423 protein-coding genes, 8 tRNA genes, 3 rRNA genes, 1 other RNA gene, 3 pseudogenes and 2 riboswitches (2 of these 440 running past the window's edge) are annotated in these 461,373 nt (G+C 72.8%); of the genes and pseudogenes, 216 read left to right on the top strand and 222 right to left on the bottom strand.

The features are described 5' to 3' along the window. On the top strand, positions 1–836 hold the 3' portion of the coding sequence (locus OG218_RS21990; protein ID WP_328295351.1) for an MFS transporter. 463 nt of this gene lie to the left of the window's left edge; the window shows 836 of its 1,299 coding nt (coding positions 464–1,299); the start codon falls outside the window, past its left edge; its stop codon occupies positions 834–836. A 17-nt stretch (positions 837–853) separates the two neighbouring features. On the opposite strand, the gene OG218_RS21985 is transcribed toward OG218_RS21990, so the two are convergent. Genes OG218_RS21985 through OG218_RS21975 form a run of 3 tightly spaced genes read right to left on the bottom strand, consistent with a single transcriptional unit; the run spans position 854 to position 5,068 of the window. Further along, positions 854–2,023 (bottom strand): acyl-CoA dehydrogenase family protein, encoded by a 1,170-nt coding sequence (locus OG218_RS21985; RefSeq protein ID WP_328295350.1) that lies wholly within the window; start codon positions 2,021–2,023, stop codon positions 854–856. Then, the gene (locus OG218_RS21980; RefSeq protein WP_328295349.1) at positions 2,020–3,540 is read right to left on the bottom strand and encodes a long-chain-fatty-acid--CoA ligase; all 1,521 of its coding nucleotides are present in this window, start codon (positions 3,538–3,540) and stop codon (positions 2,020–2,022) included. The genes OG218_RS21985 and OG218_RS21980 overlap by 4 nt, the downstream gene beginning before the upstream one ends. 52 nt (positions 3,541–3,592) lie before the next feature. Beyond that, complete coding sequence (locus tag OG218_RS21975) at positions 3,593–5,068, bottom strand: GGDEF domain-containing protein (protein WP_328295348.1); 1,476 nt, start codon at positions 5,066–5,068, stop codon at positions 3,593–3,595. Between the two features lie 95 nt (positions 5,069–5,163). Between OG218_RS21975 and valS the strand changes: the two genes are divergently transcribed. Beyond that, positions 5,164–7,785 (top strand): valine--tRNA ligase, encoded by a 2,622-nt coding sequence (valS, locus tag OG218_RS21970; RefSeq protein ID WP_328295347.1) that lies wholly within the window; start codon positions 5,164–5,166, stop codon positions 7,783–7,785. Positions 7,786–7,837: 52 nt separating this feature from the next. Here the strand turns inward: valS and OG218_RS21965 are convergent, their stop codons facing one another. Continuing rightward, positions 7,838–8,923, bottom strand: a complete 1,086-nt coding sequence (locus tag OG218_RS21965) for an inositol-3-phosphate synthase (RefSeq protein ID WP_380162176.1) — start codon at positions 8,921–8,923, stop codon at positions 7,838–7,840. Continuing rightward, complete coding sequence (locus OG218_RS21960) at positions 8,920–9,492, bottom strand: PadR family transcriptional regulator (RefSeq protein ID WP_328295345.1); 573 nt, start codon at positions 9,490–9,492, stop codon at positions 8,920–8,922. Before OG218_RS21960 ends, OG218_RS21965 begins: the two co-directional genes overlap by 4 nt. A gap of 137 nt (positions 9,493–9,629) precedes the next feature. Here OG218_RS21960 and OG218_RS21955 point away from each other — a divergent pair, with 137 nt between their 5' ends. The 4 genes from OG218_RS21955 to OG218_RS21940 all read left to right on the top strand — a co-directional run bounded on the left by OG218_RS21955 (position 9,630) and on the right by OG218_RS21940 (position 14,161). Next, a complete protein-coding gene (locus OG218_RS21955; protein ID WP_328295344.1) occupies positions 9,630–10,058 on the top strand; it encodes a MarR family winged helix-turn-helix transcriptional regulator in 429 nt (142 codons plus the stop codon). 106 nt (positions 10,059–10,164) lie between these two features. Next, on the top strand, positions 10,165–10,665 hold the full coding sequence (locus tag OG218_RS21950; protein ID WP_328295343.1) for a MarR family winged helix-turn-helix transcriptional regulator: 501 nt from the start codon (positions 10,165–10,167) through the stop codon (positions 10,663–10,665). Beyond that, a complete protein-coding gene (locus OG218_RS21945) occupies positions 10,662–13,301 on the top strand; it encodes an MFS transporter (RefSeq protein WP_328295342.1) in 2,640 nt (879 codons plus the stop codon). The genes OG218_RS21950 and OG218_RS21945 overlap by 4 nt, the downstream gene beginning before the upstream one ends. Further along, entirely contained in the window at positions 13,298–14,161 is an 864-nt protein-coding gene (locus tag OG218_RS21940; RefSeq protein ID WP_328295341.1) for a YceI family protein, read from the top strand. Before OG218_RS21945 ends, OG218_RS21940 begins: the two co-directional genes overlap by 4 nt. A gap of 105 nt (positions 14,162–14,266) precedes the next feature. Here OG218_RS21940 and clpX read toward each other — a convergent pair whose 3' ends face one another. The 5 genes from clpX to OG218_RS21915 form a co-directional block, all read right to left on the bottom strand. Further along, on the bottom strand, positions 14,267–15,559 hold the full coding sequence (gene clpX, locus OG218_RS21935) for an ATP-dependent Clp protease ATP-binding subunit ClpX (protein WP_328295340.1): 1,293 nt from the start codon (positions 15,557–15,559) through the stop codon (positions 14,267–14,269). Between the two features lie 202 nt (positions 15,560–15,761). Further along, positions 15,762–16,439, bottom strand: a complete 678-nt coding sequence (locus OG218_RS21930; RefSeq protein ID WP_380157423.1) for an ATP-dependent Clp protease proteolytic subunit — start codon at positions 16,437–16,439, stop codon at positions 15,762–15,764. Beyond that, the gene (locus tag OG218_RS21925; protein ID WP_380157425.1) at positions 16,432–17,073 is read right to left on the bottom strand and encodes an ATP-dependent Clp protease proteolytic subunit; all 642 of its coding nucleotides are present in this window, start codon (positions 17,071–17,073) and stop codon (positions 16,432–16,434) included. Before OG218_RS21925 ends, OG218_RS21930 begins: the two co-directional genes overlap by 8 nt. 189 nt (positions 17,074–17,262) lie before the next feature. Beyond that, positions 17,263–18,669, bottom strand: coding sequence for a trigger factor (gene tig, locus OG218_RS21920; protein ID WP_328295339.1), 1,407 nt, complete (start codon positions 18,667–18,669; stop codon positions 17,263–17,265). A gap of 155 nt (positions 18,670–18,824) precedes the next feature. After that, positions 18,825–18,898: transfer RNA gene (locus OG218_RS21915), tRNA-Pro, on the bottom strand. Positions 18,899–19,009: 111 nt separating this feature from the next. Between OG218_RS21915 and OG218_RS21910 the strand changes: the two genes are divergently transcribed. Both OG218_RS21910 and OG218_RS21905 read left to right on the top strand, forming a co-directional pair. After that, positions 19,010–19,083 (top strand) — tRNA-Gly (locus OG218_RS21910). 75 nt (positions 19,084–19,158) lie between these two features. Next, positions 19,159–20,379, top strand: coding sequence for a glycerate kinase (locus OG218_RS21905; RefSeq protein WP_328295338.1), 1,221 nt, complete (start codon positions 19,159–19,161; stop codon positions 20,377–20,379). Here the strand turns inward: OG218_RS21905 and OG218_RS21900 are convergent. From OG218_RS21900 to OG218_RS21890, 3 genes are read right to left on the bottom strand one after another with little or no spacing between them, the layout of a single operon-like run. Then, positions 20,376–21,500: a PP2C family protein-serine/threonine phosphatase gene (locus OG218_RS21900; RefSeq protein WP_328295337.1), complete on the bottom strand. Its 1,125-nt coding sequence runs from the start codon at positions 21,498–21,500 to the stop codon at positions 20,376–20,378. The genes OG218_RS21905 and OG218_RS21900 overlap by 4 nt on opposite strands. 27 nt (positions 21,501–21,527) lie before the next feature. Continuing rightward, positions 21,528–22,352, bottom strand: coding sequence for an Fpg/Nei family DNA glycosylase (locus OG218_RS21895; protein WP_328295336.1), 825 nt, complete (start codon positions 22,350–22,352; stop codon positions 21,528–21,530). Then, complete coding sequence (locus OG218_RS21890; RefSeq protein ID WP_328295335.1) at positions 22,352–22,840, bottom strand: ribose-5-phosphate isomerase; 489 nt, start codon at positions 22,838–22,840, stop codon at positions 22,352–22,354. The genes OG218_RS21895 and OG218_RS21890 overlap by 1 nt, the downstream gene beginning before the upstream one ends. 36 nt (positions 22,841–22,876) lie before the next feature. On the opposite strand from OG218_RS21890, the gene OG218_RS21885 reads away from it, so the two are divergent. Next, on the top strand, positions 22,877–23,554 hold the full coding sequence (locus OG218_RS21885) for a DUF429 domain-containing protein (protein ID WP_328295334.1): 678 nt from the start codon (positions 22,877–22,879) through the stop codon (positions 23,552–23,554). A gap of 3 nt (positions 23,555–23,557) precedes the next feature. Here the strand turns inward: OG218_RS21885 and OG218_RS21880 are convergent, their stop codons facing one another. Further along, positions 23,558–24,196: a mycothiol-dependent nitroreductase Rv2466c family protein gene (locus OG218_RS21880; protein WP_328295333.1), complete on the bottom strand. Its 639-nt coding sequence runs from the start codon at positions 24,194–24,196 to the stop codon at positions 23,558–23,560. 137 nt (positions 24,197–24,333) lie between these two features. Between OG218_RS21880 and pepN the strand changes: the two genes are divergently transcribed. After that, a complete protein-coding gene (gene pepN / locus OG218_RS21875) occupies positions 24,334–26,889 on the top strand; it encodes an aminopeptidase N (RefSeq protein WP_328295332.1) in 2,556 nt (851 codons plus the stop codon). Between the two features lie 98 nt (positions 26,890–26,987). On the opposite strand, the gene malQ is transcribed toward pepN, so the two are convergent. Beyond that, positions 26,988–29,141: a 4-alpha-glucanotransferase gene (malQ, locus tag OG218_RS21870; RefSeq protein WP_328295331.1), complete on the bottom strand. Its 2,154-nt coding sequence runs from the start codon at positions 29,139–29,141 to the stop codon at positions 26,988–26,990. A 131-nt stretch (positions 29,142–29,272) separates the two neighbouring features. Between malQ and OG218_RS21865 the strand changes: the two genes are divergently transcribed. From OG218_RS21865 to OG218_RS21850, 4 genes are all read left to right on the top strand, one after another. After that, entirely contained in the window at positions 29,273–31,414 is a 2,142-nt protein-coding gene (locus OG218_RS21865; RefSeq protein ID WP_328295330.1) for a prolyl oligopeptidase family serine peptidase, read from the top strand. A gap of 62 nt (positions 31,415–31,476) precedes the next feature. Continuing rightward, the gene (locus tag OG218_RS21860; RefSeq protein ID WP_328295329.1) at positions 31,477–32,550 is read left to right on the top strand and encodes a mechanosensitive ion channel family protein; all 1,074 of its coding nucleotides are present in this window, start codon (positions 31,477–31,479) and stop codon (positions 32,548–32,550) included. A 53-nt stretch (positions 32,551–32,603) separates the two neighbouring features. Continuing rightward, positions 32,604–34,169, top strand: coding sequence for an SDR family oxidoreductase (locus OG218_RS21855; protein ID WP_328295328.1), 1,566 nt, complete (start codon positions 32,604–32,606; stop codon positions 34,167–34,169). 35 nt (positions 34,170–34,204) lie between these two features. Continuing rightward, positions 34,205–34,615 carry a globin gene (locus OG218_RS21850; RefSeq protein WP_442906538.1) on the top strand — a complete coding sequence of 137 codons (411 nt, stop codon included), beginning with the start codon at positions 34,205–34,207 and terminating at the stop codon, positions 34,613–34,615. A 7-nt stretch (positions 34,616–34,622) separates the two neighbouring features. Here OG218_RS21850 and OG218_RS21845 read toward each other — a convergent pair whose 3' ends face one another. Next, positions 34,623–34,991 (bottom strand): winged helix-turn-helix transcriptional regulator, encoded by a 369-nt coding sequence (locus OG218_RS21845; protein WP_328295326.1) that lies wholly within the window; start codon positions 34,989–34,991, stop codon positions 34,623–34,625. 93 nt (positions 34,992–35,084) lie between these two features. Here OG218_RS21845 and OG218_RS21840 point away from each other — a divergent pair, with 93 nt between their 5' ends. Further along, positions 35,085–35,696: a malonic semialdehyde reductase gene (locus tag OG218_RS21840; protein WP_328295325.1), complete on the top strand. Its 612-nt coding sequence runs from the start codon at positions 35,085–35,087 to the stop codon at positions 35,694–35,696. Between the two features lie 2 nt (positions 35,697–35,698). Here the strand turns inward: OG218_RS21840 and egtD are convergent, their stop codons facing one another. The 5 genes from egtD to OG218_RS21815 all read right to left on the bottom strand — a co-directional run bounded on the left by egtD (position 35,699) and on the right by OG218_RS21815 (position 41,862). Further along, positions 35,699–36,685, bottom strand: coding sequence for an L-histidine N(alpha)-methyltransferase (egtD, locus tag OG218_RS21835; RefSeq protein WP_328295324.1), 987 nt, complete (start codon positions 36,683–36,685; stop codon positions 35,699–35,701). Beyond that, complete coding sequence (gene egtC / locus OG218_RS21830) at positions 36,682–37,404, bottom strand: ergothioneine biosynthesis protein EgtC (protein ID WP_328295323.1); 723 nt, start codon at positions 37,402–37,404, stop codon at positions 36,682–36,684. The genes egtD and egtC overlap by 4 nt, the downstream gene beginning before the upstream one ends. Continuing rightward, entirely contained in the window at positions 37,405–38,727 is a 1,323-nt protein-coding gene (egtB, locus tag OG218_RS21825; RefSeq protein WP_328295322.1) for an ergothioneine biosynthesis protein EgtB, read from the bottom strand. After that, entirely contained in the window at positions 38,724–39,977 is a 1,254-nt protein-coding gene (locus OG218_RS21820) for a glutamate-cysteine ligase family protein (RefSeq protein WP_328295321.1), read from the bottom strand. The genes egtB and OG218_RS21820 overlap by 4 nt, the downstream gene beginning before the upstream one ends. Positions 39,978–40,347: 370 nt before the next feature. Beyond that, positions 40,348–41,862, bottom strand: coding sequence for a helix-turn-helix domain-containing protein (locus OG218_RS21815; protein ID WP_328295320.1), 1,515 nt, complete (start codon positions 41,860–41,862; stop codon positions 40,348–40,350). Between the two features lie 169 nt (positions 41,863–42,031). Here OG218_RS21815 and OG218_RS21810 point away from each other — a divergent pair, with 169 nt between their 5' ends. Beyond that, positions 42,032–43,864, top strand: coding sequence for a phosphoenolpyruvate carboxykinase (GTP) (locus OG218_RS21810; RefSeq protein WP_442906537.1), 1,833 nt, complete (start codon positions 42,032–42,034; stop codon positions 43,862–43,864). A gap of 24 nt (positions 43,865–43,888) precedes the next feature. Continuing rightward, the gene (locus OG218_RS21805) at positions 43,889–45,523 is read left to right on the top strand and encodes a glycoside hydrolase family 13 protein (RefSeq protein ID WP_442906418.1); all 1,635 of its coding nucleotides are present in this window, start codon (positions 43,889–43,891) and stop codon (positions 45,521–45,523) included. Positions 45,524–45,539: 16 nt separating this feature from the next. Here OG218_RS21805 and OG218_RS21800 read toward each other — a convergent pair whose 3' ends face one another. After that, positions 45,540–46,523, bottom strand: a complete 984-nt coding sequence (locus tag OG218_RS21800) for a zinc-binding dehydrogenase (protein WP_328295317.1) — start codon at positions 46,521–46,523, stop codon at positions 45,540–45,542. Positions 46,524–46,560: 37 nt separating this feature from the next. Here OG218_RS21800 and OG218_RS21795 point away from each other — a divergent pair, with 37 nt between their 5' ends. Together OG218_RS21795 and OG218_RS21790 are read left to right on the top strand one after the other, a co-directional pair. After that, positions 46,561–47,418 carry an acyl-CoA thioesterase gene (locus OG218_RS21795; RefSeq protein WP_328295316.1) on the top strand — a complete coding sequence of 286 codons (858 nt, stop codon included), beginning with the start codon at positions 46,561–46,563 and terminating at the stop codon, positions 47,416–47,418. A gap of 48 nt (positions 47,419–47,466) precedes the next feature. Then, complete coding sequence (locus tag OG218_RS21790) at positions 47,467–48,627, top strand: acyl-CoA dehydrogenase family protein (RefSeq protein WP_328295315.1); 1,161 nt, start codon at positions 47,467–47,469, stop codon at positions 48,625–48,627. A gap of 66 nt (positions 48,628–48,693) precedes the next feature. Here OG218_RS21790 and ettA read toward each other — a convergent pair whose 3' ends face one another. Genes ettA through OG218_RS21775 form a run of 3 tightly spaced genes read right to left on the bottom strand, consistent with a single transcriptional unit; the run spans position 48,694 to position 54,255 of the window. Next, a complete protein-coding gene (ettA, locus tag OG218_RS21785; RefSeq protein ID WP_328295314.1) occupies positions 48,694–50,376 on the bottom strand; it encodes an energy-dependent translational throttle protein EttA in 1,683 nt (560 codons plus the stop codon). Positions 50,377–50,386: 10 nt separating this feature from the next. Further along, positions 50,387–51,325 (bottom strand): aldose 1-epimerase family protein, encoded by a 939-nt coding sequence (locus OG218_RS21780; RefSeq protein WP_328295313.1) that lies wholly within the window; start codon positions 51,323–51,325, stop codon positions 50,387–50,389. Continuing rightward, the gene (locus OG218_RS21775; protein ID WP_328295312.1) at positions 51,322–54,255 is read right to left on the bottom strand and encodes a DUF5107 domain-containing protein; all 2,934 of its coding nucleotides are present in this window, start codon (positions 54,253–54,255) and stop codon (positions 51,322–51,324) included. Before OG218_RS21775 ends, OG218_RS21780 begins: the two co-directional genes overlap by 4 nt. 120 nt (positions 54,256–54,375) lie before the next feature. Here OG218_RS21775 and OG218_RS21770 point away from each other — a divergent pair, with 120 nt between their 5' ends. From OG218_RS21770 to OG218_RS21715, 12 genes are all read left to right on the top strand, one after another. Then, entirely contained in the window at positions 54,376–55,251 is an 876-nt protein-coding gene (locus OG218_RS21770) for an AraC family transcriptional regulator (protein WP_328295311.1), read from the top strand. Positions 55,252–55,322: 71 nt separating this feature from the next. Continuing rightward, on the top strand, positions 55,323–57,662 hold the full coding sequence (locus OG218_RS21765; protein WP_328295310.1) for a beta-galactosidase: 2,340 nt from the start codon (positions 55,323–55,325) through the stop codon (positions 57,660–57,662). 121 nt (positions 57,663–57,783) lie between these two features. Further along, positions 57,784–59,112, top strand: a complete 1,329-nt coding sequence (locus OG218_RS21760) for an ABC transporter substrate-binding protein (RefSeq protein WP_328295309.1) — start codon at positions 57,784–57,786, stop codon at positions 59,110–59,112. Then, a complete protein-coding gene (locus OG218_RS21755; RefSeq protein WP_328295308.1) occupies positions 59,109–60,029 on the top strand; it encodes a carbohydrate ABC transporter permease in 921 nt (306 codons plus the stop codon). Before OG218_RS21760 ends, OG218_RS21755 begins: the two co-directional genes overlap by 4 nt. Continuing rightward, positions 60,026–60,916: a carbohydrate ABC transporter permease gene (locus OG218_RS21750; RefSeq protein WP_328295307.1), complete on the top strand. Its 891-nt coding sequence runs from the start codon at positions 60,026–60,028 to the stop codon at positions 60,914–60,916. Before OG218_RS21755 ends, OG218_RS21750 begins: the two co-directional genes overlap by 4 nt. A 28-nt stretch (positions 60,917–60,944) precedes the next feature. Further along, a complete protein-coding gene (locus OG218_RS21745) occupies positions 60,945–63,797 on the top strand; it encodes a sugar-binding domain-containing protein (RefSeq protein WP_328295306.1) in 2,853 nt (950 codons plus the stop codon). Positions 63,798–63,876: 79 nt separating this feature from the next. Continuing rightward, a tRNA-Arg gene (locus tag OG218_RS21740) sits at positions 63,877–63,949 on the top strand. A gap of 67 nt (positions 63,950–64,016) precedes the next feature. Continuing rightward, positions 64,017–67,208: a sugar ABC transporter substrate-binding protein gene (locus tag OG218_RS21735; RefSeq protein WP_328295305.1), complete on the top strand. Its 3,192-nt coding sequence runs from the start codon at positions 64,017–64,019 to the stop codon at positions 67,206–67,208. A gap of 28 nt (positions 67,209–67,236) precedes the next feature. Continuing rightward, entirely contained in the window at positions 67,237–68,196 is a 960-nt protein-coding gene (locus tag OG218_RS21730) for a carbohydrate ABC transporter permease (protein ID WP_328295304.1), read from the top strand. A gap of 1 nt (position 68,197) precedes the next feature. Continuing rightward, positions 68,198–69,085 carry a carbohydrate ABC transporter permease gene (locus tag OG218_RS21725; protein ID WP_328295303.1) on the top strand — a complete coding sequence of 296 codons (888 nt, stop codon included), beginning with the start codon at positions 68,198–68,200 and terminating at the stop codon, positions 69,083–69,085. A gap of 40 nt (positions 69,086–69,125) precedes the next feature. Next, on the top strand, positions 69,126–69,908 hold the full coding sequence (locus tag OG218_RS21720) for an aldo/keto reductase (RefSeq protein WP_328295302.1): 783 nt from the start codon (positions 69,126–69,128) through the stop codon (positions 69,906–69,908). Next, positions 69,905–70,861 carry a D-2-hydroxyacid dehydrogenase family protein gene (locus OG218_RS21715; RefSeq protein WP_328295301.1) on the top strand — a complete coding sequence of 319 codons (957 nt, stop codon included), beginning with the start codon at positions 69,905–69,907 and terminating at the stop codon, positions 70,859–70,861. Before OG218_RS21720 ends, OG218_RS21715 begins: the two co-directional genes overlap by 4 nt. A 3-nt stretch (positions 70,862–70,864) precedes the next feature. On the opposite strand, the gene OG218_RS21710 is transcribed toward OG218_RS21715, so the two are convergent. The 5 genes from OG218_RS21710 to OG218_RS21690 all read right to left on the bottom strand — a co-directional run bounded on the left by OG218_RS21710 (position 70,865) and on the right by OG218_RS21690 (position 74,450). After that, positions 70,865–71,080 carry an RNA-binding S4 domain-containing protein gene (locus OG218_RS21710; protein WP_328295300.1) on the bottom strand — a complete coding sequence of 72 codons (216 nt, stop codon included), beginning with the start codon at positions 71,078–71,080 and terminating at the stop codon, positions 70,865–70,867. A 7-nt stretch (positions 71,081–71,087) separates the two neighbouring features. Then, a complete protein-coding gene (locus OG218_RS21705) occupies positions 71,088–71,423 on the bottom strand; it encodes a hypothetical protein (protein WP_328295299.1) in 336 nt (111 codons plus the stop codon). Between the two features lie 90 nt (positions 71,424–71,513). Then, a complete protein-coding gene (locus OG218_RS21700) occupies positions 71,514–72,008 on the bottom strand; it encodes an HNH endonuclease (protein WP_328295298.1) in 495 nt (164 codons plus the stop codon). Positions 72,009–72,420: 412 nt separating this feature from the next. After that, complete coding sequence (locus OG218_RS21695; protein WP_328295297.1) at positions 72,421–73,278, bottom strand: C40 family peptidase; 858 nt, start codon at positions 73,276–73,278, stop codon at positions 72,421–72,423. A 2-nt stretch (positions 73,279–73,280) separates the two neighbouring features. Further along, a riboswitch (cyclic di-AMP (ydaO/yuaA leader) is annotated at positions 73,281–73,462 on the bottom strand. 304 nt (positions 73,463–73,766) lie between these two features. Then, positions 73,767–74,450: a metal-dependent transcriptional regulator gene (locus tag OG218_RS21690; protein WP_328295296.1), complete on the bottom strand. Its 684-nt coding sequence runs from the start codon at positions 74,448–74,450 to the stop codon at positions 73,767–73,769. A 151-nt stretch (positions 74,451–74,601) separates the two neighbouring features. Between OG218_RS21690 and OG218_RS21685 the strand changes: the two genes are divergently transcribed. After that, the gene (locus OG218_RS21685) at positions 74,602–75,984 is read left to right on the top strand and encodes a cryptochrome/photolyase family protein (RefSeq protein ID WP_328295295.1); all 1,383 of its coding nucleotides are present in this window, start codon (positions 74,602–74,604) and stop codon (positions 75,982–75,984) included. Here OG218_RS21685 and OG218_RS21680 read toward each other — a convergent pair. Continuing rightward, positions 75,963–77,510 (bottom strand): DHA2 family efflux MFS transporter permease subunit, encoded by a 1,548-nt coding sequence (locus tag OG218_RS21680; RefSeq protein WP_328295294.1) that lies wholly within the window; start codon positions 77,508–77,510, stop codon positions 75,963–75,965. The two genes, OG218_RS21685 and OG218_RS21680, sit on opposite strands and share 22 nt — an antisense overlap. Before the next feature lie 82 nt (positions 77,511–77,592). Between OG218_RS21680 and OG218_RS21675 the strand changes: the two genes are divergently transcribed. Beyond that, the gene (locus OG218_RS21675; RefSeq protein WP_328295293.1) at positions 77,593–78,576 is read left to right on the top strand and encodes an Lrp/AsnC family transcriptional regulator; all 984 of its coding nucleotides are present in this window, start codon (positions 77,593–77,595) and stop codon (positions 78,574–78,576) included. 56 nt (positions 78,577–78,632) lie between these two features. Here OG218_RS21675 and OG218_RS21670 read toward each other — a convergent pair whose 3' ends face one another. After that, positions 78,633–79,952: an MFS transporter gene (locus tag OG218_RS21670; protein ID WP_328295292.1), complete on the bottom strand. Its 1,320-nt coding sequence runs from the start codon at positions 79,950–79,952 to the stop codon at positions 78,633–78,635. 448 nt (positions 79,953–80,400) lie between these two features. Here OG218_RS21670 and OG218_RS21665 point away from each other — a divergent pair, with 448 nt between their 5' ends. The 6 genes from OG218_RS21665 to OG218_RS21640 are packed head-to-tail and all read left to right on the top strand — an operon-like array spanning position 80,401 to position 86,432. Further along, a complete protein-coding gene (locus tag OG218_RS21665; protein WP_328295291.1) occupies positions 80,401–81,096 on the top strand; it encodes an NUDIX hydrolase in 696 nt (231 codons plus the stop codon). A gap of 48 nt (positions 81,097–81,144) precedes the next feature. Then, the gene (nadA, locus tag OG218_RS21660) at positions 81,145–82,437 is read left to right on the top strand and encodes a quinolinate synthase NadA (protein ID WP_328295290.1); all 1,293 of its coding nucleotides are present in this window, start codon (positions 81,145–81,147) and stop codon (positions 82,435–82,437) included. Then, entirely contained in the window at positions 82,434–84,023 is a 1,590-nt protein-coding gene (gene nadB, locus OG218_RS21655; RefSeq protein WP_328295289.1) for an L-aspartate oxidase, read from the top strand. Before nadA ends, nadB begins: the two co-directional genes overlap by 4 nt. Beyond that, complete coding sequence (gene nadC / locus OG218_RS21650) at positions 84,020–84,883, top strand: carboxylating nicotinate-nucleotide diphosphorylase (protein WP_328295288.1); 864 nt, start codon at positions 84,020–84,022, stop codon at positions 84,881–84,883. The genes nadB and nadC overlap by 4 nt, the downstream gene beginning before the upstream one ends. Beyond that, a complete protein-coding gene (locus tag OG218_RS21645; protein ID WP_328295287.1) occupies positions 84,880–86,022 on the top strand; it encodes a cysteine desulfurase family protein in 1,143 nt (380 codons plus the stop codon). The genes nadC and OG218_RS21645 overlap by 4 nt, the downstream gene beginning before the upstream one ends. Beyond that, on the top strand, positions 86,019–86,432 hold the full coding sequence (locus OG218_RS21640; RefSeq protein ID WP_328295286.1) for a GNAT family N-acetyltransferase: 414 nt from the start codon (positions 86,019–86,021) through the stop codon (positions 86,430–86,432). The genes OG218_RS21645 and OG218_RS21640 overlap by 4 nt, the downstream gene beginning before the upstream one ends. Here OG218_RS21640 and OG218_RS21635 read toward each other — a convergent pair whose 3' ends face one another. The 3 genes from OG218_RS21635 to OG218_RS21625 all read right to left on the bottom strand — a co-directional run bounded on the left by OG218_RS21635 (position 86,433) and on the right by OG218_RS21625 (position 90,413). Next, positions 86,433–86,936 carry a 2'-5' RNA ligase family protein gene (locus OG218_RS21635; RefSeq protein WP_328295285.1) on the bottom strand — a complete coding sequence of 168 codons (504 nt, stop codon included), beginning with the start codon at positions 86,934–86,936 and terminating at the stop codon, positions 86,433–86,435. Beyond that, positions 86,933–87,193 carry a hypothetical protein gene (locus OG218_RS21630; protein WP_328295284.1) on the bottom strand — a complete coding sequence of 87 codons (261 nt, stop codon included), beginning with the start codon at positions 87,191–87,193 and terminating at the stop codon, positions 86,933–86,935. Before OG218_RS21630 ends, OG218_RS21635 begins: the two co-directional genes overlap by 4 nt. 145 nt (positions 87,194–87,338) lie before the next feature. Continuing rightward, entirely contained in the window at positions 87,339–90,413 is a 3,075-nt protein-coding gene (locus OG218_RS21625) for a S8 family serine peptidase (protein ID WP_328295283.1), read from the bottom strand. 185 nt (positions 90,414–90,598) lie between these two features. On the opposite strand from OG218_RS21625, the gene OG218_RS21620 reads away from it, so the two are divergent. Continuing rightward, positions 90,599–91,255, top strand: coding sequence for a copper resistance CopC family protein (locus OG218_RS21620; RefSeq protein WP_328295282.1), 657 nt, complete (start codon positions 90,599–90,601; stop codon positions 91,253–91,255). Here the strand turns inward: OG218_RS21620 and OG218_RS21615 are convergent. Beyond that, a complete protein-coding gene (locus OG218_RS21615) occupies positions 91,227–92,441 on the bottom strand; it encodes an MFS transporter (RefSeq protein WP_328295281.1) in 1,215 nt (404 codons plus the stop codon). The genes OG218_RS21620 and OG218_RS21615 overlap by 29 nt on opposite strands. A gap of 104 nt (positions 92,442–92,545) precedes the next feature. On the opposite strand from OG218_RS21615, the gene OG218_RS21610 reads away from it, so the two are divergent. The 3 genes from OG218_RS21610 to OG218_RS21600 are packed head-to-tail and all read left to right on the top strand — an operon-like array spanning position 92,546 to position 94,569. Then, positions 92,546–93,433, top strand: a complete 888-nt coding sequence (locus tag OG218_RS21610; protein WP_328295280.1) for a LysR family transcriptional regulator — start codon at positions 92,546–92,548, stop codon at positions 93,431–93,433. A gap of 60 nt (positions 93,434–93,493) precedes the next feature. Next, complete coding sequence (locus OG218_RS21605) at positions 93,494–93,649, top strand: hypothetical protein (protein ID WP_328295279.1); 156 nt, start codon at positions 93,494–93,496, stop codon at positions 93,647–93,649. Continuing rightward, positions 93,607–94,569, top strand: a complete 963-nt coding sequence (locus OG218_RS21600) for a glycoside hydrolase family 76 protein (protein ID WP_328296276.1) — start codon at positions 93,607–93,609, stop codon at positions 94,567–94,569. The genes OG218_RS21605 and OG218_RS21600 overlap by 43 nt, the downstream gene beginning before the upstream one ends. Positions 94,570–94,651: 82 nt before the next feature. On the opposite strand, the gene OG218_RS21595 is transcribed toward OG218_RS21600, so the two are convergent. Next, on the bottom strand, positions 94,652–95,275 hold the full coding sequence (locus OG218_RS21595) for a superoxide dismutase (RefSeq protein WP_328295278.1): 624 nt from the start codon (positions 95,273–95,275) through the stop codon (positions 94,652–94,654). A gap of 186 nt (positions 95,276–95,461) precedes the next feature. Here OG218_RS21595 and OG218_RS21590 point away from each other — a divergent pair, with 186 nt between their 5' ends. The 4 genes from OG218_RS21590 to OG218_RS26710 all read left to right on the top strand — a co-directional run bounded on the left by OG218_RS21590 (position 95,462) and on the right by OG218_RS26710 (position 100,624). Continuing rightward, positions 95,462–96,181, top strand: a complete 720-nt coding sequence (locus OG218_RS21590; protein ID WP_328295277.1) for an HAD family hydrolase — start codon at positions 95,462–95,464, stop codon at positions 96,179–96,181. A gap of 143 nt (positions 96,182–96,324) precedes the next feature. Further along, positions 96,325–96,714 carry a cold-shock protein gene (locus OG218_RS26715; protein ID WP_380157520.1) on the top strand — a complete coding sequence of 130 codons (390 nt, stop codon included), beginning with the start codon at positions 96,325–96,327 and terminating at the stop codon, positions 96,712–96,714. Beyond that, positions 96,711–97,574, top strand: coding sequence for a DUF3027 domain-containing protein (locus OG218_RS21580; protein WP_328295276.1), 864 nt, complete (start codon positions 96,711–96,713; stop codon positions 97,572–97,574). The genes OG218_RS26715 and OG218_RS21580 overlap by 4 nt, the downstream gene beginning before the upstream one ends. Beyond that, the gene (locus OG218_RS26710) at positions 97,571–100,624 is read left to right on the top strand and encodes a sacsin N-terminal ATP-binding-like domain-containing protein (RefSeq protein ID WP_442906536.1); all 3,054 of its coding nucleotides are present in this window, start codon (positions 97,571–97,573) and stop codon (positions 100,622–100,624) included. The genes OG218_RS21580 and OG218_RS26710 overlap by 4 nt, the downstream gene beginning before the upstream one ends. Positions 100,625–100,630: 6 nt before the next feature. Here OG218_RS26710 and OG218_RS21575 read toward each other — a convergent pair whose 3' ends face one another. Next, on the bottom strand, positions 100,631–100,882 hold the full coding sequence (locus OG218_RS21575; protein ID WP_328295275.1) for a DUF2530 domain-containing protein: 252 nt from the start codon (positions 100,880–100,882) through the stop codon (positions 100,631–100,633). A 46-nt stretch (positions 100,883–100,928) separates the two neighbouring features. On the opposite strand from OG218_RS21575, the gene OG218_RS21570 reads away from it, so the two are divergent. Then, on the top strand, positions 100,929–101,687 hold the full coding sequence (locus OG218_RS21570) for an SDR family NAD(P)-dependent oxidoreductase (RefSeq protein WP_328295274.1): 759 nt from the start codon (positions 100,929–100,931) through the stop codon (positions 101,685–101,687). 113 nt (positions 101,688–101,800) lie between these two features. After that, positions 101,801–103,021, top strand: a complete 1,221-nt coding sequence (locus OG218_RS21565) for an aminotransferase-like domain-containing protein (RefSeq protein ID WP_328295273.1) — start codon at positions 101,801–101,803, stop codon at positions 103,019–103,021. On the opposite strand, the gene OG218_RS21560 is transcribed toward OG218_RS21565, so the two are convergent. Further along, complete coding sequence (locus tag OG218_RS21560; RefSeq protein ID WP_328295272.1) at positions 102,995–105,229, bottom strand: putative bifunctional diguanylate cyclase/phosphodiesterase; 2,235 nt, start codon at positions 105,227–105,229, stop codon at positions 102,995–102,997. The genes OG218_RS21565 and OG218_RS21560 overlap by 27 nt on opposite strands. 174 nt (positions 105,230–105,403) lie before the next feature. Between OG218_RS21560 and OG218_RS21555 the strand changes: the two genes are divergently transcribed. The 3 genes from OG218_RS21555 to OG218_RS21545 all read left to right on the top strand — a co-directional run bounded on the left by OG218_RS21555 (position 105,404) and on the right by OG218_RS21545 (position 108,407). Continuing rightward, positions 105,404–105,853: a MarR family winged helix-turn-helix transcriptional regulator gene (locus tag OG218_RS21555; RefSeq protein ID WP_328295271.1), complete on the top strand. Its 450-nt coding sequence runs from the start codon at positions 105,404–105,406 to the stop codon at positions 105,851–105,853. Further along, complete coding sequence (locus tag OG218_RS21550; RefSeq protein ID WP_328295270.1) at positions 105,850–107,136, top strand: MFS transporter; 1,287 nt, start codon at positions 105,850–105,852, stop codon at positions 107,134–107,136. Before OG218_RS21555 ends, OG218_RS21550 begins: the two co-directional genes overlap by 4 nt. 80 nt (positions 107,137–107,216) lie before the next feature. Next, positions 107,217–108,407: a class I SAM-dependent methyltransferase gene (locus OG218_RS21545; RefSeq protein WP_328295269.1), complete on the top strand. Its 1,191-nt coding sequence runs from the start codon at positions 107,217–107,219 to the stop codon at positions 108,405–108,407. Here the strand turns inward: OG218_RS21545 and OG218_RS21540 are convergent. Next, the gene (locus OG218_RS21540) at positions 108,392–108,691 is read right to left on the bottom strand and encodes a DUF1540 domain-containing protein (protein ID WP_328295268.1); all 300 of its coding nucleotides are present in this window, start codon (positions 108,689–108,691) and stop codon (positions 108,392–108,394) included. The two genes, OG218_RS21545 and OG218_RS21540, sit on opposite strands and share 16 nt — an antisense overlap. A gap of 32 nt (positions 108,692–108,723) precedes the next feature. Continuing rightward, a complete protein-coding gene (gene serC / locus OG218_RS21535; protein ID WP_328295267.1) occupies positions 108,724–109,884 on the bottom strand; it encodes a phosphoserine transaminase in 1,161 nt (386 codons plus the stop codon). A gap of 53 nt (positions 109,885–109,937) precedes the next feature. Here serC and OG218_RS21530 point away from each other — a divergent pair, with 53 nt between their 5' ends. Then, entirely contained in the window at positions 109,938–110,351 is a 414-nt protein-coding gene (locus OG218_RS21530) for a DUF1810 domain-containing protein (RefSeq protein ID WP_328295266.1), read from the top strand. Between the two features lie 10 nt (positions 110,352–110,361). Here OG218_RS21530 and OG218_RS21525 read toward each other — a convergent pair whose 3' ends face one another. After that, positions 110,362–111,159, bottom strand: a complete 798-nt coding sequence (locus OG218_RS21525; RefSeq protein WP_328296275.1) for a sugar phosphate isomerase/epimerase family protein — start codon at positions 111,157–111,159, stop codon at positions 110,362–110,364. Positions 111,160–111,302: 143 nt separating this feature from the next. On the opposite strand from OG218_RS21525, the gene OG218_RS21520 reads away from it, so the two are divergent. Continuing rightward, positions 111,303–112,307 (top strand): YeiH family protein, encoded by a 1,005-nt coding sequence (locus OG218_RS21520; RefSeq protein WP_328295265.1) that lies wholly within the window; start codon positions 111,303–111,305, stop codon positions 112,305–112,307. Between the two features lie 6 nt (positions 112,308–112,313). Here the strand turns inward: OG218_RS21520 and OG218_RS21515 are convergent, their stop codons facing one another. From OG218_RS21515 to OG218_RS21505, 3 genes are read right to left on the bottom strand one after another with little or no spacing between them, the layout of a single operon-like run. Beyond that, entirely contained in the window at positions 112,314–113,174 is an 861-nt protein-coding gene (locus tag OG218_RS21515; RefSeq protein ID WP_328295264.1) for a sugar phosphate isomerase/epimerase family protein, read from the bottom strand. Positions 113,175–113,231: 57 nt separating this feature from the next. Continuing rightward, a complete protein-coding gene (locus OG218_RS21510; protein WP_328295263.1) occupies positions 113,232–114,407 on the bottom strand; it encodes a Gfo/Idh/MocA family protein in 1,176 nt (391 codons plus the stop codon). Positions 114,408–114,450: 43 nt separating this feature from the next. Beyond that, positions 114,451–115,791, bottom strand: a complete 1,341-nt coding sequence (locus tag OG218_RS21505; protein WP_328295262.1) for a lactate racemase domain-containing protein — start codon at positions 115,789–115,791, stop codon at positions 114,451–114,453. 109 nt (positions 115,792–115,900) lie between these two features. Between OG218_RS21505 and uxaC the strand changes: the two genes are divergently transcribed. Together uxaC and OG218_RS21495 are read left to right on the top strand one after the other, a co-directional pair. After that, the gene (gene uxaC, locus OG218_RS21500; protein WP_328295261.1) at positions 115,901–117,325 is read left to right on the top strand and encodes a glucuronate isomerase; all 1,425 of its coding nucleotides are present in this window, start codon (positions 115,901–115,903) and stop codon (positions 117,323–117,325) included. Next, complete coding sequence (locus OG218_RS21495) at positions 117,322–118,713, top strand: mannitol dehydrogenase family protein (protein ID WP_328295260.1); 1,392 nt, start codon at positions 117,322–117,324, stop codon at positions 118,711–118,713. The genes uxaC and OG218_RS21495 overlap by 4 nt, the downstream gene beginning before the upstream one ends. Here OG218_RS21495 and OG218_RS21490 read toward each other — a convergent pair. Beyond that, the gene (locus tag OG218_RS21490; protein ID WP_328295259.1) at positions 118,681–119,796 is read right to left on the bottom strand and encodes a LacI family DNA-binding transcriptional regulator; all 1,116 of its coding nucleotides are present in this window, start codon (positions 119,794–119,796) and stop codon (positions 118,681–118,683) included. The genes OG218_RS21495 and OG218_RS21490 overlap by 33 nt on opposite strands. A 156-nt stretch (positions 119,797–119,952) precedes the next feature. Here OG218_RS21490 and OG218_RS21485 point away from each other — a divergent pair, with 156 nt between their 5' ends. The 3 genes from OG218_RS21485 to larC are packed head-to-tail and all read left to right on the top strand — an operon-like array spanning position 119,953 to position 122,697. Further along, on the top strand, positions 119,953–120,798 hold the full coding sequence (locus OG218_RS21485; protein ID WP_328295258.1) for an ATP-dependent sacrificial sulfur transferase LarE: 846 nt from the start codon (positions 119,953–119,955) through the stop codon (positions 120,796–120,798). Beyond that, a complete protein-coding gene (larB, locus tag OG218_RS21480; protein WP_328295257.1) occupies positions 120,791–121,480 on the top strand; it encodes a nickel pincer cofactor biosynthesis protein LarB in 690 nt (229 codons plus the stop codon). The genes OG218_RS21485 and larB overlap by 8 nt, the downstream gene beginning before the upstream one ends. Next, positions 121,477–122,697: a nickel pincer cofactor biosynthesis protein LarC gene (gene larC, locus OG218_RS21475; protein WP_328295256.1), complete on the top strand. Its 1,221-nt coding sequence runs from the start codon at positions 121,477–121,479 to the stop codon at positions 122,695–122,697. The genes larB and larC overlap by 4 nt, the downstream gene beginning before the upstream one ends. Here larC and OG218_RS21470 read toward each other — a convergent pair whose 3' ends face one another. Together OG218_RS21470 and OG218_RS21465 are read right to left on the bottom strand one after the other, a co-directional pair. After that, complete coding sequence (locus tag OG218_RS21470) at positions 122,698–125,715, bottom strand: alpha-mannosidase (RefSeq protein ID WP_328295255.1); 3,018 nt, start codon at positions 125,713–125,715, stop codon at positions 122,698–122,700. A 24-nt stretch (positions 125,716–125,739) separates the two neighbouring features. Further along, entirely contained in the window at positions 125,740–126,726 is a 987-nt protein-coding gene (locus OG218_RS21465) for a LacI family DNA-binding transcriptional regulator (protein WP_328295254.1), read from the bottom strand. A gap of 292 nt (positions 126,727–127,018) precedes the next feature. Here OG218_RS21465 and OG218_RS21460 point away from each other — a divergent pair, with 292 nt between their 5' ends. From OG218_RS21460 to OG218_RS21445, 4 genes are read left to right on the top strand one after another with little or no spacing between them, the layout of a single operon-like run. Beyond that, positions 127,019–127,702 carry a Type 1 glutamine amidotransferase-like domain-containing protein gene (locus OG218_RS21460; RefSeq protein ID WP_328295253.1) on the top strand — a complete coding sequence of 228 codons (684 nt, stop codon included), beginning with the start codon at positions 127,019–127,021 and terminating at the stop codon, positions 127,700–127,702. A gap of 22 nt (positions 127,703–127,724) precedes the next feature. After that, positions 127,725–128,396 carry a pyridoxamine 5'-phosphate oxidase gene (gene pdxH, locus OG218_RS21455; RefSeq protein ID WP_328295252.1) on the top strand — a complete coding sequence of 224 codons (672 nt, stop codon included), beginning with the start codon at positions 127,725–127,727 and terminating at the stop codon, positions 128,394–128,396. 32 nt (positions 128,397–128,428) lie between these two features. After that, the gene (locus OG218_RS21450; RefSeq protein WP_328295251.1) at positions 128,429–128,758 is read left to right on the top strand and encodes an L-rhamnose mutarotase; all 330 of its coding nucleotides are present in this window, start codon (positions 128,429–128,431) and stop codon (positions 128,756–128,758) included. A gap of 1 nt (position 128,759) precedes the next feature. Continuing rightward, on the top strand, positions 128,760–129,467 hold the full coding sequence (locus tag OG218_RS21445) for a FadR/GntR family transcriptional regulator (RefSeq protein WP_328295250.1): 708 nt from the start codon (positions 128,760–128,762) through the stop codon (positions 129,465–129,467). A gap of 3 nt (positions 129,468–129,470) precedes the next feature. Here the strand turns inward: OG218_RS21445 and OG218_RS21440 are convergent, their stop codons facing one another. The 9 genes from OG218_RS21440 to OG218_RS21400 form a co-directional block, all read right to left on the bottom strand. Then, the gene (locus tag OG218_RS21440; protein WP_380157563.1) at positions 129,471–130,811 is read right to left on the bottom strand and encodes an alpha-L-fucosidase; all 1,341 of its coding nucleotides are present in this window, start codon (positions 130,809–130,811) and stop codon (positions 129,471–129,473) included. 13 nt (positions 130,812–130,824) lie between these two features. Continuing rightward, on the bottom strand, positions 130,825–131,652 hold the full coding sequence (locus OG218_RS21435; RefSeq protein WP_328295249.1) for an amidohydrolase family protein: 828 nt from the start codon (positions 131,650–131,652) through the stop codon (positions 130,825–130,827). Then, positions 131,649–132,620 carry an aldo/keto reductase gene (locus tag OG218_RS21430; protein WP_328295248.1) on the bottom strand — a complete coding sequence of 324 codons (972 nt, stop codon included), beginning with the start codon at positions 132,618–132,620 and terminating at the stop codon, positions 131,649–131,651. The genes OG218_RS21435 and OG218_RS21430 overlap by 4 nt, the downstream gene beginning before the upstream one ends. A 1-nt stretch (position 132,621) precedes the next feature. Further along, positions 132,622–133,368: an SDR family NAD(P)-dependent oxidoreductase gene (locus OG218_RS21425; protein WP_442906414.1), complete on the bottom strand. Its 747-nt coding sequence runs from the start codon at positions 133,366–133,368 to the stop codon at positions 132,622–132,624. After that, the gene (locus OG218_RS21420) at positions 133,365–134,684 is read right to left on the bottom strand and encodes an L-fuconate dehydratase (protein ID WP_328295247.1); all 1,320 of its coding nucleotides are present in this window, start codon (positions 134,682–134,684) and stop codon (positions 133,365–133,367) included. The genes OG218_RS21425 and OG218_RS21420 overlap by 4 nt, the downstream gene beginning before the upstream one ends. Then, positions 134,684–135,526: a fumarylacetoacetate hydrolase family protein gene (locus tag OG218_RS21415; protein WP_328295246.1), complete on the bottom strand. Its 843-nt coding sequence runs from the start codon at positions 135,524–135,526 to the stop codon at positions 134,684–134,686. The genes OG218_RS21420 and OG218_RS21415 overlap by 1 nt, the downstream gene beginning before the upstream one ends. Positions 135,527–135,708: 182 nt before the next feature. Continuing rightward, positions 135,709–136,281 (bottom strand): YdcF family protein, encoded by a 573-nt coding sequence (locus OG218_RS21410; RefSeq protein WP_328295245.1) that lies wholly within the window; start codon positions 136,279–136,281, stop codon positions 135,709–135,711. Between the two features lie 23 nt (positions 136,282–136,304). Further along, positions 136,305–136,874 (bottom strand): dihydrofolate reductase family protein, encoded by a 570-nt coding sequence (locus OG218_RS21405; RefSeq protein ID WP_328295244.1) that lies wholly within the window; start codon positions 136,872–136,874, stop codon positions 136,305–136,307. 44 nt (positions 136,875–136,918) lie between these two features. Next, the gene (locus OG218_RS21400) at positions 136,919–138,331 is read right to left on the bottom strand and encodes an aminotransferase-like domain-containing protein (RefSeq protein ID WP_328295243.1); all 1,413 of its coding nucleotides are present in this window, start codon (positions 138,329–138,331) and stop codon (positions 136,919–136,921) included. Here OG218_RS21400 and OG218_RS21395 point away from each other — a divergent pair. Further along, positions 138,330–139,256 carry a DMT family transporter gene (locus tag OG218_RS21395; RefSeq protein WP_442906413.1) on the top strand — a complete coding sequence of 309 codons (927 nt, stop codon included), beginning with the start codon at positions 138,330–138,332 and terminating at the stop codon, positions 139,254–139,256. The two genes, OG218_RS21400 and OG218_RS21395, sit on opposite strands and share 2 nt — an antisense overlap. Before the next feature lie 56 nt (positions 139,257–139,312). Continuing rightward, positions 139,313–140,533, top strand: a complete 1,221-nt coding sequence (locus OG218_RS21390) for a pyridoxal phosphate-dependent aminotransferase (protein WP_328295241.1) — start codon at positions 139,313–139,315, stop codon at positions 140,531–140,533. A gap of 36 nt (positions 140,534–140,569) precedes the next feature. Here OG218_RS21390 and OG218_RS21385 read toward each other — a convergent pair whose 3' ends face one another. After that, positions 140,570–141,751: a PucR family transcriptional regulator gene (locus OG218_RS21385; protein ID WP_328295240.1), complete on the bottom strand. Its 1,182-nt coding sequence runs from the start codon at positions 141,749–141,751 to the stop codon at positions 140,570–140,572. A 109-nt stretch (positions 141,752–141,860) separates the two neighbouring features. Between OG218_RS21385 and OG218_RS21380 the strand changes: the two genes are divergently transcribed. The 3 genes from OG218_RS21380 to OG218_RS21370 are packed head-to-tail and all read left to right on the top strand — an operon-like array spanning position 141,861 to position 145,183. Beyond that, the gene (locus OG218_RS21380; RefSeq protein ID WP_328295239.1) at positions 141,861–142,709 is read left to right on the top strand and encodes a nitrilase-related carbon-nitrogen hydrolase; all 849 of its coding nucleotides are present in this window, start codon (positions 141,861–141,863) and stop codon (positions 142,707–142,709) included. Beyond that, complete coding sequence (gene hydA, locus OG218_RS21375) at positions 142,706–144,130, top strand: dihydropyrimidinase (RefSeq protein ID WP_328295238.1); 1,425 nt, start codon at positions 142,706–142,708, stop codon at positions 144,128–144,130. Before OG218_RS21380 ends, hydA begins: the two co-directional genes overlap by 4 nt. Positions 144,131–144,142: 12 nt before the next feature. Continuing rightward, positions 144,143–145,183, top strand: coding sequence for a TIGR03842 family LLM class F420-dependent oxidoreductase (locus OG218_RS21370; RefSeq protein WP_328295237.1), 1,041 nt, complete (start codon positions 144,143–144,145; stop codon positions 145,181–145,183). Here OG218_RS21370 and OG218_RS21365 read toward each other — a convergent pair. Next, entirely contained in the window at positions 145,178–145,927 is a 750-nt protein-coding gene (locus OG218_RS21365) for a class I SAM-dependent DNA methyltransferase (protein WP_328295236.1), read from the bottom strand. The two genes, OG218_RS21370 and OG218_RS21365, sit on opposite strands and share 6 nt — an antisense overlap. A gap of 103 nt (positions 145,928–146,030) precedes the next feature. Here OG218_RS21365 and OG218_RS21360 point away from each other — a divergent pair, with 103 nt between their 5' ends. Both OG218_RS21360 and OG218_RS21355 read left to right on the top strand, forming a co-directional pair. Beyond that, positions 146,031–146,387 carry a VOC family protein gene (locus tag OG218_RS21360; RefSeq protein WP_328295235.1) on the top strand — a complete coding sequence of 119 codons (357 nt, stop codon included), beginning with the start codon at positions 146,031–146,033 and terminating at the stop codon, positions 146,385–146,387. Positions 146,388–146,434: 47 nt separating this feature from the next. Then, the gene (locus tag OG218_RS21355) at positions 146,435–146,941 is read left to right on the top strand and encodes a mycothiol transferase (RefSeq protein ID WP_328295234.1); all 507 of its coding nucleotides are present in this window, start codon (positions 146,435–146,437) and stop codon (positions 146,939–146,941) included. Between the two features lie 81 nt (positions 146,942–147,022). Here OG218_RS21355 and OG218_RS21350 read toward each other — a convergent pair whose 3' ends face one another. Beyond that, on the bottom strand, positions 147,023–147,226 hold the full coding sequence (locus OG218_RS21350; protein ID WP_012086670.1) for a cold-shock protein: 204 nt from the start codon (positions 147,224–147,226) through the stop codon (positions 147,023–147,025). A gap of 182 nt (positions 147,227–147,408) precedes the next feature. Then, positions 147,409–148,497, bottom strand: a complete 1,089-nt coding sequence (locus tag OG218_RS21345) for a fatty acid desaturase family protein (protein WP_328295233.1) — start codon at positions 148,495–148,497, stop codon at positions 147,409–147,411. A 266-nt stretch (positions 148,498–148,763) separates the two neighbouring features. Between OG218_RS21345 and OG218_RS21340 the strand changes: the two genes are divergently transcribed. From OG218_RS21340 to OG218_RS21330, 3 genes are read left to right on the top strand one after another with little or no spacing between them, the layout of a single operon-like run. Then, the gene (locus OG218_RS21340; protein ID WP_328295232.1) at positions 148,764–151,034 is read left to right on the top strand and encodes a HelD family protein; all 2,271 of its coding nucleotides are present in this window, start codon (positions 148,764–148,766) and stop codon (positions 151,032–151,034) included. A gap of 26 nt (positions 151,035–151,060) precedes the next feature. After that, positions 151,061–152,062 (top strand): asparaginase, encoded by a 1,002-nt coding sequence (locus OG218_RS21335; protein ID WP_328295231.1) that lies wholly within the window; start codon positions 151,061–151,063, stop codon positions 152,060–152,062. Positions 152,063–152,091: 29 nt separating this feature from the next. Beyond that, entirely contained in the window at positions 152,092–153,513 is a 1,422-nt protein-coding gene (locus tag OG218_RS21330) for an MFS transporter (protein WP_328295230.1), read from the top strand. Here the strand turns inward: OG218_RS21330 and OG218_RS21325 are convergent, their stop codons facing one another. Continuing rightward, the gene (locus tag OG218_RS21325; RefSeq protein WP_328295229.1) at positions 153,514–153,924 is read right to left on the bottom strand and encodes an NUDIX domain-containing protein; all 411 of its coding nucleotides are present in this window, start codon (positions 153,922–153,924) and stop codon (positions 153,514–153,516) included. It lies immediately after the preceding gene. Between the two features lie 25 nt (positions 153,925–153,949). Further along, the gene (locus OG218_RS21320; RefSeq protein ID WP_328295228.1) at positions 153,950–154,696 is read right to left on the bottom strand and encodes a sulfite exporter TauE/SafE family protein; all 747 of its coding nucleotides are present in this window, start codon (positions 154,694–154,696) and stop codon (positions 153,950–153,952) included. A 92-nt stretch (positions 154,697–154,788) separates the two neighbouring features. On the opposite strand from OG218_RS21320, the gene OG218_RS21315 reads away from it, so the two are divergent. Continuing rightward, on the top strand, positions 154,789–155,802 hold the full coding sequence (locus OG218_RS21315) for a sigma-70 family RNA polymerase sigma factor (RefSeq protein WP_328295227.1): 1,014 nt from the start codon (positions 154,789–154,791) through the stop codon (positions 155,800–155,802). Here OG218_RS21315 and OG218_RS21310 read toward each other — a convergent pair whose 3' ends face one another. Then, positions 155,803–156,327, bottom strand: a complete 525-nt coding sequence (locus OG218_RS21310; RefSeq protein WP_328295226.1) for a DinB family protein — start codon at positions 156,325–156,327, stop codon at positions 155,803–155,805. Positions 156,328–156,375: 48 nt separating this feature from the next. On the opposite strand from OG218_RS21310, the gene OG218_RS21305 reads away from it, so the two are divergent. From OG218_RS21305 to OG218_RS21295, 3 genes are all read left to right on the top strand, one after another. Beyond that, a complete protein-coding gene (locus OG218_RS21305; protein ID WP_328295225.1) occupies positions 156,376–158,745 on the top strand; it encodes a helicase-associated domain-containing protein in 2,370 nt (789 codons plus the stop codon). Positions 158,746–158,829: 84 nt separating this feature from the next. Continuing rightward, positions 158,830–159,588 carry a DUF4190 domain-containing protein gene (locus OG218_RS21300; RefSeq protein ID WP_328295224.1) on the top strand — a complete coding sequence of 253 codons (759 nt, stop codon included), beginning with the start codon at positions 158,830–158,832 and terminating at the stop codon, positions 159,586–159,588. A gap of 37 nt (positions 159,589–159,625) precedes the next feature. Then, a complete protein-coding gene (locus OG218_RS21295; protein WP_328295223.1) occupies positions 159,626–161,302 on the top strand; it encodes a DNA repair helicase XPB in 1,677 nt (558 codons plus the stop codon). A gap of 10 nt (positions 161,303–161,312) precedes the next feature. Here the strand turns inward: OG218_RS21295 and OG218_RS21290 are convergent, their stop codons facing one another. From OG218_RS21290 to OG218_RS21270, 5 genes are all read right to left on the bottom strand, one after another. After that, positions 161,313–162,236, bottom strand: coding sequence for a glycerophosphodiester phosphodiesterase (locus OG218_RS21290; RefSeq protein WP_328295222.1), 924 nt, complete (start codon positions 162,234–162,236; stop codon positions 161,313–161,315). Between the two features lie 154 nt (positions 162,237–162,390). Then, complete coding sequence (locus tag OG218_RS21285) at positions 162,391–163,431, bottom strand: NADPH:quinone reductase (RefSeq protein WP_328295221.1); 1,041 nt, start codon at positions 163,429–163,431, stop codon at positions 162,391–162,393. Positions 163,432–163,480: 49 nt separating this feature from the next. After that, a complete protein-coding gene (locus OG218_RS21280; protein ID WP_328295220.1) occupies positions 163,481–165,526 on the bottom strand; it encodes a M3 family metallopeptidase in 2,046 nt (681 codons plus the stop codon). 17 nt (positions 165,527–165,543) lie between these two features. Further along, positions 165,544–165,951: a DUF3037 domain-containing protein gene (locus OG218_RS21275; RefSeq protein WP_328295219.1), complete on the bottom strand. Its 408-nt coding sequence runs from the start codon at positions 165,949–165,951 to the stop codon at positions 165,544–165,546. Next, a complete protein-coding gene (locus OG218_RS21270; protein WP_328295218.1) occupies positions 165,944–166,726 on the bottom strand; it encodes a HipA family kinase in 783 nt (260 codons plus the stop codon). Before OG218_RS21270 ends, OG218_RS21275 begins: the two co-directional genes overlap by 8 nt. 84 nt (positions 166,727–166,810) lie before the next feature. Here OG218_RS21270 and OG218_RS21265 point away from each other — a divergent pair, with 84 nt between their 5' ends. The 3 genes from OG218_RS21265 to OG218_RS21255 all read left to right on the top strand — a co-directional run bounded on the left by OG218_RS21265 (position 166,811) and on the right by OG218_RS21255 (position 170,699). Further along, on the top strand, positions 166,811–167,530 hold the full coding sequence (locus tag OG218_RS21265; protein ID WP_328295217.1) for a response regulator transcription factor: 720 nt from the start codon (positions 166,811–166,813) through the stop codon (positions 167,528–167,530). Then, the gene (locus OG218_RS21260; RefSeq protein WP_328295216.1) at positions 167,527–169,089 is read left to right on the top strand and encodes a sensor histidine kinase; all 1,563 of its coding nucleotides are present in this window, start codon (positions 167,527–167,529) and stop codon (positions 169,087–169,089) included. The genes OG218_RS21265 and OG218_RS21260 overlap by 4 nt, the downstream gene beginning before the upstream one ends. A 113-nt stretch (positions 169,090–169,202) precedes the next feature. Next, entirely contained in the window at positions 169,203–170,699 is a 1,497-nt protein-coding gene (locus OG218_RS21255) for a S1C family serine protease (protein ID WP_328295215.1), read from the top strand. A 55-nt stretch (positions 170,700–170,754) separates the two neighbouring features. Here the strand turns inward: OG218_RS21255 and OG218_RS21250 are convergent, their stop codons facing one another. Continuing rightward, a complete protein-coding gene (locus OG218_RS21250) occupies positions 170,755–171,291 on the bottom strand; it encodes a DUF4031 domain-containing protein (RefSeq protein WP_328295214.1) in 537 nt (178 codons plus the stop codon). Positions 171,292–171,455: 164 nt separating this feature from the next. Between OG218_RS21250 and OG218_RS21245 the strand changes: the two genes are divergently transcribed. After that, positions 171,456–171,746: a WXG100 family type VII secretion target gene (locus tag OG218_RS21245; RefSeq protein WP_328295213.1), complete on the top strand. Its 291-nt coding sequence runs from the start codon at positions 171,456–171,458 to the stop codon at positions 171,744–171,746. A gap of 53 nt (positions 171,747–171,799) precedes the next feature. On the opposite strand, the gene OG218_RS21240 is transcribed toward OG218_RS21245, so the two are convergent. Next, entirely contained in the window at positions 171,800–171,952 is a 153-nt protein-coding gene (locus tag OG218_RS21240; protein ID WP_328295212.1) for a hypothetical protein, read from the bottom strand. A gap of 153 nt (positions 171,953–172,105) precedes the next feature. On the opposite strand from OG218_RS21240, the gene moaA reads away from it, so the two are divergent. Together moaA and OG218_RS21230 are read left to right on the top strand one after the other, a co-directional pair. Next, on the top strand, positions 172,106–173,197 hold the full coding sequence (gene moaA / locus OG218_RS21235) for a GTP 3',8-cyclase MoaA (protein ID WP_328295211.1): 1,092 nt from the start codon (positions 172,106–172,108) through the stop codon (positions 173,195–173,197). Between the two features lie 4 nt (positions 173,198–173,201). Then, positions 173,202–173,468 carry a MoaD/ThiS family protein gene (locus tag OG218_RS21230; RefSeq protein ID WP_328295210.1) on the top strand — a complete coding sequence of 89 codons (267 nt, stop codon included), beginning with the start codon at positions 173,202–173,204 and terminating at the stop codon, positions 173,466–173,468. Between the two features lie 2 nt (positions 173,469–173,470). Here the strand turns inward: OG218_RS21230 and OG218_RS21225 are convergent, their stop codons facing one another. The 5 genes from OG218_RS21225 to OG218_RS21205 are packed head-to-tail and all read right to left on the bottom strand — an operon-like array spanning position 173,471 to position 178,286. Beyond that, positions 173,471–174,142, bottom strand: coding sequence for a FadR/GntR family transcriptional regulator (locus OG218_RS21225; RefSeq protein ID WP_328295209.1), 672 nt, complete (start codon positions 174,140–174,142; stop codon positions 173,471–173,473). After that, positions 174,139–175,341: an L-talarate/galactarate dehydratase gene (locus OG218_RS21220; RefSeq protein WP_328295208.1), complete on the bottom strand. Its 1,203-nt coding sequence runs from the start codon at positions 175,339–175,341 to the stop codon at positions 174,139–174,141. Before OG218_RS21220 ends, OG218_RS21225 begins: the two co-directional genes overlap by 4 nt. A 32-nt stretch (positions 175,342–175,373) precedes the next feature. Next, on the bottom strand, positions 175,374–176,807 hold the full coding sequence (locus tag OG218_RS21215; protein WP_328295207.1) for a flavin-containing monooxygenase: 1,434 nt from the start codon (positions 176,805–176,807) through the stop codon (positions 175,374–175,376). Then, positions 176,804–177,823: an FO synthase gene (locus tag OG218_RS21210; RefSeq protein WP_328295206.1), complete on the bottom strand. Its 1,020-nt coding sequence runs from the start codon at positions 177,821–177,823 to the stop codon at positions 176,804–176,806. The genes OG218_RS21215 and OG218_RS21210 overlap by 4 nt, the downstream gene beginning before the upstream one ends. A gap of 28 nt (positions 177,824–177,851) precedes the next feature. Next, entirely contained in the window at positions 177,852–178,286 is a 435-nt protein-coding gene (locus OG218_RS21205) for a molybdenum cofactor biosynthesis protein MoaE (protein WP_380162186.1), read from the bottom strand. A 97-nt stretch (positions 178,287–178,383) separates the two neighbouring features. Here OG218_RS21205 and cofC point away from each other — a divergent pair, with 97 nt between their 5' ends. From cofC to OG218_RS21190, 3 genes and pseudogenes are all read left to right on the top strand, one after another. Next, a complete protein-coding gene (gene cofC, locus OG218_RS21200) occupies positions 178,384–179,010 on the top strand; it encodes a 2-phospho-L-lactate guanylyltransferase (protein ID WP_328295204.1) in 627 nt (208 codons plus the stop codon). A gap of 49 nt (positions 179,011–179,059) precedes the next feature. After that, positions 179,060–180,340, top strand: a pseudogene (gene cofG / locus OG218_RS21195) (7,8-didemethyl-8-hydroxy-5-deazariboflavin synthase CofG); the annotation flags it as partial. Positions 180,341–180,348: 8 nt separating this feature from the next. Then, complete coding sequence (locus OG218_RS21190; protein WP_328295202.1) at positions 180,349–180,960, top strand: suppressor of fused domain protein; 612 nt, start codon at positions 180,349–180,351, stop codon at positions 180,958–180,960. A 23-nt stretch (positions 180,961–180,983) separates the two neighbouring features. On the opposite strand, the gene OG218_RS21185 is transcribed toward OG218_RS21190, so the two are convergent. Genes OG218_RS21185 through OG218_RS21175 form a run of 3 tightly spaced genes read right to left on the bottom strand, consistent with a single transcriptional unit; the run spans position 180,984 to position 183,289 of the window. After that, positions 180,984–181,367 (bottom strand): MmcQ/YjbR family DNA-binding protein, encoded by a 384-nt coding sequence (locus OG218_RS21185; RefSeq protein ID WP_328295201.1) that lies wholly within the window; start codon positions 181,365–181,367, stop codon positions 180,984–180,986. A 24-nt stretch (positions 181,368–181,391) separates the two neighbouring features. After that, positions 181,392–182,678: a D-arabinono-1,4-lactone oxidase gene (locus OG218_RS21180; RefSeq protein WP_328295200.1), complete on the bottom strand. Its 1,287-nt coding sequence runs from the start codon at positions 182,676–182,678 to the stop codon at positions 181,392–181,394. A gap of 47 nt (positions 182,679–182,725) precedes the next feature. Beyond that, positions 182,726–183,289: a dihydrofolate reductase family protein gene (locus OG218_RS21175; protein ID WP_328295199.1), complete on the bottom strand. Its 564-nt coding sequence runs from the start codon at positions 183,287–183,289 to the stop codon at positions 182,726–182,728. A gap of 168 nt (positions 183,290–183,457) precedes the next feature. On the opposite strand from OG218_RS21175, the gene OG218_RS21170 reads away from it, so the two are divergent. Further along, a complete protein-coding gene (locus OG218_RS21170; RefSeq protein ID WP_328295198.1) occupies positions 183,458–185,050 on the top strand; it encodes a methyl-accepting chemotaxis protein in 1,593 nt (530 codons plus the stop codon). A 107-nt stretch (positions 185,051–185,157) separates the two neighbouring features. Here OG218_RS21170 and groL read toward each other — a convergent pair whose 3' ends face one another. The 3 genes from groL to OG218_RS21155 form a co-directional block, all read right to left on the bottom strand. Then, on the bottom strand, positions 185,158–186,786 hold the full coding sequence (gene groL / locus OG218_RS21165) for a chaperonin GroEL (RefSeq protein WP_328295197.1): 1,629 nt from the start codon (positions 186,784–186,786) through the stop codon (positions 185,158–185,160). A gap of 310 nt (positions 186,787–187,096) precedes the next feature. Continuing rightward, positions 187,097–187,300 carry a cold-shock protein gene (locus OG218_RS21160; RefSeq protein WP_328295196.1) on the bottom strand — a complete coding sequence of 68 codons (204 nt, stop codon included), beginning with the start codon at positions 187,298–187,300 and terminating at the stop codon, positions 187,097–187,099. Between the two features lie 444 nt (positions 187,301–187,744). Then, positions 187,745–188,044: a DUF3263 domain-containing protein gene (locus OG218_RS21155; RefSeq protein ID WP_380261551.1), complete on the bottom strand. Its 300-nt coding sequence runs from the start codon at positions 188,042–188,044 to the stop codon at positions 187,745–187,747. Positions 188,045–188,188: 144 nt separating this feature from the next. Here OG218_RS21155 and OG218_RS21150 point away from each other — a divergent pair, with 144 nt between their 5' ends. Both OG218_RS21150 and OG218_RS21145 read left to right on the top strand, forming a co-directional pair. Next, complete coding sequence (locus OG218_RS21150) at positions 188,189–188,911, top strand: uracil-DNA glycosylase (protein WP_328295194.1); 723 nt, start codon at positions 188,189–188,191, stop codon at positions 188,909–188,911. A gap of 28 nt (positions 188,912–188,939) precedes the next feature. Next, positions 188,940–190,001, top strand: coding sequence for an aldose epimerase family protein (locus tag OG218_RS21145; RefSeq protein ID WP_328295193.1), 1,062 nt, complete (start codon positions 188,940–188,942; stop codon positions 189,999–190,001). 27 nt (positions 190,002–190,028) lie between these two features. Here the strand turns inward: OG218_RS21145 and OG218_RS21140 are convergent, their stop codons facing one another. Further along, positions 190,029–190,943, bottom strand: a complete 915-nt coding sequence (locus tag OG218_RS21140) for a LysR family transcriptional regulator (RefSeq protein ID WP_328295192.1) — start codon at positions 190,941–190,943, stop codon at positions 190,029–190,031. A gap of 66 nt (positions 190,944–191,009) precedes the next feature. On the opposite strand from OG218_RS21140, the gene add reads away from it, so the two are divergent. The 3 genes from add to OG218_RS21125 are packed head-to-tail and all read left to right on the top strand — an operon-like array spanning position 191,010 to position 194,871. Next, positions 191,010–192,035 (top strand): adenosine deaminase, encoded by a 1,026-nt coding sequence (gene add, locus OG218_RS21135; protein WP_328295191.1) that lies wholly within the window; start codon positions 191,010–191,012, stop codon positions 192,033–192,035. After that, entirely contained in the window at positions 192,032–193,417 is a 1,386-nt protein-coding gene (locus OG218_RS21130) for an NtaA/DmoA family FMN-dependent monooxygenase (RefSeq protein ID WP_328295190.1), read from the top strand. The genes add and OG218_RS21130 overlap by 4 nt, the downstream gene beginning before the upstream one ends. Then, positions 193,414–194,871 (top strand): purine-cytosine permease family protein, encoded by a 1,458-nt coding sequence (locus OG218_RS21125; RefSeq protein ID WP_328295189.1) that lies wholly within the window; start codon positions 193,414–193,416, stop codon positions 194,869–194,871. Before OG218_RS21130 ends, OG218_RS21125 begins: the two co-directional genes overlap by 4 nt. Positions 194,872–194,949: 78 nt before the next feature. Here the strand turns inward: OG218_RS21125 and OG218_RS21120 are convergent, their stop codons facing one another. Next, positions 194,950–195,453: an OsmC family protein gene (locus tag OG218_RS21120; protein WP_328295188.1), complete on the bottom strand. Its 504-nt coding sequence runs from the start codon at positions 195,451–195,453 to the stop codon at positions 194,950–194,952. A gap of 56 nt (positions 195,454–195,509) precedes the next feature. Here OG218_RS21120 and OG218_RS21115 point away from each other — a divergent pair, with 56 nt between their 5' ends. From OG218_RS21115 to OG218_RS21095, 5 genes are all read left to right on the top strand, one after another. After that, the gene (locus tag OG218_RS21115) at positions 195,510–196,136 is read left to right on the top strand and encodes a DUF7711 family protein (protein ID WP_328295187.1); all 627 of its coding nucleotides are present in this window, start codon (positions 195,510–195,512) and stop codon (positions 196,134–196,136) included. After that, positions 196,133–196,336, top strand: coding sequence for a DUF1737 domain-containing protein (locus tag OG218_RS21110; RefSeq protein WP_328295186.1), 204 nt, complete (start codon positions 196,133–196,135; stop codon positions 196,334–196,336). The genes OG218_RS21115 and OG218_RS21110 overlap by 4 nt, the downstream gene beginning before the upstream one ends. Positions 196,337–196,437: 101 nt before the next feature. Then, a riboswitch (SAM riboswitch) is annotated at positions 196,438–196,548 on the top strand. Positions 196,549–196,615: 67 nt separating this feature from the next. Continuing rightward, positions 196,616–197,572 carry a MetQ/NlpA family ABC transporter substrate-binding protein gene (locus OG218_RS21105; protein WP_328295185.1) on the top strand — a complete coding sequence of 319 codons (957 nt, stop codon included), beginning with the start codon at positions 196,616–196,618 and terminating at the stop codon, positions 197,570–197,572. Further along, a complete protein-coding gene (locus OG218_RS21100) occupies positions 197,569–198,591 on the top strand; it encodes a methionine ABC transporter ATP-binding protein (protein ID WP_328295184.1) in 1,023 nt (340 codons plus the stop codon). Before OG218_RS21105 ends, OG218_RS21100 begins: the two co-directional genes overlap by 4 nt. Further along, the gene (locus OG218_RS21095; protein WP_328295183.1) at positions 198,591–199,268 is read left to right on the top strand and encodes a methionine ABC transporter permease; all 678 of its coding nucleotides are present in this window, start codon (positions 198,591–198,593) and stop codon (positions 199,266–199,268) included. The genes OG218_RS21100 and OG218_RS21095 overlap by 1 nt, the downstream gene beginning before the upstream one ends. 51 nt (positions 199,269–199,319) lie before the next feature. Here OG218_RS21095 and OG218_RS21090 read toward each other — a convergent pair whose 3' ends face one another. The 7 genes from OG218_RS21090 to rsmI form a co-directional block, all read right to left on the bottom strand. Then, positions 199,320–200,219 carry a diacylglycerol/lipid kinase family protein gene (locus OG218_RS21090; protein WP_328295182.1) on the bottom strand — a complete coding sequence of 300 codons (900 nt, stop codon included), beginning with the start codon at positions 200,217–200,219 and terminating at the stop codon, positions 199,320–199,322. 48 nt (positions 200,220–200,267) lie between these two features. After that, positions 200,268–201,512 (bottom strand): amidohydrolase, encoded by a 1,245-nt coding sequence (locus OG218_RS21085; protein WP_328295181.1) that lies wholly within the window; start codon positions 201,510–201,512, stop codon positions 200,268–200,270. 19 nt (positions 201,513–201,531) lie between these two features. After that, the gene (locus tag OG218_RS21080) at positions 201,532–202,710 is read right to left on the bottom strand and encodes an acyltransferase family protein (RefSeq protein WP_328295180.1); all 1,179 of its coding nucleotides are present in this window, start codon (positions 202,708–202,710) and stop codon (positions 201,532–201,534) included. A 43-nt stretch (positions 202,711–202,753) separates the two neighbouring features. Beyond that, complete coding sequence (locus tag OG218_RS21075; RefSeq protein WP_328295179.1) at positions 202,754–203,890, bottom strand: acyltransferase family protein; 1,137 nt, start codon at positions 203,888–203,890, stop codon at positions 202,754–202,756. Between the two features lie 381 nt (positions 203,891–204,271). After that, on the bottom strand, positions 204,272–205,459 hold the full coding sequence (locus OG218_RS21070; protein WP_328295178.1) for a glycosyltransferase family 61 protein: 1,188 nt from the start codon (positions 205,457–205,459) through the stop codon (positions 204,272–204,274). Positions 205,460–205,517: 58 nt separating this feature from the next. Next, on the bottom strand, positions 205,518–206,729 hold the full coding sequence (locus OG218_RS21065; protein ID WP_328295177.1) for a hypothetical protein: 1,212 nt from the start codon (positions 206,727–206,729) through the stop codon (positions 205,518–205,520). A 120-nt stretch (positions 206,730–206,849) separates the two neighbouring features. Then, positions 206,850–207,725: a 16S rRNA (cytidine(1402)-2'-O)-methyltransferase gene (gene rsmI, locus OG218_RS21060; RefSeq protein WP_328295176.1), complete on the bottom strand. Its 876-nt coding sequence runs from the start codon at positions 207,723–207,725 to the stop codon at positions 206,850–206,852. Positions 207,726–207,855: 130 nt separating this feature from the next. On the opposite strand from rsmI, the gene OG218_RS21055 reads away from it, so the two are divergent. Continuing rightward, on the top strand, positions 207,856–209,484 hold the full coding sequence (locus OG218_RS21055; RefSeq protein WP_328295175.1) for a dolichyl-phosphate-mannose--protein mannosyltransferase: 1,629 nt from the start codon (positions 207,856–207,858) through the stop codon (positions 209,482–209,484). 210 nt (positions 209,485–209,694) lie between these two features. Continuing rightward, positions 209,695–210,636 carry a glycosyltransferase gene (locus OG218_RS21050; RefSeq protein WP_328295174.1) on the top strand — a complete coding sequence of 314 codons (942 nt, stop codon included), beginning with the start codon at positions 209,695–209,697 and terminating at the stop codon, positions 210,634–210,636. A gap of 82 nt (positions 210,637–210,718) precedes the next feature. Here the strand turns inward: OG218_RS21050 and rfbB are convergent, their stop codons facing one another. Then, positions 210,719–211,708, bottom strand: a complete 990-nt coding sequence (gene rfbB, locus OG218_RS21045; RefSeq protein ID WP_328295173.1) for a dTDP-glucose 4,6-dehydratase — start codon at positions 211,706–211,708, stop codon at positions 210,719–210,721. A gap of 21 nt (positions 211,709–211,729) precedes the next feature. On the opposite strand from rfbB, the gene rfbA reads away from it, so the two are divergent. Beyond that, positions 211,730–212,605 (top strand): glucose-1-phosphate thymidylyltransferase RfbA, encoded by an 876-nt coding sequence (rfbA, locus tag OG218_RS21040; protein ID WP_328295172.1) that lies wholly within the window; start codon positions 211,730–211,732, stop codon positions 212,603–212,605. Between the two features lies 1 nt (position 212,606). Here the strand turns inward: rfbA and OG218_RS21035 are convergent, their stop codons facing one another. The 4 genes from OG218_RS21035 to rfbD are packed head-to-tail and all read right to left on the bottom strand — an operon-like array spanning position 212,607 to position 216,594. After that, entirely contained in the window at positions 212,607–214,058 is a 1,452-nt protein-coding gene (locus OG218_RS21035) for a phytoene desaturase family protein (protein ID WP_328295171.1), read from the bottom strand. Next, positions 214,055–215,188, bottom strand: coding sequence for an HTTM domain-containing protein (locus OG218_RS21030; protein WP_328295170.1), 1,134 nt, complete (start codon positions 215,186–215,188; stop codon positions 214,055–214,057). The genes OG218_RS21035 and OG218_RS21030 overlap by 4 nt, the downstream gene beginning before the upstream one ends. Beyond that, positions 215,185–215,670 carry a hypothetical protein gene (locus OG218_RS21025; protein WP_328295169.1) on the bottom strand — a complete coding sequence of 162 codons (486 nt, stop codon included), beginning with the start codon at positions 215,668–215,670 and terminating at the stop codon, positions 215,185–215,187. Before OG218_RS21025 ends, OG218_RS21030 begins: the two co-directional genes overlap by 4 nt. 54 nt (positions 215,671–215,724) lie before the next feature. Beyond that, positions 215,725–216,594 (bottom strand): dTDP-4-dehydrorhamnose reductase, encoded by an 870-nt coding sequence (rfbD, locus tag OG218_RS21020; RefSeq protein WP_328295168.1) that lies wholly within the window; start codon positions 216,592–216,594, stop codon positions 215,725–215,727. Between the two features lie 123 nt (positions 216,595–216,717). Here rfbD and OG218_RS21015 point away from each other — a divergent pair, with 123 nt between their 5' ends. Further along, a complete protein-coding gene (locus OG218_RS21015) occupies positions 216,718–217,350 on the top strand; it encodes a dTDP-4-dehydrorhamnose 3,5-epimerase family protein (RefSeq protein WP_328295167.1) in 633 nt (210 codons plus the stop codon). After that, a complete protein-coding gene (locus OG218_RS21010; RefSeq protein ID WP_328295166.1) occupies positions 217,347–218,582 on the top strand; it encodes a glycosyltransferase family 4 protein in 1,236 nt (411 codons plus the stop codon). The genes OG218_RS21015 and OG218_RS21010 overlap by 4 nt, the downstream gene beginning before the upstream one ends. Before the next feature lie 21 nt (positions 218,583–218,603). Here OG218_RS21010 and OG218_RS21005 read toward each other — a convergent pair whose 3' ends face one another. Both OG218_RS21005 and OG218_RS21000 read right to left on the bottom strand, forming a co-directional pair. Next, positions 218,604–219,767, bottom strand: coding sequence for a hypothetical protein (locus tag OG218_RS21005; RefSeq protein ID WP_328295165.1), 1,164 nt, complete (start codon positions 219,765–219,767; stop codon positions 218,604–218,606). After that, on the bottom strand, positions 219,764–220,765 hold the full coding sequence (locus tag OG218_RS21000; protein WP_328295164.1) for a glycosyltransferase: 1,002 nt from the start codon (positions 220,763–220,765) through the stop codon (positions 219,764–219,766). Before OG218_RS21000 ends, OG218_RS21005 begins: the two co-directional genes overlap by 4 nt. Positions 220,766–220,898: 133 nt before the next feature. On the opposite strand from OG218_RS21000, the gene OG218_RS20995 reads away from it, so the two are divergent. From OG218_RS20995 to OG218_RS20975, 5 genes are read left to right on the top strand one after another with little or no spacing between them, the layout of a single operon-like run. Next, complete coding sequence (locus OG218_RS20995) at positions 220,899–221,735, top strand: glycosyltransferase (protein ID WP_328295163.1); 837 nt, start codon at positions 220,899–220,901, stop codon at positions 221,733–221,735. Positions 221,736–221,758: 23 nt separating this feature from the next. Then, the gene (locus OG218_RS20990; RefSeq protein ID WP_328295162.1) at positions 221,759–223,645 is read left to right on the top strand and encodes an ABC transporter ATP-binding protein; all 1,887 of its coding nucleotides are present in this window, start codon (positions 221,759–221,761) and stop codon (positions 223,643–223,645) included. A 43-nt stretch (positions 223,646–223,688) separates the two neighbouring features. Continuing rightward, complete coding sequence (locus OG218_RS20985; RefSeq protein WP_328295161.1) at positions 223,689–223,964, top strand: PqqD family protein; 276 nt, start codon at positions 223,689–223,691, stop codon at positions 223,962–223,964. A 1-nt stretch (position 223,965) separates the two neighbouring features. Further along, a complete protein-coding gene (locus OG218_RS20980; protein WP_328295160.1) occupies positions 223,966–224,373 on the top strand; it encodes a hypothetical protein in 408 nt (135 codons plus the stop codon). After that, a complete protein-coding gene (locus tag OG218_RS20975) occupies positions 224,370–225,560 on the top strand; it encodes an asparagine synthase-related protein (protein WP_328295159.1) in 1,191 nt (396 codons plus the stop codon). The genes OG218_RS20980 and OG218_RS20975 overlap by 4 nt, the downstream gene beginning before the upstream one ends. Here OG218_RS20975 and OG218_RS20970 read toward each other — a convergent pair. Further along, on the bottom strand, positions 225,514–226,404 hold the full coding sequence (locus OG218_RS20970) for a hypothetical protein (RefSeq protein ID WP_328295158.1): 891 nt from the start codon (positions 226,402–226,404) through the stop codon (positions 225,514–225,516). The genes OG218_RS20975 and OG218_RS20970 overlap by 47 nt on opposite strands. A gap of 190 nt (positions 226,405–226,594) precedes the next feature. Here OG218_RS20970 and OG218_RS20965 point away from each other — a divergent pair, with 190 nt between their 5' ends. The 5 genes from OG218_RS20965 (at position 226,595) to OG218_RS20945 (ending at position 230,707) form a co-directional block, all read left to right on the top strand. Continuing rightward, entirely contained in the window at positions 226,595–226,744 is a 150-nt protein-coding gene (locus tag OG218_RS20965) for a hypothetical protein (RefSeq protein ID WP_328295157.1), read from the top strand. A gap of 24 nt (positions 226,745–226,768) precedes the next feature. Further along, positions 226,769–226,927 (top strand): lasso RiPP family leader peptide-containing protein, encoded by a 159-nt coding sequence (locus tag OG218_RS20960; protein WP_328295156.1) that lies wholly within the window; start codon positions 226,769–226,771, stop codon positions 226,925–226,927. 59 nt (positions 226,928–226,986) lie between these two features. Then, on the top strand, positions 226,987–228,078 hold the full coding sequence (locus OG218_RS20955; protein WP_328295155.1) for a nucleotidyltransferase family protein: 1,092 nt from the start codon (positions 226,987–226,989) through the stop codon (positions 228,076–228,078). A 144-nt stretch (positions 228,079–228,222) separates the two neighbouring features. After that, a complete protein-coding gene (locus OG218_RS20950) occupies positions 228,223–229,827 on the top strand; it encodes a lipopolysaccharide biosynthesis protein (RefSeq protein WP_328295154.1) in 1,605 nt (534 codons plus the stop codon). Beyond that, complete coding sequence (locus OG218_RS20945) at positions 229,820–230,707, top strand: glycosyltransferase family 2 protein (protein ID WP_328295153.1); 888 nt, start codon at positions 229,820–229,822, stop codon at positions 230,705–230,707. Before OG218_RS20950 ends, OG218_RS20945 begins: the two co-directional genes overlap by 8 nt. Here OG218_RS20945 and OG218_RS20940 read toward each other — a convergent pair. The 4 genes from OG218_RS20940 to OG218_RS20925 are packed head-to-tail and all read right to left on the bottom strand — an operon-like array spanning position 230,686 to position 234,947. Next, positions 230,686–231,684 (bottom strand): polysaccharide pyruvyl transferase family protein, encoded by a 999-nt coding sequence (locus OG218_RS20940; RefSeq protein WP_328295152.1) that lies wholly within the window; start codon positions 231,682–231,684, stop codon positions 230,686–230,688. The genes OG218_RS20945 and OG218_RS20940 overlap by 22 nt on opposite strands. After that, positions 231,681–232,754 (bottom strand): glycosyltransferase family 4 protein, encoded by a 1,074-nt coding sequence (locus OG218_RS20935; protein ID WP_328295151.1) that lies wholly within the window; start codon positions 232,752–232,754, stop codon positions 231,681–231,683. The genes OG218_RS20940 and OG218_RS20935 overlap by 4 nt, the downstream gene beginning before the upstream one ends. Next, positions 232,751–234,100, bottom strand: a complete 1,350-nt coding sequence (locus OG218_RS20930) for an O-antigen ligase family protein (protein ID WP_328295150.1) — start codon at positions 234,098–234,100, stop codon at positions 232,751–232,753. The genes OG218_RS20935 and OG218_RS20930 overlap by 4 nt, the downstream gene beginning before the upstream one ends. 7 nt (positions 234,101–234,107) lie before the next feature. Further along, positions 234,108–234,947 carry a hypothetical protein gene (locus OG218_RS20925; protein ID WP_328295149.1) on the bottom strand — a complete coding sequence of 280 codons (840 nt, stop codon included), beginning with the start codon at positions 234,945–234,947 and terminating at the stop codon, positions 234,108–234,110. 210 nt (positions 234,948–235,157) lie between these two features. On the opposite strand from OG218_RS20925, the gene OG218_RS20920 reads away from it, so the two are divergent. The 4 genes from OG218_RS20920 to OG218_RS20905 all read left to right on the top strand — a co-directional run bounded on the left by OG218_RS20920 (position 235,158) and on the right by OG218_RS20905 (position 238,851). Next, the gene (locus OG218_RS20920; protein WP_328295148.1) at positions 235,158–236,084 is read left to right on the top strand and encodes a hypothetical protein; all 927 of its coding nucleotides are present in this window, start codon (positions 235,158–235,160) and stop codon (positions 236,082–236,084) included. 58 nt (positions 236,085–236,142) lie between these two features. Then, the gene (locus tag OG218_RS20915; RefSeq protein ID WP_328295147.1) at positions 236,143–236,994 is read left to right on the top strand and encodes a glycosyltransferase; all 852 of its coding nucleotides are present in this window, start codon (positions 236,143–236,145) and stop codon (positions 236,992–236,994) included. A gap of 14 nt (positions 236,995–237,008) precedes the next feature. Beyond that, the gene (locus tag OG218_RS20910) at positions 237,009–237,470 is read left to right on the top strand and encodes an acyltransferase (RefSeq protein ID WP_328295146.1); all 462 of its coding nucleotides are present in this window, start codon (positions 237,009–237,011) and stop codon (positions 237,468–237,470) included. 175 nt (positions 237,471–237,645) lie between these two features. Beyond that, positions 237,646–238,851, top strand: coding sequence for a right-handed parallel beta-helix repeat-containing protein (locus OG218_RS20905; RefSeq protein ID WP_328295145.1), 1,206 nt, complete (start codon positions 237,646–237,648; stop codon positions 238,849–238,851). Between the two features lie 15 nt (positions 238,852–238,866). Here the strand turns inward: OG218_RS20905 and OG218_RS20900 are convergent, their stop codons facing one another. The 8 genes from OG218_RS20900 to galU all read right to left on the bottom strand — a co-directional run bounded on the left by OG218_RS20900 (position 238,867) and on the right by galU (position 245,539). Next, entirely contained in the window at positions 238,867–240,429 is a 1,563-nt protein-coding gene (locus OG218_RS20900; protein WP_328295144.1) for a sugar transferase, read from the bottom strand. Positions 240,430–240,677: 248 nt separating this feature from the next. Next, positions 240,678–240,750 (bottom strand) — tRNA-Ala (locus tag OG218_RS20895). A gap of 91 nt (positions 240,751–240,841) precedes the next feature. Further along, on the bottom strand, positions 240,842–241,636 hold the full coding sequence (locus OG218_RS20890; protein WP_328295143.1) for a hypothetical protein: 795 nt from the start codon (positions 241,634–241,636) through the stop codon (positions 240,842–240,844). Positions 241,637–241,747: 111 nt separating this feature from the next. Beyond that, entirely contained in the window at positions 241,748–242,350 is a 603-nt protein-coding gene (locus OG218_RS20885; protein WP_328295142.1) for a GNAT family N-acetyltransferase, read from the bottom strand. Next, positions 242,347–242,847 (bottom strand): MogA/MoaB family molybdenum cofactor biosynthesis protein, encoded by a 501-nt coding sequence (locus OG218_RS20880; protein ID WP_328295141.1) that lies wholly within the window; start codon positions 242,845–242,847, stop codon positions 242,347–242,349. The genes OG218_RS20885 and OG218_RS20880 overlap by 4 nt, the downstream gene beginning before the upstream one ends. Then, the gene (gene moaC, locus OG218_RS20875; RefSeq protein ID WP_328295140.1) at positions 242,840–243,313 is read right to left on the bottom strand and encodes a cyclic pyranopterin monophosphate synthase MoaC; all 474 of its coding nucleotides are present in this window, start codon (positions 243,311–243,313) and stop codon (positions 242,840–242,842) included. The genes OG218_RS20880 and moaC overlap by 8 nt, the downstream gene beginning before the upstream one ends. After that, positions 243,313–244,593: a molybdotransferase-like divisome protein Glp gene (gene glp / locus OG218_RS20870; protein ID WP_328295139.1), complete on the bottom strand. Its 1,281-nt coding sequence runs from the start codon at positions 244,591–244,593 to the stop codon at positions 243,313–243,315. The genes moaC and glp overlap by 1 nt, the downstream gene beginning before the upstream one ends. Positions 244,594–244,606: 13 nt before the next feature. Next, complete coding sequence (gene galU / locus OG218_RS20865) at positions 244,607–245,539, bottom strand: UTP--glucose-1-phosphate uridylyltransferase GalU (RefSeq protein WP_328295138.1); 933 nt, start codon at positions 245,537–245,539, stop codon at positions 244,607–244,609. 168 nt (positions 245,540–245,707) lie between these two features. Here galU and OG218_RS20860 point away from each other — a divergent pair, with 168 nt between their 5' ends. The 6 genes from OG218_RS20860 to OG218_RS20830 all read left to right on the top strand — a co-directional run bounded on the left by OG218_RS20860 (position 245,708) and on the right by OG218_RS20830 (position 253,185). Next, positions 245,708–246,343: a 5-formyltetrahydrofolate cyclo-ligase gene (locus tag OG218_RS20860; RefSeq protein WP_328295137.1), complete on the top strand. Its 636-nt coding sequence runs from the start codon at positions 245,708–245,710 to the stop codon at positions 246,341–246,343. Between the two features lie 89 nt (positions 246,344–246,432). Beyond that, a complete protein-coding gene (locus OG218_RS20855) occupies positions 246,433–247,401 on the top strand; it encodes a glycosyltransferase family 2 protein (RefSeq protein ID WP_328295136.1) in 969 nt (322 codons plus the stop codon). Between the two features lie 52 nt (positions 247,402–247,453). Further along, positions 247,454–248,947: a potassium/proton antiporter gene (locus OG218_RS20850; RefSeq protein WP_328295135.1), complete on the top strand. Its 1,494-nt coding sequence runs from the start codon at positions 247,454–247,456 to the stop codon at positions 248,945–248,947. Between the two features lie 21 nt (positions 248,948–248,968). Further along, entirely contained in the window at positions 248,969–251,929 is a 2,961-nt protein-coding gene (locus OG218_RS20845) for a phosphodiester glycosidase family protein (RefSeq protein ID WP_328295134.1), read from the top strand. 85 nt (positions 251,930–252,014) lie between these two features. Then, on the top strand, positions 252,015–252,383 hold the full coding sequence (locus tag OG218_RS26705; protein ID WP_442906411.1) for an FmdB family zinc ribbon protein: 369 nt from the start codon (positions 252,015–252,017) through the stop codon (positions 252,381–252,383). Positions 252,384–252,480: 97 nt separating this feature from the next. Beyond that, positions 252,481–253,185, top strand: coding sequence for an SAF domain-containing protein (locus tag OG218_RS20830; protein WP_328295133.1), 705 nt, complete (start codon positions 252,481–252,483; stop codon positions 253,183–253,185). Positions 253,186–253,193: 8 nt separating this feature from the next. On the opposite strand, the gene OG218_RS20825 is transcribed toward OG218_RS20830, so the two are convergent. From OG218_RS20825 to OG218_RS20810, 4 genes are all read right to left on the bottom strand, one after another. Then, the gene (locus OG218_RS20825; RefSeq protein ID WP_328295132.1) at positions 253,194–255,281 is read right to left on the bottom strand and encodes a putative bifunctional diguanylate cyclase/phosphodiesterase; all 2,088 of its coding nucleotides are present in this window, start codon (positions 255,279–255,281) and stop codon (positions 253,194–253,196) included. Positions 255,282–255,524: 243 nt separating this feature from the next. After that, positions 255,525–255,725 carry a hypothetical protein gene (locus tag OG218_RS20820; RefSeq protein WP_328295131.1) on the bottom strand — a complete coding sequence of 67 codons (201 nt, stop codon included), beginning with the start codon at positions 255,723–255,725 and terminating at the stop codon, positions 255,525–255,527. Continuing rightward, a complete protein-coding gene (locus tag OG218_RS20815; protein ID WP_328295130.1) occupies positions 255,722–259,402 on the bottom strand; it encodes a hypothetical protein in 3,681 nt (1,226 codons plus the stop codon). Before OG218_RS20815 ends, OG218_RS20820 begins: the two co-directional genes overlap by 4 nt. 35 nt (positions 259,403–259,437) lie before the next feature. Continuing rightward, complete coding sequence (locus OG218_RS20810) at positions 259,438–261,126, bottom strand: PP2C family protein-serine/threonine phosphatase (RefSeq protein WP_328295129.1); 1,689 nt, start codon at positions 261,124–261,126, stop codon at positions 259,438–259,440. A gap of 156 nt (positions 261,127–261,282) precedes the next feature. On the opposite strand from OG218_RS20810, the gene OG218_RS20805 reads away from it, so the two are divergent. Further along, positions 261,283–262,041, top strand: coding sequence for a histidine phosphatase family protein (locus OG218_RS20805; protein ID WP_328295128.1), 759 nt, complete (start codon positions 261,283–261,285; stop codon positions 262,039–262,041). Continuing rightward, positions 262,041–262,940, top strand: coding sequence for an NAD(P)H-hydrate dehydratase (locus OG218_RS20800; protein WP_328295127.1), 900 nt, complete (start codon positions 262,041–262,043; stop codon positions 262,938–262,940). The genes OG218_RS20805 and OG218_RS20800 overlap by 1 nt, the downstream gene beginning before the upstream one ends. On the opposite strand, the gene OG218_RS20795 is transcribed toward OG218_RS20800, so the two are convergent. After that, complete coding sequence (locus tag OG218_RS20795) at positions 262,937–263,362, bottom strand: hypothetical protein (RefSeq protein WP_328295126.1); 426 nt, start codon at positions 263,360–263,362, stop codon at positions 262,937–262,939. The genes OG218_RS20800 and OG218_RS20795 overlap by 4 nt on opposite strands. Before the next feature lie 285 nt (positions 263,363–263,647). On the opposite strand from OG218_RS20795, the gene OG218_RS20790 reads away from it, so the two are divergent. Beyond that, positions 263,648–263,723: transfer RNA gene (locus tag OG218_RS20790), tRNA-Arg, on the top strand. Positions 263,724–263,772: 49 nt separating this feature from the next. Here OG218_RS20790 and OG218_RS20785 read toward each other — a convergent pair. Further along, positions 263,773–264,330: a hypothetical protein gene (locus OG218_RS20785; protein ID WP_328295125.1), complete on the bottom strand. Its 558-nt coding sequence runs from the start codon at positions 264,328–264,330 to the stop codon at positions 263,773–263,775. 59 nt (positions 264,331–264,389) lie between these two features. On the opposite strand from OG218_RS20785, the gene OG218_RS20780 reads away from it, so the two are divergent. From OG218_RS20780 to OG218_RS20760, 5 genes are all read left to right on the top strand, one after another. Then, entirely contained in the window at positions 264,390–265,193 is an 804-nt protein-coding gene (locus OG218_RS20780; RefSeq protein ID WP_328295124.1) for an alpha/beta fold hydrolase, read from the top strand. After that, the gene (locus OG218_RS20775) at positions 265,190–265,882 is read left to right on the top strand and encodes an esterase/lipase family protein (RefSeq protein WP_328295123.1); all 693 of its coding nucleotides are present in this window, start codon (positions 265,190–265,192) and stop codon (positions 265,880–265,882) included. Before OG218_RS20780 ends, OG218_RS20775 begins: the two co-directional genes overlap by 4 nt. Positions 265,883–265,909: 27 nt before the next feature. Continuing rightward, positions 265,910–268,432, top strand: coding sequence for a hypothetical protein (locus OG218_RS20770; protein ID WP_328295122.1), 2,523 nt, complete (start codon positions 265,910–265,912; stop codon positions 268,430–268,432). A 258-nt stretch (positions 268,433–268,690) separates the two neighbouring features. Next, positions 268,691–268,813, top strand: coding sequence for a hypothetical protein (locus OG218_RS20765; RefSeq protein WP_328295121.1), 123 nt, complete (start codon positions 268,691–268,693; stop codon positions 268,811–268,813). A gap of 59 nt (positions 268,814–268,872) precedes the next feature. Continuing rightward, a complete protein-coding gene (locus OG218_RS20760; RefSeq protein ID WP_328295120.1) occupies positions 268,873–269,679 on the top strand; it encodes a methyl-accepting chemotaxis protein in 807 nt (268 codons plus the stop codon). Positions 269,680–269,688: 9 nt separating this feature from the next. Here the strand turns inward: OG218_RS20760 and OG218_RS20755 are convergent, their stop codons facing one another. After that, positions 269,689–269,913, bottom strand: a complete 225-nt coding sequence (locus OG218_RS20755; protein WP_328295119.1) for a hypothetical protein — start codon at positions 269,911–269,913, stop codon at positions 269,689–269,691. Between the two features lie 206 nt (positions 269,914–270,119). Here OG218_RS20755 and OG218_RS20750 point away from each other — a divergent pair, with 206 nt between their 5' ends. Together OG218_RS20750 and OG218_RS20745 are read left to right on the top strand one after the other, a co-directional pair. Further along, positions 270,120–270,413, top strand: coding sequence for a hypothetical protein (locus OG218_RS20750; protein WP_328295118.1), 294 nt, complete (start codon positions 270,120–270,122; stop codon positions 270,411–270,413). Next, the gene (locus tag OG218_RS20745; protein ID WP_328295117.1) at positions 270,410–272,104 is read left to right on the top strand and encodes a sodium:solute symporter family protein; all 1,695 of its coding nucleotides are present in this window, start codon (positions 270,410–270,412) and stop codon (positions 272,102–272,104) included. Before OG218_RS20750 ends, OG218_RS20745 begins: the two co-directional genes overlap by 4 nt. A gap of 59 nt (positions 272,105–272,163) precedes the next feature. Here OG218_RS20745 and OG218_RS20740 read toward each other — a convergent pair whose 3' ends face one another. Further along, positions 272,164–274,395 (bottom strand): hypothetical protein, encoded by a 2,232-nt coding sequence (locus tag OG218_RS20740; RefSeq protein WP_328295116.1) that lies wholly within the window; start codon positions 274,393–274,395, stop codon positions 272,164–272,166. A gap of 156 nt (positions 274,396–274,551) precedes the next feature. On the opposite strand from OG218_RS20740, the gene OG218_RS20735 reads away from it, so the two are divergent. After that, the gene (locus OG218_RS20735; RefSeq protein ID WP_380162190.1) at positions 274,552–275,007 is read left to right on the top strand and encodes a low molecular weight protein-tyrosine-phosphatase; all 456 of its coding nucleotides are present in this window, start codon (positions 274,552–274,554) and stop codon (positions 275,005–275,007) included. A gap of 6 nt (positions 275,008–275,013) precedes the next feature. On the opposite strand, the gene OG218_RS20730 is transcribed toward OG218_RS20735, so the two are convergent. Further along, the gene (locus OG218_RS20730) at positions 275,014–276,378 is read right to left on the bottom strand and encodes a sensor histidine kinase (RefSeq protein WP_328295114.1); all 1,365 of its coding nucleotides are present in this window, start codon (positions 276,376–276,378) and stop codon (positions 275,014–275,016) included. A 3-nt stretch (positions 276,379–276,381) separates the two neighbouring features. Continuing rightward, complete coding sequence (locus OG218_RS20725) at positions 276,382–277,077, bottom strand: response regulator transcription factor (protein ID WP_328295113.1); 696 nt, start codon at positions 277,075–277,077, stop codon at positions 276,382–276,384. A 156-nt stretch (positions 277,078–277,233) separates the two neighbouring features. Between OG218_RS20725 and OG218_RS20720 the strand changes: the two genes are divergently transcribed. Continuing rightward, positions 277,234–278,097 (top strand): hypothetical protein, encoded by an 864-nt coding sequence (locus OG218_RS20720; protein ID WP_328295112.1) that lies wholly within the window; start codon positions 277,234–277,236, stop codon positions 278,095–278,097. Positions 278,098–278,104: 7 nt separating this feature from the next. Here the strand turns inward: OG218_RS20720 and OG218_RS20715 are convergent, their stop codons facing one another. Both OG218_RS20715 and OG218_RS20710 read right to left on the bottom strand, forming a co-directional pair. Beyond that, a complete protein-coding gene (locus tag OG218_RS20715; RefSeq protein WP_328295111.1) occupies positions 278,105–279,085 on the bottom strand; it encodes a GNAT family N-acetyltransferase in 981 nt (326 codons plus the stop codon). Beyond that, positions 279,055–279,351 (bottom strand): annotated as a pseudogene (locus OG218_RS20710) (methylated-DNA--[protein]-cysteine S-methyltransferase); the annotation flags it as partial. The gene OG218_RS20715 and the pseudogene OG218_RS20710, both read right to left, overlap by 31 nt. Positions 279,352–279,527: 176 nt before the next feature. On the opposite strand from OG218_RS20710, the gene OG218_RS20705 reads away from it, so the two are divergent. Then, the gene (locus tag OG218_RS20705) at positions 279,528–279,935 is read left to right on the top strand and encodes a TIGR03618 family F420-dependent PPOX class oxidoreductase (RefSeq protein ID WP_328295109.1); all 408 of its coding nucleotides are present in this window, start codon (positions 279,528–279,530) and stop codon (positions 279,933–279,935) included. Here the strand turns inward: OG218_RS20705 and OG218_RS20700 are convergent. The 4 genes from OG218_RS20700 to OG218_RS20685 all read right to left on the bottom strand — a co-directional run bounded on the left by OG218_RS20700 (position 279,932) and on the right by OG218_RS20685 (position 285,063). After that, entirely contained in the window at positions 279,932–280,372 is a 441-nt protein-coding gene (locus OG218_RS20700; RefSeq protein WP_328295108.1) for a YdeI/OmpD-associated family protein, read from the bottom strand. The two genes, OG218_RS20705 and OG218_RS20700, sit on opposite strands and share 4 nt — an antisense overlap. Positions 280,373–280,375: 3 nt before the next feature. After that, positions 280,376–281,848, bottom strand: a complete 1,473-nt coding sequence (locus OG218_RS20695) for a malate:quinone oxidoreductase (RefSeq protein ID WP_442906410.1) — start codon at positions 281,846–281,848, stop codon at positions 280,376–280,378. Positions 281,849–281,951: 103 nt separating this feature from the next. Further along, entirely contained in the window at positions 281,952–283,898 is a 1,947-nt protein-coding gene (locus OG218_RS20690) for an ArnT family glycosyltransferase (RefSeq protein ID WP_328295106.1), read from the bottom strand. 70 nt (positions 283,899–283,968) lie between these two features. Then, complete coding sequence (locus tag OG218_RS20685; RefSeq protein WP_328295105.1) at positions 283,969–285,063, bottom strand: PrsW family intramembrane metalloprotease; 1,095 nt, start codon at positions 285,061–285,063, stop codon at positions 283,969–283,971. A 66-nt stretch (positions 285,064–285,129) separates the two neighbouring features. On the opposite strand from OG218_RS20685, the gene orn reads away from it, so the two are divergent. Both orn and OG218_RS20675 read left to right on the top strand, forming a co-directional pair. Next, a complete protein-coding gene (gene orn, locus OG218_RS20680; RefSeq protein WP_328295104.1) occupies positions 285,130–285,750 on the top strand; it encodes an oligoribonuclease in 621 nt (206 codons plus the stop codon). A 101-nt stretch (positions 285,751–285,851) separates the two neighbouring features. After that, a tRNA-His gene (locus OG218_RS20675) sits at positions 285,852–285,927 on the top strand. 61 nt (positions 285,928–285,988) lie between these two features. Here OG218_RS20675 and OG218_RS20670 read toward each other — a convergent pair. Continuing rightward, positions 285,989–286,624, bottom strand: coding sequence for a hypothetical protein (locus tag OG218_RS20670; protein ID WP_328295103.1), 636 nt, complete (start codon positions 286,622–286,624; stop codon positions 285,989–285,991). 138 nt (positions 286,625–286,762) lie between these two features. Here OG218_RS20670 and OG218_RS20665 point away from each other — a divergent pair, with 138 nt between their 5' ends. The 4 genes and pseudogenes from OG218_RS20665 to OG218_RS20650 form a co-directional block, all read left to right on the top strand. After that, on the top strand, positions 286,763–286,930 hold the full coding sequence (locus tag OG218_RS20665) for a hypothetical protein (protein WP_328295102.1): 168 nt from the start codon (positions 286,763–286,765) through the stop codon (positions 286,928–286,930). Positions 286,931–287,054: 124 nt separating this feature from the next. Next, the gene (locus OG218_RS20660; protein ID WP_328295101.1) at positions 287,055–287,228 is read left to right on the top strand and encodes a hypothetical protein; all 174 of its coding nucleotides are present in this window, start codon (positions 287,055–287,057) and stop codon (positions 287,226–287,228) included. Positions 287,229–287,335: 107 nt separating this feature from the next. Beyond that, positions 287,336–287,408: transfer RNA gene (locus OG218_RS20655), tRNA-Lys, on the top strand. A 430-nt stretch (positions 287,409–287,838) separates the two neighbouring features. Continuing rightward, positions 287,839–288,615: pseudogene (locus OG218_RS20650) on the top strand (MFS transporter); the annotation flags it as partial. Positions 288,616–288,952: 337 nt separating this feature from the next. On the opposite strand, the gene OG218_RS20645 reads toward OG218_RS20650, so the two are convergent. Next, the gene (locus OG218_RS20645) at positions 288,953–290,398 is read right to left on the bottom strand and encodes a hypothetical protein (protein ID WP_328295100.1); all 1,446 of its coding nucleotides are present in this window, start codon (positions 290,396–290,398) and stop codon (positions 288,953–288,955) included. Positions 290,399–290,553: 155 nt separating this feature from the next. Continuing rightward, positions 290,554–291,573 (bottom strand): hypothetical protein, encoded by a 1,020-nt coding sequence (locus OG218_RS20640; protein WP_328295099.1) that lies wholly within the window; start codon positions 291,571–291,573, stop codon positions 290,554–290,556. A 262-nt stretch (positions 291,574–291,835) separates the two neighbouring features. On the opposite strand from OG218_RS20640, the gene OG218_RS20635 reads away from it, so the two are divergent. Together OG218_RS20635 and OG218_RS20630 are read left to right on the top strand one after the other, a co-directional pair. Further along, positions 291,836–294,166 carry a TerD family protein gene (locus OG218_RS20635; protein WP_328295098.1) on the top strand — a complete coding sequence of 777 codons (2,331 nt, stop codon included), beginning with the start codon at positions 291,836–291,838 and terminating at the stop codon, positions 294,164–294,166. 558 nt (positions 294,167–294,724) lie between these two features. Beyond that, positions 294,725–294,901 (top strand): hypothetical protein, encoded by a 177-nt coding sequence (locus tag OG218_RS20630; protein WP_328295097.1) that lies wholly within the window; start codon positions 294,725–294,727, stop codon positions 294,899–294,901. A gap of 9 nt (positions 294,902–294,910) precedes the next feature. On the opposite strand, the gene OG218_RS20625 is transcribed toward OG218_RS20630, so the two are convergent. After that, positions 294,911–295,990, bottom strand: a complete 1,080-nt coding sequence (locus OG218_RS20625; protein ID WP_328295096.1) for a LacI family DNA-binding transcriptional regulator — start codon at positions 295,988–295,990, stop codon at positions 294,911–294,913. 167 nt (positions 295,991–296,157) lie between these two features. On the opposite strand from OG218_RS20625, the gene OG218_RS20620 reads away from it, so the two are divergent. Continuing rightward, entirely contained in the window at positions 296,158–296,556 is a 399-nt protein-coding gene (locus OG218_RS20620) for a hypothetical protein (RefSeq protein ID WP_328295095.1), read from the top strand. A 49-nt stretch (positions 296,557–296,605) separates the two neighbouring features. Beyond that, a complete protein-coding gene (locus OG218_RS20615; protein ID WP_328295094.1) occupies positions 296,606–297,187 on the top strand; it encodes a phosphatase PAP2 family protein in 582 nt (193 codons plus the stop codon). 28 nt (positions 297,188–297,215) lie between these two features. On the opposite strand, the gene OG218_RS20610 is transcribed toward OG218_RS20615, so the two are convergent. After that, the gene (locus tag OG218_RS20610) at positions 297,216–298,814 is read right to left on the bottom strand and encodes a GAF domain-containing protein (RefSeq protein WP_328295093.1); all 1,599 of its coding nucleotides are present in this window, start codon (positions 298,812–298,814) and stop codon (positions 297,216–297,218) included. A gap of 153 nt (positions 298,815–298,967) precedes the next feature. Between OG218_RS20610 and OG218_RS20605 the strand changes: the two genes are divergently transcribed. Beyond that, a complete protein-coding gene (locus OG218_RS20605) occupies positions 298,968–301,289 on the top strand; it encodes a putative bifunctional diguanylate cyclase/phosphodiesterase (RefSeq protein ID WP_328295092.1) in 2,322 nt (773 codons plus the stop codon). A 60-nt stretch (positions 301,290–301,349) separates the two neighbouring features. Here the strand turns inward: OG218_RS20605 and OG218_RS20600 are convergent, their stop codons facing one another. The 5 genes from OG218_RS20600 to OG218_RS20580 all read right to left on the bottom strand — a co-directional run bounded on the left by OG218_RS20600 (position 301,350) and on the right by OG218_RS20580 (position 305,011). Next, positions 301,350–301,628: a hypothetical protein gene (locus OG218_RS20600; RefSeq protein ID WP_328295091.1), complete on the bottom strand. Its 279-nt coding sequence runs from the start codon at positions 301,626–301,628 to the stop codon at positions 301,350–301,352. Between the two features lie 11 nt (positions 301,629–301,639). Then, positions 301,640–302,059, bottom strand: a complete 420-nt coding sequence (locus OG218_RS20595) for an Hsp20/alpha crystallin family protein (protein WP_328295090.1) — start codon at positions 302,057–302,059, stop codon at positions 301,640–301,642. 156 nt (positions 302,060–302,215) lie between these two features. Continuing rightward, complete coding sequence (locus OG218_RS20590) at positions 302,216–304,441, bottom strand: diguanylate cyclase domain-containing protein (protein ID WP_328295089.1); 2,226 nt, start codon at positions 304,439–304,441, stop codon at positions 302,216–302,218. A 100-nt stretch (positions 304,442–304,541) separates the two neighbouring features. Continuing rightward, entirely contained in the window at positions 304,542–304,799 is a 258-nt protein-coding gene (locus OG218_RS20585; protein WP_328295088.1) for a hypothetical protein, read from the bottom strand. Between the two features lie 41 nt (positions 304,800–304,840). Beyond that, entirely contained in the window at positions 304,841–305,011 is a 171-nt protein-coding gene (locus tag OG218_RS20580) for a hypothetical protein (RefSeq protein ID WP_328295087.1), read from the bottom strand. 558 nt (positions 305,012–305,569) lie between these two features. Here OG218_RS20580 and OG218_RS20575 point away from each other — a divergent pair. From OG218_RS20575 to OG218_RS20565, 3 genes are all read left to right on the top strand, one after another. After that, positions 305,570–305,758: an ATP-grasp fold amidoligase family protein gene (locus OG218_RS20575; protein ID WP_328295086.1), complete on the top strand. Its 189-nt coding sequence runs from the start codon at positions 305,570–305,572 to the stop codon at positions 305,756–305,758. A gap of 107 nt (positions 305,759–305,865) precedes the next feature. After that, complete coding sequence (locus OG218_RS20570) at positions 305,866–306,378, top strand: hypothetical protein (protein ID WP_328295085.1); 513 nt, start codon at positions 305,866–305,868, stop codon at positions 306,376–306,378. Further along, entirely contained in the window at positions 306,378–307,571 is a 1,194-nt protein-coding gene (locus OG218_RS20565) for a zinc-dependent alcohol dehydrogenase (RefSeq protein ID WP_328295084.1), read from the top strand. Before OG218_RS20570 ends, OG218_RS20565 begins: the two co-directional genes overlap by 1 nt. Before the next feature lie 65 nt (positions 307,572–307,636). Here OG218_RS20565 and OG218_RS20560 read toward each other — a convergent pair whose 3' ends face one another. Further along, positions 307,637–308,551, bottom strand: a complete 915-nt coding sequence (locus OG218_RS20560) for a manganese catalase family protein (RefSeq protein WP_328296272.1) — start codon at positions 308,549–308,551, stop codon at positions 307,637–307,639. Positions 308,552–308,597: 46 nt separating this feature from the next. After that, positions 308,598–309,149, bottom strand: a complete 552-nt coding sequence (locus OG218_RS20555) for a hypothetical protein (protein WP_328295083.1) — start codon at positions 309,147–309,149, stop codon at positions 308,598–308,600. A gap of 772 nt (positions 309,150–309,921) precedes the next feature. On the opposite strand from OG218_RS20555, the gene OG218_RS20550 reads away from it, so the two are divergent. Then, positions 309,922–312,123, top strand: coding sequence for a SpoIIE family protein phosphatase (locus OG218_RS20550; RefSeq protein WP_328295082.1), 2,202 nt, complete (start codon positions 309,922–309,924; stop codon positions 312,121–312,123). Between the two features lie 9 nt (positions 312,124–312,132). Here the strand turns inward: OG218_RS20550 and OG218_RS20545 are convergent, their stop codons facing one another. Both OG218_RS20545 and OG218_RS20540 read right to left on the bottom strand, forming a co-directional pair. Further along, complete coding sequence (locus OG218_RS20545) at positions 312,133–312,981, bottom strand: DUF4097 family beta strand repeat-containing protein (protein WP_328295081.1); 849 nt, start codon at positions 312,979–312,981, stop codon at positions 312,133–312,135. A 31-nt stretch (positions 312,982–313,012) separates the two neighbouring features. After that, a complete protein-coding gene (locus OG218_RS20540) occupies positions 313,013–313,483 on the bottom strand; it encodes a hypothetical protein (protein WP_328295080.1) in 471 nt (156 codons plus the stop codon). Between the two features lie 67 nt (positions 313,484–313,550). Here OG218_RS20540 and OG218_RS20535 point away from each other — a divergent pair, with 67 nt between their 5' ends. Further along, complete coding sequence (locus OG218_RS20535; RefSeq protein ID WP_328295079.1) at positions 313,551–314,165, top strand: TetR/AcrR family transcriptional regulator; 615 nt, start codon at positions 313,551–313,553, stop codon at positions 314,163–314,165. Between the two features lie 21 nt (positions 314,166–314,186). Here OG218_RS20535 and OG218_RS20530 read toward each other — a convergent pair whose 3' ends face one another. Then, the gene (locus OG218_RS20530; RefSeq protein WP_328295078.1) at positions 314,187–315,284 is read right to left on the bottom strand and encodes a Gfo/Idh/MocA family protein; all 1,098 of its coding nucleotides are present in this window, start codon (positions 315,282–315,284) and stop codon (positions 314,187–314,189) included. Next, positions 315,281–316,021: a sugar phosphate isomerase/epimerase family protein gene (locus tag OG218_RS20525; RefSeq protein WP_328295077.1), complete on the bottom strand. Its 741-nt coding sequence runs from the start codon at positions 316,019–316,021 to the stop codon at positions 315,281–315,283. The genes OG218_RS20530 and OG218_RS20525 overlap by 4 nt, the downstream gene beginning before the upstream one ends. Positions 316,022–316,129: 108 nt before the next feature. Between OG218_RS20525 and trmB the strand changes: the two genes are divergently transcribed. Continuing rightward, positions 316,130–316,840, top strand: coding sequence for a tRNA (guanosine(46)-N7)-methyltransferase TrmB (gene trmB / locus OG218_RS20520; protein WP_328295076.1), 711 nt, complete (start codon positions 316,130–316,132; stop codon positions 316,838–316,840). Between the two features lie 6 nt (positions 316,841–316,846). Here the strand turns inward: trmB and OG218_RS20515 are convergent, their stop codons facing one another. Then, positions 316,847–317,989 (bottom strand): glutathione-independent formaldehyde dehydrogenase, encoded by a 1,143-nt coding sequence (locus OG218_RS20515; RefSeq protein ID WP_328295075.1) that lies wholly within the window; start codon positions 317,987–317,989, stop codon positions 316,847–316,849. Positions 317,990–318,134: 145 nt separating this feature from the next. After that, the gene (locus OG218_RS20510) at positions 318,135–318,701 is read right to left on the bottom strand and encodes a manganese efflux pump MntP (RefSeq protein ID WP_328295074.1); all 567 of its coding nucleotides are present in this window, start codon (positions 318,699–318,701) and stop codon (positions 318,135–318,137) included. Between the two features lie 199 nt (positions 318,702–318,900). Here OG218_RS20510 and OG218_RS20505 point away from each other — a divergent pair, with 199 nt between their 5' ends. The 4 genes from OG218_RS20505 (at position 318,901) to OG218_RS20490 (ending at position 322,714) form a co-directional block, all read left to right on the top strand. Then, positions 318,901–319,527, top strand: coding sequence for a LysE family translocator (locus OG218_RS20505; RefSeq protein ID WP_328295073.1), 627 nt, complete (start codon positions 318,901–318,903; stop codon positions 319,525–319,527). Then, complete coding sequence (locus OG218_RS20500; protein ID WP_328295072.1) at positions 319,517–320,725, top strand: MFS transporter; 1,209 nt, start codon at positions 319,517–319,519, stop codon at positions 320,723–320,725. Before OG218_RS20505 ends, OG218_RS20500 begins: the two co-directional genes overlap by 11 nt. A gap of 9 nt (positions 320,726–320,734) precedes the next feature. Beyond that, positions 320,735–321,688 (top strand): LLM class flavin-dependent oxidoreductase, encoded by a 954-nt coding sequence (locus OG218_RS20495; protein WP_328295071.1) that lies wholly within the window; start codon positions 320,735–320,737, stop codon positions 321,686–321,688. 150 nt (positions 321,689–321,838) lie between these two features. Then, positions 321,839–322,714: an IS5 family transposase gene (locus tag OG218_RS20490; protein WP_442906409.1), complete on the top strand. Its 876-nt coding sequence runs from the start codon at positions 321,839–321,841 to the stop codon at positions 322,712–322,714. Positions 322,715–322,763: 49 nt separating this feature from the next. Here OG218_RS20490 and OG218_RS20485 read toward each other — a convergent pair whose 3' ends face one another. Next, positions 322,764–323,237, bottom strand: a complete 474-nt coding sequence (locus OG218_RS20485) for a hypothetical protein (protein ID WP_328295070.1) — start codon at positions 323,235–323,237, stop codon at positions 322,764–322,766. Between the two features lie 299 nt (positions 323,238–323,536). On the opposite strand from OG218_RS20485, the gene OG218_RS20480 reads away from it, so the two are divergent. Further along, positions 323,537–324,970 carry an HNH endonuclease signature motif containing protein gene (locus tag OG218_RS20480; protein WP_328295069.1) on the top strand — a complete coding sequence of 478 codons (1,434 nt, stop codon included), beginning with the start codon at positions 323,537–323,539 and terminating at the stop codon, positions 324,968–324,970. Positions 324,971–324,991: 21 nt separating this feature from the next. Here OG218_RS20480 and OG218_RS20475 read toward each other — a convergent pair whose 3' ends face one another. Together OG218_RS20475 and OG218_RS20470 are read right to left on the bottom strand one after the other, a co-directional pair. Beyond that, positions 324,992–325,396 (bottom strand): GNAT family N-acetyltransferase, encoded by a 405-nt coding sequence (locus OG218_RS20475; protein ID WP_328296271.1) that lies wholly within the window; start codon positions 325,394–325,396, stop codon positions 324,992–324,994. An 82-nt stretch (positions 325,397–325,478) separates the two neighbouring features. Further along, on the bottom strand, positions 325,479–326,651 hold the full coding sequence (locus OG218_RS20470) for an ROK family transcriptional regulator (RefSeq protein ID WP_328295068.1): 1,173 nt from the start codon (positions 326,649–326,651) through the stop codon (positions 325,479–325,481). Positions 326,652–326,866: 215 nt separating this feature from the next. Between OG218_RS20470 and OG218_RS20465 the strand changes: the two genes are divergently transcribed. The 16 genes from OG218_RS20465 to OG218_RS20390 are packed head-to-tail and all read left to right on the top strand — an operon-like array spanning position 326,867 to position 342,873. Further along, a complete protein-coding gene (locus OG218_RS20465) occupies positions 326,867–328,156 on the top strand; it encodes an extracellular solute-binding protein (protein WP_328295067.1) in 1,290 nt (429 codons plus the stop codon). Between the two features lie 39 nt (positions 328,157–328,195). Next, on the top strand, positions 328,196–329,182 hold the full coding sequence (locus OG218_RS20460; RefSeq protein WP_328295066.1) for a carbohydrate ABC transporter permease: 987 nt from the start codon (positions 328,196–328,198) through the stop codon (positions 329,180–329,182). Then, a complete protein-coding gene (locus tag OG218_RS20455) occupies positions 329,182–330,057 on the top strand; it encodes a carbohydrate ABC transporter permease (RefSeq protein WP_328295065.1) in 876 nt (291 codons plus the stop codon). The genes OG218_RS20460 and OG218_RS20455 overlap by 1 nt, the downstream gene beginning before the upstream one ends. Before the next feature lie 42 nt (positions 330,058–330,099). After that, positions 330,100–331,893 (top strand): family 20 glycosylhydrolase, encoded by a 1,794-nt coding sequence (locus tag OG218_RS20450; protein WP_328295064.1) that lies wholly within the window; start codon positions 330,100–330,102, stop codon positions 331,891–331,893. Between the two features lie 3 nt (positions 331,894–331,896). Then, positions 331,897–332,853, top strand: a complete 957-nt coding sequence (locus OG218_RS20445) for an ROK family protein (protein WP_328295063.1) — start codon at positions 331,897–331,899, stop codon at positions 332,851–332,853. A gap of 9 nt (positions 332,854–332,862) precedes the next feature. Continuing rightward, positions 332,863–334,152 carry a glycoside hydrolase family 125 protein gene (locus OG218_RS20440; protein ID WP_328295062.1) on the top strand — a complete coding sequence of 430 codons (1,290 nt, stop codon included), beginning with the start codon at positions 332,863–332,865 and terminating at the stop codon, positions 334,150–334,152. Between the two features lie 15 nt (positions 334,153–334,167). Then, positions 334,168–335,010 carry a carbon-nitrogen hydrolase family protein gene (locus OG218_RS20435; RefSeq protein WP_328295061.1) on the top strand — a complete coding sequence of 281 codons (843 nt, stop codon included), beginning with the start codon at positions 334,168–334,170 and terminating at the stop codon, positions 335,008–335,010. Positions 335,011–335,062: 52 nt separating this feature from the next. Next, positions 335,063–335,899, top strand: a complete 837-nt coding sequence (locus OG218_RS20430; protein ID WP_328295060.1) for an amidohydrolase family protein — start codon at positions 335,063–335,065, stop codon at positions 335,897–335,899. 10 nt (positions 335,900–335,909) lie between these two features. Next, positions 335,910–336,464, top strand: a complete 555-nt coding sequence (locus OG218_RS20425) for an MSMEG_0572/Sll0783 family nitrogen starvation response protein (RefSeq protein WP_328295059.1) — start codon at positions 335,910–335,912, stop codon at positions 336,462–336,464. After that, positions 336,464–337,543 carry an MSMEG_0568 family radical SAM protein gene (locus OG218_RS20420; RefSeq protein ID WP_328295058.1) on the top strand — a complete coding sequence of 360 codons (1,080 nt, stop codon included), beginning with the start codon at positions 336,464–336,466 and terminating at the stop codon, positions 337,541–337,543. The genes OG218_RS20425 and OG218_RS20420 overlap by 1 nt, the downstream gene beginning before the upstream one ends. Positions 337,544–337,551: 8 nt before the next feature. Then, positions 337,552–338,970 carry an MSMEG_0567/sll0787 family protein gene (locus OG218_RS20415; RefSeq protein WP_328295057.1) on the top strand — a complete coding sequence of 473 codons (1,419 nt, stop codon included), beginning with the start codon at positions 337,552–337,554 and terminating at the stop codon, positions 338,968–338,970. Then, positions 338,967–339,842 carry a carbon-nitrogen hydrolase family protein gene (locus OG218_RS20410; protein WP_328295056.1) on the top strand — a complete coding sequence of 292 codons (876 nt, stop codon included), beginning with the start codon at positions 338,967–338,969 and terminating at the stop codon, positions 339,840–339,842. The genes OG218_RS20415 and OG218_RS20410 overlap by 4 nt, the downstream gene beginning before the upstream one ends. After that, on the top strand, positions 339,835–340,131 hold the full coding sequence (locus OG218_RS20405) for an MSMEG_0570 family nitrogen starvation response protein (RefSeq protein WP_328295055.1): 297 nt from the start codon (positions 339,835–339,837) through the stop codon (positions 340,129–340,131). Before OG218_RS20410 ends, OG218_RS20405 begins: the two co-directional genes overlap by 8 nt. Next, positions 340,128–341,393 carry an MSMEG_0569 family flavin-dependent oxidoreductase gene (locus OG218_RS20400; protein WP_328295054.1) on the top strand — a complete coding sequence of 422 codons (1,266 nt, stop codon included), beginning with the start codon at positions 340,128–340,130 and terminating at the stop codon, positions 341,391–341,393. Before OG218_RS20405 ends, OG218_RS20400 begins: the two co-directional genes overlap by 4 nt. Beyond that, positions 341,393–342,481, top strand: coding sequence for an MSMEG_0565 family glycosyltransferase (locus OG218_RS20395; RefSeq protein ID WP_328295053.1), 1,089 nt, complete (start codon positions 341,393–341,395; stop codon positions 342,479–342,481). Before OG218_RS20400 ends, OG218_RS20395 begins: the two co-directional genes overlap by 1 nt. Then, the gene (locus OG218_RS20390; protein ID WP_328295052.1) at positions 342,478–342,873 is read left to right on the top strand and encodes a cupin domain-containing protein; all 396 of its coding nucleotides are present in this window, start codon (positions 342,478–342,480) and stop codon (positions 342,871–342,873) included. Before OG218_RS20395 ends, OG218_RS20390 begins: the two co-directional genes overlap by 4 nt. Before the next feature lie 25 nt (positions 342,874–342,898). Here the strand turns inward: OG218_RS20390 and OG218_RS20385 are convergent, their stop codons facing one another. From OG218_RS20385 to OG218_RS20375, 3 genes are all read right to left on the bottom strand, one after another. After that, entirely contained in the window at positions 342,899–343,357 is a 459-nt protein-coding gene (locus OG218_RS20385; RefSeq protein ID WP_328295051.1) for a MarR family winged helix-turn-helix transcriptional regulator, read from the bottom strand. 46 nt (positions 343,358–343,403) lie between these two features. Further along, positions 343,404–343,799, bottom strand: coding sequence for an ATP-binding protein (locus OG218_RS20380; RefSeq protein WP_328295050.1), 396 nt, complete (start codon positions 343,797–343,799; stop codon positions 343,404–343,406). Positions 343,800–343,865: 66 nt separating this feature from the next. Beyond that, positions 343,866–344,891: an ornithine cyclodeaminase gene (locus tag OG218_RS20375; RefSeq protein WP_328295049.1), complete on the bottom strand. Its 1,026-nt coding sequence runs from the start codon at positions 344,889–344,891 to the stop codon at positions 343,866–343,868. Between the two features lie 115 nt (positions 344,892–345,006). Between OG218_RS20375 and OG218_RS20370 the strand changes: the two genes are divergently transcribed. After that, complete coding sequence (locus tag OG218_RS20370) at positions 345,007–345,435, top strand: Lrp/AsnC family transcriptional regulator (protein ID WP_328295048.1); 429 nt, start codon at positions 345,007–345,009, stop codon at positions 345,433–345,435. Positions 345,436–345,438: 3 nt separating this feature from the next. Here the strand turns inward: OG218_RS20370 and OG218_RS20365 are convergent, their stop codons facing one another. Next, on the bottom strand, positions 345,439–345,918 hold the full coding sequence (locus tag OG218_RS20365) for an Lrp/AsnC family transcriptional regulator (protein WP_328295047.1): 480 nt from the start codon (positions 345,916–345,918) through the stop codon (positions 345,439–345,441). Positions 345,919–346,029: 111 nt separating this feature from the next. Here OG218_RS20365 and OG218_RS20360 point away from each other — a divergent pair, with 111 nt between their 5' ends. The 3 genes from OG218_RS20360 to OG218_RS20350 are packed head-to-tail and all read left to right on the top strand — an operon-like array spanning position 346,030 to position 348,751. Next, entirely contained in the window at positions 346,030–347,070 is a 1,041-nt protein-coding gene (locus tag OG218_RS20360; protein WP_442906535.1) for a histidinol-phosphate transaminase, read from the top strand. Then, the gene (locus OG218_RS20355) at positions 347,067–347,681 is read left to right on the top strand and encodes a YitT family protein (RefSeq protein ID WP_328295045.1); all 615 of its coding nucleotides are present in this window, start codon (positions 347,067–347,069) and stop codon (positions 347,679–347,681) included. Before OG218_RS20360 ends, OG218_RS20355 begins: the two co-directional genes overlap by 4 nt. A gap of 32 nt (positions 347,682–347,713) precedes the next feature. Next, the gene (locus OG218_RS20350) at positions 347,714–348,751 is read left to right on the top strand and encodes a LacI family DNA-binding transcriptional regulator (protein WP_328295044.1); all 1,038 of its coding nucleotides are present in this window, start codon (positions 347,714–347,716) and stop codon (positions 348,749–348,751) included. A gap of 3 nt (positions 348,752–348,754) precedes the next feature. Here OG218_RS20350 and treS read toward each other — a convergent pair whose 3' ends face one another. Beyond that, positions 348,755–351,061 carry a maltose alpha-D-glucosyltransferase gene (gene treS / locus OG218_RS20345; RefSeq protein WP_328295043.1) on the bottom strand — a complete coding sequence of 769 codons (2,307 nt, stop codon included), beginning with the start codon at positions 351,059–351,061 and terminating at the stop codon, positions 348,755–348,757. A gap of 162 nt (positions 351,062–351,223) precedes the next feature. Between treS and aztD the strand changes: the two genes are divergently transcribed. Together aztD and OG218_RS20335 are read left to right on the top strand one after the other, a co-directional pair. After that, the gene (aztD, locus tag OG218_RS20340; protein ID WP_328295042.1) at positions 351,224–352,462 is read left to right on the top strand and encodes a zinc metallochaperone AztD; all 1,239 of its coding nucleotides are present in this window, start codon (positions 351,224–351,226) and stop codon (positions 352,460–352,462) included. After that, the gene (locus OG218_RS20335; protein ID WP_328295041.1) at positions 352,459–353,292 is read left to right on the top strand and encodes a metal ABC transporter substrate-binding protein; all 834 of its coding nucleotides are present in this window, start codon (positions 352,459–352,461) and stop codon (positions 353,290–353,292) included. Before aztD ends, OG218_RS20335 begins: the two co-directional genes overlap by 4 nt. Positions 353,293–353,296: 4 nt before the next feature. On the opposite strand, the gene OG218_RS20330 is transcribed toward OG218_RS20335, so the two are convergent. The 3 genes from OG218_RS20330 to OG218_RS20320 form a co-directional block, all read right to left on the bottom strand. Continuing rightward, positions 353,297–354,205 carry a hypothetical protein gene (locus OG218_RS20330; protein ID WP_328295040.1) on the bottom strand — a complete coding sequence of 303 codons (909 nt, stop codon included), beginning with the start codon at positions 354,203–354,205 and terminating at the stop codon, positions 353,297–353,299. Beyond that, positions 354,133–355,428: an RNase A-like domain-containing protein gene (locus OG218_RS20325; protein ID WP_328295039.1), complete on the bottom strand. Its 1,296-nt coding sequence runs from the start codon at positions 355,426–355,428 to the stop codon at positions 354,133–354,135. Before OG218_RS20325 ends, OG218_RS20330 begins: the two co-directional genes overlap by 73 nt. Positions 355,429–355,522: 94 nt before the next feature. Further along, on the bottom strand, positions 355,523–356,446 hold the full coding sequence (locus OG218_RS20320) for a LysR family transcriptional regulator (protein ID WP_328295038.1): 924 nt from the start codon (positions 356,444–356,446) through the stop codon (positions 355,523–355,525). 39 nt (positions 356,447–356,485) lie between these two features. Here OG218_RS20320 and OG218_RS20315 point away from each other — a divergent pair, with 39 nt between their 5' ends. After that, positions 356,486–356,956: a hypothetical protein gene (locus OG218_RS20315; protein ID WP_328295037.1), complete on the top strand. Its 471-nt coding sequence runs from the start codon at positions 356,486–356,488 to the stop codon at positions 356,954–356,956. A 3-nt stretch (positions 356,957–356,959) separates the two neighbouring features. Here the strand turns inward: OG218_RS20315 and OG218_RS20310 are convergent, their stop codons facing one another. The 5 genes from OG218_RS20310 to OG218_RS20290 all read right to left on the bottom strand — a co-directional run bounded on the left by OG218_RS20310 (position 356,960) and on the right by OG218_RS20290 (position 359,860). Next, positions 356,960–357,313 (bottom strand): hypothetical protein, encoded by a 354-nt coding sequence (locus tag OG218_RS20310; RefSeq protein WP_328295036.1) that lies wholly within the window; start codon positions 357,311–357,313, stop codon positions 356,960–356,962. Between the two features lie 116 nt (positions 357,314–357,429). Further along, entirely contained in the window at positions 357,430–357,843 is a 414-nt protein-coding gene (locus tag OG218_RS20305) for a RidA family protein (RefSeq protein ID WP_328295035.1), read from the bottom strand. Then, positions 357,840–359,141 (bottom strand): cytochrome P450, encoded by a 1,302-nt coding sequence (locus tag OG218_RS20300; RefSeq protein ID WP_328296270.1) that lies wholly within the window; start codon positions 359,139–359,141, stop codon positions 357,840–357,842. Before OG218_RS20300 ends, OG218_RS20305 begins: the two co-directional genes overlap by 4 nt. A gap of 32 nt (positions 359,142–359,173) precedes the next feature. Continuing rightward, positions 359,174–359,467 (bottom strand): GroES family chaperonin, encoded by a 294-nt coding sequence (locus OG218_RS20295; RefSeq protein ID WP_380162198.1) that lies wholly within the window; start codon positions 359,465–359,467, stop codon positions 359,174–359,176. Between the two features lie 102 nt (positions 359,468–359,569). Then, on the bottom strand, positions 359,570–359,860 hold the full coding sequence (locus OG218_RS20290) for a DUF3618 domain-containing protein (RefSeq protein WP_328295033.1): 291 nt from the start codon (positions 359,858–359,860) through the stop codon (positions 359,570–359,572). 154 nt (positions 359,861–360,014) lie between these two features. Here OG218_RS20290 and bcp point away from each other — a divergent pair, with 154 nt between their 5' ends. Both bcp and OG218_RS20280 read left to right on the top strand, forming a co-directional pair. Further along, positions 360,015–360,497 carry a thioredoxin-dependent thiol peroxidase gene (gene bcp / locus OG218_RS20285; RefSeq protein ID WP_328295032.1) on the top strand — a complete coding sequence of 161 codons (483 nt, stop codon included), beginning with the start codon at positions 360,015–360,017 and terminating at the stop codon, positions 360,495–360,497. 12 nt (positions 360,498–360,509) lie between these two features. After that, a tRNA-Leu gene (locus OG218_RS20280) sits at positions 360,510–360,591 on the top strand. A 30-nt stretch (positions 360,592–360,621) separates the two neighbouring features. Here the strand turns inward: OG218_RS20280 and OG218_RS20275 are convergent. The 8 genes from OG218_RS20275 to clpS form a co-directional block, all read right to left on the bottom strand. Further along, positions 360,622–361,425 carry an anti-sigma factor gene (locus OG218_RS20275; RefSeq protein ID WP_328295031.1) on the bottom strand — a complete coding sequence of 268 codons (804 nt, stop codon included), beginning with the start codon at positions 361,423–361,425 and terminating at the stop codon, positions 360,622–360,624. Further along, positions 361,422–361,994 carry an ECF RNA polymerase sigma factor SigK gene (gene sigK, locus OG218_RS20270; protein ID WP_328295030.1) on the bottom strand — a complete coding sequence of 191 codons (573 nt, stop codon included), beginning with the start codon at positions 361,992–361,994 and terminating at the stop codon, positions 361,422–361,424. The genes OG218_RS20275 and sigK overlap by 4 nt, the downstream gene beginning before the upstream one ends. A gap of 236 nt (positions 361,995–362,230) precedes the next feature. Beyond that, on the bottom strand, positions 362,231–363,805 hold the full coding sequence (locus OG218_RS20265) for a molybdopterin-dependent oxidoreductase (protein ID WP_328295029.1): 1,575 nt from the start codon (positions 363,803–363,805) through the stop codon (positions 362,231–362,233). A 1-nt stretch (position 363,806) separates the two neighbouring features. Continuing rightward, the gene (rdgB, locus tag OG218_RS20260; protein ID WP_328295028.1) at positions 363,807–364,448 is read right to left on the bottom strand and encodes an RdgB/HAM1 family non-canonical purine NTP pyrophosphatase; all 642 of its coding nucleotides are present in this window, start codon (positions 364,446–364,448) and stop codon (positions 363,807–363,809) included. Beyond that, entirely contained in the window at positions 364,445–365,191 is a 747-nt protein-coding gene (rph, locus tag OG218_RS20255; protein WP_328295027.1) for a ribonuclease PH, read from the bottom strand. The genes rdgB and rph overlap by 4 nt, the downstream gene beginning before the upstream one ends. Before the next feature lie 60 nt (positions 365,192–365,251). Further along, positions 365,252–366,091 (bottom strand): glutamate racemase, encoded by an 840-nt coding sequence (murI, locus tag OG218_RS20250; RefSeq protein ID WP_328295026.1) that lies wholly within the window; start codon positions 366,089–366,091, stop codon positions 365,252–365,254. Then, complete coding sequence (locus OG218_RS20245) at positions 366,088–366,687, bottom strand: DUF2017 domain-containing protein (RefSeq protein ID WP_328295025.1); 600 nt, start codon at positions 366,685–366,687, stop codon at positions 366,088–366,090. The genes murI and OG218_RS20245 overlap by 4 nt, the downstream gene beginning before the upstream one ends. Positions 366,688–366,689: 2 nt before the next feature. Then, positions 366,690–367,001 (bottom strand): ATP-dependent Clp protease adapter ClpS, encoded by a 312-nt coding sequence (gene clpS, locus OG218_RS20240; RefSeq protein WP_328295024.1) that lies wholly within the window; start codon positions 366,999–367,001, stop codon positions 366,690–366,692. A 41-nt stretch (positions 367,002–367,042) separates the two neighbouring features. Between clpS and OG218_RS20235 the strand changes: the two genes are divergently transcribed. Together OG218_RS20235 and OG218_RS20230 are read left to right on the top strand one after the other, a co-directional pair. After that, the gene (locus OG218_RS20235) at positions 367,043–368,359 is read left to right on the top strand and encodes a nicotinate phosphoribosyltransferase (protein WP_328295023.1); all 1,317 of its coding nucleotides are present in this window, start codon (positions 367,043–367,045) and stop codon (positions 368,357–368,359) included. After that, a complete protein-coding gene (locus OG218_RS20230; RefSeq protein ID WP_328295022.1) occupies positions 368,356–368,970 on the top strand; it encodes an isochorismatase family protein in 615 nt (204 codons plus the stop codon). The genes OG218_RS20235 and OG218_RS20230 overlap by 4 nt, the downstream gene beginning before the upstream one ends. Before the next feature lie 18 nt (positions 368,971–368,988). Here the strand turns inward: OG218_RS20230 and OG218_RS20225 are convergent, their stop codons facing one another. From OG218_RS20225 to OG218_RS20210, 4 genes are read right to left on the bottom strand one after another with little or no spacing between them, the layout of a single operon-like run. Then, complete coding sequence (locus OG218_RS20225) at positions 368,989–369,723, bottom strand: RDD family protein (protein ID WP_328295021.1); 735 nt, start codon at positions 369,721–369,723, stop codon at positions 368,989–368,991. Between the two features lie 19 nt (positions 369,724–369,742). After that, a complete protein-coding gene (locus tag OG218_RS20220) occupies positions 369,743–370,201 on the bottom strand; it encodes a tellurite resistance TerB family protein (protein ID WP_328295020.1) in 459 nt (152 codons plus the stop codon). 35 nt (positions 370,202–370,236) lie between these two features. Beyond that, positions 370,237–370,692 carry an SRPBCC family protein gene (locus OG218_RS20215; RefSeq protein WP_328295019.1) on the bottom strand — a complete coding sequence of 152 codons (456 nt, stop codon included), beginning with the start codon at positions 370,690–370,692 and terminating at the stop codon, positions 370,237–370,239. 9 nt (positions 370,693–370,701) lie between these two features. Further along, a complete protein-coding gene (locus tag OG218_RS20210) occupies positions 370,702–372,525 on the bottom strand; it encodes a DEAD/DEAH box helicase (protein ID WP_328295018.1) in 1,824 nt (607 codons plus the stop codon). Positions 372,526–372,590: 65 nt separating this feature from the next. Here OG218_RS20210 and OG218_RS20205 point away from each other — a divergent pair, with 65 nt between their 5' ends. Together OG218_RS20205 and OG218_RS20200 are read left to right on the top strand one after the other, a co-directional pair. Further along, positions 372,591–373,064, top strand: a complete 474-nt coding sequence (locus OG218_RS20205) for a class I SAM-dependent methyltransferase (protein ID WP_328295017.1) — start codon at positions 372,591–372,593, stop codon at positions 373,062–373,064. Then, a complete protein-coding gene (locus tag OG218_RS20200) occupies positions 373,037–373,390 on the top strand; it encodes a hypothetical protein (protein ID WP_328295016.1) in 354 nt (117 codons plus the stop codon). Before OG218_RS20205 ends, OG218_RS20200 begins: the two co-directional genes overlap by 28 nt. 9 nt (positions 373,391–373,399) lie before the next feature. Here the strand turns inward: OG218_RS20200 and OG218_RS20195 are convergent, their stop codons facing one another. The 20 genes from OG218_RS20195 to OG218_RS20100 all read right to left on the bottom strand — a co-directional run bounded on the left by OG218_RS20195 (position 373,400) and on the right by OG218_RS20100 (position 389,523). Beyond that, positions 373,400–373,747, bottom strand: coding sequence for a DUF3039 domain-containing protein (locus tag OG218_RS20195; RefSeq protein ID WP_328295015.1), 348 nt, complete (start codon positions 373,745–373,747; stop codon positions 373,400–373,402). 33 nt (positions 373,748–373,780) lie between these two features. Further along, a complete protein-coding gene (locus tag OG218_RS20190) occupies positions 373,781–374,368 on the bottom strand; it encodes a YqgE/AlgH family protein (RefSeq protein WP_328295014.1) in 588 nt (195 codons plus the stop codon). A gap of 15 nt (positions 374,369–374,383) precedes the next feature. Continuing rightward, positions 374,384–375,496 (bottom strand): NADH:flavin oxidoreductase/NADH oxidase, encoded by a 1,113-nt coding sequence (locus OG218_RS20185; RefSeq protein WP_328295013.1) that lies wholly within the window; start codon positions 375,494–375,496, stop codon positions 374,384–374,386. A gap of 16 nt (positions 375,497–375,512) precedes the next feature. Then, positions 375,513–376,364: a GGDEF domain-containing protein gene (locus tag OG218_RS20180; protein WP_328295012.1), complete on the bottom strand. Its 852-nt coding sequence runs from the start codon at positions 376,362–376,364 to the stop codon at positions 375,513–375,515. A gap of 138 nt (positions 376,365–376,502) precedes the next feature. Then, the gene (locus OG218_RS20175; RefSeq protein WP_328295011.1) at positions 376,503–377,867 is read right to left on the bottom strand and encodes an FtsX-like permease family protein; all 1,365 of its coding nucleotides are present in this window, start codon (positions 377,865–377,867) and stop codon (positions 376,503–376,505) included. Next, complete coding sequence (locus OG218_RS20170) at positions 377,864–378,553, bottom strand: ABC transporter ATP-binding protein (RefSeq protein ID WP_328295010.1); 690 nt, start codon at positions 378,551–378,553, stop codon at positions 377,864–377,866. The genes OG218_RS20175 and OG218_RS20170 overlap by 4 nt, the downstream gene beginning before the upstream one ends. Positions 378,554–378,698: 145 nt before the next feature. Next, positions 378,699–379,064, bottom strand: a transfer-messenger RNA (tmRNA) gene (ssrA, locus tag OG218_RS20165). A gap of 63 nt (positions 379,065–379,127) precedes the next feature. Beyond that, positions 379,128–380,903: a DUF2207 domain-containing protein gene (locus OG218_RS20160; RefSeq protein ID WP_328295009.1), complete on the bottom strand. Its 1,776-nt coding sequence runs from the start codon at positions 380,901–380,903 to the stop codon at positions 379,128–379,130. 52 nt (positions 380,904–380,955) lie between these two features. Further along, positions 380,956–381,426 (bottom strand): SsrA-binding protein SmpB, encoded by a 471-nt coding sequence (gene smpB / locus OG218_RS20155; RefSeq protein WP_328295008.1) that lies wholly within the window; start codon positions 381,424–381,426, stop codon positions 380,956–380,958. An 85-nt stretch (positions 381,427–381,511) separates the two neighbouring features. Continuing rightward, positions 381,512–382,417: a permease-like cell division protein FtsX gene (gene ftsX / locus OG218_RS20150; RefSeq protein WP_328295007.1), complete on the bottom strand. Its 906-nt coding sequence runs from the start codon at positions 382,415–382,417 to the stop codon at positions 381,512–381,514. Next, positions 382,417–383,106 (bottom strand): cell division ATP-binding protein FtsE, encoded by a 690-nt coding sequence (gene ftsE / locus OG218_RS20145; protein ID WP_328295006.1) that lies wholly within the window; start codon positions 383,104–383,106, stop codon positions 382,417–382,419. Before ftsE ends, ftsX begins: the two co-directional genes overlap by 1 nt. Positions 383,107–383,219: 113 nt before the next feature. After that, positions 383,220–384,326, bottom strand: coding sequence for a peptide chain release factor 2 (prfB, locus tag OG218_RS20140; protein WP_328295005.1), 1,107 nt, complete (start codon positions 384,324–384,326; stop codon positions 383,220–383,222). 37 nt (positions 384,327–384,363) lie between these two features. Then, on the bottom strand, positions 384,364–385,026 hold the full coding sequence (locus OG218_RS20135; RefSeq protein WP_328295004.1) for an SDR family NAD(P)-dependent oxidoreductase: 663 nt from the start codon (positions 385,024–385,026) through the stop codon (positions 384,364–384,366). Between the two features lie 18 nt (positions 385,027–385,044). Beyond that, positions 385,045–385,488, bottom strand: coding sequence for a hypothetical protein (locus tag OG218_RS20130; protein WP_328295003.1), 444 nt, complete (start codon positions 385,486–385,488; stop codon positions 385,045–385,047). After that, entirely contained in the window at positions 385,485–385,898 is a 414-nt protein-coding gene (locus tag OG218_RS20125) for a pilus assembly protein (protein WP_328295002.1), read from the bottom strand. Before OG218_RS20125 ends, OG218_RS20130 begins: the two co-directional genes overlap by 4 nt. Further along, positions 385,895–386,248 (bottom strand): hypothetical protein, encoded by a 354-nt coding sequence (locus OG218_RS20120; protein WP_328295001.1) that lies wholly within the window; start codon positions 386,246–386,248, stop codon positions 385,895–385,897. The genes OG218_RS20125 and OG218_RS20120 overlap by 4 nt, the downstream gene beginning before the upstream one ends. A gap of 20 nt (positions 386,249–386,268) precedes the next feature. Continuing rightward, positions 386,269–386,457 (bottom strand): hypothetical protein, encoded by a 189-nt coding sequence (locus OG218_RS20115; protein ID WP_380162200.1) that lies wholly within the window; start codon positions 386,455–386,457, stop codon positions 386,269–386,271. A gap of 95 nt (positions 386,458–386,552) precedes the next feature. Further along, positions 386,553–387,455, bottom strand: coding sequence for a type II secretion system F family protein (locus OG218_RS20110; RefSeq protein ID WP_328294999.1), 903 nt, complete (start codon positions 387,453–387,455; stop codon positions 386,553–386,555). After that, positions 387,452–388,306, bottom strand: coding sequence for a type II secretion system F family protein (locus tag OG218_RS20105; RefSeq protein ID WP_328294998.1), 855 nt, complete (start codon positions 388,304–388,306; stop codon positions 387,452–387,454). Before OG218_RS20105 ends, OG218_RS20110 begins: the two co-directional genes overlap by 4 nt. Then, positions 388,306–389,523 (bottom strand): CpaF family protein, encoded by a 1,218-nt coding sequence (locus OG218_RS20100; protein ID WP_442906534.1) that lies wholly within the window; start codon positions 389,521–389,523, stop codon positions 388,306–388,308. The genes OG218_RS20105 and OG218_RS20100 overlap by 1 nt, the downstream gene beginning before the upstream one ends. Positions 389,524–389,691: 168 nt before the next feature. Here OG218_RS20100 and OG218_RS20095 point away from each other — a divergent pair, with 168 nt between their 5' ends. The 4 genes from OG218_RS20095 to OG218_RS20080 all read left to right on the top strand — a co-directional run bounded on the left by OG218_RS20095 (position 389,692) and on the right by OG218_RS20080 (position 395,690). Continuing rightward, positions 389,692–393,732 (top strand): FtsK/SpoIIIE domain-containing protein, encoded by a 4,041-nt coding sequence (locus OG218_RS20095; protein WP_328294996.1) that lies wholly within the window; start codon positions 389,692–389,694, stop codon positions 393,730–393,732. Then, positions 393,729–394,247 carry a GNAT family N-acetyltransferase gene (locus OG218_RS20090; RefSeq protein WP_328294995.1) on the top strand — a complete coding sequence of 173 codons (519 nt, stop codon included), beginning with the start codon at positions 393,729–393,731 and terminating at the stop codon, positions 394,245–394,247. Before OG218_RS20095 ends, OG218_RS20090 begins: the two co-directional genes overlap by 4 nt. 112 nt (positions 394,248–394,359) lie before the next feature. Next, complete coding sequence (locus OG218_RS20085) at positions 394,360–394,779, top strand: ATP-binding protein (RefSeq protein WP_328296269.1); 420 nt, start codon at positions 394,360–394,362, stop codon at positions 394,777–394,779. A gap of 38 nt (positions 394,780–394,817) precedes the next feature. Then, on the top strand, positions 394,818–395,690 hold the full coding sequence (locus tag OG218_RS20080; protein WP_328294994.1) for a SigB/SigF/SigG family RNA polymerase sigma factor: 873 nt from the start codon (positions 394,818–394,820) through the stop codon (positions 395,688–395,690). Positions 395,691–395,706: 16 nt separating this feature from the next. On the opposite strand, the gene OG218_RS20075 is transcribed toward OG218_RS20080, so the two are convergent. Further along, a complete protein-coding gene (locus tag OG218_RS20075) occupies positions 395,707–396,114 on the bottom strand; it encodes a hypothetical protein (RefSeq protein WP_328294993.1) in 408 nt (135 codons plus the stop codon). Positions 396,115–396,488: 374 nt separating this feature from the next. On the opposite strand from OG218_RS20075, the gene OG218_RS20070 reads away from it, so the two are divergent. After that, entirely contained in the window at positions 396,489–396,737 is a 249-nt protein-coding gene (locus OG218_RS20070; protein ID WP_012086460.1) for a WhiB family transcriptional regulator, read from the top strand. Positions 396,738–396,833: 96 nt separating this feature from the next. Here OG218_RS20070 and OG218_RS20065 read toward each other — a convergent pair whose 3' ends face one another. Both OG218_RS20065 and OG218_RS20060 read right to left on the bottom strand, forming a co-directional pair. Then, positions 396,834–398,336, bottom strand: a complete 1,503-nt coding sequence (locus OG218_RS20065) for a sensor histidine kinase (RefSeq protein ID WP_328296268.1) — start codon at positions 398,334–398,336, stop codon at positions 396,834–396,836. A gap of 46 nt (positions 398,337–398,382) precedes the next feature. Further along, on the bottom strand, positions 398,383–403,305 hold the full coding sequence (locus OG218_RS20060) for an NAD-glutamate dehydrogenase (protein WP_328294992.1): 4,923 nt from the start codon (positions 403,303–403,305) through the stop codon (positions 398,383–398,385). A gap of 112 nt (positions 403,306–403,417) precedes the next feature. Here OG218_RS20060 and OG218_RS20055 point away from each other — a divergent pair, with 112 nt between their 5' ends. Genes OG218_RS20055 through OG218_RS20045 form a run of 3 tightly spaced genes read left to right on the top strand, consistent with a single transcriptional unit; the run spans position 403,418 to position 404,354 of the window. Then, entirely contained in the window at positions 403,418–403,585 is a 168-nt protein-coding gene (locus OG218_RS20055) for a hypothetical protein (RefSeq protein WP_328294991.1), read from the top strand. Then, entirely contained in the window at positions 403,582–403,854 is a 273-nt protein-coding gene (locus OG218_RS20050) for a hypothetical protein (protein ID WP_328294990.1), read from the top strand. The genes OG218_RS20055 and OG218_RS20050 overlap by 4 nt, the downstream gene beginning before the upstream one ends. 2 nt (positions 403,855–403,856) lie before the next feature. Continuing rightward, a complete protein-coding gene (locus tag OG218_RS20045; protein WP_328294989.1) occupies positions 403,857–404,354 on the top strand; it encodes a DUF2505 domain-containing protein in 498 nt (165 codons plus the stop codon). Positions 404,355–404,367: 13 nt separating this feature from the next. Here OG218_RS20045 and OG218_RS20040 read toward each other — a convergent pair whose 3' ends face one another. Continuing rightward, positions 404,368–404,892 carry a DUF6912 family protein gene (locus OG218_RS20040; RefSeq protein ID WP_442906408.1) on the bottom strand — a complete coding sequence of 175 codons (525 nt, stop codon included), beginning with the start codon at positions 404,890–404,892 and terminating at the stop codon, positions 404,368–404,370. Between the two features lie 5 nt (positions 404,893–404,897). Continuing rightward, a complete protein-coding gene (locus tag OG218_RS20035; RefSeq protein WP_328294987.1) occupies positions 404,898–405,791 on the bottom strand; it encodes a hypothetical protein in 894 nt (297 codons plus the stop codon). 243 nt (positions 405,792–406,034) lie between these two features. Here OG218_RS20035 and OG218_RS20030 point away from each other — a divergent pair, with 243 nt between their 5' ends. Next, the gene (locus OG218_RS20030; RefSeq protein ID WP_328294986.1) at positions 406,035–407,105 is read left to right on the top strand and encodes a hypothetical protein; all 1,071 of its coding nucleotides are present in this window, start codon (positions 406,035–406,037) and stop codon (positions 407,103–407,105) included. A gap of 74 nt (positions 407,106–407,179) precedes the next feature. Here OG218_RS20030 and rrf read toward each other — a convergent pair. The 5 genes from rrf to OG218_RS20005 form a co-directional block, all read right to left on the bottom strand. Beyond that, a 5S ribosomal RNA gene (rrf, locus tag OG218_RS20025) occupies positions 407,180–407,296 on the bottom strand. A gap of 191 nt (positions 407,297–407,487) precedes the next feature. Further along, positions 407,488–410,671, bottom strand: a 23S ribosomal RNA gene (locus OG218_RS20020). 651 nt (positions 410,672–411,322) lie between these two features. Then, positions 411,323–412,840 (bottom strand): 16S ribosomal RNA (locus tag OG218_RS20015). Together the 16S, 23S and 5S rRNA genes form the textbook arrangement of a ribosomal RNA operon. A 467-nt stretch (positions 412,841–413,307) precedes the next feature. Continuing rightward, complete coding sequence (locus OG218_RS20010) at positions 413,308–414,585, bottom strand: AAA family ATPase (protein WP_328294985.1); 1,278 nt, start codon at positions 414,583–414,585, stop codon at positions 413,308–413,310. Then, complete coding sequence (locus tag OG218_RS20005) at positions 414,582–415,241, bottom strand: hypothetical protein (RefSeq protein WP_328294984.1); 660 nt, start codon at positions 415,239–415,241, stop codon at positions 414,582–414,584. Before OG218_RS20005 ends, OG218_RS20010 begins: the two co-directional genes overlap by 4 nt. Positions 415,242–415,484: 243 nt before the next feature. On the opposite strand from OG218_RS20005, the gene OG218_RS20000 reads away from it, so the two are divergent. Continuing rightward, positions 415,485–415,703, top strand: a complete 219-nt coding sequence (locus OG218_RS20000) for a helix-turn-helix domain-containing protein (protein ID WP_328294983.1) — start codon at positions 415,485–415,487, stop codon at positions 415,701–415,703. 33 nt (positions 415,704–415,736) lie between these two features. Here OG218_RS20000 and OG218_RS19995 read toward each other — a convergent pair whose 3' ends face one another. After that, entirely contained in the window at positions 415,737–416,297 is a 561-nt protein-coding gene (locus tag OG218_RS19995) for a hypothetical protein (RefSeq protein WP_328294982.1), read from the bottom strand. A gap of 215 nt (positions 416,298–416,512) precedes the next feature. Here OG218_RS19995 and OG218_RS19990 point away from each other — a divergent pair, with 215 nt between their 5' ends. Both OG218_RS19990 and OG218_RS19985 read left to right on the top strand, forming a co-directional pair. Beyond that, positions 416,513–417,208, top strand: coding sequence for a LysM peptidoglycan-binding domain-containing protein (locus OG218_RS19990; protein ID WP_328294981.1), 696 nt, complete (start codon positions 416,513–416,515; stop codon positions 417,206–417,208). A gap of 57 nt (positions 417,209–417,265) precedes the next feature. Next, positions 417,266–417,808, top strand: a complete 543-nt coding sequence (locus tag OG218_RS19985; RefSeq protein ID WP_328294980.1) for an Rv3235 family protein — start codon at positions 417,266–417,268, stop codon at positions 417,806–417,808. Positions 417,809–417,829: 21 nt separating this feature from the next. On the opposite strand, the gene secA is transcribed toward OG218_RS19985, so the two are convergent. The 10 genes from secA to mtrA all read right to left on the bottom strand — a co-directional run bounded on the left by secA (position 417,830) and on the right by mtrA (position 431,178). Further along, entirely contained in the window at positions 417,830–420,514 is a 2,685-nt protein-coding gene (gene secA / locus OG218_RS19980; protein WP_328294979.1) for a preprotein translocase subunit SecA, read from the bottom strand. 70 nt (positions 420,515–420,584) lie between these two features. After that, positions 420,585–423,203, bottom strand: a complete 2,619-nt coding sequence (locus OG218_RS19975) for a putative bifunctional diguanylate cyclase/phosphodiesterase (RefSeq protein WP_328294978.1) — start codon at positions 423,201–423,203, stop codon at positions 420,585–420,587. A 48-nt stretch (positions 423,204–423,251) separates the two neighbouring features. Continuing rightward, positions 423,252–424,502 carry a winged helix-turn-helix domain-containing protein gene (locus OG218_RS19970; RefSeq protein ID WP_328294977.1) on the bottom strand — a complete coding sequence of 417 codons (1,251 nt, stop codon included), beginning with the start codon at positions 424,500–424,502 and terminating at the stop codon, positions 423,252–423,254. Beyond that, positions 424,499–425,197, bottom strand: a complete 699-nt coding sequence (locus tag OG218_RS19965) for a response regulator transcription factor (RefSeq protein WP_328294976.1) — start codon at positions 425,195–425,197, stop codon at positions 424,499–424,501. Before OG218_RS19965 ends, OG218_RS19970 begins: the two co-directional genes overlap by 4 nt. A 112-nt stretch (positions 425,198–425,309) precedes the next feature. Further along, positions 425,310–426,107 carry a ribosome hibernation-promoting factor, HPF/YfiA family gene (gene hpf, locus OG218_RS19960; RefSeq protein WP_328294975.1) on the bottom strand — a complete coding sequence of 266 codons (798 nt, stop codon included), beginning with the start codon at positions 426,105–426,107 and terminating at the stop codon, positions 425,310–425,312. 61 nt (positions 426,108–426,168) lie between these two features. Then, complete coding sequence (locus OG218_RS19955) at positions 426,169–426,321, bottom strand: hypothetical protein (protein ID WP_328294974.1); 153 nt, start codon at positions 426,319–426,321, stop codon at positions 426,169–426,171. An 86-nt stretch (positions 426,322–426,407) separates the two neighbouring features. After that, entirely contained in the window at positions 426,408–427,052 is a 645-nt protein-coding gene (locus tag OG218_RS19950) for a ComF family protein (protein WP_328294973.1), read from the bottom strand. Between the two features lie 101 nt (positions 427,053–427,153). Continuing rightward, positions 427,154–428,866, bottom strand: a complete 1,713-nt coding sequence (locus OG218_RS19945; RefSeq protein ID WP_328294972.1) for an LpqB family beta-propeller domain-containing protein — start codon at positions 428,864–428,866, stop codon at positions 427,154–427,156. Then, a complete protein-coding gene (gene mtrB, locus OG218_RS19940; protein WP_328294971.1) occupies positions 428,863–430,473 on the bottom strand; it encodes an MtrAB system histidine kinase MtrB in 1,611 nt (536 codons plus the stop codon). The genes OG218_RS19945 and mtrB overlap by 4 nt, the downstream gene beginning before the upstream one ends. A 27-nt stretch (positions 430,474–430,500) precedes the next feature. After that, positions 430,501–431,178, bottom strand: coding sequence for an MtrAB system response regulator MtrA (gene mtrA, locus OG218_RS19935; protein WP_328294970.1), 678 nt, complete (start codon positions 431,176–431,178; stop codon positions 430,501–430,503). Positions 431,179–431,308: 130 nt separating this feature from the next. Between mtrA and OG218_RS19930 the strand changes: the two genes are divergently transcribed. The 11 genes from OG218_RS19930 (at position 431,309) to OG218_RS19880 (ending at position 445,846) form a co-directional block, all read left to right on the top strand. Then, positions 431,309–432,382 carry a glycerophosphoryl diester phosphodiesterase membrane domain-containing protein gene (locus OG218_RS19930; protein ID WP_328294969.1) on the top strand — a complete coding sequence of 358 codons (1,074 nt, stop codon included), beginning with the start codon at positions 431,309–431,311 and terminating at the stop codon, positions 432,380–432,382. Then, a complete protein-coding gene (locus OG218_RS19925; RefSeq protein ID WP_328294968.1) occupies positions 432,379–433,005 on the top strand; it encodes a DUF4129 domain-containing protein in 627 nt (208 codons plus the stop codon). Before OG218_RS19930 ends, OG218_RS19925 begins: the two co-directional genes overlap by 4 nt. Continuing rightward, positions 433,002–434,186 (top strand): DUF4350 domain-containing protein, encoded by a 1,185-nt coding sequence (locus OG218_RS19920; RefSeq protein ID WP_328294967.1) that lies wholly within the window; start codon positions 433,002–433,004, stop codon positions 434,184–434,186. Before OG218_RS19925 ends, OG218_RS19920 begins: the two co-directional genes overlap by 4 nt. 32 nt (positions 434,187–434,218) lie before the next feature. Next, positions 434,219–435,196 carry an AAA family ATPase gene (locus OG218_RS19915; protein WP_380162204.1) on the top strand — a complete coding sequence of 326 codons (978 nt, stop codon included), beginning with the start codon at positions 434,219–434,221 and terminating at the stop codon, positions 435,194–435,196. Between the two features lie 23 nt (positions 435,197–435,219). Further along, on the top strand, positions 435,220–436,536 hold the full coding sequence (locus tag OG218_RS19910; protein WP_328294965.1) for a DUF58 domain-containing protein: 1,317 nt from the start codon (positions 435,220–435,222) through the stop codon (positions 436,534–436,536). A gap of 67 nt (positions 436,537–436,603) precedes the next feature. Further along, positions 436,604–438,328, top strand: a complete 1,725-nt coding sequence (locus OG218_RS19905) for an ABC transporter ATP-binding protein (protein WP_328294964.1) — start codon at positions 436,604–436,606, stop codon at positions 438,326–438,328. Further along, a complete protein-coding gene (locus OG218_RS19900; protein WP_328294963.1) occupies positions 438,325–440,139 on the top strand; it encodes an ABC transporter ATP-binding protein in 1,815 nt (604 codons plus the stop codon). The genes OG218_RS19905 and OG218_RS19900 overlap by 4 nt, the downstream gene beginning before the upstream one ends. 32 nt (positions 440,140–440,171) lie before the next feature. Then, a complete protein-coding gene (locus OG218_RS19895) occupies positions 440,172–441,722 on the top strand; it encodes an ABC transporter ATP-binding protein (protein WP_328294962.1) in 1,551 nt (516 codons plus the stop codon). Then, positions 441,719–443,506, top strand: a complete 1,788-nt coding sequence (locus OG218_RS19890) for an ABC transporter ATP-binding protein (RefSeq protein ID WP_328294961.1) — start codon at positions 441,719–441,721, stop codon at positions 443,504–443,506. The genes OG218_RS19895 and OG218_RS19890 overlap by 4 nt, the downstream gene beginning before the upstream one ends. 38 nt (positions 443,507–443,544) lie before the next feature. Continuing rightward, positions 443,545–444,495, top strand: a complete 951-nt coding sequence (locus OG218_RS19885; RefSeq protein ID WP_328294960.1) for a serine hydrolase domain-containing protein — start codon at positions 443,545–443,547, stop codon at positions 444,493–444,495. Beyond that, a complete protein-coding gene (locus OG218_RS19880; RefSeq protein ID WP_328294959.1) occupies positions 444,476–445,846 on the top strand; it encodes an ATP-binding protein in 1,371 nt (456 codons plus the stop codon). The genes OG218_RS19885 and OG218_RS19880 overlap by 20 nt, the downstream gene beginning before the upstream one ends. 1 nt (position 445,847) lies before the next feature. On the opposite strand, the gene OG218_RS19875 is transcribed toward OG218_RS19880, so the two are convergent. Further along, entirely contained in the window at positions 445,848–446,846 is a 999-nt protein-coding gene (locus OG218_RS19875) for a stage II sporulation protein M (RefSeq protein WP_328294958.1), read from the bottom strand. Positions 446,847–446,869: 23 nt separating this feature from the next. Here OG218_RS19875 and OG218_RS19870 point away from each other — a divergent pair, with 23 nt between their 5' ends. Both OG218_RS19870 and gap read left to right on the top strand, forming a co-directional pair. Continuing rightward, complete coding sequence (locus tag OG218_RS19870) at positions 446,870–447,823, top strand: GlxA family transcriptional regulator (RefSeq protein WP_328294957.1); 954 nt, start codon at positions 446,870–446,872, stop codon at positions 447,821–447,823. A 74-nt stretch (positions 447,824–447,897) separates the two neighbouring features. Continuing rightward, on the top strand, positions 447,898–448,893 hold the full coding sequence (gap, locus tag OG218_RS19865) for a type I glyceraldehyde-3-phosphate dehydrogenase (protein WP_328294956.1): 996 nt from the start codon (positions 447,898–447,900) through the stop codon (positions 448,891–448,893). Here gap and OG218_RS19860 read toward each other — a convergent pair whose 3' ends face one another. Continuing rightward, positions 448,894–450,795, bottom strand: a complete 1,902-nt coding sequence (locus tag OG218_RS19860; protein WP_328294955.1) for a S9 family peptidase — start codon at positions 450,793–450,795, stop codon at positions 448,894–448,896. It lies immediately after the preceding gene. A 46-nt stretch (positions 450,796–450,841) separates the two neighbouring features. On the opposite strand from OG218_RS19860, the gene OG218_RS19855 reads away from it, so the two are divergent. Then, complete coding sequence (locus OG218_RS19855) at positions 450,842–451,660, top strand: RDD family protein (RefSeq protein ID WP_328294954.1); 819 nt, start codon at positions 450,842–450,844, stop codon at positions 451,658–451,660. Here the strand turns inward: OG218_RS19855 and OG218_RS19850 are convergent. Genes OG218_RS19850 through OG218_RS19835 form a run of 4 tightly spaced genes read right to left on the bottom strand, consistent with a single transcriptional unit; the run spans position 451,657 to position 454,777 of the window. Continuing rightward, complete coding sequence (locus OG218_RS19850; protein ID WP_328294953.1) at positions 451,657–452,136, bottom strand: hypothetical protein; 480 nt, start codon at positions 452,134–452,136, stop codon at positions 451,657–451,659. The genes OG218_RS19855 and OG218_RS19850 overlap by 4 nt on opposite strands. Before the next feature lie 41 nt (positions 452,137–452,177). Then, entirely contained in the window at positions 452,178–454,199 is a 2,022-nt protein-coding gene (gene glgX / locus OG218_RS19845) for a glycogen debranching protein GlgX (protein ID WP_328294952.1), read from the bottom strand. Between the two features lie 41 nt (positions 454,200–454,240). After that, complete coding sequence (locus tag OG218_RS19840) at positions 454,241–454,483, bottom strand: hypothetical protein (RefSeq protein WP_328294951.1); 243 nt, start codon at positions 454,481–454,483, stop codon at positions 454,241–454,243. Between the two features lie 12 nt (positions 454,484–454,495). Then, positions 454,496–454,777 (bottom strand): hypothetical protein, encoded by a 282-nt coding sequence (locus OG218_RS19835; RefSeq protein ID WP_328294950.1) that lies wholly within the window; start codon positions 454,775–454,777, stop codon positions 454,496–454,498. Positions 454,778–454,818: 41 nt separating this feature from the next. Between OG218_RS19835 and ppk2 the strand changes: the two genes are divergently transcribed. Further along, on the top strand, positions 454,819–455,709 hold the full coding sequence (gene ppk2 / locus OG218_RS19830; RefSeq protein WP_442906407.1) for a polyphosphate kinase 2: 891 nt from the start codon (positions 454,819–454,821) through the stop codon (positions 455,707–455,709). Positions 455,710–455,761: 52 nt separating this feature from the next. Here ppk2 and ahcY read toward each other — a convergent pair whose 3' ends face one another. Further along, complete coding sequence (gene ahcY, locus OG218_RS19825) at positions 455,762–457,225, bottom strand: adenosylhomocysteinase (protein WP_328294948.1); 1,464 nt, start codon at positions 457,223–457,225, stop codon at positions 455,762–455,764. 111 nt (positions 457,226–457,336) lie between these two features. Then, positions 457,337–459,232, bottom strand: a complete 1,896-nt coding sequence (locus OG218_RS19820; RefSeq protein ID WP_328294947.1) for an ATP-binding protein — start codon at positions 459,230–459,232, stop codon at positions 457,337–457,339. Positions 459,233–459,351: 119 nt separating this feature from the next. On the opposite strand from OG218_RS19820, the gene OG218_RS19815 reads away from it, so the two are divergent. The 3 genes in view from OG218_RS19815 to OG218_RS19805 are tightly spaced (each overlapping or abutting the next) and all read left to right on the top strand, a layout consistent with a single transcriptional unit that may run on beyond the window. Continuing rightward, the gene (locus tag OG218_RS19815; protein WP_328294946.1) at positions 459,352–460,344 is read left to right on the top strand and encodes a hypothetical protein; all 993 of its coding nucleotides are present in this window, start codon (positions 459,352–459,354) and stop codon (positions 460,342–460,344) included. Further along, complete coding sequence (locus tag OG218_RS19810) at positions 460,341–460,907, top strand: hypothetical protein (protein ID WP_328294945.1); 567 nt, start codon at positions 460,341–460,343, stop codon at positions 460,905–460,907. The genes OG218_RS19815 and OG218_RS19810 overlap by 4 nt, the downstream gene beginning before the upstream one ends. Beyond that, positions 460,900–461,373 carry the 5' end (the start) of a glycosyltransferase family 2 protein gene (locus tag OG218_RS19805; RefSeq protein WP_328294944.1) on the top strand. The gene runs 927 nt beyond the window's last position, so only the first 474 of its 1,401 coding nucleotides appear in the window; the start codon lies at positions 460,900–460,902; its stop codon lies beyond the right edge, outside the window. The genes OG218_RS19810 and OG218_RS19805 overlap by 8 nt, the downstream gene beginning before the upstream one ends.

The raw sequence follows: 461,373 nt of genomic DNA, 5'->3' as shown, positions 1-461,373 counted from the left end.
CCAAGTGGGGTCCGGCGATCGCGCCGCCCGTCCTCACCGCGATCATGCTCGCCTTCGGCTGGCGCACCGTCTTCGGGTTCCTCGGCGTGCTGGGCCTCGTCCTGGCGGTCGCGTTCTACGTCTGGTACCGCTCCCCCGAAGACCACCGCCGCCTCGGCGAGGACGAGATGCGCCACATCACCGAGGGTCGGGGAACCGGCTCCGACGCCGTCGCCGAACCCGTCTCGTGGCTGGGCCTGTTCAGGCACCGCCAGGTGTGGGGCATGATGGCGGGCTTCTTCTGCATCATCTGGATCTGGAACATCTTCATCACGTTCCTCCCCCTGTACCTGCAGGACGCCCGCGGCATCAGCATCACGCAGTCCGGCTGGATCTCGGCGCTGCCCTACCTCGGTGGCGCGATCCTCGGCATCACCGGGGGCCGGATCATGAACACCCTCGCGAACCGCCCCGGGGTCGACCCGCTGGCCGCCAAGCGGAAGGTCATGATGGTCGCCGCGGTCTCCGCCGGTGTCCTGGTGTGCCTGAGCGCGTTCGTCACGAACCTCGTCCTGGCCGTCGCCGTCCTCGTCCTCGCCGTCGGCTTCATCGCCACCACCCAGGCCGCGGCCTGGGCCATGCCGGGCGACATCGCCAACAACGCCCAGGTCGCGACCGTCGGCTCGATCCAGAACTTCGGAGGCTACTTCGGCGGCGCGTTCGCGCCGCTGCTCACCGGGTGGATCTACGACACCTACGGCAGCTACACGCCGTCCCTCGTCATCGGCGGGATCATCGCCGCCCTCGCGGCCGTGGTGTACGGCATCTTCGTCCGGACCCCCTTCCGGACCGCCTGACGACCAGGAGCCGGCGATCAGGTGAAGGAGGAGATGCCCGTGAGGTGGCGGCCGACGATGAGGGTCTGGATCGACTCCGTCCCCTCGTAGGTGTGCAGCGCCTCGACGTCGGCCATGTGCCGGGCGACGCGGTGCTCCAGCAGGATCCCGTTGCCGCCCAGCAGGTCACGGGCCATCGCCGTGACGAAGCGGGCCTTGCGGGTGGCGTTGACCTTGGCCAGCGAGGCCTGGGTGTCGGTGAGGCGGCCGGAGTCGGCGAGCTTGCCGACGCGCAGGCAGAACAGCTGCATCGCGGTGACCTCGGCGAGCATCTGCACCAGCTTGTCCTGGACGAGCTGGAAGCTCGCCAGCGGCTGGCCGAACTGCTTGCGCTCCAGGGAGTAGGCCAGCGCCGTCTCGTAGGCGGCCGTCGCGTGGCCCAGCGCCCCCCAGGCGATCCCGGCCCGGGTGGCGGACAGGACGCGGCCGGTGTCGCGGAAGGAGTTCCCGCCGGGCAGTCGGTTCGCGGCCGGCACCCGCACGCCGGTCAGCGTGATGTCGGCGTTGTGGATGGCGCGCAACGACGCCTTGCCCTGGATGGCGGTGGCGCTGAACCCCGGCGTCCCGCGTTCGACGAGGAAACCCTGGACGGCGCCGTCCTCACCGCGGGCCCACACGACGCAGACGTCGCAGATCGTGCCGAACCCGATCCAGCGCTTGGCGCCGTCCAGGACGTACTCGTCACCCTCGCGCCGGGCGGTCGTGGCCAGCGCCACGGCGTCGGACCCGTGGTCGGGTTCGGTGAGCCCGAACGCCCCGAGGACCTCCAGGCGCGCCATCGGCGGCAGCCAGCGCTCCTTCTGCTCCTCCGAGCCCAGGAAGGCGATGGAACGCATCGCGAGACCGGCCTGGACGCCGAGCATCGTCGCGAAGCTCCCGTCGCCCCGGGACAGTTCCATCGTGATCAGACCGGCGGCGGTGTGGCTCAGCGCCGGGATCCCCGGTCCCTGCAGACCGTCGCCCACGAGGTTCAGCTGGGCGTACTCCTTGAGGAGGTCCAGCGGCATCTCGGCGCGTTCCCAGTACCCGCCCGCGACCGGGATCACCTTCTCGTCGACGAACGCGCGGACGTTCGCCCAGACCTCGCGCTCGGCGTCGGTGAGGTCGCCGGCGATCTCGTAGTAGTCCACTCCGGTCGGGCTGGTCATGCGGGGCGCTCCTCGTGCTCGGTGCTGCGGACGGGCGGGTGGATCTCGCGTTTGAGGATCTTGCCGGTGGGGCCCTTCGGCAGCTCCTCCACGATCCAGACCCGGCGCGGGTACTTGTACGCCGCGAGCGCGTCCTTCACGTGCTGCTGCAACTCCTCGGGCGTCGCGTGCGCCCCCTCCTTGAGGACGACGGCCGCGCCGATCTCCTCCCCCACCAACGGGTCCGGGAAACCGACGACGGCGACCTGCTCGACCGCGGGGTGCTCGTAGAGGACCTCCTCGACCTCGCGCGGGTACACGTTGTAGCCACCTCGGTCGATCATGTCCTTGGCCCGGTCGACGATCGTGTAGTACCCGTCCTCGTCGCGGGTCGCGAGGTCCCCGGTGCGGAACCAGCCGTCGACGAACGTCTGCGCCGTCGCGGTCTCGTTGCGCCAGTAGCCCTTCATGACGTTCTCCCCGCGGACGACGATCTCCCCGACCCCCTCGGTGACGACGGAGCCGTCGGCGCCGCGCAGGTCCATCTCGCAGCCGCGCACCGGGACCCCGATCGTGCCGGGTTTGCGGACGGCGCCGGGGTGGTTGAAGGAGGCGACCGGGGAGGTCTCGCTCAGCCCGTAGCCCTCCAGGATCTCCACGCCGAAGCGCGCCTCGAAACCGCGCAGGACCTCCACCGGCAACGACGCGCCACCGGAGACGCAGGAACGCCAGGAGGACAGGTCGTAGGACTCGGCGTCGGGTTCGTTGAGCATCGCGACGTACATCGTCGGCACCCCGGCGAAGTGGGTCACCCGGTCGCGCTGCACGACGGCGAGCGCCGCGGCGGCGCTGAAGCGCGGCAGCAGCGTCATGGTGCGCCCGGCGATGAGGGCGGTGTTCATGGCGCAGGTCTGGCCGAAGGCGTGGAACAGCGGCAGCGCACCGAGGATGACGTCGTCCCCGCCGAGGCGGATGAGGCTCTCCTGGGAGGTGACGGCGTTGCTGAAGAGGTTGCGGTGGCTCAGCTCCGCACCCTTGGGCGAGCCGGTGGTGCCGGAGGTGTAGAGGATCACGGCGGTGTCGTCGGGGTCCGGTGCGTGCGCCGCGGGGTCGGGGTCGACGCCGGCGAGCAGGGCGGCGGTGGCCTCCGGTTCGACGACGACCACCCGGGTCGGGGTGCCGACGGCGCCGGCGTGGGAGGCGTCCGCGACGGCGTGCCAGACGAAGGCGAGGACGGCACCGGAGTCGGCGAAGTGGTGGTTGACCTCGCGGCCGCGCAGCAGCGGGTTCATCGGGACGACGACCGCGCCGGCGCGGAGGATGCCATGGTAGAGCACGGGGAACTGGGGCACGTTGGGCAGGATCAGGGCGACGCGGTCGCCGGGCCGGACGCCCTCGGTGCGCAGCAGGGTCGCGACCCGGGCGGTGGCGTCGTCGAACCCGCGCCACGTGAGGGTGTGCTCGTCGAGCCGGACGGCGACGCCGTCGGGCCGGTTGCGGGCGTGCTCGGCCAGGGTGGTGCTGAACGTGGTGCTCATCGGAACTCCTGCAGACGTCGTCGGCCGCGTGTTCCTGCGAGTTTCACACACCTCAGGCGCTGGGGCGCGAGTACTCCCCCGGTTGCGGCTCGGGGCGGTGTGCGACGGCGGTGCGGCTGCAGGCGCGCCCGGCGTGCTTGGCAGCGTAGAGGGCCTCGTCAGCCCGGCCGACGAGGACGCCGGTCTCCTCGCGCCCGTCCCAGCCGGCCAGGCCCGCCGAGAACGCCTGCCCCGCGGGCACCACCGCGCGCAGCTCGTCCAGCAGCAGCTCGACGCGCGCGGGCTCCCACCCGGTGATGACGAGGAGGAACTCCTCCCCGCCCCACCGCGCGAGCTGCGCCCCCGTCCCGGCCAGCGCGGTGGTCCAGGCGGTCGCCGCCCCCACGAGGAGGGCGTCACCGGCGGGGTGGCCGTAGGTGTCGTTGAAGGCCTTGAAGTGGTCGAGGTCGAGCAGGGCGACGACGAGGGGGACCCCCTCGCCCCGGGCCCGCTCCTGCGCCCGCTGCAGCTCGGCGTCGGCGCTGCGACGGTTGAGCAGGCCGGTGAGGGGGTCGGTGCGCGCGAGGTCGCCCAGCAGGTCGGTCTGCTCGCGCAGCCGGCGCAGCAGGGTCGACATCCGGGCCACCACGAGCAGGAACAGGGTGGTGGCGCCGACGACGACCGCCCAGCCCTCGGTCGGCAGGCCGAGGACCAGCTGCAGGGCCAGGGTGCCGGGGGCGAGGAGGCTGGCGCCGGTGAGGACGGCCAGGCGCAGCGGGCTGAACTCGTGCCGGCTGCTGGGTGAGGGGTCGGAGAGGCGACGCATGGAGGGGTGCAGGGCGGCCGCCCCCCACAGCACGTAGGAGCTGGTGAAGGCCAGGTCGACCCAGGTGTCGTTCAGGGTGGCGTAGGCGTCGGAGTACTGCCAGAGCGTGTCGGCCGTCAGCATGAGGGTCGCGGCCCCGCACAGCAGGCCGGCCGCGGCCGAGCGGGGCCCGGCCGCGCTCAGGACGCGCACCAGCATCGCCAGCAGGAGGACGTCGCCCACGGGGTAGGCCAGCGAGACGAGTCCGGCGGGCAGGTCCTGCGGCAGGGCGGCCAGGGCGGGGCGCACGAGGAAGGTCCAGGACAGCAGCCCGAAGCCGACGGCGAGGATCGCGGCGTCGATGACGCCCTCGCGGTCCGCCCCGGGCCGGGCCTGGCGCGCCATCCGCAGCATCGCGACGGCGATCAGGGGGTAGGCCAGCAGGTAGAAGGCGTCGGGCACGCTGGGGAAGGCGTCCCAGCCCAGCCAGGTGTAGCAGACGGCGTAGGAGGTGTCACCCAGCGCCCAGGCCAGCAGACCGCCGGCCAGGAGCCACCAGGCCGAGGCCCGCTGCGGTCGGTGCAGGCGCGTCCCGAGCGCCGTCGCCACGGCGGCGGAGATGCTGACCACCGAGAACAGGACGTCGTTCGGCAGTCCCGCCGGCAGCGCGACACCCACGCCGGCGGCGAGCGCACCACCGGCGGCGTAGGCCTGCCACGGCAGCAGGCGGCGGGCGGGAGACATACCGCAGCATCGGCGCGTCCCGGGCGCAGCTTCAGTCCCCGTCACCGGATCGGGTGCCGGAGCGGGGGGCCGGTCGCGGCTGGAATGATGGGGTCATGTCCGACGCCACGCCCGCAGCGCCCGCACCCCAGTTCCAGACGAACGTCGCGCCCGGTGTCGAGGTACCCGACCGTCCCACGGTGGACGGGCTGGAGGAGCGCTGGGCCCCGACGTGGCAGGAGGAGGGCACCTACGCCTTCGACCGCACCTCCCAGCGCGCCGACGTCTACTCCATCGACACCCCGCCGCCGACGGTGTCCGGTTCGCTGCACGTCGGGCACGTCTTCAGCTACACCCACACCGACGTCGTCGCGCGCTTCCAGCGCATGCGCGGCAAGTCCGTCTTTTACCCGATGGGCTGGGACGACAACGGCCTGCCGACCGAACGCCGGGTGCAGAACTACTACGGCGTGCGCTGCGACCCGACGCTGCCCTACGACGCCTCGTTCGTGCCGCCGGAGAAGGCCCCGAAGAACGACCGCGACTTCGTCCAGATCTCGCGGCGCAACTTCGTCGAGCTCTGCGACCGGCTGACGGCCGAGGACGAGCAGGTCTTCGAGTCGCTCTGGCGCCGTCTGGGCCTCTCGGTGGACTGGTCGCACACCTACTCCACGATCTCGGCGACCTCGCGGGCCACGGCCCAGCGCGCCTTCCTGCGCAACCTCGCGCGCGGCGAGGCCTACTCCCAGCAGGCACCGACGCTGTGGGACACGACGTTCCGCACGGCCGTCGCGCAGGCCGAGCTGGAGGACAAGGACACCGAGGGCGCCTACCACCGGATCGGGTTCACCCCCACCGACGGCGGCGAGACGGTCTACATCGAGACGACCCGCCCGGTGCTGCTGCCGGCCTGCGTGGCCCTCGTCGCCCACCCCGACGACGAGCGCTACCAGCCGCTGTTCGGGAAGACGGTGACGACGCCGCTGTTCGGCGTGGAGGTCCCCGTCGTGGCGCACCGGCTGGCCGACCCCGAGAAGGGGTCCGGGATCGCGATGATCTGCACCTTCGGCGACACGACCGACATCACCTGGTGGCGCGAGCTGCAGCTGCCCAACCGCGCCGTGATCGGGCGCGACGGGCGCCTGCTGCGCGAGACCCCCGCGTGGTTGTCGGAGGGCGGGTTCTACGAGAGCATCGCCGGCGCGACGGTGTTCAGCGCGCAGAAGGCCGTCGTCGAGGCCCTGCAGGCCTCCGGCGACATGGTCGGGGAGCCGAAGAAGATCACGCACCCGGTGAAGTACTACGAGAAGGGCGACCGCCCGCTCGAGATCGTCTCGACCCGTCAGTGGTACCTGCGCAACGGGGGCCGCGACACCGACCTGCGCTCGGCGCTGCTCGCCCGCGGTGGGGAGCTGGCCTGGCACCCCGAGCACATGAAGCACCGCTACGACCACTGGGTCACGGGGCTCAACGGGGACTGGCTGATCTCGCGTCAGCGCTTCTTCGGGGTGCCGTTCCCGGTCTGGTACCGCCTCGACGCCGACGGTGAACCCGTCTACGACTCCCCGATCGTCCCCGAGGAGTCAGCGCTGCCGGTGGACCCGGCGGCGGAGGCCGCTCCCGGTTTCACCGAGGACCAGCGCGGGGTGCCGGGTGGTTTCGCCGCCGACCCCGACGTGATGGACACCTGGGCGACGTCGTCGCTGACCCCGCTGCTGGCCGGCGGCTGGGAACGGGACGAGGACCTCTTCTCCCGGGTCTACCCGATGGACCTGCGCCCGCAGGGCCAGGACATCATCCGCACCTGGCTGTTCTCCACCGTGGTGCGTTCGCACCTGGAGTTCGGCGGTCTGCCCTGGGCGCGGACGGCGCTCTCGGGCTGGATCCTCGACCCCGACCGCAAGAAGATGTCGAAGTCCAAGGGCAACGTCGTCACCCCGTTGGCGCTGCTGGAGGAGTTCGGCTCCGACGCCGTGCGCTACTGGGCCGCGTCCTCCCGGCTGGGCACCGACGCGACGTTCGACACCGGCCAGATGAAGATCGGGCGCCGGTTGGCGATGAAGCTGCTGAACGCCTCGAAGTTCGTCCTCGGGCTCGGGGTCGAGCGCGGCACGGCGGCGGAGCCCGCCGCGGTGAGCGAACCGATCGACGCGAGCGTGCTCGCGGGGTTGTCCGTCGTGGTGCGCCAGGCCACCGAGGCGTTCGAGCGCTACGACCACGCGAGTGCGCTGGACGTGACCGAGAAGTTCTTCTGGAACTTCTGCGACGACTGGGTGGAGCTGGTCAAGGACCGCGCCTACGGTTCCCGCGGTCCGGTGGCCGCGGCCAGCGCCCGGGCGACGGCGGCGATCGCGTTGCGGACGCTGCTGCGCCTGTTCGCGCCGTTCCTGCCCTACGCGGCCGAGGAGGTCTGGTCGTGGTGGCAGGACGGCTCGGTGCACACCAGCGCCTGGCCCGTCCTGGACGACCTGGGGGCGACCGACGACGGTGCGCTCGGCGTGCTCTCCGCTGCGGGGCAGGCGCTCTCGGCGCTGCGCAAGGTGAAGAGCGAGGCCAAGGTCTCGCAGAAGACCCCGCTCACCGCGGCCACCCTGTCCGGTCCGGCCGCGCTCGTGGAGGCCGCTCGTCGCGCCGAGGGTGACCTGCTGGCCGCCTCGCGCGCGGCCTCGATCAGCTGGGAGGTCGTCGAGGGTGCGGAGACCCTGACGGCGAAGGCGGAGATCGCCCCCACCGTCTGACCCGATCCGTGATCTTGCTGGGAACCCCGGCAAGATCACGGATCGGTGGGGGTCAGCGGTCGACGGTGCCCGCGATGAACGCCTCGACGCCGTGGCGGCCGGCCTCGTCGTCGCGCTGCTGCGGCGGGGACTTCATGAAGTACGCCGACGGGGACAGCAGCGGACCGCCGATCCCCCGGTCCAGACCGATCTTCGCGGCCCGGACGGCGTCGATGATGACGCCGGCGGAGTTCGGGGAGTCCCAGACCTCGAGCTTGTACTCCAGGTTCAGCGGGACGTCGCCGAAGGCCTTGCCCTCGAGGCGGACGTAGGCCCACTTGCGGTCGTCGAGCCACTGGACGTAGTCGCTGGGACCGATGTGGACGTTGCGGGTGCCGAAGTCGGCGTGCACGTTCGACGTGACGGCCTGGGTCTTGGAGATCTTCTTCGACTCCAGCCGGTCGCGTTCCAGCATGTTCTTGAAGTCCATGTTGCCGCCGACGTTCAGCTGGTAGGTGCGTTCCAGCTTGATGCCGCGGTCCTCGAGCAGCTTCGCGAGGACCCGGTGGGTGATGGTCGCACCGACCTGGGACTTGATGTCGTCGCCGACGATCGGGACACCGGCGTCGGTGAACTTCTGCGCCCACTCCGGGGTGCCGGCGATGAAGACGGGCAGCGCGTTGACGAAGGCGACGTGCGCGTCGATCGCGGCCTGGGCGTAGAACATCGCCGCGTCCTCGGAACCGACGGGCAGGTAGCAGACGAGGACGTCGGCCTTCGCCTCGCGCAGCGCGGCGACGACGTCGACGGGTTCGGCGTCGGACTCGGTGATGGTCTCGCGGTAGTACTTCCCGAGGCCGTCGAGGGTGGGGCCGCGCTGGACGGTCACCCCGGTGGTCGGGACGTCGCAGATCTTGATGGTGTTGTTCTCGCTGGCGCCGATGGCGTCGGCGAGGTCGGTGCCGACCTTCTTGTCGTCGACGTCGAACGCGGCGACGAACTCGATGTCGCGCACGTGGTAGTCGCCGAACTGGACGTGCATGAGACCGGGGACGCTCTGCGTCGGGTCGGCGTCGCGGTAGTAGTGCACGCCCTGGACGAGCGAGGCGGCGCAGTTGCCGACGCCGACGATCGCGACGCGGATGGGTCCTGCCATCAGGGGTTCTCCTCTGGTTTCTCGGGGTGGTGCTCTGCGGAGATGAGGCGTTCGAGCCAGTCGACCTCGCTGCGGACGGTCTCCAGGCCGTGCCGCTGCGCCTCGAGGGCGTAGGAGTCGAGCTGGGCCTGGGTGCGGTCGATGGAGCGGTTCATCTGCTCGAGGCGTTCCAGCAGACGGGCCCGGCGGCCTTCGAGGATGCGCAACCGCGTGCGCGGGGCGACCCGGGTGAAGAGGGCGAAGTGGACGCCGAACGCGTCGTCCTCCCACGCGTCGGGACCGGACTCCTCGAGCATCTGCCCGAGCCGGTCCTTGCCGTGGCGGGTGATCTCGTAGACGACGCGCGCCCGCTTCGGGCTGACGGTGCCCGGGATGCGTTCCTCGGTCGTCTCGGTGATGCAGCCACCGGCCTGCAGGGCGCGCAACGCGGGGTAGAGCGTTCCGTAGGACAGCGCCCGGAACACACCGAGGCGCAGGTCGAGACGTTTGCGGACCTCGTAGCCGTGTAGCGGGCCGTCGGCCAACAGCGCCAGGACCGCGAGGAGCAGGACGTCGCCGCGTTTGCGGACCACAGGTTCTCCGTTCCGATGCATCGGTTCGATGCATCGGTGGGGACAGTACGGGGACCGAGAGCCCTGGACAAGCCACCCGGCCCGGCGCGTCGGGTGCGTGGCACGTGCCGCCCCGCGCGGACCGGTAGGTTCCTCGGATGGTCACGGGCCCTGCCGAAGCACTGGAACGCGAACTCGCCGTGCTGTTGCGCCGTTCACGCGCGATCAACCGGGAGACCGCGCGCAGCGTGCACCCCGACCTCGAACCCGAGGCGTACAGCCTGCTCGTCCGCCTCGACGACGTCGGCGAGACCCGCCCCTCCGACCTCGCGACCTTCTTCGGGATCGGCAAGCCCACCCTGTCGCGCCAGGTCCAGCTCCTCGAACGCCTCGGGCTGGTGACCCGCGAAGCCGACCCCACGGACGGGCGCGCCGTGCGGCTGACCCTCTCCCCCGAGGGCCTGGAGAAGGTGCACGCGGCGCGCTCGGCCCGCCGGCAGCGCCTGCACTCCCGCCTCGAGGGCTGGCCCGAGGACGACATGGCCGAGCTCGCCACCCTCCTCGGCCGCCTCAACGCCCTGATCTGACCTTCCCTCCCCCTCGACGACGACTCCTGGGGGACCTCGGGGTTGCATGCTGCAACCATCCGGGCATATCGTTGCTTGCACACACCAACCGAGCTTGAAGGTCGACATGGCCACACCTCACGCGTGTGCCGCGCTCGTCGACGTGTTCCCGGACCTGCTCCGCGCACGCCGCACGCTCGTCGGCACGCTGAACACCCCCGCGATCGCGACGCTGGCCGTCGTGCACCAGCGGGGTTCCCTGCGCATCAGCGAGGTCGCCGAGCACCTCTCGCTCGACCTCTCCACCGTCAGCCGACAGGTGACCCACCTGCGGCAGAAAGGGTTCCTCGACTCCGCCCCCGACCCCGACGACGGCCGCTCGCAGCGGCTGACCGTCAGCGCCGAGGGTGTCGAGGAACTCCGCCACCACCGCCGGGCCATCGTCGGCAAGCTCGTCGAGCGCCTCGACGACTGGCCCGACCACGAGGTCGGCGACCTCACCCGGCTCCTCGGGAAACTCGCCACGACCGCCACCGCAGGTTGCGCGGTCACCACGTCAGCGGCAGCGTCGCCGGAGAACACCGAGCTCCTTCCAGAGCGGGAGAAAGAGTTGCAGGCGAACGCATGAGCACCACGACACCCACCCACCTGACGCACTCCGACAGTGACGCGCCGAAGATGTCCCACAAGGAGGTCCTCGAGGCGCTGTCCGGCCTGCTCCTCGGGATGTTCGTGGCGATCCTGTCCTCGACGGTCGTCTCGAACGCCCTCCCGACCATCGTCAACGACCTCCACGGCACGGAGTCCGGCTACACCTGGGTCGTCACCGCCGCGCTGCTCGCGACGACGATCTCCACCCCCATCTGGGGCAAGCTCTCGGACCTGTTCTCCAAGAAGCTGCTCGTGCAGACGGCGCTGATCATCTACGTGATCGCCTCGGTCGTCGCGGGTCTGTCCACCAACATGGGCATGCTCATCACGCTGCGCGTCTTCCAGGGCATCGGCGGTGGCGGTCTGCTCGCCCTCACCCAGGTCGTGCTGGCGTCGATGGTCAGCCCCCGGGAACGCGGTCGGTACTCCGGCTACCTCGGCGCGACCTTCGCCCTCGCCACCGTCGGGGGCCCGCTGATCGGCGGGGTCCTCACCCAGCACCTGACCTGGCACTGGTGCTTCTACGTCGGTGTCCCCTTCGCCGTCATCGCCTTCTTCGTGCTCCAGTTCAAGCTGAAGCTGCCCCCGCAGGCCAAGCGCGCCGTCTCCATCGACTACCTCGGCGCCTTCCTCCTCGCCGCCGGCATCTCCGCGCTGCTCGTCTGGGTCTCCCTCGCCGGCACCGAGTTCGCCTGGGGCTCCTGGTGGACCGTCGCCCTGGTCGCCGGGGGTGTCGTCTTCCTGGGCCTCGCCGTCCTGGCGGAGCACCGCGCCAAGGAACCGATCGTCCCGTTGAAGTTCTTCCGCAACCCGACGATCGCCCTCTCCGCCGCCGCGAGCCTCTTCGTCGGTGTCGCCCTGTTCGCCGCCACGATCTTCCTCGGCCAGTACTTCCAGCTCGCCCGGGGCGACAGCCCGACCAAGGCCGGGATCATGACCATCCCGATGATCATCGGGCTCTTCCTGTCCTCGACCATCGCCGGCCGGTTCATCACCAAGACCGGACGCTGGAAGAGCTGGCTCGTCGTGGGCGGCCTGCTCCTCACCGTCGGTCTCGGCCTCATGGGCACCATCGAGTACGACACCAACTACTGGGTCGTCGCGCCGTACATGGCCCTCGTCGGCCTCGGCGTCGGCATGATGATGCAGAACCTCGTGCTGGCGGTCCAGAACGTCGTCGAACCCCGTGACCTCGGCTCCGCGTCGTCCTTCGTGGCCTTCGCCCGCAGCCTCGGCGGCGCCATCGGCGTCTCGGCCCTCGGTGCCGTCCTCGGCCACCGCGTGACCAGCCACCTGACCTCGGGCCTGCGCTCCGCCGGCATCGACCCCGCCGCAGCGGCTCGCTCGCTCGGTTCCAGCACCGGGGTGCCGGACCTGGCCACGATCCCCGAGCCCGTCCGCGGCATCGTCCAGGCCGCCTACGGCTCCTCGATCGCCGAGGTCTTCCTCATCGCGGCCCCGTTCGCCCTCTTCGCCTTCGTCATCACGTTCTTCTTCAAGGAGCGGGCGTTGCGCGGCGGCGAGGAGACCGGACAGGATGCCCAGGTGGCGACCACCGCTCCCGCGGCGGTCCAGGACTCCCCGGCCGGGCACGCTGCGGTCGAGGGTTCGCACGACAGCTCGGTGAACGGTGCCGCGCACGGCGCTCCGTTGAACGGCTCGGTGAACGGGTCCGTGAACGGTGCCGCCGCAACGCTCAACGGTGTCGCGCACCACGACCGGGAGGAGACGACGGGCGTGTCCGCTCAGTCCACCCGCACCGACACCGGACTCTCGCTGTCCGGTTCCGTCCGCCACCACGACCGGCGTCCGCTGCCGGGTGCCGTCGTGACCCTCGCCGACCAGTCCGGCCAGCAGGTCGCCCGCACCTCGACCCGCGAGGACGGCACCTACCGCCTCGCGCTGCCGACCGGCGGGACCTACCTGCTGATCGTCGCGGCGGCCCACGTGGCCCCCTCGGCGACCCTCGTCGGGATCGGTGACACCTCCGTCACCCGCGACGTGGTGCTCTCCGGTCGCTCGGCCATCACCGGCCGGGTCCTGGCTCACGAGATCCACGACGGCGTCGACTCCGGCAACCACCACGGGGTCCAGGGCGCGCTCGTCACCCTGACCGACGTGACCGGCGAGGTCGTCGGCTCCACCCGCACCGACGGTGGCGGCGGCTACGCCTTCGACCAGCTCATGGGCGGCAGTTACGTGCTGACTGCGCAGAACGAGTCGCACCGTCCGCTGGCCCGCAGCGTCGAGGTCCCCGACTCCGGCGCCCTGGCCTGCGACCTCGTCCTCACCGGCGGCGGCCGCCTCACCGGCACCGTCGTCGCCGCGAGCGACGGCCGTGTCGTCCGCGAGGCGTCCGTGACCCTCGTCGACTCCTCCGGTGAGGTCGTCGGCTCCGTCGTCACCGGCACCGACGGCAGCTACTCCTTCGAGGACCTGGCGGGCGGGCACTACACGCTCACCGCCGCCGGGTTCGCTCCGGTGGCCACGGCCGTCGACATCGAGGAGGACACCGTCTCCGCCGCCCAGCTGACCCTGGGCTCCGGCCAGGCCGGCACCACGCTGGACCTGACCCGCTTCGAGACGAACTCCCAGATCGGCGACCAGCGGTGAGTCCCGACCGCGAGACCGACCTGCGCGCCGACCGGAACGTCGGCGCGCAGGCCGGCGCGGGCGTCACCGGCGAGGGGAAGGTGCTGACCCGTGAGGGGTGGCCCGTCACCGGCGCCTCGGTCACGCTGCTCGGCGCCGACGGGGCCCAGGTGGCCCGGGCCGTGACCGCCGGCGACGGGGTCTTCTCCCTCGACGGCGTCCCGGCGGGGGCCGCGACGATGCTCGTCGCGGCCCCGGCCCACGAGCCGCGGGCCACGACCGTCGTCGTCCCGGCCGACGGGGCCTGGCACGTCGGGGAGGTTCGTCTGCGCCGTCAGGGCGGCAGCGACGTCCCCCCGCCCGGGATCTGGGCGATCGACGTCACGCACTCGACGATCTCCGCGCGCGCCCACCACCTGGGACTCTCGGCGGTCACGGGACGCTTCACCAGCTTCTCCGGGGTGATCACCGTCCCCGAGGACGTCACCCGTTCCCGCGTCGAGGTCGAGATCGACGCGACCTCGATCGACACCGGCAACACCCAGCGCGACGAGCACCTGCGCTCGGCGGACTTCCTCAACACCACGGAGTTCCCGACGTTGTCGTTCCGGGCGACGGGTCTGCAGCGCGGAGCCGACGGGTGGGTCCTCGCCGGGGACCTGACCCTGCTGGCCACCACCCGGCCCGTGCAGCTGCAGCTGTCCTACTCCGGCAGCGGTCCCGACCCGTGGGGTGGCACCCGGGCTGCGTTCTCGGCCACGGCCGAGCTGCACCGCGACGACTTCAAGATGAACTGGAACCAGGCCGTCGGCATCGGTGTCGCCGTCTTCGGGACCACGCTCAAGGTCGCGATCGACGTCGAGGCCGTCCTCCAGCAGTGACCCTCACCCACCCGTGATCCCGCTGGGACTCCAGGCGAGATCACGGGTGGGAACGAGAACGGCCCCGCACCTCGAAGGAGGTGCGGGGCCTTAGTCGTCCTGGGGTCAGGCGGACTTCTCGCGACGCTCCCGGGTGGGTTTGCGGGCCGGGGCCTCACGGGGCACGAGCGTCGGGTTCACGTTCTTCAGCACGACCTCACGGGTCACGACGACCCGGGCGATGTCGTCGCGACTGGGAACGTCGAACATCACCGGGAGGAGGACCTCTTCGATGATCGCGCGCAGCCCGCGCGCACCGGTCCCGCGGAGGATCGCCTGGTCGGCGACGGCCTCCAGGGCGTCGTCGGTGAACTCCAGCTCCACCCCGTCCAGCTCGAACATCCGCTGGTACTGCTTGGCGAGGGCGTTGCGCGGTTTGGTGAGGATCTGCACCAGGGCTTCCTGGTCCAGGTTCTCCACCGAGGTGATGACGGGCAGACGACCGATGAACTCGGGGATCAGCCCGAACTTCATGAGGTCCTCGGGCATGACCTCGGCGAAGGACGGCTCGGCCGCCTTCTTCTCCGTCGAGCGCAGCTGCGCGCCGAAGCCGAGCCCCTGCTTGCCGGAACGCGCCTCGATGATCCGGTCGAGGCCGGCGAAGGCCCCACCCACGATGAACAGCACGTTCGTCGTGTCGATCTGGATGAACTCCTGGTGGGGGTGCTTGCGTCCACCCTGGGGCGGGACGCTGGCCGTGGTCCCCTCGAGGATCTTCAGCAGCGCCTGCTGGACCCCCTCCCCCGACACGTCACGCGTGATCGAGGGGTTCTCGGACTTGCGGGCGATCTTGTCGACCTCGTCGATGTAGATGATGCCCGTCTCGGCCTTCTTGACGTCGTAGTCAGCGGCCTGGATGAGCTTCAGCAGGATGTTCTCGACGTCCTCGCCGACGTAGCCGGCCTCGGTCAGCGCCGTGGCGTCGGCGATCGCGAAGGGGACGTTGAGCATCTTGGCGAGCGTCTGCGCGAGGTACGTCTTGCCGCAGCCCGTGGGGCCGATCAGCAGGATGTTCGACTTGGAGATCTCGACGGCGTCGTCGCGGTTCTTCGCCGAGGGCTCACCGATCTGGATGCGCTTGTAGTGGTTGTAGACGGCCACGGCGAGGGACTTCTTCGCCGAGCTCTGGCCGATGACGTACTGGTCGAGGAAGTCGAAGATCTCCTTCGGCTTGGGCAGCTCCACCAGGCCCAGGTCGTTGGCCTCGGCGAGCTCCTCCTCGATGATCTCGTTGCAGAGGTCGATGCACTCGTCGCAGATGTAGACGCCAGGGCCTGCGATCAGCTTCTTGACCTGCTTCTGGCTCTTGCCGCAGAACGAGCACTTCAGCAGATCGCCCCCGTCACCGATGCGTGCCACCGACGGCTTCCTCTCCTCGTGCTGCTGGACCCACGACCCGGAGGCCGCCGAGCGGACCGGACGCGTCGCGTGCTGACCACGCTACCTGCCGGGTACCCCTCGCCCGACTCATTAGACGCCTCCGGGGGACACGGTGCCAGACCGGCCCCCCGGGTGCGCGCCTACGACTCGCGCATTGCTGCGCGCGAGTGACGTTCCGTGCTCAGAGCGAGGGGGCCGACGCCTTGCGGCTCTGGAGCACCTCGTCGATGAGGCCGTACTCGACGGCCTCCTTGGCGGTGAGGAACTTGTCGCGCTCGATGTCCTCGCGCACCTGGTCGGCGGTGCGGTTGGAGTGGAAGGCGAGCGTGCTCTCCAGCCAGGACCGCATGCGCAGGATCTCGTTGGCCTGGATCTCCAGGTCGGAGGCCTGGCCGTAGTCGCCACCGGCCATCGCCGGCTGGTGGATGAGGATGCGCGAGTTCGGCAGCGCGAACCGCTTCCCCGGCGCACCGGCGCCGAGCAGGACGGCCGCGGCCGAGGCGGCCTGACCCATGCAGTACGTCTGGATGTCCGGACGGATGTACTGCATGGTGTCGTAGATCGCCGTGAGGGCCGTGAAGGACCCACCCGGGGAGTTGATGTACATGATGATGTCGCGCTCGGTGTCCTGGGACTCCAGGACGATGAGCTGGGCGATGATGTCGTCCGCCGAGGCGTCGTCCACCTGCACGCCGAGGAAGATGATGCGGTCCTCGAAGAGCTTGGTGTACGGGTCCGAGCGCTTCATCCCGTAGGACGTGCGCTCCTCGAACTGCGGCAGCACGTAGCGCGCTTGGGGGTTCATCATCGGGCGGTCTCCCATCTGGGCGTCGAACGGAGGACGAAGAGGCTCACGCATCGGTGCCGCCACCGCCCGTGACCTCGCTCGTGTGACCGACGACGTGGTCGATGAGCCCGTAGTCCTTGGCCTCCTGCGCGGAGAACCAGCGGTCCCGGTCGGAGTCGCGGGTGATCGTCTCGAAGGTCTGGCCCGAGTGGTGCGCGATGAGCTCGGCCATCTGCTTCTTCGTGGCGATGATCTGCTCGGCCAGGATCTTGATGTCGCTGGCGGAACCACCGAGGCCACCCAGCGGCTGGTGCATCATGATCTTCGCGTGCGGCAGGGCGGAACGCTTGCCGGCCGCACCCGCGGCGAGCAGGAACTGCCCCATCGAGGCCGCCATGCCGGTCGCGATCGTCGCCACGTCCGGCTTGATGTACTGCATGGTGTCGTAGATCGACATGCCCGCGGAGACCGATCCGCCGGGCGAGTTGATGTACATGAAGATGTCCGCGTCGGGGTCCTCGGCGGCCAGCAGCAGCAGCTGCGCGCAGATGGCGTTGGCCATGTCGTCCCGGACCTCGGTCCCGAGCCAGATGATCCGCTGCTGCAGGAGTCGCTGGTAGACGTTGTCGTCCAGGCCCGCTCCCGGCGTACCCGTTCGAGCCTGCTGCGGCGTCACCAGTCCCGGTGCGCTCAAGATCTCGCTCACGCTGTTCCCTGGCCCTCTCCTGGCATCGACCACCCACCCCGGACCTGGTCCGGGAGGGTTCGGCGGATGCTCCGCCGATCTCGATCGACCCTAACGCGCAGCCCCCGACGACCATGTCGGGGCGGGGCCCTTTTCGCTGTCGGCGCACTGATCCCGGGTCCGGGAACAGCGCGCCGACAGCGGCGGGGATCAGCTCTTCGAGGGCTCTTCCGCGGTCTCCCCGGCGGCGGCCTGCTCGTCCTCACCGGTCGGGTCGACGGTCTGGCCGGCCTCGTCGGTGGACTCGCTGCCGGACTCGAGGGCTTCCGCACCGTCCTCGTCGTCGTCGCCGCCCACGAGCTCCTCGAGGTCCACGGCGTTGCCGGAGGCGTCGGTCACGGTGGCCTTCTCCATGGCGACGGCCAGCGCCTTGCGGCGACGGACCTCGGAAACCATGGCGGGCACCTGGCCGGCACCGTCGACCATCTGGACGAACTGCTGGGGCTCCATGCCGTACTGCTGCGCCTGGCCGACGAGGTACTCGATCAGCTCGCCCTGGTCGACACCGATCTCCTCGGCGTCGGCGAGGGCGTCCAGCAGCAGCTGGCTGCGGATCGCCTGACGGGTGGAGTCCTCGATCTCGGCGCGGTGCTCGGCGTCCTCGAGACGGCTCTCGCGTTCGAGGTGGGCGTGGATCTCGGCCTCGACGAGGGACTCGGGGACCGGGACCTCGACGGTCTCGAGGAGCTTCTCGAGGACCTTGTCGCGGGCCTGGAGACCCTGCTCGAACTTCTTGGCCTGCTCGACCTGGTTGAGCAGGTCGGCGTTGAGCTCCTCGAGCGTGTCGAACTCGCTCGCCAGCTGGGCGAAGTCGTCGTCCGCCTCGGGCAGCACGCGCTCCTTGACCGACTGCACGGTCACGGTGATGGAGGCGTCCTCGCCCTTGCGCTCGCCTCCGGCGAGGGGGGCGGAGAAGGTCACGGTGCCCTCGGCCGCGACGCCGGTCAGCGCCTCGTCCAGGCCCTCGATCATGTTGCCCTGACCGATGCGGTAGCTGATGCCCTTGGCGGTCTCGATCTCCTCGCCGTCGATCTCGGCGTGCAGGTCGATGGAGACGAAGTCGCCGTCGGCGGCCGCGCGGTCGACGCCGGTGAGGGTGCCGAAGCGCTCGCGCAGCGAGGTGAGACGGGTCTCGACCTCCTCGGCCGGGACCTCGAGGTCGTCGACCGTGACGGTGATCGTGGAGAGGTCGGGCAGCTCGATCGTCGGGCGCACGTCGACCTCGACGGAGAACTTGAGGTCACCGCCGTCCTTGACGTCGGGGGCCTGGGTGACGTCCACGGTGGGCTGGCCCAGCGGCAGGAAGTCCGAGGCCTCGACGGCCTGCTGGTAGAACTTCGGCAGGGCGTCGTTGACGGCTTCCTCGAGCACGACACCGCGGCCGACGCGCTGGTCGATGACGCGCGCGGGGACCTTGCCCTTGCGGAAGCCCGGCACCTGGACCTGACCGCCGATGGTCTTGTAGGCCTTGTCGAGACTGGGCTTCAGCTCGTCGTAGCCGACCTCGACGGTGAACTTCACCCGGGTCGCGTTGAGGGTCTCGACGTCGCTCTTCACAGCGGGGTTCTCCTGGGATCTCTCCGCGTCCTGCGGAGGTCGTGGTCAGGCGTGCGGCACGCCGGGCAGCCCCGGCGCACCGCGGAATGCTAGCTGCCGCGTCGGGGCTCTTTCGTGCGCGAGCGCCGCCACGTACGGCGACACCCGCGTGTCCGTCGGGGTACCCGGATTCGAACCGGGGGCCTTCCGCTCCCAAAGCGGACGCGCTACCAAGCTGCGCCACACCCCGCGACCACCACGCAGGCGGTACTGGAGCAGGCTACCGCTCCGGACCCGTTACGCTGTCCCCGCACGGTGCGCTGCTCCTGCCCGCAGGGTTGTGGCAGGCTTGTCCGTGCACGCGGGTGTAGCTCAATGGTAGAGCCCTAGTCTTCCAAACTAGCTACGCGAGTTCGATTCTCGTCACCCGCTCCACAGCGGCCGGTCCCCTCGGGGCCGGCCGCTCCGTCGTTCCCCGGGATCACCCGCGGTGATCTGTAGGGTCCCGACATGTCGTCTGCCTTCCACGTCGTCGTGGCCCCGGACAAGTTCAAGGGTTCGCTGACCGCGGCCGAGGTCGCCCGCACGATCGCGGACGGCTTCCGCGAGGGCTTCGAGGGCGCCTTCGGGGAGCTCACCCGCGACGTCGCCACCGTGGGTCGCACGTTCGCCTGGACCGAGATCCCCGTCGCCGACGGGGGCGAGGGGACGGTGGAGGCGGCGCTGCGCTCGGCGGGCTTCCGGGCCGTGGCGACCCGCGTCGCCGGCCCGACCGGGGAGACCCTGGAGGCGACCTTCGCCCGCGACGGCGACACCGCGGTCGTGGAGATGGCGCAGGCCTCCGGGCTGGACCGGTTGCAGGGCGGGGTCCCCGCCCCGCTGACCGCCACGACCCGCGGCACCGGGCAGTTGATCCGCTCCGCCCTCGACTTCGCCGCCGAGCACGTCGTCCTGGCCGTCGGTGGCAGTGCGAGCACCGACGGCGGCGCCGGGATCCTCGTCGGCCTGGGCGCCCGGCTCCTCGACGCGGACGGCCACGACCTGCCCGACGGCGGAGCGGCCCTGCTCGACCTCGACCGCATCGACCTCACCGGGCTCGATCCGAGGGCACGCGCCGCGCGCTGGACGCTGGCCGCCGACGTCGACCACCCGCTGCTGGGGCCGCGGGGGGCGGCCGCCGTGTTCGGACCGCAGAAGGGTGCCTCCCCCGCCGACGTCGACCTGCTCGAGCGTGCGCTGACCCGCTTCGCCGACGTCCTGGCGGCCACGACCGGCGTGGACGCGCGCGACACCCCGGGCGCGGGGGCCGCGGGCGGGACGGGTCTGGTGGCCCTCGGCCTGTTCGGGGCGGTCCGCCGCCCGGGCATCGACGTCGTGCTGGAGTTCGCGAACTGGGACCACCGCACCGCGGGCGCCGACCTCGTCATCACCGGCGAGGGCAGCTTCGACGAGCAGTCCCTGGGCGGGAAGACCCCGGTGGGGATCGCGACGGCGGCCGCGAGGACGGGGGTCCCGGTGGTCGTGCTCAGCGGCCGGCGCGACCTCCCCGAGCAGCGGTGGCGGGCCGCGGGCTTCGCGGACGCACGGGCGTTGACGGACCTCGAACCCGACCCGCGGGTCTGCGTGCGCGACGCGGCCCCGTTGCTGCGACGACTGGCCGCCGACCTCGGCGCCGAGCACGGCGAACGTGCCGCGGCCGGGATCCGGGGAGAGCTCCCGGCGCGGGGTTAGTCGCGCCAGAGCAGCAGCGCGGTGCGGTCGTCGGAGTCGCCGTCGGCCCCGTCCGCGACGAGCCGGGGCAGCGACCCGGAGCGCTGGTCGGGGGTGAGGGCCAGCAGCCTGCGGACCAGGGAACCGATGCCCTCGCCGAGGTCGACGTCGCGCTGCTCGACGACCCCGTCGGAGTAGACGAGCAGGGCGTCCCCGGGTTCGAGGGTCGCCGTGACGGGCGGGAAGTCCGCGTCGGGGACGACACCGAGCAGGGGCCCGTGCGCCGCGTCCAGCAGCTCCGCGCTCTCGACGGAGTGCGCGTGCACGACCGGTGGGTGTCCGGCCGAGGAGACGCTCACCTTCCCCGAGGTGAGGTCGACCGCCAGGTGCACGGCCGTCGCGAAGCCCTCGAACCAGTCCTGCCGCAGCACGTAGCGGTTGGCGGCGGGGAGGAACTCGTGCGGCGACACCGATCCGAGCAGCCCACCGAAGGCCCCCGAGAGCAGCAGTCCGCGACTGCCCGCGTCCTGCCCCTTCCCGGAGACGTCGACCAGGACCACCTCGAACCGGGTGCCATCGGGCGAGACGGAGGAGAGCAGGACGTCACCCGAGAACGCGTCCCCGTGCGCGGGCTGCAGCAGACCCTCGACGTGCCACCCCGGGGGCAGCTCCGGCAGGTCCCCCTGGGACATCAGCCGGTCGCGCAGGTCGACGAGCATGGCCTCGCCGAGGTACCCGGTCAGTCCGAGCTGGTCGCGCCCCCGGGCGAAGACGATCGCCATCCCGGCCGTGATCGCGATGACGACGAGAACGCTCGGTGACACGGGCCGGGGGTCGTCGGCGCGGACGACGATCGCGATGAACATCGCCGGGACCGCCACGAGGCAGAGCGCCAGCATCCGCGACATCCGCAGCACGAAGGCACCGACCAGGATCGCGGGCACGAACGCCGTCAACGGCACCCAGCGGGTGAAGGCCGAGCCCAGACCCACGCCGAGCACGACCGCGGAGAGGACGAGGAGCGCCGGCGTCTGGGGTGGGCGGGCGAGCAACCGGCGCCAGGACGCACGCTGAGCGGCACTGAGCAGCCCTGACCGTCGCGACGCCACGCTGCGTGGTGGCCGCGGGGTTGACCGCTGCATGGGAGCACTCTAGTCGTCACTCTCCGTCTACGGAATGCGACTGGCGGTATTCAACTCACGAGGCTGGCAGGTCGGACACCACGTCAGGTGCCGGTTGACCATCTGCGCGTACTCGACCGGCGTGGAGCACAACCGGCACGGCTCTCCCGCCCGGCGGTAGACGTAGAACGCATCGCCCCGGGTCGGCGTCCCCTTCCGCTTCGCGCGGTGCTCGGGGCGGGTCGTCACGATCCGGCCGGCCTTCAGACCGGCCCGCATGAGCAGCACCAGGTCGCCCCAGACGGACTCCCACTCCTCCCGGGTCACCTCACGGCCCGGGCGGTAGGGGTTGACGCCCGCGCGGAAGAGCACCTCCGCCCGGTAGACCGCTCCCACCCCGGCGACGACCTCCTGCTGCATGAGCAGCGCCCCGAGGGTCGTCCGGCTGCGGCTGATCCGCTCGAAGGCGACGGCCTGGTCGGCGTCGGAGCGCAGCGGGTCCTGCCCCAGCCGGGCGTGCAGCGCCTCGACGCCCCCGGGGTCCAGGACCTCGCAGGCGGTCGGGCCGCGCAGGTCCGCCCAGCCGCCCTCCGCCTCCAGACGCACCCGGACCTGGCCACGCGGCGGCTCCGGTTGCCCGTCGCCGGCCGTCCACTTGCCGTACAGACCGAGGTGGACGTGCAGGACGCGCCCGTTGTCGAAGCGCGCGAGCAGGTGCTTGCCGTGCGCCTCGACGGCGACCAGCGTCGCGTCGTGCAGCAACGCGGCCCCCTCGGTGAAGCGCCCCTGCGGGCTGCTCACCCAGACCGGCGACCGGCCGAAGCGCGCGAAGAGGTCACGGGCGTTGCCGTGGACGGTGTGGCCCTCCGGCATCAGGACCCGTCGGTGGCGCTCGCCGGCAGGGTCGGCAGCTCCCCCGTGCGGGCGAAGTCGTCGAGCATCTCGATGCGCCGGACGTGGCGCGGGTCGTTCGAGAACGGCGTCGCGAGGAAGGTGTCGGCCAGCAGCGTGGCCTCCTCGAGGCTGTGCATGCGGGCGCCGATGCCGACGCACTGGGCGTCGTTGTGCTCGCGGGCCAGCCGGGCGGTGTCGACGGACCACGCCAGCGCGCACCGGATGCCGGGGACGACGTTCGCGGCGATCTGCTCCCCGTTGCCGGAGCCGCCGATGACGATGCCGAGGCTGCCCGGCTCCTGCGACACGGCGAGCGCGGCGCGCAGGATGAAGGGCGGGTAGTCGTCGACGGAGTCGTAGACCGGCGCCCCGTGGTCGACGACGTCGTGCCCCTGCTCGCGCAGGTGGGCGACGAGGTACTCCTTGAGCTCGAACCCGGCGTGGTCGGTACCGACGTGGACGCGCATGGAGCCAGCTTGGCAGTCCCCTGCCAGGATCGCGTCATGGGGTCGGTGGTGCTCGGGGTGGACGGCGCTCGCGGGGGCTGGGCCGTGGCCGTCGTCGAGGGCACGTCTCACTCCGCGCGGCTGCTGGCGTGGCGGTCGGCGCCCGGACCCGGGGTCGAAGCGGTCCTCGCGACGGCGCCCGGTGCCCTCGCCGTCGGGTTCGACGTCCCGATCGGTCTGCCCCGCGACGACTGGCGCCCCGCCGACCGGCTCGCGAAGCGGGCCCTCGGTCGCGCCCACGCCCGGGTCTTCCTCGTCCCGCCGCGCGCGGTGCTGCGGGCACCCGACTACACCGCGGCGCGGCAGGTGTCCCGGGAGCTCCTGCGGGGGAAGGGTCTCTCGGCCCAGACGTGGGGGTTGCGCGGGCCCGTCCTCGCCCTCGACGAGGCCCTGACGCAGGACCGGGTGCGGCGGCTCGCGGTGGAGACCCACCCCGAGCTCTCGTTCGCCGCGATGACCGGGGCGGTCCTGCCGCCGAAGAAGACCCCCGCCGGGCGCGAGGCGCGCGTCGCGGCCCTCGCCGGCTGGCTGGACGGGCCGCCCGCGCCCGCGGGCGACGACCACCTCGACGCGGCCGCGTGCGCGTGGTCGGCGTTGCGGTTCGTCGAGGGTGTCGCCGCCGTCCTCGGCGGGGAGCCGGACGAGCGCGGACTCCCCCAGCGGATCGTGACCTGACGATCAGTCGAAGACGGGACCCTGGGTGCGGGTGCGCTTGAGCTCGAAGAACCCCGGGGTCCCGGCGACGAGGACGCAGCCGTCCCACAGCCGACCCGCGTCCTCGCCCCTGGGGGTGGGGGTCACGACGGGTCCGAAGAAGGCGACGTCGCCGAAGGCCACGACGGGCGTCCCGACGTCCTCGCCGACCCGGGTGATCCCCTCCTGGTGGGAGGCGCGCAGCTCGGCGTCGTAGGTGTCGGTGTGCGCGGCGGCCGCGAGGTCGGCGGGCAGCCCCACCTCGGCCAGCGCCTCGCGGATCACGACGTCGAAGTCCTTGTTGCCACCGGGGTGGATCCGGGTGCCCATGGCCGTGTACAGCGGCAGGACCACCTCGTCGCCGTGCAGGCTGCGCGCGGCGGTGACGACCCGGACCGGGCCCCAGCCCTTCGCCATCAGCTCCTGGTACTCCTGCGGGAGGTCCCGGCCCTCGTTGAGGACGGAGAGGCTCATGACGTGCCAGCGGACGGTGATGTCGCGCACCTGCTCGACCTCGAGGATCCAGCGGGAGGTCATCCAGGCCCAGGGGCACAGCGGGTCGAACCAGAAGTCGGCGGTCGCGGTCGTGGTGTCGGTGGTGTTCTCGAGCGTCGTGGCGGTCATGACGGTCATCCTGCTCCCGACCTGCGACACGGAACAGCCGGGTGCGACAGGCCACGGGTCGGGGGCTCGTGGCAGAGTGCTTCGCGTCGTCCAGGGGGACATCCCGTGGTGACGCTCCAACGACGAGAGGACGTGCGGTGCCCGGCGAGAACCTGACGCGCGAGGAGGCGCGGACCCGTGCGGGGCTCGTGCAGGTCGAGCACTACGACGTCGACCTGGACCTGACGACCGGCCCCAGCACGTTCCGCTCCACGACGACGGTGCGCTTCACCGCGACCGCCGGCGCCTCCACCTTCATCGACCTCATCAGCGCCGGCGTGCACGAGGTGGTCCTCAACGGGACCTCCCTCGACCCCGCCGTCGTGGCCGACGAGGCCCGCATCGCCCTCGACGGTCTCGCCGCCGAGAACGAGCTGCGCGTGGTCGCGGACTGCCGCTACATGAACACCGGTGAGGGGCTGCACCGCTTCGTCGACCCCGTCGACGACGAGGTGTACCTCTACTCCCAGTTCGAGGTCGCCGACTCGCGACGCGTCTACGCGGTGTTCGAGCAGCCCGACCTCAAGGCCGGGTTCACCTTCGTGGTGACGGCGCCGGCGCACTGGCGCGTCGTCTCCAACTCCCCCGTCGCCTCCACCGAGGACGTCGCCGCGGGCCGGCGGACGACCTTCGCACCGACCCCGCGGCTCTCGTCCTACGTGACGGCGATCATCGCCGGGCCCTACGAGGGTTCCGAGGACTCCCTGGTCTCCTCCGACGGCCGGACGATCCCGTTGGGCGTCTACTGCCGCAAGTCGCTGGCCCAGCACCTCGACGCGCACAACGTCGTCGCCGCGACGAAGGCGGGGTTCGAGTTCTTCGAGCGCGAGTTCGACCGCGCCTACCCCTTCGCGAAGTACGACCAGGTGTTCGTCCCGGAGTTCAACGCCGGGGCGATGGAGAACGCCGGGGCGGTGACCTTCGTGGAGAGCTACGTCTTCCGCTCGAAGGTCCCCCAGGCCACCGTCGAACGCCGCGTCGTCACGATCCTGCACGAGCTGGCGCACATGTGGTTCGGCGACCTGGTGACGATGCGCTGGTGGAACGACCTGTGGCTCAACGAGTCCTTCGCGGAGTTCGCGTCGACGCTCTGCGCGGCCGAGGCGACGGAGTGGCGGGGTTCCTGGACGACGTTCAACTCCCTGGAGAAGTCCTGGGCCTACCGCCAGGACCAGCTCCCCACGACGCACCCGATCGTCGCCGAGATCAACGACCTCGAGGACGTCGAGGTGAACTTCGACGGCATCACCTACGCCAAGGGCGCCAGCGTCCTCAAGCAGCTCGTGGCCTACGTCGGCCGTGAGGAATTTCTGGCCGGGGTCCGGGCCTACTTCGCCCGCCACGCCTTCGGCAACACCGAGCTCGTGGACCTGCTGCGGGAGCTGGAGAAGACCTCCGGCCGTGACCTCGGCGCCTGGTCGCGGGAGTGGCTGGAGACCGCGGGCGTCGCGACGCTGCGCCCGGTGCTGAGCACCGACGCGGACGGCACCGTCACGGCGGCCGCCCTGGTCCAGGAGGCCCCGTCCGCGCACCCGCACCTGCGGGCGCACCGGATCGCCCTCGGGTGCTACGACCTCGTCGACGGCACCTTCGAACGCACCGACCGCATCGAGCTGGACGCGGCGGGGGCGAGCACCGACCTGCCGCAGCTGGTGGGCCGCAAGCGTCCCGACCTGCTGCTGGTCAACGACGACGACCTCGCCTACGCCAAGATCCGCCTCGACGAGGCCTCGCTCACCACGGCGCTGCAGCACCTCGACGCCTTCCGCGACTCGCTGCCGCGTTCGCTGGTGTCGGCGGCGCTGTGGGACATGACGCGCGACGGGGAGTCCCCCGCCCGCGACTACGTCGACCTGCTGCTCACGACGCTGCTGCCCGGGGACGCGGCCCGGGCCGACTCCACGGTCGCGCTGGTGCTGCTGCGCCAGCTGAGCACGACGGTGGAGCTGTACACCGCCCCCGCCCACCGCGACGAGGTCCGCTCCCGCACCGCGGACACGCTGCTGGAACTGCTCCGGGCCGCACCGGCCGGCAGTGACACCCAGCTGCAGTTCGTGCGGTCGTTCGCCTCCTTCGCCCGCAGCGAGGCCCACCTCGCGATCGTCGCCGGTCTCTACGACGGGTCGCAGGTCATCGAGGGTCTCGAGGTCGACGCCGACATGCGCTGGGTCCTGCTGACAGCGCTCGTCGCCGGCGGCACCCTCGGCGCCGACGCGATCGACGCCGAACTGGCGCGCGACGCGACGGCCACGGGGCAGCGCTCCGCCGCCGCCGCCCGCGCGGCCCTGCCGACGCCGGCGGCCAAGCAGCGGGCCTGGGACGACGTCGTGACGAAGGGGGACCTGCCGAACGCCGTGCAGGCCTCGGTGATCGGCGGCTTCGGGCGGGCTCACGACGAGGCGCTGCTGCGTCCGTTCGTGGAGCCGTACTTCGCCGCTCTGCGCGGGGTGTGGGCGGAGCGCACCAACGAGATGGCCCAGCAGATCGTGACGGGCCTCTACCCGCTCGAGCTGGCGGACAGCGCCCTCGTGGAACGCACCGACCGGTGGCTCGAGGACGAACCCGACGCACCGCCGGCCCTGCGCCGTCTGGTCCTGGAGAACCGCGACGGCGTCGCCCGCGCGCTGCGGGCCCAGGAGCGCGACACGCACTGACGTGAGAACGGGACCGGGTGCCTCGCGGCACCCGGTCCCGTCGCGTTGAGCGCCGAGCTCCACCCCCGGGGAGGAGCGGGTCGGGCCTCAGGTCAGGTTCACCGCTGCGCGGGGTCGCCCGGTTCCGCGAGCGCCTGCTCGACGGCCCGGGCCAGCGACTGCACCCGGGGGTCGGTGGCCAGGTCCTCGAGCAGGACGACCTCGCCGTCGGGCCCGGTCAGGGGCATCCGCCAGTTCGGGTACTCCAACGAGGTCCCCGGCTGGTTCTGGGTCCGGCGGTCCCCCACGGCGTCGACCAGCGAGACCCCGACCATCAGCGAGGGCGACAGCGCGAGGTAGCGGTGCAACGCCTCGACGGTCGCCTGCTCGTCGGCGCCCGCGGCGAGCAGCCCGCGGTCGCGGACCAGACCGAGGATGCGTTCCTGCTCGGCGGCGTCGCGGGCGCGTTCCTCGGCGACCGGCCGGGTCAGCAGCCCGAGCCGGTCGCGCAGGGCGACGTGCTCCTGGGCGAGGTATCCGGCGGTCGGCGGGAGGTCGTGCACGGTGACGCTGGCCAGCGCGAGTTCGCGGAAGTCCTCGGGCGCCTTCGGCTCGGCCTCGTCGTACTCGAACCAGAGGACGGCGCTGCCGAGGATCCCGCGGTCGGCGAGGTAGTCGCGCACCCACGGCTCGACGGTCCCGAGGTCCTCGCCGACGAGGACGGCACCGGCGCGCTGGGCCTCCAGCGCGAGGATGCCGATGAGGGCCTCGTGGTCGAAGCGGACGTAGGTCCCCTCCGCGGGCGGGGCGTCCTGCGGGATCCACCACAGCCGGAACAGCCCCAGCACGTGGTCGACCCGCAGGCCACCGGCATGCCGCAGGATCGTGCGGACCATGTCGCGGAAGGGGCGGTAGGCCAGGTCGGCGAGGCGGTCGGGCCGCCACGGCGGCTGGCTCCAGTCCTGGCCCTGCTGGTTGAACGCGTCCGGCGGGGCGCCGACGGTGACCCCGTGCGCGAGGGCGTCGCCCAGTGACCAGACGTCGGCCCCGTCGGGGTGCACGCCGACGGCGAGGTCGTGGACGATCCCCGGGCCGGTGCCCGGCGCGGTGGCGGCGTCCTGGGCGGTGCGCAGCTGCTCGTCGCACTGCCACTGCAGCCAGCGGTGGAACTCGATGCGGTCGGCGAGCTCGTCGACCAGCCCGGACGCCTGCGCCGCCGCGGGGTCGGCCGCCTCGGCCGGCCACTCCGAGGCGGGCAGCCCGAAGTGCTCGGCCAGCGCGCACCACGTGGCGAAACCGGAGAGCCCCGGCTCCTCGGTGGCGACGTAGCGGCGGAAGGCGGCCTCCCGCGCGGTGGTCCGGCCGTGCGCGTAGACGACGTCCAGCGCCTGCCGCTTCGCGGCCCAGGAGGCGTCGCGGTCGATCTCCCCCGCGTCGTGGTCGGCGGGCCGGACGCGTTCGGCGAGGCGTTCGACCAGCGCCCGGTCGCCGGGCGAGAGGTAGGCGACCTCGTGGACGTCCTCGACGCGCAGGTAGACGGGGTTCACGAAGCGCCGGGTGGTCGGCAGGTACGGCGAGGCCTCCATCGGCGGGACGGGCGAGGCCGCGGCGAGGGGGTTCACCAGGATCCAGCCCGCCCCCTGGGAGGCCCCCACGGCCGAGAGGTCGGCGAGGTCGGCGAGGTCGCCGATGCCCCAGGAGCGCGAGGAGCGCACCGAGTACAGCTGGGTCTGGTACCCCCAGCTGCGGCCGCTGCGCAGCGTCGGCGGCAGTTCGAGCACGTCCGGGGTGACCACGACGGGGCACTCGGTCTCACCCGCCGGGGTGCGCGCGCGCAGGACGTGCCAGCCCAGCGGCAGGTCGTCGGGGAGTTCGAAGGTGGCGCGGCCGGTGAGGTGGCCGTCGACGTCCACGGGGTCGATCCAGCGGTCGACCTGGCGCAGCGGGGCCCAGCCGCCGTCGTCCTCGAGGTCCACGACGACGTCGACGGGGTCGCCGTGGGCGACGTGGACGGGGACGTGGTGGAGCCGTCCCTCGCGGGCGACCACGACCGGTGGCAGCACCCGGCGCCACGGGGCGAGCTTGACGTCGTGCAGGGCGCGACGAGCCGCGGCGGTGGTGCTCACGTCGAACCCCATGGCGGTGAGCACGGCGGTGACGGTGCTGGCGGGGACGGTGGTCGACTTCCCCTGCCAGTCGGTGAAGGTCGTGGCGACCCCGCAGGCGGTGGCGAGGTCGGCGAGGACGGCCGGGTCGGCGACGTCAGAAGACACCCCGCGACTCTGCCAGAGGACACCGGCGGAGGCTCGTCCGCGGGGTGCGCGTCGCCGGGTGACCGCGTTCGAATCCGGGACCCGTGCCCGTCGGGGCGCCACGTCGGGCCCCGCGCCTAGGGTGGACGCCCATGAGCACCCCGACCTCCGCCGGCGAGGCTCCCGCCCCGCGCCTCGACCTCGTCGACGAGCTGCACGGGGTCGCGGTCCCCGACCCCTACCGCTGGCTCGAGGACGTCGAGGACGAGCGGACGCTCGCCTGGTCGCGGTGGCAGGACGAGGCGTGGGCGGCCCACGCCGCGACGCTGCCGGGCCGTGACCGCGTGGAACGACGGGTGCGGGAGCTGATGGCCACGGGTTCCGTCGGCAGCCCGGTCCACCGCGGGGAACGGGTGTTCCGGACCCGTCGCGAGCCGACCGCGGAGCACGGGGTCCTGCAGGTGGAGGACCCCGGTGCGGCGCCCCGGACCCTGATCGACCCGATCGCGCTGGACCCGTCGGGGACGACGACCCTGGACGGGTGGCGACCCAGCGTCGAGGGGGACCTGCTGGCCTACCAGCTCTCCGAGGGCGGCAGCGAGGAGAGCGTCCTGCGGGTGCTCGACGTCGCGACGGGGGAGGTCGTGGACGGTCCGGTCGACCGGGCCCGCTACTCCCCCATCGCCTGGTTGCCCGCCGGTGCGGACGGCGAGCGCTCGTTCTACTACGTCCGCCGGTTGCCGGCCGAGGCCGTGCCCGCCGAGGAGCGCCAGTACCACCGCCGGGTCTACCTGCACGTCGTGGGGACCGATCCCGCCCGCGACGTCGAGGTGTTCGGCGACGGGCTGTCGATGACGAACTACTACGGCGTCTGGACCTCGCGCGACGGCCGCTGGCTGGTCGTGAGCGCCTCGGACGGGACGGCGCCGCGCAACGACGTCTGGCTGGCCGACCTCTCCGCCTCCGCTCCGGGCTCGCCGCAGCTGCGGACCGTGGTGGCGGGTCGCGACGCGCAGACCAGCGCCTGGGTCGGCCGTGACGGCCGGCTGTACGTGTTCACCGACCTCGACGCCCCCCGCGGCCGCCTCGCCGTCACCGACCCGGCCACCCCGGAGGTGGAGCACTGGCGCGACCTGGTCCCCCAGGGCCGGGCCCTGCTCGACGACGTCGCGGTCCTCGACGGACCCGAACTCGCCCGTCCCCTGCTGGTCGTGGGCTGGACCGAGCACGCCGTGAGCTCGGTGACCGTGCACGACCTCGAGACCGGTGACCGGTTGCCGGGTGACCTGGGCCGCGTCGACCTGCCCGGGACGGGCTCCATCGGCGGTCTCGTGGCGCGGCCGGAACCGGGTCACGACCTGTGGTTCGGCTACAGCGACGCGACGACCCCGACGCACGTCTGGCACTTCGACGCCCGGACCCGGGAACTCTCCGTGGAGTCCGCGCCCCCCGGTGCGGTCGAGGTCCCCGCGGTGGTCAGCACGCTGCTGGAGTACCCGAGCCTCGACGGCACGATCGTCCGGTTGCAGGTCACGGTCCGCGCCGACCTGCTCGACGCCGACGGCGTCCCCACCGCCCCGGTGCCCGCGATCCTCTACGGCTACGGGGGGTTCGGCATCAGCCTGTCCCCCCACTACGCACCCGACGCGCTGGCCTGGGTGGAGGCGGGCGGCGTGTACGCGGTGGCGAACCTGCGCGGCGGCGGCGAGGAGGGCGAGGACTGGCACCGCGCGGGGATGCGCGAGCACAAGCAGAACGTGTTCGACGACTTCCACGCGGCGGCCCGCTTCCTCGTCGCGCGGGGGTTCACGACCCACGAGCAGTTGTGCGTGCACGGCGGGTCCAACGGTGGGCTGCTGGTCGGAGCGGCCGCCACCCAGGAACCGTCGCTGTTCGCGGGCGTCGTCTGCAGCGCCCCCCTGCTGGACATGGTCCGCTACGAACTGCACGGTCTGGGCGCCACCTGGAGCGACGAGTACGGGAGCGCCGCCGACGCGACGGAGTTCGGGTGGTTGCACGCGTACTCGCCGTACCACCGCGTGGCGGCGGGGACCGCCTACCCGGCCGTGCTGTTCACCGTGTTCGACGGGGACTCCCGGGTGGACCCGTTGCACGCCCGGAAGCTGTGCGCCGCGCTGCAGCACGCTTCCGCGAGCGACCCGGGCAGCCGCCCGGTGCTGTTGCGCCGGGAGAAGGACGTGGGGCACGGTGCCCGTTCGCTCTCGCGCAGCGCCGGTCTCGTGCGCGACACCCTCGCGTTCGCGGCGCGGGCCACCGGCCTCGACCTCGGCTGACCCCCGGAACACCACGCAGGAACACCCGCAGGAACACCACGCAGAAGGAGTCGTCCCACCCCGTGCTGGACTCGATCACCCACGCCTTCACCGGCGTCACCTCGGAGGACGCCGCCGACGGCGCCCAGAGCGTCGTCACGTTCCTGCTCGACAAGCCCCTGAAGATCGTCATCGTCCTGCTGATCTGCTGGGTCGCGCGGTTCCTGCTGATGCGGGTCATCGGCCGGGTCGCGACGGGGATCGCGACGGGGGCCGGGAAGCTCGGCGGCGGCGGCCGCCGGAACGGGCTGCTCGAGTCCTCGCCGTTGCTCAACGAACGTCGTCAGCAACGGGCCGAGACCCTCGCCTCGGTGCTCAAGTCGACCGTCACCTTCGTGCTGGGGATCCTGGCGGTCCTCGTGGTGCTCGACACCATCGGCATCGCCATCGCACCGTTCCTGGCCTCGGCCGGGATCGCGGGGGTCGCGCTCGGCTTCGGGGCGCAGGCGCTGGTGAAGGACTTCCTGTCGGGGGTGTTCATGCTCGCCGAGGACCAGTACGGCGTGGGTGACTCCGTCGACCTCGGGGACGCCTCGGGCACCGTGGAGGCCGTCGGCCTGCGGGTGACGCGGTTGCGCGACGTCAAGGGCACCGTCTGGTACGTCCGCAACGGCGAGATCGTGCGGGTCGGGAACCAGAGCCAGGGCTGGGCCCGGGCCGTCCTCGACGTCTCCGTCGCCTACGGGGAGAACCTCGCCCGCGTGCAGGAGGTCCTGCAGCGCATCGCGGACGACCTGGTCGCCGAGGACGACTGGCGGCCCCTGGTCATGGACGCCCCCGAGGTGTGGGGGGTCGAGAAGATGACGACCGACGGGATCGTCCTGCGCCTCGTCGTGAAGACCCGTCCGATGCAGCAGTGGGCCGTCCAGCGCGAGCTGCTGCGCCGCATCAAGGCCGTCTTCGACGCCGAGGGGATCGAGTTCCCCCTGGCCCAGCGCACGGTGTTCCTGCGCCACGACGACCACGCTCCGCAGGCCCGTCGCCTGAACGACCCCGCTGCGGCCGTCACCCCGCAGCCGCCCGCCCCGAGCGAGGCGGACGTCGCGGCCCAGGACGCCGCGGCCGCGGACCCGGGGTCGACCAACCGCGGTCTCTGAGGTCGCGGACCCGCCGAGTCGCGGGGGCGGTGTTCCGCTCGGACACTGGGGCCATGAGCGACATCGCAGCAGGTGAGGGCCGGCTCGCGCTGGTGACCGGGGTGACCGGGTACATCGGTGGTCGGCTGGTCCCCGAGCTGCTCGAAGCCGGTTTCCGGGTGCGGGCGATGGCGCGCCGCCCCGAGGCGTTGCGGGACCGGCCCTGGATCGAGGACGTCGAGGTCGTGCAGGCCGACGCCTCCGACACCGAGCAGGTCACCGCCGCGCTGGAGGGCGTCGACGTCGCCTACTACCTCATCCACGCGATGAGCGGCGGCGGGCACTTCTCCTCCAAGGACCGCCGCACCGCCCGGACCTTCGCGCGGGCGGCGGCGGAGCAGGGGGTCTCCCGGGTCGTCTACCTCGGCGGCATGCACCCCGAGGGCGAGGAGCTCTCCACCCACCTCGAGTCGCGCCGGGAGGTGGGCGAGATCCTGCTCGACTCCCCCGTCCCGACGACGGTGCTGCAGGCGGCGGTGATCCTCGGCTCCGGCTCGGCGAGCTTCGAGATGATGCGCTACCTCACTGAGCGGCTGCCCGTCATGGTGTGCCCGCGCTGGGTGCACAACCGGATCCAGCCGATCGCGGTGCGCGACGTGCTGCGCTACCTCGTCGCCTCGGCCTCGATGCCCGCGGACGTCAACCGCACCTTCGACATCGGTGGCCCCGACGTCATGACCTACCTCGACATGATGCGCGGGTACGCGGAGGTGGCCGGCCTCCCCAAGCGCTACGTCCTCCCCGTGAAGGTGATGTCCCCCAAGCTGTCCAGCCACTGGGTCGGGACGGTGACCCCCGTCCCCAAGTCCATCGCCCGTCCGCTGGTGGAGAGCCTGGTGCACGAGGTGTTCTGCCAGGAGCACGACATCGCCGGGTACGTCCCGGACCCGGCGGAGGGCCTCATCCCCTTCAAGCGCGCGGTGGAGCTGGCCCTGCAGCGCATCCAGGACGCCAACGTCGAGACGCGGTGGAGTTCGGCGTCCGTGCCGGGCGCCCCCAGCGACCCGCTGCCCTCCGACCCGGACTGGGCCGGTGGCAGCCTCTACGTCGACGAGCGCACGACCGTCGTCGACGCCCCGCCGCACGTGCTGTGGGAGGTGCTGGAGGGGATCGGCGGTGAGCAGGGTTGGTACTCGTGGCCGATGGCGTGGGCGGTCCGCGGCGTGATGGACCGCTTCTCCGGGGGTCCGGGGCTGCGCCGAGGTCGGCGTGATCCCAAGCACCTGATGATCGGCGACGCCGTGGACTGGTGGCGCGTGGAGGACCGTCAGGCCGACCGGCTGCTGCGGCTGCGCGCCGAGATGAAGCTGCCGGGGCTGGCCTGGCTGGACCTGCGGGTCGAGACGGACGCCGTGGGGCGCACGCTCTTCCACCAGCGGGCCCTCTTCCACCCCCGCGGTCTGGCGGGCCAGGCCTACTGGGCGGCGATCAGCCCGTTCCACGGGGTCGTGTTCGGTGGCATGCAGAAGAACGTGAAGGACGCGGCCGAGGCCGCGGCCCGTCACGAGGGTCCGACGAGCCTGGCGTCCACGGGTCCCGGTGCGGTCGAGGTCCGCGAGGGCGCGACACTGGTGGGGTGAGCCCCGACCTGCCGTTCGTCCGTCCGCAGAACCTCATCGGCCGCACGCCGGCGGGGCCGGACGGTGGGACCCGCAGCTTCTACGACGAGGTCGGCGGGCACGCGACGTTCGTGACGCTCGTCGACGCCTTCTACGCGGGCGTCGCCGAGGACGAGGTGCTCCGCCCGATGTACCCGGAGGCCGACCTCGGTCCGGCCAAGGAGCGTCTGCGGATGTTCCTGGAGCAGTACTGGGGTGGCCCGGGGACGTACTCCGAGCTGCGTGGCCACCCGCGGCTGCGGATGCGGCACGCGCCGTTCAGGGTCAACCCGGACGCCCGGGACCGCTGGCTGCTGCACATGCGTGCGGCCGTCGAGTCCTTGCACCTGGTGCCCGCGCAGGAGGGCGTCCTGTGGGACTACCTGGAGCGCGCCGCGCACAGCATGCTGAACACCTTCGAGGACTAGCCGGGCGCTAGTCCCGGCCCCGGCAGCGGTCCTCGGTGAGGTTCTCGCGGGCCCACGTCGTGAGCTCCTGCAGGGCCGGGGTCAGCGCGCGCCCGGAGGCGGTCAGCTCGTAGACGACCGCGACGGGCGGCCCCTCGTGGACCGTGCGGGTGACGAGCCCGGCCTTGGCGAGCTCGCTGAGGCGGTCCGCGAGCACCGAGTCGCTGATGCCGCCCACGTTGCGGCGCAGCTCGGAGAACCCGGTGGGACCATAGCTGAGGGTCGCGAGCAGGATCCCGTTCCAGCGCTTGCCGAGGAACCCGAACGCGCGTGCCAGGGCGCCGTCGCACGACCGCGCCGTGTGCTCGGTCTGCACGTCCTCCACCTGCTCGCTCACCCCCCGACTGTACCCGTTGACACTCCTCTCGCCAGTGCTACTCTTTTTTTCGAAGTAGCAACTGCATACCAAGCGACTCTGAGGAGAACAGCTGTGACCACGTTGGACGAACGTCCGCTCGGGCTCCACGACTCCGCGCGCGCCGCCCTCTTCGGCGACGCCCACACCGCGAACACCTTCGCCGACACCCCCGTCACCGACGAGCAGCTGGCCCAGGTCTGGGAACTGGCCCGCTGGGCCCCCACCGGCGCGAACCTGCAGCCGATGCGCGTCCTCTTCGTCCGGACCCCGGAGGCGAAGGCCCGCCTGGTGCCACTGCTCAACGACACCAACCGCGACCGCGCCGCGAGCGCCCCCGTGACCGCCGTCCTGGCCGTCGACGACCGCTTCCACGACGCCATCCCGACCGTCGCCCCGTTCATGGCGGGCATGCAGCCGGTGCTGGAGGAGAACGCCGCGATGCGCGAGAGCATGGGCTCCTACAGCGCGGCGATGCAGGCCGGCTACTTCATCCTCGCCGTGCGCGCGCTCGGCCTGGCCGCCGGCCCGATGGGTGGGTTCGACAAGGCCGCCGTCGACGCGGAGTTCTTCGCCGGCACCGACTGGCGCTCGCACCTCGTCGTGAACATCGGCTACCCGGGCCCGGACGCGTTCCGCCCCCGGCTGCCGCGCCTCGACGTCGAGGACGTCGTCCGCTTCGTCTGACCTCAGCCGACGACCCGCGGGGCGGCGAGGCTGAGGGCCACGTCCCCCGCGGGATCGGTCCACCAGCGGACGAGGTCGAGACCGGCGGCGGCGAGTTCGCTCACCACCGATTCCCGGCGGAACTTCGAGGACACCTCGGTCCGCACCTCCTCCCCCGCGTCGAAGCGCACCGCGAGGTCGAGGCCGGGCAGCCGCACCTCGTGGGCGTGGCGGGCCCGCAGCCGCATCTCGACGCGTTCGAGCCCGGCGTCCCAGACGGCGACGTGGTCGAAGGCGTCGAGGTCGAAGTCGGCACCGAGTTCCCGGTTGAGCACCGAGAGGACGTTCTTGTCGAAGGCCGCCGTCACCCCCGCGCTGTCGTCGTAGGCGGCAAGGAGCCGCCCGGTGTCCTTCACCAGGTCCGTCCCGAGCAGCAGGTGGTCCCCGGGTCCCATCCCGGAGGCCAGCTCGCGCAGGAACCGCGACCGCGGGGCGGGTTCCAGGTTCCCGATGGTCGAGCCCAGGAACGCCACCAGGCGTCGGCCCTCCCGCGGGAGTTCCCCGAGGTGGCGTTCAAAGTCCCCGACGACGGCCTGCACGTCGAGCCCGGGGAACTCCGCCAGGATCTCCGTCCCGGCCTGTGCGAGGACGGTCTCGTCGACGTCGAAGGGTACGAAGCGCCGCAGTGTCCCCGCGTCGCGCAGGGCGTGCAGCAGCACCCGCGTCTTCTCGCTCGTGCCGCTGCCGAGTTCGACGAGGACGTCGGCCGCCGTGATCTGCGCGACCTCACCGGCCACCAGCTCCAGCAGCGAACGTTCCGCCCGGGTCGGGTAGTACTCGGGCAACCGGGTGATCTCGTCGAACAACCGACTGCCGTGCTCGTCGTAGAAGTACTTGGGCGGCAACGTCTTCGCGTCCGCCGTCAGGCCCGCCCGGACGTCGGCGCGCAGCGTCAGGGACAGGTCGTCGGGGGTGAGGTGGCGTTCCAGGGACAGCCGGGGCGGGGTCACACGGTCTCCAGAGGGGTTTCGGTGACGACGACGCGTCCGCCGTGCAGGCGCGCCTCGACGAGGGTGCGGTCGGGGACGTCGCGCCAGCGGGGGTCGTCGTCGTGCGGTTCGCTGGCCAGGACGACCCCGTCGGGGGTCTCCAGGACGCTGAGGGTGTCGCCCCAGGCGGTGGCGAGCAGCCGCTCCCCGTCGCCGAGCAGGACGTTGAGCCGGGCGGCGGGGTCGTCGGCACCGACGACGGCGATCCGCTTGCCGAGTTCCTCGGGTGCGGCGAGCAGGTACGACGCGAGGACCGCGGAGTCGCACACCGACTCCGCCCGCGGCCAGGCGTCCGCGGGCAGCACCGACCGATCGACGACGCCGTTGTGCGACAACGACCACCCGTGGCGGACGAAGGGGGCGCAGGCGCTCTCGTCGGTGGGCATCCCGACCGTCGCGTCCCGCACCGCCGCCACCACGCACCCGGCCGCGACGTGGGCGGCGACGGAGGCCAGCGACGCGTCGGACCACATCGGCCCGGAACTGCGCCAGCGCGCCGGCCCCGGGGCGGAGGAGGCCTCGGGCGGGCTCCACCAGCTGACGCCCCACCCGTCGGCGTTGACCGTGCCGTGCCGTTGCCGGCGCGGCGCCCAGCTCTGCTGCAGCAACCCGTGCGGTCGTTCCAGCAGGAACTCCGACAGGTTCCGGGGCCGGCCCAGCCAGGCCGTGTGGCGGCACACTCAGGCGCTCCAGGCGAGTCGGAGACCGGTGAAGATCTGCCGCCGGACGGGGAAGTCCCAGTTCCGGAAGGAGGGGCGCACCGACACCGGGTCGCTGGCCCAGGAGCCGCCGCGCAGCACGCGGTAGGTGCCGTCGAAGTACGGCGCGGAGTAGGTGTCGTAGAGCATCGGCGAGAACCCCGGCCACGGCGCGAACGCCGAGGACGTCCACTCCCACACGTCACCCATCGTCTGCTCGACGCCGTAGGCGCTGGCCCCGTCCGGGTAGGCGCCGACCTGCGCGGGTCCCAGGGCACCGCCGCCGAGGTTGGCCCGCTCCGGCGTCGCCGGACCGTCACCCCACGGCCAGCGCCGCCGGCGCCCGAGGGCGGGGTCCCAGGCGCAGGCCTTCTCCCACTCGACCTCGGTGGGCAGCCGCGCCCCCGCCCAACGGGCGTAGGCGGAGGCCTCGTGGAAGTCGACGTGCTGCACCGGTCGGGCGGGGTCGAGCGCCTGCTCGGTCGCGAACCGGCGCTGGGTCCAGCCGCCGGCGCCGTCGGCGGCCCAGCCCATCGGGGCCGAGACGTCGTCGGCCTGCCGGTGGGCCCAGCCCGCCGACGTCCACAGCCGGGGGTCGTCGTAGCCGCCGGCCTCGACGAACTGCGCCCACTCGCCGTTGGTCACGGGCACCCGCCCGATGCGGAAGGCGGGCACGTGCACGCGGTGCTGCGGGGACTCGTTGTCCAGGGCCCAGGGTTCCTCCGCCGGGTCCACGCCGAGCAGGAACTCCCCCGCCGGCACGAGCACGGCGTCGGCGGGGACGAGACGCCCCGGCGGGGTGGGGGCGGCGGCGAGGAGGGGGTCGCCGGAGCGCAGGTTGTGCGTGGCGAACATCGTCTCGTCGTGCTGGTGCTCGTGCTGGGCGACCATCCCGGCCGCGAACGCGGACTCCTCCGGTCCCAGCCGGGCGAGGGAGTCGAGGACCCGGTGGCGGACGTCGGCGATGGCCCGCCGGGACTGCGCCGGATCGAGCAGCGGGAGCCGGGTCCGGGTGGCCCGCGGGTGCTCGGCGGCGTCGTAGAGACAGGCGATCGTGGCGTGGAACACCGGGGTGCGGTCAGGGCTGTCGTGCTGGAGCAGCCAGAGCTCCTCCTGCTGGCCGATGTGGGCGAGGTCCCAGACCAGGGGGCTCATGAGGGTCGAGTGCTGGACGGTGAGTTCAGCGTCGGCGGCGTCGGTGAGCTTCGTCGTGGTGGCGCGGGCGCGGTCGAGGGCCTCGACGGCGAGGTCGGCGGTCAGGGTCGTGCCGGTCCGGGTCGCGCCGGTCCGGGTCGGGTGGGTCATCGCAGTTCCTCCGCGGTCAGGCAGGCGGTCGGTCCGGAGCGTTCGAAGCGGTCGAGGACGAGGTCGGCCGGGCCGCGACCGCGGTCGAGGGCCTCCAGCCAACGCTCGACGTCGGCGGCGAGTCCGTCCGGGACACGGGCGGCGGCGGCCTCGAGCACCCCGAGCGCGGCGGTCCGGATCCGCGGGTCGGTGAGTCCGTCGCGGGCGGCTTCGAGGTGGGCGTGCGCGACGGGGTGCGCGGCCTCGGCGGCGCGGTCGGCCGCGGTCGGGTCGTCCACGACGGTCGCGACGACGGCGGCCAGCCCCGGCCACCACGCGCGGGGGACGGCGTCGAGCACGCGCAGTTCGAGGAACCCGCGCAGCCGCACCGGGGGCCAGAGCGTCGTGAGGTGCGCGTCGACGTCGGCGGCCGTGGGTGACCGGTCGCCGAGCCGCACCGAGCCGTCGGCCCAGGCCGCGAACGACACGGTCCCCTCGACGGCGGTGAACTGCCCGTCCCCGCCGCGGAGGAACATCACCGGCGCGGCGAGGGCGAACTCCGTCCAGGCTGCGACCGGGTCCGAGGTGGCGGTCCCGGCGCGGCTCCGGCCGGGTTCCAGGTCCTGCCAGATCCGTTGCCGCGCACAGGCCCACCCGGTCCGGGTGCCGCCCTGGACGGGCGAGCTCGCGGCGAGCGCGACGAACACCGGCAGCAGCCGGTGGACGTGCGCGAGGCGGTCGGCCCAGCCGTGCGCCGGGCCCGCGTCGAGGTTCACCTGCAGCGACGCCGTCGAACTCATCATGGCCGGACCGGCGGTGTCCCCGATGGAGGCGAAGTGCCGTTCCATCGAGACGTAGCGCGACGCCGGGTTCACCCGCTGCGGTGCGCGCAGCGGGTCCGTCCCCGTCGACTGCAGGACCAGCCGCTCCCCCGCCAGCCGCGCGTCGAGGGCGTTCGCGTCCACGCGCAGCGCCTCGACCGCCGCCACCACCCCGTCACCGGGCAGCGTCGAGAGTTCGACCTGCCCGCCCGGCTCGAGCGTGACCTTCGACCCCCGCGGCGTCGCGAACCCCTCCAGCAGCGCGGTCAGCCGGTCCCAGCCGACCCGGCTCCCCGGATCCCGCAGGTCCACGACGTGCCGTTCCAGTTCGAGCCCCACCGACCCGACCTCGGAGGGCCGCAGCGCCGCGGCCGCCACCCGCTCCCGCACCGCCTCGACGTCCAACGGTGAGGAGTCCACCTCGGGTGCTGCGCCAGTCAGTGTCGTCATGTCGTACAGGCCCCTTCCAGGTCCGGACCGGCTCGATGGACCTGAGCCGCGGGTCGGCGTGGGGCCACTCCCGTGGCCTCACCGACACCCTGACACGCCCCTCCGACACCAGCCCCCCGAGCCCCCCCGGACCTCCCAACCCTCCGCGGTCAGGTGCCCGGGGCCCCGGCCCCCAAGACCCCCACCGGCCACGTCCCACCCGGCACGGTGAGGCCGCCACGGGAAACGCCGAAGGGCGGTGCGGTGGTGGGGCCGGCGGATGTCCGGAGTGAGCGCCGGTGAACGAACCTGACGTCACCCGCGGACCAGCGCGAACGGAGTATCCGCCGGCGCCACCGCCGCACCGCCCGGAACGAGACCCGACAAGACCTCACCCCGCCGCAGGGGGCGCGTGCGAGGCGAGGAACGAATACACCTCGCGGTCGTCCACTCCGGGGAAACGTCCCGACGGCAGCGGGGCCAGGGTCTGGGCGTGCAGGCGCGCCGAGGGCCACGCCGCGTCGGCCCAGCGTTCGACGAGGTCGGTCGGTGGGCGGCGGCAGCAGTCCCCGTCGGGGCAGGTGCTGCGGGTCCGCACGCGGGTGTCGCGCCCGCGGAACCACTTGGCGTGGGCGTAGGGCACGCCGACGGTGATCGAGAACCCTCCGTCCCCGCTGCTCCCGGTCTGGCTGGAGCACCAGAACGTCCCGGCGGGGGTGTCGGTGTACTGGTAGTTCTCGGTGGTGCGGTTGCGGACGTCGAACACCGTCCGTGCGGTCCAGCGGCGGCAGACCGGTTGTCCTTCGATGCTGCCGGAGGCGTCCTGGGGGAAGGGCACGCCGTCGTTCTCGTACCCCCGGTACAGGGCCCCGTCCTCGCCGACGCGCAGGAAGTGCAGGGGGATCCCGAGGTGGGAGGTCAGCAGGTTCGTGAGCCGGTGCGCGGCGGCCTCGTGGGTCACGCCGAAGGCGTCGCGGAAGTCCTCGACGGCGAGGTCCTTGTCGGCTTTGGCGGCCGACAGGAACTGCACGGCGGCGGCGCGCGGGAGGAGGCAGGACGCCGCGAAGTAGTTGATCTCGAGCCGTTGCCGCAGGAACTGGGTGTAGCTGGCGGGGCGTTCGTGCCCGAGCACGCGGTGTCCGATGGCCTGCAGCGCGAGGGATCGCAGCCCGTGGCCGCCGGGGATGGAGGCCGGGGGGAGGTAGATCCGGCCGTGGGCGAGGTCGGTGACGGTGCGGGTGGAGTGGGGCAGGTCCTCGACGTGGATGATGCTGAACCCGAGGTCGGAGGCCATCCGCGCGACCTGGCGGTGGGTGAGCGCGCCGACGGTGTACCCGGCGCTGCGGACGAGGTCCTCGGCGAGCTCCTCGATCTCGGGGAGGTGGTTGTCGCTGCGGCGCATGAGCAGTCGGATCTCGGTGTTGGCGCGTCGGGCCTCCTCCGGGGTCGCGTGGGACGCGTCGTGGCGCCGGGCCAGTTCGCGGTGGAGCCGGACGAGGGACTCCAGGGCGTCGGTGGGGAGCTTCCGGCCGGCGCTGACCTCGGGGAGGCCGAGCGTGCGGGCCAGCGGTGAGCGTTGCGCGTGGTCGAGCTCGATCTCCAGCGCGGCGCGTCGCGTCGGCGGGGGCGAGGGGTCGAGCAGTTCGGCGGGGGTGACCTCGAGGGCGCGGGCGAGCGCCGTGATGAGCGAGAGCCGGGGTTCGCGCTTGCCGTTCTCCACCTGCGAGAGCTGGCTCTGCGCGGTGCCGACGGCTTCGCCGAGCTGGGCGAGCGTCCAGCCCTTGACCCCGCGGTGGTGCCGGATCCGGCGGCCCACGGTGAGGGCGTCGAGCCCGGTCCCGGGTTCCGTCGGGGCGAGCGCCGGGTCGGTCAGCGGTTCGAGGGCGGCGACGCGCAATCGAGGCATGCGTTTCACTGTACGTGAAGAATCGGCGTTCTTCACGGGCCCGGACCGTTGTTCGACCGTGCGGTTGCCGCCAGAGTCGAAACACGGACCAGCACCCATCTCGAGGAGGCACGCCGACGTGACGACCGAAGTGACGCGTGAGAACAGCAGCGGGACGACCCCGGGGAGCGTGGGTCTCTCGGGGACCCCCACCACGAACGAGGCCGTGCTCGGCTGGGTGCGGGCCACCGCCCGGCTCACCCAGCCCGACGAGGTCGTCTGGTGCGACGGGTCGCAGGCCGAGTTCGACCGCCTCACCGCGCAGATGGTCACCGCCGGCACCCTGGTCCCGCTGAACCCGGACCTGCGTCCGGGCAGCTTCCTGGCCCGCTCCGCCCCCTCGGACGTCGCCCGGGTCGAGAGCCGCACGTTCATCGCCTCGCACCGTCGCGAGGACGCGGGGCCGACGAACAACTGGCGCGAACCGGAGGCGCTGCGCGAGGAACTCGCCGGGGTGTTCAGCGGGTCGATGCGCGGCCGCACGATGTACGTCGTCCCGTTCTCGATGGGCCCCGTCGGCGGCCCGATCTCGCAGCTCGGGATCCAGGTGACGGACTCCCCCTACGTCGTCGTCAGCATGCGCACCATGACGCGGATGGGGTCGCCCGCCCTGGCCGCCATCACCCCGGGAACCCCGTTCGTCCCCGCGGTCCACAGCGTCGGGATGCCGTTGGTCGACGCCGCCGGCCGGCACCGCGACGACGTCGCCTGGCCGTGCAACGACCTCAAGTACGTCGCGCACTTCCCCGAGACCCGGGAGATCTTCTCCTTCGGTTCCGGCTACGGCGGCAACGCCCTGCTGGGGAAGAAGTGCTTCGCGTTGCGGATCGCCTCGGTGATGGCCCGCGACGAGGGCTGGCTCGCCGAGCACATGCTCGTCCTCAAGGTGACCTCGCCGCAGCAGCGGGTGTTCCACCTCGCGGCGGCGTTCCCCTCGGCCTGCGGCAAGACGAACCTCGCGATGCTGCGCCCGACGATCCCCGGGTGGCGGGTCGAGACCATCGGCGACGACATCGCCTGGATGCGTCCCGGTCCGGACGGTGAACTGCGCGCGATCAACCCCGAGGCGGGGTTCTTCGGGGTCGCGCCGGGCACGGGCTGGTCGAGCAACCCGACGGCGATGGAGATGCTGCGCGAGAACGTCATCTTCACCAACGTCGCCCTCACCGACGACGGCGACGTCTGGTGGGAGGGGATGACGGAGGAGGCCCCGGACCACCTGACCGACTGGCGGGGCCGGTCCTGGACCCCGGGGTCGGGGACCCCCGCGGCGCACCCGAACGCGCGGTTCACGGTGTCCGCGGCGCAGTGCCCCTCGATCGCCGAGGAGTTCGACGCGCCCGAGGGCGTCGCGATCGACGCGATCCTCTTCGGTGGCCGCCGCCGCTCGAACGTCCCGCTGGTCGCCCAGGCCGGCGACTGGAGCCAGGGCGTGTTCATGGGGGCCACGATCTCGAGCGAGCGGACCGCGGCCGCGGAGGGAACCGTGGGTGAGCTGCGGCACGACCCGTTCGCGATGCTGCCCTTCGCGGGCTACAACATGGCCGACTACTTCGCGCACTGGCTCTCGATGCGGGACCGGCTCACGCGGTTGCCCGAGGTGTTCTCCGTCAACTGGTTCCGCCGCGGTGACGACGGCCGGTTCCTCTGGCCCGGGTTCGGCGAGAACTCCCGCGTGGTGGAGTGGATCTGCCGACGGCTGGAGGGCAGCGCGGACGCCCGGCACACCCCTGTGGGCCTGGTACCGACCCCGTCGGGTGTGAACGTGGCCGGACTCGACGTCCCGGCGGCCGACCTCGCGGAACTCCTCACCGTCGACCCGACCGCGTGGCTGGACGAGGTCGAGCAGCTCGAGCGCTGGTTCGCGCAGTTCGGCCACCGGTTCCCCGCCGAGCTGCGGGGCCACCTGGACCTGCTGCGCTACCGCCTGGACCCGCCGACGGGCGGCGACCTGGCGGCCTGACGCCGAGCCGCGCCGTCCGGCAGGATGGGACGGGTGAGCGAACCGAGCAGCACCCCGTGGTGGCGTGACGCCGTCATCTACCAGGTCTACCCGCGCAGCTTCGCCGACGGCGACGGTGACGGCATGGGCGACCTGCCCGGCATCACCGCGCGCCTGCCGCACCTGGCCGACCTCGGCGTCGACGCCGTCTGGCTCTCCCCCGTCTACCCCTCCCCGCAGAAGGACGCGGGGTACGACGTCGCCGACTACCGCGGCATCGAGGCGATGTTCGGGACCCTCGACGACTTCGGGCGGCTGTCGGAGCGCGCCCACGAACTCGGCCTGCGCGTGGTGATGGACCTCGTCCCGAACCACACCTCCGCCGACCACGTCTGGTTCCGGGCCGCCCTGGCCGCCGGCCCGGGTTCGCCCGAGCGGGCCCGCTACCTGTTCCGCGAGGGGGACGGTGACGCCCCGCCGAACTCGTGGCGTTCGGTGTTCGGGGGTCCGGCCTGGACGCGCGTCGAGGACGGTTCCTGGTACCTGCACCTCTTCGACTCCAGCCAGCCCGACCTGGACTGGACCAACCCCGAGGTCGTCGCCGAGTTCGAGGACGTCCTGCGGTTCTGGCTGGACCGCGGGGTCGACGGGTTCCGCATCGACGTCGCCCACGGGCTGGTCAAGGCCGACGGCCTGCCCGAGTGGGACCACGACCAGGCCCTGCTGGACGGCTCCGCCGCCACCGGCGAGCGTCCCCCGATGTGGGACCAGGAGGGCGTGCACGAGATCTACCGCGGCTGGCGTCGTGTCCTGGACGCCTACCCGGGTGACCGGATGCTCGTCGCGGAGGCGTGGGTCACCCCGCCGGAGCGTCTCGCCCGCTACCTGCGCGGCGACGAGATGCACCAGGCCTTCAACTTCGACTACCTGCGGGCCCCGTGGCGCGCGGCGGAACTCCGTGCCGTCATCACCTCGACGCTGGTCGCCCACGAGACCGTCGGCGCCCCGGCGACCTGGGTCCTCTCCAACCACGACGTCGTCCGGCACGCCAGCCGCCTCGGCTACCCCGCCGGGCAGGAACCCACCAGCGGTGTCGGTCCCGACGACCCGCAACCGGACGCCGAGCTCGGTCTGCGCCGGGCCCGCGCGGCGACGACGTTCATGCTCGCCCTGCCGGGCGGCGCCTACGTCTACCAGGGTGAGGAACTCGGTCTGCCGGAGGTGACGACGTTGCCGGCGGGGGTCCGTCAGGACCCCTCGTTCGCCCGGACGAACGGCGAGGACACCGGCCGCGACGGGTGCCGGGTCCCGATCCCCTGGGAGGGCGGGGAACCGTCCTACGGTTTCGGCCCCGGCCCGGCCGGCTGGCTGCCGCAGCCGGAGCTCTGGGGCCGGTTGTCCGTCGCGGCCCAGACGGGTGTCGCCGGGTCGACGCTGGAGCTCTACCGCACGCTGATCGCCCGGCGCCGGGAACTCCACCTCGGACGCGGCACCCTGCGGTGGCACGAGATCGACGGCGGCGACGTGCTCGCCTTCACCAGCGCCGACGTCCTCGTCGTCGCGAACCTCGGCCCGGACCCCGTCGCCGTGCCCGCCGGGGCCACCCTGCTGGTGGCCAGCGGCGACCTCGACGCCGGCCGCGTCCCCACCGACACCGCCGCCTGGTTCCGTCTCCCCTGACGCCCCCCGGCGCTGGTCAGGGGCGGATCAGGACCTTCCCCACGGCCTCGCCGGAGTCCAGGCGCGCGAACGCGTCCCGGGCGTCGGCGAGGGCGTGGACGGAGTCGATCTCGGGTTCCAGACCGGCGCTGTCGCAGAACTGCAGCAGGCGTTCGAACTCGTCGCGGGTCCCCATCGTGGACCCCAGGACCCGCAGCTGCTTGAAGAACACGTTCTCCAGCATGGCCGGGGCGTCGCCGCCGGTGGTGGCGCCGGACACGACGATGCAGCCGCCGGGCTTCAGCGCCTGGACGGAGTGCTTCCAGGTCGCCCTGCCGACCGTCTCGAACACCGCGTCGACCCGGCCGGGCAACCGCTCCCCGCTCGCGAACGTCGCCGCGGCCCCCCAGGAACGGGCCTTCTCGAGCCGTTCCGGGGTGCGCCCGGTCACCCAGACCCGCAGCCCCGCAGCGGATCCCAGGGTGATGAGCGCGTTGGAGACCCCGCCGGCGGCCCCCTGGACCAGCACCGTCTGGCCGGGGACGGCCCGCGCCTGGGTGAACAGCATCCGGTAGGCGGTGAGCCACGCCACCCCCAGCGACGCGGCCCGTTCGACGCTCCACCCGGCGGGTTGCGGCAGCACGTTGCGGCGCGGGACCCAGACGTGCTCGGCGAGGGTACCGGGGTGGAGTTCGGAGAGCAGCGTCCGCCGCGGGTCGAGGGTCTCGTCACCCCTGTACGTCGTGTGGTCCTCGTCGGAGACGACCGCGTGCACGATGACCTCGGAACCGTCGTCGAGCGTCCCTGCGGCGTCGCAGCCCAGGACCATCGGCAGCCGCTCGGGCGGCAACCCGACCCCGCGCAGGCTCCACAGGTCGTGCCGGTTCAGGGCGGCCGCCGCCACGGTGACGCGGACCCAACCCGGTGGGGCCTCGGCGGCGGGGGCGTCGGCCACCTCCAGCGCGGACAACGGGTCGTCTGACCCCGGTTCGAGGGCGCGGACGGCGCGGGCGGCGAGCACGCGCCGACGCTACCCCCGCTCCCGGTAGCGTGCGCGGGTGACCACCAGTCCCCTGCTGCCCGTGCTCGACGTCCAGCCGGCCGACGACGCACTGGACGTGTTCACCGGCCCGAACCTCCCGCACTGGCGCGCCCGGTTGTTCGGCGGGCAGGTGCTGGGGCAGGTGGCCGTCGCGGCCGGCCGTACCGTCGGCGCGGATCGGCGGCTGCACTCGCTGCACGCCTACTTCCTGCGTCCCGGCGACCCGGACGTCGCGGTCGCGTTCGCGGTGGAGCGCCTGCGCGACGGGCGGTCCTTCTCCGCCCGCCGGGTCCAGGCCACCCAGAACGGGGTGCCGATCCTCTCCGGGATCACCTCCTTCCAGACCGCCTCGGAGGGGCTGGAGCACTTCGAACCCGCGCCCGACGTCCCCGAACCCGAGGACCTGCGCAGCGACTACGAGATCCTGGACGCGGTCGACGACCCGCGCGCCCGCCAGATCGGCCGCGGCCGCCACGTCGAGATCCGGCACGTCGAACCGGCGCTGTACGGGAGCGCCGACCCACAGCGCCGGGCGCACCAGTCGGTGTGGTTCCGCCTCGATGCGCCCCTGCCGGGCGACGACCTGCTGCACCGGGGCGCGCTGGCCTACGCCAGCGACCTCAGCGTGCTGGAACCGGTGCTGCGCCGCCACGGGCTGGCCTGGTCGAGCCCGGGGACGAGCGTGGCGAGCCTCGACCACGCCATGTGGTGGCACCGCCCCGCCCGCGCCGACGAGTGGCTGCTGTACGTGGTCGAGAGCCCGAACGCCTCCGGCGCGCGGGGTCTCTCGACGGGTCGGATGTACGACCGCGAGCGCCGGCTGGTCGCGACGGTCGCCCAGGAGGGCATGGTGCGGGTCCCGTCCGCGGGCTGACGTCGGGCGCTCGGACCGGGGCCGGTGACGGTGTGGCACCGTGGCGCCGTGCTGAGCGAGGAGACCTTCGAGGACCTGCTGACCCGCGTCCGCACCGGGGCGGCCCAGCGCGAACGTGACCGCGAGCTGCCCCGCGAACTCGTCCGCGAGCTCGCGGCGGCGGGGTTCCCGAACGCGCACGTCCCCGCGTCGGTCGGCGGCGAGGGGGCCTCGCTGGAGGTCCTCTTCGACCGGTTGATCCGGTTGGCCCGGGCCGACTGCAACGTCGCCCACGTCTTCCGCGGCCACCTCGCGTTCGTCGAGAAGCAGTACTTCGAGGCCGATCCGGGGGCGCGCGAGGGCTGGTGGAAGCGGGTGCTGGACGGTGACCTCGTCGGCAACGCCGTCTCGGAGGCCTCGACGACCTCGGACCTGTCCACCGTCCTGGAACGCACCCCGGAGGGTCTGCGGCTGCGGGGCCGGAAGTTCTACACGACGGGGTCGATCTACGCGGACTGGATCGACACCTCCGCCGCCTTCGAGGGCGACAGCGTCCAGGTCTTCGTCCCGACCGGTGCGAGCGGCGTCGAGGTCGTCGACGACTGGAAGGGTTTCGGGCAGCGCCTCACCGGCAGCGGCACGACGACGTTCACCGACGTCGCGATCGACCCCGGGCACGTGCGGCGGATCGACCCCGACGACGACGCGCAGACGTACGTGCTCGGGTTCTTCCAGCTGGTGCTGCTGGCGGTCGTCGCGGGGATCGGCTTCGCCGCCCTGGACGACACCGTCGACTACGTCCGGGGCCGTCGGCGGATCTTCGGCTACGCCGGGGAAGCCCTGCCCCGTGAGCACCACCTGGTGCAGGCCGAGGTCGGCGGGCTCTCCAGCGCGGCGTCGGCGGCCCGGGCGATCGTCCTCGGCGCGGCCCGCACCCTGGACACCGCGTTGAGCAGGCACCTCGCCGACGGGGACCACGACGTCCTGCTGCAGGCCCAGCTGGAGGTCTACCGCGCCCAGCAGGTCGTCCTGCCGCTGGTCGTCGACGCGACGGCGAACCTGTTCGAGGTGGGTGGGGCCTCCGCCGTCGACGTGGACCTCGGGCTGGACCGGCACTGGCGCAACGCCCGTACGATCGCGACCCACAACCCCGCGATCCACCGCCGCCGCGCCATCGGCGACCACGACCTCAACGGGACGGCGACGCGGCGGTACCTGCCGGCGGGCTGACGCGGCGAGGGGGGTGCGGCGACCGCGTCACGGTCGCCGCACCCCCCTCACCGGTGGAGGTCCCCGTCAGTCGCGGGTGAGCTTGCGGTACGTCACGCGGTGCGGGCGCGCGGCGTCCGGCCCGAGGCGGGAGACCTTGTTCTCCTCGTAGCCGGCGAAGTTCCCCTCGAACCAGTACCAGTTCCCCGGGTTCTCCTCCGTGCCCTCGTAGGCCAGGATGTGCGTCGTCACCCGGTCGAGGAACCAGCGGTCGTGGCTCACGACGACGGCGCACCCGGGGAACTCCAGCAGGGCGTTCTCGAGCGACCCCAGGGTCTCGACGTCGAGGTCGTTGGTGGGTTCGTCGAGGAGCAGGACGTTGCCGCCCTCCTTGAGCGTCAGCGCCAGGTTGAGGCGGTTGCGCTCCCCGCCGGAGAGGACGCCGGCCGGCTTCTGCTGGTCCGGGCCCTTGAAGCCGAACGCCGAGACGTAGGCCCGCGAGGGCATCTCCTGGTTGCCGACCTGGATGTAGTCCAGGCCGTCGGAGACCGTCTCCCACAGCGACTTCGACGCGTCCAGGCCACCGCGGGACTGGTCGACGTAGGACAGCTTGACCGTCTCGCCGATCTTGAGGTCGCCGGAGTCGAGGTCCTCGAGGCCGACGATGGTCTTGAACAGCGTCGTCTTCCCGACGCCGTTGGGCCCGATGACGCCGACGATGCCGTTGCGCGGCAAGGAGAAGGACAGACCCTCGATGAGGGTGCGGTCACCGAAGGACTTCTTGAGGTCCTTCGCCTCGATGACGACCTGACCCAGCCGGGGACCGGCCGGGATCTGGATCTCCTCGAAGTCGAGCTTGCGCGTGCGCTCGGCCTCGGCGGCCATCTCCTCGTAGCGGTTCAGGCGCGCCTTGGACTTGGTCTGGCGGCCCTTGGCGTTGGAGCGGACCCACTCGAGCTCGTCCTTGAGGCGCTTGGCCAGCTTGAGGTCCTTCTTGCCCTGGACCTCCATGCGGGACTGCTTCTTCTCCAGGTAGGTGGAGTAGTTGCCCTCGTAGGGGTAGGCGCGACCGCGGTCGAGCTCGAGGATCCACTGCGCGACGTTGTCGAGGAAGTAGCGGTCGTGGGTCACGGCCAGCACGGCACCGGGGTACTTCGCGAGGTGCTGCTCCAGCCACGTCACCGACTCGGCGTCGAGGTGGTTGGTGGGTTCGTCGAGCAGCAGCAGGTCGGGCTGCTCGAGCAGCAGCTTGCACAGGGCGACGCGACGCTTCTCCCCCCCGGAGAGGACCGAGACGTCGGAGTCGCCGGGCGGGCAGCGCAGCGCGTCCATGGCCTGCTCGAGCTGGGAGTCCATGTCCCACGCGTTGGCGTGGTCGAGCTCCTCCTGCAGCTGGCCCATCTCCGACATGAGGGCGTCGAAGTCGGCGTCGGGGTCCTCGAAGAGACCGGTGATCTCGTTGTAGCGGTCCATCTTGACCTTGAGCTCGCCGAGACCGTCCTGGACGTTCTGCAGCACCGTCTTGGTCTCGTCGAGGGCCGGCTCCTGCATGAGGATGCCGACGCTGTAGCCCGGCGAGAGGCGGGCCTCGCCGTTGGAGGGCTGGTCGAGCCCCGCCATGATCTTCAGCACGCTCGACTTGCCCGCACCGTTGGGGCCGACGACCCCGATCTTCGCGCCGGGGAAGAACGACATCGAGACGTCGTCGAGGATGACCTTGTCCCCGTGCGCCTTGCGAGCCTTGGACATCACGTAGATGAATTCCGCCACGGGCCCCAGGCTAGTCGCTCGCCGCGTCCCCGCCGCCACCCACGGCCCGGATCGTCCAGCCCGCCGTGGTCGAGGCCCCCGGGGCCAGGCCGATGAGGTCACGACCGGAACGGAACGCGTCCGGCGGGCAGGTCAGGGGTTCGACGGCGAGCGCGGCGCGGTGGGCTGCTCCCGTGGAGAGGTCGGCGGAGTAGACGTGGACCCACGGGCAGCGGTGATCGAGGACGAGCTCGGCTCCCCGGCCCCCGGCGTCGGTGACCCGGACCCGCACGAAGCCGTCGGGCCCCGCCCGCAGCCCCGTGAAGGACCGGTCCAGGACGACGTCACCCACGGGCCGCCGCGCCCGGAAGTCGAGCGCACCGGCGACGGCGACCTCCCCCACCGGCAGCCGGCGCTCGTCGGTCGTGAGCACGCGCTCGGCGGGGACCTCGAGGAACCAGGCGTCCACTGCCCGCTCCTCCGGCAGCCCCGCCAGCAGGTACGGGTGTCCGCCCACCCCGAAGGGCGCGGGAGAGCCGCTGCGGTTGACGGCCGTGACCTCCTGGCGCAGCCCGGACTCCCCGAGGGTGAGGTCGACCGACAGGTCGACGCACCAGGGGTAGCCCGGCCGGGGCTCGATCGTCGTGGTGAGCCGAACGTGGTCCGGTCCGTCCTGGTGGCCGTCGAAGTCCGACCACGCGACGAGGCCGTGCGTGGCGTTGCCCAGGTCGACCTCGTTCACGTCGAGCTGGTGCGTCGCACCCCCGAAGACGTAGCGACCGTCGCCGACCCGGTTGGGCCAGGGCGCCAGCAGCGTGCCCGACATCGCCGGCCGCACCTGGGCCGCCTCGAAGGGCAGGACGAGGTCGCGACCCCGGGACGTCAGCCGGCGCAGCGTCGCCCCGACGCTCATCACGTGGGCCTCGTACCCGGCGTCCACCAGGTGGAACGCCCGTCCCGGGACGCTCACCACCCGTCCCCGTCCTCCCGCGCGAAGAGCAGGAGGTCCGGGAGGCTGGTGGCGAAGTAGTCGGTGGCGCCGTCGGCGCCCACGGCCGCCGGGGCCGGGTGGAGGGGGCGGGCCTCGCCGAGCGAGGTCGGGGGGTCCCCGGGGTCCACGCCGAGTGCGGCGGCGGTCGCGTCCCAGGCGGCGACGACCCGGCCCTCGCCGCCCTCCCAGGGGTGGAACGGCCGGGTCGAGAGGATCTCGCGGGCCCGCGCCGCGAACCCCTGGTCGAGCAGCAGCGCGACGTAGTCCACCGTCAGGTCGTCGCGGGTCAGGACGAGGTCCTCGACCGGTCGCAGGCGCGCGAAGCGCTGCGCGGGGTCGTGGCCGAGCCGGACGGCCAGCTGGTCCTGCTCGTAGCGCAGCCGCGCGTCCGCACCGGAGACCTCGACCGCCGCTGCGTAGCGCGCCCAGGCGCGTTCGTCGTCGTGGGAGACGTTGTGGGCGGCGAGGCCCGCGTTGCGCAGCAGGACGGGGTGGCGCATCCCCCGGGCGACGCACGCCTCCCAGAGTTCGCTCGCCTCGACCCGACGGCCGTGGGCGTAGAGCAGGTTGCCCAGCAGGAACCCCGCGGTGGTGTCCGCGGGATCGGCGTCGAGGGCGGCGAGCAGGACGTCGTGCGCGTCGAGGCCGGACGGGAAGGCCCGGGTCGGGTCGCTGCGACGGGCCCGGTCGCGGGCCGCCGCCGCCTCCGCCGGGGAGCCGAGTTCCTCGTGCACGACCGCGGCCGCGTACTCCGCGACGGGCCGGAAGTTCCCGGCGGCACCGACGGGGACCGCGGCGACGCGCTCGAGCAACCGCAGGGCCTGCCCGTGCTCCCCGGCCGCGCGCAGGTCGAGCGCGACGTCCAGCAGCAGACCCGCGTCGTCGGCGAGCTCGCGCTGGTCCAGGAAGCGCAGCGTCGCGTCCAGCGGGTCCACCGCGAGCGCGGCCCGCAGCACCTCGCCCGCACCTCGGTGGTTCCCGCTCCGACGCCAGAGCAGCACCCGCACCGCGATCCGCCGGGTGTCGTGGGCGACCACCCCGTCCAGGGTGTCGAGGACGCGCAGGGCGGCGCGGTTGCGACCGCGGCGCGCCAGCGAACGGGCGAGTTCCAGACCGGCGGCGGCGGCCCAGGTGCCGTCCCAGCCGGCCTTCCCGAACGCCCGTTCGGCGTCCTCGACCCGGCCGAGCCGGGCCAGCACCAGACCGTGCAGGTAGTACGCCTCGGCGTCGAGGGGGTTCGCGTTGCGCCGGGTGAGGCGGCGCAACGCCGTCTCGACCCCCCGCCGCGCCGTCTCGTAGGACCCGGCGCGGTAGGCGCGGTCGGCCAGGGCGAGGTTCGTCCGGACGTCGCCGGGGTCGCGGCGCAACGCCTCGCGCCAGTAAGGCACCGGGGACCTCGTGGGGTGGCGGTACTGACTGAGGTGCAGGCCGGTGAGGAACAACTCCTCCACCGAACCCGTCGCCTCGGGCGTGGGAGGTTCCGTCGCCACCTCGGGCTCTCCGGCGTTCTCGTCGACCTCGACCGGTGCCCACCGCACGAGGACCCGTCCGGCCGCGTCGAGGAGTTCCACCCGCAGTGCTCCGGTGGAACCCTCCCAGGTCACCTCCGCGGGAACCCCCGGGGTCAGGTCCGCGGTCCGGGAGGCGACGAGTTCCCCGTCCCGGAGGATGCGCAGCTGCGCGCGGCGCCGGGTCGCGGTGACGGCGAAACGGGCGACGACGGTGGAACCCCGTTCCACGTGCACCGCGGCGTCCGGGGTCGCCTGGTGCACGACGCCGATCGCCGGCACCGGGTACCAGTGCTGCACGAACGTCTTCGTCTCCCCCGGCAGCAACCAGCTGAAGTCGGGTTGGTTGTCGGTGTAGACGCCGGCCATGAGTTCCACGTAGGGGCCGTCGTCGTCGCTCAGCTGGGCATCCCAGGCGTGGCCGAAGGGGGCGTTCCCCCACGTCCACTGCTTCTTGCCGGGGGAGATCCGTCGTTCGGCCCAGTGCACGAACCCCGCTCCCGCGGCGTGGTCGTAACCGCCGAAGAAGTCCCCCTGGGAGTCGACCACCATGTACGAGGTGGGCACCGGGATGTTGCGGTAGAAGTCGATGCGGTCCGCACCGGGGTTCTCGCGGGCCCGCTGCGGGTAGTCCACGCCGTAGTAGTCGCGATCGGACCGGGGGAACCCGGTGATCGCCCGCCGGGCGTGGTCGGCGACGTGGCGGACGTCCTCGGGGAAGAACGACTGGAACTCCTCGTGGACGCGGGCCGCGACGTTGGCCCACCACAGGAACGACTGCCGGTCGCTGGTCCGGTTGTGCAACCGGACCACGAGTTCGACGACGGAGCTGTCGCGACGCAACCGCACCCCGTGCTGGGCGGCCATGCGCTGGAACGGGTCGTGGTCCCCGCACCAGACGGTGACGGTCCCGTCCTCGTCGTGCTGGATCGTGGTCTCGACGGGGAGGTAGGTCCCGGGACGGTGGTGCTGCGGCCAGTTGAACTCGACGCCACCGCTGATCCAGGGGCCCCCGAGACCGACGAGCGCGGGTTTGACCACGTCGTTGCGGTAGAAGAAGTCGTACCCGGTGATCTTGTCGTAGCCGACGTGGATCCGGCCACCGAGTTCGGGCAGCACCACCAGCCGCACGTAGCGGTTCTCCAGGTGGACCGCCTGCCACTCCCGGTCGATCCCGTGGTCGGCGACGTGCTCGACGAACGGCAGCGGGTACACCGTGCCGCTGGAGCCCTGGTAGACGCGGCGGTCGAGGTACATCGGGAACGGGCTGGGTTCACCCGCCTCGTAGGTCCGGATGGTCAGGGGCGCGTTCCACGCCACCGCGGCGCCCGCCGCCAGGTCCGGCCGCAGCCGCTCGGGGGCGTCGGGGAGGGTGATGCCGGGGACTGTCGTCTGCTCCACGATCGAGACGCTAGGCGCGGCCCGGCCGCCGCCGCCATGGCTCGAACGACGGCGGACATGGACGAACCACCGGGCGGCGAGCCGCTTGACCCCGCCCCGGTCGGCGCGTTCCATGGCCGGATGGACGAAGCGGCCACGGTGCGGGACGGTTTCGCCGGGCAGCGGATGTTCGTCCTCCCCCGGCCCGTGGTGCGCGAGGCGAGGACCCGCCCCGTGACGGACCGGCTGCTGGTCACCGACGCCGGGTTCTTCCCCCGGGCTGCCGATCACGGCCGGGGTCGGCCCGAGGGTGCCCGCCAGCACGTGGTGCTCTTCTGCACGGACGGTTCGGGCTGGTGCCGGACCCCGCAGGGTTCCCACCCCGTGCACCGCGGCGACGCCGTCCTGCTGCGCGCCGGGGTCGCCCACGAGTACGGGGCCGACCGCGAGGACCCGTGGACGTTGTGGTGGATGCACGTCACGGGCCCCGACGCCGACGACCTGCTGACCGCGGCGGCCACCGCCGCGGGCGGTCCGGTCTCGCACCTGCGCGACCCCGGTGCGCTGACGAGCCTGGTGTCGGGGGTGCTGGACGCCCTCGACACCGGGACGGCCGGGGGGCTCGTCCAGGCCTCGGGGGCCGCGTTCCACGCGCTCACGCAGGTGATCGCCACCGGGCGCCGGCCCCGCGGCCCCGCGTTGAGCCCGGTGGAACGGGCCGTCGAGCACCTGCGGGCGACCACGCCGCGACGGACCCCCGTCGACGCCCTCGCGGCGATGGTCGGACTCAGCCCCTCGCAGCTGGGGACCCTGTTCCGCCAGCACGTCGGGACCTCCCCGCTGCGCTACCAGAGCGACCTGCGGATGGCCCGCGCCCGGGAACTGCTCGACGGCACGTCGCTGAGCGTGGCGGAGGTCGCGACCGCCTGCGGCTACGACGACGGGTTGTACTTCTCCCGCCAGTTCAGCCGGACCCACGGCCAGTCGCCGACGGCGTTCCGCGCCCGGACCGCGTGAGCGTTTCGTCCATCCCCGGCGCGGGATCACCCATGGTTCCCCACCGGGGCGCGCACCTAGCCTGAGCCGTCATGGACGCCGACGTCGCGCACCCCACCCGCACCCTGCGCGCCGGGAGGCCCGCGGACGTCCGCCGGGGGCACCTCCCGCTGGGGGAACCCGCCGGCACCCCGGACCGCATCGAGGTCACCAGCGGCCGGCTCGAACGGGGCGGCAGGCCGTGGTTCCCCGTGACGGGCGAGGTCCACTTCTCCCGCGTCCCGCGGGAACGCTGGTCCGAGGTCCTGGGCCACGCCCGGGTCGGCGGGCTGACCTCGGTGGCCACCTACGTGTTCTGGAACGCCCACGAACCCGCCCCCGGGGACTTCCGCTGGGACGGCGACCTCGACCTGCGCGCCTTCGTGGTGACCGCGGCCGGGAACGGCCTGGACGTCGTGCTCCGGCTGGGGCCGTGGGCCCACGGCGAGTCCCGCCACGGGGGTTTCCCGGACTGGCTGGTGTCCCGTGACCTCGCGACCCGGACGAACGACCCGGCCTACCTCGACCTCGTGCGCCGCTTCTACGCCGAGACCATCGCGCAGGTGGCCGACCTGACCCACGCGTCCGGCGGCCCGGTCGTGGCCGCCCAGATCGACAACGAGCTCTACGACCAGCCGGAGCACCTGGCCCGGTTGCGCGAGACCGCCGAGGAGCTCGGGCTCCGGGTGCCGGTCTGGACCGCGACCGGCTGGGGCGGGGCGCAGGTCCCGGACACGCTGCTCCCGGTCTACGGCGCGTACTCCGACGGGTTCTGGGACGAGGCCGGCACCGACTGGCCGGCTTACGGCCGTCTGCACTTCCGCTACACCCGGGAGCGCGACGACCTCAGCGTCGGGGCCGACGTGCGGGCCGCCCTGGACGGGGTCACGTCCGCGGCGGTGGCGCGCACGGACGACACCGCGTCCCCCTTCGCCACCTGCGAACTCGGCGGCGGCATGCACGTCGCGTACCACCGGCGACCGCTCGTCACCCCCGAGGACGTCGCCGCGCTGGCCCTGGCGAAGATCGGCAGCGGCTCGGTCTGGCAGGGGTACTACGTCTACGCCGGGGGCACCCAGCGGACCGGGGCGGAGGGGACCCAGCAGGAGTCCCACGCCACCGGGTACCCCAACGACGTCCCCACCCGCAGCTACGACTTCGCCGCCCCGATCGGCGAGCACGGGCAGGTCCGCCGGCACCACCACCTGCTGCGCCGCCAGCACCTCTGGCTGGCCGAGGACGGTTCCGCGCTCGCCGCGATGCCCAGCGTCGTCGGCGGGGGCGGCGAGGATCCGGGCGAACTGCGCTGGGCCGTGCGTTCCGACGGCTTGCGGGGGTACGTGTTCGTCACCACCTACCAACCGGCGCGCCACCCCCTCGCGGCGCAACCGGGCGTCCGGTTCACCGTGGAGTTCGACGACGGCGCGGTGACCCTGCCCAGCCGTCCGCTCGACCTGCCCCCCGGGGTGTCGGTGGCGTGGCCGGTCCGCTACCCCCTCGCCGACGGTCTCGTCCTGCGCAGCGCCACCGCGCAGGTCCTCACCCGGACCACCGTGGCCGGGCACGGGTTCGTGGTCCTCGTCGCCACCGACGGGGTTCCCGTCGAACTCGTCCTCGAGGGGCGGACGGCGGTGTCCGGGACCGCCCGTGGGGAGTTCCGGGACGGCGCCACCGTCGTCGAGCTCACCCGGGAGCCCGGCCCCGCGAGCGTCGTCGAACTCCCCGGGGTGCGCCTGCTGGTGCTCGACGAGGCCACCGCGAACCGCCTCTACGCCCTCGACGTGGACGGCGCACGACGCCTCGTCCTCAGCGACGCCCCGCTCTACGCGGGCGAGGGTGGGCTCGTCCTGCACACCGACCGGGACGCGGTCACGCTCTCGGTCCTGACGGGCCGGGCGGAGGACCCGTGGTCCACGCAGACGGTGGCGGTGGCCGGCAGCGGCACGGTGACCCTGCTGCGCGACCTGCACCCGATCGCCCCCGCCCCGCCCGCGCCCCGCCGCGGTGGACCGGCGGACCGGCTCAGCGCCCCCACCGACTTCTCCGGCGCGGCCCGGGTCCACGTGGACGTCCCGCCGGAACTCCTCACCGGGACCGACCGGGTGCTGCTGCGGATCGACTGGACCGGTGACGTCGGCCGGGCCGTGGTCGACGGGGTCGTGGTCAGCGACCACTTCTGGCACGGCCGCGTCTGGGAACTCGACCTGACCCCGTGGCGGGACCCGGTGAGCCGCGACGGCCTCGACCTGGAACTCCTCCCGTGGCACAGGGCGACGGGGGTGTTCGTGGACCCGTCCGTGCGCGACGTGCCGGACGGTGTCCACGTCCGTTCCGTCGAGGTCGTGCGGATCGCGCGGGTGGTCGTGGCCACCGGGGTTTCGTCCATGGGCTGAGTCGGATCACCCATGGTTGCGGGAACTCCGCGCGACGTAGCGTCACGGCGTGGGCGGACGACGACGTCGGACCCGCGGCGTGGTCCCCCGTGACACCCACCCCCGAGTCGACGAGGACGCGATGCAGACCCGATGGCCCCAGCCCACCCCCTCCCGCCGGACCTTCCTGGCCGGTGCCGGACTTGCCGCGGCGGGTTCCCTCACCGGCTGCGCGGACGCGGCCTACGGCCCCGCGGCGTCGTCCGGCGCCGTGGACCTGCAGATGTGGACCCACGACCCCGGCTACGTGAAGACGTTCACCGAGTCCGCCGCGGAACTCTCGACGACGTCGCCGTTCCGCTACGACGTCCAGGTCACCCAGAGCGCCGCCGGGGACGTCATGACCCGGTTCATCAACCAGGCGATCGTCGGCAAGGGCACCCCGGACCTCACCGGCATCGAGGTCGGGCAGTTCAACCGCGTCATGCGCAGCGGCGTCGCGGGCGACATCCTCGTGGACTGGACCGACGACCTCGCGCAGTACGGCGACGACCTGCTGCGCCGACAGCCCTACTCCGTCGACGGTGGCGTCTACGCCATCGAGTCCGACACCTGCCTGAGCATCTACTGGTACCGCGAGGACGAGTTCGCGAAGAACGGACTCCCGACCGACGTCGACACCTGGGAGGACCTCCTCGAGGTCGGCGCGGCGCTCCACCGCAGGACCGGGCAGTCGCTGGCCATGGTCGGGACCGGGACCCCGGGCGACACCGCGAACTCCCTGCTGCAGTGGTTGTTGCAGCGTGGTGGCGGGTTCTTCGACGAGGACGGGGGTCTGATCCTGGATTCCCCCGAGGCCGTCGAGACGGTCGACTGGATGGCCCGCGGCGTCGCCAACGGGACGTTGATCAACCTCCCCGACGCGTACGGCGCCCCGCTGGCGGCGGCGTTGAAGCAGGGCCAGTTGATCGGGACGTTCATGCCGAACTGGTACAACGCCTACGGTCTGCAGGCCAACGTGCCGGACCAGAAGGGGTTGTGGCGCATGCGTGTCGCCCCCCGCTTCGCCGGCGGCGGGCACATCGCCTCCAGTTCCGGTGGCACCGGGTTCGCCGTCACCAAGGACAAGGTCAACACCGAGGCCGCGAAGGAACTGCTCACCGCGACCTACCTCACCCGCGAGGGACAACTGCTGCGCTACAAGGCGGCCGGCTACCTCCCGACGTTCCGCTCGCTCTACACCGACCCCGAACTGCTCGCCATCGAGGACGACTACCTCGGGGGTCAGCGCGTCTTCGAGGTCCTCGGCGAGGCCGCCACCGACCTCCCCGCGTTCTACCAGAGCCCGAACTTCGCGATCCTCCAGTCGGCGCTCGCCGGGCCCGTCCAGGCCGCGATCCGTGGACGTTCCACCGCCGCGCAGGCCATCGCGGACTCCGTCGAGAGCTACCGGAAGCAGGCCCGGGAATGACCACCACGACCGCCCCGCGCACCACGCCCGTCACCCCCACCACCACGGGCGTGACCCCCAGCCGGGCCCCCTACGTCTTCATCTCCCCGTTCTTCGTCCTCTACGGCCTCTTCATGATCGTCCCGATCGGGGTCGGGGCCTACCTCAGCCTCACCGACTGGGCCGGCATCGGCAGCCCGACCTTCGTCGGTCTGCAGAACTACCGCTGGCTGTTCACCGACACCAGCTTCTGGACCGCCGTCGGCAACACCGCGATCTACGTCGCCGTCAGCATGCTCGTCGTCCTCCCGCTGGCCCTGCTCATCGCCCAGGCGCTCAACGCCCGCGGGCTGCGCGGACGGGACCTGTTCCGGCTGTCCTACTTCACCCCGGTCGTGCTCTCACCCATCGTCATCGCCCTGGTCTTCACCCTGTTCTACGACCGGGAGTTCGGGCTGTTCAACGCCTTCTTCCGCGGCGTCTTCGGGTGGGGTGGCATCGACTGGCTCGGCGACCCGTCGTGGGCGAAGCTCAGCGTCGTCCTCCTCGTCGTCTGGAAGTGGACGGGCTACATGACCATCTTCTTCCTCGCCGGTCTGCAGAACGTCCCCCGGGAACTCTACGAAGCGGCCGCCCTCGACGGTTCCGGACCGGTCCGGACGTTCTTCGCCGTCACCCTGCCGGTGCTGCGACCGGTCACCGCGTTCGTCGCGGTCACGACCCTGGTGAGCAGTGCCCAGATCTTCGAGGAACCGTACCTGCTGACCCAGGGCGGTCCGGGCGAGTCGACGCTGTCCGTCGCCCAGTTCATCTTCCGCGCCGCCTTCGAACGCCAGCAGATGGGCTACGCCGCCGCCGCGGGTGTCGTCATGTTCGTCCTGGTGTTCGCGCTGGGCCGCACGGCCAACCGAGTCTTCGGAGTGGGAGGTACCCGGTGAGCACCACCGTCCAGCAGGACCCGTCGGTCCGCGCGCAGGCGCCCCGCCCGCAGCGGACCCGCCGACCGCTCACCCCCGGCCGGGCCGCGCTCTACGTCGTCCTCGTCGTCCTCGTGGCCGTCTTCGTGTTCCCGCTGCTGTGGGCGCTGTCGGCCTCGTTCAAGGCCCGGGGTGACATCTTCAGCTACCCGCCGTCGTTGCTGCCCTCCCCCGCCACCCTGGAGAACTACCGCAACCTGCTCTCGACCCAGCCGTTCTGGTCCTGGTTCGCGACCTCGACGCTGGTCGCGGTGCTGTCCACGGTCGTGGCCGTCTTCGTCTGCGCCCTGGCCGGGTTCGGCTTCGCCAAGTACGAGTTCCGCGGCAAGCGGATCCTCTTCGACGTCATGTTCAGCTCGCTGGCGGTGCCGTTCGCGGTGATCGTCGTCCCGCTGTTCATCGTGCTGGTCAAGAGCGGTGTCACCGAACCCCTCGTCACCCTGATCGTCCCGTGGGTCGCCCCGGCCTTCGGCATCTTCATGATGCGCCAGTTCATCGAGCAGAGCGTCCCGGACGAGATCCTCGAGTCCGCGCGCCTCGACGGCTGCTCGGAGTTCCGCACCTTCCTGCAGATGGTCCTGCCCCTGATGCGCCCGGCGCTGGGTGCGCTGGCGGTCTGGAACTTCCTGAACAGCTACAACAGCTTCATCTGGCCCCTGGTCATCGTCTCCGACCCCGACCGGTTCACCCTCCCGCTGGGCATCCAGGCCCTCTACGGCGCGCAGAGCCGGCAGATCGACATGGTCATCGCGGCCTCGGTGCTGGCCGCGATCCCCAGCCTCGTCGTGTTCGTGCTGCTGCGCAGGCAACTGCTCGAAGGGCTGACCGCGGGTGCGGTCAAGAGCTGACGACCCACCACCGATAGGAGGACCCGCGATGCCCGACGACCTACCCGATCACCACGTCCTCGACCTGAGCGGCCCCTGGCGCACGGCCCTCGACCCCGACGGGGTCGGTGAGCACGAACGCTGGTACCGCCCCTCGGTGCTGGACGCCGTCGCGACGCGGGAACTCACGTTGCCGGGGTCCGTCCAGGAGCAGGGGTTCGGCGATCCCGTCACCCTCGAGACCCCCTGGACGGGTCTCGTCGTCGACCGGTCCTTCTACGAGGACGAGAGGTACGCGCCCTACCGCGAGGACGGGAACGTCTCGGTCCCCTTCTGGTTGCAACCGCACACGTACTACCGCGGGGCGGTGTGGTTCCAGCGCACCGTCGACGTCCCCCCGGACTGGGCCGGGCGGCGGGTCGTCCTGCACCTGGAGCGGGTGCACTGGGAGTCCGTCGTCTGGCTCGACGACCGCCGGACGGGTCCGCAGCGCAGCCTCTCGACCCCGCACCGCCACGACCTCGGCGAGTTGGAACCCGGTCGGCACGTGCTGACCCTGCGGATCGACAACCGCACCGTCGTCGACGTCGGCCCGAACGCCCACAGCGTCAGCGACCACACCCAGGGGAACTGGAACGGGGTCGTCGGAGAACTCCGCCTCGAGGCGGTCCCACCGGTGACGATCCGGCGCGTCACCGTCGTCCCCGACGTCGCGCGCCGCAGCGCCCGCGTCCGGGTCGACCTCGCCGGCGGACCGCTCGGCATCGGCCACGGGAGCGTGACCGTCTCCGCACGGCGGTTCAACGTCCCCGGGGAGCACGTCCCGCCGCCCGTGACCGCGAGCTACGACTCCGACGGGGCCCAGGAACTCACCGACCACCCCCGCGACCTCGGCGAACGCGGGATGACCGGCAGCGGTGGCCACCTCGACGTCGACCTGCCCCTCGGCGCGGACGCGCAGACCTGGGACGAGTTCCACCCGGCCCTCTACGAGGTGACCGTGGAACTCCTCGCGACGGTGCGCGACCGCCGGGACCACGACACGCGGCGCACCACCTTCGGCCTGCGCGAGGTGGGGGTGCGGGGGACGCAGGTCACCGTCAACGACCGGCCGACGTTCCTGCGCGGCACCCTGGAGTCCGCGGTGTGGCCGCTGACGGGGTACCCGCCCACCGAGGTGGAACCCTGGCGCCGGGTCCTGCGCACCGTCCGCGCGCACGGCCTGAACCTGGTCCGCTTCCACTCCTGGTGCCCACCGGAGGCGGCCTTCACCGCCGCCGACCTCGAGGGCGTCCTCCTGCAGGTCGAGGGCCCGGTCTGGGCGAACCAGGGCGCCGCGCTCGGCGAGGGACGCCCCGTCGACCGCTTCCTCCACGAGGAGACCGAACGCATCCTCGAGGCCTACGGGAACCACCCCTCGTTCGTGGCCATGGCGCACGGCAACGAACCCGCCGGCCGCGACGTGGAGTTCCTCGGCGCCTGGGTCGCGCACTTCCGGCGTCTCGATCCCCGCCGGCTCTGGACGAGTGCCGCCGGGTGGCCGGCGATCCCGGAGAACGACTTCGACAACGTGCCCGACCCCCGTCTGCACCGGTGGGAGGAGGGACTCGCTTCCCGGCTCAACGCCACCCCGCCGCAGACGGAGTCGGACCACTCCGCCTTCGTGACCGCGGGAGCGCGACCGGTCGTCAGCCACGAGGTCGGGCAGTGGTGCGCGTACCCGGACTTCCAGGAGGCCTCGAAGTACACCGGGCTGATGCAGCCGAGGAACTCCGGGATCTTCGCCGACTTCCTGCGCCGCAGCGGGATGGCCGACCAGGCCGAGGAGTTCCTGCACGCGTCGGGTCGCCTGCAGCTGCTCTGCTACAAGGAGGAGGTCGAGACCGCGCTGCGGACCCCGGGGTTCGCAGGTTTCCACCTGCTGGGGCTCAACGACTTCCCGGGTCAGGGCACGGCCCTGGTCGGGGTCCTGGACGCGTTCTGGGACGAGAAGCCCTACGCCACCGCCACGGAGTTCGCCCGGTTCTGCGGCCCCGTCGTGCCGCTGGCCCGCCTGCCCCGGCGGACCCTGCGCACCGACGAGGCGTTCTCCTTCGACGTCCAGGTGGCCCACTTCGGGCCGGGCGTCCTGGACGCGGAGGTCTCCTGGCGGGTGGAGGACACCGCGGGGTCGCAGCTGGCCGGTGGGGTGCTGAGCCGGGGCGAGGTCCCCGACGGCAACGACGCACGACTGGGCACGGTGACGCTCGAACCGGGGTGGAGCGAACGCACCCGCCAGGTGCGGCTGGTGGTCCGCGTCCGGACGAGCGGTGGGACCGTCCACGAGAACGACTGGTCGCTGTGGGTCTACGCCCCCGTGCCCGACCCGGAGCCGGAGGTGACCCGGACCGCCGACGTCGAGGAGGCGCTGCGCCTCACCGCCGCGGGCGCGACGGTGCTGCTGACCCCGGACCCGGCCCGGGTCCGCACGGAGGTCGAACTGGGTTTCACCCCCGTGTTCTGGAACACCGCGTGGACGCGGAACCAGGCTCCGCACACGCTGGGGATCACCCACGACCCGGGGCACCCGCTCTTCGCGGGCTTCCCCTCGCAGGGACACACCGACTGGCAGTGGTGGGACCTGCTGCACGGCGCGAAGGCCCTCGTGCTGGACGGGCTGCCCACGGGTCTGCGCCCGCTGGTGCAGCCCATCGACACCTGGTTCTCCGCCCGGCGCCTCGGGGTCCTGCTGGAGGCCCGGGTGGGGGCGGGCCGGCTCGTCGTCTGCACGCTGACCCTCGACGACTCCCCCGCGGCCACGGCCTTCCGGCGTTCGCTGCTGGCCTACGTCGCCGGGGACGCCTTCGCCCCGGCGACGGAGCTCACCCCCGACGAGGTCCGCGCCGTGCTGGCACCCGTCTGACGGACGGGTGCCGCCGGACGTACCCTGTGGCCCGCGCCCACTCGCTAGGGTGGGCGCGCCGGCCACGACGGCGGCACCAGCGCTCGTAGCTCAATGGATAGAGCGACCGGTTTCTACCCGGTTGGTTGGGGGTTCGAGTCCCTCCGAGCGCACCCGCAGCGAGAGCCGCACCGTCCCCGGGGTCCGGCCGGTGACGTAGAGGCGCACCCCCTCCGCGTCGTGACCGCCCCGCAGGTACTCGTACTGCTCTCCGCCGGAGTAGTGGGCCGGCTGGGCGGGACCGTCCCCGCCGCCCGGGCCGATCTCCAGGACGTCGCTCCCCACGGTCCAGCGGCAGCGCTCACCGGTGAGCCGGTAGGTGTCCGCGGACAGCTGCTCGGCGCCTTCCAGGGTGCCATCCGGGCGCAGGGACAGTTCCAGGGCGAAGGACGTCGCGGCCCCGGCGGTACGCACGACCACCTCGACCCCGTCCGGGCCGGGCAGGACCTCGACCTCGGTGTCCAGCTCGACGGCGTCGACGGCACGCCGCTCGAAGGCCATCGCGGCGTGGAAGCGGCCCTCGTCCCCCAGGGGGTAGGCGCCCAGGGGATCGCGGTCGGCCGCCGCCAGCGGCTGGTAGTAGCCGGCCCGCAACCGCTGGCGCAGCACGTACCCGCCGCCGTCGCGGGGTTCCAGCGTCTCGCTGCGGAACGGCCCGAGCCCGAAGAAGTCGCTGGAGAGGCGCAGCGACTGCACGACGGCCGACCCGTGCCGGAAGCGCAGGAAGGTGGCGGTGTTGGCCGTTCCCGACCGGACGGCCTGCACCGCGGGCTGGTCGCTGCCGCCGAAGACGACGGTGCGGGTGCGGCCGCTCGCCTCGACCGCCAGGCCGGAGTCCGCCAACTGCGCAGCACCGCTCCAGCGCCACTCCTCGGGTCCCGCGGGCAGCGCGAGCCCCAGCCGCGGGTGGGCCATCACCTCGGGCAGGCCGTGGCGGCCGTCCAGGCCGTGGCGTTGCAGCGAGCGGGCCGCGGCGGCGAAGTCGGGGCGGTCCTCCTCGAGGGCGAAGCGCCGGTAGGGCAGCACGAACGCGGTACCGGGGTGGCCGACCTCGTGCTGGTCCTGACGCCGGGAGTGGACGCTCTCCAGCAGGCCGTCCTCGTCGAGCAGGGGCAGGAACGCCTCGAGGTTGCGCCGCACCGGGTCGAGCAGGTCGGGGCGGTCCAGCAGGTCGGCGAGGACCAGGAGCGAGGGGTTGGTGACGGCACCGGCGTAGAGCGGGCTCCGTTCGGAGTACATCCCGTCGGACTGCTGGTCCACGCCCTCGGCCAGCCACTCCTCCACCCGTGCGCGGACGGCGGGCTCGTGCCCGAGCAGCGCGTCGAGGCGGGCCAGGGCGCTCGTGAGCTCCCACCGGTGGTTGGGGGTGTGGACGCCGCCTGTGAGCAGGGGCGGCAGCGTGCGGCGCCCGATCTCGCGCAGCCCGTCCGCGATCCCGGTGAGCGCCTCCTCCCGGCCGGCGAGCTCGGCGGTGAGGCAGAGGTCGTTGACCGTGAACGCGGTGTCCGGCGGGGAGGCGAGGTTGGAGCTGTCGAAGAGGCCGCTGGGGGTCTGCGCCGCGGCCAGCTGCCGCAGCAGCCCGTCGGCCGGCGGGAGCAGCCGGTCGTCGTGGTGGTGCGCGGAACCCGGGTGGGACCAGGCCGCCACGAGGGACTTCAGCCGGGCGGTCGTCTCGCGGTGGGCCAGCGGGCTGAGCGTTCCCGCCCGACCGGCGAGCAGTTGTGCGACCCTGCGGTCGAGGTCGGCGACCAGCAGGTCGGTGAACCCGCGGTCGAGGAGTTCGGGAGCGGGGTCGGGGTGCACGCGATCAGTCCTCCGGGCGCTGGGGTGGGGGTCGTCCCGACGCACGCGGGGGCAGCGGTCCGACGGACGTCAGTGTGCACATGTTCTGACGTGAAGTCATCCCGACTCCACCGGGTGTCGGCACTTGACGAGGTAAGGGCTTTCCGCCTAACTTGCCGGAACTGCCGCTGCTGCTCAGGGCAGTGCCGTCCACCTCCCCCGGTCAGCCCTGACCGGCCTCCACCGCCGGCGGAGGAGACGGTTCGTGACCGGAGACGAGGACGTCCAACCATGCGCGAGTTCACCACCAGTCGTCGATCCATCCTCCTCGGCTCCCTGGCCGCGGCGGCCACGGGAACCGCCCTGACCGCCTGCGGTTCGGACGATTCCGGTACCGGTGGCGGTGACGCCAAGAAGATCACCTTCTGGCTCTCGGCCAGCGAGGCCCAGGCCAAGGGGTACTACGACCTGGCCGACGCCTTCAAGGCGGCCAAGGGCATCACGGTCGAGATCGTCAACGTCCCCTACGACGGGTACCAGACGAAGCTGCGCCAGGCCGCGCAGGCGAACTCCCTGCCCGACGTCGCGAGCGCACCGTCCCTGGACCCGATCTGGACGAACAAGCTGCAGGACCTCACCGCCGTCGCGACGAGCGCCACGAACAAGATCGACGAGAAGCTCTACCAGAAGACCAGCGACGGCAAGATCGTCACGATCCCCTCCGACATCACCGCGGCCGGGCTCTTCATCAACACCACGCTCTTCCAGAAGGCCGGGGTGGCCTACCCGACCGACCCCGCGAGCACCTGGACCTGGGACGAGTTCCTCGCCGCCGCGACGCAGGTCCGCACCGCGGCCGGCGCCCAGTACGACCTCGTCTACGACGCCTCGCCCGCGCGCATCAAAGCGTTCTTCTACGAGCACGGGGCCAAGGGCTTCCAGCTCAACGAGAAGGGCACCGAGTACAGCGTCGACGACGACACCACCGCGGCGCTGCAGAAGTTCGTCGACCTCAACGACGACGTCGTCATGCCGAAGTCCGTGTGGACCTCCGGGGGCGACCCGAACGCCCTGTTCAAGAGCGGCCAGGTCGTCGCCTACTTCTCCGGCGTCTGGCAGATCGCCGACTTCGCCGAGAGCATCACCCAGTTCGAGTGGGCGGCCGTCCCCACCCCGGCGCAGCCGACGCAGGCCACCGACATCAACACCGGCGGCAAGGTCGTGGCCTTCGACAACGGCGACACCAAGGCCGCCGCGATGCAGTTCGTCGAGTTCCTCTACGACCCGGCCAACTACACCAAGGTCGCCGCGACCAACGGGTGGCTGCCGGTGGAGAACGACCTCGAGGTGGCCTACCCGGGGACGAACCAGGCCGCCCTCGACGGCTACGCGCTCTACCAGAAGGAGATCGAGCTCGCCGACCCGATCTCCACGTCCGGCAGCGACTCGGGTGAGAAGCTGACCCTCGCGGGCAAGGCCATCACGACCGACCCCACCAAGGACGAGGTGGGCAAAGCCATCAACGGTCAGCAGACCGTGGCGGAGACCGTGGCCAACATCGTGAAGCTGCTGAACGAGCAGATCGCCTGACGTCCGCTCGCGCTCCCCAGGAGGTTCGATGACCCCCACCTCACCGGGCCCGGTCCCCGCCGCCGTCGGGACCGACCCCGCTGCCCTCGTGCAGGCTCCGCGAGCCTCCGCCAACCGCCGACGGGCGGCGCGCTACCGCGTGGCGCCCCTGCTGTTCGTCGGCGTCAACGTGGTCCTGTTCTTCCTGTTCTTCGTCTGGCCGGCGCTGACGGGGCTGTACTACTCGTTCACCAGCTACACCGGGGTCGGCTCGGCCCCGTGGGTGGGCCTGGCCAACTACCAGAAGCTGCTCGGCGACGCCGGGTTCTACTCGGCGTTCGGCCGGACGGTCCTGTTCGCCGTCATGTCGGTGCCGCTGAACTACGTGCTGTCGCTGACCATGGCGACGCTGCTGACCAGCCCGCACGCCAAGGGCAAGACCGTCGCGCGCGTCCTGTTCTTCATCCCGTGGCTCATCTCCCCCATCGTCGCCGGCGTCATCTGGCGGTGGATCTTCGGGGAGAACTTCGGGCTGGTGAACTTCCTCATCACGTCCTTCGGCGGCTCCGCCGTCCCGTGGCAGTCCAACGCGAACCTGTCGCTGGTCATCGTCGCCATCGCCGGCGCCTGGGGCGGGACGGCCTTCAACATGCTGCTGTTCGTCGCCGCGCTGCGCAACGTCCCGACCTCCTACTACGAGGCCGCCTCCATCGACGGGGCCACGTCCTGGCAGCGGTTCCGCTACATCACGCTGCCCAGCATCGCCCCGACGTCGTTCATCGTCATCCTGCTCGGCAGCCTCGGGGCCATGAAGGAGTACGCGCTGCTGCAGTCCCTGAACGGCGGTGGGCCGGGCACGGAGAACAACCTGGTCGTCCAGTACATCTTCCGGACGGGCTTCCAGCAGGGCCAGATCGGCTACGCCAGCGCCGCCTCGTTCGTCCTCATGGCCGTCCTCATGGGCATCGCCCTGCTCCAGGTCCTCGTCAACCGACGCCGGGAGGCGTGAGATGGCTCTCTCCTCGCTGCCCCGCCCCAAGGCACCGGCTCTGCGCCGCAGCACCCGCGTGCGCGAGGGCGGCTCGCCCGCCCGCACCGTCGGGGCCACCGTCCTGCTGTGGCTGCTCGCCGTGCTCTACGGCTTCCCGGTGCTGTGGTTCGTCCTGTCCTCGTTCAAACCGGCGGGGAACCTCTTCTCCTACCCGCTGACGCTGCTGCCGAAGAACCCCACGTTCGCCGGCTACGAGCAGGCCTGGACGAGCTTCAACTTCGCCGGCTACTTCACCAACACCCTCATCGTGGCGGTCAGCACCACCGTCCTCACGGTGCTGGCGAGCGCCATGACGGGCTACGCCCTGGCCAAGTACCAGAACTGGTGGCTCAAGGCGTTCTTCATGTGCATCCTCGCCACGACGATGCTGCCGACCGAGGTCATCCTGTCGCCCTCGTTCCTCGTGATCCGCGACCTGGGGCTCTACAACCACCTGGCCGGGATCGTCGTCCCCTCGATCATCACCGCCACCGGCTGCTTCATGTTCCGGCAGTTCTTCTCCACGGTGCCGAACGAGCTGCTCGAAGCGGCCCGCATCGACGGCTCGAACGAGCTGACGACCTTCGTCCGCGTCATGCTGCCGATCGCCCGTCCGATCATGATCACCCTGGCGATCTTCTCCTTCCAGTGGCGGTGGAACGACTACATCTGGCCGCTCATCGTCCTCAACGACCCGAGCAAGTTCACGCTCCAGATCGGCATCCAGAGCATCGTCGGGGCGCAGAACGTCAACTGGTCGGTCCTGCTCGGCGCCTCGGTCATCTCGATCGTGCCGCTCGTCGTCATCTACCTGGTGTTCCAGCGCTACGTCATGAACGCCGACATGAACGCGGGCCTGAAGGACTGAGCGGGGTGCGGGAGGCTCCCGGGGGTCGTAGCGTCCCCGCGTGAGCACTCCCCGCACTCCCGTCCGGACCCTCGACGGCACGCTCGACCTGCCCCTCGTGGGGCTCGGCACCTACGGCCTGCGCGGTGCCGCGGGTGAGCGGTCGCTGCGCAGCGCCCTCGACCTCGGGTACCGCCTGCTGGACACCGCGACGATGTACGAGAACGAGGCCGAGGTCGGCCGGGCGATCGCGGGCCACGACGACGGTGACGACGTGGTCGTCACCACCAAGCTGCGCCAGGACCACGCCGGCCGGGAGGACGAGTTCCTCGCCCGCAGCCTCGAACTGCTGGGCCGCGACGTCCTGGACCTGTGGCTCATCCACTGGCCGCCGGAGGGCCGGGCCCGTCCTGACGTCTGGGAACGGTTCGTCGCGGCGCAGCAGCGCGGGCAGGTCCGCGCCATCGGCGTCAGCAACCACTCCCTCGCCCAGATCGACGAGCTCACGGCGGCCACCGGGGTGACCCCCGCCGTGAACCAGGTGAAGTGGGGTCCGCGGCTCTTCGACGCGGACCTGCTGCAGGGTCACCGCGACCGCGGGATCGTCCTGGAGGGGTACTCCCCGTTCAAGGCGACGAGCCTGCAGGACCCGGTCCTCGCCGGCGTCGCGCAGGCGCACGGCGTGAGCGCCGAGCAGGTCGTCGTGCGCTGGCACGTGCAGCACGGGGTGGTCGTGATCCCCAAGTCGGGTGATCCCGGCCGGCAGGCCACCAACCTCGACGTCGACGGCTTCGTCCTCACCGACGACGAGGTCACCGCGATCGACGGGCTGGGGCGCGGGTGAGCCGGCGCGTGGTGGTCCTCGACGACTACCAGCGGGTGGCCGCGGGGTTCGCCGACTTCTCGGGTCTGGGCGAGGTGGACTTCGTCCACGAGCACCTCGCCGGAGACGCCCTGCGCGCACGCCTGGCCGGCGCGGAGGTCGTCGTCGCCATGCGCGAGCGGACACCGTTCGGGGCGGGCGAGTTCGCCGGTCTGCCCGACCTCCGCCTGCTGGTGACGACGGGCATGGTCAACGCCGCGATCGACCTGCCCGCCGCCGCGGGCCACGGGGTCCTGGTCTGCGGGACGGGGATGGCCGGCACACCGACGACCGCGACGCCGACGGCCGAACTCACGTGGGCCCTCGTGCTGGCCCTGGCCCGGCGGGTCCCGGCCGAGGACGCGGGCCTCCGGGCGGGGCACTGGCAGCTGGGTGTGGGGCTGGACCTGGCCGGGCTGACCTTCGGCACGATCGGGCTGGGCAAACTCGGCCGCCGGGTCGCGCGGATCGCGCAGGCCTTCGACATGGAGGTCCTCGCGTGGTCGGAGAACCTCGACCCGTCGCAGGCCCGGGAGCTCGGCGTGGAACCCGTCTCGAAGGCGGACCTGCTGCGCCGCAGCGACGTCGTCTCGGTCCACACCCGGCTCTCCGAGCGCACCCGCGGTCTGCTGGGTGCGGCGGAACTGTCCACGATGAAGCCCACGGCGTTCCTGGTGAACACCTCGCGAGGCCCGGTCGTGGACACCGACGCGCTCGTGGCGGCCCTGCACGCGGGGACGATCGCCGGGGCGGGGCTCGACGTGTACGACGTCGAACCCCTGCCCCTCGGCCACCCGCTGCGTGAGGCCCCGAACACCGTCCTGACCCCGCACACGGGGTACGTGACGCAGGACTCCTACCGCCGGATGTACCTCGACGCCGTCGAGGACGTCACGGCCTGGCGGGCAGGCCGCCCGGTGCGGGTGCTCGGCTGACCCTCAGTTGACGAGGACGCGCCAGGACCCGTCGCCGAGGGCGACGACGTCACCGTCGGAGAGCTGACGACCCCGGCGGTCCTCGGGCTCCTCGTTCACCGTCACCTCCCCGGCCTGGAGGACCTCACGGGCCTCCCCACCGGAGTCGACGGCGCCGGCGAGCTTGAGGAACTGCCCGAGGCGCACGATCCCCGTCACCTCCACGTCGATCGTCTCCACCGCCACCTCACTCATCGACGGCCAGCGCGGTGAGGACACCGGCGACCCGGTCGGCCTCGGCACGGGTGAGGCGCTCCGGCACCAGGACCTCGACCCGGGTGCCGTCGGGCAGCGGGATCGTGTGCATGAGCATCTCCCGCCCGCCGGGGACGACCACCTCGGCGTCCTCGGGGACCTCGGTCCCGGTCGTGGTCCGCGCCCCCGGGGTCGAGCCGAGGAACGCCTTCAGCCGGTCGATGCCCTGTTCTGCGAGGCGTTCGGCTCCCGGGTCCAGCCGGCCCTGCTTCAGCAGACCCCGCAGCACCGCGTCGATCGACTCGCCCTGCCTCTTGTTCTCGTCCATGCCCCCAGCGTCGCACCCACCCGCGCCGTCCTCGTCATCCGCACGGCGGAACCCCGGACGCCGTCCGTCGTCCCGCCGGCGGGACCGGGGTCAGGCGGCGGTGGCGAGGAACTCGTCCCAGCGGGGGTCGGGGGTCTCGGCCCCCCGCACGGCCCAGGACGCGCCCCGGGGGGCGGCGGGTCGGAACGGCATGCTCCAGCCCATCTCCTCGGGGGTGCGGTCGCCCTTGGCGTTGTTGCAGCGCACGCAGCAGGCGACGAGGTTCTCCCAGGTGTCCGGGCCGCGGCGGCTGCGCGGCAGGACGTGGTCGACGGTGCTCGCGTGGCCGCGGCAGTAGGCGCAGCGCTGGTGGTCGCGGCGCAGGACGCCACGCCGGCTGACCGGGACGACCTGGCCGCGCGGGACGCGGACGTAGCGCGTGAGCAGGATGACGGAGGGCCGTTCGAGGCTCATCGTCGCGCCGACGACGGGGTCGGCGTCGGCGAGGACCACCGACGCCTTCCCGGCGAGCACGAGGACGAGTGCCCTGCGGAAGGACACCACCGCGAGCGGTTCGAAGCCGGCGTTCAGCACGAGCGTGCGCACATCCACCTCCTGAGACGACGAGAGGCGCCGTCCCCGGTGGGGAGGGCGCCTCTGAGAGCGACGACGTGCACATGGTGGTGGTGCACGTGGTGGTGGTGCTCCGCGTGCTGCTGGAGGGCGTGGGGCACCACGGTGGCTGTGCCGCCGTGACGCCTGGTCATCGGACCTCCGTGGGTGCCGTCGTCGTTGACGGCACCCTACGTCGCGAGGGGTGGTGGAGTCAGCAACTTTCCCGTGAATCCCACTGGGCGCGCCGGAACCGGGGAGGTGACCCGGATCGGCCGGGTCGCGAACGCGAGAACGGCGCCCGCCGCACCACCGTCGGAGGCGGGAGCCTCCTCCGGTGGGCGCGACGAGCGCCGTTCTTGCGGACCCGAGCGACGATCACTCGCCGATCGGTGACGTGCCTCGATCAGACGGTGGCGGCGAGGCGACCGAAGGTGACGGCGTCGCTCCAGATCGCGCGGAGCTGGACGGGCTTGCCGGTCCGCGGCGCGTCCCACATCATCCCGCCGCCCGCGTAGATGCCCACGTGGAAGGCACGGCCGGAGCCGTTGCTGAAGAAGACGAGGTCGCCGGGGACGGCGTCGCCGCGGGAGATCGTGGCCGCGGCCGACTTCTGGGCGGCGGCGGTCCGGGGGATCTCGACGCCGACCTGGCGGTAGACGTAGCTGGTGTAGCCCGAGCAGTCGAAGCCGGCGGGGGTGGTGCCGCCGTAGACGTAGGGGACACCGGCGTAGTCGTCGGCCACGTCGAGGATGCGCGCACCCATCGAGGCCTGGACCGGGGCGGGCGCGGGAGCCGGTGCGGCCACCGGAGCCGCCACGACCGGCGCGGGCTCGGCGACGATCGCGTTCTCCGCGACGCTGGAGGCCACGACCGGGACGGCGTCCGCGGTACGGGTGGCCCGGGTGAGGACCGGGGCGGCGACGACGACGGGCGCAGCGGCCGGGGCAGCGGAGAACGTCGCGGTGCTCGACAGGGTGCTCACCGTGGCGGGTGCCGACACGACGCCGGCGGCAGTGGTGCCGAAGGCGGCGGGAACGGCGGTCGCCACCGAGGCGACGCTCGAGCCGACGGCGGCCGGGGCTGCACTGGTCACGGCGCTCGCGGGGAGAGCGACGGAGACGAGCAGACCACCGGCGGCGGCGGCGACCGCACCGGTGCGGACGGCGCCGCCGGCGGTGCGGGCGACGCTGTCGGACAGGTCGGTCAGGGGGGTACGGGCACGAACGGCGGCGCGATGGCGCGCCTGGACGCGAGTCGTCAAGGTGGTGGCCTCTCCGACGCCTGCGAGGTGAGCTGTCGGGTTCGGGAGGGAGTATCCCCCGGCCGGTTCGCACCGGCTTCACCCCAAGGACTCGGCGCGACCAGGTGGTCGTGCTCCGCCCGGGAAACGTGGTTCCCCCACCCCTGCCATGAAATGTCTCGGGGGACCTCGGCGTGGTGGCAGGGCTCGGCGTCCACGTGAGGGCATCCGCGTGCGCTGTCGAGGATGCGGGTGGACCATAACCCGATCCTGGGTCGAATGTCACGACCCGGTGACGAACTGGTGCCGGGGACGTGACGACGAGTCGGGCTTGATGTACAGAGAGTGACGACTGAGAACGGGAAGCGGACGACGCCGAGGGCCGAACGGGTGACCTCGGCCTTCACCCTCCGTCGCAGATCACCCGTGGGAGGGCCGGCAGGCGGCTGTCCGGGCTGTTCCCGGGCCCGGAACCCCGCGTCGTCGAGGGGTTCCCGGGTCGGGCGGGGTCAGCTGAGTGCGACGAAGATGTGCGACGCCTCGGCCGACGTGAGGTCCACCACACCCTCGCCCACCGCGACCTCCACGCCGGAGGCCGACGACTTCGCGACGACCTCGACCCCGGGGACCAGGCCGGCGGCGTGGAAGCGGGCCAGCAGCGGGACGTCGGTCTGCAGCGGTTCGCCGAGGCGCCGCACGACGACGGAGCGCCCTTCGAGCTCGGGGCTGCTCAGCGACTGCACACCGGAGCGGAAGTCCTCGGTCGAGCACTCCTCCCCCAGCTCGTCCAGACCGGGGATCGGGTTGCCGTAGGGCGAGGAGTGCGGGTGGTCCAGGATCGCCACGAGGCGCTTCTCGACCTCCTCGGAGACGACGTGCTCCCAGCGGCAGGCCTCCTCGTGGACGAGGCTCCACTCCAGTCCGATGACGTCGGTCAGCAGGCGCTCGGTGAGGCGGTGCTTGCGCATGACCCGCATCGCCTTCTGCTTGCCGGCGTCGGTCAGCTCCAGCCGCCGGTCGGTGCCCACGTGCAGCAACCCGTCGCGCTCCATCCGCGCCACGGTCTGGGAGACCGTCGGGCCGGAGTGGTGCAACCGCTCGGCGATGCGAGCGCGCATCGGCACGATGCCTTCCTCTTCCAGTTCGAAGACCGTCTTGAGGTACATCTCGGTGGTGTCGATGAGATCGCTCACGGTGCCCATCATCGTTCATCGCGACCGGTGGTCGCACCCTTGACCCCGGGGCGTTCGGGGCGTGTCCGCGCAGAGCGTCCGACGGGTCGGAGCCCCACCTCCGCCGGGCCTCCACCGGGCGGGGCGGCGGACGCGCGGATAGCGTCCCGGCGTGGCCGCCCGCGAACAGGACCGTGACCCGAGGACCAGCGTGCTCTGGTTCCGTCGGGACCTCCGACTCAGCGACCACCCGGCGTTGCTCGCCGCGGCGGCGGAAGGGTCGGTGCTCCCGCTCTTCGTCATCGACCCCACGCTCTGGAAGCCCTCCGGGGACGTCCGTCGCGCCTACCTGCTCCGCTCGCTGCGGGCGCTCGACGCGTCCCTGGACGGCAACCTCGTGGTCGAAGCGGGCGACCCGGCGCAGGTCGTGGACGACGTCGCCGCGCGGGTCGGGGCCCGCCGGGTGCACGTCAGCGCCGACGCCGGCCCCTACGGCCGTCGGCGCGACGACGCGGTCGCGACGGCGCTGGCGGGTCACGACCGTGAACTGGTCCGCACCGGGACGCCCTACGCCATCGGGCCCGGGACCATCCTCAACGGCTCCGGCAAGCCGTTCCAGGTCTTCACCCCGTTCTCACGCGCCTGGAACGAGCACGGCTGGCCCGCGCCCGCCGCCGATCCCGGTGACGTCGACTGGGTGCACGACGGTGCGGGGGTCGACGGCTCGCACTGGCCGGGCGAACCGGACCTGGGCGACCTCGAACTCCCCGAGGCCGGCGAGGACGCCGCCTTCGCGCGCTGGCACGACTTCCTCGACGGCGCCCTGGCCGACTACGACGGCGAGCGGAACCGCCCCGACCACGACGGCACCTCCCAGCTCTCGCACGCCCTGAAGTGGGGCGAGCTGCATCCCCGGACCCTGCTGGCCGCGTTGCGTGCGAAGCGGTCGGTGGGGGCGGAGACCTACCGGACCGAACTGTGCTGGCGGGAGTTCTACGCCGACGTGCTCTGGAACCGCCCGGAGTCCGCCCGGGAGTACTACCGCCCACAACTGGCGGCCATGAACTACGAACCCGTGGGCGAGTCGTTCACGGCCTGGGCCGAGGGGCGCACGGGGTTCCCCATCGTCGACGCCGGGATGCGCCAGCTGCGCTCCGTCGGGTGGGTCCACAACCGGGTCCGGATGATCGTCGCGAGCTTCCTCGTCAAGGACCTGCACGTCGACTGGCGCTCCGGGGCACGGGAGTTCATGCACTGGTTGCGCGACGGGGACCTCGCCAGCAACAACCACGGCTGGCAGTGGGTGGCGGGGTCGGGGACCGACGCCTCGCCGTTCTTCCGGATCTTCAACCCGATCACCCAGGGCCAGAAGTTCGACCCCGACGGCAGCTACGTCCGCCGCTGGGTCCCGGAGCTGGGCCACCTCGCGGGGAAGTCCGCGCACACCCCCTGGGACGCGGCCGACGGGTACGAGCAGGGCTACCCCGAACGCATCGTCGACCACGCCCACGAACGCCAGGTGGCGTTGGAGGACTACGCCCGCGTCAAGGGCTGACGGGTGACTTCCTGCTGCGCAGGGTGAGCAGGCCGCAGGACCACGAGGACGAGAACTCCGACGACCAGTGCGGCGATCCCGCCGACGAGGGAGATCCGGTCCAGCCCTTCGGCAAACGCGCTGTGCGCCAGCGATTCCACCGCACCGCGGGCCTGGTCGGGAACCGCGGCGAAGATCGCCTGCGCTCCGCCGCTGGCCAGCCCGTCCGCCAGCGTGGCGGGGTCGGTGACCGCGGAGTCCGCGCTGACCACGTCGGCGATGCGGTGCGTGAACAGGGTTCCGAGCGCGGCGATCCCCAGGGCCATCCCCAACTGACGGAACGTGTTCACGGCACCGCCGGCCATTCCGGCCCGCGGACCGGGGACGTGGGCGAGAGCAGCCGACACCAGCACGGGGGTCCCGGCACCGACCCCGAGCCCCAGCACCGTCAACCCGGGAAGCAGTGCGGCCCAGCCGGAGTCGGGGCCCACGTTCAGGACGAGCAGGTCCCCGAGACCGATCAGCAGCATGCCGATCCCGACGGGCAGCCGGGGCGAGCGCGCGTGCAGCACCCGACCGAGGACGGCGGAGACGACGAACGCGGCGATGCTCAGCGGTAGCACCACGAGACCGGCACGGACCGGCCCGAGACCCAGCAGGGACTGCAGCCAGATGGACACGTAGGCCAGCGACCCGAACGCCGACGCCTGCATGACGACGGCGGTCAGCATGAGGACGGCGAAGGCGGGTTTCCGGAAGAGCCCCAGGTCCAGCAGGGGGTGCGCACGGCGCACCTCGACCGCGAGGAACACCGCGAGGGCGACCAGCGCCACGCCGGAACCGGCCAGCGTCTGACCCGCGGTCCAGCCGTCCTCCCCACCGGCGATCAGCGCGTACACCGCGCCGGCCGCGAACGCGGTGAAACTGACGGCCCCGGGGACGTCGACACGAGCCGCCGGGTTCTTCGACTCCGGCACGACCCGCAACGTGAGGGCGACGGCGACCACCGCGATCGGCAGGTTCACCAGGAAGATCCAGCGCCAGGAGAGCCCCTGGGTGAGCAGTCCACCGAGGATCGGGCCGCACGCGGCAGCCGCCCCGTTGACGGCCCCCCAGATCCCGAAGGCGGTCCCCCGGTCCCGTCCGGAGTAGGACCCCGCGAGCAGGGCCGTCGTGGCGGCGAACATCGCCGCGGCGCCGACGCCCTGCACCAGTCTCGCCACGACGAGGAGTTCGGGGTTCGGCGCGAGGCCGCACGCCAGCGAGGCGAGGGCGAAGAGCACGAGACCGACGACGTAGGCGCCCCGACGCCCGTACCGGTCCGCGCAGGCCCCTGCCACGAGCAGCAGCGCCGCGAGCGAGAGCGCGTACCCGTCGATGACCCACTGCAGGGAGGTGAACGAAGCGTCGAGGGCGATCGTCATCGCCGGCAGGGCGACGTTCACGATCGTCACGTCGACGAGGAGCATGAACGTTCCGAGGCACACCGCGACCAGCGGCAACCACTTGCGCATCGAGAGTTCCTTGAGTTCGGAGGGGAGAGACACCCCGACGATCGACCCCAGCCGCCCGCGGACCCAGCCACGCACGTTGAAGCGGCGGGATCCGACACGTAGTAGCTTTGACGCGGTGATCCTCGACAGGTTTGAACCCCTCGACCAGCAGCTGCTGCAGGCGCTGCAGTTGGACGGCCGCGCCTCGTTCCGGCTGCTCGGCCAGGTGCTCGGCGTCTCGGACCAGACCGTGGCGCGACGCTACGCGAAGCTCCGGTCGGCCGGTCGCGCACGGGTTCTGGGGCTCACCGACCCGTTGCGCCTGGGTGAGGTCTCCTGGGTGCTGCGCATCCGCACGACTCCGGACGCGGCCCTGCCGGTGGCGCAGGCGCTGGCCCGCCGCGAGGACACCTCGTGGATCCACCTCACCTCCGGCGGAACGGAGATCGTCTGCTCCGCCCGTTCCCCGCTGGTCCAGGACGACGACTCGCTGCTGCTCGCGAAGCTTCCGCGGACCCAGCGCATCGTCGACCTCAGCGCCCAGCAGGTCCTGCACGTCTTCCACGGCCTGGCCGAGTCACCGCTGCTCAAGAGCGGGATCCTCGGCCCCGACCAGGTCGCCGCCCTCACCGCCGGTGTCCCCCTGGTCGAACCCCGCGAGAGCCCGGTCGTGACCGACGAGGTGGACGCGGCGGTTCTCGACGTGCTCGCGATCGACGGGCGGGTCCCGGTCGAGGAGCTCGGCGCCCGCACGGGGGTTCCGACGTCGACGGTGCGCCGTCGGATGGACGCCCTGCACCGCGCCGGCGTCCTGTACTACGACGTCGACTTCGACCCCCGTCGGCGTGACACCGGCTACCCCACGATGGTGTGGCTCTCCATCGCGCCCGCCGACCTCCCGGCGGCCGGGGAACAGCTCGCCGCGCTGCCGGAGAGCGCCTTCGTCGCCGCCACCACCGGCCGCACGAACCTCTACGCGTCCCTACTGAGTTCCGGCAGCACCGAGGTGTACCAGCTGATCAGCGGCCCGCTCGCGGCCCTGCCCGGGGTCCGCGACATCGAGTCCGCCCCCGTCCTGCGCGCGGTCAAGGCCGCCGGCTCCCTCACCGGCCGCCCCTGACCCACCCGCCTCCTCGACGATCGAGGACACCGCGAACGGCGCTCGAACGGCGATCCCTAGGGTTGCGGGTCGCGGGCGTCGTAGTGCACGAAACGCCGCTGCCACCGGGCCAGCGAGAGCACGGCGACGACGCAGGCCGTCCCACCCGCGAGGGCAGCGAACCCCTCGCCGATCCCGGACGCGGTGGAACCGAGGACGAGGTCCCCCAGGCGCGGACCGCCCGCGACGACGACGATGAACACCCCCTGCAACCGGCCGCGCAGCGCGTCCGGGGTGGCGACCTGCAGGATCGTGCCGCGGAAGATCGAGCTGACGGCGTCAGCGGCGCCGGAGACGGCGAGCAGCAGGACGCAGAGGACGAGTTTCGCGGAGACCCCCTGCGGGACCAGGACGAGCACCGCCCCGAACGCGGCGACCGAGACGCCGTAGACGGCGACGCAGCCGATGACGACCGCACCCTGGCGACGCACCGACCCCAACGGCCCGGAGAACAACCCGGCCAGCACCGAACCCAGCGCGAACCCCGCACCGAGGATCCCGACCGTCCGCGCACCGCCGCCGAGCTCCGCCGCCCCCAGCGCGGGGTAGAGGACCCGGGGCATGGCGAAGACCATGGCGCAGAGGTCGGCGAGGAAGGTCATCCGGATGTTCGGACGGGTCCCCAGGAACCGGATCCCCTCCAGCACCGATCGCAGTCCCGGCCGTTGCGACCCCCCGAGGACCTCGGGAGGCATGGCGGGCAACCCGTACACCCCGGCCAGCGCGGCGACGAACGTGACCGCGTCCACGGTGTAGGCGGCCTGGAAACCCCACGCCCCCACGAGGAGTCCCGCCAGCAGCGGCCCGATCGTCAGGGCGATGGCGTTCGTCATCCCGGACAGCGCGTTGGCCGCGGGCAGCACCGCCCGCGGGACGATGCCGGGGACGATCGCCGACCGGGCCGGGTTGTTGATCGCGAACGCCGCGCTCTGCAGCGCCACGAGGCCGTAGAGCAGACCGACGGAGTCCAGGTGCGCCCAGGCCTGGGCCGCGATGGCGATGGAGAGGACCCAGAGCCCGACGGAGGCGAACAGCGCCACCCGCCGGCGGTCGTGGGCGTCGACGAGGGAACCGCCATAGAGCCCCAGCCCGACGAGGGGGACGAGGGCGAAGATCCCGACGAGTCCCACGGCGAAGGTCGAGGAGGTCAGGGAGTAGACCTGCAACCCGACGGTCACGACGGTGAGCTGGGTGCCGATGGCGGCGAGCGACTGGCCGACCCACAGCCGACGGAACGCGGGGACCTCGCGCAGCGGCGTCGTGTCGACGAGGAACCGGCGGCGGGTCGGTGCGGGACCGGGACTCGGGGGGCCGGATCGCGCCGGCGGTGGACTCACCTGGTCAGGATAGGTCGTGTCCCGGGGCTACTTCAGCGCGGAGGACGGGGCGTGGGAAGTCCCCGGGCGCTTCCGCCCCCACGACGGCGCTCGCCGTCACGGTGCGGGCCGGTTGGACAGACCGGCGCCCGGGGACCCGGTGACTGCCGTGATCTCGCCGCGCTGCGCGGGGCGACCAGAGCGGTCCGCGTCCGTTCACGCAGCTGCTAGCGGGCAGCCACCTCACGCGTCCCAAGAGAAACCATTCTTCGGACCACCTCCTCTCCCGTGTAGGTCAACGGTAAGACCGCTCCCGCGCCGTTGTCACGCCGAATTCCGAAGAAGTTCCCCGACCGCCGGAGCGGACCCGGCGACGGGGCGGCTTGTGGCGTGCCGCACCCGTGTCCTACAGTTCGACCCGGCACAGTTACTGTCAGAACCACCCTTACTGAGACCGGGGCCGCGTTCCATGAGCACCACCGAGCAGCAGGCGATCCTCGTCGCGGTATCGACGGTGATCTTCGCGTTGCTGCCCGACCGGGAGGGGAACGTCCGGGTGCACCTGCCGCTGGTGCGCCGCACCCGCGCCCCCTTCGCCGACCGGTGGGCGCTGCCGGGCGGCTGGGTGCGCACGACGGAGAGCCTCAGCGACGCCGGACGGCGCACCCTGGCCGAGACGACGGGGCTGCGCCCGAGCTACCTGGAGCAGCTCTACACGTTCGGGCAGCCGGACCGCTCCCCCGGTCAGCGCGTCGTCTCCGTCGTCTACTCCGCCCTGGTCAGGAACCACGAGGCCGCGGCCGCGGTCGAGGGCGAGAACGTCCGCTGGACCTCCGCCGACGACTGCACGGGCCTCGCCTTCGACCACGACGAGGTCGTGCAGTACGCGCTGTGGCGGTTGCGCACCAAGGTCCAGCACGCGCACGTCGCCCTGCACTTCCTGGGCGAGCAGTTCTCCCTGGCGCAGTTGCGCGAGGTCCACGAGGCGATCCTGCAGCGCCCCCTCGACCCGGCGAACTTCCGTCGCCAGGTCGAGAGCTCGGGAACCGTCGTGTCCACCGGGGAACGCCAGACGGGCGGCCGGCACCGGCCGCCGACGTTGTACCGGGCGGTGGTCCCGGACGGGGTCGCCGGCCCGCTGATGACCGCCGGTCCGCTCGCGTAGCGCCCCGGCAACGTTCACAGGAACTCCTCGAGAAACAGGCCCGTCACGATGGCGTCCGTCCCCACGCAGATCGCCCTGCTCACCCGCGCCCCCGATGGCGCGGACAGCACCTGCGACCCCGACCTGCCCACCGCCCCGTGGCAGTTCGACGCGGTCCCCGGCCGGCCCCTGCCGTTGCCGACCTACGGCGCGGGAGCCTCCCGCCAGGACCCGGCCCCGGCCGACTCCCCGGTGCAGCAGCAGATCCCGGCCGAGTACCGGCTGCTGCCCGCCGAGGAGCTGGACCGCCGGATCCTGGCGGCGAAGGCGACCCTGGGACCGCGCGTGTCGATCCTCGGCCACGCCTACCAGCGCGACGAGATCGTCCGCTACGCCGACTTCGTCGGGGACTCCTTCCAGCTCGCGCAGCAGTCGCAGCAGCACCCGGAGGCGGAGTTCGTCGTCTTCTGCGGGGTGCACTTCATGGCCGAGACGGCCGACCTGCTGACCACCCCGGACCAGCCGGTCATCCTGCCGAACCTCGCCGCGGGGTGCTCGATGGCCGACATGGCCGACATCGACTCCGTGCAGGCCTGCTGGGAGCAGCTCGAGGCGCTCTACGGCACCGAGGCCGACGCCGACGGCCGGGTGCCGGTCATCCCCGTGACCTACATGAACTCCGCGGCCGCGCTCAAGGGTTTCTGCGGCGCCCACGGCGGGATCGTCTGCACCAGTTCCAACGCCCGCGAGGTCCTGGAGTGGGCCTTCGAGCGGGGACAGCGCGTGCTGTTCTTCCCCGACCAGCACCTGGGCCGCAACACCGCCAAGGCCATGGGCGTCGACGTCGCGCGGATGCCGGTGTGGGACCCGCGCAAACCGCACGGCGGGAACTCCGCGGAAACCCTTCAGGGCGCCCGGGTCGTGCTGTGGCGCGGGTGGTGCTCGGTGCACCAGCGGTTCACCGTCGACCAGATCGCGCAGGCCCGGGCGAGGAACCCCGACGTCCGTATCGTCGTCCACCCCGAGTGCCCGATGGAGGTCGTCGACGCCGCCGACGAGGCGGGTTCCACGCAGTACATCCAGAAGGCGGTCGACGCCGCCCCGGCCGGGACGGCGTTCGCGATCGGGACCGAGGTCAACATGGTCCGTCGCCTCGCCGACACCCGGCCCGACCTGACGATCGAGTGCCTCGACCCGGTCGTCTGCCCCTGCTCGACGATGTACCGCATCCACCCGGCCTACCTCGCCTGGGTGCTCGAGTCCCTCGTCGAGGGCCGGGTCGTCAACCAGGTCAGCGTCGCCGCCGACGTCGCGGGCCACGCGCGCACGGCGGTGGAACGCATGCTGGCCGTCCACCCGTGAACCGCCGCCGCGAACTCGTGGAGGAGCTCCACGTCGACGTCCTGGTCGTCGGCGCCGGGATCGCCGGGCTCACCGCCGCCCTCGAGGCCGCCCACCACGGCAGCGTCGTGCTGGCCACGAAGACGGAGCTCGGCGACGGCAGCACGCACTACGCCCAGGGCGGGATCGCCTCGGCCGTCGGGCCGCAGGACGTTCCCGCGCACGTCGCCGACACCCTGGCCGCCGGCGCCGGGTTGTCGTCCCCCGCTGCGGTGCAGGCGTTGTGCGAGGCCGGTCCGACCGCCGTGCGGGTCCTCGCCGAGCGCGGGGTGGAGTTCGACCGCGGCGCCTCCGGGGGCTGGGCGCTCGGTCTGGAGGCCGCGCACTCGACCTCGCGCATCCTGCACGCGGGCGGTGACCGGACCGGTGCGGCGATCTCCGCCGCGCTCGCCGCGGCCGTGCGGCGCAGCGACGTGACGATCCGCGAGCAGACCTTCCTCGCCGGGCTGCGGACCGACGGCGGTCGCGTCGTGGGTGCCGACCTCGTCTCCGGTGCGGAGGAGGACGGGGCCACCCACGTCCTGCGCGTCCACGCCGGTGCCGTCGTGCTGGCCACCGGCGGGGCGGGACAGTTGTTCAGCCACACCACGAACCCGCCGGTCGCGACGGCCGACGGCCTGGCCGCCGCGTTCCGTGCCGGTGCGGCGGTCGCGGACCTGGAGTTCTTCCAGTTCCACCCCACGGTCGCCGCCGTCGCGCACCCGTTCCTGGTGTCGGAGGCCGTGCGCGGTGAGGGCGCCGTGCTGCTCGACGCCGCCGGTGAACGGTTCACCCTCCGGGTGGACCCGCGGGCCGAACTCGCCCCGCGCGACGTCGTCGCCCGGGCCATCGCCGCCGCGATGGCCGAGCACGGTGGGAAACCCGTCGTCCTCGACGCCACCGGTGTCGCCGCGACCCTGGGGAAGCCCTTCGCGCAGCGGTTCCCCGGGATCGCGCAGTTGTGCCGGGAGTCCGGCATCGACCCCGAGACGACACCGATCCCCGTCACCCCCGCCGCGCACTACTGGATGGGCGGGATCCGCACCGACGCCGTCGGGCGCACCACGCTGCCCGGGTTGTGGGCCGCGGGCGAGGTCGCCTGTTCCGGGGTCCACGGCGCGAACCGGCTCGCGTCGAACTCCCTGCTCGAGGCGCTCGTCACCGGTGGTCAGGTCGTGCGCGACATCCGCGAGAACGGCGTCGCCGCGGCGGAGTTCCCCGAGGACGAGGTCGTCGAGGTGCCCGGGGCCGCGCTGCCCGTCGCGTCCCACGTCGGCCGCCGTGACCTGCAGTCGGCCATGTGGGAGCACGCGGGTGTCGTGCGCGACGCCGCCGGGCTCGCTGTGGCGATGAAACTGCTCACCCCGCAGGAGGACCCCGTCGAGATCCTGTCCGAGGACCTCGACGTGCCCCGCCACACCCGCGAGGACGCCAACCTCGTGCTCGCCGCCCACCTGCTGGTCGCCGCGGCGACCGCGCGGGAGGAGAGCCTCGGCGCGCACTTCCGCAGCGACCACCCCACCGCACCGGGGCACGCCCGCCGCCGGTCCTTCCGGAGGATCCCGTGAACACCCCTGACTCCGTCGTCGCCCTCGCGCTGGCCGAGGACGCCCCCTGGGGCGACGTCACCAGCGAGTCCCTGCTGCCGCCCGACGCGCTCGCCGACGCGCAGCTGGTGGCCCGCGAACCCGGCGTCCTGGCCGGTGCGGCCTGCGCCCGCGCGGCCTTCACCCGGACCGCGGACCTCACCGGCGGTTCGCTGGAACTCCTGGAACTCGCTGAGGACGGCACCCGGTTCGGGGCCGGGGACGCGCTGGGCCGGGTCCGGGGAACCGCCCGGGGCGTCCTGCGCGCCGAACGCGTCGCCCTGAACCTGCTGCAGCACCTGTCCGGGATCGCGACCCACACCGCGACGTTCGTCGACCTCGTCGCCGGGACGAACGCCCGCGTCGTCGACACCCGCAAGACGACCCCGGGGATGCGCGCGCTCGAACGTGCGGCCGTGCGGGCCGGGGGCGGGCACAACCACCGCTGGTCGCTCTCCGACGCCGTGCTGGTCAAGGACAACCACCTCGCGGTGCTGCTCGCGCAGGGCATCGACGTCACCACGGCGCTCGAGGGCGTCCGGGCGCAGGTCCCGCACACGACGACCATCGAGGTGGAGGTCGACCGCCTCGACCAGCTCGAGGCGGTCCTCGCCGCCGACGTCGACGTCGTCCTGCTGGACAACTTCTCCCTGGCCGACCTGGCCGAGGGGGTCCGCCTGGTCCGGCAGCGCTCGCGGGCCCTCGTGGAGGCCAGCGGCGGCGTGCGGGTCGACACCGTCCGCGCCATCGCCGAGACGGGGGTCGACCTGATCTCCGTGGGCGCGCTCACCCAGAACTCCCGCACCCTGGACCTGGGGCTCGACACCACGGTCAGCGCGTGATCTACCTCGACCACGCCGCGACCTCACCGCCGCGCCGGGAGGTGCTCGAGGCCGTCTGGCCGTACCTGACCCAGGTCACCGGGAACCCCTCCAGCAGCCACGAGGTGGGCCGGGCCGCGAAGGCGGGGCTGGACGCGGCGCGCCACGCCGTCGCCGAGGTCCTCGGGGCCCGTCCGGGGGAGGTCGTGTTCACCTCCGGCGGCACCGAGGCCGACAACCTGGCCATCACGGGGATCGCCACGGCGAACCCCCGTGGCCGCCACGTCGTGGTCTCCGCGATCGAGCACCCCGCCGTCCTGGAGACCGCGTCCGCCCTGCGGGAGAGCGGGTTCGAGGTCGACGTGGTCGGGGTCGACGGGGACGGCCTGCTCGACCTGGCCGCGCTCGACGCGGTGCTGCGCCCGGACACGACGCTCGTGTCGGTGATGTACGCCAACAACGAGATCGGGACCGTGCAGCCGCTGGCCGAGATCGCGGCCCGCTGCCGCGCGTTCGGGATCCCGTTCCACACCGACGCGGTGCAGGCCGCCGGGCACCTGCCCCTGGACGTCGCGGAACTCGGCGTCGACGCGTTGTCCGCGTCGGCGCACAAGTTCGGCGGGTTGCGCGGTGCGGGGTTCCTCTGGGTCCGCGGCGTCGTCCCGCTGGCGCCCGTCCTGCACGGGGGCGGGCAGGAACGCGGGCGACGCTCGGGGACCTCCGACGTCGCCTCCGCGGTGGGGACCGCCGTCGCCCTGCACGCCGCCGCGACCACCCGGGAGGCCGAGGTCGCCCGGCTGACGGCGTTGCGGGACAGACTGATCGACGGGGTCCTCGCCACGGTCCCGGGGTCCCGCCTCACCGGCCACCGCACCCGACGCCTGCCCGGCCACGCCTCCTTCTGCTTCGCGGGCGTCGGCGGCGAGACCGTCCTCGCGGAGCTCGAGCAGGTCGGGATCGTCTGCTCCAGCGGGTCGGCCTGCGCCGCCGACTCCGACGACGCCTCGCACGTGCTGCTGGCCACCGGGATCGACGCCGACCTGGCCCGCACCGCCGTGCGCTTCACCCTGGGCCCGACGAGCACCGCCGACGAGATCGACGCGGTGCTGGCCGCCCTGCCCTCCGCCGTCCAGCTCGCCGGCCAGCTCGCCGTCCGGTGATCCGCACCTTCGCGCCCGCGGACCTGCCCGCGGTCCAGGCGGTCTGGGCCGCCTGCGGTCGGGAGCCCCTCCCCGCCGACGAACTCGCGGCGATCCGTGGGCACGCGCCGGAACTGCTGCTCGTCGCCGAGGTGGCGGACGGGATCGCCGGAGTCGTGGTGGGCACCACGGACGCCCGCCGCGGCTGGATCCACCGTCTCGCCGTGCTCCCCGCCCACCGCCGGCGGGGACTCGCCGCCGCCCTGGTCGCGGAGCTCGAGGGACGTTTCGCCGGGCGCGGCCTGCCCCGGGTGAACCTGCTGGTGATGCCCGAGAACGAGGCGGGACGGCGGTTCTGGGCCCGGCTCGGCTACCTCAGCTGCCCCGACGTCCTGTGCACGAAACCCCTGCCGTCCTCGCGGGAGGTCTGATCACACCGCGGTGAAGCGGGACTCCCGGAGGAGTTCCCACGGGCCGCCGAGGTAGCGGTGCACCGCGAGGCCGCTCACCTGCACCGTCCAGGGCACGAGGTCCCGGCCGAGCTCCTCGACCGTCGAACGGGCCACCTCGGGGGTCACGAAGTTCTGCACCGTGACGTGCGGGCGGAACCCCTGGCCGTCCTGCCGGGTCAGCCGGCTCGCGAACTCCGCGGCCAGCCCGGCCCGGACCCGGACCAGCCCGGGTGAGTCCAGGACGAGGGCCGCGCCGCGCCCCAGCGACCGCACCCCGCTCACCTCGGCCCGGGGCGCCGCACCCGCGCACGCGCGGTCCAGGGCGGCGCACACGTCGTCGAGAGCCTCCCCCGGCAGGGCGTGGAAGAGGGTCAGGTGGGCCGCGAGCTGGTTGCGCTCCGGCGGGAACCACCGCTCACGCAGCCGGTCGAGGCCCGCCTGGGTCGCGACGTCGAACGTCGCCGTGACGACGAGCGGCCTCATCCGCGGACGTGGGCCAGCCCGACGACCGTCCCGAAGACGCCCGACGCCGTGCAGAGGACGGCGAGCGCCAGCGCGAGGGTCCACCAGCCGCGGTCCGGGTGTCCGGAACGCAGCGCGCGCACCCCCAGCACCACCACCACGACCCCCATGACCAGTCCCAGCGGGGCGAACGCGAGCGAGACGACGAGCCCCGCGACGGAGGCGACGACGCCGGCGATCGCCCCGGTGTTGGTCGGCTGGGTCTTCTGCTGCTGCACGGTCCCACTCTGCCACCCGCGCCCGACCCGACGGCAGCGGTCCTGCTCCACCACGGCGGCGGCACGCGCGGGCGGACACCCTCGGGGTGAACGCACGAGACCGCCGCCCCCGGGTGGGGACGGCGGTCTCGTCACCGCGGGAGGGTCAGCCGACGGTCAGGACCGTCGAGCGCGTGGTGTCGCCGTAGCCCACGGTGCCCAGGTAGGGCGTCGAGGGGTCCAGCCCCGACCAGGCCAGCGTGTACGTGACCTGGCGACCGGTGGTCACCGGCAACGGGTCCGGCGTGGCGGCCAGGGTCCCTGCCTTCGCGTCCGGCCCGAGGACGAAGGAGGTGAACGTGAACCCGATCGACGACGTCCCCGGAGCCGGGGCGTAGCCGTCGACGACGAGGACGTAGTTCCCCGGGTCGACGAAGTCGTCGATCCGTTCGTCGGTGGACGCGGAGGCCGACAGGTCGAGCAGTTCCCCGGCGGCGGAGTAGAGGTAGAGGTCGACGTCGGACCCGGCCTCCCCGCGCAGGTCGAAGCGGCTGAACGTGGTGCCCTTCGGGATCGTCACGGGGAACTCGACGCTGTCCCCGACGGCGACGGAGCCCGCGCTCCGCTTCCCGGCCACGAGGCCGGTCGTGGTCAGGTCGAGGTCACCCGTGAAACCGGGGGTGACACCGACCTGGACGGAACCCTTCGCACCGGTCCCCGCGACCTCGGCCGGAGCCGCCAGCGGGATCGGTCGCACCGCGATCGGCGAGCGGACGGTGAGGCCGTCGCCGCCCTTCCACGTCAGCGAACCCGAGGCCCAGGTGTTCAGCGCCGCGGTCGTGCGGGTCAGGGTCACCCGGAACTGCGCGCTCTGCCCGGCGTCCAGCTTCAGGACGCTGGGCTGGACCTGGACGTCGAACCCGGCGAGTTGGGCCGTGGCGTAGTAGTACCCGCCCGTGGTGGCCGTCACCGTGCGCGTCACGGTGCGGGCACCCGCGAGGTCGCCGTCCGCGATCGAGGCCTGGTTCAGCTCGCTCGGGTCGATCGCGCCCACGCCGGTCCCGGTCGCCACGCCGGAACCCTCGAGGTAGCGCAACCAGTCGACCGGGGTCGAGTCGTAGACCAGACCCGGGGTCAGCATCTTCGTCGGGTCGACGAAACCCGCTCCCCCGGCGAACGGGTCGAGGGCCGGGGTGCCGTCGGGACCGAGCAGGTTCCGCGCGGTCGTCATGAGGGCCGACTTCACCGTCATGGGCGTGAACTCCGGGTGCGCGGCGTAGTACAGCGCCGCCAGGCCCGTGACGTGCGGGGCCGACATCGAGGTCCCCGACTCGGGGGCGAACAGGTTGCCGCGCGCGCCGTCCGCGACGGGCGAGTAGCCCGCCACCACGCCGGAACCCGGGGCGGTGAGGTCGGGCTTGAGGAGGTCGCCGCCGTCGACCAGCGCGGGCCCGCGCGAGGAGAACGCGGAGATCTGCGGAGCCGGCGTCGGGGTGCGGGTGGTGTTCCCGGGCTGGAAGGACACCGTCGCGTTGGTGCGGTGCGTCCGCAGGTACCCGAGGAGGGTCTTGCCGGCCCCGGCGTCCAGGTGGACCGTCGGCACCGCGTGCGCGTCGGGTTCCAGCGAGTTCGGCGTCGGGTTGTAGAGGACCATCCCCACCCCACCGGCGCGGGCGACCTCGGCGGACTTGTCGACGCGGGCCGTCACCGCCCGCTGGCAGAAGACGACCTTGCCCTTCGTCTTCACCGGGTCCAGCGACCCGGCGAGGCAGATCGCGGCGTCGTTGGCGGTCTTCCCCGCGGCGGCCACGTCGGAACCCAGCACGAGGCGGGTCGTGGGCAGCGGTTCCTGGGTCAACCGGGCCCCGACGAACTTCCGGCCGTCGCCGAGCACGACGGTGCCCTCGCGCAGCACCGAGGTGGCGGCCGCGACGGTCGTCACCCACGGGCTGGCGTGCTCGGTGGTGGAGACGGCCGGGCCGGAGTTCCCGGCCGAGGCGGAGACGAAGATCCCGGCGGAGGCGGCGACCATGAACGCGATCTCGACGGGGTCGGCCGCCGTGCTCGACGCGCCGGAACCGATCGAGTAGTTGATGACGTCGACGTTGTCGGCGACGGCCTGGTCGATCGCGGCGATCAGGTCGGAGGTCTGGCAGCCGTTCGTCCCGTCGTCGCCGGTCCAGCAGACCTTGTAGACGGCCAACGCGGCGGCGGGGGCGATCCCGGTGACGTCGCCGTAGGAGTCGCCGTCGATGGTGGCGGGGACGCCGTTGCGGCCCACGGCCGTCGTGGCCGTGTGGGTGCCGTGGCCGTCGCTGTCGCGGGCGGAGGTGAACTCGCCCTCACCGAGGGTGTGCACCGCGGTGTACCCGTCGGAGAACGCCCGGGCGCCCACGACCTTCGTCGTGCAGGAGGCGGCGGTCCACCGCTGGCCGGTCTCGCAGGTCCCGGTGTAGGTGCCGCCGTCGGCCTTCGCCATCCGGATCGTGCTGCCGCTGCGGTAGGCGCCGTAGGGTTCGCCCGCGGGAGCCTCCGTGGGCAGGGCCGCGCCGGCGACGGAGGGGTGCTCGGGCCAGAGCCCGGTGTCCAGGTCGGCGACGACGACACCCCGGCCCGCCTGCTGCACACCGCCGAGGCGGCTCCAGACCCCGTCGGCCCCGGTGAGTCCGAGGTAGTCCGCGGTCGTGCGGGCGGGGGCGGTGGCCGTGCTCGCAGCACTGGTCGTGCTGGTCGCGCTGGTCGCCGCGGCCGAGGCCTCGGCGCTGCTCGTGACCAGGTGCCGCTCGACGTCGGGCGCGACCGAGACGACCCCCGCGGTGGTCGCGAGCTTGGTCGCCTGCGCGCCGGTGAGCTTGGCGGAGAACCCGTTGAGGGCGACCGTGTAGCGCTGCAGCGGGGCGACCCCGACGCTGTCGGCGACCTTGGTCTGGGCGGACAGCAGCAGGTCGCGGTAGCGCTGGGTCGTCGACCGGGTCATGTCCAGGTCGCCACCAGCCGACTTCAGCTGCGGCAGACCGGGGAGGGAACCGTCGTACGTCGCGATGGGGTCCCGGGCGAGGGTGACGACGTAGTCGCCGTCCCGGAAGGCCGAGGCGGCCGGGGTGGGCGTGGGGGCGGCGTTCGCGGTCAGCGTCGGGACGAGGGCCAGGACGAGGCCGGCGCCCAGGGCGAGGGTGAGCCGGACGGGGCCGCGCCGGCCGCCCTCCGGTCCTGCGGGTGGGTGCGGACGGGGGACGACCATGACGGCCTCCAGGGTGGAACAGGAGCGACGGTTGACGTGTCGTGTGCACTAAGTGACGTTCGGTAATTCAGTGACGACGGAGTGCAGCCAACCGGTTACAGCGCGTGGCGTCAAGGTGACCCGGGGCACTCGTTCGCTCCACCGGACCGTCCGAGCTCTCCAACGACGCTCCGTAGTCTGTCCCCGTGCAGACGTTCAGCGACCGACGGACCACCCGCACCACGACGGGCCACGCCACCCAGCGCCCGGGACGGCGCCGCGCCGGGGTGCTGCTCCTCGCCGGGCTGCTGACCCCCGTCCTGCCCGTGCTGACCGCCGGTCCCGCCGCCGCCCACGACCGCCTCGAGTCGACCGACCCCGCCGACGGCTCGACGCTCGACGTGGCACCGGACGCGGTCGTGCTGACGATGTCGTCGGCGCCGCTGGCCCTCGGGACCCAGGTCCAGGTCACCGGCCCGGCCGGCGTGGTCTCCTCCGGCGAACCCCGGATCGTGGACGAGACGATCACCGAGCCCCTGACCGGCGACCTCCCCGCGGGTAGCTACGAGGTGCAGTGGCGGGTCACGTCCTCGGACGGGCACCCGATCTCGGGCAGCTTCACCTTCACCGCGACGGGGGCGGCGACCCCGACGGGCACCACGACCCTGGACCCCGTGCCCACGGCCGCCCCGAGCTCGAGCAGCCCGGGAACCTCGACGGCCGGGACCGTCGACCCCTCCAGGCCCGACTCCGGCAGTGGCGACGGCGCGGGCAACGGCGCCCTCATCGCCATCGCGGCGGCGATCGTCGTCGTGGGGGCCGGCACGGGCGGGATCATCGGCTACCGGCGCCGGCAGCGCTGACCGCAACCCGCCGTCCGGCCCGCTCGAGGCGCAGGTCGACCAGCCAGACGAGGATCGTCAGGACACCGAACCCCGCCCCCACGGCCGAGACGAGGGCCCAGCCGCCCGCCCCCCAGGCCGCCGAGCCCACCGCGGACCCGAGCGCGCCGCCGACGAAGTACGTCGTCATGTAGACGGAGTTCAGCCGGGAACGGGCCGCCGGGCGCAGGGGGTAGACGACGTTCTGGTTCGAGACGTGGACGGCCTGCAGGAACATGTCGGCCAGCCCGAACCCCAGGACGAAGAGCAGCAGCGACGTCAGCCACGTCGAGGCGGAGAGCCCCAGCAGCCCCCAGGTGAGCACGAGCCCGACGGCCCCGACCCCCGTGGTGAGCTGGCCGCGGCCCGCGTCGGCCATCCGTCCGGCGACCGAGGCCATCGACGCCCCCGCCACCCCGGCGAGGCCGACGAGGCCGATCTCGAGCTCCGACATCCCGAACCGCGGACCGGCCAGCAGGAACGTCGTCGTCGCGAACAGCACCGAGATCCCGGCGAAGCCCAGTCCGCCGAGCAGGGCGCGGGTCCGCAACCGCGGCAGTTCTGCGACGAGACGGGCCCCGGACCGCAGCGTGGCGAGGTAGCCGCCCGTGGCCTGCGGGACGCTGCTGGGCAGCTTGCGCCGCAGGACCACCGCGATGACCACCAACCCGACCGCGACCACGGCGTAGGGCGCGTGCCAGCCCGCGACCTGCGCCAGCGCACCCGAGACGCTGCGCGCCAGCAGGGCCCCGATGAGCAGCCCGCTCATGACCGTCCCGACGGCGCGACCCTCCCGGCCGGGTTCGGCCAGTTCCGCCGCGAAGGGGACGAGGACCTGCGCCGCGACGGAGAACACCCCCGCGATCGCGGTCCCGAGCACGAGCACGGCGTAGTTCGGGGCGAGCGCGCAGACGGCGTGCCCGGCCGCCGCGAGCAGGGCCAGGACGGTGAGCAGCCGGCGACGCTCCAGCAGGTCCCCCAGCGGGACGACGAGCAGCAGCCCGAGGCCGTAGGAGACCTGGGCCACGGTCACCAGAGCAGCCGCCCGGCCGTCGCTGACGGCGAGGTCGCCCGCGATGGTGTCCAGCAGCGGCTGGTTGACGTAGTTCCCCCCGACGGTGAGTCCGGTGGCGACGGCCATGACGAGCAGGAGCGGTCGGGTCAGCACGCCACCATCGTCGTCTGCCCCGGGTCCGACTGTCCAAGCGGTCGAACCGGCTCGATCGATCGCTGATCGCGATCGACGAGTGCCGCCGGGGATATCGTCGGCCGGTGACCCCCCTGCAGCTGCGCTGCGTCCTCGCCGTCGCCGACGGCCTGCACTTCACCCGGGCCGCCACCGACCTCGGCATCGCGCAGTCCGCCGTGAGCCACCAGGTCGCGACCCTCGAGGAGGAGCTCGGGACCCCGCTCTTCGAGCGCACCAGCCGACGGGTCCGGCTCACCGCGGCCGGTGAGGCGGTGCTCCCCCGCGCCCGCGCGGTGCTCGCGGAACTCGACCGGTTGCGCACCGACGTGGTCGCGGCCTCCGGCGCGATCGAGGGCCGGCTGCGGATCGGCACGATCCCCACGCTGCCCGACCTGCGGATCCACGAGGTGCTCGCCGCGCTGCACCGCAGTCACCCCGGGATCCGCGCCACCGTCACCGTGCACAGCAGCGAGGTGTCCCTGGCCCAGGTGGCCGCGGGGACCCTGGACGTCGGCGTCGCCGGGTTCCCGCTGGACTCCCCACCCACGGGCGTGGAGGTCGAGGTGCTCGCCACCGAACGGCACGTCGCCGTCGTCGCCGCCGGGCACCCGCTGCGGACGCGCCGCCGGGTCCGGCTGCGCGACCTCGCCGGCCTGCCCTTCGTCGACTTCCCGGCGGGTACGGGGGGACGGCGCCAGAGCGACGAGGCCTTCACCGCGGCCCGCCTCGCCCGGGACGTCGTGGTGGAGACCGACGACCTCCCGCTGCTGCTGGACCTCGTCCGCTCCGGCCTCGGGGTGGCCCTGCTCCCGGCCTCCGCGGTGGGCCCGGCCCAGGGGGTGCACACCCTGACCGTCACGGACGGGCCCGCCCGGCGCAGTTGCGTCCTGCACGCGGGACCGGGGTCGTCGGCCGCGACCCGGGCGTTCCTCGCCGAACTCCGCGGGCACCTGAACCGCGAGGGTGGTTGACCACTCGTAACTCACGGTGAGAACGTTCTCAGTCCTCGACACCGACGTCTGGAGCGCTCCGTGCAGAACCCCACCCGGAAGAACCTCACCCGACGCACGATCCTCGCCGGCATCGCCACCACCACCGCCGGGCTCGCGGCCCCGGCGGCGCAGGCGGCCGACCGGGGTTTCCCCTGGGCCGACCGGGCCGGGAGCGCCTGGCGGGCCTCGACCTGACGGGGATCCCCGTCGGCGCGGGCCGTCCCTACCGCCACGGGCTGCGCGATCTGACTGCGGCGCAGCAGCTCTACCGGACGAGCGCCGGAACGACCGGTCTCCCCGGGTTCGCCTCCGCCCCGCTCCCCCCGTACGCCGGCGGCGGCGACCTGTTCCACGACGACAACGAGTGGGTGGGACTGCTCGACGTCCGGGCCCACGGGATGGCGCCGAACCCCACCGCCCTGCGCGAGGCGCGCAGGATCTCCGACCTCGTCGAGTCCGGCTGGGACGTCGACCCCACGCACGCCGATCCCGGCGGGGTGTTCTGGACGCAGGCGCCGTGGAGCACCGACCGCAACACCGTGTCGAACATGCCCGGGGCGGAACTCGCGCTGCGGTTGTTCCAGCTCACCGGCGAACGCCGCTACCTGGACCGCGCGCAGAAGTACCACACCTGGACCAACCGGTACCTGCAACGTCCCGACGGCCTGTACTCCGACCACCTCGGCCTCGACGGGACGATCGAACCGACGGTCTGGTCCTACGACCAGGGGGTTCCCGTCGGGGTGAACACCCTGCTCCACCGGGCGACCGGTGAGCGCAGGTACCTGCGCGAGGCGCGCCGCGTCGCCGACGCCTCGATCGCCTACTTCGTCGACGGCGGTCGCGTCGACGACCACCCGCCGTTCTCCAACTCGGTCTGGTTCAAGAACCTGCTGCTGCTCGAGTCCGTCGTCGGCGGCTGCACCTACCGGAACGCGATGACGGCCTACGCGGAGCGGGTCTGGCGCCACCGCCGCGACCCCGCCACCGGGTTGTTCCACTTCCCGCACGACGGCGTGCTGGACGGTTCCACCCAGCTGCTCGAGCAGGCGGCGGTGGTGCAGGTGTTCGCGGTGCTGGCCTGGGACCCCGCCGACCACGCGACGCTGTCCTGAGGCGAGCACCTCGGGGCGATCGGCCCGGGAACGAGAAGACCCCCCACCGCACGGTGGGGGGTCACTCGGCGCTGCGGGGTCCTCAGGGGACGATGAGCCCCACGGTCTGGGTGCGCGCACGCTCGAAGCGCGAGGCGGCGTCCGCCCAGTTCGCGACGTTCCACCAGGCCTTGACGTAGTCCGGCTTCACGTTCTTGTAGTCCAGGTAGAAGGCGTGCTCCCACATGTCCAGCACCAGCACCGGCACCAGACCCAGGGCGATGTTGGACTGCTGGTCGTAGAGCTGGACGTTGACGAGCTTCTGCCCGATGGAGTCCCAGGCCAGGATCGACCAGCCGGAGCCCTGGATGCCCAGCGCGGTGGCGGTGAAGTGCTTCTGGAAGCCCTCGAAGGAGCCGAAGCTGTCGTCGATGGCCGCGGCGAGCTCACCGACCGGCTTGTCGCCGCCGTCGGGGCTGAGGTTGGGCCAGAAGACGGAGTGGTTGACGTGTCCGCCGAGGTTGAACGCGAGGTTCTTCTCGTGCAGGTTCACGGTGGCGAAGTCGTCGCTGGAGCGGGCTTCGGCCAGCTTCTGCAGGGCGGTGTTCGCGCCGGCCACGTAGGTGGCGTGGTGCTTGTCGTGGTGCAGCTCCATGATCGCCCCGGAGATGTGGGGTTCGAGCGCGGAGTAGTCGTAGGGAAGGTCCGGAAGCGTGTAGTCAGCCATGCGTTTCCTCTTCACTCCTCGTCAACGTGACGTGCGTGGGGCGAGAGCCGGCGGCACCGACCCCGCCTCGCACCGTGACCATCGCGCAGCCACGAGGGGTGCGCAACCGGCGGTGGAAAGCGTCTCACCGCGTGATCACCCCCGGCGCGCCGGGGTCGGCCCGGGACGAGCACCTACGCTGGGGCCATGAGCACCGTGCCCGAGGCCGTCGGGGACCCGAGCCGGAACGCCCCCGCGGCCGGCGTCCCGGTCGTCGGCTTCGACCTGGACATGACGCTGGTCGACTCCAGCGACGGGATCGCCGCGACCCTGCGGGCCGTGCTCGCCGAGGTCGGCATCACCGTCACCGCCGCGGACACCTGGCCCTACGCCGGGATGCCGCTCGAGCTCATCCTCGCGGGCCTCGCCCCGGGGACGCCCGCGGCGACGATCGAGACCCTCACCGCGCGCTACCGCCAGCTCTACCCCTCCCTGGGGATCGTCTCGGTGCGCGCCTACCCCGCCGCCGCCGCGGCCCTCGCCGCACCGGCCGCGCACGGTGGGCGCAGCGTCGTCGTCAGCGCCAAGCACACCCCGAACGTGCACCGCGTCCTCTCGGTCACCGGCCTCGCCGGGGCGGTGCAGGACACCGACGTGACCGGCGACCTCTTCGCCGAGGCCAAGGGGCAGCGGCTCGCCGAGCTCGGAGCGACGGCCTACGTGGGCGACCACCCGGGTGACGTCCGGGCCGCGCAGGTGGCCGGAGCCGTCTCCGTGGCGGTCACCACCGGCTCCCACGACGTGGCCGCGCTGCTCGACGCGGGAGCCGACGTGGTGCTCGCCGGCCTGGAGGACTTCCCCGACTGGCTCGCCACCCACGCCGCCGACCTGCAGAACGGGAAGCGCGCGGTCCCTCTCCCCCGTTAACCTGGGGGAGACCGCCGGTACGGCGCGTCCCGGGCTCCTCGCCCGCGGGTGCACCGCAGCCGGCTCTCACGACACCGAACGCACACCCGCCGGAGCGCGCGGAGACCCCGCAGCGCCCGCACCGCAAACTGGAGAAGGTTCCTGTGCCGACTGGCAAGGTCAAGTGGTTCGACGCCGACAAGGGATTCGGCTTCCTCGCCGCCGAGGACGGCGCCGAGGTCTTCGTGCACGCCTCCGCGCTGCCCACGGGCACGGCGACCCTGTCCAAGGGCAGCCGCGTCGAGTTCGGCGTCGTGCAGGGCAAGAACGGGACGCAGGCGCTCTCGGTGCGCCTGCTCGACCCGGTGCACTCGGTCGCCCGCGCCACGCGGAAGAAGCCCGAGGACATGGTCCCGATCGTGGAGGACCTCATCAAGCTGCTCGACGGCGTCTCCGGCACGCTGCGCCGGGGTCGCTACCCCGACAAGAACGCCGCCGGGAAGTTCGCGACCGTCCTGCGCGCCGTCGCCGACGACCTCGAGGCCGGCGCGTGAGCGAGGACACCGCGGACACCGCGGACACCGCTCCCGGCGCGAAGAGGGCGAAGCGCGCCCGCAAGCCCTCCCTCGACGCCGCCGCGGGCGGTGCCGTCGAACTCGCTCGCGCCGCGGCCGAGGACGTCGCCGAGGCGGGCAGCGTGGGTGAGCACCTCGACGCCTCCGCCGAGGGCGACCGGATCGTCAGCCACGCCTTCGCGTGCCTGCTGCCGGGCTACCGCGGCTGGCGCTGGACGGTCACCGTGACCCGCGCCTCCCGCGCGAAGAACGTGACGGTCAACGAGGTCTGCCTGCTGCCCGGCGAGGACGCCCTGCAGGCGCCGACGTGGCTGCCCTGGGACCAGCGCATCGCCCCCGGCGACGTCGGCCCGCAGGACACGCTGCCGCGCCGGGAGGACGACCCCCTCCTCGACCCGGGCTACGAGTGGACCAGCAACGCCGACGCCGACGAGCTCGCCCTCTGGGAACTCGGTCTGGGTCGCGAGCGCGTCCTGAACCTGGCGGGCCGCGACGAGGCCGCGACCCGCTGGTACGAGGGTGACCGCGGCCCGAAGAACGAGATCACCGAGCACGCCAAGGCGCCCTGCTCGACCTGCGGGTACTTCCTCCCGCTCGCCGGCTCGCTGCGTCAGGTCTTCGGCGTCTGCGCGAACGAGTGGTCCCCCGAGGACGCACGGGTCGTGAGCCTGGACCACGGCTGCGGCGCGCACAGCGAGACCGACGTCGAGGTGACCGCGGACGCCCCCGCCGTCCCGCTGATCGACGACCTCGACCCGGAGGGGTTGGAGCTGGTCCCCTCGGGGACGGGCGCCGACGAGCCGCTCGAGGACGAGCTCACCGCCGGAGCCGGCAGCTGACCGACGCCCACGGGGTCGATCCGTTCGGCACCGCCGCCCTGCGTGCCCGCGTCCTGGCCGCCTGGAACGACTCGCCCGCGCGGCTGCGCGAGGACGCCAACGCCGAGGAGGACGCCTCCCTCGGCGCCTACCGCGACCGGCTCGTCGTCGAGCTCGCCCAGAACGCGGCGGACGCCGCGTCGGCCGCGGGCGTCGAGGGCCGGCTGCTGCTGCGCCTGCTCGACGACCCGGCCGGGGGTCCGGGCCGGTTGCTGGCCGCGAACACCGGCACCCCGCTGGACGCCGCCGGCGTGCAGGGTCTCGCGACGCTGCGGGCGAGCGCCAAGCGGGACCCCGCCAGGGCGGTCGTCGGCCGGTTCGGCGTGGGTTTCGCCGCCGTGCTCGCGGTCTGCGACGATCCCGCGGTCCGGTCGGTCCCGGGTGCCGTGCGCTTCTCCCGCAGCGCGTCCGCCGACCTGCTGAGGTCACGGGGCTCCGCTGCGCTGGTCGCCGAGGTGGACGGTCGGGACGGTCACGTCCCGGCCCTGCGGCTACCGTTCCCGGCTCCCGACGCAGCGGCCGTCCCCGCGGGCTACGACACCGTGGTGGAGCTGCCGTTGCGCGACGCCGACGCGCGGGACGCGGTCGAGGCGCTGCTCACGGGGTCCCTCGGGGGTGTCGACGACGTGCTGCTGCTGGCCCTGCCGACGCTGGCCGAGATCGTCGTGGAGGTCCCGGGTTCGCCCCCTCGTCGCCTCGCCGACGTCCACGAGCGGTGGCGGGTCCTGCGCCGCAGCGGTCGCCACGACCCCGCCGACCTCGCCGACCGCGGGGTCGAGGACCGGCGGCGCCTCGGCTGGCAGCTGACCTGGGCGCTGCCCACCGTGGCGGAGGCCCGGACGCCCGGGGTGGTGTGCGCCCCGACCCCGACCGACGAGGACCTCCCGTGGCCCGCGGTGCTGGTGGCGACGTTCCCGCTGGGTCCCGACCGGCGCCGGATCGCGCCGGGACGGGCCGCGGACGTCCTCCTCGACGCCGCCGCCGACGCGTTCTGCGCGCTGCTCAGCGAACTCGCCGGCGACGGCGGGGACGCCCTCGCCCTGCTGCCCTACGGCGCCGCGGCGGGTCGCGTCGACGCCGAGCTGCGGCTGCGCGTCCTCGACCGCGCCCGGGACGCCCCCGTGCTGAGTGCGGTGGAACGCGTCGACGGCGCACCGATGCTGCTGCGGCCGAGTTCCGCGGTGGCGCTCACCGGTGCGGGGGCGGACGACCCCGCCCTGCTCGGGGCCCTCGCCCCGGCGTTGGCCGGTCTCGTGGCGGCACCGCGCGCGGTGGACCGCCTGCTCACCGAGCTCGGGGTGACGCGCCTCGGTCTGGCCGACGTGCTGGACCTGCTGCCCGGTCTGGACGCCGAGGGCAGCCGCGAGCTGTTCGCCGCGCTGGCCCCGCTCGCCGCGGACCCCTCCGCGCGGGAGGCGATGTCCGGGCTGCCCGTCCCGCTGCTCGACGGGCGACGCGTCCACGGGGCCCGCGGGACGGTCCTGCTCGACGACCCCGACCTCCTCGGGACGCAGGCCGCGCAGGTCTTCGCCGCGCACGGTCTGCGGGTCGTGGACCCGGCCGCCTCGCAGGGGCCGGCGCGGGACCTGCTGGTGCGGCTCGGGGCCCGTGAGGGCGGGGCGTGGGCCGTGCTCACCGACCCGGCGGTCCGCGCCGCGGTGGCGGCCTCCCCCGACGCCGAGGATCCCGACGAGGTCGCCGCGGCGGTCCTCGACCTCGTCGCCGCCGTCATCGGCTCGCAGCCGGGCTCCGCGGCCGAGGAGGAGACGGTCCTGCGGACGGCGCGGGAACTGCCCTGGCTGGCCGACCTGGCCCTGCCCGACGTCGAGGACGACCTCGCGCCGGCCGGCGCGCTGCTGCTGCCCGGGACGCTGGCGCAGCGGGCCTTCGACCCCGACGACGTCACCCCGGTGTCTCCGGAGACGCTGCAGGAGTGGGGGTCCGACGTCCTGCGGGCCGTCGGGGTGCTGTCCGGTCCGGCCCTCACCCACGTCGCCGAACTCGACCTGAACGACCTCGAGGGCGCCGACGACGCGGGGCTGGCGGGTTTCGCCGACTACGTCGAGGACGTCTGGGCGGACCTGGTGGAGGAGGGCGAGGCCCTCGTGGCCGACGTCGTCGTCGTCCGCGACCTGGACCTGGTCCTGGACGCCTGGCCCGAGGTGCTGGCCGACCTCGCGGGGTCACCGACGGGGCTGCAGGCTCTGACCGGTCCGTGGACGCTCGGCGCGCACCGGCGTCAGGGTCTGGTGGCGTGGTGGCTGCGCCGTCACGGCCCGCTGCCCGACGTGTCCCGCGCCCCCGACGGCACCGCCCCGTCGTGGCTGCCGCTCGCCCCGGAGTGGGTCGCGCCGCTGCCCCCGCTCGCCCGGCGTGCCCTCGGCGTGCTCCCCGACCTGGCGAGCGCGAGCGCCGAGGACCTCCCCGGGCTGCTGCGGGCCAGCGCCGGCTCCCCCCCGGCCGCCGTCGACCTGATGCTGCTGTGGGCCCTGCTGGGTCGCTCCGCGCAGGCGGCGGTCTTCGCTGCGCCGCAGCGGTTCGCCGCCCTCGACGCGGCCGGTGCGGTGGTCGTGGCCGAGGCGGACGACGTCGTCGTGGTCGACTCCCCCGCGTGGGCCCAGCGCACCGACCTGGGGCCCCGGCTGCTGGTCCCCGCCGCCGTGGCGACCGCGGTCGCGGACCTGCTGGAGCTCGACCTGAGCTCCGAGCGCGGCGCGGGTCGGCTGGAGCACCCCGTCGGGGAGTCGCGCCCGGTTCCCGCGACGGTCGGCGTCCTCGCCGCGGGCGTCCCGGCGACCTGGTCGCGGGTCGCCTCGTTGCGGTGCGACGGGCAGCCGGTGCGCTTCTGGGTGACCGCGGAGGACGAGGTGATCGCGGTCGACCCGGCCGCCGCGGCCTGCGGGCTGGCGCAGGTCGCGGGTGCGTGGCCGTTGCGCGGGGCGCTCACCGAACTCCTGACCACCGACTCACCGGCCGCCGTGCTGGGCGCGGAGCTCCCCGGCCTCCCCTGAGCGACGTCAGGCCGACGGGGGCGGGGTCCGCTTGTCGCGGCGGTGCAGGAAGGCCAGGCCGACGACGCCGAGCAGCAGACCCGCCACGCACGAGCCGAGCCAGCGTCCCTCGCCCGTGCCGCGGACCTCGGGGACCGCGAGGGCGACGACGAGCAGGACCGCCCACACCCCGAGTCCGACGAGCACGGCCCGACGGTCGTCGGTGCGCAGCGGCGGGGGCGGCGGTTTCGCCTTGGACGGCGGGAGGAACAAGGGCACGGGGCCAGTGTCCTCCCCCCGCGCGCGATCTGCTGGGATGACCCGCATGGCGCTTGCACCGCAGACCTCGGGACCCACCACCCAGCGAACCGCCCTCGTGACGGGAGCCAGCAGCGGCATCGGCGCCGCCACCGTGCGCGCGCTGGCGGCCGCCGGGTTCTCGACCATCGCCGCCGCCCGTCGCGTGGACCGCCTCGAGGAACTGGCCGCCGAGGTCGGCGGCCGCGCCGTCGCCCTCGACGTGACCGACGCGGCGTCGGTGGCCGCGATGGCCGCGCAGGTCGGCGACGTGGACGTCGTCGTGCACTCCGCCGGGGGCGCCTTCGGTTCCGACACGGTCGAGAACGGTGACCCCGAGGGCTGGAAGGCCATGTACGACATCAACGTCGTCGGGGTCCTGCGCGTCCACCAGGCCCTGCTGGACGGGATGCGCCGCGGCGGCAACGGCCACGTCGTCGTCCTGGGTTCCATCGCCGGGTTCGAGGTCTACCCCGGCGGCGGCGGCTACACGGCGGTGAAGCACGGGGTGAACGCCTTGTGCCGCACCATGCGCCAGGAACTGCTGGGCGACCCCGTCCGCGTCACCGAGATCGCCCCGGGCATGGTCGAGACGGAGTTCTCGCTGGTCCGCCTCGGCAGCCAGGAGGCGGCCGACAAGGTCTACGACGGGCTCACCCCGCTGAGCGCGGACGACGTCGCCGACGTCATCGCCTTCGCCGTCACCCGCCCGCCGCACGTCGACCTGGACAAGATCGTCATGCGCCCGGTCCAGCAGGCCGACGCCGCCCACGTGCTCCGCCGGTAGGCTCGGTCGCGAACGCTCCTCACCCCGGCCGCGTCACCGTGCGCGCCGCGCCGCGACGCCACCACCCGTCGCGCCACGGCACGAGTCCCGTCACCCGCGCCGAGGAGCCCCCCGTGACCACACGCTCGATCCCGCCCGTCCCGGTCAGTTCCCGACTGGCCGGGGTGCGTTCCTCCCCCGTCCGCGACCTGCTGGCCCTGGTCGGCGACGAGGACGTCATCTCCTTCGCCGGCGGTCTGCCCGCGGCGGAACTCTTCGACGTCGACGGCCTGCGGGAGTCCTTCGTCCGTGCGCTGTCCGGTCCGGCGGCACGGCGGAACCTGCAGTACGCGGCCACCGAGGGTGACCCGGAGCTGCGGGACCTCGTCGCCGCCCGGCTGACCCGCCGGGGGGTGCCCACCGGTCCCGACGACCTGCTGGTCACGACGGGTTCGCAGCAGGCCCTCACGTTGCTCACGACCGCCCTGCTGGAACCCGGTAGCGTCGTCGCCGTCGAGGAACCGAGCTACCTCGCTGCGCTGCAGACGTTCTCGCTGGGCGGAGCCCGCGTCGTGGGCGTCGCCTCCGACGAGGACGGTGCGATCCCGGAGTCGGTGGAGGAGGTCTTCCGGGAGCACCGCCCGAGCGTCCTGTACCTCGTCCCCAACTTCGCGAACCCGACCGGCCGGACCCTGTCGGGGCCGCGCCGGGCCCGGATCGCGGAACTGGCCGCGGAGCACGGGACGTGGGTCGTCGAGGACGACCCCTACGGCGAACTCCGCTACTCCGGTGAGCACGTGGCCGCGTTGGCCGCCGACCCCCTGCTGGCGGACCGGTGCGTGCACCTGGGCAGCTTCTCCAAGATCGGGGCGCCGGGGTTGCGCCTGGGCTGGGCCCGGATCCCCCGGGCGTTGCGCCCGGCGGTCGTCGTCGCGAAGCAGGCGGCCGACCTGCAGACCTCCACCATCGACCAGGCCGCCGCCGCGGACTACCTGGCCCGCACCGACCTCGACGCCCACGTCGCCCGGGTCGTCACCGCCTACCGCGAGCGCCGCGACGCCCTGCTGGCCGTGCTCACGACGGAACTCCCGGCCGGGAGTTCCTGGTCGCGCCCGGACGGCGGGATGTTCACCTGGGTCCGCCTCCCGGACCCCGACGGGAGCCTGGACACGGCGGCGCTGCTGCCCGCGGCGCTGGCGGCAGGGGTGGCGTTCGTGCCGGGGGCCTCGTTCTTCGCGGGGGCGCCCGACCGGGCGACGCTGCGGATGTCGTTCACGACCCACGCGCCGGACCGGATCGCCGCGGGGGTCGCCCGGCTGGGGGCGGTGCTACGCGCCGAGGATCCCCACCGGTAGCAGCGAGGCGTCCACGGGCCGCCCGAAGAGGTAGCCCTGACCTCGATCGCACCCCATCTCCTGCAGCATGGTCGCCTGGAGCTCGGTCTCCACGCCTTCGGCCGTGACGACCATGCCGTGGGCGTGGGCGAGGCTGATGAGCGCCCGGACGACGGCCTCGGCGCGGTCGGAGGTCCCCAGCGGTCGGACGAAGCTCATGTCGATCTTGAGGAAGCTGAGCGGGAACCGGTCCAGGTAGGACAGCGAGGAGTACCCCGTGCCGAAGTCGTCGAGGCCGACGCGCGCGCCCATGCTGCGCAGTTCCCCGAGGCTGGCCCGGGTCGTGCTGGAGAGGTCGATGAGGGTCCGCTCGGTGACCTCGCAGAGCAGGGACGTACCGGCGGCACCGGTGGACTCGACGCTGTGGGCGAGGCGGTGCGCGAACGCGGGGTGCTCGAGGGTCTTGCCGGAGACGTTGAAGGAGACCTGGAGGTCGACGTCGGCGCGACGCCACTCCCGCAGCTGCCGCAGCGCCTCGCCGAGGACCCAGGTGTCGACGTCGACGATGAGGCCGGTGTCCTCGGCGGTGTCGACGAAGTGCTTGGGTTCCAGCAGTCCCTCGACCGGGTCCTCGAGGCGGACGAGGGCCTCGGCGGCGACGAGCTTGCGGTTGTCGCGCAGGTCGACGATGGGTTGCCAGACGACCCGCAGCCCGTCGGTGCGCAGGGCCCGGCGGACGCGGTGCTCGGCGTCGCGGCGGGCCTGCGCCTGCTCCCGCATGGCGGAGTCGTAGACGGCGACGCGGTCCCGGCCGCCGTCCTTGGCGCGGTAGAGCGCCATGTCCGCGCTGCGGAACAGGTCGTCGGCGGTGCCCTGGTGCCCGACGGCGATCCCGGCGCTGGAGGTGCACACGAAGGGTTCCGGCAACCCGGGCAGCAGCATGGGCGAGCGGAGTCGGCGGAGCAGGTCGCGGGCCATGATCGAGGCGGCCTCGGGACGGGTGATCCCCGGGACCATCACGACGAACTCGTCACCCCCGAGGCGGGCCAGGGTCGCCCCGGGCGGGGCGGCGTCCTCGAGGCGCACGGCGACCTGGCGCAGCAGGGCGTCGCCGATCTGGTGGCCGAGGGTGTCGTTGACGAGCTTGAAGCGGTCGAGGTCGAGCAGGACGAGGGCGACGGCGTCGACGGCGGTCGCCTTCTCGAGGGCCTCGGCGAGGCGGATGTCCATGACGGAGCGGTTCGCCAGGCCCGTGAGGGAGTCGCACTGGGCGAGCCGGACGAGTTCCCCGGTCGACTTCTCCCCGGCCGAGACGTCCAGGACGAGACCCTGCACGACGCTGGAACTCGTCGTGGCCAGGGGGACGCTCATCCCGAGGAACGTGCGTTCGGTGCCGTCGGTGGAGCGGACGCGGAAGGGATAGGGCGCGGAGGTCCCGGCGTGGGCGGCGGGGTCCTCGACCCCGGTGAAGGGGCCGCGGTCGTCGGGGTGGACGCCGGCCCGCCAGGTCTCGAGGTCGGGGTCCGGGTCGGAGGCGCTGCGTCCCAGCATCTCCCGCAACCGGTCGTCGAGGCGGAGGACACCCGTCACGGGGTCCCACGACCAGGAGCCGAGCCCGGCGAGGCGCAGCGCTCCGGACAGCAGCAACTGCGCGCTGGTGGACTCGCGGTCGGCGCGCTGGGCGTCGGCGGTGGCGACGAGGGCCCGCCAAGAGGCCCCGCCGGCGGCGGCGAGCACCTCGAGCGTGGGCGTGGTGGTGTCGGCGACCCCCCAGACCGCGAGGCGCGGGGCCAGCGGGTGACCGGGGACGAGTTCGACGACCGCGGACGGTGACATCCGGGTGAGGTCACTGCCGGTGATCCGGCGGCCCTGGACGAGCAGGATGTCCCCCCGCGCGGCCAGCACCTCGAGTTCGCGGTGGCGGGAGCGGGCGACGGTCTCCAGCAGCAGGACGCGCTGGTGGCCGCAGCGGTGGACCTCGGAGACGAGCTCCTCGGCCAGGGAGGCAAGGTCGCGCGACTCCGCGAAGCGGCGCTGGGCGCGCAGCAGGGCGGCACCGGCGCTGAGGTGGGTCGTGACCGTCGTCCGCACGACCAGGTCGGACTCCTCGTCGAGGTCGACGTGGACGGAGCCGTCGTCGTGCGCCTGCTGCTCGGCGACGGCTGCTGCGGCACGTTCCAGGGCCCGTCGTGCTCTGCGGGTGGCCGAGGCCGCCGGGGATCCACTCACTCGTCCGCTCCACCCTCCGCGCCACGGGACAGGAACGCCCGCCGAACCACTACGCAACGTCACCGACTCTAACGCGCCGTAGGCCCCCGTGGAAGCTCGGTGCGATTCTCACAGGTCCGTCACCCAACTGGTTGCCGTTGGTAATTAGCCGCCCTAACGACTAAGCTCGACGACGTGCCTGCCGCCCGTACCGATCCGAATCCCACCGCCCTCGACCAGCTCGCCGTGGACCTCCGCGTCTCGCTGCTGCGGACGGCCCGGCGGTTGCGGGCGCAGAAGAGCGTCGACGAACTCTCCGACGCGCAGTTCTCGGTGCTGGCGCACCTGTTCACCCAGGGACCGCGCACGCCCGGGGAACTCGCCGAGGCCGAGCACGTGCGGCCCCCGTCGATGACCCGCACGATCGCCGGTCTCGTCGAGCAGGGTCTGGTCACCCGCACCGACCACCCCGACGACGGTCGCCAGGTCCTGATCTCGGTCACGGACCGCGGCCGCGAGGTGGTCGAGGAGACGCGGGCCCGGCGCGCGGCCTGGCTGAGCCGGCGGCTCGAGAGCCTGACCGAGGCGGAACGCGCCACCCTCGCCGAGGCCGCCCGCATCCTGCGCACGGTGATCAGCGAGTGAACCAGACCTTCCGCTCCCTGCGGCACCGCGACTACCGGCTGTGGGCCGGTGGCGCCGTCATCTCCAACACCGGCACCTGGATGCAGCGCGTCGCCCAGGACTGGCTCGTCATCCAGGTCCTCACCCATGGGTCGGGCACCGCGGGCGGGATCACCACGGGCCTGCAGTTCGGTCCGATCCTGGTGCTCGCGCCCATCGCGGGGACCATCGCCGACCGCTTCCCGCAGCGCCGCACGCTGATGCTGACGCAGGCCGCGATGGGCTTCCTCGGACTCGTCATGGCCGCCCTCGTGCTGTCCGGACGGGCCGAGCTCTGGCACGTCTACGTCCTGGCCGTGCTCCTCGGCTGCGTCTCCGCGATCGACGGGCCGGTGCGCCAGACCTTCGTCAGCCAGCTCGTCCCGCGCGAGGACCTGCCGAACGCGATCGGCCTGAACTCCGCCTCGTTCAACTCCGCCCGGCTGATCGGCCCCGCCCTCGCGGGCGTCCTGATCGCCTGGATCGGGACGGGTCCGGTGTTCCTCCTCAACGCGCTGTCCTTCATCGCCCCGATGTTCATGCTGCACCTGATGCGCCCCGCCCACCCCGTCCCGCGGGAGCGGCCCGCCAAGGGGACGGGAGGCATGAAGGAGGGGCTGGCCTACGTCCGCGCCCGTCCCGACCTGCTGGCGATCTTCGCCCTCGTCGGGGTCATCGGGACGTTCGGGCTGAACTTCCAGCTGACCAGCGCGCTGATGACGAGCGTGAAGTTCCACACCGACTCCGCCGGGTTCGGCCTCGCGGGGACGGTGCTGGCGGTCGGCTCGCTGGCCGGCGCCCTCGTCGCCGCACGCCGAGAACGTCCCCGCTACCGGCTGGTGATCGGGGCCGCGTTCCTGTTCGGGGTGCTCGCCTCGGTGGCCGCCCTGATGCCGACCTACGCGCTCTACCTGCTCGTGCTGCCGTTCATGGGCCTGGCCTCGCTCACCCTCATGACCTCCGCCAACGCGACCGTGCAGATGAGCACCGAACCCCGCATGCGGGGTCGCGTGATGGCGATGTACATGTCGCTCATGCAGGGCGGCACCGTGATCGGCGGCCCCGTCGTCGGCTGGATGGGCACGCGCTACGGACCGTCGTGGTCGATCCTCGTCGGCTCGATCCCCTCGATGCTCATCGCGATCGCCGTCGGGATCTACCTGCTGCGCCGTGCCAGGGTCCGGGTCAGCTACTCCCTGAAGAACACCCCGCACCTGCGGGTCGTCCCGATCGACGCCGGCACCCGCGACGCCGCCGCGGCCTGACCGCTCGCCCGGACCGCACCCGACCTCACATCCCCGCTCACGGTGACGGGACCAGACCGCGGCGGGGCGAGAATGGGGCCGTGCCCACCGAGCTCACCTCCGCCCTCGCCGACGTCCGCGCTCTGCTGCTCGACACCGAGCAGCTCGCCCGGGCCGTCGCGGCAGGGCGTCGCAAGGGGCTGGAACCACCGGCGGCGGAGCGGGTCGAGGTCCGGCCGGTGCAGCTGAAGAACGGGCCGCACCTGCAGTTCACGGCCCGCACCGGTCCCGTGGTGAGCACCCGCAACGTCGCGGTGGCCGACGCGGGGGCGGCCGTCGACGAACTCCTCTCCCAGCCCTACGGCAACCTGCACGTGGAGACGGCGGACGAGGTCGTCCAGGTCCGGGTCACCAAGAAGGGCGACGCCCAGGTGCACCGCGCCCCGGCCCGGCAGGCCGCGGGACCGCAGCAGCACGACCGGAGCAAGCAGCGCCTCGTCGACCCCGACGACCCGCTGTTCCGCGTCCTCGGCGCCGGCGGCGACAAGCGCCGGCAGGTGGAGGCCTTCGTCCGCCAGCTCGCGCCGCTCACCCCCGCGGTGGTCGAGCGGTCCGGCCCGGTGCTGCGCGCGGTGGACCTCGGCTGCGGCAACGCCTACCTGACCTTCGCCGCGCACCGCTGGCTCAGCGGACAGGCGCAGGCGGGCGGGCGGGCGCTCGTCACGGTCGGGGTCGACGTCCGCGAGGACGTCGTGGCGACGGGCCGCAAGGCGGCCGCCGACGCGGGGCTGCCGGGACTGGAGTTCGCGATCGGGTCGATCGAGGGCGCCACCCCGTTCGACGACGCGACCCCCGACGTCGTGATGGCCCTGCACGCCTGCGACACCGCGACCGACGAGGCCCTGGCCCGCGCCGTGCGCTGGGAGGCTCCCCTGGTGCTGGCCGCGCCGTGCTGCCACCGCGACGTGCAGCGTCAGATCGCCGGCCACGCGTCACCGCTGGTGCGGCACGCGATCCTGCGCGAACGCTTCGCCGACGTGCTCACCGACACCCTGCGCAGCATCGTGCTGCAGCTGCTCGGCTACCGCGTCGAGGTCGTCGAGTTCATCGACTCCGCGCACACCCCGCGCAACGCGATGATCCGCGCGGTGCGCGCCGGCCGTCCGCAGGGTTCACGACTGGCCGAGCTGCTGGACGAGTTCGACGCGCTGACCGGCGCCTGGGGCGTGGAACCCGCCCTGGCCCGGATGCTGGCCCCGGAACTCGCGGGAGTCCGTCAGACGCTCGCGTAGGTGAGGCACTTCGTCGCGCCGGAGGCCTCGGTACCCACCTCGATGGTCGCGGCGGTGCAGCTGAGGTCGGAGTTGTGCGAGCAGTCGCTCAGCTGGCACGCCCCGACGTGGCCCTCGGCCGTCGAACCGTGCTTGGCCGGGATGCCGAGGAAGGTCCCGCAGTGGTTCGCGCCGTGGTCGCCCACGGTGATCGTCGGGGCGTGGCAGGAGACGTCAGCGTTGAACGTGCAGCCGCTGGCGGAGCACTGGTGGATCGGGGTCAGGTCCAGGTTCACGGTCGCCATGCGTCGAACGTAGCCACGCACCCGGCGTCTGACTAGGCAGGACTGCCTGTCCTCAGCACCGGCACGACGTGGTCCACGCACCGCGTCAGGGCGCGCACGTCCTCGGGGTCGACCGCCGGGAACATCCCGATCCGCAGCTGGTTGCGCCCCAGGCTCCGGTAGGGGAAGACGTCGACGATCCCGTTGCTGCGCAGCACTTCCTGCACGGCGTTCGCGTCGATCGAGGCGTCCAGGTCGATCGTCGCGACGACGTTGCTGCGCGCCGCCGGCTCGGTCACGAAGGGCTGCGCCCACTCCCGGGAACCCGCCCAGTCGTAGACGATCCCCGCCGATTCCGCGGACCGTCCCGCTGCCCACGCCAGTCCGCCCTGCGCGAGCATCCACTCGACCTGGTCGGCGAGCATCACCAGCGTCGCGACCGCGGGGGTGTTGTAGGTCTGGTCCTTGCGCGAGTTCTCGACCGCGATCTGCAGGTCCAGCGACGCGGGGGTCCAGCGCCCCGACGCACCGGTCTCGTGGACGCGGTCCAGCGCGGCGGGCGAGAGCAGCGCGATCCAGAGCCCACCGTCGGAGGCGAAGGACTTCTGCGGCGCGAAGTAGTACGCGTCGGTCTGCGAGACGTCGACGGCGAGGCCACCGGCCCCGGAGGTCGCGTCGACGACGACGAGCGGACCACCCTGCGCGGGGGTCGGGCCCTCGGGGCGCAGCACGGGGGCCATCACCCCGGTGGAGGTCTCGTTGTGCGGCCAGGCGAGCACGTCGACGCCGTCGGCGACCTCCCCCAGCCGGGGCAGGGTCCCCGGTTCACCGCGCACGACGACGGGCTCGGCGAGGAAGGGCGCGGCCGCGACCGCCGCGGCGAACTTCGAGGAGAACTCCCCCAGCACCAGGTGCTGGGAACGCTCCCGGACCAGGCACAGGGCCGCGACGTCCCAGAACGCGGTGCTGCCGCCGTTGCCGAGGACGACCTCGTAGCCGTCGGGCAGCGCGAACAGCTCCGCCAGACCGCTGCGCACCCGGCGCACCAGCGACTTCACCGGCTCCTGGCGGTGGGAGGTCCCGAGGACCCCCGGGCCGGCGGCGACGAGGGCGGCCACCTGCCCGGCCCGCACCTTGGAGGGCCCGGAGCCGAAGCGGCCGTCGCCGGGGAGCAGCTCGGAGGGGATGCGCAGCGCGGGGTCGTCCAGGTTCACGACGCGATCCTCCCGCACGCGCGCGCCCGGTCGCGCAGGGACACCATGGCGGAGTGGACCTCGAACGCTTCGTCGCCGCCTCCGACACCACCCACGACCGGGCCCTCGCGGAACTGCGGGCCGGGCGCAAGACCTCGCACTGGATGTGGTGGGAGTTCCCGCAGCTGCGGCTGGGGAGTTCCCCGACCTCGGTGGAGTTCGCGCTCTCGGGCCGGGAGGAGGCCCGCGCCTACCTCACCCACCCGGTGCTCGGGGCGAGGCTGCGGGAGAACTGCCAGGCCCTGCTCGACGGTGCGGCCGACGACGCCCGCGCGGTCTTCGGGCCGGTCGACGAGGTGAAGCTGCGCAGTTCCCTGACCCTCTTCGCCGCCTGCTCCGACGAGGACCTGTTCGGCCGGGTCCTGACGAAGTTCTACGGGGGCGAGACCGACCCCGCGACCGAGCGGTTGCTGGGCTCCGCCGGCTGAGCGCCGCCGCTCAGACGAACTCCTCGAACCGCTTGCGGGCCGTGCGGACGACGTCGTCGGGGTCCTCGGCCCACCAGCGGGAGGAGAGGATCTCCACCTCCACGGGTCCGTCGTAGCCGGCCGCGGCGACCAGTCCCGACAGCCGCGGCAGGTCGATCACACCGTCCCCCATCATCCCGCGGTCCAGCAGCAGGTCGGTGGTCCGCGGCAGCCAGTCCGAGACGTGGTAGCCCCGGACGCGACCGTGGGCCCGCGCGAGCTGCGCGTCGAGGTCCGGGTCCCACCAGACGTGGTACGCGTCGACCACGACCCCCACCCCGTCACCGAGGTCGTCGCAGAGGTCGAGGGCCTGGCGCAGCGTCACGACGACCGAGCGTTCGGCGATCATCATGGGGTGCAACGGTTCGATGGCCAGGGGGACGCCCCGGTCGCGGGCGTACGGCAGCAGGTCGGCGATGCCGTCGCGCACCCGGCCCCGCGCGGCGGCGAGGTCGCGGTCGGTCAGCGGACCGCAGACCAGGACGAGGGCGTCCGCGCCCAGCGCCGCCGCCTCGTCCACGGCGGCGCGGTTGTCGGCCCGGACGTCGGCGGGGTCACCGGTGGTGAACATCCCCCCGCGGCAGACGGAACTGACGTGGACCCCGGAGTCGGCGACGAGTCCCACGGCCCGGTCGAGGCCGACGGCGGCGATCTTGTCGCGCCAGAGCGCCACGGCGCCGACGTCGTGGTGGACGCAGGCGTCGAGGGTCTCGGGCAGGCCGAGGGAGTTCACGGTGATCTGGTTCAGGCTGAGCCGCGCGGGGTCCATCGTCACTCCGTCGTCGTTGCTGGAATGCGCTTTCCCGATCAGCCTGGCACAGGGTCTCGCGCAGGGTCAACGTCACAGCCCTCCCCTGTGACGACACGCGACCCGGGGCCTTCCGGCCGCCCCCCACCGGGGAGGAGGCTGAGGTGGTGCTCCGTGTCCCGTCCCGTTCCGTCGTGCGCCCCCTGGTGCCCGGCCTGCTCGTCATCGCCGCCGCCACCGCGATCGCCTTCGGGGTCGAGGGGGTCCTGCACGCGCTGACGGCCTCGACGGTGGCCGTGGCGCTGGGGGCCCTGTTGCGCAGCACGGGGACGTTCCGCCCGCAGTGGCGGCCCGCGACGGGGTTCGCCTCCCGGCGCCTGCTGCGCATCGCGGTGGTGCTGCTGGGCCTGCAACTGCCGCTGGCGGGGATCGCGGCGCTGGGCTTCGGCGGGGTCGCCCTCATCCTCGGCGTCGTCGTCGTGACCTTCTTCGGGACCCAGCTCATCGGCCGCGCCCTGGGGCTCCCGCCGGCCCGGTCCCTGCTGGTGGCGACGGGGTTCTCCATCTGCGGCGCGTCCGCCATCGCCGCCGTCCGCCCCGCGACCGATGCCGACGACGAGGACACCAGCACCGCGATCGCCCTGGTGACCCTCTGCGGGACGCTCGCGATCGTCTTCCTGCCGTTGCTGCGGGGCCCGTTCGGCCTCGACGTCCAGGAGTTCGGGGCCTGGGCGGGCGCCAGCGTCCACGACGTCGGCCAGGCCGTCGCGACCGGCGACCGCGTCCCCGGTGCCCTCGCCACGGTCGTCGTCGTGAAGCTCTCCCGCGTGCTGCTGCTGGCCCCGCTCGTCGCCCTCGTCGCCCTGCGGCGTCGGCGGACCGTCGGGGCCGACACCGCGCAGCGCCCGCCCGTGCTGCCGTTCTTCGTCGCCGCCTTCGTGGTGGCCGTCGCCGTGCGCGCGACCGGCGTCGTCCCCGACGCCGTGCTGGGCGACGCCCAGCGGATCCAGTCGATCCTGCTGGTCGCCGCCCTCTTCGCCCTCGGCACCGGCATCGACGTCCCGCACCTGGTGCGCACCGGTGGGCGGTCCCTCGTCCTCGGGCTCAGCTCCTGGGTGCTGGTCGCCGGGATCGCGCTGGCCGGCGTGAAGCTCCTGCACGTCGGCTGAGCACGCTCAGAACAGGTCGGCGAAACCCATCGCGACGAGGTTGTCGTGGGAGGTCTGCAGCGCCTCCCAGACCGTGCGGCCGTAGAGCAGGTCCTGCTCGACGAGCAGGAACTCCGCGCCGCTGGCGACGGCGACCGGGACGATCGAGGGGAAGTCGAGGTTCCCCTCCCCCACCTCCGCGAACTGCACGACCTCGCTGAACTCGCGCATGAAGGCCGCACGGTCGCCCGCGGCGAGGGCCTCGAAGGCCGCGGGCCGGATCTCGCCGATCCGGTAGTCCTTGAGGTGCACCATCCGGACCCGGCCGGCGTACTGCTGGATGACCGCGACCGGGTTCATCCCGCCCCGCTGCAGCCAGTGCACGTCGAGTTCGAGCCCCACGTTCGGCGCCCGGTCGGCGATGACGTCGAGCATGTAGCGGCCGTCGAACTTCAGGAACTCGATGTGGTGGTTGTGGTAGTAGAGCCGGATGCCGTTCTCCTGCAGGAGTCCCGCGGCGGCCTCGGCGCGGTCGCAGAAGTCCAGGACCTTGTCCAGCTCCGTCATGCAGTCGAAGGGCAGCATCCCGATCCGGACCATGTCGCTGCCCAGCCGGCGGCAGTCGGCGACGATCTTCTCGAGGTCGCCCTCGAGCGCGTCGTTGGCCCCACCCGGTTGCGAGGTCAACCCGGCCGACAGGGCCGCGATCTCGATCCCCAGTTCGTCCCGGGCCTTCTCGAGCTGGGCCACGTTGTCCTCGGTCATCGGGATCTGCGAGACCTCGATCGCCCCGTACCCGATCTCACGGACCCGGCGCAGCGTCTCGAACGCACCGATCTCGGCCACGCTCTCGCGCAGCATCATCGCCTGCACACCGATCCTCGCCATGTCGTGCTCCCTCTCAGCCGTTCTCGTCGGTCGACTGCGTTAAGTCGTCGGCCCGGGTCACCGGCCGGTGTCCCGGGCCGGGAAGAGGCCCTCCTCGGTGATGCGCTCGTTGAGCAGCTTCAGGAACAGGTCGTCGTCGAAGTCGAGGCCGACCTCCTGCCCGGTCCAGCTCGAGAGGTGCACGGCGTTGGCCAGTCGCACCCCGAGCAGTCCGTCCGCACCGGGCGCGAGCAGCGGTTCGCCGTGCAGGACGGCCGCCGCGAAGTTCGCGAGGACGCCGACGTGCTGCTCGCCCCACTGCGAGGCGAACTCGATGGTCTCCTGGGTGTGGAACTGCGTGGAGTCCAGCTGCCCCCGGAACAGCTGCCGGACCTGGTCCATCCCCAGGCCGGCGGACAGGTCGCGTTCGGGTTCGCGCAGCCGGGTGACGGTGGCGACCTTGCTGCCCTCGACGACGATCTTCCCGGCGTCGCCCTGGATCTCCAGCCGGTCGGTGCCCACGAGGTCGTGCGTCGCGGTGACGAACACCCCGGTGGAACCACCGCCGAAGTCGGCGAGCACGGTCACCTCGTCCTCGACGGCGATGTCGCGCTGCAGTCCGTAGGACACCTTCGCGAAGACCGACTGCGGCACCCCGCAGATCCACTGCCACAGGTCGAGCTGGTGCGGTGCCTGGTTCACCAGGACACCGCCGCCCTCCCCGCCCCAGGTGGCGCGCCAGGCGCTCTGGTCGTAGTAGCCCTGGGGCCGCCACCAGGTGGTGATGATCCAGTTCGAGCGGATGATGCGGCCGATCTCGCCGGCCTCGACGATCTCCTTCAGCCGACGGTAGAGCGGGTTGTTGCGCTGGTTGAACATCACGCCGAAACGCAGTTCCGGGTGGGCCGCGGCGACGGCGTTCATCTGCTCGACCTGACGGCCGTAGACGCCGGCGGGCTTCTCGACGAGCACGTGGACGCCGCGCTCCATCGCCGCGATCGCGAGCTCCGGGTGCAGGTAGTGCGGCACCGTCGTCACGATCGCGTCGACGTCACCGCTGTCGAGCATGTCGATCACGTCCTCGTGCAACGGCACGTCCGAGAAGTCGGTGCCGGCGACGGCGCGCCTGGCCGGGTCGACGTCGGCGATCGCGCCCAGGGTCATCCCCTCGACGCGGCCCTCGGCCACGAACTTCGCGTACATCGACCCCTGGGTGCCGAACCCGGCGATCCCGATCCTGACGGTGCTGCTCATGCGAACGTCCTCCTGTGCTGGCTGGTCGTGGGTGTCGGGAGTCTCACGCCGTCGGCGGGAGGGGAGCGTCGCGCAGGCGGTACAGGACCTCGCCGGCGTGCGGTTCCACGAACGTGTCCGGATCGGCGAGGAACTCCGCGACGTCCACGCCCGCCGGGTCGAGGTAGCCGAGGTTCACCGCCCGGGCCACCTCCTCGGGGATGCCCGTCGCCAGCGTCACGGTGACGCGGTTGCGTTCGCCGTGCTCGGCGTCCCAGGTCCCCTGCCCGCGCAGGTGGGTGGAGTGCGCGAGGTCACCCCACGGCTGGTCGGAGAACCTCTCCCACTGCCCGGTGAAGTAGTCGCGGTTGTGGTAGCCGATCTCGGTGATGTGCGGGTGCATGACCGACACCTGCGTGATGTGCGGTGCGTAGAGGATGAGTTCGCCCCCGTCGGCCACGACGGGTTCGAGCTTGTAGAAACCCTTCGCGGCGGTCCAGAGGTCCTCGTACTTCTCGGGGACGATGGAGAGGACGCGCCGGAACGGCCGGTCCAGGTAGGTCACGTGGGTCTGCGTGGAGACCTCGGCGCAGGCGGCCCAGGCGTCCTCGGGCGTGCCGAAGGCCGCGGCGTGCAGCACGTCGGTGCCGGACGCGACGACGAGGCACAGGGCCAGGCGCTGGGCGGGGACCATCGCCGCGGCCTCGTTGATCAGGGCGCGCACGGGGGTGACCCCGCGGCTGCCGATCATCGCGGCGCTGGTGATGAGCGCCCCCACCCAGTGCGAGACGTCGATGACCTGCTGCCCCGACACCCCGGGGAAGAAGTACTTGTTGCCGCCGGAGAACCCCACGACCTCGTGCGGGAACACCGGCCCCACGACGAGCGCGACGTCGGCCTCGGCGACGAGGCGGTTGATCGCCACCTCGACGTCCGGGCCCGTCAGCAACCCCCCGGTGAGTTCGGCCAGCCGCTCCGCCGGGATCGTGCCGAGGGTGGTGAACGTCGCCGGGTCCCACGAGGCGTGGTTGACGACGTTCCACCCCGGGTAGACCGCCCCCGGGTCACCGACCGGGTGGCCGAGGTGGCGGGCGAGCTGCTCCTCGCTCATGCCCTGGTGGGTGCCGAGGGCGATCACGACGTCGACACTGCTCGCCCGACCGGCCAGGCCCGCGTGCACGGCCCGCAGCAGCTGCGGCAGCGGACAGCTCCGGGTGGCGTCGGGGACGACGAGGCAGACCCGCTTCCCGTCCACGGCGGTGCGGGTGACGACGTCGCGGACGAAGGCGTCGACGGCGGCGGGGTCGAGGCGTTCGCCCGGGCCGCCGACGACGTCGGCGCGGGTGGGATCACCCGGATCGGTGCCGTAGCTGTCCGCCCACTCTGGTCTCGCGGTGACGTTCACCCGCCGAGCCTGGATCTCGGCACCCGGGGCTGTCGAGGGGGGACCCCCTGCGGTGGCAACTCCCGGCAACTAGTGGCCCGCGGCGCGGCGACCGGGCTCAGGTTGACCCATGTCGTCGCCCACGCCCGCTGCGCCGCTGCAGCTCGACCCCGACCGCCTGCTGCCCGCGGACCCCGTCCGCCGGGAGATCGCGCGGCGGCTGCACGCCCAGGTCTCGGGGTTGCCGATCCTCTCCCCCCACGGCCACGTGCCGGCGGCGTGGCTCGCCCACGACACCCCCTTCGGGGACCCGACGTCGCTGCTCATCACCCCCGACCACTACGTGACGCGGATGCTGCACGCCCAGGGCGTCCACCTCGGCGACCTGGGGGTGGGCACCACCCTGGACGCCGACGGGTCCCGCCGGGCGTTCCGGTCGCTCTGCGAGAACTGGTCCGCCTACCGCGGGACCCCGGTGCGCTACTGGATGCAGGTCCAGCTGGTGGAACTCTTCGGCGTCGACGTCCGCCCCTCGGCCGACACCGCCGACGAGATCCACGACCGCATCGCCGCGACGCTGGCGACCCCGCAGTTCCGGCCCCGGGCCCTGTTCGAGCGGTTCGGCGTCGAGGTCCTGGCCACGACGGACGACCCGTGCGACGACCTCGCCGACCACCGGCTGCTGGCGCAGGACCCGACGTTCACCGGCCGGGTGCTCCCGACGTTCCGGCCCGACCGCTACCTCGAGGTCGGTGCGCCCGACTGGAACGACCACGCCGACCGCCTGCACGAGGTGTCCGGGATCGACACCGGGGACTTCCGGGGGTTCCTCGCGGCGCTGCAGGACCGGCGCGACCACTTCCGCGCCCACGGTGCCGTGTCGGCCGACCACAGCCACGTCGACGTCCGCACCGACAAGCTCGACGCGGGCACGGCCGCCGACCTCTACGCGCTGGCGCGCAAGGGCGAACTGGCCGAGGCCGAGGCCACGACGCTGCGCCGGCACCTGCTCTGGGAGATGGCCCGGATGTCGTCGGAGGACGGCCTCGTCATGACCCTGCACCCCGGGGTCTGCCGCGACCACCACGGCCCGACCGCGCGGGAGTTCGGCAAGGACGTCGGCGCCGACATCCCCGTCCAGGTCGAGTTCACCCGCGCGCTGCGGCCGGTGCTGGAGGACTTCGGGACGAACCCCGGGTTCCAGCTGGTCCTGTTCACCCTGGACGAGACGACGTTCTCCCGCGAGATCGCCCCGCTGGCCGGTTTCTACCCCGCGGTGCACGTCGGGGCGCCGTGGTGGTTCCTCGACGCCCCCGACGCGATCGGCCGGGCCCGTGCCGCGGTGACCGAGACGGCGGGGTTCTCCAAGTCGTCGGGGTTCATCGACGACACCCGCGCGTTCTGCTCGATCCCCGCCCGCCACGACATGGCGCGCCGTCTCGACGCCGTCCACCTCTCCACCCTCGTCGCCGACGGCCGGCTCGAGGAGGACGAGGCGGCCGAGACGATCGTCGACCTCGTGACCCGCAACCCCCGGAAGGCGTTCCGACTGTGACCCGCACCCAGACCGGCCCTCAGACCGTGCGCCTGTCCCGCGACCTGCCCGGAACCCCGCCCGCGCCGCCGGTGCGCATCGTGCACCTGGGGCTGGGGAACTTCCACCGCGCCCACCAGGCCTGGTACACCGCGCACGCCAGCGACGCCGCGGACTGGGGCATCGCCGCGTTCACCGGCCGTCGTCCCGACGCCGCCGTCCGCCTCGCCCGCCAGGACGGGCTCTACACGCTGCTCGTGCGCGGGGCCGACGGCGACCACGCCGAGGTGATCGGGTCGCTCGCGCAGGTGCACCCCAGCACCGACCACGACACCTACCTGGACCTGCTGCGCCGCCGCGAGACGGCGATCGTCACGATCACGGCGACCGAGGCCGCCTACCTGCGCACGGGCGACGGGCACCTCGACGTCGACCGCTCCGACGTCGTCGCCGACCTGCAGGCCCTGCGCACCGACGTCACCGCCCCGGTGACCACCCTGCCGGGGCGCCTCGTCGCGGGTCTCGCCGCCCGCCGGGCGGCCGGAGCAGGCCCGGTCACGGTGCTCTCCTGCGACAACCTCGCGCACAACGGGGCGGTGACCGCGACGGTCGTGCTGGAACTGGCGGAACTCCTCGACAGCGCGCTGCACGCGTGGATCGGGGCGGAGGTCGACTTCGCCGACTCCATGGTCGACCGGATCACACCCGCGACGACCGAGGAGGTGCTCGCCACGGTGACCGCGCTGACCGGGACCACCGACGAGGCACCCGTCCCGACGGAGCCGTTCTCGGAGTGGGTCGTCAGCGGACGCTTCCCCGCCGGCCGACCGGCCTGGGAGAGCGCCGGGGTGACCTTCGTCGACGACGTGACCCCCTACGAACGGCGCAAGCTCTGGCTGCTCAACGGGTCGCACTCGCTGCTGGCCTACGCCGCGAGCGTGCGGGGTCACCGCACCATCGCCGACGCCGTCGCCGACCCGGAGTGCCGGGGCTGGGTCGAGGAGTTCTGGGACGAGGCCTGCCGCCACCTCGACCTCCCGGCCGAGGAGCTCACCGCGTACCGGGCGGCGTTGCTGGAGCGCTACGCGAACCCCGGGGTGCGGCACCTGCTCGCGCAGATCGCCGCCGGCGGTTCGCTCAAGCTGCCGTTGCGGATCGTCCCCGCCCTGCTGGCCGAACGCGCTGCCGGCCGGTCACCGGTGGGCTGCGCGACGGCGATCGCGGCGTGGGTCCTGCACCTGCGGGGCGTCGGGGCCCCCGTCGACGACCCGGCGGCGGACCGGGCGGAGCACGCTGCGGCGCAGGGGGTCCCGGACGTCCTGGACCTGCTGCACCCCGGGCTCGGGGAGGACCGCGAGCTCGTGGAGCTCGTCGCGTCACGCCTCGCGGCGCTGACCCCGACGGACTGAGGTCGCCGGGCGCCGGGCGGGGCGTGAGCCGGCGTGGGGGCCGGTGGACCCGCGCACGACGAGCCAGGCCGGCAGCAGGACGGGTTCGCCGGTGAGGCCGTCGCGGACCCCACCGGTGTGGCGGACGGTGCCGGAGGCCACGTGCGCGACCCCGGTGGACCCGATGTCCACCAGCGGCGCCGCGATCGACGTCAGCCCGACGAGTTCCGCGTCGACGATGTTGTCGAACCCGATGACGCTGACGTCCTGCGGGACACGGCGCCCGCCCGCGGTCACCGCCTTGAGGAACCCGATGGCCATGAGGTCGTTGTAGGCGATGACCGCGGTGGTCGGGCGCCTCCCCCAGACCTGCGCGGCCTCGGCCCCCCCGCGCAGGGTGGGCAGGTTCGCGCCGATGCGGACGACCCGCAGGTCCAGCTCCAGACCCGCCTCCTGCAGACCGCGCCAGCGGGTCCCGTCCGCGTAGGAGTTCTCGGGCCCGGCGAGGTAGGCGATGGAGGAGTGTCCCCGCTCCACGAGGTGCTCGGCGGCCTTCTTGACGGCCCGGACGTTGTCGCTGAGCACCGAGGTGACCGACCCGACGGAACGGTTCAGCACGACGACCGGCCGGCGCTTCGCCACCGCCCGGATCGCCTGGTCGCTCAGCCGGGAGGAGGCCAGGACGAAACCGTCCACCGTCGCCTCCAGACGGGCCAGGGCCTGCGCCTCGGCGTGCTCGGACTCCTGCGTCTCGACGATCGCCAAGGTGAGGTCGTACCGGGCCGCGGCCCGCTCGGCCCCGCGGATCATCCCGACGAACACCGGGTTGGCGATGTCGGCGACCACGAAGGCGAGCACGCCCGTCCCGCGGGCGGACATCGGCAGCAGCGTCCGCGAGGACCGGTACCCCAGCTCGGTGGCCACCCGGCGGACGTGTTCGGCGGTGCGGAAGCTCACCCGCCCGGGTTTCGACAAGGCCCGCGAGACGGTCGAGGCGGACACCCCGGCGGCCGCCGCGACGTCGTAGATGGTGACGGTGGCGTCGCGGGCCGGCCCGGGAGGTTCGGGGGACGCCCCGGGTGGGAGCTCGCCCACCTCGTCCACGTCCCACCTCCGGTCCCCCGTCGCCCCGTCGCCCCGCGGTTGCGGGCGACCGTAGCAACTCCTGGCAACCGTGGTGGTCCCCGCTGTCCCGGGTGGCTTGAATGGGGTGCAGGACCGTCCGCGTGCGGTCGCCCGAGCGAACCGGAAGGAACCGCGATGCCCAGCTCGTCACCCGTCCCCCCCGACCGGGACGGGGTGCCCGGCCCGCTGGCGCGCTGCTTCGAGGGCATCGAGCGGCTCGGCGTCGCGTTCTCCGGCGGGGTGGACTCCTCCGTCGTGCTGGCGGCCGCGGCGCGCACGCTGGGGGCGTCCCGGGTGACCGCCGTCCTCGGGGTGTCCCCGAGCCTGCCCGCGAGCGAACGGGTCGCGGCCCACGACGTCGCCGCCCACGTCGGGGTCCGGGTACTGGAGGTCGCGACCCGCGAGGGCGACAACCCCGCCTACCGCGCCAACGGGCCGGACCGCTGCTTCCACTGCAAGGACGAGCTGTTCCAGCGGATCGACGACGACGTCGTGCAGGCCCACGGCCTGGACGCCGTCGCCTACGGCGAGAACGCCGACGACGCCCGGCGTCCCGACCGTCCGGGGTCGAGAGCCGCTGCGGCGCACCGAGTCCTGCGTCCACTGGCCGACGCCGGCATGGACAAGGCGCAGGTCCGCGCGCTCGCCCGGGCCTGGGCCCTGCCCTGCGCCGACAAACCCGCCGCGCCGTGCCTCGCGTCCCGCATCCCGCACCACCAGGAGGTCACCCCGGCGAAGCTCGCCCAGGTGGAGGCCGCCGAGGCGGCGCTGCACGCGCTGGGGTTGGCGGACGTCCGGGTCCGCCACCACGGCGAGATCGCCCGGCTCGAACTGCACCCCGAGGACCTGCTGCGCGCGGCCGGCGAGCTGCGCCCGGGCGTGCTGAGCGCCGTGCGCGGCGCGGGGTTCCGCTGGGCGACCCTCGACCTCGCCGGGATGCAGTCCGGGGCGTTCACCCTGGAGGTGCTGCAACGTGGCTGAACCGCTCCCCGACCCGCTGGCCGGGATCGCCGAGCTCGACCTGGACCGGGGGGCGCGGCGCGGCTACCCCGAGGCGGTCTACTGCGCCGGCAAGACCCCCGAGCAGGTGCGGCGCATCGCGACCGCCCTCGCCGGGCGTCCCGACGTCACGACGTTGTTCACCCGGGCCGGCGCCGAGCACGCCGCCGCCGTCCTGGACGTCCTGCCCGACGCGTTCCACGACGAGAGCGCCGGGTTGCTGGCCTGGCCGCCGACGCGGCCGGAACCGCGGGGCGGCCTCGTCGTCGTGCTCGCCGCGGGGACCTCCGACCTGCCCGCCGCACGGGAGGCGCACCTCACCGCGGGCTACCTGGGCCGGCGCAGCGAACTCGTCGTCGACGTCGGCGTCGCCGGGCTGCACCGCGTGCTCGCGCGCCTCGACCTGCTCCGCCGGGCCCGGGTGATCGTCGTGGCCGCCGGGATGGACGGCGCGCTGCCCAGCGTCGTCGCCGGGCTGGTGAGCGCCCCGGTCGTCGGGTTGCCGACCTCCGTCGGCTACGGCGCGGCGTTCGGCGGGCTCGCCCCGCTGCTGACCATGCTGAACTCCTGCGCGCCGGGCGTGAGCGTCGTGAACATCGACAACGGGTACGGCGCAGGTCACCTGGCCGCGCAGATCGCCGCACCGCAGGAGGACGGGGCATGACGCACGCGTGGATCGACGCCTCCGCCGGCATCGCCGGGGACATGCTGCTCGGCGCCCTGCTGGACGCGGGCGCGTCCCTGGACGCCGTCCGGGGCGCCGTGGCCGCGGTCGTGGGGGACGCCGTGGCGATCTCGACGGCGACCGTCACCCGGGCCGGGCTGCGGGCCACGAAGGCCGAGGTGGACCTGCGCGACGAGGACCCGCCGCACCGCAGCTGGTCGAGCATCGAGGCGATGCTGGCCGGCGCGGGCCTCGCGGCGCGGGTGCGCGACGACGCCACCGCGGTGTTCGCGCTGCTGGCCCGGGCCGAGGGCCACGTCCACGGGGTGCCCGCGGCCGACGTGCACTTCCACGAGGTCGGCGCGCTCGACTCGATCGCCGACGTCGTCGGGGTCTGCGCCGCGCTGCACGACCTCGGGATCACCACCGTGAGCTCGGGAGCCGTCGCGCTCGGCTCGGGACGGGTCCGGGCCGCGCACGGCTCGATCCCCGTCCCCGTCCCGGCCGTCGTGGAACTCTCCCGGGGCCGGCGGGTGCTGGCCGGCGGCGAGGGCGAACTCACCACCCCCACCGGCATGGCCCTCCTCGCGGCGCTCGGCGAGGACGAGGACCTGCCCGGGCTGCGGGTCACGGGGTCGGGCACCGGGGCGGGGACGCGCGACGTCGCCGGGCGTCCGAACGTGACCCGGGTGGTCGTCGGAACGCGCACGGCCGCAGCGGTTCCGCGTCGCCGCGGGGTCCAGCTCGAGGCGAACGTCGACGACCTCGACCCCCGGTTGTGGCCGGGGGTCCTCGCAGGGTTGCTCGCCACCGGCGCCGACGACGCGTGGCTCGTCCCCGTCCTCATGAAGAAGGGCCGCCCGGCGCACGTCCTCACCGTGCTCGCCGCGCCCGAACGCGCCGACGCGCTCGAGGCGGAGGTGGTCGCGAGCACGTCGACGCTGGGCGTGCGCCGCAGCGACTGCACCCGGTTCGCGCTGCCGCGGGGCTGGGTCGACGTGGCGGTCGAGGGCGGGAGCGTCGCGGTGAAGGTCGGCCACGCCGGCGGGATCGTCCGGCAGGTGATGCCGGAGTTCGACACCGTCGCCGCGCTGGCCCGGGCGAGCGGCCGGCCGGAACGCACCGCCCTGACCGCCGCGCTCGCCGCCGCGGCCGACGCCGGGTGGGTGGTCGGCGCTCCCCCACCCCCCGGCGCCGTCCTGCGCGACGCGCCCTGATCAGGCCCGGGCGAGGCGGAGGGTGAGGATCTGGAAGGGCCGCAGCGAGACGCTCGCCCCGCCGTCCTGCACGCTCGTCACGCCTTCCTCCCGCGGGCGTTCGAGCAGGTCGACCTCGGACACCGACGCGACCGGGAAACCCCAGGTGAGCCGAGCCCGCTCGCGGGCCCCCAGGGACTCGTAGAGCCGGACGACGACGTCGCCCGACCCGTCCTCGGCGAGCTTCACGGCCTCCACCACCACGCCCGGGACGTCGACGGCGACGAGCGGCGCGACCGGACCGGCGCCGGTGACGACCCGTTCCGGCAGGTTCTGCCGGTACCCCTCGCGCACGGCGTCGGCGATGTCCGCCCCCACCACGAGGGAGTACTCCAGGACGTGACGACCCTGGTCTGTCTCCGGGTCCGGCGAGAGCGGCGCCCGCAACAGCGACAACCGCACCGTGGTGCCGGGGCGGCCGTCCGCCACGACCGAGCGGGTCACGTCGTGACCGTAGGTGGCGGAGTTCGTCACCGCGACGCCGTACCCGGCCTCCGCGACGTGCAGCCAGCGGTGCGCGCAGATCTCGAACCGGGCGGCGTCCCAGCTGGTGTTCTCGTGGGTCGCCCGGAACACGTGGCCGAACTGGATCTCGGAGGCCGAGCGGTCGGCGTGGACGTCGAGGCCGAAGGCCGCCTTGAGCATCGCCTCGCGCTCGTGCCAGTCGACGTCGAGGGTGTAGGCGATGCGGGACTCCCCGCGCGGCAACCGGACCGTCTGGACGAGCGTGCTCGCACCGGTGGACCGGGTGACGACGACGCTCGCCCCTTCCCCCTCGTCGGCGTGCAGCTCGACGGAGTCGGCCTCGACGAGGTCGCGCACGACGTGGCGGTAGTGCGCGTCGACGTCCCAGGCGTCCCACTTGTTGGGGGTGTCGCGGTGCAGCTGCAGCAGACCGGCGTGCGTCCCCGGCAGCAGCACCTCCCGGTCGGCGGCGAGGTCGAGGACGGAGGTGACGTTGCCGGCCGCGTCGACGCGCACCCGCAGCACCCCGTTGTCCAGGACGGTGTCCGGACCGTCGGAGGTGAAGTTCACGACGGCGGCGGAGGGTTCCGCGACGCCGAGACCGAGCGCGGGCACCCCGGTGCGCGGGTGCGGGGTGGGGTTGGCGACGAGCGCGGTCGTGCCCTCCCCCGCCACCGTCGCCAACGAGGTCGCGACGATCCCTTCGAGTTCCGCGCTGACCCGGGCGTGGGTGGCCGCGGCCTCGCGGTGCACCCACGCGATCGAGGAACCGGGCAGGATGTCGTGGAACTGGTGCAGCAGCACCGTCCGCCACAGCTCCTGCAACCTCGCCGCGGGGTACTCCGCTCCATGCCGGACGCTCGCCGTGGTGGCCCAGAGCTCGGCCTCGCGCAGCAGGTGCTCGTTGCGCCGGTTGCCCTGCTTGGTCTTCGCCTGCGAGGTGTAGGTGCCGCGGTGCAGTTCCAGGTACAGCTCACCCGACCACACCGGCCGGTCGGGGTAGTCCTGCTCCGCGGTGGTGAAGAACTCGCGGGGTGAGTGCAGCGAGACCCTCGTCGAGCCCTCCAGGTCCCCGAGGCGGTCCGCGCGGGAGAGCATCTCGCGGGTGGGGCCACCGCCGCCGTCACCCCAGCCGAACGGGACGAGGGACCACTCGGCGCGGCCCTTCTCCTGGTAGTTCCGGGCGGCGTGCGCGAGTTCCTTCGCCGAGAGCTCGGAGTTGTAGGTGTCGACGGGCGGGAAGTGGGTGAAGATCCGGGTGCCGTCGATGCCCTCCCAGTCGAAGGTGTGGTGCGGGAACTTGTTGTCGGTGTTCCAGGAGATCTTCTGGGTGAGGAACCAGCGGACCCCGGCGAGCTTCATGATCTGCGGCAGCGCGGCCGAGTACCCGAAGGAGTCGGGGAGCCACGCCTCCTCGGTGTCGATCCCGTACTCGCGGGCGAAGTACCCCTTGCCCTCGAGGAACTGACGGACCATGGCCTCGGACCCGACCATGTTGGTGTCGGACTCGACCCACATGCTGCCGACGGGGACGAAACGTCCCTCGGCGATGCGCCGCTTCACCTTCTCGTGCACCTCGGGGCGGTGCTCGGCGATCCAGGCGAACTGCTGGGCGGAACTCATGGCGTAGACGAAGGAGGGGTGCACGTCCATCAACTGGGTGACGTTCGCCGCCGTCCGCGCGACCTTGCGGACCGTCTCGCGCAGGGGCCAGAGCCAGGCGGAGTCGATGTGCGCGTGGCCGACGGCGCTGACGCGGTGCGCCGAGGCGCGGGCCTTCGCGGCGAACAGCGGAGCGAGCACCGCCCGCGTCCGGGCGGCGGAGCCCGCCACGTCGTGCGGGTCGAGGGCGTCGAGCGCCAGGTCGATGCCCCGCAGGAGTTCGTAGCGCCGGGCGTCCTCGAGCGGGAGTTCCAGCATCAGCCCACCGAGGACCTCCAGGTCGCTCAGCAGCTCGGCGACCTCGACGTCGCGCACGCAGAGGTCGGCGCGGGCCAGGACGTAGAGCGGGTCCCTCGGGGCGGTCAGCACGTCACCCATCGGGGAGGGGTCGAACGCCCGCCCGCCGCCACCGAGCACGTCGGGGTTGGCCGCGGCCTCGACGAAGAACTCGAACGTCGTCGTCCCGGCCGGCACCGGGATCCAGGTCGAGAGCGGGTTGATGGACTTCACCGGTTCGCCCGCCGGCGTGTAGACGAGCCCTTCCGCCTGGAACCCCACGTTGCGGGCGTCGGTGCCCAGGTCGAACACGACCTCGACCTCACGTCCGGCCCAGTCCGCCGGGACCTCCCCGCGCAACCGGAACCAGGTGGTGCTCCAGGGCGGTCCCCAGGCCTGCCCCACGGCGAACTCACCGTACGTCGCGCCGAGGCCCTCCTCGATCGGGACGGGTTCACCCGGTGCGGGCCAGGCGGCCACCTCCACGGGCAGGGACCGGGTGTGCACGGCGGGCGCGATGCGCTGCACGACCGCTCGTTCCAGACGGGCTTCGGTGACCTGACGCTGGTCGTGCACGACGTCCTCCTCGACGGTCCTTCTTCAGCTGCCGAACTCCGCGAGTTCGACCGGAACGGTGATGCGGCGTGGGGCGGACGTCTCGCCGGACAGCCGCTCGGTGAGCAGCCTCGCCGCCCGGCGACCGACGTCGACGGGATCGTAGGTCACGAGGGCGACCCGGTCCACGAGGACCTCGGCGAGTTCCACGGTGTCGAAACCCGCGAGGACGACGTCGGCCCGCGCCCGGTGGACGGCGAGCAGTGCCCCGACCGTCATCCGGTTGTTGTCGCAGAACAGCGCGGTGGGCGGTCGCGACAGCGCGAGGAGCCCGTTCGTCGCGGTCCTGGCCTCGTCGCTGCTGTGGTGACCGAACCGGAGCAGTTCGGGCTCCTCACCGATCCCCGCCGCCTTGAGCGCCGCACGGAACCCCGCGTACCGGCGGGATCCCGGACCGGAGCGCTGGTCGCCGCCGACGTAGCCGATCCGGCGGTGCCCCCGGTCCAGCAACCACGTCGTGAGACGCCGGCTGCCGCCGGAGTTGTCCAGCAGGACGACGTCACCCCGGACCCCGCGCGGGAGGCGGTCGACGAAGACGACGGGGGCGCGCTCGGCGAGCGCGGCGTAGTGGCCGTCCGCGTCGTCGGCCCCCGGGACGATCAGGACGCCGTCCACCCGGCGGCTCAGCAGTTCGGCGACGATCTCGCGTTCCCGGGCCCGGTCCCGGTCGCCGTTCGCGTCGCGACCGGTCGAGAGCAGCAGCATCACGTACCCCGCGCCGGCCGCGACGAGTTCGACCCCGTGGGCCAGGTCGGCGGAGAAGGGGTTCGTGAGGTCCTCGACGACGAGGGCGATCGTCGCGGTGCGCTGCCCTGGCCGGAGCGTGCGGGCGCTCTCGTTGCGCAGGAACCCCAGGCTCGCGACGGACGCCTCGACCTTCTCGCGCGTGCCCGGGTCGACGTACCTCTCGGCGTTGACGACCCGCGAGACGGTGCTGATGCTGACCCCGGCGTGCGCTGCGACGTCACGCATCGTGGGCGGACGACCTGGACCCACCACGACCCCCCCTGCTGCCCTGCGAACGTTTCCAGAGCCTTCGGCGACAAGGTAGCCGATGGTCGTCCGCGCGTCAGCGGGCTCGCGGTGCCCCACCCCCCGTCCGCACCCGGGGCCCGACCTCGCGCGAGTCGTCCGTGCTGCATCCTGGACGGGTGGAGGTCGACGACGCACCCCTGCCCGCCGAACGGGCGTCCCGTCCCGGTCCGGTGACCGACGCCGAGGACGAGCGACCGAGCGCTGCCACGACGCACGGCGGGGTGACGGGGTGACGGTCCACCTCGGCGGCGGCGGGGACGAGCACGACGAGGCGCTGCTGTGGGACGAGGTGTTCCTGCCGGGTCGCCGCGTCGCCCTCTGGCCGTTCGCGATGGCTCCTGGGGCGCAGCGCGACGGCAGCGTCCGCTGGTTCCGCGCCGCGCTGGCCGCCCGGGGCGAGTTCACGGTGCAGGCCTGGGGCGTGGGCCAAGACGGTGAGGACGGCGGGGACGGCGACCTGACCGGGGTGGACGTGGTGGCCCTCCCGGGCGGCAACACCTTCGACCTGGTTCAGGAGATCCGCCAGCGCGGCCTCTGGCAACCGTTGCGGACGTTCCTCGACGGCGGCGGGCTGGTCTACGGCGGGAGCGCGGGAGCCGTCCTGCTCGGCGCGGACATCGCGATCGCGGAGGGACTGGACCCGAACCACGCCGGCGTCACCGACACCCACGGGTTCGACCGCGTCGCCGGGGCCGTCCTGCGGCCGCACCACGAACCCTCGCTCACGGCGGAACTCCGGCACTGGTCCCGCCGCCACGGTCGCGTCGTGATCGGTCTCCCCGAACGCAGCGGTCTGGTCAGCGACGGGACGCGGGCCCGCGCGGTCGGTCCGGAGCCGCTGCACCTCGTCACGCCCGACGGCGCGGAGCGTGAGCTCCCCGCGGGAACCACCTGGCGGCTGACGGGCGGCTGAGCCACGGGGATAGCGTGGTCCCGTGGAAGACCCCGCTGCCCGTCGTGTCGACTACGGCACCACGCCCTTCGACGAGTCGACCCTCGCCGCGACACCGCTCGCGCAGTTCCAGGACTGGTACTCCGCCGCCGTGGCCGCCGACGTGGTCGAACCCAACGCGATGACCGTCGCGACGGTGGACACCGACGGTGTCTCGGCCCGCACCGTGCTGCTCAAGGCCGTCGACGGCCGGGGGTTCGTGTTCTTCACCAACCAGCGTTCCCGCAAGGCCCACGGGATCGCCCACGACCCGCGGGTCGCGCTGCTCTTCGGCTGGCACGGCCTGCACCGTCAGGTCTCCGTCCGGGGTGTGGCCGAGGAGGTCCCCCGGGCCGAGACCGGGGCCTACTTCGTCAGCCGTCCCCACGGTTCCCGCATCGGGGCCTGGACGAGCGAGCAGTCGCAGACCGTCCCCTCCGCCGCGGCGCTGCACGCGCGCGAGGCGGAACTGCGGGAACGCTGGCCGGACACCGGTTCCGCGGACGACGTGCCGGTGCCCCCGCACTGGGGTGGGTACCTCGTGCGGGCCCGGGAGGTGGAGTTCTGGCAGGGCCGGACCTCCCGGTTGCACGACCGGTTGGTCTTCGTGGCCGACGCCGGTCCGGCCGCCCTCGACGACGCCGGGCCCTGGCGGGTCGAACGTCGCCAACCCTGAGCTCCCGGGGGGACTGCGGGTAGCGTTGCGGCATGGAGAGGACGTTGCACACCCGCCTGCACGAGGACGCGGTCGAGGACTACGACCGGTTGCACGCCAGGGTTCCCGACGACCTCCTGCAGGCCCTGGCCGAGGCCGGGGTGCGTGACTGGCGGATCTGGCGCGACGGCTGCGACGTCTTCCACTGGCTCGACGTCGAGGACTACCAGGTGATGCGCGAACACCTCCGGGACCACCCCGCGAACCTGGCCTGGCAGGCGCGGGTGACCCCCCTGCAGTCGGCGGCCGACGACTACTCCGGCGGGGACGACGGCCTGCCGTTCGTGTGGAGCTTCCGGGACCAGCAGGGCGGGAACGGCTGACGTGGCGCTCACCGACGAGGCCATCGAGCAGATCAAGCAGATGATCCTCGGCGGGGAACTCCGGCCGGGTGACCGGCTGCCCCGCGAGGCGGAACTCAGCGCCGCCCTCGGGCTGTCCCGCAACTCGCTGCGCGAAGCCGTCCGGGCGCTGGCCCTCATCAACGTCCTCGACGTCCGGCAGGGGGACGGCACCTACGTCTCCAGCCTCGAACCCGGGGTGATGCTGGACGCCGTGACGTTCGTCGTGGACGTCCAGCGCGACGACTCGCTGCTGGAGTTCCTCGAGGTCCGCCGACTGCTCGAACCCGCCGCGACGTCGATGGCGACGACCCGCATGGACGACGCCGAGATCACCGCACTCGCCGACCTGCTCGACGAACTGGGTCCCGACCCCACCGTGGAGGACCTGGTCGCCAACGACCAGGAGTTCCACCGGCGGATCGCCCTGGGGTCCGGGAACTCCGTCCTCGCCTCTCTCATCGAGAGCTTCTCCGGCCCGCTGCACCGGGCCCGCGTGTGGCGCGGGCTGACCCAGGAGTCCGCGACGACCCGGACCCTCGACGAGCACCGCGCCATCCAGCAGGCGATGGCCACGCGCCGGCACGACGTGGCCCGGGCCTGGGCCGAGGTCCACGTCGCGGGCGTCGAGCAGTGGTTGCGGTCGGTCAGTGCCGACCACGGTGGCGAGGGACCTCTCCCGCCCGACTGACCGTCACGCCAGGTCGAGGTCCACCACGACCGGACCGGGCACCGTCGCGGCGGGGACCTCGAGCACGACCCGGCCGTCCTCCTCCCGCGCCGGCACCGGAGTGCCGTCGGGCAGCCGGGCCGAAGCGGGCGAGAGCGACCCGGCGGGGACGTCGAGGGTCACCGGGCCGGTCGCGTCGACGACGGCGTGCACGACGTCACCGCTGCGGGTGAAGCGGACCCACGGCTCCTCCGAGGCGGAACCCTCCACCCACGTCGTCGTCCCGTGCACCGCGGTGGAGTTCAGCTCCATCCAGTCCCCGACCTGTTCGAGGCAGCGCCGCTGCAGTTCCGGGATGCGACCGGCCTCGTCCGGACCGACGTTGAGCAGGAAGTTCCCGCCGCGGGAGACGACGTCCAGCAGGTGGCGCACCGCGCCCGGCCCGTCCAGGTAGTGCGAGGCGTCCTCGACCTGGTTGTAGCCGAACGAGTACCCGATCCCGCGGCAGTTCTCCCACACGCCCTGCGACTCGGCGTCGCGACCGGCCTGGTACTCACTCGTCCGGAAGTCCCAGTGCGTCAGTCCCCAGCGGTCGTTGACCACACCCTCGGGCACGGCGGCGTAGTACCGCTCGAGGATGCGGGCGAAGCTCTCCGGGCCGTCGGGCTTGCCTGCGTCGGGCCACTCGATGTCACCCCAGAGGACGTCCGGGGCGTACTTCGCGATGAGGTCGGCGACGTGGGCGAAGGCGTAGGAGTTGTACGCCGCGTCCACGGGGCGGTTCTCCAGCAGCGGGTCGCCGTCGTGCGGGGCCAGGTCGGTGAAGTGCCAGTCGAGGCCGCCGGAGTAGTAGGTGCCGAACTTCATCCCGGCGGCGCGGGCGGCCGCCGCGAACTCGGCGACGATGTCCCGCCGCGGGCCGCGGGCCACGGTGTTGCGGGTTCCCGTGCCCGGGGCGTCCCACAACGTGATGCCGTCGTGGTGCTTGGTGGTCGGGACGAGGTACCCCGCACCCGCGCGCCGGAAGAGCGCCACCAGGTCGACCGGGTCGAACTCCGACGCGGACCACTCGTCGAGGAACTCGTCGTAGGGCTTCCCGCCGTGCACCTCCGCGTGGTGCTGCTGGGCGGGAGAGCCGTCGAGGCGGATGGTGTTCGCGTACCACTCGGCGTAGGGGTTGTGCTTCATCCACTCGTGGGGGTCGATCGTGCCGAGCTCGCCGATGGGTTCGGCCCAGGCCGGCACCGAGTAGGCACCCCAGTGGACGAAGATCCCGAACTTGACGTCCCGGTACCACTGCGGGACCTCGCGTTCGAACTTCCGGTACAGCTCGGGACGCTGCGGGGCGTCGGTGAACATGGCCACGGTGCGGTTCCTCTCAGAGGGGTTGCAGCTGGTAGGTGGAGACGGCGTTCCCGGCCAGGACGGCGTCGCGTTCGGAGGTCGAGAACCCGCTCAGGAGTTCCCGGGTGCGGGCCACGACGTCGGCGTACTCCTGGGCGAGGGTGCTGACCGGCCAGTCGGTCCCGAAGACCAGCCGGTCCGGACCGAAGACGTCGATCAGGTGGGCGACGGCGACGGGGAGGAGTTCCTGGTGGTCCAGGGTGAAGAGCCCGGAGAGCTTGCCGACGACCTGCGGGCGGCGGGCGACCTCCCGGACCCCGGTCTCCCACACGCCGTAGTCCTCGGTACCCATCGGGGGTTTGGCCCCGTGGTCGAGGACGAAACGACCGTCGGGCACCGCGTCCACGAGCCTCGTCGCCGACGGGAGCTGGTCGAAGCGCACGAGCAGGTCGGTCACCAACCCCGCGCCGGCGGCCGACCGCGCACCGTCCACCACCCCGGGACGGGCGAACCAGTCCGGGTCGGCCTCGTCCTCGACCTGGTGGCGGACCCCGACGAGGAGGTCGCCCCCCGGCCCGTCCCGGAGTTCCGCGATCTGCCCCGCGACGTCGCCGGTGGGTTCCACCCAGCCGACGACGCCGGCGATGAGCCCCTGCGACGCAGCCGCGGTCGCGAGGAACTCCCGCGTCTCGGCGAGGTCGGAGACGGTCTGGACGAGCAGGGTGCGGTCCACCCCGGCCGACGCCGTCACCTGCCGCAGGTCCTCGAGGGTGAAGGGTTTCGCCAGTTCGTCCACCATCCACGGGTACGCGCGGACCGCGGGGTTCCAGAGGTGGTGGTGGGCGTCGATCACCGAGGTCATGCGCCGGCCTCCGTCGGCACCGGCATCCCCGCGGGCAGCAGGTGTTCGCGCTGCAACGCCTCCCAGGCCTCCGGGGGCACCGGGGTGTCGAAGAGCGCCGCGTTGCGGGCGACCTCCGCCGGGGAACGCATCCCCAGCACGAGCGAGGCGACGCCCGGGTGCGCGGAAGCGGCCTGCACCGCCACCGCCGGCAACGTCGTCCCGTGCTCGCGGGCGACCACCGCGATCCGCCGCGCCCGCTCCAGCAGTTCCGCCGGCGCCGGTGCGTAGGCGTAGGTGGCCTCGGCCGGCGGATCGTCGTGGGCCAGGATCCCGGAGGCGAACACCCCGCCGAGGACGACGGCCGTCCCCCGGCGCACCGCGGTCGGCAACAGCTCCGTCAGCGCGCTCGCGTCGAGCAGGTGGTAGCGCCCGGCGACGAGGACGACGTCGAGGTCGAACTCCTCGACGAAGCGGGTCGGGAGTTCCGTCTGGTTCATCCCGACGCCGACGGCGGCGATCAGTCCCTCCTCGCGCATCCGCAGGAGTTCCGGGAACGCCCCGGCCCGGGCCTCCTCGACGTGATCGTCGGGGTCGTGCACGAGGGCGACGTCGATGCGGTCCAGCCCGAGACGTGCCAGGCTCTCCTCCACCGACCTCCGCACCCCCGCCGCGGAGAAGTCCCAGACCCGCTCGAAGGCCGCGGGGACGTCGAACCCGCCCTCGTTGTCGCGTCCCTGGGCGGGCACCGGTCTCAGCAGCCGGCCCACCTTGGTCTCCAGCACGAACTCACCGCGGGGCCGCTCGCGCAACGCGGCACCCACCCGCTGCTCCGACAGCCCGAGCCCGTAGTGCGGTGCGGTGTCGACGTAGCGGATCCCGGCGTCCCAGCAGGCGTCGACGGTCGCGCGGGCGGTGGCGTCGTCCACGGCCGTGTAGAGGTTCCCGAGGGCGGCCGCGCCCAATCCCCAGCGCCCGAGGTCCAGCACGTCACACGCTCCGGGCGGGGAGACGGAGCGTGTGCAGGCCACCGTCCACCGCCAGCGCGACGCCGGTGGTGGCCGAGGACCGCGGGTCGGCGAGGTGGACGATCGCGTGCGCGACCTCCTCCGCGCTCACCAGGCGTCCGGTGGGCTGCCGGGCCTGCAGCGCAGCCCGTTCGGCGGCCGGGTCGGCGCTGGCGTCGAGCAGGCGCTGCACCCATGGCGTGTCCGCCGTCCCCGGGTTCACGCAGTTGACCCGGATCCCGTCGGCCAGGTGGTCGGCGGCCATCGCGAGGGTGAGCGCCTGCACGGCGCCCTTGGTGGCAGAGTAGACGGCGCGCTGCGGCAGTCCCGTCCACGCCGCGATGGAGCACGTGTTCACCACGGCCGCGTGCTCGGAGGCGCGCAGGGCCGGCAGCGCGGCCCGGGTGGTGCGCACGATGCCCAGCACGTTGACGTCGAACACGCGGTGCCACTCCTCGTCGTCGTTGTCGGCGACGCTCCCGGTCGCTCCGATCCCCGCGTTGTTGACCAGGACGTCGAGCCCGCCGAGGGTCTCGACGGCCTCCGCGACCGCCGCTCGGACGGAGGCGTCGTCGGAGAGGTCGGCCACCACCGAGGTGAACCCCTCCGCGCGTTCCCGGTCGAGCACGACGACCCGCGCCCCCTCCTCCTCGAAGCGTGCCGCCGTGGCCGCGCCGATCCCCGAGGCGCCCCCGGTCACCAGCACCCGCAGCCCGTCCATCCCGCTCACGCCGGCACCTCCGTCGCGACGGGGCGCCACTCGGCGCCGTCCGGGAAGGCGAAGTGCTGCAGGGTCCCCGGGTGGATCTCTGCGCTGAAACCCGGGTTCCGCGGCGCGTGGTAGCACCCGCCGGAGACGTCGACGGGGTCGACGAAGTGCTCGTGCAGGTGGTCGACGTACTCGATCACCCGGTCCTGCGTGGTGCCCGCGACGGCGACGAAGTCGAACATCGACAGGTGCTGCACGAGTTCGCACAACCCCACGCCGCCCGCGTGCGGGCAGACCGGGACGCCGAACTTCGCGGCGAGCAGCAGGATCGCCACGTTCTCGTTGACCCCCGCGACCCGGGCCGCGTCGATCTGCAGCACGTCGAGGGAACCGGCCTGGAGGAGCTGCTTGAACACGATCCGGTTCTGCACGTGCTCACCCGTGGCGATCTTCACGGGGCTCACGGCCCGGCGGATCGCGGCGTGGCCGAGGACGTCGTCGGGGCTCGTCGGTTCCTCCACCCACCACGGGTCGAACGGCGCGAGCGCTCCGATCCACTCGATCGCGGGGCCGACGTCCCAGCGCTGGTTGGCGTCGACGGCGATCCGCACGTCCGGTCCGACGGCCTCCCGCGCGATGCGCATCCTCCGCACGTCGTCCTCGACGTTCGCGCCGACCTTCAGCTTGATCTGGGTGAAACCCTCCGCGACGGCCTCGTGGGCGAGCCGCACGAGCTTCTCGTCGGAGTAGCCGAGCCAGCCGGGCGTCGTCGTGTAGGCGGGGAAACCACGGCTCAGCAGCTCCTCCCGGCGGGCGGCCCGCCCCGGTTCCGCGGCGCGCAGGATCTGCAGCGCGTCGTCGCGGGTCAGCGCGTCGGTCAGGTAGCGGAAGTCGACGAGCGCGACGAGCTCCTCCGGGGACATGCGCCCCAGCAGGTCCCACAACGGCAGACCGGCCCGTTTGGCCCGCAGGTCCCAGAGCGCGTTGACGACCGCCGAGATCGCCATGTGCATGACGCCCTTCTCGGGTCCCAGCCAGCGCAGCTGCGAGTCGTCGACGAAGGACTTCCAGGTGGCGCCCATGTCGTCGAGCACCGCGTCGACGTCACGGCCGAGGAGGTGGCCGGCGAGGGCGTCGATGGCCGCGACCTGCACGTCGTTGCCGCGGCCGATGGTGAACGCGAAACCGTGCCCCTGCAGCCCGTCGGCATCGTCGGTGCCGATGACGAGGTAGGCGGCGGAGTAGTCCGGGTCGGGGTTCATCGCGTCGGAGCCGTCGAGGTCGCGCGAGGTCGGGAACCGCACGTCGTGGGTCGTGAACGTCGTGAACCGGGCCATCAGGCCGCCCCCACCGTCTGCCGCATGCGGCCGAGGCCGTCGATCTCGCACTCCACGACCTGCCCGGCCCGCAGGTACGGCTTGGGGTCGGGCCGGCCCAGGGCCACCCCCGCCGGGGTCCCGGTGTTGATGACGTCCCCCGCCTCGAGCACCATGAACCGGCTGAGGTAGCGGACGAGCTCACCGATCCCGAACACCAGGTCCTTCGTCGTGCCGTCCTGGCGGAGTTCACCGTCGACCCAGCACCGCAGGCCCAGCGACGTCGGGTCGGGCACCTCGTCGGCCGTGACGAACCACGGACCGAGCGGGTTGAACGTCTCGCAGTTCTTCCCCTTGTCCCAGGTACCGCCCCGTTCGAGCTGGAACTCCCGTTCCGAGACGTCGTGCGACACGACGTAGCCCGCGACGGCGGCCAGCCCCTCCTCGGCGGAGTCCAGGTAGCGGACCCGGCGGCCGAGGACGACCCCGAGTTCCACCTCGTAGTCGGTCTTCACGCTGCCCCGCGGGACGAGGACCTCGTCGAAGGGGCCGATCACGGTCGAGGGGACCTTGAGGAAGACGACGGGTTCTCCGGGCACCTGCGCACCGGTCTCGGCCGCGTGGTCGCGGTAGTTCAGCCCGATGCAGACGACGGCGCCCGGTCGGGGGATCGGGCTGCCCACCCGCTCCCCCGCGACGTCGGTCGGGGCGGCGTCCGCGAGGGCCGCGCGGGCCCGGTCGAGGTCCTGCTCGGTCCACGCCGTGCGCGGGTCGAGCACCTCGGAGAGGTCCACGTGGCGGCCGTCCCCGAGCAGGGCCACGGGCCGTTCCGAACCCGGTGCTCCGATGCGCATGATCTTCATGGTTCTCCTAGTGCGTTGGTGGTTCAGCGGCCGCCGGGGCCGGACAACGCGGTACCGCGCAGGGTGGGTGACGTCGGTGTCACCGCGGCGTGGACCGCACCGAGTCGCGCGGCAGACCTCGGATGTCTGAAGCCTCCCCTCGGCGTCTTGCCGTGTCAAGGCACTCTTCTTCCCGGCATTTGTCAGTGGACATCGGATGTCTCACCCGCTCGGTCGACGCGCAACCGGAACGACACCGAGCGCAGAACGTCGTAGAGGAGGGTCAGCGCCTTCCATCGCCACCGTTCACCGAAGCGGTAGTCCGCCGCGGGCACCAGCCGCAGCGCCAGGTCCGGCCGCTGCTGCAGGAGGTAGCGGCGGGCCCGCAACGCGTGCAGCGGGGAGGAGGCGATGGCCACCCGTCCACCCCGCTGCAGCTCCCCCAGGGTGAGCTCGACGTTCTCCCAGGTGGTGCGGGCGGCGGTCTCGAGCACGATCCGGTCGGGCGGGACGGCGAGGTCGTCCCGGGCGTGCTCGGCCATCACCGCGGCCTCGCTGCGACCGTGGTCCCCCGCGAAACCGGAGAACACCAGACGCGCAGCGGGTGCGGTCCGGACGGCGATCTCGGTGCGCCAGCGCTGCAGGGGGTGCAGCGAGCCGTCACGACGGGACGGGCAGCCGAGGACGAGGACGACGTCGGGCGCGCCTCCTCCCCCGCCCGCCGGGAACCCCCGCCGCGAGGCGATCCGGTGGGCGGCCTCGACGACGAGGAACACCCCGGCACCGAGGCCGGCCGCGGTCAGCGCTGCCTGGCGTAGGACAGGACCACCGCCCCGCTGTCGAACGTGCGCGAGCCGGTCGCGTCGAAGGCCCGGACGGAGAACCCGCCGGAGAAGACCCGGATCCCGTCACCGGCGACCACGGGGTACACCTTGAGCACCAGGTCGTCGACCTCCTCGGCCAGGGCACCGGCGAGTCGTCCACCACCGGCCAGCCAGATCCCGAGACCGTCCTCGGCCTTCAGGCTCCGGACGGTCGCGAGCGCGTCCGCGGTGCCCTCCACCGCCGGGTCCTGCGGGCTGCGCGTCCTGGACGCGACGACCTGGCGCAGGTGGGCGTAGGGACTGCCGATGCCCGCCTCCAGTGCGGGACGGTAGGTGTCCCAGCCCATCACGACGGTGTCGAAGCGGAGGTTGGGCAGCTCGTCGACCCCCATCGCCCGCCGCGCCGCGCTCGGCAGGACCTCGGGGTGCTCGGCGACCATCTGCGCGAGGTGGTCCGCGCTGACGGGGAAGAAGTCGAACTCACCCGCGGGCCCGGCGATGAACCCGTCGAGGGTCGTCCCGACGTGGTAGGTGAGGCGTCGCACCCGGCCACCCTCTCCTGATCACGCGGGGAGGGCAAGGACGATCCTCACCCCTCCTGCCGGGCCAGCACCCGCCCGAGGATCGCGAGACCCTCGCCGAACCGCTCCGGTTCCGGTCCGGAGTAGTTCACCCGCACGAACGGGCCCGACGGTTCGGCGGGGAACCACTCGTCGCCCGCCGCGACCACCACGCCCTCCGCTTCGCACTCGCGCACCAGGCGCTGGACGTCGGTGCCCTCGGGCAGGCGGGCCCACAGGTTGAGGCCACCGGCGGGGACCAGCGCCAGGTGCGCCGAGGGGACCCGGCGCTGCAGTTCCTCGACCATCAGGTCCCGACGAGCCCGCAGGTTCCCCCGCATCGTCCGCAGGTGGGTGCGCCAGCCGGGAGCCGTCACGACCTCCAGGGCCACGGCCTGCAGGACGGCGCTGACGTAGACCGACTCGGCGAGGCGGTCGGTGAGGATGCGTTCGCGGGCCGGTCCGCGGGCCACCAGCGCTCCCACCCGCACGGCCGGCGACACGCTCTTGGTCAGCGACCGCAGGTAGACGACGTGACCCGCGTCGTCCCGGGCGGCGACCGGCGACACCTCACCCTCGACGGCGAAGTCGTGCGCCCAGTCGTCCTCGACGAGGAAGGCGTCGTGGGCGCGCACCACGTCGAGGACCTGGTCGGCCCGTTCCGCGCTCCACCGCGCTCCGGTGGGGTTCGCGAACGTGGGCTGGGCGTAGAACGCGCGGGCACCGGTCTCGGTGAAGGCGCGGGCCAGGTCGGCCGGGTCCGGCCCGTCGGGGCCACCCCGGACCGGGACGACGTCCACCCCCGCCTGGGCCGCGGCCAGCAGGGCACCCCAGTAGGTCGGGGACTCCACCAGCACCGGGTGCCCGGAACCCACGAGCGCCCGGAACACCGAGCTGAGCCCGCTCTGGGTTCCCGGCAGGACGACGACGTCGCGCGCCGCGGGCGGGGTGGTCCCGGCCGGGGTGACCGCCGCGAGCTCACCGGCGAACCAGGACCGCAGGTCGGGGTCACCCGCCACCGACGACCGCGTCCACCCCGACTCGCTCCGGCCCACCCGGGCGAAGGCGTTGCGCAACAGCCGTTCCGGCAGCAGGTCGCGGGCCGGGTACCCGGAGTGCAGGGCGATGGCGTCCGGGTCGGCCGAGCGCATCGGCGCCGACACGGCCGGCGGTCGGGTGTGCGGAGCCCGCAGGGCCGCCGTCTGCCAGCCGTAGTCCGCCGGCCGCACGGCGGGTCGGGCCCGGACGAAGGTGCCGACCCCCGGCCGGGTCTCGATGAGGCCGGCGGTGGTCAACCGCCGGAACGCCTTCTGGACGGTCACGGGGCTCACCCCGAACCGTGCGACGAGCTCACGGTTCGACGGCAGCCGCGATCCGGGTGAGGCCGTCACCACCCACGCGCGCAGGCTGTCGGCCACCGTGACGGTGCTATCGTCGACCATGAGCAGGCAGAGTAACGCTATCGAGGTTTCGCGCCAGGTGTTACCGCCTGCGCCGGCCGCCGGTGGACTGCTCTGGGGCAGCCTCGGCGTGCTCGCCTTCTCCTTCACCGTCCCCCTCACCCGCATCGCGGTGGGCGGGCTGGCCCCGTTGTTCATCGGTTCCGGGCGCGCCGTCGTGGCGGCGGTGCTCGCCGCCCTGGCCCTGCGGGTGACCCGGGCCGCGCGCCCGACCTCCCGGCAGTGGCTGCGCCTCGCGGTCGTCGCGGGCGGGGTGGTGGCCGGGTTCCCGTTGCTCACCTCCTTCGCCCTGACGAGCACCCCCGCCGTCCACGGTGCCGTGGTCATCGCCGTGCTGCCGGCCGCGACCGCGGTGACGGCCGTCCTGCGCACCGGCGAGCGACCGCCGACGACCTTCTGGGTCACCGCGGCGATCGGAGCGGGCGCCGCCGTCGCCTTCGCGGCCGTGCAGGGGGGTGGGGCAGGCGGGTTGCACCACGCCGCCGACCTGCTCCTCCTGGGGGCCGTCGCGGCCGCGGCGATCGGCTACGCCGAGGGCGGGCTGCTGGCGCGGGAACTCGGGTCGTGGCAGACGATCTCCTGGGCCCTCGTGCTGGCCTCACCGGCGATGCTCGCGCTGACCCTCGTCTCCGCGGTGAGCACTCCCCCGGCCGCCACGGCCGGGCAGTGGGCCGCCTTCGGCTACCTCGCCGTGGTGAGCACGTTCCTCGGGTTCTTCGCCTGGTACCGCGGTCTGGGCATCGGCCCGATGACCCGGGTCAGCCAGGTGCAACTGGTGCAACCCGTCCTGACCATCACCTGGGCGGCTCTGCTGCTCGGGGAACCCCTGACCGCGACGACGGCCGTGGGCGGACTCCTCGTCATCGGGTCCGCCGCCCTCGCCGTCCGCTCGCGGACCCGATCGTGACAAGCTGTCACGAGCCGATGACCGACCCGTCCACGGAACCCAGAACAGGCGCGACGATGAACTTCGAGCAGTCCGACAAACTCGCGAACGTCCTCTACGACGTGCGCGGGCCGGCCCTCAGCCGCGCGCAGCAGCTCGAGGACGCCGGACACCGGATCCTCAAGCTGAACATCGGCAACCCGGCCCCGTTCGGGTTCGAGGCTCCCGACGAACTGCTCCAGGACATGATCGCCAACCTGCCCGTCGCGCAGGGCTACAGCGACAGCAAGGGCATCCCCTCGGCCCGCCGCGCGGTCGTCCAGTCCAGCCAGCTCAAGGGCGTCCCGAACGTCGGCGTCGGTGACGTCTACATGGGCAACGGGGTCAGCGAACTCATCGTCATGGTGATGCAGGCGCTGCTCAACGACGGCGACGAGGTCCTCGTCCCCGCCCCCGACTACCCGCTGTGGACGGCGGCGGTCAGCCTCGCCGGCGGTCGCGCCGTGCACTACCTCTGCGACGAGTCGGCCGGCTGGGAACCCGACCTCGACCACCTGCGCGCGCAGGTCACCCCCCACACCAAGGCCCTCGTCGTCATCAACCCGAACAACCCCACCGGCGCGGTGTACGGGCGACCCGTCCTCGAGGGGATGCTGCAGGTGGCCCGCGAGTTCGGCCTGCTCGTCCTCTCCGACGAGATCTACGACAAGATCCTCTACGACGACGCCGTGCACGTCTCGACGGCCTCGCTCGCCCCCGACCTGCTGTGCATCACGTTCAACGGGTTGTCCAAGGCGTACCGGGTCGCGGGTTTCCGGTCCGGCTGGATGTACCTGTCGGGACCCAAGCGGCACGCACGGGGTTTCATCGAGGGACTCGACCTGCTGGCCAACATGCGCCTGTGCGCCAACGTCCCCGCGCAGTACGTCGTGCAGGCCGCGCTGTCCGGGCACCAGTCGATCAACGACCTCGTCCTGCCCGGTGGTCGCCTCGCCGAGCAGGCGCACCGCACGTGGGAACTCCTCAACGAGATCCCCGGGGTGAGCTGCGTGAAACCCCGCGGCGCGCTCTACTGCTTCCCCCGCCTCGACCCGGAGGTCCACGAGGTGAAGGACGACTACCAGCTCATCGTGGACCTGCTGGAGTCCCAGCACGTCCTCGTCGTGCAGGGTACCGGGTTCAACTGGCCGAAACCCGACCACTTCCGGATCGTCACCCTCCCCCGGGTCGAGGACCTGGAGAGCGCCATCGGGCGGATCGGTACGTTCCTCACCGACCGGTTGTTCTCGATGGCGTGACCCTCCCCCGACGAACCGCCCGGCCCGGCGCGCGGGTCAGCCACCCGTGCGCTGCCGCCAGGCGGTGAGGGCGAGCAGCAGGACGACCGCCTGGTCGGGCACGGTCACGTCGAGTCCCGTGCACTCGGTGATGCGCCGGAGCCGGTTCAGCACGGTGTTGCGGTGGCAGAACGTCCGCTCCGCCGTCACCGCGACGGAACCCGTCGCGGTGAAGGTGTCGAGGGTCTCCAGCAGCCGGTCGCGCTCGGGTGGGGTGAGGGCGAGCAGGTCGTGCAGCACGTCGTCGGCCAGGTCGTCGCGGATCGCCCCCAGCGCGCGGGCCGCGACGGCCAGCGCGTTGTCCGCAGGGCGCACCGGTCCGGTCGCCCCCGCCGGCAGCGCCCCCGCGACCTGCTGGGCCACCCGGACCGCCCGCGGCAGGCGAGCCAGTCCACGCGCCAGCGGACCGACCCCGCAGGGCACCGAACGCAGCACCGCGGGGACGGCGGCCCGTCCCGCCGCGACCTCGTCGGCGGGCCAGGTCCCCCGGGGCCGCGTCGCCAGGACGACGGTCCCGCCGCGCCACTCGTGCAGTCGCACACCGGCGGAGTTCCCGACGAGCCCGGCCACGGCCGTGCGGGAGGGCACGAACGCGCAGAAGACGTCGTCACCGACCCCGGCGCCCAGCACCGCGGCTGCCCGGGCCAGCAGGTCCCCGTCCTCACCGTCGGAGTCCAGGAAGGCCTCGACGATGCGTCGGCGGTCCCGGTCGCGTTCGTAGGCCAGGGCGGTCGCCGCCTCGTGGTAGCCGATCTGGACGTCGTTGGAGTGCTCCTCGACGGCCTGCCACAACTGCACCGGCAACGTGACCGCGGCGACCAGCGCCTCGGACGTCAACCGGTCGGCGAGTTCCTCCCACACGACCCGGAAGTGCAACCGCGTCCCGGTGGTGACGGCCGAGAGCGGGACGTCGATCTGCGCCCGGTGCCGGCCCACCGCGCGGGAGAGCTCCACCAGGCGGTCCGGGACGGGCAGGTCCACGAGCCGGCGCAGCACCCGTTCGTAGGTGTTGACCCCGTCGTCGAGGAGCCGGGCACGCTCGACGGCGCCGTCGGCGTAGGGCACGACCTCCATCAGCTGGGTGACGAAGCGTTCGGCCAGCGCGTCGACGTCGCCGAGCAGTTCCAGCAGGACCGAGCGCACGGCCGCCGTTTCGGCCGCGTTTCCGGTGCTGTGCATGTGCACACCCTAGCGAGGTGAACCCGTGTCCCGGCGTTCTTGTGCACGTCGGCCCGGAGGGGAATCCTCAGAACCCGGACGTTCCCCCTCGAGCAGAAGGAGCGGTGCCATGACGACGCTGCGCGTCGCACTGGTCCAGGCCGCCTGGACCGGCGACAAGGAGAGCATGATCGAGGCGCACGAGGAGTACGCGCGCCAGGCCGCCGACGCCGGTGCGCAGATCGTGTGCTTCCAGGAACTCTTCTACGGTCCGTACTTCGGGATCACCCAGGACAGCAAGTACTACGCCTACGCCGAGTCCGTCCCGGGCCCCACGGTCAAGCGGTTCCAGGCGCTGGCCGCGGAACTCGGCCTCGTGATGGTCCTGCCCGTCTACGAGGAGGAACAACCCGGCGTCCTCTACAACACCGCGGCAGTCGTCGACTCCGACGGAAAGTACCTCGGCAAGTACCGCAAGCACCACATCCCGCACCTGGACCGGTTCTGGGAGAAGTTCTACTTCCGCCCCGGCAACCTGGGCTACCCCGTCTTCGAGACCTCCGTCGGCAAGGTCGGGGTCTACATCTGCTACGACCGGCACTTCCCCGAGGGCTGGCGAGCCCTGGGTCTGGCCGGCGCCGAGATCGTCTTCAACCCCAACGCCTCCAAACCCTCGCTGTCCAACCGGCTCTGGGAACTCGAGCAGCCCACCGCGGCCGCCGCCAACGGGTACTTCGTCGCCGTCCCGAACCGGGTCGGGACCGAGACCGGCGAGTTCGGGGACGACGCGGTGCCGTTCTACGGGACCAGCTACATCGCCGACCCGATGGGGAACTTCGTGGGCGAGAAGGCCGGCAGCGAGAACCCGGAACTGCTGATCCGCGACCTCGACATGGACCTCATCCGCACGGCCCGCACCGACTGGCAGTTCTACCGCGACCGTCGCCCCGACTCCTACGGCGACCTGGTCCGGCCGTGACCACGGGACGGAGGACTCTCGTCGAGAACGGAACCCTGGTCTCCTCGACGGGCGCCGTCCGCACCGACGTGCTGATCGAGGGCGAGACCGTCGTGGCCCTGCTGGCCCCCGGGTCCTTCGCGTTCGAAGTGGACACCCGGATCGACGCGACCGGCTGCTACGTCCTGCCCGGCGGGGTCGACGTGCACACCCACATGGAGATGCCCTTCGGCGGGACCGAGGCGAGCGACACGTTCGCGACGGGAACCCGCGCCGCGGCCTGGGGCGGCACCACGACGATCGTCGACTTCGTCGTCCAGCGCACCGGCGAGGTCGTCGAGCGGGCGCTGGAGACCTGGCACGCCAAGGCCGCCGGGAACTCCGCGATCGACTACGGGTTCCACATGATCCTCGGTGGCGTGGACGAGGACTCGCTCACGGCAATGGACTCCCTCGTCGCCCACGAGGGCATCACCAGCTTCAAGCTCTTCATGGCCTACCCGGGGGTGTTCTACTCCGACGACGGCCAGATCCTGCGGGCCATGCAGCGCGCCACCGACAACGGCGCCACGATCATGATGCACGCCGAGAACGGCACCGCCATCGACGTCCTCGTCCAGCAGGCCCTGGCCCGCGGCGACACCGACCCCGTGTTCCACGGCACCACCCGCCCCGCCGCGCTCGAGGCGGAGGCCGTCAACCGGGCCATCGCCCTCGCCGACGTCGCCGGCGGGACCCCCCTCTACGTCGTGCACGTCTCGGCCTCCCAGGCGCTGGAACGCATCGCGACCGAACGCGCGAAGGGTGCGAACGTCTTCGCCGAGACGTGCCCGCAGTACCTCTACCTGACGCTCGAGGACCACCTGGGAGCCGGTGGACCGGGGAGTTTCGAGGGCGCCAAGTACGCCTGCTCCACTCCCCTGCGCTCCAGGCACGAGCCGCACGCCGCGGACCTGTGGAGGGGTCTGCGCACCGACGATCTCGCGGTGGTCTCCACCGACCACTGCCCGTTCTGCTTCAAGGACCAGAAGCAACTGGGCCGGGGGGACTTCTCGAAGATCCCCAACGGCATGGGCGGGGTGGAGCACCGGATGGACCTCGTCCACCAGGGGGTCGTCGACGGGCACCTGTCGTTGCAGCGCTGGGTCGAGACCTGTTCCACCACGCCGGCCCGGATGTTCGGGATGTACCCGCGCAAGGGCAGCGTGTCCCCCGGTTCGGACGCCGACGTCGTGATCTACGACCCGGCCGCGACCACCCGGATCTCGGCCGAGACCCACCACATGAACATCGACTACTCGGCCTTCGAGGGTTTCGAGCTGACCGGGTCCGTCCGCACCGTCCTGTCCCGCGGTGCGGTGATCGTCGACCGCGGGACGTACTCGGGCAGCCCGGGCCACGGGAGGTTCGTCCCCCGCGGCCTGTCCCAGTACCTGCGCTGAAAGGAGAACGCGATGGACTTCGGCGTCGTGCTGCAGACCACCCCACCCGCCTCCCGGGTGGTCGACCTGTCCCGGATCGCGGAGACCTACGGGTTCTCCCACGTCTGGACGTTCGACTCCCACGTCCTGTGGGAGGAGCCCTACGTCATCCACTCCGCGATCCTGCAGGCCACCCGCAAGGTGGTCGTGGGACCGATGGTCACCAACCCGGCCACCCGCGAGTGGTCGGTGACGGCCTCGACCTACGCGACGTTGAACGAGATGTACGGGCCGCGGACGATCTGCGGCATCGGCCGGGGAGACTCCGCCGTGCGGACGTTGTCGGGGAAACCCACGACGCTGGCGACACTGCGCGAGTCGGTCCACGTGATCCGGGAACTGGCCAACGGCCGGCCCGTCGAGCACCGCGGCCAGACCGTGCGGTTCCCGTGGGCGACCGACCACGGAGCCGGCCGGCAGACCGAGGTGTGGGTGGCCGCCTACGGCCCCAAGGCGTTGCAGCTCACCGGGGAGGTCGCCGACGGGTTCATCCTGCAGCTCGCCGACCCCGACATCACCGCCTGGACCATCAGGACGGTGAAGGACGCGGCGGCGGCCGCGGGCCGTGACCCCGAGACCGTGAAGATCTGCGTCGCCGCCCCCGCCTACGTCACCGACGGCAGCCGGGCCGGCCTGTACCACGCCCGGGAGCAGTGCCGGTGGTTCGGCGGGATGGTCGGCAACCACGTCGCCGACATCGTCGAACGCTACGGCAGCGACAGCAACGTGCCCGCGGCGTTGACGGACTACATCGAGGGCCGCGAGGGCTACGACTACAACCAGCACGGCCAGGTCGGCAACACCCACGCCGACTTCGTGCCCGACGAGATCGTCGACCGGTTCTGCCTGCTCGGCTCCCCCGCCGAGCAGATCGCCCGGCTGCGGGACCTGGAGGACCTGGGGGTGGACCAGTTCGCCCTGTACCTGCAGCACGACGCCAAGGAACAGACGCTGCGCGCCTACGGCGACCTCGTCCTGCCGGCCCTGGCCGAGACCGTGACGGCCCTCTCATGACGTGACCGCCCGCACCCTCCCGATCGACGCGGACCGGGAGGCGATGACCACGTGTTCCAGGCCCGGCCGGTCCGGCGCCTCCCGCACCTCCACCACGGTGAACCCGTGGTGGAGGAGGGAGGAACTCAGCTCGGCCGGGCCGCGGAAGCGCAGCGTCGACCCGGAGGTCAACCGCTCGCCGTCCGCGAAGGTGAACACGGTGCGGAAGGTCACCAGCGGCGGCGAGACCGCCAGCAGCTCGAACTCCGCGCGGACGGTCCCCTCCCCGGGGACCGTTCGCACCTGCGGCGGTCCCGACCAGGTCCGCCAGTCCTCGGCCTCCGGGCGCCTGGTCTCGAAGAGCAGGTGGCCGCCGGGCCGCACCGCCCGGGCGAGGCCCCGCAGCGCCGCGTCCCAGTCCCCGTCGGTGACGAACACCTGGGCCACGTTGCCGGTCATCACGGCCAGGTCGCACCCGAGCGCGGGAAGCTGCGCCGCCTCCACGGGCAGCCACGTCACGGCCGAGGTCCCCGGTCGGGCCCGGGCGACGTCCAGGCTCGCGAGCGCCGGGTCGGCGCCCGTCACCTCGTACCCCTCAGCGACCAGGAGCGCGGCCAGGACACCCGTCCCGCACCCCACGTCCAGGACGTGGTGCGCGCCGAGCTCGCCCGCGAGGGCGACGTAGGGCACCAGGTCGGGGCGGGGGTGGTCGAAGACGTCGTACAGGGCGGCCAGGCGGGGGTGGGCGAAGATCGGGTCCGGCACGCTCCGAGCCTGGCGCGGGCCACTCGGCGCCCGCACCGGGTTTTCGGTGGAAGCCAGGCCCGCCCCGTGGCAGGGTCCGGGTACCGATCGGGAGGAGCCGGCCGTGGCCGTCGCGCGTTTCAAGGACCTCTGCCTCGACACCCGGGACCACCAGGCGCAGGCCGACTGGTGGTGCGCCGTCCTGGGCTACGTCCGGCACGAGCCCGGTGACGGCCCGCGGGATCCGACGTGGCCGGTCCCGTTGCGCGACCCCTCCGGTGCGGGCCCGTTCCTCTGGGTGAACCCCGTCGCGGAGCCCAAGACGGTGAAGAACCGGATGCACCTCGACGTCGTCGGGGACCTCGCCGACCTCCTCGCGGCCGGGGCCACGATGGTGCGGCCTCGCGCCGAGGACCGCCCGTGGGACGTGCTGGCCGACCCCGAGGGCAACGAGTTCTGCGCCTTCCGCCCGGAGGCGTAGTCGCGTCCGGACGTGCGGTGGTGGCGGGGCGGGGATAGGCAGGGGGCATGGACGCCAAGGACATCCTGCTGGACGGCTACGGCCGCATCTCCCCGCTCGTGCACGCAGCGGTCGACGGCCTGGACGAGGACGCGCTGAGCGCCCGCCTCGATCCGGGGGCGAACTCGATCGCGTGGCTGGTGTGGCACCTCGCTCGGGTGCAGGACGACCACGTCAGTGACGTCGCCGGGCACGAGCAGACCTGGACGGCGGACGGCTGGGCGGAGCGCTTCGCCCTGCCGTTCGGACCGGGTGAGACGGGGTACGGCTTCGACGCGGACCAGGTGGGTCGGGTGCGGGTGGGCGCCGAACTGCTCACGGGGTACCTCGATGCGGTGCAGGTACGGACGGTCGACTTCCTGGACGGACTCTCCGGCGCTGACCTGGACCGGGTCGTCGACGACGCGTGGGACCCGCCGGTGACGTTGGGGGTCCGCCTGGTCAGCGTGCTGGACGACGACCTCGAGCACGCGGCGCAGGCGGCCTTCGTGCGGGGGGCGCTGGAGCGGCGCTGAAGCTCCCGGAACGCAACGATCCCCGCCCCAGCCGAAGCTGGGACGGGGATCGTGGACGGTCAGACCGTCAGCGTCTGAAGATCAGAGACGCGTGACGTTCGAGGCCTGGGGGCCCTTGGCGCCCTGGGTCACCTCGTACTCGACCTGGTCGTTCTCTTCCAGGTTGCGGAAGCCGTTACCGGCGATCGCGGAGTAGTGGACGAAGACGTCCGGGCCACCGTCGGTCGGGGCGATGAAGCCAAAGCCCTTTTCGCCGTTGAACCACTTGACAGTTCCCTGAGCCATGATGGCCTCCTCAAGGTGTACGCCCCACCGTAGTGGAGCTCGTCGCCGAGGGGCTGACCTGGTCTGGAAAGCGTGCTGGACCCTCGAGTGAATCCCGGGGCGCAAAAGCACGTCGAGAAACTGCGACTAGGAAGAACTTAGCACGATCGGGCCTGATGTCCAGTCCCCGTGCTGTGCTCTCCTCAGCCGGCGCGCAGCTGCGACACGAGCGGGCACCGGAACGGGTCGCGAGCGGCCAGGCCCACGTCGTTGAGGTACGCGACGATGTCCTTGAGGGCCTGCGGCAACGAGGTCTCGGTGTAGTCGATGCCGTGCTCGGCGCAGAAGCGGCGCACGAACGGCTGGACGGCGCGCAGGTTGGGCCGGGGCATCGAGGGGAACAGGTGGTGCTCCACCTGGAAGTTGAGGCCGCCCATGAAGAGGTCGACGAACCAGCCGCCGGAGATGTTGCGGGACATCAGCACCTGGCGACGGATGAAGTCGACCTTGGTCTCGCGGGCCACGATCGGCATGCCGACGTGGTTGGGCGCGAAGGCGCCGCCCATCGAGACGCCGAAGGCGGCCATGTGGACACCGAAGAACGCGGCGCCGCGAGCCGGCCCGAGCAGCAGCACGAGCGCGGCCAGGTAGACCCCCCAGTGGACGACGATGAGGGAGGCGTCGATCCAGCGCTTCTTGGCCCGGCGGCCGCTGATCAGCGACTTCGTGGAGTCGACGTGCAGGTTGAGCCCGGCCAGCAGCAGCAGCGGGTAGAACCAGTAGCCCTGCTTGGCCGTGGCCCAGCGCAGGACGCCCCGACGACCGGCGGCGGCCTCCTCGTGGAAGGAGACGACCTCGGACTCGATGTCGGTGTCGATCCCCCGGGCGTTGGGGGCCTGGTGGTGCTTGGTGTGCTTGCCCATCCACCAGCCGTAGCTGAGACCCGTCAGCAGCGCGGCGAAGATCCGGGCCGCCCACTCGTTGCCACGGTGCGAGGCGAAGATCTGCTTGTGCGCCCCGTCGTGGCCGAGGAAGGCGAACTGGGTGAGGACCAGCGCGAGCGGTGCCGCGACCAGCAGCACCAGCCAGGAGTCCCGGAGCAGGAACGCCCCCGCGACCACGGCGAGGAAGGCGACCGTGGTGAACGCGATGCGCCACCAGTAGTGCCCCGTCCGCCGGCGCATGAGGCCTGCGTCCTGCACGGCCGCGGTGAGCGTCGCGTACGGGGTGCTGCGGCGCGCCCGTGCGGGCGGCGGCTGCACCGGGTCGGACACGGACTCGGTCGTGGGCATGGTCGTCACTGGTCTCCTCGCGGGCGTTCAGAGGAGCACCGGGCGGTGCGTCCTCGCGTCGTGCCCGGGCGGGGGACCCCTGGACGGACACGACGGTGTGGCTCGTTCTCCGCTGCAGCCTCCCGCAGCGAGCCCCACGGTAGGCCAACGAGTGGAACCCCCCATCGGTGCCCACGCCGACGCCTTTAGGCTTCTGCGGTGCCGTTTGCGAGCCCTCGCGACTGTGACGGCACGCAGGGCACCGCGCACAGGAGAGAGCCGCACCAGTGAGCCAGTCCACCGAGCCCGACGCGTCGACCCCGGCCGAGGAGGCGACGAGGGAACAGGTCGCCCTCGAGGACGCTCACGTCGGGACGCTCTACGACCGGCTCGACGTCCTGCGCGCCCAGACCGCCGAGCAGCTCGCCGACGTCCGGCGCACCCTCGCGACCGGCACCCACCAGAGCCGCTTCGAGCGCGACGCCTTCGCGACCCTCTACGAGGACCGCCTCTCCCAGCTCTGGTCGGTGGAGAACCGGCTCTGCTTCGGGCGCCTGGACCTGCAGCCCGGCACCGAGGACCCGCGCCGCTACGTCGGCCGGCTCGGCCTGGCCGACGACCGGGGCAACCAGGTGCTCGTCGACTGGCGGGCGCCCGCGGCGCAGGACTTCTACCAGGCCACCGCGGCCGCTCCCCGTGACGTCGTCCGGCGCCGGCACCTGCTCACGGCGGGCCGCCACGTCACGGGCGTCGACGACGAGGTGCTCATCGCGGCCGAGGGTGAGCGCACCACGGGTGACGCGGCCCTGCTGGCCGCCGTCACCGCCCCCCGCACCGGCCGCATGGGCGACATCGTCGCCACCATCCAGGCCGAGCAGGACCGGGTCATCCGCGCCTCCGAGCGCGGGGTCCTCGTCGTCCAGGGCGGTCCGGGGACCGGCAAGACCGCCGTGGCCCTGCACCGGACGGCCTTCCTGCTCTACACCCACCGCGACCGCCTCGCCCGCAGCGGCGTCCTGCTGCTCGGCCCCAGCCCGGTGTTCCTGCGCTACGTGGAGCAGGTCCTGCCCGCGCTGGGCGAGACGGGCGTGGTGACCGCGACGCTGGCCGAGCTGTTCCCCGGGGTGCTCGCCCGGGGCGGGGACTCCGCCGCCGCGGCCTGGGTCAAGGGCTCGCTGCGGATGGCCGAGGTCCTCGACGCGGCCGTCGCCGACCGGCAGCGGATCCCCGCCCGACCGCTGCGCTTCGACCTCGACGGCACCCGGATCATGCTGCGTCCCGACGCGATCGCCTCGGCCCGCGCCCGTGCCCGGCGCGGTCGCAAACCGCACAACCTGGCCCGGGTGACCTTCGTCCGCGAGGTCCTGAACACGCTGGTCAACTCCCTCGCCCGCGCCCGCGGCGCCGACCTGGGCGAGGAGCGCGACGACCTCGTCACCGAACTGCGCGAGCACGTCGACGTCCGGCGCGAGGTCAACCTCTGCTGGATGCCGCTGACCCCGCAGAAGGTGCTCGCCGGTCTCTACCGCAACCCGGACCTGCTGGAACGCATCGCACCGCAGTTGTCGGCCACCGACCGCGCGGCCCTGCACCGCGAGGACGCGAGCGCCTGGAGCGAGGCCGACGTGCCCCTGCTCGACGAGCTCGCCGAACTCCTCGGCCCGCTGGAGGAGTCCGCGAACCAGGCCCGCCGCGACGCCGACCGCGAGGAGCAGGTCGCCTACGCGCGCAAGGTGCTCGAGGACTTCGAGGCCTCCGGGGTCGGCAACCCCCTGGTCAGCCCGGAACTGCTCGCCGACCGCTTCTCCACCGACGGACCGGTGGGCACGGTGGCCGAACGGGCCGCGCTGGACCGGACCTGGGCCTACGGCCACGTCGTGGTCGACGAGGCGCAGGAACTCTCCCCGATGGCCTGGCGCCTCGTCGAGCGCCGCTGCCCGTCGCGCTCGATGACCCTGGTCGGCGACGTCGCCCAGACGTCGAACCCCGCCGGCGCGCGCAGCTGGGCGCAGGCCCTGAAACCCGTCGTCGACGACCGCTGGCGGCTGGAGGAGCTCACCGTCAACTACCGCACGCCCGCGAAGATCTCCCGGGTCGCCGCCGACGTGCTGCGCTCCGCGGGCATCTCGGCGAACCCGCCGACCCCCGTCCGCGAGGGCGACCACGACCCCGTCGCGATCCCGCTGACCTCCGGGGCGGACGTCGTCGAGGTCGTGCGGGCCCGTTTCGCCGACCTGGACGAGGGGCGGGTCGCCGTCATCACCGCCGAGGTCGACGGAGCTCTGGGCTCGGACGCGCTGCGCGCCGCGATCTCCGCCGTGCTGCCCCGGGGGGCGGTCGCCGCCTCCCCCGACGACCTCGACGCCGCGGTGTCGGTGCTCGACGTGCACCGGGCCAAGGGCCTGGAGTTCGACGTCGTCGTGCTCGTCGAACCCGCGGCCGTCCTGCGCCGTCCCCGCGGCGCCAACGACCTCTACGTCGCCCTGACCCGCGCGACCCAGGAACTCCACGTCCTGCACGCCGAACCCCTCCCCGCCGGCATGGAGTCCCTCGCCTGACCGGCGGGGTGGGCCATGATCGCGGCATGAGCGACAAGCCCAGGGTGGCCGTCCTGCTGACCGGTGGAACCATCGGCAGCGGTGGTCACGACGACCTCGACCGCCTCGACTACGTCGACCTCGGGCACGTCCTCACCGACGAGGAGGCCCTGCCGCTCTACCGGTTCCCCGACGACGTGGACGTCTCCCCGCGCCGGGTCCGGCGGATCCCCAGCACGGCCGCCGACGAGGGGTTCTGGGCGGAGCTGCGCACCGCGGTGCTGACCATCGCGCGGGAGGAACCCGACGTCGCCGGGGTCGTCATCACCCACGGCACCGCGACCCTGGAGGAGACGGCCTACGTCCTGCAGCTCACGCTGGCGAGCGAGCTCCCCGTGGTGCTCGTCGGGGCGCAGCGCCCACCGACGGCGGTGGGTTCCGACGCGCAGGTGGGGCTCGCGAACGCGATCCGCGTCGCGGCCTCGCCGTCCTCGCGCGGGCACGGGGTGCTGGTCGTCATGGACGACCGGATCCTGTCGGCGCGCGACGTCCTCAAGACGTCGAACTCGGGTCTGGACACCTTCCGCGCCCGCGACCACGGCGCTCTCGGCGACGTCGACCCCTACGGCGGGGTCTGGTTCTACCGCAAGCTGCTGCGCCGTCACACCACGTCGTCGCGCTTCGCCGCGCAGGCCCACCCCGTGTGGCCGCGGGTGGAGATCGTGCCCGTCTGGGCCGGCGCCGACGCCCGGGTGGTGGAGCGTCCCGTCGCCGACGGCGCTCGCGGGCTGGTCGTCGCGTCGCTGCCGCCGAGCATGAACCCACCCGCCGTCGAGGTCGCGATCCAGCAGGCCGTCACCGCCGGGGTCGTCGTGGTCGCGAGCAGCCGCGCGATCACCGGCCGCGTCACGCAGCGGCACGCCTTCGACGAGCGCGGACTCGTCGGCAGCGACACGCTCTCCCCCCAGCAGGCCCGCATCCTGCTCTCGCTGTGCCTGGCGGCGGGTCTGGGACACGAGGAGATCGTCGAGGCGTTCGCCACGCACTGAACCCACCCCGAGGGTCGTAACCTCTCCGAGTGCCGAAAACCCCTGCCCCGGCGACGGCCTCCGCGGACGGGTCGGTCGGCTGGTCCCGTCCCCTCGCGCTCGTCGTGGCCCTGGCGTTCTTCATGGAGAACCTCGACGCGACGATCCTCACCACGGCGACGCCCTCGATCGCGACGGCTTTCGACGTCGTCCCGGCCGACCTCGGGCTCGCGGTCACGGCGTACCTGGTCGCGGTGGCGGCGTTCATCCCGCTCGGCTCGTGGGCCGCGGACCGGCTCGGGGCACGGCCCGTGTTCCTGGTCTCGATCGTGGTGTTCACCCTGGCGTCGGTGCTGTGCGCGGCCTCCGACTCCGTCGCGACCCTCACCACCGCCAGGGTCCTGCAGGGCATCGCCGGCAGCATGCTCGTCCCGATCGGACGGCTGGTGGTCCTCAGCGGAACGGCCAAGTCGGACCTCGTGCGCGCGATCGCGTACCTCACGTGGCCCGCTCTCGTCGCCCCGGTCATCGCCCCGCTGCTCGGCGGGATCCTCACCGAGTACGCGGGCTGGCCGTGGATCTTCTGGGTGAACGTCCCCGTCGGGATCGTGCTGGTCCTGGCCGCGTGGCGGATCGTGCCGCAGGTCCCCCGCCGCCGGCGCCCGCTGGACGGTGTCGGGCTCGTGCTGCTGGTGGTGGCCGTGAGCGCGCTGGTCCTCGGGATGGAGTTCGTGGCCGACGCGTCGACGACGGTCGCGGGGGCCGGTCTGCTCGTCGGGTCGGTGCTCGTGGGAACCCTCGCGGTGTTCTGGTTCCGGCGCGCCGCGCACCCGGTGCTCGACCTGCGCCCCCTGCGCATCGCGACGTTCCGCGCCTCGAACTCGGCCGGTTCGGTCTACCGCGGGGTCGTCAGCGCGGCCCCGTTCCTGCTGCCCCTGCTGCTGCAGGAGGGGTTCGGGTGGAGTCCCGTGCGCGCCGGGGCGATGGTGATGGCGGTGTTCGCGGGGAACCTCGGGATCAAACCCGCGACGACCCCGTTGATGCACCGGTTCCGCCTGGTGCCCCTCATCGTGGTCGCGACCTCCGTGCTGGCCGCGTCGTTCGTCGCGGCGGCGCTGCTGCGCCCGGACACCCCGGAGATCGTCGTGGCGCTGGTGTTCCTCGTGTCGGGCGCGGCCCGATCGGTGGGTTTCACCGCCTACAACACCCTGCAGTTCGCCGACGTCCCCGGTGCCCAGATGAACCCTGCCAACACCGTGGCCTCGATCAGCATGCAGCTCGCGACGGGGGTCGGGATCGCCGTGGCGGCCCTGCTCGTCCGGGCGGCGGCCGGCCTGGCCCCCGCCGGGGACGCCGCCTTCGCCTACCGCGCCGCGCTGGTCGGGATGGCCGTCCTGGGCCTGCTCAGCATCGTCGAGTCGGCGTCGCTGCCCCGCGGTGCGGGTGACGCCGTCCGCGCGGGACGGCGCTGATCAGCGGCCCGGCGGCAGCGGGCCGCGGAGGACGTCGTCGAGGAGACCGGGGAGACCGGCGGGGACGAGCGTCTCGGAGGTGTAGCGCAGGTCCGCGACGCTCCACCAGCGGTGCCCGCGGTGGTGCTCGACCTCCCAGTCGGTGAGTCCCGCCTCGATCGCACCGCGTGGGCTCCGGCCGGCGAAGACCTGCTCGTGCGCATCGCCGGAGAGCGGGACGAGTTCGACGTCCACGACGGCGACCTGTTCGCGCAGCTGCCGGACGGCCGCCGCCGCGGGGCCCTCGTCGGCGCCGACGTCGCCGCCGGGCGTCGTCCAGGCGTGACCTCCCTCGGGCAGCACCGTCCGCAGCAGGAGGACCCGCCCATCGTCGTCGACGAGCAGCACCCGGGTGGTTCGTGCGTGGTCCACCCGGGCAGCCTACGAACCCGGACCGTCAGCGCGTGAGGAACAACCGCACGGCCAACGCCAGCCCGGCCACGGCGATGACGGTCCGCAGCACCCGAGGGTCGAGGCGGCGCACGATGACCGGCCCGACCCGGCCCCCCACGACGCACCCGACACCGAGGAGCAGCGCCGCCCACCAGTCCACCGGCCCGAACACCGCGAAACCGACGGCGGCGACGGTGTTCGCGGCCCCGGTCAGCATGTTCTTCAGCGCGTTGTTGCGGGCGAGGGACTGGGCGTGCAGCACCTCGGAGAGCGCGAGCATCAGCACCCCGGCGGCGGCGCCGAAGTAGCCGCCGTAGATCCCGACGAGGAAGATCGCGACGAGGGCGGCGGGGTTGTTCGGGGAGAGCCGACCGGGCTGCAACTGCTTGATCCGCGGTTGCAGCAGGATCGTCACCGAGGCTCCGCCCACGAGGAACGGGACGACCACCTCGAACGCGTCCGGCGGGAGGGCGAGCAGCAGCACGCAGCCCACGGCGCCGCCCGCCGCGGCGATCGGCAGCAGCCGCTTCAGCCGGGCGCCCTGACCGGAGAGCTCGGGTCGGGAACCGGCTGCAGTGCCGGCCGTGACCCCGAGTAGGGCCATCGAGTTGGTGACGTTGGCGGCCAGCGGGGGCACCCCGGTCAGCAGCAGCGCCGGGTAGGAGACCAGCGAGGCGAGTCCCGCCGTGCTGCCGACGAGCCCCGCCAGCACCCCGGCCAGCAGGAGCAGCGGGATCTCGACGGGCGACACGTTGCCCGATCCAACCAGGGCGTCCGGGTTCCCCGGACCTCGGTGCCTGCGGGGCCTCCCCCGGTGTCGGTGGTCTGTGCTGTGCTGAGCGCGTGACGACCTCCGACAGCGCCGTTGACGTCTCCGCCACCCATCCGACGCTCACCGCCGGGGAACTCGAACCCCGCCTCGCCGCGCACCGCTCCGAGCTCAGGGGCTACTGCTACCGGATGCTCGGTTCCGCCTTCGACGCCGAGGACGCCGTCCAGGACACGATGGTCCGGGCGTGGAAGAGCATCGACGGCTACGCGGGCCGGTCGGGCCTGCGGTCCTGGCTGTACCGGATCGCCACGAACGTCTGCCTCACGATGCTCGAGAACCGGAAGCGGCGCGCCCGGCCGATGGACCTCTCGGCGTCCGCGTGGGAGCCGGTCGAGGCGTCGCTGCAGCGCAGTCAGCCGGAGGACACCTGGCTGGAGCCGATGGTCGACGACCGGGTGCTGCCGGAAACCGGCGACCCGGCCGACATCGCCGTGGCCCGGGAGTCGATCCGCCTCGCCTTCGTCGCCGCGCTGCAGCACCTGCCCCCGCGTCAGCGTTCGGTCCTCATCCTGCGCGACGTCCTGCGCTGGAAGGCGGAGGAGGTCGCGCACCTGCTCGACACGACGACGGCGTCGGTGAACAGCGCGTTGCAGCGGGCCCGGGCGACGCTGGCCGAACGCCCCGACGTGGAACGCACCGAACCCCTCGACGACACTCACCGCACGTTGCTGGAGGACTACGTCCGGGCCTTCGAGGCCTACGACATGGACGCCTTCGTGAAGCTCCTCGCGGCCGACGTCACGCAGAACATGCCGCCGTTCGACCTGTGGCTGGAGGGCGCGCAGGACATCACCGCCTGGATGCTCGGACCCGGCCACCAGTGCCGCGGGTCGAAGCTGGTCCCGGTGACGATGAACGGGTCCCCCGCCTACGTCCACTACAAGCCGATCGGGGCGAACGGCGAGCTCGTGCCGTTCGCCGTGCAGGCCCTGGAGCTGGCCGAGGGGAAGATCGTCCGGATCACGTCGTTCCTGGACACCCGGCTCTTCGACCTCTTCGGCTTCCCGCAGGAGCCCCCGGCCTGATCAGCCCATCGACTTCCGGCCGTCGACGGCCTCGCGCAGGAGGTCCGCGTGGCCGGCGTGCTGGGCGACCTCGGCGAGCACGTGGACGAACACGCGTCGGGCGCTCCACCGCCCCGGCTCGAACCAGGGTGCCTCCGGCAGGTCGTGCGCGAGGTCGAGGTCGAGGGTCCGCACGAGCTCGTCGGTGCGGGCGGCGACGGCCGCGTAGTCGGCCAGCACGCCGGCGACGGTCTCCCCGGGGAGCATCCGGAAGGAGTCGGCCCGCGCCTGGAAGTCGGTGTCCGCGAAGGACGGCAGCCCACCGGCCCCGTGCACGGCGAAGTCCGCCCACTGGGCCTCGGTCTGCGCGACGTGCTTGACCAGGCCCCCGAGGCACAACTCGCTCACGGTGGTCCGGGCCGCCGCCTGCTCCTCGGTCAGGTCGGTGAGGGTCTGGGTGAAGAGCCACCGGTGCTTGGTCAGGGCGGACAGGAGGTCGCCCCGTTCGCCACCGGGAGCCGGGGTCCGTGCGGAGTCGCTGGTCATGGCGGCACGGTAGGGCCGGGGTCCGACACCACGCCTAGACTTCGCCCGATGCCTACGGCCCCTGCTCCGCGCACCCTCGCCGAGGACCTGCGCTCGCGCGCGGACGAGGACCTGGTGGTCCTGTTCACGCAGCGACCCGACCTCGCCGCGCCCCTGCCCACGTCCTCGACGGCCCTGGCGACGCGGGCGACGACGCGGGCGAGCACCCAGCGTGCGCTGGAACGCCTGGACACCCCGGCCCTGCAGGTCGCCGAGGTGCTCGCGGTGCTGCCGGACCCGACGAGCGTCACCGCGGTCTCGAAGGCGTGGGGGGCGCGCGCCAACGACGTCGTCGCGCACCTGCGCCGCAGCGCGCTGCTCTGGGGACCCGACCGCCGCCTGCACCTCGTCTCGGCCGTGCGCGAACTCCTCGGCCCGCACCCGGCGGAGCTCGGCCCGACGCTGGCCGACGCCCTGGGCCGTCGCTCCCCGCAGCGGCTGGCGGAACTGCTCGAGGACCTCGGTCTCGAGGTCAGCCACGACCCCGAGGTCGCCCTCACCCGCCTCGGGGAGCACCTCGGCGCCCCCGGCACGGTCGAGCAGTTGCTCACCGACGCTCCCGAGGGGGTCAGGACGGTCCTGGACAAGCTGACCTGGGGACCGCCGACGGGCGCCGTCGAACGCGCCGACCGCCAGGTCCGGACGGCGACGTCGACGGGGCCGGTGGACTGGTTGCTCTCGCGCGGGCTGCTGGCCGTGTCCGGCCCGGGAACCGTCGTGCTCCCCCGCGAGGTCGGCCTCGCGCTGCGCGGAGGTCGCGTGCACCGCACCCCCGACCGACGCCCGCCCGAGCTGAGCACGACGACGCGACGCCACGAGGTCGTGCTCGCCGGTGGGGCCGAGGCCGCCGCGGAGGCGTGCCGCCTCGTCGACGAACTGGGCCGGTTGTGGGGTGCCGCGGGTCCGTCGGTGCTGCGCGCCGGTGGTCTCGGCGTGCGCGAGCTGCGACGGACGGCGAGCGCCCTCGAGGTCGACGAGTCCACGGCCGCGCTGGTCGTCGAGACGGCCTGGGTCGCCGGGCTCGTCGCCGACGACGGCGAGGTCGAGCCGCGGTGGCTGCCGACGCCGGCCTACGACACCTGGGTCGAGGAGGACCTGCCCTACCGCTGGGTGCACCTGGCCAGCTGCTGGCTGGCGAGCACCCGGGTGCCCGCGATGGTCGGCAGCCGCGACGCCAAGGACGCCGCCCGCAACGCGCTGGGCCCGGACCTCGACCGCGCCTCCGCCCTCCTGGTGCGGCGCGCGGTGCTGAGCGAGCTCGCCGCGCTGGCGCAGGACGAGGTGGCGGCGCCGGAGACGTTGGCGGCGCGGTTGCGCTGGCAGTCCCCGCGGCGGGCGACGAAGCTGCGCGACGACCTCGTGGGCTGGACCGCCCGGGACGCGTCCTGGCTGGGGGTCCTGGGGGCCGGTGCTCTCTCCCCCGCGGGCCGGGCCCTCCTGGTGGACGACGAGGAAGGGGCCGCCACGGCGCTGGCGGCGGCCCTGCCGACGCCGGTGCGCGAGGTGCTGCTGCAGGCGGACCTGACCGCGGTGGCCCCCGGGCCCCTGGAGACCCACCTGTCCCGGCGGCTGGAGTCGCTGGCCCGGGTGGAGAGCCGGGGCGGCGCGACGGTCTACCGCTTCGACCCGACGTCGGTGCGCCACGGCCTCGACGACGGTCAGACGGCCGACGAGGCCCTGGCCTTCCTCGCCGCGTTGTCCTCCACGGGTGTCCCGCAGCCGCTGGAGTACCTGGTCCGCGACGTCGCCCGCCGCCACGGCCGGGTCCGGGTCGGGCGTGCGGGGTCCTACGTGCGCGCCGAGGACCCGGCCCTGCTCGCGGAGCTCGTCGCCGACAAGCGCTGCGCGGCGATCGGGTTGCGGATGCTGGCCCCGACCGTCCTGGCCAGCCCGGCCGACCCGGACGAGGTCCTGTCCGTGCTGCGTCAGGTCGGGGTGGCCCCGGCGGCCGAGGGCCCCGACGGCGAACTCCTGGTGCGGCGGGTGACGGCGATGCGCTCGGGCCCGCGCCCCTCGCCCCGCCCCGTGACGGGTGAACCGCCCGCCCCGGGCGCCGCGCTGCTCGCCGCGGCCGTCCAGACCGTCCGCGCCGGCGACGAGGACGTGGCGGAGCTGGAGCGTCGCCGCGAGCGCACCCGGGACGCCCCGCCGCTGCCGCCGATGGACCCGACGACGTCGCTGGCCGTGCTGCGCGACGCGGTCGGACGGCGACGGCCGGTGTGGATCGGCTACGTCGACGCGTCCGGCTCCACGAGCCGGCACCTCGTCGAGCCCCTGGGGGTGGAGGGCGGCCGGATCACCGCGTTCGACCACGAGCAGCGCTCGGTCCGCTCCTACTCGGTGCACCGGGTCACCGGTGTGGCCGAGGCGCAGGCCTGAGCGGAGGCTCGTGTCGGAGAGGTGAGCTAGCGTCGTAGCGCACGACGACCAGATCGAGGACACCTCACGGGAGCGCGAACCAGCATGAGCGACAGCGGTCAGGGCGACGGACAGCGTTCCTGGTGGGAGAAGCCCGACCAGGAGCCCCCGGCGCAGGACCCCTACCGGGCGGGCGCCGCCCCGTCCTCCGCCGAGGACGCGCACGATCCGTACCGGTCGACGCCGCCGGCCCCGGACGCCCCGACGCAGGCCCACCCCACCGCGCCGCCGACGGAGAGCCTCCCGCGCTACGGGCAGCCGAGCAGCCCCTACGGGGAGTCGGGTCAGTCGGGTCAGCAGTCCTCACCCTGGTCCCAGCAGTCCTCCTCCTACGGGCAGCAGAACGACCAGCCCACGGGCTACGGGCAGAACCAGCCGTACCCCTCGAGCTACCCGGGCCAGCAGCAGCACCCGAACCAGCCCTACCCGAACCAGCAGTACCCGAACCAGTACGGCAGCTACGGCACCCCGCAGCAGGTGCCCGTCGCGGGCATGGCGCACGCCGTCCTGTGGACGTCGGTCGGCGGGCTCGTGCTGATGTTCACCGGCCTCGGCTGGATCGCGGCCATCGTGGCGCTGGCCCTCACCCCCGGCGCACGCCGCGAGATCATGGAGGCCAACGGCGCCAAGCGCGGCCTGGGCTTCCTCTTCGCGGGCAAGATCTGCGCCTGGGTCAACATCGGTCTGACGGTCCTGCTGATCATCGGTCTCATCGTGCTGTTCGGGATCATCGGTGCGAACGGCGGCTTCGACGACAGTTCCACGTTCGACCCGAACTCCGTGAGCGTCCTGTCCACCCACTGACCGGAAGTTCCCGACCGATTGCGGAGTTGAGCACCAGGTGACCGACGGACCCCTCATCGTCCAGAGCGACAAGACCCTGCTGCTCGAGGTCGACCACCCGCGCGCGAGTGCGTGCCGGGCGGCGATCGCCCCCTTCGCCGAGCTTGAACGTGCCCCCGAGCACGTCCACACCTACCGGTTGACGCCGTTGGGGCTGTGGAACGCCCGCGCCGCGGGCCACGACGCCGAACAGGTCGTCGACACCCTGCTGGAGTTCTCCCGCTACTCCGTCCCGCACGCGTTGCTGGTCGACGTGGCCGAGACGATGGCCCGCTACGGCCGGCTGCAGCTGGTGAAGGACGAGGAGCACGGCCTCGTCCTGCGCTCCCTCGACGCCCCGGTGCTCGAGGAGATCCTGCGCAGCAAGAAGGCCTCGCCGCTGCTGGGGACCCGCATCGCCCCGGACACCGTCCTGGTGCACCCGAGCGAACGCGGGAACCTCAAGCAGGTGCTGCTGAAGCTGGGCTGGCCGGCCGAGGACCTCGCCGGCTACGTCGACGGTGAGGCGCACGCGATCGACCTGGCCGAGGACGGCTGGACCCTGCGGCCCTACCAGGCCGACGCGGTGGACAACTTCTGGCACGGCGGGTCCGGGGTGGTCGTGCTGCCCTGCGGCGCCGGCAAGACCCTCGTGGGCGCGGCGGCGATGGCCAAGGCCCGCGCGACGACGCTGATCCTCGTGACCAACACCGTCTCGGCCCGGCAGTGGCGCGACGAGCTGCTCAAGCGCACCTCGCTGACCGAGGACGAGATCGGCGAGTACTCCGGGGCCCGCAAGGAGATCCGTCCGGTGACGATCGCGACGTACCAGGTCGTCACGACGAAGCGGAAGGGTGTCTACCCGCACCTGGAGCTCTTCGACGCCCGCGACTGGGGACTCATCCTCTACGACGAGGTCCACCTGCTGCCGGCGCCGATCTTCCGGATGACCGCCGACCTGCAGGCCCGTCGCCGCCTCGGGCTGACGGCGACGCTGGTGCGCGAGGACGGCCGCGAGGGCGACGTGTTCTCCCTCATCGGTCCCAAGCGCTACGACGCCCCGTGGAAGGACATCGAGGCGCAGGGCTACATCGCGCCCGCCGACTGCGTCGAGGTGCGCGTCACCCTCCCCGACTCCGAACGCCTGGCCTACGCCACCGCCGAGGACGACGAGAAGTACCGGTTGTGCTCGACCTCCGCGTCGAAGTCCCGGGTGGTGGAGAAGCTCGTCGCGCAGCACAAGGGCGAGCCGACGCTGGTCATCGGTCAGTACATCGACCAGCTCGACGACCTCGGGATGCGCCTCGACGCACCGGTGATCAAGGGCGAGACGACGGTCAAGGAACGTCAGCGCCTCTTCGAGGCGTTCCGCCACGGCGAGATCACGACGCTCGTCGTCAGCAAGGTCGCGAACTTCTCGATCGACCTGCCGGAGGCCAAGGTCGCGATCCAGGTGTCGGGCTCGTTCGGGTCGCGCCAGGAGGAGGCCCAGCGCCTCGGCCGGGTGCTGCGGCCCAAGGGTGACCACGGCTCGGCGCGGTTCTACACCGTCGTCTCTCGCGACACCAAGGACCAGGACTACGCCGCCCACCGGCAGCGCTTCCTGGCCGAGCAGGGGTACGCGTACCGGATCGTGGACGCCGACGACATCGACGGTGGCGTCCCCGACGCCGACGGGGTCCTGCCCGGGAACTGAGGCGGCGCGGCTAGAGCGGAGCCAGGCGCGGGGCGGGTGCGACCGGGGCCACCGGGTCCGCCGCCGGGCGCGGGACGAGGGCCGGGACCGCTCGCCCGCGCTGGGCCAGAGCGGCGAGCAGCAGGTCCGCGGGCTCGGGGCGGGCGTCCTGCCGCGCCTCGAGCCAGCCCAGGAGCCCGTCCGGGCGGTTGGTGATGACGCCGTCGACCCCGGCCTCGACCAGCACCCGCCAGAGCGCCGCCTCGTTCACGGTCCACGGCCACACCGCGAGGCCGGCGGCGTGCAGTTCGGCTACCGCGGCGGGCCGGGCGGCCAGGCAGGTCACGGACGGGTTGCAGGCGATCACACCGAGGTCGCGGCGCAGGGCGCGCCCCTGGGCGAGGGCGTCGGCGTCGAGGTCGTCGAGCAGGATCGCCCGGCGCACCTGCGGCGCCACCTGCTGCACGGTCGTCAGCGTGCCCACCTCGAAGCTCTGCAGCACGACCTGCTCGAGGGCGCCGCTGCGGCGCACGTCCCGCAGCACTCCCTCGACCTCCGCACGGCCCCAGACGCCCTTCAGCTCCAGCAGCAGCTGGGCGCCGGGGTGCTCGGCGAGCAGGTTCAGCAGGTCCGCCAGCAGGGGGACGCGCTGGCCGCGGTAGGCGGTGGAGAACCAGGAACCGGCGTCGAGTCGGGCCAGCTCGGCGGGGCCGAGGTCGGACACCCGGCCGCTGCCCCCGGTGGTGGCGTCGACGTCGTCGTCGTGGATGAGGACGGCCGTGCCGTCGGCCGCGGGGTGCAGGTCGGTCTCGACCATGTGGGCACCGCACCGCAGAGCGGCCTCGAACGCGGCGAGGGTGTTCTCCGGCGCCACGGCGGAGTACCCGCGGTGGGCGATCACGAGGGGCAGGGCCGGCGAGGGGGCGTCGACCGGGAAGCGGCTGTCGAGGGTCACCAGGGGTCTCCGCCCTGCTGGGAGCGAGCACCGAGGGGTTGCCCGGCGCGTGTTCGAGGAGCCTTCGGCACGCCCGTGGGGGACCTGAAGCCGCGCTGGGGCCACCTCACCCGTCCGCAGGAACGGGTGAGGCACCTCCCTCGGGACCTCAGTCTCAGACGTCGGAACTCTGGCTGGCGACGTCGATGAGGACCTTCCCGACGGCGTCGCCCTCGACCGCCTCGTGGGCGGCGGCCGTCTGCGCCAGCGGGAAGCGCAGCAGGGGCAGACCGTGCTCCTCCCCCACCGGCAGCGCGCCGTCGCGCAGGGCGGCGGTGACGTCCTCCGCCGCGGCGGCCAGCGCCTGCGCGCCCATCGTGTACATGAGGATGAACTGCAGCCGGGTGTTGAGGACCATGTTCGCGCGGATGTCGACACGGACGTCGTCGCCGCCGTTGTTCGCGTAGCCGGCGATCGAGGCTCGCGGACGGACGACGGCCTGGTCCAGCTCGAGGTTCGGCGCGAGGGCGACCTCGACGACGAGGTCGACCCCGTCGGGGGCGATCGCCCGGATCTCCACGGCGGGATCCCCCTCGCGGTAGTTGACGACGTGGTGGGCGCCGGCGGCGGTGGCCAGTCGCGCCTTCTCGGGTCCGCTGACGGTGGTGATCACCGTGGCCCCGGCCCAGCGGGCGAGCTGGATCGCCGCGTGCCCGACGGCCCCGGCGCCGCCGGAGACGAGCACGACCCGCCCGTCGAGCGCTCCGGGAGCCAGCCGTCGTGGGCCGTCCTCGGCCACGGTCAGGGCCCGGTGCGCGGTGACGGCCGGCACCCCCAGCGACGCGCCCACGTCGAAGGAGACCCCCTCGGGCAGCGGGGCCACCCGCTCGGCGGGCAGCACTGTGAACTCCTGCGCGGTGCCCGTGGGGCGGCCGTGCGCGGCCATGCACGTCCACACCCGGTCGCCCACGGCGAAGCCGGTCACGCCCGGGCCGACGGCGTCGACGACCCCGGCACCGTCCTGGTTCGGGGTGGTCTCGGCGAAGGCGAGGGGCTGGCCGTCGCCGCCGCCGCGCCGGGACTTCCAGTCGGTGGGGTTGACCCCGGACACCACGACACGCACCCGGACCTCGCCGGCGCCGGGCTCGGGGACGGGGCGCTCCTCCAGGCGCAGGACGGAGGCGGGACCGGTCTCGGAGTACACGATGGACTTCACCTCGAGGCGAACCCCGCCCGGCCGCTCACTGTTCCGCTCAGGGTTCCGCTCAGGCCTGTTCCAGGCCCCGCCGTCGCAGCAGCGGGGCGAGGTCGGCGTCGCGGCCGCGGAACTCCCGGTAGGCCTGCAGCGGGTCGACGCTGCCGCCGCGGGACAGGACGGTCGCCCGGAAGTGCTCGCCGTTCTCCCGGCGCAGCCCGCCGTTCTCCGCGAACCACTCCACCGTGTCTGCGTCGAGGACCTCGCTCCACACGTAGGAGTAGTAGGCCGCGGCGTACCCGCCGCCGAAGACGTGGTGGAAGTAGGTGCTGCGGTAGCGCGGCGGGACGGTGTCGAGGGCGACGCCGGCGTCCTGCAGCGCTCGGGCCTCGAACGCGCCGACGTCGTCGGGGGTCGCGTCGTCCAGGGTGCCGGGGGCGACGCGGTGCCAGGCCTGGTCCAGCAACGAGGCGGCGAGGTACTCGGTGGTCCCGAACCCCTGGCCGTAGCCGCGAGCGGCCCGCAGACCGTCCACCGCTCCCTCCGGGAGGGGTTCGCCGGTCTCGACGTGGCGGGCGTAGCGGGCGATGACGTCGGGTTCGAAACCCCAGAACTCGTTGACCTGGGACGGGAACTCCACGAAGTCGCGGGGGACGCTGGTCCCGGAGAACCGCGGGAAGTGCACGTCGGAGAGCAACCCGTGCAGGGTGTGCCCGAACTCGTGGAAGAGGGTCTCGACCTCGTCGACGCTCAGCAGCGCCGGGTCGCCCGGGGCGGGTTTCGCCACGTTGAGGCAGTTCACGACGACGGGGCGCTGCCCCAGCAACCGGGACTGCTCGACGAAGGAACTCATCCACGCCCCACCGCGCTTCGACGGCCGCGCGTAGGGGTCGAACAGGTACAGGCCCAGCGGGCCGGTCTCGTCGGAGACCTCGAAGGCCCGCACGTCGGGGGAGAACACCGGGACGTCGGCGCGTTCGGTGAAGGTCAGCCCGTAGAGCGCCGTGGCCGTGGCGAACACCCCGTCGACGAGGACCCGTTCGAGGTCGAACCACGGCCGCAACGCCTCGGCGTCGACGGCGAAGCGCTCGCGCCGCAACCGTTCCGCGTAGTAGGCCCAGTCCCAGGGCTGCAACGGCCCCGCCTCGCCGTCGGCGAGCAGCAGGTCGGTGAGTTCCGCCTCCTCCCGGCGGGCGTTCACGACGGCGGCGGGGGCGAGGCGGCGCAGCATCCCGACGGCGGCCTCGACATCGCCCGCGGTCTCGTCCGCGACGACCCAGGAGGCGTGGTCGGGGTAGCCGAGCAGGGCGGCCCGTTCGGCGCGCACCGCCGCGATGCGCAGCAGGACCGCCCGGGTGTCGTGCGCACCGCCGCGGCCACCGCGCTGCACCGAGGCCTCGTGGACGAGTCGGCGGGTCTCCCTGCGGCGCAGGGACTCCAGCACGGGCTGACCGGTCGGGAGGACGAGCGGCACGAGGTAACCGCCCCGCTCCCCCGCCGCGCTCGCGGCGCGGGCCAGTTCGCTCGGGGCCAGCCCGTCGAGCGCGTCGGCGTCGGTGAGGTGGACGGCGAGGGCGTTGGTGTCGGCGAGCAGTTCGACGTCGAACCGCGTGGTGAGCCGGGACAGTTCCTCGTTGAGCTCCCGCAACCGGGCGGCGTCGGCCTCCTCGAGCAGCGCCCCGGAGCGGGCGGCGTCGCGGTGCAGCTTCTCCAGCAACCGGCGCGGCTCCCCGTCGAGGTCGAGGGAGGTGTCCTCGTGCATCGCACGCACGCGGGCGACGAGACGCGGGTCGAGGCGGACGGCGTCGTGGTGGGCGGAGAGCCGCGGCGAGAACTCCTCCTGCACCGCCCGCAGCGCGTCGTCGGCGTCGGTCCCGACGAGGTTGAAGAACACCGCCTCGACGCGGCCCAGCAACTGCCCGGCCGACTCCAGCGCGTCGAGGAACTGCGTCGGGCCCAGGTCGGCGGCGAGCAGCGCGTCGACCTCGCCGAGGTGCTCGGCCATCCCGGCCTCGAAGGCCGGGGCGTAGTGCTCGACGCGGATCCGGTCGAAGGGTGGCACCGCGAACGGCAGGTCGCTGGGGGCGGCGAACGGGTTCTGCGGATCGAGGGCCATGCCCCGATCCTCCCCGATCACCCCCGCGGCGCCACCAGGGACGTCACGAGGCGGTCGAGCTCGGCGGCGGGGTCGCGGGTCAGGCCGCAGTGCACGGGCGAGGTCTGCAGCACGGTCGAGCGGGGCGCGACGAGCCAGCGGAACCGGGCGCCCTTCGCCTCGGTCGTGGGGGCCCCGCCGCGGGGGTCCCCGGCGCAGACGGCCTCGAGCGCACCGAGGTGGCGGGTGACGGCCTCGACGTCGAGGTCCGGGGCCAGCGCCCGGGCCCGGTCCACGTCGAAGGCGGTGCGGGCCTGCAGGTGTTCCAGGGCGCGGCACCACAGCACGACGCCGGCGTTGACGAACTCGGCCCGCTCGACGCGGGGCACGACGCGGACGACGGCGTACTCGTAGACCTCCAGTGCGGGGACCTCCAGCTCAGCCACGGGGCACCTCCGCCTGGACCCGGGCCAGTTCCGAGACCCAGGTGGGGCCGGCGAGGCGGGCGGTGAACCAGTCGAGGTAGGCGCCGCGCAGGTCCTCGACGGAGTCGAAACCGGGTTCGTCCTCGAGCCAGCCGTCGGGGACCTCGTCGACGGCGGCGCGCAGGACGTCCGGGGACAACGCGGCGGCGCAGCGCCCGGCGACGTCGGTCACCGCCGCCGCGGCGCGCAGCAGCAGGTGGTCCTCGGCGTGGCGCAGCGGCCGGTCGGTGCTCGCGGCGGCGCGCGGCCAGTCGTGGTGGAAGTAGAGGGACGCACCGTGGTCGATGAGCCAGGGCCTGGCCCCCCACCACAACGAGTTCGGGTTGCGCCAGGAACGGTCCACGTTGAGGACGAAGGCGTCGAACCACAGGACGCGCGCGGCCCAGCCGGGGTCGACGGGGTCCACCGCGGGGTCGAAGGAGAGCGCACCGGGCAGGAAGTCCATCCCCAGGTTCTCGCCCGGGGAACGCAGCAGCAGGTCCTGGACCTCCTCGTCGGGCTCACCCCGCCCGATGACCGGGTCGACGGCGGCGACGACGAGTTCGGGGACGGCCAGGCCGAGCGCACCGGCGAGGTGCGCGGCGAGGACCTCCGCCACCAGCACCCGCCGGCCCTGCCCCGCGCCGTGGAACTTCACGACGTAGGTCCCCAGGTCGTCGGCCTCGCAGAGCCCGGGGAGGCTCCCGCCCTCCCGCAACGGCGCGACGTAGCGCGTCGCGGTCACCTTCCTCAGCACCCACAGATCTTCGCACCCCGACGCGCACGAGGCTCCGGGCGAGTCCCCAGGTCCCTCCCAGGGTTCGGGCGCAGAATCGTGACCGTGAGATCTACGAGTTCCGCCCCGGAGGCCCGCCTGCTGGTGGTCGACGACGAGCCGAGCATCCGCGAGCTGCTGGCCACCAGCCTCCGCTTCGCCGGCTTCGAGGTCGCCTCGGCAGGTGACGGTGCCGAGGCGCTGAAGCTGGCCGAGGACTTCCGCCCGGACCTCGTCGTGCTCGACGTCATGCTGCCCGACGTCGACGGCTTCACCGTGACGCGCAAGCTGCGCGAACGGGGACGCCTCGTCCCGGTGCTGTTCCTCACCGCCCGGGACGACACCGCCGACAAGGTGGCGGGGCTCACCGTCGGCGGCGACGACTACGTGACGAAGCCCTTCAGCCTGGAGGAGGTCGTGGCCCGGATCCGGGCCGTGCTGCGCCGCACCGGCGGGGTCGAGGGCGCCGACACGGGGCGCCTGGTCTTCCACGACCTGGAACTCGAGGAGGACTCCCACGAGGTCCGTCGCGGCGGACGCGAGGTGGAGCTCTCCCCCACCGAGTTCAAGCTGCTGCGCTACCTCATGCTCAACCCGAACCGGGTGCTCTCCAAGGCGCAGATCCTCGACCACGTGTGGGACTACGACTTCAACGGCGAGGCGGGGATCGTGGAGAGCTACATCTCCTACCTGCGCCGCAAGCTGGACACCGAGGGTCTGGAACCGCTGATCCACACCAAGCGGGGCGTCGGGTACGTCCTGCGCGTCGCGCAGACGGTGGGATGAGGTCGCCCGCGGACCGGGTGCGGTCCGCGAGGGGCAGGGTCCTGGCGGCCGAGGCGCACCTGCCGTTGCGGGTGCGCCTGCTCGTCATCGTGGTGCTGCTGTTGTTGATGGCGATGACCGTGACGAGCCTGGTGTCCTTGCAGCTCCTGCAGAACAACCTGCGCAACCAGGTGGACGAGCAACTCCGCGTCAAGGGTGTGGCGGCCATCAGGAGCGCGTTCCCGGTGTTCAACCAGTCCGCCGCGCAGCAGTTGCTGCTCTCCGACTACTACGTTCAGGTGGCGGAGGCGGACGGCTCCCACCCGGTCGAGACCTGTCCCCCGAACCAGGACTGCCCTCGACCGGACCTACCGGTCCTGACCACGGCCTACCTGGGATCGATGGACGGCAAAGCGTTCACCATCGCCGACGACGGTGACGGTGACCCGTGGCGGGTGCTGCTCTTCCCGGGGACCTCGGCTTCGGGGGACCGGGTGAACATCGCCGTCGCGCTGCCGTTGTCCGGGGCCAACCGCACCCTGGCCGACTTCCGCGTCGCCGCCCTCGCCGTTGGCGTCGCAGTCCTGGTGCTCGGGGGTTTCGCAGCCGCCCTGGCGATCCGGCGCAGTTTCCGCCCCCTCGACGACATCGAGCGCACGGCGTCCGCCATCGCCGGCGGCGATCTGTCGCAGCGTGTCCCGGAAGCTCCACCCGGCACCGAGATCGGCCGGTTGTCGACGGCCTTGAACACCATGCTGACCCAGATCGAGGCGCTCTTCCGCTCCCAGCAACGCTCCGAGGACCAGATGCGGCGCTTCGTCGCCGACGCCAGCCACGAACTCCGCACGCCCCTGGCCGCCATCCGTGGTTTCGCCGAGCTGTACCGGCAGGGCGCGGTGCGCGAACCCGACGACGTCGCCCACGTGATGGAACGCATCGAGGGCGAGTCGACGCGACTCGGTCACCTCGTGGAGGACCTGCTGCGCCTGGCCCGGCTCGACGAGGCGCAGCGGCGCCGGAGCGCGACCCGGGAACCCGTCGACCTCGCAGTGGTCGCCTCCGACGCCGTGCACGACGCCCGGGGGCTGACGTCGGACCGTTCGGTGCGTCTGGTGGGGCTCGAGGACGGCGTGGGCCCGAACTCTGCGATCGTGCTGGCCGACGAGTCCGGGATGCGCCAGGTCCTGACGAACCTGCTGGGTAACGCCCTGCACCACACCCCCGCCGGGACGCCGGTCGAGGTCGCCGTGGGCCGGCTGATGGGCCCGTCGGGTCCGGAGTCGGTGGTGGAGGTGCGCGACCACGGGCAGGGGCTGACCCCGGAGCAGGCGGACCGGGTCTTCGAGCGCTTCTACCGGGTCGACTCCTCGCGGCGTCGCGGGACGGGTGGCGGGTCCGGGTTGGGCCTGGCGATCGTCTCGACGATCGTGGAGGTCCACGGCGGGACGGTGGCCGTCGCGCCCACGGAGGGTGGTGGAGCGACTTTCCGGGTACGGTTCCGCGCCGACCGCCCCACCAGCACCGTCCCGTCCGAGGAACCGGTCGAGGACGACCCTCCGTCCCCGATCATTCACAGCTAGGTTCCAGCTGACTCCGGGTTCACCTGCAGCCCGGTGTCCGTTACTAGAGGTGCGAGCGCGGACCCCGCGCCCGGAACGACCAGCAGACGCCCGACTCGCAGAGGTGAATCAGGATGAACGGCTCCGACGAACGCCAGACCCCCGACGGCAACGGTCACGCCCCGTCCGGCGTGGCGACCGGCGGAGCCTTCCCCGGCACTGTCGTCACCACCCAGGCCCGCGGCAGCGACGAGAACCGCGGCTGGGGGGAGAACTCCCCCACCCAGCCCCAGCAGTGGGACTGGAACCAGGCCGGCTACGGCCAGCCCTCCCAGGGTGAGCAGTCCGGCCACCAGTACGGGCAGCGCGACCCGTGGACGACCCCCGGCGGCCCGACCCCGCCCAACGGCAACGGCGGTGACGACCACGGCCGGGGCGGGGGCGGTGGCGGGCGCGGCCCGCGTCGTTCCCCGGGCTGGTTCGGGGTGGCCGGGGCCGCGCTGGCCGGTGCCGTCGCCGCGAGCCTGCTGACCGCGGCCGCGGTCGGCGCCTTCGGCCAGGACACCTCCGCCTCCGGGTCGGGCGCGTCCAGCTCCTCGTCCAGCTCCGCCCAGATCCAGGGCGTCAGCGAGACGACCGTGAACTGGCAGGCCGTCGTGAGCGCGGTCGCGCCGAGCGTCGTGGCCGTCACCGTCGAGGGTTCGGCGGGCACGGCCGAGGGGTCCGGCATCGTCTACGACGCCTCCGGCTACATCGTCACCAACAACCACGTCGTGTCGGGTCTGGGCACGGGGGCGACGATCACCGTCACCCTCTCCGACGGCCGCGAGTACAAGGCGACCATCAAGGGCACCGACACGGCGACCGACCTCGCCGTCATCCAGCTGAGCGACCCGCCGAGCGACCTCAAGGCCGCGACGTTCGCCGACTCCGACGACGTCGTCGCCGGCCAGGCCGTGATGGCGCTGGGCAACCCGCTGGGCCTGTCGGGCAGCGCGACGACGGGCATCGTCTCGGCCCTGGACCGCCCGGTGCTCACCCAGGCCGAGGACGAGAGCCAGTCGCAGAACCCCTTCGGTCAGCAGCAGCAGCAGCAGACGACCGGTGAGACCGCGGCCACCAACGCCATCCAGACCGACGCCGCGATCAACCCGGGCAACTCCGGCGGGGCGCTGCTGGACTCCTCCGGCAAGGTCATCGGGATCAACTCCTCGATCGCCTCGTTGAGCTCGAGCTCGAGCGCGACGCAGTCCGGCAGCATCGGCCTGGGCTTCGCCATCCCCTCCAACGAGGTCAAGATGATCGCCGACCAGCTCGTGAAGTCCGGGACGGCGCAGCACGCCTGGCTGGGGGTCAGCCTCTCCGAGAACCCCGCCACGGTCACCGTCGGCGACGTGACCCGCGAGGGTGCGGAGGTGGCCGACGTGACCAGCGGCGCCCCCGCCGCATCCGCGGGCGTGCAGAAGGGTGACGTCATCACCGCGGTCGACGGACAGACGGTCGACGGCTTCGAGTCCCTCACCGCGACGATCCGCGGCAAGGCCGTGGGCAGCTCCGTCGAGCTGACCGTGGTGCGCAACGGCGCCGAGCAGAAGCTCACCGCGACGCTGACGGCGCGCGCCGAGAACTGATCCCGAACGCCTGACGGCCCCGCTCCCGGACACCCGGGGGCGGGGCCTGCTCGCGTCAGGCGTCGGGTGCGACCAACGGCGACCACCAGCGCTCCGCCGGGACGGCGAGGACGCCCTCCCCGACGCAGACCCCGTCGTGGACGACGACGGTTCCGGCCTGCGTCCGGCTCCAGCGGCGGCGGAAGCCCCGCACGCGGCCGGTGAGCTGCGCGACCTCCACCAGGTCCGGGCCCGTGACGAGGTAGTGGGTGCCGTGCGGGAGCGGGACGACGTCGGCGCGGACGACGTCCACGCGCACCCCGTCCTCCACCCCGCTGGCGAGGACCTTCTCGCCCCGCCGCTTCGGGGTGCGCAGGCCGGCGGACTGCAGGCGGCGCAGCAGCTCCCGGGTGCTGACCCGGGTGGCGCCGGCGGCGACGGCCTCCTCGACGCGCTCCTCGGGGACGTCGTAGTGGTCGCCCTCGAAGGCTCGGCGGGGGATCCCGAGGCGGGCGGCGAACGCGTGCAGCTCCTCGGTGGAGGTGTCGCTGGCGAGGTGGGCCCACCACCGGCCGTGGCCGGGGAAGCGCGCGGTGTCGACGAGGACGGTCACGCGCGGGCCGTCCGTGCGTGCACAGGGTGCGACCACTGCTGGACCAGGCGCGGATCTGTGGACAACGCGGCGGTGCTCCCCCGGTGGCGACCTACGTTCCTCGTGCGCCGGGTCGTCCGGTCGTTCACGAGTCCGCGGGCGTGTCCCGCGGGGAGGAGGATCCCATGAGCCGGTTCGAGGTCGACAGTGCACGCGTCCAGCAGGCGAGCGCCGCCGTCGCCGTCTCCTCGGGCAACGTCGCCACCGAGGTCGAGGGCATGATGCGGCACCTGCTGGATCTGGAGTCGTGCTGGAAGGGCAGTGCGGCGTCGAGCTTCCAGGCCCTGACGCAGCGGTGGCGTCTCACCCAGGACCAGGTGCGGACCACGCTGGAGGAGATCCAGCAGGCGCTGGCGCGGGCCGCGCAGCAGTACGCCGACGTGGAGTCGGCCAACGCCCGGATGTTCACGGCCTGACGCAGCGGAGGCCCCGCGCTCGGTGCGCGGGGCCTACCGGTGGTGCGCCTCGATCAGGCGGCGTGCGAGAGCGGCGTCATCTGCGCTCCGGGGACGCTCCAGCGCATCTCCAGGTGCCGACGGCCCGACGCGTCGCGGACCTCGATCCAGTGCGCGGTGGGCGTAGCACCCGTGGTCAACGTGGCCTTGGTCTGAGTGTTGTTCATGTGCCACCTCCTGTTCATCTTCCGTTCACTTTACCGGTCAGTAGAGGATCGGCAAGCCACACCGGAACTTCACACGTAGTGACCTGTCCCACACGATCGATCACCTCCCCCCGGGAACGGGTCCGCCCGCGCGCCCCGCCTTACCCTTGGTGGGTGACCCCTGTCGATCTCGGTGTGCCCCGTCTGCGGCGCAGCCCGAGCACGGACGCCGACGCCCCGCGCTTCGCGACGGGGGCCCTGGTCGACCAGCACGGCCGGACGGCGCGCGACCTCCGGGTCTCCCTCACCGACCGCTGCAACCTGCGCTGCCACTACTGCATGCCTCCCGAGGGCCTGCCGTGGCTCGAACGCAGCCGGGTACTGGACGACGAGGAGACCATCCGGTTGATCCAGGTCGCGGTGCGCGACCTGGGCGTCCACGAGGTGCGCTTCACCGGCGGGGAACCGTTGCTGCGCAAGGGTCTGGAGCGGATCGTGGCCGCGACCACCGCGCTGCGCACCGACACCGGGGAGCCCGTCCGCACGTCGCTGACCACCAACGGCATCGGTCTGCACCGGCGGGCCACGGCCCTGGCCGAGGCGGGACTGACCCGGGTGAACGTCTCCCTGGACACCCTGCGTCCCGACCGCTTCGCCGAGATCACCCGGCGCGACCGCCTCGCCGACGTCCTGGCCGGCATCAGCGCGGCCGCCGCCGCCGGCCTGGCCCCCGTCAAGGTGAACGCCGTGCTGCTGCGCGGGACCAACGACGACGAGGCCGCCGACCTGCTCCGCTGGGCCCTGGAGGGCGGCTACCGACTGCGGTTCATCGAGCAGATGCCGCTCGACCCGCACGGCACCTGGCGCCGCGAGGACATGATCACAGCTGAGGAGATCCTGGCCGCCCTGCAGGCGGAGTTCACCCTGCTGCCCCGTCCGGACAGCGCGCGGGGTGCGGCACCGGCCGAGACCTGGGACGTCGTCGGGGCCGACGGCCTGCTGGGCGACGTCGGGATCATCGCCTCGGTCACCCGGCCGTTCTGCGGGGACTGCGACCGGACACGGCTGACCGCCGACGGCCAGGTGCGGACCTGCCTGTTCTCCAGCACGGAGACGGACCTGCGCGACGCGATGCGCTCCGGTGCGGACGACGCGAGCCTGGCCGCGACGTGGCGGGCGGCGATGTGGGGCAAGCTCCCCGGCCACGACATCGACGACCCGGCCTTCCTGCACCCCACCCGGCCGATGAGTGCGATCGGTGGCTGAGTCGGTGGCTGAGGAGGTGGACGAGGTCTCGGTGCTGGTGCGCTTCTTCGCCGGTGCGGCCGCGGCCGCGGGGGTGGAGGAGGAGAAGGTGCTCGTCCCGGTCGGGGCCACGGTCGGCTCCCTCGTCGAGACCCTCGCGCTCCGCGGCCCCGAACTGGCCCGGGTGCTGGCCGCCTCCAGCTTCCTGGTCGAGGCCGTCTCGGCCCGCCCGGAGGACGCCCTCGCCGACGACGTCACCCTCGACGTCCTGCCCCCCTTCGCCGGGGGCTGAGCTCAGCGGCCGAGCCGGGCGATCGAGCCGGCCAGGTGCACCCGCATCGCCGCCCGAGCGGTCTCGGCGTCGCCGCGTTCAAGCCCGCTCAGCACCGCCTCGTGCTCGGACACCACCTGCTCCAGCGATCCCGGTTCACCGGCCAGGCGGGCGCTGGGCATCGCGATCATCGGCTCGCCCAACGTGCCCACCAGGTCGGCCAGGTACCGGTTCCCGGACGCGACGGCGATCGCGCTGTGGAAGTGGAAGTCCGCGCCGACGGCGTCCGCCGCCCGGTCCTGGGCGGCGGCGAACGACCTCGCCGCGCGGCGCACGACGGCGAGCTGCTCCTCGCTGCGCCGGGTGGCAGCCAGGGCGGCCGCCTCGGTCTCCACCCCGAGGCGGAACTCCAGCAGCTGGACGCGGTCGGCCCGGGAGCCACCGATCTCGGGCGCGAACGTCCGCCCGCTCGGCCGGGCCAGCACGAACGACCCGCGTCCCTGCTGGGTCTCGACCAGGCCGGCGGCCTGCAACCGCGACATCGCCTCGCGCACCACCGTGCGCGACACCGAGAACTCCCCGACGAGCTCGCTCTCGGAGGGGACGGGCCGTCCCGGGGCGAGGTCGCCGTCGATGATCCGGGCGCGCAGGACGTCGACGAGGGCCTGGGTGCGGGTGGTGGTGCGGGTGGTCACGAGACGCCGAACTCCACGGAGTCGGTCGTCCACGCCCGGGCCTGGTCGGTGAGGGTGAATCCCAGCCCCGGACGGTCCGGGACGATCATGCGCCCGTCGACGGTCTCGAGCCGTTCCTCGAAGAGCGGGTTCAGCCACTCGAAGTGCTCCACCCACGGCTCCCGCGGGTAGGTCGCCGCGAGGTGCAGGTGGATCTCCATCGCGAAGTGCGGCGCGAGCTGCAGCCCCGCCTGGTCGGCGAGCGCGGCGAGGCGCAGGAACGGGGTGATGCCGCCGATGCGGGGGGCGTCGGGCTGGATGACGTCGGCGGCGCCGTGCTCGATGAGGGCGATGTGCTCACCCACGCTGGAGAGCATCTCCCCCGTCGCGATCGGGGTGTCCAGCGCGCGGGCGAGGTCGGCGTGACCGACGGCGTCGTAGGCGTCGAGGGGTTCCTCGATCCAGACCAGGTCGAACTCCTCCAGCGCGCGCCCCATCCGCAGCGCGGCGGGCCGGTCCCACTGCTGGTTGGCGTCGACCATGAGCGGGACGTCGGCCCCGAGGTGCTCGCGCACGGCGGCGACCCGGCGCAGGTCCTCGCGCTGGTCGGGCTGGCCGACCTTGATCTTGATGCCGCCGATCCCGGCCGCGAGCGACTCGTCGGCGCGGGCCTGCACCTGCGCCAGCGGGGCGTGCAGGAACCCACCGGAGGTGTTGTAGGCGCGGACGGAGTCGCGGTGGGCGCCGAGCAGCTTCGCCAGCGGCAGTCCGGCGCGTTTCGCCTTGAGGTCGTAGAGGGCGATGTCCAGCGCCGCGATGGCCTGCGTCGCGACGCCGCTGCGCCCGACGGAGGCTCCGGACCAGAGGAGCTTCGTGTAGACCCTGGCGATGTCGTTGGGGTCCTCGCCGAGCAGGTCGGCGGCGACCTCGCGAGCGTGGGCGTACTGCGCCGGCCCGCCGGCGCGCTTGGAGTAGCTGAACCCCGTCCCCGAGAAGCCCTGGTCGGTGCTGATCTCGGCGAAGAGGAACACGATCTCGGTCATCGGCTTCTGCCGGCCGGTGAGGACCTTGGCGTCGCTGATGGGCGTCGGGAGCGGCAGGGTCGCCGTCGAGAGCTTCACGTGGCGGACGCGGTCGGGGACGTAGTGCGCCTGGACCCGGGGTGCGGGTTCGTCGACGAGGGTCACGGAACTCAGCTCCTTCGCTGTCGGTCCACTCATCCTACGAGTCGATCAACTCGTCCGACAAGTGCTCAGCCCAGGAAGGGTTCGGGGTCGAAGGTGCCGTTGCGGCGCCGGAACTCCCCCGCCGTGTCCGGCCACAGCAGCGTCAGCCGGCCGCTGCGCTGATCGACGTACCAGCTCGAACACCCGCCCTGCAGCCACACCGAACGCGCCGCCATCGCGTCGACGTCGGCGGTGTAGGCCTGCTGCGCGGCCCGGGAGACCTCCAGCGAGCGGTCGTGGGTCCCGAGGTGGTCGAGGGCACCCAGCAGGTAGCCGAGCTGGCTCTCGATGACGTGCAGGGCCGAGTTGTGCCCCAGGCTCGCGTTCGGGCCGTCGAGGACGAACAGGTTCGGGAACCCGTGCACGACGGTCGAGGCGTGCGACACCATCCCCTCCGCCCACGCCTCGTCCAGCGTCAGCCCGTCCCGCCCGACCACGCGGCGCGCGTAGGGCTGACGGGTCGCGTGGAACCCCGTCGCCAGCACGACGACGTCGAGGTCGTGGCGGGACCCGTCCTCGGCGAGCGCGCTGCGCCCCTCGTAGCCGACCAGGGCGGGCGCCAGGGTCACGTCGTCACGACCCAGCGCGGGGTAGAAGTCGTCGGAGAGCAGGACGCGCTTGCAGCCCACCTCGTAGTCGGGGGTCAGCGCCGCGCGCAACGCCGCGTCCGGCACCTGCGCCGCGAGGTGGTCGAGCGCCCTGCGCCGCAACGGCTCCAGCGCGGACGGGACCAGCCGTCGGGCGGCCAGACCACGCTCCATGTCGGTGAACGTCTCCTCCCGGACCGCCGCCGGGACCCGCGGGTCGGCCGTGAACTCCGCGAGTTCCGCGGCGCTGTAGGCCCGGTCCCCGCGCGGCACGACGTAGGGGGCGCTGCGCTGGAACACCGTCAGGTGCGCCGCGGCGGCGGCGAGCCGCGGCACCACCTGCACCGCCGAGGCTCCCGTCCCGACGACCCCTACCCGGGCGCCCGCGAGGTCGAGGGAGTGGTCCCAGCGCGCGGTGTGGAAGACCGGCCCGTCGAAGGCGTCGAGGCCGGCGGGCACCCGGGGTTCGGTGAGCCGGCCCGCCGCCAGCACGAGGACCCGGGCGCGCACGGTCCCGGTGCTCGTCGCGAGCACCCAGTGGTCCTCCTCCCACCGGGCCCGGAGGACCTCGGTCCGCAGCCGGACGTGGTCGGCAACCTCCCGGGCGCAGGCCCGCAGGTACTCCTGGATCTCGGCGCCGGGGGCGAACACGCGCGACCAGTCGGGTTTCGGGGCGAAGGAGTAGGAGTACAGGTGCGACGGGACGTCGCAGGCGACCCCCGGGTAGGTGTTGTCGCGCCAGGTCCCGCCGACCTCCTCGCCCCGTTCCAGGACGACGAAGCTCTCCCGGCCGCGGCGGGACAGCTGCAGGGCGGCACCGAGACCGGCGAACCCCGCCCCGACGATCGCCACGTCGATCCGGACGTCGGTCATCGACGGACGGGATCCCCGTAGCGCGTGGTCCGTTGCCGCAGCGGACGTCCCAGCCGCTCCGCGAGCGCCGCGGCGTCCGCCCGGGTGAGCGTCGTGCCCTGCTCCTGCCCGGCCGAGGGGTCCAGCGAACCGTCCAGCAGCAACCCGCCGAGGTCGTCGGCACCGCCCCGCAGCAACTGCTCGGTGAGGTCCAGGCCGTGCTTGGGCCACGCGGCCTGGACGTGGTCGATGCGGCCGTCGAGCAGCAACCGCGCGACCGCGTGCAACGCCCGGACCGCCCGCGGTGAGGGGCCGGCCGGCGAGGGCATGGCGATGAACTCGGTGAACCCCTGGGTGCGCGCGGCGGTGTCGGCCAGCAGCCGGAGGTGGGCGACCTGCTGGGCCGGGGTCTCCGGGCCGCCGTGGACCAGCGTGCTCGTCGAGGTCAGTCCGACCTCGTGCGCGGTGGTGACGACCTCCAGCCAGCGGGCGACCGGCAGGTCCGCGACCCCGTCGTTCAGCACGGTCCGCACGTCGTCGTCGAGGACCTTCGCGGCCGTCCCGGGCACCGAGCCGAGCCCGGCGTCGCGGGCGGCGAGTAGGAACTCGCGGACGCTGGAACCCCGGCGCCCCGCGGCGTCGAGGACCTCCGGGACCCGGAAGGCGTGCAGGTGGATCCCGGGCGCAGTGGACGCGACCACCTCGACGAGGCGCAGGTAGCCCTCGGCCCCGGCGGCGGCGGGCACCGCGCCCTGGACGCAGACCTCGGTCGCCCCCAGCGCGGCGGCCTCCCGCACCAGGTCGCGCACGTGGCCGGGGTCCGCGCCGACGAGGGTGCCGTCGAGGTTGCGGTTCACCACGAACGTCAGCGCGTCACCCAGCCGATCGCGCCGGACCGCGTCGGCGAGCGCGGCGAGTTCCTCGAGGTCCTCGCCGTCGGCGGCCAGCAGGACCACGGCCTCGGTGTCGGTCAGCGCGTGGTGGTCGCGCGCGGCTCCCGTGAGCGCCGCACGGACCGAGACATCGGGAACGGGCACCGCAGGAGGCTAACCGCCGCCGGTGGCCTCAGGGACAGGCGACCCACTCGGAGGTCCCGTCGGTGAAGTGCTGGTGCTTCCAGACCGGCAACCGGTCCTTGACCTCGTCGACGAGACGCGCGCACACCGCGAACGCCTCCCCGCGGTGCGCGGCGGAGACCGCGACGGCGAGGGCGACGTCACCGATGGCGAGGTGACCGAGGCGGTGGCTCACGGCGACGGCGTCGACGGGACTGTCGGCGACGACCTCGGCGACCACCGCGGCGAGCACGTCGGCGGCGCCGGGGTGCCCGACGTACTCGAGCTCGCGCACCGGGGCACCGTGGTCGTGGTCGCGGACCACGCCGGCGAAGGTGACGACCGCCCCGGCGGCGCGGTCCCCCACGAGGCGGGCGTGCTCGTCGACGTCGAGGGGCTCGGTGCTGACGGCGGTCCGCACGACCCGACGGGCCGGGACGGACAGCCGCGACGCGTCGGGCCGCGCGCCAGGAGTCGATGCGGTGCTCACGAGAACGAGGGTAGGTGTTTCGCGACCCGGCACCGTGGGAGAGACTCCCTCGGTGACGCACGTGAGCGGTTGGCGGGTCGTCGTCCCCGTCAAGGGCGGAGGTGAGGCGAAGTCCCGCCTCGCCCTGCCCGGTCCCGCACGCCGGTCCCTGGCGCTGGCGATGGCGCTGGACTGCCTCGCCGCCTGCCTCGGGACACCCGGGGTCGGCCTGGTCGTCTGCGTCAGCGACGACCCCGACGTCACCGCCGCCGCCCGCGCGACGGGGGCGGTCACCGTCTCCGCGGGTCGTCCCGGGTTGGGGGCCGCGATCGAGGCCGGTGTCGCCTGCCTGGACCGCGGCCCCACCGCCGTCCTGCTCGGCGACCTGCCCGCCCTGCGACCGGAGGACCTCGCCGCCGCCCTGGCGGAGGCGCTCGCCCTCCCCGGCCCGGCCCTGGTCACCGACGCCGACGGGCGGGGCAGCGTCCTGCTGGCCGACCGGGACGGCGCGCCCCCGCACCGCTTCGGCCCGGACTCGGCCCGGGCCCACCGGGCGGCCGGAGCCCGCGCGCTGACCGCGCCCTACCCGTCGCTGCGGCGCGACGTCGACACCGTCGACGACCTGGCCGAGGCCCTCGCCCTGGGGGTCGGCCCCCGCACCGCCGCCGTCCTCGCCTCCGCAGCGATCCCCCTGCCCTGAACCCACTTCCCTGAACCACCGCCCTGAACCGCAGCACCGGAAAGGCACCATGAGCAACCCCCTGCCGTCCCCGCGACGCCGCCACGCGGCGCCGGTCAGCGCCGCCCCCACGGCCGCCGAGATCACGGACGCCCTCGAGCTCGCCGCCCGCGGCGAACTCGACGCCAGACACGCCGAGGTCCTGCTGCACGCCCGCGGTGACGACCTGCAGGCGCTGTGCGCCCTCGCCGGGCCCGTCCGCGACGCGGCCATGGCCCGGGCCGGACGCCCCGGGGTGGTCACCTACTCCCGCAAGGTGTTCGTCCCCATCACCCGGTTGTGCCGGGACCGCTGCCACTACTGCACCTTCGCCACCGTCCCCGGTCGGCTGCCCGTGCTGTTCCTCTCCGAGGACGACGTGCTGGAGATCGCCCGCGACGGTGCGGCGATGGGCTGCAAGGAGGCGCTGTTCACCCTCGGGGACGCCCCCGAGGACCGCTGGCCCGCGGCCCGCGCGTGGCTGACCCAGCGGGGTTTCTCCTCCACGCTCGACTACGTCCAGCACCTGGCCCGTCGCGTCCTCGACGAGACGGGGCTGCTTCCGCACCTCAACCCCGGCGTCATGTCCTACGAGACCCTGCTCGCCGCCAAGCCGCTCGCCCCCTCGATGGGGATGATGCTCGAGACGACGTCGAGCCGGTTGTGGACCGAACCGGGGCAGGTGCACTACGGCTCCCCCGACAAGGACCCGGCCCTGCGGATGCGGGTCCTGCGCGACGCCGGCCGGGCCGGGGTGCCGTTCACGACGGGGATCCTCGTCGGCATCGGCGAGACCCTCGCGGAACGCGTCGACTCGATCCTGGCGATCAGGGACGTCATCGCGGAGTTCGACGGGATCCAGGAGGTCATCGTCCAGAACTTCCGCGCCAAGGACGACACCGCCATGCGCGGGGAGGAGGACCTCGGCCACAGCGAGTACCTCGCCACCATCGCCGTCTCCCGGTTGCTGCTCGGGCCGGGCGTCTCGCTGCAGTCCCCGCCGAACCTGTCGGACCCGGGCCAGCGCGAACGACTCCTCGCCGCCGGCGTCGACGACTGGGGCGGGGTGTCCCCGCTGACCCCCGACCACGTGAACCCCGAACGCCCCTGGCCGCAGCTCGACGACCTCGCCGAGACCACCCGGGCTGCGGGTTTCCGCCTCGCCGAGCGGCTCACCGCCCACCCGCGGTTCGTCCTCGACGCCCTCGCCGGCGGGACGCGCTGGATCTCCCCGGAACTCCTGCCGAGCCTCGCGGCGCTCGCGGACCCGGAGACCGGACTCGCCGTGGAGTCGGCGAGACCCGTGGGAAGGTTGGCCGCGTGACGTTGGAGATCCCGCCCCCCACCGACGCCGAGGTCGCGATGGCCCGGTTCGTCGGGGCCCAGCTCGTCCCCGACGGCCGACCCCAGGTCGAGGAGTTCCTGAACCGCGAGGAGACGCAGTCCCTCGACGTGCTGACCGCGCACGACTGCCCGTCGCCGGGGTTCACCTCGGTGTCGACGATCTCGCTGCACCGTTCACCGAACCTGGTGAACGGCAACGACATCCGGGTCGAGCTCGTGACCGTCCTCGAAGGTGTGGAGCCGCGCCTGGCGACGGGGCTGCTCGTCGCGTCGTCGTTCACGGCGATGGGCGAACCCTGGCCGCTCTCGCCCGGGGTCGTGTTCCCCGGCATCGTCGCCGACCTCCTCGGCGGCCGGACCGAGCACCTGGTGTTCACCGCCCCGGGGAACTTCCCCCGGTTGCAGCGCTGGACGCTGGAGGCCGACGAGCTCCAGCCGGGGACCGACGTCTACTGGTTGCAGGCCGTCCCGATCCACGAGGTGGAGCGGAAGTACCTGCTGGCCCACGGCCTGGACGCGCTGGAGAACCGGTTCGCCGACGCGGAGATCGCGTTCTACGACGTCGGACGCGACCCCGTCGCGCTCTGAGGCCCGCGGTCACCCCGGCGACGCTACCGATCCGCCTCCGGCAGCAACCGCGACGGTGCCTTCGCGGCCCAGGCGTCCTGCAGGGCTTCCTCCAGGTCCGCGTCGTCCACCGCGTCGAGGGCGACGAGGTAGGCGGCGTACCCGGCGAAGTGGGGGATGTCGAAGAACCCCACCCGCCCCTGCGCCAGTACGGACTCCTTCTCCCCCAGGTCCTCGCAGGCGATCGCCAGGATCGGGCCGGTGGGGACGGGATCCGCGCGGAACCGCTTGACGTCGGCCTTGGTGAACGGCCGCTCCCAGGTGAAGCCCTGCCCGGCCACCGACCAGGCCCGGTGCCGGAAGCGCTGCCCCACCTCCACCTCGGGCAGGGCGGAGGCCAGGCGGTGCACGTCGTCGTAGGTCGCCACCGGTACCTCCGGGTCAGGGATGCGTCAGGGGTGGGTCAGGCCGATGCGGTCGGTGTAGGCGTTGGCGAACTTCCGGCCGGGGTCGTGGCTCGCGACGAGGGCCCGCATGTCGTCGAAGCGCGGGTAGAGGCTCGCGAGGCGGTCTGCGGAGGCCGCGAACAGCTTGCCCCAGTGCGGGCGCACGTCGAACGGCGCCAGGGCCGCCTCGACCTCGGCGACGGCCGCGATGACCTCGGCCTGGCGCTGCTTGTAGGTGAAGTGGAACGCGACGGTGTCGCGCTGGTAGGCGCTGGAGAGCCACAGGTCGTCGGCGGCGACGGTGCGGATCTCGCACATGTGCAGCAGGGGGGCGATCGAGGGGCCGAGGTCGCGCAGGGCCGCGATCACCCCTAGCGCGTTCTCCCGGGCCACGAGGTACTCGACCTGCAGTTCCTCCCCGTTGCTCGGGGCGAAGCTGAACCGGAAGTGCGGCAGCCGTTCGTGCCACGGGCCGGGGATCCCGAGCTGCTCGGTGGCGTTGCGGATGTCGACCTCGGGCAGCGGGTGCAGGGGTTCGCTCGCCCGGCGGGCGCCGAAGAGTTCGGTCGGGGCGTCGGCGCTGTCGCTGACGCGGGTCTTGAGCCACACCTGGGTGGTGTCGCTGCCGATCCAGTTCGTGTAGACGCTGACGCTGTAGGCGGCGGAGGTGACCGCGTCGAAGTTCGCGGTGAACGCCTCGAAGGACAGTCCCGAGTAGACGTCCTGGCGGACCGCGTAGGTCGGGAGCACGTCGAGCTCGAGGTGGGTCACGATCCCCAGCGAGCCGAGCGCCACGACGCTGCCGGGGAACTCCGCGTCGCCGCGTTCGACCCGTCGCACGTCGCCGTCCGCGGTCACCAGCTCCACGGCGCGGACCGCGCCGGCGAGGTTCTGCGTGCCGTCACCCGAGCCGTGAGTCGCCGTGGAGACACCCCCGGCGACGCTGATGTGCGGCAACGAGGCCATCGTCGCCAGCGCGACCCCGGAGTCCTGCAACCGTTGGGCGAGCACGCCGTAGCTGGTGGCGGCGCTGACCCGGGCGCTGCCCGCGGCGGAGTCGACCTCGACCTCGGTCGGGAGGTCCTCCAGGGTGACCATGTCGCCCGGGGAGTCCGCGATGTCGTTGAAGCAGTGCCGCGTCCCCACGGCCCGCACGCGCCCGGTCGACGCGACCACGGCGCGCAGCTCGTCGAGGGAGGTCGGGCGGTGCAGGGTGCCCGCGCTGTAGGCGTAGTTGCGGGCCCAGTTGACCCCGGGGGCGGTGGTGGACGACGTCGTCGTCGAGGTGCTCACGGGAAGACGGTAATCGATGGAACCCCGGCTGCTCACGTCACCGGGCGTCACCGGACGACGTCGTAGACCAGCTTCGTGATGCCGTTGGGGTAGGTCTGCGACTCGCGGACGGTGAGCAGCTGCCTGTCCTTGTCGGTGGTGCTGAACAACCGCTTCCCGGCGCCGAGCAGGACGGGGAAGACGAGCAGGTGGTAGCGGTCGACGAGGCCCGCGTCGGCCAGGGAGGCCCCCAGGGTGGCGCTGCCGTGCACGGCGATCGGCCCGCCCTCGGTCTCCTTCAGCGCCGCGACGTCGTCGACCGAGCGCAGGATCGTGGCGGGCCACCGCGCGTCGTCGTGCTCCAGCGTCGTGGAGACGACGTAGCGCGGCATGGCGTTGTAGGCGGCGAAGTCGTCCATCGTCGGCCAGACCGGGGCGAAGGCCTCGTAGCTGGTGCGGCCCAGCAGCAGCGCGGTGGTCTCCCCCGTCTCGCGACCCTTGATCTCGTAGGCCGCCGGGTCGAAGGCGATGTCCTGGAACGTCCAGCCGGCGTTGCGGTAGCCGGGCTCGCCGCCCGGGGCCTCCACGACGCTGTCGAGGGAGGTGAAGGCGGTGATGATGAGGGTGCGCATGGTTCTCCTGGGTCGCGTCCTGCGGTTCTGCCCATCTGACCGCACGCCGCTCCGGAAGTCATCGACCCCCACGGCTCCTCTGCTCCCCTACAGCGGCGACCGCCGACGACCGATGTTCACCCGGTCGGCTCTTCCTGGCGTCGGCTCCGACGGGAACGAGGACCACTCATGGGAAAGCTGCGCGATCTGAACATCGCGTCGAAGCTGTTCGTCGGCTTCGGCATCGTCTGCCTGCTGCTGGCCGCCGTGGCGGCCCTGGGCATCTCCCGCCTGCACTCCTCGCAGGACACGGTGACGGCGATGTCCGACGTGGTCGTCCCCGGAGTCCAGAACATCGGGACGGTCAAGTACGCCTTCGCCCAGTCCCGCGCCGACCTGGCCTCCTCCGCCCTGGCCAGCGACGCGTCGGCGACCTCCGCCGCGCTGCAGGCGGTCAGCGCCGACGACGCCCAGCTCGACGCGGCGTGGAAGGTCTACCTGGCCACCGACCCGGTCTCGACCGTCGCCGACCGGGAGTCCTTCGCCGCCGACCTCGCCACCTACCGCACCGGACGGGAGAAGCTCATCGCTCTGGCGAAGGCGAACGACCAGGCGGGCTTCATCGCCGAACGTGACGCGGCGAGCGTCCCCCTCGCGCGGGGGATCTACACCATCCTGGACCGCATCCAGAAGGCGGAGACGGACAACGCCACGGCCACCGCGCAGCGCGGAGCCCAGAGCTACCGCACCGCCGTGGTCCTCCTCGTGGCCGTGGGCGTCCTCGCCCTCGTCCTCGCCGCGGTCGTCGCCGTCGTCGTGGCCCGCTCCATCGCCGGCCCCCTGGGCCGCGCCCTCACCGTCGTGCGGGGCCTGGCGCAGGGCCGCCTGGACCAGCGGGTGGGCTACAGCGCCAAGGACGAGGTCGGCCAACTGTCCGGGGCCCTCGACGTGACCATGGACCGGCTCACCGAGACGATGCGCCGCATCGCCGGCAACGCCGCGACCCTCGCCGCCTCCAGCGAGGAACTCACCACCGTCGCCACCCAGCTCTCCTCCGGCGCCGAGGAATCCGCCACCCAGACCCAGGTCGTCTCCGCCGCCACCGAAGAGATCTCCGCCAACATCGGCACCGTCGCCGCCGCCGGGGAGGAGATGACCGCCGCGATCCGCGAGATCGCCACCTCCACCGCCGAGGCCTCCTCGGTCTCCGCCGACGCCGTGTCCAGCGCGTCGCAGGCCTCGGAGATCCTGGACCGCCTCTCCGCCTCCTCCCGCGAGATCGGCGACGTCGTCAAGCTCATCACCTCCATCGCCGAGCAGACGAACCTCCTGGCGCTGAACGCCACCATCGAAGCCGCCCGCGCGGGGGAGATGGGCAAGGGCTTCGCCGTCGTCGCCGGGGAGGTGAAGGAACTGGCCCAGCAGACCGCTCGGGCCACCGAGTCCATCACCACCCGGGTGGCGGCCACCCAGGCTGACGCGACCGAGGCCGCGTTCGCCATCGGCGGCATCAGTGAGGTCATCGCCCGCATCGACGGGTTGCAGGCCACCATCGCCGCGGCGGTGGAGGAGCAGTCGGCGACGACGTCGGAGATGGTGCGCAACGTCACCGAGGTCTCCTCGGGGAGTCAGGAGATCGCGTTGAACATCTCCGGCATCGCCGCTGCGGCGGATCAGACCACGGCGGGGGCGACCCACACGGCCACCACCGCGGGGGAGGTCTCGCGCGCCGCCGTCGAGCTCAACGAGCTCGTCGGCTCCTTCACCCTTCCCCGCGTCTGATCCCGCCCGACCCGGGTGACGGACGGGTCCGACAACGCCACGAGGGCGGCCTCCCTGATCGGGAGACCGCCCTCGCGGGTGGTGCAGGTGCTACGGAGTGGCTGGACTCAGAAGTCCATGCCGCCCATGCCGCCGTCGCCACCGGCCGGGGCCGCAGAGGCCTTCTCCGGCTTGTCGGCGATGACGGCTTCGGTGGTGAGGAAGAGCGCCGCGATGGAGGCGGCGTTCTGCAGCGCGGAGCGCGTGACCTTCACCGGGTCGTTGATGCCCGCGTCGAGCAGGTCCACGTACTCGCCGGTCGCGGCGTTGAGGCCGTGTCCGGTGGGCAGGTTGCGGACCTTCTCCGCCACGACGCCGCCCTCGAGGCCGGCGTTGATGGCGATCTGCTTCAGCGGAGCCTCGATCGCGACCTTGACGATGTTCGCCCCGGTCGCCTCGTCGCCGACGAGCTCGAGCTTCTCGAAGGCCAGCACACCGGCCTGGATGAGGGCGACGCCACCACCGGCGACGATGCCCTCTTCGACGGCAGCCTTCGCGTTGCGGACGGCGTCCTCGATGCGGTGCTTGCGTTCCTTGAGCTCGACCTCGGTCGCCGCGCCGGCCTTGATGACGGCCACGCCGCCGGCCAGCTTGGCGAGACGCTCCTGGAGCTTCTCGCGGTCGTAGTCGGAGTCGCTGCGGTCGATCTCGGCGCGGATCTGGCCCACGCGACCGGCGATGGCGTCGGCGTCGCCGGCACCTTCGACGATGGTGGTCTCGTCCTTGGTGACGACGACCTTGCGGGCGCGGCCCAGCAGGTCGAGGTCAGCGGTGTCGAGCTTGAGGCCGACCTCCTCGGAGATGACCTGGCCACCGGTGAGGATGGCGATGTCGCCGAGCATGGCCTTGCGGCGGTCGCCGAAGCCCGGGGCCTTGACGGCGACGGACTTGAAGGTGCCGCGGATCTTGTTCACGACCAGGGTCGCGAGGGCTTCGCCCTCGACGTCCTCGGCCACGATCACGAGCGGCTTGCCCGACTGCATGACCTTCTCCAGCAGCGGGAGCAGGTCCTTCACGGTGGAGATCTTGGAGTTGAGGATGAGGATGTAGGGGTCCTCGAGCTCGGTCTCCTGACGCTCCGCGTCGGTGACGAAGTAGGGCGAGATGTAGCCCTTGTCGAAGCGCATGCCCTCGGTGAGCTCGAGCTCGAGCCCGAAGGTGTTGCTCTCCTCGACGGTGATGACGCCTTCCTTGCCGACCTTGTCGAGCGCCTCGGCGATGAGCTCGCCGATCGAGGCGTCACCGGCGGAGATCCCGGCCGTGGCCGCGATCTGCTCCTTGGTGGTGACTTCCTTGGCGGCGGCGACGAGCTGCTCGGTGACAGCCTCGACAGCCTTCTCGATGCCGCGCTTGAGGCCCATCGGGTTCGCACCCGCAGCCACGTTGCGCAGACCCTCGCGGACGAGCGCCTGGGCGAGGACGGTCGCCGTCGTGGTGCCGTCGCCGGCCACGTCGTCCGTCTTCTTGGCGACTTCCTTGACGAGCTCGGCGCCGATCTTCTCGTACGGGTCCTCGAGCTCGATCTCCTTGGCGATGCTGACACCGTCGTTGGTGATCGTGGGGGCGCCCCACTTCTTCTCAAGGACGACGTTGCGGCCCTTGGGGCCGAGCGTCACCTTGACCGCGTCGGCGAGCTGGTTCATCCCGCGCTCGAGACCACGACGGGCCTCTTCGTCGAAGGCGATGATCTTGCTCATGCCTGGTGTTCCTCCCAGAAGACGGGCGGTGGGCGGTCGGTCGGGTGCCCGCGACGGACGGCCGACCTGAACCGGGGTCACGTCCCCCAGCGCCTGTCGACCTCACCGGACCGGCCAGGGAGCTTCGCTCCCGGGTCGAGTGCAGTTGTCACTCTCGACTCGAGAGTGCCAACGCCAATGTTGGCACTCTCACCCCCCGAGTGCAAACCCCCGGAGGCCTCGGACGGTGCGCGAGTGCGGGCGGGCTGGTGCCCGGCCTCCGGGAGGACCGGGGGCCGGGCACGGTCACGCCGGGGGGCGCCGCGCCGGGTCAGACGGCGCGGACGCTCTCGGCCTGGGGGCCCTTCTGGCCCTGCCCGACCTCGAACTCGACGCGCTGACCCTCCTCGAGGGAGCGGTAGCCGTCGGCCACGATCGCGGAGTAGTGGACGAACACGTCCGCCCCACCGTCGTCGACGGTGATGAAGCCGAAGCCCTTCTCGGAGTTGAACCACTTCACGGTGCCCTGAGCCATTGCCTTCTCCTGGTGGTGCAGCGAGCGGAAGAACGGCGCCGGCGGGCACCGGAGCCGGGTCTCACGCTGCCCGCGGCGACGAGAGCCGAGGGCGACGCCCGACGTGCGCCCCCCGAGAGGACGTGTCCGTCGAACTGATCGACCGGGGCTCAGATTAGTGCGGGGAGGGGCTGGTGGGACAGGGTTCGAGGAACCTCGTCTTCACGAAACGGTCACGTCGTCCTCACCGCGGCAGACACCCGAGAGGCGTCGCTCAGAGCACCCGGCCGGCGACGTCCAGCAGCGGACCGGCCACGGACCGGACCGCGACCGCGAGACCGCCGACGACGAGGGCCGCGACCAGCAACCAGACCAGGACGAGCACGGCGACACCGACCGGTCCCCGACGGGTCCGGTGGGCCCCGCGTCGGGCGAGCAGGTGGGGCGAGCGCCCGCGACGAGCGCTCAGGGCTGCACGCCGAGACGGCGGGCCGAACGGGCGCGCTGACGGCTGGTGCGCATCCGGCGCAGCCGCTTGACCAGCATCGGGTCGTGGGCGAGGGCGGCCGGGGAGTCGATGAGGGCGTTGAGCAGCTGGTAGTAGCGCGTGGGCGAGAGGTCGAAGAGCTCGCGGACGGCCTGTTCCTTGGCGCCGGCGTACTTCCACCACTGCCGCTCGAAGGCCAGGATCTCGGCGTCGCGGCGACTCAGCCCGTCGGGCAGCCCCCCGGGCTGCTCCTCGAGGGACGGGACGTCTCGCTCGATGCGCGCCGATGCGTCGTTCCGCTCCACGTCATGACCCCTCTCACCGCGGCCTCCGGAACCGGGGGCCGGGCAGGAGTCTAAGAGGGCATCACACCCGTGTCGTTCACCTCGGCGGGCGCGTCCGGGCTCGGTACCGTCCCGTGCGTGACTCCCGCCGCAGCGCCCCCACCCGCCCCTTGCTTCCCGCGCACGGACGACGATCCGGCCGGACTCGGCCTCGACGACCTCGACCCGGGCTGGGCCCGCGCCCTGGCGGGGGTGCGCGACGACCTGGTGCGGCTCTCCACCGCGCTGGCCGCCGAACCCGCGCCGTGGCTGCCCGCCCCCGAGAACGTGCTGCGGGCGTTCCGGCAGCCCTTCGACGGCGTCCGGGTGCTCCTGGTCGGGCAGGACCCCTACCCCACCCCCGGACACCCGATCGGGCTGAGCTTCGCCGTCGAGCCGGACGTCCGGCCCCTGCCGCGCAGCCTGGTCAACATCCACAAGGAACTCCTCACCGACACCGGCGTGCAGGCGCCCGGGCACGGCGACCTCTCCTCCTGGTCGCGGGCCGGGGTCCTGTTGCTGAACCGGGTGCTGACGGTGCGCGCGGGCGAGTCCGGGTCGCACCGCAAGCTCGGCTGGCAGGCCGTCACCGACGCGGCCGTCCGGGCCCTGGCCGCGCGGGGCGGACCGCTCGTGGCCCTGCTCTGGGGTCGCGACGCGCAGACGGTCGCTCCCCTGCTGGGCGGGGTGCCGGTCGTCACCGGGGTGCACCCCAGCCCGTTGTCGGCCTCGCGGGGGTTCTTCGGTTCCGCTCCGTTCAGCCGCGTCGACGAACTCCTGCGGGCCGAGGGGGGCGACGGGATCGACTGGCGGCTGACCTGAACCCCGGGGCGTGCGGCAGGATCGCGGCATGACCGCGACGTTGCACAGCACCCCCTTCGGCCGGACGCGACGCGGGGAACCCGTCGAGCGGTGGGAACTGCGCCTGCCCTCCGGGGCGAGCGCCGCCGTCCTGACCCGCGGCGCGACCCTGCAGCAGGTCCGCGTCCCCGACGCCTCCGGCCGGATCGGCGACGTCGTCGTCGCCCTGCCCGACGTCGCGGCCTACGAGGCCGCCGACGGCTACCCCGGTGCCGTCGTCGGACGCGTCGCGAACCGCATCGCCGGCGGACGCTTCCGGGTGGACGGGGTGTCCTTCGCGGTCCCCGTCAACGACGGCACGAACGCTCTGCACGGGGGTTCCGAGGGTTTCGACCAGCGCGTCTGGACCGCCACCGAGGTCTCCGTGGACGGGGTTCCCGGGGTGCGGATGTCGTTGCGCAGCAACGACGGCGACATGGGTTTCCCGGGGGCGCTGGACGCCTGCGTCACCTACTCCCTGCGGGAGGAGGGCGGTTCGGTGTCGTTGCGCCTGGACTACGTCGCGACCGCGGACGCCGCCACCCCGGTGAACCTCACGAACCACGCCTACTTCGCCCTCGACGGCGCGGGCCCGGTCGAGGACCACGTCGTGCGGCTGTCCGCGTCGCGCTACCTGCCGATCGACGCGAACCTCGTCCCGACCGGTGAACTCGCCCCCGTCGAGGGCACCCCGTTCGACTTCTCCACCCCGACCCGCATCGGCGAGCACCTCCGCGATGCGGACGAGCAGCTCCTCACCGCCGGCGGCTACGACCACTGCATGGTGCTGGACGGCCCCGGTTCCCTGCGGCCGGTGGCCACCGTCTCCGGCCCGCGCAGCGGACGTTCGCTCGAGGTCCGCACCGACCTGCCGGGCCTGCAGTTCTACACGGGGAACTTCCTGACCGGCGCGTGGCGGACGATCGAGGGCCGGCCCGTGCGGCAGGGCGACGCCCTCTGCCTGGAGACGCAGTTGCTGCCCGACGCGGTGAACCAGCCGCTGCTCGGGGATTCCGTGCTGCGCCCGGGTGCGGAGTTCACGACGACCACGGAGTACTCCTTCTCCGTGTGAGCACCGCCGTCGCGGACCGGTGGCCCCCTAGAACGAGGCCAGCAGGTCCGCCACCGCCGGTCGTTCGTCGTCGACGAGCGCCAGCAGCACGAGGCGCAGCGGGTCCAGCCCCCGCAACGGCACGAAGGCGATGTCGTCGGAGCGGTGGCCGGCGGCGACGACCTCCGCGGTGATGGCCATCGCCCGTCCGGAGGCGACGAGGGCGAGCATCTCCTCGACGTTCTGGGCGGGCGGACCCACGACCCGGGGGACCGCGCCGGAGGGGCGGGGCTCGACGAGCCACACCTCCCGGTCGTAGCCCGCGTCGACGATGGGCTCGTCGTCGAGGTCGGCGATGTCGATCGAGGTCTCGCCGGCCAGCCGGTGCCCGGCCGCGAACACCGCCACCCGCTGGGTGTCGGCGACGTGCACCGCGCGCACCCGCGCGTCCAGCACCTCGTCCGGGCCGGCGTTGAGGAAGACCACGTCGACCCGGCCGTCGGCGAGGCTCGCGACCTCCTGCCCCCAGGGGACGTGGCGCAGCACGACGTCGAGGTCCGGGCTCTCCTGGGAGGCCTGCACCAGCCGGGTCGAGACCCAGCGCGGGGTCGAGGTGCCGATGCCGACGGCCAGCCGTTCGCGTTCGCCCTCCTCCGCGATGCGCCGCGCGCGCACCAGCGCCCGGTCCAGGAGTTCGGTGATCCGCGTCGCGTCGGCGACCAGCGCCTGCCCGGCGGGAGTCAGCGCGGACCCCTCGCGGGCCACGCCCCGCGCGTCGCGGAGCACCAGCCGGCCCCCGACGAGCTGCTCCGTGCGCGCGATCGCCTGACTCAGCGCGGGCTGGGAGACCTGCAGCGAGACAGCCGCTTCGGTGAAGCTGCGCTCCCGGGACACGGCGAGCAGGTAGCGCAACGAGCGCACGTCGAGCTCGCCGCCGCTGCGTCCTGCACCACGCTGATCCACGGGATGGATGCTCTCAGAAGGAACGCTTGTGCGACACGTGGCACGTTCGCGCCTACGTTGAGCAGGGTGCGTTCCCTGACCGCCCTGCCCAAGGTGCACGTGCACGCCCACCTCGACGGGTCCTACCCGCGCGAGGCCGTGCTGGCCCTCGCCCGCCGCCGTGGCGTCCCGCTCGAGCTGCCCGTGCGGGGCGGTCCCGCCGCCACCGGGGAGGGCTGGTCCGACGTCTGGGCGTTCTTCGAGGCCTACGGCCGGGTGCCCGCCCTGGTGGCGGACCTCGACGACCTGGCCGGCCTGTGCCGCGCGCTCGTCGCCCAGGAGGCGGCCGAGGGCGTGGTCTACCTCGAACCCGCGATCGAACCCCAGCTCTACGCCCCCCGGCTCGGGAGCCTGCGCGAGGTGACCCGGGTCGTCGTCGACGCCCTCGGCGAGGCCGGACGGGAGCACAGCGTCGAGGTCGGCTCGATCCTGACGCTGAACACCGACCAGGACGAGCCGATCGCCGCCGAGCTCGCCGCGGTCGCCGCCGAGTTCGCCGGCCGCGGGGTGACCGCGTTCGGGACGGCCGGGTTCGAGGAACCCTCGGGCCTGCAGCGCTTCACCGGGGCGGCCGCGACGGCCCGGGCAGCGGGCCTGCCGGTCGTCGCGCACGCCGGGCAGACGGGCGGCTGGGAGTGCGTCGCGGAGGCGATCGACGTCCTGGGCGCCACCCGCATCTCCCACGGCGTCCGCTCGGTCGAGAACCCGGCCTTCGTGCGCCGCCTCGCCGACGAGGGCATCGTGCTCGACGTCGCCCCCGTCTCCAACGTGGCGCTCGGCATCGTCCCCACGCTCGCCGCGCACCCCGCCCCGCTCCTGCACGCCGCGGGCGTGGGGATCACCCTCAACGCCGACGACCAGCTCTGGTTCGGTCGTGGCGTCAGCCACCAGTACGCCGTGGCGCGCGAGGTGTGGAAGCTGAGCGACACCGACCTCGCGGCCCTGGCCGGGCACGGTCTGCGGATCGAGGGCATGAGCCCGGCGACCCGGCACCGCCTCGGCGCGGGTCTCCTCGACTGGCTGGAGCGCAGCCCGGCGGGCGTCCCCGCGTGAGGGAACCGCACCACCTGTTGCTGAGCGCCTTCGAGATCAACGGCCCCAACCTCACCAGCCAGGGGTTGTGGGCCCACCCCGAGCAGCACACCGACCGCTACCTCGACCTCGCGCACTGGACGTCGCTGGCCCGGCTCCTCGAGGACGGGGGTTTCGACCTGCTGTTCCTGGCCGACTCCCCCGGCTACCCCGTGCTCGAGGGCCGCACCCCGGCCGTGACCTTCGAGCAGGGGGTCGAGATGCCGACCAACGACCCCCTGCTGCTGGTCCCGGCGATGGCCGCGGTGACGAGCCGGCTCGGGTTCGCGGTGACGTCCTCGACGAGTCTGGAGGGCCCCTACCCGAACGCCCGGCGGTTCGCGACGCTGGACCACCTCACCCGCGGGCGCATCGGCTGGAACGTCGTGACGACGTCGGCGGGGGTGGTCAGCGCGCTGCACGGACGCGAACCGCTGCCCCGCCACGACGAGCGCTACGACATCGCCGACGAGCACCTCGACCTCAGCTACCGGTTGTTCGAGGGCAGCTGGGAGGACGCCGCCGTCCTGCACGACAAGGCGACGCGGCGCTACGCCGACGCGCGTCGCGTCCACGAGGTCCACCACCACGGCCGCTACTTCCACTGCGACGGCTACTTCAAGGTCGAGCCCTCCCCGCAGCGCACCCCCGTCCTCTTCCAGGCCGGCGCCAGCGAACGCGGTCGGGAGTTCGCGGCCACCCACGCCGAGGTGGTGTTCCTGCAGGGCCGCGACGCCGGGACGCTGCGCCGCCAGGTCCTCGACCTGCACGCCCGGGCCGCCCGGCACGGACGCGGCCCGGGGTCGCTGCGCACCCTCGTCGGACTCACGGTCGTGCTGGGGCGCGACCGGGACCACGCCCGCTCCCGCCTCGAGGAGTACCTGTCCTGGGTCGACCCGGAGGCCGCCCGCGCCTACTACGCCTCGATGACCGGCGTCGACCTCGCTGCCCTGGACCCCCGCGGGAACTTCTCCGACGTCCGCACCGAGGGCGGGCGGACCCAGGTGGAGCGCTACCGGGACGAGACGGTGGCCCACGCGCGCGCCGACTTCCTGCGTTTCGGGATGCGGGAGTTCGTGTTCACTGGCACGGCGGGCGACGTGGCCGACGCCATGGAGGCGCTGGTGCGGGAGACGGGGATCGACGGGTTCAACCTCACCCCGTTCGTCGTACCGGGCTCCTACGCGGAGTTCTGCGAGCAGGTCGTCCCCGAACTGCGCCGGCGGGGCACGCTGGCGCCACCACCCGGTCGCGACGCCCCAGGCCGTACGCTGCGGGAGGTGGTCTTCGGTCCGGGCCGCACGAGGCTGCCCGCCGACCACCCCGCGGCCCGGTACCGCCATCCTCCCGAGGAGTCGACGTGAGCGAGATCCCCGCCACCCCCGAGACGAGGGTGGGCGGTGTCGACGTCGAACTGAACGGCATCAACACCGTCGCCGAGTCCGAACGCCACGGCAGGCCACGCGACCTGTTCTGGCCGTGGTTCGCCGCCAACGTGTCCGTCCTGGGAGTCAGCTACGGCTCGTTCGTCCTGGGTTTCGGGATCTCGTTCTGGCAGGCCACGGCCGTCTCGATCGCCGGGGTGTTCCTGTCCTACGTGATCGTCGGCCTCGTCGCGATCGCCGGGAAGCGCGGTTCGGCGCCCACGATGACGTTGTCCCGCGCGGCCTTCGGGGTCGACGGGAACCGCCTGCCCTCGTTGGTGTCCTGGTTGCTGACGCTGGGCTGGGAGACGTCGCTGGCGGCCGTCGCCGTGCTCGCGACGGCGACCGTGCTGGACCGTCTCGGAGCCGGTGGGGGCACGGGCACGAAACTCGTCGCCCTCGTGATCGTCGTCGGGCTGATCGTGCTCGGCGGAACCCTCGGGTTCAGGGTCATCATGCGGATGCAGCGCTGGATCACGGTCGTCACCGCGGTGCTGACGGTCCTCTACATCGTCTTCGCGGCCGACTCCATCGACCTGGACGCGGTGAACGCCCTCCCGGCCGGGAACGCCGCGGCGGTCGTCGGGGCGTTCATCCTCGTGATGACGGGTTTCGGTCTCGGGTGGGCCAACGCGGCGGCGGACTACTCCCGCTACCTCCCGCGCGAGGCCTCCAGCGGCGGGGTCGTGTTCTGGACGACGCTGGGTTCCTCGCTCGGCCCGGGCGTGCTCCTCGTCTTCGGCGCGCTCGTCGCCGGGTCGTCGAAGGACCTCAGCGGCCGGATCGCGGCGGACCCCGTGGGGGCGCTCACGGACATCCTGCCGACGTGGTTCCTCGTCCCGTTCGTCGTCGTCGCCGTGCTGGGCCTCATCGGGGGTGCGGTGATGGACATCTACTCCTCGGGGCTGGCCCTGCTGAACGTCGGCCTGCGGGTTCCGCGCCCGGTGGCGGTGCTGATCGACGGCTGCCTGATGCTCGCCGGATCGATCTACATCGCGTTCTTCTCCAAGGACTTCCTCACCCCGTTCCAGGGGTTCCTCATCACCCTGGGTGTCCCGATCGCGGCGTGGGCGGGGATCTTCCTGGCCGACCTTTCGCTGCGCAAGGGCGACTACGCGGAAGCAGAACTCCTCGACTCGCGCGGACGCTACGGCTCGGTGCGCCCGCTCGCGGTGGTCACCATGGTGGTCGCCACCGTCCTCGGCTGGGGACTCGTCACCAACACCGGGGCCAGCTGGCTGACCTGGCAGGGCTACCTGCTCGGGCCGATCGGCGGCAAGGAGGGGGGCTGGGCCTACGCGAACCTGGGCGTCCTGTTCGCCTTCGTGCTCGGCTTCGTCGCCGTCTTCGTCGGCGGGCGCCGGGCCGTCGCCCTCCAGGAGGAACGTGCCTGACCCTCGCCGGGAGGATCGTTGACTCCACGGTCCCGCGGAGTGGGACCGTGGAGGCAACGATCCCCCTCCCGGCGGGGCTCAGCCGCGCTGGACGGAGACCTTGGGCGGGGTCTGCAGGGTCTGGGCGATGACGCAGTAGCGCTCGGCCAGCGAGATCATCTTGGCCTCGGTCGCCTCGTCGGCGTCGGAGGTGAACGTGAAGGTCAGGGTGACGTCGGTGATGCCGACGGGCACCTCGCGCGAGACGCCGAGCGTGCCGCGGGCGTCCCAGTGCGCCTCGGCGGTCACCGACGCGTTGCGCAGCTCCACGCCCATGGCGGTGGCCACGCTGCGCAGGGTCACGCCGGCGCAGGCCGCGACGGCCTCGCAGAGCATGTCGGCGGAGCACGCCTCGGTCCCGTCGCCCCCGGCGGCGGGGTGCAGCCCGGCGCGGGTGGTGCCCGCGAACCCGTCGACCGACACGCCGATGGACTGCCCGTCCAGCACCGCCACGGCCTTCGCGGGGACCAGCGCCTGGGCCGGGTCCTCGCGGTAGGCGTCCTTCAACGGCTTCTGCAGGGCCCTCAGTTCGGTCGAATCCACCGGGCGAGCTTAGGCCCCCGTGGGGCCGGCCCCGCAACACCCGCGAAGATGCTGCCGTGAAGTGGACCACTGCCGTCAGCAAGCTCGCCGACGTCGCCCAGGGGTGCGAGCACGCGAACTCGTTGCCCACCGAGCTGAACCTCTTCCGCGCCGAGGAGGCGTGGGTCTTCGGCGCCCTGCTCGGCCCGCAGCAGGACAGCGAGGACCCGACGTTCGTCCGGGTCGCCGTCGTCGTCGACCTCCCCGAGGACGAGTGCGCGCTCTTCAGCCGACCGCAGGCCGGTGAGTTCTGGCTCAACGCGTCCGGACTGGGGAAGAGCCCCGTCCAGGTCCTCTTCCGGTCCGCGCAGGCCCCGGTGTGGAACCACCTGGTCGAACGGCCGGTGCGGTTCTGGGCCCGGGAGGAGGGCCTGGACCACGAGGCGCTCCTGCAGCTGCGCAACGGCGACGGCGAGGCGCTGCGCCCCGAGGCGCCCACGGACGGGGAACTGCGCGAACGCCTCGACCGCGACCTGCGCGCGAGCCTCGAGGCACTGCGCCGCACGGCCACCGACTACGACGGGAAGCGTTGGGCCCGGGCCAACCACAAGAAGCTCGGCGACGCGCTGGCGGACGCCGCCCTGGGCCTGCTGAGCCTGCAGGACGCCCGCGACGCTCTGGGCGCGAACGGTCTGGACGCGTGAGCGACGAGAAGCTGACGTACCGGCTGCTGACCGGCCCCGACGACCGTTCCTTCTGCGAGAAGGTCACGGCGGCCCTGGCCGAGGGCTACGTCCTGTACGGCAGCCCGTCGGTGACGACGACGGACGGGCGCACCGTCGCCGCGCAGGCCGTCGTCCTCCCCCACGTCCTGACCCGACCCGGTGACGGCGGGGCGGCGTGACCGAACGCCTGCGCTGAGACGCGGGCAGTCCTACGGTCGGCTGAACACCGGCGCGGGGGCGATTTGACGGGTTCGACGACGGGAACCTACGGTTCCCCCACGGTCATGAGTGACAGCGACAAGCCCTGGCTCGCTGTCCGGCAACCCTCCCCCGCGGCGGGGTGCCCCAGGTGAAGACCAGGCCGGACGACCCCGTCCGGCAAGCGCGGAACAACGGACGCCGTCGATCACGGCGTGCTGCGAGCCGCGCGCCCGCCGTTCGACCACCGGAGTGCCACCGTGTCCAGCCCCGCCCCCGCCCTGCCCGACAAGCCGAAGCGCCGCGGCCTCCTCATCGGGATCGTCGCGGCCGTCGTCGTCGTGGTCGTGGTGATCGTCGCCGTCGTCCTCGGGACCCGCAAGGACGACACCGCGACGACCACCGCCGCCGGTTCCGCCCCGGCCCAGACCGTGAAGATCGGCGTGGCCGACAAGTCGCTGGACTACTGGACGACGTACGTGGACCTGGCGAAGTCGAAGCTGAACGTGACCGTCGACCTGGTCAACTTCTCCGACTACAGCCTGCCGAACCCGGCGCTGTCGCAGGGCGAGATCGACCTGAACCAGTTCCAGCACATCCAGTACCTGGCGAACTACGACGTCACCGCCGACGACGACATCCAGCCCATCGGTGGCACCGCCATCTACCCGCTGCCGCTGTACTCGACCACGGCGAAGAGCCCGTCCGAGCTCCCCGAGGGCGCGAAGGTCGCCATCCCGAACGACGACATCAACCAGGCACGCGGCCTGCTGGTGCTGCAATCGGCGGGTCTGCTGACCCTCAAGGACGGGGGCAACGCCTTCTCCTCGATCGAGGACATCGAGACCAAGAAGGTCGACGTGACCGCCATCGACGCCTCGCAGACCGCGAACGCGCTGCAGAGCGGTTCCGTCGCCGCCGCGATCGTCAACGTGAACTACGCGACCAGCGCCAAGCTGCCGGAGACCGACGTCATCGCCAAGGACGACCCGTCCGACCCCTCGGCCGCGCCCTACGTCAACATCTTCGCCGCGCGGGCCAAGGACAAGGACAACGAGACCTACCTGAAGCTGGCGGCCCTCTTCCAGGACCCGGCCGTGCAGACGGTGTTCTCCAAGGACTACCCGAACGCGGTCGTCTCCGACCGCAGCGCCGCGGACCTGCAGGCCGACCTCGCCACCGTCGAGGCCGACGCGAAGGCCGCGAAGGGCAAGTGAGCGCCCTCGTCACGCTGGAGAACGTCTCCAAGCGCTTCGACCGCCGCGACGGCCAGTCCGTCGCGGCGGTCGACGACGTCTCCCTCGACGTCGAGGAGGGAGAGGTCCTCGCCGTCATCGGCTACTCCGGCGCCGGCAAGTCCACGCTCGTCCGCCTCGTCAACGCCCTCGAGCTGCCGACCTCCGGCAGCGTCAGGGTCGGGGGGCAGGACCTGACGAAGCTGTCGGAGGGCGAGCTGCGCACGGCCCGGTCGAAGATCGGGATGATCTTCCAGCAGTTCAACCTGTTCCGCTCGCGGACGGTCGCCGGGAACGTCGCCTACCCGCTGCGGGTCGCGAAGGTCCCCGCGAAGCAGCGCGACGCCCGCACCGCGGAACTCCTGGACTTCGTCGGTCTCCTCGACCGGGCGCACGCCTACCCTGAACAACTCTCGGGTGGGCAGAAGCAACGCGTCGGCATCGCCCGCGCGCTGGCCACGAACCCCCCGCTGCTGCTGGCCGACGAGGCCACCAGCGCGCTGGATCCCGAGACCACGACCGAGGTCCTGTCGCTGCTGCGGCGGGTGAACACCGAACTCGGGGTGACGATCATCGTCATCACCCACGAGATGGACGCCGTGCGCCAGATCGCCGACCGCGTCGCGGTCATGGAAGAGGGGCGGATCGTCGAGGTCGGCGAGGTCTACGACGTGTTCTCGAACCCGCAGACCGCCGCGGCCCAGCGCTTCGTGCGCAGCGCCACCCACGACCGGCCCCCGGCCGAGACCCTGGCCCGGCTGCGCACCCACCACCCCGGCCGGCTCGTGAGCGTCCGCATCACCGACGAACCCGGTCTGCAGCAGCGCATCGACTCGGTGTTCCGGAGCACCGGCGCGACCGCGGAACTGGTCTTCGGCGGTGTCTCGGAGATCCGCGAACGCCGGACCGGCTCACTGACCTACGAACTCAGCGGCCCCGACGTGGACGGCACGCTCCGTGCGCTCGCCGCCGACGGCGTGCACGCCGAAGAGGAGGTCTGATGGCCGGGAAGGGCTTCTTCGACGGTTTCCTCGACAGCGTCGACGTCTTCCGCGAGTCGATCTGGCAGACGTTGTTCATGACCGGCATCTCGCTGGTCGTCGCCGGCGTCCTCGGGCTCGCGTTGGGCATCGCTCTCTACGCGACCAGGCCGGGCAACCTGTTCGGCAGCCGGTGGGTGTTCGGGATCATCGGGTTCGTCGTGAACCTGGTGCGCCCGATCCCGTTCGTCATCTTCCTGGCCGCCATCAGTCCGCTGCAGCGGGTCGTGGTCGGGACGACGATCGGGACCACGGCGGTCACGTTCGCGATCTCCCTCGCGGCCGCCTTCGCCGTGGCACGCATCGTGGAGCAGAGCCTCGTCAACGTCGACCCGGGGGTCGTCGAGGCGGCACGCGCCGTCGGGGCGGGACGGGTCTCGATCCTGCTGAAGGTCGTCGTCCCGGAGGGCCTCGGGCCGTTGGTGCTCGGGTACACGTTCATCTTCATCGGCATCGTCGACATGTCAGCACAGGCCAGCCTCGTCGGCGGCGGCGGTCTCGGCGAGTACGCCATCACCTACGGCTCGCAGCGCTACGACAACGGCATCATCGTGGTCAGCGTCGTCGCCATCGTGGTCATCGTCCAGGTGGGTCAGCTCGTCGGGAACCGGATCGCCCGCGGCGTCATGCGCCGCTAGTCCCCGGTTCCCCCGGACCCCCCGTCGTGATCGCGACGGGGGTTCCGCCGTTCAGGGGCAGATGACGTCGTAGACGTCGGTGTGCATCTTGAACCGTTCGTAGCTCTGGTGGTCGGTGACCTCGCCGTCGGAGTTCAACCGGAACGTCCCGGACCCGGCGTCGATCTCGACGACCTTCCCGGTCGCGGTGACGACGTCCTGCCGCTCGACGTGGACCCCGCTGCGCAGCCCGGCAGCGAAGCCCAGGCGGGCGAGGGGGCCGGTGGACTCGGAGACGACGACGTCGGCCAGCCCGTCGTGCGGGTCGGCGCCGGGAACCAGGGGGGCGCCGCCGCCGATGGTGCCGCCGATGCCGATGCCGACCATCAGGACGGGACGCTCCCCCGGCGACACGGTGGTGCCGTCGACGTCGACGCGCAGCCGGAACCCCTTGCCCGCGCTGACCCCCGCCCAGGCCGCACCGACCGGGTAGGCGCCGGCCCGGAGGAAGCGCTTGAGCCGCTGCGCCTTGGCCGTCGCCGACGCCCCGATGCCCGCGTGGACGGTGTTGACGGTGATCCGGTCGTGGGAGTCGACGAGGAGCTCCAGCCCCTTCGGGCTCCCCTGGGCGACGACGCGGGCCGCGGCGACCGGGTCCAGCGGCAACCGCAGCGAGCGGGCCAGGTCGTTGCCGGTGCCGAGCGGGACGATGCCCAGCGGCCCCACCGAGCGGGTCGCTCCCGCGTTCCAGAGCAGTTGCAGCGCAGCGTGCAGGGAGCCGTCCCCGCCCAGCAGCACGACCCGGCGGCCGCCCGCCCCGAGCAGGGCGGCGCGCAGGTCGTCCAGGGAGCTCGTGCGGCGCAGCTCCACGTCACCGTGGCGGCGCAGCTCCTGCACGGCGGCGTCGACCGCGCCGGTCCGCGCCGATCCCGCCCCCGCGTTGACGACGGCCAGGTACTGGTTCCCACTCACGCCTGCCCAACGCACCAGGACGCCGACTCGTGCCGGACGCCCCGGACCTCACAGCGGACGCCAGGTCCCGTCCGCCTCGAGCACCTCGCCGACCCCGTCCCACCGGTAGACGGGGCGACCGCCGCTGACCACGTGCACGGCGCGCGACATCACATCGAGCGGGTCCCCGGACCAGACGGCGACGTCGCCGTCGAGACCGGGGGCCAGCGACCCGACGCGGTCGTCGATCCCCAGGATCACGGCCGGGTTGAGGGTCAGGGCTCGCAGCGCCTCGTCGGGGTCGAGGCCCTCCTTGACGGCCAGGGTCGCGGAGAGGGCGAGGAACTGGATGGGGACGACGGGGTGGTCGGTGGTCAGCGCGATCCGCAGCCCCGCGCCGGCGAGGATCCCCGGCACGCTCAGCGAGCGGTGGCGCAGTTCGGGCTTCGAGCGCGAGGTGAGCAGCGGACCGACGACGGCCGGCAGCCCCTTCTCGACGAGCAGGTCGAGGACGCGGTGGCCTTCGGTGACGTGGTTCAGGACGAGCCGGTAGCCGAACTCCTCGGCGAGGCGGACCGCGGTCGCGATGTCGTCGGCGCGGTGGGCGTGCTGCTGCCAGACGAGTTCGCCGGCGAGGACCCGGGCGAGGACCTCGGCGTCGCGGTCCCGGTCGGTGGGCGGGTCGAGGGGTTCACCCTTCTCGGCAGCGCGCGTCCGCTGGGCGCTGAACCGTTGCGCCGCCGCGAAGGCGTCGCGCAGGGCGGCCGCGATCCCCATGCGGGTCGAGGGGCCTCCGGAGTTCTTCCGGGGGTTCTCGCCGAGCGCGCTCTTCACCCCGATCGGCGCGCGCAGCAGCATCTGCTCGACCGTGGCCCCCCAGGTCTTCAGGGCTCCGGTCTGTCCCCCGACCACGTTGGCGGAACCCGGCAGGACGGCCACGGTGGTGACCCCTGCGCTCAGGGCGTCGGCGAAACCCTGGTCACGGGGGTCGACCCCGTCCCAGGACCGCAGCCGGGCGCCGCGGGGTTCACCCTTCTCGTTGACGTCGGCCCCGTGCCAGCCCTCCCCCTCGGCGTGGACGCCGAGGTGGGTGTGCGGGTCGACGAAGCCGGGCAGGACGAACCGGCCGGTCGCGTCGAGCACGGGGACGTCCGCGGGGACGGGCACGTGGGCGCCGACGGCGACGATCCGGCCGTCGCGGACGAGCACCGTGCCGGGTTCGCGCTCGCCGTGCCAGTCCGGGGTCAGCCGCAGCAGCGTCCCTCCCACGACGGCGACGTCTCGGGAGACCTGTTCACGGTGCGGTGCGGGCATCCGGCCACTCTCGCAGCCGTCAGGACGGGAGGGAACTCCTGGTCTCCGGGACGTCCACCGCGGCCGCCGGGGCGCCCTGACGGAGGCGGGCCTGGTGAGCGGTCGTGAAGCGACGTTCCACGAGGCGGTGGAACCCGTAGCTGACGGCCAGGGCGAGCGGCAGGACGACCAGCAGCATCACGGCGAACCGGGCGCCCACCCCCCAGGGGCGGTCGAGGGTCAGCAGGTTCCCGAGGCCGAGCAGCGGACTGTGCAGGAGGTAGAGGCTGTAGGACCAGAAGCCGATCCAGACCAGCGGGCGCCACTGCAGGACGGCGTGCACGGGGGTCCGGGTCCCGGCCACGGACTGCTGCGCCAGGGCCAGCAGGACCAGGGCCACCGCCGCACCGACGACGACCTCGGTGAACCACAGGTCGCGCAGACCGTGCCCGGGGACGAGCAGGAAGAGGACCGCGACCACGACGACCGCCACCACCGCGAGCAGCCCTGCGCGGGGAAGCGCACGGGCCCGGGCGACGTAGCGGGCGGCGACGAGGCCGAAGGCGAAGTCCGCGACGAACCAGAAGTGCGCGCCGTCGAAGCGCGGGAACAGGACGTGGATCCCCCAGCCCGCCGCGACCGCCAGCAGGACCATCGCGACCGCCCCGAACCTGCGCCACACGGGCAAGAGCACGAGGGGCATCACCAGGTACAGCTGCCACTCGGTCGCGACCGACCACATCGGGCCGTCGATCTGCCACTTCCAGTCGCCGCCGAGGTTGTGCAGCATGAGCAGGTGCGAGACGACACCCGTCGCGGTCACGGGAACCTTGCTGTCCCAGGCGGTTCCGGAGACCTGGCGCAGTGGCGGGACGAGGGCGATCAGCAGCAGGAAGAACGCGAGGGCCGCGTAGTAGGGCGGCAGGATCCGCCGCGCGCGGCGCTTCAGGAACGTCGCCCACCCCCGGGTCAACGCGGGGCGGTCCGGGGCGAGCGGGAGTCCGAGGACGAAACCCGACAGGACGATGAACACGGTCACGGCGTACTGGCCGTAGCGCAGGGGCTCGAAGACCGCGGGCAACGCCTCGTGGTCCTGCGACGTCCCGGTGAAGAGGTAGGTGTGGTGGACGGCGACGAACAACGCCGCGAGGCCGCGCAACCCGTCGAGGAAGGCGAACTCCAGCCGGGGACGTCGGGACGGGACGTGCGTTCCGGTCATGACGACCTTCCCTGGTCGGGGTGTGGAGCGGGGCCGGGAGGCGTCAGGGTCGTGGTGCCGCGCTGGGAACTCCGGAGGCGGAGCGGGACAGGTCGAGGGCGCGGGCGCTCGAGCGGGCGTGGTGACGTCGGCGCGCCCGGACGACGGGCCGCTCGAGCAGGAACCAGCTGGCGGTCGCGACGCCGAGGCTCACCGCGGTGGCGCCTACCGTCACGAGGAGCGTGGGGCGGTCCGCGAACACCGCCTCGGCCCAGACGACGATCGCGTAGTTCCAGAGGTAGACCGCGTAGGAGATCGTACCGAGGCCGAGGAGCAGTCGTCCGGGGACGCCGCGGACGGTGTCGACGCGGACGGTGTCGACGCGGAGTGCCGCGAGGACGAGGACGACGGCGGCCACGGCGATGACCGGGCCACCGAGGAGGTAGGTCAGGGGGTTCCCCTTGAGTTCGGGCCCGACGCAGAGCAGGGCGAGCACGACGACGGCGCCCGCGAGCGCGGGGCGGCCTCCGAGCAGTGCGGTCAGCCGGTCCCGGCCGAGCGCGCGGGCGAACCCGCCGATCGCGAGCGCGACGAACCAGGAGGTGGGCAGCGAGTAGGCGGCGACGGTGTCGTGACCGACGACGACGACGGTGAGCACCGCGGCGAGCCAGCACAGGAGGACCGCGATCCCCAGGGTGCGGCGGAGGTGACGACCCCGGAGGGCCAGCACGATCAGGAGGGGCCAGACCAGGTAGAACTGCTCCTCCACCGAGAGCGTCCAGAGGTGGGTGGAGGCACTGCCCACCCACACCCCCAGGGGGAGGTCCGCGACGTAGGTCAGGGCCACCGGGACCGCGTAGCGCCAGGTCGGCCCCTGCTCGAGCGGGTCCGCGAGGACGCCGACCAGCGCGAGCACCACCACGAAGGCGATGAGGGCGGGGTAGAGGCGGAACACGCGGTTGAGGTAGAAGCGGCGGAAGTCGACGCGCCCGGTGCGTTCCACCTCACCCAGCAGGATCCCGGAGATCAGCCAGCCGGAGAGGGCGAAGAAGATCGTCACGCCGACGATGCCGGCGCCGCCGAAGACGTCCGGGGCGGCGTGGCGGAGGACGACGAGGCCGATGGCCACACCTCGCAGCACCGTCAGCCCGTCGATGCGGGCCGGGTGGGCGGTCGGGGAAGGCGGTCGGGCATCGCTCAAGGGTCGACCTCCGGCGGTGGTGGCCACGAACCGGCGCACGACGGGGTTCCCGCGGCGCGTCCGGACGGGTCGTGGCGGAGAAGGGCGTGGGCGTCCGCGTCCACCTCGGGGACGCGCACGGGCATCCTTCTAGGATTCACTCTGCGCAGTCAAGGGTTACCCCACGTCGTCATCAGGGGAGGACTGCGGGCGGCGGGGAGGAGACAGTGACGCGGAGTGAACGAGGGCCGGCAGCACGGCTGCACCCCGCAGCAGGTCCGTCCAGGCCGGCCGCGACGGGCCCGGGGCGGGCACCACCACAGGCGGAGGCCGCTCGTCACCGGCAGACCGGGTACAGGCGCTCCTGCGTCGGAGGGGGACCGCCGAACGCCGCCCCGCGGGTCAGGGGCTGGAGATCCCGTGCGTGGACCCGCGCAGGACGCGGTCGACCACCGCTGACAGTTCGGGAACGTCCACGACGAGGTCGGCATCGACGTCCGGGAAGCGCAACGGCCACGGCAGGCGAGGTTCGGTGCCGACCACCATGTGGTGGCCCACCTCCGCTGCCGCCGCGAGTTTGACGAACGTCGGGTAGAGAAGACCGCGCGGGGTCAACTCCACGACCGTCGCCCCGGGACGGCAGAACACCAGGTTCGTCAGCCCGGCGCCGTGAACGCCGACCACGAGGTCCGCCCCCGAGAACAGCGAAGCCTCCTCGGCCACGGTCATCCCCCCGGGGTCGACGACCTCGAAGCCCCGCCGGGTGAGCGCGTCCACGACCTCGGGTGCGTTGAGCAGGACCCGGCGGCGTTCTCCCTCCCGTTGGAGCAGCAGCCGCCGACCGCCGGCGCCGGGGGGGACGTGGGCGACGGCGGCACGGACCTGCTCGACCGTCGAGGGCGGGACCCACCGGTTGCGTCCGGGCACGCTCGCCACGAGGAGACGCTCGACGTCGAAGACCTGCCCGCGGGTCTCGACGCCCATCCGGCGTTCCTCCGGGATGCCGAGGAGGTCGAGCCACTGCCTGATGTACCCCGGAGCGCCACTGGGGATCAGCCACCGGTCGGCCTCCTCCCCCCGCTCGGCGAGGAGGTCGAGGATGCGCACGATCCGGGGGACGACCTGCACCGTCCAGTGGTAGTAGTTCGGCAACCACGGCTGCAGGAGGGAGACAGTGGTTCCCGGCAGCCGAACGGTGGACTCCTGGCGCCACAGCGGTCTCAGGGAACGGGCGGAGAAACCCTCTTCCTGCCAGATGTCCTCGACCAGGTGCCCACGGTGGAAGACCCAACCCTCACGTCCCTGGAGAGTTGCCTGGGGCAATTCCAGCGTGAACTGTTCGGGAACGGAGGAGACGTCGCGCTGGCGGAGGGCCGACCGGTCCTGGGGGTCCAGGTGGCCCGGCACCGACAACCTCACGTGACGGGAGGTTTCCGTGACGCGGTAGCGGGCTCCGAACGTCGTCAGGGCGGAGGCCGGGACGGTCCGGGCGGTCATCCCGCGGACCTCCCGCGCGAACTGCTCCACGGTCCAGAGGCGGTACCGCGCAGCGCTCGCCGCGAGGTACCGCCGGCCGATGTGTCCACCCACCGAGGAAGGTTGACACCTCAACCGCCGTTTGACCAGCGGATCGGGAAAAGGCCCCGGATCAGCAGGCGGGGGCGACCTTGATCAGGTTGCCGGTGTCGACCCACCGGTCCTGCGTGAACGTCACACCCGGGACCGCGATGGCCGCGCCGTAGCGGTTGCCGTGCCCGTAGGCGTTGCCCTGGAACACCACGTTCCGGACGTTGGCCGAGCAGGACACGTTGACCGAGTAGGAGCCGCCGTTGAAGAAGTTGCCCTCGAAGAGGGCGTTCTCCAAGCGCTGGAGACCGGTCTCGGTGCCGAGCTGGACCGCGGAGTTCAGGAAGTCGTCCGACCCGGCCTGGCGCGGGTCGAGCGTGTTGTGCCTGACCACGATGCCGGAACCCGAGGTCGACTGCACGGCGTCGGTGTGGACGCCGTCGTGACGCACGAGGCCGTGGACGTAGCTGTCGCTGATCGAGACGTTGTCCCCGAGCCGCGGACCGTCCTGGGTGCCGCGGATCTCGACCCGGCGCAGGGTGTACCCGCCCCAGCCGATCGCGACCTGCGCGCTGCCGTCGGAGACGATCTCGGAGTCCTCCATGACGAACCCGGGGGCGTCGGTGAGGCTGACGGCGCGCAGCGTCTCGTCGGTGCAGGTGATGCGGGAGTTCCGGACGGTGACGTCGGGGACGTGGACGGAGAGGCATCCCTGGACGTCGAGACCGTCGAGCACCGCGCCCGGGGTCCACACGTCGAGTGCGGTCGAGGGGGTCAGCGTGACGCCGTCCGGCACCCCGGTGGTGGCCGCCGTCGGGAAACCCGCGGGGATGGTGTTCGTGACGATGGGGACGGCGCGCAGGTACTTGGTGACCGACTGCACCATGTACTTGCCGCTGTACAACTTCGCGACGACCTTGACCGAACCGTAGAGACCCGTGAGGTCGACCTCGCCGTCACCGGTGTAGTAGTTCCCGGCGAGCCCGACGCCGCCGATCGAACCGTCCTGGACGACGTCGTTGACGTAGTAGGTCCCGCGGTCGAACTTCACGCCGGTCAGCGTCGAGATGTCGACGGTGGTGGCGGGGACGTTCGCGCTGTTGACCGAGGTTCCCTCGTAGGTCATGTAGGGGTTCACGACGGCCTGCGCGGGGACGGCGGCGGAAACCCCGCCGACCACGAGGGCGGCCGCCGCGGCGACCCCGGAGAGCACACGGGCGACACGGGCGACACGGGAGTGGTTGCGGACGGAGTCGTGGGGCTGGGGAGTTGCGAGGGCGCGTGGGGGGGTCACGGGAGCCTCCAGGTATCGAGAACGGGTGTGTCCTCAATGCTTCGGTCGGCCCCGGTGTCAACTAAGTCGTCCACTCCGGTGCGGCGATCGGGTGAACGGCGGTGACACTACTCTCCGTGGTCAGTTCGGGGTCGTCGGAGTCCCTGCCCGGCGCTGCAGGGTGACCGCGTCGTACAACTCACGCCCGGAAACTCCGTGGCGACCGGCGGTGACCTTCACGGCGTCCTTCATCCGGTACCCGGACCGCACGAGTTCCGACACCTCCTCCACCAGTTCGCCCACCTCGGGAACCCGTTGCGGGCCGGTGGAACCCGCGACCACCAGGCACACCTCACCGCGGACCTCGCCCTGGGCCCAGACCGCGAGTTCGGCCAGCGTCCCGCGCACGACCTCCTCGTAGGTCTTGGTCAGTTCCCGGCACACCGCGGCCGGACGGTCCGCCCCGAACGCCTCGGCCATCGCGGCGAGCGTGGCCCCGGTGCGGTGCGGGGACTCGAAGAAGAGCAGGGTCCGCGGGTCCTGGGCGAGCTCGGCGAAGACCCGCGCCCGCTCCCCCGGCTTGCGCGGGGCGAAGCCCTCGAAGGCGAACCGGTCGCTGGGCAGACCCGACACCGCGAGGGCCGTCAGCACGGCCGACGGTCCCGGGACGACCGTCACCGGGAGTCCCGCGTCCACGCACCCGCGCACCAGCCGGTAGCCCGGGTCGGACACCGAGGGCATGCCGGCGTCGGTCACCAGCGCGACGACCGAGCCCTGGCGCACGGCGTCGACGAGCTCCGGGGTCCGCTCGGTCTCGTTGTGCTCGTGGTAGCTCAGGATGCGACCGCGCGGGGTGATCTCCAGCGCCCCGGCCAGGCGGTGCAGCCGGCGGGTGTCCTCCGCGGCGATCACGTCGGCGGTCTCCAGCAGGTCGACCAGCCGCCGGGTCGCGTCCCCGGCGTTGCCGATCGGGGTCCCCGCGAGCACCAGTCGTCCCGTACCGCTGTCCCCGCTCACGGCACCATCGTGCCGCACTGTCGGCCTGCCATCGTGCCGCACGGTCGGGCCGCCATCGTGCCGTCCCCGCAGGCGCTGACCTGCGTGCCTACGATGGATCGGTGATCGCGAAGCAGCAGGCAGGTCCCGCGTGAGCGCGGTGGACACCGTCGCCACGCCCCGCACACCGGGTCCGGGTGATGCCCGCGAACGGCTGCTGGGAACCTCCTCGGAGATCACCGGGGAGTCCTGGCGTCGGGCCTGGCTGCCGCTGCTGCTGGTCACCGCGATCGGCGGCTTCCTCCGCTTCTTCCAGCTCGGCCGCCCCCACCAGCTCGTCTTCGACGAGACGTACTACGTGAAGCAGGCGTACTCGCTGCTGCTGCACGGGGTGGAGCTGCGCAACGACTCGAGCATCGCGAAGCCGGACGAGCTCTTCACCCACGGCGCCCCGAACGTCTTCGGCACCGAGGGCGACTTCGTCGTCCACCCGCCGGTCGGGAAGTGGATGATCGCGTTCGGGGAGTGGCTGTTCGGCATCGACTCCTCCTTCGGCTGGCGCTTCTCCGCGGCGCTCATCGGGACGCTGTCGATCCTGCTGATCGGCCGGATCGCACGGCGCATGTTCCGCTCCACGCTGCTCGGGGTCACGGCCTCCGTCCTGCTGGCCGTGGACGGTGAGCACTTCGTCGAGAGCCGCACCAGCCTCCTCGACGTCTTCCTCATGTGGTGGGTGCTCGTCGCCTTCGCCCTGCTGCTGATCGACCGGGACCACGCGCGCGAGCGCCTCGCCCGGGCCGTCGCCGTGCACGGGGTGGACGGGCTCGGCCCGCGGATCGGCTTCCGCGGCTGGCGGCTGGCCGCCGGGATGAGCCTGGGGCTCTCCTGCGGGGTGAAGTGGTCGGGCGTCTACGTGCTCGCGGTCTTCGGGGTCATGACCGTCTTCTGGGACGCCGGCGCCCGGCGGGCCGTGGGGGTGCGGCCCTGGTTGCCCGCCGCGCTCTGGCGGGACGGGATCGGCGCGTTCGTCCTGATGGTCCCGATCGCGGTCGCCACCTACCTGGCCTCGTGGGTGGGCTGGTTCCGCAGCGACGCCGGCTGGGACCGGCAGTGGGGCGAGGTGCACCCCTCCCGGGGGGCCGGCGGGATCGTCCCGGACGCCCTGCGGAGCCTGTGGCACTACCACCAGCAGGCCTACGCCTTCCACGTCGGCCTCGACTCCCCCCACCCCTACTCCGCCAACCCGTGGTCGTGGCTCGTGCAGGGACGCCCGACGTCCTTCTTCTACGAGGCCAAGACGTCGGGCGTGGAGGGCTGCTCGGTCGACAACTGCTCGAAGGCCATCACCTCGCTGGGCAACCCCGTGATCTGGTGGGCGGGGCTCCTCGCACTGCTCGTCCTCCTCTTCTGCTGGTTCTTCCGCCGCGACTGGCGGGCGGGGGCGATCCTCGCGGGGTACGCCGGCGCCTACCTGCCGTGGTTCCAGTACCAGCACCGGACGATCTTCACGTTCTACGCCGTCGTCTTCGTCCCGTTCGTGGTGCTGGCGGTGGTCCACGTGCTGGGCCTGGTCCTCGGCCCCGACCCCAGCACCGCCGTGCTGCGCCGCGGCGTCGCCATCGAGGCGGCGTTGTGGCGGCGGCGCGGGGGCGCCGCGGTGGCGGGTGCGGTCGTGGTGCTCGCCGTCGCCTGCTTCGCCTTCTTCTGGCCGGTCTACACGGCGCAGGTCATCCCCTACGAGTCCTGGAGCCGGCGGATGTGGCTGCCGAGCTGGATCTGACCGGCCGCTTCGCCGAACGGTTGCGGCAGGGCACCTGACCTGCGCTTCTCGAGGATCCGATCACGATCAGGCAACGACGATCGGCTCTTCGAGTGCGCGTGGTACGGCGGAAGTGTGACGATCGCCTCCTAGCGGTCACGCTCAGCACTCGCTAGGGTGCGGTTCGTCACAGGTTCGCCCGTCCGGGCGACCGCGATCCCGAGGACGCCCATGACTGCACTTCTCGTAGCCAATGACGGCGGACACCTGGCTCAGCTCAAGTCGCTCGCCAAGCGGCTGCCCATCGCTGACGCCTTCCGCTGGGTCACGGTCCCCACCCCGCAGTCCCTGTCCCTCCTGGAGGGCGAGGACGTGCTGTGGGTGAAACCCGGGCCGACCCGCGACCTGCGGGCCGCGCTGCACAACGCGGTCCTCGCCTCGTCGCTGTTCCGCCGCGGACGCATCTCCGCCGTCGTCAGCACCGGCTCCAGCCTCGCCGTCTCCGTCCTGCCGCAGGCCCGCCTGCACGGGACGAAGACCTACTACATCGAGAGCGCGACCCGCACCCACGGACCGAGCCTCAGCGGCCGGCTCCTGGCCAGGATCCCGGGCGTCGAGCTCTACACCCAGAACGCCTCCTGGGCCTCCAAGAAGTGGAAGTACGCCGGCTCGGTCTTCGACGGCTGGGAGCCGGAGCAGCTGCCGGAACGCCGCAAGGTGTCCAAGGTCGTGGTCTCCCTCGGGACCTCCCGGACCTACGGCTTCCGCCGTCTCGTCGAGAGCATCGCCCCGCTCCTGCAGGACCTGGGAGCCGAGGTCCTCTGGCAGACCGGGACCACCGACACCACCGGCCTGCCGGTGCTCGACCCCCGTCCCGCGGTTCCCGCCCAGGAACTGTCGGCGGCGATGCGCGAGGCCGACCTGGTCATCGCCCACGCCGGTACGGGTGTCGCCCTGGAGGCCCTCGGGGCCGGGAAGCTGCCGGTCCTCATCCCGCGGCGGGCCGAGTTCTCCGAGCACATCGACGACCACCAGGAACAGATCGCCGACATGCTCAAGCACCGCGGCCTCGCCGTCGTGCGCGAGGCCGACGCGGTCACCCCGGAAGACCTGGTGCTGGCCGCCAGCAGTGTCGTGAACCTCCGCGAGGACGCCCGGCCGCTGGCTCTCTGAGTTCCACGCGTGACGTCCGCGTCACCCGGAACCGACCCGGAGGTCGATGACCCGCGGGGGGAATCGACCTCCGGGTCTCCCCTCACTTCGCGGTGGAGACCTTCTCGAGCAGCGGGGCCCACCAGGCCTCGTGGTCGCGGTACCACTGGACCGTCTCGGCCAGACCCTCGTCGAAGGAGTGCTGAGGGGTGTAGCCGAGTTCGGCCGAGATCTTCGAGATGTCGACCGAGTAGCGGCGGTCGTGCCCCTTGCGGTCCTCGACCTCACGGACGCGTTCCCAGCCGGCCCCGAACGCCTCGAGGATCCGTTCGGTGAGTTCACGGTTGGTGAGTTCCGTCCCCCCGCCGATGTTGTAGACCTCTCCGGGACGACCTCCGTCGACGACGAGCTGGATCCCGCGGCAGTGGTCGTCGACGTGCAACCAGTCGCGGACGTTGAGGCCGTCGCCGTAGAGCGGAACCGTCCCGCCGCGCATCAGGTTCGTGATGAACAACGGCATGACCTTCTCGGGGAACTGGTACGGGCCGTAGTTGTTCGAGCAACGGGTGATGCAGGCCGGCAACCCGTGCGTGCGGTGGAACGACCGCACCAGCAGGTCGCTGGAGGCCTTCGAGGCCGAGTAGGGGCTGTTCGGTTCCAGCGGGTGGTCCTCGGGCCAGGAACCCTCGGGGATCGTGCCGTAGACCTCGTCGGTGGAGACGTGCACGAACTTGTCGACGTCGTGACGCACCGCGGCGTCCAGCAGGACCTGGGTCCCCACGACGTTCGTGTGGACGAAACCCGCTGCGCCGTCGATGGATCGGTCCACGTGGCTCTCGGCGGCGAAGTGCACGACGACGTCCGCGCGGGCCATCAGCGCGTCGACCGCGGCCGCGTCGGTGATGTCGGCCTCGACCAGTTCCAACCGGGGGTCACCGGCCACCGGGTCCAGGTTGCGCGGGTTGCCGGCGTAGGTCAGTTTGTCCAGGACGACGAGCGAGTCGATCCCCGTGGCCCCGTGCACCCCCGTCAGGGCGGACCGCACGTAGTGGCTGCCGATGAAACCTGCACCGCCGGTGACCAGAAGTCTCATGGACCGACATACTACGGTGTCATGCGCGGAATAATCCTCGCCGGTGGATCCGGCACGCGACTGCACCCCATCACCCGGGGGGTCAGCAAGCAGCTCGTCCCGGTCTACGACAAACCGATGATCTACTACCCGCTCTCGACGTTGATGCTGGCCGGGGTGCGGGACGTCCTGGTCATCACCACCCCGCACGACGCCGACGGGTTCCGGCGGTTGCTGGGCGACGGTTCGCAGTTCGGCGTGAACCTCCAGTACGCCGTCCAGCCCTCTCCCGACGGTCTCGCCCAGGCGTTCGTCATCGGGGACCAGTTCGTGGGTTCCGACACCGTCGGCCTGGTCCTGGGGGACAACATCTTCTACGGCCCCGGACTGGGCAACCAGCTCCGCCGCTTCGACGGCCTCACGGGCGGCGCGATCTTCGCGTACTGGGTGGGCGACCCCACCGCCTACGGCGTCGTGGAGTTCGACGACGCCGGGCAGGCGCTGTCGCTGGAGGAGAAGCCCACCGCCCCCAGGAGCAACTTCGCCGTCCCCGGGCTCTACTTCTACGACTCCGACGTCGTCGAGATCGCCAAGGCCCTGCGACCGTCCCCGCGCGGGGAACTCGAGATCACCGACGTGAACCGGACCTACCTCGAACGCGGTCAGCTCCAGGTCGAGGTGCTGCCACGCGGGACGGCCTGGCTGGACACCGGGACGTTCGACCAGATGCTGGCCGCCGGGAACTACGTCAGCACGCTGGAGGCCCGTCAGGGGCTCAAGATCGGCTGTCCCGAGGAGGTCGCCTGGCGCCACGGCTGGCTGGACGACGCCGAGCTCGAGGAACGCGCCCGCCCCATGGTCAAGAGCGGGTACGGCAGCTACCTGCTGGAACTGCTGGCCCGCGGCCGGCACGCCTGAGTCAGCGGCCGGTGCGGCGCCGCCGGGCGAGGTCGGTGAGCGCCCGGGTGGCGGCGTGGAAACCGCACATGCCGTGGACCCCGCCGCCGGGCGGGGTCGCGGAGGAGCACAGGTAGACCCCCTCCAGCGGGGTCGAGTACGGGTCCAGACCGAGGACGGGCCGGAAGACCTGCTGACGCAGGGTCAGCGCACCGCCCCCGACGTCGCCCCCGACCAGGTTGGCGTTCTGCTCCTCCAACGCCGCCGGCGTCGTCTCGACCCGGGCGAGGACCCGGTCACGGAACCCCGGCGCGAACCGCTCGAACTGGCGGTCGATCCGCTCCCCCGTGCCGCGGTCGGTCGACCCCTGCGGCGTGTGCCCGTAGGCCCACACCACGTGCTGCCCAGCCGGTGCCCGACCGGGATCGGCGACGTCCTGCTGGGCGACGAGCACGAAGGGCCGGTCCGGGTGGCGGCCGCGGGCGACGTCGTCCTCGGCCGCCGCGACCTGCGCCGCGCTCCCGCCGAGGTGCACCGTGACGGCCCCGGCGAGCCGGGGATCGCGCCACGGGACGGGCCCGTCGAGCAGGTAGTCGACCTTGTGCGCGCCCGCGCCGTAGGTCCAGCGCCGCATCTGCGCCGCGTAGCGGGGCGGCAGCGCGGTGCCGGCGATGCGCAACAGCTGGCGCGGGGTCAGGTCGAGCAGCGTCACGTCCGCGGTCCCGGCGACCTCCAGGTCCCCCAGGGTCCGCACGGGGTGGTTCAGCAGGACGGTGCCCCCGTGCTCGGCGAGCTCGGCCGCGAGCGCGGTCGCGATGGCCTGGGCGCCCCCCTGGGGCACCGGCCACCCGGTGGCGTGGGCCGCGGCCCCGAAGAGCATCCCGAACGCCGCCGTGAGCGGACGACTCTGCGGCTGCAGGGCGTGCGCGGCCATCCCGGCGAACAGGGCCCGGGCCCGGTCCTCGCGGAAGAGCGTGCGGTTCACGAGGTTCGCCGGCCAGACGGACTTCACCCCGAACCCGCCGAGCACGAACGGGTCGGCCGGCACCCGCAGCAGCGGACCCATGACCTGGGGGACGAGGGACTCCCAGTGCTTCACGGGCCCGGCGAAGAGCGCCTTCCAGGCGGCGCCGTCCCGGCCGAGTTCCCGCGCCGTCGCGTCGAGGTCGCCCTCGAGCAGCCCGGCGGGGCCGTCGTCGAGGGGGTGGCCGAGTGGGTAGCGGCCGTGCAGCCACCGCAGACCGTGCCGCTCCAGCGGCAGGCTCTGGAAGAACGGGCTCGCCACGCCGAAGGGGTGCACGGCGGACCCGAGGTCGCTGACGACCCCCGGGCCGAGGAGTTCCGCGCTGCGGACCCCACCGCCGATGCTGTCGGCGGCCTCGAGGACGGTGACCTCCAACCCGGCGCGGGCCAGCAGCACGGCCGCGGACAACCCGTTGGGTCCCGCCCCGACGACGGTCGCGCGTCCGATCACGGTCTGACTCCGGCGGATTCGTCCACGACGCTCACCGTACGGCCACCGCCGAGGCGACCGAGCAGGTCCCTGGCCACGTGCACCAGGTACCAGAGCGCGAGCGCCGCGCCCACCACGACGACGACCTGGTTGAGCCGCGGGACCGCCCACGCCTCCGGGCGCAGCACCGCGCCGACCCCCAGCGCCAGGGCGAGCACCCCCGCCGCGACGGGGGTGATCCGGGCGGATCCGGGGCGGGCCGCCAGGCGCTGCGCCGCAGTGGCCCGGGGGACTTCCCGCCGCAGCAGCGGCGACCGGGCCCAGAGCACGAACGCGGCGTAGGTCACGACGTTGCCGGAGAACCCGATGTTCATCATCAGCAGCACGCCGAGGTGGAAGAGCGAGGCGATCGCGATCCCGACCCGCCAGCAGCGCCAGTTCAGGACGGTGAGCACGAGCAGGCCCTCGAGCAGCACGGTGGCGACGTCGACGGATTCCCAGAAGACCCCGTCGTGCAGACCGATGAAGTGTCCGGCGAGCAGGTCCGTCCGGTCGTTGACGTAGTACTGGGTGAACATGACTCCCTGCACCGCATGGGTTCGCGGGTCCAGCCAGCCGCTGAGCACCTTCGGGACGGCGGCCGTCAGGAACCCCAGGCCGACGAGCAGGGCGAGCAGGCGCAGCGGCCACTGCGGGGTCTCGGCGACCGGAGCGCCCGCCCCCCGTCGCAGGGCGTCGACCGACAGCGCGTCGCCCCAGCGCGCGAACGCGAGCAGCACCGGGACGATGACGAGGAAGATGGTGTGGTCGATCTTGCCCAGGCTGTAGACGGTCCCGTACCCGCCCACCAGGGCGAGGGCCAGCACGATCGAGGCGGTGCGGGTGAACAACCCCACCAGCAGGAACCCCGCGCAGGTCCCGACCAGGAGTTCCAGGCCCAGCAGCACACCGTCCGGGGGGACGCTGTGCAGCAACGCGAACGGTCCGGCCGGGCCGTTCACGAAGGAGTCCGGGAACTGGGAGACCCAGCGGAAGCTCGGGGGGGACAGCAGGATCAGCAGCGCGAAGACGATGCGGTAGATCCCCAGGTCGCGCGGGGTGGCGTCGCCGCGGGAGACCCACCGGTCGAAGACCGCTCCGAGCTGGTTCACCGCGCTCCCCCGAGGTCGACGTGGACGTGCCGGCCCTCGGAGAGGACGCGGCGGGAGCCGTCGGTGACGGAGTAGCCGACCTGCTGCCACTGGACGTCGAAACCCGTGACGGGACCGCCGGGGTCGTCGGCGAAGCGTTCCCGCAACCACGCGACCGTCCGCGGGTCGTCGGCGGTGGCCTGGTCGCGGAAACCCCGGCTGAAGACGTACCGCGGCAGGATCCCGGTGGGCGGCAACGCATCCGCCATGGACATCGCCCGGGTGCGTCCGTCGGCGTAGTCGAGCGTGACCACCGCGTCGGTGGTCGTCGCCTCGCCCCCCGTCAGGGGTACACCCCCGAACGAGGGCTGGTAGAGACCGGGGTAGGGCTCCCCCACGACCTCCCGGACCACCACCTGGACCGGGAGCGCGCACAGGGCGAGCACGAAGACGGTACGGACCGCGCGACGCCGGGTGGGCGACGCGGAGGGCGAGTTCGTCACGCGCCGACCATAGGACGCGACTGTGCGTCACACCCCGCTTTTCGGGAAGAAGTTCTAGAGAACTTCCCCGTCGGCCAGGACGGTCGCTGCGGCGACGTCCCACCGCTCGCGCCAGTCCCCGATCGGCTCGACCCCCACCCCGGACAGGTTCGCGGTGGACAGGACCGAGAACGCCGGACGAGGGGCCGGACGCACGAACTCCGCGCTCGTGGTGGGTTTCAGCTCCACGGCGTCGAGGCCGGCGGAGGCCAGCACCGCACCGGCGAAGTCGAACCACGAGCACCGACCCGCGGCCACCGCGTGGTACGTCCCCGCCGGGGCCTGCGCCGCCACGAGCCGCAGCAGCAGCTGCGCCACGTCCCGGGTCCAGGTCGGCTGCCCGACCTGGTCGTCGACCACCGACAGCGCCCCGCGGGCCCGCCCGACGGTGACCATGGTCTTGGGGAAGCACCCTCCGTGCTCGCCGTAGAGCCAGGCCGTCCGCACGACCAGGGCGTCGGCCCCGCTGGCCCGCACCGCCCACTCCCCCGCGGCCTTGGTGCGTCCGTAGGCTCCGCGCGGGGTCGGCAGCGCGTCGGGGGCGTAGGGCTCGTCGGCCTCGCCGTCGAAGACGTAGTCGGTGGAGACGTGCAGGAACCGGGCACCGGCGTCCCGTGCGGCCAGGGCCAGGTTCCGGGCTCCGACGGCGTTCACCGCGAACGCGGCACCCTCCTCGGACTCGGCCGCGTCGACGGCCGTGTGCGCGGTGCAGTTCACCAGGACGTCGGCAGCCCCCACGGCCCCGACGGCCCGACGGCAGGCCTCGACGTCGGTCACGTCGACCTCGGCCCGGGTGAGCCCGACGACCTCGTGCCCCGCCGCGCGCAGCACCTCCACGACGTCGGTGCCGAGCATCCCGCCCGCTCCCGCCACGATCCAGCGCACGCGGTCCCCCGTTCCTGAGTTCGGAACTCCCGGCCCCGGGCGTTCTCGGGCGACACCCTACGGTGACCGTGATGTCACGCACAGCCCTCCGTCTGCTCCGGACGAGCAGATAGGGTCCGCCACGTGCAGACACGCGAACTGAGCATCCCCGGCGCCTGGGAGATCACCCCCCGCCAGTTCGGCGACGACCGGGGAACGTTCATGGAGTGGTTCAAGGAACCCGCCTTCACCGCCGCGCTCGGCCACGGCCTGCACCTCGCCCAGGCGAACTGCTCCGTCTCGGCGGCCGGGGTCCTGCGCGGTGTGCACTACGCCGATGTCCCTCCGGGACAGGCGAAGTACGTGTTCTGCGCGGCCGGCGCGGTCCTCGACGTGATCGTCGACCTGCGGGTCGGCTCGCCGACGTTCGGGCGGTGGGACTCCGTCCTGCTCGACGACGTGGACCGCCGCGCGGTCTACCTCTCCGAGGGGCTCGGGCACGCGTTCCTCTCCCTCGCGGACGGCTCGACGGTCGTCTACCTGTGCTCGGAGGGCTACGCCCCCGACCGCGAGCACGGCATCCACCCGCTGGACCCGGACCTCGCCATCGCGTGGCCGACGCAGGGGCGCGACGGCCGCCCGCTGGAGCTGACGCTGTCCGGCAAGGACGAGCAGGCCCCCTCGCTCGCGGAAGCACTGGCCGCGGGCGCCCTGCCCCAGGCCGACGTCGTCGCCGCCCACGTCGCCGGACTGCGCGGCGAGGCGGTGAACCGGTGACCGCCGAGCACCCCGAACACCAGCCGCTGCGGGGGCTGCGGCTGGCCGTCCTCTTCCCCGGCGACGCCACCGACCCGACCGTGCGCTCGGGCACGCCCTACGGCGTGCTGCAGGGCCTGCGTGGCTGGGGGGTCGACGTCGTGCCGCTCGACGTCCGGCCCGGGGCGAGGGTCGAACGCTACGCGGCGGCCGCGCTGGCCCCGCTGCACCGCGGTGGCGGCGCCGGACGCCCTGCGCGCGAGCGGTTCCAGCGCGGCTACAGCGCCGCCCTCGTCGGGGCGCACCTGGCCGCCGGGCGCACGGTCACCGGTCAGCGACGCCTCGACCGGCTCGAGGGCCTGCACGGCGTCGTCCAGCTCGGTGGCGGCTACGAGGTCCGGACGGCGCTGCCCCGGGTCGTCTACGACGACATGACCGTCGCGCAGGCGCTGCGCTACCCCTACGTGAACTGGGAGACGATGCGCCGCCGCGACGTCGACTCCCGCCTCACGCTGCAGACCCGCGTCTACCGCTCCGCGACGACGTGCTGCATGACCAGCAGCTGGGCGGCGGACTCCGCCGAGCAGGACTACGGCGTCCCCGCCGAGCACGTCCGTGTCGTCGGGGCGGGGACCCACGAACGACCCCGGACGCCGGCGCGCGAGCAGACGCCCCCGCGCTACCTCTTCGTCGGGCTGGACTTCACCCGCAAGAACGGACCGCGCGTGCTCGAGGCGTTCGCGCGGGTCCGGGCGGTGCACCCCGACGCGACCCTCGACGTCGTCGGCGGGCACCCGCCGATCTCGGCCCCCGGGGTGCGCACGCACGGGAGGATCCCGCGCCGGGAACCCGCCGGGCGGGCCCGCCTGCAGCAGTTGTTCGACGACGCCACCTGCTTCGTGATGCCGTCGCTGTACGAACCCGCCGGAGTCGTGTTCACCGAGGCCGCCGCCGCCGGGCTGCCCAGCATCGGCGGTTCCAACGGGGGGTCCGCGGACTTCATCGGCGACGGTGGGGTCGTCGTGGAACCCACCGACACCGACGCCGTCCACGCGGCCATGCTGCGCTTCGCCGACCCCGTGGTGGCGGCCGGGACGGGCGCCCGGGCCGCGGCCCGTTCGCCCCTGTTCACCTGGTCGGCGCTGGCCGCCCGGTTGGTGCGCGGTCTGGAACTCGGCGGCCCGTTCGCGGCCGACGTGACCGACCTGCCGGACTTCCTGCCCCGTCACCCGCGGGCCGGCCACCCGGCCTGACCCGCGGGTCACGACGACGGGTCAGCGGACGGTTTCCGCCACGATCTCGCGCAACTGCGCCGCCCGGTCGTCCCAGGTGTTCGCCGCGGCGTAGGTCCGGCGTTCCGCGCGGGTCCGGGCGGGTTCCGCGAGCGCGGCCTCGACGAGCTTCGGCAGGTCGCGCGAGGGCAGCGAGAAGTGCACCAGTCCCTCCGGGAACTCCCCCAGCGCCGGGCAGCCCGTCGCCGCGATGGGGGTCCCCGCGCGCAGGTAGTCCCAGATCTTCAGCGGCGACGCGTACTGCTGCCACGGGTCGTCGACGTAGGGGACGGTGCTGCAGTCCAGCGCCTCGACCCAGGCGGGAACCTCGGTGTTCGGCACCGGCGGGAGCAGGTGCACGTTCGGGCGCCGCAGCAGGGCGTCGAGCTCCGCGCGGTCGATCCGCTGGCTGACCGGGCCGATGAGCAGGACGGAACCCCCGGGGTTCCGGTCGGCGACCTCGCCCAGCGCGGCGTGGTCCCAGCGCGAGTCGACCCGGCCGACGGCCCCGATCAGCGGCCGCGGGAAACGTTCCAGGGGTTCGGGAACCGCCTGCACCGCAGTCGATCCGAAACGTCCCGCGAGGGACCCGTGGCGCAGCAGGCGGGCTGTGACCCCCTCCTCGGCCAGTCGGGCGACCAGGCGCGTCGAGATCGCGCAGACCACGTCGGCGATCTCCCAGGTGCGTCGCTGGCGTTCGCGGATCACCTGCGCCGACAACCCCGTGAGGTGCGCACCGGCCTCCAGCCAGTCCTTGACGATGGCGACCTTCACCGCGCCGCGCGGGATCCAGGTGCTGTCGTCGAAGGCCGCCGCGGTCACCACGACGCCGACGTCGAGCCCGGCCGCCTTCACCGCACGCGCCACCTGCGCGCGTCGCCACGGCGCCGAGGCGCGGCGGACCAGGGCGTTCTCCTTCTTCGGCAGCGACGAGGTGCGCACGACCGTGACCTCACCCTCGGTCCGCGTCGGAGCGGCCAGGAGTTCCACGACGCCGCGCACGGCCCGCACCCCGCGCCGGCGCTTCAGCACCGTCAGGACGCTGAACGCCGGGTCGACGAAGAGGACGCGGCCGTCGCGGCTCAACGCCTCGGCGAGGTAGTGCTCGGTGAGCCACGTCTCGTCCCAGGGACTGCTGCCGTAGAACACCACGTCCTGGCCGCTCACCGGCCCACCTCCTGGGAGTTCACGACGGGTTCGGGGAGCTCGACGCTGCGCGGTCCCGACCGGGGGCGCAGACCGGTCGCGAGGTTCACCCCGACGAACAGGACACGCGCGGTGGAGTACGCCGCGACGTAGCGGAGCGTCGCGGCAGGGGTCGGGCGGAACTCCTTCGCCGCGGCCGGCCGGGCCAGGCCCACCACCCCGAGCCGGACGTGGGCCGCGGCGACACCGAGGAAGTGGCGACGGCCGCGGGAACGGGAGACGTCGACGTCGCGACGGCCCCGGGCCACCCGCAACGTCTTGCCGCACATCTCCTTCCACGTCGCGCGGGCCGGGTGGTCGACGACCGCGTCCTCGGCGTAGACCTGCTTGCCTCCGCTGCGCGCGACCCGCTGGCCCCACTCCGCGTCACCGCGGGAGGCGAGGCGGGCGTCGAAACCCCCGACGTCGTCGAGGGTCGTGCGCCAGGTGAGGACGTTGGCGGTGACGGCGAAGTGCTGCTTGGCCAGGTAGTCGCGCTGCGGGAACGCGTGCGCCGCCTCGTAGACCTCCCAGGCCGTCACCGGGTGCCCCTCCCGGAACACCAGGTCGACGCGGCCGCCGACCATCGCGACGTCGGGCTGCGAACGCAGCGCGGCCACCCCCCGGGTGATCCAGTCCGGGTGCGGCCGGCAGTCGGCGTCGGTGAAGGCCACGACCTCCCCGCGGACGTGGGGCAGGGCGGCGTTGCGGGCGCGGTAGGAACCCGGGACCGGTTCGTGCAGCAGCCGGACCCGGGGGTCGGGCGGCAACACGGCGGCGACGTCCTCGGTGGAGGCGTTGTCGACGACGAGGACCTCGATCAGGTCGCCCGGGTAGTCCTGCGCGAGGAGGGCCTGCACGCAGGTGCGCAGGAGGGCGGTGCCGTCGTGCACGGGGACGACGACGGAGACCCTCGGGAGGCCCCCGGGGAGACGGCCGGGTTCGGAGGGGTCACGGGTCGTCTGATCGGGCGGGGTCACGGCGCGAGGATGCTACGCCAGGTCATCTGAGCGCAACGAAGCGTGTGCAACCATGCGGCGACGAGCGAGAGGAGCGACGACCCCCGTGAACAGCTCGAACCCCAGGTCCACGAACATCCCGAGCCTCCGGTCCGTGGACGTCATCGTCCCCACCAAGGACGATCCCCGGTTGATCGACTGCGTCCGCGCCGTCCTCGCCCAGGACCACCCGGCCGATGCCCTGCGCGTCATCGTCGTCGACAACGGTTCCGCCCGCCCGCAGCGCCAGGTCGCCGACCTCGACCCCCGGGTGGAGTTCCTCGTCGAGACCCGCCCCGGCTCCTACGCCGCCCGCAACGCGGCACTCGCGGTGGCGAAGGGCGACGTCCTCGCCTTCACCGACTCCGACACCCTGCCCGACCCCGGGTGGGTCTCGGGTGCGCTGCGGGCGATCGAGGCCGGCGCGAAGGTCGTCGCCGGGCGTGTCCGCGTCTACGCCCGCGACGACACCCGCCCGCACCCCGTCGAGGCCTTCGAGGTCGTCAACGCCTTCCGCCAGGACCGCACCGTCCCGCGGGGTTTCGCGGTGACCGCGAACATCGTCGTCCCGCGCGAGGTCCTCGACGTCGTCGGCCCGTTCAACGCCGACCTCCCCTCCGGCGGGGACGCCGAGTGGTGCGGCCGGGCCGTGGCCGCGGGTTTCCCCCTCACCTACGTCGACGACGCCGTCGTCGCCCACCCCGCGCGGGAGTCCTACGCGCAGGCGTGGAAGAAGCTGTGCCGGGTCCAGCACGGCCGGCAGTTGCGCGTCCGCGCGGGCGAGAACCCGCCGGGTGAGTTGTCGCTCAAGGCCTTCGCCCCCCCGGTGGGCTCCGTCCTGCGGGCGCTCCGGGCCCGGGAACTCTCGGGGCCCCGCAGTCGCGCGGCCTACGTCGTCGGGGCGTTCTACATGCGCTACGGACGGGCTGCGGCGGCGGTGAAGTACCGCTGAGCACCGCCGGCCGCGTGGACGCGGTGAGCATCGCCCGCGAGCGCCGTTCCCGTCGGCGCCGGCTCGGGTCGTTGCCGACGCTGGTGGTCGAGGCGCTGCGGTTGTGCTGGAGCGCCCGTCGCCGCGACCTGGTCCTGATCTTCGGCGTGCAGCTGCTGGGGTCGGCCCTGGTCGCGGTGCAGGTGCTGGTGGGGCGCGAGGCCCTGACCCGCGTCCTGGGCGGTGGGGGCGGCGCGACGAGCGGCGCGACGAGCGGCGCTGAAGGCGATCTGCTGCGGGCCGCCGCGGGCCCGCTGGTGACGCTGGCCGGGGTGAGCCTGCTCGCCGGGCTGGCGGGGGCGGTGCGCGGGCAGCGGATGCGGCTGCTCTCGGAGGCCGTGCAGCGCGCGGTCTGGGACCGGGTGCTGAACACGACGACCCGGGTGGGCCTCGACCGCTTCGACGACCCCGCGTTCTACGACCGGCTGCAACGGGTGACGACGAACGCCGTGTCGCGCCCGGTCGGTGTCGCCCAGGGCCTCGTGGGGATCCTCGGTGGTCTCGTGGGGTCGGTCGGGCTGGTGATCGCCCTCTGGACGATCCAGCCCGTGCTGCTGCCGGTCCTGGTCCTCGCGGGGGTCCCGCTGCTCCTGCTCACCCGTCGCGGGGGACGCCTCGAGTTCGACTTCGCCGTCGGGCAGGCGACGGCCTACCGGGTCCGGACCTACGTGCGCTCCGCGCTGACGGGTCGCCGCGAGGCCAAGGAGGTCCGGGCCTACGACCTGGCCGGTGACCTCCGGGAGCGCTACGACGACCTGCTCGACCGCTACCAGCAGGACCTCACGGCGCACGTCGGTCGGCGGATGCGGTTGACGCTGCTCGCCCAGGTGCTCACCGCGGCGAGCGTCGTCGCGACGGTGGCGATCCTGTTGTGGCTGGTGGACTCGGGCCGGATGACGCTGGCCGACGCGGGGGCGGCCGGTGCGGCGGCCCCGTTGCTGGCGTCGCGGTTGCAGACGCTGGCGAGCGGCGTGGGGAACGTGCTGGAGTCGGGGTTGTTCCTGGACGACCTGCACGGGTTCCTGGAGCTGGGCGCCGAGGCCGCGCGCCCACCGGGACCGGCGGCCGGTGCCTTCGAGGAACTGCGCGTCGACGACGTCGTGTTCGGCTACCCGCAGGGTGGCGGGCCGGCGCTGCAGGGGGTCTCGCTGTCGGTCCGGCGCGGTGAGGTCGTCGCCCTGGTGGGGGAGAACGGGTCGGGGAAGACGACGCTGTCGAAGCTGATCGCCGGGTTGCTGCGACCGGACTCCGGTGCGGTGCGCTGGAACGGGGAGGACGTCGCGGGTCTGGACGAGACCTCGGTGCGCGACCAGATCGCGGTGGTGTTCCAGGACTTCGTGCAGTGGCAGTTCAGCGGGCAGGAGAACATCGCCGTGGGCCGGACCGGGCGCGGCGACGAGGCCTCCGCGGTGCCGGCGGCCGCCCGCCAGGCCGGTGCCGACGACCTGCTGCGGCGGCTGCCGGCGGGCTACGCGACACCGCTGAGCGCGGAACTGCCCGGCGGGGTCGACCTCTCGCTCGGGCAGTGGCAGCGGGTGGCGCTGGCCCGGGCGTTCTACCGCGGGGCGGACCTGGTGATCCTCGACGAACCCACCGCCGCCCTCGACGCCCGCGCCGAGGCGGAACTCTTCGCCGGGATCCGCGAGCTGATGGCGGGGCGGACGGTCGTGCTCGTCTCGCACCGGTTCTCCAGCGTGCGCGAGGCCGACCGGATCGTGGTGCTGCGCGAGGGACGGGTCGACGACACCGGGACCCACGACGAGCTGCTGGCCCGGGGCGGGCTGTACGCGGAGCTCTACACGTTGCAGGCGCAGGCGTACCAGACGGAGGTCCTGCCCCCGGGGAGCGCGGGGCGTCACGCAGCGCAGTGAGGATCGCGCTGCCACAGAGTCGTCCTGCACTTACTCTGTGCTCGTGAATGAACGGGGTCAGTCGCTGGTCGCGGTCCGGGCGGACGAGCTGGCGTGGAACGAGGTCGACGACCAGATCGTCGTCCTCGACACCGCCACCTCCACCTACCACGCGGTGTCCGGAGCCGGGGTCACGCTGTGGCCGCTCCTGGTCGAGGGCACCACGCGGGCGGACCTGCTGGTCCGGCTGACCGACACCTTCGACGTCCCCGCCGAGCGCGCAGAGGCCGACCTCGAGGCCTTCCTGGACTCCTGCGCCCCGCTGCTGCGGACGACCTGACGTGCACCCCACCCGTCGGGCGCTGCGTCGCACCGGGCGCCGGGTCGGCCGGCGGCTGCGCCTGGCCCGCGGCGGGGGGCTGAGCGCGGCGTGGTGGGCCGACCGCTCGCTGCGCACGGTGCGCAGGGTGCTGCCCGAGGACGGGTTGCGGACCCGGGTCGTCCCCCCGAGGGATCTGCCTCCCCAGGCCCTGGCCGCCGTCGAGGCCGTGCTGAGCCGGCGCGGGGCGACCTGCCTGCAGCGCTGCCTCGTCGTGCAGGCCTGGTTGACGGCCCACGGTGAGCACCACGAGATCGTCGTCGCCGCCTCGGTGGCGGACGGCTTCGCGGCGCACGCCTGGCTGGACGGGCACGACGAGGACGAGAGCGCGACCTACCGCGAGCTGACGAGGGTCCCGGCCCTGCGGTGACCTCGGCCCTCCCGCACGACCCGCTGCTGCGGCTGACCCCGCTGGAGAGCACCTGGGGCATGCCCCTCGGGCCGCAGCCCGGGGTCGAGCCCCTGACCCTGCTCCCCCGGACGCCGTCGCGGGGTCCGTCACCGCTGCGCACCGCGGTGGAGACCGTCGTGCTGCCCGCGCTGCAGCGCGCTCCGTGCGTCGTGAGCTTCTCCGGCGGCCGCGACTCCTCCACCGTGCTCGCGGTGGCGACCTCGGTCGCCCGGCGGGAGGGGCTGGCCGACCCGGTCCCCTACTCCCACCGCTTCCCGGCCGTCGCGGACTCCCACGAGGACGACTGGCAGGAACTCGTCGTGCGCCACCTCGGCCTGGAGGAGTGGCAGCGCCCGACGTGGACCGACGAGCTCGACGTCCTGGGCCCGCACGCGCGCACCGTCCTGCGGCGCGACGGGGTGCTGTCCCCGTTCAACGGTCACCTGCACGAACCGGTCTTCGCTGCGGCCCGCGGGGGGTCGGTGCTCACCGGGATCGGCGGCGACGAGCTCTTCTCGCAGGTCTCGCGCTACCCCGTCGTGCGGGTCGCGGCCCGTCGTGCGCCGATGCGGTGGCGTTCGCTGCCGAACCTCGGGTTCTCGGCCGCGGCGCCGAGGTCGTGGCGGGCCCGGCGCGGTGGCCGCCACCTCGACCTCGACTACGACTGGCTGCGCCCGGGCACCGCGCGGGAACTGCGGCGGGCCAACGCCCTCGACGCCGCGGCGCAGCCGCTGCGCTGGGACGTCGCCGCCGCGACGTGGACGTGGCCCGGGCGGGTCCTGCAACTCCCCCGCCGGGCCAAGCAGCGGATGGCGCAGGCCCACGACGTCGTCGTCGAGCACCCCTTCGCGGCGGCTCCGGTGCTGGTCGCGGCCGCGGCGACCTGGGGCTGGTCCGGCCCCCGCGGTCGCAGCGGGGAACTGCTCGAGCACTTCGGCGACCTGCTGCCGCGGGAACTCCTCACCCGTGAGACGAAGGCCGGGTTCAACGGGGCGTTCTGGGCCGGACCGGCGGCGGAGTTCGCCCGCGGCTGGACCGGGAGCGGGGTCGACACCGACCTCGTCGACCCGCAGGCGCTGCACGCGCAGTGGAGCTCACCGGCCCCGGACCTGCACACCCTCACCCTGCTGCAGCAGGCGTGGCTCGCCGTGCACCCCACCGGCTGAGCTCGCGCCCGAGGGTGTGCGCCGCCCGGTCGACCTCGGCGAAGCGCTGCGGACGCTGGAACCGCACCGTCGGCAGGGCCAGCAGCCGCAGCATCCCGCGCTGGTCGGCGGGCGGGAGCTTCAGCGCCAGACCTTCCAGCAGGGCCGGCCACCGCTGGTCGAGGGGGACCTCGGTGACGGCGAGGTGGTCGCCCCAGGCCAGGTGGACGAGGCCCGCCAGCTCCAGGTCGTGGTCGAGGCGGTCGTCCCGGCCGCTGCCGGGCAGTTCCACCCGCCAGCGCCGGCGACGGCCCACGACGCCGATGTCCTCGCCGACCCCGTAGTGCTCGGCGGTGGGACGGCGCAGGTCGATGCAGCGCGGCCCGGGCAGCACCCGGGCGCCGTCGAGGACCAGGACGTCGTCGGTCACCAGCGGGTAGCCCGCACCCACCAGGGAGTACATCGCGGTGCTCTTGCCGGCCCCGCGCTCCCCCAGCACCGCCCAGACCCGTCCGTCGACGACGACCGCACCGGCGTGCAGGGCGATCCGGCCCGTCCAGTGGGCGACGGTGACGGCCGTGGAGGCCAGGTGGGGGTGCACGACCTCGAGGTCGGTGGGCAGGGTGCTCGCCCGGAACGTCGTCGTCGCGGACGCGCGGTCGATCTCGACGTCACCGCCGTCCATCGCCAGCACGGCCCGCCGGGAGTCCACCGCGGTCTCCACGGGGGTCCGCCCCTCGACCCGGGTGCGCTCGATGCGCCAGAGGGTCTCGTCGCCACGGGCGGGGTGCAGCAGGTGCGTGGCCCCGCGCAGGTCGGGCAGGGCGAGTCCGTAGGCGACGGGTGCCCCGGAGGTGGTGGTCATGGGAGAAGACAAGCAGCCCGTTCCCCCACGTGCCGCACCACCCGGGAAGATCCCTACTCTCCGTTGAGATGATCTTGACGAAGAGTGCCCAAGGATGCCCCAGGTGCAGTAACGTCCGATGGACCGAGTGTCACGTTTCGGACGCACCGCCACCACGTACCGCTGGACCGCGATGCCTCAGGAGGCAACCATGGCCGAGCACTACACCGCTCCGCGCCTCACGACGCTGGGATCGCTCGCCGAGCTGACCCTGCGGAACAAGAAGTTCGGCACGCGCAGCGACGGCGACTTCCTCTGCGAGGACGACGGCAGCACCGCCACGCTGTACACCGTTTCCTGACGCCCCGCTCCTGAGGAGGACCCCGTGACCCAGCCCTACCAGGCCCCCACCCTGACCACCCTCGGCTCGCTCGCCGACCTGACGCTCTCGGGCAAGCAGTTCGGGCAGAAGAGCGACGGCGACTTCCTGGCCGGGAAGCCCCTCTACTCCGTCTCCTCCTGCGACTGCTCGATCCCGAGCTGAGCACCGACGCTCCGCGCAGCACCAGGGGTCCCCACCGCGTCCGCGCGGCGGGGACCTTCGTGCGTGACCGCCTGCGCGCCATCGCCGCCAACCCGACCGGGGTCGAGACCGAGGTGCTCGCCGAGGTGGTGCACCACCACCGGATCGGGCCCTCCCTCGACCACCTGCTCAAGCACGCCGACGACGCCGCCGCCGTCGCGCACCTGCGCGCCGCGACCCGGCCGAGCGTGTTCGCCCAGGCCGGACGCCAGCTCCCGGTCCAGCTCGACCTGAAGCTCGTCGCCGAGGCCCTCGCCGGCTTCCCCTGGGCCGTGCTGAAGGGCCCCGCGGTCGCGGCGACCGTCCACGGTGGCGCACCGCGGGAGTTCCACGACCTCGACGTCCTCGTCTCCCCCGCCGCCTTCGGCGACGCCCTGCGCGCGCTGGAGTCGATCGGCGCCCGCGCGATGGACCCCGACTGGGCCGGCATCCGCGCCGCCCGGGCCGGGGAGATCGCCGTCGCCCTGCCGCACGGCACCTTCCTCGACCTGCACTGGCACCTGGTGAACCGCCCCTCCCGTCGCCGGCGCTTCGCCGTCGACGTCGACGCGATGCTCGAGCGCACCCGCGACATCACCCTGCTCGGCACCCGGGCCCGCGTGCTCGACGCGACGGACCAGCTGCACCACCTCGCGCTGCACGCCTGCCTGTCCGGGGCGTGGCGGCTGCTGTGGTCCTACGACCTGCGCCTGGCGAGCTCCGGGGCCGACTGGGAGCGACTCCGCGAGACCGCCGGAGCGGCAGGTACCGGGCTCGCGGTCGCCCTCGCGCTGGACAGAGCGCGGCAGGTGCTGGACGCGCCCGTCCCCCGACGGACGTTGCGCGCCCTCTCGGGGTCCTCGCCGTGGCTCGCGCTCGGCGCGGCGGTGACGACGGTGCGCCCCCCGCACGTGGTCGGCGACGCGGCGCGCAACGGGGCGGTCCTCTACCAGAGCACGGCGGGGACGGGCCGGGCCAGCGCGACCGTCCTGGTCTCGGAGGCTCGGCGCCGCCTCGCCCGATCGTCCGCTCCCCGGCCCGCCGTTCCGGCGGGACCAGCAGCGCTGAGCGACGTGGTCGTCGCGGAACGCGAGGGCTACCTCCTCGATGTGGTGAACGACACCACTCGTTGAGGTCTTGCAGCAACGCACGGTAAGTTCCGTCGCGCCACACGCTGATGTCTGGTGGTCCGGCAACCGCAGGACCGAACCCGACTCGGCAGGAGGAGACCACGACGTGAGGAAGACGCGTCCGCACACGTTCCGGAGGCTCACCCGGTGAGCGCCACCCCGTCGCTGCGCACCAAGGCCGCCCACGGCGTTCTCTGGTCGGCGATCCAGATCTGGACGGTACGGGCCACCACGGCCGGGGCCTTCATCGTCATCGGACGACAGCTGCAGCCGGCGGAGTTCGGTCTCGTGGCGCTGGCGATGTCCGTGATCGGCGTCCTGACCCTGCTCAGCGACTCCGGCCTCGCCACGTTCATCGTCCGGCAGAAGGACCTGGACGAACGCACGCGGAGCACCGCCTTCTGGACGAGCATGGGCATCGCCGTCGTGCTCGCCGCCCTCCTGGCCCTGCTGGCGACCCCCGTGTCGGCGCTCTTCGGCACACCCGCCCTCGCGCCCGTGCTCAGGGTCCTGTCCCTGGGCGTCGTGCTGACCGGGTTGAACAGCGTCCCCACCGCGTTGCTGCGCCGGGAGATGCGGTTCAAGTCCCTCGCCGTGCGCGGAACGATCGCCACCGTGAGCGGCTCCGTCGTCGCGATCGTCCTCGCGCTGATGGGCGCGGGCGTCTGGGCCCTCGTCGCGCAGTCCCTGCTGCGCGGTCTCATCAGCGTCGTCATCATCTGGACCTCGGCCCACTGGTTCCCGAAGCAGCTGCCCCACCCCGCGACGTCGCGCGCGATGCTCTCGTTCGGGACGAAGCTGCTGAGCATCGACCTGCTGATCCAGGCCCGCGACCGGGGTGAGGAGTTCGTCCTCGCGGGCATCTCCGGCGCCACGACGCTGGGCTACTGGTCGGTGGCGACGCGCCTGATGCGCATCATCCAGGAGACCGGTTCCTCGGTGATCAGCTCGGTCACGACGCCGACCTTCGCGAAGCTGCAGGACGACCGCCCGCGGCTCTACCGCGCCTACGAGACGAGCATGACGGCGGCGGGGATGGTCATGTTCCCCGCGATGCTGTTCCTGACCGTCACCAGCACCGAGCTCATCCCCTTCCTCCTCGGGAAGCAGTGGGCCACGACGGCGACGGTCGCGCAGATCACGACGCTGACCGCCGTCCTCGGGGTGTTCAGCTACTTCGACCGTCAGGTCGTCGTGGCGATCAACCGGCTCCGTCCCGAGATCGTCCTGGTCGCCGTCATCGTCGCGACCCACCTCGGACTCACCGCCCTGACCGCCTCGCACGGCCTCGTCGCGGTCGCGCTGGCCCTCTTCGCCCGGACCGCCGTGTTCCTGCCGATCCGTCAGATCGTGCTGCACCGCGTCGCCGGGGTCCCCTACCGCTGCCTGGTCCAGCCGATGCGTGTCCTGCTCGCCGCCCTGATCATGGCCGGGGTCGTGGTGCTGGAGCTGCAGTTCACCGGCGGGCTGCCGACGTGGGCCAGCCTGCTCGTCGCGGCGGTGACGGCCGGCGTCGTCTACCTGGCGGCGCTGCTGCTGGTCGCCCGCCCGGTCGTCCGCGAGTTCGGCGGCGACCTGCGCCGCCTCCGTGGCGGCGGTCGCAAGAACGCCGCGTCCCCGCCCGAACCCGGCGCCGTCGCCAACCCCGCGGGCGACGCCCCGGACGGCGAGACGCTGGAGACCAGCCTCGAGGAGAACTCCCCCGCCGGGGTCGCGGACGTTCGTGACGGGAAGCAGGTGTCGCGTGGCTGATCCCGTGGTGAGCCCGGTGGTGAGCGTGGTCGTGCCCTGCCTGAACGTCGTCGACGTCGTCGACGCGCAGTTGAAGGCGCTGGCCCAGCAGGACCTCGGGGCGCCCTTCGAGGTCCTCCTCGCCGACAACGGCAGCAGCGACGGTCTGCGGGAGCGCGTCCCGGACTGGGCCCGGACCTTCGGGCTGGACCTGCACTGGGTGGACGCCTCCGCCGTCCGCGGGGTGTCCGCGGCCCGCAACGCCGGCCTGCGGGCCGCCCGCGCCGACCTCGTCGCCGTGTGCGACGCCGACGACGAGGTGGTCCCCGGGTGGTTGCGGGCCCTGGTCGCGGCCGCCGTCGACGCGACGGTGGTGGGCGGGGTGAACGAGACCACGCAGGTCAACGACGCGATCCGCACGACCTGGCGACCCGGTCCACCCGCGGGACGGCTCCCGACGAAGCTGGACTTCCTGCCCTACGCCGTCGGCTGCAACCTCGCGGTCCACCGCGACGCGGCCCTCGCCGTCGGCGGCTGGGACGAGACGTACGTGGCCGGCGGCGACGACGTCGACTTCAGCTGGCGGTTGCAGCTCGCGGGGCACGAGCTCGCGCTCGCCCCCGGGGCAGTCGTGCACTACCGCTACCGCACCGACCTGCGGGGCACCGCGCGTCAGTTCCGGCACTACGCCCGCAGCGAAGCCCGGCTGCTGCGCGACTTCCGCGAGCAGGGAGCCCGGCCCAGCCGCCCCTCCCGCTCGGCGCGCGAGGCGAAGTGGCTGGTGCGCCACGCCCACCACCTCGCCCGCGACGAGGCTCAGCGCGGCCGGTGGATCTGCCGCGCCGCGACGCTGCTGGGGCGTCTCGAAGGGGCCCGGACCTACCGCTGCTGGGTCGGCTGAGGCGTTGCGAGCGAGGCCAGGGCGCCCTCGACCCCGTCCCAGTCGGCGGCGAAGGCGCTGGTGGGGTCCTGAGCGGTCCAGGTGTCGTAGAGGGCCCGGATCTTCCCGAACTTGTCGTTGACGACGACGTGCGGGATCTGCAGGAGGGTGCAGAGCACGTGACCGTGCAGCCGGTCGGTGACGACCTGCTCCCCGCGCGAGAGCAGCGCGACCGCCCGGTCGAGGTTGGCCTGCGCGAGGCCGTGCAGCACGCGGCGGTTGACGGTGGCGAGCGCACCCGAGGCGGTGCGCCGCTGCTGGGCGTTGACCCGCTTGCCGAGACGGAGCATCAGGGCCGACCGACTGGTGGCGGGGGCCTGCAACCAGTCGAAGGTCTCGCCCGCCACCGTGTCGAGAGAGGCTTCCTTGTCGGTGCGCGCCTGCACGACCCGCGGCACCACGGCCGCGCGCCGCGGCAACGGCCCCAGCGCGAAGGCGAGGTCGGGCACGAGGTGCACGGGGCAGTCGAAGTCGCGCACGGCGATCTCGTGGCTGCGCCGGTCGCGGACCAGCAGGGTGAAGGCACCGTGCTCGCCGACGGCGCGGCGCAGTTCCTCGCGGTGGGCCTCGTCCACGTACTCGATCGACTGCGGCAGCTGGACGAGGTCGCGGCCCTTGGTCTGCTCCAGGACGCGGATCCGGAGCTTGTGGTGGGTCGGGTAGAGCCCGCCGAAGTTGCCCCCCGCCTGGATCACCATGAGGGAACCGGGGTCCACCAGGTGCGGCCGGAACGAGACCCGGTCCAGGACGCGCACGACCGGCCGCTGCAGGTGCGCCGCGGCGGCCTCGAGACCGAGGTGCAACGCGGCGTCCCCGCAGTTGAAGTGCATGGGGTAGTCCAACGCCGTCCAGCGCGGCGCGTCGGGCAGCACCTCGCGCAGGGTGGAGAGCAACTGCTCCCGCAGGCCGTTGACGTGGGTGGCCGCGTCGGCGGTCATCGCGTTCCTCCGGAGAACTGGTCGGTGGTCTGCTCGGCCCGGTGGCGCAGCCGTTCGTAGAACTCCACGTGCGCCGCCGCGACGGCCGGCCACTCGTGGGCGGAGAGGTCCGGCGCCCCCGCACGGGACAGCCGCCGCAGGGCGTCCTCGAGCACGGCCGTGGTCAGCTCGCCGTCGAACGTCGTCAGCCATCCCGGTCCCACCTGCTCGGCGAGCTCGGTGAAGACGGGCGTGCGGGGGGCGAGGACGGGACGACCGGCGCTGAGGCAGAGCAGCACGGACCCGGAGTTGAACACGGCCCGGAAGGGCAGCACGGCGAGGTCGCAGGCGGCGAGGACGGCGTCGACCCGCTCCTGCGGCAACCGCTCGAGCAGCAACGTGATCCGCGGGTCGAGCGCGGCGACCGCCTCCAGCCGCGACCGCAGCGCCGCGTTGTCGCACCCCCCGCCGACGACGAGGCGCAGGTCCTCGTCCGTGCTCGCGGTGACGGCGTCGACGAGGTCCTCGACCCCCTTGTACGGCTTGATGCGGCCGACCAGTCCCAGGATCCTGGCTTCCTGCGGCAGCCCCAGCCCGGAGCGGGACGCCGAGCGGTCCGGGTGTCCGATGACGCCGGCGTAGGTGCCGTGCGCCACGACGGCCCGGGGTTTGCCGCGCAGCGCCGGGAACGCGACCTCGGTGGGCTCGATCCCGCTGCGCGACAGCGAGATCCACCCGTCGACGAGTCGGGGGAAGACCTGCCACAGGAGTCGCTGCAGAGCCGGCCGCCGACCGTCGTGGGCCCGCAGGTTGTGGACCGTCCAGACGACCGGGACACCGTGGCGACGGGCGCTCACCAGGGCCGCGAAGAGGTTCTTGAGCCGCCGCAGCGTCCACTGCAGCTTCGCCGCGTTCAGGGGCATCTCGGGCCAGTGCACGTGCACGACGGAGGTGTCGTCGAACTCCCGGGTGCCCAGTTCCACCACCTCGACACCCTCGGAGCGCAAGCCCGCGACGAGCATCGACAGGTAGGGGTTCACCATGTCGCGGTCGGGGGCGGGGTGGAGGTGGACCAGCAGCCGCGGGGTCACGGAGTTCCCTTCCCGGCCCGGGACGCGAGCACCCCGAGGACGACCATGAACACCAGCGTGGGCTGCTGGAACGAGGTGAGGTCGCTGGTCAGCGAGCCCATGAGCACCACCGCGAGGACGGCGAGCAGCGCACGGTTCAGGCTGCGGTGCGCGGGGTCGGAGCCGATGAGGCTGCGGTCCCAGGCGACGCCCGCAGCCAGCAGGAACAGCGCGGCGAACACCAGGGTCCCGACCGCACCCCCACCGATGATCGTGTTCAGCCAGGTGTTGTCGAGGTAGTTCCCGCCGGTGTCCGGGCGGTAGACGCCCATGCCCAGACCGAGCGCCGGGTTCGCCCGGAACAGCTGCTCGACGACGACGTAGTCGTCGAGGCGGCCCGTGACGGAGTTGTCCTCCTGGGCGGTCGTGAAGATCTCCACCAGCGACTGCACGAGGGCCGGCGCGAGCACGAAGAAACCGACCACGGCGGCGGCCCCGACCAGCGCGGCGACGAACTTCTGGACCGCGGGCCAGATCGAGACCGCCACGACGAGGGCGATGACGACCCCGAGGACGGCGGTGCGCGAGACGGCCAGCGGCACCCCGACGACGAGCAGGACCGAGGCCACCGCGGACCAGCCGCGGGCGGTGCGGGTCAGCGCGTAGCGGGCGTAGTGCAGGGCCAGCGGCAGGGCCGCGGTGGTGGCCAGCGAGAACTCGATGGGATGCTCGCTGGTCCCCCGGGCCCGGGTGAAGTCCAGTCGGCTCAGCTCCCGCAGGGTCGCGGTGTTCTCGACGAGTCCGCTCATCCGCGCGATCGAGGCCCAGCTGGGGATCAGCCCGGCCATCCCGGCGAGCGCGACGAGGACGGAGAACGTGGCCCCGACGACGATCCAGCCGAGGATGCGGTCCATGTCGGCGCGGTCGCGCACGAGCATCCAGACGTAGAGCGCGACCCCGGCGGCCCCGAGCACCGCGATGAGCGAGCGCAGCGCACCGGCGGACTGCCCCGCGTCCAGCGGGTGCATCACGGCGACGCCGTAGCTCCACGTCGCCGCGCCGAGGTAGAGCGCGATCGCGCCCCCGACCACGGACCAGCGCGGGGCGTCGTCGTCGCTGCGCCGACGCGAGGCGGCCACGAAGGTCAGCACCGCCAGCGCCAGGCAGACCAGCGAGAAGATGCGTGCGGGGCTGCCGTTGGAGCGCAGCGGCCCGGGGACGACGAAGTTGCCCGGGACGAGGAACGCGAAGGCGATGACGGCGACCGGCAGCCACGACACCCGCACCGGCCGGGGCCGGTGGGGGACGTGCCGCGTGGGGTCTGCGACGGTGCGGGCGACCGAGCGCCCGATCGTGGCCAGGCTCACGCGGGGATCAGGGACGGGGGCCGGCGGAGCTCGCGCGTTCGCGCGACTCACGGCTGGACCCGTTCGACTCACGCACGTCGATGCGAGGTTCCTCGCCCGTGCTCCCGACCGCCGCGGGGTCCTCCGTGCTCAGCGGCGCGCCGTCGACGACCGCGGTCCCGGGGGTGGAACTGCGCCCCGCCGCCCGGTCACGGCGGCGACGGATCGCCCCGACGATCCCGGAGAGGATCAGGTCGACCAGCACGATGGCGACGATCCCGGCGACGAGACCGCCCAGGCCGACGGCGCCGACGGCGCGGGCCCGGTCGGGGTAGCTCTCGACCGGCCCGTTGACCGGGGTCGACTGGATGACGATGAAGAGCGCGTTGTCCGGCGCCTGGACGGCGTGCTGGACGTCGAGCAGGTTCTGCGCCGCGGCGCCGAGGGCCGCCTGCAGGACCGCTCCGCCCTGGTCGGGGGTCGCGGTGACCGCGGTGACGGTGAAGAAGGTCTTGCTGCCCGAGGTGCTCGAGGCCTCCGCCGCGCTGAACTGCGCGTCGGGGAAGGGGGCCATGAACCCGGCCTGCAGGCTGTCGGTGTTCAGCGACGTCGAGATGGTCTGGGCCAGCGTGGTGGCGCCACCGGAGAGCGAGAACGGGTTGCTGGGGCCGGGCTGCGTCCCCTGCGGGAGCTCGGGCTTCGGCGTGGAGAGCGCGACGCTCGGCGTCACCAAGAACGTCGTGGACGTCTGGTACTCCGGCTCGGCCTGGTTCCAGGCGCCACGGGCGAAGTACACGACGACCGCGAGCACCACGATGGTCAGGTACCAGCGGTGCAGCAGCACCCTGGACAACGATCCGATGGTCACAGGCGGTCTCCTCGGCCTCTCGAGCACACAGGTCCGGTCGGAGGATCGTTCGGCCGGGAAGAGAGCGTCGTTCCGCCGAACGGCTCCTCTGCTGGACGACGCAGAGCATTGCACAATCACCTGTCCGTAGCGAACATCCCCAGTGACTGGGCCGATCGGGCGGCCTCGGCGCCGTGGTTTGATGACGAGGTCCGCGCTCGAGAGGTGACCGTGTTCCCGCTCCCCCCGTCCCGTCCCCTGCGACTCCTCGGACCGGTGCTGGCCACGCTGGCCCTGGCCCTGACCGCCTGCTCCGGCGGCGCCTCCACGGACCGGTCGTCGACCTCGGAGGACCGCAACGCTGCCCAGCGCGAGCGCCTCACCCAGCAGGCCCGTGGGCTCGGCATCCCCGACGGCTACCCCGGGCCGCAGAACACCGGTGTCCCGCTGGGCACGGCGCTCACGGACTCGGGACCGGTCACGGCGGACCGGGACGGGCAGGTCGTGGAGAACCTGAACATCACCGGCTGCCTCTCCATCAAGGCCAGCAACGTGGTGGTGCGCAACGTGAAGCTGACCTGCGGGGGCAAGCAGCGCGCGATCGTCATCGAGGGGTCGCGCAAGGGGATCGTGATCGAGGACTCCGAGATCGACGGGGCCGGCACGACGGAGGTCGCGATCGGCTGGGGCGGGTACACGCTGCGCCGGGTGAACGTCCACGACGTCCAGGACGGCCCACGGCTCGGTGGCGGCGTCACGATCGAGGACAGCTGGATCCACGACATGGTCCGCAAGGACGACTTCCACAGCGACGCCCTGCAGGCCAACGGCGGCACCGGGATCGTCGTCCGGCACAACACGTTGATGCCGACCGAGACCTCGACCGGCGACGTGCTGAACTCGGCGATCCAGCTGGGGGCGGAGGCGGACAGCGGCACGCTCTCCGACATCACGATCGAGGACAACTACCTCGACGGCGGCAACTACACGATCAACGTCCGCAGCGACGCCGGGATCTCGGGGATCGTGCTGCGCGACAACGTCTTCGGCACGTCGGCGCGCTACGGACCGCTCATCGCCCCCGAGGAGAAGGTGGACGTCGACGACTCCAACAACCTCCGCGGGACGACGACGAAGATCAAGGAAGTCCAGCCCTGATTTCACCCGTTCGTCGTAGCCAGGCGACCCTGAGTGGCCTGACTGCTACGGTGCGCGCGTGAGCGATCGGGTGGGTTCCGCCGGCAGCGTCGTCATCCCGGCGCACGACGAGTCCGCGGTCATCGACCGCTGCCTGCAGCGCCTCGACCTCGCCCGCGGCGACCTCGAGGTGGTCGTCGTCGCCAACGCCTGCACGGACGACACCGCCGAACGGGCCCGCGCCCACGGGGTGACCGTCGTCGAGACCGACGTGGCCGGCAAGGCCAACGCCCTCGACCTCGGGGACGCGGCGGCCACGACGTTCCCCCGCGCCTACCTCGACGCCGACATCACCCTCGACGCAGACGACCTGCGCCGCGTGCTCGACGTGGTCCGCGACGGTCCGGCCCTGGCGGCCGCCCCGCGCCTGCACGTCGACGTCACCCACTCCTCCCCGGTGGTGCGCGCGTACTACAAGGTGTGGACCGCGCTCCCCTACGTCACCGACGACCTCATCGGCTCCGGGGTCTACGTGCTGTCCGCGGCGGGACGCGCGCGCTTCGGCCGCTTCCCGGCCGCGACGGGCGACGACACCTTCGTCCGGTCCCTCTTCACCCCCGGCGAGCGGGTCGGGGTCGCGGGGACGCGGTTCACCGTCCACCCGCCGCGCACGCTCGAGGCCCTGCTGGCGATCAAGACCCGGGCCCGCTTCAGCGTCGCCGAGCACGCCCAGACCTCCTCGACGGGATCGCAGGCCGCCCCGGCCTCGGCCGGTCGGCGCCTGCTCACCTCCCCCGCGGTGTGGCCGGCGGTCCCGGTCTACGCGGCGGTGGGGCTGCTGACCCGGCTCCGCGCCCGCCGACGGCTCACCGCCGGCACGGACGTCGCCTGGGACCGCGACACGACCTCCCGCCCCACGCCCACCGCCTGACCTGGAGGCCCCTCGTGCCCACCCCACCCGGACGCTCCCTCAACAAGCTGCGCTGGCTGCGCCAAGGCCTCGTGGGGACGAAGCGCTTCGTCTTCACCCGCGTGTGGGGCATGGACATCCACCCCACCGCGACGTTCAGCCTCTCGGCGAAGTTCGACAAGACCTTCCCCCGGGGCATCCACGTCGGGGAACGCAGCTACGTGGCCCTCGAGGCCATCGTCCTGGCCCACGACATGACGCGGGCGAAGAAGACGCACACCCGGATCGGGCGGAACTGCTTCGTCGGGGCCGGCGCGATCGTGCTGCCGGGGGTCACGATCGGCGACGGGTCGATCGTCGCGGCCGGTGCCGTGGTGACCAAGGACGTCCCGCCTCGCTCGATCGTGGCGGGGTCCCCGGCGAAGGTGATCCGCAGCGACATCACCGTCGGTCCGTACGGACGGCTCCAGAAGGAGCAACCCGCACCGGCTTCGTGAGCGGTGGGTGACGCCTGCGCCCGGCTGGACGCAACGGCTCACGGAGGGTGACGCGAACCGGCCTTCGGCGACCCGTTCGCGTCACCCGCTGAGGGGATGGCGGTGAGGTGCCCCGCGACCCGATGCCTTGGAGGACGACAACGTTCTCGAGACATCACCCCAGCGGAGGCACCCCGTGTTCACCACCCGACGTACCTGGCGCTGCGCCCTGGCCGTGCTCGGCACCGCCGCGGTCATCGCCTCGACCCCGGCGCCGGCCCTGGCCGCGAGCTCCTCGCCGTGGATCGCCTACAACGGCACCTCCGTGAACAACGCCCGCGTCCCCGCGAGCACGATCGACATGACCACCCGCTCCCCCAAGGCCTTCGACACCGTGACCTACGTGGTCTCCGGCAAGGTCGTCAGCGCCACCGCGAAGGCCGCGCAGCTGGCCGACGGCGACTGGGCCGCCACCACCTCCGTCGACCTGTCCGGTTTCGCCGGCCGGATCAGCCTCACCGCGAAGATGGTGAGCGGGAAGAGCAGCAGCAGCGTCGCGAAGTCGCTCCGCGTGGTCGACCCCTCCACCAACCTCGGTTCCGGCAACGGCGCCACCGTCGACCGCCCGACCCGCACCGCCCGCGCCCAGTACAGCGACGGCCGTCCCAACGCCTTCACCACCGGCCTGCGCGGCGGCGCTCCCGCCCGCAGCCAGACCGGCGACCTGACCATCACGGCCGACGGCACCGTGATCGACGGCGTCCTGATCAACGGCTGCCTCGTCGTGAAGGCCAGCAACGTCACCATCCGCAACAGCAAGGTCGTCTGCAACCGCAAGGGCCGCCAGCTGGCGATCAACGTCGCCGACGGCGCGAAGAACCTCGTCATCGAGGACTCCGAGATCGACGCGACCGGCACCGACGTCGGCATCGGCTGGGGCAACTACACCCTGCGCCGGGTGAACCTCCACGGCTCGGCCGACGGCGCCCGCTGGGGCACCAACGTCACCATCGAGGACTCCTGGATCCACGACATGTCCCGCGAGGACAGCCTGCACTCCGACGCGATGCAGACCACCTCCGGCGCCAACGTCGTCATCCGGCACAACACCCTCGACCCGTCCAACAACGGTGACCCGCTGAACTCCGCCATCATGATCGGCACCGAGACGGGCCAGCAGTCGCTGAAGAACGTCCTCATCGAGAAGAACTTCCTCGGCGGCGGCTCCTACACCGTCAACATCCGCAGCGACGCGAACATCTCCGGCCTCGTCGTCAAGGGCAACACCTTCGACGACAACAGCCGCTACGGGGCGATCGTCGCGCCCACGGGCAAGGACATCGTCTTCACGGGCAACGTCCTGGGCTGGACCGGCGCGGCGGTCACGATCGACCCGCGCTGACCCTGCCCGGCGGGGTCAGTACGCCCCGCGCCCGCCGAACACGGCCTTCGCCGTCTTGGCGAGGATCATCAGGTCGAAGGCCGGCGACCAGTTCTCGACGTACTGCAGGTCGAGGCGGGTCGATTCGTCGAGGTCGAGGTCGGAACGCCCCGAGACCTGCCACAAGCCGGTCAGTCCGGGTTTCACCAGCAGCCGACGCCGCAGGTCGTGGCCGTACTCGGCGACCTCGGCGGGCAGGGGCGGCCGCGGCCCGACCAACGACATGCTCCCGCCGAGGACGTTGAACAGCTGGGGCAGCTCGTCGACGGAGTACCGCCGCAGGAACGCCCCGACGCGGGTGACGCGCGGGTCGCGGCGCATCTTGAAGAGCAGCCCGTTGCCCTCGGACTCGGTGCGCAGGTCGATGAGGAGCTTCTCCGCGTCGGTGACCATCGAGCGGAACTTGACCATGGAGAACTCGCGGCCGTCGCGGCCGACGCGGGTCTGGCGGAAGAACACCGGTCCGGGCGAGTCGAGCTTGATCAGCGCAGCCAGCACGAGGAACAGCGGCGTCAGGACGAACAGCCCGGCCGCGGCGCTGCCGCGGTCCAGGACGGTCTTGCCGAGGTGACGGATCCCCCGCAGCTCCGGGCGGTCGACGTGCAGCAGCGGGAGCCCGGAGACGGGGCGGATGACGACCCGGGGCCCCACGACGTCGGTCAGCGCCGGCGCGACGACGAGGTCGGCCCGGGTGTCCTCGAGCTCCCACCCGAGGCGGCGCAACACCGGGCCGTCGAGCTCGGGACAGGTGAGGGTGGCGACGACGTCGGCGTCCATGGCCCGGGTCACAGGGGCGATGTCGTCGAGCGAGCCGAGAACGGGGACGCCGAGGTCCTGCAGCTCCGGTGACGTCACCCCGCCCGGGGTGCACGCGGCGTCGACGCGCAGGCCGTGGTCGGTCTGGCGACGGACCTGGCGGACGAGGGCGGCGACGGCGGCCGGGTGGCCGGCGACGAGCGTCGACTGCATGCACTCCCCCGCCGCGCGCCGCACGTGCAGGAAGTGGCGGACGCCGAGGCGGGCGAGGACGGTGAGGAGGCCGGCGCTGGGCAGGGCCACGACGACGAACCCGCGGGCGACATCGAGGTCGAAGGCCCAGGACGCCGTCCCGACGAGGGCGACGACGGTCGTCCCCGCCAGCAGGACCCGCTGGAACTCCTCCGACCCGACCGCGAGGAAGCGCGGCTCGTAGGCGCGGAAGAAGAGCATGGCCAGCACCCAGACGGGCGGGAGCAGCGCCATGGTCCAGGCGACGGACATCCCGCTGGCGGTCCCGACGTGCAGGTCGACGTCACCGAAGCGGACGGCCCAGCCGAGCAGGGCACCGAGGGCGGCCGCGAGGAGGTCGGCGACGACGATCGTGCGGACGTACTCGCGCTGCCAGACGGGACGACGTCCGTCCCGGGGGCGTGAGGGAACCGGTCGACGCCGGGAGCGCGGCAGGAACGGTTGGCTGACGTCGCCGGACCTGCTCTTCGCGTCAGCTTCGATGAGCCGACGCTGTTGCGTCGGCAGGAGCCGCACTTCCTCAGTCGCCATGACCTCCCCCGTCGTGAGTCCTCTCAGGAACCCCACGACGGTGTGGGACGCCAGTCACCCGAACGGACGCTCCGAACGGCGGAACACCACTACGGACGGATGAGCTGACACCACCCATGGTAGCCGGGGGTCACCCGTTCGCCGCAAGCCCCTCACAGCGGGTGCACGTCTGGGCCGCACGCGCCGCGACCACCCTGGAACGACGAAGGCCCCCACCGGAACCCGGTGGGGGCCTTCGTGGCGAAGGGTGGAGCTGAGGGGATTCGAACCCCTGACCCCCTCGTTGCGAACGAGGTGCGCTACCAGCTGCGCCACAGCCCCTTGTCGTTCCCTCGTCGCACCCGGAGTTGCGGGCGACGCGGCAACGGAGAAGAGGTTACCAGTCCCGCACCCCGCCTCGGACCACGGGGAGCTACTGGTTGACGACCCTCGCGTGGTCGCGGAGGTCGATGACGCGGGTGGCCAGCTCGTCCTCCCACTCCTCCGTCGCGACGGCGACCGCGGGCAGCGGCGGTGCGACGAAGGGGGCCTTGTCCTTGAGCAGGTACGTCGGCAGCGGCACGGGCACGGGCTGCCAGCTGCGGTCGCCGGCGAGGGGAGACGGCTTCTGCTCCCGCTGCACGGGGACGGTCGGTGCGCTCGGACGCAGGACGGGCAGCACCTGCGTGACCTCGCTGACGCGCGAGGGCGCGACCACGGGGCGGGCCGACCTCGCCGCACCGTGGCGGGACAACGCAGCGACGACCAGCAGCAGCCCGAGCGTCGGGAGGGCACCGGAGTACCAGGGCGCCAGGCCGACGAGCACGGTCAGCCAGCCGAGGACGGTGAGACCGACGACGGTGCCGAGCAGCCGACGACGCCGGGTGACCACGGCGGAGACCGTGCGCGACGACGGGGCCGACGGAGCCGCACGGACGAGCGAGGGAGCGGGGCTCGACACCGACGGCGCCGCGGGGAGGGCCGGGCTCCCGGCCCCCCCGAGGACGGGGCGGCTGGAGGCGCCGAGGACGGCGGCGTTCACCGCGGCGGCCGCGAGGGCCTGGCCCACCGGGGCGGAGTTCCTGCGCACGACGACCCGCATCGCCTGCGAGTCGCGGTCGGCCTGTCTCGCCGACGCGACCCGTCGGTGCTTCCTGATCGCACCGGGGACGAGGTAGGCAGCCCACAGGACGATGATGACGAGGAAGATGAGACTGCTGGCGGGCACGAAACGCAACGCTAGGGCTCACGACCGGGAAGATCGTGCACGTCCGGGCGTGTCGCGCGGTGGAGTTGCGGCGGGCCGTCGCACAGCCCCACGCACGGCCCTGCGCACGGCTCAGTGGCGGGCCCCGCGCGAGGACCGGTAGCGGTTCAGCAGACCCTCCGGCACCTCCTCCGCGGTCATCGCGAACGTCCGGTGGTCGCGCCAGGAACCGTCGATGTGCAGGAACGCCTTGCGTAGTCCCTCGTCGCGCATCCCGAGCTTCTCCGCTACCCGCAGCGACGCCGCGTTCTCGGGCCGGATGTTCACCTCGATCCGGTGCAGCCGAAGGGCTCTGAAGCAGTGGTCCCCGACCAGGGCGAGGGCGATCGGGATGGTTCCGCGCCCCGCGACGCGCTGGTCGATCCAGTACCCGACGTGGGCGGAACGCAGCGACCCCCAGGTGATCCCGGAGACGGTGATCTGACCGACGAGGTTCCCGTCGAGTTCCACGACGAAGGGCAGCATCCGTCCGGCGCGGGCCTCGCGGGAGAAACCCCGGACCATCTGCGGGAACGTCGGCGCCGGTCCGCTGCCCTCAGGGCTCGTGGCCTCCCAGGGCCGCAACCAGGAGGCGTTCGCGGCGCGGACCCGGCGCCACGTCGAGGCGTCACCGCGGCGCAGCGGCCGCAGGCGGACGGACCCCTCGCGCAGTTCGACGGGCCAGGTCGGGGTCACCGGGTCCCGCCGGGAGGGGTGTGGTCCCCACCGTGCAACTGGTCGACGGCGTGGACGAGGAAACCCTGCAGCACCGCGACACCGTCCTTGCAGCCGCCGGGCGAACCGGGCAGGTTCACCACGAACGTCCGGCCGGCGACGCCCGCGATCCCCCGCGACAGCACCGAGGTCGCGATCCCGTGGGCCACCCCGTAAGCCCGGATCGCTTCCGGCACACCGGGAACCTCGTAGTCCAGGACACGTCGCGTCCGTTCGGGCGTGAGGTCGAGCGGGCTCAGCCCCGTCCCGCCGTTGGTGACGACGACGTCGTACCCGGCGGCCACCGCGTCCCGCAGCGCCTCCTCGACGGGGTCGCCGTCGGGGACGACGAGCGGCCCGTCGACGAGGAACCCGCTCTCCCGCAACCCCTCGACGACGATCGGGCCGGACCGGTCGGAGTAGACCCCGGCCGAGGCGCGGTTGGAGACGGTGACGACGAGTGCCCTGGCCTCAGTCATCGACGCTCCAGTCCCCCGACCGTCCACCGCTCTTGGCGGTGACCCGGACGCCGTCGAGGACGGTCCGCCGGTCGACGGCCTTGACCATGTCCACGAACGTCAGCCCCGCGACGACCACGCAGGTCAGCGCTTCCATCTCGATCCCCGTCCGGTCCGCGGTCCGCACGGCGGCGGTGATCCGCACCCCGTCCGACCGAGGGGTGATGTCGACCTCGACCGCGTGCACGGCAACAGGATGCGCCAACGGGATGAGTTCGGGGGTGCGTTTGGCCGCTTGGAGTCCCGCGATCCGGGCGACGGCCAGGGCGTCGCCCTTGGGCAGACCGCCCTCGGCGATGAGGTCGAGCACGGCCTGCGAGCAGCGGACGAACCCTTCGGCGCGGGCCTCGCGGGCCGTGACGGGTTTGGCGGAGACGTCGACCATGCGCGCGTGCCCCGCGTCGTCGAGGTGGGTGAGACGGTCCATCAGGACATCCTTCCCGGCGCCTCGGGCGCTCCGGGCAACGGGCCGAGGAGGACGCACTCGACCTCGTCACCGACCTCGACGACGGAGGTGCCGACCGGGACGACGACGAGGCACGTCGCCCGGGCCAGCCCGGTCACCAGGTGCGAGCCGTGGCCGGAGACGGGCTCGACCACGAAGCGCCCCTCGGCGTCGCGGGTCCAGGCCGCGCGCACGTACTGCTCCTTGCCCGGGGGCGAGGTCCAGCGCGCCCCGGCCACGGCCCGCACGTGGGGCCGCTCGTGGTCGGGCCCCTCGGCTCCCAGCATGCGCCGCAACGCAGGACGGACGAACACCTCGAAGGAGACGAAGGAGCTGACCGGGTTGCCGGGCAGGGTGAAGACGGGGACGGCGTTCTCGCCGAGCGTCCCGCAGCCCTGCGGCATCCCGGGCTGCATGCCGACCCGGTCGAAGCGGACGGAGTGCTCCCCCGGACCGGAGAGCACCTCCTTGACCGTGTCGTAGGCGCCTTCGCTGACCCCGCCGGAGGTGACGATCACGTCGGCGCGCACGAGCTGGTCGTCGAGGACGGAGGCCAGTTCGCGGGCGTCGTCGGAGACGACCCCGACCCGGAAGGCCAGCGCGCCCACCTCCTCGGCCGCCGCGGTCAGCAGGTAGCCGTTGGCGTCGTGCAACTGCCCGCGGGCCAGCGCCGTACCGGGTTCCACGACCTCGGTCCCGGTCGAGACGACCACCACCCGCGGCCGCGGGCGCACGCGCACCCGGGCCCGCCCGAGCGCGGCGAGGACGCCGATGTGGCGGGGTTCCAGTCGCGTCCCGGCCTCCAGGACGAGCGTCCCGGCGACGACGTCCTCGCCGGCGCGACGGATGTGCTGGCCCATCACGGGCACCTGGCGGATCAGCACCTGGCTGACGCCGCGGTCGGTCCACTCCACCGGCACGATCGCCTCGGTGCCCGCGGGGACGGGTGCCCCGGTCATGATCCGGGCGGTCGTCCCGCTCGTCAGGCGCACGGCGTCGGCCCGGCCGGCCGCGATGTCGGAGACCACTGGAAGACCCACCGGGGTCTCCTCGGTCGCGCCCGCGACGTCGCGCAGGCGCACGGCGTAGCCGTCCATGCCGGAGTTGTCGAAGGCGGGCAGCGGCCGCGGGCTGACGACGTCCTCGGCCAGCACGCAGCCGAGGGCGTCGCGCAGCGCCAGGTCCAGCGGCGGCAACGGCCGCACCAGGTCCAGGCACGCCGCCCGGTGCGCCGCGACGGTGGTCAGGGTCTCGACACTCACCTGCGACAGGTTGTCACGCTGAGGTGCTGGCCCCCGCACCCGACGCGACGTACTCGCCGAGCCACTCACGCAGGTCCGCCCCGATGTCCTTGCGCTCGCTCGCCAGCCGGACGACGGCCTTGATGTAGTCGAGCTTGTCGCCGGTGTCGTAGCGACGGCCGCGGAAGACGACCCCGTGCACGCCGTAACCGGGCCCCTCGCCCTGGGCCAGGACCTGCAGGGCGTCGGTCAGCTGGATCTCGCCGCCCTTGCCGGGCGCGGTCTCGCGCAGGACCGCGAAGACGGCCGGGTCCAGCAGGTAGCGGCCGATGATGGCGAGGTCGCTGGGGGCCTCCTCCGTCTTCGGCTTCTCGACGAGCCCGGACACCTTCACGACGTCCTCGGTGTCGGTCGGTTCGGCGACCGCGCAGCCGTAGAGGTGGATCTGGTCGTGGGGCACCTCCATGAAGGCGACGACGCTGCCGCCACGCTCCTCGCGGACCTTGATCATGATGTCCAGCAACGGGTCCCGGGCGTCGACGATGTCGTCGCCGAGCAGGACCACGAACGGTTCGTCACCCACGTGCTGCTCGGCGACGAGCACGGCGTGCCCCAGGCCCTTCGGGTCGCCCTGGCGCACGTAGTGCACCTGGGCGAGGTCGGTGGACTCCTGCACCCGGGCCAGCTTGGCCTGGTCGCCCTTGGCCTGGAGGCCGACCTCGAGCTCGACGTTGCGGTCGAAGTGGTCCTCCAGGGACCGCTTGTTGCGGCCCGTGATCATCAGCACGTCCGTGAGGCCCGCGCGCACGGCCTCCTCGACGATGTACTGGATGGCCGGGGTGTCGACCACCGGCAGCATCTCCTTGGGCATCGCCTTGGTGGCCGGCAGGAAGCGCGTTCCCTGCCCGGCGGCGGGGATCACGGCCTTGCGTACCGTGCGGCCGGGACGCTCGTCGCGTTCAGTCATGGCCCGGAGGCTACCGCCCGTCCCGGGTCGTGCACTGCGTGCTGTGGTGATGGGCCGTCGGGGGACGACGCGCGCCGCATTCCCTTCTGGCCCGCGGCGGGGCAAACTCGGGGGGAGGACGACCCGACGAAACAATCGTCGTGCCGTCCGTGCGAACCAGGAGCCGCCGTGCCCACCACACCCGACACCAGCGACGAGGTGACCGTCGACTCGTTGTCCGTCACCGTGGACGTCCTCGAGGTCGAGGCCCGCAAACGCCGACTGCGCCACGGGATCCGGTCCCGCCGTCGCGAACGGGACGCCGACACCACCCGCAGCCTCGACACGGCGGTCGCCCGCGTCCTCGCCGGCTGCCCGCTGCTGGCCGGCGCCCGCCGCATCGCCTGCTACTCCTCGACGACCGGTGAACCCGGAACGAGGACCCTGCTCGCCGAACTGCGGCGCCACGACGTCGAGGTCCTGCTGCCCGTCCTGCTCGAGGACGGCGACCTCGACTGGGAACTGCGCGCGCCGCGTCGCGGAGCCCCCGCTCCGCTGGGTCCTCTCGGCCCGCACGCCGTCGCCTCCGTGGACCTCGTCGTCGTCCCGGCGCTCGCCGTCGACACCGCCGGCCGCCGGCTCGGGCAGGGCGGGGGCAGCTACGACCGGGCGCTGGCGCGGGTGCCGGCGCGAGTGCCGGTGCTGGCCGTCGTGCACGACGACGAACTGCTCGACGCCGCGGTCAGCCCGCTGCCCGTGCTCCCCCACGACCGGCTCGTCCAGGCCGTCGTCACCCCGTCCCGCTGGTTGTGGTTGGCGGCCTGAGACTCCCGACCCCGGAGCGGTTCGTGGTTCACTGTGCGCGCGTCGACGGTGACCAGACCGATACGGAACGTCAAGAGGAGCGCCTGGCCATGAGTGTGGACGTGTCGATCCTGGTGATCACCTACAACGCCCCCGAGTGGATCGCCCAGTGCCTGGACTCCCTCACGGGCGAGTCCAGGCCGCGGGCCTCCTTCGAGGTCATCGCCTTCGACAACGCCTCGGGCGAGGAGACGAAGCAGCTGCTGCGCGAGCGCGCGGAGACCACCCCCGAGCTGCGCACGCACTTCTCCCCCGACAACCTCGGCTTCGCCGTGGGGGTGAACCGCGCCGCCGAGATGGCCACCGGCCGGACGGTGCTGCTGATGAACCCGGACGCGATGATCAAGCCGGGGGCCGTGGACGCCCTGCTCGCGTTCCTCGACGAGGACCCCACCCGCGGGATCGTCGGCGGCCGCGTCCTCTACCCCGACGGTTCCGTCTCGCTCACGAGCTGCTTCGCGCAACCCTCGCTCTGGAGCTGGTTCTGCTACGCCACCGGGCTCTCGACGGCGTTCAAGCGCAGCTCGCTCTTCGACCCCGAGTCGATGGGCCACTGGGACCGCGACAGCGTCCGCGACGTCGACATCATCAGCGGCGCCTTCCTCATGGCGACGACGGAGACCTGGCGCGCCCTGGGCGGTTTCGACGAGAAGTTCTTCATGTACGGCGAGGACGCCGACCTCAACCGGCGCGCGGCCGACGCCGGTTTCCACCCGGCCATCACCCCCGCGGCCGTCGTCGTCCACGCCGGCGGGAAGTCGTCCTCGACCAAGACCGCCAAGCAGCGACTCCTGCTGCGCGGCAAGGCCGAGTACGCGATCAAGCACTGGACGCCGGGGCGCGCCAGGGCCGGCGTCGGACTGCTGACCGCGGGGGTCGCGCTGCGCTCCGTCGGCGAGGTCGTCCTGCGCCGTGGCGAGACCTGGCGGCCGCTGTGGAACGAACGTGGCGACTGGGGCAAGGGCTGGCCGACCTGGGTCGACCTGACCGGCGACCGGGAACCGAGCACCACCAGCTGATCACCACCCGCCGACACCGCCCCGTGCCGCGACCGACGCGCTACGGTGCCGCATGACCCTGGATGAGTTCAGTCGCATCCTGCTGCTGTCCTCCGGGGTCCTCCTCCTCGCCGTCCTCGCCGTCCGGCTCGCCGCCCGGACCGGGCTCCCCTCCCTCCTCCTCTACCTCGCCCTCGGGCTGGTGCTCGGCGAGGACGGGTTGGGGATCCCCTTCGCGGACGCGAAGATCGCCCAGGTCCTCGGCTACGGGGCCCTCGTCCTGATCCTGGCCGAAGGCGGGCTGACGACGCGGTGGTCGACGATCCGCGGCGTCATCGCCCCCGCCGGGGTGCTGGCGACGGGAGGGACGCTCGTCTCGATCGGGGTCGTCGGCTGCGGGGCGCACCTGCTGCTGCACACGACCTGGCCGGTGTCGTTCCTCATCGGCGCCGTCGTGTCCTCCACCGACGCGGCCGCCGTGTTCTCGGTGCTGCGATCGGTGCCGTTGCCGCGCAGGCTGTCCGGGCTGCTCGAGGCCGAGTCGGGACTCAACGACGCCCCCGTCGTCATCGCCGTGCTGGCCCTCACCGAGGTCGCGGGCGGACACAACGAGCACGCCTGGTGGTTCTTCGCCGGCGAGGCGGTCCTCGAACTCGCCCTCGGCACCCTGCTCGGGGTCGGCATCGGGGCCGCGGGGGCGCTGTTGCTGCGGCGCACCGCGTTGCCGAGTTCCGGGTTGTACCCCGTCGCGGTCCTGGCCCTCACCGTCCTGGCCTTCGCGGTGGCCGACGTGCTGCACGCCTCGGGGTTCCTCGCCACCTACCTGTGCGGTCTGGTGCTGGGCAACGCGCGCCTGCCGCACCGGCACGCGACCCGGGGTTTCGCCGAGGCCTTCGGGTGGCTGGCCCAGATCGGGTTGTTCGTCATGCTCGGCCTGCTGGCCAGCCCCTCCCGGCTCCCCGGAGCCCTCGTCGACGCCCTGCTCGTCGGGCTCGTCCTGACGTTGTTCGCGCGCCCGCTGTCGGTCCTGGTCAGCCTCGTCGGGTTCCGGATGCCCCGGCCGGACCTGGTGTTCCTGTCCTGGGCGGGTCTGCGCGGGGCCGTCCCGGTCGTGCTGGCGACGGTGCCCGTGGTCGCCGGCATCCCCGGCTCCGAGCGGCTGTTCGACCTCGTGCTCGTCCTGGTGGTCGTCTTCACCCTGGTCCAGGCCCCGACGCTGGCTCCCCTGGCCCGGCGGCTCGGGCTGATCTCCGCCACCCCCACGCAGGACCTCGACGTCGAGGTGTCGCCGCTGGGCACCCTGTCCGCGGACGTGGTGCAGGTCCGGGTCGGGCCGGCGTCGCGGCTGCACGGCGTGGAGGTGTTCGAGCTGCGGCTGCCGCGCGGGGCCAACGTCAGCCTGGTCGCGCGGGACGGCGCGACCTTCGTGCCCCAGCCGCGCACCGTCCTGCGTCACGGTGACGACCTGCTGGTGGTCACCGCGACCGCCGAACGCTCCGCGGTGGAGGAACGGCTGCAGGCGATCAGCCGGCACGGGAAGCTCGCCGACTGGCACCACAGAGAGTGACCTCCCAACTACGGTGAGGCGATGCGCGCCCTCCGCACCGTCGCCCTCGGGATGTGCACCACCCTCCTCGGCGCTCTGCTCACCACCGCGGCCGCCGCACCGGCGCTCGCCGACCCCCTCGACCCCGTCGACTCCGTCGAGGTCTCGGCGGAGCAGCAGAGCATCGCCCCCGGGGTGAGCCTCGAACGCCGCACGACCCTCGACGCCACCGGCCCCGTCCGCAGCTCCCTGCTGCGCCTGAGCACGGGCTCCACCACCACGCCGCGGTTGCTCCAGCAGGACCTCTCCTCCCCCCGGACCCCCGGCGACCTCGCCACCGCCGCCGGCGCGGTCGCCGCCGTCAACGGCGACTTCTTCGACATCGACCGCACCGGCACGCCGGACGGACCCGTGGTCCTCGACGGCACCCCGCTCAAGGCCGACGCCCAGCCGCAGACCGCGGTCGGCGTCGACGCCGGCGCGAGCGGCTGGGTCGGCCGCCTCGGACAGGTCCTGCTGCAGGGCAGCGCATCGCTCGGCGGCCGGAGCCTCCCGCTGGCCGCGCTCGGGACCCGGACCGTCCCGGCCGACTCCCTCGCCCTCTTCACCCCGGCCTGGGGCAGCGGCGACCGCGCCCTCACCGCGCCCACCGGGATCGAGCTGGAGGTCCGCTCGGGTCGGATCAGCGCGGTCCGTTCCCCCGGCCCGACGCCCGTCCCGGGGGACGGGTTCGTCCTCGTCGCCACCGGCACGGTCGCCACCGCCCTGGCCGCGACCACGCTCGGCACCCCCGCCACGACCGACCTGCAGGTCCGCGACGACGCGCTCACCCCCGGCTCCCGCGGGTTCGCCCTCGGCGCCCGCCTCGAACTCGTGCGCGACGGGGCGGTCGCGGCGATCGACACGACGGACCCGACCTGGGCGGCCCTGCGCGCCCGGACCGCGATCGGGTGGAGCGCGGGCGGGGACCTGCTGCTCCTGACCATCGACGGCGGCACCTCCCGCTCGCGCGGGGTGACCGCCGTCGAGACCGCGCAGCGGATGGTCCAGGCCGGCGCCCGCGGTGCCGTCATGCTCGACGGCGGCGGTTCCGCCCAGCTCGTCGCCCGCCGACCGGGCGAGGCGGGAGTCAGCGAGGTGGCCGTCCCCTCCGACGGCGCCGCACGTCCCGTCGCGAACGCCATCGGCCTGGTCCCGGCCGCGGCGTCCTCCGTCGCCGCCTCGGTCGTGCTGCGCGGCAACGGGTCCCCGACCCGCCTGTTCCCCGGTCTGACCGGTCTCGTGGCGGCGGTCCCGGTGAACTCCACGGGCGCCCCCGTGCCCGGGACCCCGGTGCTGACCAGCACGGACGGCGCGGTCGCCACGGTCGAGGGGGCCCGGGTCCGCGGCACCGCACCGGGCCTGTCCTCCCTGCACGCCTCCCTCGGCGGCGCGATCGGGTCCCTCGACGTCGAGGTCCTGAACCCCCTGCGCCGGGTGGACCTCGAGACGCCGACGGTCCTCGACGGCCCCGGGGTCGTCGCCGACGTGACCCTCGTGGGCCGCGACGCGGAAGGTCGCTCGGCGCCGCTCAGCGCCGCCGACGTCACCGTCGCCACCGACCCCGCCGCGCTGCGGGCCGAGCCCCTCCCCGACGGGCGGCTGCGGCTGACGGCCCTGGCCGCCGGCCCCGCGAGCGTCGACCTGCGGCTGAGCGCCGCGGGGCTCACCTCGACCGCGACGGTCGCGGTCGGCACCCGTCCCGTCCTGCTGGACGCGCTCGACGACCCCGCGGGCTGGACGCCGAGCGCGACCCGGGCGACCGCCTCGCTGCGCCGGGTCGACGTCCCCGACCTCCCGGGCGTCGCGGCGGCGCTGCGCCTGGACTACGACTTCACCGGACAGCCGGCGGGCACGAGCACGGCGGCCCTGGTGGGGCGGGCCCCGCTGCCGCTGCCGAGCGGCGGTCGCGAGGTCGTCCTGCAGGTCAGGGGGGACGGGCAGGGCGGCTGGCTGCGCGGGCAGCTCGTCGTCGACGGTGCCCTCCGCCCGGTCACCTTCGCCTCCCGCGTGGACTTCACCGGCTGGCGGACCGTGCGCGTCGCGGTCCCGGCAGGAGCCCGCTCGGTCGCCCTGGAACGGATCTACCTCGCCCAGACCTCGGTGGCCGCGCGCCGGGCGGGATCGCTCGACGTCGCGGCCCTGCAGGCCACGGTGCCGCCGGTCGCCACCACCGGATCGGGTGCACCGGACCCGTCGCTCGGACCGCCGGCGGCCACGGGCCCCCGGACCACTCGCGTCGCGGTGGTCTCGGGCACGTCGGTGAGCGCGGCCCGCCCCTCCTCCGCGGAGCACCTCGCGGGCGAACTCCGCCGCGTGGTCGCCGCCGGCGCGCAACGGGTCCTGCTCGCCGGTGACGTCGTCGGCTCGGTGGCCGCCCCCGGGACGGCCCAGGACGTCGACCTCGTGCGGGCGGTGCTGGCCCGGAGCCTGCCGCCGACGGTGTCCTGGACCTGGATCGCCGGCGACGGTGAGGTCGGGACGCCGGCGGCGGGCGGGCTCTCCTCGACGGGACCGCCCGCCACCGCCGTCGACGTGGCGGGGACGCGCTTCGTGAGCGTGGCCACGCGGGCGGGCACGATCCGCGGCGCCGACGCCCACGCCCTGACCCGGGTGCGCGACGACCTCGCCGCTGCGGGCGCGGCCTCGCGCAGCGTCGTGCTCGTGAGCGCCGGTCCCCTCACCGACCCCGACGAGTCGGTGCTGCTGGGGCGGTGGACTGAGGCGTTGCGGGCTCGCGGTGTGCGGGTCGCCGTCGTCGAGGGTGGCGCCCCCGCAGCGGTCCGGCGCGACGAGGAGGTCCTGCGGGTGGGGACGGCGAACGCCGCGGTGCTCTCGGTCGCCGCGGACCGGGCCGGCCTCCCCGCGACGGCGCGGGCGGCGGCTCCGGGCACCGACGACGGCTGGTTGCGGCTCCAGCCGTCGGGTCCGCTGGTCGACCGGTACGAGCGAGACGTGCGCTGAGCTCCACGGGAGCCCCGCGCGCCGAGTACCATTGGCACTCGAACTCCCCGAGTGCCAGCCGGGGTCCAGGAGCTACGGAGACAGCGTGCCCACCTACGCCTACGCCTGCCAGTCGTGCGGACACTCCTTCGAGGTCCGCCAGTCCTTCAGCGACGACACCCTGACGGTCTGCCCCGAGTGCTCCGGTCAACTGCGGAAGCTGTTCAACAACGTCGGGATCGTGTTCAAGGGGTCCGGCTTCTACCGCAACGACTCCCGGAGCTCGTCCACGTCCTCGGAGAGCTCGTCCAGCAGCAGCACGCCCAAGGAGTCGACCGGCTCGAGCACGCCGTCGAGCTCCACCAGCACCGGTACCGGCAGCTCCAGCACCAGCAGCTCGTCGGGCAGCTCCAGCAGCTCCGGCTCCAGCAGCTCGTCGGGCAGCTCGAGCAGCGGGTCGAGCTCCGCCGCCTGAGCCACCGCGGTCTCCACAGGCCCGCCGCAGCGGTCGTCGTCCACAGCCGACCGCCGGCGGGCCCTGTCGCGTCCGGGTGTGGACCTAGCGTCCGCCCATGCCCTCGACCACGTTCCGCCCGGCCGTCACCACGCCGGACCCGCCCGCCGAGCGCGCCGAGGGGCCCCGCGCCCGCCGCCGGCGTCGCCTGACCCGGCGGTGGCTGGCCGCGGGTCTCGTCGCGGCGGCGGGCGGGATCGCCGTCAGCACCCTCGCTCCTCCCGCCCCCACGACGGTCACCGCCCTCGTGGCCGCCCGGGACCTGCCGGTGGGTGCGCTGCTCGGACCCTCCGACGTCCGCAGCGTGCAGCGACCGGCGGACACCCTGCCCGGCGGGCTCCTCACCCCGTCGGCGGTGACCGGGGCCGTGCTCGCGAGCGCCGTCCGCACCGGTGAGGTGCTCACCGACACCCGGACCGCGCAGGCCTCGCTGCTGGTCGCCCAGCCGGCCGGGACCCTGGCCGTGACCGTGGACGTCGGCGACCCGGCGCTGCTGGCCGGGTTGGGGCCCGGGGTGCACGTGGACGTCCTGGCTCGCACCGAGGACCCGGTCACGGGTGCGGCGACGGGGGCCGAGCGCATCGCGAGCGACGTGGTGGTACTGCGGGTACCGACCGCCTCGACGGGTGACGGGCTGCTGGGCGGGTCCTCGACGGGGACGCCGGGAACGGGGAGCAGCGTGCTGGTCGCGGTCGAGGCGGCGACGGCGACGCGGTTGACGGCGGCGGCGGGTCGGACCGTCGTCGCGGTGCGTGGCGCGTGAGGGCCCGCTCAGGACTCCAGGGCCAGCGGCGAGCGGGCAGTGACGACGGCGCCGATGGGTCGCGGTACCCGGCGGCGCAGCATCCGGAGGACGTCGTCGGCCGACATGGGGTCGCCGACGTGCTCGCCCTGGGCGACGTGGCAGCCGAGATCGGCGAGGACCTGCTGGGTGGGGGCGTCGGCGACGCCTTCGGCGACGACGCGCAGGCCGAGCTCACGGGCCATGAGGATCGTCGAGCGCACGATGACGCCGCGGGCGCGGTCGACGGTCATCCCGGTGACGAAGCTGCGGTCGATCTTCAGCTCGTCGACGTCGAGGTCGGTCAGGTAGGTGAGCGAGCACTGGCCGGTGCCGTAGTCGTCGACGGCGACACCGCAGCCCAGCGCTCGCAGTCGGCGCACCACGGCCCCGGCCCGTTCGGGGTCGGAGACGATCCCGGTCTCGGTGACCTCGAGGACGAGCGCGGAGGCGTCGACGCCGTGGCGGTGCAGCGCCCCCGCGACGAGGGCGAGGAGGTCGTGGTCGGTGAGGAGGCGGGCGGAGAGGTTGACCGACACGGTGGGGCCGAACCCTGCGGCGCGCCAGCGCGCCACGTCGGCCAGCGCCTGGTCGAGGACGACGGCGGTCACGTCGGCGACGAGGCCGGACTGCTCGGCGAGCGGGATGAACCGGTCGGGGGCGACGGCGCCGAGCTCGGGGTGCTGCCAGCGGACGAGGGCCTCGGCCCCGACGACGACCCCGGTGCGCGGGTCGATCTGCGGTTGGTAGCGGACGTAGAGCTCACCGCGGTCGACGGCGCGGCCGAGGTCCCCGAGGAGTCGCAGCCGCTCGACGCTGTTGACGTCGTGCCGGCCCGCGTAGGTGCGGTACCGGCCGCGGACCTCCTTGGCCTGGTAGAGCGCGACGTCGGCGCTCTTGAGCAGGGAAGGCGCGTTCGTCCCGTGCTCGGGGGCCAGGGCGACGCCGACGCTCGCAGGGAGCAGGACCTGCAGGTCGCCCACCCGCAGCGGCCGGGACATCTCCTCGACGACGGCCGCGGCGAGCGCCTCCGCGTCGGCCGCGGCGACGACCAGCAGACCGAACTCGTCGCCACCGAGGCGGGCGACGACGGCGTCGGAGGGGGCCAGGGCGACGAGGCGTTCCGCGACCTCGCGCAGCAGCGCGTCACCGACGGGGTGGCCGAGGGTGTCGTTGACGTCCTTGAAGTGGTCGAGGTCGACGACGAGCAGGCCCGGGCCGCCGCGGGCACCGCCTCCGACCCCACGCAGCGCGCGGGCCGTGGCGGTGAGCAGGGCCTCGCGGTTGGGCAGGCCGGTGAGGTCGTCGACCGCGGCGCGTCGTTCGTGACGCCGGGCGAGCACCGCGCTGACGAGCAGGACGCCGAGGGGGACGCAGACGAGCAGCAGCAGCCAGGGCCCGCCCTCGGCGCTGACGGCGAGCACGGGAGCCGAGGCGATCACGGCCAGCGACAGCAGCGCGCCCGAGGCCGAACCGGTGCGCAGCGGTCGGCGGGGAGGGCGGGTGAGGACCCGGCGGGAGAGCAGCCCGACGAGGCCCTGCGCGGCGAGTCCGGCGGCCCCACCGGCGAGGACGGCAGGCCACTGCTCGGGCGATCGGAGCGTGGTCCCCGAGGCGGTGTCGGCTCCCACCAGCGCGCCGATGACGATGTGGCAGACCAGGACGCCGACCACGGAGGTGGCGATCCCGGCGACGAGGGCCCGAGGCCCCCGGCCTCGGCGCACGTCACGCACCAGCGCGGGGACGGCACGGACGGCCAGGGCGAGGGACAACGGCCCGAGGGCGACGAGGGCGACGAGGAAGCCCCAGGAGACGGGCAGCACGTCGGCGCCGCAGGTGCGGCGGGTGACCGACCGGGACTCCGCGACCAGGACGACGAGGGCGAGCACGAAGGAGAAGGCGGACGCGTGCCAGGGGGCCGGGGAGCGCGCCCCGAGGAGGACGGCCGCGAGGACCACGGCGAGGGCCAGCACGACGACGACGGCGTTCCGAACGCCGGCAGGAACCCCGACGGCGGGACGGCCGGCGGGGACGGGGACCGGGCGTGGGGCCACGAGGGTGGCCGACGAGCGCTGCATCCTCCACCTTCCGCCGTCCTCGAGGGACCGTCCACGTGTCGTGGTCGTCCCCCGTCCGGGGGGCACCGGTCGAGGTTCCGCGCCCATGATGGGTGCAGGCGGGCGCTGTGCAGAAGTCCCGGAGGCCGTCGAATCCCAACTTTCGACCCAGAGTCATTCTGGTTGAGCGCGCAGTCATCCACAGCTGCCGGACAGCGAGTGGATGATCACCCGCTGTGCGTTCGCGCAACGACGAGCGTGCGGTCAGTCCCAGTGCGGAGGGCGCTGCGAGAGGTACCAGTCGTCGTCGAAGCCGCCGCCGGACCGCTCGCCCCAGCCCTCGTCGCGGTCGTCGCCGGACCGTTCGTCCTCCAGCGGCGCCTCCCGCGGCTCCGCGGGCACCTCGGGTGCGGTGGGCTCGACGGACTCGGTGGGCTCGGTGGGCTCGCCGTCGCGCGGGATCACGACGCGTCCCGCGCGACGTCCTCGACACCCGCGGCGAGGTCGAACTCCACGCCCGGGTCCGTGACGTCGACGACCCAGGGCAGGTCGTGTCCCGTGTCGGCGAGCGCCTCGCGCCAGAGCCGGGCGATCCGGTCGGCCTCGGCGTCGACGTCGGCGAAGACGTCGGACTCCAGGACCCGGACGTAGCGCCACCCGCGACGCTCGAACTCCGTCGGCCCGTCGACCTCGCGGTCCAGCAGACCGGCCGCCGCCCACGCCGGGTCGTCGACCTCGACCACGAGACCCGGACCCACCCCGGCCCGGGCGCGCTGGTCGCGCACGGCCATCGCCAGCCGGCGGGAGGCCCCGACCCCGCACTCCACGGGCAACCCGAGGGCCCGGCACGCCGCGGCGAGCGAGCGCACGAGGGCCGAGGCGCCGGGACGCTCGAGCGGTTCGGGGTACTCCTCCCAGGACAGCGCGAGGCGGGCGAGCATCCGACGGGCCTGGGTGGCGACGTCGTCGGCACCCTGTTCGGCCGACCAGCCGGAGTCGTCGAGGACGAGGGTGGTGCGCAGCCGGGGACGGGTCAGCGCCATCCAGACCTGCGCGCGGCCGGCGACGGGGTCGCCCGCCACCCCCAGACCCGCGCCGTTGAGGACGGCGTCGGCGACGACGAGCACGTGGTCGCGCCGCTCCCCCGCCCAGCGGGCCGGGGTCGCGACGAGCAGCGCCTCCCGTCCGACGGCCAGCGGGAGTCCCTCGGCGAGAGCGCGGCGACGGACGGCGTCGGCGAGGAGTTCCGCACCGGCCGCGTCCGGGACGACGATCCCGAGGGACTCCTCGGGGTGGGCGCGCAGCGCGGCGAGAGCCCGGTCGGCGACGAGGTCCACGAGCGCGTCGGGACCGCGGCGCGCACCGGGCGGACGGTGCGAGGTGCGGGCCACGGCCCGGGCGTCGAGCCCGGGTCCGGGCAACGAGACCTCCTGCACCGCAGCCAGTCCCGCGGGGACGTCGTGGAGGAGACCGTCGTCGAGGAGGGCGTGCTGGCGGTCCAGCTGCAGAGTGGGGAGCAACCCCTCGGTGTCGGCGAAGAAGCTGACCCTGCTGGCCTGCGGCTCGTCCTGACGTTCCGACGCCGTGAGGACGTCGGCCGGACCGGGCAGCGCGGGGTCGCCGACGACGAGCAGCCGGCGACCGCGGGAGAGCGCGGGCAGGACGGCGGCCGTGGTGGTGGCCTGGGCGCCGAGGACGACCAGCAGGTCGGCCTCCTCGACGCGGTCGGCCAGCGCGGCGACCCCGGCCGCGGACATCGCCGTGACCGGCAGGACCTCGTGGTCGGAGGTGCTGCGGGCGTCGAGCGCGGAGCGCACCGCGGCGGCACGCAGGCCCCGTCCGGCGACGGCGGCGAGCTGCAGCTCGTAGCGGGCCCGGCGCAGCGATCCCGCCTCCCCCGTCCCGACGAGCGGGTCGGTCATGGAGATCGTGTCGAGGATCCCGGCCCACCAGGCCGCCTCCACCTCGGAGGGCAGGTGCAGGCTGCCGGGTCCCGCCCAGCGCGCCTCGAGGTCCTCGAGCAGACCACCCCAGCCCGCGGCGGTGAGCTCCTCGAGGAGCACGGTGCGCCGGGGCAGCGTGTCCAGGGCCGCGGCGTCGGCGACGAGGCGGCGCAGCAGCGCCGTCAGTTCGGGGAGCTGGACCTCGAGGAGGGAGTCCGCGCCGAGCTCGGCCCAGGAACGGGGCGGCAGAACCTCGCCGAGGGCCTCCAGCTCGTGACGGAGGTCGTCGACGGCCGCCACCAGGGCGTCCAGGTCGGCCGGCACCGCGGGCGGGTTGTCCCGCACGCAGGCGCGTTGCCAGCGCATCCGCTGGCTGCGGGCCTGCTGCAGCCAGTCGTGCAGCGTCGCCCAGTCCCCGGCGGTCACGTCGGGGCGGAGCATCGCCCGGGCCGCCCGGCGCAACCGCCACCGGGTCAGCAACCCCAGGCGGACCTCGTGCTCGCGTCGCCACTGCGGCGTCGCCGTCGCCGCGGCGACGTCCCCCAGGGACTGCGCGAAGATCTCGGGCCCGAACCGGCCGATGGTCGTGCGGACGCCGTCGAGCAGGTCGGTGCGTTCCGCCGCCTCGGACACCGAGGACGCCCCCCGCAGACCGGCGGCGTCGCAGACCGTGGCGAGCAGGGCGCGCACCGAGGGCAGCCGGACCCCGACGAGCCCGTCGACGCGGGCCAGCGCCTGCGCGGCCGTCTCGTCGCTGCGCAGCCGGGCTCCGGCCCAGGGCGTGCTGCCCGGCCCGACGGTGAACGCGCCGAGGTCGACGGCCTCCTCGAGGACGCCCGACCAGCGCGTCACGTCCTCGCGGGAGCACGCGGCGAGGTCCTCACCCCGCAGCCGACGGGAGGTCGTCGGCGGGACGTCGCGCTCGCCGAGGGCGACGAGCGACTCCATGGCCTCGTGGACGCTGACCCCCCACGGCGCGCGGGGACGGTGCATGGCCTGGGCGTGGTCCTCCAGCGCGCGGGCGGGCCCGGCGACGTCGGGCAGCGCACCGGAGGGACGCTCGGCGGCGTCGCGGGCCGCGACCTCGCGGCGGGCGGCAGCGACCTGGTCGCGGGCGTCGGTCTCGCCGGCCCGGGGGTCGAGGTCGGCCACGAGGTGCAGCACCAGCCGTCCGAAGCCGTTGTCGCGCAGGCGTTCGTCGATCGCGCGACGGTCGGCGGCGGAGTCGGCCACGAGCAGCACGCGCGCTCCCGCGGCGACGGTCGCGGCGATGACGGCCGCCGCGACCTGGGTGGCCCCCGTCCCCGTCGGGGCGTGCAGGCGCAGGTCGCCGCCGGCGAGCACCGCGTCGACGGCGCGCCGCTGGGCGGGGTCGAGGGCGATGCCGATCTCGTCGGCGGGGACGACGACGGCCCGGGGGTCGTCCTCCGGGGGCTCGACGGGCTGCCCGGCGGCGAGCGCCGAGACGATCCGGTGGTCGCGCACCACGGCGCCACGGCGACGCAGGTCGGCGAGCAGGTCGGCGCCGGGGTCCGCGAAGGTGGCGAGCACCAACCGGCGCTCCACCCGCAGCCCGGTGGTGCCCGCGAGCTGACGGCGCAGTTCGTCCATGGCGGGGTTGGGGTCGAAGCCCCAGTGCGCGCCGACGGCGGAGGCGATGCGGCGGGTGTCGAGCGCGATGCCGAGCTCGTCGCGGGCGACGCGGACGAGGACGGGGTTGACGATCACCTCGGGGACCAGCTGGACGACGAAGTCGTCGAGGGCCTCCGTCGAGGGGGTCACCGTGCAGCGGCGCAGCAGGACGGGCGTGCGACGGGGGGTGCGCAGGACCGGGACGGACCCTTCGGCCAGTTCATCGGCGCTGCTCTCCCCCGCCAGCGACCACCCCACCGTGCCGACGGCGACGGCGAGCGATCGGGTGCCGCGCTGGGCGAGGAGCGCCCCGGCGACGCGGTGGGTGGTCCGGGCCCGGCGGCGGGCCTCGGCGAAGGCACCGGCCTCGCGCACGAGGCTGGACAGCGGGGCGGGACCACCGGCGAGCAGCTGGGCGAGTCCGGAGGGGTGGGCGGTGGTGAGGTCGAGCACGGCGTCGGTGCCGACGGGGCAGTCCAGCAGACCGGACGTGCCGCCGAGGACCTCGGCCTCCGCCCACCAGCGCCGACGTGTCGAGTCGGGGCCGATCGCGGGGGAAGGTGTCACACACCAACGATAGGCGTCCGCGCGCCGTGATCCGCTCAGGCGTGGGGCTCGTGCGTGCCGTCGCGCATGGCCGGGACGCCCGCGGACGTGAGCACGGACCCGCGGGAGAGCGCCACCAGGGTGACGTCGTCGCGCGCCCGGCCACCGCTGTAGCGACGGGCGACGTCGAGGGCCTCGTCGACGAGGGCCTGCGGGGTCAGCTCCGGCAGCTCGCCCAGCGCCGCGAGGACTCCTTCGATGCCGAGCTCCTCCGTGCTGCCGGTGGGCCGGGCCTCGGTGAGGCCGTCGGTGAAGACGACGAGCAACGAGCCCGGGGCCATGGACGCCGTCTCGGTGTGCCAGCTGCCGGGGACGTCCAGGTGCAGCCAGGACAGCAGCGGGCCGGTGGGTTCGAGTTCGGTGACCACCCGCACCCCGCCGGCGACGGAGTCGTCGCGGCGCAGCACCAGGGGCGCGGGGTGCCCGGCGTTGGCGTAGCGGACGGTGCCGGAGTCGGGGTCGACGACCACGACGACACAGCTGGCGAACCGCTCGGCCTCGTCGGAGAAGACGCGTGCGGCCATGGCCAGCGCGAGGTCGGGTTCGGGTGAGAGGTGCAGGGCCGCCTCGAGCAGCCGCTTCAGCTGGATGGCGACGATCCCGGCGCGCGCCCCGTGGCCGGAGACGTCGGCGACGACGACGGCGAAGCGGCCGTCGGGCAGGGGGAGCACGTCGTACCAGTCGCCGGCGAGCAGCCCCTCGGCCGGGCGCAGCGCGGCGGCGGAGGACCAGCCGACGACGACGGGCAGTTCGTGGGCGCTCAGCTGGTCGCGGACCTCGGCGACCAGCGGCTGCCCCTGCTTGAGGGCCTCCCGGGCGGAGACCGCGTCGGCGAGTTCGTCGAGGATCCGCTTGCGCATCATCTCCGCGGACGCGGCGACGGCGGCGAGTTCGGGCGGGCCGGGCAGCGCGATGGGCGTCTGCAGGTCCCCCTCGCCCACCTTCACCAGCTGCTCGGACAGCGAGCCGAGGGGGTGGATCACCCAACGCCGCACCAGGTACAGAGCCAGCGGCACGAGGAGCAGGGCGATGGCGGCGACGAGGAACTGGACGTACCGGAACTGGTTGCGCTCACCCCGGAACTCCCGGACCGCGGTGGATCGCCGGTCGTCGAGCGTCGTGCGCAGCGCCTCGAGATCGCCGTAAAGCGAAGAGAACGCCGCAGCAGCGGGCGCGTTGACGATCGAGCCACTGAGCCCCGCCTGGTCCGCGCGCTGCTTGAAACCGGCCTGGGTGTCGATGACCTGACGCCACTGGGCCGCCTGGTCGAGCACGACCGCGAGCTGGCGGGGGACCTTCGTCCCGAGGGTCGTCAGGACAGCGTCCGGCGGGTCTTTGCGCGACAGGTCGGAGACGAGGGCCGCCCGGTCGCGGTCGTACTTCTCGAGCGCGGCCTCGCGGTCCGCAGTGCGGCCCGGGAAGCTCGCGGTGTCAGAGGTGATGTAGAGCTGGTGCGCCGTCTGGGCGGCGACGAGGTCGTCCTGGAAGGCGCTGACCCGGGTGCGGAAGCCGCCCTCGAACTCGCTCTCCACGGGGCGTGGCTGCGACTGCACGGCGGAGGCGATGAGGCTCCACGCGAGGACGAGCGTGAGCACGAGCACGACGACGAGGAACGACAGCCCCATGACGGACACCCGTCGCTGCAGCGACGTCCGCGTCATGAGGCGGTGCCACGTCCTCGTCACGGCTACCCCCTCGCCCGGCCCGTGACGGTGACGATCACCGCCGTGGGTGGGTCACACCTTGTCATCCCCACCCCCGTTCCCGTCATCCCCGTCCACCGAAGGGGTCAGAGCCGTCCTCGGGAGGCACCGGGGCGCGGGGCGGGTGAGGGTGGAGCCGTGATCGCTCCCGACCGCCCCTGGCCCACCGAACTCGTCCTCGTCCGTCACGGGCAGTCCACGGGGAACCTCGCCGACGCGCACGCCTACGCGACGCGCTCCGAGGTGGTGGACATCGCCGAGCGGGACGCCGACGTCCCGCTCTCCCCCCTCGGTCGCGCCCAGGCCCAGGCCGTCGGCCACTGGCTGGCGACGGCGTCGGAGGCTCCCTCGCCGCCGGAGGTCGTGGTCTGCTCGCCCTACGAGCGGGCTCACCGCACGGCGCTCGCGATCGTCGACGCGGCGCGGGAGGCGGGCCACGACGTGGCGACCCCGCGGACCGACGAGCGGCTGCGGGAACGCGACCTCGGCTGGTGGGACGGGCTGACCGGCGCCGGGGTCCGGGCCCGCTTCCCCGAGGAGGCCGCCCGCAGGCAGCGGATCGGGAAGTTCTACTACCGGCCGCCGGGTGGTGAGAGCTGGTGCGACGTCGCGCTGCGGGTCCGCAGCGTGCTGTCCTCGCTGCGCGAGGAGCACCCGGGCCGGCGGGTACTCCTGGTGTCCCACCAGGCGGTGATCATGAACTTCCGGCTGGTGCTGGAGGGTCTCGACGAGCGCAGCCTGCTGGCGATCGACGCCGAGCACCCGCTGGCCAACTGCTCGGTGACCTCCTACGCGGCCGGTCTCGGCGGTCTGGAGCTGCGGGCGGCGGGTGACACGCGGGCCGTCGCGGACGTGAAGGTGACCGATGACGACGTCGACGACGAACCGAGGTCCTGATGAGCAACGCGTCCGACCGGGCGGTGACGGTGACCTCCGCGGTCCTGCGCGAGTGGCCGCTGCCACCACCCGGTACCGGGAAGGAGTCCCGCGGCCGGACGGTCGTGGTCGGCGGCAGCACGCGGACCCCGGGTGCGGTCCTGCTGGCCGCGGAGTCGGCCCTGCGGTGCGGAGCGGGGAAGCTGCAGGTCGCGACGACGACGACGACGGCCGCCCCGATGGGGATCGCCCTGCCGGAGGCGCTGGTGCTGCCCCTGCCCGAGACGGGCGAGGGCGGGATCGACCCGGCGTGCGGGGCCGAGGGTGGTGAGCTGTCCGAGCTCGTCGAGGGGGCCCACGCGGCGTTGCTGGGGGTCGGGGCGATCGGCGAGGAGGACGTGCGGTCGCTGTTGTCGCAGCTCGTCCCCCGGCTGCGCACCGTCGTCGTCCTCGACGCCCTGGGGTTGGCGCCGGTGACCGCGGACGTCACGTTCCTGCACCACCTGGAGGGTGGCGCGGTGCTGACCCCGAACCTGTCGGAGCTGGCGATCGTGCTGGACGCCGAGCCCGAGGAGGTGGAGCGGGACGTGGCCGGGGCGACGGTCGAGCTCGCCCGTCGCAGCCGGTGCGCCGTGGCGGCCGGGGGCGGGGAGTCGTGGATCGCGGCTCCCGACGGTCGGTGCTGGCGCGACCCCTCCGGCGGTGCCGGTCTCGGGGTGTCCGGGTCCGGTGACGTCCTCGCGGGGATCGTCACCGGGTTGTGCGCACGGGGCGCGGACCCCGTCCAGGCGGCCGTGTGGGCCGCTCACCTGCACGGACGTGCGGGTGACCGGTTGGCCAGCTCGGTGGGCCGTCTCGGGTTCCTCGCCCGCGAGCTGCCGGCGCAGGTGCCGCCGGTCCTCGCGGAGATCGAGGTCTAGGCGAGCAGCGCGGCGGCGCTGGGGACCAGGTCGCTCAGCGGGATGTCGAGGCGCCAGCTGGTGGAGGACCGGATGTCGCAGGCGCGGGGGTCGCCTTCGGCGGCGTCCCACGTCTGCGGCTGCGCGGTGACCTTCCACGCGTCCGCGCCCTGCTGGCGGGCGCGGGCGGCAAGGGCGGTGTCGCCGGACGCGGTGGCCGCGGAGGCGATCACGTCGACGGCCCGACCGAGCGAACGGGCGTCGTAGAAGGCGATGGTGCAGCCGGTCTCGACGACCGTGGTCGAGACCAGGATGCAGCCCGACTCCTGGAGGGCGGCGTCGAGGGCGGCGACGGCGGCCTGCTGGCGGGGGGCGCGGCGCTGAGCGGGGACGTCACCGCGAAGGGTGGCGCGCGAGTCGTTGCGGAGCTGGGTGGCGGGCATTTCCGGTTACTCCTCGGTTGACGACATCGACCTGGTGCCGGAGTCCCCGTCGACTCGTTACCGACAACCAGTGAGGCCATCGGTCGCTGTTCTGTACGACTTGAGTCTAGGCACCTGTTCGGGGCAGCGGTGACCACGGGGGCACCGGGAGCCCTCTGCGTTCGCTTGCAGCGCAGGAGGTTTCCAACGACGCTCTGTCGTAGTTCGACGAGGTCGGACGCAGTGGGGCGCGATCCCGGAACCACGCCGCGGCGCGCGGTCCCTCCCCCGGTAGGCTGGCTCCGCGCCCCCATAGCTCAGGGGATAGAGCATCGGTTTCCTAAACCGTGTGTCGCAGGTTCGAATCCTGCTGGGGGCACCAGGTCCGTGATCGCCGTGCGGTCACCCGTCGCGCCCCGGGTTCCGGCGGCTCAGAGGGACCCGCCACGGGCATCGCGCCGCTCCCCCGGGAGCCGGGGGCTCCGCTTGCCCGTCGTGATGAGTTCGATGAGCTTCGGGGTGTAGGTGACGCCGTGCGCCCCGGCGGCCCGCCGCAGCAGCGCCACGCTCTCCCCGGCACCGCGCCCGAAGACGGGCAGGCTCGCGATCTGCGCCGGGGCGTTCGGCCCGGGGGTGTCGTAGGCCCCGCCGCGCAGGCGCAGGACCGGACCGCTGCCGGCGTAGGGCCAGGTCGTCGTCGACCAGGACACCTCGAGCACCTCGGCCCACGGGTAGGAGGTCTCCCCGCTCCGGCGGACAACGACGACGGCCTCCGCCTCCAACCGGACCCGGTCGGCGCGGTGGACCAGCACCGACCAGACGACGCAGAGGGCGGCCAGGACGACGTAGCCGCCGACGTAGCCGAAGACCCCCGCGGCCCCCCAGGGGTTCCACCAGGCCAGCACCCCGACCACGACGAGGGCCCCGACCGCGGTCACCACCGCACGTCGGATCCCGACGGCCCCCAGGACGACCGGTTCCTCCTCCACCCCGACATCCTCCGCGAGGTCACCGCAGCCCGCCGCCGAGGGGCGCGGGAGGATGCGGCGTGCCCCACCGCCTCACCCCCGCCGACATGCCCGACGGCCTGACCGTGCGCATCGACCGGTTCCGGCACGACGACGTCTGGTTGCGCACCTGGACCATGTGGATCGCCGAGACCGAGGATCTCGGCCCCGACGAGCGCCACGACGTCGTGCTGATCCACGGGCTCGGGGTGTCCTCGGCCTACTTCCAGCGGCTCGCGCTGGTCCTGGCCCGCCTCGGCACCGTCCGACTGCTCGAACTCCCCGGCTTCGCCGGCGTTCCGCACCCGGACCACCCGCTCTCCACCGAGGACCTGGGCGCCCTCGTGGCGTCCTGGGTCCGACGCGAGGGGATGTCCCGCGTCCTGCTGATCGGGCAGTCGATGGGTGCGCAGGTCGTCACGGAGGCCGCCGTGCAGGATCCGGGGATCGCCGCGCACGTCGCGCTCATCGGTCCGCCGGTGAACTCCGACGAACGCTCGGTCGCGCGCCAGGGGTGGCGACTGCTGCAGTCGGCCGTCTTCGAACCCGCGGCGGTGCGGTCGATGTCGATCCGGGGCTACGTGCGCTGCGGGTGGCGCTGGTTCGCGCACACGCTGCCCGCGATGATGCGCTACCCCATCGAGGACCGGATCGGCCTGATCGAGGTCCCCGTCCTCGTCCTGCGCGGCGGTCACGACGCCGTCGCCCCGGAGGTCTGGACGCAGATGCTCGCCGGGAGGGCACGCCGGGGCAGCTGGGCCGAGGTTCCCGGCGCGGCGCACTCCGTCGTCTTCGACCACGCCCGCGACGTCCACGCCCACCTCGCAGACCTCGTGCAGCAGTGAGCCTCCGGGTCCGCGTCGCCGACTACGCGTGGATCGTCGCCGCCCAGGCCCGGGCGTTCCTCGCACCTCCCGACCCCGGGCGGTGGGGGTCCGGTGCGGGCGCGACGGTCCTGCTGCTGCCGGGGATCTGGGAGGGCTGGGCCGTCCTGCGCGAACTCGGCGACGCCCTGCACCGGGCCGGTCACCCCGTCCGCGTCGTCCCGGGCCTCGGGACGAACTCCGCCGACGTGGACGTGGCCGCGCGCCTCGTCGCCGACCGGCTCGACGCGCTCGACCTGCACGACGTGGTCGTCGTCGCCCACTCCAAGGGCGGTCTCATCGCCAAGGCCGCCCTCCCCCTCGCCGGGGACCGCATCGCCGGGATCGTCACGTTCGCCACGCCGTTCGCGGGGTCCCGCTACGCCACCTGGTTCCCGGCCCGTCCGGTCCGCAGGCTGTCCCCCCGCGACCCCGCCCTGCGCGAACTCGCCGCGGACGTGAGCTCGCACTCCCGCATCGTCGCCCTGCGTCCCAGGTTCGACCCGCACGTCCCCCGCGACGCGGCGACCCCGGCCCTGACCGGCGCCGTCGAGGTGGAGCTCCCCCTCGACGGGCACTTCCGCCCGCTCGGCGACGCGGACCTGCACGCGGCGGTGGTGCGGGCCGTCGACGGTTTCAGCGGCCCCGGTCGACGCCCGCACGAGCCGTGACCCCGCTCCGCCCGGTACTTTCCGAACGTGAGCTTCGACCCGTACGCCCCCCACGTCCCGAACGCCGCCCTGCACACCCAGCTGCTGGACGCGCTGCGCAGCGACGCGGCGGTCCCCGTGCTGCGCGTGCCGGACGAGGGACCGGACGCTGCGTCCTGGCTCGACCTGCTCCCCGAGAGCGCGACGTCCCGGCACAGCCGCGTGGTGGGGGCCGTCCTGGGCGGCGGGCCGGTGGCCGTCGACGCGGGCGAGGAGGCGGCCACGTTCGTCGCCGGGCTGCTGGCGGTGCTGCTCACCCACGGCGCCGATGTCGGCGTGCTCGCCGGCTCCTCCGCCGCGCGGGTCGCCACGGAGGTGTCGGCGCTCGGTGTCCCCCTGCTGGACGGGGTGACCCCGGCCCCCCTGCCCGTCGCGGTCGCGGACGACCCGCAGCGCTGGGCCGCGCTGGTCTCGGAGCTGGAACAGCGCGCGGCCCGACCCGCCGAGCCGGTGGCGGACGGCGCCCCGAGCCTCTTCGAGGCGGTGGCCGAGCTCGTCGCCCTCCGGGCCCAGCACGTGCACCCACCGCTGCAGCCGGGAGCGGCGACGTGGTCCGCGAGCGCCCGGGAGGGCATCGCGGAGGCCCTGCAGGGCGGGACGGGCGCAGCGGCGGACCCGCTCGCCGGGCGCTCGGAGGACGAGGTCGCCGCCGTCACCGCGCTCCCCACCCAGCTGCGGGACCTGACCTCGCTGACCGAGCGTCTGGTGCTCGACCTGGCCTGGCACCATCCCCGGACCCTCGCCGACGTCGACCGTGCTCTGGAACTGCTCGGCCGCGTCGAGGCGGCCCGGAGCACATACCTGCCGGCGGCGTTCCGCACCGACCTGGCCCGGGCCCGTGAGGTCCTGACCCGCCCGCAGCGCTCCTTCCTGAGCAGCGAGGAACGCGACCGCCGCCGCGAGGTGAAGCGCCTCGCCGGCCTGCGCCACGACGGTGCGTTCGGGGTGGCCGACGTCGACGCGCTGCAGGTGCTGCAGGACGCGTGGGCCGAGCAGTCCTCGGGCACACCGACCACCTGGCCGGTCCGCGCCGACCTCGCCGGCCAGGTCGAGCTCGTCCGCCGGTCGCTGCGCACGGCGGCGGGCACGCTCTCCGGGGTCCCGGCCGACCTGGACGAGTTCGAGGTCGCGGAGTTCGTCCCCCTGGCCGAGCAGGCCGAGTCCCTGACGGACACCCCGGTGCGCGAGCCGCTGCCGATCGGTGCCCCCGAGCTCGACGAACTCCGTTCGGGGCTGCCCACGGGTGCCTCCGCGGCCGACGTCGGGCAGTTCGTCCGTGCGGTGTGGCTGCGGGCGCTCACCGAGGAACGGACCACCGGACCCTCCGTCGACCCGGGGCGGGAGCTGCGCGAGCTGGCGACGGGACGACGGATCCGTGCCGCCGAGGGTCTGAGGGCGGTCGTCACCGACGGCACCGTCCGCCCGGCCCGCACCGCGACACCCGACGGCGGGTACGACGTCCTGGTCGTGGTGGACGCGCAGGAGTTCGAGACCGCCCGCGTGCTGGACCTGGCCGGTCGGGCCCGTCAACTGGTCGTGGTCCGCTCGACCGGCGCAGCGGACCCGGGTTCCGTCTGGACTCGGACGGTCCGGTCGGTGGAACCCCACGAGCTCGGGTGGCCGGCGGTCGTCGCCACCCCCGCGATCGAGACCTTCCGCGAGTCCCTGGCCGCGGCGTTGCGTGGCACGGTGGCGGTCACCACGGGTGAGGTGGTGGCCGGTCGTGCCGTCGACCTGGTCGTGGCCGCACGCACCGGCGAACTCCCCGTCCTCGCGGTCGACCTGGACGGTCCCGCGTACGCTGCGCTGGGGACGGTGCGCGACCGCGAGATCGCCCGTCCCGCCCGGCTGGCGGATGCACGCGTGGGCCACCTCACCGTCCCCGCCCTCGATTGGTTTCGGGATCCGCGCGGGACGACCCGCCGGATCACCGACGCCCTCGCCCGGTTCACCGACCTGGACCGCGCCCGAGAAGAACCCGTCGCCGAAGAACCCGTCGCCGAAGAACCCGTCGCCGAAGAACCCGTCGCCGAAGAACCCGTCGCCGAAGAACCCGTCGCCGAAGAACCCGTCGCCGAAGAACCCGTCGCCGAAGAACCCGTCGCCGAAGAACCCGTCGCCGAAGAACCCGTCGCCGAAGAACCCGTCGCCGAAGAACCCGTCGCCGAAGAACCCGTCGCCGAAGAACCCGTCGCCGAAGAACCCGTCGAACTTGAGCTGCCCCGGGGTCTCGGTTCCGCCGCGGACGCCGAGACGAGGGTCGCGGAGTTCCTCGCCGGTCTGAACGGCGGGCACCCCAACGTGGACCAGACCCCGCCCGCGGTCGTCGACGCCGCGGTCGCCCTGACGTTCGCCCGCCTGGGGCTGGAGGTGCAGGAGCAGGCGCTGCTCGACGGCGCGATGGACGTCATCGGTTTCCGTCGCCGCGGGATCAAGGTCATCCGGGCGTTCAAGGAGTCGGTGCAGCGGAGCAAGAAGCGCATGCGTGGTGCGGGGCTCAAGATCAACTGACCGCCACCCGTCCCACCCGGGACGTGGGGGTCCTCGTCGTCGGTGCGGTCGCGGCCGGGCGATCACCACCGCGTACCTGCTGGACCGGGACGGCGGTCGGCGGCCTGTCTCGGTGGGAGGTACCGCACCCGCCCGGGCAGGCAGGAAGGGTGATCCTCCGGGGGTCGGACGGTCGATCCCGGCCCCCTGAACGCCGATGCACGATCCGGGTCGACGGCCGTCGATCGCACGGCAGGTCCACCCGACGGGAACCGACGCATGCCCCAGCAGAGCCCGACCGTGGCCGGAGCCCCGGTCCCGTTGCGGCCGTTCGTCGCCGTCCTCGCCGGTCGCGGCGCCGGGGTCGTGCGCTGCTCGGGCTGGCTCCCGCTCTCGTCCTGAGCGGCGCGCACGCACTGCTGGACGGGCCGCTCGCCCTCACCGCGGCCCTCCTCGCCGTGGTGGCCGCTGCGTGCGGCACGGCCGCGCTGGCCTGGCTGTCGGTGACCGCCGAGCGGGGCGCAGCCGCCGCCCGGGCCGACCTCGACACCGCGACGGCGAGGTCGGAGGCCGACCGGGTCGCCGACCAGACCAAGCTGCTGGCCCTGAACGCCACGATCGAGGCCGCCCGGGCCGGGGCGGCCGGCGACGGCTTCCGCGTGGTGGCCGGGGAGGTCAAGGACCTCGCGGCGACGACGGCCGGCTCGACCCACGAGATCTCCACGACGGTGACGACGGTCCAGGCCGACGCCCACGCCGTGCTCCGCAGCCTGCGCGCCGTGCAGGCACGCGTCGCCGGGATCGACGACGTCGCCGCCGGTCTGCGCTCCGTCGCCGACCAGCAGCGCGACGCACTCGTGCGGCTGCAGGGGTCGGTGGCCGCCGCCGTGGACGGCGCCCGCCAGATGGGTGATCTCGCGGCCACCACGGAGCGGCGCCGGGTCTCGCGGTTCCCCTGCCAGCAGGACGTCGTGCTGCGCGTCGAGGGCCGGGAGAACCCCGCGACGGCGCTGGACCTGGGGCTCGGAAACGCGCGGGTCACCACCGCGTCGACCCAGCGGCGCGTTGGGGTCGGCACCCGCGTCGTCGTGCACTGGCCCCACCGCACCGGCACCCTCGACCTCGCGGGCGCCGTCGCGCAGGTCAGGACCGTTGCGGGTGGTCACGACCTCGGCATCGTGTTCGACGTCTCCGCCACGGCGCCCGCGGGTCTCGGCGCGGTCGCGGTCGGTCTGCGGTCCCGCGTGGAAGCGGTTCCGGGCCACTGACCTGCACCGTCAGTCCAGGAGCCCGGCCTTCCGGGCGAGCCCGATCGCGGCCTGCGTGGAGGTGACGGACGCCTTCTCCCGGGCCGAGGCGAGCGTGGCACCGACCTGGGCGAGGGTGCTGCACCGGTGCTCCGCGACGACGCTCGCGGGGAGTCCCCGAGCCACGGCGCGCAGAACGTCCACCTCGTCGGCCGTCCACGACGCGACGCGCGACGCGGCCGCTTCGCGACTCATCTGATCGTCCCCCACTGCTCCGCCTCCTCCACGAGCCCCTGCGGCTCGACGTCTCCTCCGGTCTTCGAAGTGGTCGAGTGCCTGGATCCCGGAAGCTCACGGTCGACTCAATGTGACGCCCGTCACACAAGACCCCGGTTGGGTGGCAACGGTTGCCTCATGCAAAGGTATCCGCCGATCCTTCAACGTTGCACTGGAGCTGACTCGTGTCTGCACGACGCACGGGGGGCGACGGCAAAGCCGACCTCCTCTTCGACATCCGCACCGTGATCGGCGGCCTGTTCGCCGTCTACGGCGTGGTCTGCCTCATCTACGGACTGGTGTCGTTCACCGACGCCGACCGCGCCAAGACGGGCGGCATCAACCTCAACCTGTGGACCGGGATCGGCATGCTGGTCCTGTCCGCGCTCTTCATCGGCTGGACCGTGGCGAAACCGCTCCACGCCGAGACGCCGGCCACCGACGCCACCGACCTCCCTGACGGGGAGGACGCGAAGTGAGCGCCACCCTCGCGACGAGCGTGGCCACCGCGTCGAACCTGCGCATCGACGCCCACCTCATCGACTACCTGCTCGTCGGGTTCTACTTCCTCATCGTCCTCGGCATCGGCCTCATCGCCCGCCGCAGCGTCTCCTCGAGCCTGGACTTCCTGCTCTCGGGTCGCAGCCTGCCCGCCTGGGTCACCGGACTCGCCTTCGTCTCCGCCAACCTCGGCGCCACCGAACTCCTCGGTCAGGCCGCCAACGGCGCCCAGTTCGGTGAGCAGGCGTTCCACTACTACTGGATCGGCGCGATCCCGGCGATGGTGTTCCTCGCGCTGGTGATGATGCCGTTCTACTACGGCTCGAAGGTCCGCTCCGTCCCGGAGTTCCTCGGCCGCCGCTTCGACGCGAAGACCCAGCGCCTGCAGGGCCTGCTGTTCGCCATCGCCTCCGTCCTGCTGGCCGGCGTGAACCTCTACGCGATGGCCATCGTCGTGAACGCCCTGCTGGGCTGGCCGACGTGGCTGGCGATCGTCGTCGCCGGCGTCATCGTCCTGGCCTACACGTTCCTCGGTGGCCTCTCCGCCGCGATCTACAACGAGGTCCTGCAGTTCTTCGTCATCGTCGTGACGATGGTCCCCATCACCCTCGTCGGCCTGCACCGCGTCGGCGGCTGGGACGGGCTCGTCTCGCGCCTGACCGACCAGGGCAGCCAGAACATGCTGCAGGCGTTCCCCGCCCAGGACCTCACCGGGATCGGCAGCGCCGTGGGCTCCACGTTCGGCGTCGTCCTCGGCCTGGGTTTCGTCACCAGCTTCGGCTACTGGACGACCAACTTCACCGAGGTGCAGCGGGCGTTCTCCGCCCGCAACGCCGCCGCGGCGCAGCGCACCCCGCTCATCGCAGCCATCCCCAAGGTGCTCATCGCGCTGGTCATCATCATCCCCGGCATGATCGCCGCGGTCCTGATCCCTGGCATCGAGAGCCTCAAGAAGGGCCTGCCGAGCGACGTCACCTACAACGACGCCGTCCCGCTGCTGCTGCGCGAACTGCTGCCCAACGGCTTCCTCGGGGTGGCGCTCGCCGGTCTGCTCGCGGCGTTCATGGCCGGCATGGCCGCGAACGTCAGCTCCTTCAACACGGTCTTCACCTACGACCTGTGGCAGGACTGGCTGCGACCGGGCAAGGACGACGCGCACTACCTCAAGGTCGGCCGCGTCGTGACCGTCGTCGGGACCGCGCTGGCCATCGGCACCGCGTTCATCGCCGCCGGGTTCAGCAACATCATGGACTACATCCAGACGTTGTTCTCGTTCTTCAACGTCCCGCTGTTCGCGGTGTTCGCGTTCGGCCTGTTCTGGAAGAAGCTCACCGGGACGGCCGGTTTCTGGGGCCTGCTCTCGGGGACGCTCAGCGCGGTGTCCGTGTTCGTGCTGAACCAGGTCGGGGTGATCTCGTTGTCCGGGCAGGGTTCCAGCTTCCTCGGCGGCGGCGTCGCCACGGTCGTGGCGGTGCTCGTCGGCTGGCTCGTCTCCCGCGGTGGGACGCCGAAACCGGAGGCGGACCTGAAGGGCCTCGTCTGGACCCTCACCCCCGCCTCGGTGCGTGCCGTCCCGCGCGAGGCCGGCTGGTACCGCAACCCGACGGTCCTCGCCACGATCGTGCTGGTGCTGGCCGTCGGCGGGTACGTGCTCTTCGCGATCATCTGACCCGCGCGCAGACGGCCCCGGAACCCGCGCAGGGTTCCGGGGCCGTCCTGCGTCCGGGCTCAGGCGCCCGAACCACCGCCGGGCTGCAGGATCCCGTTGGCGAACATCTGGTACGGCGCGTAGGACGGCGCCGTCTCGGTCGGGTCGTCCGCGGTCACGAGCACCGCGGCGACGTCGGGGGTGAACCCGAGGACGAGCGAGACCGGAGCAACCGTCGTCCAGCCCCAGGGGGCCTTCACGACGGGCAGCTTCACCACGGACACCTGGTCGCCGGAGTACCCGACGAGCTGAACCGTCCAGCCCGCCACCGGGATCGGGTGCGCCTGGGTCAGCGACTGCCAGGTCGAGAGGTCCATCGCGTCGGGGAGTTCGTTCCCCCCGACACGGACCGACTTCACCGTCACGCCGGGGTTGGAGACCCCGCCGTCGGTGACGTAGCGCAGGGCCACGTCGACGGTCCGGCCGGCCACCGAGGAGGCGTCGAAGACGGTCTCACCGTTGACGACGCCGCTGAGCCCGCCCGTGGTGGGGTCGGCGTCGGCGGTGGGCAGGTTGACCCACGTCCCCGTCGCCTCGTCGTAGACCTGGACGTAGAAGTAGTCGTAGCCCTCCTCGGTGTCCAGGGCGAGGTCCAGCGTGATCGTCGGGTCGTCCGCGGGGACGTCGAGGGAACGCACGATCGCACGGTCGAGGTTGTCGCCCTTGCCCGAGGTGAGGTTCCCGTCCTCGGAGGTCCACTCGACCGGGCTGACCGGGTAGTTGCTCGCCCCGACGAAGCTCACGAAACCGTCGGAGAGGTAGCCGTCGAGGTTGCGCAGCCGGACGTAGTCCGCGCCGTTGACCGGGGCCCCGGGCGAGTCGTAGGCCTGCGGGGTGTCCCAGTTGACCATCCCGGACAGCGCGCCCGAGGTGAGGTCCGCGGCGTTCCCGTGCTTCACGCTCGCCCCGCCGTCGATCGCCGCGTCCACGGCGTTGGAGGCCAGGTAGGCGTGCAGGACGTCGAGGGCGTCGTCGTCGTAGCCGAACTGGTCGAGGACCTTCTGCAGACCGGCGAGCCCGTTCGCGGGTTCGTTGTGCAGGGCGCTCATGAACTCGTCACCACCGAAGTGGTCGGCGAGGTAGAGCATGAACGCGTAGGTGGCGCCGTAGTCCGCGAGGGTCTCCGGAGCGCCTTGGTCACCCCACTGGGTGACGGACTGCTCCGGGCCGCCGAAGCTCTGCGTGGGGTTCCAGCCGAAGAACGAGGAGAGGTGGCTGTCGGCCGTCGGGTCGTCCAGCGGGACCGACGGGTCGACGTAACCGACGAGGGTCTGCGCCCAGTCCGAGAGCCCCTCGTTGACCCAGTTGAACTCGTCGGAGTCGGTGTAGTACTGCAGCAGGTGCTGGTACTCGTGGGCGAAGGTGCCCTCGTAGTTGCGCACCCGGGGTTCACCGAGGCCGGGACGCTGCAGGAAGTCCGCGCAGGCCTGGTAGGCGGGGTCGTCGGAGTCGTCCGGCGGGTTGGTGCCGGTGCGGTGCAGCCAGTCGAACCCGTCGATGGTCATGACGTTGCGGTCGAGGAGCTCGTTGAACGTCGAGTAGAAGAACCCGCCGATGTAGGTGCGGCCGTTGACGTTGGTCGGGTCGTAGTAGTTCTGGTCGCGCACGTTGTCGATGAGCGCGACGGTCCGGTCCCCCTCGCCGTTCCAGTAGTCGGCCGGGTAGGTGCCGTCGGGGAAGAGCGAGCTGAACACCTGGTTCGACCCGTCGCGGTCGGGGGCGACCGAGAACGCCTCGGACTCCTTCGGCAGCATGTTGTCGTCGAACTCGTCGGCGAAGCTCTGGGCCTGGGCGTCGGTGACCGACGTCAGCGCCCCGTCGGAGAGGGTGTTGCGGCAGTCGCCCTCGGGGAAGCCGAGGTCGTCGGCGACCCAGACCTCGATGTGGTCGCCGAGACCCTTGAGGGTGTAACCGCGGACGTCGATGGCGGTGTCGAACACCTCGCCGTCGGGGGTGACGCCGCCGTCGATGAGGGACGGCCAGTCCTTCTCGTCACCGACCCGAACCCCACCGCCGCTGCGCGTCTGCGGGGCGGACAGCGTCGTCCGCGCGGCACCCGCCTCCGCCTGGGAGGTCAGCGGCAGCGGTCGCCCGTCCTGGTAGTTCCCGTCGACGAGCGTCATGTCGGAGGCCAGCGGCACCGACAGCAGGGACGGTTCGGCCGAGGCAGCGGTCGCCGACGCCGGGATCGCGAGCGCCGTCACCGACAGGGCGGCCAGGGCCAGTCGGCCGCCGCGCGAGGGGTGGACCATGAATCTCCTCCTGGGTCGTGGCACGGGTGACCCTTCCCCCGGAAGGGTCACGACCTGTGCGCGCTGTGAGCTTTCACCACTCACAGCCAGCCCACAAGGGGACGCGGCGGTCGAGTTCGACAGACTGTGCGGGTGAGCACCGATCCTCTGCGCATCATGACCGTCTGCACGGGCAACATCTGTCGTTCCCCGATCGCCGAGGTGGTCCTGCGTGACCGGCTCGCTGCGGCCGGGCTCGCCGAGCGGGTGGTGGTCGACTCCTCGGGCATCTCCGACGAGGAGGACGGCAACCCGATCGACCGGCGCGCCGCGGCGGTGCTGCGCGAACACGGCTACGAGGTGCCCACCCACCGGGCCCACCAGGTCACGGTCGACGAGATCGCGCACCGGGACCTGCTGCTGGCCATGACGTCCCGGCACGCGCAGTGGCTACGCAGCCGGGACCCCGACGCGGAGGTCCGGCTGTACCGGTCGTTCGAACCGGGCGCCGAGGGGTCCGGTCCGGACATGGCCGACCCCTGGTACGGCGGCCGCGAGGACTTCGAGCGGACCCTGGAACAGGTCGAGGCGGCGGCCGACGCCGTCGTGGAGCACGTGCGCCGGATGCTCTGACCCGCCTCAGCCCGCGGGCAGGGTGAGGACGAGCACGGCGCCGGCCGGGAGGTCCGGCGGCAGCGTCGGGTCGTCGGGGTCCGCGCAGCGCAGGTCCCCGCCCGCGGCGCGGGCCAGCCCGCGCGAGATCGACAACCCGAGCCCCGCTCCCCCGTCGCCGGTGCGGGAGGGGTCGAGGCGGACGAGGCGTTCGAAGACGAGTTCCCGGTCGGCGGGGGCGATGCCGGGCCCGTCGTCGGCCACGACGACCCGTCCCCAGCGGCCGTCGTCGGCGCGGTCGACCACGACGACGACGCGTCCCCCGGGCGCGGCGACGCGGGCGTTGGCGAGGAGGTTCACCACGACCCGGCGCACGTGTTCGGCGTCGGCGCGCAAGGGCACCGCGGCGGCCCGGACCTCCACGGGCGCCCCGGGTGCCGCGTCGTGGACGGCCGTGCGGACGACGTCGGCGAGGTCCAGCGGTGACGGCTGCGGGCGGACCTCCTCCAGCCGCGACACCGCGAGCAGGTCGCTCACCAACCGGCCCGCGCGGCGGGCCTCCCGCACGATCCGCACCGCGGCCTCCTCGCGCTGCTCGCGGGAGCCGCTGTCGAGCAGCAGCCGTTCCGCGGCGGCGACCACCGCGGCCAGCGGTGTCCGCAGGTCGTGGGCGGCGTCGGAGAGGAAGCGCTGCAACCGGTCCCGGGCCTGCGAGGCGCGGGACTCCGCGCCCTCGAGGGAGTCCAGCATCTCGTCGAAGGCGACCGCGACCCGTCCGAGTTCCGTTCCCGCCCGGTCCGGTGCCAGTCGTCGGCCGCGGTCGCCGGCGGCGATGGACCGGGCGGTGCGGGTCATCGTGTCCAGCGGGACGAGGGCCCGGCCCAGGAGCAACCAGAGAGCGAGGACGGCCACGACGACGCCGATGGCCCCACCCCACAGCATCGAGCGCCGGAACTGCGACCGGGCGTCCTCGACGGGGCGCAGCGAGGTCGTCACCTCCAGCACCCGCCCGTCGCCCAGCTCCCGCTCGACCCGCAGCAGGTCCCCGTCCTCGACGACGTCGGCCGCGGGACCGGGCGCGGCGGCAGCCGGGCCGGGGGGACCCGCCGCCGGGCCGGCACCGGGACCCGGTCGCCCCACGACGGTGCCCCCGTCGGTCTGCAGCTCCGCCGAGGCCCCGGCGGTGGCGAGGCGGTTCACCAGGGTCTGGTCGTCGACGACCCCGTCGAGCTGGACCCCGAGGTCGGCCAGCCCGACGAGTCGGGCGCGGGCGTCATCGCGCAGCCGCGAGCCCAGGTCGGCGTCGACGAAGACCCCGACGGCGAGCAGCAGCAGGACGACGACGGCGGCGGACACGGCGACGACCCGCCGTCGCAGTGAGACGGTGCGCACGCCTCACCCGTCCCGGCGGGGGGTGAGGTCGGCCCGCAGGACGTAGCCGATGCCGCGTTCGGTGTGCACGATGCGCGGTCCGTGCTCCTCCAGCTTGCGGCGCAGCGCACTGACGTGAACCTCGACGAGGTTCTGGTCGTAGTGCTCGTACCCCCAGACCTGGGTCAGCAGCTGCAACTTCGACAGGGTGCGTCCGCGGTGGCGGACGAGCTGGGCCAGCAGCCTGAACTCCGTGGCCGTCAGGTCGAGGCGCTCCCCCGCCCGCACCGCGACCGCGGCGGACTCGTCGAGGACGAGGTCGTCGACCTGCACGACCTGCGGTGCCCGCCCGGCGCGGCGCAGCACGGCCCGCAGCCGGACGAGGAGTTCCTCGACGGCGAAGGGTTTGACGAGGTAGTCGTCGGCGCCGGCGTCGAACCCCGACAACCGGTCGTCGACGGCGTCGCGGGCGGTGACGAAGACGACGGGGACGTCGCGGGGGACGCAGACCCGGCGGGCCAGCGAGAGACCGTCCTCGCCGGGGAGCATCACGTCGAGCACGGCGATGTCGGGACGGAAGGCGTCGAGGACGGCGGGCAGGTCGCTCCCGTCGGCCTGGCTGTGCACCACCATCCCGGCTGCGGTCAGCGCGGCGGCCACCGACTCCGCGATGAGGGGGTCGTCCTCGACGAAGAGGACGCGGACGGCGGTGGGGGGCACCCGCCGAACATCGCAGAGGCCGGAGCCGGCGGCCACACCGGAGCCTGAAGCCCGGCTGAAGAACGCGGCAGCGACGCCGCGCTTCAGGTCGACTTCAGGTCCACCGGGTCCAGTGGTCTCGACCGGGGAGAGACCCCGGACGACTGGAGGAACACCGTGTCGAACACCCCCCGTACCCGTGCTCGACTGCGCCGCACCGCGCTGGGCGCCCTCGTCGCCGCCACAGCGGTGGCCGGCGCCAGCGCGACCGCCTTCGCCGACGGCACCGCCACCCCGGCCCCCAGCACCACCAGTGGGACCAGCGGGACCGACACGACCCTGACGCCGCCCCCCGCTCCCGCGGGACCCGTGGGCCCGGCCGTCGACGACGCCCGGCACGCCCACGGCACCATCACGAGCCTCGACGGCGACACCCTCGTCGTCACCGGCCCCCAGGGTGAGACGGCGACCGTGACCCTGGACGACGACACGACCGTCGTCCTCGACCGGGGACCCGGCCTGGGCGAGGGCAGCGCCGACCGCTCCGCCCTCACCGTGGGCCAGCACGTGCACGCCGACCTCGTCAGCGAAGGCGGTGCCGCGCAGCGGGTCGTCGTCGAACCGTTGCGCGCCGACGGTGAGGTGACCGCCGTCGACGGCGAAACCGTCACCCTGAGCGGGCCCGACGGACGCACCGCCGTCGTCGACGTGGCCGGTGCCGAGGTGCTGGCCGACGGCGTCGCCGCCGACGCGTCCGCCATCGTCGTGGGGCAGCACGTGCACGCCGAGGCTGCCGCCGGTTCCGCGGTGTCCTCCGACGGATCCTTCACCGCGACCCGCGTCGAGGTCGGCCGGCCGACCCCGCCGACCCCGCCGGCCGGAGCTCCCACCCCGCCTGCTCCCGGCGCCGACGCGCCCGCCCCGCCCGCTCCGGGCACCGACGCACCCACCCCGCCGGCGGGATCGCCCGGCGCCCCCTCGACGGACGGCTCGACGCCGGCGGCGCCGACGACCTCGGCCGCGCCCACGACGGGGTCGTGACGCCCGCTCAGACGGCCTTGGCGTGCAGCGTCGCGCCGTGGGCCCGGACGTACCCGGCGCGTTCGTAGAGACCCACTGCGCCGGAGGGGTTCTCGGTGTCGACGTCGAGGGCCACCGCGGCCAGTCCGACCTCGGCGGCGCGGCGGGCGACGGCGGCCAGCAGGACCCCGGCCAGCCGGTGCCCGCGGTGGGTGCGTCGCACCCCGAGGGTGTCGAGGTGGGCCTCGCCGAAACCGAGCGCCGGCCAGTCGTCCTCGTGGGCGTGCACCGCGGCGTACCCGGCGATCTCCTCGCCGTGCAGGACGAGGTAGCTCCACGCGGGCCGGAACGTGGGGTTGTCGACGACGAGCAGCGACCAGTCCGCCGGGGTCAGCGGCTGCGAACCCCAGTGGTCGGCGAACACCTCGTTGTGCGCCTCCCGCAACCCCTCGGTGCCGTGCTCGTCCACCCGGACGAGGCGGTACCCCGCGGGCGGCTCGGGGGCGTCGGGCACGCCGGGACGCAGGTCCAGGCGCATCGTGCTGAAGTGGCGCCGAACGCCGAGTCCGCCGGCGGCGCAGAGGCGGGCGAGGTCCTTGCGGTCGTCGGCGGCCCACACCTGCAGGGCGGCGGGGACGTCCCGCCCGAGGTCGGCGCGGCGCCACGCCGTCCGCTCCCGGGCGGTCGCCTCGGCCCAGGCCAGCAGTTCGCGACCCACGCCCCGCCCGCGCCAGGCGGGGTCGACGACCCCGGTGAAGTGCAGCCGCAGGTGCTCGGTGTCCCCGAGGCGCAGTCCGAGCCAGCCGAGCGCCCGCAGTTCCCCGGCCTCGTCGAAACCCCCGGTGCTCTGCCGCGCGGGGTCGAAACCCTCACCGACCAGGCGGGAGCGCAACGACGCCTCGCCCTCCCGGGAGTGGGGGTGGTCGAGGGCGGCGGCACGTTCCTCCAGCCGCCACCACGCGGGCACGTCGTCGAGGGTCAGCGGACGCGAGGAGAGACCGGGCAGCACGGTCCCAGGACTACCACGTCCTGGAACAGGCGCCCCGCGTCGTCCGCGGCGGGTTCCTCCAGGACGAGCAGGAAGCGCTTGCACCACAACCCGTCCGCGTACTCGACGAGCGCCCCGTCGTGACCGACGACGCGGTGGCAGGGCACGACGATCGAGATCGGGTTGCGACCGTTCGCGACCCCCACGGCCTGGGCGTGCCCGACCCCGCCGAGGCGTCAGGCGACGGCCCCGTACGTCGACGTCTCGCCGTAGGGGATCTCGCGCAGCGCCGCTCCCCCGCGAAGTACCCCGCGAGCTGGCCGGCGACGTCGTCGTCGTCGAAGGCGGTGTCGTCGCGTTCGGCGGGTCCGGCGGGGCGAGCACGGTCCAGCGCACCAGGTTCCTCCCCGCGGACGGTGTCGTACGGTGCTCAGCGTCCCACCCGCGCACCCCTGGAGGAACCGTGCCCAAGCCCCCGCTGCCCGACGACGTCGCGGCGCTGTTCGCGAAGCCGAACCCGGCCGTCATGGCGACGATCCACCCCGACGGCCACCCGGTGACCGTCGCGACCTGGTACCTGTTCGAGGACGGCAGGCTGCTGCTGAACCTCGACGCGAGCCGCGCCCGGCTGCGGCACCTGAAGGCGAACCCGAAGGTCTCGCTGACCGCGCTGGCCGAGGGCGACTGGTACACCCACGTCAGCGTGCAGGGGGACGTCGTGGAGGTCCGCGACGACACCGACCTCGCCGACATCGACCGGGTCTCCACCCACTACACCGGTCGCCCCTACCCCAACCGCGACAGCCCGCGGGTGACGGTCATCGTCGAGATCGGCAACTGGCACGGCTGGGGTGCGGTGAAGAACGACTAGCGGGAGAGGTCGCTGACGACCTTCTCGACGCGGCGCATGCGCGTCGCCTCCGCCTTGGCCCCCTCGACGGAGGTGACGTGCGCCTTGCGGGCCGAGGGCGACAGCGCCTCGAACGCGGCGCTCAGACCGGCCCCTTCGAGGGCCCGGGCGAGGTCGGGTGGTACCTCGACCGTGCGCGGTGCGGTGTCGAGGTCGAGGGTGACCTCGAGCTCGTCACCGGCCGCCACCCCCGACGCCGCCCGCACCTCGGCGCTGATCGGGACGAGGCTGCGGCCGCCCATGACCCCGACCGTCGTGCGGTAGCTGTACCCCGCGAAGGTGACGACGACCGCCGGCCGCTTCCCGCCGTCCAGCGCCTGGACGACGTCCGCCGGGACCTCGATCCCGGTCGCGGTCGTGCGGTGCAGTTCCACGGTCGCGGTGAACGAGACCGCCACGGCTCAGGCCGCCAGCTTGAGGACGTCGCTGGTGCGGGACAGCGTCTTCGTGAGGAGGTCGGTGTCGTCGGAGAGCTTCGTGCCGTAGGAGGGCACCATCGCCTCCAACCGGGAACGCCAGAGGTCCTGGTGGGCCGGGAAGCACTGCCGCAGCAGCCGCAGCATCACCTCGACGGCCGTCGAGGCCCCCGGGGAGGCACCGAGCAGCGCCGCGACGGAACCGTCGGCGGCGTGGACAAGTTCGGTGCCGAACTGCAGCACCCCGCCGCGCTTGCCCTTCTTGATGACCTGGACCCGCTGACCCGCGGTCAGCAGCTCCCAGTCCTCGGCGCGGGCGTCGGGGTAGAAGATCTTCAGCGCGTCGAGGCGCTGGTCCATCGACTGCACGATCTGCTTGCCCAGGTAGGTCATGAGCGAGACGTTGTCGCGGGCCACGGCGAGCATCGGCAGCAGGTTGTGCGGGCGCACGGACAGCGGCAGGTCCAGCAGCGAACCCTGCTTCAGGAACTTCGGCGAGAACCCGGCGTAGGGCCCGAACATCAGGGCCTTCCGGCCGTGGTCGTAGCGGGTGTCCAGGTGCGGCACCGACATCGGCGGCGCCCCCACCTCGGCCTGCCCGTAGACCTTGGCCCCGTGCTCGGCGATCACGTCGGGGTTCGTGCACCGCAACCACTGGCCGCTGACGGGGAACCCGCCGAAACCCTCGCCCTCGGGGATGCCGCTGCGCTGCAGCAGGTGCAGCGCTCCACCGCCGGAACCGACGAACACGAACGGGGTGGCGATCTCGAAGCTTCCGGTCGAACTCGCCCCCAGGACGGTCCAGCCCGAACCACGACGACGCAGGTCCTTGACCGTGTACCCGGTGAGGAGCTCCACGCCCGCCTTCGCGGCGCCCGTGAACAACTGCTTGGTGAGGGAGCCGAAGTCGACGTCCGTCCCTGCGTCGGCCCGGGTCGCGGCGACCTTCTCCCCGACACCGCGGCCCTGGGTGAGCAGCGGGGCCCACTCCCCGATCGTGGCCTGGTCCTCGGCCCACTCCATCCCCGCGAACAACGGGTGCCGGCTCAGCGCTTCGTGGCGGGCGCGGAGGAACTCGACGTCCCCGCCGCGGACGAAGCTCATGTGCGGGACGGAGTTGATGAAGTCGCGGGGGTCGGGGAGGACCCCCTCCTCGACGAGGTGGGACCAGAACTGGCGCGACAACTGGAACTGCTCGTTGATGGCGACGGCCTTGCTGATCTCGACCCCGCCGTCGGCCGTGGCCGGGGTGTAGTTCAGCTCGCACAGCGCGGAGTGGCCGGTGCCGGCGTTGTTCCACATGTCCGAGCTCTCGGCCCCGACGGTGTCGAGCTTCTCCAGGACCAGGACCTTCCAGTCCGGCTCCACCTCGGCCAGCATCGTCGCGAGCGTGGCGCTCATGACCCCGCCCCCGATGAGCACGGCGTCGTAGCGGTTCGATGCGGGCACGAGACTCACCCTCGTTGGTAGGAGATCGTCGGACCACCGAAGGTTACGACCTGGACGCACCGGGGCGCCGCCCGGGAGTCCGGGCGGCGCCCCAGTGTGAGGTAGCTCTCGCTCAGCTGGTGGTGGCCGAGCTGAGCGGCTGTGTGAGGTCGTAGACGGTCTGCCCGCCCACGGTCAGCGCGGTGTAGTTCGCCGCGACCCACTCCTGGATCTTCGTGACGTCGGAGTCCCTGCCGCCGCCCTGCCTGCCGCCACCCATCCCGCCACCACCGACCAGGTAGTGGACGTCGCCGTCGGCGACGTACTGCTGGAACTGCGCGAGCGTCGGGGTCGGGTCGTCGCTCCAGCCGCCCATCGCCATGACGGCGGTGTCGCTGGCCAGTTCGAGCGAGGCCGCCGACTGCGATCCGGACACCGCCGCCGCCCAGGTCGTGCCCGCGTCCTGCAGGAGGGTCACGAGGTCACTGCTGGTGGTCGCCGCACCCGGCGCCTGGCCCGTGCTGCCGTCCTGGGGCCGCCCCGCGAACCCGCCGGCCCCGCCGAATCCCCCGCCCGTGCCGCTGCCGGCCGCAGCGCCCGACGGTCCGACGGTGGGGATGGACCCGGTGTGCGCGGTGGCCGCGGTGGCCACCGCGTAGGACGCCGACCCGCCCAGGCCGACGATCGTGCCCGAGAGCACCAGGACGATCGCGAGCCTGCGCATCCGCACCGGGGTCACGACGAACCCGGTCGCCAGCGCGACGGTCACCAGCATCAGCAGCCAGCCCGCCCACACCCAGGTCCCGTTGCGGTGCAGCAGGACGAAGGCCCAGACGCCGGCCGAGGCGAGGACCAGCGCGAGGCCGACCCGGGCCAGGATCCGCGTCCGAGCGGCCCAGAGGACCTGCCCGCCACCGGCGGCGAGCGCCGCGACGGCCGGGGCCAGCGCCACCGTGTAGTACGGGTGGACGGTCCCTTCCATGTAGGCGAAGGTCAGCCCGGAGACGACCAGCCAGCCGCCCCACATGATCAGCGAGGCGCGCCGCAGGTCGGTGCGCGGTGCGCGACCCCGGGCGATCAGCCCGAGGACCAGGGCGAGCAGCGCCGCGGGCAGCAGCCAGGAGATCTCGTTGCCCATCTCGGAGGAGAACAGGCGCTGCCAGGTCGCGGTACCGCCGAAGCTGGACCCCGGCGTCCCGCCGGACATCCCGCCGCCGCCCCCGCCGTTGCCGTCGGAGCCGAGGATGCGCCCGAGGCCGTTGTAGCCGAGGACGAGGTCCATGACGGTGCCGTCGGTGGAACCGCCGATGTAGGGCTTCTCCCCCGGCCAGACGGTGACCGCGAGGACCCACCAGCCGGCGGCGACGACGACCGCGGCGGCCGCACCGAGCAGGTGCAGGACGCGCCTGCCGAGTCCCGTCGGCGCCGCCCACAGGTAGACCAGCGCCAGACCGGGCAGGACGAGGAAGCCCTGCAGCATCTTGGTGAGGAAGGCGAACCCGATCGCGACCCCGGCCCAGGCCAGCCACTTCCACGACGCCCTCTCCGTCGCCCGCACGGTGCAGTAGGCCGCGAGGGTCATGAGCAGCACGAGCAGCGCGTCGGGGTTGTCGAAGCGGAAGATCAGCGCGGCCGCGGGGGTCAGGGCGAGGGCCGCCCCGGCGATCAGGCCGGCGACCGGCCCGTGCCAGCGGCGGACCGCGGCGTTGACCAGCCACACCGCGCCGACCCCCTCGAGGGCCTGCGGGACGAGCAGCGACCAGCTGCTGAACCCGAAGACGCGCGCGGCGATCCCGCTGACCCACAGCGAGGCCGGCGGTTTGTCGACGGTGATGAAGTTCTGGGTGTCGATCGAGCCGAAGAACCAGGCCTTCCAGCTCTGCGACCCGGCCTGCACGGCCGCCGCGTAGAAGCTGTTCGCGTAGCCGGAGGCCGAGAGGTCGACGAGGTAGAGGACGCCCGTCGCCGCCAGCAGCGCGATCGTCGCCCAGCGGACCCAGTGCGGGTGGTGGGCTCGCCCCGTGGGCGGCGCGGCCGGTCCCGTGCCCGCGTCGCCGCGCGCCGTCGTGGTGGTGGTCATGCCGAGACGTTCGGCCACGACCTTGCCGTCGCGCCCAGGACCGGCTGTGAACGGCCCGTGAGCCTGGGCGCTACGGCAGCAGCCCCAGCACCGCCGTCCGCTGCACCGCGAGCCGCTCGAGCAGTTCCAGCTCCTCCTCCGGGCTCGACGCGCTCGTCCCCCGCCGCATCCGGTCGCGCCGGAAGGCCAGTTCCGTCGCCGTCTCCTGGAAGTCGCGCACGGCCCGCACCGCGTCACGCCCCCCGGCGCCGGAGGCCACGGAGCGCGCCCGCCGCCGCCCGGTACCGGAGGCGAGCATCGCGACCTCCGCCTCCCCCAGCCACCCCGTCCGGACGTAGACCTGCAGGTGGCGACCGATGAGCCGCGCCTCGCGCACCCGGGCCGCGAGCGCCACCGCCACGGCCGCGGCGAACACGGGGACCTGCAGCAGCAGGAAGACCTCGATGAAGTTCGCCGTGCCCGACCCCGCGCTGGCGTTCCACAGCGCGTGCAGCACGGCGGCCACCAGCAGCCCCAGCAGCGGCGCCCCGACGCGGTACGAGGCCCGGCGGTGGCGGGCCGCGACCCCCAACCCGACCCCCACGGCCATCGTGAACAGCGGGTGCGCGAAGGGCGACACCAGGCAGCGCAGCACGAACACCACCACCAGCGACGCCGGCTGGTCGTCCCCCAGGGCGCGGCCGAGGTAGAGGACGTTCTCCAGGTAGGCGAACCCGACCCCGACGAACGCCGCGTAGACGATCCCGTCCACGACCCCGTCGAACTGCCGGCGCTGCTTGAGCAGGAGCAGCAGGACCCCGAGCCCCTTGAGCGTCTCCTCGACGACCGGTGCGACGAAGACGGAGGTGTTCGTCACGTCCCCCACCGAGCGGTCCAGCAACCGCGAGACCCCGGTGTTCAGGACGAGCGCGCCCAGGCTCGCGACGCAGGCGCCCCAGCCGAACGCGAAGGCGAGCAGGTGCGGGGGTTCGGCCTCGTGCCGGTCCAGCCAGAGGACGGTCGCGAGCACCGGGCCGACCGGGACGGCGGCCAGCGCCAGCCCCGGCAGCACCCCCCGGAGGCCGACCTCCATGGTCACCGCGGTGAGGCTGAGCAGCCCGCAGACCACGAGCACGAGGACGCTCAACGGGAGCAGCGCGGACGCGCGGACGCGCGGCGCCGACATGCGTCGAGGGTAAGGGCTGGCCCGTCACCCACTCCTCCTGCTCCGGCGGACCTCTAGTCTGAGCCCGTGAGCAACGACAAGGTCACCGAGCGCATCGTCTGGATCGACTGCGAGATGACCGGGCTGAGCCTGACCGAGGACGCACTCGTCGAGGTGGCCGTGCTGGTCACCGACGCCGACCTCAACGTCCTCGGCGACGGCGTCGACGTGGTCATCAAGCCCCCCGCGGAGACGCTGGTCGACATGGACAAGGTCGTCGTCGACATGCACACCTCCTCCGGGCTGCTCGACGAGATCCCCCACGGCAAGACGCTGGCGGAGGCCGAGCAGATCGTCCTGGAGTACGTGCGGAAGTGGGTCCCCGAGCCCCGCAAGGCGCCGCTGGCCGGCAGTTCGGTCCACACCGACCGCGCGTTCCTGGCCCGCGACATGCTGCAGCTGACGGACCACCTGCACTACCGGCTGATCGACGTGTCCTCGCTCAAGGAACTCGCCAAGCGCTGGTTCCCGCGGGTGTACTTCAACACCCCGAGCAAGCACGGCGGTCACCGGGCGCTCGCGGACATCCGCGAGAGCATCCAGGAGCTGAAGTACTACCGCGAGGTGCTGTTCGTGGCGGACCCCGGCCCGGACTCCGAGACGGCGAAGGCCGCGGGCGCGAAGTTCGAGCTCAAACCCCAGGCCTGACCCGTTCGGCAGGGTGCGCCGGGAATCCTGTCCCGGAGCAGCCCGGCGCCCGTGTATCCTCGACCCGTCACGTGAGCCGCGCAGCGGTCGAGCGTGCCGTGGTGGGTGTAGCTCAGCTGGTAGAGCACCTGGTTGTGGTCCAGGAAGTCGCGGGTTCAAGTCCCGTCACTCACCCCACGTGCGAAGGGCCCCGACGTCGTCGGGGCCCTTCGTCGTTCCCGGTCGCGTCAGCGGGGGGTCAGGGTCGTTCGGTGCGGTCGGTGACCCCGAACCGCGCGTGCCCGATCCCGATCAGCTGTTCCCGCAGCCAGACGAGGTAGGCGTCCCGGTCGGCTCGCAGGCCGAGGGAGATGACCGGCTGGCCGACGACGTCCCAGTGGTGCGAGCCGGCCACGGGCAGGACGATCACCTGCAGGAAGAACGGCCGGATGCGGCGTCCGAGCTCGTGCTCGACGTCGGTGAGCAGGTTGGTCTCGAACAGCGCCGTCGCGGTGCGGGTGATGATGCGCTTCTCCACCTCGCGGGCGCGGGCGCACCAGGTGACGGCGTCGTCCATCCCCAGTTCGGCCAGGCCGCGCAGTTCGGGCATCCCGTTCAGTCCCGGGTAGCGGGGCGGCAGGATCGAGGTGAGGGCGTCGGCCCCGCCGGGGAAGGACCGGGCCCACCAGGTGGCCCACTGCCGTCCCGCGGTCTCGAGGCCGGCGACGTCGGCGCCCGCGGTGTGCAGCGGGATGGACACCGGGTCCAGCGGCGGGAGGTCGGGCAGCAGGGGCGAGGTCGGGGGCCGCAGGCCCGCCGCGTCGCGGAGGTGCAGGGCCAGCAGCAGCGACTGGGGCATGGTGAGGTCGATCCCCCACCGCCCCTCGCTGCGCACCTGCCCACTGTGCTCCGGTGGTGGGCGGTCGGCCACCTGATTGCCCCCTGGACGTCGCCCGGGGTCATCCCAGCGGGTGATGCCCGGCTACGGCGCGAGGGTGATGTGCCGCCCCCGGCCGCTCCCTACGGTGTGATCATGACCGCTCCGGTGCTGACCCGTTACCCGCTCGACGCCGCCGCCACCCGGCGCCGGCGACGACGGATCGCCGCGGTCGTGGCCGTGCGCCGTGAGCAGTCGCACGGTCGACGCGTTCAGCCCAGCGCCTTCGGCACCCACCGGGGTGAACCGTTGCACGCGCGGTGACCCTGCCCCGGAACTCTGCGCCGGACGGGTCCTCCGCCCGGGCGGACTCTCAAGGAAGGGCTCACGGACGACGAACACATGTGCGTCCCCTGTTCGCGGGGGGTGTCGATCCTCGGGAGGACGCATGACGCACGACAAGACCCAGGCGGACGCGATGAGCGAGCCGGTGATGGAGATGCTCTCCGAGCACATCCCGCTGTCGCTCATCATGGACATGGCTTCGCCCGACGGCCCGCACTCCGCGGAGCTGCTGGAGTCCGAGGGCCTGCCCGACGAGGAGTGGTGGAAGCAGGACTGATCCTGCGCACCGCACGAGGTCCGGGTTCCCGGGGGCACGCCCCCTCTCGCTCCCCCGGGGACCGGATTTCGTGGCACGGCCAGGTGACTGGTAGAGTTCCTCTCGTTGCGCCATTAGCTCAATTGGCAGAGCAGCTGACTCTTAATCAGCGGGTTCCTGGTTCGAGTCCAGGATGGCGCACTCGGCTCTATCTGCAGGGATCGTCCTCTGCAGCACAGGATCTCGGCTCCCCACGGAGCCGGGATCCTTTGTCGTTCTCCCCCCACCCAGCGGCGCGAGCCGCGGTTCGCGGTTCGTGTGACGCAGATCATGCGATCAGGACGGGAGCACCTCGCCTGTCGACCCCCCCGGCGAAGACCGCGGCCAGCAGGCCCGGGAACCGGGCCTCGAGGTCCCCGCCGGCCTCCTGCCCGACATCGCCAGATCCCTGGACGTGACCGAGGCGGTCGCGGGCCGGACGGTCACGGTCTACGCCCTCGCGACCGCGGTCAGCGCCATCCCCCGAGCGCCGCCCTCCGGCGGTGGAACCGCGCAACCGTCCCCCTGACCGGGTTGGTGGCCTTCGTGGTCGCCGACCTCGTCATCGCCGTGACCGACGACTTCGCCGTCGAAGCAGGGGCGAGCGATGTCGATCGCGAACGCGGGAACCCCCGTGGCCCTGTCGCTCGAACTCCCCCTCGGAACCTTGCTGGGCACCATGACCAGCAGGCACTCCACCTCCGCCGCCACCGATCTCGCCGGTGTGGCGACCATCGTCTGGGTCCTGATCGCGCTCCCCGGACTGCCGGGCGTCGTCGCCACCCGGCCGCCGCGCGAGGAACGCGCACGCCGTGAAGTCCTCCGGGGAACTCCCGGGGTGTTCACGATCCTCGCCGTGATGGGCGGTTCCTTCCTGGCCCACCACGTCCTCTGCACCTGCATCGCCCCCGTGGTCGACGAAGCCGGCATCGCGAGCCAGGTCGAGTGGGTCCTGCTGACGTTCGGCGTCGCCGCCTTCGCGAGCATCCTCGTCACCGGGGTGTGGATCGACCGCCGTCACCGTCACCTCACCGTCGCCGGCGTGCTGCTGCTCGCCACCGCGTTCCTCGCCCTCGGTTTCGCGACGGTCGGTCCGGTGCTGGTGTACCTCGCGGCGGCGCTGTGGGGCCTGGGTTTCGGCGGCGGGGCGACGTGGTTCCTCACCGCGGGTTTCCGGGCCGCCGGATCCGGTTCCATCGCAGCGGTGATGGTCACCCTCGTGAACCTCATGATCGGTGCCGGCGCGGTCGTCGGGGGTGCCCTCATCGGGAACTTCGGCGTCGGCTCGCTGTCGTGGGTCTCCCTCGCCGTCGTGGTTCCCGCCGCGGTCGCCACCATCGTCGCCCGTCGCCACGCCTTTCCCCGGTGAACAGGGGTGTGCACGGGTTCGGGAGAGCCGCCCTCGAACCGGGTTTCAGAGGTTGGCCACGACGTCGGCGGCGACGTCACGCAGTTTCCGGTCGCTGCGCTGGGACCGCAGCGACAGGTGCTGGAACACTGTGGCGTGGGGCCGAACCCGTCCTCGTACCGCCGTTCGTCCAGGCGGGCCGCCAGCTCTCCGGTGAAGGCGACGCCGCGCGCCTCGCTCTCGTCCTGGGCCAGGGTGACCGACACCTGCTCCGCCCCGGGCACGCCCAGCTCACGAGGCAACCCGCTCACGACTTCCGACGAGTTGGACGGGCAGGCAACCGGGTCGACAGGAGTCGCTACCAGTTGGGGTTCATCGTCAACGCCGTCAGGGGATCCGCCATCCACTCCTCGAACTCGTCCGACGTCACGAAAAGCGGTTGGCCGTTGAAGCAGCGCGCGACCTCGGCGAGCCGTTCCTGTGCCTCGTCCGGGTCGCCGCTGGTCACGGCGATCAAGGCCTCCTCGAGCAGCGGGCTGACGGTGGCGATGACGTTGGCACCGTGCTCCTCCCCCAGTGCCCGCTCAGACTCCGCGAGCAGCATCGCCGTGGCGAGCGCAGAGGCGGTCTCGTCCTCCAGGGCGGCGAGGTCCTCCTCGTCGATGTCCTCCCCGGCGGCGAGTTCGGCGCGGGCCACGGCCACCGCGGCCCGCAGACCCTGGCTGATGAGGGTTGCTGCGGCCTGACCCACCACCGCCCCCACGAGACCCCCGACGACCGGCACGGGGATCACCGTCTGCCCCAGCCCGCTGCACACCCCGACCAGCGTCGCGCGCAGCGCAGAGTCGCAGCAGCGTGCGGCAAGCTCGCCGGCGTCGATGTCGCGGCGGGCGAAGGCGACACCGGCGGCGGTGATGTCGCCGACGGCGCCGGCCATCGCCGCGGGTGCGGAGGCCTGGCCGAAGGCAGCGGGCAGGACCCCAGTTCGGGCGGCGATGCCGATGGCCTTGCCCAGCCCCGCTCCGGCGGCGGAGCGCACCGCCCCCATCGCCGCGGCCCCAGCGGCGGTCGCGGCGGCGGCAGCAGCGGTGGTTTCTCCCGCGCGGACTCGCGCGACCTGACTCGCAGCCTCCATCAGACCCGCGACAGCGGCCCCGGTGGCTGCCCCGACCGCCATCGCCGCGCCGACTTCACGGGAGGCGACGGAAGCGGCGTGCTTGCCGCCCCAGCCGGAGGGGTTGCGGGCGGCGCGGTGGGCCTGCTCGGTGGACACCGGGCGGCTGTGCACGGTGGTGACGTGCCCGGCGGCGTCGGTGGTGTCGATGTGCAGGGTGTCGGTGACGTGGGCACGGGCATCGACGTAGTCGTCGAACTTCAAGCCCTCCGGGTTCATGCGCAGACGCCGGTCGAGCAGGTTCTCCACGGCGGTGAGCTTGTCGCTGCCAATGAGGCGCTGCTGGCCGGTGTAGCGCTCGTGAGAGATGCCGCTCGCGGCGGTCGTCGCCTTCCCCATCAGCTTCGCCTGGGCCGCAGCCAGCAGCCGTCCACCTTCGTCTCTGAGGTGCAGGTCTGCCGGGGCGCTCTGCGACCCGCCAGCGACCCACTCGGTCGTGGAGGCGCGGATCTTCGAGCCTTCGGCGATGGCGTCGTGGTTGAACGTCGCTTCGTGCATGACCTCGAAGAGGTGCCCGGCACGCTGGGGCAGGCCGACGTTGCGGTACCGCTGTGCGACTTGCTCGGCGAGTTCACGGATGCGCAGGGCTTCCGCGGTCTGGGCGGCATGGCGGCGGGTTGCAGCGTTCACCAGTGCCCAGGCCGCCGCCTGAACCCCCACCTTCGTCGCGGCCCCGGGTGCCCGAGACGCATCGGGCTCACGGGACTCCGAGGAGTCGAATCCCGCCCCATCGACGCGCGGAGGAAGCTCAGAGCTCTTCTGGGGTTCGTCGGCCGCCTGCTCGCTCACGCCGACACCACCGAGCTCGTGGACTCGTCCGCCTCAGCACCCCTACTGGCGCTCGCGCCGGTGTCGACGGGGTCGTCCGCGGTCGCGGCATCCTCCTCGACCAGGTCCTGCAGTCGCTCTCGGGCGTCCTCGACCACCCTGCCCGACAGGACGGTCACCACTCCGTTCTCGTCCGCGAGCGGGGTGGCCATCACGGAGATCGTCGTCGTCATCAACGACACCGTCGTCGCCACCTGCGCCCGTCGGGCCGGGGGGTAGGCGGCGTAGTCGGTCTCGGTGTCGACGAGGACCCGCAAGTCCTCGAGACGCTGGGCAGCCTCGGCCTGGAGGTCGGTGAGCAGATTGCGGACCGCCCGACTGCGACGGATGACCGCGTCGGTGTCCTCCTCCGCTCGGCTCAGCTCGATGTCGGCCTGGTCGAGGTCCTCCGCCCCTCGACGCTGCAGGCGGCGCTGGCGGCGCCCCTGCCAGGCCACCACGCCGACCGTGGCCAGCACCACCGGCGCCGCGACCAAGCTGCCCAGCACGAGGGTGCCGGCCGCGACCCCACCACCACCGGCCGCCAGAGAGCCTCCCCCCAGGGCCGCCAGGGTGGCGCTGGTGGCAGCCGCACCCGACAGTCCGGAGATGGCCGTCCCGGTGGAGGCCGCCGCGAACGCACCGACGGTGGCGAAGGCGGTGACCCCCGCTCCCGCTCCCACGCCCAGCCCCCCGGCGAGCGCCCCGACGGTGTGCAGGGCGTTCAAACGGACCTGGGTGACCTCCACCTGGGGGGTGCGTCCGGCGGTGGGCAGGTCGATGCCGGCCAGCTCGACGAGGTCGACGTTCTTCAGCCGCGCGAAGACGTCGCGGAAAGGCACCAGGACCTCCTCGTAGACCTCCCGACGACGCCGTTCCTGTGCCTGGCGCTCGCGCTCCGCACGGGTGATCAGGGCGGCGTGTCGATCTTCGAGCTCTTCGTGCTGGCTGCGGTTGGCACGCGCCAGCCGGACCGCCTCGACCCAGGCGATGCCCACGACGTCCTCCAGATCAGTGCGTTCGCTCCCGTGCCCTGGTGCCCCACTCCGGACCAGGCCAAGTCCCAGCATGCCTCGACTGATGACACAGGGCTACCAATTCACAAAGAATCGTCACCCTGCGTGCTTCGCCTCGGGCCGACGGCGCAGCAGACCGGAGGTACCGTCACGCTCCCGCCTGAGGGCGTGGCTCCGGAAGCACGACCGCCACCGATCCACGAGAACACCTGTACCGGACGCCGAAAGTGGGCAGACTCGTGGTGTGGAAGACCTGTCACTGCCCCGCGGAGCCAACCGCACCCTGCCCACCGAGGCACGTCGCCTGCGGGTAGTGGTCAGCTGGCGCGAAACCGATCACGAAGCCGACGTCGACGCATCGGCCCTCCTGCTCACCGGCGCGCGGCGCGTGCGTTCGGATGCCGACTTCGTCTTCTACAACCAACCTGCGTCCGGCGACGGGGCAGTCCGTCACACCGGCCGGGCGCAGTCCGAGGACACCGTCGAGGAACGACTCTCCATCGACCTGGACGAGCTCAGCGGCGAGGTGGAAGTCATCGCGATCGCCGCCAGTCGCTCCACCGGCACCTTCGGAGAACTCTCCGGGCTGCGCCTGCTCCTCCTCGATGCGGCGAACACCATCCTCACCGTGTGCGACATCGACGACGCCGGCAACGAAACCGCGTTCGTGTTCGCCGAGGTCTACCGCCGCTCGGGCACCTGGAAGATCCGCACGGTGGCCCAGGGCTGGGACAGCGGGCTGGCAGGACTGGCGCAGGACTTCGGCGTCTCCGTCAGCGATGAGCCCGACGAGGACGAGCCCGACGAGGAGACAGGGCATCGACCGGCCCCGCCTTCCTCGCCTGCTGTCGAAGGCGAAGGGGCCGACGGTACGACCGACAGGACCGAGAGTGCCGCGATCCCACCCCAGGCCCCGGGTGACGACCTGGTCGAGGTCGTCGACGAGGTCGACCGTGTCGTCTCAGGTCTCGAAGCAGAGCCTTCCCAGGTGCCCCCGGCCGCCCCGGGCGAGGAAGAGGTGGCAGGGCTCCGACTCCCTGAGGTGTCAGCCCCCGTCGTCGCGACCGTGACGGTGCGCGTCGGTGAGGACCGGCAACCGTCGATCGCCGTCGAGACGCCTGCACCAGTCGTCGGCACGGTTCCCCGCCGGCCGCAGCCCTCCCGCAAGGGAGTGCAGACCCGCAAGGTCGCGACGGTAGCCGCCAGGCCGCCCGCGTTGCGCCTGGCTGGAGCCGACACCTGGCAACCGGCTCGCGTGTTCTCCATCTACGGCGTCGGCAGCGCCGGGGAGCAGGAGAAGCGCGCCACCTCCGCGGTGCTGGCCACGATGATGGGTGTGCGGTCCTTCGCCCGTGCGGTCGTCTCCCACTTCGGAGCTCCCGGCGGCGCAGTCGAGGCGTACCTGGAGGTTCCCTTCGACCTCGGCGAAACGCGCGTCTACCCAGACGGGGTCTTGCGCGTGGCCCGTGCCGGTAAGACCTGGACGGGCCTCGTCGAAGTCAAGACCGGTGATGGACAACTGCGCCGGGACCAGGTCGAGAACTACCTCGACGTGGCCCGCGCGCAAGGATTCGATGCCGTCATCACCCTCTCCAACGACATCCCCCCAGCCGCGGGCGAACACCCGGTCGAGGTCGACAAGCGCAAACTGCGCAAGGTCGCCCTGCACCACATCTCCTGGGCCGAAGTGCTGCACGAGGCGCAGATGGCACTGATCCACCGGGGCGTGGCGGATCCCTTGCAGGCCTGGCTGCTGCACGAACTGATCCGCTACCTTCAGCACCCGCGATCCGGTGCGTCCGGCTTCGAGGACATGGGCTCGGCATGGGTCGGGGTCCGAGAAGCGGTTTCGGCGGGAACCCTGCGCACCGGTGATCGCAAGGTGCCTGCAGTGGCAGAGGCCTGGATCAGGCTGGTGCGTCAACTGCGGTTGCGACTGACCGCGGAACTGGGAGTGACAGTCACCCACGTGCTGCCGCGCAAGGTCGCCACCGATCCCGTCGCTCGGATCGCTGCGACGACTGCTCGGCTGGTCAGCTCCGGCGAGCTGGAGGCCACGGTCCGGGTGCCGGGTGCTGCGGGACCTCTGACCGTGGTGGCCGACCTGCGGACGAGTCAGGTGCGCACCAGTGTGCGCGTGCAGGCACCTCAGGAGGGTGGAGCGCAGCGTCGTGTCGCCTGGCTGCTGCGGCAGCTCAAAGACGCTCCCGATGACGTCCTGGTGGATGTCAGTTTCGCTGCGCGCAGCGGTTCCACCTGCGAACGCCTGGGTGACGTGCGGGACAAACCCGCTGCCCTCCTCCCTGAACGTGACGTCGAGGTGGCCGCATTCACCCTGTCGCGCACGAGTGCCATGGGCACGAAACGATCGGGAGTCAAGAACGCGTTCATCCCCTCGGTCACCGACGGGTTGGAGAACTTCTACACCACGGTGGTGCAGCCGCTGCGCGCGTGGGTCCCTCCAGCGCCGAAGTTGCCCGACGACGGACCCGTCGTTTCGTCCGGCCCTGAGATCGGGGAAGCCGTCGACGGATCGGACAGTGGTGTCGAACTCGAAGCGAACGGTGATGACTGAGGTTAGGCATTGAGTGTCGGCCATCTTCCCCTCGGCAGCATCATCGTCCGTGTGCGCGAGCTGGCCCACGGACGGGATCCTCGGTCTGCACGACGGAAACAAGGCGCTGTCGCACCCGGCCGCCACCGCCCTGGTCGAACACGTCGCCGACCGCACCCCCCGTTCCCGGCGACCCGGAGGTCTCCGTCCGCTTCGAACGACTCACCGCCCGCGAACTCGAGGTGGTCAAGGCCATCGTCACCGGGCTGGACAACACCGAGATCGTGGTCCGTTTCTTCGTCCTCCGTTCGCGGTGAAGACGTACGCGAACCGCGCCATGACCAAGGTCGGTGCCCGCGAGCGTGCACAACTCGTCTCCCTCGCCGTCCGCACCGGTATGCGTTCCTGAACCCCGTCTACGCGAAGGTAGTGGACCTGAACCGTTCGGGCGCACGACGAACCCTCGGGCGAACTCTTCGCGAGTGAGCGCACCACGAAACCTCCGAAGAGAACGTCAAGAGATCGATCCACATCACCGGCCCGGCCTCGAACTCCTGGGTCGAGGTCAGTGCGGAGGTCGTGAACATCATCAGCGGGGACCACGTCGTCGTCGGCACGATGGTCATCGGGTTCTACGCGGTCCTGGCCCAGCGGCGCAAGGGCGTCTGGCACGGCGTCGTCACCGCGCACGAGAAATCCGTCGAGAACTGGGAGAAGTACGCGGTCATCGTCAGCGACGTCCTCCCCTTCGACTGACGTCCCCGGTCAGAGGTTCGGACCGGTCAGCGGCGCGGTGCTCTCGCGGTCGACGAACACCGAGGGGACCAGCCCGAGCGGACCGACCTCGGTCCCCGGGGACAGTTCTTGGATGAGGGTCCTGACCGCCCGGCGGCCGACCTCCTGGATGTCGTGACGGACGGTGCTCAGCCGGGGTACCGAGAACCGTGCGGCTTCGACGTCGTCGAAGCCGACCACGCTGACGTCGTCGGGTACCCGCACCCCCAGGTCGGTCAGGGCCCGGATCAGCCCCAGGGCGGTCTGGTCGTTGGCGCACACCACCGCGGTCGGTCGGGGAGTCGCCGCGCCCACGAGGAGTCCTGCGGCGTGACCGGACTCGCTGGACCAGTTCGTCAGGAGGCAGGTCTGCGCCGGGAGTCCGTGCTCGCGCAGCACCTGTTCCCAGATCTGGCGGCGGTGGATCGCACTGTGGGAGTCCGGTGGTCCGCCGGCGTGCCAGATGCGGGTGTGCCCGCCGGAGATCAGGTGGGTCAGGGCTGCTCGGAGTCCGGGCTCGGGATCGCTGTCGACCGTGGTGAAGCGGGGATGTCGGGCGCCGCCGTCCGTCACGACGATCGGGACGTCGACGTGGAGCCCGCCGAAGAGGGACTCCACCACCCCGGACTCGACGCAGACCACGATGGCGTCGACGTTGTGGCGGCCCGACATGACGTCGGCCGCTCCGCTGATCTCCTCGGGCGACGGTGCCTTCAGCGGCATCAGCATCACGTCGTACCCCAACCGGCGGGCCTCGTCGGCCACCCCGTCCAGGGCCTGCTGCGCCCCGAACGTGGTCAACGTCGAAGCGATGACTCCGATGCTGCGGAAGGATCCGGTCGCGAGGGACCGGGCGGCGGAGTTGGCGCGGTAGCCGAGGGCGGCCATGGCCTCGCGCACCCTCTCCCGCGTCTGGGGGTCGACGTTCTCGCGGCCGTTGGAGACCCGCGACACCGTCTGGGCCGACACCCCGGCCACAGTGGCGACGTCGGCCATGCTCGGTCGGCGGCGGCGGCTCGCGGGCGCTGCGCCCGGCACGGGGGCACTCTCCTCGGATCCGGGCGGGGGCACGACGGCCATGCTGCCACCCGGAGGCTGAAGAGGTGGGGAGGAGTCCGTGTTCATGTTCGCGCAAACACGCTACGGTGGCGGGACGGTAGTCACCGGCCTACCGCTCGGCGCACGGTGAGCACGAGCACGGATGCCCCGAGACTGTGCACCACCACGGAGGTGGACGTATGGACCCCGAGGACGCCCCTCGTCACCTCGAGCGCGTCACCGAGATCGACCCCGCCGCCCGGCCCTACGTGAGCCGACTGATCCGGCGGGTGCACCGGGACGGAGGGATCCAGGTCGTCGACGACCACCTGGCCATCGAGTGCCTGACGTCGCCGACCGTCGCACCGGAGTGGGGCCTGCGCGAGCAGAGCGGCGCCCACGCCACACCTCCGCCGGTCCTCCAGTCGACGATCCTGCAGTTGATCTGCCAGGGCGCTTCGGCCTCCGAGGCAGCGGCTGCCCTGCGACTGGACCTCGCCGCCGTGTCGGCGCACCTCCGTCAGGCCCGCCGTTGGTACGGGACGTCGAGCACCGCCCAGTCGATCACCCGAGCTCTGCGCGTCGGGGACATCGCCTGACACGAGCGCTCCACGGGGACTCGCACGACGAGGCAGGGGACCGGTGACGATGAGCACGACGCGCTGGGCCGTGGTCGTCAGCGAGGTCCTCGCGCCCTGGGTCCTGGCCGCGGTCATGCCCGTCCTCATCGCCGCCGCCACGACCACCCCGCTCTGGCGCGGGGTCCTCACGGGACTCCTCGTCACCCTGGTCTGCGCGGTCGTGCCCTACGCCGTCGTCGCGGTCGGGGTCCGTCGCGGACGCTACGAGGACCACCACGTCCGCAACCGCGAGGACCGACCGAAGCTCATGGCGATGGTGGCCGGCCTGACCGTCCTCACCGCCGGGCTGCTCGTCCTGATCGACGCCTCCCCGGCCTCGCTCGTCCTCCTGGGCCTGATGACGTCCTGCGCCCTCGTGGGTTTCGCCGTGTCCAGGTTCTGGAAGATCTCGCTGCACGCGATGGTCGCGACGGCCTCCGCCGTCGTGGTCGTCGGCTTCTTCCCCGTGTGGTTCCCCGTCCTCCTCGCCGTCCCGCTCGTCGCCCTGGCCCGGGTGCGCGTCCAGGCCCACTCCCCCGCCCAGGTCGTCGCCGGTACCGGCGTCGGCGCGGTCCTCGCTACCGTGGCCGTCGTCCTCGCGACGCGCTGACGTCCTGTTCCGGTGCGAGGTCGGAGGCTCAGGCCAGGACGGCGCGGGTGGTCGTTTCCTGCTCGGTGAGGACGCCACCGATGAGGGACTGGGTCTGGTTGATCTCCTCCACCGCGGCGTGGATGCCGGCCAACGAGGTGACCACGGCCGCGACCCGGTCCTGGATGGTGGCGACCTTCGTCGCCACGTCGTCGGTGGCGCGCTCGGTCTGGCCGGAGAGTTCCTTCACCTCGCTCGCCACGACGGCGAAACCCTTGCCGGCCTCCCCAGCTCGGGCCGCCTCGATCGAGGCGTTCAGGGCCAGCAGCTTCGTCTGGGCGGCGATCGACTGGATCGCCCGCACCACCTCGTCGATCTCCGCGCTGGCCCGCCCCAACGCCGCGACCTGGTCGTTGGCCTCCGTGGCCAGCGCCTCCCCCCGGGCGGCGACCCCCGCGGCGGAGGTGACGTTGCGCTCCACCTCCGCGATCGAGGACAGCAGCTCCCCACCCGCGTCGTGCAACCGGGTGCCGGCGGCGAAGCGCTCCATCGCCTGACCGACCAGGAACGCGGTGTTGCGCAGGGCGCTCTCCCGGCTCGAGGACATGACGAGGGTGCGGGTGGCGAAGAAGTCCATGGTCCCGACCACGCGACCCCCGACGAGGACGGGCAGGCACACCCCCGACCTCACCCCGGCACGTTGCGCGGCCGGGGCGCGGACGCAGTCGGTCATCTCACCCAGGTCCTCGACGAAGACCAGGTCCTGCGCGGCCCAGGTCCGGCCCGACAAGCCGACGCCCCGGGCGAAGGACGCGGACAGGGTCACCGCGCGGAACTCCTCCCCGGCGTCGCCGGACTCCAGCTCGAACCGCAGGACCGGTTTCCGCTGATCGGACTCGTCCAGGCGCCAGAAGGACCCGTACTGCCAGTCGAACTCGCGCCGGATCGTCGCCAGGGCGGTGCGCAGCGCCGTCTGCTCGTCGCGAGCCGTCGTCAGCTCGCGGACGACGGCGGAGACCGCGTCGACGTCCTGGGTCGCCTTTTCCTGCCGCACCGTCTCGTGGGCACGTTCGAGAGCACCGGAGACCAGGACACCGACCGCCCGCAACGAGGCCAGCCGGCCCGGTGACGGGACCAGCTCCTCGGTGGTGAAGAAGTCCATGGTGGCCACCACGCGGCCCTGCTCGACGATCGGGAAGCACACCCCGGACCTCACCCCGCCTCGTTGCGCGGCCGGGGCGCGGACGCAGTCGGGAACCTGCGCCAGGTCCGCCACGAAGACCAGGTCGCGGGCACGCCACGCCCTCCCCGGCAACCCCTCGCCCTCGGCGAAGGACGCCACCGAGGAGATCTCCCGGAACTCCGCGCCGACGTCGCCGGACTCCTGGGCGAAGCGCAGCACACCTTCCCCACGGTCACCGTCGGCCTCCAGCGTCCAACAGGAGCCGTAGGCCCAGCCGAACCGGTCGCGCACCGTGTCCAACGCGATGCGGACCGCCTCCTGCGGGGAAGTGACCGTCGAGAGGGCGCGCAGCACCTCGGTGATCGCCTCGACGTCGGCAGCGCTGTCGGTCGCGGAACGGGTCAGCGCCGCGATCGTGGCGGCCTTCCCCCTCCGGGTCGGCTGCGGTCGCGGGTTCGTGAACACGGTGTCGAGGCTCCTCTGCAGGTGACGCCCACCACGTAGTGGATCGTCCGAGCATCGGAACCGCGACGACGCCCCTTGAACGATTCACGCACGTTCACCCGGCCGGGGGAACTCCACCCTCCGACGGACGGTGGGTCTCAGGTGGGCCCCCCGGTGAGCCGAAGTGACAACGTGCCGTCCTCGCGCCCGGGTGCCCTCGCCTCCCTCCGGAGGACGGTCCTGCCCCGAGGGGCCCTGGGGGTGCTCGCCGTCTCCGCGATCGGGTTGTTCCTCACCGTCTCCGGGCCCGACCCGGCCGGCGTGCGGTCCGCACTGGCGCTCCCGCTGTCCTTCACGGCGTTGGCCGCCACCTGGTGGATCGTGCGGTGGCGGGCCCGCCGGGCCACCGCCGAACGGTCGGTCTGGCGGATGTTCAGCCTCGGCTGCCTCCTCTACGGCATGGGCGCGGTCGTCACCGTCGTCGTCGCGATCGTCCCCCGGACCGCTCCGCTGGCCGAGGTGCCGGCCGGGGTCTGCGGGGTCCTGACCTTCCCGCTGGCCTACCGGGCCCTGGTCCGGTGGAGCCGGCACGGGTCCGGCGTCGACCCCGACGACCTCCTCAACGGGTGCGCGTCGCTCCTCGTCGCGACCGCCGTCCTGGGCAGCGTGCTGGTCTGGACCACACCCCAGGGACACGCCGCGGGAGGGGGGCTGCTCACGTCGCTCCCCGGGCTCCGGCAGGTGCTCCTCGTGCAGGACTCCGCGGTGATCGTCCTGGTGGTGGCCGCGCTGACCGCCGCCTTCACCGGACGGCTCTACCGCGACGTCCGGTTGTGGCTGGTGACCGCCGCGTACCTGCTGGCCGGCGCCGGGGGCCTCGCCGCCCTCGTCGGAGCTGGCGTCACCCGCCCGGCCTGGTCCCTCCCGGTGTGGGCCCTGGGTCTGCTGGCCCTGTCCACGGCGGCGATCCTCCCGGTGCGGTTCGTGCCGACCCAGTCCTCGGACCCGGTGAAGTCCACCGTCGGGTCCTTCGTCGTCGTCCTCGCAGGTCTCGGCACCGCCGTCACGGTCGTCGCCACCGGCGCTCCCGGCATCCTGGCCGTCGTCGGCCTGGCGGGTGTCCTGGGTTCCAGCGTCCGCCTGCTGGTCAACACGGGAGAACTCGCCCAACTGGCCGCGAGCCGGGAGGAGGCCCTGACCGACGACCTGACCGGCATCGCCAACCGCCGCGCGATCGTGCGGCAGCTGGACCACACCCTGGCCCACCCCGGGACCCGTGAGCCGGGCCTCCAGGTGGTGGTCTTCGACCTCGACCACTTCAAGGAGGTCAACGACGGACTGGGCCACAGCGCCGGTGACGACCTGCTGCGCATGGTCGCCCAACGCGTGCAACCCGCCCTCCCGGCGGCGACGGTGCTCGGTCGACTCGGCGGTGACGAGTTCGCCATCGTCAGCAACGCGGGGGCGCAGGGCGAGGCGGTGCTGGGCGCGCTCGACGAGGCCTTCGCAGAACCCTTCCACCTCGCCGGGATGAGCGTGCACGTGGACCTCAGCGTCGGACGGGCGCACTGGCCGACGTCGGACTCCCCCGGTGGCGAGGGATCCGTCGACGCCGCGATGCTGCTGCGCCGGGCCGACACCGCGATGTACGACGCGAAACGGAACGACCTGCGCTGCACCACCTACGACTCCGCCCGCCACGGCGAGACCCGGGGCCTGCTGTCCATGGTGGCCGACCTGCGCCAGGGGATCACCGGAGGACAACTGCGCCTGCACTACCAGCCGCAACTCGTCGCGACGACAGGAGAACTGGCCGGCGTGGAAGCGCTGGTGCGCTGGCAGCACCCGGTCCTGGGCCTGCTGATGCCGGGACGGTTCCTCCCCCTGGCGGAGTCGCACGCGCTGATGGACGCCCTGACCCGCGAGGTGCTCGAGCAGGCCGTGGCCCAGCAGGCCCGCTGGCACCGTGAGGGCCTGCACGTCCGGGTCTCCGTGAACCTCGCCGCGGGAACCCTGCTGGACACCTCCCTCCCCGCGACCGTGAACGCGCTGCTGACCCACCACCGCGTCCCCGCCACCTCACTGGTCCTGGAGGTCACCGAGACGGCGTTGCTGCGCGAGCCGGAACGGAGCCTCTCCGTCGTCGAAGGTCTGCGGGCGCTGGGAGCGCAGGTCAGCATCGACGACTTCGGAACCGGTTACTCCTCCCTGACCCAGCTGCGACAACTGCCCGTCAGCGAACTCAAACTGGACCGGTCCTTCACCATGGACCTGCTCAGCGACCCGCGCGCCGCGGCCATCGTGGCCAACACCATCAACCTGGCGCACGCCCTGCAGCTCCGGGTCGTCGCCGAGGGGGTGGAGGACGAAGCCACCCTCGCAGCGCTCGCGGCGCTCGCCTGCGACGAGACACAGGGCTACCTGCACGCCCGTCCGCTGCCCGCCGACGAGTTCGACACGTGGCTCACGCAGCGGGTCGTCGGCGCCGAACGCTAGTTCGGCCACGGCACGCTCGGGTCCGTCCCGCCCCTCACGGAACGGGACGGACCCGGGCGTTCAGCAGCACGGAGGAGAGCGCACCCGCCGCCCGGGTAGAGCACGCTCTCCCGCGTCGACGGCGTGGGGGTGACGGTGATCCTCGCCCGCGCCGCGGTCGGTCCCACCCGGTTCCGGGGCGGCGCCCGTCACGCAGCGGCAACCGTGCCCGCCGATGTCGTCGCCGTCGTCCTCGTCCCAGGTGGCGACCACCGCCGCGAACTCCGCGTCGACCCACTCCTGCAGGAGGGAGACCACGGCGGCGAAGGCGTCGTCGCTCCCCCGCATCGCAGTGTCCACGGGAACCCCCCTCAGGAGGTGAGGGCGTGCTGGTCGTCCTCGGTCGCGATCTCGATGCGTCGCGGTTTCGCCCGCTCCGCGACCGGGATGCGCAGACGCAGGACGCCGCCGCGGTAGGCGGCCTCGATCCGCTCGGTGTCGAGGTTGTCGCCGAGGATCAGCTGCCGGCTGAAGACGCCCCGTGGGCGCTCCGCGGCGAGCATCTCGCCCGTGCCCTCCGACACCGGTCGCTGCGCCCGCACCGTCAGCACGTTGCGCTCCACGTCGAGGTCGACGGACGCCGGATCCACCCCCGGCAGGTCGAACTCGATCACGAACTCGTCGCCGTCGCGCCAGGCGTCCATCGGCATCGCCGCGGGCCGGGCCGTCGTCCCCAGCACCTGCTGGGCCAGGCGGTCGAACTCTCGGAAGGGATCAGTGCGCATCAGCATGTCCACCACCTCCGGGTCTCTCGAGAACCAGATGCGCTGCCAACCGTCGACGGATCGGTTCGACCGATCCGGACACGGTTTTTCTAGCACTCCACACCGGGGGCGCGCAACCCCTGGAATGGAGGTGTTCGGCTGCGGTGCAGCAGGTGTCAGGCCTCAGCGCGCGCCGCGGTGCGTGTCCTTGACGCGGTACATGTCGTGGTCCGCCGCGCGCAGCAGTCCCGCGAAGGTCTCCCCCTGCCGGGGGTAGGTCGCGACGCCGATGCTGGCCCCCACCGAGACCTCTCCCGATCCCAGCCGAACCGGGTTGGACAACCGCTCCGCCAGGGTCGCCGCGACCTGAGCGGCCGTCTCGGTCGCGGTCGCGACCTCGAGCCCGGTGAGAGCGACGATGAACTCGTCACCACCCAGGCGCGCCAGCAGGTCGCCGCGACGCAACGAACGGCGCAGTTCACCCGCCACGTGCACCAGCAGGTCGTCACCGGCCGCGTGGCCCAGGTCGTCGTTGACGGCCTTGAAACCGTCGAGGTCGCAGAACAGCAACGCCACGGTGGTGTCTCCGAGGCGCGCGGTCCACAGGGCGGCCTCGACGAGTTCCTCGATGCGCCGTCGGTTCGCCAACCCCGTGAGGGGATCGGTGTAGGCGAGTTGCTCGATCCGGGCGACGTGCTCGCGGACCTTGGCGCGCTCGGTCTCGACCTGACGCTGGGCCACCACCCGGTCGGTGACGTCGTTCTGCACGCCGATGTACTGCACGACGCGCCCCGTCTCGTCGAGGACGGGGGCCAGGTGGATCTCGTTCCACCACGGCGTCCGTCCGGGGCCGCGGTGGTTCAGGACGACACCCCGCCACTCCTCCCCGGCGGCGATCGCCGACCGGATGGAGTCGACGACGGAACTGTCGGTGTCGGCTCCCTGCAGGAAGCGGCAGTTGCGCCCCAGGACCTCTTCGGAACGCAGCCCGGACAACTCCTCGAAGGCGGAGTTGACGTAGATCAGCGGGTGGTCGGGCCGGCTCATGTCGGCGATGGTGACGCCGTTGCTCGTGGCGCTCAGGGCTCGCTCCAACAGGTCCTCCGCACCGCGGAGACCGCCTCGGTGGACCGGGGCGGGCGTCACCGTCCGCCGGGGGGGCGCGGGGACGACGTCACCCCGGAGCACCGGTTCGGCGGTGCGCGGGACGACCCGGGAGAGCAGGGAGTGCGCGGCGGCGATCACGGTGTCGCGGTCGTAGGTCAGGGCGTACTCGAACATCCGCTCCGTGTCGGGGCCCTGGTCGCCCAGGTCCCTCGCGAGCAGGGCGACGGCGAAGTGCGGGGCGAGGACGACGACGTCCCACTCCCCCCGCACCGGGTCCTCCGGGGCCAGCGTCGCCCCGCGGACCCCCGGCACCGGGACGGTGGGGAGGTCCTCGCCGAAGGCGGCGACGAACCCGACGCGGTCGGCCAGGTCCAGGTAGCGACTGCGGGTGGCCGGGGTGAAGTGACGGGCCTCCTGGAACGTCGAGGCCACGACGCACGTGTCGCCCAGGCGCATCGCCTCGCGTTCCAGCTGCTTGCTGACCTCGATGAGCAGCGGCTTGGGCGAGCGGCGCAGTTCCGTCCCCGTCGGCAGCACGGCGAAGGGAGAGGTGTCCTGGGGGGCGACCGTCACGACGGGATCGAGGAGCGGCAACCGGCCCACGGCCAGCACCGGTGGTGGCGGTGACGCCGGGCGGCCGAACATCCACCCCTGCCCCAACCGGGCCCCGAGGGCCCGGGCGGTCATGAGGTGCTGCTCGTCCTCCAGCCCCTCGGCCAGGATCCACGCACCGGTCGACTGGGCGTAGGCGTTGACGGCGTTCATGATCTGGGCCACGGCCGGACCGGGACGTTCCTGCACCAGCCGCAGGTCCAGCTTGACCACGTCGGGGCGCAGCAGGGGCATGAAGGCCAGCGACATGGCGTCGGCGCCCACGTCGTCGAGCGCGACGCCCCAGCCGATCTCGCGGATCCGCGCGACGGTGCGCAACAGCTCCGCCGGACGGGCCGCGAGGGCGCGCTCCGTGATCTCCACGACGACGCGCAGGTCCCCGGGGGCACCGTCGGCGAGGGCGAGCAGGTCGCTCAGCGGCGCGGTGTCGAGGACCTCCGGCTCGACGTTGACGAACAACGTGAGCGGGGCGACGAGGGAGTGCTCGATCGCGCCGCGGAAGGCCGCCGCCCGGCAGGCCTGGTCCAGTTCGGCCAGGACCCCGGCCGACCTCGCCGCGGCGAAGAGGTCGTCGGGTCGGTGCAGCGGTCCGACCGGCCCGCGGGCCAACGCCTCGTAGGCCACGACCACACCGGTCGTCAGGTCGACGATCGGCTGGAACACGCTGTGCACGGAGTTGGCGGCGATCACGTCGTGGATGGTGGCAGCTGAGAGCACGGTCGACACCCCGTCTCCATCGGCAGCGGGCGCCGGTTTCCCCAGGGGTCGTCCCCCGAACGCCGCAACGTCGTCACCGCGGACCGGGTGCCCCGCCGGTCCGGGCGGCGACGTCGTGCAGGGCTCGGCGCTTGACCGCCTCGCCGAAGAGGCTCAGGCCCCCGTTCAGCAGCACGAGGCCCACGGTGCCCTCGGCGAACCACTGCAGCGCGGGGGCCCGTCGCCCGCGACGACCCGCCGCGTCGCTCACCACCGAGACCCCCGCCCCGACGGCCAGCAACCCGGCGGGGGCCAGCACCTTCCACGCACGAAGATCGTCCACAGCGTTCATGCGGACATCCTCGACCGCACCTCGGTGGACCGCAGTGTGGATCATCGGAGGAGCGCTCCTTCGAGCGGTTGCACGAGGACCGAGCGGTCCTGCACCCAGGCCCGCACCACGTGCGCACCGAGGCGATCGTCGAGCAGGCTCGCGGCCATCCCGGAGTCCGCCGGGACGCCGGGCGGGTTCGTCAGGACCACGTCGAACTCATGGCCGGCCACGGGGACGTCGAAGCACCACCGGACCATCGCGCTGGGCGGTTCGGGAACCCCGGCCCCGCTGGCGCGAACGCAGTCGACTGGTGCGGGGGTGGCGGCTGCTGCGGGACCACCGTCCTCTGCTCGTCACGTTCGCGGACAAGGCCGCGGTGCGCGAACACGTCGCGGCGGTCGCCGGCGAGCAGTACCTCCCCCGCGCGTTCGCGGTCCTGACCGACCCCACCGAACTGCGTTCGCTCGCGCTCCCCCCCGAGTACGTCGTCGAACCCACCCACGGCAGCGGGGCCGTCGTCGTCGTCTCACCGGAGGCTCCTGCGCAGGCCCGGCTCCCGCAGGCCCGGTGGAGCTGGGTCTACGCCCAAGGGGGGCAGCCTCGTGGCGATCGAGGAGCACTGGACGAGCCGACTCCACGGCCAGGGGCCGAACCGGGAGTGGGTCTACGGACAGGTGCCGCCCCGGACGACGAGTTCTTCGCGTTCCACGGACGGTGCCACTTCGTCCAGGTCGACTCCGGCCGGTTCGGAGCTCGCGCGCAGGACTTCCACCTCGCGACTGGGCGAGATGATCGACCTCGCGGAACGGCTCGCGGCCGGTACCGACTTCGTCCGGGTCGACCTCTACCACCTCCCTGACCGCATCGTCTTCGGCGAGCTGACGAACTACCCCGCCGGTGGCGACAGCCCCTTCCACCCCGCGGAGTTCGACGCGGTCTTCGGCGCCCCGTGGACGGTGCCCCGGCGCTACCGCTGAGCGCAGGAGGTGCGCAGCGATCCGGGCTCGGCCAGAGTGGGTGCACCTCAGGTGGGCCGTCGAGCAGCGGGCGTTCCAAACCTCCGACGAACGAGGACGGACGGTCGATGGACACGACGAGAGCACAGGACCTGGCCCGGCGGGCCGCTTCCGCGGCGACGCGGACCCTCCTGCACCGCGACGGCGGCAGCACCACCGAGCAGCAGACCCTGACCATCGCGCGCACCGTGGAGGACGTCCTCCGGGCCTGCCTCGATCCCGACGTGCTCGACACGATGGTTTCTCCCGCCGGGAGCGTGCACCGGAGTCCTGCGGGCGTCTACGCCTGGACCGTCGCGGACACGACGATCGAGACGCAGGCCCAGGTCGAACCGAACCGCGTCGTGTTCAGCGGGGGTTCGGCGCAGAACCCGGACGAACCCGTCGTGACCGTCGAGGCGTGGCCGGCACCGCAGGGTCTGGGCGCGGAGGTCGTCCTGCGTCTGACGGTTCCGGCCGGGACGGGCGAGGTCGGCGGCGGACTGGCCTTCACGATGCTCTACCGCCTCCGGGCCCTGCTGCAGACCGGCGAGGCACCCACCCTGGGGAAAGTTCCCAGCGGACGGGACGGGAAGCGCTGATGCGGGCCCTGGTCTGGAACGGGGTCAACGACCTCGCCGTCGAGACGGTGCCGGACGCGGCGATCGTGAACCCGCGTGACGTGGTCGTGCAGGTGTCGCTGAGCAGCACCTGCGGATCGGACCTGCACTTCATCGACGGGTACCTGCCCGGGATGCTCCCCGGTGACGTCTTCGGTCACGAGTTCATGGGCCGGGTCGTGGAGGTCGGGCCCGGGGTCACCCGGGTGCGGGTCGATGACCGCGTCGTCGTCCCGTCGTTCATCGCGTGCGGGAACTGCTGGTACTGCGACCGGGAGCTCTACTCCCTCTGCGACACCACCAACCCGCACGCCGCCGCGCAACAACCCGTCCTGGGTTACCCGTCGGGCGGGATCTACGGCTACACGCAGCCGTTCGGCGGGTACGGGGGGTCGCACGCGGAGTTCATCCGGGTCCCGTTCGGCGACGTGAACTGCTTCACGGTCCCGCCCGAGGTGGACGACCTGTCGGCCCTCTTCGTCTCCGACGCGGTTCCCACCGGGTACATGGGCGCCGACTTCTGCGACATCTCACCCGGTGACACCGTCGCCGTCTTCGGCGCGGGTGCGGTCGGGCTCATGGCCGCCGCCTCGGCCCGGCTGCTGGGGGCGGAACGCGTCATCGTCGTCGACCGGCTGCCCGAGCGTCTCGAACTGGCCCGCACCCGCGTGGGCGCCGAGACGCTCGACTACAGCGAGGTCGACAGCGTGCAGGAGTTCCTGCGCGAGACCACCGGTGGGCGGGGCCCGGACGCCGTCATCGAAGCCGTCGGCATGGAGGGGCACGGAACCGGGGTGCAGAACCTGGTGGACCGCGCGAAGCAGGCCGTGCGGCTGGAGACGGACCGGGCCACACCGTTGCGCGAAGCCGTCCTCGCCGTCCGCAAGGCCGGCACGGTCGCCGTCCTCGGGGTCTACGGGCTCACGGACAGCTTCCCGACCGGAGTCGTGCTCAACAAGGGACTCACGATCAGGTCCGCGCAGCAGCACGGTCAGCGCTACGTCCCGAGGTTGCTGAACCACCTCGCCTCGGGGGAACTGGAGACGAGCTTCCTGGCGACGCACCCGATGTCCCTGGAGGACTCGGTGCGCGGGTACGACGTGTTCAAGCACAAGACCGACGGCTGCCTGCGGGCGGTGTTCACCCCCGCTCCCGTGGTCGCCACCGGTCGCTGAGCGATACCTGGGACACGAGCGAGGACCGACCCGCGGGGCCGGTCCTCGCTCCGTTCACCCGTTCCTCAGTGGTCGCCCGTGAGGGCGTCCTTGACCTTCGTCACGACGTTCTGGGCACCCTGCAGGTGCGCGCCGACACCCGTTCCCGGCTTCCCGGGACCCTGGTTGCCGTCGTAGGTGACGAACTGCTTCGGGTCGGGCGCCGGCAGGATCCCGTCGTCGAGGTTCCCCTGGTCGTCGGGCAGCGGGCGGAGTTCCTCGGCCCGCAGCGGCTCACCGTCGACGAGGCTGTTCCCGGTGGCCCAGATCCCCTCACCCGCCCGGCTCCCCTCGGTGCCGGTGTAGAGGACGTGGGCCGCGTCCTTGTCCTCCCACTCGCCGTTCGACTGCTCGATCTGGCTGTCGACGTAGCCGTCGTCGATGAGCATCTGGATCCCCAGCAGCCACTGCTGCTGGTGGTAGGTGTCACGGGCCAGGTTGAAGGCCAGCATCTCCTTGACGCCCGCGTCGTCGGTCATGCCGGCGATCCGGCTCGTCATCAGCCGGCTCTGGGCCTCGGCGGAGACGTTGGAGCGGAAGTCGGTCAGCAGGTTCCCGCTGGCGACGATGTACCCGGCGTTCCACGGGTTCCCGAGGGAATCAGTGGGCCGGGCGCCACCGCCGGAGACGATGGCGTGCTGAGGGTTCATGCCTCCGAGCACGGCCGCCAGGGCCGGGTTCGCGGCGGCGGCCTTGTCGGTGGCCTCCCCCGGAGCGCCCTCGAGGAGACGGGCCAGCATCACGGTGAGCATCTCGACGTGGCCGATCTCCTCCGTCCCGATGTCCATGATCATGTCCTTGTACTTGCCGGGGAAACGACAGTTCCACCCCTGGAACAGGTACTGCATCATCACGGTCATCTCGCCGAACTGCCCACCGAGCAGTTCCTGGAACTTCATGGCGAAGAGTGTGTCGGTACACGATCGTCTCCTCCGGTGCAGTGCGGTTCTTGCGTCGGGTGCGTGCGTGTCCCCGCTCGGACGGGGCTCAGGTGCGAACGTTCGCCAGGATCCCCTTGGCGATCTGCGAGGGCTTCTGCTGCTCGCCCTGCTGCGCAGTCATCACCAGCAGCACACCGGTCAGCGCGGGGATGGACCACTGCAGGACCTTCAACCGCCGCTGGGCCGCGGCGACGTCCTCGGGGGTGGCCGCGGAGGGTTCCGTCGCCCCGTGGGCGGGGGCCGGGGAGTTCTTGCCGAGTTTGGCGCCCTGCAGGCCCGAGTAGGCCGTGACCCCCATGGCGGCGAGCGTGAGGACGGACTTGAGCGTGGTGTTGGAACGGGCACCCTTCTGGGCGGTGACCCGGCCGGCGTTGCCGGCGATGAGTCCGATGCCACCCACGGTGTGGGCCGCGAGCGCGACCGCGTTCACGGGCGCCCACTTGGCCCACCCCGCCGCGGCGATCTTCGTGCGTTCGGACGGGTCCGTGGCCGCCGCTGCGGCTCCGTTCAGGCCGACCGCTCCGAACAGCGAGCCGCCGAACCACGCGGCGAGCCCCGCATCGTGCAGTGTCCTGATGAACGTCTGGCGTCCTGCCATCGTCGTACCTCTCCTGAGACCTGGTGTCGAACCGGGATCCAGGCGGGCACGTGAGAGCGCCCGCCCGTCGGGCGTTCGGCGCGCTGCTCCACCGGCGATCGCGAAGCGCGATCACGATGAACCTTCCCCCCTGCTCCGGCCGAGCGCATCTGGAACCGCGACGTGGCGTGGAACCAGGTCGAACGCACGGCGGACGCCTCCCTCGGAGTTCCGGCTCCGCGTCCGGAGAACCCCACGAGCGCGACCCGAACCACGACCTCCGTCTTTCCGTCCACCGTTCCCCCGTGTCGATGGCGCCCCTGGTCGTCGGGGTGCTCGGCTTCGTCTCCGGGGCCACCACCGACCACGGGGGGCAGCGCCGACCTCGTGCCCCTGAACACCGCGGACGACCCGCGCCACGGCGGTCGGTGAGCACGGACCGGGGGCGGGTGGAGGAGAGGCCTGCAGGGTGAACCCTCGACGCAGACCCGGGAACTCATCACCCGGCTCCGGTTCGCCCTCGACGGCGCGGTCCCGTCCACGAGTACTGCACGGCGGCCTGGAGGTTCTCGCTGAGTGCCACCGCGACGAAGTCGGGGTACGGGGTGTCCGCCGAGGTGTCGGGGCTTTGCCGGCCCGCGGCGCGGATCGGGAAACGGTCGACTGCTCGACCACGGGGACGACGCACGTCCCGCGGTCCCGACCTGTGCGCCACGTCTCGTGCCCGCACCACCTGCCGGGGTTGCGTAGGATGGTTCGCTGTCCTGGGTCACCGGGGCCTGAACGGAGGAACGTGGCGGACGAGCCGAGGACCGAGGAGTCCCACCTCCCGGGTCGCACCCCGGGCGACGAGACGACGCCAGGGCCGATCTCGGGTCGTGCCGCGGAGATCACCCGGGTGGTGGGTCACGCCCCCGCCGCCGTGCTCCTCGTGGAGCTGACGTCGCGTCGGGTCGTGCACACCAACACCGTCGCCGACCAGCTCGCCCCCGGTGTGCGCCTGCCCCTCGAGATCGACGCCTGGGCCACCGCCGCGCAGCTGCGCGACGTCGACGGTGCGCCGCTCTCCGACGGCACCCACCCCCTGTCGCGCATCGCCCGGTCCGAGCCGGTGCTGGGTCAGGCGGTCTCGGCCGCCCGGGTCAGTGAGCTGGGCGAACGCCAGGAACCGCTCTGGGTCGTCGCCCTGCCCATGGTCGACGCGCCGATGCTCGCGGACCACGCCCTCGTCGTGCTCCTCCCCCTCCGGGAGCAGGCCGCCGTGCAGGCCGCCACCAGCGCCGCCCAGCAGCAGACGGCGTTGCGGGAGCAGGCGGTCCTCTCGACGGGTCTCTCGTTCACGGTCGCCGACGCCGTCGCACCGGACCGCCCGCTGGTCTGGGTCAACCCCGCGTTCACCGCGGCCACCGGCTACTCCTTCGCGGACAGCGTCGGACGCAACTGCCGCTTCCTCCAGGGTGAGGGCACCGACCCGGCCGCCCGCGCGCTCATGCGCGAGGTGGTCGACGCCGGACGCGACGAGACGGTCATCGTGCTGAACTACCGCAAGGACGGCACCGCGTTCTGGAACCAGCTCTCGCTGAGCCCCATCCACGGTCCGACCGGCGACCTGACGCACTACGTCGGCATCCAGGTCGACGTCACCGCCAGCGTCGTGGCCGGTGAGGACCGCGACCGGGCGCTGGCCGCCGAGCGACGTGCCCGACTCGAGGCCGAGGAGGCCCGCGCGGCCGCCGAAGCCGCTCAGGGCCGGCTCGCCCTCCTCGCCGAAGCCACCAGTCAGCTGGCGGTGACCCTCGACGTGACCGCCTGCCGCCAACGACTGCTCGACCTCGTCGTCCCCGGCCTGGCCGACTGGGCCCTGCTCCTCACCGCCGACGAGCGGGACAGGATCGAGACGGCCATGGGCCGCCACGTCGATCCCGCGCGCACCGGGGAGGTGGACCGCTACGTCACCGCACTGCGTCGATCGCTGGTCGCGGGCCCACCCCAGCAGACGCTGCTGCAGGGTGCCTCCGCCCGTCGGGTCAGCGACTACGACAGCCCACGACACCGCGCCGAACGGGAACGGTGGGTCACCGACCCGGCCGTCCTGGACCTCAGCGACACCCTGGGGGCCGCGTCCGCATTGTTCGTCACGCTGCCCGGTCGCCGGGGCAGCAGCGACGTCATGGTCCTCGTCCGCAGCGCGTCGTCCCCACGCCACACCGAGGACGACCTCGAGATCGCCGTCGACCTGGGACGCCGCGCCGGCCTGATCCTGGACAACGCCCGGCTCTACGAGCAGCAGCACACCATCGCGGAGACGTTGCAGGGCAGTCTGTTGCCCTCCCTCCCCACCATCCCCGGGATCCGCGCGGCTGCCCGCTACCGCGCGGCGGTGTCCGGGGCGCAGGTCGGCGGCGACTTCTACGAGCTCATCGCCCTCCCCGGTGGGGCCATCGGCCTGGCCATCGGTGACGTCGTCGGCCACGACGTCATGGCCGCGGCCGCCATGGGCCACCTGCGGGGACTGCTGCGGGCCTGCGCGTGGGACGCCGCGGCGGGCCCCGACACCGGACGCGTCCTGGAACGCGTCGACGAACTCCTCGCCGGGCTCGGCATCGGCACCCTGGCGACCCTCACCTACGCCCGTCTGGAACCCGGCTCCGGTGGCGGCTGGTCGATGACGTACTCCAGCGCCGGGCACCCCCCGCTGCTGGTGCGCGACCCGGCGGGGCGGGTCACGTTCCTCGACGAGCACCACGACCTCCTCCTCGGGGTCAGCGCCCAGCACCGCACCACCACGCAGCACCACCTGGTTCCCGGTTCCACGGTGCTGGCCTACACCGACGGTCTGGTCGAACGTCGAGGGGAGCACCTCACCGAAGGGCTGACCCGCCTGGCCGCAGCTCTGGGGGAAGGTCCCGAGGACCTCGACGAACTGTGCAGTTGGCTGCTCGAGAGGCTGGGCTCCGAAGGCGACGACATCGCCGTCCTCGCGCTGACGGTCTGAGCCGCCGGCTCACCTGCCCGAGACGGCCCGGTGGACGAGGATGTCGCCGTGCCCGCTGCGCAGGTGGAGTTCGACGCTGCGATCGTGGTCCCCGGGCGCGTCGCGGGAGGTCAGTTCGCTCCGCACGGTGCCGTGCCGGGACTCGGCGTCCAGCCACGCCGCCGTCCCGGCGGGAACCCCGACCTCGATCCCCTCGTAGCTCGTCGTCATGCGCGCGCCCGCGCCCAGGAGTTCCGCGACGCGGACCACGCCGTAGGCGCTGCCGGCCTCGACCGACGCCAGCGCACGACCGACGAACAACCCACCGGATAGCTTCGCCGTGAGCGGACCCTCGACGGTCCCGAACTCCACGTCGCCGTGCGTCCCGCGCAGGGTCGTCGTGCCGGTGACCCGCCCGATGCGGGTCCGGCCGTGACCGGTCCGTGCGTCGAGGTCGCCGTCCACGGTCCCCACCTCGACGACCCCGTGGGGGGTCTGGAGGTGCAGGTCCCCGGTCCGCTCGATCGTGGTGTCCCCGTAGGAGACCTCGAACCGGCTGCGGCCCAACGATCCGCGCACCACGACGTCGCCGTAGCGGGACCGCAGGTCGACCGCGGAACCCGTCGGGAGTTCGACGTGCACGTCGACGGACTCGGTGCGGCCGAAGACCCGGTTGCGCCGCGGGACGACCACCCGCAGGCGGCCGTCGCCGAACTCGGTGCGGCTGTCCGACGCCAGGGCGACGTCGGCAGGACGCTGCGGATCGCTGGGGGCGACCTCGATGCGGGTCCGCGGGAGGTCTCCGGCGACGATCACGACGCGGGCGACCCCGACGTCGATGAACGCTGCGATGGCGTCGGGAGTTTCGTACGTGGACACACTGCACCTCCGGGAGTGGGGGCGGGGGCGGCTATCCGACCCAGCCGTGGAAGGAACCACCGCTCGACGCCGGCGCGTCGACGGCCGAACCGATGGCCCGGACGAGCCAGGCGTTGACGCTGAGCTGTGCGGCGGCCGCGGCCGACTCCACCCGGACCTTCAGGTTCTCGGGCAGGCGCAGCGTGGTGCGGGAGGTCGCCCCCTCGTCGCCGGTCTCCTCGGCGACGGAAGCGGCGACGGGAGCGGTGGTGGGGGTCGCGACGGGCGACGTCACGACGAACTCGGGCGATCGCCCGCGCAACCGGAGTTCGACCCCGCCGGGGACGAGGTCTCGGGAGACCTCGCCGACGGCGTCGCTGAGCGCCTCGAGCAGCGCCAGCCGGACCGCGGCGTCCAACGCCGCGGCGAGCCGTTCGACCGGCACCCGGAGCTCCTCGCCCCCGATCCCGGCCGAGGCGAGGAGGTTCTCACGCACGCTGTCGACGTAGGGATCGAGCTCCATGACGTCATGGTGACACCACGATGACACCACCGCAAGACCCCACCTGCCGTCGCCGTAGCATGTCCGCGTGGCAGACAGCGCGGACGACGCCGAGGTCGAACTCCGCACCCCGGTCCGTCCGTACCGCAAGGGCGTCGAACGCCGCCGGCAGATCCTCGACCGGGCCATCGAACTCTTCGCCGAACACGGGGTCGACGGCGCGTCGATGCGTTCGGTCGGGGAGGCGATCGGGGTTTCCCACACGGCGCTGCGGCACTACTTCGCGTCGCGGGACGAACTCCTCATCGAGGTCTACCGCGCCCACGAACAGCGGGTCGAGGGTGAACCCGCGGAGGACGGCGTCGGTGCCGTCGAGGACATCGCCCGCAGTGCGGACCGCAACCGCGAGGTTCCCGGGTTGGTGCAGCTCTACTCGACCTTGACCGCGGACGCGCTGCAGCGGCAGCACACCGCGACCCGGGAGTTCATCGACGAACGGTTCCGGAGGGTCCGGGAGGACCTGGTCCACCGCATCCGGGAGTCCCAGGCCGCCGGACGCACGCCGGCGGACATCGACGCGGCCGACGCCGCATCGCTCGTCATCGCCGCCTCCGACGGTCTCCAGGTCCAGTGGTTGCTGGACCCGGAGACCGTCGACGTGCGCCGTTCCCTGGAGCTGCTGGAACGGTTCCTGCCGGGTTAGGACAAGGTCAGGGGCTCGACGTCAGAGGGTCGACGCCGAGGGGTCCCAGTCCTCGGCCAGCGGCGCGACGGGCGCGACCGTCGAGGTGATCTCGACGGCGTTGTGGGTGGCGGCCGCGTCGCGGACGGCGAGCAGCACGTCCAGGACGTGGGCGGCCACCGCACCCGAGGCGCGCTCGGTGCCACCGGTGCGGATGGCCCGCGCGAGGTCGAGGACACCGGAACCCCGCCCGAAGGTCGAACCCACGGCGGTGACCGTCTCGGGTTCCTGGGAACCGTTGCGCCACAACGTGGAATCACCCTCGAAGGTGTTCGGGTCGGGCAGCACGATCGTGCCCTCGGTCCCGTTGACCTCGACGAACCCCATCCGCGGCAGCGCGTGCTGGAACGAGAACGTGGACTGGGCCGACTGCCCGCCGTCGAACTCGATGAGCGCGGCGTGGTGGGTCGGGACCTCGACGGGGAACGTCTCCCCCGCCCGCGGACCGGTCGCGATGGTGCGCGTGGCCACCGACCGCGACGACACGGCCTGGACCCGGCTCGCGGACCCGAACGCGTGCACCAGGGTCGTCACGTAGTACGGCCCCATGTCGAAGAGCGGACCCGCGCCGTGGGCGAAGAGGAAGTCCGGGTTCGGGTGCCAGGCTTCCGGCCCCGGGACGTGGAACATCGTCGTCGCCGACAGCGGCTGCCCGATGTCACCGCGGGCGATGGCGCGCAGCGCGGTCTGGATGCCCGCCCCCAGCACGGTGTCCGGCGCGCAGGCGACCCGCAGGCCGGCCTTCTCGGCGTCGGCGAGCAGCGCCAGCCCGGACTCGGCGTCGAGGGCGAGGGGCTTCTCGCTCCAGACGTGCTTGCCGGCGGCGATGACCTGACGGCCGACCTCGGCGTGCGCCGCCGGGATCGTCAGGTTGACGACGATCTCGACGTCGTCGCGGGCGAGGAGTTCCTCGACCGTCCCGGACGCCGCCACCCCGAACGCCTCGGCCTGCGCGGCCGCGCGGTCCAGGGCGATGTCGGCGACGAAGCGGACCTCGACGTCGGGGAACTTCGTGAGGTTCTCCAGGTACTGGGTCGAGATGTTCCCCGCCCCGATGATGCCCACACCGACGCGGCTCACTGGTCGTTCTCCTTCAGCCAGGCCAGCGACTGCGCGATGCCGTCGAAGACGTCGCCGGCGTAGGCGTCGAACTCCACGACCCGCAGCGCCTGGGGAGCCGCGGCGAGGATGCCGGCGACGTCGACGTCACCCTGACCCGCGGGCTGCTGCAGCGAGGTGTCGGTGCTCTTGGCGCCGTCCTTGACGTGGATGAACCGCACGCGGTCCCCCAGGGCCTTCAGCAGGGCCGGGGTGTCGGCGCCGCCGACGGTGGCCCAGAAGGTGTCGACCTCGAGCACGACGGCGGGTTCGAGCTGGTCGGCGAAGAGTTCCAGCACCGGTCGGCCGTCGACGGTGTTCTCCAGTTCCCACTGGTGGTTGTGGTAGCCGAAGTCCAGGACGTACTCGTGGGCCAGGGCGCTGAGGGTGTTGACCCGCTCCGCGAGGCGCGCCACGTCGTCGGCGCTCTGCCAGCGCTGCGTCGGGACGAACGGGTCGATGACGGTGGTGATCCCGAGCGCGTTGGCGGCCTCGAAGATCGCCTCCGGGGTCTCGGAGTCGATCACGGCCGCGTGGCCGGACGGGGCACTGACGCCGGCGGCCTTGAACGCTGCCGCGTAGTCGGCGGTGCGCTGGTGGAAGCCGTACGGCTCGACCTGCTCGAAGCCGATCTCGGCCAGACGGGCGACGGCGGCGGCCAGGTCGGACTGGACCGCTTCGCGGACCGAGTACAGCTGGACGGAGGGTTTCCGGGACACCTCAGGACTCCTTCGTTCTGTGGACGGTGATGGCTCGCGCCTGATGGTACACGTCGAACTTTCCAGTGGAAGGTATTGGTGGGCCGCCCGATGCCGGATGATGGAGCCGTGCCCTCGACCCCCACCGACGCCTCTGCGACGCCCGGTCCCCCGGACGACACGAAGCGCTCCTACAAGATCCGCCGCGGCCGGATGGGCATCACCCGCCAGGTCGCCCTGGACAACCTCGCCGAGCGCTACGCGGTCCCCGCGGGAGAAGACCTGCTGGACCTGGCCGCCCTCTTCGGGGCGGAGGTTCCCGTGGTCCTCGAGATCGGGTTCGGGATGGGGGCCAGCACGCTGGCGATGGCCGAGGCGGACCCGGGGACCGGCGTCATCGCCTCCGACGTGCACACCCCGGGGGTGGCCGGTCTGCTGCTGGGGCTCGACGAGCGCGGCCTGGACAACGTGCGGGTGCTGGAGGCCGATGGCCGCCAGTTCCTGCACCAGCGCATCCCCTCGGGAAGCCTCGCCGGCGTCCGGGTCTACTTCCCCGACCCCTGGCCCAAGCCCAGGCACCACAAGCGCCGCCTGGTCGGTCCGGACTTCGCGGCCCTGGTCGCGGACCGCCTGGCCCCCGGCGGCCTCCTGCACTGCGCGACCGACTGGGAGCCCTACGCCGAGCAGATGCTCGCCGTGCTCGCCGCGGAACCGGGTCTGGTCGTGGAGACCGCGGGCATCGACACGCGTCCGGACTGGCGTCCGATCACCGGGTTCGAGGCCCGCGGCCTGCGCCTCGGCCACCGGGTGACGGACCTGCTGGCCCGCCGCCCGGTCTGAGTCAGCTCACACGCCGGAGGGGTGCAGGACGACCTTCGTCCAGCCCTGCTCGCGCTGGTCGAACTTCTGGTACCCCTCCGCCGCGGCGGTGAGGTCGAGCTCGTGGCTCACGATGAACCCCGGGGTCGCGACACCGGCCGTGATGAGGTTGCGCAGCTTCACGTTGTAGGCCTTGACGTTGCACTGGCCGGTGCCCATCGTCTGACCCTTGAACCAGAACGTCCCGTAGTCGAAGGCGATCTTCCCCTGCCGGGACAGTTCGTCCTTGGCCCCCGGGTCCTGCGGCAGGTAGATGCCCACCACGCCGATGCCGCCGGTCGCCTTCACGACCTGGACGAGCTGGTTGAGGACCATCGACGCGTCCTCCTCCCCGCTCGTGTCGTGGGCCTGGTAGCCGATGGCGTCGACCCCTCGGTCGGTCCCCCGGCCCCCGGTGGCGTCCATGATCTGCTGGACGGGGTCCCCGGCGGAGTAGTCGATCGGGGTGGCACCCGCCTTCTCCACGAGCTTCAACCGGTCGGGCTTGGCGTCGACGACGAACACCTCCGCCGCACCGGCGATCCGCGCGCTGTGCGCCGCCATCAGCCCGACGGGGCCGGCACCCCAGACCACGACGGAGTCGCCGGGCTGGAAGCCCGACAGCTGCACCCCGTGCCAGCCGGTCGGGAAGATGTCCGACAGCATCGTGTAGTCGAGTTCCTTCTCCGTCCCGGCGGGCAGGACGAGGGCGTTGAAGTCGGCCCACGGGACCCGCAGGAGTTCCGACTGCCCCCCGGCGTACTCCCCCATCGCCGCGAACCCGAACGCGGCACCGGCGGTCCCGGCCTGGTTGGCGCGCAGGCAGAACCCGGTCTTCCCCTCGACGCAGGTCTCGCACGTGCCGCAACCGATGTTGAACGGCAGGCTGACCCGGTCCCCGACCTTGATGCGGTCGACGCCGGCGCCGACGGCCTCGACGATCCCCATGTTCTCGTGACCGAGCACCCGCCCGGTCTCCATGTCCGTGCGTCCCTCGTACATGTGCAGGTCCGAACCGCAGATGTTCGTCGAGGTGATGCGGACGACGGCGTCGGTGGGTGCTTCGATCCGGGCGTCGGGGACGTCCTGGACCGAGACGTCGAACGCGCCGTTGTAGACGAGTGCCTTCACTGGAACCTCCTGGGTGGTGGTGCGGTGCTGCGCGTTGGGGCACCAGGGAGTCCACCGGGTCTCGAGGACTCCGCGGTCGTCCTGGTGCTCCTCGACCGTAGGAGCGGACTCCGGGGAACGCTCGTTGAACGCGCAGCCACCCCGTTCAGAGGACGCCGAGGTGGTCCAGCAGGACCCGCACCCCGATGGCGATGAGGACGAGGCCGCCGGCGATCTCGGCGGGCCGGCGGAACTTCACCCCGGCCCGGTGGCCGATGTGCACGCCCAGCAGCGAGATCACCGCGGTGACGACCCCGATGAGGATCGAGGCCGGGACGATCGAGACGTCCAGGAACGCGAAGCTGATGCCGACGGCCAGGGCGTCGATGCTCGTCGCGAACGACAGGACGAGGAGCTCGCGCAGCTCGATCCCCTCCGCGTCCGCCTCGTCGTCGGCACCGGAGGTGATGGCCTCCCACAGCATCTTGCCGCCGATCAGGCTCAGCAGACCGAAGGCGATCCAGTGGTCCCACGCGGTGATGTAGCCGCGGAAGCTGCGCGCCAGCAGGTACCCGACGACCGGCATCAGCGCCTGGAAGATCCCGAAGGCCAGGGCGATCGAGATCGCGTCGCGCCGGGTGAGCCTGCGCAGGTGCAGCCCCTTGCCCAGGGCGACGGCGAAGGCGTCGGCCGAGACACCGAGGGCGATGAGCAGCAACGTCAGCAGGGACACGTCGCCAGCATGGCACAACAGGCCGGATTCCCTTGCAGCCGAACGGGTTCCACGGGCTGATGAACTCTCCCGACCGGTGTCCCGGCCACCGGACGACGGAACCACCGCCCTCGGGAGTTCGCCGCACCGAACCTCGATCACCGCGTGACCCTGCAGCTGCTGGTGGCCGACGCCCCTCCGGGCCGTGTTGGATGAGCCGGTGACACTCGAGTCCGTCCTGGCGTTCTGCGCCCTGTGCCTGCTCCTCGAACTGACCCCCGGGCCGAACACGTTCCTGGTGCTGCGGCACAGCCTGCACGGTGCCCGCACCGGCGTGGCGACCGCACTCGGGTCCGCGGTGGGGGCGATGGTCTGGGCCACCGCCGTCGCGGTCGGTCTCGCGGCGCTGCTGGAACGGTCGGCGCAGGCCTACCAGGTGGTCAAGGTGCTGGGCGGGCTCTACCTCGTCCACCTGGGGATCCGCACGTTCGTCCAGAGCCGCCGGACCGCCCGCGGCGACGGTCCGGCGGTGGACGGTGAGCACGGGGCGGGACTGGCCCGGGCCTGGCGTTCCGGCCTCGTCTCCTGCGTGCTCAACCCCAAGGTGGGCCTGTTCTTCCTCGCCGTCGTCCCCCAGTTCGTCCCGGCGGGGAACACCGTCCGGGCCACCCTGCTGCTCGGCGCGCTCGAGGCGGTCGTCGCCCTGACCTACCTCACGGTGCTCGCGCACGTCGCCGCCCGTGCGGTCGGCTGGATCCGCCGCCCACGGGTCACGAGAGCGCTGGACCGGATCAGCGCCGCGGTCCTCACCGCGTTCGGCGTCGGCACCGTCGTCAGTGCCCGCTGACGTGGCGACGCAGCAGGGCCTCGGCACCACGCGCTGGCGAGCGTCGCTCGTGGCCGCCTTCGCGTGCAGCGGACTCACGATGGCGAGCTGGGCGTCACGGACCCCCGCGATCCGCGACCTCGTGCACGCCAGCACGGCGCAGATGGGTGTCGTCATCGCCGGCATGTCCGTCGGCTCGATGGTCGGGATCGCGATCGGCGGCGGCTACGTCGCACGGTCGGGCGCCCGCGCGGTCGTCCGCACCGGACTGCTCACGCTCTCCTGCGGGACGGCCGTCGTCGCCGTCGGGGCCACGGTGGGCTTCGGCTGGCTGGTGGCGTTGGGACTCGCGGCCATCGGCTTCGGGATGGGGTCCGGGGAGATCGCGCTGAACGTGGAGGGGATCACCCTGGAGGCCGTCGTCGGGCGCACCGTGGTCCCGAGCCTGCACGGCGCCTACAGCCTCGCGTTGTGCGTGGGCGCGCTGCTGGGACTGCTGGCCACGGCCAGCCACCTCCCGGTGCTCGTGCACCTGCTGGGGATGGCGGTGCTGACCACCGCGACGACGGTGTGGCTGGTGCGTGGGCTCCCCGCCGCCACCGGCGTCGAACCACGCGGCGCGCACCCCTTCGCCCTCGCGGACGCGGCGCGGAGCTTCCTCGGGGTGTGGCGGGAGACCCGCACGATCGCGATCGGGGTGATCGTGCTCGGGATGGCGCTGGCCGAGGGATCGGCGGGCGACTGGCTGCCGCTCATCGTCGTCGACGGTTTCGGGCTGAGCGCGACGACGGGAGCGCTGGTGTTCGCCTCCTTCGGCGGCGCGATGGCGGTCGGCCGGTTCGGCGGCGGCTGGTTCCTCGACCGGTTCGGCCGGACGCCGGTGGTGCTGGCCTCCGCGTGCTCGGCCGTCGTCGGGATCGGGCTGGTCTCCTTCGCCCCGGGCATCGCGGTGGCCGTGCCCGGGGTGCTCCTGTGGGGTCTCGGAGCGGCCCTCGGTTTTCCCGTCGCCCTCTCCGCCGCCGGTGACGACCCGGTCGGGGCGGCCCGCCGGGTGAGCGCCGTCGCGACGGCGGGCTACACCGCGTTCCTGGTCGGACCGCCGGTGCTGGGGTTCGTCGGCCAGCACGCCGGCTTGCGGTCCGCGATCCTCGTGGTGCTCGTCATGGTCGCGATCTCGGCGTTCTTCGCCCGGTCCGTGGCCCGACCCGCCGACCGGTAGGTTCGGGGCGTGCACACCGGTGTGACCCTCCCCCGCGACCTCCCCGTCGCCGACGTCCTGCCCTTCGCCCGCCGCGCCGAGGAGCTCGGGTTCGACACCCTCTGGGTGATCGAGGACCTCGGGTTCCGCGGCGGGTTCGCCCAGGCCGCGGCCGCGTTGGCGATCACCAGCCGGATCCACGTCGGGCTGGGCATCGCCCCCGCCGCGGCGCGGAACCCGGTGTTCACGGCGATGGAGGCGGCCACCCTCGCCGACCTCTTCCCCGGCCGCTTCACCCTCGGCCTGGGCCACGGGGTCCCCGGCTGGATGCGCCAGGCCGGGGCGTGGGGGGCCAGCCCCCTCACGTCGTTCTCCGAGCACGCCACCGCCATCCGACGGTTGCTGCACGGGGAGACGGTCACCCTCGACGGCCGCTACGTGCACCTGGACGGGGTCCGCCTCGAATCACCGCCGGCCGTGCCCCCCGCCGTCGCCGCCGGCGTGCGGGGACCGAAGTCGCTCGCGATCTCCGGTGAGCACCTCGACGCGACCCTGCTCGCCGAACCCGTCACGCCCGAGTACGCCCGCGCCGCCCGTTCCCAGCTCGGCGACGCGCCGGGCCACCGGTTGATCGGCTACGAACTCACCGCGGTCGACGCCGACCCCGCCCGGGCGCGCGACCTCGTCCGGCCGGGGCTGGTGTGGGTCGGCGCCCCCGACGCCGCCGCCCACGTCGCCCCCTCCGCCTACGCCGAGGAACTCCACGCGCTGCGCGCCGAGTGCGCCGACGCCGAGGAGTTCACCCGCCGCCTGCCGGACGAGTGGGTCGACGACCTGGCCCTCGTCGGGGCGCCCGAACGCATCCGTTCCCGGATCGCGGAACTCGAGGCCGCCGGACTGGACGAGGTGTCGTTCTTCCCCGTCGGTGAGGACCGTCTGGGCGCCCTGGACTCGCTCGCCACGATCCTGCCGCTCCAGCAGTAGGCGGGGAACCGTCGGGACGCCCCGGCACCGGCCCGTGCTGTTCGCCTCTGCACAGCGGTTCGCCGTCCAGAGGCATGTCCTGCGGATCTCGTAGCTGCGTCATCATGACCCCGTGGGTGGAGTAGGCCGGGGCGAGGTCACCAACAAGGCATGGGCACAGATGGCCGATCGAACCGCTGTTGCCTCCATATGGTGCAACGTGGTGGGCGCTGGCCCGATCACCGCCAGGTCCTCAACGCCATCCTGTGGAAGCTGCGGACCGGCACACCCTGGCGGGACCTCCCAGAACGTTGCGGACCGTGGAAGGCAGCGCATGAGCGGCTACGGAAGTGGACCGCCGATGGGACCTGGGATCGGATCCTGGCCGAGGTCGTCGTCAAGGACGACTCCATCGGTTCCTTCGATGAAGCCGTCGCTGCGGTGGTCAGCATTGACTCCACCCACGTCCGGGCCCACCAGCAAGCAGCCGGTGCCCGGAAGAAGGGGGCTGTGCATCCTGGATCGAAACCCTCGCGGTCGAGGGGGAGTGCCTCGGGCGCTCCCCGGAGGATGACGTCCAAGCTGCACCTGGCCGTCGACGCGTCCGGGTCACCGCTCGCAGTGATCCTCACCCCGGGTCAGGCCGGCGACAACCCGCAACTGCTGCCACTGCTGGACGCCTTGGCCGCGCTGCGCGGCAGTGGGCATGAGGACAACCGACGCCTGAACGTCGAGCGGGTCATCGCCGACAAGGCCTACACCCACGCCCCACACGCAAAGCGCTGCGGCGCAGACGCATCAAAGCGACCATTCCGGAGAAGAGCGACCAGATCGCCCGGCGCTAAACCAAGGGCTCCGCCGGTGGACGGCCACCCGCCTTCGACTCCGAGATCTATCGTCAGCGCAACGTCGTCGAGCGCTGCATCAACCGGCTCAAACAGTTCCGCGCCTTCGCCACCCGCTACACCAAACGCGCTGCCTACTTCCGCACGAGGTGATCCTCGCTTGCATCATGCTGCACCTTCGATGAACCGCGCCACGACGTGAGTCGAACCACCACGGAATCGCGACGGAACTACGGCGGACTCGAGAAGGGTTACGTCCACCCGGTGCGCGTGTCAGGGATCTGCAGTCCCGGCCACCGGAAGTCGATGCTCACCAGCTTCCCCGCCGGCAGGGGCTGCAGCCGGAAAGTCCGTTCTGCGGTTCGCGTCGGGTCGTCGTCGGTCATGTACGAGCCGCCTTCACCGCCGGCCAGCAGGGGCAAGTCGCTGGCCGATGGTGAGGAGTGTTCGCTACCACCGCTGGTGGGGGCTTGCCGCTGTAGTGAGGACACGTTGTCCACCGACTGCCCGTCAGAGAAGTTCAACGTCAGTCGTAGCCTCGCTGGGCCGCCTGGATCTTCGCCGAAAGCGACGGCTTCATCGAACAGGTCAGAGGTGACGTCATGCGTCGCGGGGCTGGCGTGACGAACGCTCATCGTGAACGTGGCCTGCGTCGCTTCAACAGAGATCAGGTTCAGGTCGACGGTCGCTACCGGCGACGATCCGATGGTCAAGGACTTGAACACACAACCTCCACCCGTAGACGCACATCGAGGAGTGCTGACGAAGCTGCTACTGCGCCAGTACTTCCCGAACGACGCACTCATGCTCGCACAAGCGTTCGAAGGTGTCACTGGTTTGTTCTCCCGCCGCATGCAAGCACGATCACGCCGACTCGATGTCAGCCGTCTTCTTGATCCGCAGGACACGCCATAGAGGTCGAGCGTCGGATCCGTCAAGGGCTGGCATCTGCATGACTCAGTGAAAGCGTTGCAGCACAGACTGTTTGCTTGTTCGAAAGGCTCGAACACGATAGACTCAGGACATGACGGCGGCACTCGCAGAGCGGACGGAAGAGGCCCCCACCGGGGTCGCCTTCGGCCTGCCAGGCAAGTACCGCCGCTTCGCCGACGCCGCCCACGCCCTCTTCTTCCTCGGCGTCGCCGACACCGTCCGGATGGTCCACGACTCCCCCCACCCCGACCTCGACCAGCTCGAGGACCGCGGCGTCACCATCACGGGATCCGGGTTCGACCGCCGGGAGGCTGCCGTCGACCTCGTCGCCGAGGAGTACTCCCGCGACGAAGGTATGGACTTCGACCGCGCCCGCGCCACCATCCACAACGCCTGGCGCAGAGGCCACGACCACCGCACCCTCTGGCAAGCCGTCGCCAACGGCAGCGTCACCCGCTACCAGGCCCGCACCATCGAAGACCACGCCGAACGCCTCGGCGCCCGCATCGCCACCCTCACCGAAGAGGTCGATCCCGACGGACGCGTCACCTCCGTCCACGCCGAGGAGGGCGAGAAACTCCTCCAAGGAGAGGACTACACCGCGGCCCTGCAGGACTACCTCACCGAGGTAGTCCTGCACGCACAGGCAGGTCTGACCGGACGGAAACTGGGCATCAAGTGCTCCCGGAAAGTCCGAGCTCTCAGCCCTGGCTACGAATCCGTCGTTCTGGAGAAGAACGACGACCCCCGCGGACTGGGACACACCCCCTGCGAGGACGGCCTCCACAGCCACCTCGGGTTCATCGCCCCCACCGCCTTCGCCCTCCGCTTGGTGGCGCACACCAATGCTGCCGCCGACCACGCCGCGGACGCTGCGAAGAGGGCCGGCATCACTGACACCCGCTCCCACGGGCAGCGAGTTCGCGACGTGATCGTCGACATGCTCACCGACGCCATGGACCGCGCCGTCCCCGCCCTCTCGGATCCCACCACACCTGCCACCGCTGATTCACCCGCGGTGATCGGGCGGACCCACCGCCCTGCGACGTCGGTGCAGGTCCACGTCCGCATCGACGCGACCACCCTCCTCGGCCTCGACGACGAGGAAGCCACCGTCGACGGCGTCGGCCCCGTCCCGGCCCACGTCGCTCGCGAGCTCGCCACCACCACCGGCGCGATGTGGCGCAAGGTCATCTACTCACCCGGAACCCGAGACGTCATTGACGTCGGCGCCAAGGCCTACGCCATCACCGACGCCATGCGCCGCTTCATCACCGCACGCGATGAGTACTGCACCGCGCCCGGCTGCCACGTCCCCGCCGTCAACTGCGACCTCGACCACGAGATCCCCTGGCCGGAAGGTCAGACCACCGCGAACAACCTCCGCGCGTACTGCCGGGGCCACCACCGCTTCAAGACCCAGTACGTCTTCGAAGCCACGAAGGCCCACGACGCCAGAATCGCCCAGCGGCTCGGGACACCGAAGGAACTCTGGCCGAGCCTGCCCGACCATCCTCCGTTCTGAGACACGACAGCCCCGCAGCGGTCACGCTGCGGGGCCGGACGTGCTTCCCATCCACCCGCTCGCGAGCAGGGCGTACCCGACGCTGTCGACCCACCCGAGGTCACGGTGCAGGGATTCGCCGACGCAGTAGGACTCCCGACGCATCCCGACCCGCTCGGCGAGCCGGCACGAGGCCTCGTTGTCCGCGAAGGCGTTGGCCGTGAGGCGGCGCAGGCCGAGGTCCGAGAAGCACGTTCGGATCACCTCCCGCACCGCCTCGGTGGCGAACCCCCGGCCGGTCGCAGCCGGCGCCAGGGCCCACCCGAGCTCCGCCTGCACACCCCGGCCACGGTCGCGCACCTCGCGCTGGGCCCACGCGTCCTCGACCTTGACCATGAGATCGCCCACGACACGACCCTCGTGCTCGACGACGAGCTGGTCACGCAGCCGCGGGAGTGGGATCGCGTGGAAGTCCGCGCGGTCCTGCGCGTGCCACGACCTCGAGGGGTTCGCTCACCGCCCCAGCCTGTCAGCTGAAGCCGAACTCGCCGAAGAGCACGAGGGCGGCGGCGCCCTGCAGCACGCCGTTGGCGCCGAGCTCCGCCATCCGCACCTGCGGCGCTCCGGCGTCGGAGGGGAGGCACGTGGCGTCGACGGTCTCGCGGGCCGCCTCGAGGAGGGGGCCGTCGAGCAGCTCCCCCGGTCCGGTGAGGATGACCTCCTCGAGGTCGAGGGCGGCGACGATCGGGGCCAGGACCGCACCCAGGCGACGACCGGCGTCACGCAACGCCGTCCGCCGCCGGGCCGGGCTCCGCCCCTCGAGGGTCCGCGCCAGGTAGGTCGGGGCCACGATCGTCTCGAGGCAGCCCCGCCGGCCGCACTCGCAGGGCTCGCCCTTCGGGTCCACCGTGAGGTGGCCGATCTCCCCCGCGGCGAGGCGGTGCCCGCGGACGAGACGGCCGTCGAGGACGAGTCCAGCCCCGACGCCCTGACCGACGACGACCGTCATGAATCCCGATGAGGACGCCTCGCCGTAGGTGAACTCGGCGAGGGCCGCGGTGTCCGCGTCGTTGGCGACGTGGACGCCCACCCCGAGGGACGCGGACAGGCGCTGACCCAGGGGCAGGCCCGTCCAGCCCAACCGGGAGGACTCCACGACACCCCCCGTCTCGTCGACGATGCCGGGGGTCCCGATCCCCACCCCGACGACCCGTTGCCCCGCGGCGGCCATCACCTCGCGACACAGTCCGTCGAGCGCGGTGACGGCGTCCTCGCCGCGGAGGCCGGTGAAGTCGGTGGTGCTCTCGGTGACGATCGCCCCCGACAGGTCCAGGACGGCGATGCGGGCGGCGGGCAGCCGCTGCAGGTCGACGGCGACGACGTGGTGCTCCGCCGAGCGCAGCCCCACCATCATGGCGGGCTTGCCGACGCGTCCCTCCGGCCGCAGGCCCAGCTCGGCGACGAGCCCGTCGGTCAGCAGGTCCGCCACGATCTCCGAGACCGTCACCCGGGTGAGGCCGGTGGCCCGGGCCAGGTCGGCGCGCGACACCGGCCCCTCGTGGAAGAGGAGCCCCAGCACGACGGAGCGGTTGTGCGCGCGGGCGTGCGAGGGCAGGACCTTCGCGCTGGGCCGCAGGCCGCGCGCGGAGGCGCGCCACGGCGTCGGGTGCGGCGTCGGGACGGGCACCGCGGGGATGGTCACAGGATTAGTTTCCCCTACCTACGAATCTCCCGGCAAGTCCCCCTTCACGAGATGGGCAGGGAGGGTTACATTCTTGTTAAGCAGGTGTCCTAACACTTGTCATGCGAACGCCGGGGTGTCGAGACTCAACGCAGAGTCGAACGCTCACCGCCCGTCCAGCACACCTGCTCCACCGCCAGCACCGTCGCTCCGGACCTCGAAAGGTTGCCGCCCCCATGAACCTCACCCGGCGATCCCTGCTCGCCAGCGCCTCCGGCGCCGCCCTCCTCGGCGGCCTCGCCGCCTGCGGCGGCGACAGCTCCTCCGGCACCTCCGGCGGTGGTGGGGACGCGAAGTCCCTCACCGTCTGGTTCATGCAGGACTCCGTCCCCGACGAGACGCAGGCCGCGCTGAAGAAGGCGTTCGAGGCCGAGAACGCCGGCGCCACCCTGAACATCCAGGTCCAGCAGTGGGACGGCATCGTCTCCAAGCTGCAGACCAGCCTCGCCAGCAAGGACGAGAGCCCCGACGTCGTCGAGTTCGGCAACACCCAGGTCGCGCTGTTCTCCTCGGTCGGCGCCCTGCTCGACATCTCCGACATGGAGGACGAACTCGGCGGCAGCGACCTCATCCAGAGCTTCATCGACGCCGGTTCGTGGGAGGGCAAGCTCTACGCCACCCCGATGTACGCCGGGGCCCGCGTGTACTACTACCGCAAGGACCTGTTCGCGGCGGCCGGCATCGCCGTCCCGACCAGCCTCGACGAACTCGTCGCCGCCGCGAAGGCCCTGAACACCGCGAACCCCGAGAAGAACCCGGACTTCTCCGGCATCTACTTCCCCGGCGCCGACCCGCACACCAACGAGGGCTGGTTGTTCACCCACGACGGCCAGTACGCCGAGAAGGACGGCGACACCTGGAAGGGCATGCTGTCCGACCCCGGCTCGCAGGCCGCCCTGGCCCAGGTCCAGGACCTCATGCTCAACGCCACCAAGTACGCCCTCGACTCCAACGAGAACGTGCAGGCTGCGTACCAGTTGTTCAACGACGGCAAGATCGGCATGTACAGCGCCCTCAACGTCGCCTCGGCCAAGATCGACCAGGCCATGTGGGACGCGGACAAGGTCGGCGTCCTGGCCCTCCCGGGTCTGACCCCGGGCAGCATCGGCAAGACGTTCTCCGGCGGTTCGAGCCTGGGCATCTCGGCGAACAACCACAACGTCGACCTGTCGAAGTCGCTCATGAAGTTGATGTACGGCGACGACTTCATGACCGACATGGCCAAGATCGGCGGCTGGATCCCCGGCCGCACCTCCTTCGCCTCCGCGCTGACCGGCCCGACCGGTTCCATCGCCCAGGAGATCATCGAGAACTCCGTCCTCACGCCGAACTCCCCGCAGTGGGGCGTCCTCGACGGCAACAACGTCCCCCGCGACTTCTGGGTGCGCATCGCCAAGGGCGAGGACGTCAAGACCGTCGCCGCCGACGTGGACAAGACCATCGCGGACGCGCTCAACAAGAGCTGACCCGAAGAGATCTCGAGGACCAGCAGGAGGAGAACCGTGGTGTCCGATCAGCTCAGCGCCGGCGTCAGCAGCGCACCGACCCTCGCTCCGGGGGTTCCCGCCCCGGGCCGGGGTCGGTCCCGACCGCGGCGTCGTCGCAGCTCGCTGGTGGTCCCGTACCTCCTGCTGGTCCTGCCCGTCGTGCTCGTGGTCGTCTCCCTCGGCTACCCGATGGTCAAGCAGTTCATCATGTCCTTCCAGGAGTTCGGGCTGGCCCAGCAGTTCGGCCGTCCGCCCACGTGGGTGGGTCTCGACAACTACACCCAGATCCTCACGGACTCCTACTTCTGGACCGTGGTCGCGCGCTCCGTGGCGTTCTGCGCGGTCTGCGCGGTGCTCACGATGGGGGTCGGCATCGCGCTCGCGGTGCTGATGCAGCAACTCTCGGTCGTCCCGCGCATCCTGCTGCAGATCGCCCTGGTCCTCGCCTGGGCCATGCCGCCGCTCGCGGCCCTGACCGTCTACAAGTGGCTGGTCGAACCGCGCTACGGGTTGCTGAACTGGATCCTCACCTCGATGGGCCTGGAGAGCTTCCGCGGCTACTCCTGGCTCGCGGGCAGCCCGTGGAGCTTCTTCGCGATCGCCGCGATCGCGGTGATCTGGACGTCGGCGCCGCTGGTGACGCTGTCCACCTACGCGGCCCTGAACCAGGTCGACGAGGAGGTCCTGGAGGCCGCTCAGCTCGACGGCGCCAACGGCTGGACCCGGCTGCGTTCCGTGGTGCTCCCGATCATCCAGCCGGTCGTCCTGCTGCTCTTCATGCTGCAGATCATCTGGGACCTCAAGGTCTTCACCCAGATCAACGTGCTGCAGTCCAGCGCGGGCAACAACAAGGCCACGAACCTGCTCGGGACCTACGTCTACGAGACCGGCATCAGCGGCGGCAACTACGGCGTCGCCTCGGCCCTGGCCACCGTCATGCTGCTCCTCGTCCTCGTCCTGACCTTCCGGTACATGCGGACCCTCATGAAGCAGGGAGACCTCTGATGGCAACGGCCACGGAAACCCCCCGACTGTTCGACACGACCCGGTCGGCCAAGAACAAGCACCGCGCGGTGTGGAACGTCGTGGCGATCGTGCTCGCCCTCATCTGGGCCTTCCCGATCTACTGGATGATCAACTCGGCGCTCATGCCGGCCGACCGGCTGCGCGACACGCCACCGCTGCTGGCCCCGATCCACCCGAGCGTGCACGCGTTCCAGCAGATCTTCCACGACTCCCTGTTCTGGCGATCGCTCGGCTTCAGCGCGGCCGTGACGTTCCTGGCCGTGGCCGTCTCCCTGCTGGCCGCCGTCCTCGGCTCGGTGGCGCTGAGCCGGTTCTCCTTCGTCGGTCGCCGGGCGGTTCTCGTCGGGGTCCTCGTCGTGCAGATGATCCCGGCCGAGGCGCTCTTCATCTCCCAGTACCGGATGCTCGACGGCTGGGGCATGCTCGGTTCCGTGCCGGGCCTGTCGCTGCTCTACGTCGGCCTCATCGTCCCGTTCACAGTGTGGATGCTGAAGGGTTTCGTCGACGGGGTCCCCGTCGAGCTCGAGGAGGCGGCCATGATGGACGGCTGCTCGCGGTTCGGCGCCTTCTTCCGGGTGACCGTGCCGCTGCTCGGGCCCGGTCTCGTCGCGACGGGCGTCTTCGGTTTCCTCGTCGCGTGGAACGAGTTCACGCTCGCCTTCGTGATCCTCGCCTCGGGCGACCGGCTGACCCTGCCGGTCTGGCTGAAGACGTTCTCCTCCAACCTGCAGGAGACCGACTGGGCCGGGGTGATGGCCGGTTCGACCCTCGTCGCCGTGCCCGTCCTCATCGTCTTCATCCTCGTCCAGAACGCCATGACCAAGGGCATGGTCGCCGGCGCCGTCAAGGGCTGACGCCCGCCCTCCCCGAACCACCCACGACCTGGAGCTCCTCCCGTGCCTGTCACCCCCTTCCCCCGCCCGAAGACGCTGTCGGTGCAGACCGGCGTCGGCCCGGCCGTCGACGCCCCCGTGCGCGTCGTCCTCGACGCCTCGGTCCCGGCCCAGGGTTTCTCCCTGGAGACCTCCGCGGCCGGGGTCACGCTCACCCACTCCGACACCGCGGGTCTGCGCTACGGCCTCGCCGCGCTCGACCAGCTGCGCGCCGACCGCGACTTCGCGACGACGAGCTACTCGATCACCGACCACCCGGACTTCCCCGTCCGCGGTTTCATGCTCGACATCAGCCGCGACCGGGTGCCGACCCGCCGCACCCTGGCCCGCTGGGTCGAGGTCCTCGACCTGGCCCGCATCAACTCCCTCGAGCTCTACACCGAGCACACCTACGCGTTCACGGGCCAGCAGGCCGTCTGGCAGGACGCCTCCCCGCTGACCGCGGAGGACCTGCAGTGGCTCGACGCGCTGTGCGCGTCCAAGGGCATCGAACTGGTCTGCAACCAGAACACCCTCGGACACATGGAACGGTTCCTCAAGGTCCCCGAGCACCTCAAGCGCGCCGAGAACGAGGACGGGTTCACGATGCGCGGCCAGCACCGCCCGCCGAGCACCGTCGAACCGACCTCCGAGAACGCCGCGTTCGTCCAGGAGCTCCTCGAGGACGTCACCCCGAACTTCCGGACGAAGCGCATCAACATCGGTGCCGACGAACCGTGGGAACTCGGCCAGGGCAAGAGCCGCCAGCGGGCCGAGGAGGTCGGCCTGGGCACGGTGTACTTCGACTACGTCACCGAGGTCATGCAGCCCTGGCTGGACCGCGGCTACACCGTGGAGTTCTGGGCCGACGTCTTCGGCGACCACCCCGAACTGATGGACAAGGTCCCCGCCGGCGCGATCCCCGTCGTCTGGCAGTACGACTCCCCCGGTCTGCTGGCCGAGGTCGTCGACGCCGCGCAGCCGGACCAGGTCCAGGAGTGGCGCAGCCTCGGGGTCGACATCACCAAGCTCCGCGACGGGTTCCGCGACCGCGCCAAGCTGCTGCTCGACGCGGGCATCCCGTTCTGGGTCGCCCCGGGCGCCAGCAACTGGAACTCGCTGCTCGGCCGGTGGGAGAACGCGCTGGGGAACATGGTCGACGCGGCCGAGGTCGGCCTGGCGAACTCCGCGCAGGGGTACCTGAACACCTCCTGGGGTGACCACGGGCACTGGGACCCGCCGTCGGTCGCCTTCGGCCCGGTGCTGTTCGGCGGCGCGGTGTCGTGGTCGCTGGAGAGCAACCGCGACCTGGACGTCGCCGAGGTCCTCGACACGAGGCTGCTGCTGGACCCGCAGGGGGTGACCGGCGACGTCCTCGTGCGGGCGGGGAAGGTCTGCCACGTCCTCGGCACCCCGGTGCTCAACGCCTCGCCGCTGGTCCTCGCCCTGCGCGAGACCGACGACCTGGCGCCGTGGGCCGTGCCGAGCGCGGACGCCCTGACCACCGCGCAGCGGATCCTCACCGACTGCCTGCTCGACCTGCGCACCGCGGAACCCGCCGCCTCCGACGGGGACGTCGTGCTGCGCGAACTCACCCAGGCGCTGCGGCTCAGCGAGTTCGCCGTCCGCGTCCTGCAGGCCCGCGAGAGCGACGGTTCGTTCGAGGCGACCGCGGCGGCGCGGATGCTCCCCGAGCTCGACGACCTGCTCGAGGAGCAGCGGGCGTGCTGGCTGCTGCGGTCGCGGCCGGGTGGGCTGGCCGACAGCCTCGCCGAGTTCTCCACCCTGCGCCACGCCCTGCTGCGTGCGGTGAGCTGACCGGTGGCCGTGCTCACGCCCCGGCGAGCCGAGCTCCGGGGCCCGCGGGCGAGCGTGCGCGTCGGCCTGGACATCGGCGGGACGAAGATCGACGGGGTGGCGCTCGGTCCCGGGGACGAGGTCCTCGCGACGGCGCGCCGTCCCTCCCCCGGCGGCGTCGTCGACGTGGTGTCGACGGTGGTCGCCCTCGTGTCGGACCTGGTGGGCGACTCGACCCTGCCCGTGGCCGGCGTGGGGATCGGGATCCCGGGACTCGTGGACCCGGTGGCCGGAACGGTCCGCAGTGCGGTGAACCTGGGGTTCGGTCCGGAACCGGTGGCGCTGGCCGACCTGGTCAGCCGCGCGGTCGGCGGTGTTCCCGTCGTCGTCGAGAACGACGTCAAGGCGACCGCCCTCGGCGCGCACGCCGTGCTCGGCGGCGACCTGACCCTGGTCTCGCTCGGCACCGGCCTCGCGGCAGCGATCGTCGTCGACGGTCGGGTGCTGCGCGGATCGAGCGGCGCGGCCGGCGAGATCGGCCACCTGGCGCTGGACCGGGACGGCCACCTCTGCGGCTGCGGGCAGCGGGGCTGCCTGGAGACGATCGCCTCCGGTGCCGCGCTGCGGCGCGCGTGGCCGCACGGGGACGAAGGACGCTCCGCCGTCCACCTGTTCGCCGCGGCCGAGGCCGGGGACCCGGCCGCCGTCGGCGTCCGCGACCGGTGGGCCGCGGCGGTGGCCCTGACCGTGCGCACCCTGGCCCTGACCGCCGACTCGAGCACCGTCGTGCTGGCCGGAGGGGTCGCGGCCCTCGGGGACCCGTTGCTGCGCAGCGTGTCCGACGCGCTGCAGCAGCAGGCGGTGGGTTCGCCGTTCCTGCGCGGGCTCGCCCTGCACGACCGGCTCGTCCTGCTGCCCGGGGACCGTCCCGTCGCGGCCATCGGGGCGGCGAACCTGTGGCGGGTGGAGGCCGCGCGCTAGGTTGCGGGCGTGAGCGAACTGCTGCCGCAAGGCCTCGTGGACGACCTCAGCGCAGAGGTCTCGCGCCGCGCGGGGGAACGGGTGGGCGCGATGTTCGCCCGGGCCCTGCGCGAGACCGTCGACCGCACCCCGACCCTGCGGCCCGACGGGTCCGTCTTCGTCGTGACGGGCGACATCCCGGCCATGTGGCTGCGGGACTCGACCGCGCAGTGGCAGGCGTACCTGCTGCTGCTGGACCGGGCGCCGGCGCTGGCCGACGTCATCGCGGGGGTGCTGCGCACCCAGTTCACCTCGATCGTCCACGACCCCTACGCCAACGCCTTCAACGACGGCCCGACGGGCGCCTGCCACGAACCGGGCGACCTCGGCGACGACCCCTGGTTGTGGGAACGCAAGTACGAGGTCGACTCCCTGGCCTTCCCGGTGCTGCTCGCCCACCGGTTGCGCCGGGCGACCGGCCGCGACGACGTCCTCGGGCACGACGCGGCGGCGGCCTGCCGGTCGATCGTCGACCAGTGGCGCCTCGAGCAGGACCACGAGGAGAAGTCCCCCTACCGCTTCGTGCGCCCCACCGACGAGCGCAGCGAGACCCTCGACCGGGACGGTCTCGGGACCCCGCTCGGCCGCACGGGCATGACCTGGTCGGGTTTCCGGCCCAGCGACGACGCCTGCGAGTACGGCTACAACGTCCCGGCGAACCTCTTCGCCGCCCGGGCCCTCGACCACGTCGGGACGTTCGCCCGCGAGGTGTTCGACGACCCCGCGCTCGCCGCGGACGCGGAGACGCTGGCCGCGGAACTGCGGGCGGGGGTCGAGGAGTTCGGGGTGGTGGAGCACCCGGTGCACGGACGGGTCTGGGCCTACGAGGTCGACGGTCTCGGCGGCGTCCTGCTGGCCGACGACGCGAACACCCCCAGCCTGCTGTCGCTGCCCCTGCTGGGCGCGTGCGCGCCCGACGACCCGCTCTACGTCGCGACGCGGGCCCTCGTCCTGAGCGAGGCGAACCCGTGGTTCCACCGCGGGACCGCGGCGACCGGGATCGGCAGCCCGCACACCCCCGACCGCTACGTCTGGCCGATCTCGCTGGCCGTGCAGGCCCTGACGAGCGGCGACCCCGACGAGCGCGTCGCGACGTTGCAGCTCATCGCCGACACCGACGACGGGACCCTGCACGTGCACGAGGGCTTCCACGTCGACGACCCCTCGCAGTGGACGCGGGAGTGGTTCTCCTGGGCCGACTCGATGTTCTGCGAGCTCGCGCTGTCGTTGCTGGGCGAGCACGTCGCCGCGTTCGACTGACGCCGGGTTCCTGACGTGTCCCACCCCGTCCGCGTCGCGGCGGTGGCCGCGAACTTCGGCCCCGACCTCGAGCGCGGTCTCGCGAAGGCGCTGGGGATCGTCGCCGAGGCGCGGGCGTCCCGGACCGACCTGCTGGTGCTGCCGCACGGCACCCTGGGCGGCTACCTGCCGGACCTCGTGGACATCGACTCCGCGCAGGTCCCCCCGGCCCTGGCCGCGGACGACCCCGTGTTCGAGCTCCTGCGGCAGGCGTGCGGACCGTTGACGGTGTGCCTCGGCTACACCGAGGTCGAGGAGGTCCACGGCACCCCCGTGCAGCACCCGGCGGCGGTCTGCCTCAGCGGGGACGGGGTGCTGGGCCGCCACCGCAAGGTCCACCTGCCGCCCGGTGAGGCGGAGCTGTACGCGGCGGGTGACCGGCTGGCCGCGTTCGACACCCCCGTCGGCCGGCTGGGGATGCTCATCGACTTCGACAAGACCTTCCCCGAGGCCGCGCGCACCCTGGCCCTGCAGGGCGCGCAGGCCATCGCCTGCCTGTCCGCCTGGCCGGCGAGCGTGACCGACCGTGCCTCACGGCTCCCCCAGGACCGCCAGTCGCGCCTCTTCGACCTCTACGACTGCGCCCGGGCGGCGGAGAACCAGGTCGTCTGGATCTCCTCGAACCAGACCGGCATGCACGGCTCGCTCCGCTTCCTCGGTCAGGCCAAGGTCGTCGGCCCCGGGGGCGACGTCCTGGCCCGGACGGGGTCCAAGGGCGGGCTGGCCGCGGTCGAGGTCGACGTCGAGGCCGAGGTCGCCCGGGCGCGGCGCACGCTGCACCACCTGGACGAGCGGCGCAGCGACGTGTACGAAACCTGAACGTGTTCCAGGTGTAACCAGCACGAAACAGTTAGGGCGTGAACTATGTCCCGTGCCGAACACCCCGAGCACCACGACGTACGACGCGCACCGTCACCTCGGACGGTTGCCGGCGTACCCCTTCTACGGGGGTCCGCCGGTCAACCCCGACACCACGGCCCGCGACCAGATCGCGGACCTGCTCGCCGACCTCGACCGTGAGGGCACGGCCCGGGCCCTCCTCCTGCCGAACTACGGCGTCCCGGTCGCGGCGGCGTCCTTCGCCCTGAACGACCTGGTCCTGGAGACCGCGGCGAAGGACGACCGGTTCCTCTGCGGGCTGTGGACCTCGCCCCGCGCCCAGGACGCCGAGCTCACCGACGCCACCCTGGCCCTGGCCGGGGAACGTGGGGTGGTCGCGCTCAAGACGAGCTTCCTGCTCGGTGGCGGTGTGGACGACCCGACCTCGCAACCGCAGATCGAGAAGATCTTCGGCACGGCCCGCGAGCGGAACCTCGTCGTGCACGTGCACACCTCCCCCGGTGCGGCCTCGGACATCGACGAGGTGGGGAAGCTCGTGGAGCGCTACGGCGACCACGTCCGCATCCACCTCGTCCACCTCGGCGGCGGGATGAGCGCCCACGTCAAACTCATCGGTGGCCGGTTCTTCGACTGGATCGAGGCCGGCAAGAAGGTCTACACCGACACCAGCTGGGCCATCGGCTTCGCACCCCGGTGGCTCGCGCAGGAGATCGAACGGCGAGGGGTCGGCGCGGACCGCGTCCTCTTCGCCAGCGACGAACCGTGGGGCGACCACGCGGGCGAGCTCGCTCGCCTGCAGGCGGCCTCGGGGAACTCCGAACTCGTCCGGATGTTCCTGCAGGACAACTACTCCACCCTCTACGGCTGAGGAGCCAGACATGACCACGACCACCACGACGTCGACCACCGGCACCGCGATCGACGAGCAGATCGAGGCGAACATCGCCAGGTCGCTGGCCGAGGTCCCGCACCCGAGCAAGGCCAAGGGCGAGAACCTCTACGGTTCCACCAAGGTGTTCCCCGACTACCAGGCCGAGGGTGGCGAGACCTACTTCACCCTCGTGCACGGCATCGCCCACGAGTCGTCGGTCAGCTTCGTCGCGGTCCTGCAGGCCACCCGGGCGCTGCGGAAGGGTTTCGACTCCGCCATCTACTTCTACGGTCCCGGCGCGATGAACTGCATCGACACCCGCGGTTTCCCGACCGTCGGGGACTCGGGGTTCCCGGGTGAGCAGAACATCAACGGTTCGCTGGCGACGTTCATCGCCGAGGGCGGCACGGTCTACTGCTGCCGCTTCGGCCTCGCCCTGCACGGCAACCGCGAGGAGGACCTCATCGAGGGTGTCATCCCCTGCCACCCGCTCGACGTGCAGGACGCCCTCATCCACTACGCCCGCAAGGGCGCGATCATCAACTCGACCTACAACCTCTGATGTCCTGCCCGGACAGGGTCGCCACGCGTGCCGACGTCGCGATCCGGGGTGTCCGGCTGGCCACGCCCGTGCGCCGCACGGGTGGGGCCGGCCCCAGCGACGACGGCCACGTGGTCCTGGACGGGTTCGCCTCCGCGATCCCCCGGCGCGCCGACAGCCCCTACCTCGTCCACGACGGGCGGTTGCTCATCGAGCGGATGGGGTCGGTCACCGACCTCGGCATCGAGGTCGAGCCCGTGCGGCGACCGCGGTTCTACGACCTGGAGACCACCGACGGGACGAACTACGAGAAGATCGCGAAGCTGCACGGGAAGGACGTCCTCGCGACGACCGTCGTGCAGACGTGCTCCCGCTACGCACCGGAGAACCGCTGCCGGTTCTGCGCCATCGAGGAGTCCCTGAACTCCGGCGCGACGATCGCGGTCAAGACCCCCGCGATGCTCGCCGAGGTCGCGGAGGCCGCGGTCCGCCTCGACGGGGTCAGGCACGTCGTCATGACGACCGGGACCTCGACCGCACCGGACCGGGGGGCGCGGCACCTGGCCCGGTGCGTCCGGGCGATCGTGGAGGCCGTTCCGGGACTGCCGGTCCAGGTGCAGTGCGAACCCCCCGCCGACCTCGCCACGATCGCCGAGCTCAGGGAGGCCGGGGCGTCGTCGATCGGCCTCCACGTCGAGTCCCTCGACGACGGGGTCCGCCGTCGGTGGATGCCCGGCAAGTCGAGCGTCCCGCTGGCCGAGTACTGGGCGGCGTGGACCGAGGCGGTCCGGGTGTTCGGGCGCAACCAGGTCTCCACCTACCTGCTGGTCGGGCTGGGTGAGGACCCGGACGAACTCGTCGCCGGGGCGCAGCGCCTCGTCGAGCTCGGGGTCTACCCGTTCGTCGTCCCGTTCCGGCCGCTGGCCGGCACCCTCGCGGTGGACGAGGACGGGGCTGCCGCACCCGATCCAGCCGTCCTGGCGGACGTCTCCCGCCGGGTCGCGGAGGCGCTGCAGACCGCGGGGATGCGCGGGTCGGACCAGATGGCCGGCTGCGCCGCCTGCGGCGCCTGCTCGGTCCTGCAGAACCTCGGCGCGTAGGGGTTCCGGTGGACCTCGAGCACCTCGTCCCGCACCAGTTCCTCGCCGCGCCGGACGTGCCCGTCCTCGCCGGGGTCCCACGGCCCCGCGCGAGGTTCCACGTCGAGGTCGCGGACGCCGCGGCCGAGACCGCGTACCGCAGGGTGCGGCGCGAGGTCTTCGTCGCGGAGCAGCAGTTGTTCGACCTCGACGACCACGACGAGGCCGACGACGACCCGCGTCGCCGCGTCCTGGTGGCCCGGACCCCGGACGGGACCGTCGTGGGTGGCGTGCGGTTGGCCCCGTGCGCGGAACCCGATGTCGGCTGGTGGCGCGGGAGCCGACTCGTCGTGGCCGCCGGTGCGCGCACCCTCGGCGGGGTCGGGACCGCGCTGGTCCGGGCAGCCTGCGCCCACGCCGAGGACCTCGGCGCGCTGCGGTTCGAGGCGACGGTCCAGGCCGCGAACGCGGTGCTGTTCCGGCGGCTGGGGTGGGAACGGGTCCGCGACGTCGAGGTGCAGGGCACTCCGCACGTGCTGGTCCGCTACCCGGTGGACCGCCCGCAACGGCTGGCCGACGCGACGAAGTCGGCCCTGGCGGGGTTGCTGGCCGAGTTCGTCGAAACTCCGATGGGGTTCCGCGGGGACGACGGTTCCCCGGTACCGGGAACCGACGTCGTCGCGGCCTGCGACGCGATCCTGCCCTCGCTCGTGGACCGCGACCCGCGGTGGGCCGGGTGGTGCGCCGTCCTCGTGAACGTCAACGACCTCGCCGCGATGGGGGCCGAACCCGTCGGGTTGCTGGACGCGCTGGCGGCTCCGACCCGGGAGCACGCCGCCGAGATCGTCGCCGGGTTGCGGGCGGCGTCGCAGGCCTGGGGGGTCCCGGTCCTGGGAGGACACACCCAGCTCGGGGTTCCCGCGGCCCTGTCGGTGACGGCGCTGGGGCGCAGCGACCACCCGGTCCCGGCCGGTGGGGGGCGGGCGGGGCACGACCTGTCGCTGACCGCGGACCTCGAGGGCCACTGGCGACCGGGGTACGCGGGGTCGCAGTGGGACTCCACGTCCTGGCGGCGCGCGGGCGACCTGCGGGCGATGGGGTCGTTCGTGGCCCGCACCGCACCGGCCGCCGCGAAGGACGTCAGCATGGCCGGTCTCGTCGGGACCGCGGGGATGCTCGCGGAGGCGAGCGGGGTCGCGGCCGAGATCGACGTCGCCGCCGTGCCGCGTCCGGCCGGGACCACCGTCGGCGACTGGTTCACCTGCTTCCCGGGGTTCGGGATGCTGACCGCCGACACCCCCGGCCGGGCACCGGCACCCGCCGGACCGGCCACCACACGAACGATCGGCCGCCTCCGGCCGGGACCCTCCGGGGTCTCGCTGCGCTGGCCCGACGGAGAGGTGACCCCGGTGATCCGGGGCACCGTGACGGGAATGGGAACCGCATGAGAACCAGACTGGCTGCCGTGGCCGAGAACTTCGGCCGTGACCTCGACGCCGCCTACGCCACCATCGACCGGTTGCTGCGGCGGGCCCGGGCGGAGGGCACGGGACTGATCGCCCTGCCGGAGGCCTGCCTCGGCGGGTACCTGTCCTCCCTGGGTTCCGCGGAGGACCGCGGGACCGCGGAGACCCGGCGGCAGCGTTCCGGTCCACCGGCCCTGGCTCTGGACGGGCCGGAACTGCGCCGGGTGCAGGAGATGGCTCGCGACGTCGTGGTCGTCCTCGGGATCTGCGAGGACGGCGGGACCGACCGGTACAACACCGCGGTCGCCCTGACCGGGGACGGCGTCCTCGGGGTGCACCGCAAGGTGCACCAGCCCCTCGGCGAGAACCTCTCCTACGCGGCGGGTTCGACGTTCGAGGCGTTCGAGACGCCGGTCGGGCGGATCGGGTTGCAGATCTGCTACGACAAGGCGTTCCCGGAGGCCGCCCGCACCGCGGCGCTCGACGGGGCACGGATCATCGTCAGCATCTCCGCCTGGCCCGGGGCCCGGACCGCGGCCGCGGCCGACCTCGCGCAGGACCGCTGGAAGAAGCGGTTCGACCTCTACGACCAGGCGCGGGCCCTGGAGAACCAGGTGGTCTGGGTCGCCTCCAACCAGGCCGGCACGTTCGGTTCACTGCGGTTCGTGGGCAGCGCGAAGGTCGTCGGGCCCGGCGGTGACGTCCTGGCCGACACCGGGGTGGGCGCCGGGGTCGCCGCCGCGGACGTCGACGTCGAGGCGGAACTCGACGCGGCCCGGCGGGCGATGTTCAACCTGCGCGACCGCCGTCCGGACGTGTACGGCGCCCTCGTGCGGGAGCCGGCGCATGCCTGAGATGACGTTCAGCGTCCGGTGGCCGGACGGCGGCGTCCAGCACTGCTACTCCCCCTCGCTCGTGGTGCACAACCACCTCGAGGTCGGCGCCGAGTACACCGTCGAGGAGTTCACCGCCCGCGCCCGCACGGCGCTGACCGAGGCCGGCGAACGGGTCCGGGCGAAGTTCGGGATGACCTGCACCTCGGCCGTGGCCCAGCTCGCCGCCATCGAGGACCGTGCCGCCGGCACGGTGGGGACGGTCCGGGTCCTCGCCCTCGAACCCCCGCTCTCCCAGGAGGAGTCATGACCGAACACCACGACGTGCTCATCGTGGGCGCGGGGCAGGCGGGGTTGTCGCTCAGCTGGCACCTCGTTCAGCGCGGGATCGACCACGTCCTGCTGGAACGCGACGAGATCGGCCACGAGTGGCGCGACGGTCGCTGGGACGCGTTCACCCTGGTCACCCCGAACTTCCAGTGCCGGCTCCCCGGGTTCTCCTACACCGGTGAGTTCGGTGGTCAGGACCCCGACGGGTTCATGCCCCGCGACGACGTGCACCGGTTCGTCACCTCCTACGCCGCCGGTTTCGGACCGCCGGTGCGCGAGCACGTGGAGGTGACGCGGTTGACCCGCGAGGACGACGGGCTCTTCCACGTCGCCTCCAGCGCCGGGGAGTTCACGGCGCGGCAGGTCGTCGTGGCGACGGGCGGGTACCACCTCCCCGTCGTCCCGGCGGCGGCCGAGCGGGTTCCCGAGGGGATCGCGCAGCTGCACTCCTCGCTCTACCGTGGTTCCCCGGAACTCCACGACGGGGCGGTTCTCGTCGTCGGGTCGGGGCAGTCGGGGGCCCAGATCGCCGAGGACCTGCACCTGGCCGGGCGCACCGTCCACCTCGCCGTCGGCAACGCCCCGCGCTGCGCCCGGACCTACCGCGGCCGGGACTGCATCGCCTGGCTCGAGGACATGGGCGTCTACGACGTCTCCGCCACCGAGGTCCCCGGTGGTGCTGCCGCGCAGGAGAAGACGAACCACTACATGACGGGCCGCGACGGTGGCCGGGACATCGACCTGCGGACCTTCGCCCTGGAGGGCATGCGGTTGCACGGCCGGCTGGAGGACGTCCGCGACGGGGTCGTCACGTTCGCGCCCACGCTGGGCGGGGCGCTGGACCACGCCGACGCGGTGGCGGAGAGCATCAAGGACTCCATCGACCGCTGGATCGCCGCCCGCGGGATCGAGGCGCCCGAACAGGCCCGCTACGTTCCGGTGTGGCACCCGGAGCAGGAGGTCACCGTCCTGGACCTGGCGGCGAGCGGCGTCACCTCGATCGTGTGGAGCGTCGGGTACCGGGCGGACTACCGCTGGATCGAGCTCGGCGTGTTCGACGGCCGGGGGCGACCGCGCCAGACCCGCGGCGTCACCGGTACCGAGGGGTTGTTCTTCCTCGGGTTGCCGTGGATGCACACCTGGGGTTCCGGGCGGTTCGCCGGGGTGGCCCGGGACGCGGAGTTCCTCGCCGACCGGGTCCAGGAACTGTCCCCGGCGCGTCACCTGGTCGCCGTCCGCTGATGAGGATCGCGCTCACCACGTACTCGACGAAACCCCGCGGCGGGGTCGTCCACACCCTCGCGCTGGCGGAGGCGCTCGTCGCCGCCGGGGCCGAGGTGTCGGTGTGGACGCTGGGCCGGGGTGGCGACCGGGCGTTCTTCCGGCCGGTGGACCCCCGGGTCGACGTCCGGGTGGTCGAGTTCACCGCGCGGGACGGCGAGGACGTCGGGGAGAGGATCGTCCGGTCGATCGAAGTGCTGCGCGCGGGGTTCGACCCGGCCGGCTACGACGTGGTGCACGCCCAGGACTGCATCAGCGCGAACGCCGTGGGGCGCTGCGTGCGGACCGTCCACCACCTGGACACCTTCACCACCCCGCAGCTCGTGACCTGCCACGAGAAGGCGATCGTCGAACCGTTCGCGCACGTCTGCGTGTCCGGTGCGGTGGCGCGGGAACTCGCCGACGGATGGGGCATCTCGGCGACGGTGATCCCCAACGGGGTCGACTCCGCCCGGTTCGCCCGCGCGGACCCCGGACGGTGGCGGGACCGGTTCGGTCGCTACGTCGTCGCCGTCGGCGGGATCGAACCCCGCAAGGGCAGCCTCGACCTGCTGCGGGCGCTCGCCCTGCTGCGGGAGGAGCTCCCCGACGTCCGGCTGGTGATCGCCGGGGGCGAGACGTTGTTCGACCACCGGGACTACCGCGTGCGGTTCGACCGGCTCGCCGGGGAACTCGGGGTGGACCCCGTCGTGCTGGGTGTCGTGGACGAGGAGGAACTCCCGGGGCTGGTAACGGGTGCAGCGGCCATGGGTTTCCTGTCGACGAAGGAGGGTTTCGGGCTCGCCGCGATGGAGGCGCTGGCCGCCGGGGTCCCGCTGGTGACCCGGGAACTGCCCGTGCTGCGGGAGGTCTTCGACGGGGCGGCCCTGTTCGCGGCGAAACCGTCGGGGATGGCGCAGGCGTTGCGGTCCGCGATCGAGACCCCGGATCCCGACCGGGTCGCTCGCGGTCGGGAGCTGGCCGCCCGGCACACCTGGACCGCCGCCGCACGGACCCACCTCGAGCTCTACCGCCGCTTGACCGACACCCACCCCGGAGGTTCCCGATGATCCCGACCAACCTGGTCGACGTGCTCGCCACCGACACCAGTTCCCTGCCCTGGGACCTGTTCACGGTGCCGCAGACCGGAGCCCGCATCCCGACGAAGGTGCTGCACGACGATCCCGAGACCGGGATGCAGGTCTTCCTCATGCGCTACGCCGCGGGTTTCACCAACGTCTGGCACACCCATCCCTGCGCGCACGGCATGTTCGTGCTCGACGGGGTGCTGCGCACCCACTCCGGGGACCACGGACCGGGGAGCTTCGTGTGGTTCCCCGAGGGCGGCTGGATGGAGCACGGAGCCACCGACAACGACTGCACGTTCCTGTTCATCACGAACAAGCCCTTCGGCATCTGCTACGCCGACGACGCCGATCACCCGTACCCGACGGGTTCCTGAGCTCGCGGGACGACGTCCCGGGCGGTCAGGCGCCCTTGTCGGCGCGGACGGCGGCGTCGATGACGTGGGTGAGGCCGTCGCGGAGGCGCTCGAGCTCCCCGACGTCCATGCCCAGCCTGGCCACGATCTGCGCCGGGACCTTCAACGCCTCGACGCGCAGCGTCCGGCCCTGCTCGGTGAGGGTCACGGCCAGCGACCGCTGGTCCTCGGGGAGGCGCCGGCGTTCCAGCAGACCCGCGGCCTCCAGCCGCTTCAGCAGCGGTGACAGCGTCGGCGGGTCGAGCTGCAGGGCCTCGCTGAGGTCCTTCACCGACATCGGTTCGCTGCCCCAGAGAGCCAGCATGACCAGGTACTGCGGGTGGGTCAGCCCCATCGGCTCCAGCACGGGCCGGTAGACCGACAGGACGGTCCGGGCGGCCACCACGAGCGCGAAGCAGACCTGTCGCTCCAGGGCGAGGGGGTCGGTCTCGAGCTCAGCGGTCATCGCGCCAGGCTACCCGTTCGCGCGTGAAACGTTCGCGCACGAGGGATCAGGCGGCGGCGGGGAGGGGGACGAGGTCGAACCACACCGTCTTACCCTCGGCGCCCTGGAGGTCGGTTCCCCAGGACTGCGCGAGCTGGTCGACGAGGGCGATGCCCCGGCCCCCGGTCGCGTGGTCGTCGACGTCCCTCAGGACGGGGGCGCTCGGCTCGCCGTCGTGGACGGCGACGTGCACGCCGCCGGTGGCGAGGTCCCGGCTCAGTTCGAGGCTGACCGGTCCGCGGCCGTGCCGGAGGGCGTTGGAGACCGTCTCGGTCACCAGCAGTTCGAGGACCGCGAGCTCGTGGTCGTCGCCCCGGCCGTCACCGCGGAGGAACTCGTCGGCGGCCCAGTGCCGGGCAGCGCCGACGGAGGACAACCCCGCGTCGAGTTCGAGCCGTGCCACGACTGCCTCCCTGGTCCGTCCGGACCTCAACCGTCCCGCGGGAGCGTCGCCGCGGCAACCCGAGCGTCACCCGATCGGCACGGGCGCTCCGAGGAGACCGAAGAGGTCCTTGGGGTCCTCGGGTCCGGCGATGAGGTCGATCGTCTCGGCGAAGGCGCTGTCGCGCACCGCGTCCCGGACGTAGGTCAACGCCGAGAAGTCCTCGATCGCGAAGCCCACGGAGTCGAAGACCGTGGTGCGGCTGCCCCGGCCGGCGCGTTCACCGCGGATGACCTGCCACAGCTCGGTGACCGCGAAGTCGGCCGGCTGGTGCTGGATCTCACCCTCGACGCGGGTCTGCTCGGTATGCTCGACGAAGACGTCGGCCGCCTGCAGGATGCGCGGGTCGAGCTCGGTCTTGCCGGGGCAGTCACCGCCGATGGCGTTGACGTGGACGCCGGGGGCGATGTCGTCGAGGTGCAGGACGGTGGCGTTCTGCTTGTCGGCCGTGCAGGTCGTCACGACCTGGGCCCCCCGGGCGGCCTCGGCGGCGCTGGCGCAGACCGTGATCTCGAAGCCGAGCGGGACGAGGTTGCGGACGAGCTTGCTCGTGGCGGCGGGGTCGACGTCGACGACCCGCAACCGGTGGATGCCGAGCTGGGAGCGGATGCCGAGGGCCTGGAACTCCGCCTGCGACCCGGTCCCGATCATCGCCATCACGCCGTCGCGAGCCTCGGGCGGGGCGAGCCAGCGGGCAGCCAGCCCCGAGGTCGCGGCCGTGCGCAGCGCGGTCAGCAGCGTCATCTCGGCGAGGAAGGTCGGGTAGCCGGTGTAGACGTCGGCGAGCACGCCGAACGCGGTCACCGTCTGCAGACCGTGCGCGGGGTTGCCGGGGTGGCCGTTGACGTACTTGAACCCGTACTGCTCGCCGTCCGTGGTCGGCATGAGCTCGATGACCCCGACGGCGGAGTGCGCCGCGAGCCGGGGTGTCCGCTCGAAGTCCGGCCACCGCCGGAAGTCCCGCTCCAGGACGTCGACCATCCCGGCGATGACCGCCTCGGGTCCCGTCGAGCTGACCCACCGGGCCATGTTGCGCACGCTCACGAACTGCATGTCCCCCAGGCTAGGAACGGGGTCTGCTGCGGATCAACCGGCTGATCGCGCGATCTGCAGGTGGCAACTGCACGGATCGGACCGAGCCCTGACGCACAACGCCTAGGTTGTTCCCGTGCCCGAACTCGACGACCTCGACCGGCGACTGCTGGCCGCTCTGCGCACCGACGCCCGGGAACCCGCGGCGTCGCTGGCCCGGCGGCTCGGGGTGACCCGGGCGACGATCACCCACCGGATCGAGCGGCTGCAGACCAACGGGTCCATCCTCGGGTTCACCACCCGGGTCCGGGAGGGGGCCGAGGGCGACGTCCGGGCGATCTCGTTCATCGAGCTCGAGGGTCGCGCCACGGACCGGGTGATCCAGCGGCTGCGCGGCCTGCCCGAGATCGTCTCGCTGCACACGACGAACGGTGGTTGGGACCTCGTCGCCGAGATCCGCACGACGTCGCTGACCGAGTTCGACCGCGTGCTCGGCCGCATCCGCGGGGTCGACGGGGTGGTGAACTCAGAGACGAGCCTGCTGCTGTCGTCGGTGCTGATGTGAGCCTCAGCCCCCCGCGACCCGGCGCAGCAGCGCCCCGTGCCGCGGCGGCAGCTCCGTGGCCAGCGAGATCGAGGTGCTGGTGCGGACGACCCCCGGCACGCTGAACAGCGACGTCGTGATGCGGTGCAGGTCGGAGGTGTCCCTGGCGACGATCTTCAGGAGCAGGTCCGCGTCGCCCGTCGTGGCGTGCATCTCGACCACCTCGGGGACCTCGCGGAGCGCGGCGACGGCCTCCGGTCCCGACGCCTGGCTCAGCGCCACGGACAGGAACGCGACCATCGGGTAGCCGAGCGCGACGGGATCGAGGCGGCGACTGAACTCCCCCAGCGCGCCGGCCGCGTTCATCCGGTGCACCCGGGCGTGCACGGTGTTGCGGGCGACCCCGAGCTCACGGGCCAGGGACAGGACCGTCGCGTCCGGGTCGGCGTCCAGGGCGAGCAGGATCCGGGCGTCGAGCGGATCCAGGGCGGTGAAGGTCGTCACTTTGAGCACGATGCCACGATTCGCGGCCAGACGGTGCCATCGTGCTCAGCCACGAATGCGTCTGTTGCGCAGCCTCCACCGGGCCCCGAACCTGGGCGGGTGAGCACGATCATGAGCCCCCGGTCCACCGTGGCCGGACTTCCCGGCTACGTCGCCGGTCGCCGCGCGACCAGCGACCTGACCGCGGCGCTGGCCGCCAACGAGAGCCACTACCCGCCGCTGCCGTCGGTGCTGGACGTCGTGCTGTCCTCCGCCGCCACCCTGAACCGCTACCCCGACCCGACGTGCGAGGACCTGCGCGCACGCCTGGCCACACACCTCGGCGCCCGGGCCGAGGAGATCGCCGTCGGTCCCGGCAGCGTCGGTGTCCTCGCCCAGGTCCTCGCCACCGTCTGCGACCCGGGCGACGAGGTCGTCTTCGCCTGGCGCTCCTTCGAGGCCTACCCGATCCTCACGACCCTGGCCGGGGCCCGGCCCGTCCCGGTCCCGCTGCGCGCCGACGAGAGGCACGACCTGGACGCCATGGCCGCCGCGATCACCCCCCGGACCCGGGCGGTCCTCGTCTGCTCGCCCAACAACCCGACCGGCGTGGGCATCTCCGCGGTCGAGTTCGAGGAGTTCCTGGGGAAGGTGCCCGCGGGGGTCCTGGTCGTCGTGGACGAGGCCTACGTCGAGTACGCCGACGGCACCGGCCCGGACAGCCTGCAGCTGCGACGCCGCTTCCCCGGCCTCTGCGTCCTGCGGACGTTCTCCAAGGCCTACGGGCTCGCCGGCCTGCGCGTCGGCTACGCCGTCACGTCCCCGGAACTCGCCGAGGGACTGCGTCGGGTGGCCCTGCCCTTCGCGGTGAGCGCGCTCGCGCAGCGGGCCGCGATCGCCTCCCTCGACGCGGCCGACGAGGTCCGCGACCGGGTGCGCGTGGTCACCCGTGAGCGGGCCCGGGTCACGGGCGAGCTGCGGGCCGCGGGTTTCACGGTTCCCGATCCGCAGGCGAACTTCGTCTGGCTGCGCGCCGACGACGCCCGGCGCGAGGAACTCGTCGAGGCGTTCGCCGCCGCCGACGTCCTGGTGCGGGGCTACGCCGGCGACGGGGTCCGGATCACCCTCGCCGATCCGGCGACGAACGACCGCGTGCTGGCGGTGCTGCGGTGAGCGCGCCGACGCTGACCGCGGCGCCACCCCACACGCTCGTCGAGGACGTCGCCGGGATCACCGTCGGGACGTTCCTCGCCTCCTTCGGGTTGTTCCTGCTGCACAGCACGTCCGCCGTGACCGGCGGGACCGCGGGGCTCAGCCTGCTGCTGAGCTACACCGCGCCGATCCCCTTCGCCGTGCTCTTCCCGCTGGTGAACCTGCCGTTCTTCGTGGTGGCCCTGCGCACGCGCGGCTGGGCGTTCACGGTCCGCTCCCTCGTCGCGGTGGTCGCGGTGTCGGTGTTCTCCTCGATCCACGCGGCGGCCCTGCCGGACCTGGACGTCGCGCCGGTCTACGCGGTGCTGTTCGGGAACCTGGCCGCGGGCCTCGGGATCCTGGTGCTGTTCCGCCACCGGGCCAGTCTCGGGGGTTTCGGGATCCTGGCCCTGCTGCTGCAGGACCGGTTCGGCTGGCGCGCGGGGTACGTCCAGATGGCCCTCGACGTCGTCGTGGTGCTGGCCTCCCTCACGGTCGTCCCGCCCTCGGTGGTCGGGCTCTCCGCCCTCGGTGCGGTGGTGCTCAACCTCGTGCTGTCGATGAACCACCGCCCGGGGCGCTACCAGGGCTGAGTCCGGGCCCGGGTGGGTGCGAGACTCACGCGGTGAGGCGGAAGTTCAGCGTGCGGGACATCGCCGTGCAGGCGGGGCTGTCCGAGGCGACCGTGGACCGGGTCCTGCACGAGCGTCCGGGGGTGCGGGCCGGGACGGTGGAGCAGGTGCGCCGGGCCGTCGCCGACCTGGAGCTCCAGCAGTCGCAGGTGCGCCTCAGCGGTCGCACCGTGATGTTCGACGTCGTGATGTCCGCACCGCGTCGGTTCGCCGACGCCGTGCGCACCGCCCTCGAGGTCGAGCTGCCCACCCTGCGCCCCGCGACCGTGCGGGCCCGTTTCCACACCTCGCACGGCGCGGACGGGGACTGGGTCGCGGCCGAGCTGGACCGGGTGCTGCGCACCGGGTCCCACGGCGTCGTCCTGCAGTCGCCGGACTCCCCCGCCGTCCGCGCCGCCGTGCAACGGCTCGCCGACGGGCAGGTCCCGGTGGTGACGCTGGCCAGCGACCTCCCGGGCAGCGCCCGTCGCGGGTACGTCGGTGCGGACAACCTCGGTGCCGGGGCGACGGCCGCCTACCTGCTGACGCAGTGGGCTCCGGACCCCGAGGACCCCGTCCTCGTCGTCCGCAGCCGGTTGGAGCAGGACAGCGAACGTCAACGCTCGCGGGGTTTCGAGGCGACCCTGGCGCAGTTGGAGGGTTCGGTGCGCACCGTCGTCGACGTCTACGACGACGACCTCGACCCGAGCGCCCTCGAGGACGCGGTCGCGACGGTCCTCGAGGAACGGCCCGGGCTGCGCGCGGTGTACTCCATGTGCGCGGGGGCCGGGGGGAACGCCGGCGTGCTCCGGGGTTTCGAGCGCCGGGGCTCCCGCCCGCTGCCGTTCGTGGTGCACGACCTCGACGGCGAGAACGCCGACCTGCTGAGCCGCGGCGAGATCTCCGCCGTGCTGCACCACGACCTGCGCACCGATTGCGCCCAGGCCTGCAGGATGCTCCTGCAGGCCCCGTACACGCGTTCGGATCAGCGCAGTTCGGCCTCGACGATCCAGATCCTGACCCCCTTCAACGTCCCCGCGCAGGGACGGTGAGGATCAGCCGACGGTGCGGACGTCCTCGTCCTCGACGGTCACCGGCTTGAGCAGCAGCGACAACCCGCCGTAGGGCGCGAGCCAGACCCCGAAGCTCTTCAGGTCGTCGACCCAGCCGATCTCCGCACCCGACGTCATGTCGCACACCGGGACCCGCGGGGTGAAGTGCTCGGAGCGCACCGAACCCTCGATGGTCTCCTGCCCGAAGTTCAGCACCGTGACCTGCAGGACCTCCTGGCCGTCGTGGTCGGCGGGGTCGAGGGCGTGGACCATGACGAGCATGCTCGGGTGCGCGACGGCCGGGATGTCGATCTGGCGGGCCGTGGCGATCTTGTGGTCGCGACGGACGGTGAGGACCGCACTGAGCCGGTTCGCGAACGAGGCCTCGTCGGCCAGCTGTTCCGGCATCGTCCCGTAGAGCGAACGACCGACCGGGATCCCCGACGCCGACATCGTCGCCTCGGGAGCGACCCCCATGAGGTCGTGGGCGGCCCGTTCGATCCAGCGGGTGTCACCGGAGGACAGCAGGGGTTTCACGCTCTCGACGGGCAGCGGCAGCATGCCCATCAGGTCCCAGCCGGACAGCGCGAACACACCGGGCTGCCAGGCGTTGAACATCGCCATCAGCAGGTGGGCACGCTTGATCTGCTCCACGTCGTCGTCGGTGAGCTCGTCGAGGTCCTGGTGACCCCGGCTCGCCGCGATGACACTCGCACTCGTGCAGGCGATCCCGTTGGTGGTGAAGACCAGGTTGTACGGACCGGCGTCCCCGGTCAGCTTCTCGACGAGGTCGGCCCGCACCGTCTCCGCGAGGGTCGCACCGGTGATCTTGCCGCCGCGGTAGTCGTACTCGTCCTCGGCGTGCCGCGTGGCCCAGTGGACGAGTTCGTAGGTCAGCTCGTCGTGGTTCTGCAGGGCGTGCACGAGCGAGGCGGGGTCGACGCCGAGTTCGAGGGCCTGGCGCAGGCAGAGCCGGAGGAACTCGGTGTCCCCCGTCGCGACGGCGTGCTGGCAGCCGGGACGGGTGATGAAGTCGTAGGAGAGGTCCGCCCCCACCTCGGAGGTGTCGCGGATGTCCTCGATGGTGAGGTTCAGTTCCTGGAAGGTGAACCCGCCGACCTTGCGGACCATCCCGGCGATGAGGTGGTTCGCGGCCTCGGAGAGCGGGTGCCCCTCGGACCAGGCGGGCCCCTCGACGCTCTTCTCGACCCCGAGGAAACCGTTGGCGTCGAGGCGGAGCGCGCTCGTCCCGAGGTCGCCCAGGGAGTGCAGCGCGTCGCCGATGACGAGCTTCATCCCGGCGAAGCTCGGGTCGAGCCAGTTCACGGAGGGCTGACCCTGCTTGAAGTAGTGCAGGTACACCCAGCGGCGCACGATCCCATCGACACCCTCGACCTCACGGGTCGCGGACCAGTTCGTCTCCTTGATGCCCGGGGCGTAGAAGATGACGCGCTGGAGCTGGCCGATGATGAACCCCAGCTCGGACAGCGCCGCCTCGGCGGCGGCGTCGAGGTTCGCGGCGTCGTGCCCGGGAGCGACGTCGGGCAGCAGTTCCCAGTGCTCCCGCGGGATCTCCACCATGTGGTAGATCCCGGGGTAGTCCTGGAACGCCATCTCGGCGAGGCGGAAGTCGGCCCCCTTGCCGGTGTGGCCGGGGACGATGTCGTCGATGACGCTGCCGGAGTGCTCGGCCGCGACCTCGCACAGGTGGCGGAACTCCCCCTCGGTGCCGAACATCGGATCGATCTCGGTGGAGATGCGGTCGAAGTGGCCGTCGACGCTGGGCGTCTGACGCCAGCCGTCGAGCCCGCCCGCGGACTTCACGGGCCCGGTGTGGACGGCCTCGATGCCGATGTGCTGGAACGCCCGCCAGAGCTCCGGGTCGCCGAGCGAGCCGAGGAAGGACCGGCCCTGGCGGGTGATGAGCGAGATCGGGTACGCGGTGAACCAGACCGCGGCGGTGTCGACCGCGCGCCGGGGGTCGGGCTTGGCGTACGGGTTCTGCCACATGCTGGCCTGGCCGGAGAACTGGCGGCTGATCTTCTGCGCGTCGGCGAGCATCGACTGCACGAGCAGCCACCGGACGTACTCCGGGTTGCTGCCGTCGGCGGGACCCTCCCCGGCCGCCGGCTTCGGCGGCGCATCGGTCCCGCGCAGGCGGGCCTGCGGACGAGGCCGGCGCAGCGCCCGGGGACGCGCCTCGTAGCGCTGCTCGTCGTAGGTGATCTCGCTCGGCTCGTGCTCGGCCGCCTCCACCGTCACCGCGGGTGCCTGGACACCGTCATCGACCGTGCTGCCGACCTCGTTCACGAACCCTCCTCCGTACTGCCTGCCGATCTGTGGGCTCACCCCACCACAGACGGCGCGCCTTCTCGACCGGAGGGCCCCATCTGTCCGGCTAGATAGTAACGATTCTCAGTTGTGTTAGCTTCGTGCTCGTTCACAGCCCCCGACCAGGTTGGACAAGTCACCGTGCGCCGCAGCCCCTTCCTCGCCCTCCCGCTGTCCCTGACCCTGCTCGCCGGGTGCGGAGGGGGTGCCGCCGAGGAACCCGCCGCCCCCGCCGAGCCCTCGTACGCGAAGACCGAGGTGGCCGCCGCGGCCCCACGGGTCGCGATCAGCTACGACGGCGGGGTCCAGGTCCTCGACGGCTCGACGCTGGAGGTCCTCGCCGACGTGCCCTACGACGGCTTCACCCGCCTCAACCCCGCCGGCGACGGTCGGCACCTGGTGGTGTCCGGGACCCGGGACGGGGTCAGCGGCTTCCACGTCCTCGACACGGGCGCCTGGAGCGAACCGCACGGGGACCACTCGCACTTCTGGACGACGCAGCCGCACGACACCGGCGTCGTCTTCCCCGCCGAGGAGCCGGGCCACGTCGTCGCCCACGCCGGACGCACGGTCCTCTTCGACGACGGCACCGGCCACGTCGTGTCCTTCGACAGCGAGGACATCGCCGACGCCCCCGAGACCCGGGAGTTCGACACCCCGCACCCCCACCACGGTGTCGCGGTCGAACTCTCCGACGGGCACGTCGTCGTCTCCGAGGGCGACGAGGAGGGACGGACCGGGATCCGCGTGCTCGACGCCGCGAACGCCGAGGTCGCCGCCTCGGACGAGTGCCCCGCCGTCCACGGCGAGACGGTCGCCGCTGACGAGACCGTCGTCATCGGGTGCAGCGACGGGGTGCTCGTCCACCGCGACGGCGTCACCACCAAGGTCGCCAGCCCCGACGCGTTCGGACGCATCGGCAACCAGTTCGGCACCGAGGACTCCCCGATCGTCCTCGGTGACTACAAGACCGACCCCGACGCCGAGGTCGAACTCACGACCCGCGTCTCCCTGGTCGACACGACGACGGGGCGACTGCGCCTCGTCGACCTCCCCAGTTCGTACTGGTACCGCTCGCTGGGTCGCGGCGAGAACGGCGAAGGGGTCGTCCTCGGCACCGACGGGGCGCTGCACCTCGTCGACACCGCGGCGGGCGCCGTCGTCCGCTCCACCCCCGTCGTCGGTGCGTGGGAGGTCGAGGAGGACTGGCAGAGCCCGCAGCCGCAGGTGTTCACCCTGGACGGGACCGCCTACGTGAGCGACCCCGCGACGCGGTCGGTGCACGCCGTCGACATCGCGACCGGCGAGGTCTTCCGCAGCGCCGCGTTGAGCGTGACGCCCAACGAGCTCAAGGGCGTGCCCGGCGAGGCCGCCGCGTGAGGTTCCTCCTCGTCCTGGTCCTCCTCCTCCTCGCCGGCTGCTCCCCCGCCGCCGGCGAGGAGGAGGGCCTGACGGTGGTGACGAGTTCGCACCCGCTGGAGTTCGTGGCCACCGCGGTAGCCGGGGACCGCGCGGCCGTGACGAACCTGGTGGCCCCCGGCGCCGACAGCCACGACGCGGACGTGTCGACCCGGCAGCTGGCCACGCTCGTCGACGCCGACGTCGTCGTGCACCTCTCGACCCTGCAGCCCGCCGTGGACGACGTCCTGGCGTCGCGACCGCCGGAGCACCTGGTGGACGCGGCCCGCTACGCCGACCTCGAGGACGACCCGCACTTCTGGCTCGACCCGACGCGACTGGCCCGGGTCGGGCACGACGTCGCGGCCGAACTGTCGGCCGTCGATCCCGCGGGGGCCGACGACTACCGCGCGGGGGCCGCCCGCCTCGACTCCCGGCTGGGTGACCTCGACGCCCGGTACCGCGACGCGCTCGCCGGGTGCGCGGGCGCGGCCCTGGTCACCTCGCACGAGGCGTTCGGCTACCTCGCCCAGCGCTACGACCTGCGCCAGATCGGGATCGCCGGTGTCGACCCGTCCGTGGAACCCTCCCCGGCCCGGCTGCGCGACGTCGTGCGGGTGGTGCGCGAGAACCCCGTCGAGACGATCTTCTTCGAGGCGAGCGCGAACCCCGCCGTCGCCGAACTGCTGGCCACTGAACTCGGGGTGGCGACCGCCGTGCTGCACCCCGTGGAACGCGTCGAGGCGGACCAGGACTACCTGTCGTTGATGGAGGAGAACCTCAGGGCGCTGTCGTCGGGCCTGGACTGCTGAGGGTTCACGTCCAGTCGAAGTACCCGATGCGCCAGAACATCCACTCCAGCCAGAGCCGGAGCCAGGAGGGTTCGACGTAGCACCCGAGCGCCCGGACGGCGGCGTGCAGGTCGTCGTCGCCGAGGGCGAGGAGTTCCGCGCCCTCGACGGCGAGGCGTTCGAGGTGCTCTCCGGACTCCTCCCGGAGCATCCGGTACTGCATCGCGGACGGATCCTGGTCGCCCACCGCGGCGAGACTGAACCACCCCCCCAGGAGCGAGGTGAGCACCGGCCACCGGGCGCGCCACTCCGCCCCACGGAACTCGTCCTCCGGATCGGCCGCGTGCACGCCGATCACCCGGGTTCGACCGCTCCGCTCGAGCACCACGCCGACCCGGGTGGTCACGGTCTCGTCGAACCTCCGGTTGCTGTCGTGTTCTCCCGCGCTCACCGTTCCGACGGGCCGGCCCACGTCGAGGACGAGGTAGTCCCGCCGCGACACGCCTCCGGGCACGGACAGCTTCGCCATCGCCCGACGCAGGCCGTCTCGGGCCGCGGCATCCAGCTCCCCGTACCGGATCTGCCAGTTCTCGGCGTACCTCGGCACGTCGGCCACCGTGGTCGGGTCGTCGACGAGTTCCGTGAGCCGCTCGTCCACCCAGTTCGCCCACCGGACCCAGGAGTTTCCCTCGGGGGGGTCGACGAACAGCACCCCCGCGACGTCCTGCATGACGGTGACGAAGTCCTCCCGGTGGCCGAGGGCGACGATGGAGCGCCACCAGTCGAGCTGGTCGGCGAAGTCGACTCCGCGCCCTCCGAGCGCCCGCTCCAGGGGGTGACGGAGGCAGAGGCTCGAACCCGTCAGTCCGATGAAGGCACTCTTGAGGGGGTAGGGCTCGACGCGACGTCGGGGTAAGCCGTCAGGATGAACCACGATCCGTCTCCTGCCTGTTCGAGAACGATGACGACTTCGGAAACCGGAACCTCCACGGGGATCCCGTGGGGATCGAGGGTCCAGACGACCCCGACGTCCGCCGCGGCCGGAGCCCGGACGGTGTACCTCTCCTCACCCTGACCGACAGCCCGGTCGACGTCGGCCGAGCGCTCACGCAGCGCCTCACCGATGACCTTCTCCGCCGTGGCCTCGTCGGTCCAGCGGGACGCACAGGGCGGGGGCCTCCTGAGTCTGCCACCTTCCACCACCCCCGTCCGCAACCGGTTCCGCAGGAACTCGTCGTCCACGTCCACGTGCCGCGCCACCGTGTGCGCGTCCCGGAAGACCTCGTTGCGGCCGAGGTCGACACCGGCGAACAGTTCGTCGACCGTCTGCGGCAGGGGGTTCCCGTCCGCGTCGAGGTACTTCGCCCACCGGTGACCGTCCGGCAGCACCTTGCCCAGCCGACCCGTGCTGCGGGTGGCGCCCCGGCCGACGACCGCCATCCCCAGGCTCGCCGCGCCCGCGCCGTAGCGGCCCTGCGACCAGTCGTCCCAGTCGACGGCGTCGGCGAGGGTCTCGACGGGGTGCTGCGCGGCGTCGAGGGCGGCCCCGGGAACCTGCTTCCAGGTCGAGACCCAGCCCGGTCGGTCCCAGGCCCAGCCCAGCGCCGTGAACGCGGCGTCCCGCCCCGCCGAGACGACCGTCGACACGGCGTCGTCGACGTGCTCGCCGAGGCGGCGGGGGCGGTCGGAGACCTGGTCCAGGACCGAGAACATCCGGGTCGCGAACTCCGCGGAGACGTCGTCGAACTCCGCGAGCACCCGTTCCCGACTCGCCTGCCAGCGTTCGAGTTCCGCCCAGTCGACCTGCGTGGCCGCCGGATCCACCAGGGTGGAGTCCAGCCGGTGCCGGACCGCTCCGATGTCGTCGTCGATCCCCGCGAGTTTCGCCTTCAGCATCCGCAACTGCAGGGCGTGACCCTCGATCAGGGTCGCGCCGGCGGTGGCCGTCCAGGACAAAGTGTCCAACTGGGCCTGCAACTCCAGGACCCGCTCGCCGTAACCGTCGCGCGCGACGCCGTACCAGCCCCCCAGGGCGGACACACCCGACCCGACATGCCCCGCGATGGCCGCGGTGGCCGCGGTGGCCACGGCGGCGTGCCGCGCGGAGGTGGCCGCGGCGTCGGCGGCTCCCGGCGACAACGTCGACAACTCGTCCACCCGAACCCCTCCTCCCGGTCACTGCTGACGTGGGAGGAAACTAACCCGGACTCGCGGAACGCCCCGGAGTTCGTCCACAGGGCACGCAGCGTCGTCAGCGGTTCGCGGCCGCGACGCCGAGGAGGTCGCGGGCGGGGCCCGGTGGCATCCGGGCGGCGCCGGTCCAGACGGCCCGCAACGTCCGTCCGAGGTCGAGACCCGCCACGGGGACGGCCTGCAACCGACCGGCCTCGAGGTCGTCGGCGACGGCCAGGCGACTGAGGACGGCGACACCGGCGCCCGCGCGCACGGCTTCGCGCACGCCGGTGGCGGTCGTGAGCACCACCGCGGGCGGCACCAGGCCGTGCCCGACCGCGGCCAGCGCGTTCTCGAGGACCTCACGGGTCCCCGACCCGGTCTCCCGGGACACCAGGGCGGTGGCGGCGAGTTCCCCGGGGGTGACCACCCGGCGGCGACGGGTCCAGGGGTGGCCCGGGGAGACCACCACGACGAGGTGGTCCTGCGCGAGGGGACGGCTGCGGAAACCCTTCGGGACGGCGGCCCCCTCGACGAAACCCAGGTCGACGTCGCCGCGTTCGAGGGCGGCGAGGACCCGCACGCTGTTGGTCGCGGTGAGTTCCACCGCGGGCGGCACCGACCCGGCGGTGGTGGCGCGGTGGCGCAGCACGAGCAACCAGCGCGGGACGAGGTGCTCGGCGATCGTCATGCTCGAGGCGACCCGCAGCCGGGCGGCGCTGTCGGCGCGCAGGGTCGCGATGCCCTCGGCGACCTCGGTGGCGGTGTCGAGCAGTCGCGTGGCCCAGCCGGCCAGCACCGTCCCGGCCTCGGTGGGGACCGATCCCTGCCGGCTGCGGTGCAGGAGGGCGACGCCCACCTGGGACTCCACCCCGCGCAGGCGGTCGGAGGCCGCCTGCTGGGTGATCCCGACGCTGCGGGCGCCCGCGCCGATCGACCCGGTCTCGACGACGGCCACGAACAACCGCAGCGACGTGAGGTCGGGAACGCGGTCCAGGGGCACCCCGGCAGCGTAGGCGGGAGGAGCAGCGAGGATGGCGGGGTGAGTCCCACCCCGGCCGACCCCGCGCACCTGCTCCGTCTCGTCACGAACGCGGTGGACGCGGTCGCCCGCGCCGACGCGGACGACTTCGCCGCCGCCGGGACCGCGCTGGCCGGCTTCGACGCCGACCAGGCGCGGATCGTCCTGGGGTGGGTGCTGCGCCAGACGTTGGAGGAGCAGCACCCGGACGGGCTCGACGCCGACGACGTGCGCGACGCGGTCACCACCACCGCGGGGACGGCGACCTGGTTCGAGGGCCTGGACCCCCGGATCCTCGTCGTCGTCCTGACCGCCGCCCTGGGCGAGCACCCGGACCCGGAGGAGATCCCCCGTCTCGGTCACGCGCTGGTCCTGCAGCACTCGGTGCTGCTGGTCCACGAGCTCGTGACGGCCGGTGCGATCCCGTTGCGGCGCCGGATCGACGCGGCGCTGGCGGAGGTCCGCCGCGCCGAGACGATGGAGATGCCCTGAGCCTCAGTGCCCCGGCGTGATCGGGTAGAACCCGGTCCGGCTGCGCTTGCGCAGACACGCGGGACGACCGTCGTCGACGGCGTCGCGGACGCTGCGCAGGACGTCGGCGCAGTGCGCGTCGAGTTCCCGCTCGACCGCGACGGGGTCGACGCTGGAGTGCCACTCCTTCTGCTCCGCGAGGTGGTCGTTGCGGCCGTCCTCGCCGGCGACGGTCAGGCCGCGGCGCGCGGCCAGGCCGTAGAGGGCGAGGACCTGCTCGCCGTGGCGCAGGGCGTAGTCGTCCAGGAACGTGGGCGTCAGCGTGCCCTGGCCGGCGGCGAACTCGAGGTCTCGCAGAACCTGGTGGAGCGGCTTCACGGCGGTCCTCCTCGACCTCGTGGGCACGGCCGGTGGGCCGTGCACCGGTCATCGGTCGCGGACGTCACGGGCTTGAGCAGCACCGCTCCCGGTTCACCCGTCCGGCGCAGGCGCCCTCAGCGGCCGGCGATCAGGTCGACCTCGACGAGGGCGCCGACGGCCAGGCCCGTGACGCCGACGGTGGTCCGCGCGGGCAGCGGGCCCTCGAACCACGTCGCGTACCGCTCGTTGAACGCGGCGAAGTCCTGGTCGAACTCCCGCAGGTACACCCGGACCTGCAGGGCGTCGTCGAAGGTCATGCCGAACTGCGCGAGCACGGCGGCGAGGTTCGCCCGGACCTGCTCGGCCTGCTCGACGACGCCGCCGGCGACGACCGCCCCGGTCGCGGGATCGGTGGGCATCTGACCGGTGACGAAGACCAGGTCGCCCAGGCGGGTCGCGTGCGCGAACGGCCCGACCTGCGGGGGGACGCCGTCGGCGGGGGTGAAGACGAAGGTCTCCTTGCGGCTGACGGGAGTGCTCTCGCTCATGGGAGGGAGGGTGCCAGTCGCTCGACGTGCAACGGCAGCCCGCCCCGCGGGCGCAACGTCACGAGGGCGTCCACGGGTCGCGGCGGGCCCGCCGGAGCGACGGTGTGACCCCGCAGCAACGTCGCGAGGACCAGGACCTCCTCGACGAGGGCGAGGTCGCGACCGATGCACAACCGCGGCCCGGCCCCGAAGGGGACGTAGGAACCCGCCGGGGGCCGGGTCCCGGTCAGGAACCGGTCCGGGCGGAACTCCTCCGGGGCCTCCCAGACGGCGGGGTCGCGGTGCAGCGCCCAGGTGCAGACGATGACGAGCGTCCCGGCGGGGACCTCGACGCCGGCGACGACGTCGTCCGCGAGCGCCTTGCGGGTCACGACCCAGGCGGGCGGGTAGAGGCGCAGCGATTCGTCGACGACGGCGCGCAGCAGCGGGAGGTTCCCCAGGTCCGACCAGCCGGGCTCGCGCCCGCCGAGGGCGTCGGCGAGTTCGGCGTGGACGCGGGCGAGCACGGAGGGGTTGCGCGCCAACAGGTCCAGCGTCCAGGTCAGCGACGACGCGACGGTCTCGTGGCCGGCGACGACGAACGTGACGAGTTCGTCGCGGATCTGCCGGTCGTCCATGCCCGCGGCCAGCATCAGACCGACGACGTCGCGGGGTTCCGCGACGGACCGGGTGCGCCGGCGTTCGACGATGCGGGCGCAGACCTCGTCGATGACGGCGACCTCGCGGGCCAGGCGGGCCCGGGCGGGGGTCGGCCAGGCCGTGGGGACGGGGCTCGCGGCCCGGCGCACCACGAGTTCCAGCGCCCGGCCCACGGCGTCGACCAGCAGGGGGGCGTCGCCGGAGAGGTCCGCGGCGGCGAGGGTGTGGCCCACGACCTCGAGCCCGGCGCGCGAGGTCGCGTCGAGGACCTCCAGGGGCGTCCCGGGGGCCAGCGCATCGGCCTCGGCGACGAGTCCGCGGGCGGCGTGCACGGCGTGGGCGGCGACGTCCTCGAGGCTGCCGTGGTGGAAGGCCGGCTGGACGGTGCGCCGGTGCTGCTTCCAGACCTCGCCGTCACCGGCGAGCAGACCCGCGCCGGTGACGGTGGCGAGCGCCGAGTACTGGATCGTGGACTTGCCGTAGCCGCGGGCGTTCTCGACGAGGACGCGACGGACGCCGTCGGGATCGGCGAGGACGAGCACCGGGGTCCTGGGCATCGGGATGGCGGCCACCGGTCCGTGCCGGCGGGTGACGTCGGTGAGGAAGAGGTGCGGGGCCCGCATGATCGCGGGGACGGCCCGGACCATGTCCCAGGGCAGCGGCCCCGCGACGTCCAGCGGCGAGTAGCGGTTCAGAGGTACAACCCGGTCCGGCCGTCCTGCTCGCCGGGGGCGGCGACGGCGTGCAGGTCGCGTTCGCGCAGCAGGGTGTAGCCCTTGCCGTGCAGTTCGACCTCGGCCTTGTCCTCCGGGTCGAAGAGCACCCGGTCCCCCTGGGAGACCTGACGGACGTGCGGGCCGACGGCCACGACGGCGGCCCAGGACAACCGCTTCCCCACCGCGGCCGTGGCCGGGATGAGGATGCCGGCGGAGGACTTCCGTTCGGCGGCGTCGTCGGGCAGGACGAGCACGCGGTCGTGCAGCATCCGGACGGGCAGCCCGTCCCGGTCGGTCGTGGAGGGTGTCACGGCGGGAACCGTAGCGCCCCCGGGTCCGTGGGGAGCCGGGGGCGCTGTCGCGGGGTCCGCTCAGCGGCGCTTGCGCACCGCGCGGACGACCAGGAACGTGGTGACGCCGAGGACGGCGACGCCGACGGCGGCGACGCGCTCGACGCGCAGCCCGCCGCGGTGGTCGAAGGCGAAGTCGTTGACCTTGGCCTTCACGCTCGCCAGCGAACGGTCCTTGATGGCCGCCGGAGCGAGTCGCGACGTGAGTTCGTCGATGGTGCCCGCGAGCTGGGCACGACGGGCTTCGACCTCGCGCTCGAGGGCGCGGGGGTCGGTCGTCGTGATCTCGGCCTTGCCGTCGCTGGCCGCCACGGCCACCTCCTGTGTTCGTCCGACGTCGTTCTCGTGCAGCCCGGGCACGACCCGGGGAGGACGTCGTCCTGCTGCGTGTCCCCGGAACCGTACCGGAGCCGGGACCCGCTCTCCTGACGGGGCACGCGGGCGGCGCAGTCGTTATCGTCCGGACATGACCGCCAGACTCTCGCCCGGTGACCTCGCCCCCGACTTCACGCTCCCCGCTCACGACGGCTCGACCGTCTCGTTGCGGTCGCTGCGGGAGGAGAGCGGGGAGCACGTCGTCGTGTACTTCTACCCGGCGGCCATGACCCCGGGCTGCACCACGCAGGCCTGCGACTTCCGCGACTCCCTCGACGCCCTGAACGCCTCCGGCTACCGGGTGCTGGGGATCTCGAAGGACTCCGTCGCGAAGCTGGCGCAGTTCGCGGAACGCGACGGCATCACCTTCCCGTTGCTCTCCGACCCCGACCACCGGGTCCTGGAGGCGTACGGGGCCTGGGGGGAGAAGACGAACTACGGGCGGACCTCGGTCGGCGTGGTGCGCTCGACGGTCGTGGTGGACCCGAAGGGTGTCGTGGAGGTGGCCCAGTACAACGTGCGCGCCACGGGGCACGTCGCGAAGTTGCGCAAGGACCTCGGGCTCGACCAGTAACCTGGCGGGCGAGCGGGAGTGGTGTAACTGGCAGCCACGCAGGATTTAGGTTCCTGTGCCGAGAGGCGTGAGGGTTCGAGTCCCTTCTCCCGCACCGGTGGTGCCGGAGAGGGACCCGAACCGGTCAGACCTGCAGGGCGGTGAAGACGACGGGGGTCGTCGTCGGCTGCTGCGACCCGTGGGCGGGTTCCACCGAGATCCCGACCCCGTTGGAACTGCCGGCGTCGACGACGGTCGCGGAACTCCCGCCGGTTCCGACGGTGATCATCCCCGCGGAGGAGATCGTGTCGCCGGTGGCGAGCCACAGCTGGTAGCCGCGGCCGTCACCGGCGGCGGGCAGACCGGTCGTCAGCACCCCGAGGCGGCCGTCGGCGCGCACGAGCGTCGCGGTTCCCCCGTCGTTGGCGGCGACGGTCGAGACCACCGCCCCGGGGGTGCTCAGCAGGGACGCGACCTCCTGCCGGGCGGACTGCTCGGCGCTCACGGTCGGCGGTCGGTCGGTGCGGGAGGAGACTCCCACCCCGACCCCGGCCGCCGCGACGACGATCCCCGCGGCGGCGACGAGCATGCTCCAGCGCGACGGTCTGCGGGCACCGTCGCGACGGTGTGCGCGCCGGGAGCGGGCGACGTCGAGGTCGAGCACCGGGGGCGGCGCGGCGTGTCCGTGGGTCTCCTGTGGCGTCGCGGCGATCGCGTCGAGGACGGATGAACGCAACCGGGCGGGCGGTGCGACGGCCGCACCGAGACGGGAGGCCGTCTCGCGCAGGGCGTCGGCGTCGGCGCGCTCCTCCGGGTGGGAGCGCAGGCGGTCTTCGTAGGCCTCGCGCTCCGCGTCGTCGAGCGCGTCGAGCGCCCAGGCTGCGGCGAGCAAGGGGTCCTCCGAAGGGTCGGTCGGGTTGATCGGGTCGGGGTGGTTGCGGGGGCTCATCGGGCCACCCCCATGACGTCGCGCAGTCTGATGAGACCGTCGCGCAACCTCGTCTTCACGGTGCCGAGCGGCACCGAGAGGTCCTCGGAGATCTCCCGGTGGGTGCGGCCGCCGAAGTAGGCGAGGTCGATGGCCTCGCGCTGCAACGGGCTGAGCGCGTCGAGGGCCTGGCGGACCTCGTCCTGCTCGAGCATCACCACCACCTCCTCGCTCACGCTGTCGTAGGGCGGGATCTCGCGGACCCCGACCTTCTCGTCGCGGTCCGAGCTGGCCTGCGAGGCACGCACCCGGTCCACCGCACGGCGGTGGGCCATCGTGACGACCCAGGCGCGGGCGCTGCCCCGGGTCGGGTCGAACCGGGCCGCGGTCCGCCAGGCCTCCAGGAACACCTCCTGGACGACCTCCTCGGACTGGGCCGGGTCGCGCAGGACCCGCAGGACCGTGCCGTGGACTGCCGCGGCGGTCGCGTCGTAGAACGTCGCGAAGGCGGCCTGGTCACCGTCGGCGGAGGAGGCCAGGGCCGATTCGGCGCTGGTCTCCGCGGCGTCGCGGGGTCTCGAGGTCGTCATCACCGTCACTGTGTCACCCCGGCGGGGGCTCGGCACGCGGTTCCTGCCCGGTGCCCCGGGTGTCGTCCCAGGTGTCTCAACGGGAACCCACCCCGCAGGACCGGGCCCCGAATTCGCTCTCCAGCTCCACGATTCCCCCCAGCGGTCCGGCCGGGGAGGTTCCCTAGCGTTCGAACACCTGGGGTTCGGACCGGAGCACCGGAGGGATTGGTCTGCGGCGCAGGAAGTTCAGACGTTCACTGGACGCTGAGCGTGATCGAGTCGTACCCGCTGGCCCCGTCGGGGGCGGGAGCGGCGACGACGTCGGTCTGGGGCGCACCCGTGCCGTCGGTGGCCCGCACCTGCACCGTGTGGCTGCCCTTCTCGGTCGCGTCCCAGTCGTAGACCCACTGGCACCAGGTGTCGGCGGAGGCGGAGGGCAGGACCCGGGCCGGTTCCCACTCCCCCTCGTCGACCCGCACCTCGACGGCGCTGATCCCGCGGTGCTGCGCCCAGGCGACGCCGGCGATCGGGACCCGCCCCGCGCGCACCTTGTCGAAGGAGCGCGGGACGTCGATGCGGGAGGCCGTCTTGATCGGGCCCTTCTCCGCCCAGCCCCGGTCCGTCCAGTACGCGGTCTTCTCGGCGAACCGGGTGACCTCGATGTCGGTGACCCACTTGCAGGCCGAGACGTAGCCGTAGAGACCCGGGACGACCATGCGGACGGGGAACCCGTGCTCGCGGGGCAGCGGCTGCCCGTTCATCCCGACGACGAGCATCGCGTCCCGGCCGTCGGTCACCTCGGCCAGCGGAGCGGAGAGGGTGAACCCGTCGGTGCTGGTGGCGTAGAGCATGTCCGCCCCGGACTGCACCCCCAGCGTTCCGAGCAGGTCGGCGAGCGGGTAGCCGAGCCAGCGGGCGGTGCCGACGTAGTCGCCGCCGACCTCGTTGCTCACGCAGGTCAGGGTGATCCAGCGCTCCCGGAGCGGCATCGCGAGGAGCTGGTCGAAGGTCAGGGTGAGTTCGCGGTCCACGAGACCGTGGACCTTCAGCGACCAGTCCTCGGCCCGCAGGTCGGGCACCACGAGGGCGGTGTCGATGCGGTAGAAGTCGGCGCTCTTCGTCGCGTAGGTGGTGAGCCCGCTGGCGATCGCGTCGCTCGGGTCGATCCCCGCGGGGAGGACCGGCGCCGGATCGGCCGGCGCGGGCAGCACAACGGCGTCACGGGAGATCTCCGCGCTGCGGGTGGCGACGAGCAACTGCCCCGCGCCACCGCTGGCGGCCGCGACGACGGCGGTACCGCCCAGCAGGACCGCCCGGCGGGGTGGACCGCCCGCGCGGCCCGTCACCCCGGGTCCGGCGAGCCGACGGGTGAGCACGGTGAGCGCGTACGCCCCCGCCGCCGCCCCGAGGACGGAGGGCAGGGGGGACAGCGTCGTCGCGTCCGGCCGGGTGGCCGCCGCGAGCACGCTCACGACACCCAGCAGACCCACGATCCCGACGCCGACCGCCAGCCGTCGCCGGGCCAGGACCCCCGCCAGGGCGGCGAGCAGCACGACCACGACCGTGATCGTCGCGAGCAGGACCACCTTGTCGTGGGTCCCGAAGGCCCGGATGGCGGTGTCCTTCAGCCAGGCCGGGACCCGGTCCACGACCGCGTCGCCGACGACGACGAGAGGAGCCGCCGACGGGGAGACGATCCCCGCCACGAGCTGCCCCACGCCGAACGTCAGCCCCGCGCTGAGAACACCCGAGAGCGCACCGGTCCACCGGCGCTTCCCCTCCGCAACGCCGGGTGGTGCGCTCTCCCCCGTGTTCGTGGCTGTCCTCACATCACTGTCCTTCGGAGCCGTGCTCGGGTCGGATTGGTCGCCCGGCGAGAACGTCGACGACGAGGGGGGCCAGGGCCCGGAAGGCCGCCCCGCGGTGGCTGACCACGTTCTTCTCCGCCGCGGTGTGCTCGGCCAGCGTCCGCTGCGCCCCCTCGGGGACGAAGATCGGGTCGTAGCCGAAGCCACCACCCCCGGCGGTGGTCGGGGTGATCGTCCCGCGGAGCTCCCCGAGCCGGACGGCGGCCGAGCCGTCGGGCAGGGCGAGGGCCGCCGCGCAGACGAACGCCCCGCCGCGGTGCCGCGCGGGGACGTCGGCGATCTGGGCGAGGAGGAGTTCCAGGTTGGCGACGTCGTCGCCGTGCCGGCCCGACCAGCGCGCCGAGAAGATCCCCGGGGCCCCGCCGAGGACGTCGACGCTGATGCCGGAGTCGTCGGCGATCGCCGGGACGCCGGTGGCGGCGGCGACCGCGCGGGCCTTCAGCAACGCGTTCCCGGCGAAGGTCACCTCGGTCTCGGCGACCTCGGGGACGTGCTCGAAGGCGTCGACGGTGAGGACCTCGACGTCGGGCAGCAGCGGCGCGAGGACGGCCCGCAGCTCCCCCACCTTGTGGGCGTTGCGGGTGGCCAGCACGACCCTGCTCATCGGGCGAGCGCCTCCGCCTGCAGCGCGGCGAGGGTGCTCGTGCCGCCCAGCGCGAGGTCGAGCAGGGCGTTCAGCTCGGCCCGGTCGAAGGGCGCGCCCTCGGCGGTGCCCTGCACCTCGACGAACTTCCCGTCGCCGGTCACGACGACGTTCATGTCGGTCTCGGCGCGGACGTCCTCGACGTAGGGCAGGTCGAGGACCGGCACCCCGTCGACGACGCCGACGCTGATCGCCGAGACCGTCCCGGTCAGCGGCTGCCGGGAGGCCTTGACGATGCCCTTGCCGCGGGCCCAGTCGATCGCGTCCGCGAGCGCCACGTAGGCGCCGGTGATGGCCGCGGTGCGGGTGCCGCCGTCGGCCTGCAGGACGTCGCAGTCCAGGACGATGGTGTTCTCCCCCAGCTGGGCGGTGTCGACGACGGCCCGCAGGCTGCGGCCGATGAGCCGGGAGATCTCGTGGGTGCGGCCGCCGATCTTGCCCTTGACGGACTCGCGGTCGCTGCGGGTGTTCGTGGACCGGGGCAGCATGGCGTACTCCGCGGTGACCCAGCCCTGGCCGGATCCCTTGCGCCAGCGCGGAACACCCTCGGTGAACGACGCCGCGCAGAGCACCCGGGTGCGGCCGAACTCGACGAGGACGCTGCCCTCGGCGTGGTCCAGCCAGTTGCGGGTGATGGTCACGGGACGGAGTTCGTCGGCGGCGCGGCCGTCGGCGCGTCCGGAGGTACGGGTCGGGTCAGTCACGAGGCCCACCTTCTCACCGGCGGCTGTGCGCGGCCTGCGCCGGCACCACCCGCCGGGCGCTCAGCGCAGGGCGCCGAGGTAGAGCGGGCCGGTCTCCTCGACGTCCACGAGCTGCGGCCCGAGCTGGGGACCGAGGAAGCGCTGGGCGAGGCGGCGGAAGGCGACGCTGTCGCCGGTGGAGGTGAACCGGTGCCGGGGTTGCGGACGGTCGTCGGGGCGCAGCAGTTCGCGGGTGGCCAGTTCGCGGTAGACGTCGAAGGCGGTCTCCTCGGCGCTGGAGACGAGGGTGACGTCGTCGCCCACGACGCTGCGCAGGACGGCCATCAGCAGGGGGTAGTGGGTGCAGCCCAGGACGAGGGTGTCGACGTCGGCGGCGATCGCCGGTTCCAGGTAGCCCCGGGCGGCGGTGAGCAGCTCGGGGCCGCTGGTGATGCCGCGCTCGACGAACTCGACGAACGCCGGGCAGGCCGTCGTGGTGAGGGCCAGGTGCGGGGCGGCGGCGAAGGCGTCCTCGTAGGCGCGCGAGGAGATCGTCGCGCGGGTCCCGATGACCCCGACCCGGCCGTTGCGGGTGGCGCGCACGGCCCGGCGGACGGCGGGCTGGATGACCTCCACGACGGGCACGTCGTAGCGCTCGCGGGCGTCGCGCAGCATCGCCGCGGAGGCGGAGTTGCAGGCGATGACCAGCATCTTCACCCCCGACTCGACGATCCGGTCGAGGACGTCGAGGGCGAGGCGGCGCACCTCGGCGATGGGTTTCGGCCCGTACGGGGCGTGCGCGGTGTCGCCGACGTAGTGGACCGCCTCGTGCGGCAACTGGTCCAGCACCGCGCGGGCGACGGTGAGACCCCCCACGCCGGAGTCGAAGATCCCGATCGGCAGGTCCTGCTCGAGGCTCACGACAGCGACCGCACGAGGGTCTCCTGCAGGTGGGTGGTGAAGTCGTAGACCGCCCACGCCCAGCGCGCCGGGTCGTCCTCGGCGAGGTCGGTGAAGGGGTCGCTGTCGTCGCTCACGCCGAGGCGGGTGCCGAGCGCGAGCCGGATGTCGTTGAGCGCGGAGAGCCAGGAGCGCGCGCCGTCGGGGTCGAGCTGGATCCGGCCGCCCTGTCCCTCGACGGGGGCCAGCGAGGCCAGCAGGCTGCTCGCCGCGGCCGCCTTCCGTTCCCGCAGACCGCCTTCGGTGAAGCGGCGGAACTCCGCGGAGGCCGCGGGGTCCTCGTCGCCGTAGGCGTTGGGCAGCAACCGGCGCAGCACCTCGTCCTCGGGCGGGGCGAGCGGTCCGTCGCCGGCGAGGCCGTCGAGGGGCGTGTCGAAGCTCGGCAGGTCGTGCAGACCGAGCTCGGCCTGCAGCGGATCGACGGGTCGCTGCGGCGCGGGCGCGGGCACCTCGAGGAGTTCGAGGACCTCACGGGCCAGCGAGGCCAGCAGGTCGGCCTCGGAGGGGTGCAGGGTCAGTGAGAAGTGCCCGTGCCGGGTCCGGCGGAAGGTGGCCACGTTCACTCGTCCTTCTGCAGGGTGGCCCACAGCCCGTAGCCGTGCATGGCCTCGACGTCACGTTCCATCGCCTCGCGGCGGCCGGCGCTCACGGCGGCGCGGCCCTTCTGGTGCACGTCGAGCATCAACGCGTCGGCCTTGGCCTCGGAGTAGCCGAAGTGGGTGCGGAACACGTAGGCGACGTAGGACATCAGGTTGACGGGGTCGTTCCAGACGATGGTGACCCACGGGGTGTCCGGAGCGGTGCCGAGGTCGGTCTCCGGACGCTCGAGCTCGGTGGGAGCGGTGAGGACGACGGGGACAGCGGCGGGCACCCCCGCAGTCTAGGCAACCCCGCGCTCGCTAGATTCCCAGCATGGGGAGCCCCCGCGCGAGCACAGCGCTGCTGACCGACATGTACGAGCTGACCATGCTGCAGGCGGCCCTGGCCGACGGCACCGGCGACCGGCCGTGCACGTTCGAGGTCTTCGGCCGCCGGTTGCCCGACGGCCGCCGCTACGGCGTCGTCGCCGGCACCGAGCGGGTCCTCGACGCCGTGCGCGACTTCACCTTCGACCCGGAGCTGCTGAGCGGGCTGCACGGCGTGCTGGACGAGAGGACGCTGGGCTGGCTGGCCGGGTACCGGTTCACGGGGTCGATCGAGGGCTACGCCGAGGGTGAGCTGTGGTTCCCCGGCTCCCCGATGCTCACCGTCACCGGCACCTTCGCCGAGGCCGTCGTGCTCGAGACCGTCGTGCTCTCGATCCTCAACCACGACTGCGCGATCGCCGCGGCCGCGGCCCGGATGGCGCACGCCGCCGGGGACCGCCCGATCATCGAGATGGGCTCGCGCCGCACCCACGAGCAGGCCGCCGTCGCCGCCGCACGCGCCGCCTACCTCGCGGGGTTCACCTCGACGTCGAACCTGCAGGCCGGCGCGACGTACGGCATCCCCACCTCGGGGACCTCCGCGCACGCGTTCACCCTGCTGCACGACACCGAGGCGGAGGCCTTCGCCGCCCAGGTCGCCGCGCTCGGGGTCTCCACCACGCTGCTGGTGGACACCTACGACATCACCGCCGGCATCGCGACGGCCGTCGAGGTCGCGGGACCGCAGCTCGGTGCCGTCCGGATCGACTCCGGCGACCTGTCCGTGATCGCCGTGCAGGCCCGTGAGCAGCTGGACTCCCTCGGCGCCACCTCCACGCGGATCGTCGTCTCCGGCGACCTCGACGAGTACGCCCTCGCCGCGCTCGCCGCCGCGCCCGTCGACGGCTACGGCGTGGGCACCTCGCTGGTCACCGGCTCCGGCGCCCCCACGGCCGGGCTGGTCTACAAGCTCGTCGAGGTCGAGGGCCGTCCCGTCGCGAAGCGCTCGACGTCCAAGGTCACCCAGGGCGGGCGCAAGGTCGCGATCCGGCGGCACCGGGCGACGGGCACCGCCACCGACGAGGTCCTCGGCGTCGGGTCCGCCCCCCCGCGCGAGACCAACGACCGGCCGCTGCAGATCCCGATGGTCGTGGACGGCGAACGAATCCCCGCGGACTCCGGCGGCCTACCCGACCTGCACGCGGCCCGCGAGCACCTGCACCGGGCGCTGGTGACGCTGCCGTGGGACGGACTGGCCCTGTCCAAGGGCGAACCGGCGATCCCGACCACCGTGCTGGACGCGAACCGGACGGTGCTGCGGTGACCCGCGCGTTGATCGTCGTCGACGTGCAGAACGACTTCTGCCCCGGGGGTTCGCTGGGCGTGGCCGGCGGTGACGAGGTGGCCGCGGCGATCTCGCAGCTGCTGAAGCAGGACACCTCCGCCGGGCGGGGCATCGGCTACGACCACGTCGTCGCGACCCAGGACTTCCACATCGACCCGGGCGCGCACTTCTCGCCGACCCCGGACTTCGTCGACAGCTGGCCGCCGCACTGCCGAGCGGGCAGCTACGGCGCGCTGCTGCACGACAACCTCGAGACCCGACGGATCGAGGCGGTCTTCCGCAAGGGGCAGTACAGCGCGGCCTACTCGGGGTTCCAGGGCACCACGAGCCGGGTCACCGAGGAAGGTGGCGAACTGGACACCGGGCTCGCGGACTGGCTGCGCGCCCACGAGGTCACCGAGGTCCACGTCGTCGGGATCGCCACCGACCACTGCGTCCGGGCGACCGCGCTGGATGCGGCGGCCGCAGGGTTCAGGACGACGGTGCTGCTCGGGCTGACGGCCGGGATCTCGGCCGCGACGGTCGAGCCCGCGCTGGCGCAGTTGCGCAGCGCGGGCGTCGCCCTCGTCGGGGAACCGATCCTCGGGTAGTCGTCCCCGGTGGTGCTCCTAGCGCTTCCGCACGACGACGGTGCGGCCCATCTTGTCGTGCAGGGCCTGCTTGCGCTGGTCCCAGCACGGCCAGAGGAAGTCGATCAGGGAGTAGAACGGCACGACCTGTCCCAGCAGGTCGCACCCCAGCCAGCGGATGATCGCCTGACCCCACGACGGCAGCCCGGGGCGCTGCCAGTCCCGGACCCGCAGCCGGAAGAGCAGCTTGCCGGGGGTCGCCCCGGCCAGCCGCACGGTGAGGATCGTGTAGACGGCACTGACGGCCAGCAGGATGAACGTGGCCGTGGAGGCGGCGCCGCTGCGGGTGGCCTCGACGATCAGCGTCGACCCGCGCTCCGGGTCTCCCGCCATCCACACGTCGAAGGCCGACCGGACCTGCGCGTCGATGGTCTGCAGGGGTGACCACGCCGCGATGGTCCCGATGACGCCGAGCAGGATCCAGTCGACGATCCGGGCCAGCAGCCGGAACCCCAACCCGCCCAGCGCCTGCCCGTCGGGGGTGGCGATGGCCTTCACCCCGGGCACGGGGTACTGCGAGGGCGGGTACTGCTGGTGCGGTGCGCCGTAGGGGCTGCGGGCCTGCTGCGGCGCGGTCGGGGCCTTGCTGAGCCAGGGCTGCGGGGGGCTGGTGGTGGCGGCCCGGTGGACGTGCTCGGTCCAGCGCCCACCGTCCCACCACCGCAGCGCGTCAGGGGCGGAAGGATCCGGGTACCACCCGGCCGGCGTGCTCATGGTCGTCAGCGTGTCAGGTTCAGGCGACGCCGAACTCGGAGGGGTCGATGCCCACGGCCTGGCAGAGCTCACGCACCGCACGCTGTTCGTTCGGGTCGAAGTCGCCGTCCGCACCGCCGATGACCACGCCGACCTGGACGACCGCGCGGGCCTGTTCGGGCTTGCTGCGCAGCTTCCCGACGGCCTGCAGCGCCTCGATCTTGCCGAAGTCGTAGTCGGCGGTCAGCTTCCCGCACCACTTGTCGAAGGACTCACGCAGTTCTCCGGCGTTGAAGATCGACAGGACGTCGTTGCTGGCGATGAAGGCCGCGGTCTTCTGGCGCTCCTCCGGCTCGATGCTGCCGTCGGCGGCCGCGATGAGGGCGCAGGTCGCCATGCTCGCCTCGGCGAAGTCCTTGCTCTTGAACTGACCGACCTTCGTCTTCAGCTGGTCGCCCGCCAGCAGGCCCTTGCTCTTCAGGTTGTCCAGGAATCCCATACCGGGGCAACGGCCACCGACCCGCGGGGGTTCCGTCAGCTGAAGCGGCGGACGATCTCGGAGTTGCGGTCGGCCAGCAGCTGGCGCAGCGTGCGACGGACGAAGAGCAGGTCGGCGACGCGGCCGAGGAGACCGTAGGGCGAGGTCCACGCCATCCGGTCGGTCATGATCGTCATTCGCGGGCCCTCGGGCTCGTAGGTGTGCTCGTGGCGGAAGGCCCGGAACGCCCCGGACTCCATCTCGTCGACGAAGCGCCGCGGGCGGTCCAGGGCGGTGATGTGGGAGGTGTGGGTGACCCGCAGACCGAGGAGGCGCAACCGCCACTGGACCTTCTCGTCCAGCTCGATCCGCCCGCTGGTGCGCCCGGCCCCCTCGACGGCCTTCACCTTGTAGCGCTTGCCCGCGACCCGCTCCACGTCGAGGTCGAGGGACATGTCGAACACCTCGGCGACGGGGGCGCGGACCATGGTCCGCTGGACGATCTCGGGCACCTCAGCAACCTAGACCATGGACAGCAGGTGATCGCGGCGAGCGCGCAGGACGTCCACCGAGGCCGAGGCCGACGGCGGTCCGGGCACCGCCGCGCGCAGCTTGGAGTAGACGCTGGCGTGCGGCATCTGCCGGCCCGCGGCGACCCGGCCGACGAGGCCGTGGATCTCCTTGCGCAGCACGGCGGCCGTGTGCCAGGTGGCGTCCTCCTGCTCGGGTTCGGCGTCCTCCGTGGGGGGCGCGTCCTCGACGTGGCGCGGGGTCGCGGTGCGCTTGCGGATCTCCGCGTCGCGCTGGTGGAGCAGCGCCGCGGTCTGCTCGGGCGAGAGCAGGCCGGGCAGGCCGAGGTAGTCCTGCTCGTCGACGCTGACCTGCGGGAGGTCGCCGGTGAGGGCCTTGCCCCCGTGCAGGACGTGGGCGAACTCGGCCTGGGCCTCGAGCGCCTCGTACTCCTGGGGGCCGCCGGGTTCGCGTTCGGGCGGCGGGAGCAGGTCCAGGCCGCCTTCGTCGACCTCGTCGGAGGAGACCGACGCGGGCGGCGGGATGACGTGGTTGCGATCGCTCTCCATCGCCGCGGCCAGCGCCAGCAGGGGGCGCACCGCGGGCAGGAAGACCGTCGCGGACTCCCCCGGTACCCGCGAGCGCACGACGCGGCCGACGGCCTGGGCGAAGAACAGCGGGGTCCGGTAGGACGTCATCCACGCCAGGCAGGCGGCGCGCGGCACGTCGACGCCCTCGGAGATCATCCGGACGCAGACCGCGAACCGCTGGTCGCTCTGCGCGAACTCGGAGATCTTCTGCGAGGCCTTCGGGTCGTCGGAGAGGATCAGCGCCGGCTTCTCCCCCGTGACCCTCTGCACGATCTTGGCGTAGGCGCGGGCGTCCTCCTGGTCGGAGGCCAACACCAGACCGGCGGCGTCGTGCATGCCGTGCTCACGCAGGTGGTCGAGGCGCTCGCCCATGGCGGCGATCACGTGCGGGACCCAGTCGCCGCGCGGGTCGAGGGCGGTCTTCCAGGCCAGCGACTCCACCGACTTGGTGGTGGCGTCGGTCAGCGAGGCGGCCACGACCTCGCCGGCGGAGTTCCGCCAGCGCGAGACCCCCGTGTAGGCGGCGAACACGACGGGGCGGACGACGCCGTCGGCGAGCGCCTCCTTGTAGCCGTAGCCGTAGTCGGCGCTGCTCCGCAGGCCGCCCTCGGACTCCGGGGAGTCGTCGTCGACGTAGTTGACGAACGGGATGCGCTCGTCGGTCTTGGTGCGGAACGGGGTCCCCGTCAGCGAGAGCCGGCGGCGGGCGTCGCCGAAGGCCTCGAACACGGCGTCACCCCAGGACAGCCCGTCCCCGGCGTGGTGGATCTCATCCATGATCACCAGCGAGCGCTTCGCGGTGGCCCGGGCCCGGTGCAGCATCGGGTGTCCCGCGACCTGGGCGTAGGTGGTGACGTAGCCCTTCATGTCGGGACGCACCGGCCCGACGGCGTTGGTCATCGTGGGGTCGAGCTCGACGCCGGCGCGGTGGGCGGCCTCGGCCCACTGGGTGCGCAGGTGGTCGGTCGGGGCGACGACGACGATCCGGTCGACCCGGCGGGAGTCCAGCAGCCGACGGGCCAGCGCGAGGGCGAAGGTCGTCTTGCCGGCGCCGGGCGTCGCGGTGACGAGGAAGTCGGCCGGTTCGTCGCGCGCGGGGTCGAAGTAGCGTTCGAGGGCGGCGTTCTGCCAGGCCCGCAGGGGACGCGCCGCGGGAGTTCCGGGGGCGTCGACCACGGGACCGTGACCGCGTGCGGTGACGGTGTCGGCCAGGGCCAGCTGGGGTTCGTGTTCGGTGGTGCTCATCGGTCCCTCCACCGTAGACGAGGCTCGGGGGTGCTCCGGCGCGGCGACGCGCGCACCATGGGGCAGTGGGTGTCGGTGAGCTGGACGGGGTGGGATGGACGAGCCTCGTGACCTTGCACCTGCGCGCCCTCGACGCCCGCTCGGCGCACCCGCTCCTGGCTGACGCGTGGGCGGTGCCCGCGCTGGAACGGTTGCGCGCGAGCGGCGCGGACGTCGACTCGCCGTGGCTGGCGGCCACCAGCGGTGACCGGGATCTCGTGGCGCTGCGGGCGGCGCAGCTGGACGCGTGGGCGGCCGAGGTGCTGCGGGCCGACCCCGACGTCACCGTGCTGCACCTGGGCTGCGGGCTGGACTCGCGCGGACTCCGGCTGGGGGCCGGGCCGAGGTGGATCGAGGTGGACACCCCGGACGTCGCCGGCGTGCGACGCGCGCTCTACCCCGGTGCACCCGGGCGGGTCGTCGCGAGTTCGGTGACCGATCCGGCCTGGCTGGCGGACCTGGGTGGCCGCGGGTGCTGGTCGTCGCGGAGGGCCTGCTGATGTACCTCTCGGCGGCCGAGGTGCAGGCGCTGCTGGAGCGGATCACGGCGCGGTTCGAGCACGGGGACGTGCTCTTCGACGTCGTCGCCCCGTGGGTGGTGCGGGTCTCGGGGTCGCTGCCCGCGGTGTACGGCGCGTTCGCGATGCACTGGGCCCCCCGGGGTCCCGACGAGGTGCGCGCCCTGGCCCCCGCGCTGCGGTTCGGCGAGGCGGTCGACGTGCTGTCGCTGGCCGACCGGATCACCTCCCCGGGCCGGCGCTGGGCCTACCGAGGTGTGCGGCGGATCCTGCCGGGCAGCATGAGGCTCACTCGGTGGACCTTCTGAGCGTTCGGCTCACGAGCCGTCGTCGCCGCCCTTGTCCCCACCCTTGTCGCCGCCCTTGCCGGAGAGCGTCTCGTAGATCTCCTTGCAGGTCGGGCAGACGGGGAAGCGCTTCGGGTCGCGTCCGGGCACCCAGACCTTCCCGCAGAGTGCGATCACGGGGTCGCCCGAGAGGGCGGACTCCATGATCTTCTCCTTCTTCACGTAGTGCGCGAAGCGTTCGTGGTCGCCGGGTTCGACCTTCTCCTCGACCTGCTCCTCGCGGTCCAGGACCGCGGTGCGGGAGGGGGTGGACGCGGGCGACTGTTCGGGCTGGGTGCGGAACGGGTCGTCGGTCGGCGAGCTCAGGCGGCCACTCATGGGCAGGATCGTACGCGCCCGGCGGGGGGCCGTTCAGTTCATGGAGACGTCGTCGGGGAAGCTGGCCACGAGGGCCAGGTCACCCCCCTGACGGCGCAGCACCTGCGCCCACAGGTCGTGCGGGGTGTCGCTGAAGGCGTCCCGGGCCTCGGCGGGCAGGACGAACCAGGCCCCCTCGGCGATCTCCGTCTCCAGCTGCGAGGCGCTCCACCCGGAGTACCCGGCGAAGATCCGCAGCCCGGACAGCTCCGCGACGACGGCCTCGGGTGGCGTGTCGAGGTCGACGAGGCCCACCGAGCCGAGCCCGACGGAACCGAAGACGCGACGGACACCGAGCGGGTCGGGTCGGTCCCCGGGCACGGCGACGAGCCCCAGGGCGGAGTCCAGCGCCACCGGGCCACCCTGGAAGAGCTTGCCCGGGGCCGTCGCGAAGGGCTGCCAGCCGGGCAGGACGCTGTCCACGTCGACGTCCAGCGGCCGGTTCACGACGACGCCCAGCGCGCCGTCCTCGTCGTGGTTGAGCACGAGGACGACGGCACGGGCGAAGTTCTCGTCGGTCAGCGCGGGGGTCGCGAGCAGCAGCCGTCCGGCCAGGGTCGACGACGGGATCGCGCTGCTCACCTCCCCATCATGTCCTCACACCCGCGGCTGCACGAAGGGAACCGGCGCCCGCGTGGCGCGGACGTACTGCGGCGGCCACGCGACCGCCTCCGGCGAGTGCAGCGCCTGAGCGGCGCGCTGCGGCCAGCGCGGGTCGGCGAGCAGGGGGCGGGCGAGGAAGACGGCGTCGGCGTCACCGCTGACGAGGAGCTGCTCGGCCTGGGCCGGTTCGAGGATGAGACCGACGGCGGCGACGGGGACACCCGTCTCGCGGCGGATCCGGGCCGCGTTGGGCACCTGGTAGCCGGGGCCGACGGGGATCTGCTGCTCCGGGGCGTTCCCGCCGGAGCTGGCGTCGATCAGGTCGGCCCCGTGGGCGGCGAGTTCCCGGGTCAGCTCCACGGACTCCGCGACGTCCCAGCCACCCGGCACCCAGTCGGAGGTGGAGAGGCGGACCAGGACCGGCTTCTCCTGCGGCCACACCGCCCGGACGGCGTCGAGGACCTCGAGCAGCAGCCGCGACCGGCCGGCGAGGTCACCGCCGTAGGCGTCGGTGCGGTGGTTGGAGACCGGTGAGAGGAACTGGTGCAGCAGGTAGCCGTGGGCCGCGTGCAGCTCGACGACGTCGAAGCCCGCGGCGTCGGCGCGGCGGGCGGCCTCGGCGAAGCCCGCCACGACCCGGGCGATGCCGTCGAGGTCGAGTTCGGTGGGGGTCGCGTAGCCGCCGAAGGCGAGCGCGCTCGGGGCGACGGTCTCCCAGCCGCCGTCGGCGGGCGGGACGCTGCCCTGCTGCTCGGCCCAGGGCCGGTAGGTGCTGGCCTTGCGGCCGGCGTGGGCGAGCTGGACACCGATCGCGACGCCCTGGGAGTGGACGAAGTCGACGATGCGGGTCCAGCCCCGCGCCTGCTCCTCGTTCCACAACCCGGCGTCCTGCGGGCTGATCCGGCCCTCGGGGACGACGGCCGCGGCCTCGGTGAGGACGAGCGCGGCCCCGCCGACGGCCAGTCCCCCGAGGTGGACGAGGTGCCAGTCGGTGGGGACGCCCGGCGCCCGTTCGGCGTCGCAGGAGTACTGGCACATCGGGGAGACCCAGATGCGGTTCGCGAACGTCGTGCCGCGCAGGGTGAGGGGTTCCAGCAGTTTGGCCACGAGGGGAAGCTACCCCTCAGCGGGAACGGCGCTTGTCCTCGTACATGTGCCGGTCCGCGCGGGCCAGCACCTCGGCCGTGGACTCGCCGAGGTCGTCGACGACGAGGCCGACGCTGCAGGACACCGTGATCACCGTGCCGTCGGGCAGCGACACCGGGACGCCGGCGACGGCTTCGCGCAGCCGGTGGGTCAGGGCCTGCGGTTCGACGTCCAGCGAGCTCTCGACGAGGACGATGAACTCGTCGCCGCCGAAGCGGGCGACGGTGTCCTCCCCGCGCGAGGCCCCGGTGAGCCGTTCCGCGATGCGCACCAGGGCGTGGTCGCCGACGAGGTGGCCGTGGACGTCGTTGAGCTGCTTGAGGTCGTCGACGTCGCAGAACGCGACGACCGGGGCGTGGCCCGTGCGGCGGGCACGGGAACGGGCCAGGGCCCAGCGGTCCTCCAGCAGGCCACGGTTGGGCAGACCGGTGAGGCGGTCGTGGGTCGCGCGGTGGGTGAGGTCGCGGGTGCGCGCGACGTGCTGGCTGACGTCCCAGCAGGACAGGCTCAGCCCACCGGAACCGTCGGCGGGGCCCAGCAGCACCTCGACCGTCACCGTCTCGCCGTCGGGGCGCACGAACCGCCACTCGAAAGCCGTCTGCTCGCCCGGCACCCCGTGCTCGAGCGCCTCGAGCACCTCGGTGACGTCGTCGCGGTGGACGAGGTCGGCCAGCGCCAGCCCCGTCGCCTCCTCGGCCCCCGAGCGGCCCAGGAGGTCGGCGGCGGCAGGGTTCGCCCACGTCGTGAGCCACCCGTCCCCGCCCGGAGCGACGAGGAGCGTGGCCAGCGGAGAGTCCTCCACGAGGCGCCGGTAGTCGGCGTCCTGCACAGCTCCCCCTCGGTCCGGCCGACTCCGGAGGAGTCGGTGTCAGCCGACCGTACGAGTTCGAACGGCGTGTCTCGCAGCCCGATCCGAAAGACCCCCGACCTGGCGCACACCGCGCGACGCTGCGTTCTGACGAATCACTCAGCGAGACGGGATTCCCGTCGGATCGCCCTGCGCGGCGGCGACGACGAGCGACCGGCTGGCCCTCGCCGCACCCAGGACGAGACCGGCACCGGCCACCGCGCAGCCCACGAACCACAGGACACCCGTCGGCGCCGCCGACAGCAGACCGATCACCGGGGAGACGATCAGCAGCGCCAGCGCGCCCGCCCCGCCCATCGTGACCACGAGCGGGATCCACGTCTCCCGGGACCGCGCGGCGTGCAGGACGGCGACATCGGTCCCCGCCAGGTGCAGCGTCCGGTAGCGACCGCGGGAGTCCAGCACCCGCGACGCCTGGGTCACGCCCGTCGAGACGGCCGCGAGGACCGCGGCGATGACGAGCGTCACGGCCGCCCCGGTGCCGATGTCACCCAGCAGCTGCGCGTCCCCCTCACCGGGCGAACCGGCGGTCAACCCCGGGGTCACGCTCAGGCACCCCGCGACGAACGTGACCAGCGAGATGCCCCCCACGCTGCGCCAGGTGCTCTTCGGGTCCTCGCTCATCCGCCGCGCGGCCAGCAGCGTCGGGACCGTCCGGGCCCGGGCCCCCAGGACCCGGCCGAGGACGGAGACGAGCAGCGGCCCGACGAGGTTGAAGACCGCGAACGCACCGGCCAGGAAGCCGACCAGGACCAGCGCCCCGACCACCACACCGGCCCCGAACACCACGCTGCCCGCGTTGAAGGCGGCGACGAAACCCACCCCCAGCACCAGCACCGGAACGACCCGCGTCCAGCTCAGGCCCTTCTGCGGCAGGCGCTGCGCCACCCCGAGCGGCGTGATCGCGACCCGTCGCAGACTGACGGCGGAGGACACCAGCGCGACGAGCAGGACCGCCGCGACGGTCGCCAGCACCGGCCACGGGCCCAGCCGCAGCTCGGCGACGTCGAAGGCGCGGCCCTGGAACCGCAACCGGGCGAGCGCCGGCAGCGCCACCACGTCGAGCACCACACCCAGCGCCGCGCCCACGACGGCCTGCACGGCCGCGTCGAGGAGGGTCATCGCACCGATCTGCGTGCTCGTCGCCCCCGCGAGGCGCAACCGGGCCAGCCGCTCGTCGCGCCGGGCGACCGTGAGGCGGGCCGCGGCCGCACCGAGGGTCGCCGTCGGCACCAGCAGCAGCGCGACGGAGACCCAGGAGAGCAGGGGGTAGACCTGCGCGTCGGAGTCCGCCCCGGCGCTCGCGGCCCGGGCCGCGAAGGCCTGCACCCCGCCGGCGACGGTGAGCACCGACCACGTCGTGACGGCGAAGGCGGTGACGGCCAGCGTCGTCGGCAACCGGTCGCGCGAGGTGCCGTGGGTGTGACGGGCCAGCGACCACCAGATCGCCAGGGTGGCGTTCACGCGCAGATCCCGGCCGGGGCGCGGAACTCGCTGACGACGTGACCGTCGCGCATGGCCAGCGTCCGGTCGCACCAGCGGGCGACCCCGGCGTCGTGGGTGACCACGACCAGGGCCGCGCCGGTGGCGCGGGTGGCGGAGGTCAGCAGCTCGAGGACCTCCCGACCCGTGGCCTGGTCGAGCGCGCCGGTGGGTTCGTCGGCGAAGACGACGCTGGGCGAGCCGACCAGGGCCCGCGCGATCGCGACGCGCTGCGCCTGTCCCCCGGAGAGCTCGCCCGGTCGCCGGTGCTCCATGCCCGCCAGCCCCAGCTTCGCCAGGAGCTCCCGCGCCCGGGCCGTGGCGGCAGCGCGGGACTGCCCGGCGAGCATGAGCGGCAGGGCGGTGTTCTCGTCGGCCGGCAGTTCGGAGAGCAGCTGACCGGACTGAAAGACGAAGCCGAAGTCGTTGCGTCGCAACACGGTGCGGGTGGCGTCCGACATGGATCCGAGATCACGTCCGGCCAGTTCGACGGCCCCGGAGGTGGGGCGGAGGATCCCGGCGAGGACGTGCAGCAACGTGGTCTTGCCCGACCCCGAGGGCCCCATCACGGCGAGCGACTCCCCGGCGGGGAGCGTGACGTCGACGTCGTCGAGGGCGCGGGTGGTCCCGTAGGTCATGACGAGACCGCGGGCGGTGAGGATGTCCATGCCTCGAGCCTGTCGATCCGCTGTGGCTCGCGCGTCGGAGCGGGGACGGAGTTCCCGGACGCCGGGTCAGCCCTGGGACCTACGCCCGGCCCGGGAACGCGAGAGCGCCCCGACCGGACCAGCCGGTGGGGCGCTCTCGTGGTGCTGGTGGAGATGGCGGGAATCGAACCCGCGTCCGATAGCGTGAAACCAGGGCTTCTCCGGGTGCATCCTGTTCAGCGGTCTGCTCGGCCCCGATGCTCATACAGGCATGTCACCGCCGGGCCCAGCCGCGTTGATTGTCCCTCTCACCTACGCGACCTCGGTGAGAGGTGAGCCCCCTAGCTGATGCCAGGACCCGGGGCGGGAGCACACCCGGGCTGACAGAGTCACACTCGCTCAGGCGGCGAGGGCGAACTCGGTGCGCTTGGAATCGGCACCTATTGGTTTGCATGGATCGTTGACGAGATGACCATGCATCCTCGACCCGCTTCCCCTGGCTCGACGTCCACCGTCGAAACCTGTCATCCCCATGTTCAGTTGTGTCCCTAGCGTACCCCTCAACGGCCGAGCCGTCGCCCACATTCCTGCTCGCTCACCAGGACCCACCGCCACCGCCACCGGCCCCTCCCCCGGTGAACCCGCCGCCACCGCCGAACGAGCCGGAGCTCGCCGTGGCGGGGGGTGCGGCGCTGAGGGCGTCGGTGGTGCTGGCGGAGAAGCCGCCCATCGTCCCGGCGAAGAGGGCGACGTTGAAGGTCGACCCTTCGTGTGCCCGCCCGGAGTACCAGCCGGGGACGGGCAGGGGTGCGTCGGCCGCCTGCAGGGCGCGGGCGCCGGCGACCCAGGCGTCGGTGGCGTCGAGGGCGACGGCGTAGGGCACGAGCCGGGCGAAGCGGTGCGGGGCACCGCCGTCGGCGAGCGCGTCGGCGTCGCCGTAGCGGGCGAGGGTGGCGGCGAACTCGCCGGCCTGCCGGCGGATCTCGCGTCCCCGGGCGGTCAGCGGGCTGGGTGCGGCTCCGGCGAACCCGGCGACGAGGGCGAGGAGTCCGACGGCGGTGACGGCGACGCCGACGAGGGCGTGGGTCGTCCAGAGCGCCAGGACCAGGGTCAGCGCACCACCGGCGAGGGCCACCAGGGCGCTGCGCAGCGCCCACCGGCGCAGCACGTTCCGCGGGCGGTCGGTGAACAGGCCGCGGGCGACGGCGTCGTCCTCGAGCAGGTCCTTCGTCAGCCCGGTCCCGGCCCGGGCGGTGGTGCGGACCGCGGACAGCGAGGTGTCGTCGCCCTCGGCGAAGACGGTGTCCAGCAGCCGTCGTTCGGCCGGGGCGAGCGGATCGGGACTGTCGGTGCGGGTGAGGTCCCATTCGGCGACGGAGCCGTCGGGGGCGGTGACCTCCTCCAGACGCAGGTGCCCGCGCTGGGCGAGGTCGAGCAGGGTGGCGACGACGTCGACGGTGCGCGCGCCACCGTGCACGACGGTCCCGAGCACCCCGGGCGGGACGTCGGTGACCCCGACGGCCCCCTGGGTGGCGCGGGCCTCCGGACGACGGCGGGCCAGCGCGATCCCCCCGGCTCCGAGAGCGAGGACACCTGCGGCGGCGCCCAGGGTCGGGCCGTCGGCGGTGAAGGCGCGGGCCGGGCTGAAGGTGTCGACCAGCAGCGGGGCGACCGGGCTCAACGATCCGACAGGCAGGCCGGCGGCGATCGTCACACCCTGTTCGGGGCCCAAACCGGTGGCGCCGAAGGTCGCACCGGTGGCGGTGGCCTGGGCCGAGCAGCGGTCGGTGCTGCCCTCCGCGCCCTGGAAGCACCGGGGATCGGTGACGGCGGCCGGGGTCTCGAGGGTGACGTCGACGCGGTCGATCGGGACCTCCCACCCGGTGCCGACGACGTCGTAGGCGAGCTGCAGTCCCCCGTCGACGCGGTCGACGACGGCGGGGACGGTGTAGGTGAGGACGTAGGTCTCCCGGCCGGTGACGTCGTTCGCGGCGGGATCGCCGATGCGGACGTCGAGGAAGCCGTCGTCGGTCTCGGTGCTCACCTGGGTCGCGGCCCCGGTCGGGCTGGTGACCTGCAGGTCGCGCACGGGGTAGCGGCGGTCGTGGGTCTGGTCGTGCGGCGCCTGGACGGGGAGGAAGCGTTCCAGGCCGTGGTGGCCCTCGCGGCCGAAGTCGTAGCTGATCTCCTCGCGCACGGCGACGGACCCGTCGGCACCGACCGTGAGCCGGGCCGCGTAGGAGTCGACGCGCTCGTCGTCGGAGGGACCGTCGGCCGAGGCCGAGGCCGAGGCCGAGGCCGCGGTGGCCAGCGGCCCCAGGATCAGGGCCGCCGCCCCGAGGCCGGCGAACAGGGTCGTCACGGTGCGCATGGACCGATGACAGCGCTCACGGACCGGGCGCGCATCCGCAGTTCGTCGGACGTCAGCGGTTCTTGCGCTCCGACATCGCGCGGTCGGCCTCGCGCCGGTCCTGACGTTCGCGCAGGGTCTGGCGCTTGTCGTAGTTCTTCTTGCCCCGGGCCAGCCCGATCTCGACCTTGACCTTGCCGTCGTTGAAGTAGAGCGCCAACGGCACGATCGTCAGCCCGAACTCGCGGACCTTCCCGGCCCAGCGCTCGATCTCCTCGCGGTGCAGGAGGAGCTTCCGCTTGCGTCGCGGGGTGTGGTTGGTCCACGTGCCCTGGACGTACTCGGGGATGTGGACCCCTTCGAGCCACATCTCACCGCGGTCGATGTGGGCGAAGCCGTCCACCAGGGACGCCCGCCCCATCCGCAGCGCCTTGACCTCGGTGCCCATCAGGCTGACGCCCGCCTCGTAGACGTCGTCGATGAAGTAGTCGTGGCGCGCCTTGCGGTTGCTGGCGATCACCTTGCGACCGGTCTCGCGCGGCACGTGGACCTCCAGGTCTCGATCTCGGACCCTCGAGTCTAGGCGCCGCGCGCCGGGTCCCGCACCGCGGTTCTCCCGCGGCCCCGACTCAGACCTTCAGCCAGCGGCGCAGGCTGAACAGCGAGGCGATGACGGCGAAGACCACGCCGACGGCGACGATGATCGGTCCGGTCTCGGTGAGCACGTCGTGGGTCGAGATGAGCCGCGTCGTGAACCCCGGCCGCGACTGCAGCCTCGAGACCCCGAAGTTGACCATCGCCCACAGCGCTCCGGAGGCGAGGACGCCGCCGACGAGGCTCGCGACGACCCCCTCGAGGACGAACGGCAACTGGATGAGAGCCCGCGAGGCCCCCACCAGGCGCATGATCGTCGTCTCCCGACGGCGGCTGAACGCGGTGAGCCGGATGGTCGTGGAGACGAGCATCATCGAGCAGATCAGCATGAGCGCGGCCAGCCCGAGCGAGACGCGCGTCGCGGTGTCGAGCACCGTGAACAGCGGCTGCAGGATGGCGCGCTGGTCGGGGATCTCCTCGACCCCCGCGGAGTCCTGGTACGCGGCGGTGAGCTCGAGGTAGCGCGAGGGTTCCTTGAGCTTCACGCGGAAGGACTCGGGGAGCTGGTCGGCGGTGACGTTGTCGGACAGGCCCGGCGCCGTCGTCTCCTTGAAGTTCTGGTACGCCTCCTGCTTCGACTCGTAGTAGACCCGCTCGACCAGCGGGTCCGCGGTCAGCGCGTCCCGCAGGGCGGTGCGCTGGGTGTCGGTGACGGCACCGCCGGGGCAGCTCGTGGCCAGGGACTCGTCCCCGCACAGGAAGATCGACACCTGGACGCGGTCGTACCACTCGCCCTTGAGGGTCCCCGCCTGCTTCTGCACGAGCAGACCGGTCCCGAAGAAGAACAACGACACCATCGTGACGAGCACGACGGAGAGCGTCATCGTGAAGTTGCGGCGCAACCCGGTGAACATCTCACCGAGGACGAAACCGATCCGCATCAGCGACCCGATCCGTAGACGCCGCGGTCCTCGTCGCGCACGACGCGACCGTCGCGGAGCTCGACGACGCGCTTGCGCATCTGGTCGACGATGTCGTCGTCGTGCGTGGCCATGACGATCGTGGTCCCCGTGCGGTTGATCCGGTCGAGCAGCTTCATGATCCCGACGCTGGTCTCGGGGTCGAGGTTCCCGGTGGGCTCGTCGGCCAGCAGCAGCGAGGGCCGGTTGACGAACGCGCGCGCGATGGCGACGCGCTGCTGCTCACCCCCGGAGAGCTCGTGCGGACGGCGCTTCTCCTTGCCGGCCAGCCCGACGAGACCGAGGGTCTCGGGGACGGTCTGGGCGATGACGTGACGCGGTTTGCCGAGCACCTGCAGGGCGAAGGCGACGTTCTCGTAGACGGACTTGTCGGCGAGGAGGCGGAAGTCCTGGAAGACGACCCCGATCTGGCGACGCAGGGCCGGCACCTTCCAGGAGCGCAACCGGCCGACGTCACGCCCGGCGACCTGGACGGACCCGCTGCTGGCGCGCTCCTCCTTGAGGACCAGGCGCAGGAAGGTCGACTTCCCCGACCCGGACGGACCGACGAGGAAGACGAAGTCGCCCTTGTCGATCTGGAGGGTCACCTCCGCGAGCGCGGGGCGGTGCCCCTCGCCGTAGACCTTGCTGACGTGCTCGAAGGTGATCACTCGTGGGGGTGGTCAGTCTCGGGGACAGGGAGAACTGGTGCTGCTCTGACCACCACCACCATACGGTCCGCCCACTGTGGGTGAGCGCAAGACTCCCCGCGGGTGATCTTCGGTCAGGCCTGCTCGACCTGCTTGCGCCAGCGGATGCCCGCGTCGAGGAAGCTGTCGATCTCGCCGTCGAAGACGTTGGAGGTGTTGCCGACCTCGTAGTTCGTCCGCAGGTCCTTGACCATCTGGTACGGGTGCAGGACGTAGGAACGCATCTGGTTGCCCCACGAGCCGGAGTCGTCGCCCTTGAGCGCGTCGAGCTCGGCCTGGCGGTCCTTGCGGGCCTTCTCCAGCAGCTTGGCCTGCAGGACGCGCATGGCCGCGGCCTTGTTCTGCAGCTGCGACTTCTCGTTCTGGCAGGTCACGACGATGCCGGTCGGGAGGTGGGTCAGGCGCACCGCGGAGTCGGTGGTGTTGACGGACTGACCACCGGGACCCGAGGAGCGGTAGACGTCGACGCGGACCTCGTTCTCGTTGACGTCGACGTGGTCGGTCTCGGCCACGACGGGCAGGACCTCGACGCCGGCGAAGGACGTCTGGCGACGCCCCTGGTTGTCGAAGGGCGAGATCCGCACGAGGCGGTGGGTGCCCTGCTCCACGGACAACGTGCCGTAGGCGTAGGGCGCGGCGACCTTGAAGGTGGCCGACTTGATGCCCGCCTCCTCGGCGTAGGAGGTGTCGTAGACCTCGCTCTTGTAGCCGCGACGTTCCGCCCAGCGCAGGTACATCCGCATCAGCATCTCGGCGAAGTCGGCGGCGTCGACACCACCGGCCTCGGAACGGATCGTGACGATGGCCTCGCGGTTGTCGTACTCCCCGGACAGCAGGGTGCGGACCTCGAGCTGCGCCAGCTGCGCCTTCACCGTCTCCAGCTCGGCCTCGGCCTCGACGAGGGAGTCGGCGTCGTTCTCGTCCTCGGAGAGCTCGACGAGCACCTCGAGGTCGTCGATGCGACCGCCCATCTTCTCGATGCGGTCGAGCTCGGCCTGCACGGCAGAGAGGCGGCTGGTGACGGTCTGGGCGTGCTCGGGGTCGTCCCACAGGCTCGGCGCGGCGGCCTCGTCGTTGAGGTCGGCCAGTTCCTTGCGCAGCGCTTCGAGGTCCGACACCTCGCGGATGGACGCGTACGTCGTGCGCAGGGCGGAGATCTCAGCGGGGAAGTCGATGGCCACGACCGACGAGTCTACGTCGGGGCACCCGGCCCGCCCTTCACGCGAACGCCGCGGAGGACAGGTCGCGCTCGTCCTCGACGATCGCGCGCACGATCCGTTCCGCCACCGCCTCCGGGTCCAGGCCGGTCGGCAGCCGGGGTGCGGTCCCGGCGACGGGACGCTGCGCCAGGCCCGTCTCGGTGTGCGGGGGGCGCACGTCGACCACCCGCACCTCGCGCCGGACCTCCCGGGCCAGCGCCTGGGTGAAGGAGCTGAGCGCCGCCTTCGCCGCGGAGTACGCGGCCATCCCCGGCTGTGGCCGTTCGGCGACGACCGCGGAGACGACGACGGCGAACCCGCCCGTCGTGATCTGCGGGACGGCCGCGCGCAGCAGCCGGATCGGCCCGAGGGTGTCGGCGAGGAACAGCTCGTCGAGGAGCTCGTCGTCGGCCTCCACCCCCGGACCGAAGGCGACGACGCCGGCCGCGTGGACCAGGCCGTCGAGGCCACCGAGGTGGTCGACGGCCTCCGCCACGAGACGTTCCGGCTCCCCCGGCAGGCGCAGGTCGGCGGCCACGGCGTGGGCTCCCTCGAGCGTCGAGACGTCCCTCCCGCTGAGGACCACCCGCGCCCCGGCCCGGGTCAGGAGGCGCACGATCGGCCGTCCCAGCCCCCCGCCGGCACCCGTGACGAGGATCCGTGCGTCCTTGAGTTCGCTCACGCTGTGACGCTGACACGTTCAGCGCAGGTCGGCGACCGCACGCGACGTGGCCCGCAGCCGGATCCCGGCCGCGAACGCCTCGGGGACGAAGGCGACGAACAGCGGCCGGACGTCGACGTCCAGGACCACGACCGCCGTGCGCCCGTCCGGGGTTCCCGTGCCCGCGGCCACGACGACACCGGCCAGGTCCGCGTGGGCGGCGACGTAGTCGGCCGCGCTGGCCCGGACGGAGGCGTCGGAGAGCAGCAGGTCGCCGTCGCCCGTGTAGTAGGCCGCGTCGTCGAGGGCGTCGGCCGCGTCGGCCGCCGCGGCGTCGGCCACCGCGTAGAGACGCTTGCGCTGCAGGTGCACCGCCGAGGCGGACACCACGACCAGCACCAGGACCATCGCGAGCAGGCCGAAGGCCAGCGACAGCAGCGCGATCCGCCCCTCGTCCCGGCACCCCTCGGACGCGTCGCTCACGAGGCGAACCGGTCGACGACGGCGACCCGGCGCACCTGCACCGGGACGTGCGCCGGGACGGCCCCGCCCAGGAGACCCGGGACGAAGGGCAGCTCGACGTCGATCCGCACCGTCGCGGCGATCTCCGCCTCCGGTGAACGGCACGGGTCCGCCGCGCACTCCAGCACCAGCGTCCCCGGCGGGGTCGCGAACCCCTGGTCGGCCAGCGCGAGGGCCACCGACGTCTCGGCGAGGGTCTCCCCGTCGGCCGTGGTCGCGAGCACCCGCGACGCCTCCCGCGCCCCGGACTCGGCGGCGAACGTCGCCGCCTGGACCCGGCCCAGGGTGAGGACCAGGTAGGCGATGGGCACGAGCAGGAGCACGCCCACGACGAGGAACTCCACCGCCGCACTGCCCTCGTCGCGGGTCACCGCGCGCCCTCCAGGACCGCGTGGCCCTCGAGGTGCATCCCCCGGCCGACGCCGAACAGGCCGATCACGGGCAGCGGCGCGTCCACGTCGACCTGCACGACGCGCAGCCCGCCGAGGTCGACGACGTCCGCCGCGACGTGGTCGGCGAAGCGGGGCGAGAGCGACGCGGCCAGGAGTTCCCGGCTGCGCCGTGCGCCGAGTTCCGGGGTGTTGCCCCGCAGGGCGCCGAACCGGGCCCCCTCCCCCGCGCAGTCCGCGGCCGTGGCCCGGACGTGCTGCACGACGGCGAGCTGCACGACGGCCGCGAACAGCAGCGCCAGCAACCCCGCGACGGCCGCGAACTCCGCCACGGCGGAACCCTCGTCCTTCCTCACAGCTGCCCGACGACGGCGTCCATCGCCTGGGTGAACACCGCCTCCAGGCGGGGGCCGGCGACGGCCCACAACCCGACGACCAGCCCGGCCGTCATGATCGTGACCAGCACCCAGCCGGGGACGTCGCCCCGGTCGTCGGAGTTCTCCCGGACGTTCGCCAGGGCACGGGCGATCCAGGTGCGCACGCGGTGCAGGTCGAGCGTCGACACGGACGGTCTCCAGTTCCTCGGTGTTCAGGGGTTCGGACAAGGGGTTCGGACGAGGGGTTTCGAGAGGGGTGTCAGCCGAGCTGCAGCTGGGCCAGGCCGGGGTAGACCGCGAAGAGCACGGTGACGGGCAGGACACCGAAGACGACGGGGACCATCATCTGGACCTCCTTGCGACCGCCGCTCTCGATGAGTCGGCGTCGCTCGGCCTCGCGGGCGTCGCCCGCCTGGGCGCGCAGCACCTCGGCCAACGGGCTGCCCGCCTCGACGGCCACGGCGATCCCGTCGACGAACCGGGTGAAGGGCGCGACGCCCCACCGCCCGGCGAGGTCCAGCAGCGCGTCCAGCAGCGGCGTCCCGGTGCGGACCCGGCCCAGGCTGTGCCGCAGCTGCGCGCACAACGGGCCGTTCCCGGCGGCGACGCGCTCCAGCGCACCGGCGACGTTCTCCCCCGCCCCCACGGACAGGGCGAGCAGTTCCGCGACGTCGGGCAGGTCCGCCGCGATCTCCGCCCGGCGGACCCGGACCCGGCGGGCCAGGAGTTCCCCCCGGACCAGGGCGCCGGCGAACCCACCCGCCACCACGAACGCCACGACCGTGACCGGGGTCGACCCGCCGGCCAGGAACCCCGCGGGCACCGCCGACACGACCCCGGCGACCGAGAAGAGAACCTGTTCCGCGCGGTGCTGGGCGAGGGCGGCCTCCAGTCCGGACGCCCCGTCGGAAGCAGGGTCGAGGGACGGGTCCAGGACCGCCAGTCGTTCGGCGACCACCCGCCCCGACCCCAACCGCGCGCCCACCGCGGACCCGAGACCGCGCAACGGATCGGCCCACCACGACGCCCGGTACGACGGGGCGGCGCCGAGGTAGGGGCCGACACGGGCCTCGATCCCCGGCGAACGGTTCCACGGCGCGGCGTGCAGGAGCACGAGGAAACCCGTCCCGGCCAGCAGCCCGAGCAGGATCCCGACGTTCACGACAGCACCCGTCGCGTCGTGGGCAGGCGGCCCAGGCGGGACATCGCCGCGTAGGAACCCGCGGAGACGACCGTTCCCACCAGCAGCACCAGGGCCCCGGCCGAGGAGTCGAAGGCCTCCAGGGTTCCCGGGCGGGTGGCCAGCAGCGCCAGGACGATCCACGGAGCGGCGACGGCGAGCCGCGCCGCCGAGACCGTCCAGCTCTGACGGGCCAGGAGTTCACCGCGGGTGCGCTGGTCCTCGCGCAGGTAGCCGGACAACGTCCGCAACGTGGTCCCGAGGTCGCTGCCACCGACCTGCCGGGTCATCCGCAGGGTGGCGGCGAGCCGGTCGAACACCGGGTCGGCGAGTTCCTCCTGCAACCGGCGGAGTTCGGTGTCGAAGGCACCGCTGGCGCGGTGGCCGGCGGCGAAGCGCGCGAAGGCCGGTCGCAGCGACTGCGGCCCCCGGCTCGCGAGACCGCAGACGGCCTCAGGCAGGGACGACCCGGCCCGCACCGCCGAGGCGAGGGTGTCGACGACGTCCGGCCACTGCGCGGCGGTGTCCTGGCGGCGTCGCCGGACGCGCTGCCGCAGACCGAGCACGGGCAGGACGGTGGCGGCGCACCCCGCGGCAGCGCCGAGGACGAGGACCCCGCTCGTCCCGGTCACCACCACCGCGCCCAGCACCCCCGCGAGCAGGCACGCCGCGGGCAGCACGGGGACGGGAACCTCCCGCCACCCCGCGGCGTCCAGGAGTTCGCGGACGCGGGAGGCGCGGCGGGCAGCGGCGCGGGGCGGCCGTTCCCAGCAGGCCCACCACGCGCAGAACAACCCGACGCCGAACACCACGCCGATGCCGACGCCGTCCATCAGGACCCACCCGCCAGCAACGCCGTCAGGTCGAAACCCGCGCGCGCGAACCGGTCGCGGTGCGGCGGCCACCCGCTCCCCCGGACGAGGGCACCGTCACGGGTGACGAAGACCTCCGCGGTCTCGACGACGCCACCCTCGGTGCGACCCGTGACGGCCAGGACCTCCCGCACCCGCCGCCGCCCGTCGACGTCGAGTTCCGCGTGCACGACGAGGTCGAGGCTCGCCGCCACCGCGGGGACGACGAAACCGCTCGTCACGTTCTCCCCGGCCAGCAGCGGCAACGTGCACATCTTGGCGACGGCGTCGGCGGCGGAGTTCGCGTGGATCGTCGCGGCCCCCGGCAGGCCGCTGTTCAGCGCGATGAGCAGGTCGAGGCTCTCGGCCTGGCGCACCTCCCCCACGACGAGTCGGTCCGGGCGCATCCGCAACGCCTCCTTCACCAGGCGCCGCAACGGGATCTCCCCCCGCCCCTCGAGGTTCGGCTGGCGGCACTGCATCGCGACGACGTCGCGCGCGGCGAGCTGCAGTTCGAAGACCTCCTCGCAGGTGATGACCCGCTGGTTCGCCGGCACCGCGCTGAGCAGGCAGTTCAGGAGCGTCGTCTTGCCGGCCTGGGTCGCACCGGAGACCAGGAGGTTCAACCCGGAGGTGACGGCCGCGGCGAGGAACGCGGCGGCCGGGGCCGTCAGCGAACCGAGGGTCACCAGGTCGTCGAGGCGGCGGGCCCGGGCGACGAAACGCCGCACGTTCACCGCCCAGTGCCGACGGGTGACGTCGGGGATGACGACGTGGACCCGGGAACCGTCGGGCAGCGCGGCGTCGACGAACGGGCTCGAGAGGTCCACCCGACGGCCGGTGCTGGCCAGCATCCGCTCGACGAGTTCGGCGACGGTGTCCTCGTCGAGGATGGTGGTCGTGAGTTCGGAGACCCCGCCGCGGGCCACGAACACCTTCCCGGGTTCGTTGATCCAGATCTCCTCGACCTCGGGGTCGTCGAAGTAGCGCTGCAGCGGGCCGAAACCCGACACCGCGGCCATCACCGCACGCACGGCCTGGTTGCGGTCGTCGAGGCCCGGCAGGGAACCGTCGAGGGAACGCAGGTCGTAGTCGAGCACGACGCCGTCGACGAGGGCCCGGAGTTCCGCGGGGTCGCCGCGGAAACGACCCGCCGCGATCCGGCGGCGCACCAGCGTGCGCACCTCGTCCTCGACCATCCGCACCGCGTCCACGTCCACCCCCTGCTTCTCGGTCCCCGGTTCTCGTCCGGAGACGGTAGGGCAGCAGGGCCGTGTGGCGTTCGGGTGATGTGGACAACTCCGGGTACGACCCTCGGCCCTGTGGACGACGACCGGGTCCCGCGGGCAGCGTGCCACGATCCCGGCGTGCCGTTCCGGATGACCGTCCTGGGCGCCGACGTGGAGATCGACCCACCGGTCGAGGATCCCGCCGGTGTCACGCTGGCGGCTGCCCGCGAACTCCTCGAACCCCTGACCGGCCCCTGGCCCTCGGGGTGGGAGGAGGAGTGGCGGGTGGACGGGGAACTCGTCGCCGGCGCGGTCCTCGGCCGACCGCCGCTGGTGGCCGGGGTCCGGGTTCCCGCCGTCAGCGAGGCCGGTGAGATCGGCGAGGCGGAACTCGCGCTGCACGTCGTCGCCGGACCCGAGGCCGGTCGGACGTCGGGCCTGGGAACCGGAACCCACCGCGTTGGTCGCCGCGGGGAACCGGGGACCGACCTCGACCTCGACCTCGGTCTCGACGACCCCTCGGTGTCGCGCGTCCATGCGGAACTCACCGTGCACGACGACGGAACCGTGACGGTGCGCGACACCGGCTCGCTCAACGGAACCGCGTTGCTCCACACGAACGGCCGGGAGACCCTGCGCGGCTCCCGTCGGGTGCCGTTGCCCGTCCGCCTGGTGCTCGGTGGTTCCGTGCTCGAACTCGCCCCGACCCCGGTGCGTCCCGCGGGGATCCGTGCCGACGGTCAGGGCCGTCTCCGGTTGAACCGGCCGCCGCGACTGCTCCCGCCGGCGCCCAGCCACGTGCTGCGCTGGCCCGCGGAAGCGCCGAGCGCAGCGGCCCCGGAACTCCCCGTCCTCGCCCTGCTGGTGCCCTTGGCCCTCGCGGGTGTCCTGGCGCTGCTCTGGAGCCCGCTGTCCCTGCTGCTGGGCCTGGCCTCCCCCGTGCTCGTCGGGGGGCAGTGGTGGACCCAGCGCCGTCGGCACACGGCCACCACCCGCCGTCGGGCCGTGGAACTGCGGGCCGCCCGGGAACTGGTCACCGCCACCCGCCGCTCGGCGCTCACCGCCGAGCGCGACCGGGCCCACGAGTTCGCTCCGGACGCGGCGAGGCTGCTGGCCGAGGTCCTCGGCCGCGGCGAGGGCCTGTTCGCGCGTTCGCCGGAGCACCCCGACCACCTGCACGTCCGGTTCGGACTCGGCGACCGCCCGTCCGCAGCGGTCGAGGTGCGCGGGGAACGCCCCGACGCCGAGGTGCCGGGGGCGCTGCTGCGCGACGTCCCGGTGGGGGTCGCGCTCACCGCGGGGCCGCTCGGGCTGGCCGGACCCCGTCCCGCCCTGCTGCGCACGGCCCGGTTCGTGGTCGGCCAGCTCGCGGGGTGGCACTCGCCGGCGACCCTGCGCCTCGGCGTGGCCGGGTCCCCGGAGGACTGGTCGTGGAGCGCCTGGCTGCCGCACCTGCTCACCCCCGACCTCGACCTCGACGCCGCTCACGTCCTCGCCACCGCCGCGCGCGAGCTGGCCCAACGCCGGGCCGGTACGCGGGGCGGTCGGGAGCAGTGGCGCGGCGGGAGCCACCTGGTGCTCGTGCTCGACGACGCGCCCCGGTGGCGGCCGGACCCGCGACTGGCCGACCTGCTCGACGACGGGCCCCGGCACGGTGTGCACGTGGTCTGCCTGGCCGACGACGTCTCCGAGCTGCCCGCGGAGTGCCGTTCCGTCGTCGACCTCGCCGCGACCCCGGCCCGGCTCGTCACCGGCACCGGGTCGAGCCGCTTCCGTCCCGACGGGGTGGGTGTGGACTGGTCGGAGCGGCTGGCCCGCGGACTGGCCCCCCTGCGCGACGCCGGGACGACGGCGGGTACCGCGACGCCCGGTGACGTGCGGCTCACCGACCTCCTGGGTCCCGCGAGCGCCGGGGATCTCGCCCGTTCCTGGCGGGAGGTGGTCCCGGGGCTCCCGGCGGTCCTGGGCGTGGGCGGGCAGGGTGTCTGCCGGGTCGACCTCGCCGCGGACGGTCCGCACACGCTCGTCGCCGGCACGACGGGTGCGGGCAAGTCCGTGCTGCTGCGGACCCTCGTCGCCGGGTTGTGCGCGGGCTCACCGCCCGAGGCCGTCCAGCTGGTCCTCGTCGACTACAAGGGCGGAGCGGCGTTCGGTGACTGCGTGCGGTTGCCGCACGTCGCCGGGGTCGTCACCGACCTCGACGACCAGCTCGCCGCGCGGGTGCTGCGCAGCCTGCGGGCCGAGGTCCGCCGCCGCGAGGAGGTCCTGGCCGCCGCGGGCGCCGCGGACGTGCGTGATCTGGCGCCGGGGCGACTCCCGCGCCTGGTCGTCGTCGTCGACGAGTTCCGGGTGCTGAGCCAGGAGCTGCCCGACTTCGTCGACGGTCTCGTGCGGTTGGCCGCCGTCGGTCGGTCGCTGGGCATCCACCTGGTCCTGGCGACCCAGCGGCCCGCGGGGGTGGTCAGCCCGGAGATCCGGGCGAACACCAACCTGCGGATCGCCCTGCGCGTGCAGGACCGGGCCGATGCCGAGGACGTCGTGGGCGATCCGTCCCCGGCCTCCTTCAGCGACCGGGTCCCCGGACGCGCCGTCCTGCGCCGGGGCAGCGAAGGGCTGGAGACGTTCCAGACCGCGCGGCTGTCGGGTCCGCGCCCCCGCGTGGGCCTGCAGGTCCGGACCCCGGGGACGGTGCAGGCGGGCGAGGAGGTCGACGACCTCCCCGGCCTGGTGGACGCGGTCCGCACGGCCGCCGCCGACCGGACGGTGCCCGCCTCCCCCTGGCTGGCGCCGCTGCCCGACGTCCTGGGCTCCGACGACGTCCCGCCCTCCGGTGGGAGCGTCCTGACCTGGGGGCGGCTCGACCTGCCGGACAGCCAGCGTCAGGAGAGCGCCGGCTGGGACCTCGCGGCCGGGGACCACCTGCTCGTCGTCGGCGGGATCCGTTCGGGCCGCACGACGCTGCTGCGGCGCCTGGTGACGACGGCCGGTCGCGGCAGGGCCGCGGATCCTCTGGAGGTGCACGTGCTGGACGCCGGCGGCGGGTTCGCCGACCTCGCCGGCCGGGGTCGGGTCGGGTCGGTGGTGGGCCCGAGCGAGGTGTGGCGGGCCGGTCGGTTGCTGCTGCGGCTGCAGGGGGAGGTCGAGCGGCGGCGGGCCTCGGGCTGGGCCGGTGAACCGTTCCTGCTGCTCGCCGTCGACGGCTGGGAGGCCTGGGTGAACGCCCTCGGCGTGGCGGACCCGGCCGCCGGTCCGGAGGCGCTGCTGCGGCTGCTGCGGGAGGCCTCCGGCGTCGGCGTCCGGATCGTCGTGGGCGCGGACCGGCAGGCGCTGACGGGTCCCGTGGCGGGCACCTGCGGTCAGGTCGTGCTGCTGCGCCTGCCGGACCGCAGCGACGCCGCACTGCTCGGTCTGCGCGCTGCCGAGGTGCCGCGACAGGCCCCACCGGGGCGGGGTCTGCTGGTCGTCGACGGTCGCGCGCAGGAGGTGCAGGTCGCCCTGCCCTTCGCGCCGGGTGCGGTCGGCGGGCGCGACGCGGTGGCCCCCCTCCCCGCGGTGGTGCGCCTCGACGACGTCGACGTGGGCGGCCGGGACGGGCTCCCGTTGGGGCGTGGCGGTGACGACGCCGACGTGGTGCGGGTCGACCCGCGGGGGGCCGTCCTGGTCTGCGGTCCCCCGGGCAGCGGACGCACGTCCGCACTGCGGACGCTGGCCGGGGCCGAGACCGCCGCAGGCGGCACGGCGTGCTGGGCTCGTGAGGTCGACGCGGAGGCTCTCGCCGCCGCTCTCGCGGGTGACGCCCTCGTCCTCGTCGACGACGTCTCCCGCCCCCTGCCGCCGGCGTCGGAGGACGCGTTGGCGGCTGCCCTGACCCGCGACGGCAGGGCACGGGTGGTGCTCGCGGGGGACGGCGCGGAGGTGGCCGGGGCCTTCCGCGGCCTGGCCGCCGCGGCACGGACGGCCACCCGGACCACGGTGCTGCTGGGCCGCGGCGGGACGGTGCCCGCGGAGGTCGTCTCGCGGCGCCCGGTCGTGGCCCCCGGGCCGGGCGTGGGAGCGGGCTTCGTGGTGCGTGACGGGCAGTGGACGAGCGTGCGCGTCGCCACCCCCGTCGAGCACCTGGACGAGGGCCCCGAGGTGGGCCCGGAACGCCGTGACGGTTGCCTTACGGTGAGTGGGTGAGTGACGCCTCCCCCACCGCTTTCACCCTCCGCACCGCCGTCCCCGCCGACGGCGCGAGCATCGCCGAGATGGTCCGTGAGCTCGCCGAGTACGAGAAGGAGCCGGAGGCCGCGACAGCGCGGGCCGAGGACTTCGCCCGCGCGCTGGAGCCGGGTACGGGGATCGGCTGCGTGCTGGCCGAGGTGGAGGTCGACGGGGTCGTCCAGGTCGCCGGGATGGCCCTCTGGTACACGACGTTCTCGACCTGGCTGGGCCGGCAGGGGATGTGGCTGGAGGACCTGTTCGTCCGGCCCGAGCACCGACGGTCCGGGATCGGCCGGGCGTTCTTCGGCGAGCTGGGGCGCATCTGCGCCGACCGCGGCCTCGGGCGCCTGGAGTTCTGGGTGCTGGACTGGAACACCCCGGCCCACGGCTTCTACCGGACGCTCGGGGCGAGCCCCGAGGAGGACTGGACCGTGTGGCGCCTCGACGGGGACCGGCTGGACGCGCTGGCGACCGCCTCCGACCGGAAGTGACCCACAGTGCGCGGCGGTCTACGGTGAGCATCTACCAAGCTGCTGCGTGCGACACCCGCACCCGGCCCCGAGAGGACGTCAACCCGTGTCCACCCCCACGACCGGAGACCCGGTGAGCACCCCGGACCCGGACGCAGCGACCGATCTGGTGGAGCTGCGGGTACCGGCGGACCCGGCCTACCTGACCGTGGTCCGCACGGCGAGCGCCGGCCTGGCCGCGCGGCTCGACCTGACCCTCGACGAGATCGAGGACCTGCGCATCGCCGTGGACGAGGCCTGCACCCTGCTCCTGGGCTCCGCCCCCGACGACGAGGAACTGGTCGCGACCTTCCGGCTCGGCGAGGGCAGCCTCGAGGTCGAGGTCCGCGGCCCGGCCCGGGAACTGCCCGAGCGTTCCAGCTTCGCCTGGGCCGTGCTGGAGGCCCTGGTCGGCGAGGTCTTCACCGGAACGTCCTCCACCGGGGCCTGGATCGTGTTGCGGCACAGCAAGACCAGTGGCGCCCAGGCGAGCCTGGCGGCGGGGGTCGGGTGAACCGGACGCCGCCGCGCCCCCGTGCGCGTGACGTCCCGGTGGCGCGCACGCACGCGCACGGTGACCCTGAGGTCATCGATCCGCGCAGCAGAGCCGACGAAGACCCCGACGGCCGCCCTGCGGACGTCCCGCAGCCGCCCGTCGCGGCGCCGCTCGACCTGCCGTCCTCCCGCGACGTGGAGGACGCCCCGCTGCTGTCCCGGATGGCCTCCCTCCCGATCGGGGACCCCGAGCGGGTCCGCCTGCGCGACGACCTCACCCGCCGCCACCTCCCCCTGGCCGAGCACCTCGCCGCGCGCTTCCTCGGCCGCGGCGAACCGCAGGACGACCTCGTCCAGGTCGCCACCATCGGGCTCCTGAAGGCCCTCGACCGCTTCGACCCGACCCGCGGCGTCCCCTTCGGCGCCTACGCCGTGCCGACCATGCTCGGCGAGATCAAGCGTCACTTCCGCGACCGCGGGTGGGCGATGCGCGTCCCCCGCCGCATCCAGGAGGCCGGACGGGCGCTCGGCGACGCGCGCGAGGCGCTCACCCACGAACTCGGTCGGGCACCGACCATCGCCGAACTGGCCGAACGCACCGGCTACGACGCCGAGGACGTCGTCGACGTCCTGGAGTCCGCGAACGCCTACTCGACGTTGCCCCTGGACACCGGCTCCCCGACGTCCCCGGTCGCCTCACTCGGTGCCGACGACGACGCCTTGCAGAACGTCGAGAACCGCGAGGCGCTGCGCCCGCTGCTGGCCGGTCTGGCGGCACGGGAACGCCGGATCCTGGCGCTGCGCTTCGTGCGCGGGATGTCGCAGTCGCAGATCGCGGCCGAGATCGGCATCTCCCAGATGCACGTGTCGCGGTTGCTGACCCGGACCCTCGCCGAGCTGCGCGAGGGCCTCGGTGACGAGACGGACTGACCCGGCTGCGTGCGGGTCAGCGCGAGACCTGCGCGGAGACCGACGGCACGAACAGCCCGACGAGCACGACGACGGCCGGCACGACCAGGACGATCCCCACCCACGGTGATCCCCCGCTGAACGCGGGGATGCCCGCGGCCAGTTCGAGCAGCTGCCACACCACGACCGGGGAACGTGCCCAGGTCGCGCGGTGCAGGAGGCCCCACCCGCAGAAGCCGACGCCCACCGCGAAGATCAGCGCCATCACGACCATCGCGATCGCCGCGATCGGCGCGGCGGCGTCCTCGACGAGCAGTCCGTGCAGCAGGTAGACCGCGGCCCCCACGAGGATCAGCGCCTCGACGATCACGAGGGCCGCGACGAGCGTCAGCAGGGGTGAACGGCGCGGGGTGGGCGCAGGGTGGGAGGGCGAACCGGGGGGCACGAGGAGAACGCTACGGCGTGCCCCTGAGTACCGTCCCCCCTCGGGGGGCCACCACTACGGCGTGTCGCGCTGCCTCGTGCGGGGATCGGGGATTACCGGGAGGGGTCGTCCGTGTTACGTCCATGTGACGAAGCCGACACGCTTCCTCCACGAACGGCCCGGCTGTACCTCTTGTGGGAAGCGCCGCGGGATGTGACATTAGATCCCAACGCGATCCCCGACACACGTCGCACCTGGTCCACACCGACCAGTGCGGCTGCGTCCCGGCACCGCCGGCGCTGCCGGTGCTCAGGGATCACGCGTGTCCAACTCGTCACCACGACACGGGCCCGCGCGTACTGAGACCGCAACCGCTGAGAAGGAGTGGAATCCCCATGGACTGGCGCCACCGCGCTGCCTGCCTCGACGAAGACCCCGAACTGTTCTTCCCCATCGGGAACACGGGTCCGGCGATCCTCCAGATCGAAGAGGCCAAAGCTGTCTGCCGTCGTTGCGACGTCGTCGACTCCTGCCTGAAGTGGGCGCTGGAGACCGGCCAGGACGCCGGCGTCTGGGGCGGCATGAGCGAGGACGAACGCCGCGCGCTCAAGCGCCGCGCCGCCCGCGCCCGCCGCGCGAGCTGACCTCAGCTCCACCACCCACCTCGAGCAGCCCCGGGATCCACGAGGTCCCGGGGCTGTTCGACGTCCGGTCAGCGATGTCCGGTCAGCGATGTCCGGTCAGTTGCGGACGGAGCCGATCTGGCTGGCGTCGCGACGCACCCGCAGATCCAGGCGGACCTCGGTCCCGCCGGTGTCGCTCGACCCGAACTCCATGCGCCCCCTCAGTTCGCCGGCCACCAGCGACCGCACGATCTGGGTCCCCAGACCCGAACTGCCGGCCTGGAAGTCCTCGGGCAGCCCGATCCCGTCGTCGCTGACGACGACCGCGAGGCGGTCGTCGTCGGTGTGCTCGACCCGCACCACGACCGTCCCGGCCCGGTCTGAGCCGAACCCGTGCTCGACGGCGTTGGTGACGAGTTCGGTGAGGACGAGGGCCAGCGCCGTGGCGTCCTCCTGCCGCAACTCCCCGAACTTCCCCTCCCGGACGGTGCGGACGCGCTCGGCGTTCTCCATCGCGACCTCGGCGGCCATCATCAGGCAGCGGTCGAGGACCTGGTCGAAGTCGACGTTCTCGTCGATCCCCTGCGACAACGTCTCGTGCACGGTCGCGATCGTCGAGACGCGACGCATCGCCTCCTGCAGCGCCGAACGCCCCTCCTCGGAGACGATCCGGCGGGCCTGCAGACGCAGCAGGGCGGCCACCGTCTGCAGGTTGTTCTTCACCCGGTGGTGGACCTCTCGAATGGTGGCGTCCTTCGTCATGAGTTCACGCTCACGACGACGGAGTTCGGACACGTCGCGCACGAGCAGCAGCGCCGCCATCCGGGTCGCCGTACCGTTCTCCTTGCGGGTCAACGGGATGGCCCGCATCGACAAGGTCGCGGCATCGGTCTCGAGATCGGTGCGCCAGGGCGCACGACCGGTCACGACCAGCGGCAGCGACTCGTCGACGGGCAGGTGGCTCGCCGCCAGCGAACTCGAGATCTCGGCGAGGTTGGCCCCGACGAGTTCCCCGATGAGGCCCGCCCGGTGGAAGGCGGAGAGCGCGTTCGGGCTGGCGTAGGTCACGACGCCCTCGGAGTCGAGGCGCAACATCCCGTCCCCCACCCGGGGAGCGCCGCGCCGGGGCCCGGTCGGCGCCGCCGTCTGCGGGAAGTCACCCGCGGCGATCATCCGCGTGAGGTCGTCGGCGCACTTGACGTAGTTGAGTTCCAGCCGGCTCGGGGTCCGCGAGGTCGCCAGGTTGGTGTGGCGGGCCAGCACCCCGAGGACGACCCCCTCGCGGACGACGGGGATCGTCTCCTCGCGCACGGGGACGTCGTCGTCCCACTCCGGGTCCCGGCCGCGCAGGCTGCGCGCCTCGTCGAACGTCGTGTCGACCTGCGGGCGGCGACCCCGCTCCAGGACCGCGCCCACGACGTCGTCGTAGTGCACGGTCGGTCCCGTCGTGGGCCGGCAGTGCGCCACCGCCACGAAGTGCTGCCGGTCCGCCGAGGGGACCCACAGCACCAGGTCGGCGAAGGACAGGTCCGAGATGAGCTGCCAGTCGCCGACCAGCAGGCGCAACCACTCCGCCTCGGCGCCTTCGACGGCGGTCTCCGAGTGCAGCAGGTCAGACATGGTCGGCACCCTGTGAGCCTACGGCTCGCCCGGCGCGGCGGGCCGGTCAGCCCGCACGGAGCACGGTCCGCAGCGTCCGCAGCCCCACGGAGAGCGCCGCGAGGTCCCCGGCACCCGGCTCCCCCTCGAGGTCCCCCATCGTCTGCCGGGCCCGTCGCACCGCCGGCGCGTGCGCGGTCTCCCACGCCTCGACGGCCGCGGCCGGGTCGAGTTCGTCCTCCGCACCGGCGTGGGCGACGACGGCGGCCGTGAGGTCGCGCAGGGCGGAGTAGAGGTCGTCGCGCAGCGCGGCCCGCGCGAGCGACTGCCAGCGGTCCGCCCGCGGCAGGGCCGCGATCCCGTCGAGCATCGCTTCGATGCCGTAGCGGTGCGAGAGCTCGTACCAGGTGGCGGCGATCTCCTCGACGGCCCGCCCGGACGCCTCGGCGACCTCCACGACGTCCAGCAACGGGTACGTCGCCAGCAGCGACGCCGTGCGGCGGGCCTCGCCCTCCTCGATCCCGCGCTCGGTGAACCAGGCGGTCTCGGCGTCGGTCGCCTCGGCGTCCACGCCGCGCATGAACGTGGCGATCTGCGGCGTGAGCCGCGCCACCGCCGGACCGAACCGCGCGATCTCGGCCGGCACGTCGATCCCCTCCGGCCGGGCGTGCAGCAGCCACCGCACCGAACGGTCCAGCAACCGCTGGTGCTCCTGGCGCATCCGCGACTGCACGTGGGCCTCGACGGTGCCGTCCAGGGCCTCGACCGCGGCGGCGCGCTCGAGCAGCCCGAACACCAGGGTCGCGACGACGAACGCCCGCACGACGTCGGCCGGGTCGCAGCCCGTCTCCTCCGCCGCCCGGAAGGCGAACGTCAACCCGCCGGTGCCGACGACGTGGTTCACCAGCACCGTCGTCGCGATCTCCCGCCGCAGCGGGTGGTCGGCCAGGTGGTCGCCGAAACGTTCCCGCAGCTCGGCCGGGAAGTACCCCTTGAGGGTCTCCGCCACCCAGGGCTCGTCGGGCAGAGCACTGGCCAGCACGTCGCGACCGAGACTGATCTTGGCGTGCGCGACGAGGACGGAGAGTTCGGGCATGGTGAGCCCGGCACCGTCGCGGGCGCGCCGGTCCAGTTCCGTCGGCGACGGCAGCGCCTCCAGCCGCCGGTCGATGTCCCCGTTGCGCTGCAGCGTGTCGAGGAACCGTCGGTGCGCCGGGAGCAGCCCGGCCGCGAAGGTCCCCTCGACGCTCAGGACGACGTTCTGGTCGTAGTTGTCGCGCAGCACGAGACGGCCGACCTCGTCGGTCATCCGCAGCAGGGTGTCGTTGCGGTCACCCGGTTCGAGTTCCCCCTGCGTGACGAGGTGGTCGAGGAGGATCTTGATGTTGACCTCGTGGTCGCTGCAGTCGACACCGGCGGAGTTGTCGATGGCGTCGGTGTTGAGCTTGACGCCCGCTCCCCCGCGGCCCTGCAGGGCGGCCTCGATGCGACCGCGCTGGGTCAGCCCGAGGTTCCCGCCCTCGCCGACGACCCTGGCCCGCAGGTCGCGGCCGTCGATGCGGATGGCGTCGTTCGCCTTGTCGCCCACGTCCGGGTGCGACTCCGTCGACGCCTTGACGTAGGTGCCGATCCCGCCGTTCCAGAACAGGTCCACCGGGGCCGCGAGCACCGCCTTGAGTAGTTCGACCGGGGACATCGAGTGCGTTCCGGGTTCCAGGCCGAGGGCCTGCGCGACCTGCGGGCTGACCGGGACCGACTTGGCCGTCCGCGGGTACACCCCACCACCGGCCGAGATCAGCGAGGTGTCGTAGTCGGCCCACGACGAGCGCGGCAACGCGAACAACCGGGCCCGCTCGGCGTGCGCGGCAACGGGTTCGGGATCGGGGTCGAGGAACACGTGGCGGTGGTCGAACGCGGCGACCAGCCGGATCCGGTCCGAGAGCAGCATCCCGTTGCCGAAGACGTCGCCGCTCATGTCGCCGACGCCGACGACGCTGAACTCCTGGGTCTGGGTGTCGTGCCCGAGTTCGCGGAAGTGGCGGCGGACGCTCTCCCACGCGCCGCGGGCCGTGATGCCCATGGCCTTGTGGTCGTAGCCCACCGACCCGCCCGAGGCGAACGCGTCCCCGAGCCAGAACCCCCGGGAGACCGCGATCTCGTTGGCGATGTCGGAGAACGTGGCCGTCCCCTTGTCGGCCGCCACCACCAGGTAGGAGTCGTCGCCGTCGTAGCGCACGACGTCCACGGGGGGAACCGTCGTGCGTCGGCCCTCGACGATCCGCAGGTCGTCGGTGATGTCCAGCAACCCCGAGATGAACGTCCTGTACGACGCGATCCCCTCGGCCCACCAGGCGTCGCGGTCCACCGACGGGTCGGGGAGCTGCTTGGCGACGAAACCGCCCTTGGCCCCGGTGGGGACGATGACGGCGTTCTTCACGATCTGCGCCTTGACCAGCCCGAGCACCTCGGTGCGGAAGTCCTCGCGGCGGTCCGACCAGCGCAACCCGCCCCGGGCGACCTCGCCGAAACGCAGGTGGACGCCCTCGACGCGCGGGGAGTAGACCCAGACCTCGGCGTGCGGGGCGGGTTCCGGCATCCCGGCGACGAGGCGCGGGGACAACTTGAACGACAGGTGGTCGTGGGCCTGCCCGTCCGGTGCGTGCTGGTAGGCGTTGGTCCGCACGATCGCCTGCACGACGGAGAGCAGGGCGCGCAGGATGCGGTCGGCGTCCAGGCCGTCGACCTCGTCGAGAGCGCCGTGGGTCTCCTCCACCAGAGCGTCGACGAGCTCGGCGCGTTCGTCCTCGTGACCGTGCCGGGTCGGCGCGAACCGCGCCTCGAACAACCGCACGATGAGCCGGGTCAGTCCGACGTTGGCCAGCAGGCAGTTGGCCACGTAGTCGAGCGAGTACGCCAGACCGACCTGGCGCAGGTAGCGCACCAGCGCCCGCAGGATCGAGACCTGGCGCCAGTCCAGCTGCCCCGCCAGGACGAGGCGGGCCAGGGCGTCGCTCTCGGCCTTCCCCGTCCAGGCCGCGGCGAAGGCGTCGCAGAAGCGCTTCCTGGCGGCGGCCGGGTCGGCGTCGAGCTGCCAGACGTCGACGGGCAGGCGCAGCCCGACGTCGTCGATGTGGACGGTGCGCTCGTCGTCGCGGTGCACGACGTGCGGCCGCTCGTCGGTCACCTCGACCCCGAGGTCGGTCAGGACGGGCAGGACCGCGCTCAACGTGACGGGAACGGTCCGGTAGCTGGTGAAGCGCCAGGTGCGGGGCTGTTCGGGATCGTCGCGCAGGTCGAGGACGGGCACCTCACCGCCGGCGTCGAGGAGTTCACCGGCCCGGGCGAGGTCGCGCACCGCACGTTCGGCGTCGACCGCGGCCCGGTAACCGTTGGGGATGCCCGCCACCCAGCGACGCACCAGCGCCGCCGAGGCGCGGTCCCCGAGCTGGACGCGGGCGGCGTCGGCGAGGTCGTCGTCCCAGGACCGGGCGGCGCGGGCGACATCGGTCTCCAGGCGGGACACGTCGACGTCGCTGAGTTCCTCGCCCGGCCGGGCCCGCACGACGATGTGCAGCCGAGCCAGCACCGACTCCGAGACGCGCAACGTCGACTCGACGGAACCGCCGTCGAACGCCTCCTTGAGGGAGGCCTCGATGCGGGCCCCGACCCGGGTCGTGTAGCGGTCGCGGGGCAGGTAGACCAGGCAGGACATGAACCGGCGGTAGTCGTCGCGGCGCAGGAACAGGCGCGTGCGGCGACGTTCCTGCAACCGCAGCACGGCGAGGGCCGTGCGCAGGATGGAGTCGACGTCGGACTGCAGGAGCTCGTCGCGGGGGAACGTCTCGAGGATGCTCAGCAGGTCCTTGGCGGAGTGCCCGCTGGACCCGAAACCGGCGCGCTGCAGCACGTCGGTGACCTTCTCGGCCACGACGGGGACGCGCTTCACCGAGTCGGTGTAGGCGACGGACGTGAAGAGCCCGAGGAAGCGTCGCTCCCCCGTCACCCGTCCCTGGTCGTCGAAGGTCTTGATCCCGACGTAGTCCAGGAACGCGGGTCGGTGCACCGTCGCCTTGGCGTTGGCCTTGGTGACGACGAGCACCTGGGCCTCGGTCGCCTTGTCGCGCACCGGACCCGACAGCGTCCGCTCACGCCCGCCGGAACGCCCGGGCCGATCGGCGAGGACCCCGAGTCCGGTCCCGGGACGGGCGGCGAGGACGACGTCGTCTCCGGACGTCCGCAGGTCGTACTCGCGGTAGCCGAGGAACGTGAAGCGGTCGTCGGCCATCCAGCGGAGGAACCGTTCGGTGACGCGCAGTTCGGCGTCGCTCACCCCACGGGGCGGGTCGATCTGCAACTCGTCGGCGATCTGCAACGCCCTGGCGCGCATGGGCTGCCAGCCGTTGACCGCCGCCCGGACGTCGTCCAGCACGTGGGTCAGCTCGCTCAGCAGCTCCGCGTCGGCCTCGTGGCCGCCGTGCCCGTCGACCTCGATCCGGATCCAGGACTCCGCCGGCTCCGAGGGCGGCGCGGTGTCGAGGTCGTGCAGGTCCATGAGGGTGCCGTCGTCGGAACGCTTCGCGGCGAGGCGCGGGTGCACCATCAGGTGGATCCCCCGTCCCAGCCGCGTCAACGCCGCCGTGAGGCTGTCCACCAGGAACGGCATGTCGTCGGTGACCACCTCGACGGTGGAGCGGCCGGACCCCGCCCCGGACTCGGCACCGTCGACGACGCGCACCAGCGTCGTGCCCGCTGGGCGCCGTTCCCCGCTGCGCACGTGCGAGGCCACCGCGGCCAGCAGTTCGGCCGGCTCGTGGTCGGCGAGGTCGTCCACGGACGTGTGGGCGTAGTAGTCCAGCAGCAACCGTTCGGGCGCGCTGCCGTCGCGCAACGACGTCGGCAGGCCGTCACCCCACGACGTGTCGCGGACGGCGACAGCGGCTCGCACGAGCTCGCGGACGGTGCTGGCGGGGGCCGAGGTGGAGGCGGGCATCACTGCTCCGATTCGCGGGTGGATACGCACCAGCAGCCTAGTGGTGATCTCCGCGATCGTGCGGCGGGCCCGGGTCGCGGACTGCTCGCGGGCCGCGCAATAGAGTGTTCGCGTGCCGATCACCAGCGAGCCGATCACCGGCCCGAGCGCCCCGCCGGCCGAGCGCGCGGCGCTGGCCCGCGAGCTGGCCGCCACCGACGTCGACCTGCACGACCCGACCGCCGCGTCGGCGGTGGAGGAGCTGGTGGCAGCCGTTCACGACCTCCTCTCGCGCCCGTGACCGTCGTCGACCTCGTCGGTCCCAGCCGCGGCGACGTCACCGGGCTCGCCGCCCTCGCCGCCCGGTTGCGGCGGGCGTCCACGGCTCTGACCGCCGCGGACGACGTCGCCGCCGTCCTGGCCGCAGCCCGGGCGGTGGACCTCGCCGCGGACCGGCTGCGGGCCCTTCCGTCACCGCCCGGCGCAGATGCCGTCCTCGAGGTCGAGCGGGCCCTGGTCGGCGACCTGGGTGCCCCGCTCGCCGTCCTGACCCGTGAAGGGAACCGCTGAAGGTGTCCACGAACTTCTCCGAACGCTCAGAGTTCACCGCCGCACCCGGCGCCGTGTGGGCCGTCCTCACCGACCCGGCCTTCCTCGTCGCCCGGGCCGAACGCACCGGCGCGCTGACCCACGAGGAATCCGTCACGGACGACGCGGGAACGACCGTCGTCACAACGTCGCGCACCGTGGGCACCGACCGGCTCCCCCAGGCCGCGTCGCGCTTCCTCGGGACCACGGCCGTGGTCGACCAGGTCGAGCGCTGGGCACCGGCCGGCTCTGACGGCTCCCGCCGGGGACAGCTGATCCTGACCGTCCGCTCCGCCCCCGTCGAGCTGACGGCGACCGCCGTCCTCGCTCCCGTCGAGGCCGGCAGCGTCCACGAGCTGACCGGGTCGTTGAGCGTCCGGGTCCCGTTGCTGGGCGGGACGGTGGAGAAAGCAGCACTCCCGGGCCTGCTCGACCTCGTGCGTTCCGAGGTCGAACTGGCCCGGGAGTGGCTGTCCCGCTGAGCCCGTCGGTCGGTCAGGGACCGACCGCGAGCAGCACCGGCAGTTCACCGGCGTCGTACCAGAGCAGGTCGTGACCCTCGCACGCCTCGACGGCGAACTGGGCCTCCTCGTCACCGGCGTCGGCGGCGGGCAGGGCGGCCACCGCCGCTCGGACGTCGGCCTCCGCCTCCGCGTCGTCGACGTGCAGGCTGGCCAGCGCGTCGAGCGTCAGCGCGACCTTGACCGTGACCTGGGAACGCTCCGGCGCTGACCACCCGGCGTCGGAGCTCGTCTCGACGTCACCATCGGTGACGTCGAGGGCGAGCACGACCCGTCGCGGTGGCGCGGTGTCCCGGGCCAACAGACGGACCGACTGCTCCGCCGCGTCCGACATCGCCACGTACTCCAGCTCCTCCTCGAGGTCACGAGGATCGGCGTCGGCGTAGAAGTCGCGCAGGGTGCGGGTGACCGCGTGCACCACGGCGGGGGCCGGGGCGAGGAGCCCTGACTCAGCCACCCGCGCCAGCTCCGACAGGGTCGTCGGCCAGTACACCCGCATGCTGCTCAGTGCTCGCTCTTCACGTCGTCGGACTCGTCGTCGTCCTCGTCGTCGTCGTCGTCTTCGTCTTCGTCTTCGTCTTCGTCTTCGTCTTCGTCTTCGTCTTCGTCTTCGTCGTCCTCGTCAGAGGTCGCGGAGGCCGTGGAGGCTGCCGCCACGTCGTCGTCCTCGAACTCCTCGTCGAAGACGATGCCGTCGAGTTCGTCGAGACGCTCAGAGGCGTCGGTCTCGCCGTCGGTGTCGGCCTCGGCGGCGCGCACGAGCCATTCCCGGGCGTCGGCCTGGCGGCCGACGGAGATGAGCGCATCGGCGTAGGCGTACCAGAGCCGGGCACGCCAGGTGGCGCGGCTGTTGGTGCGCAGCTGCGGCACCTGCAACGAGACGACGGCCGCATCGTGCTGGCCGAGGTCGTGACGAGCGCCGGCGGCGACGATCAACATCTCGACCTTCGCCTCGGTCTCGAGGGCGGCGGCCTCAGGCGAGGTCGCGAGGTCGAGGGCACGCTCGGGGCGGCCGAGGCCGCGTTCGCAGTCGGCCATGAGAGGCAGGTAGCTGTCGTCCCCGGTCATGCGACGCACGGTCCGGAGCTCGGACAGGGCTTCGCGGAAGTGACCGGCCTTGTAGGCGGCGATGGCGGCGGCCTCGCGCACGGCGGCGATGCGCCCACCGCGACGCTGCGCGGCCTGGGCGTGCTGCCACGCCAGCTCGGGATCGACGTCGACGAAGCGACCGCTGGCCACGAGGTGCTTCGCGACGATGTCGGCGTTCTCGGAGGTCAACCCCGAGAGCGAGTGCCGGACGTCGGGCGCGAGTTCCTTGCCGGTGACGTCGTCCGGGAGCCGCGGGCCGGTCGGGCGCTCGGGACGGTCCTCACGCGGACGGTCCGCACCAGCACGCACGGGTCCACGCTCGCTGCGACGGGGACGCTCGTCGCCACGCGTGGGTCGACCACCGCCGGACGATCGGTTCTCCTCGCGGCGGGGACGGTCGTCACGCTGGGGACGGCTGGTACCGGCGCCGGCGGAACGTTGACCGTCGCGCGGGGGTCGCTGGTCACGGTCGCCACGGAACGCAGGCCGGTCGCCGTCACGGCGGGGACGCTCATCGCGCTGGGGACGGCTGGTACCGGCGCCGGCGGAACGTTGACCGTCGCGCGGCGGTCGCTGGTCACGATCACCGCGAGGGGGACGTCCGCTGCGTTCGTCGCTACGGGAGTCGTTGCGCTGCGGGCGGTCCGACCGGAAAGCCGGTCGGCCGCCGTCACGAGGAGGGCGGTCGTCGCGCTGCGGTCGACTGCTGCCGCCGCCGTAGGAACGTTCGCCGTCGCGGGCGGGTCGCTGCTCGCGGTCCCCGCGGAAGGGAGGACGGTCCCCGTCACGACGAGGACGGTCGTCGCGCTGCGGACGACTGGTGCCGCCGCCGTAGGAACGTTCACCGTCGCGGGCGGGTCGCTGCTCGCGGTCCCCGCGGAAGGGAGGACGGTCCCCGTCACGACGAGGACGGTCATCACGCTGCGGGCGGCTACCCGCGCCGTAAGAGCGCGCACCGTCGCGCTGGGGACGGTCGTCGCGCTGCGGTCGACTGGTACCGCCGCCGTAGGAACGTTCACCGTCGCGAGCGGGTCGCTGCTCGCGGTCACCGCGGAAGGGAGGACGGTCCCCGTCACGACGAGGACGGTCATCACGCTGCGGGCGCGTGCTGCCACCGCCGTAGGAACGTTCACCGTCGCGGGTGGGGCGCTGGTCGCGTTCCCCGCGGAAGGGGGGACGGTCGCCGTCACGCTGGGGGCGGCTGGTGCCACCACCGTAGGAACGTTCACCGTTGCGGAAGTCGTTGCGCTGCGGACGATCCGAGCGCGAGGCCCCGTCGCGGACAGGACGTCCGGGCCGCTGGTCATCGCTGGGCGTCGAGCGACGCGGACGGTCACCCCACTCGCGGCGTTCACCTCGTTCTTGGCCCGCCTCACCGGAGGGCGGACCGCTTCGACGAGGACCACCAGCGGCGGGTCGGAACCCACCTCCGCTGCGGGGAGCGCCAGCGCGTGCGCCGCGCTGACCGCCGCCGGCTGGTCGCCGGTCGCCACCGTCGCGACCTCGTGCACCAGATTCAGCCATGCCGATCTCCCACCCACCCGCGTCGAACGCGGAGTCCTCGTCACTGTTCACATTGAGCTCGAACTTCAGAGCGGTCCAGCGTCTCACGTTTCACGTTGAGGCTGGACATGCGTGTGGGGAGCAGCCCCCGAAAAGGACTACTCCCCACACGCTTACCCACTACAAGAGTGAGTGGCCGGCGGTGACCTACTCTCCCACCCAGTCTCCCGAGCAGTACCATCGGCGCTGGTGGGCTTAGCTTCCGGGTTCGGAATGAGACCGGGCGTTTCCCCACCGCTATGACCACCGGACCACAAAGGCCAGGATCAAACCACACCCCCCACCCCCAGCGAACTAGGACGTGAAGCGTGTGTTCGAGTTCTCTCCCGAGAACCACACAATGGACGCGAACACCACAACAGCAGTGAAATCGTTAGTTGGATTGTTATCACACTCGCCCCGACCCACCAACCCACCACAAAGTGGCGGCAGCTGGTGCGTGGTAGACAAGTGATCGGCTTATTAGTACCGGTCAGCTCCACAGCTCTCTCGTCGCTGCTTCCACACCCGGCCTATCAACCCCGTGATCTACAGGGAGCCTCCCACCCCTTCAACAGGGCACGGAAACCTCATCTCGAAGCAGGCTTCCCGCTTAGATGCCTTCAGCGGTTATCCCTTCCGAACGTAGCCAACCAGCCATGCTCCTGGCGGAACAACTGGCACACCAGAGGTTCGTCCGTCCCGGTCCTCTCGTACTAGGGACAGCCCTTCTCAAGTTTCCAACGCGCGCAGCGGATAGGGACCGAACTGTCTCACGACGTTCTAAACCCAGCTCGCGTACCGCTTTAATGGGCGAACAGCCCAACCCTTGGGACCTACTCCAGCCCCAGGATGCGACGAGCCGACATCGAGGTGCCAAACCATGCCGTCGATATGGACTCTTGGGCAAGATCAGCCTGTTATCCCCGGGGTACCTTTTATCCGTTGAGCGACCGCGATTCCACACTCCACGGCCGGATCACTAGTCCCGACTTTCGTCCCTGCTCGACCTGTCGGTCTCACAGTCAAGCTCCCTTGTGCACTTACACTCGACACCTGATTGCCAACCAGGCTGAGGGAACCTTTGGGCGCCTCCGTTACTCTTTAGGAGGCAACCGCCCCAGTTAAACTACCCATCAGGCACTGTCCCTGATCCGGATCACGGACCGAAGTTAGACATCCAGAACGACCAGAGTGGTATTTCAACGATGACTCCACCATCACTAGCGTGACCGCTTCACAGTCTCCCACCTATCCTACACAAGCCGTCCCGAACACCAATACCAAACTATAGTGAAGGTCCCGGGGTCTTTCCGTCCTGCTGCGCGTAACGAGCATCTTTACTCGTAGTGCAATTTCGCCGAGTTCGCGGTTGAGACAGCGGGGAAGTCGTTACGCCATTCGTGCAGGTCGGAACTTACCCGACAAGGAATTTCGCTACCTTAGGATGGTTATAGTTACCACCGCCGTTTACTGGCGCTTAAGTTCTCAGCGTCCCCACTTGCGTGGGTAACCGGTCCCCTTAACGTTCCAGCACCGGGCAGGCGTCAGTCCGTATACATCGTCTTGCGACTTCGCACGGACCTGTGTTTTTAGTAAACAGTCGCTTCCCCCTGGTCTCTGCGGCCCTCAAACGCTAGCCCGCAAGGAGCTTCACGTCTCAGGCCCCCCTTCTCCCGAAGTTACGGGGGCATTTTGCCGAGTTCCTTAACCACGATTCACTCGAACGCCTCGGTATTCTCTACCTGACCACCTGAGTCGGTTTAGGGTACGGGCGGCTCGAACCTCGCGCCGAGGCTTTTCTAGGCAGCATGGGATCACCCTACTTCCCCCCGAAAGGGTCACCATCAGGTCTCAGACACGACATTGAAGTCAGAAGTGCGGATTTACCAACACCTCGCCCTACACCCTTGGACGTGGACAACCATCGCCACGCGGAAGCTACCCTCCTGCGTCACCCCTGTTAATACGCTTGACTACTACCGGATCGGATCACACGCTCCACCAACCACCACCCGAAGGCGCCGGCGGCTTAGGGTGCTTAGCATCCCCGGCCTCACCATGGACGGTTCTACGCCGGTACGGGAATATCAACCCGTTGTCCATCGACTACGCCTGTCGGCCTCGCCTTAGGTCCCGACTTACCCAGGGCGGATGAACCTAGCCCTGGAACCCTTGGTCAATCGGCGGACGGGTTTCTCACCCGTCATTCGCTACTCATGCCTGCATTCTCACTCGCGTGCAGTCCACAACCCATCACCAGGCTGCTTCACCCCACACACGACGCTCCCCTACCCATCCACACACCTGCCCACCAACACCCAACCCCCACCCACAACCCGAAGGCCACAGACAAAGATCACTGCTGAAGAGAGATTAATATGTGAATGCCACAGCTTCGGCGGTGTACTTGAGCCCCGCTACATTGTCGGCGCGGAATCACTTGACCAGTGAGCTATTACGCACTCTTTCAAGGGTGGCTGCTTCTAAGCCAACCTCCTGGTTGTCTGCGCAACTCCACATCCTTTCCCACTTAGCACACGCTTAGGGGCCTTAGCTGATGATCTGGGCTGTTTCCCTCTCGACTACGAAGCTTATCCCCCGCAGTCTCACTGCCACGCTCTCACTTACCGGCATTCGGAGTTTGGCTGACGTCAGTAACCCGGTGGGGCCCATTAGCCATCCAGTAGCTCTACCTCCGGCAAGAAACACGTGACGCTGCACCTAAATGCATTTCGGGGAGAACCAGCTATCACGGAGTTTGATTGGCCTTTCACCCCTACCCACAGCTCATCCCCCAGGTTTTCAACCCTGGTGGGTTCGGTCCTCCACGCGGTCTTACCCGCGCTTCAACCTGGCCATGGGTAGATCACTCCGCTTCGGGTCTAGAGCACGCGACTATAGGACGCCCTATTCGGACTCGCTTTCGCTACGGCTACCCCACACGGGTTAACCTCGCCACGCACCACTAACTCGCAGGCTCATTCTTCAAAAGGCACGCCGTCACAGGTACAAGCCTGCTCCGACGGATTGTAGGCACACGGTTTCAGGTACTATTTCACTCCCCTCCCGGGGTGCTTTTCACCATTCCCTCACGGTACTTGTCCGCTATCGGTCATCAGGAAGTATTTAGGCTTACCAGGTGGTCCTGGCAGATTCACACGAGATTCCACGAGCCCCGTGCTACTCGGGACATGCTCCCAAGGAGGCCGCAATGTTTCGCCTACGGGGGTCTCACCCACTACGCCGGACCATCCCAGGCCCTTCGGCTACACCACGACTTTCTCACTCCCCGACCAGGTGGTAGCCCAGTCCAGAACACTCCCACAACCCCAACCCCGCAACCCCTACCAGGTATCACACGGAACTGGTTTAGCCTCATCCGCTTTCGCTCGCCACTACTCACGGAATCACTATTTGTTTTCTCTTCCTGTGGGTACTGAGATGTTTCACTTCCCCACGTTCCCTCCACACACCCTATACATTCAGGTGCGGGTGACCGCCCATGACGACGGCCGGGTTTCCCCATTCGGACACCCTCGGATCAACATTCGGTTGCCAACTCCCCGAGGCTTATCGCAGGCTCCCACGTCCTTCATCGGCTCCTGATGCCAAGGCATCCACCATGCGCCCTTACACACTTGACCACCACACACCACCCACCCACCCGAAAGCAGGACAACAGCAGCAGAGCAGACATGCAGGTCAAGGCGAAACTGCAATAAAAACCCAAACCACAAAGACAGTACGGACCACCACCCACCGAAGTGAGATGACAGCCCGCTCATCAGAGGATTATCACTCGACGAACATCACTACTTTCACGCCCCTCAAAGGAGCGCTACTTGATGCTCGCGTCCACTGTGCAGTTCTCAACAGACAACCCGCACCCACCCCGTAGAGACCGACACCAGACACCCGCAACCCCACCCGAGAGCAGAGACACGAACCGATGTGAACGATCAGGGCAGGCCCAGACCAAGACACCAACCACACCCACCCACCACCCTCCCCAGACACGACGTCCGAAGAAGAGCAGTACGTAGCTGCCGGCCGGTCCCTCAGGACCCAACAGTGCGCCAGGCACTCCCCGACCCCACCACCGCGTTCCACCCGAGCAAAACTCGAGGTACTGACAGATGATGAGCATCCAGAAGTGCCGTGTTGATGTTCCACCCTTGAGCACCAGCCGCCGAACATACGCCGACGAAACTGGCCCATCCCCACCACACCTCATACCCCACGAAGGAGGCCTGAGACCTGAGATTCAACTCAGTGACGGGGTTGATGCTCCTTAGAAAGGAGGTGATCCAGCCGCACCTTCCGGTACGGCTACCTTGTTACGACTTCGTCCCAATCGCCAGTCCCACCTTCGACAGCTCCCCCCCTTACGGGTTGGGCCACCGGCTTCGGGTGTTACCGACTTTCATGACGTGACGGGCGGTGTGTACAAGGCCCGGGAACGTATTCACCGCAGCGTTGCTGATCTGCGATTACTAGCGACTCCGACTTCACGGGGTCGAGTTGCAGACCCCGATCCGAACTGAGACCAGCTTTTGGGATTCGCTCCACCTCACGGTATCGCAGCCCTCTGTACTGGCCATTGTAGCATGCGTGAAGCCCAAGACATAAGGGGCATGATGATTTGACGTCATCCCCACCTTCCTCCGAGTTGACCCCGGCAGTCTCCCATGAGTCCCCACCATAACGTGCTGGCAACATGGAACGAGGGTTGCGCTCGTTGCGGGACTTAACCCAACATCTCACGACACGAGCTGACGACAACCATGCACCACCTGTACGCGACCAACTAAATGACACCCCATCTCTGGGATTCCACCGCGCATGTCAAGCCTTGGTAAGGTTCTTCGCGTTGCATCGAATTAATCCGCATGCTCCGCCGCTTGTGCGGGCCCCCGTCAATTCCTTTGAGTTTTAGCCTTGCGGCCGTACTCCCCAGGCGGGGCGCTTAATGCGTTAGCTGCGGCACGGAATCCGTGGAATGGACCCCACACCTAGCGCCCAACGTTTACGGCATGGACTACCAGGGTATCTAATCCTGTTCGCTCCCCATGCTTTCGCTCCTCAGCGTCAGTAACTGCCCAGAGACCCGCCTTCGCCACCGGTGTTCCTCCTGATATCTGCGCATTTCACCGCTACACCAGGAATTCCAGTCTCCCCTACAGCACTCTAGTGTGCCCGTACCCACTGCAAGCTCAGAGTTGAGCCCTGAGTTTTCACAGCAGACGCGACACACCGCCTACGAGCTCTTTACGCCCAATAATTCCGGACAACGCTTGCACCCTACGTATTACCGCGGCTGCTGGCACGTAGTTAGCCGGTGCTTCTTCTGCTCCTACCGTCACTTTCGCTTCTTCGGAGCTGAAAGAGGTTTACAACCCGAAGGCCGTCATCCCTCACGCGGCGTCGCTGCATCAGGCTTTCGCCCATTGTGCAATATTCCCCACTGCTGCCTCCCGTAGGAGTCTGGGCCGTGTCTCAGTCCCAGTGTGGCCGGTCGCCCTCTCAGGCCGGCTACCCGTCGTCGCCTTGGTAGGCCATTACCCCACCAACAAGCTGATAGGCCGCGAGCCCATCCCCAGCCGAAAAACTTTCCACCCACACTCGATGCCGAGGCAGGTCGTATCCGGTATTAGCCACCGTTTCCAGTGGTTGTCCCAGAGCCAGGGGCAGGTTGCTCACGTGTTACTCACCCGTTCGCCACTGATCCACCCCGAAGGGCTTCACCGTTCGACTTGCATGTGTTAAGCACGCCGCCAGCGTTCGTCCTGAGCCAGGATCAAACTCTCCGTCGAAAAACCTACGACCACACCACCACCCCGAAGAGCAGTAGCACAGCCAAGATCTTTAGCACTTCATAGTTGACCCTTGGACTCGAAAACCCCACCCCCCACTGGCGTGAAAGAGGCGGAGATCAATCCCAAAGGAACCCCAAACCATCACCCACCCACGCAGAAAACGCAGCGCAGTGACAGCCGATTGGGGGTTGATACATATATGGCATCAACATTTTTGGCACACTGTTGAGTTCTCAAGAACCGGACGCACGACTGTCAACCGCTTTTCGGCGGCTTCTCGTCTGCGGTAGTTCGTCCAGCTTACCGGACTTTCAGGCCCGGTCGGGACGCTCCAGTTTCATCGGCAGTCGACGGGCACAGTTGAGCGCCTGCAACTGGTGAAACTCTTCGGAGCTGTCCCCCCGCCTCCGGAGACCGGCCGGTTTCCCGTCCGTTCCTCCCCGTCCTGCGGTGTGACAACTACGTTAACTGCGGGCCAGCAGCGGGTCAAATCCTGCCCCCACGAGCGCCTCCGCCGGGTCCGGCGGCAGGTCGACCACCGCCTCCACCTGCATCGCCAGATCGCTGAGCGAGCGGCGCAGGCCACTGCGCGGTGCCACCTCCGCCAGGGCGCGGCCGGCCAGCGACGCAGCGTCCGCTGCGGCGTCCTCGTCCAGCAGCACCGGGTTCTCCACCCCACCGAAGCGACGGAGCGTGGACGTCGTCCGTCGGGCAGCGGGGCTCCCCACGGCCGAAACCCGTACCCGGTTGAGGACGGGCACCACGAGCGCGTCCGGCGCCACCTCCCGCAGGCGGTCCCAGGTGCGGACGAAGCGCTGCAACCCCACGGGGTCAGCCGCCCCCACGACCAGGACCACGTCGGCGGCCTCGAGCGCCGTGGTCGTGATCGCGTCCCGGCTGCGCCCCTCCCCCGCTCCCTGCACGGGGTCCTCGAGGCCACCGGGGAGGTCCAGCACGCTCCAGTCGTGCGCGGTGGCGCCGACCTCGAGCACCCGGCGGAACGCCGCCGGACGTACCTCGCTCCAACGCAGCGGGTCGGTCGCGCCGGTCAAGACCCCCAGCCCGGTGGCGACGACGGCGGTGTGCCGCTGCAACGCGGCGACGTCCAACCGGCCGTCCGCCGCGGAGCGCACGGCCGCGAGCAGACCGGGCGCCTCGTCGAGGAGACCGAGGGTCTGGCCCACCGCTGCTCCCCGGGTGTCCGCGTCGACCAGGAGCACCTCCTGCCCGGCCAGCGCGAGCTCGAACGCGAGGTTCACGGCGACCGTGGTGCGTCCCGTGGAACCGTGCGGTCCCCAGACCGCGACGGTGCGCCCCGGGACGGCCTGGGCGACCGGTTCGAGCGCAGGCACCGGGCCCGGTTCGTCCACCCGGTCGAGCGACTCGACGGCCATCGCCACGTCCCGCGCGAGGTCGCCGGGAGACCGCCCCTCGAGGGCGAACCGCGTCGCCCCCACCGCGCGCCAGCGTCGTTCGGCCGCCTCCCCCTCGGGTCCTTCCGGCACCAGGACGAGGAGTGCGACCCCCCACCGCCGCAACGCCTCGACGGTCTCGCTGTCGCACCCCGGGAGGTCCGCCCCCACCACCACGGCGCGGGTGAGACCGGCCCCGGCGGCCGCCAGCAGGTCGGCCACATCCGGGCAACGGCGCACGACGACGAGCTCGCGTCGCAACGGTTCCCAGCCCGCGAGGAGCCTCGCCTCGGCCGGCCCGGGCACCGAGACGACCACCGGCAGCGTCACGAGCGAGCACCTCCGGCACCGGGGACCGGCACCAGGACCAGGTCGTCGTCGTTCGAGACCGCCTGCAGGACAACGGGCATGGCGGACTCCGGGACGACCACCTGCACGTCGGCCCCCGACCGGGCACCGAGCGCACCCCCGCCGGTGACGACCGCCGACACCTCGGCGGTCTCGACGAGGCGCTCCGGCTCGACCGCGTCCTCGACAGCCCCGGCCCCGGCCGCCCGGACGACCCAGAGGTCGACGAGGGCACCGACCTGGACGCCCTGCGGGACGTTCCCCGCGACGGGCACCGTCACGGGTCGCGACGTGAGGTCTCCGGTGCGTCCCAGGGCGGACAGCGGGAGGAGTTCACCGGCGCGCAGGCCCCGCAGAGCGACCAGCTCGGCGTCGAGCGCGCCGGCGGAGGCCTCGAGGTAGGCCGTCCCCGTCCCCTCGTCGAGGTGCACCTCGACCACGCGCAGGTCGGCGGCGGTCAGCGACTGCCCCGCGCCGACGTCGCGCGCCAGCGCCCACACGCCCACCGTCGCCTGGGCGGCACCGACCACCCGCGCGCCCAGCACGACACTGGCCAGGACGAGGGCCAGGCCGATCAGCAACCGCGGATCGCGCCACGAGGGGGCGCTCACCCGCCGGGCGACCGACACCGGCGGCACGTCACGTCCTCGTACCGCTCGTACCGCTGTCCGCACTGGGGGCCCTCCGTCGTCCGACGCGTGGAGGTCCGGGCACTTCCCGGGCTCCAGGCGCTGTGATCGAGGACCATGGTGAGGCTCCTGAGCGGCGGGGGTCCGCGGTTGTCCACAGGCCACCCGAACGGCCGATGCGCCAGGGTGACGTCGTGCGAGGATGCGGACACCCGCCAGGACCAGCTCCGACGACGCCCTCCAGGAGACCCCGTGCCCGCCCGTTTCGTCCCGCTCGCGGATGTCGCCGAGACGCTCGCGATCAGCTCGGCCCAGGCCTACGCCCTGGTCCGCACGGGAGAACTGCGGGCCATCAAGGTCGGCGGGCGTGGGCAGTGGCGCGTCGAGGACTCCGAGCTCGAGGACTACATCCAGCGGATGTACACCCAGACCCGCGAGAGCGTCCTCGCGGGCGAGGACCACACCGACTGACCCGCTCACCGACCCCACCGACCGACCTCCCGGTCAGACCACCTCGGTGATGCTGAGCAACGCCGCGAACGGCACCGTCGTGGTGCGCGCACCGCTGTCCGCACGCTGACCCTCGGCGACGTCGACGAGGTCGTCGAGGTCGACGACGTCGACGTGGTCGGCGCCCACCCGGCCCACCGTGCCCCGGACGTCGACACCACCCGTGCGCACGACGACGTGCACACCGGCTCCGGCCAGCGCGCGGACCGCCAGGAGCAGGGTCCGCCGCGCTGCGACCGCACCCCAGGGCGCCGCACTGCGCCCGGGAACCCCCCGCAGTGCGAGCACGGCCGCGGCCGGCAGCAGGACCTGCCGCGACGCCGCGGCCTCCCGGACCAGGAACCAGTCCGGTCCCACCCCCTCGACCCGCCCGTTCAGCGTGGTGCCGTCGCGCAGCACGAAGGTGACGGCCCCGGTCGCCGCGCGCACGCGGGAGGCGAGCGTGACGGTCGCCTCGTCCCGGCGGATCCGGTCGGCGACCTCCTCGTCCCGCTCGAGCCGGTGGGCGTGCTCCGCGCGGGCGGCGAGGTCGTCGAAGAGGTCGTCCCAGCGCACGACACAACGCTACGTCGCGGTGACCACCCGTCGGGTCGCCCGTCACCCGTCTTCACCCACCGTCAGACGTTGCCCTCCGATCGGGCGCATGTCACGGGAGTTCCTGGCCCCACGCACAGGTGGTCGCTAGACATGGCGCAGCAAACGACACCAAACGACACCCAAAAGGACCCAAGTGGTCCAACAAGGGTCGTGCGATCACGAAGGTGGTTACCGTGCACAAGCTCCGGCACCTGCTGACGTTCACCGTCGGCGCCGTGCTGGCCGCCGTGCCCGCCCTGGCCGGTGCCGGGCTCCTCGCGACGGCGGCACCGGCGCTGCGCACCGCGCAGTCGGGCACCGCGACGGTCGCCGACCTGCTCGTCGGTGGGTGCTCCGTCGTGGGCGCCCTCGTCCTGGGGTGGTTGGCGCTCACCGTCCTGGTGGCCGTCGTGGACGAGGTCCGGGCCCGCAGTCACCCGCGACTCGCCGTGCGGTCCTCACCCGGCGTCCCGCGGACCGTCCGCCGGGTCGTCGCGCTCGTCGTGGGCGTGATGCTGGGGTCGGCCGCCCTCTCCGCCGGCGCGGCGGAACGGGGCGCGGCGACCGCGGTCCCCGAGCTCGGCTGGGCCGTTTCCGCGCCCCTGCAGGTCACCTCGGCACCGGCCCTCGACCTCGGCTGGGCCGCCGTCCCGGAGACCGCCCCCGAAACCAGCGCGGCGAGCACTCCCCCGGCGCCCCGGGAGGTCAGCGGCGAGATCGTCGTCCACCGCGGGGACAGCCTGTGGTCGCTGGCCGCGCAACGGTGCGGTCCCGACGCCACCGCCGGCGAGGTGATGGCCGAGCAGCACCGCCTCCACACCGCCAACGTCGACGTCATCGGCGACGACCCCGACCTGCTGCTGCCCGGCCAGGTCCTGCGCCTGCCCTGATCCCGTCCGAGCACCCGTTCGGCCACCCGTTCGACACCGCACCGAGGAGAACCCCGCGTGACCAGCTCCACCGCCGCCCTGCTCGACGACCTCACGCCGGGCACCGGACGAGTGCCCGTGCCCTACGGGCTGCCGCCGTACATCGACGAACGTGAGGACGCCTTCGGTCCCGAGGGGCCCGTCCTCAGCCACCTCAGCCCCGACCAGGGCGTCCTCGAACTCGCGATCGTCGACCCGCGGCTGCTGCCGCCCTCGGAGCTGCCGGAGGTGACGGCGTGGACGCGGCGCTACCTCGTCGTCCTGCTCGAGGTCCTCACCGGTCAGCGACCCACCCAGCAGCTGCTGCGGTGGTCCGCCGCCGACATCTACGCGGGGGTGCAGCGGCGGGCGGCGCTGCAGGCCCGGCTGCGCGCCCGGACCGGACGGACGGTGCGTCCGCAGGTCGGGACGCTGCGGGTGTCGTTCCCCCGCACGGACGTGGCCGAGGTCGGGGCCGTGCTGAGGGAGTCGGACCGGGTGCGCGCCGCGGCGCTGCGCATCGAGCGCTGCACCGACCGCTCCGGGGAGCGGTGGCGGGTCACCGCGCTGGAACTCGGGTGACCCGCCCCACCTGACCTGCGCTCAGTCGTCCTGGCGGCGCTGGGCCGCGCGACGCTGGGCCCGGTTGCCGGTCTCGGCGTCCGTCGCCGCGGCGTCGCCGGCGTGGACCTCGACGTCACCCTCGGCCGTCGGGGCCGAGTACTGCAACTGCTGACGCGGCGGGGGCGCGCCGAACCCCGGGGCGGTCGCCGCGGTCCCCGGCTGGGTCGCCGGCTGGACCTGCAGCGAGAAGAGGTAGCCGATCGACTCCTCCTTGATGGCCTCGGTCATCGCCCCGAAGAGCTGGTACCCCTCGCGCTGGTACTCCACGAGCGGGTCGCGCTGGGCCATCGCGCGCAGCCCGATGCCCTCCTGGAGGTAGTCCATCTCGTAGAGGTGCTCACGCCACTTGCGGTCGAGCACCGACAGCACCACACGGCGTTCGAGGTCGCGCACGACGCCCTCTCCCAGCTCCACCTCGCGGACGTCGTAGCAGGCCTGCGCGTCGCCACGCATCTCCTCGACGAGCCGCTCGACGGTGAGGTTCCCGCGACCCCCGGCGGCCTCGACGACCTCCGCCGGCGTCACGGAGACCGGGTAGAGGCTGCGCAACGCCTCGAAGAGCTCCTCGAGGTCCCAGTCCTCGCCGAAGCCGCGGGCCGTGGCCTCGGTGACGTAGGCGGTCACGACGTCGTCGAGGAAATGGCGGATCTGCAGGTGCAGGTCCTCCCCCTCGAGCACCTTGCGGCGCTCGGCGTAGATGACCTCGCGCTGGCGGTTCAGGACGTCGTCGTACTTGAGGACGTTCTTGCGGATCTCGAAGTTGCGACCCTCGACCTGACCCTGCGCGCTCTGGATCGCGCGGGAGACCATCTTCGACTCGATGGGGACGTCCTCGGGGATGCCCGTGCGGGTCAGGAAGGACTCCACCAGCGCGGCGTTGAACAGGCGCATGAGGTCGTCGGTCAGCGACAGGTAGAACCGGGACTCCCCCGGGTCGCCCTGACGACCGGAACGACCGCGCAGCTGGTTGTCGATGCGACGCGACTCGTGACGCTCGGTCCCCAGCACGTAGAGCCCACCGAGGTCGCGGACCTCGTCGTGCTCGGCCTGCACGGACGCCTTGGCCTGCTCGACCACCTCGGGCCACGCGGCCTCGTAGGCCTCGGGGGCCTCGTCGGGGTCGAGCCCCTTGTCCTTCATCGCGGCGACGGCGAGGAACTCCGCGTTGCCGCCGAGCATGATGTCCGTCCCGCGGCCCGCCATGTTCGTCGCGACCGTCACGGCACCCTTGCGCCCGGCCTGCGCGACGATCGAGGCCTCGCGCTCGTGCTGCTTGGCGTTGAGGACGGTGTGCTCGACGCCGGCCTTGGTGAGCAGGGTCGAGAGGTACTCGCTCTTCTCGACGCTCGTCGTGCCGACGAGGACGGGCTGACCGCTCGCGTGGTGCTCGGCGATGTCCTCGACGACGGCGTTGAACTTGGCCTGCTCGTTCTTGTAGACGAGGTCGGGCTGGTCCATCCGCACCGCGGGGCGGTTCGTCGGGATCGAGACGACGCCGAGCTTGTAGATCTGGTGGAACTCCGCGGCCTCGGTCATGGCCGTACCGGTCATCCCGGAGAGCTTGTCGTACATGCGGAAGAAGTTCTGGAGGGTGATCGTCGCCAGCGTCTGGTTCTCGTTCTGGATCGGCACGCCCTCCTTCGCCTCGATGGCCTGGTGCATGCCCTCGTTGTAGCGGCGACCGGCCAGGATGCGGCCGGTGTGCTCGTCGACGATCAGGACCTCGTTGTTCGGGGAGACGACGTAGTCCTTGTCCCGCTTGAACAGCTCCTTGGCCTTGACCGCGTTGTTCAGGAACCCGATGAGCGGGGTGTTCACGCTCTCGTAGAGGTTCTCGATCCCGAGCAGGTCCTCGACCTTCTCGATGCCGGCCTCGAGGATCCCGATCGTGCGCTTCTTCTCGTCCACCTCGTAGTCGACGTCGACGGTGAGCCGGCGGACGATCTTGGCGAACTCGCCGTACCACTTGGTCGGGGAGTCGGAGGGGCCGGAGATGATCAGCGGCGTGCGGGCCTCGTCGATGAGGATCGAGTCGACCTCGTCGACGACCGCGAAGTTGTGGCCGCGCTGGACCATCTCCTCGGTGTTCCACGCCATGTTGTCGCGCAGGTAGTCGAAGCCGAACTCGTTGTTCGTGCCGTAGGTGACGTCGGCCGCGTAGGCCTCGCGCCGCTCGTCCGGGCGCATCGAGGAGAGGATGCAAGAGCTCGTCATGCCCAGGAAGCGGAAGACGCGTCCCATGAGCTCGCTCTGGTACTCGGCCAGGAAGTCGTTGACCGTGACGACGTGGACGCCCTTGCCGGACAGCGCGTTGAGGTAGGCCGGCAGCGTCGCGACGAGGGTCTTGCCCTCACCGGTGCGCATCTCCGCGATGTTGCCCTGGTGCAGCGCCGCGCCACCCATCAGCTGCACGTCGAAGTGACGCTGGCCCAGCGTCCGGCGCGCGGCCTCGCGCACCACGGCGAAGGCCTCGGGCAGCAGGCTGTCGAGCGTCTCGCCGTCGGCGATGCGCTCCCGGAAGCGGTCGGTCTCGCCCCGCAGCTCCTCGTCGCTCATCGCCTCGAAGTCACCTTCGAGGGCGTTCACCTGCTCCGCGATGCGGTGCAGGCGCTTGACCACGCGGCCCTCACCGGCGCGGAGGACCTTTTCGACGATCGCTGGCACCCCGTCACTCTAGCGGCGCAACGTCGCGTGACGGTGCCTCTACGGAATGCAGTGGTCTCGCGACGGGGCGTCAGCGCGAGCGGTCGAGCATCCTGCGCAGGTCCGTGGGGCGCACACCGCTGATGGGGACGGGCACGGGGGCCTCCCCCGGGCCACCCTGCACCGGGACGGCCACGGCCCCCTCGCGCGCCACTCCGACCGGCCCGACCGGCCCGAACTCCCGGGCGAAGAGCGACTGCGCGTCCAGCGCGGCCTCGGCGTCGTCCCCGTCCTCCCCCGGTCCCTCCAGGGGGTCCCCGGTGAACTCGACGAGACCGGCGAGGTCGGCGAGGTCGGCGAGCGCCGGGACGGTCGCCAGCTTCTCGACCGGGCCCAGCTCGCCGGCGGTCAGCTCGGCCCCGAGCTCGGCCACCGAGCGCGGCGCGCCGAGCAGGATGCCCTGGGCGACGGAGCAGCCGGCCTCCTGCAGCAGCAGGACCTGCTCGGTGCGCTCCACGCCCTCGGCGACGACACCCAGGTCGAGGGCGGCGCCGAGTTCGCAGAGGGTGCGGACCGCGGCGAGCGCGTCGGCCCCGTCGGGACCGTCGATCTCGGCGATCAGGGTGCGGTCCAGCTTGACGCCGTCCACCGGCAACTGACGCAGCGGCGCGAGGGAGTGGTTGACGAGCACGTCGCTGTCGCCGTCGGGGCGCAGCGTGGCGAAGTCGTCGAGGAGGATCCGCGCCCCGGTGGCGCGCAGCTTCTTGAGCCGCGCGGCGAGCATGTCCGGGTCCTCGCCGAGCAGGTCGGCGGGGATGTCCAGCACGAGGGCCGTGGGGTCCAGCGACGCTGCGGTGAGGGCGTTGCGGACGTCGTCGGACACCCCGCGGGTCATGACGTGGGCGGCGGAGAGGTTGACGGTGATGGAGAGGTCGGGGACCTGCTCGCGCCAGACGGCGGCCTGGGCGCACGCGGTCCGCAGGACCCAGCGCCAGAGCTCCTCCACGGCCGGGGAGCGTTCGGCGCCGGCCAGGAACGCGCCAGGTTCGAGCAGCCCGCGGGTGCGGTGGCGCCAGCGCAGCAGCGCCTCGGCCCCGACGACCGCCCCGTCGCCGAGACGGACGATGGGCTGGTAGGCGAGTTCGAACTCGTCGTCGCCGACCGCGCGCAGCAGGTCGTGCTCGAGCTGGCTGCGCAGGCGGTCGGCGTCGTGCATGTCGGCCTCGAAGAGGACGACGCGGCCGGCCACGACCCCTTCCCGGGCGCTCTGGCTCGTGTCGGAGGAGCCCGTGCCCAGAGCGTGGGACTCCGCCTTGGCCCGGTACATGGCGCTGTCGGCGCGGCGCAGCATCTCGGCGGCACCGACGCCGGGTTCGGCCACCGCGATGCCGATGCTGGCGCCGACGCGGACCGACTGCCCGTGGGTCTCCAGGGGCTGGGACACGTCGGCCTGCACGCGGGCGGCGATGCGGGCCGCGGCGCGGGCCGGTTCGACGTCGCGGACGACGAGGGCGAACTCGTCGCCGCCGAGGCGGGCGGCGAGGTCGTCGCCGCGCAGGCAGCGGCGCAGGCGGCGCGCGATGCGGGAGAGGACCTCGTCGCCGGCGGCGTGGCCGAGGGTGTCGTTGATCTTCTTGAACCCGTTGAGGTCCACGAAGAGCACCGCGGTGCCGATGCCGTCGGACTCGGTGACGCGCAGCGAGACCTCGAGGTGGCGCAGCAGCGTGGCCCGGTTGGGCAGGTTGGTGAGGGAGTCCGAGGACGCGGCCTCGACGGCGCGGACGGTGTCCGCGTGGCTCAGCGCCATGCTGGCGTGCTCGGCGAAGGCGCGCAGGACGGTCGCGCCGACGGGGTCGAGCGGGCCGCTGGCGAGGGTGTCGAGGACGAGGGCGCCGACGCTGCGGCCGTTGATGTGCACGGCCGCCGCGGCGGGGACGTGCGCGTCGCCGGTGGCGACGCCGAAACCGCCGAGCGCGCTCGTCGCGGCGAGGGCGAGCTCGGGGGCGAGCTGCGGGTCGCCGACGGCCGCGACGACTCGCATCTGCATCTGCGAGCGCGGGTCGGCGAGCACCAGCGTGACGGCGCGGCCGTCCATGAGTTCCGAGGAGCTCGTGGCGATCTGGACCAGCAGCTCCGGCAGGGGCCGACGGCTGGAGACGGCGCGCTGGAAGCGGACCGAGGTGGTCAGGACCTGCTCGCGCTGGCGCAGGGCCTGCTGCAGCCGGTTGCGCTCGGCCACGCCCTGCGCGCCCTGCTGGCGGTGCCAGCGTTCCCGTTCGCGTCCGTGGCGGCCCAGGACGACGAGCCCGAGGACGCGGGCCACGAGGGTGGCGGTGGCGAGGACGCCCTCGGGGGTCTCGGTGTCCTCCGCCCACCCGACGACGATGTGGACGCCCGCGAGGGCCGGCACCTCGACGACGGTGGTGCGGACCCGGCCGAGGCCGGGGACGGCGAAGGACCCGCCCCCGTCGCGGACCACGCGGGCGAGACCGCGTTCGGGCAGGAAGCGCTGACCGAGGCCGACCCCGCCGTGCACGTGGGCGCCCTCGCAGACGGCGACGACGTCGGCGTCGACGAGGTCGGCGACGAGGGCGGCGCAACGGTTGAGGACGTCGCGTTCGCTGGCCCCGGCGCTGAGCTCCGTCAGGACGTGCTCGAGCAACGTGCTGGCGTGCCCGAGCTGTTCGGGCGAGAGAGCGGCGACGTCCACGTCAGGTGCTTCGGCCTGCGGGGACGTGATGTTGAGGCGGTGAGGGGGTCAGTGACCCGAACGCCTCAACGCACCGGCCAGCGCGGGCGCCAGGTCGCCGGGGCCGAGCACGACGACGTCGTCGAGGCCCAGCCAGCGGGCGAGGTCGCCCAGTTCGGCGGCGAGCTCCTCGGCCGTCTCGGGCGGCGCGTCGGGTTCGGCCCACGCGGCCTCGACGCGCAGCACCCCGCTGCCGCCGCGGTCGGCCTTGAGGTCCACCCGGCCGACGATGTCCTCGCCCAGCAGGAAGGGCAGCACGTAGTAGCCGTGGACCCGCTTCTCGCGCGGGACGTAGAACTCCAGCCGCACGGTGACGCCGAAGACCTCCTCGGTGCGGGCGCGGTGCCAGACCAGGGGGTCGAACGGCGTGAGCAGGGCCCGGGCGCGGACCCGCGGCGTCGGGGTGGTGGGGAGGCGGTAGGCGGGTCGGTGGGCGGCCCAGCCGCGGACCCGGACGGGTTCCAGCTCACCGGCCTCCACGAGGTCGGCGACGGCTGCCTTCGACTGCTCCGGCCGCAGCCGGAAGTAGTCGCGCAGACTGGCCTCGGTGGCCACCCCGGTGGCGCGCGCCGCGATCCGGACCAGCTCGCGGACGGCGTCGGCGGGATCGGGGACCGGCAGGGCCAGCACGGCGGGCGGCAGGACGCGCTCGGTGAGGTCGTAGCGGCGCTCGAACTGCTGGTTGCGGCCGGCGGCGGAGATCCGGCCCGCGAAGAAGAGGTGCTCGCAGGCGCGTTTGACGTCCGACCAGTTCCAGCCCCAGTTGTCCCTGGGGCGGACGGCGCCGGGGGCCAGCTGCGCCTCGAGCACGCGCGCGGTGCTCGGGCCGTGCACGGCGAGGTGCTCGAGCACCGCCTCGAGCAGGTCGGGGCGTTCGTGGGCGATGCTGCGCACGCTGCCCCAGGCGTCGTCCGCGGCCCGGTCCATCCGCCAGCGGAGCAGCCGGTGGGTGGCGGGCGCGACGTAGCTGGCCTCGTGGGCCCAGTACTCCACCAGGCGACGGGGACCGCGGTTCGCCGCCCGGTCGAGGAGGTCGGTGGCGTAGGGCCCGAGCCGGGAGAAGAAGGGGAGGTAGTGGCTGCGGCACAGCACGTTGACGCTGTCGATCTGGACGATCCCGAGCCGGTCCACGACGCGGGCGATCCCGGCCGCGGTGACGGTGGCGGGTCGGCGGCGGCTGAAGCCCTGGGCCGCGAGCGCCGCGCGCCGGGCCTGGCGCGCCGTGATCTCCTCCACCGGGGCGGGGAGGGCGGCGGTCACGACAGTTCCACGATCTTCTCCCGCACGGCGTAGACGACGGCCTCCATCCGCGAGTGCAGCTGCAGCTTCTCGAGGATGTTGCGGACGTGGTTCTTGACGGTGTTCTCGCTGATGCCCAGGGCACCGGCGATCTCGCGGTTGGCCATCCCGCGCGCCAGCAGCCGCAGGACGTCGAGCTCGCGGGGCGAGAGCCGCGGTGCGCCGGGCAGCCCCAGGGCGCGTTCCTCGTCGCGGCGTCGCATGGCGTTGAACTCACCGAGGAGCAGCCCCGCCATCTTCGGGGTGATGAGCGACTGCCCGGTCATGACCGCGCGGATGGCGTCGGCGACCTCCTCGGCCGGGACGTCCTTGAGGAGGTAGCCGTTGGCCCCGGCGCGCACGGCCCCGAAGAGGTCGTCCTCCTCCTCCGAGGAGGTCAGCATGAGGATCTTCGTCGAGGGGGCGGCGGCCTTGATCTCGGCGCAGGCGTCGATCCCCGAGCGGCGCGGCATCCAGACGTCCATGAGGACGACGTCGGGCAGCAGCTCCTCGACCCGGGCCAGCGCGTCGGCGCCGTCACCGGCCTCGCCGACGACGTCGATGTCGTCCTCGACGGAGAGGACCATCTGCAACCCGCGCCGGAACAGCGAGTGGTCGTCCACGACGACGACGCGGATCGCCTCGCCGCTCGTGCGTTCGCCCGGCTGGTCGGTCATCCTCGTCCGTTCCCCCTCCGCGTGCCGTTCTGCTCTCCGGCGATCTTGGCACGGGCAGCAGCGGGCGCCACTCCCCGCGGCGGGGAGTGGCGCCCTCTGCTGCGATCGGGACTCAGCGCATGGCGGCTGCCACGACGGCGGTCAGGGCGGCGTCACCGGTGCTGCGCCGGTCCGCGGATCCCGTCTCGAGCGGCGTGGTGCCGCCCTGCAGGTCGAGGTGGATCACGCCGTAGTCCCAACCGCGCCGGCGGTAGACCACGCTCGGGGAACTCGTGGCGGCGTCGACGAAGAGGTAGAAGTCGTGCCCGACGAGTTCCATCTCGTACAACGCCTGGTCCAGCGTCATCGGCTCGGCGTCGTGGGTCTTCTCGCGGATGACGACCGGCGAGGCGTCCTCGAGCGCCGCGTCGGAGCCGGACCCGACGGGTTCCGCGGTCGGGGGTTTCGTCCCGGCCATGACGGCGGGCGTCGGCACCGGCGAACCGTCCGCCACGGTGTGCTCCACCTGTTCCGCGAGCGGGCGGGCGGGGTCGAAGGAACCCGTCAGGACCTCGTCGGACAACCCGGCCGTCGCCTGGGCCACCGACGTCGGCCGGTGCCGGCCGTGGTGGACCTTGCGGCGGTCGCGCGCCCTGCGCAACCGTTCGAAGAGCTTCGTGGTCGCCAGGTCCAGTGCGGCGTAGGGATCGTCCGCGCAGGCTTCGGCCCGCACCACGGGTCCCTTGTCCCGCACCGTGATCTCGACGCGTTCGCAGTTGCTGGCCTGTCGACGGTTGTTCTCGTGGGAAACCTCGACGTCGATGCGCTGGGCGCGCGGGGCGAACTGGGTGACCTTCTCCAGCTTGTCCTCGACGTGGCGCCGGAACCTCTCCTTGACGTCGGTGTGCCGTCCGGTGACCACAACTTCCACGGGATGCCTCCCTCGTTCGAACTGGCGGCGCCGGCACGTGGGGCCGGCCCGCCTCGGACCGTCACCTCGTGCCGTGCACCACCCCCGGGGGGAGCGCACGGTGAGCGGGCAGCATCCGGCAGGACCGTGTCCCCCGGTGAGCGGGTCCGTCCTTGGACTCCGCCGGGGCGAGGGCCGACGCGAAGTCGGCCACGGTGCCGGTGAGGGCTGCCATGCAGACACGCTAGACCCCCTCCCCCTCCGGTGCCCAGGTGTGACGCGCGTTTCCCGGCGAACGCCCAGCGGATCCGCCCCCGCGGCTCAGGCCAGCGTCACGCAGAGCACGCCGATCACCCGGACACCCCCCGCCCGCAACGCCCGCACGGCCTCGGCCGCGGTGGCCGTGGTCGTCACGACGTCGTCGAGGACGACGCAGGGGCGGCCCGGGACGGGGCCGGCCAGCGCGAACGCCCCGGCGAGGTTGGCCCGGCGACCGGCCGCGTCGAGCTCGGTCTGGTCCGCCACCCGTCGCACCACCCGCAGCGACCGGGCCACCCCCACGTCGCGCCCCCGGCGGCGCGCGACCTCGGCGGTGCGGGCCGCGAGATCGGCGACGAGGTCGCCGCCCCGAGCGCGTCGGCTCGCACGACGCGTCGGGACGGGCACCAGGTCCAGCGGACCGCGCGGGACGAGGTCGTCGAGAGCAGGGGCCAGGGCTCCGGCGAGGCGACCGCGCAGTTCGGCCCGGCCCCGTTCCTTCACCGCCAGCAGGAGCTGGCGGGCGGGACCGTCGTGGGTGGCGCAGGCCCGGACCGGGGTCCCGTCGGGCAGTTCCGAGCCGGCGCCGGCGCGCAACGCCCGTCCGCAGGGGACGCAGCAGACGGTGCCCGCCCGCCCGCACCCCGCGCAGTCGGCGGGCCAGACGAGGTCGGCGGCGGCGGTCAGGAACGAGGTCGCGGGGGGCACCGGCAGAGCATCACCTCCCCCGGCGGCACCCACCCGTGCCCGTCCACAGCTCCGCCCCGGCGGTGGGCCGGTCCGGGGCCTGTGGACAGCCGGACAGCCGCTCAGCCGGGGTAGGAGGGGTCCCGTCCGTCGGCGAGGACGATCCAGCTCGCACCGCTGCGGGTGAGGAGGCGGCCGTCGACGGTGCCGACGACGAGGTCGCGCTCGCTCCAGCCACCGGCGATCGTCACCGCCCCCGGCACGGCGGGCAGCCGGGTGCTGGGACCGGAGACCCGGACGAGCACCGGCACCGGGTCGCCGCCGGGCGGACGGGTCAGCACCACCAGCTCGTCGTCGACGAGCCAGGCGGCGTCGGCGACGTCGGCGACGCCGGGGACGAGGTCGGGCGTCCCGACGCCGAGGCGCAGCGGTTTCCCGCCGGCGTCGCGGACGATGCCGTGGACGCGCACGTGCACGGCTCCGGCGTCGTCGCGGCCCACCACCAGCAGCCGCGCGCCGTCCCGGGAGACCCGCACGGACACCAGGGCCCCCAGCCCGTCGGCGGGCGGTTCCACCGGCGCGGCAGGGGTCTGCGGGGTCCCCGTGGGGACGACGAGGGGAGGCTGCCCGGCCGTCGTCGGTGCGGTCCAGAGCCAGCCGAAGCGGTCGATCGAGGGCGGCACGAGACTGCCCTGACCGGTCACCGCGGGTTCCAGCTGACCGCCGGTGCGCTGGGTGCGGGCGACCTTCCCGGCGTCGGTGAGCACCGCGAAGACGCTGCCGTCGGCCGCGACCGCGGGGTGCGAGGCGGCACCGGCGGCCTCCAGCCCCGGCCCGGTGCCGGCGACGGCGCGCAGTTGGCTGCGGTCCCAGCGCGAGATCCCCTGCGGCCCCAGCGCCACCAGCCGGCTGTCGCTCGGTGCGCCGGCCCGCGGCACGTCGGTGCCGGCGGTCTCCGACCCGCGGGTCAGTTCCGCGCCGTCCACGCTGACCTGCACGTCGCCGACGGCGGGCAGGCCGGTGAGGCTGGCCCGCAGCTGGGCGAGCAGGACACCGCGCTGGGTGGGGTCGGCGTCCAGGGCGGTGTCGGTGAGGTCGACGGTCGCCGTCCCGGCCGCCACCGGGACCGTCCCCACCCGCAGTTCCGTGCCCACCGGCGCCCCGGAGTCGACCCCCGGGGCCAGCCACGCCGACGGTCCCGCCAGCAGCGCGCGGACGATCCGGGTGGCCGTGGAGGAGTCGTAGCCGAACCAGCGGACGTCGCCGACGAGCTGGGTGGCGGGCCCCGACGTCGCGAAGTACACCGGGAAGGGCCGCAGGGTGCGGGAGGCGTCGAGGGCGGTGATGACGACGCCGTCGCCGGGGTCGGTGACGCGCCACTGCCCCTCCTCCCGCACCAGGTTCAGCGAGCGGGTGTACGTCGAGGCCGGGGGTTGCTCGGCGTAGTGCCCGTCAGCGTCGACGAGGGCGTCGACGGGCGCGGTGACGGCGACGACGGCCGTGTCCGCGTCCTGGCGCAGCAGCGCGAGGTCGGGGCTGGTCGTGACGATGGTGGTCCCCGCGTCGGGGCGCCACGTCTGCGCCGCGCCGGCGTCGAGGAACTGTCGGGCGACCGCGTGGTCCTGTTCCGAGGAGGACGCGGCGAGCAGGAACCCCCGGACGACGTCGACGGCGGCGGCGTCCCTGACGGGACCGTCGGGGATGACCTGCAGCAGACCGATCCGGGGGTCGTCCTCGATGCGCTGGCCGCTGACGACGTCGCTGGAACGCGGCACCCCACCGCACCCGGCGAGGACGCCCGCGAGCGCCAGCGCCAGCGCGGCGCGGCGTCTCACGGGAGGTCCGGGGACGGGCGGGACCGTCCGGCGGTGAGCGCCGCGACGGGTTCGCGCCAGCCCAGCGGGACGACGGGCAGCGGGGAGGAGCGCAACGCCCGGCCGGCGGTGCGCGGAACGGTCAGGACGAAGTGGCACCCCTGCCCCGGGCGACCCCACACCTCCAGCCAGCCGCCGTGGAGGCGGGTGTCCTCCAGCGCGATCGCCAGCCCGAGCCCGCTGCCGCCGGTGGTGCGGGCGCGGGCGGGGTCGGCGCGCCAGAAGCGGTCGAAGACCCGCGGCAGCTGGGCCGGTTCGAGGCCGACCCCGTGGTCGCGGACGCCGATGGCGACGGCGTGCTCGTCGCAGACGACCGTGATCTCGATGGGCCGGGACTCCCCGTGCTCGAGGGCGTTGCCCAGCAGGTTGCGCAGGACCCGTTCGATGCGCCGGGAGTCGACCTCGGCGGTGCACGGGGAGGCCGGTTCGGAGAGCAGCACCTGCGAGCCGCGACGTTCGGCGAGGGTGGAGGCGAACTCCACGACGCGGTGCACCAGCGCCCGCACGTCCTGCGGGTCGGGTTCCAGCGCAGCGGCTCCGGCGTCGAAGCGGCTGATCTCGAGCAGGTCGGCGAGGAGGGAGTCGAACCGTTCGAGCTGGGTCAGCATGAGCTCGGAGGAACGCGCCACGGCGGGGTCGAAACCCGCGCGGGCGTCGTGCAGGACCTCCCCGGCCATCCGGATCGTCGTCAGCGGGGTGCGCAGCTCGTGGCTGACGTCGGAGACGAAGCGGCGCTGCACCCGGGAGAGTTCTTCGAGCTGCTCGATGTGCTGCTGCATCCCGGCGGCCATCTCGTTGAACGCCCGGGCCAGGCGGGCCAGGTCGTCGGTGCCGCGGACCCGCATGCGTTCGTCGAGGTGGCCGCCGGTGAGCCGTTCGGCGGTGCCGGCGGCCTCGCGGACGGGTTCGACGACCATCCGGGCGACGACCCAGGCGACGGCTCCGACGAGCAGCACGAGGGCGATGCCGCCGCCGACGAACGTCGTGCGCACCAGCGAGACGGTCGACTCCTCGCTGGCCAGGGAGTAGACGAAGTAGATCTCGTACTGCCCCGCCCGCGGCAGGGTGACGGTGGAGCCGACGACGAGGGACGGCGCGGTGCCCGCGTCGGGCAGGTCGACGATCTGCATCTGCTGGACGTCGGAGCCGACGACGGCCTCGCGCAGCGCCATCGGGACGTCACCGGCCTCCAGCCCCTCGGAGGCGATGTCGCGGACGATGACCTGCCCGCTGCCGCTGGTGTCCGGGGAGCCGATGGCGCGCAGCAGGACCACCCCGCGGACCCGGTCGGGACCGGCGCCCTCCAGCGAGGACACGACGTCGCCGGCGAGCTGCTCGACCTCGGCGGAGTTCGTGGTCGTGGAGGCGTCGAACTGCTGCTGCGCGGTCTGGGCGCTGCGGGCGGCGTCGGCGAGGGCGACCTCCTGGCGTTCCGCCACCAGCCCGTCGGCGATCCCGTCGAGCAGGAACGAGCCGACCCCGACGACGACGGCGAGCCCGAGCAGGGTGGTGAGGACGACGACGCGCAGCTGCAGGGAGGCCCGCCAGCGGGCCAGCACCCGACCCATCAGAACCGACCCATCAGAACGGGCCCATCAGAGCGGACCGGCGCGGTACCCCACCCCGCGGACGGTCACCACGATCTCGGGGTGCTCGGGGTCGACCTCGATCTTGGACCGCAACCGCTGGACGTGGACGTTCACGAGCCGGGTGTCGGCGGCGTGGCGGTAGCCCCAGACCTGCTCCAGCAGCAGCTCGCGGGTGAACGCCTGCCAGGGCTTGCGGGCCAGGGTGACCAGCAGTTCGAACTCCAGCGGGGTCAGCGGCAGCGACCGACCGTCGCGACGCACGGAGTGCCCGGCGACGTCGATGGTCAGGTCGCCGATGCGCAGCGTCTCGGGCGGGCGGTCGCCGGCGGAACGCAACCGCGCCCGGACCCGGGCCACGAGTTCCTTGGGCTTGAACGGCTTGACGACGTAGTCGTCGGCGCCGGCCTCGAGCCCGAGCACGACGTCGACGGTGTCGCTCTTCGCCGTGAGCATGACGATGGGCACGCCCGACTCGGCGCGGATCTGGCGGCAGACCTCCATGCCGTCCGTCCCGGGCAGCATCAGGTCCAGCAGCACCACGTCCGGGCGCGTGGCCCGGAAGGCGCCCAGCGCCTCGTCCCCGTTCGCGCAGAAGCGGGTCTCCAACCCTTCGCCCTGCAGCACGATCCCCAGCATCTCGGCCAGCGCGGTGTCGTCGTCCACCACGAGGACACGTCCCCTCATGGGGTCATCTTGCCCGTACAGCACGTGATCGGGGCTGATCACCACGCCGTGACCGCGCCCGGCGCCCGTCCTCTGGCAGCATGGGCCACCGGCAACGGGTGGATCTTGGCGGTACGGGGGCGTACGGGCGATGGGGACGGACCAGTGGCAACGGCCGGACGAGGGCACTCCGGACCCGGCCGGGCCCACGGGCTGGGGACAGCCGCAGCCGGGCCCGACCGGTGCACCGCCGCCCGCCTGGGACCGCCCGAGCGCCCCCCGGCCGGGGATCGTGCCGCTGCGACCGCTGGGCCTGGGTGAGATCTGGGACGGCGCGTTCCGGGCCTTCCGGCAGAACCCGCGAGTGATGGTGGGGCTCTCCGCGATCGTCGTGGTCATCACCTCGGTCGTGACGCTGGTCGCCAGCTACGTCACCACCCGCGACCTCGTCGGGGCGATGAACCGGTTCGAGGCCGCCGACGGCTCCTTCGACGACCTCTTCTCCTCCGTCCAGCGCGGGGTGCCGCTGCTGCTCTTCAGCACCGTGCTGCAGTCGGTGGCGGTCCTCGTCCTCAACGGGATGCTCATCGTCAGCGTGAGCCGCGCGGTGCTCGGGCGCACGATCGGGTTCGGGGAGCTGTGGCGCACCTGCGCCCGCCGGATCCTGCCCCTCGTCGGGCTGTCGCTGGTCATCACCCTCGGCACGCTCGTGGTCGGCGCGCTCACCCTGGCGCCGGGGACGCTGGTCGTCTGGCAGGCCGACTCCACGACCGTCACCGGGATCGGCGTGGCCGCCCTGCTGCTCGGTCTGCTCGCCTGGCTGGTCGTCGGTGCGTTCCTGTGGGTGAAGTGGTCGATGGCCACCCCGGCGATGCTGCTGGAGGACCTCGGGATCCGGGCGGCCCTGGGCCGTTCGTACCGCCTCACCGCCCGCACGTTCTGGCGGACGTTCGGGATCCTGCTGCTCACCGCGGTCGTGGTCTACGCGGTGGTGGCGGCCGTGTCGGTGCCGTTCAGCGCCGTCGGGCAGGTCGTGGCGGTCGCCGTCGGCGACACCGGGACGTGGGGGCTCGCGCTGAGCCAGACCGTCTCCACCCTCGGCTCGGTGATCGGCAGCGTCGTCGCCTACCCCTTCCTCGCCTCGGTGACCGCCCTGGTCTACGTGGACCTGCGGATGCGCCGCGAGGGCCTCGACGTCGAACTGCACCGGGCCAGCGGCCGGTGACCCTCCTCGCCGGGGTCCCGCTGGACCCCGACCGCGCCCAGGGCCGGGAGTGGTTGGCGCGGGAGCTCGCCGGTCCGGAGTACCGCGAGGCGCAGGGGTCCTGGCTGGCGCGGGCGTGGGCCTGGTTGCAGGACTGGCTCTCGCAGGTGCGGGTGCCGGGTCTGGGCACGAACTGGACCGCCGTCGTCGTGGTCGTGCTGCTGCTGGCGGCCGTCGTCGCGGTGGTCTTCCTCGTCGGGGGTCCGCTGCGGCGCAGCGCCCGCCAGCGCGAACCCGACGCGGTCTTCGACGCCGGTCCCGAACCGTCGGCCACCCACTTCGCCCGCGCCGACGCCGCGGCCACCGCGGGCGACTGGGACCTCGCCGTCGCCGAACGCTTCCGCGGTCTGGTCCGCTCGCTGGAGGAACGGACGATCATCGACTCCCGCGCCGGGCGGACCGCCGGCGAGATCGCCGGGCAGGCCGGGGCCACGCTGCCCGACTGCGCCGGGGCCCTGACCCGGGCCGCGCGGACCTTCGACGACATCCGCTACGGCGGCCGCAGCGCCGGGGCCGCGACGAACGAGGACCTGCGGGCCGTGGTCGCCGCCGTCGCGGCCGCACGGCCGGTGGTCGCGGCGTGAGCGCGCTCGGGTTCGAGACCCGCAGCGCGCAACCCGAGGTGGGCGGGGCGTGGCGCCGCTGGCGCGGGATCGTCGCCCTCGGGGTGGTCGTCGTCGCGGTCGTGCTGCTGCTGAGCCTGCTCACGCCGCGCACCAGCGAGGAGGCCCTCGCCCCGGACTCCGTCTCCCCCAGCGGTGCCCGTGCGCTCGCGCGGGTCCTGCAGGACCAGGGCGTGACCCTCACGCAGGCCCGGTCCTTCGACGCCGCGACCCGGGCCCTCGACGAGAACCGGACCGGCGGGGTGACGCTGCTGGTCACCGACCCCGACCTGCTCTCCGCGCAGCGCCTGCAGGTGCTGCTCGCCTCGGGCGCGGACCTCGTGCTGCTGCGGCCCAGCGACGACACGCTGGAGGCGCTGACCCCCGACGTGCGCGGGACGGGCTCGGAGGCGGCACTGGACCGCGACCCGGGGTGCACCGTGGCCGCGGCCGTGGCGGCCGGACGGGCCCGCGCGGGCGGGCTGACCTACGCGACGGAGGGCGACGCGCGCTCCTGCTACGGCGGGTCCTACGTGCGCGTCGAGTCCGGGGTCGGCGGGTCGGAGGCCTCGCTGACCGTCCTGGGCCAGCCGGCGCTGCTCACCAACCGCTGGGCCGACCGCGAGGGCAACGGGACGCTGGCGCTGCGCACGCTCGGCGCCGACCCGTCCCTCGTCTGGTACCTGCCGGACCCGCTGGACACCGACTCCCCGACCGTGCCGCTGCTGAACCTGGTCCCGCGCTGGCTCGCCCCGGCGATCGCGCTGCTGCTCGTCGCGACCCTCGTGGGGCTGTTCTGGCGCGGACGACGGCTGGGTCGCCTGGTGGGCGAACCGTTGCCCGTCGTCGTCCGCGCGGCCGAGACCGTCGAAGGCCACGGCCGGCTCTACGCGAGCGCCGGGGCCTCGGGCCGGGCCGCGGACGTCCTGCGCGGCGCGACCACCCGCCGGCTGCGCGCCGCGGTGGGCCTGGACCCGCAGGCCCCCGTGCACGACGTGGCCGACCAGGTCGCGTGGCTGACCGGACGACCCGCGGCCGGCGTGCAGGAACTGCTGGCCGGGACCTCCCCGCGCGACGACCCCGCGCTGGTCCGGCTGGCCCTCGAACTGGACACCCTGGAGGACGACGTGCGCGGATCCACCCCGAGGAAGGCCGAGAAGTGAGCGAACCGGAAACCCCCGAGACGGCAACACCCGTGGCCCGTGCGAGCGAGGGCCCCGAGGTCGAGGACGCCCGGCAGGCGCTGCGGGCGGTCCGCCAGGAGGTCGCCAAGGCCGTCGTCGGCCAGGACGCCGCCGTCACCGGGCTGGTGATCGCCGTCCTCTGCCGCGGCCACGTGCTGCTCGAAGGCGTTCCGGGCGTGGCGAAGACGCTGCTGGTGCGGACGTTGTCGGCCGCTCTCGCCCTCGACACCAAGCGCGTGCAGTTCACCCCGGACCTGATGCCCGGCGACGTCACCGGGTCGCTGGTCTACGACGCGCAGAGCTCGCGGTTCTCCTTCCGCGAGGGCCCGGTGTTCACCAACATCCTGCTCGCCGACGAGATCAACCGGACCCCGCCGAAGACGCAGGCCTCCCTGCTGGAGGCGATGGAGGAGAAGCAGGTCTCCGTCGAGGGCGAGGCCCGTCCGCTGCCCGACCCGTTCATCGTCGCCGCCACCCAGAACCCGGTGGAGTACGAGGGCACCTACCCGCTGCCCGAGGCGCAGCTGGACCGGTTCCTGCTGAAGCTGACCCTGCCGCTGCCCCCGCGGGAGGACGAGATCGAGGTCCTGGTGCGCCACGCCACGGGGTTCGACCCGCGCGACCTGGCCGCCGCCGGGGTCCGGGCCGTCGCGACCCGGGAGCAGCTCGCGATCGCGGCCGCCGCCGTGCGCCGGGTGCAGTGCTCGCGCGAGGTCCTCGGCTACGTCGTCGACGTCTGCCGGGCCACCCGCAGCTCGCCGTCGCTGGCGCTGGGCGTCTCCCCCCGCGGGGCGACGGCGCTGCTGGCGACGGCACGGGCCTGGGCGTGGCTGTCGGGCCGTGACTACGTCTCCCCCGACGACGTGAAGGCGCTGGCCCGCCCGACGCTGCGCCACCGCGTGCAGCTGCGCCCCGAGGCCGAGCTGGACGGGGTGAGCGTCGACGCCGTCCTGGACTCGGTGCTCGGCTCCGTCCCCGTCCCCCGCTGATCGGGCCGTGACATGGGGTTGACATGGCGCTGACCGGACGGGCCGTGCTGCTCGTCCTCGCGGGGCTGGTCCTCGTCGTGGCCTGGCCGGGGTGGGCCGCGGTCTGGCTCTGGTGCGCCCTCAGCGTGGTCCTGGTCGTCCTCGACGTCGTCCTCGCGCCGTCGCCGCGCTCGCTGCAGGTGCAGCGGCCGCCGCTGAGCGCGGTGCGTCTCGGCGAACCGCGCGAGACGGAGCTGCTCGTGCACAACACCGGCGGCAAGCGGGTGCGGGGGCTCCTGCGCGACGCCTGGGTCCCCTCCGCCGGGGCCCGGTCCTCCCGGCACCGCCTGGACCTCCCCGCCGGGGAACGCCGCCGCGTCACGACGGTCCTCGTCCCCACCCGCCGCGGGGACCGCCTCAGCGACCGGGTCACCCTGCGCTGCGCCGGTCCGCTCGGCCTCGCCGCCCGGCAGCGCTCCACCCCCGTCCCCGGGCGGTTGCGGGTGCTGCCGCCGTTCACGTCCCGCAAGCACCTGCCGTCCCGCCTGGCCCGGCTGCGCGAGCTCGACGGCCGCAGCGCCGTCCAGCACCGCGGTCAGGGCACGGAGTTCGACTCGTTGCGGGAGTACGTCGACGGCGACGACGTCCGCTCCATCGACTGGCGCGCCAGCGCGCGCCGGCAGGCCGTCGTCGTGCGCACCTGGCGTCCCGAACGCGACCGCCGGGTGCTGCTCGTGCTCGACACCTCCCGCACCTCCGCGGCCCGCCTGGACGCGGGGGGCTCGCTGAGCGGCGAGGTCAGCGTCCGCCTGGACGCGCAGATCGAGGCGGCCCTGCTGACCGCGGCGCTCGCCGCCCGGGCCGGCGACCGCGTCGACCTCGTCGCGCACGACCGCCGCGTCCGCGCCCGGGTGCGGGGCGGCACCCGCGGGGACCTGCTGCCCTCGCTCGTGGAGGCGCTCGCCCCGCTCGAACCCTCCCTCGTGGAGGCCGACTGGGACGCCGTGGCGACGGAGGTCCGGACCACGGCCCGCCAACGCTCGCTCGTGGTGCTGCTGACCGCCCTGGACTCCTCGGTCCTGGACTCGGGGCTGCTCGGGGTGCTGGAGCAGCTCGCGACGCGGCACACTGTCGTCCTCGCCGCGGTCGACGACCCCGCGCTGGCGCAGCTGGCCCGCGGCCGCTCCGACGCCGAGGCCGTCTACACCGCCGCCGCGGCGGAGGCCGCCACGGCCGAACGCGACCGCACGGCCCGGTTGCTGACCCGGCTCGGCGTCGAGGTCGTGCACGCCGACCCGGACGGGCTGGCCCCCGCCCTGGCCGACCGCTACCTCGCGCTCAAGGCCGCGGGGCGCCTCTGACCACAGGTTCGACGGGGACACGAAAGTCTGATGTCACGGGGCGCGGCGGCTGCTAGACCTGAACCTCGTGTTGTTCCCCCTGCTCCGAGAGCACCTGCGCCCGCACCGCGGGCTGTTGATCGGGGTCCTGGTCCTGCAGGTCCTGCAGACCGTGGCCTCGCTGTACTTGCCCCGTCTCAACGCCGACATCATCGACCGGGGTGTGGCGACCGGGGACACCGGCTACATCGTCCACACCGGTCTGCTGATGCTCGGGGTGACGCTGATCCAGGTGGTGGCGACGATCGCGGCCGTGTGGTGCGGGGCGCGAGCGGCCATGGCCATGGGTCGCGACCTGCGCGGCGCCGTCTTCGAGCACGTGCTGTCCTTCTCCAAGGCCGAGGTCGGCCGCTTCGGTGCCCCCTCGCTCATCACCCGCGGCACCAACGACGTGCAGCAGGTGCAGATGCTCGTGCTGATGACCTGCACGATGATCGTCTCGGCACCGATCCTCTGCGTGGGCGGCATCGTCATGGCGCTGCGCGAGGACGTCGGGCTGAGCTGGCTGGTGGTCGTGGCGGTCCCGCTGCTGGTGGCGGTGATGGCGGTGATCATGGTGCGCCTCGGGCCGCTGTTCGGGGTGCTGCAGAAGCGGCTGGACACCGTGAACCGGGTGCTGCGCGAACAGCTGACGGGGTTGCGGGTCATCCGGGGCTTCGTCCGCGAGGACGCCGAACGGGCCCGCTTCGGGCGGGCCAACGAGGAACTCACCGACGTCGCGATGCGGACCGGGCGGATCTTCGCCGTCGTCTTCCCCTTCGTCACGCTGGTGGTGAACCTGGCCAGCGCCGCGGTCGTCTGGTTCGGCGCCGCGCGGGTGGAGTCGGGGGAACTGCAGGTCGGGGCCCTCATCGCGTTCCTGTCCTACCTCGTGCAGATCCTCACCGGCGTGATGATGACGACGTTCCTGGCCGTGATGGGTCCCCGCGCGGCGGTGTCGGCCGGGCGCATCGGCGAGGTCCTGCAGACCGCGCCCTCCGTGCACGACAGCGGGAAACCCGTCGAGGTCACCTCGGGCGGGCGGATGGAGTTCCGCGACGTCGGGTTCAGCTACCCGGGCGCGGACCGACCCGTCCTGGACGGCGTCACCTTCGACGTCCTGCCCGGTCGCACGACGGCCGTGATCGGGTCCACCGGGTCCGGCAAGACGACGGTCGTGAACCTCGCGACCCGGCTCGCGGACGTGTCCGCGGGCACGGTCCTGCTCGACGGGGTGGACCTGCGCGAGCTCTCCGACGTCGACCTGCGGCGACGCGTCGGCCTGGTGCCGCAACGGCCCTACCTCTTCGCGGGGACCGTCGCCTCGAACCTCCGCTTCGGTCGCCCCGACGCCACCGACGAGGAGTTGTGGGCCGCGTTGACGACGGCGCAGGCCGCGGACTTCGTGCGGGAGATGACCGGCGCCCTGCAGGCCCCGATCTCCCAGGGCGGGACGAACGTCTCCGGCGGGCAGCGCCAGCGGTTGTCCATCGCCCGGATGCTGGTGCAGTCCCCCGCCGTGCACGTCTTCGACGACGCGTTCTCGGCGCTGGACACCGCCACCGACGCCCGGTTGCGGACGGCGTTGGCGCGGACCCTGCCCGACGCGGCCATCCTCGTGGTGGCGCAACGGGTCTCGACGATCGTCGACGCCGACGAGATCGTCGTCCTGGAGGCGGGGAAGGTCGTCGGCCGGGGCCGGCACCGGGAACTGCTGGAGACCTGCCCCACGTACCTGGAGATCGTCAGCTCCCAGCTGGAGGTGGCTGCGTGAGCGGGCGCGGAGGACCCATGCGGATGGCGGGGCCACCGCAGAAGTCGGTGGACTTCCTGCCCTCGGCGAAGCGGTTGCTGCGCCGCATGGGCCCGGACCTGCCCCGCCTCGTCCTCGTCCTGGTCCTGGCCGTGGCGAGCGTCGGCCTGAACGTCACGGGCCCCAAGCTCCTGGGGCGGGCCACCGACTTCGTCGTCGCCACCGCGTTCCGCGGGCAGCCGCTGGACCGCGACGGGTTGCGCGACGTCGTCCTGCAGGCCGTGGCCGTCTACGTGGGGTCCGCGGTGCTGGCCTACGTCCAGGGCGTCCTGCTGAACCGCGTCGTGCAGCGCACGGTGTTCCGGCTGCGGGCCGACGTCGAGGCCACGATCCACCGGTTGCCGCTCTCCCACGTCGACTCCACCCCCCGCGGGGAGCTGCTGAGCCGGGTCACCAACGACATCGACAACATCTCCCAGAGCCTGCAGCAGACGGTGTCGCAGGCGCTGGTCTCGGTCCTCACCGTCATCGGCGTCGTCGCGATGATGTTCACGATCTCCTGGGAGCTCGCGCTGCTCGCCCTGGTCGCGATCCCGCTGACGCTGGGGATCGTGGTGGTCATCGCGAAGCGGTCGCAGCCGCTGTTCGTGAACCAGTGGCGCGAGACGGGCCAGCTGAACGCGCAGATCGAGGAGGCCTTCACCGGCCACGACGTCGTCACCGCGTTCGGGCGCCGCGAGGAGGTCCGAGACCGCTTCGCCGCGAAGAACGCCGAGCTGTACACGGCGAGCTCGGGCGCGCAGTTCCTCTCCGGGACGATCATGCCCTCGACGATGCTCGTCGGGAACCTCGTCTACGTCGCCGTCGCCGTCGTCGGCGCCACGATGGTGACCGGGGGGACCCTCACCATCGGCGGCGTGCAGGCGTTCGTGCAGTACTCCCGCCAGTTCACCCAGCCGCTGGCCCAGCTGGGCTCGATGGCGAACCTGCTGCAGTCCGGGGTCGCCTCCGCCGAACGCGTCTTCGAACTGCTCGACGCCCCGACGATGTCGCCGGACCCGGTGGACGGGCCGAAACCCTCCGGCCCGGGCCGCATCGAGTTCCAGCACGTGTCGTTCCGCTACTCCCCCGAGAAGCCCCTCATCGAGGACCTCTCCTTCGTCGCCGAACCCGGGCACACCGTCGCGATCGTCGGCCCGACGGGCGCGGGCAAGACGACGTTGGTGAACCTGCTGCTGCGCTACTACGAGCTGGACGCGGGCAGGATCCTGCTCGACGGGGTGGACGTCGCGACGATGTCTCGGGCCGACCTGCGCTCGCGGGCCGCGATCGTGCTGCAGGACACCTGGTTGTTCCAGGGGACGATCGCCGAGAACATCGCCTACGCGCGTCCCTCGGCGAGCGAGGAGGACGTCCTCGAGGCCGCCCGCGCCGCCTCCGTGGACACCGTCGTGCAGACCCTGCCCGACGGTTTCCAGACGCTGGTGGACGACGACGCGGGACGCATCAGCGCCGGCGAGAAGCAGCTCATCACGATCGCCCGGGCCTACCTGGCGAAACCCCACGTGCTGGTCCTGGACGAGGCGACCTCCTCGGTGGACACCCGGACGGAGCGGGTGGTCCAGCACGCGATGGCGGTGCTGCGGGCCGACCGCACGAGCCTGGTCATCGCCCACCGGCTCTCCACGATCCGTGACGCCGACCTCATCCTCGTCATGGAGTCGGGTCGGGTCGTGGAGCAGGGTCGCCACGTCGACCTGGTGGGCGCGGGCGGGCCGTACGCGCGGCTGCACGACGCGCAGTTCTCCGGCGCGGCGGCCGAGGTGGAGTGACCCCGGGTGCGGGTGGATTAGCGTCACCCCTCGTGTCCTCCCGCCCCGTCGTCGACGTCCTCCGACGGCACCCCCGCGCCGCCGCGATCGGCTGCGGGTCCTCGATGCTGCACCAGACCTGCGAGGCCCTCGTCCCGGTCGCCATCGGCGCCGTCGTCGACGGCGCCGTGCGCACCGGGGACACCCGCTCGATCGTCGTGTCCATCGCGGCGGTGCTGGTGCTGTTCGCGGTCCTCACCAGCGCGGGGACCTTCGCGTTCTGGACGATCGACCGGGCGGAGTTCGCCGAGGCGCACTTCCTGCGCACCGCGGTGGCCCGCGCGGTGCTGCGCGAGCCCGCCGTCCTGCGGGAACGCCAGGTCGGGGAGGCCCTCTCGATCGCGACGTCGGACACCCGGCACGCGGCGGAGTCCCTCGCCCTGGTCAGCTGGGGCACGGCGGGCTGCTTCGGGATGCTCGTCTCGGCCGTGGTCCTGCTGCGCATCGACCTCGCCCTGGGCCTGGGGCTCCTGGTCTGCGTCCCCGTCCTGGTCCTCGGCCTGCAGGCCCTCGCCCCGCGGCTGGAGAAGCAGATGCACACCCGCCAGCGCAGCGCCGGTCTGGCCGCCGCCGTCGCCGCGGACCTGCTGAACGGGCTGCGGCCGCTACGCGGTTTCGGCGGGGTCCCCGAGGCCGTCCGCCGCTACCACCTCGCCAGCCGCACCTCGCGGGACGCGGCGGTCCAGGCCGCGACGGGGACCTCGGTCGTCGTCGGCGTCAGCACCCTGGCCACCGGGGCCGTCCTGGTCGCGACCGCCGCCGTCGCCGGGACGTTCGTCCAGCAGGGTCGCCTCGACGTGGGCGAGTTCGTCACCGTCGTGGGCATGGCCAGCTTCCTGGCCGACCCCGTCCGCAACGTCAGCTCGTGCGTCCAGCAGCTCGCGGTGTCCCGGGCGAGCGCGCGTCGGGTCGCCTCGATCCTCGAGGTGCCCGCGAGCGCCCCCGCACTCCCGACCGCGACGGCAACGGCGACGGCGACGGTGCGGGGCGTGCGGACCGTGCCCGGGGAGGTCCTCGGGGTGGTGACCACGGACACCGCGACCGCCGACGCCGTGACGGCCGCGCTCGCCGCGGGGGCGGGCACCCTGGTGGAGCCCGCCCAGACGCACCTGCTGGGCGACACCCTCGCCGACGCCCTCGACTCCGGACCCGCCCCGGCCGGCCGCGGGGTCGCCCTGGCGCTCGCGCTGGACGCCGCGGCGGCCCCCGACGACCTCGACACCCCGCTCACCGACGGTGGGGGCAACTACTCCGGGGGTCAGCGCCAGCGCATCGGCCTGGCCCGGGCACTGGCCGCCGACCGCGAGGTCCTCGTCCTGCGCGACCCCACGACGGCCCTCGACGCCGTCACCGAGGACCGTGTCGCGGCCGGGATCCGCCGGTTGCGGGCCGGCACCGGGACGACGGTCTTCGTCACGACGTCCCCGCTGCTGCTGGCCCGCTGCGACCGGGTGGTGCTGCTGACCGGCGACGGCCGGCACCGCACCGGCAGCCACGCCGAGCTGCTCACCGACCCCGACTACGCGAGCGCGGTGACGCGGTGAGCACCTCGCACGCCCTGCCCGTCGCCACCGGTCGGCGCAGCGCCACCGTGCTGGCCCGCGCGGCCACCCGCAACCCCGGCGAGCTCGCGGCGGCCCTGGTCACCACGACGCTGGCCAGTGCCGGGACGGTCGCGCTGCCGCTGCTGCTGGGTCGCGCCGTCGACGTCGTGCGGACGGGCACGTCGCTCACGCCCGTCCTGGTGTGGCTGTCCGTGACCGCGGTCGCCACCGCGGTCGTGACCGCCCTGGCCCGTCGCGACGCCGAGCGCCTCGGCGCGAGCATCGCCGCCGACCTGCGCGAGCAGGTCGTGGAGCGCTCGCTGCGGATGTCGCCGCGCGTCCTGGAACGCGCCGGTTCCGGCGACGTCGCCTCCCGGGTCACCGAGGACGTCGAGCTGTTCACCTCCTCCGTCCAGCTCGGGGCGACGGTGCTGGCCTCGGCGTTGACGGTCCTGCTCTCCGCCGTCGGTTTCGTCTCCCTCGACTGGCGCCTCGCCCTCGCGTTCTGCGTGGTCTTCCCGGTCTACGCGCTGAGCCTGCGCGACTACCTCCCGAAGGCCGGACCGCTCTACGCGCGGGAACGGGCCGTGGCCGCGCAGCGCTCCACGGTCGTCCTGCAGTCCTTCCACGGCGCCTCGACGGTGCACGCCTACGAGATGGCGCAGCTGCAGGGCGCCCGCGTGGAGGTCGCCTCCGAACGCACGATCGGCGCGTCGCTGGCCGCGCTCGCCACCTTCGCCCGGTTGTCGGTCTCGATGAACGGCGCGGAGGCGGTCGGGCTCTGCAGCCTGCTGCTCACGGGGTTCCTCCTCGTCCGCGGCGGGGACGTCAGCGTCGGTGACGTGACGGGCGCGGCCCTGCTCTTCCACCGGCTCTTCGGGCCGCTGGGGTCGTTGCTGCTGAGCTTCGACGAGGTGCAGCGCGCGGCCGCCGCGCTGGGGCGTCTCGTGGGGGTCACCGACCTGCCCGTCGCACCCGACGCCGATCCCGCGGCCCTGGCCCGGGCCCCCCGCGAAGCGGTCTCCCTGCGCATCCGCGGTGTCCGGCACAGCTACTCCGACTCCGGGGCCGACGAGGACCTCGTCCTGCGCGGCATCGACCTCGACGTCCCCGCGGGGACCTCGCTGGCCGTCGTCGGCGAGAGCGGGGCCGGCAAGACGACGCTCGCCGCGGTCGTCGGCGGGGTGTTCCCCGCGAGCGGCGGGACCATCACCCTGGTGGGCCGGTCCGGCGCCGCCGACCTCGACGAACTGGACGCCGTCGCGGTCCGGGAGCGGATCGGGGTCATCGCCCAGGAGTCCCACGTCTTCACCGGTACGCTGCGCGAGGACCTCACGCTGGCCCGTCCCGACGCCACGGACGCCGACCTGCACCGGGCGCTGGCCGTGGTCGGCGCGCAGGACTGGGTCGAGGCGCTGCCCGACGGGCTGGGCACGCGGGTCGGGCCGGGCGAGCTCCCCCTGTCCCCCGCCCGGCAGCAGCAGCTGGCCCTGGCCCGGATCGTGCTGCGCGACCCGCCCGTCGTGGTGCTGGACGAGGCCACCGCCGAGGCGGGCAGTGCGGGTGCGCGGGACCTGGAGCAGTCCGCGGTGGCGGTCGTGGCGGGACGGACGGCGCTGGTCGTCGCGCACCGGCTGTCCCAGGCGGCGGTGTGCGACGCCATCGCCGTCGTGGAACGCGGGCAGGTGACCGAGCTGGGCAGCCACGCCGAGCTGCTCAAACTCGGTGGCCGCTACGCGCGGTTGTGGGACACCTGGTCCCGCCCCACCACCCCCGGCCCGTGATCCCGGGGGATCACGGGCCGGGGTGGGAGGATCGCGACGTGGAGCTCAGCGCCGCCCTCGCCGCCGGTCTCCGCGACCGGTTGTTCTCCGGTGCGAGCGCGGTGTCCTCGACCCCCGGCGCTCCCGTGCAGCGGGCGGTGGCGGGAACCCTGGCGCACGACGACCCGACCCCGGTCACCGCGGCCACCCGCTTCGACCTGGCCTCGCTGACCAAGGTCTTCACCGCCACCGTCGTGCACTCCCTGGCCGAGGTCGGTGCCCTGGACCTCGACCGCCCCACCGAGCGGGGTTTCACGATCGGGCAACTGCTGGCCCACACCTCCGGTCTGCCCGCGGTGTCCGACGTCTGGCGCCGCACCGACCTGCGACCGGCGCAGCGGTTGCAGCGGGCCCTCGACGCGCCGCTGGAGTCGGCGCCGGGGGCGGAGTTCCGCTACTCCTGCGTCGGCTACGTCACCGCCGGGCACCTGGCCGAGGAGGCGACCGGGCAGGGACTGGACTCCCTGCTCGAGGAGTTCGTCACGCACCCCCTGGGACTGGGCGGGCCGCTCTTCTGGCCGGTGGCGGAGCCCGTCCCGGCCACCGAGACGGGTACCCCGCGGGGTGTGGTGCACGACGAGTTCGCGGCCTCGTTGCGGCGCCCGGCCGGCAACGCCGGGCTGTTCGGCACCGCCGAGGAGGTGCACGCCCTGGGTCGGGGCCTGCTCGAGCGGACCCTGCTCTCGGAGGGGTCGTGGCGGCGGATGAGCTCCGGGGAGGGTCTGCGGGTGGGTGACCCGAGCTGGATGCCGACCCCGGACCACCTGGGCCACACGGGGTTCACCGGGACGTCGCTGCTCCTGGACCCGGTGCGGGGAACGTGTCGGGTGCTGCTCACGAACCGCGTCCACCCGGACCGTTCGCGGGTGGACCTGACCGGTTTCCGGAAGTCGGTGGCGCAGTGTCCGAGCCCCCCGACACGATCAGGGCATGGACGCAGAGACCCGTGACCTGGCCCGGTCGATCCGGACGTTCCTGGACGACGTCGTGCACTCCCAGCAGGTCGACGCGGACGAGTCCCGGCCCGCCGTCGGGGACGTGGTGGGCGCCTTCCTGGGCGTCCCTGCCCAGCAGGTGCCGGTGGTGCGCGAGGAGGTCCCCGAGCACCAGTACGTCGACCTCGACATCGCCCTGACGCTGCTGGCGGAACGCGGCGGCGAGGAGGAGGTCGTCGGCATCGGCGGTGGCGACCAGCGCAACCACCAGGGGTTCTCCGACTTCCTGTCCGGGGTCTTCGGCCGGTTCGGCACCGGCGCCGTGGACCGGGTGAACCTGCCCACCGGCCCGGACACCACCCGGCGCGTCGTCGCGTTCGGGGTGCGGATGCTGCACTTCGACGGGCAGCCCGTCGCGGTGCTGCAGCGCTCGGCGCAACGGCACAGCGGGCACCCGGCGGGGTTCGAGGTCGCCTGCCCGGAGGAGGGCCTCGTCCCGGAGTTCATCGCCGAGGTCCGCCGGCTGATGATCGAGCACAGCGTCCTGCGGGGTCAGGTGCTGTCGTTCTCCGGGTCGCCCTACGAGCACAACAACTCCGGGATCACCTTCGTCCACCGTCCCACCGTGGGGGCCGGTGACGTCGTGCTCCCCGACGGTGCGCTGGAACGCATCGCGCGCCACGTCGTCGGGGTGGGCGCCCACGCCGAGCAGCTGGCACGGGCGGGCCAGCACCTCAAGCGCGGGATCCTGCTCTACGGCCCGCCCGGGACCGGCAAGACGCTCACCGTGCGCCACCTCGTGGCCCGTGCGCAGGGGACGACGGTCGTCCTGCTCGCCGGTCAGACCCTGGGTTTCGTGACGCTGGCCGCGCACCTGGCCCGCGCGATGCAGCCCGCGATCGTCGTGCTCGAGGACTGCGACCTCGTAGCCGAGGACCGCGGCCACTCCCCCGGCGAGCGGCCGCTGCTCTTCGAGCTGCTGGACGCGATGGACGGCCTCGACGGCGACGCCGACGTCGCGTTCCTGCTCACGACGAACCGGGCGGACCTGCTGGAACGGGCGCTGGCGCAACGCCCGGGCCGGGTCGACCTGGCCGTGGAGGTCCCGCTGCCGGATGAGGCCGCCCGCCTGGAGCTGTTCCGCCTCTACGCCCGCGGGCTCGGGGTGTCGGAGGAGGTCCTGCGCGACGCCGCCGCCCGGAGCGCCGGGGTCACGGCGAGCTTCGCGAAGGAACTGCTGCGCCGCGCGGTCCTGTTCGGGGCCGAGGCCGGTCACGACGTCCGCGACGAGGACGTGCGGGCGGCGCTGGACGAACTGCTCTCCGACGCGGAGTCGCTCACCCGCAGCCTGCTGGGCAGCGGCTGAGCTACGCGCTGACGGGCGCGGTGTCGCCGGCGAAGCGTTCCTCGAGGTCGCCGGTCTCCCCCGCCCGGGCCGCGGGTCGGCCCAGGACGAGGACGTAGGTGAGGAACGCGACCTCGGCCAGCGCCCCGACGCCGATCCGCGCCCACGTCGGCAGGCCCGAGGGGGTGACGAAACCCTCGATGAGTCCCGACACGAACAGGACGAACACCAGGCCGAGGGCGATGCCCATCATCGCCCGGCCCTCGGTGGCCAACGACTGCGAGCGGGTGCGGGCGCCGGGAGAGACCCACGCCCAGAACAACTTCATCCCCGCGCCGGCGGCCACGAACACCGCGGTCAGCTCGAGCAGACCGTGCGGCAGGATCAACCCGAAGAACAGCTCACCGCGGCCGTTCTCGATGAGCAGGCCGCCCTGCAGCCCCACGTTCACGGCGTTCTGGGTCAACGCGACCACGACGAAGACCCCGGTGATGCCCAGCGCGATGCAGGTCGCGGCGACGACGGCGTTGTTCGTCCAGACCCTCCCGGCGAAGGACGCGTGCCCGTACTCGGAGTAGTAGCCCGAGAAGTCGGAGTTCACCAGCTGGCGGACGTTCTCGTCGGAGCCGAACAGGCTCGCCTGGGCGGCGGGGTTCCCGGCCATCCAGACCCCCGAGACGACGGCGAGCAGGATCGTGAACGCGGCCGCCCCGGACGTCCACCAGCGCACCCGCCACAACGCCGCGGGCAGTCCCCGCGTCGTGAAGTGCACGACCTGGCGCCAGGCCGTGTAGCGCGATCCCGTGAGCCGCGCCCGCGCCCGGACCAGCACGGTGGAAAGCTCGTCGAGGAGCACCGGCTCCGACTGCGCGGAGCGCAACGAGGAGAGGTGGGTCGCCGTCCGCTGGTAGAGCACGACGAGTTCGTCGGCCTCCTGGCCGTTGAGATGGCGCTGCCCGACGAGGCGGCGCAACCGCGTCCACTCGTGCTCGTGCACCGCTCGGAAGGCGTCGACGTCCACCCCCCCCAAGCTACCGTCGACCCGTGGCGGGGACGGGCGGAGCGCACCGGGTGGCCGTCCTGGTGCTGGACGGCGCGAAACCCCTCGACGTCGGGATCCCCGCCCAGGTCTTCTCGCGGCGGCCGAGCATGCCCTACGAGGTCCGGGTCTGCGGCGCGCGGCCGGGCGCCGTCCGCGGTGGGGACGGGCTGGCCTACCAGGTCGCGGAGGGTCTGGAGGCGCTGCAGGAGGCCGACACCGTGTTCGTCCCCGGCTACCGCGACCCCGCGACGACCCGTCCCGCCCCCGAGGTGGTCGAGGCGTTGCGGGCCGCGCACGCCCGCGGTGCCCGCCTCGCCGCGATCTCCACCGGCGCCTTCGCCCTGGCCGCCACCGGGTTGCTGGACGGCCTGCGCGCGACGACGCACTGGCACTACGCGCGGGCCCTCGCGCAGCGCCACCCCGCGGTCCGGGTCGACGAGAACGTCCTCTTCGTCGACGAGGGCAGCGTCCTCACCTCCGCCGGCGCGGCGTCCGGGCTCGACCTGTGCCTGCACCTGGTCCGGCGCGACCACGGCGTCGGGTTGTCGAACCACACCGCCCGTCGCCTCGTCACCGCGCCCTACCGCAGCGGCGGCCAGGCCCAGTACGTCCCGCGCAGCGTCCCGGAACCGGTCGACGACCTCTACGCCGGCACCCGGGAGTGGGTGCTGCGCCACCTCGGGCAACCGCTGACGCTGGAGGCGCTCGCCCGTCACGCGCGGGTGTCGGCCCGGACGTTCTCGCGCCGGTTCCTGGAGGGCACCGGGTACACCCCGATGCAGTGGGTGCTGCGGACGCGGATCGACGCGGCGCGGGAACTCCTGGAACGCAGCGACCTCGGCGTCGAGCAGATCGCCGACCGTGTCGGGCTGGGCAGCGGCGCGAACCTGCGGCTGCACTTCCGGCGGGTCCTCGGGACCTCCCCGACGGCCTACCGGCACACCTTCGCCCCCTGACCCTGGCGGGATCCTTGCGGCCGGTGTCGCTGCGGCCACTGGTCGCGCGCCGGCGGAACACCGAACCTCGAGGCATGACCCGCATCGCCATCAACGGTTTCGGCCGCATCGGCCGCAACACCCTGCGCGCCCTCCTCACCCGCGGGAGCGACCTGGAACTCGTCGCCGTCAACGACCTGAGCGCCCCCGGGACGCTGGCGCACCTGCTGCGCTACGACTCCTCCCTCGGCCGGTTCGACCGCACCGTCGAGGTCGAGGGTTCCGACCTCGTCGTCGACGGGCGGCGCGTGCGCGTGCTCGCCGAACGCGAGCCGGCGGACCTGCCCTGGGCGGAACTCGGGGTCGACCTCGTCCTGGAGTCGACGGGACGCTTCACCGCGGCCGGCGCCGCGCGGGCCCACCTGCGGGCCGGGGCCCGCAAGGTCCTGGTCAGCGCCCCCGCCGACGGTGCGGACGTGACCCTGGCCTACGGCGTGAACACCGGCGCCTACGACGCGCAGGCCCACACGATCGTCTCCAACGCCTCGTGCACGACGAACGCGCTGGCCCCGCTGGCCTCGGTCCTCGACGACCTCGCCGGGATCGAGCACGGGTTCATGACGACCGTCCACGCCTACACCCAGGAGCAGAACCTGCAGGACGGCCCGCACCGCGACCTGCGGCGCGCCCGCGCGGCCGGGGTGAACATCGTCCCGACGACGACGGGCGCCGCGAAGGCCATCGGGCTGGTCCTGCCGAACCTGGCGGGGAAGCTGTCCGGCGACTCGATCCGGGTCCCCGTGCCGGTCGGCTCGATCGTCGAGCTCAACACCACGGTGGCCCGCGACGTCACCCGCGAGCAGGTCCTCGCCGCCTACCGCGCCGCCGCCGACGGGCCCCTGAACGGGATCCTCGAGTTCTCCGAGGAACCCCTGGTGTCCAGCGACATCACCGGCCGACCCGCCTCCGCGGTGTTCGACTCCGCCCTGACCCGGGTCGACGGCCGCCACGTCAAGGTCGTCGCCTGGTACGACAACGAGTGGGGCTTCTCGAACCGGGTCGTCGACACCCTGGAACTCCTGGCGCGCTGATCAGCGCAGCTGCAGCCGCGGGACGCCGGGCGGGACGAAACCCCAGACCTGCCCGTAGAACGACAGTTCCGCCTCGAGCGAGGCGACGACGTTCTCGGCCCGGCGGAACCCGTGCTGCTCACCGGGGAACACCAGCAGCGCGTGCGGCAACCCCTTGCGGGCCAACGCGTCGGCGAACGCCTCGGCCTGGGCCCGCGGGACCACCGGGTCGTCGGCTCCCTGCAGCAGCAGGACCGGGCAGGACAGGTCGTCGACGTGGGACAGCGGCGCCCGCTCGACGTACACCGCCTCGGCCTGGGGCAGCGGACCGACCAGGGAGTCGAGGTAGCGGGACTCGAAGTCGTGGGTCTCGGCGGCCAGCGCCCGCAGGTCCGCCACCCCGTAGTAGGAGGTCCCGGCGGAGAACGCGTCGGTCCCGGTCAATGCCGCGAGGACGGTGAATCCGCCGGCGCTGCCACCCCGGATGCCCACCTGCCCGGCCGGGGCGAGACCGTCGGCGACGAGCCGGCGGGCCACGGCGGCGCAGTCCTCGACGTCGACGATCCCCCAGTTGCCGTCGAGGGCCTCGCGGTACGCGCGGCCGTACCCGGTGGACCCGCCGTACTGGACGTCGACGACCCCGATGCCGCGGGAGGTGAAGAACGCGACCTCCGGCGAGTACGCGGCCTGCGACTGCGCCGTGGGTCCGCCGTGCACGAACAGGACGTGCGGGGCGGGCCCGCCGTCCACGTGGTCGGGGTGCGTCGGCGGGTAGTGGTGGGCGTGGACGGTCCGCCCGGAACTGGACACCTCGAGCGGGCGCGGGACGGGGAGGTAGGCGGGGTCGGGTGCCGCGGCGGCCGACCGCACGACGTCCACGGCCGAGGTCGCCGGGTCCAGCAGGACGACCGCGGCGGGGGTGGTCGGCGAGGCCGCGATCGCGGCGATCCGGCCGTCCACGGCGGCGAGCACCGGGGTCCAGGCCGTGAACGGCAGGTCGAGGCGGTGCAGTTCCCCGGAACCCCGGTGGACCACGTCGAGGCGGTACCCGACGTCGGCCGCGTGGATCAGCGCGATCCGCTCGGCGTCCAGCGCCGCCCAGGACGTCGTCGCGAACACCCACGGCGGGAAACCCTGTTCGGCGGCCTCGGGCAGCACCGGACGCAGCCCGCCGTCGACCACTTCGTGCAGGTTCCACCAGCCGTCGCGGTCGCTGACCACGAGGACGGTGCCGTCGGGGGCGAAACCCGGGTGGACCAGGGACTGCCGCTGGTCCTGCCCGGCCAGCACCCGCACGTCGCGCAGTCCCCCGTCGACGACGGAGGCCTCCCACAACAGGGTCGCCTGCCACGGCATGTCGGGGTGTTCCCAGCTGATCCAGACCAGTCGCGTCCCGTCCGGGGAGAGCCGCGGCGCGGCCAGGAACCGCGGCCCGCTGAAGAGTTCCCGCGGGCCGGAACCGTCGAGCGGGACGTGCACGAGGGCGCGCCGGGGGACCTCACCGGAGACGTCCTCGGCGACGAGCACCACCCCGTCCCCCACCTGCACGGGATCGGCGTAGCGGACCCCGTCGGCCGGGGTCAGCGGGCGCGGCGCGCGGTGCGGGGCGCTGACGTGGAACCAGCGCTGGTCGCCCGCCGAGGCCGCGACGACCCCGACCTCGCCCTGCGCGGACCGGACCAGCCCCCAGGAGCCGCCGCCGTACTCGTGGACCCGGGTCCGCGCGTCCAGGGACGGGGTCGCCTCGACGACCCCGCCGTCGGGGTCGCGGCGCATCACGGCCACCCGGCCCCCCTCGGCGGGACGGCCCTCGGACCACCACGTACGCCCCTCCCCGTCGAGGGCGACGGCGGTCAACCGCAGTGCCGCCGCGGCGACGGCGTCGGCGGTGAGAGGTGAGGTCCAGGAGCCGTGCGAGTCCACTCCAGCATCGTGCACCCGGGTCGGGCCGCCCGGATACGGTGGGGTGGTGAGTGCTGCTGGCCCGGTCGGGGAACCCGTCGGCGAGATCGTCACCGGTGAGGCCGTCGTCCTCGGCCTGCGCGCGGCGTCGTTCGCGTCCCGGATGCTCTCCGCGCTGCTGGACGCCGTGATCGTCGGCCTCGTCTTCGGCGCGCTGCTGTGGGGGACGTCGGCGCTGCTCTCCGACACCGACGAGGCCGCCTCCGCGGCGATCACGCTGGCCGAGACGGTGCTCTGCTTCGTCGGCATCCCCGTCGCGGTCGAGACCGCGACCCGCGGGCGCACGGTGGGCAAGCTCGTCATGGGCGTCCGCGTCGTGCGCGACGACGGCGGCCCGGTGCGCTTCCGGCACTCCCTCGTGCGCGCCGTCCTGGGGCTCTTCGAACTCTGGAGCCTGGCGGGCAGCCCGGCGATCATCTGCTCGCTGATCACCCAGCGGGGCAAGCGGGTCGGCGACCTGCTGGCCGGGACCTACGTCGTGCGCGAACGCAGTTCCGCCCGCCACGTCCCGCTGCCGCCGATGCCGCCGGAACTGGCGGGCTGGGCCCGCACCGCCGACATCGGCCGGCTCCCGCTCGACACCACGACGGCGGCCCGGCAGTTCCTCGCCCGCACGGCCACCCTCAACCCCGCTTCGCGGACCGCGCTGGGCCTCCAGCTCGCCGGGGCGCTGATCCCGTTCGTGAACCCCGCCCCGCCCGCGCAGGCCGACCCGGAACGCTTCCTCGTGGCCGTCCTCGTCGAACGTCGCGACCGCGACTTCGAGCGGATGCAACGTCGCGAGGCGCGGACCCGAGAACTCGAACGGACGATCGGGCGGGCCTAGAGCAACCGCAGGACGTCGTCCCCGGTCCACGGCCGGAGCCGGAGCTCGGTCCGGGACTCCCCGAGCCCGGCCTGCACCCAGCTCACGGTGACGACGATCCGGCCGTCGGTGGGGAGCGCGTCGATCCAGAAGTTGGCGTCGAGGTCGTAGGCGTCATCGCCTCCCGACGAGGTGGCCTGGGAGGCGTCCGCCAGTCCCTCGGCCTCCCCGACCCGGACGACGACCCGGGGTTCGGAGAACGTCCCCGGACCGATGTCCTCCAGAGCGAGCCGGTGACTCGTGCTCTGCCGGTTCGCCGCCTCCGCCTGCACCCCTTCGGCGCGCAGCACGAAGGGCAACGACAACCCGCCCGTGTGCGCGAAGACGCACCGCAGGGCCGCCACGACCCCCGGCGAGCGGGCCAGGACCACCGGGCCGTGGACGATCGCCCCGAGCTCGTCGGGTTCGACGGCGGGTGGCCAGCGGTGAACTCTCACCCGGCGATCATCGCGCCGGGTGAGAGGTCACGCCAGGAGTTTCAGGCCGAACGCAGGACCGTCGTCGACCACTCCCCCACGAGCAGGGTCTCGACCTCACGGCCGACGTCCTGCTGCGGGTCGGAGGACACGGCGAGCTTCCAGGGACCGGCGGGCGGCTTCGGGACGGTGAACTCGACGGGGTTGGTGGCCCCGTTGACGAGCAGCAGGACCGTGGGCGACCCCTCGGCCTTGAACTGCACGGCGTAGGCCCGGGCGTTGCCGTCGTCCCACTCCGCCTGCGTCATGGGTTCACCGTCGGCGCGCAGCGAGAGCACCGCGTCGGGCGAACCATCGAGACCGTCGCCGCGGTACCAGGCCCCGCGCAGCGCGGAGGTCTCCCGACGCAGCGTCAGCAGGTCGCGGGTGAACGCCAGCAGCTCGCGGTCGGCGTTCTCCCAGTCGAACCAGGAGATCTCGTCGTCCTGGCAGTAGGCGTTGTTGTTGCCGTTCTGGGTGCGGGCCATCTCGTCCCCGCCCAGGATCATGGGCACCCCGGCCGAGAGCAGCAGGGTGGTCAGCAGGTTGCGGCGCTGGCGGTCGCGCAACGCGTTGACGGTCTCGTCGTCGGTCGGGCCCTCGGCGCCGCAGTTCCAGGAGCGGTTGTCGCTCTCGCCGTCCTTGCTGTCCTCGCCGTTGGCCTCGTTGCGCTTCTCGTCGTAGGCGGTGAGGTCGGCGAGGGTGAACCCGTCGTGGGCGGTGAGGAAGTTGACGCTGCACAGCGGGGAGCGGCGGTCGGCCTCGTAGACGTCGGGGCTGCCCGTGAGACGCTTCGTGAAGTCCCCGAGCGTGCTCTGCCCGCGCCAGAAGTCGCGGACGTCGTCGCGGTACTTCCCGTTCCACTCCGACCAGCGCGCCGGGAACCCTCCGACCTGGTACCCGGCGGTGTCCCACGGTTCGGCGATGAGCTTCACCCCGGCCAGCACCGGGTCCTGGTGCACGATGTCGAGGAACGCGGAGTGGACGTGCGCGTCGCCCCACTGCCGGGTGAGCGTCGTCGCGAGGTCGAACCGGAACCCGTCGACGTGCATCTCGGTCACCCAGTAGCGCAGCGAGTCGAGGATCAGCTGCAGCGCCGCGGGGTGGGAGACGTTGAGGCTGTTGCCGGTGCCGGTGGTGTCGAAGTAGTTCTCCGGCTCCTCCTCGACCACGCGGTAGTAGGAGCCGTTGTCGATGCCCTTGAGGGAGAGCGTCGGGCCCATGTGGTTGCCCTCGGCCGTGTGGTTGTAGACGACGTCGAGGATGACCTCGAGACCCGCGGCGTGCAGGGCCTTCAGCATCTCCTGGAACTCGCGCACCTGGCCACCGCCGTCGCCGGCCGCGCTGTACTCGTTGTGCGGGGCGAAGAACCCGATCGAGTTGTAGCCCCAGTAGTTGCGCAGGCCCTTCTCGGCCAGGTGGGAGTCCTGGACGAACTGGTGCACGGGCAGCAGTTCGACGGCCGTCACACCGAGGTCGGTGAGGTGCTCGATCGCGGCCGGGTGCGCGAGGCCGGCGTAGGTGCCGCGGATCTCCTCGGGCACGTCGGGGTGCTGCTGGGTGAAACCCTTGACGTGGACCTCGTAGACGACGGTGTCGGCCAGCGGGGTGCGCGGAGCGGTGTCCCCGGACCAGTCGAAGGACGGGTCGACGACGACGGAACGCGGCACCGACGGGGCGGAGTCGGCGTCGTTGCGCTGCTCGGGGTCGGCGAAGGTGTGCCCGAAGGTCTCCTCGCCGGCGCCCCACTGGCCCTCGACCGCCCGGGTGTAGGGGTCCAGCAGGAGTTTCGCGGCGTTGTGCCGCAGGCCCTCCGCGGGTTCCCACTCGCCGTGCACGCGGAACCCGTAGCGGGTGCCGGCGCCGCCGGGGACGACGCCGTGGAAGACGTGACCGGTGCGCTGCGCCAGCCGGTGACGGGTCTCGGCGCCGTCCTCGCCGAAGACGGCGACGTCGACCGCCTCGGCGGTCTCGGAGTACAGGGCGACGTTCAACCCGTCCTGGCGGATCGTCACGCCGAGGGGGTAGGGGGTGCTGTTGTCCACCTCGAGATCGTCGGGCAGAAACCGGGGTCCCGCGAGTCGATCTAGTCCTGCTCCTCCCGGCGGGTGCGCAACCGGCCCTTCGCCCAGAGCAGTCGCCACCGGGCCCGGACCCCGTTCCACCAGCGCAACCTCCCCGAGTCCAGCCCCGCCTCGGTCCGTTCCCACCGGCGGACCTCCCGGGCGTGGTACTTCATCGCCACGAGGACGCACCCGCGCAGGAACGCCGCGAGCACCGCGACTCCCCCGGCGATGGTGGCCCACGACGCGGCGTCCTCCAGGTTCACCCCGCCAGGATCTCAGGGGGCCTGCCGGAGGGCACGCGCGGCCGTGCGCAGCACCGGGGCGAGCGCGGCGGCGATCGCGCGGTAGCCGGCCGCGGAGGGGTGGAAGCGGTCCGCGGAGAACATCGACGGGTCGGCGGCGAGGTGCGCGACGACCTCCGGGACCGGCACGAAGTGCGTCAGGTCGTGGGCGCCCACCACGACGACGGCGGGGAGTCGCCGAAGAGCGCCGACCGGACCGGTGCGACGACGTGGCTCACCCCACCAGTCCACCAGCGCTCGCGCGCTCGCGCGCACCGGGATGTTTCACCGGGGCGCTCGCGGGGCACGTCCGCGAGGTGAAGGACCACGAGGTGGAAGAGGCGGTCGGGAGCGCCGACGGCGGCGACGAGACCTGGCGGGAGGGCTACCCCTACGAGGAGAAGATGTCCCGCAAGGAGTACGAGAAGCTCAAGCAGGGCCTGCAGATCGAGCTGCTGAAGCTGCAGAGCTGGGTCAAGGCGCGCGAGGAGAAGGTCGTCCTGCTCTTCGAGGGGCGCGACGCGGCCGGCAAGGGGGGGACGATCAAGCGGTTCACCGAGAACCTCAACCCGCGCGGTGCGCGGGTCGTCGCCCTCGAGAAGCCGACGGACCGCGAGCGCACGCAGTGGTACTTCCAGCGCTACGTCCAGCACCTGCCGGTGGGCGGGGAGATCGTCCTGTTCGACCGGTCCTGGTACAACCGGGCCGGGGTGGAGCGGGTGATGGGTTTCGCCTCCCCCACCGAGTACCTGGAGTTCATGCGCCAGGTGCCGGAGCTGGAGCGGATGTGGGTCCGCAGCGGCATCCGGCTGGTGAAGATGTGGTTCTCCGTCTCCCGGGCCGAACAGCGGACCCGGTTCGCGTCGCGCGCCGAGGACCCGGTGCGGCGCTGGAAGCTCTCCGACATGGACCTGCAGTCGCTCGACCGCTGGGACGACTACACCGAGGCCAAGGAGGCGATGTTCTTCTACACCGACACCGCCGATGCGCCCTGGACGACGATCCGCAGCAACGACAAGAAGCGGGCCCGGATCGAGGCGATGCGCCACGTCCTGGCGATGCTCCCCTACGACGACAAGGACCTCGACGTCGTGGGGACCCCCGACCCGCTCATCGTCGGTCTCGGCCCCGCCGGCCGGGTGCTGGAACAGGGCGAGGACCCGGGACACGTGTTCCCCACCTTGACCGAGCGGGCCCCCGGGGACTGAGAACGCCCGGCACCCCACGAGGGGTGCCGGGCGTCACACCGGCGGTGAGGACTCAGTACCGGTAGTGGTCGGACTTGTACGGACCCTCGACGTCGACGCCGAGGTACTCGGCCTGCGACTTCGTGAGTTCCGTCAGGTGCACGCCGAGCGCGTCGAGGTGCAGGCGCGCGACCTTCTCGTCGAGGTGCTTCGGCAGGCGGTGGACGCCGACGGGGTACTCCGCGGGCTTGGTGAAGACCTCGATCTGGCCGAGGACCTGGTTGGTGAACGAGTTCGACATCACGAAGCTGGGGTGCCCCGTCGCGTTGCCGAGGTTCAGCAGGCGCCCCTCGGACAGCATGATGATGCTGTGCGCGGCAACGTCTCCGCTCGCGGGGATGCGCCACTCGTGGACCTGCGGCTTGATCTCGATCTTCTCGACCCCGGGGATCTTCGCCAGACCGGCGATGTCGATCTCGTTGTCGAAGTGACCGATGTTGCCGACGAGGGCCTGGTGCTTCATCTTCGCGATGTCGGCCGCCATGATGACGTCCTTGTTGCCCGTCGCGGTGATGAAGATGTCGGCGGTCTCGACGACGTCCTCGAGGCGGACGACCTGGAACCCGTCCATCGCGGCCTGCAGGGCGTTGATGGGGTCGACCTCGGTGACGACGACGCGCGCACCCTGGCCGCGCAGGGATTCCGCGGAACCCTTGCCGACGTCGCCGTAGCCGAACACGACGGCCGTCTTGCCGCCGATGAGGATGTCGGTCCCGCGGTTGATGCCGTCGATCAGCGAGTGGCGGGTGCCGTACTTGTTGTCGAACTTCGACTTCGTCACCGAGTCGTTGACGTTGATCGCCGGGAAGGGCAGCACGCCGTTGCGGAAGTACTCCGCGAGGCGGTGCACCCCGGTGGTCGTCTCCTCGGTGACGCCCTGGATCTGGGCCGCGATGCGGGTCCAGCGCTCGGGGTCCTCGGCGATGCTCTTGCGGAGCAGTTCGAGGACGACCGCGTACTCCTCGGAGTCCTCCTCGGTCGTCGCGGGGACGGCCCCGGCGGCCTCGAAGCGCTTGCCCTCGAGGACGAGCATGGTGGCGTCGCCACCGTCGTCGAGGATCATGTTCGGGCCGATGCGGTGGCCCTCGGCGTCGGTGCCCCAGTCGAAGATCCGGTCGGCGAGCGCCCAGTACTCCTCGAGGGTCTCCCCCTTCCAGGCGAAGACGGGGACGCCGGCGGGCTCCTCGACGGTGCCCGCGCCCACGACGATCGCCGAGGCGGCCTGGTCCTGGGTGGAGAAGATGTTGCAGCTGGCCCAGCGGACCTCGGCGCCGAGGGCGACGAGGGTCTCGATGAGGACGGCGGTCTGCACCGTCATGTGCAGGGACCCTGCGATGCGGGCGCCGGCCAGTGGCTGGGCCTCGCCGAACTCGGCGCGCAGCGCCATGAGCCCGGGCATCTCGTGCTCGGCCAGACGCAGCTCGTGGCGTCCGGCTTCGGCCAGGGAAAGGTCCCGGACCTGGTACTCGAAAGACATGGTTGTCCTCTCGTGCGGTCTGTGACGGTCTCCCGGCGCGGCCCCTCTGGGCCACTCGGCATCACCGGACGCCGGAGCTCCCCCCAGAGTACGCGCCCGGCCCGCGGACGCTCAGCCGAGCGCGGGGACCGCCGTCGAGGGAGCCGCGACCGGGGCCGTGAGGACCCCGGCCGTGCTGCGCACCGGCAGCGTGAACCAGAAGACGCTGCCCCCGCGCGGGTCGTCCTCCACGCCGATGTCCCCGCCCAGGCGCAGCGCGATGCGGCGGCAGATGGCGAGGCTGAGGTGGTTGCCGCCGAGCTCGACGTCGGCGTCCTCCCCCGCGAAGGGCTCGAAGACGCCGGCGCGCTGCTCGAGGGGCACGCCCAGGCCCCGGTCCCGGACCTCGATGCGCCACACCTCCCCGCGGAACCGCGAACCGGTCAGCTCGGCGCCGAGGGTGACCACGGCGGCCTGCCCGGCGGGGGCGTGGACGACCGCGTTGTCCACCAGGCGGGCGAGCAGCTGGTGCAGCAGCCAGGGTTCCCCGACCACCTCCGGCAGCGGCCCGACCTCGATCCGCGGTCGCAGGTCCTCGGGCAGGTGGGCGGTGAGGGCCTCCTGCTCGTCGGCGACCAGCGTCGCGGTGGCGAAGAGGTCGACGGCGCGTTCGGTGAGCGCCGTCTCGCTGACCTGGGCGTACAGGAGCAGGTCGTCCACGAGCCGGCGGGCCCGGTCGAGGCGGTGGTCGACGGCGTCGAGGCGGTCCTGCCAGTCGGCGGCCGTCCACGTCTCCGTCTCGCGCGAGGCGGCGGCCAGAGCGGTCAGCCGCGCCAGGGGCAGGCGCAACCGGTCCGCGACGACGGTCGTGTAGGCGCCCAGCTCCGACTCGCGGGTGCGCAGGGACTCCTCGCTGTGGCGGCGGGAGACGACCTCGTCGGCGAGCTGCGCGGTGGCCTGCTCGACCCGGCGCCGGGCGCGTTCGCGACCGGAGGTCACCGAGAACAGCAAGGCCGCCAGCAGCAACGACGCGGTGCTGCCCGCGGTGAAGGCGACGGACGGGGCGTGGCCGAGTTCCTCGGCGTAGGCGCGCCCGGTGGGGGTCACCTGCAACCGCCAGCGGCGGGAGGCGGCGATGACGTCGGCACCGGAGGAGACGTCCGCCAGTGCGGTCCCGGGATCGACGGTGGCGAGCCGCTGCGGGCCGGCCGCGTCGGTGGTGTCCCACAGCGTCAGATTCGCCCCCAGGGAACCCGACTGGTCGGCGGTGTGCCGGTCGGCGGTGGACCGCAGGACGGTGCCGGTGCGGAAGGAGGCGGAGACCCAGCCGCGGAAGACGCCCCGGTCGGCCTGGCCGGGACCGCCGACGACGGGGGCCACGAAGAGGACGGACTGCTGCTGCTGCTCGACCGGGAGGACGCGGTCGGCGAGGAGGACGTAGGGGGCCGTCACGGTGACCCGACCGCTGTCGCGGGCCTCGGTCGCCGCGACCGCGATCTGCGGGACCGCGGCCGCGTCGGCGCCGAGGGCCGAACCGACGACGTCGACCGCGCGGTAGCTGACGACGAAGAGGTGCTCACCGATCGTGGTGGGCTGGGGTTTGAGGCTGAGCTGCGTCCCGAGCTGGGCCCGCAGCTCCTGCTGCGCCCGGACCACGGCCTGCGGGTCGTCGGCGACGGGAACGGTGTAGGTCAGGTTGGCCACCCCGGGCAGCGAGGTCATCGTGGCGGTGAGGTCCTGGAAGTCGTCGTCGGTGAGCGCCGGCTGGTCGCCCACGACGGTCGCCAGCGACTCCAGCGTGCTGGTGTAGGTGCGGACCGCGTCGCCCAGGGCGGCGGCCTCCTCGGCGGCGGCCGCGTCCGTGGCGAGACGAGCGTGCTCCGCCCCCGACCGCTGCAGCACCCCGCTCACGACGGCACTCGCCCCGATCCCGCCGCCGAGCAGCGCGAGGGGGAGGCCGAGCACGGCGGCGCGGTGGACCAGGAGGCGACGGCGGGACCCGCTGGTCCCTGCGGAGGTGTCGGTCACCCCATCCCATCGGCATTCCCACGGTGGCCCTGCACTCCTTCTTCTAACACCTGCCCGGGGAACTTCTACTACACGTTCGGAGCATCAGGATCCCCTCCCCGTGGGCCGATGCCTCCTCCGTGAGCATGGTCGAACTGGCAAGCCGCGCCGCGGTCCCGGCACCGGGGACGTCGGTGCTCCGCACCCGACCCCGCCCCCGTGCGACCGGCACCGCGACCGGGACGTCGCTGCGCCGCAGCGCACGACAGGTGGTGGAGGCCCTCGCGGGGAGCACCGGCCTCGACACGTGGTACCTCGGGCGCCTGGACGGGCCGGCGGTGCTGCCGCTGGCGGTGTCCGGCGAGGCGACCGGCGTGCACGTCGGACACCGCGTCCCCTGGTCGGACACGGTGTGCCGGCGCATGGTCAACGGCCTCGGGCCGGCGGTCGCCCCCGACATCACCCTCGTGCCCAACTACGTGCGGGCCCCCGCGGCGATCGCGCTGCGGATGACCGCCTACGCCGGCACCGCGCTGCGCGACGACCACGGTCGCCTGCTCGGGACGATGGCCGGGTGGAGCTCCCGCCCCGACGTGGCCGTGGGGCCGGCGGTGGAGAGCCTCATGGGGGCCTTCGCCGAGCTGCTCGCGCAGGCCCTGGCCGCCGAGGTCGCCGCGGACGACACCCAGCGCGAGACGGAGCGGCGCTCGGTGCGCGTCGACGCCGCCGACCGGGTGACGGAGCTGTCCAGCCGAGTCGGCTGGGGCGCGCTGCTGCAGCAGGAGGACCGGCGCAGCGTGGAACGCGCCGTCCCGGTCGCCCTCCTCGTGGTCGACCTGGGCCGGGTCCGCTCCTCCCGGCGCCTCCAGAAGGCCACCGAGACCGTCGTGCGGGCGCTGCCCGACGCGACCGTCTCCCGGCTCACCGCCCGTCAGTTCGGCGCGATCCTGCCCGACGCGGAGTCCGAGGAGGTCGACGCGGTCGGGCGCGTGGTGGCCGCGCACCTGCGGGCCGCCGGGTTCGACGCCACCACCGCCTGGGCGGCCTCCGGGGAGGCCCGCGACCTCAGCGCGGTGTGGACCCTGGCCGAGCAGCGCCTCTACCGCGCCCGCCGCGACGGGGGCCCCGCGTGAGCGCCGCCGCGCCCGTGCCCCGCACCGTGCGGCTCGCCGGCGTCCTGCACGAGATCGGCCCGGTGCGCTGCGTCCTCACCCTCGGGCTGCTGGTGGCCACCGTGGTGCTGCTGGCCCACGACCGCGCCGTCCGGCACACCGAGGCGTGCGTCTCGGCGTTGCTGGTCCGCAGCACGTGGGGTCCCGACGCCCGCTGCGTGGACGACAACGCCCTCTACCGGATCGACGGGCTGCTCGTCGGGCACACCGTGACCATCGGGTGCAGCGCCGTGGTGCTGCTCGTGCCGTTCGTGCTCGTCTCGGCCATGCTCCTGCCGGTGCGGCGGATGCCGGCCGTCGTCACCCTGGGCGCCCTGGGCGTCGCCGCCCTGGTGGTGGCCGCGGTCAACCAGCTGCGGCTGCTGACCATCGCCACCGGGATGCACCTCTGGGGCGTGGAGCAGGGCTACGGGGTCACCCACGTCCTGGCCGGATCGATCGTCAGCACCGTGGGCGTCGTCGCCGGCGGCCTGACCTTCCTGGTCCTGCTGACCCGGGGCTCGCGGGTGGTGCGCCGTGGATAGCGTCCACCTCGGCCTGGCCCTGCTGAACACCGCCGCCTTCGTGCTGTGCGTGCTGTTCCTCAGCTACGTCATCACCGTCCTGCGCCCCTTCCTGCGCAACCGCGAGGTGGAACTCGGTGACCGCGCGGACTTCGACTGGCACATCCTCATCCCCTGCCTGGACGAGGAGACGGTCATCGTGGGCACCGTCCAGCACCTGCTGGACAACTTCCCCGAGGCGACCGTGTGGTGCATCGACGACGACTCCCGCGACCACACCCACGAGCTGATCACCTGGCTGGCGACCCGGCACGAGAAGGTCCGCGTCGTCAGCCGCCGCCCCCCGGAGGCCCGCAAGGGCAAGGGCGAAGCCCTCAACGACGCCTACCGGCGGATCTGCGCGGAAGTTCCCGCAGACGGCGACCGTTCCCGCGTGGTCGTCGGTGTCGTGGACGCGGACGGGCGCCTGGAGCAGTTCTGCCCCGAC

The sequence above is a fragment of the Kineococcus sp. NBC_00420 genome (genome assembly GCF_036021035.1).
Classification (GTDB): Bacteria; Actinomycetota; Actinomycetes; order Actinomycetales; family Kineococcaceae; genus Kineococcus.
This window is presented reverse-complemented; position numbering and strand designations above follow the sequence as displayed.

What these genes read in the sequence shown, in the direction of transcription:
- rfbB (WP_328295173.1), bottom strand. Translation starts at nt 211,708, where the DNA reads ATGAGACTTCTGGTCACCGGCGGTGCAGGTTTCATCGGCAGCCACTAC.
- ahcY (WP_328294948.1), bottom strand. Translation starts at nt 457,225, where the DNA reads ATGTCTTTCGAGTACCAGGTCCGGGACCTTTCCCTGGCCGAAGCCGGA.
- OG218_RS20395 (WP_328295053.1), top strand. Translation starts at nt 341,393, where the DNA reads ATGAGGATCGCGCTCACCACGTACTCGACGAAACCCCGCGGCGGGGTC.
- OG218_RS21245 (WP_328295213.1), top strand. Translation starts at nt 171,456, where the DNA reads ATGAGCCGGTTCGAGGTCGACAGTGCACGCGTCCAGCAGGCGAGCGCC.
- mtrB (WP_328294971.1), bottom strand. Translation starts at nt 430,473, where the DNA reads ATGGGTCGGGTGCTGGCCCGCTGGCGGGCCTCCCTGCAGCTGCGCGTC.
- ftsX (WP_328295007.1), bottom strand. Translation starts at nt 382,417, where the DNA reads ATGCGGATCGGTTTCGTCCTCGGTGAGATGTTCACCGGGTTGCGCCGC.
- rdgB (WP_328295028.1), bottom strand. Translation starts at nt 364,448, where the DNA reads ATGAGCAGGGTCGTGCTGGCCACCCGCAACGCCCACAAGGTGGGGGAG.
- OG218_RS20940 (WP_328295152.1), bottom strand. Translation starts at nt 231,684, where the DNA reads ATGACCGCCGACGCGGCCACCCACGTCAACGGCCTGCGGGAGCAGTTG.
- mtrA (WP_328294970.1), bottom strand. Translation starts at nt 431,178, where the DNA reads ATGAGGGGACGTGTCCTCGTGGTGGACGACGACACCGCGCTGGCCGAG.
- OG218_RS19955 (WP_328294974.1), bottom strand. Translation starts at nt 426,321, where the DNA reads ATGGCAGCCCTCACCGGCACCGTGGCCGACTTCGCGTCGGCCCTCGCC.
- OG218_RS20765 (WP_328295121.1), top strand. Translation starts at nt 268,691, where the DNA reads ATGCCCCAGCAGAGCCCGACCGTGGCCGGAGCCCCGGTCCCGTTGCGG.
- OG218_RS20070 (WP_012086460.1), top strand. Translation starts at nt 396,489, where the DNA reads ATGGACTGGCGCCACCGCGCTGCCTGCCTCGACGAAGACCCCGAACTG.
- OG218_RS20385 (WP_328295051.1), bottom strand. Translation starts at nt 343,357, where the DNA reads ATGACCGCTGAGCTCGAGACCGACCCCCTCGCCCTGGAGCGACAGGTC.
- OG218_RS20410 (WP_328295056.1), top strand. Translation starts at nt 338,967, where the DNA reads ATGAGAACCAGACTGGCTGCCGTGGCCGAGAACTTCGGCCGTGACCTC.
- OG218_RS20880 (WP_328295141.1), bottom strand. Translation starts at nt 242,847, where the DNA reads ATGACTGAGGCCAGGGCACTCGTCGTCACCGTCTCCAACCGCGCCTCG.
- OG218_RS21930 (WP_380157423.1), bottom strand. Translation starts at nt 16,439, where the DNA reads ATGCGTGAGCCTCTTCGTCCTCCGTTCGACGCCCAGATGGGAGACCGC.
- OG218_RS21145 (WP_328295193.1), top strand. Translation starts at nt 188,940, where the DNA reads ATGACCGCGACGTTGCACAGCACCCCCTTCGGCCGGACGCGACGCGGG.
- OG218_RS21980 (WP_328295349.1), bottom strand. Translation starts at nt 3,540, where the DNA reads ATGAGCACCACGTTCAGCACCACCCTGGCCGAGCACGCCCGCAACCGG.
- OG218_RS20660 (WP_328295101.1), top strand. Translation starts at nt 287,055, where the DNA reads ATGACGCACGACAAGACCCAGGCGGACGCGATGAGCGAGCCGGTGATG.
- OG218_RS20565 (WP_328295084.1), top strand. Translation starts at nt 306,378, where the DNA reads ATGCGGGCCCTGGTCTGGAACGGGGTCAACGACCTCGCCGTCGAGACG.
- OG218_RS21350 (WP_012086670.1), bottom strand. Translation starts at nt 147,226, where the DNA reads ATGGCTCAGGGAACTGTCAAGTGGTTCAACGGCGAAAAGGGCTTTGGC.
- OG218_RS19880 (WP_328294959.1), top strand. Translation starts at nt 444,476, where the DNA reads ATGGACGCAGAGACCCGTGACCTGGCCCGGTCGATCCGGACGTTCCTG.
- OG218_RS21625 (WP_328295283.1), bottom strand. Translation starts at nt 90,413, where the DNA reads ATGGTCGTCCCCCGTCCGCACCCACCCGCAGGACCGGAGGGCGGCCGG.
- moaC (WP_328295140.1), bottom strand. Translation starts at nt 243,313, where the DNA reads ATGGACCGTCTCACCCACCTCGACGACGCGGGGCACGCGCGCATGGTC.
- OG218_RS21745 (WP_328295306.1), top strand. Translation starts at nt 60,945, where the DNA reads ATGCCCGACGACCTACCCGATCACCACGTCCTCGACCTGAGCGGCCCC.
- OG218_RS20065 (WP_328296268.1), bottom strand. Translation starts at nt 398,336, where the DNA reads ATGTCTGACCTGCTGCACTCGGAGACCGCCGTCGAAGGCGCCGAGGCG.
- OG218_RS21415 (WP_328295246.1), bottom strand. Translation starts at nt 135,526, where the DNA reads ATGAAGATCATGCGCATCGGAGCACCGGGTTCGGAACGGCCCGTGGCC.
- OG218_RS21755 (WP_328295308.1), top strand. Translation starts at nt 59,109, where the DNA reads ATGACCACCACGACCGCCCCGCGCACCACGCCCGTCACCCCCACCACC.
- OG218_RS20225 (WP_328295021.1), bottom strand. Translation starts at nt 369,723, where the DNA reads ATGAGCACGCCGGCCGGGTGGTACCCGGATCCTTCCGCCCCTGACGCG.
- OG218_RS20405 (WP_328295055.1), top strand. Translation starts at nt 339,835, where the DNA reads ATGCCTGAGATGACGTTCAGCGTCCGGTGGCCGGACGGCGGCGTCCAG.
- OG218_RS21310 (WP_328295226.1), bottom strand. Translation starts at nt 156,327, where the DNA reads ATGACCAGCGACTCCGCACGGACCCCGGCTCCCGGTGGCGAACGGGGC.
- OG218_RS20105 (WP_328294998.1), bottom strand. Translation starts at nt 388,306, where the DNA reads ATGGACGGCGTCGGCATCGGCGTGGTGTTCGGCGTCGGGTTGTTCTGC.
- OG218_RS20740 (WP_328295116.1), bottom strand. Translation starts at nt 274,395, where the DNA reads ATGGTCCACCCCTCGCGCGGCGGCCGACTGGCCCTGGCCGCCCTGTCG.
- OG218_RS21170 (WP_328295198.1), top strand. Translation starts at nt 183,458, where the DNA reads ATGGGAAAGCTGCGCGATCTGAACATCGCGTCGAAGCTGTTCGTCGGC.
- OG218_RS20490 (WP_442906409.1), top strand. Translation starts at nt 321,839, where the DNA reads ATGGGCACAGATGGCCGATCGAACCGCTGTTGCCTCCATATGGTGCAA.
- OG218_RS20575 (WP_328295086.1), top strand. Translation starts at nt 305,570, where the DNA reads ATGATCGACCTCGCGGAACGGCTCGCGGCCGGTACCGACTTCGTCCGG.
- OG218_RS21095 (WP_328295183.1), top strand. Translation starts at nt 198,591, where the DNA reads ATGGCCGGGAAGGGCTTCTTCGACGGTTTCCTCGACAGCGTCGACGTC.
- OG218_RS19910 (WP_328294965.1), top strand. Translation starts at nt 435,220, where the DNA reads ATGGCGCTGACCGGACGGGCCGTGCTGCTCGTCCTCGCGGGGCTGGTC.
- OG218_RS21900 (WP_328295337.1), bottom strand. Translation starts at nt 21,500, where the DNA reads ATGCAGCGGTCAACCCCGCGGCCACCACGCAGCGTGGCGTCGCGACGG.
- OG218_RS20465 (WP_328295067.1), top strand. Translation starts at nt 326,867, where the DNA reads ATGAACCTCACCCGGCGATCCCTGCTCGCCAGCGCCTCCGGCGCCGCC.
- OG218_RS21080 (WP_328295180.1), bottom strand. Translation starts at nt 202,710, where the DNA reads ATGACCGGAACGCACGTCCCGTCCCGACGTCCCCGGCTGGAGTTCGCC.
- OG218_RS21950 (WP_328295343.1), top strand. Translation starts at nt 10,165, where the DNA reads ATGGCCACACCTCACGCGTGTGCCGCGCTCGTCGACGTGTTCCCGGAC.
- OG218_RS20235 (WP_328295023.1), top strand. Translation starts at nt 367,043, where the DNA reads ATGGGGAGCCCCCGCGCGAGCACAGCGCTGCTGACCGACATGTACGAG.
- OG218_RS20970 (WP_328295158.1), bottom strand. Translation starts at nt 226,404, where the DNA reads ATGACCACCACCTCCGGGGCACCCGTCGCCTACGGACTCGCCCTGCCC.
- OG218_RS20400 (WP_328295054.1), top strand. Translation starts at nt 340,128, where the DNA reads ATGACCGAACACCACGACGTGCTCATCGTGGGCGCGGGGCAGGCGGGG.
- OG218_RS20210 (WP_328295018.1), bottom strand. Translation starts at nt 372,525, where the DNA reads ATGAGCACCACCGAACACGAACCCCAGCTGGCCCTGGCCGACACCGTC.
- OG218_RS20540 (WP_328295080.1), bottom strand. Translation starts at nt 313,483, where the DNA reads ATGGAGCTCGATCCCTACGTCGACAGCGTGCGTGAGAACCTCCTCGCC.
- OG218_RS20375 (WP_328295049.1), bottom strand. Translation starts at nt 344,891, where the DNA reads ATGCAGTTCGTGAGCGTGCGCAACATGGCCCGGTGGGTCAGCTCGACG.
- OG218_RS20390 (WP_328295052.1), top strand. Translation starts at nt 342,478, where the DNA reads ATGATCCCGACCAACCTGGTCGACGTGCTCGCCACCGACACCAGTTCC.
- OG218_RS21665 (WP_328295291.1), top strand. Translation starts at nt 80,401, where the DNA reads ATGAGCACCACCGAGCAGCAGGCGATCCTCGTCGCGGTATCGACGGTG.
- OG218_RS21220 (WP_328295208.1), bottom strand. Translation starts at nt 175,341, where the DNA reads ATGAGTGGACCGACAGCGAAGGAGCTGAGTTCCGTGACCCTCGTCGAC.
- OG218_RS21705 (WP_328295299.1), bottom strand. Translation starts at nt 71,423, where the DNA reads ATGGACGAGAACAAGAGGCAGGGCGAGTCGATCGACGCGGTGCTGCGG.
- OG218_RS21255 (WP_328295215.1), top strand. Translation starts at nt 169,203, where the DNA reads ATGAACGGCTCCGACGAACGCCAGACCCCCGACGGCAACGGTCACGCC.
- OG218_RS21865 (WP_328295330.1), top strand. Translation starts at nt 29,273, where the DNA reads ATGAGCACCCCGACCTCCGCCGGCGAGGCTCCCGCCCCGCGCCTCGAC.
- OG218_RS21820 (WP_328295321.1), bottom strand. Translation starts at nt 39,977, where the DNA reads ATGACGACACTGACTGGCGCAGCACCCGAGGTGGACTCCTCACCGTTG.
- OG218_RS20360 (WP_442906535.1), top strand. Translation starts at nt 346,030, where the DNA reads ATGAGCCCCCGGTCCACCGTGGCCGGACTTCCCGGCTACGTCGCCGGT.
- groL (WP_328295197.1), bottom strand. Translation starts at nt 186,786, where the DNA reads ATGAGCAAGATCATCGCCTTCGACGAAGAGGCCCGTCGTGGTCTCGAG.
- OG218_RS21465 (WP_328295254.1), bottom strand. Translation starts at nt 126,726, where the DNA reads ATGCGTGACGTCGCAGCGCACGCCGGGGTCAGCATCAGCACCGTCTCG.
- OG218_RS20455 (WP_328295065.1), top strand. Translation starts at nt 329,182, where the DNA reads ATGGCAACGGCCACGGAAACCCCCCGACTGTTCGACACGACCCGGTCG.
- OG218_RS21370 (WP_328295237.1), top strand. Translation starts at nt 144,143, where the DNA reads ATGGACTTCGGCGTCGTGCTGCAGACCACCCCACCCGCCTCCCGGGTG.
- bcp (WP_328295032.1), top strand. Translation starts at nt 360,015, where the DNA reads ATGACCGCCAGACTCTCGCCCGGTGACCTCGCCCCCGACTTCACGCTC.
- rfbA (WP_328295172.1), top strand. Translation starts at nt 211,730, where the DNA reads ATGCGCGGAATAATCCTCGCCGGTGGATCCGGCACGCGACTGCACCCC.
- OG218_RS20830 (WP_328295133.1), top strand. Translation starts at nt 252,481, where the DNA reads ATGCCCTCGACCACGTTCCGCCCGGCCGTCACCACGCCGGACCCGCCC.
- OG218_RS21355 (WP_328295234.1), top strand. Translation starts at nt 146,435, where the DNA reads ATGGACGCCAAGGACATCCTGCTGGACGGCTACGGCCGCATCTCCCCG.
- OG218_RS21570 (WP_328295274.1), top strand. Translation starts at nt 100,929, where the DNA reads ATGGCGCTTGCACCGCAGACCTCGGGACCCACCACCCAGCGAACCGCC.
- OG218_RS21335 (WP_328295231.1), top strand. Translation starts at nt 151,061, where the DNA reads ATGAGCGACAAGCCCAGGGTGGCCGTCCTGCTGACCGGTGGAACCATC.
- OG218_RS21855 (WP_328295328.1), top strand. Translation starts at nt 32,604, where the DNA reads ATGAGCGACATCGCAGCAGGTGAGGGCCGGCTCGCGCTGGTGACCGGG.
- OG218_RS21890 (WP_328295335.1), bottom strand. Translation starts at nt 22,840, where the DNA reads ATGCGCGTCCACGTCGGTACCGACCACGCCGGGTTCGAGCTCAAGGAG.
- egtB (WP_328295322.1), bottom strand. Translation starts at nt 38,727, where the DNA reads ATGACCCACCCGACCCGGACCGGCGCGACCCGGACCGGCACGACCCTG.
- OG218_RS21345 (WP_328295233.1), bottom strand. Translation starts at nt 148,497, where the DNA reads ATGCCCACGACCGAGTCCGTGTCCGACCCGGTGCAGCCGCCGCCCGCA.
- OG218_RS21160 (WP_328295196.1), bottom strand. Translation starts at nt 187,300, where the DNA reads ATGGCTCAGGGCACCGTGAAGTGGTTCAACTCCGAGAAGGGCTTCGGC.
- OG218_RS21380 (WP_328295239.1), top strand. Translation starts at nt 141,861, where the DNA reads ATGACGACGCTGCGCGTCGCACTGGTCCAGGCCGCCTGGACCGGCGAC.
- OG218_RS21945 (WP_328295342.1), top strand. Translation starts at nt 10,662, where the DNA reads ATGAGCACCACGACACCCACCCACCTGACGCACTCCGACAGTGACGCG.
- OG218_RS21085 (WP_328295181.1), bottom strand. Translation starts at nt 201,512, where the DNA reads ATGCCCGCACCGCACCGTGAACAGGTCTCCCGAGACGTCGCCGTCGTG.
- OG218_RS21240 (WP_328295212.1), bottom strand. Translation starts at nt 171,952, where the DNA reads ATGAACAACACTCAGACCAAGGCCACGTTGACCACGGGTGCTACGCCC.
- OG218_RS20800 (WP_328295127.1), top strand. Translation starts at nt 262,041, where the DNA reads ATGAGCAACGCGTCCGACCGGGCGGTGACGGTGACCTCCGCGGTCCTG.
- OG218_RS21515 (WP_328295264.1), bottom strand. Translation starts at nt 113,174, where the DNA reads ATGGCGAGGATCGGTGTGCAGGCGATGATGCTGCGCGAGAGCGTGGCC.
- OG218_RS20690 (WP_328295106.1), bottom strand. Translation starts at nt 283,898, where the DNA reads ATGACCACCACCACGACGGCGCGCGGCGACGCGGGCACGGGACCGGCC.
- OG218_RS21635 (WP_328295285.1), bottom strand. Translation starts at nt 86,936, where the DNA reads ATGAGGCCGCTCGTCGTCACGGCGACGTTCGACGTCGCGACCCAGGCG.
- OG218_RS20620 (WP_328295095.1), top strand. Translation starts at nt 296,158, where the DNA reads ATGGACCCCGAGGACGCCCCTCGTCACCTCGAGCGCGTCACCGAGATC.
- OG218_RS20040 (WP_442906408.1), bottom strand. Translation starts at nt 404,892, where the DNA reads ATGCGGGTGTACTGGCCGACGACCCTGTCGGAGCTGGCGCGGGTGGCT.
- OG218_RS20585 (WP_328295088.1), bottom strand. Translation starts at nt 304,799, where the DNA reads ATGAACGCTGTGGACGATCTTCGTGCGTGGAAGGTGCTGGCCCCCGCC.
- OG218_RS21435 (WP_328295249.1), bottom strand. Translation starts at nt 131,652, where the DNA reads ATGACCTCGGTGATCGACGCCCACCACCACCTCTGGAACCCCGCGGTC.
- OG218_RS21595 (WP_328295278.1), bottom strand. Translation starts at nt 95,275, where the DNA reads ATGGCTGACTACACGCTTCCGGACCTTCCCTACGACTACTCCGCGCTC.
- OG218_RS20570 (WP_328295085.1), top strand. Translation starts at nt 305,866, where the DNA reads ATGGACACGACGAGAGCACAGGACCTGGCCCGGCGGGCCGCTTCCGCG.
- OG218_RS20850 (WP_328295135.1), top strand. Translation starts at nt 247,454, where the DNA reads ATGACCCTGGATGAGTTCAGTCGCATCCTGCTGCTGTCCTCCGGGGTC.
- OG218_RS21400 (WP_328295243.1), bottom strand. Translation starts at nt 138,331, where the DNA reads ATGGTCGACGATAGCACCGTCACGGTGGCCGACAGCCTGCGCGCGTGG.
- sigK (WP_328295030.1), bottom strand. Translation starts at nt 361,994, where the DNA reads ATGACGACCTCGAGACCCCGCGACGCCGCGGAGACCAGCGCCGAATCG.
- OG218_RS21765 (WP_328295310.1), top strand. Translation starts at nt 55,323, where the DNA reads ATGGACGCCGACGTCGCGCACCCCACCCGCACCCTGCGCGCCGGGAGG.
- OG218_RS21815 (WP_328295320.1), bottom strand. Translation starts at nt 41,862, where the DNA reads ATGCCTCGATTGCGCGTCGCCGCCCTCGAACCGCTGACCGACCCGGCG.
- OG218_RS21300 (WP_328295224.1), top strand. Translation starts at nt 158,830, where the DNA reads ATGAGCGACAGCGGTCAGGGCGACGGACAGCGTTCCTGGTGGGAGAAG.
- OG218_RS21385 (WP_328295240.1), bottom strand. Translation starts at nt 141,751, where the DNA reads ATGCACAGCACCGGAAACGCGGCCGAAACGGCGGCCGTGCGCTCGGTC.
- OG218_RS21450 (WP_328295251.1), top strand. Translation starts at nt 128,429, where the DNA reads ATGGAGAGGACGTTGCACACCCGCCTGCACGAGGACGCGGTCGAGGAC.
- OG218_RS21975 (WP_328295348.1), bottom strand. Translation starts at nt 5,068, where the DNA reads ATGTCTCCCGCCCGCCGCCTGCTGCCGTGGCAGGCCTACGCCGCCGGT.
- OG218_RS20965 (WP_328295157.1), top strand. Translation starts at nt 226,595, where the DNA reads ATGGCCGAGCACTACACCGCTCCGCGCCTCACGACGCTGGGATCGCTC.
- OG218_RS20735 (WP_380162190.1), top strand. Translation starts at nt 274,552, where the DNA reads ATGACCGTCTGCACGGGCAACATCTGTCGTTCCCCGATCGCCGAGGTG.
- OG218_RS21280 (WP_328295220.1), bottom strand. Translation starts at nt 165,526, where the DNA reads ATGGCCCTCGATCCGCAGAACCCGTTCGCCGCCCCCAGCGACCTGCCG.
- uxaC (WP_328295261.1), top strand. Translation starts at nt 115,901, where the DNA reads ATGTCGTCGCCCACGCCCGCTGCGCCGCTGCAGCTCGACCCCGACCGC.
- OG218_RS20420 (WP_328295058.1), top strand. Translation starts at nt 336,464, where the DNA reads ATGTCCTGCCCGGACAGGGTCGCCACGCGTGCCGACGTCGCGATCCGG.
- OG218_RS20305 (WP_328295035.1), bottom strand. Translation starts at nt 357,843, where the DNA reads ATGAGCGAGAGCACTCCCGTCAGCCGCAAGGAGACCTTCGTCTTCACC.
- OG218_RS21590 (WP_328295277.1), top strand. Translation starts at nt 95,462, where the DNA reads ATGAGCACCGTGCCCGAGGCCGTCGGGGACCCGAGCCGGAACGCCCCC.
- OG218_RS21725 (WP_328295303.1), top strand. Translation starts at nt 68,198, where the DNA reads ATGGCTCTCTCCTCGCTGCCCCGCCCCAAGGCACCGGCTCTGCGCCGC.
- OG218_RS20480 (WP_328295069.1), top strand. Translation starts at nt 323,537, where the DNA reads ATGACGGCGGCACTCGCAGAGCGGACGGAAGAGGCCCCCACCGGGGTC.
- OG218_RS21420 (WP_328295247.1), bottom strand. Translation starts at nt 134,684, where the DNA reads ATGGCCCGGTTCACGACGTTCACGACCCACGACGTGCGGTTCCCGACC.
- nadA (WP_328295290.1), top strand. Translation starts at nt 81,145, where the DNA reads ATGGCGTCCGTCCCCACGCAGATCGCCCTGCTCACCCGCGCCCCCGAT.
- OG218_RS21880 (WP_328295333.1), bottom strand. Translation starts at nt 24,196, where the DNA reads ATGACCGCCACGACGCTCGAGAACACCACCGACACCACGACCGCGACC.
- gap (WP_328294956.1), top strand. Translation starts at nt 447,898, where the DNA reads ATGACCCGCATCGCCATCAACGGTTTCGGCCGCATCGGCCGCAACACC.
- OG218_RS21175 (WP_328295199.1), bottom strand. Translation starts at nt 183,289, where the DNA reads ATGCGCACCCTCATCATCACCGCCTTCACCTCCCTCGACAGCGTCGTG.
- OG218_RS21905 (WP_328295338.1), top strand. Translation starts at nt 19,159, where the DNA reads ATGTCGTCTGCCTTCCACGTCGTCGTGGCCCCGGACAAGTTCAAGGGT.
- galU (WP_328295138.1), bottom strand. Translation starts at nt 245,539, where the DNA reads ATGACTGAACGCGACGAGCGTCCCGGCCGCACGGTACGCAAGGCCGTG.
- OG218_RS20825 (WP_328295132.1), bottom strand. Translation starts at nt 255,281, where the DNA reads ATGCAGCGCTCGTCGGCCACCCTCGTGGCCCCACGCCCGGTCCCCGTC.
- OG218_RS21510 (WP_328295263.1), bottom strand. Translation starts at nt 114,407, where the DNA reads ATGAGCAGCACCGTCAGGATCGGGATCGCCGGGTTCGGCACCCAGGGG.
- OG218_RS20755 (WP_328295119.1), bottom strand. Translation starts at nt 269,913, where the DNA reads ATGAGTCGCGAAGCGGCCGCGTCGCGCGTCGCGTCGTGGACGGCCGAC.
- valS (WP_328295347.1), top strand. Translation starts at nt 5,164, where the DNA reads ATGTCCGACGCCACGCCCGCAGCGCCCGCACCCCAGTTCCAGACGAAC.
- OG218_RS21525 (WP_328296275.1), bottom strand. Translation starts at nt 111,159, where the DNA reads ATGGACCCCGCGCGGCTCAGCCTGAACCAGATCACCGTGAACTCCCTC.
- OG218_RS21955 (WP_328295344.1), top strand. Translation starts at nt 9,630, where the DNA reads ATGGTCACGGGCCCTGCCGAAGCACTGGAACGCGAACTCGCCGTGCTG.
- OG218_RS20295 (WP_380162198.1), bottom strand. Translation starts at nt 359,467, where the DNA reads ATGCTGCACGACCGCGTGCTCGTCCTGCCCGACGACGCCGCCGAACGG.
- OG218_RS21760 (WP_328295309.1), top strand. Translation starts at nt 57,784, where the DNA reads ATGCAGACCCGATGGCCCCAGCCCACCCCCTCCCGCCGGACCTTCCTG.
- OG218_RS20855 (WP_328295136.1), top strand. Translation starts at nt 246,433, where the DNA reads ATGAGTGTGGACGTGTCGATCCTGGTGATCACCTACAACGCCCCCGAG.
- OG218_RS20685 (WP_328295105.1), bottom strand. Translation starts at nt 285,063, where the DNA reads ATGTCGGCGCCGCGCGTCCGCGCGTCCGCGCTGCTCCCGTTGAGCGTC.
- OG218_RS19930 (WP_328294969.1), top strand. Translation starts at nt 431,309, where the DNA reads ATGGGGACGGACCAGTGGCAACGGCCGGACGAGGGCACTCCGGACCCG.
- OG218_RS21215 (WP_328295207.1), bottom strand. Translation starts at nt 176,807, where the DNA reads ATGACCGACGTCCGGATCGACGTGGCGATCGTCGGGGCGGGGTTCGCC.
- OG218_RS20665 (WP_328295102.1), top strand. Translation starts at nt 286,763, where the DNA reads ATGACCGCTCCGGTGCTGACCCGTTACCCGCTCGACGCCGCCGCCACC.
- OG218_RS21805 (WP_442906418.1), top strand. Translation starts at nt 43,889, where the DNA reads ATGGGACGGGTGAGCGAACCGAGCAGCACCCCGTGGTGGCGTGACGCC.
- OG218_RS21540 (WP_328295268.1), bottom strand. Translation starts at nt 108,691, where the DNA reads ATGGCGACCGTGAACCTGGACCTGACCCCGATCCACCAGTGCTCCGCC.
- OG218_RS21885 (WP_328295334.1), top strand. Translation starts at nt 22,877, where the DNA reads ATGGGGTCGGTGGTGCTCGGGGTGGACGGCGCTCGCGGGGGCTGGGCC.
- OG218_RS20595 (WP_328295090.1), bottom strand. Translation starts at nt 302,059, where the DNA reads ATGCTGATGCGCACTGATCCCTTCCGAGAGTTCGACCGCCTGGCCCAG.
- OG218_RS20615 (WP_328295094.1), top strand. Translation starts at nt 296,606, where the DNA reads ATGAGCACGACGCGCTGGGCCGTGGTCGTCAGCGAGGTCCTCGCGCCC.
- OG218_RS20795 (WP_328295126.1), bottom strand. Translation starts at nt 263,362, where the DNA reads ATGCCCGCCACCCAGCTCCGCAACGACTCGCGCGCCACCCTTCGCGGT.
- OG218_RS20100 (WP_442906534.1), bottom strand. Translation starts at nt 389,523, where the DNA reads ATGGTCGAGGACGAGGTGCGCACGCTGGTGCGCCGCCGGATCGCGGCG.
- OG218_RS21730 (WP_328295304.1), top strand. Translation starts at nt 67,237, where the DNA reads ATGACCCCCACCTCACCGGGCCCGGTCCCCGCCGCCGTCGGGACCGAC.
- OG218_RS21770 (WP_328295311.1), top strand. Translation starts at nt 54,376, where the DNA reads ATGGACGAAGCGGCCACGGTGCGGGACGGTTTCGCCGGGCAGCGGATG.
- OG218_RS20060 (WP_328294992.1), bottom strand. Translation starts at nt 403,305, where the DNA reads ATGCCCGCCTCCACCTCGGCCCCCGCCAGCACCGTCCGCGAGCTCGTG.
- OG218_RS21485 (WP_328295258.1), top strand. Translation starts at nt 119,953, where the DNA reads ATGCCCAGCTCGTCACCCGTCCCCCCCGACCGGGACGGGGTGCCCGGC.
- OG218_RS20425 (WP_328295059.1), top strand. Translation starts at nt 335,910, where the DNA reads ATGACCACGACCACCACGACGTCGACCACCGGCACCGCGATCGACGAG.
- OG218_RS20275 (WP_328295031.1), bottom strand. Translation starts at nt 361,425, where the DNA reads ATGAGCCCCCGCAACCACCCCGACCCGATCAACCCGACCGACCCTTCG.
- OG218_RS20555 (WP_328295083.1), bottom strand. Translation starts at nt 309,149, where the DNA reads ATGGCAGGACGCCAGACGTTCATCAGGACACTGCACGATGCGGGGCTC.
- OG218_RS21895 (WP_328295336.1), bottom strand. Translation starts at nt 22,352, where the DNA reads ATGCCGGAGGGCCACACCGTCCACGGCAACGCCCGTGACCTCTTCGCG.
- OG218_RS21985 (WP_328295350.1), bottom strand. Translation starts at nt 2,023, where the DNA reads ATGACCAGCCCGACCGGAGTGGACTACTACGAGATCGCCGGCGACCTC.
- OG218_RS21050 (WP_328295174.1), top strand. Translation starts at nt 209,695, where the DNA reads ATGACTGCACTTCTCGTAGCCAATGACGGCGGACACCTGGCTCAGCTC.
- OG218_RS21305 (WP_328295225.1), top strand. Translation starts at nt 156,376, where the DNA reads ATGCCTACGGCCCCTGCTCCGCGCACCCTCGCCGAGGACCTGCGCTCG.
- OG218_RS20845 (WP_328295134.1), top strand. Translation starts at nt 248,969, where the DNA reads ATGCGCGCCCTCCGCACCGTCGCCCTCGGGATGTGCACCACCCTCCTC.
- OG218_RS20170 (WP_328295010.1), bottom strand. Translation starts at nt 378,553, where the DNA reads ATGGACATCCTCACCGCCCGCGGTCTCGTCATGACCTACGGGACCACC.
- OG218_RS21260 (WP_328295216.1), top strand. Translation starts at nt 167,527, where the DNA reads ATGAGGTCGCCCGCGGACCGGGTGCGGTCCGCGAGGGGCAGGGTCCTG.
- OG218_RS21395 (WP_442906413.1), top strand. Translation starts at nt 138,330, where the DNA reads ATGAGCAGGCAGAGTAACGCTATCGAGGTTTCGCGCCAGGTGTTACCG.
- OG218_RS20220 (WP_328295020.1), bottom strand. Translation starts at nt 370,201, where the DNA reads ATGGGATTCCTGGACAACCTGAAGAGCAAGGGCCTGCTGGCGGGCGAC.
- OG218_RS20160 (WP_328295009.1), bottom strand. Translation starts at nt 380,903, where the DNA reads ATGCGCACCGTGACGACCCTGTTCGCCGGCCTCGGGGCGGCGGCCCTG.
- larC (WP_328295256.1), top strand. Translation starts at nt 121,477, where the DNA reads ATGACGCACGCGTGGATCGACGCCTCCGCCGGCATCGCCGGGGACATG.
- OG218_RS20195 (WP_328295015.1), bottom strand. Translation starts at nt 373,747, where the DNA reads ATGAGTGGCCGCCTGAGCTCGCCGACCGACGACCCGTTCCGCACCCAG.
- OG218_RS19965 (WP_328294976.1), bottom strand. Translation starts at nt 425,197, where the DNA reads ATGACCGACCAGCCGGGCGAACGCACGAGCGGCGAGGCGATCCGCGTC.
- OG218_RS20900 (WP_328295144.1), bottom strand. Translation starts at nt 240,429, where the DNA reads ATGGCGACTGAGGAAGTGCGGCTCCTGCCGACGCAACAGCGTCGGCTC.
- OG218_RS21390 (WP_328295241.1), top strand. Translation starts at nt 139,313, where the DNA reads ATGAACTTCGAGCAGTCCGACAAACTCGCGAACGTCCTCTACGACGTG.